Below are 384,336 nucleotides of genomic sequence, written 5' to 3' on the forward strand. Positions count from 1 at the left end.
GGGGTGAGGGCGCTCCCCGCGCAACGGCGCCACCCCCGGAAAAGGCTGCGCCGTTTTCCAGGCTACGGTTCTACGTTTCCGATGGAGCTGCACGCCTGCTCGAATAACCCCCTCTCCCTCCGGGAGAGGGCTGGGGTGAGGGCACGCCCCGCACGACGACGTCACCCCTTTGAAAAGGCTGCGCCGTTTTCCAGGCTACGTTTCTGCGCGGGCTTTTAGCCGCGGCCGTACCGGCGGACCACCCGGCGAGCGCCCGGCGGTCATTCCTCAAACATGCTCCAGGAAATTCAACAGCCTCCCACCAGGATCGCGGACAAAGAAGCGTCTCACGCCCCAGGGCTCCATCACCGGACCGTACTCCGGCACGTAGCCCGCGCCCTCCAATCGACGCAAGACCTCGTCCAGGTCATCGACTTCCAGCGACAACTCCGGCACCGGCGTGCCCGAGCCACCTTCCATCGCGAAGCTGACCTGGGGAGTGGTCTGGCCGGCGCCGACGAAGGTCAGGATCCAGCCATGGTCCATCGCCAGCGTCAGCCCCAGCAGCTCACCGTAGAAGACCTTGGCGGCGGCCAATTGCGCGGTGGCGATGTTCGGTACGATGCGCGTGATCTGCATGGCTGAAATCTCCGGCGGTACGGGCCTGACAGCTTAGCAAGGGCCGCTGCCAGGCTGTCACTCGCGTCTCGCGGCGGCCGACCGATGCGCGACAGCTAATCCGCCAGCGCCTCTTCCAGTACCTTGAGAAATTCCCGTGTCGCCGGCGTCGGCAGCGGCGACCAGATGGCGTGGACGTTACGCTGGGGCGCATCGCTGACCGGCACCCGGGCCAGGCCGGCAAAGGTGCTGGCGATACTCTGGGGCACCAGGCCGATCGCCAGGCCGCGGCGGACGAAGCGCTCCAGCAACTGCATGTTGCCCGTCTCGAAACGCACCCGATGGGGCAGGCCCAGAGCGGCGAAGGCCTCGTCGGTTTGCCGCCGCGCGCCGCTGCCCGCGGGCAGGTCCACCAGCGGCAGATCCACCAGCTCGTGCAGCGACAGCCTTTCTCGCCCCGCCAGTCCGTGCGCGGCGGGCAACACCGCCACCAGTTCCTCGCTGAGCAGCAGGCGGCTGTCCACCGCCTCCAGGGCCACCTGGCGCGACAGCCCGATCAGCGCGAAATCCAGTTGCCGCTCGCGCACCGCCGCCAGCAGCGTCTCGCTCTTGTCCTGGCGCAGGCGGATGTCCACCTGGGGATGACGGGCATGGAAGGTGGCCAGCAACTCGACGATATCCAGGCGCGGCACCGAGGAGATCAGACCCAGCGTCAGGGTGCCGCGAATGGCGCCGACCGCGGCGGCCACGTCCTGCTGCAAGCGCTCCACCGCCGCCAGCGCCTGGCGCGCATGCACCAGCAAGGCCTCGCCGGCAGGGGTGATGCGCACCTGGCGCGGCAGGCGCTCGAACAGGGTGGCGCCCAGCTCGGCTTCCAGGCGGGCGATCTGGTGACTGAGCGCCGACTGCACCACATGGCAGCGCTCGGCTGCGCGGGTGAAGTGGCGTTCCTCGGCCAGGGCGACGGCGAATTCCAGCTGCTTGAGATTCATGGCGCTATCTTGAAATGAGATCAAGGCTATCTTAACGATTCATTTAACCGATAGCCGCCGTTGTCCGATACTGACTAGCCTCCTCCTTGCCGGACCCCCGCGGATGTCGAACCCCACGCCTCCTCTCAGCCGCTGGCTGACCCTGCTCATGGCCGTCGCCACCGGCATCGCCGTGGCCAGCAACTACTACAACCAGCCGCTGCTGCACACCATCGCCCAGCGCTTCGACCTCAGCTACACCCAGGCCGGCAGCATCGTCACCACCGCCCAGCTCAGCTACGCCGCCGGACTCCTGCTGCTGGTGCCCCTGGGCGACCTGCTGGAACGCCGGCGACTGATCGTCACCATGAGCGTGATCGCCGCCGCCGGCCTGGCCCTGAGCGCCACCGCCACCAGTCTGACCTGGCTGCTGCTGGGCACCGCCATGACCGGGCTCTTCTCGGTGGTGGCCCAGGTGCTGGTGCCCTTCGCCGCGACCCTGGCCGCGCCGGAGCAGCGGGGCAGGGCGGTGGGCACGGTGATGAGCGGCCTCATCCTCGGCATCCTGCTGGCCCGCACCGTGGCCGGGGCGCTCTCGTCCCTGGGCGACTGGCGCACCGTCTATGCCGTGGCGGCCGGTCTGATGCTGGCCACCGCCCTGGCCCTGCGCCTGGCGCTGCCGCGCTATCAGCAGTCGGCGGGCCTGAGCTATCCGCGGCTGCTGGGGTCGGTGTTCGAGCTCTTGCGCGACGAGCCCCTGCACCGGCTGCGCACCCTGCTGGGGTGCCTGGGCTTCGCCGTCTTCGCGGTGTTCTGGACGCCGCTGGCCTTTCTGCTCGCCGCCGAACCCTATGGCTTCAGCGACGGCACCATCGGCCTGTTCGGTCTCGCCGGCGCCGTGGGCGCCCTGGCCGCCAACCTGGCCGGACGCATGGCCGACCAGGGCAAGGGCAGTCTCGCCACCAGCATCGGTCTGGCTTCCCTGACCCTGGCCTGGCTACCCCTGGCCTTCGCCCAGCAGTCGCTGGCGGCGCTGCTGGTTGGCATCCTGGTGCTGGATCTCGCCGTGCAGCTCAGCCACGTGAGCAACCAGAACGTGGTCTATCGGCTGCGCCCGGAGGCGCGCAGCCGCCTCAACGCCGGCTACATGACCGGCTACTTCCTTGGCGGCTCTCTGGGTTCGCTGCTGTCGGCGCGACTCTACGAACACTTCGGCTGGACCGGCGTGAGCCTGGCCGGGTGCCTGCTGGCGGCCACGGCGCTGGCGGTCTGGGGCCTGTTCCTCATGCGGCAGCGTCAGGCGCGGGCCTGAACGCCATCATCAGCGCGGTCGATGATCGCTATCCCGAGGGACGATTTCTAGGCGCGGGGTGGGCTGGCGACAATGAGTCCACACCCACCCGACACAGGTACTCGCCATGAAAGCCCTCGCCGCCCTCTTCGCCGCCACCCTGCTCACCACCGCCATCGCCCAATCCGCCCAGGCCGAGGAAAGCGCCCTGCGCCCCCTGGGTTCGCTGATCGAAAAGCACCAGCAGCAGGATCGTACTCTGGCTGAAAACGGCGCCGATCGCAGTCTGCAGCCGTCGATCCAGCGCCAGCAACAGCGTCTCGACCCGCGCCGTGCCCTGGCCGAGAACGGCGCCGATCGCAGTCTGCAGCCGTCGATCCAACGTCAGCAACAGCGTCTCGACCCGCGCCGTGCCCTGGCTGAAAACGGCGCCGAGCGCAGTCTGCAACCCTCGATCCAGCGCCAGCAACAGCGCCTGGACGGCCAACGCCTGGCCGCCGACGGCGCCGAGCGGACCCTGCAGCAGTGGCCCCAGCGTCAACCGACCCGCGGCGCCGCGGCGTGAGTCGGCTGAACCGTCAGCCGGTCGCGCAGATAGTCCGAGAACAGCTGGACGATGCGCGCCGACTGACGATGCTGGGGATAGACCGCATAGACCGCCGCGCTGGGCAGGGCGAAGTCTTCCAGCACCTGTACCAGCGCCCCTGAGGCCAGCGCCGCGCCGATGATGAAGGTCGGCAGCACCGCGATGCCCTGACCGGCGATGGCCGCATCCCGCACCACCTCTCCGTTGTTGGCCCGGAGCTGACCCTGCATGGGCAGCACCAGCGGCTTGCCCCCACGCTGGAAGCGCCATTCCACCTGGCGACCATGGCCATAGAGCAGACAGCTGTGCTCGGCCAGATCCTCCGGCTGCAGCAGCGGCGGCGCCTTCTGCAGATAATCCGGACTGGCACAGGTCACCAGTTGCATCTCGGTCAGCCGCTTGGCGATCAGACTGGAGTCGGCCAGGGTGCCGATACGGATCGACATGTCATAGCCCTCCGCCAGCAGATCCACCGCCCGGTCATTGAGATCCAGCTCCAGGCGGATCTGCGGATAGGCTGAAAGAAAATCCGGCAGCAGGGGACTCAGGTGCAGGGTGCCAAAGGTCATGGGCGCACTGACCCGCAGCACCCCTTGGGGCACCGTCCGCCGGCTGGAGAGCAATTCCTCGGTGTCGTTGACGTCTTCGAGGATCTTGACCGCCCGCTCATAGAGCAGCATCCCCAGTTCGGTCGCCTGCAGGCGTCGCGTGGTGCGATTGAGCAGCCGCACCCCCAGACTTTCCTCCAGTGCCATGGTCCGCCGGCTGACGAATTGCTTGGACAGCCCCAGTTTGTCGGCGGCGGCGGTGAAGCTGCCCTCGTTCAGGGTGGTGACGAACAGGCGCAGGTCTTCGAAATTCATGGCGGCATCCAGGCGGCGGAAAGAGCCCAAGCGGGCGGTCGAGCGACGGTCATTGTGCCAAATCGACGTCCCGCGAGCCGTGCCTTTGCGCGGCGACAGCCAATCGCCGCGCAAAAGAAAACCCCCTCGCCACCTTGCGGTGAGGAGGGGGTTCTTGGTGTTCGCCGTGACTCAGACGTTGAAGCGGAAGTGCATGACATCACCGTCCTTGACGATGTAGTCCTTGCCTTCCAGGCGCCACTTGCCGGCTTCCTTGGCGCCGTTCTCGCCCTTGAAGGCAATGAAGTCGTCATAGGCCACCACTTCGGCGCGGATGAAGCCCTTTTCGAAGTCGGTGTGGATGGCGGCGGCCGACTGGGGCGCGGTGGCGCCGACGCGGACGGTCCAGGCGCGGACTTCCTTCACCCCGGCGGTGAAGTAGGTCTGCAGGTTGAGCAGTTCGTAGCCGGCACGGATCACCCGGTTCAGGCCCGGCTCTTCCATGCCCATGGACTCAAGGAACATCTGCTTTTCCTCGTCGTCGTCCAGCTCGGCGATTTCCGCTTCGATCTTGTTGCATACCGGCACCACCACGGCGCCTTCTTCTTCGGCGATGGCACGGACCACGTCCAGGTGCGGGTTGTTCTCGAAGCCGTCTTCGGCGACGTTGGCGATGTACATCACCGGCTTGCTGGTCAGCAGGTGGAAGCTGCGCACCAGGCGCTTCTGCTCTTCGTCCAGGCCCTTCATCAGGCTGCGGGCGGGCTTGCCGGCCTCGAAGTGGGGAATCAGCTGTTCCAGCAGGGCCTTTTGCGCCAGGGCTTCCTTGTCACCGCCCTTGGCGTTGCGGGTCACGCGCTGCAGCTGCTTTTCGCAGCTGTCGAGGTCGGCGAAGATCAGCTCCAGGTCGATCACCTCGATGTCCCGCTTGGGGTCCACCGAGTTGGCCACGTGGATGACGTTCTCGTCTTCGAAGCAGCGCACCACGTGGGCGATGGCATCGGTCTCGCGGATGTTGGCGAGAAACTTGTTGCCCAGGCCTTCACCCTTGGAGGCACCCGCCACCAGGCCGGCGATGTCGACGAACTCCATGGTGGTGGGGATCACCCGCTCGGGTTTGACGATCTCCGCCAGGGCGTTCAGTCGCGCATCGGGCATGGGCACGATGCCGCTGTTGGGCTCGATGGTGCAGAAGGGGAAGTTTTCCGCCGCGATACCGGATTGGGTCAGGGCATTGAACAGGGTGGACTTGCCGACGTTGGGCAGGCCGACGATGCCGCAATTGAATCCCATGGTGTGTGTCCTCGCGGAAGAAAAGGAAGAGGGTAGGGTAGGTCAGGCCTTGCGGCTGTGCAGGCGTTGCATGGCGCGGGTCAGGTCGCCGTCCAGCAGCGCCGGTACCACCTCCAGGGCGGCCTCGATGCTGGTGTCGAGCAGGTCCTGCTCGCTGCGCGGTGCGCGGCCCAGCACGAAGTTGGAAACCAGGCTGGCATGGCCCGGATGGCCGATGCCCAGGCGCAGGCGCTGGAAGCCGTTCTGATTGCCGAGCTGGGCGATGATGTCGCGCAGCCCGTTGTGCCCACCGTGGCCGCCGCCGGTCTTGAGGCGCGCGGTGCCGGGTGGCAGGTCAAGTTCGTCATGGGCCACCAGGATGGCCGCCGGCGGGATGCGGAAAAAGCCGGCGAGCGCCGCCACGGCCTGGCCGCTGCGGTTCATATAGGTGGTGGGGATGAGCAGACGAACATCGTTGCCCGCGTGGCGAAAGCGCCCCACGAGGCCGTGATACTTGCGGTCGACAGCCAGGCTCGCGCCCTGGGCGGCTGCCAGCCGCTCAACGAAAAGGGCCCCTGCATTGTGCCGGGTCTGGTCGTATTCGGGGCCCGGATTACCCAGGCCGACGATCAGTTGGACGGCAGTCATGTCAGGAGCCCTTCTCTTTCAGGCGTGCGAGAACTTACTCGGCAGCGCCTTCTTCGGCAGCGCCGTCAGCAGCTTCTTCACGGATGCGCGGCATGTGGATGCTGGCAACCGGCAGATCGCTGCCGTGGGCCAGGGACACCAGCTCGACGCCAGCCGGGACGTTCAGGTCGCTCAGGTGAACGATCTGGTCCAGCTCGACCTTGGCCATGTCGACTTCGATGAATTCCGGCAGGTCTTTCGGCAGGCAGGAAACTTCGACTTCGTTGATGGTGTGCAGGATCTCGCCACCCTGTTGCTTCACGCCCACGGAGGTTTCCTGGTTCATGAAGTGCAGGGGGACGTGGGCGGTCAGCTTCTGGCCGGCGATGACGCGCAGGAAGTCAGCGTGCATGACGTAGCCCTTGGAGGGATGACGCTGCAGGGCCTTGACCAGGACGCTTTCGTTGCTGCCACCGACCTTCAGGGTGATGACGCTGGCGAAAGCGGCTTCGCTTTCCAGCATCTTGGCCAGGTCTTTGCCGACCAGGGTGATGGAGGTCGGAGCCTTGTCGCCACCGTAGATCACGGCGGGAACGTTACCGGCATTACGACGCAGGCGGCGGCTCGCACCTTTCCCCAGGTCGGAACGCACTTCGGCATTCAGAGTGAAATCAACCATTGTGAATCTCCAGGATAAGGAATCGGCAGACCGAGACTTGCGACCAGTTCTACGGCCCTACCGACTAAAAAGCCCCGGTAGACCGTCACGGCCTTCCGGGGCGCTTCCAGAGCGGCTGTTCCTTAACGGAACATCGCGCTGATGGATTCTTCGTTACTGATCCGGCGTACCGCCTCGGCCACCACCGGCGCGATGTCCAGTTGGCGGATACGGCTGCAGGCCTGGGCCGCGGCGGACAGCGGAATGGTGTTGGTCACCACCAGCTCGTCCAGCACGGAGTTGTCGATGTTCTCGATGGCCCGACCCGACAGCACCGGGTGAGTGCAGTAGGCCAGGACCTTGGCGGCGCCGTGTTCCTTCAGGGCCTTGGCCGCGTGGCACAGGGTGCCGGCGGTATCGACCATGTCGTCGACCAGCACGCAGGTGCGGTCCTGGATGTCACCGATGATGTGCATCACTTCCGACTGGTTGGCCTTGGGACGACGCTTGTCGATGATCGCCAGGTCCACACCCAGGCTCTTGGCCACGGCACGCGCACGCACCACGCCGCCGATGTCCGGGGAGACGATCATCAGATTTTCGAAACGCTGGTCTTCGATGTCATCCACCAGGGCGGGGGAGCCGTAGATGTTGTCCACGGGAATATCGAAGAAACCCTGGATCTGGTCGGCGTGCAGATCGACGGTGAGCACGCGATTGATGCCCACCACAGTCAGCATGTCGGCCACGACCTTGGCGGTGATGGCGACGCGCGCGGAACGCGGACGGCGATCCTGGCGCGCATAGCCGAAATAGGGGATGACTGCGGTGATACGAGTGGCCGAGGAGCGGCGGAAGGCGTCGGCCATCACCACCAGTTCCATCAGGTTGTCGTTGGTCGGCTCGCAGGTGGGCTGGATGATAAAGACATCCTTGCCCCGAACGTTCTCGTTGATTTCGACGCTGATCTCGCCATCGGAGAACTTTCCGACGGAGACGTCACCGAGAGGGATGTGCAGCTGGCGCACGATGCGCCGTGCCAGATCGGGGTTGGCGTTCCCCGTGAAGACCATCATCTTGGACACGCTGCAGTTCCTGCGGCTTGAGGTGGGTCTTGGAAGGAAAATGGCAGGGGCGGCTGGATTCGAACCAACGCATGGCAGGATCAAAACCTGCTGCCTTACCGCTTGGCGACGCCCCTGTATCTTGCAGAGTACTAGCTGTACTCATTCTCTGGTCAGACTTGCTAGCGCCCGGTGCAACATGGAAGTGTTGCTGCCTTTGGCTACGAAGCCTGGAAGTGATGCTGGTAGCTGGCTTGCTACTGTATCAGCTTCGGTCTTATTTGGAAAGCTTCCAAATATGCAACCTCCAGTGCCGGTTAATCTAGCTGAAACAAATTTGTTTAGCAAGATCAAAGCGTTACGAATTTCTGGGTAACGCCTTTCGACCGTACTCTGGCAGTCGTTTCGACCTGACCACTTGAGAACGGCGCAAACTTTAATGGCGGGAGTGTCCCGTGTCAACAGCGGATCTGAAAAAATTTCTGCTGTACTTACAGAGACTTGCGGCACGGCCACGAGATACCAGGGTTCCGGCGGTGCGACCGGGGTGAGCTTTTCGCCCACGCCCTCGGCGAAGGCGGCCTGGCCGCGGACGAACACCGGTACGTCGGCGCCCAGGCGCAGTCCCAGGGCCGCCAGGTCGTCGAGGCTGGCGCCCAGGCCCCAGAGGTGATTCAGGCCGAGCAGGGTGGTGGCGGCATCCGAACTGCCTCCGCCGATGCCGCCGCCCATGGGCAGCCGCTTGGTCAGCCAGAGATCGGCGCCTTGCCGGGTACCGCTTTCCTGCTGCAGCAACCGGGCGGCGCGCAGGATGAGATTCTGCTCGGGGGCGACGCCCGGCAGGCCGTCGTGCAGCTGCAATTCGCCGTCGTCGCGTCCGGCAAAGCCCAGGTCATCGCCCCAGTCGAGAAACTGAAACAGCGTCTGCAGTTCGTGATAGCCGTCCGCGCGGCGCCCGAGGATGTGCAGGAAGAGATTGAGCTTGGCCGGCGCCGGCAGGGTGAAGGCGGGCGCTGGGATCATTTGCCCAGCTCGCGCGGCTGCCAGGTCTTCACCACCAGGATGACTTCCAGGTCCTTGCCGGTGAGCTTGAGGCGCTCGGGCAGGGTGTAGCCGTTCTGCTCGGTGTAGCGGGTGTATTCCACGGTCCAGCCGTCCTGCACCAGGCGCGCCAGGTGGCTGTCGGCGTCCAGGGTCAGCTGGCTGCGGCTGTCCGGGGCCGGCAGGCCGCGCACCCACCAGAGCAGATGCGACACCGGCAGGCGCCAGCCGAGCTGCTGTTCCAGCAGGGCCTCGGGGGAGTCGGCCTGGTAGCTGCCCTGGCCGGAGACGTCGAGGGTGACGGCGCCCGGACGCCCGGTGAGGCGGGTGGCGCCGCGCCCCAGGGGGCCGGCCAAACGGATGTCGTAGTAGTCCTGGCGTTGCAGCCAGAACAGGGTGCCGCTGCCGGAATCGCGCGGCGCGCGGATGCCGACCTTGCCGTCGATCTGCCAACCGTCGAGGGCGGCAATACGTTTTTTATGGGCCTGCCACTGGGCGGCGTTGCCCTGGCCTTCCACGGCCTCCTGGCGAGAGGTGCTGGCGCAACCGGCCAGCAGGGCGAGCAGCAACAGGGTGAAGAGGGTACGCAGGCGGATCATCGGAGGGTTTCGCTTCCAGTCAGGCGTTTGAGGGTACTGCGCAGGATGGCGTCATCGGCGTCGGCGTCGAGGCCCACGCGCCAGACCTTGCGCGCTTCGCTGCGCTTGCCCTGGGCCCAGAGCACCTCGCCCAGGTGGGCCGCCACCTCGGCATCGGGGAAGCGTTCGTAGGCCTGGCGCAGATAGCGTTCGGCGTCGGCCAGCTGGCCCTGGCGATAGCGGATCCAGCCCATGCTGTCGAGGATCGCCGGATCGTCCGGACTCAGCTGGTGTGCCTTGTCGATCAGCTGGCGCGCCTCGGCCAGTCGCGGGGTGCGATCGGCCAGGGTGTAGCCGAGGGCGTTGAGCGCCATGGCGTTGTCGGGGTCGTGGGCGATGATATAGCGCAGATCGGCTTCCAGCTGACCGAGATCACCGCGCTTTTCCGCCAGCATGGAGCGGACATAGAGCAGATTCAGGTCGTTGGGATACTGCTGCAGGGCCTGCTGCACGGTCTGGTCGGCGAGGGCGGTCTGGTCGGCACTGGCCAGGCCTTCGACTTCCAGCAGATAGAGCGGCACGGCGTATTCGCTCTGGCGCTTGCGGGCGTCGGCCAGGCGCTGACGGGCCTCGGCGATGCGGCCGCTGCCCAGCAGGATTTCCGCCTGGCGCTGCTGGGCGGCCAGGTAGTCGGTGCCCGGTCCGACCTGGGCGTATTCGGCCAGCGCCTGTTCGGGCTGGTCGAGTTCTTCGTAGCTGCGCCCCAGGTTGAGGTGCGCGGCGTCCACGTGGCTGCCGCGCTCGAGCAGTTCCTTGAGATAGATCTGGGCTTCGCGCCAGGCCTGGGCTTCCAGGCAGACCAGCGCCAGGGAGAATCTCAGGTCGTCGTCGTCCGGGAACTGGGTGACCAGCTCGGCGAATTCGCGCTTGGCCTGGTCCAGGCGATCCAGCTCCACCAGCAGCCGGGCATGGGCCAGGCGCAGGCGGCGGTCTTCCGGGTGCTGGCGGATGCCGGCTTCGAGCAGCGGCAGGGCCTCGGCGCTGCGGTCCTGGCTCTGCAGCAGGCGCGCGCGCAGGAGCAGCGGGGCGACTTCGCGCTTGGCCGCCGGATTGCGCTCCAGCAGTTTCAGCGCCTCGTCGGCGCGGCCGTCCTGCTGCAAGAGCAACGCCTTGCCGAACAGCAGCTGGCCGTTGCGCGGATATTTGGCCAGCAGTCGATCGAAGCTCTTGAGCAGCCCGGCGCGGGTGGTCTCGTCGGTTTCCGCCGCGGACAGGGCGAGGAAATCGAAGTGGGTGTCGCCCTGGCCCTGGAGCACGCGCTCCATATAGGCCATGGATTCGTCGTAGCGACCGGCGCGGGCCAGCATGATGGCGGCGGCGCGCTGGGCATCCAGGTTGTCGGGGGCGTTGCGCGCCCAGATCTGTGCGGTTTCCAGCGCCGGGGTATCGGCGCCCAGGTATTCGGCGATGCGGAAGGCGCGCTCGGCGACCCCTGGGTCCTGGGTCGACTTGGCCTGCTCGACATAGTTGGTCAGGGCGATGTCGAAACGGTTGCGCTGACCGGCCAGCTCGCCGACCAGCAGGTCATAGAGGGTGTCTTCGCGAAAGGAGCCGGCCGGTTGCGGCGTGCTGGTCTTGGCGGTGGGCGGCGGGATGGCGGCGGCGGGCGTCGGCTGCCGGCCGAGGTTCTGGCAGCCGGCGAGCAGCAGGGCGGTCGTCAGCAGCGCGAGGTATCTGGTCATAGGGTCAGGGCGGCCTTTTTACAGTCGGTCCATCATGCCACAAGAGTCGCCGTGGCCGCGTCGCACATGCGGAGCGGCGGGCCGAGAAGTGCGGTGGTCGAGGCTGTTGACGCCTTTTGCCCGGCAAGATTCATTCGCCCAGGCTATGACGGCGATTGTCCGACGTCTCGTCGCTGCTGGTTGTCGCCACCGCCCGCGCGTAGGACAATGTTCGGCTTTCCCAATCCGTTCGACTGCTTGCGTCCATGGCCTTTCTCGCGCTCGGCATCAATCACAAGACCGCCTCGGTTGAGGTGCGCGAACGCGTGGCTTTCACTCCAGAGCAGACGGTCGAGGCCCTGCGCCAGCTGGAGCAGGCCACCCACAGTCGCGAAGCGGCGATTCTTTCCACCTGTAATCGCAGCGAACTCTACCTGGAACTGGAGCCCAGCCTGGCGGACGCCGTGCTGGCCTGGCTCGCCCAGTACCACCGGGTGCCCCTGGAAGACCTGCGCGCCAGCATCTATCTGCACCAGGACGAAGCCGCGGTGCGCCACATGATGCGGGTGGCCGCCGGGCTGGACTCCATGGTGCTGGGCGAGCCGCAGATCCTCGGCCAGCTCAAGTCGGCCTATGCCGTGGCCCGCGAGGCCGGCACCGTGGGGCCGTTGCTGGGCCGGCTGTTCCAGGCCACCTTCAATACCGCCAAGGCGGTGCGCACCGACACGGCGATCGGCGAGAACCCGGTGTCGGTGGCCTTTGCCGCGGTCAGCCTGGCCAAGCAGATCTTCAGCGACCTCAGCCGCAGCCAGGCGTTGCTGATCGGCGCCGGCGAGACCATCACCCTGGTCGCCCGCCATCTGCACGAACAGGGCGTGCGCCGCATCGTCGTCGCCAACCGCACCCTGGAGCGCGCCAGCCACCTGGCCGAGGAATTCGGCGCCCATACCGTGCTCCTGGCCGACATTCCCGACGAACTGGTCAACAGCGACATCGTCATCAGTTCCACTGCCAGCCAGTTGCCCATCCTCGGCAAGGGCGCGGTGGAACGGGCGCTCAAGCAGCGTCGGCACAAGCCCATCTTCATGGTCGACATCGCCGTGCCGCGCGACATCGAGCCGGAGGTGAGCGAGCTGGAAGACGTCTACCTCTATACGGTGGACGACCTGCACGAGGTGGTGGCGGAAAATCTCAAGAGTCGCCAGGGCGCGGCCCAGGCCGCCGAGAAGCTGGTGCTAGCCGGGGTCGACGACTTCATGCAGCGGCTACGCGAGCGCGCCGCGGTGGACGTGGTCCGCGCCTATCGTCAGCAGGGCGAGCAGATCCGCGACGACGAACTGGCTCGCGCCCAGCGCCAGCTGGCCAATGGCGCCGATCCCCAGGAAGCCCTGGCCGCCCTGGCGCGCAGCCTCACCAACAAGCTGATGCACGCACCGAGCGTGCAGCTCAAGAAACTATCCGCCGAGGGACGCGTCGACGCGCTGACCCTGGCTCAGGAACTCTTCGCCCTCGACGAGGGTTTGGACAAGACATGAAGACCTCTCTGTTGCACAAGCTCGACGGTCTGCAGGACCGCTTCGAGGAGCTGACCGCGCTGTTGGGCGACGCCGAAGTCATCAGCGACCAGACCCAGTTCCGCGCCTATTCCAAGGAATACGCTGAACTCGAGCCGGTCAGCCAGGCGTTCACCGAATACCGCAAGGTGCAGGCCGACCTGGAGGGCGCCCAGGCGCTACTCAAGGACAGCGATCCGGATCTGCGCGAGATGGCCGAGGAAGAGGTCGGCACTGCCAAGGCGCGCCTGCAGGAACTGGAAGACGAGTTGCAGCGCATGATGCTGCCGCGCGATCCCAACGACGGCCGCAACGTCTTCCTGGAAATCCGCGCCGGTACCGGTGGCGACGAGGCGGCGATCTTTGCCGGCGATCTGTTCCGCATGTATTCGCGCTATGCCGAACGCCAGGGCTGGCGACTGGAAGTGCTCTCGGAAAACGAGGGCGAGCACGGCGGCTTCAAGGAGGTCATCGCCCGGGTCGAGGGCGACAACGTCTACGCCAAGCTCAAGTTCGAGTCCGGCGCGCACCGGGTGCAGCGGGTGCCGGAAACCGAATCCCAGGGCCGCATCCACACCTCGGCCTGTACCGTGGCGGTGCTGCCCGAGCCTGACGAGCAGCAGGCCATCGAGATCAATCCGGCCGATCTGCGCGTCGACACCTATCGCTCCTCCGGCGCGGGCGGTCAGCACGTCAACAAGACCGACTCCGCGGTGCGCATCACCCACCTGCCCACCGGCATCGTGGTGGAGTGCCAGGAGGAACGCTCCCAGCACAAGAACCGCGCCAAGGCCATGGCCTGGCTGTCGGCCAAGCTCAACGACCAGCAGGACGCGGCGGCGCACAAGGAAATGTCCGACACCCGCCGGCTGCTGGTGGGGTCGGGTGACCGCTCCGAGCGCATCCGCACCTACAACTTCCCCCAGGGGCGGGTGACCGATCACCGCATCAACCTGACCCTCTATTCCCTCGGCGAGGTGGTCAACGGCGACGTCCAGCAGGTCATCGACCCGCTGCTGCAGGAATACCAGGCCGACCAGCTGGCGGCCCTGGGAGACTGAACCATGGCCACCATCGGCGCCCTGGTGCGCGAAAGCCAGTTGCCGGATTCGCCCAGTGCCCGCCTCGACGTGGAATTGCTGCTGGCGGCCGCCCTGGACAAGCCACGCAGCTACCTGCGCACCTGGCCGGAAAAGCTGGTGCCGCGCGAGGCCCTGGCACGGTTCCAGGCCGATCTCGAACGCCGCCGGCAGGGCGAGCCGGTGGCCTATATCCTCGGCCAGCAGGGCTTCTGGTCGCTGGACCTGGAGGTCAGCCCCGATACCCTGATCCCGCGTCCCGACACCGAGGTGCTGGTGGAAACCGCCCTGGCGCTGCCCCTGGCCGACGAGGTGCGGGTGCTGGATCTGGGCACCGGTACCGGTGCCATCGCCCTGGCCCTGGCCCATGAACGACCGCGCTGGCAGGTCAGCGGCGTGGATCGCATCCCGGCCGCGGTGGAGCTGGCGCAACGCAACGCCCAGCGCCTGCGGCTGGGCAACGTCGGCTTCCAGCAGAGTCACTGGTTCGCCGCCCTCGCCGGACAGCGCTTCGAGCTGATCGTCAGCAATCCGCCCTATATCGCCGGCAGCGATCGCCATCTCGACGAAGGCGATGTGCGCTTCGAGCCGCGCAGCGCCCTGGTGGCCGGCACCGATGGACTGGACGACATCCGCGAGCTGATCGCGGCGGCGCCCGCGCACCTGCAGCCGGGTGGCTGGCTGTGGCTGGAACACGGCTTCGAGCAGGCCGCCGCGGTACGCGAACTGCTGGTGCGCCAGGGCTTCATCGAGGTCGAGAGTCGCCAGGACCTGGGTGGTCACGCGCGCATCAGCGGAGGCCGCTGGCCATGCTGAGCGACGGCGAACTGCTGCGCTACAGCCGGCAGATACTGCTGGCCCAGGTGGATATCGCCGGACAATTGCGACTGAAGGACGCCAGGGTGCTCATCGTCGGCCTCGGCGGGCTGGGGTCGCCGGTGGCGCTCTACCTGGCTGCCGCCGGTGTCGGCGAATTGCACCTGGCCGACTTCGACAAGGTGGACCTGAGCAACCTGCAGCGCCAGGTGCTGCATGACGAGAGCCGCATCGGCCAGGGCAAGGTGGATTCCGCCCTGCAACGTCTGGCGGCGCTCAATCCCGAGGTGCGCCTGGTGCCGCTGCGCGAGGCGCTGGACGCCGACAGCCTGGCGGCGCGCATCGCCGCGGTGGACCTGGTACTGGACTGCTCGGACAACTTCACCACCCGGGCGGCAGTCAATGCCGCCTGCGTGGCCACCGGGCGGCCGCTGGTGAGTGGCGCGGCCATTCGCCTGGAAGGCCAGCTCAGCGTCTTCGATCCGCGTCGCGCCGACAGTCCCTGCTATCACTGCCTCTATGGCGAGGGCAGCGAAGCCGAGCTCAGTTGCAGCGAAGCCGGGGTGCTTGGTCCGGTGGTGGGGCTGGTGGGCAGTCTGCAGGCACTGGAAGCGCTCAAGCTGCTGGCCGGCTTCGGCGAGCCGCTGGTGGGACGACTGCTGCTGGTGGATGCCGCGGGCAGTCGCTTCCGCGAATTGCGCGTCCGGCGCGATCCGGGGTGCCCGGTGTGCGGCGCCCGCCATGGCTGACGAGGCGCCGGTCGGAGTCTTCGACTCGGGCGTCGGCGGCCTGTCGGTGCTGGCGGAGATCCGCCAGCTGTTGCCGGCGGAAACCCTGCATTACATCGCCGACTGCGGCCATATCCCCTATGGGGAAAAGACCCCCGCCTTCATCCGCGAGCGCTGCCAGCTGATCGCGGCGCGGCTGCACGCCCAGGGTGCCAAGGCCCTGGTGGTGGCCTGCAACACCGCCACCGTGGCGGCGGTGGCCGATCTGCGCGAACGCTATCCCCACTGGCCCATCGTCGGCATGGAGCCGGCGGTGAAGCCGGCGGCCGCTGCCACCCGCAATGGCCGGGTCGGGGTGCTGGCGACCACGGGTACGCTGCAGAGCGCCAAGTTCGCGGCCTTGCTGGACCGATTCGCCCTGGGCGTCCAGGTTCTCACCCAGCCCTGCCCGGGACTGGTGGAGCAGGTCGAGCGCGGCGATCTGCACGGTCCCGAGACCCGGCGCCTGCTGCAGGATTTTCTCGAGCCGCTGCTGACGGCAGAGTGCGACACCCTGATCCTGGGGTGCACCCATTATCCCTTCCTGCGCCCCTTGCTGGCCGAACTGGTGCCGCCGGAAATCATCCTGGTGGACACCGGCGCCGCCGTGGCCCGGCGCCTGCAGAGTCTGCTGGCGCGGGACGCGCGCCTGGCCCGTGGACCCGCCGGCCCGACGCGGATCTGGACGTCCGGCGAGCCCGCCGACCTGGAGGCGGTACTGCCGCAACTCTGGCCGGCAGGTGCCGAGGTAAAGGCGTTCGTCTGACTTTTCTGCCCGGGTTTTGCTCGCCAAATGCCTGTCCAGCGACTAGCATCCGACCTTGTAGGTAAAAATGTCCCAGCCTGTGAACACCTTCACGACTTAGGGGTCAATGCTGGCGGTTCGTAAAAACTAGAAACATCCATAAGGGCACTCTCATGAACAAATTGCTTTCCGTCGCAGTAGCCGCCGCGCTTTCGCTGGGTGGCGTGGCAGCGGCACAGGCTGTGGAAATCACCGGGGCGGTCGGCGCCACCAGCCAGAGCGGCATGACGTACCGCATCGGTGCCGGCTGGAACTGGGACAAGAGCTGGTGGCAGAGCTCCACCGGCCGCCTGACCGGTTACTGGGATGCGGGCTACACCTACTGGGAAGGTGACAACGGCCATTCTTCCGACCAGCATTCGCTGTCCTTCGCCCCGGTGTTCGTCTACGAATTCGGCCAGGGTCAGGTGAAGCCCTTTGTCGAGGCCGGTATCGGCGTCTCGGTCTTCTCCAGCACCAAGGTCGGCGAACAGGACCTGGGTTCGGCCTTCAACTTCGAAGACCGCATCGGCCTGGGCCTGAAGTTCGGCGACACCCAGCGCGTCGGCATCCGCGCGACCCACTATTCCAACGCCGGCATCAAGCAGCCCAACGATGGCATCGAGTCCTATGCGCTGTTCTACAGCCATACCCTCTGATCCAGGGCCGATATGAAAAAAGCCGGACCTAGTCCGGCTTTTTCGTTTCCGTCTTGCGCGCCATGCCACGGTAGGCGGACAGGGCGCGCTGGCGACTCTCGCCCAGGTCCACCAGCGGCGTCAGGTAACGGCCCCCGGGGGTGTGCACGGCCTTGCCCTTGAGGTCGGCCAGCTCCGGTATCCAGGTGCGCACATAATCGCCCCGGGCATCGATCTTGAGCGCCTGGGTATGGGGATTGAATACCCGGAAATAGGGCACCGAATCGGTACCGGTGGAGGCGCTCCACTGCCAGCCGCCGTTGTTGGAGGCCAGATCGCCGTCGATGAGGTGCTGCATGAACCAGCGTTCACCTTCACGCCAGTCGATCAGCAAATTCTTGCAGAGAAACATGGCGGTCAGCATGCGCATGCGGTTGTGCATCCAGCCGGTCTGCAGGAGCTGGCGCATGGCGGCATCGATGATGGGAATCCCGGTGCGCCCCTGCTGCCAGGCGTCGAGGCCTTCGGGGTCGTCGCGCCAGGGCAGGGCGGCCAGATCCCGGTTGAACGGCTGGTGCCGCGAAACCCAGGGATAGCCCACCAGCACGTGGCGATAGAATTCGCGCCAGAGCAACTCGGTGATCCAGGTGGCCGCCCCCTGCTTGCCGCCGCTGAGCAGGCCGTCATTGGCCCGGACCGCCGCCTGCAGGCACTGCCGGGGCGTCAGCACGCCGGCGTTGAGGTAGGCGGACAACTGGCTGGTACCGGGTGTGGAGGGAATGTCCCGCGCCTGGTGATAGTCCTCCAGGTCGTCCTGGATAAAGGCCTGCAGACGCTGCAGGCCGGCCTCTTCACCGGCCGGCCACAGCTGTTGCACCTCGGGCGAGATGGCCGCAAAGCCGGCGACCGAGGTGGGCAGGTCATCCGCCTGGACCAGACTTTTCTTCCGCTTGCCGGGAGCGGGCAGGGGCGTCGGCAGACCGGTTTCCAGGCGTGCCAGGCAGGTCTTCCTGAACTGGCCGAAGACCTTGAAATAGCCGCCGCTCTTGGTCAGCACCGTACCCGGCGCGAACAGCGTCTGGTCCAGATAGCGATGGGCCGTCAGCCCCGCCGCTTCGAAGGCTTCAGCCACGGCGTCGTCGCGCGCGGCTTCGTTGACCCCGTATTCGTCATTGAAGTGCAGGTGTTCGAGGTCCAGTTCCCTGGCCAGCTCGAGCAACACCTGGGGTGCCTGTTCCCAGCGCTCGGCGCTACGCACCAGCAGGGGGATACCGAGAGAACCGAGCGTCTTGCCCAGTTCGGCGAGATTGCGCAGCCAGAAATCGACCTTGACCGCCGCCTCGTCATGTTCCTGCCACTGGGCAGGACTCAGCAGGAAGACGGCCACCACCGGACCCTGTTCGGCGGCGGCGTGGAGAGCGGGATGATCGAGGGTGCGCAGGTCGGTACGAAACCAGACGAGCTGACTCATGCGTGGCGTTCCTGGCGCAGGAGGCCGGCACTCTGCAGGCGGTCGAAGGCCTCCCCCGGGCTGCGCGCCGGTGCGGCATCGGCGGTCAGGGATTCGCCCAGAGCGCCCAGGGTCAGGCAGGGGCGGGCATGGCGGTTGGCGAAGGTCTGCAGCTGGCGGCGCAGCTCGCTGTCGGGTCGACTGTCACGGCAGAGCACCAGCGCCCGGGGCTCCAGCTGCTCGACCAGGCGATCCAGATTGCCCGCGGGGACCGCCCATTCCACGATCTCGACCGGGCACTCGGCGGCGCTGATCAGCCAGGCGCAGAGCCACAGGGACACATTAATCGGCGTGTCGTCAAGATTGAGCAGCACCAAGGGGGCGCCTCTCAAGCTGTGCTGGCTGTGGTAGATCCGCGCGCCCAGCTTGCTGCGCAGCCAGGACTGGAAGAACACCTGTTGCAAGCGGCCATCGTCGGTGGCCTGGCTCAGGCGCTCCAGTTCCCGCAGCAGCGGCCAGAGCAACTGGTCCAGCAGCACCCGCGGGGGATAGAGCGAGGCGGCGCGATTGTAGGCTTCGTCCAGGGCGCGCGAGGCCAGCCGGCCGATGGCGTCCATCATCTCCTGATGGATGCCCTGCCAAGGCGTGTCGCTAGGTACCGCGGCGGGCCGCTGTTCGTCGAGCAGTCCCTTGACCTGGCTGACCGCCACGCCGCGGGCGATCCAGGCGAGGATCTGCTGCACCCGGACCACATGGGCCTCGCTGTACAGCCGATGGCCCTTGGGGGTGCGCTTGGGCACCAGCAAGCCATAGCGCCGCTCCCAGGCCCTCAACGTCACGGCGTTCACGCCGGTGCGCCGGGCGATTTCCCGGATGGGCAGCCAGCCCTCATGGAGAGCGGACTGGTAGTCCTGCTCTTCGGCGTTGGACGACGAAGGCAAGGGAGAGGCGCTAGATGGCATTTCGCAGACTCAGGCGTTCGGGGTGCGGTTGGAGATAGGCCTGCTCGTTCACATAACGATCCGGATGCTGGCGGAAGTGGTGCTTGAGCAGCGTTAGGGGCACGACCAGAGGAACGACGCCCTCGTGGTACTGCTCGATGAGCTGTTGCATTTCCTGCTTCTCGCTGTCGCTCAGGACCCGACGCAGATAACCGAATAGATGATAGAGCACATTGCAGTGAGTACCACGGGTAGCGCACTTTTTCAGTGCAGCCATCAGGCCACTGAAATACTCCTGTCCCAGCTCGTCCAGATTGCGCTGGCCGATGCTGCCGACCAACTGACCAAGCGCCCGGGCCCGGTGGGCATCATGGGCCATGAGTTGGTACTTGTAGCGCGAATGATAGGACAGCAGGGCACGTGCCGTCAGGCCTTGTTGCATGAGCTGCAGCCAATGAGCGTGGGCGAAGACGCGGGTGACGAAGTTTTCCCGCAGCACCGGATCATTCAGGCGCCCGGCTTCTTCCACCGGCAAGTCCGGTCGTAGACGCATGATGGCGGCGGCGAACAGGCCGCGACCGTCGGTTTCGCTGCCCTGGCCATTGGCGTGATAGACCTTGACCCTTTCCATGCCACAGGAAGGCGATTTCTGCATGAAGATGAAGCCGGACAGGTCGGTGAGCTCGCCCGCCATCTTTTCCCCGTAGCGGGTCAGGGCGGCGGTCACGTCCAGGCTGGGGTCGACGGTGCCCACCGCGCGCGGCGCCTGGGAGTCGCCCACCAGGCGGATGGGTTCGCGGGGCGTGCCGAGGCCGATGGCCATTTCCGGGCAGACCCGGACGAAGTCGAAGTGCTCGGCGAAGGTCTGGCTGCAGAGCCGGGATTCCTTGTGTCCACCGTTATAGCGGACTTCGTCACCCAGCAGGCAGGCACTGATGCCCAGGCGCGGGCGGGGCAGGCTGGAGGAGGAGTTGGCAAGCATGGAGATCCCCTGTCGTGTATTTTCTTGTACAAGGTTTTCCTGTTTGTACAAGTTTGGTGCAACTTTCGACAGGGGGCTGCGGCAAAAGATTCGCCGCAGGTTACAGACGGCGTGCGCTTCGTCGCTTAATCCAGACTGCTCAGGAGCTGCTGCGCAGCCTCATGACCACTCAACCAGGCCCCTTCCACCCGCCCGCTGGAGCACCAGTCGCCACAGACGAAGACGCCCATGTCGGGGTCGGCCAGGGCGCCCCACTGGTGAGGTTGCGCGGGGCGTGCATAGAGCCAGCGATGGGCCAGGGTAAAGGCCGGCGCCGGCAGCGGACAGCCGATCAGCTCGGCGAAGGCGCCGTGCAGACGTTCGATCACCGCGTCCTTGGAGGCATCGATGTGCGCCTTGCTCCAGGCGCTGGTGGCGTGCAGCACCCAGGTGTCCAGGGTGGTGTCGCGCCCGGGCTTGCAGCGATTGCGCGCCAGCCAGTCCAGTTCGCTGCCCTGCACGAAGCAGCCTTCCACCGGGGTCTGCAGGGGCGTGGCGAAGGCCAGGGCCACCGACCAGGTCGGTTCCATGCTGACGCCGGCCACGGTGGCCGCCAGCTTGGGCACGCTGGAGAGCAGGGCGGTGGCCTGGGGCGCCGGCATGGCGATGACGACCTGGGCGAAGGGGCCGTGGGTCTCGCCGCTGGCGTCCAGCAGGTGCCAGTGCTGGGCGCCGCGAAAGACCTCGGTGATGCGGCAGTCGAAGGTGACCGGCAGATCGGCCAGCAGGTGGCGGGTGATGGCGCTCATGCGCGGCACCCCGACCCAGCGCGGCTGCTCGTCCTGGGAGGGACTCAGGCGCCCGTCGCGATACTGGTAGAGCACCGGATTCCATTCGGCCGCGCAACCGGCTCGCCGCCATTCGTTGAGGGCGTCGATGAAGCGCCGGTCGCGGGCGGTGAAATATTGGGCGCCCAGGTCCAGGGCACCGGCTTCGCTGCGCTTGCTGGCCATGCGGCCGCCGCTGCCGCGGCTCTTGTCGAAGATCTGGACCTGCTGCCCGGCGCGAATCAGCGTCTGGGCCGCGGCAAGTCCGGCTATTCCTGCGCCAACGATGGCGATGGGGGCAGTCATGATGGACCTCGCTTGTCTGACGATTCGCCCTTGTCGAACGTTTGCGCGCGCAAGGGCTCTACGGCTACGACTGGCAACCGTTCTGGATCTTTCGACCCACGACCATACCAAACAATCCTCTTCCCTTCGTTCAGATGCATACGGGCGGCAGGGCAATACGAGAAGGAAGTGACGACATGCATATCCTGCTGACAGGTGGCACCGGATTGATCGGCCGCGCGCTGTGCCGCCAATGGGCGGCTGCCGGGCACCAGCTCACCGTGCTCAGCCGCGATCCGGCGCGGGTGACGCGCGAATGCGGACCCGGCGTGCGCGGCATCGCCCAGCTGGACGCGCTGGGCGACGAGCACCTGGACGCGGTGGTCAACCTGGCCGGCGCGCCCATCGCCGACAAGCCCTGGACCCGCAGTCGCAAGGCCGAACTCTGGCAGAGCCGCATCGGCACCACCGAGCGCCTGATCGAGTGGCTGCGCGGGCGCCCGCAGAAACCCGCGGTCCTGCTCTCCGGCTCGGCCACCGGCTTCTATGGCGACAGCGGCGAAAAACCGGTGAGCGAGGCCGACAGCCTGGCCGGCCCCGACTTCGCTGGCGAGCTGTGCCTGGCCTGGGAGCAGATCGCCAACGAGGCCGAGCAACTGGGCATCCGCGTGGTCAACCTGCGCACCGGCCTGGTACTGGCCGCCGACGACGGCTTTCTGCTGCGCCTGCTGCCGCCCTTCCGCTTCGGCCTGGGCGCGCGCCTGGGCAATGGACGCCAATGGATGCCCTGGATTCATTTACAGGATCAAATCGGGGCCATCGATTTTCTTCTCAACCGAAGCGACGCCCAGGGTCCCTATAATCTCTGTGCCCCCCAGCCGGTCCGCAACCGCGAGTTCACCGAAGCGCTGGGGCGGGCCTTGCGGCGCCCGGCGCGATTGCTGATTCCCGCCTTCGCCCTGCGCCTGATGGGAGAGCTGTCCATCCTCCTGCTGGGTGGTCAGCGCGCCCGACCCGAGCGCCTGCTCGCGGCCGGGTATGTCTTTCGCTATCCCGAGCTGGACGCGGCCCTGGCCGACCTGCTCGCTGCCAAGGATTCACGATGACTACCAACGCTCTGCTGCTCGCCAACTTGGGTTCGCCCGATTCGCCCCACGTCCCCGACGTGAAGCGCTATCTGAACCAGTTCCTGATGGATCCCTATGTGGTCGATCTGCCCTGGCCGCTGCGCCGTCTGCTGGTGTCCCTGGTGCTGATCAAGCGACCCGCCGCCTCGGCCGAGGCCTATGAGTCGATCTGGTGGGACGATGGCTCGCCGCTGATCGTGCTCAGCCGCCGCCTGCAGGAGGCCGTGCGGCCTCTCTGGCGCCACGGTCCGGTGGAGTTGTGCATGAGATACGGCGAGCCATCGGTGGAATCGGTGCTCAAGCGCCTGGCCAGCCAGGGCATCCGCGAAGTGACCTATGCGCCGCTCTATCCGCAGTTCGCCGACAGCACCACCACCACCGCCATCGTCGAGGCACGGCGGGTGATCGAGGCCCATCAGCTGCCGCTGACGCTGAAGATCCTGCCGCCCTTCTACGACCGTCCGGAATACCAGGCGGCGCTGGCGGCCAGTGTCGAGCCCTATCTCGAGGAGCCCTACGACCACCTGTTGTTGTCCTTCCACGGCTTGCCCGAGCGGCACATTCGCAAGCTGGTCAAGGATCGCAGCCACGACCTGCGCGCGCCCGACAGCAGCAAGGTCAGCGCCAAGGCCCTGGCCGTCTGCTATCGCAGCCAGTGCCAGCGCACCGCCGAGCTGGTGGCCCGGCGCCTGGGCATTCCCGATGGCAAGTGGTCGGTGTCCTTCCAGTCACGGCTGGGCAAGGACAAGTGGATCGAGCCCTACACCGAGGCGCGGCTGGACGAGCTGGCCAAGGCCGGCGTGAAGCGTCTGCTGGTGATGTGCCCGGCCTTTGTCGCCGATTGCATCGAGACGCTGGAAGAGATCGGCGATCGCGGGCGCGAGCAGTTCATCGAAGCCGGTGGCCGGGAGCTGGTGCTGATTCCCTGCGTCAACGACGACCCGGCCTGGGCGCAGGCGCTGGTGGAACTGTGCGAAGAGGTGGCGGAGCTGCCGCCGCAGCCCATCGAGCAACCCAAGATGCCGGCCTAGGCCGGCATCTGGAGGGGTGCCGTCAGAGCAGCGGACGCTCAGGCGGCTCGGCGTCCTTCTTCCAGGCGTTGTGCCCGGGCAGTACCAGGTTGAGGCCGATAGCGATCAGGCCGCAGAGGGAGATGCCCTTGAGGCCTATCTCGCCGTTGCCGAAGACGATGCCGCCGATGCCGAACACCAGGGTCACCGAGACGATCACCAGGTTGCGCGCCTCGGACAGATCCACCTGATGGCGGATCAGGATGTTCAGCCCCACCACTGCGATGGAGCCGAACAGCAGGCAGAGGATGCCGCCCATGACCGGCACCGGGATGGTTTGCAGTGCCGCGCCGAACTTGCCGACGAAAGCCAGCACCATGGCGAAGCCCGCCGCCCACAGCATGACCCGCGGATTGTGGTTCTTGGTCAGCATCACCGCGCCGGTCACCTCGGCGTAGGTGGTGTTGGGCGGTCCGCCGAACAGGCCGGCGGAGGAGGTGGCCAGGCCGTCACCCAGCAGGGTGCGGTGCAGACCGGGTTGCTTGAGGTAGTTCTTGCCGGTCACACCGCCCACCGCGATCACCCCGCCGACATGCTCGATGGCCGGCGCCAGGGCCACCGGGACCATGAACAGGATGGCGCCCCAGTGGAATTCCGGTGCGACGAAGGCCGGGATCGCCAGCCAGGGCGCAGCGCCGATGCCCTCGGTATGGACGATGCCGAAGACGAAGGCCAGCGCGTAGCCGACGAAGACCCCGGCGAGGATGGGCACCAGGCGGAACATGCCCTTGCCGTAGATGGCCACCAGCAGGGTGGTGACCAGCGCCGGCATGGAGATCATCATCGCCGTGGCATAGGGCACCAGCTGGGCGCTGCCGTCACCGGCCTTGCCCATGGCCATGTTGGCCGCCACCGGCGACAGGCCCAGGCCGATGGAAATGATCACCGGGGCGATCACCACCGGCGGCAGCAGGCGGTCGATGAAGCCCACGCCACGCAGCTTCACCGCCAGCCCCAGGAAGGTGTAGACGAAGCCGGCCGCCACCACGCCGCCCAGCACCGCCGGCAGGCCGAATTCGGCCTTGGCGGCGATGATCGGGGCGATGAAGGCAAAGCTCGACGCCAGGAACACCGGGACCTGACGGCCGGTGACCAGATGGAACAGCAGGGTGCCGAAGCCTGCGGTGAAGAGGGCCACATTGGGGTCCATGCCGGTGATCAGCGGCATCAGCACCAGGGCGCCAAAGGCCACGAAGAGCATCTGGGCGCCGACCAGGATCTCCCGCCAGAGCGGTTCCCGCGCGGTCACGCTCAGGCGTCCTTCTGCTTGGTGCCGAAGATCTTGTCACCGGCATCGCCCAGGCCCGGCAGGATGTAGCCATGCTCGTTGAGGCGCTCGTCGATGGAGGCGGTGTAGAGGCGCACGTCCGGATGGGCTTGCTCGACCGCGGCGATGCCCTCGGGCGCCGCGACCAGCACTAGGGCGCGGATTTCCTTGGCCCCGGCCTTCTTCAGCAGATCGATGGTGGCGATCAGGGAGCCGCCGGTGGCCAGCATGGGATCGATGATCATGGCCAGGCGCTGGTCCAGTTCGCCGACCAGCTTTTCCAGATAGGTGTGGGCCTGCAGGGTGGATTCGTTGCGGGCGAGGCCCACCACGCTGACCCGGGCGCTGGGGATCAGGCTGAGCACGCCGTCGAGCATGCCGATGCCGGCGCGCAGGATGGGCACCACGGTGACCTTCTTGCCGGAGATCTTTTCCACCTTGACGGTACCGCACCAGCCCTCGATGTCCACCTCTTCCACCGGTAGGTCCTTGGTCGCCTCGTAGGTCAGCAGGGCACCGACTTCCTGGGCCAGTTCACGGAAGTTTTTGGTGCTGATGTCGGCGCGCCGCATCAGACCGAGCTTGTGACGGATGAGCGGGTGGCGGATTTCGTGGACGGGCATGGGATTCTCCAGAGACGGTAGGGCAGCGGATCGAGGGCGGTTTCGGTACGACCGGCGGCCCGAAGGCCTGCCGCAGGAAGGGCAGGCGCACAAAAAAACCGCGGTACATTAAAGCATCCGGCTCGAGGTGGGCAGTACCCTGCGACAATAGTAGCCGCCTGGCGGCGCTTGAGATCGGTCCGCGGTGTCTGTACCTTTGCCGCCTTTTATCCGCGCCAACCACCCCGCAGGCGCCCCGTCCCCCGGAGAAGCCCCATGTCCGCCGATCTCGCCCACATCCGCCAGGTCATGCAGGAAGCCGATTGCCTGTATGACGAAGCCCAGGTCGAAGCGGCCATCGACCGGATCGCCGCGGCCATCACCGCCGATCTCGCCGAGCGCAATCCGGTGGTCTTCTGCGTCATGAATGGCGGCCTGATCCTGACCGGCAAGCTGGCCACCCGGCTGAATTTCCCGCTGGAAATGTCCTATCTGCACGCCACCCGCTATCGCAACGAGACCACTGGCGGCGAGCTGTTCTGGAAGGCCAAGCCCGAGGTGTCCTTCATCGATCGCGACGTCCTGATCGTCGACGACATCTTCGACGAGGGCCACACCCTCAAGGCCATCATCGACTTCTGCCGCCATGCCGGCGCCCGCGAGGTCCATACCGCGGTGCTGATCGACAAGACCCACGACCGCAAGGTCAAGGGCCTGCAAGCCACCTATGTCGGCCTGCCCTGCATCGATCGTTACATCTTCGGCTACGGCATGGACTACAAGGGCTACTGGCGCAATGCGCCCGGCATCTACGCCGTGAAGGGGCTGTGACCGCCCGGCTGTTCGATCAGGCGCTGTTCGCCGACCTGCTCCGGCAGGCGGCGGCCAGTCCGCGCCGCCGTGCCCATCACAACCTGCACGCCATGGACGAGCCCTGCCACCGCCTGGTGGTGGGCATGTGCGAGGACAGCTACATCCCGCCCCATCGCCACCTGGATCCGCACAAGTCCGAGAGTCTGCTGGTGCTGCAGGGCCGACTCGGGCTGTTGACCTTCAGCGAAGAAGGGCAGGTGCGGCTGCGCCGCGAGTTGTCCCAGCGCGCCGGTTGCCCGGGCGTCGATCTCGCCCCCGGGCACTACCATGCGCTGGTTGCCCTGGAGGGCGACTGCCTGTTCTTCGAATGCAAGGCCGGGCCCTTCGTGCCTCTGGGCGAGGGTGAGCGACCCGACTGGGCACCGCTGGAAGGCGCCGCCGATGCCGAGCGCTATCGCCGCTGGATGCGCGCTCAATTCGATTGAACTTTTGATCGGGGTCGCGGTATTGCCCTGGCTTTGTCACTGGCGGGCAGGCGAGGGGCGGGGTTAGAATCGGCCCTCTTTTCTCCAAAGAATCCCCCAGCACAGGTAGCCAAAGGATGCGCAAGGATAAAAAGCAGGTCATCGGTGAAGAGATCAGCGACGAGCAGATCAAGCTGTTTCTCGCGGTCGAGCCGGCGGACGATACCCCCGCGTCTCTGCACAAGCTGGTCAAGGCCTATCGCGGTCTGCGTCCGGACGATTTCGAGCGCTTCGTCGGCTTCTTCGTCGAGGCCGGCTACGATCTGGATGCCCGTAACGATCAGGGTGAAGACTTCATCGAGCTGATCCGCAGCCATCGCCAGGCCGAGCCCTATATCGACGCCCTGCGCGCCGCCCACGCCTGATCTGCCACGGCCAAAAAGAAACCCCGCCAAGGCGGGGTTTCTTTTTGCCTGGAGTTTGGGCCGCCTGGGCGGCCCGCACTTCATCAGGCTTCGCGGTTGCGGGTCAGCAGCGCGGGCTTCTCGCTGCGCGGCCGGCTCGGCAGGTCTTCCAGCTGCTCCAGGGTAGGCAGGCGGTCGGCACGCGACGGCTTGTGCACGATCTTCGGTTGCGGCTTGCTCGATGCCCGCTCTTCCTGGGCATAGGCACGCGGCTCGCTGGGTGCGGCCTCGTAGGGGCGGGCGGCGCGGGGCTGGCCATTCTGGCCACGGCGCTTGCCGGGCTGCTGCTGTTGCTGGCCACGCTGGGCGCGGGCAGCGCCCTGACCCTGGCCTTGACCCTGACGGGGCTGCTGACCATTGCTGCTCGCGGCTGCCGGACGGGCACCGTTGCCGCCGTTGCCACGGCGCTGGCCGTTGCGACCCTTGCCCTGGTAGGGGCTGACGTAGTCGACGCTGTTGCCGAAGTTGTCGTAATCGTCGTCCAGGAATTCTTCCGGATCGCGATTGCGCGGCTGCTGGGCCGCGGCCTGGCCGGGTTGCGCATTGGCCTGACCGGCGTCGTCGCGATCACGGCGGTCGCGACGATTGCGGGTACGGCCCTTGCGCTCGCCCTGGGGCTGGGCACCGGACTGCTCGCCGCTGGCGGCCTTGCCCTGGTTCTGGCCCTGATTCTGGCCTTTGCCTTCGCTGCGCGCCGGCTTGTCGGCCTTCTTCTGGCGATTCTGCTGCGGCTTGCCACGCGGCTCGCGCGGGGCGCGCACTTCCGGCTGCTCCGGCGGTACGGACTGCGGGTCGAAACCCTGCATGTCGCCGTCGGGAATGCTCTGCTTGGTCAGGCGCTCGATGGCCTTGAGCAGCTTCTCTTCGTCGGGCGAAACCAGGGAGATGGCTTCGCCGCTACGCCCGGCCCGACCGGTACGGCCGATGCGGTGGACATAGTCTTCCTCGACATTGGGCAGCTCGAAGTTGACCACGTGGGGCAACTGGTCGATGTCCAGGCCGCGGGCGGCGATGTCGGTGGCGACGAGGACGCGGACCTCGTTGCTCTTGAAGTCGGCCAGGGCCTTGGTGCGGGCGTTCTGGCTCTTGTTGCCATGGATCGGCGCGGCCGGCAGGCCATGCTTGTTCAGGTACTCGGCCAGGCGGTTGGCGCCGTGCTTGGTGCGGGTGAACACCAGCACCTGTTCCCAGGCACCCAGGGTGATCAGGTGGGCGAGCAGGGCGCGCTTCTGGTTGGCGGGGATGCGGAACAGCCGCTGCTCGATGCGCTCGACGGTAGTGTTCGGCGGGGTGACCTCGATCCGCTCGGGATCCTGCAGCAACTTGCCGGCGAGGTCGGTGATGTCCTTGGAGAAGGTGGCCGAGAACAGCAGGTTCTGGCGGCGGGCCGGCAGACGGGCCAGTACCTTCTTCACGTCGTGGATGAAGCCCATGTCGAGCATGCGGTCGGCTTCGTCCAGCACCAGGATCTCGACGGCGGACAGGTCGACGCTCTGCTGACCGGCGAGGTCCAGCAGACGACCCGGGCAGGCGACGAGCACGTCGACGCCCTTGGCCAGGGCGGTGACCTGCGGCTTGAGGCCGACGCCACCGAAGACGCAGGCGCTGCGCATGGGCAGGTCACGGGCATAGACCTTGAAGCTGTCGTGGACCTGGGCCGCCAGTTCGCGGGTCGGCGTCAGGACCAGTACGCGCGGCTGCTTGGCCACGTGCTGGCGGCCATCGGGATGACCATTGGGAAACAGGCGCTCGAGCACCGGCAGCGCGAAGCCACCGGTCTTGCCGGTGCCGGTCTGGGCAGCCACCATCAGATCGCGACCCTGCAGGACGGCCGGAATGGCGCGTTGCTGAACAGGAGTGGGATTCGTGTAGCCAGCGTCTTCCACGGCGCGGGCAAGGGCCTCGGAGAGACCGAGGGAAATGAAGGACATGCGGGGTTCCTGTCTCTGTCGGCGTCCCGCCGACGTGGGGGCGCGGTTGCGCTTCCGGTTGACGTCCGAAAGGTTTCGGACGTCTCGCCCGCCCTCGTCATCCTGCGCTGGATGAAGAGTCGGGCGATGACCGGTAGCGGTAATCACGATTGGGTGAAGTCGCCGCCAGTTCGCGTGGCCGACTTCAAAAACCGAGGTTTCGCCAGATGGCGATACACGGCTCCGCTTGGTTCAGGGTGTAGAAGTGCACACCGGGTGCCCCGCCTTCGAGCAGTCGCTCGCAGAGGGCGGTCATGACTTCTTCGCCAAAGGCCTGGATGCTCTGGGTGTCGTCACCGTAGGCTTCCAGTTGCTTCCGCAGCCAGCGTGGCAGTTCAGCGCCACAGGCATCGGAGAAGCGCGCCAACTTGCTGTAGTTGGTGATCGGCATGATGCCAGGGATCACTGGGGCTTCGACTCCCAGTTTGCGGACACGTTCCACAAAATGGAAATAGCAGTCGGCGTTGAAGAAGTACTGGGTGACCGCGCGGTCAGCACCGGCCTGCATCTTGTACACGAAATTGCGCACGTCGTCCGTAAAGCTGCGCGCCTGCGGATGGGTTTCCGGATAGGCGGCGACCTCGATATGGAAGTGATCGCCGGTTTCCTCGCGGATGAAGGCGACCAGATCGCTGGCATAACGCAATTCGCCACCACCGGACAGGCCCATGCCGGACGGCAGGTCGCCGCGCAGGGCGACGATGCGGTTGATGCCGGCTTCCCGGTACTGCTGCAGCAGCTCGCGCAACTTGGCCTTGCTGTCGCCGACGCAGGACAGGTGCGGCGCGGTGGGCACGCCGACCTCGTCGTTGAGCTGGCGCACGGTACGATAGGTGCCGTCGCGGGTGGAGCCGCCAGCGCCGTAGGTGCAGGAAAAGAACTCCGGCCCATGACTCGCCAGCTGCCGCGCGGTGGCGATCAGCTTCTCGTGGCCCGCTTCGGTCTTGCAGGGAAAGAATTCGAAACTCAGACTGGGTTTCACGGCGTCTCTCTCGTGAGCGGCCCCGCCCTGGCGGGCGGGGCTGGCCATCAGTAGCGGTAGCTGTCGGGCTTGAAGGGGCCTTCCTGGGTCACGCCGATGTACTTGGCCTGAGCCTCGGTCAGACGGGTCACCACACCACCGAAGCCCTTCACCATTTCCAGCGCCACTTCCTCGTCGAGCTTCTTGGGCAGGACCATGACGGTGACGTTGGCGGTCTTCTCGGCGACCGGCAGGTCGGCGAACTTCTCCTGGTACAGGTGGATCTGCGCCAGCACCTGGTTGGCGAAGGAGCCGTCCATGATGCGGCTGGGGTGACCGGTGGCGTTGCCCAGGTTCACCAGGCGGCCCTCGGCCAGCAGGATCAGGTAGTCGTCGTTGGCCGGATCGACGGTCAGGCCGGTGCGGTGGATCTTGTGCACCTGCGGCTTCACCTCTTCCCAGCCCCAGTGCTGGCGCATGAAGGCGGTGTCGATCTCGTTGTCGAAGTGACCGATGTTGCACACCAGGGCGCGCTTCTTCAGGGCCTTGAGCATGTTGGCGTCACAGACGTTGACGTTGCCGGTGGTGGTGACGATCAGGTCGATCTTGCCCAGCAGGGCGCGATCCACGGAGGCTTCGGTGCCGTCGTTCAGGCCGTCGACATAGGGCGAGACCAGCTCGTAGCCGTCCATGCAGGCCTGCATGGCGCAGATCGGATCGACTTCCGAGACCTTGACGATCATGCCTTCCTGACGCAGCGAGGCGGCCGAGCCCTTGCCCACGTCGCCGTAGCCGATCACCAGCGCCTGCTTGCCGGACAGCAGGTGGTCGGTGGCGCGCTTGATGGCGTCGTTGAGGCTGTGGCGGCAGCCGTACTTGTTGTCGTTCTTGCTCTTGGTGACCGAGTCGTTGACGTTGATCGCCGGGACCTTGAGGGTGCCGTCCTTGAGCATGTCCAGCAGGCGGTGCACGCCGGTGGTGGTCTCTTCGGTGATGCCGTGCACGCGCTCCAGCACCTGCGGATACTTGTCGTGCAGGATCTGGGTCAGGTCACCGCCGTCGTCCAGCACCATGTTGGCGTCCCAGGGCTGGCCATCCTTGAGGATGGTCTGCTCGATGCACCACTCGTATTCGGCTTCGGTCTCGCCCTTCCAGGCGAACACCGGGATGCCGGCGGCGGCGATGGCGGCCGCGGCCTGGTCCTGGGTGGAGAAGATGTTGCAGCTCGACCAGCGCACTTCGGCGCCCAGGGCCACCAGGGTCTCGATGAGCACGGCGGTCTGGATGGTCATGTGGATGCAGCCGAGGATCTTGGCGCCAGCCAGGGGTTGCTCGCCGGCGTACTTGCGTCTCAGACCCATGAGGGCGGGCATTTCCGATTCGGCGATGATGACTTCGCGACGACCCCAGTCGGCCAGGGAGATGTCGGCGACCTTGAAATCGTTGAAAGCGGCAGGCGTGAGGACAGCGCTCATTGAAGAGTCTCCATTCGTTAGGTGCGAATGGGCGCCGTTGATGCGTTCTGATAACGCTCCGCTCGAGCCTGACAACGCCTGGCGTCATGCCCGCCGAGGGTCCCGCGCCAGCGGCGGGTCGGCTAGGATGGGATAACGCAGCGTGCTGCAGCGCCCCTCGAACGGAAGGCGGGGCGGCCTGGTGGCCGCGATGCGCGGGCAGTATAACGAGGATCGCGATAAACCCAAAGGGTGGCGCTCTGCCTCATGTCGACCGGAATCTACCGCGCGCACCCTGATCTGATGACTCGAGACCCTGGAAATTCAAGGAGCCCTGATGAACTTCCATACCCGCAAGTGGGTGAAACCCGAAGACCTCAACGCCAATGGCACCCTGTTCGGCGGCAGTCTGCTCAAGTGGATCGACGAGGAGGCGGCGATCTACGCCATCGTGCAGCTGGAAAATCCCAAGGTGGTGACCAAGTACATCTCCGAGATCAACTTCATCAGCGCCTCGCGCCAGGGCGACATCATCGAATTGGGCATCACCGCCACCGAGTTCGGGCGTACCTCCATCACCCTCAGATGCGAGGTGCGCAACAAGATCACCCGCAAGAGCATCCTCACCATCGACAAGATCGTCTTCGTCAATCTCGACGAGGAAGGCAATCCGGTGCCGCACGGCAAGACCGAGATCACCTACGTCAAGGACAGGTTCAAGGAGTCGCCTTGAGCCCCGCGCGGGTTACGTCCAGCCGCCGTCGCTCGGCCCAGTAGAGCAGCAGTTCGCGCAACTGCGAGAGTTCGATCGGCTTGCCCATGTGGCCGTCCATGCCGGCCTCCTGGGCGCGATCCTTGTGCTCGGCGAGGATGTGGGCGGTGAGGGCCACCACCGGGGTGCGCGACCTATGATTCTGCTGTTCCCAGGCACGTAGCCGGCGGGTGGCGCCGAAGCCGTCCAGCAGCGGCATCTCGCAATCCATCAGGATCAGGTCGTAAGTGTTCTGCTGGAGCTTTTCGAAGGCTTCCAGGCCGTTGCTCACGGTGTCGGGTTCGACGCCGAGCTTCTTCAGCATGCCGCGGATCACCTTGACCGAGATGCTGTTGTCCTCGGCCACCAGCACGCGGAAATCGCTGGGGATGCCGCTGGGCTGTTCTTCGGGCTCGGGTTCGCTGACGCGCTGGCCGCGGCGCGACAGCTCGTCCGCCAGGGTCGCCCTGAGGGTATAGCCGGCCACCGGCTTGGCCAGCACCCGTTTGATGCCGGCGTTGCGGGCGATGACCTTGCTCGGCGCATTGCTCAGGCCGGTGAGCATGATCAGCAGCAGGTCGTGGTTGAGATTCTCGTCTTCGTTGATGCGCGCGGCCAGCTGCATGCCGGTCATGCCCGGCATCTGCTGGTCGAGCAGCACCACGTCGAAGTATTCCCGCAGGTGCGACTGGGTGCGCAGCAGGGCCAGGGCTTCGCGTCCGGACGCGGCGGTGACCGCCTGCATGCCCCAGGCGCTGCATTGCTGCTGCAGGACCTTGCGGCAGAGCTCGTTGTCATCGACCACCAGCACCCGTACGTCCTGCAGCGGATAGTCGCTGTCGCCGCGCGACAGCACCAGCGCCTGGGCCGGGATAGGCAGGCTGATCCAGAAGCTGGAACCGCCCTCGGCGTTGTTCTGGATGCCGAAGTCGCCCTGCATCAGCAGCACCAGTTGGCGGGCGATGATCAGGCCGAAATCCAGGCTGTCGGTGTCGCTGGCGAGGAAGTCGCGGCGGTCGAGGTGGGTGGACAGCAGCTGGCGACTCAGCGCCGCATCCAGCGGGGTGCCGCTGTCCTGCACCGAGATGCGCAGGCGTGGCGGCTGGCCGGTGGCCTCTTCCAGGGAGATCACCAGGAGGATCTCGCCTTCCTCGGTGCGCTGGAAGGCGTTTTCCAGCAGGTTGAGCAGGATCTGGCGCAGGCGGGTCGGATCGCCGATGAAACGGCGGGGCACCTGGGGCTGGATGAAGCTGAGCAGTTCGACCCGGTGCTCCTCGGCGCGCGGCCGGAAGATGTCTAGGCAGTCGTCGAGCAGGGCATTGAGGTCGAAGGTGACCTCTTCCAGTTCGATCTGGCCACTTTCCAGACGGGTGATGTCGATGATCTCGTTGATCAGGTTGAGCAGTTCTGCACCGGCGCTGTGGATGGTCTGCACATAGTCGCGCTGCTTGGCCGACAGCGCCGTGCCCTGCAGCAACTCGGTCATGCCCAGCACGCCGTTCATGGGCGTGCGGATCTCGTGGCTGATGCGCGAAAGGAATTCGGCCTTGCCCTTGAGCTCCGCATGGTTGGCCGCTCTGTCACGGGTACGGGTGAAATGCTCTTCGCGCAGATAGCGACGGCGCTCCTCCAGGGCCAGGGTGAGCAGGATGCCGCTGAACATGCAGCTGGCGATCAGGCCGCGGCCCATCCACACCGGCGGATTGGCGTAACCGGCCAGGATCGGCAGGGCGATCAGCCCGGCCAGGGCCAGCAGGGCGCAGCTCACCACCAGCAGCCGCGCATAGCGGGCACCCTGGTGCCAGCGCTCAAGGGCGATGCTCAGGCAGGCGAACAGCGCCAGACCATTGACCGCCATGAGCCAGTCGCCGATATAGAACTCGCCGGCGGCGATGCGCACCACGGCGGCCAGGGCGACCAGCGCCAGCAGGCCCCTGAGCGTGCGGCGGATCCACAGCGGCAGTCGCCGCCAGCCAAAGAAGGCCCCCACGAAATTCAGCCCGGCGGCGCTGCAGGCCAGCACCGACAGATCGGTCAGCAGCGGCGTCTGGCCCTTGAAGCCGCCCAGGAAGAACTTGCTCAGCCCGAAGATGTTCAGGGCCACGCAGACCAGCATCACCAGCAGCAGGGTGAGGGCGCTGGTGGCGCGACTGCGGTGGTAGAGCAGCTGGGCGCCGTTGTACAGCGCCAGCATGGCCAGGCAGCCGAGCAGCACGCCGAACATCACCAGCCGATGGGTAACCTCTGCTTCGGCACTGCTGCTCAGGGTCAGGGCGATCCGCATCGGCTGGGGCGATTCGAATCTCAGGAAGAGGTCGAGCGGCTGGTCGCTCTGCGGAATCGGAAAGACGAAGTCGCGACTGAGTTGCTGCGGATTGAGCAGCGGCCGCGACAGGCCATCGCGGATCTCGCTGAGCAACTGGTCGTCGCGATAGGCGAAGAAGTCCAGATAGCCGACATTGGGCGAAATGATGCGCAGCAGGCGCTGCTGGGTGTCGGGCTGGATGCGGGTGTGCAGCCAGAGCGCCCCGGGGCCGGCGGGGCGGTGGGCGCGGGCGGTGGTCAGCGGCTTGAAGGCGGACAGCCGGTCACGGACGTCGTCGAGCGAGAATTCGCCCGTGGCGTCCTCGTATTGCGCCCAGCCCGCATCCGGCGAATTCTCGGCCTGCACGGAATTGGCCACCAGCAGCAACAGCAGCCAGCTGACCACAAAGCCTATGGCGATCCAGAGCCGGTGCACGAGAGTTCCCTTCGCAAATGCGGACGTCGAGTATAGATCAGCCCGTCACGTCTGTTGACGTAACAGTGTAACAGGCCGATCCCTTAGGCGAGCTTCACTGTCGCTCGCGGGCGATGGCGCGGTAGCCGATGTCGCTGCGGTAGAAACAGCCCTTCCAGGCGATTTCCCGGGCCAGCGCATAGGCGTTCTGCTGGGCGGCGGAGACCGTTTCGCCCAGGGCCGTGGCGCACAGCACCCGACCGCCGGCCGTGACGACCTGACCATCGCGCAGGCTGGTGCCGGCGTGGAACACTTTGCCCGGCAGGGCCGCGGCGGCTTCGAGACCGCTGATGGCGTCACCCTTGGCGTAGTCGCCCGGATAGCCGCCGGCGGCCAGGACGATGCCCAGACTCGGACGCGGATCCCAGCAGGCTTCGATCTTGTCGAGGGCCTCGGCCAGGGCGGCCTCCACCAGCAGCACCAGGCTGGACTGCAGGCGCAGCATCACCGGCTGGGTCTCGGGATCGCCGAATCGGCAGTTGAATTCGATGACCTTGGGCGCACCGCTCTGGTCGATCATCAGACCGGCATAGAGGAAGCCGGTGTAGACATTGCCTTCGCTGGCCATGCCGGCCACGGTGGGCTCGATGATCTCGCGCATGACTCGCTCGTGGACCTCGGGGGTCACCACCGGCGCCGGGGAATAGGCGCCCATGCCGCCGGTGTTGGGACCGCTGTCGCCGTCGCCGACGCGCTTGTGATCCTGGCTGGTGGCCATCGGCAGGACGTTCTTGCCATCGACCATGACGATGAAGCTGGCTTCCTCGCCGTCGAGGAATTCCTCGATCACCACGCGGGCACCGGCGTCGCCGAAGGCATTGCCGGAAAGCATGTCACGCACGGCGTCCTCGGCTTCGGCCAGGGTCATGGCGACGATCACGCCCTTGCCGGCGGCCAGGCCGTCGGCCTTGATCACGATGGGCGCACCCTGCTCGCGCAGATAGGCCAGGGCCGGCCCCACCTCGGTGAAGTTGGCGTAGGCGGCGGTGGGGATCTGGTGGCGCGCCAGGAAATCCTTGGTGAAGGCCTTGGAGCCTTCCAGCTGGGCCGCACCGGCGGTGGGGCCGAAGCAGGGCAGGCCGCGGCTGCGGAACAGGTCCACCACCCCAGCCACCAGCGGTGCCTCGGGGCCGACGATGGTCAGCTCGACGTTGGCAGCGGCGAAGTCGGCCAGTTGTTCCAGAGCCAGGACGTCCAGGGCGACGTTCTCGCACTTGGCTTCGGTGGCGGTGCCGGCGTTGCCCGGGGCCACATAGACCTTGGTGACCCGGGTGTCCTGGGCGACCTTCCAGGCCAGGGCGTGTTCGCGACCGCCGCTGCCGATGATGAGTACGTTCATGCAGTGTTCCTCTGGCGGCCGCCGGGTGGCGTCCGCACTTTGAATTGGAGCGACGGCGAGGCGCGTGCGGCCTCGCCGGGACGGGCCCTTAGTGGCGGAAGTGACGCATGCCGGTAAAGACCATGGCGATGCCGGCTTCGTCGGCGGCGGCGATGACCTCGGCGTCGCGCATGGAGCCGCCCGGCTGGATCACCGCGGTGATGCCGTTGGCCGCGGCGTTGTCGATGCCGTCACGGAAGGGGAAGAAGGCGTCCGAGGCCATGACCGCGCCGGCCACGGCCAGACCGGCGTGCTCGGCCTTGATGGCGGCGATGCGCGCCGAGTTGACGCGACTCATCTGGCCAGCGCCGATACCCACGGTCTGCTGGCCCTTGGCGTAGACGATGGCGTTGGACTTGACGAACTTGGCCACCTTCCAGGCGAAGATCAGGTCCTGCAGTTCCTGCTCGCTGGGGGCGCGCTGAGTCACCACCTTGAGATCGGCGGCGGTGATCATGGCGATGTCGCGGCTCTGCACCAGCAGACCGCCATTGACGCGCTTGAGGTCCAGGCCGGGCTTGCGCTCGGCGGGCCACTCGCCGCACTCCAGCAGGCGGACGTTGGCCTTGGCCGCGACGACGTCGCGGGCCTCGGCGCTGACGCGCGGGGCGATGATCACCTCGACGAACTGGCGCTCGACGATGGCGCGCGCGGTCTCGGCGTCCAGTTCGCGGTTGAAGGCGATGATGCCGCCGAAGGCCGACTCGCTGTCGGTGGCATAGGCCAGTTCATAGGCCTGGCGGATGTCGCTGGCCACGGCCACGCCACAGGGGTTGGCGTGCTTGACGATGACGCAGGCCGGCTCCTCGTAGCTCTTGACGGTTTCCAGGGCGGCGTCGGTGTCGGCGACGTTGTTGAAGGACAGTTCCTTGCCCTGCAGCTGGGTGGCGGTGGCCACGCAGGCCTCGCTGGCGTGCTCGACATAGAAGGCCGCCTGCTGGTGCGGGTTCTCGCCGTATCTCATGTCCTGCGCCTTGATGAACTGGGCGCTGAAGGTACGCGGGAAGGCGGCGCGGCCTTCGGTGGACAGGGTCTCGGCCTGCTGGTCGATGCTGCCCAGGTAGTTGGCGATCATGCCGTCGTAGGCGGCGGTGTGCTCGAAGGCCTTGAGCGCCAGGTCGAAGCGCTGGGCATAGGTCAGGCCGCCGGCCTTGAGGTCGTCAAGGATGGACGCGTAGTCGCTGGCATTGACCACGATGGCGACGTCCTTGTGGTTCTTGGCCGCGCTGCGGACCATGGTCGGACCGCCGATGTCGATGTTCTCGATGGCGTCGGCCAGGCTGCAACCGGGCTTGGCCACGGTGGCGGCGAAGGGGTAGAGATTGACCGCGACCAGGTCGATCGGGCGGATGCCGTGCTCGCTCATGACCTCGTGGTCGATGCCGCGGCGGCCGAGGATGCCGCCGTGGATCTTCGGATGCAGGGTCTTGACGCGGCCGTCCATCATTTCCGGGAAGCCGGTGTAGTCGGCGACTTCCACAGCGGGGATGCCTTCGTCGCGCAGCAGCTTGTAGGTCCCGCCGGTGGACAGGATTTCCACGCCGATGGCCGCGAGTTCACGGGCGAAGTCGACGACGCCCGTCTTGTCGGACACGCTGATCAGCGCACGGCGGACGGGGAGGCGAGAGGTCTGGTCGGTCATGGTCATGTCCATCAGGAGGAGAGAGACCGCCGGTCAAGCCCCCTGGGCCGCCGGCGATGAGGCGGATCAGAGCAGGTCGTATTGCTTGAGCTTCTTGCGCAGGGTGCCGCGATTGAGCCCGAGCATCTCCGATGCCTTGGTCTGGTTGCCCTTGACGTAATTCATCACGCTTTCGAGCAGGGGGGCTTCCACTTCGCAGAGCACCATGTTGTAGACGTCGGTCACCGGCTGCCCATCGAGGTGGGCGAAATAGTTGCGCAGCGCCTTTTCCACGCTGTCGCGCAGCGTCTGGCCCTCCTGCAGGGGAGCGGTCAGGTGCTGCTTGAGGTCGCCGTTGTCACTCACGGGCGCTGTTCCAGTCAAAGTCTCGGTCATCGAATTCATGCCACCTGCTTCCCGATCGGGGGCTGCGCGAAGAACGCGCGAATGCTGGCGTGCTGGGCTTGGGTGTCTTGCAGTCGGTTGAACTGGGCGCGCGATTCCGCGGCGCCCGGCCGGTCGGCCAGGTACCAGCCGACGTGCTTGCGGGCGATGCGCACGCCCATTTCCGGGCCGTAGAAGGCATGCAGGGCGTCGAGGTGCTCCAGCAGGATGGCCTCCACCTCGGCATCGCTCGGCGCCGCCAGATGCTCGCCGGTCGCCAGGTAGTGGGCGATCTCGCGGAAGATCCAGGGGCGGCCCTGGGCGGCGCGGCCGATCAGCAGGCCGTCGCAGCCGGTGTGCTCGAGCACGCGCCGGGCCTTTTCCGGGCTGTCGATGTCGCCATTGGCGAACACCGGGATACCGACCGCCTGCTTGATCGCGGCGATGGTGTCGTACTCGGCGGCACCCAGGAACCTGTCGTCACGGGTGCGGCCGTGCACGGCCAGTGCCTGGATGCCGGCGGCTTCGGCCAGCTGCGCGATGCGCAGGCCGTTGCGATTCTCGGGATTCCAGCCGGTGCGGATCTTCAGGGTCACCGGCACGTCCACCGCGGCCACCACGGCGGCGAGGATCTCGGCCACCAGGGCCTCGTCCTTCATCAGCGCGGAGCCGGCGGCCTTGTTGCAGACCTTTTTCGCCGGGCAGCCCATGTTGATGTCGATGATCTGGGCACCCAGTTCGACATTGCGCTGGGCCGCTTCGGCCAGCATTGCCGGATCGCCGCCGGCGATCTGCACCGAGCGCGGTTCCTGCTCGCTGGCGTGGATCAGGCGCAGCCGCGACTTGCGGCTGTCATAGAGCCGCACGTCACTGGTCACCATTTCCGACACGGCCATGCCGGCGCCGAGTGCCAGGCACAGGCGCCGGAAGGGCAGGTCGGTGACCCCGGCCATGGGCGCGAGAATCAGCGGATTGGGCAAGGTATAAGGGCCGATGCGTACCATCGACATATCTTTTTCCCTGGCGAATAGGCGCCTGTTCCGCCTGCGCCGGAAACCGGCCGCGGACAGGGGCTGCTGTGCTTGAAAAGGGTTGGGAATGATACCCGCTCGCCGCCTCCGGATAAAGCGCGAGTTGGCTAGTTTATGAGCAATTCGCCCTGGCGCTACTCCGGCGAGAAGAAGCTCAGGCTGTAGTTCACCGCGCGCGGACCGGGGTCGAGAATGTCCAGGGCGATGTGGATCGGCGTCTGCGGCGGCATCTCGTCCTGGCCCTTGAGCTCGCCGTTCAGGTACTCGCCGGGCTTGAAACGGCGGCTGGCGAGCAACTGGCCGTTGAGGTCGGCGAAGCGCAATTCCAGCAGCGGAAAAGGCTGCGAGAAGGGCGCCCGGTTGTAGAGGATGGCATCGACGCGCAGGGCCCCGGAAAATTGCGGATGGCTGCGCACCACCAGGTTGCTGCTGCGGATCTGCTGGACATCGACCTTGGACGGCACCTTGCAGCCCAGGCTGGCGCAGGCCTGGACGAACAGCGGGCGATAGCTGTCCTGCCGCGCCAGTTCGTCGAAGTGGTAATAGACGTACTGGCCGGCCAGGCCGAGCAGCGCCAGCAGGCAGAGCAGGATCCACAGCAGGCGGCGACCCCAGTGCGGGCGCCGTGGCTGGCTGTCCAGCTGCAGCGGATCGTCGTGCAGGTCCAGCAGGGGATCGTCCTGCCATTCCGGTTCGCTGCGCAGGGCGGTCGTGGCCTTGGCCGGCAGCGGCTCGTCGCCGTCGCGCGCGGCGCTGAGGGGTTCGGCAACGGGCTCCTGCCAGTCGTCGAGCCGACCCAGGCCGGGTTCGGCGCGTTCGTCGTCGTCGGCTTCGACCCGCCCGAGTGCCGGCTCCTGGCGTTCACGCGGGGGCGCGGTGGTGAGGGGCGCGGGCGGCGTGGCCGGGGCGGGCTTGAGCGGGGCGCGGGTGGCCGCGAGCGGTGCCACCGGTGCGGCCGTCGGCACGGGAGCGATGGCCGGCTCCGGCCGGGCCTCCACGGCGGACTCAGGCTCGGGCTCGGGCTCCGGTTCCGGCTCGGCGGCGGGAAGCGGCAAGGGGGCGGGCTGCGGCTCGAACTCGACCTCGGGTTCGGCCGGCAGGCGCAGGGATTCCGGCTCGGGTTCGCGCTCGGCGGAGGCGGCGCCGAGCGACGGCAGTTCGAAGGGGTCTTCGTCGTCCTGGGGGCGATGGGCTGCCAGGCCCTGGGCCGGTGCCGGTTCTTCCCGCGGTGCGGCCACGGCAGGAGGCGTTGCCTCCGCGGGCGGGGCTGCCGGCGCGATCGGCGCGCGGCGCTGTTCTTCCAGGGCGCCCAGGCGGGCGACCTCGGCGTCCAGCTCCAGGTGGCTCAGGTCCAGTTCGTCATGGGGCCAGGCCGCTTCGCTGGGGGGCGGCGCCGGTTCGGCCACGGGCGCGGGTGGCACGGGCATGGGCTGCGGCGCCGTCAGGGGCGCGGCCTGGTTGCTGGCGTTGAACACTTCCAGGCAGACGCCACAGCGTACGTCGCCGTCCGCGGCAGCCAGGTGTTCCTGGGTGACGCGGAAGCGGGTATGGCAATGCGGACACTGGGCGACGAGGGATTCGGTCATGGCGAGGCGACAGCCAGGGAGTGAAGCGCGCTAGTGTACCCGAAGGCCCTGGCGAAAGAAGGGCCTCCACCGGGCCGCCGGGTGAGCGGACCGGTGGCGGTACGCAGGTCAGCGACGACGGGTGCCGCTGATGCGTACCCAGCCGTCCAGGGTGGCGGTGGGTTCCAGGTCGAAGCAGCCGGCATAGGCGGCGCGCACGTCCTCGGCCTGCTCGGCGAGGATGCCGGAAAGGGCCAGGCGACCGCCGATGCGGGTCAGGCGGGTGATCTGCTCGGCCAGGCCGACCAGCGGACCGGCGAGGATGTTGGCCACCACCACGTCGGCCGGCTCGCCTGGCAGATCAGCGGGCAGGTACAGCGGAAAGCGTGCCGGGTCGATGCCGTTGCGATTGGCATTCTCCCGCGAGGCTTCCAGGGCCTGGACGTCGATGTCGGTGCCCACGGCGTGCTCGGCGCCCAGCAGCAGGGCGGCGATGGCGAGGATGCCCGAGCCGCAGCCGAAATCCAGCACCTGCAGGCCCTGGACCGGTTCGCCGTCCAGCCACTGCAGGCAAAGCGAGGTGGTGGGATGAGTGCCGGTGCCAAAGGCCAGGCCTGGATCCAGCAGCAGATTGACCGCCTCGGGTTCCGGGGCCTCGTGCCAGCTGGGCACGATCCACAGTCGCTGGCCGAAACGCATGGGCTGGAAGTTGTCCATCCAGCTGCGTTCCCATTCCTGATCTTCCAGGCGCTCCACCTCGTAGACGAGGCCGTTGGCCAGGAGCTGCACGCGCTGCTCCAGGGCGGCGGCGTCGGTATCGCCTTCGAACAGCGCCAGCAGGTGGGTCTGGGACCACAGCGGGGTGGTGCCGAGATCCGGCTCGAAGATCGGCTGGTCCTCGGCGTCCATGAAGGTCACCGAGACGGCGCCCAGTTCGAGCATGAGGTCTTCGTAGGTTTCCGCCTGGGCGGGGGTGAGGGCGAGGCGGACTTGCAGCCAGGACATGGTGGGCTACCTGAATCGGGTCAAAGCGGGGAGGGTAAATGAAAACGGGCTGCCCGAGGGCAGCCCGTTCGCTGAATCAGAGCTCGTCACGTCCTCAGTGGCGCAGGCCGAGCTTCTTCTCCAGGTAGTGGATGTTCACGCCGCCCTGGCCGAAGGCCTGGTCGCGGGTCAGCATCCGGTGCAGATCGGCATTGGTCTTGATGCCGTCGACGATCAGCTCGTCCAGAGCGTTGCGCATCCGGGCCATGGCCTCGTCGCGGGTCTTGCCCCAGGTGATCAGCTTGGCGATCAGCGAATCGTAGTTCGGCGGAACCTTGTAGCCGCTGTACAGGTGCGAATCCACCCGCACGCCGTTGCCGCCCGGTGCATGGTAGTGCTTGACCAGGCCCGGAGAGGGCATGAAGGTCTTGGGATCTTCGGCGTTGATCCGGCACTCGATGGCGTGACCGGTGATCTTGATGTCTTCCTGCTTGATCGACAGCGGGTTGCCCGCGGCGATGCTGAGCATCTCCTTGACGATGTCGACGCCAGTGATCATCTCGGTCACCGGATGCTCCACCTGCACGCGAGTGTTCATCTCGATGAAGTAGAAGCGACCGTCTTCGTAGAGGAACTCGAAGGTGCCGGCGCCGCGGTAGCCGATGTCGATGCAGGCCTTGACGCAGCGTGCCAGGACTTCTTCGCGGGCCTTCTCGTCGATCTGGGGCGCAGGCGCCTCCTCGATGACCTTCTGGTGACGGCGCTGCAGCGAGCAGTCGCGGTCATAGAGGTGCACGGCGTTGCCCTGGCCATCGGAGAGCACCTGGACTTCCACGTGACGCGGATTGCCGAGGAATTTCTCCATGTAGACCATGGAGTTGCCAAAGGCGGCGCCGGCTTCGGTCTGGGTCAGCTTGATCGACTTGATCAGCTCGGCCTCGTCCTCGACCACGCGCATGCCGCGACCACCACCGCCACCGGCGGCCTTGATGATCACCGGATAGCCGACTTCGCGGCCGATGCGCAGGCACTCGGCCTCGTCATCCGGCAGGGCGCCGTCGGAGCCCGGCACGGTGGGGACACCGGCCTGCTTCATGGCGTTCTTGGCGGACACCTTGTCGCCCATCAGGCGAATCACGTCGGCGGTGGGGCCGACGAAGGCGAATCCGGACTGCTCCACCTGCTCGGCGAAGTCGGCGTTCTCGGCGAGAAAGCCGTAGCCGGGGTGGATGGCGGTGGCGCCGGTGACTTCCGCGGCACTGATGATGGCCGGGATGTTCAGGTAGGACTGGGGCGAGGGGGCCGGGCCGATGCACACCGATTCGTCGGCGAGGGACAGATGCATCAGCTCGCGGTCGGCGGTGGAATGAACCGCCACCGTCTTGATGCCCAGCTCCTTGCAGGCACGCACCACGCGCAGGGCGATTTCCCCGCGGTTGGCGATCAGGACTTTTTCCAGCATCGTGGGCTCCACGGGCTTAGACAATGGTGAACAGCGGCTGGTCGAATTCGACGGGCTGACCGTTCTCGACCAGCACCTGGCCGATGGTGCCGCTGGCTTCGGCTTCGATGTGGTTCATCATCTTCATGGCTTCGACGATGCACAGAATGTCGCCTTTCTTCACCTGCTGGCCGACTTCGACGAAGGCCGGGGTGGTGGGCGAGGAGGCGCGGTAGAAGGTGCCGACCATGGGCGAACGAGCCACGTTACCGGTCAGTTGCGGCGCGGCGGCTTCGCTGGCGGGTGCAGCGGCAGCGGCCGGCGCGGCAGCCGGGGCCGGGGCGGCGACCGGAGCGGGGGCAGCGGCGTAGACGGTCTGCATGCCCTGGCCGCGGCCGGTGTTGCGGCTGATGCGGACGGATTCTTCGCCTTCGCGGATTTCCAGCTCGTCGATACCGGACTCTTCCAGCAGCTCGATCAGTTTCTTGACTTTACGGATGTCCATTGGCGTTGGCTCTCCCCTCGGGTTCTGGTGATGTTCTGGATATTGAGTCGCGCTCAGCCGCGGGCGGCGAGCTGTTCGCAGGCGGCTTCCAGGGCCAGGCGATAGCCACTGGCACCGAGCCCGCAGATGACACCGACCGCCACGTCGGAAAAATAGGAATGGTGGCGGAAGGCCTCGCGCTTGTGCACGTTCGACAGGTGCACTTCGATGAATGGGATGCTCACCGCGAGCAAGGCGTCACGTAGGGCGACACTGGTATGGGTGAAGGCAGCCGGATTGATGAGGATGAAATCCACCCCTTCGTCACGCGCGGCATGGATGCGTTCGATCAGCAGGTGCTCGGCGTTGCTTTGCAGGTATTGCAGGCGATGCCCCGCCGCAGTGGCGCGGGCTTCGAGATCGGCGTTGATCTGGGCCAGGGTGGTGGCCCCGTAGACGCCCGGCTCGCGGGTGCCCAGGAGATTCAGGTTGGGCCCGTGCAGTACCAGCAGATGCGCCATAGCCACTTGCCTCGCGATTTCGCAACCAGATTGGCCGCGGACTATGCCGCAACCGGAGGTGACTGTCCAGTCGCTAGACGTTTGCCGGAAATGCCCGCACGTTGGGCGAAATTCTTTTAATCGCTGGCGATAAGCCTTTTTGCTTCACCGAGTCGGGCGAGAAAACCCGCGGCGTCGATTTCGCCGACGATGCGCGCCTGGGTCTGCTCCTGGCCACTGCCGGCATAGAACAGGATCGCTGGCGGACCGAACAGTCCCTGCCGTTCCAGCCACTGCCGCTGTTCCCGGGTGCTTTGCGTCATATCGAAGCGGATCAGCGTGAAGTCGCGCAAATGCGCCTGGACCTCGGGATTGCCGAACACCTCGCGCTCGATCAGCTTGCAACTGATGCACCAGTCGGCATAGACGTCCACCAGCACCGGTCGCCCCTGGCCGAGACGGCTGGCCAGGGCCGCCGGATCGCTGAGGCTGTGCATGACGTCCGCGCGGCCGGCCACGGCGGGCGCCGCGGCGTCGCCCAGCGGTCGCAGGGGATCGCTGGCCCCACGCAGGGCGCCGATACCGGCGGTCGCGCCGTAAACCACCAGGGTCAGGCCGGCGAGTTGCAGCAGCCGCTGACGGGGTGGCTTGGGTACGAATTCCAGGGCGCCGAGAAACAGCCCGACGCCGGCCGCCAGCAGGCCCCAGGCGGCCAGCGCCAGCGGCCCCGGCAGCAGCCGTTCGAGCAGCCACAGGGCTACCGCCAGCAACAGGACGCCGAAGGCATTGCGCATGCCCACCAGCCAGGCGCCGCTGCGTGGCAGCAGGGCGCCGCCACCGGCGGCGATGAGGATCAGTGGGGTACCCATGCCCAGGCCCAGGGCGAACAGCGCCAGTCCGCCGCCGAGCCAGTCGGCGGTGCTGCTGATATAGAGCAGCAGGCCCGCCAGGGGCGCCGAGACGCAGGGCGAGACGATCAGGCTGGAGAGCACGCCCAGGGTGGCCGCGCCGCCCAGGGAACCGCCGCGGGTGCCGCTGGCCAGCTGCTCCAGGCGCTCGCGCAGGACCGCCGGCAGGCGCAGTTCGAAGAGACCGAACATGGCCAGGGCGAACAGCGCGAACAGCGCGGCGAAGGGAATCAGCACCCAGGCCGACTGCAATTGCGCCTGCAGATTGAGACTGGCGCCAAAGACGCCCATGAGCGCGCCCAGGGCGGCGAAGCTCAGGGCCATGGGCACCACATAGGCCAGCGCCAGCAGCAGGCCACGTCCGGGGCGCGCCTTGCCGGCCAGGACCACCGCCGAGACGATGGGCAGCATCGGCAGGACGCAGGGCGTGAAGGTCAGCCCGAGTCCGGCGAGAAAGGCCAGCAGAATCCTGTGCCAGTCGAGCTGAGCGGGGACGGGCGCGGTGGCGGCCGGGGTCGCAAGCGCAGGGCCGGCGATGTCCAGGGTGCGGGTTTCCGGCGGATAGCAGAGGCCGCGATCGGCGCAGCCCTGGTAGGTCACCTTGATCTGGCCGCCACGGTCGGGCGCCAGGGGCAGGGGGATGTCGACGCCGGCGTGATAGACCTGGACGTCGCCGAACCATTCATCGTGCTTGGGCTCGCCGGGCGGCAGGGCTACCGGCGCGGTGAGCAGGCCGGGGTCGGCGTCGAAGGCGAAGCGTTGCCGATAGAGGTAATAGCCCTCGGCGATAGTGAAGCGCAGCTGGGGGCGGCCGTCGGCGTCGCGGCGCTGCTCCAGGCGAAAGGCCTGATCCACCGGCAGGAATGGCTGACTGGAGCGCTGACCGTCCAGGCCCAGCGCGGCGCTCGGGCGTGGCGCATCGAACAGGCCAGCGGCGGCGGGCAGGGTCAGCAGCAGGGTGAGCAGGAACAGCAGGACACGCATGGGCTTCTCGGCGATCGGCAGCGGCCGATCATAGCAGAGGCATCTGGCTGGTCAGTCCTGGCCGTACTGGCGTACGCAATTGCGTCCCGCATGCTTGGCGGCATAGAGGGCTTCGTCCGCCTGTTTGGCCAGCGCGGGCATCTCCTGGCCGGGCTGCAGCTGCGCCACGCCGGCGCTGAAGGTGCAGCTGAGTTCCTTGGGCGGCGCCGGATAGTGGATCTCGGCGAAGCGCTGGCGGATCTCGTCGATCAGGCGGGTGGCGGTGGCCAGGTCGGTGTCGGGCAGCACGATGGCGAATTCCTCACCGCCATAACGGCCGATGTGGTCGGACTTGCGCAGGCGCTGCTTGAGGAACAGCGCCAGGCTCTTGATCACCCGATCGCCCATGGGATGGCCGTAGTGGTCGTTGACCTGCTTGAAGTGGTCGATGTCCAGCATGGCGAAGGTGATCGGCCGCTGGCTGCGCCGGGCGCGGAAGCAGGCGTCTTCCAGCAGTTGCAGGGTGTGGGTGTGGTTGTACAGGCCGGTGAGGCTGTCCTGGACGATGCGCGCCTGCAGGCTGCGCGCCCGGGCCGCGCGGGTACGCACCGTGGCGATCAGGTGGCGCGGCTTGATCGGCTTGGTGAGGAAGTCGTCGCCGCCCTCGCTCATGGCGTCCAGCTGCTTGTCGAGGTCGTCCTCGGCCGACAGGTAGATGATGGGCACGCTGACATAGCGCTCGTGCTGGCGGATGACCTTGGCCAGCTCGGTGCCGGTGCACTCGGGCATGTACATGTCGAGGATGATCAGGTCGGGCACGAATTCGGCCAGGTGCGCCATCACCGCGCCGGGTTGCATCAGGGTGCGGGTGACGATGCCGGCGCTGTTGAGCGCCATCTCCGTGGCCATGGCCTGGGCGCGGGAGTCGTCCACCACCAGGGCGCGGATCGGATCGTAGTAGACGGTGCGGGTGAGGGTCTCGATCTTTTCCAGCAGCCGCGCCGAATCCAGGGTGCCGGTGTAGAACTCCTGGCCGCCGGCGCGTACCGCGGCCAGGCGAAAGGGGGTGTCGGCTTCCTGGTGGCTGTAGAACAGCACCGGCAGCTTGCGCTCCAGACCGGTCTGGGCCTCCAGCGCCAGCTGGATGCCGGCACCCGCGCCGCCGAAGTCCACGTCCATGACGATGACCGCCGGGTGACGGCTGTCCATCATCGCGCGGAAGTCGTCGGCGCCGTGGATGATCTGGATGGTGACGCCGAAGTATTCCATCTGCTGCGCCAGGCGCTCGGCACGCTCGGTGTCGAGCAGGGCGATGTAGATCGGCTTGCGCAGCGGCGGCAGGCTGGTGGTTTCCAGCTGGTCGCCCTGGCGCAGTCCGGTGCGCGACAGGCTCTGCATGGCCAGGCTGAGTTCGGTGATGGCCTGGCTGTTGAGACGGCCGCGATTGGCGGCGACCTGGGCCAGGGAGGCGCCGATGGCCTCGGCGAGCTCGGCATGGCCCTGCTGCTCGAAGCGCTTGGCGTATTGCAGCAGGCGTGCGTTGGCGTCGGTCAGCTCGACCAGGCTGCCAGCCGTCCACTCGTCTCGTTGCAGCCGTTGCCAGATCTCCAGCACCTGGCGCGACTGGTGGATGACCCGTTGCGCGAAGTGCAGCTTGAGGCGGTCCCGGCTCGGATCATCTGGTTCGCTCACGAATTGTTCCGTCATTCTTGAGGTGGTGGCCCTATGCTACCAATTGCTGGCGAGCAGGGGAGAGGCGGTACCCTGGTTAGCGGCGGCTATGCCGCTCGCATGGACACTGTCGGTCGCTTCTGGAGTAGCGTCCGTCGCCTGTTACCCTAGTCTCGGAAGTGGCTGACCGGGTGCCTGGCGCCCGCGCCGGCCGCCAAGGCTGCGCAACCGGCGCCGCAGGCAGGGGTCCAAGCGCCAACACCTTTGAAAAAATTGCAAGGAATTGCCCATGCGGGAGTGGAACTTGAGGTCGGGATGGCTCCGGCTGGTGGCAGTGCTGGTCGCGCTCTACCTGCTGGTCACCCTGGCGATAGGCTGGTATTGGAGTCGCGAACCGGATTTCTTCCCGGTGCAGCAGCATGCCCAGGAGGCGGCCGCGGCCAGCGGGCGCAAGCTGGTGCTTGGCTACACCACGGTCGAGACCCTCAAGCAGGTGGCCGGTACCCTGCTGGACAAACCGGGTGGCTATCTCTCCAACGACATCTTCCCGCCGGGCCTCTGGCTCGACGACATGCCGTCCTGGGAATACGGCGTGCTGGTGCAGACCCGCGACCTGGCACGCGCCCTGCGCAAGGACTTCGCCCGTTCCCAGTCGCAGTCCACCGAGGACGTCGACCTGGCCCAGGCCGAGCCGCGCTTCAACTTCGACAACCACAGCTGGGCCATGCCCTCGTCGGAATCGGAATACCGCGCCGGCATCGCCTCCCTGGACCGCTACCTGGCGCGCCTGGGTGGCCAGAATGCCCAGGGCCAGCCCACCGCCTACTTCTATTCGCGTTCGGACAACCTGCGCAACTGGCTGGGTGACGTCGAGACCCGCCTGGGTTCGCTGTCCCAGCGGCTGTCCGCCAGCGTCGGTCGGGTTCGCCTTGACGCCGAGGTGCGGCCGAACCAGGACATCCCCGCCGGCCAGGTGCCGGAGGTGCACGAGCAGCGCGTCGAGACGCCCTGGCTGCAGATCGACAACGTCTTCTACGAGGCCCGCGGTCAGGCCTGGGCGCTTTCGCACATCCTGCGCGCCATCGAGGTCGACTTCGCCGACACCCTGGCGAAGAAGAACGCCACGGTGAACGTGCGCGAGATCATCCGCGAACTGGAAGCGGCGCAGCAGCCGGTCTGGAGTCCGATGATCCTCAACGGCAGCGGCTTCGGCATCCTGGCCAACCATTCGCTGGTGATTGCCAACTACATCTCCCGCGCCAACGCCGCCATCATCGACCTGCGCCAGTTGCTGGAACAGGGCTGATGACGCCGGACGCTCGCGAAGCGGCGCATCGCGCCGCCTCCGACCGGGAAGGGGTGGTCTGGGTCGATCGCGACGACCGCATCCAGGGTGAATTGCCGCGGGCGGAACTGCGTGCCCGCGGCCTGATCGGTCGCTGCACCTTCATCCTCCTGTTCAATGACGCCGGCGAACTCTGCGTGCACCGGCGCACCCTGAGCAAGGCGCTCTACCCAGGCTACTGGGACGTCGCCGCCGGCGGCATGGTGGCACCGGGCGAGAGCTATGCGGAGTCGGCCGCTCGCGAGCTGGCCGAGGAACTGGGCGTCAGCGGCGTGCCCCTGCGCGCCCATGGCACCTTCTATTTCGAGGAGCCGGGCAATCGCCTCTGGGGCGGCGTGTTCAGCGCGCGCTGGAACGGTCCGTTGCGGCTGCAACCGGAAGAGGTACTGGAGGCGCGCTTCCTGGCCCCGGCGGCCATCCTCGACGACGCGCGTCAGCGACCTTATTGCCCGGATTCGCTGGAAGCCCTGCAGTTGGCGCTCAGCCGCGCGGATGTCGCATCCCTGCCTTAATTTCTCGCATTCGCGCCTTAGCATCCGCGGACGATGCTGCTACATTGCGCGGCCCCGGACCAGCGCGGCCCGTGCCGGCCGGCGCTGCGTCCAAGGCTTCCTCCAGGCGCCCGGCGCCTGAACCCGACTGGGAGGACCGTCCCTTGAGCAAGAAAACCTCGTCGCTGTCGGATCTCAGCCGGCTGGTGTACTCCACCGACGTCGGCCGCATTCGCCCGGAAGAACCCCAGGCCGCGGCTCCGGCGGGCGACGGCATTGCCCGGGTGCGCCGCGAGACCAAGGGCCGTGGCGGCAAGACGGTGACCACGGTCAGCGGCGTGCCCTTGGGCGAGGAGGAGCTCAAGGACCTGGCCAGCGCGCTCAAGCGCCGCTGCGGCACCGGCGGGGCGCTCAAGGATGGCGTCATCGAGATCCAGGGCGACCATGTCGACCTGTTGCTCGGCGAACTCGAAAAACGCGGCTTCAAGACCAAGAGATCGGGCGGCTAGGCCAGGCCTTCCAGCCTCCGCGTACAACTTACCGCCCCTGGCGGCGGTCCATCCAAAGCAAGATTCCCTACAGGAGATTCCCGCGAATGTCCCCACGACGCACGCGCAAAGATGACGGCAGCCAGTGGACCGTGGCGGACAGCCGCAGCGTCTATGGTATTCGCCACTGGGGTGCCGGCTACTTCGCCATCAGCGACGCCGGCAACGTCGAAGTCCGCCCCCACGGCCCGGACGGCCAGCCGATCGACCTCCATGTGCTGGTCGGCCAGCTGCGCGAAGCGGGGCTGTCGCTGCCGCTGCTGGTGCGTTTCCCCGACATCCTCCAGGGCCAGGTGCGCCACCTGACCGGTGCCTTCGATCGCAACATCGAGCGCCTCGACTATCAGGGCCGCTACACCGCCCTCTATCCGATCAAGGTCAACCAGCAGGAAGCGGTGGTGGAAAACATCATCGCCACCCGTGACGTCTCCATCGGCCTGGAAGCCGGTTCCAAGCCGGAGCTGATGGCGGTGCTGGCGCTGGCGCCCAAGGGTGGCACCATCGTCTGCAACGGCTACAAGGACCGCGAATTCATCCGCCTGGCGCTGATGGGCCAGAAGCTGGGCCACAGCGTCTTCATCGTCATCGAGAAGGAATCCGAGGTCCCGCTGGTGATCGAGGAGGCGGCCGAGCTCAAGGTCACGCCCCAGGTCGGCCTGCGGGTGCGGCTATCGTCCCTGGCGTCGAGCAAATGGGCCGACACCGGTGGCGAGAAGTCCAAGTTCGGTCTCTCCGCCGCCCAGCTGCTGTCGGTGATCGAGCGCTTCCGCGCCGCCGGCCTGGAGCAGGGCGTGCGCCTGCTGCACTTCCACATGGGCTCGCAGATCGCCAACCTGGCCGACTACCGCCAGGGCTTCCGCGAAGCCATCCGCTACTACGCCGAGCTGCGCGCCCTGGGCCTGCCGCTGGACCACATCGATGTCGGCGGCGGTCTGGGCGTCGACTACGACGGCACCCACTCGCGCAACGCCAGCTCGATCAACTACGACATGGACGACTACGCCGGTACCGTGGTCGGCATGCTCAAGGAATTCTGCGACCAGCAGGAGTTGCCGCATCCGAACATCTTCTCGGAAAGCGGTCGCGCCATGACCGCCCACCACGCCATGCTGGTGATGCAGGTCACCGACGTCGAACGCCACAACGACAGCGTGCCGGCCAGCGAGCGCTTCGAAGGCAAGGCCGAGGTGGTGCAGTGGCTGGCCGAGCTGCTCGGCGACACCGATCCGGAGATGGTCACCGAGACCTACTGGCGCGCCACCCAGTACGTCAGCGAAGCCGCCGCCCAGTACGCCGCCGGCACCCTGAGCCTGAGCGACAAGGCCCTGGCCGAGCAGTGCTACTTCGCCATCTGCCGTCGCCTCTACAACCAGCTCAAGGCGCGCCAGCGTTCCCACCGCCAGGTGCTCGACGAACTCAACGACAAGCTGGCCGACAAGTACATCTGCAACTTCTCGGTGTTCCAGAGCCTGCCCGACACCTGGGCCATCGACCAGATCCTGCCCATCGTGCCCCTGACCCGCCTGGACGAGGAGCCGGTGCGCCGCGCCGTGCTGCAGGACCTGACCTGCGACTCCGACGGCAAGATCAAGCAGTACGTCGACGAGCAGAGCATCGAGACCAGCCTGCCGGTGCACGAGGTGCGCGAGGGCGAAGACTATCTGCTGGCGGTGTTCCTGGTGGGCGCCTACCAGGAGATCCTCGGCGACATGCACAACCTGTTCGGCGACACCGATTCGGTGAACGTCTACCAGGACGCCGACGGCAGTGTGCGCCACGGGGGCATCGAGACCCACGACACCATCGAGGACATGCTCAGGTACGTGCACCTCTCGCCCGAGGAGCTGATGACCTACTACCGCGACAAGGTCGCCAGTGCGCGCCTCACCGCGCGCGAGCGCACCCAGTTCCTCGACGCCATGCGCCTGGGCCTGACCCGTTCCTCCTATCTCGCCGGCTGACGAAGCGAACCCTGGCGGCCGGGCGGGCTCTATAGCCTTGCCGTCAGGATGGAGGAGCAGAGGTATGAAAGGGCGCTTGGCGCTGTTGCTGGTGGGCAGTCTGATGCTGGCTGGCTGCGGCAAGGTCAATCAGGAAAACTATTCCCGGCTCAAGGCCGGCCAGACCAAGGCCGAGGTGGAGCAGATCCTGGGTGCACCCACGGAATGCGCGGGTGCCCTGGGCGTCACCACCTGTACCTGGGGCGATCGCGGCTCCTTCATCAGCGTGCAGTATCTCAACGATAAGGTGGCGATGTTCGCCGGGCAGGGTCTGCGATGAAAACCTCTACCAAACTGCTACTGCTGGCGGGTGCCGCCGGACTGCTCGCGGCCTGCGCCAGCGGCCCGCGCGAAGTCCCGCCGCTCACCGCGGGCAATGTCGACCTGCAGCGCTACCAGGGACACTGGTACGAGGTGGCGCGGCTGCCGATGTTCTTCCAGCGCAAGTGCGCCCAGTCCGAAGCCAACTATCACGTCATGGCCGACGGCTCGGTCGCCGTGTTCAACCGCTGCCGTACCCTGGACGGCAAGGTGGAGGAAGCCACCGGCACCGCCACCCCCATCAAGCCGGGCGTGACCGATCGCCTGGAAGTGCGCTTCGATACCTGGTTCAGCGGTGTCCTGCCCAATGTCGCCAAGGGACCCTACTGGATCCTCTATGTCGACGACGACTACAAGACCGCCCTGGTCGGCAGTCCGGATCGCAAGTACCTCTGGTTGCTGGCGCGCAAGCCCGACATTTCCGCGGCGCAGAGCGAAAAGCTGCTGCGCATCGCCCGCGAGAAGGGCTACAACCTCAATCGTCTGGTCTGGCGCGAGACCGACGCCCACATGCCCTAGGCCACAGGAGCTCCCCGTGAAACTCTGGACCGATGCCTTTTCCGACAACGCCTTCATGCCCAAGCGCCACGAATTCGACGTGGCCGACTTCGGTGCCCACGGCGACAACATCTCGCCCGCGCTGCAGTGGTCCGATCTGCCGGCCGATACCAAGAGCCTGGCGCTGACCGTCTACGATCCGGACGCCCCCACCGGCAGCGGGTTCTGGCACTGGGTGGTGGTCAACATCCCGGTCGGTACCCAGGGCCTGGCGGAAGACGCCGGCCGCGCCGATGGCTCGGGTCTGCCGGCGGGCGCCCTGCAGCTGATCAACGACTATGGCACCCGCGGCTTCGGCGGCGCGGCGCCGCCCAAGGGTGACAAGCCGCACCGCTACATCTTCCAGCTGCATGCGCTCAAGGTCGATCAGCTGCCGGTGCCGGCGGACGCGACCAATGCGGTCGGTCGCTTCATGATCCACCTCAACCAGCTGGCTTCGGCGACCTACACCGGTCTCTACGAGATCAAGTAGGGCCGCGGACGGACGGGCTAGAGCACGTCCGTCGAGGTCGCCAGGCGGATGCCGGCGGCGCGCATCTCGGCGAGGAAGGCGTCGCCCTGGGCTTCGAAGCCCGGTACCGAATGACTGCAGTCGGTCAGCAGCACCAGGTCCTGGCGCCTCTCCCGCGGCCAGAATTCCAGCAGATCGCGAACGGTGCTGGCCACGCAGTGCGAAAGCGCCTCGCCGGCGATCAACAGGGTATCGGTCGCCTGGAGGCGGGCGATCAGGCCAGCGTCCACCGCGGTGCCCGGGTCCGCCGGATCCGGGACCTCGGCGCGCAGCGCCGAATAATGTTCGGTATGGGGATTGCTGCCCTTGGCGATGAAATCCACCAGGCGTCCCTGCTGCCGGCCCCAGGCATTGAGCGCCTGATGGACATCCTGCTGCACCCCATGGCCCCAGCCGCCCACCAGGCAGTGCTCCGGCCAGATCACCAGGCGATAGCGACCCCCGGCTTCCAGCGCCTGCACATAGGCCAGCGCCCGGGCACGTTCGGCTGGATCACGGGTCTGCCAACGACCGCTGGCCACCTCGTCCGCACCGATCTGGGTAAAGGGCGCCGGTGGCTGGCCCTGGGCATCCTGCCAGCTGTGCGGATGGGCGATGTGCAGCGGCTGATGGGAGTCCAGGGTCACCTGCACCCCGCGGAGGCGGGCACCCAGGCGCTCAATCAGGGCCGCGACGCGCCGCAGCCCGGCCACCGCACCGGGCACCGGCAGGGCCGCACCCGGCAGGTCGCAGAAATCGTTTTGCGGATCGATCAGCAGCAACTGCAGCTTGGCATGGGACATGGCGATCTCCTCTGGCGACTGGCCGTCGATGGTGCGGGTGCCACTGGACGCGAAGCAAGCCCGGGTAGCGTGGAAACCCGGTAAGGTGCAGGTCTATGATGAAGGGGCCGACCCTGCCCCGCGGAGCGCGACATGCTGAATCTGTATCCGGAAATCAAGCCTTACGCCCGCCACGAGCTGGCCGTCGAAGCGCCCCATGTGCTCTATGTCGATGAGAGCGGCTCGCCGGATGGTCTGCCGGTGCTGTTCATCCATGGCGGACCCGGCTCCGGATGCGATCGCCTGAGCCGGCGCTTCTTCGATCCCAATCTCTACCGCATCGTCACCTTCGATCAGCGCGGCTGCGGTCGCTCCACGCCCTACGCCAGCCTGGAGAACAACACCACCTGGCACCTGGTCGAGGACATCGAGCGCCTGCGCGAACACCTGGGCATCGAGCAATGGGTGCTGTTCGGTGGCTCCTGGGGGTCGACCCTGGCGCTGGCCTATGCCCAGCGCCATCCCGAGCGGGTCAAGGCCATGGTCCTGCGCGGCATCTTTCTCTGCCGCCCGGTGGATCTGCAGTGGTTCTACCAGGAAGGCGCGAGCCGGCTGTTTCCCGATTTCTGGCAGGACTATCTGCACCCCATCGCCGAGGAAGAGCGCGGCAACCTCATCCAGGCCTACTATCGCCGCCTGACCGGTCCGGACGAACTGGCACAGATGTCCGCCGCGCGCGCCTGGTCCTGCTGGGAGGGGCGTACGGTGACCCTGAGGCCCAATCCCGACGTGCTGGAGAAATTCAGCGAGCACGCCCTGGCCATCGCCCGCATCGAGTGCCACTACTTCATCAACAATGCCTTCCTCGAGCCCGACCAGCTCCTGCGCGACATGCCCCGGATCGCCCATATCCCGGCGGTGATCGTGCACGGCCGCTACGACATGGTCTGCCCGCTGGACAATGCCTGGGCCCTGCACCACGCCTGGCCGGGCAGCGAATTGCAGATCATCCGCGACGCCGGTCATGCGGCCAGCGAGCCCGGTATCTGCGACGCCCTGGTGCGGGCGACCGACCAGATCGCCCGCCAGCTGCTCGATCTGCCCCAGGAGGCCGAGTGAAGGCGCTGCTGCAAAGGGTCAGCCGCGCCAGCGTCGAGGTTGAGGGCCATACGGTCGGCGCCATAGGCGCGGGCCTGCTGGTCCTGGTCGGTATCGAACCGGCGGATGACGAGGCCGCCTGCAGCCGCATGCTCAAGCGACTGCTGGAGTACCGGGTGTTCGCCGACGGCGAGCAGCGCATGAATCTGTCCCTGCAGGACGTCGGCGGCGGCTTGCTGCTGGTCTCCCAGTTCACCCTGGCCGCCGATACCCGCAGCGGCCGCCGGCCGAGCTTTTCCAGCGCCGCGCCACCGGCCCAGGGCGAGCGGTTGTTCAACCATCTGGTAGGCCTCGCCCGCGACCTTCATCCCGAGGTTCAGACCGGTCGTTTCGGCGCCGACATGCAGGTTTCCCTGGTCAACGACGGACCAGTGACATTTTTATTGTCGATTTAGTGAGGGCGCCCCTTACAGCGCCCTGCCAAGTGTCTATGATTGCGCAGTTCGAGTTTGAACGGTCGTCCAACTGGGGAATCATTGACCCCTGCGGGAGTCGGACCTCTGCCTATCCGTTTCGCGACCACCCGTCGCCAAACGTATTCGTACGCTGATTTAGGAGGCTGCGTGTTATCTCATTCCAAAGTTAAGCCGGGCAAGCAGGGCTTCGCCCTGATCGGGCTCTCCGTCGCTCTGGGTCTGTTCAGTGCCCAGGTCCTGGCCTTCAGCCTGGACGACGTGGCCGCCAAGGCCAAAGAACTCTCCGGCCAGAAATTCGTCGCGCCCAAGAGCAACCTGCCCGCATCCTTCAGCGGCATGAAGTATGCCGACTATCAGCAGATCACCTTCAATCAGGACAAGGCCTACTGGAAGGATGCCAAGACGCCCTTCCGCCTGAATTTCTATCACGAGGGCATGCACTACAGCGTGCCGGTGAAGATCAACGAGGTCACCGCCAACAATGTCGAAGAGATCAAATACGATCCCTCGATGTTCAACTTCGGCAACTTGCAGGTCGACCAGGCCCAGCTCAAGGATCTCGGCTTCGCCGGATTCAAGGTGCTCTATCCGCTGAACAAGGCGGACAAGCATGACGAGCTGATGACCATGCTTGGCGCCAGCTATTTCCGCGTGATCGGCAAGAACCAGGTCTATGGCCTGTCCGCCCGTGGCCTGGCCATCGACACCGCGCTGCCGTCCGGCGAGGAATTCCCGCGCTTCACCGAATTCTGGGTCGAACAGCCCCAGTCGGATCGCCGCAACCTGGTGATCTATGCGCTGCTCGATTCGCCGCGCGCCACCGGTGCCTATCGCTTCGTGCTGACTCCCGGCAAGGACAGCACCGTCGACGTCGAAGCCAAGGTGTTCCTGCGCGACAACGTCAACAAGCTGGGTATCGCGCCGTTGACCAGCATGTACCTGTTCGGCCCCAACCAGCCGAGCGCCCAGGTCAACTATCGTCCGGCACTGCACGACTCCAACGGTCTGGCCATCCATGCCGGCAACGGCGAGTGGCTGTGGCGTCCGCTGAACAACCCGCGCCGCCTGTCGGTCAGCACCTACACCATCGAGAATCCGCGCGGTTTCGGTCTGCTGCAGCGTGGCCACGAGTTCTACAAGTACCAGGACCTGGACGAGCGCTACGACAAGCGTCCCAGCGGCTGGGTAGAGCCCAAGGGCGACTGGGGCAAGGGTCACGTCGAGCTGGTGGAAATCCCCACCCCGGACGAGACCAACGACAACATCGTAGCCTTCTGGACGCCGGACACCCTGCCGGAGAAGGGCCAGCCGATCGATGTCAGCTATCGCCTGCACTTCACCACCGACGAACCCAACCTGCACACCAAGGACTTGGCCTGGGTCTCCCAGACCCGTCTGTCCACCGGTGACGTGCGCCAGTCCAACCTGGTGCGCCAGACCGATGGCAGCCTGGCCTACATCATCGACTTCGAAGGTCCGAACCTCGATGACCTGCCCGAGGATTCGCAGGTCGGCTCCCAGGTCAGCCTGGATGCCAACGGTGAACTGGTCGAGAACTCTGTGCGCTACAACCCGGTTACCAAGGGCTATCGCCTGACCTTGAGACTCAAGGTCAAGGATCAGACCAAGCCGGTGGAAATGCGCGCCAACCTCGCCCAGGGTGACAAACCGCTCAGCGAAACCTGGACTTACCAGCTACCTGCCAATGAATAACACCACCCGCGATACCTCGGTCGCCGCTGCTGGCGACTACCTCGAACACCTGCCGTTGCCCGCCGGGCAACGGCAGGTGCTGGACCAGACGGCGGACGTCGAGTCGCTGCACCGGCAACTGGCCGGTGCCCGCGGCGAAGGCGCCCAGGGTGCCGAGGCGGTGATCGCCTCCACCGAAGCGCGTCTGGCCGCCGGTTGGGACGATACCCTGGAGGATGGCGAGCTGCTGGGCAGCGATGCCCAGGGTCGCGTCTTCATCAAGGCCACCCCGCCCATGACCCGCTCCATGATGGTGCCCGATCCCTGGCGCACCAATCCCGTGGCGCGGAGCTGGAAGCGGCTGCTCGGCCGCAAGGATCACAGCCGCTGGCAACCCGATCCCGAAGCCGATGCCCATGCGCACTGGCGCAAGGTCGGTTCCTTCCGGCGCTTCATCCTGCTGATCCTGATGCTGGTGCAGACCGGCATCGCCACCTGGTACATGAAGGCCGTGCTGCCCTATCAGGGCTGGGCGCTGGTCGATCTCGGCGAGGTCTACCGTCAGGGCTGGGGCGAGTCCATCCGCCAGGTACTGCCCTATGTGGTGCAGACCAGCATCCTGCTGCTCTTCGCCCTGCTGTTCTGCTGGGTGTCCGCCGGTTTCTGGACCGCCCTGATGGGCTTCTGGCAACTGCTCAGCGGCCGCGACAAGTACAGCATCTCGGCCAGTTCCACCGGCACCGAGCCGATCGATCCCCAGTCGCGTACCGCCCTGGTGATGCCCATCGCCAACGAAGACGTGCCACGGGTCTTCGCCGGTCTGCGCGCCACCTACGAGTCGGTCCGCGCCAGCGGCGAGCTGGAGCACTTCGACTTCTTCATCCTTAGCGACAGCAACGATCCGGACAAATGCGTAGCCGAAGAAAAGGCCTGGCTGGAGCTGTGCCGCGAGGTCGGTGGCTTCGGCCACATCTTCTATCGCCGTCGTCGTCGTCGGGTGAAGCGCAAGAGCGGCAACATCGACGACTTCTGCCGTCGCTGGGGCAGCCAGTACAAGTACATGGTGGTGCTCGACGCCGACAGCGTCATGAGCGGCGAATGCCTGGCCAGCCTGGTCCGGCTGATGGAAGCCAATCCGCGTGCCGGCATCATCCAGACCGCGCCCAAGGCGTCCGGCATGGACACCCTGTACGCGCGCCTGCAGCAGTTCGCCACCCGCGTGTACGGACCGCTGTTCACCGCCGGCCTGCACTTCTGGCAGCTGGGTGAATCCCACTACTGGGGCCACAACGCCATCATCCGGGTCAAGCCGTTCATCGACCACTGCGCCCTGGCACCGCTGCCGGGCACGGGTTCGTTCGCCGGTGCGATTCTCTCTCACGACTTCGTCGAAGCGGCGCTGATGCGGCGTTCCGGCTGGGGCGTGTGGATCGCCTACGACCTGCCGGGCAGCTACGAAGAACTGCCGCCCAACCTGCTGGACGAACTCAAGCGTGACCGTCGCTGGTGCCATGGCAACCTGATGAACTTCCGGCTGTTCCTGGTCAAGGGCATGCACCCGGTACACCGCGCGGTGTTCCTCACCGGGGTGATGTCCTACCTGTCGGCGCCGCTGTGGTTCCTCTTCCTGGTGCTGTCCACGGCGCTCTTGGCGATCCACAAGCTGCTGGAGCCCCAGTACTTCTTCCAGCCCCGCCAGCTGTTCCCGGTCTGGCCCCAGTGGCATCCGGAGCAGGCCATCGCGCTGTTCTCCACCACCCTGATCCTGCTGTTCCTGCCCAAGCTGCTCAGCGTGGTGCTGATCATCGCCAAGGGCGCCAAGGAATTCGGTGGCGGCCTGCGGCTGTTCCTTTCCATGATGCTGGAGATGCTCTTCTCGGTGCTGCTGGCACCGGTGAGGATGCTGTTTCACACGGTGTTCGTGACCGCCGCCTTCCTGGGCTGGTCGGTGCAGTGGAATTCGCCCCAGCGGGACGACAACGACACGCCCTGGAGCGAAGCCTTCCGCCGCCATGGTTCGCAGATGCTGCTCGGTCTGATCTGGACCGCCGGCGTGGCCTGGCTGGATCCGCGCTTCCTCTGGTGGCTGTCGCCCATCGTGGTGTCGCTGATCCTGTCGGCACCGGTGTCGGTGATTTCCAGCCGGACCAACCTGGGTCTGGGCAGTCGCCGCCATCACCTGTTCCTGATCCCGGAAGAGTACGCACCGCCGCGCGAGCTGGTGGCGACCGACGAGTACCTGCACCTGAACAACCGCAACGCCCTGACCAGGGGCTTCCTGCGCGCCACCGTCGATCCGGTGCTCAATGCCCTGGCCATCGGCATGGCCCGCGGTCGCCACGGCAAGGTGGTGGAGCCGGCACGCCGGCTGCGCGAGGAGCGGGTGGCCCGGGTCCTGGCCGCCGGTCCCGAGAAGACCAAGGGCGACGACCAGTGGCGTCTGCTAAGCGATCCGGACGGCATGGCGCAACTGCACCTGCAGGTCTGGAAGGCCGAAGAGCACCGCAACTGGCGGGAAGCCTACGCCACCCTGCGGCCGCGCTCCCACAGCGACTCGGCCGCGGATGCCGCAGCCAGTCCGGCCAGCCTGACCCCGCGGCCCGCCTCCTGAGGCGGCGCTCCGCGCATTGAAAAAGCCCCGGTGTCGCGAGACGCCGGGGCTTTTTCTTGTCCGTGATCGGACTAAGACAGGCGGGCTAGAACAGGCGGGCGAGGAGGGCGGGTACGGCGTTCTCGACGCGCAGGATGCGCTCACCGAGCTGTACGGGCGCCAGACCCGCTTCCTGCAGCTTTTCGACCTCATAGGGTATCCAGCCACCCTCGGGACCGATCGCCAGCGTCACGGGCTCGCTGAGGGCGCGAGGACAGGCTGGGTAGTTGCCCGGATGACCGACCAGGCCGCGGGTGCCGGCGACGAGCGCGGGCAGGCGATCCTCGACGAAGGGCTTGAATCGCTTTTCGATCAGCACCTCCGGCAGCACCGTGTCCCGGGCCTGCTCCAGCCCCAGGCGCAATTGCTCCTCGATAGCCGCGGGCTCCAGGAACGGGGTCTGCCAGAAGCTCTTTTCCACCCGGTAGCTGTTCAGCAGCACCAGGCGCGCGACGCCCATGGCGGACACCGTCTGCAGTACCCGGCGCAGCATCTTGGGACGGGGCAGGGCCAGCAGCAGAGTGAGCGGCAGCTTGGCCGGCGGTGGCTGGTCGAGGGTGACGGTCAGGCAGGCCTGGCCGGCGTCGAGGGACTCGATCTGGCCGGTACCCATCAGGCCATCCAGGAGGCCGACGCGCATCCGGTCGCCGGCAGCCGCCTGGTGAACCTCGCGCAGATGGGCGAGACGGCGTGGATCGCGCAGCACGACCCGGTCAGCGGCCATGAAGTCGGCCGCTTCGAGCAGGATCAGATTCACGGACGTTCGGCGGGCGGTTGGGCTTCGGGGGCGGCGTCTTCGTCGCCCAGCGGGCGCTCGCGCTTCTGCACGAAGCGGCCAAATAGCAGGCCGATCTCGAACAGCAGCCACATGGGCACGGCCAGCATGGTCTGGGAGAAGACGTCCGGCGGGGTCAGGATCATGCCGACCACGAAACAGCCGATGATGACGTAGGGGCGGATCTTCTTCAGGTAGGCCACGTCGACCACGCCGATCCAGATCAGCAGCACGGTGGCCACCGGAATCTCGAAGGCGACGCCAAAGGCGAAGAACAGCGTCAGGATGAAATCCAGGTAGGCGTTCAGATCCGGCATCATCATGGCGCCTTCCGGCGTGATGCTGCTGAAGAAGTGGAAGATGATCGGGAACACCAGGAAGTAGGCGAAGGCCATGCCGGCGTAGAACAGCACGATGCTGGAGATCAGCAGCGGGATGGCGACCTTCTTCTCGTGACGATAGAGCCCGGGCGCGACGAACCCCCAGACCTGGTGCAGGATCACCGGCATGGCGATGAACAGCGACACCACCAGCGTCAGCTTGAAGGGCGCGAGGAACGGCGAGGTGACGTCCGTGGAGATCATGGTCGCGCCCTCGGGAAGGACGCGGCGGATCGGCTCAGAGGCGAAGGCATAGATCTTCTGGGCGAAGTAGAACAGCCCGAGAAAGATCAGAAAGGTCGCCAGCACGCATCGGAGGATGCGGGTGCGCAATTCGGTGAGGTGCGAGACCAGGGGCATTTCCTGGTCATCGTGTTCGGAAGGCTTGTCGCTCATGGTGCTCTTGGCGGCGTCTGGGGCGGATCCTGCGGGCGTTCGGCAACCACGTCCTGGGGCATGGGCGGAGCAACGGCGGCCGGTGGGGTCTGAGCTTCCGGGGTGGAAGCGGCAGGCTTGGGCCGGTTGTCGCGCTGTTCCATGGACAGGATATGCTCGTTGCGCAGCTGCTGGCGAATTTCGTCAGCGCCGATCTCGCGCTCCACTTCCTGGCGGATGCTGTTGAAGCTGCGCCTCAGGCGACCGATCCACAGACCCGCGGTGCGCGCGGCACCGGGCAGGCGTTCCGGGCCCAGCACCAGCAGGGCGACGAACCCCACCAGCATCATTTCGGGAAAGCTGATTCCGAACATGGCGGGGCCTTAGTCCTTGCGCACCACCGGCTCTTCGACCTTGCGGTGCTCGGCATCGAAGGTCTGGGGACGATTCAGGGGCGCATTCGGGTTGGCCGTGCTGGCGGTGGGCGCCGGCTGTTCGGCCTTGTCGTCCTCGTCGGTGTGCATGGCCTTGCGGAAGCCCTTGATGGCCTCGCCCACGTCGGAGCCCAGATGCTTCAGGCGTTTGGTGCCAAAGACGATCACCACGACGAGCAGGATGACGATCCAGTGTTTCCAGTCGAAGATACCCATGGTCTTTCCTCGTTGCGAAGCTTGGGGTCAGGATTGAGTGCGGGCGGCCTTTTCGGCGTGCCCGGAGAGGCCGAAACGACGATCCAGCTCGTCCAGCACGGCCTGGGGATGCTGGCCCAGGGCCGAGAGCATGATCAGGCTGTGGAACCAGAGGTCGGCGGTCTCGTAGATGACGTCGTCGTATTGCTGGCTGATGGCGGCGTCCTTGGCGGCGAGAATGGTCTCGACGCTTTCTTCGCCGACCTTTTCCAGGATCTTGTTCAGACCCTTGTGGTAGAGGCTGGCCACATAGGAGGAGTCCGGGGCGGCCTGCTTGCGTTCTTCCAGCACCTGCGCCAGGCGCGCGAGGGTGTCAGTCATGGCCGTGCCCTCCGGCATAGATGGCACTGGGGTCCTTGACCACCGGATCGACGGTCTCCCACTGGCCTTCGCGCAACACGCGATAGAAGCAGCTTTCCCGGCCGGTATGGCAGGCGATGCCACCGAGCTGTTCCACCTGCAGCACCACCACGTCGGCATCGCAATCCAGGCGCAGCTCGAGGACGCGCTGCACGTGCCCGGATTCCTCGCCCTTGCGCCACAGCCGGTTGCGCGAACGCGACCAGTAGACGGCGCGGCCTTCGGTGGCGGTCAGGGCCAGGGATTCGCGGTTCATCCAGGCCATCATCAGGATGCGCCCCGAGGTGGGGTCCTGGGCGATGGCCGGTACCAGGCCATCGCTGTTCCAGTGGATCTCGTCTAACCAGTCGCTCATCGGTCTGTTCAGTACTACGAATTTAGGGTACCAGCCTCGCACAAGACGCGGCTCGAATACAGCGGCAGGGCACCAGTGGCTGAGGGCGTGTATTTCGCCCGATAAAAATGACAGGACGGTTACAGCTTAAGGAGTTCAGCGCCTGATCACCAGAACCAGGCCGCCGACCAGCATGGCCCAGGCCGGCCAGGCATGGGGCTGGGGTTCGAGACCCAGCTGGGCGGCGCCCACCAGCAGCACCGCGCCTATGACGCGCACGATCCAGTCGTCGCGGCGATCCCCCCAGGGATTGGGCGGGTCCTTGCGGTGGGGCTGAGTGATGCGTTCCAGGGTGTCGCGGGCCATCTGCGCCAGATGCGGGATCTGCTCCAGTTGCTGCTGGATGTTGCGGGCGACCTGGGGCGGACTCAGCCGCTTGCGCATCCACTTTTCCAAATAGGGCTTGGCGGTGGACCAGAGGTCCAGGTCCGGATAGAGCTGGCGGCCCAGGCCTTCGATGTTGAGCAGGGTCTTCTGCAGCAGCACCAGCTGCGGCTGGATTTCCATGTTGAAGCGGCGTGCCACCTGGAACAGCCGCAGCAGCAGCTGGCCGAAGGAGATGTCCTTGAGCGGCTTCTCGAAGATGGGTTCGCAGACGGTGCGGATGGCCGCTTCCAGTTCGTTGACCTGGGTGTTGGCCGGCACCCAGCCGGAGTCGATGTGCAGCTGGGCGACCTTGCGGTAGTCGCGCTGGAAGAAGGCCCAGAGGTTGCGCGCCAGGTAGTCCTGGTCCTCGGGGGTCAGGCTGCCGATGATGCCGCAGTCCACGGCGATGTAGAGCGGATCCCACGGCTTAGCGGTGCTGACGAAGATGTTGCCCGGGTGCATGTCGGCATGGAAGAAGCTGTCGCGGAACACCTGGGTGAAGAAGATCTCCACGCCGCGCTCGGCCAGCAGCTTGAAGTCGGTGCCCTGGTCGCGCAGCGCGGCCAGGTCGGTCACCGGGATGCCGTAGATGCGCTCCATGACCAGCACCCGCTCGCGGCACCAGTCCCAATACACCTGGGGCACATAGAGGCGCTCGGAGCCGTCGAAATTGCGTCTGAGTTGGCTGGAGTTGGCGGCTTCGCGCAGGAGGTCCAGTTCGTCGTAGATGGTCTTCTCGTAGTCGCTGACCACGTCCATCGGGTGCAGGCGGCGGGCTTCGGCGGACAGCCGCTCGGCCATGCGCGCCAGCAGGAACAGCCAGGCGATGTCCTGGCTGATGATGCCCTTCAGGCCGGGCCGTACCACCTTGACCACCACCTCTTCGCCGGTACGCAGCTGGGCGGCATGCACCTGGGCCACCGAGGCCGAGGCCAGCGGCTGGTGGTCGAAACGGGCGAAGGCCTGCTTGATGGGGACGCCGAGTTGCGACTCGATGAGCGCCACGGCCTTTTCCGGTGGAAAGGGCGGGACCTTGTCCTGCAGGAACATCAGTTCGTCGGCGATATCCTCGGGCATGAGGTCGCGACGGGTGGAGAGGATCTGGCCGAACTTGACGAACACCGGGCCCAGGCCTTCCAGCGCCAGGCGCAGGCGGGCGCCGCGCGGCAGGGTCTTGCTCGGCCGCGGCAGCCAGCGCCAGGGCAGCACATAGCGGGTGGCGCGCAGGTACCAGGGCAGCGGCAGGGCGTAGACGATGTCGTCCAGCCGATAGCGGATCACCACGAAGAAGATCCGCAACAGGCGGTTGAGGGCAGCGAACAGCTTCATTCGTCGGGGTTATCCCTGGCGTTGCGGGCGGCGCCCAGGCGGGCGAGACGGGCGTCGAGACGATCCACGTCCAGGCGCAGGGCATCGATCTCGGCGAAGCGGGCCTCGCCTTCCAGGCGGCCGACCAGCTGACGACTCTCTTCGTTCAGCCAGTTGGACAGCGTCAGCTGCAGACTGTCACGACTCTGTTCGCCAAGGGCCTGGCCACGCCGGGCCAGATCGCCGAGCAGCGCCGCGGGCAGCGGGCCGAGCCAGCGACTGACCTCGTGCTGCCAGTCCAGCTCCAGCTTCTGCAGGATATCGGACAGCTCGATCAGCAGGGTGCTGTCGCCTTCCAGGCGGACGTCCGGCTGGTGCAGCACCCGCTGCTTGTCGCGGGCCAGGGCCAGCTCGGCCAGGCGCGTCGCCGGGGCGCTCAGGGTGCAGTCGATGTCGCCCTCGTGATGGGCGGCGAAGTGCAGGCCGTCACCCGCGGGCAGGATGTAGAGGCGCAACGCCGGTTGCCGGGTCTGGACCGCGATCACCCGGCCGGTCAGGCCGGCCAGTCGCGGCAGCGCCACTGGATCCAGCGCCAACAGCGGATTCAGGCCACGCTCCAGCGCGGCCAGCAACGCCTGGGTGACGAGGGCCATCAGGGCTTGATGCCGCGGTGCAGGGCGACCACGCCGCCGGTCATGTTGTGGAAGGTCACCCGGGCGAAGCCGGTTTCTTCCATCATGGCCTTGAGGGTCTGCTGGTCGGGGTGCATGCGGATGGATTCGGCCAGGTAGCGATAGCTGTCGGCGTCACCGGCCACCAGCTTGCCCATCAGCGGCAGGAAGCCGAAGGAGTAGGCGTCATAGGCCTTGGACACCAGCGGATTGGTGGGCTTGGAGAATTCCAGCACCAGCAGCCGGCCGCCGGGCTTGAGCACGCGCAGCATGGAGGCCAGCGCCTGGTCCTTGTGGGTGACGTTGCGCAGACCGAAGGCGATGGTGATGCAGTCGAAGTGGTTGTCGGGGAAGGGCAGCTTCTCGGCATCGGCCTGGACGAAGCGCACGTTGCTGGCGACGCCTTCGTCGAGCAGGCGGTCGCGTCCGACCCTGAGCATGGAATCGTTGATGTCGGCCAGGACCACCTCGCCGGTGGGGCCGACCAGGCGGGCGAACTGCTTGGTCAGGTCGCCGGTACCGCCGGCGATGTCCAGCACCCGGTTGCCGCGGCGCACGCCGGAGAGTTCGATGGTGAATCTCTTCCACAGCCGGTGGATGCCCGCCGACATCAGGTCGTTCATCACATCGTACTTGGCCGCGACCGAATGGAAGACTTCCGCGACCTTGTAAGCCTTCTGGCTCTCCGGAACGCTCTGGTAGCCGAAGTGGGTCTGGGATTCGGCCTCGGGGCCTTTGCGCGGATCGCTCATGGGGCTACACCTGGGACAGGGACAAGAGGGCATTCTAGCAGGGGGATCGCCCGGCTTGCCTGGCTAAAACCTGGCTGACCGCTCGGTTCTCGCGATTGGCGAGGTGCCGGGCCCTCGCTATAGTCAGGGCCCCTTATCCGGAGTTCCCCGATGTCCCAGATCACCATCGAACGCAGCCATTCGCTCGGCCTGGAAAGCGTTCGCCAAAAGACCGACCAGCTGGCGGAAAAACTCACGCGCGACTATGGGGTGGCCTGCGCCTGGGAAGGCGATACCCTGAAGTTCACGCGCAGCGGCGTGGATGGGCGGATCGAGGTCGGTGAGGACCGGGTGCGGGTGCTGGCGACCCTGGGCATGATGTTCTCGATGCTCAGTGGCCAGATCGAAAAGGAAATCGAGCGCAAGCTGGACAAGGCCCTGGCGGCCTGAGTCCGCTCAGAGCATCAGCTTGACCGCGCTGACATGCGGGTCCCGCGTCTTGCCGGCGCGGGCCAGTTGTTCCAGGTAGTCGGCCCAGAGCGCGTCGCGGCGACTGCCCAGTTCATAGAGATAGTCCCAGCTGAACAGGCCGCTGTCGTGGCCGTCGTCGAAGGTCAGCTTGATGGCGTAGCGCCCGGCCGGTTCGACGGCGCTGATGCCGACCTGCTGCTTGCCCCACTGCAATACCGGATTGCCGTGTCCCTGAACCTCGGCCGAGGGCGAATGCACGCGCAGGAATTCGGCGGGCAGCTCGAAGGTTTCCGCGCCATAGCTGACGCTGAGGGTCTTCGAAGCCTTGTGGAGCTGGATGGCGGTGGGAGTACGCATGGTGAGGTTCTCTGAGCGGTTTTGCAGTCTTTGCCTGAGGCCATCGCGGCCATGGCGGTCCGCCGATGCGGCCGCTCCTACAGGGTTCGATGTCTCCTGTAGGAGCGGCCGATGGCCGCGATCACGAATGCACCAAACCTACCGTTACAGTATATAGCGCGACAGGTCTTCGTCCTGGGCCAGTTCGCCCAGGTGGCCGTTCACATAGGCCGCGTCGATGACGATGGGCTCGCCATTCTGCTGGCCGGCGAGGTCGGCGGCGCTGAAGGACACCTCTTCCAGCAGGCGCTCCAGCAGGGTGTGCAGGCGCCGGGCACCGATGTTCTCGGTCTTCTCGTTGACCTGCCAGGCGATCTCGGCGATGCGGGTGATGCCGTCGGCGGCGAAGTCCACGTGCAGCCCCTCGGTCTTGAGCAGCTCGCGATACTGCTCGGTGAGCGAGGCGTGCGGCTCGGTGAGGATGCGCTCGAAGTCCTGCGGGGTCAGCGCCTTGAGTTCGACGCGGATCGGCAGGCGGCCCTGCAGTTCCGGCACCAGGTCGCTGGGCTTGGACAGGTGGAAGGCACCCGAGGCGATGAACAGGATGTGATCGGTCTTGACCATGCCCAGCTTGGTGTTGACGGTGCAGCCCTCGATCAGCGGCAGCAGGTCGCGCTGCACGCCTTCGCGGGAGACGTCGGCGCCGCTGGTGTTGCCGCGCTTGGCGACCTTGTCGATCTCGTCGATGAAGACGATGCCGTGCTGCTCGACGGCTTCCAGGGCGCGGCCCTTGAGTTCTTCTTCGTTGACCAGGCGGGCGGCTTCCTCGTCACGCACCAGCTTGAGCGCTTCCTTGACCTTGAGCTTGCGCTGCTTGGTCTTGCCCTTGTGCATGCCGGCGAAGAGATTCTGCAGCTGGCTGGTCATCTCCTCCATGCCGGGCGGGGTCATGATCTCGACGCCGGCAGGGGCATCGGCCACCTCGATGTCGATTTCCTTGTCGTCCAGCTGGCCTTCGCGCAGGCGCTTGCGGAACAGCTGGCGGGTGTTGCTATCGGTCGCCGCCGGCTGGGGTTCGTTGCTGAAGCCTACCGAGGGACGCGCCGGCGGCAGCAGGGCATCGAGGATGCGCTCTTCGGCGGCGTCTTCGGCGCGATGGCGGTTACGCACCATCTCCTGCTCGCGCAGCATCTTCACCGCGGCATCGGCGAGGTCACGGATGATGGACTCGACGTCGCGGCCGACATAGCCGACCTCGGTGAACTTGGTGGCTTCCACCTTGAGGAAGGGCGCATTGGCCAGCTTGGCCAGGCGGCGGGCGATTTCGGTCTTGCCCACACCCGTTGGGCCGATCATCAGGATGTTCTTGGGCGTGACCTCGGGGCGCAGCTCGACCGGCAGCTGCATGCGCCGCCAGCGGTTGCGCAGGGCGATGGCCACGGCGCGCTTGGCGTCGTCCTGGCCGATGATGTGGCGATTGAGTTCGTGGACGATCTCGCGGGGGGTCATGGACATGGGCAGTCTCTAAACCGGATCACGCCTGGGGCGCGTCCAGCTCCTCGATGGTCAGGTTGCGGTTGGTGAACACGCAGATGTCACCGGCGATATTCAGGGCGGTCTCGGCGATCTCGCGCGCACCCAGGTCGGTGTGCATGAGCAGGGCGCGGGCAGCGGCCTGGGCATAGGCGCCACCGGAACCCATGGCGATCAGGCCTTCTTCGGGCTCCACCACGTCGCCATTGCCGGTGATGATCAGGGAAGCGTCCTTGTTGGCGACCGCCAGCATGGCTTCCAGGCGGCGCAGGGCGCGGTCGGTGCGCCAGTCCTTGGCCAGCTCGACGGCGGCCCGGACCAGGTGGCCCTGGTGCTTCTCGAGTTGCGCCTCGAAGCGCTCGAAGAGGGTAAAGGCGTCGGCGGTACCGCCGGCGAAACCGGCCAGCACCTCGCCCCGGTACAGCCGCCGGACTTTCTTGGCGTTGCCTTTCATGACGGTATTGCCCAGGGAAACCTGGCCGTCGCCGCCGATCACGACCTTGCCGTTGCGGCGTACAGAAACGATGGTGGTCAAGGGAATCTCTCCGCGTTGCTTGGGGCAGTCAGCCCCGGTTACGCGGAGATATGGGGATGGCCGCGACGCCCTTCAAGCGCCGCGGCGAGGGATTGCTCCGATCAGTGACCGCGTCGCTGTTGCAGCAACAGATTCTTGAAGCCGCTGCCGGCGAGCTGTTTCTGCGCCTGGGTCAGCTGGTCGCGATCGCTGTAGGGACCGACCAGTACCCGGTACCAGGTGTCGTCCTTGACCTTGCCCGACTCTACCCGCACGTCCTGGCCAAGCATGATGATCTGGGCGCGGACCCGGTCGGCATCGGCCTGGGTGCGGAAGGACCCGGCCTGGAGGAAGAACAGCGTCACCGGCGGCTGGGCCTTGGTGGTGGCTTCCTTGGGCGGCGTGGCGGCCGGCTGGCCCGGTGTGGTCGCGGGCGTGGCCGGTGTCGCCGTGGCCGCCTGGCCGGGTTGCGCCGGGGTCGCGGCGGCATCCGGCTTGGCCGGGGTGGCCGGCTTGGCGGCCGGATTGCGCGGCACGGCATCCGGCGGCACGATCACCTCGGATTCCGGCAGCAGGGTATAGAAATCGTACTTGGGCTTGATCGGCGTGGGCGGCGTGCCCTCGGTCTTGCCGGCGGCGGTCGCGGCTGGCTTGCCGTTGCCCGCCGCGGCGGCCGGGCGACCCTCTTCCGGCTTGGCGCGCTGCACCGCCTTGTTGCCCGGTTCGAGCTTCATCAGGAACACCACGAAGGCCCCGATGGCCAGACCCGACGCGAGCCAGACCCAGCCGGGCAGGGGCTGTTTCTTGGGAGCCGAGGTGTTGCGACTGGCGCCGCGCTTGGGTGGGGCTTTCTTGGTGGCCATCAGGCGGTGATCCGTCTCTTACATGCGTTCCAGGGTGTGCAGACCAAGCAGTTCCAGACCCTGCTTGAGGGTGCGCCCGGTCAGGGCGGCCAGCCGCAGGCGGCTCTGGCGCAGGGCGGCGTCCTCGGCGGTCAGGATCGGGCAATTCTCGTAGAAGCTGGAGAACAGGCCGGCCAGGTCATAGAGGTAGCTGCACAGCAGGTGCGGGGTGCCCTTGTCGGCAACGCTGGCGAGGATCTCGCCGAATTGCGCCAGACGTCCGCCGAGGTCCTGCTCCTGGGGCGCGTCCAGGCGGATGCTGCCGGCGGGGTCGTTCTGCTCGGCCTTGCGCAGCACGCTGGCGACGCGGGTGTAGGCATACAGCAGATAGGGCGCGGTGTTGCCCTCGAAGCTGAGCATCTGTTCGAAGTTGAAGCTGTAGTCGCTGGTACGGTGCTTGGACAGGTCGGCGTACTTGACCGAGGCGATGCCCACCACGCGGCCGATGTGGCGCAATTCGTCCTCGCTGAAGGGCGCCTCGCCACGCTCGGCGCGACCGGCATTGCGCTCCTTGACCAGCTGGTAGGCACGTTCCTCGGCTTCGTCGAGCAGGTCGACCAGCTTGACGGTGCCACCGTCGCGGGTCTTGAACGGACGGCCGTCGGCGCCGTTCATGGTGCCGAAGCCCATGTGCTCGAGGTCCATGGCCGCATCGACGAAACCGGCGCGGCGCGCCACCTCAAAGGCCATCTGGAAGTGCAGGGCCTGGCGCTGATCGACGAAGTAGAGCGCGCGATCGGCGTGCAGCTGGCGGCTGCGATAGCGCATGGCGGCCAGGTCGGTGGTGGAATAGAGATAGCCACCGCCGGCCTTCTGTACGATCACCGGCAGCGGATTGCCCTCGGCGTTCTTGAATTCGTCGAGGAAGACGCAACGGGCGCCGTCGCTCTCGGTGAGCAGACCGGCGGCGTCCAGATCGGCCACCACTTGCGCCAGATCGTCGTTGTAGGCGCTCTCGCCCTTGACGTCGGCCGGGGTCAGCTTGACGTTGAGGCGATCGTAGACCTCCTGGCAGTGGGACAGGGAGACGGCATTGAATCGCTCCCAGAGCCGCAGGCAGTGGGCATCGCCCGCCTGCAGCGCCACCACCAGTTCGCGGGCGCGAGCGGCGAATTCCGGCGAGGCGTCGAAGCGGCCCTTGGCGGCGCGATAGAACACCTCGAGATCGGCCAGCTCGCCTTCGGCGGCCTGGGGCTGCTCTTCCATGTAGGCCAGCAGCATGCCGAACTGGGTACCCCAGTCACCCACGTGGTTCTGGCGGATCACCTCGTCGCCGAGGAATTCCAGCACCCGCGCCACGGCATCACCAATGATGGTGGATCTCAGGTGACCGACGTGCATCTCCTTGGCCAGGTTCGGCGAGGAGAGGTCCACCACCACGCGCTGACGCGGCTCGTGGCTGGGCACGCCCAGGTGCGGATCGGCGAAGGCCGCATCCAGCCGCGCGGCCAGTTGCGCATGATTCTGGAAGAAGTTGAGAAAGCCGGGGCCGGCGATCTCCACCTTGCTCACCGCCGGATCGGCGGGCAGGGCGGCCAGCAGCTTCTCGGCCAGGTCACGGGGCTTGGCCCGAGCCGGTTTGGACAGCAGCAGGGCGACGTTGCTGGCGAAATCGCCGTGGCTCTTGTCCTTGGTGTTCTCGACCTGGATGGCCGGGGCCACGTCGGCCGGCAGGGTGCCGTCGGCGATCAGGCGGTCGAGGGCGTGCTGGATGAGCTGGCGGATGCTGTCTTTCATGGTCTTTGGCCTTCGGCGTGCGCCGAGCGCGCACTGCGATGAAAACCCGGCATTATCCGTGGCGAGCCCGGCCTTGCCAATGGTAAGCCTATGCCACTAGAAGAGATCGATGGGATCCACATCCAGCGACCAGCGCACCTGGCGGGCTTCGGGCAGGCTTTCCAGCTGGACGACCCAGATGCCCAGCAGCCGGTGCAGGGGCGCGCGACTGCTGCTCTGCAGCAGCAACTGGGCCCGATGGCGACCGGCGCGTCTTTCCATTGGCGCCGGTACCGGACCAAGCAACTCCACCTGGGGCAGGGCGAGATTGACCGCCAGGCCCTCGGCGACGTGATAGGCCGCCTCGAGAAAATTCTCCACCTGATCCTGGCGATGGGCATCGGCACGCAGCAGCGCCAGATAGGCGAAGGGCGGCAGGCCGGCGGCGCGGCGCTCCTGCAGGGCCTGGCGGGCAAAGGCCGGATAGCCTTCCTCGGCCAGCTGCACCATGAGCGGATGATCGGCCAGATGGGTCTGGATCAGCACCTGGCCCGGTTCCTCGGCGCGCCCGGCGCGGCCGGCCACCTGGACGATCTGCTGGGCCATGCGCTCGCTGGCGCGGAAGTCGGCGGAAAACAGCCCGCTGTCGGCGTCCAGCACGGCGACCAGGGTCACCTTGGGAAAGTGGTGGCCCTTGGCGAGCATCTGGGTGCCGACCAGGATGCAGGGCGCGCCGCTGTGGATGGTTCTCAGCAGCTTGCCCAGGGCGTCCTTGCGCGCCGTGGTGTCGCGGTCGATGCGCAGCACCGGGACGTCCGGGAACAGCAGCTGCAGGCGTTCCTCGGCGCGTTCGGTGCCGGCACCCACCGGACGCAGGTCGAGCTTGCCGCAGGAGGGGCAGTGGCGCGGGGGCGTCTGGCGCTGATCGCAATGGTGGCAGCGCAACTCGCCGGAGCCGCGGTGATAGGTCATGCGGGCATCGCAGCGCGGGCACTGGGCCAGCCAGCCGCAATCGTGGCAGAGCAGGGTAGGGGCGAAGCCGCGGCGATTGAGGAACACCAGCACCTGCTGGCCGCGTTCCAGGGTCGCGCCCATGGCCTTGAGCAGCGGTTGGGACAGGCCGCTGTCCAGGGGGCGACTGCGCACGTCCAGGCGCTCGAAGCGCGGCGGCTGGGCGCCACCTGCGCGGAGCGACAGAGGCAGATGGGCGTAACGGCCCTGCTCGGCGTTGTGCAGGCTTTCCAGCGAGGGCGTGGCCGAACCCAGCACCACCGGCAGATTCTCGAAGCGCGCGCGGACCACCGCCAGGTCGCGGGCGTGGTACCTCAGGCCTTCCTGCTGTTTATAGGAGGCGTCGTGTTCTTCGTCGACGATGATCAGCCCGGGGTGCTTGAGCGGGGTGAACAGCGCCGAGCGGGTGCCCACCACGATGTCCAGTTCGCCATCGCGGGCGGCCAGCCAGATGTCCATGCGCTCGCGATCGGTCAGCGCCGAATGCAGCAGGGCGATGCGCGCATTGAAGCGCTGTTCGAACCGACCCAGGGTCTGGGGCCCCAGGTTGATCTCGGGGATCAGCAGCAGGGCCTGACGTCCCGCTTCCAGGGTGGCGCGGATCAGCTGCAGATAGACCTCGGTCTTGCCGCTGCCGGTCACCCCTTCCAGCAGATAACAGTGGAAGCCGCTGCCGGCGCGGACCGCTTCGTAGGCCAGGCGCTGCTCGCCGTTGAGCGGCAGCTCGGCCTGGGCGAGCCAGGCGCCCTGGTGCCGATGCGGCTGGTGATAGCGGGTCTCCACCTTGACCAGGCCCTTGGCCTGCAGGAGATCGAGGCTGTCCTTGACCAGGCCGAGCTGGCCGAGCAATTCGTGCAGTACGCCATGGGGATGCTGGCGCAGGGTCTTGAGCGCCTCGCGCTGGCGCGGCGCCCGGGCCAGGCGTGGATCTTCCGGGCGGGCTTCGGGTTGGGCGATCCAGAAGCGCTGCAGCCGTCGCTCCGCCGGTTCTCCCTGACGCAAAAGGGCAGGAAGTGCCCAGCTCAGGGTGTCACCTAGGCTGTGCTGATAGTACTGGGCGGACCACTGGCAGAGTTCGAACAGCGCACTTGGCAGCGGCGGGCGCTCGTCGAGCAGTTGCAGCGCCTTGCGCAGCTTGTCCGGCGGCACCTCGGTCTCCTGGGCGACCTCGATCAGGACCCCGATCACCTCGCGGCGGCCAAAGGGCACCCGCAGCCGCACGCCCGGGCGCAACTGCTCCTCGACCGCTCCCTTGGGCGGCAGATAGTCGAACAGGCGGCGCAGCGGGGAGGGCAGCGCCAGGCGCAGGATCAGGGGCACGGCAGGGCTCGCAGGAGGAAAGCCCGATGGTAGCAGACGGGCGGTTTGGGGGCTGCTTGCACCTCTTAGCTGCTCTGGTATGATTTGCAGCCCAAATCTGTGCGGTATCCGGCAATGGCGCCGGGTGGCGGCACAGCTAGACCCCGAGGATAGCCCCATGAAAGCTGATATCCATCCGCAGTACGATGCCATCGAAGCCACCTGCAGCTGCGGCAATGTCATCAAGACCCGCTCGACCCTGAGCAAGAACATTCACCTGGACGTCTGCTCCGAATGCCACCCGTTCTACACCGGCAAGCAGAAGGTCCTGGACGCTGGCGGCCGTATCGACCGCTTCAAGCAGCGCTTCGGCGTGTTCGGCAGCAGCAAGTAATGCGCTGCCGTCGACCATCTCCGCATGGTTCGACACTGAAGAAGGCGTCCCTCTGGGGCGCCTTTTTCGTTTGTGGCGTGACCGGCGCGCCCGCGGCCCTGGCGGCGTGCCCGCTGCTGCCTGGTGGCCAGGAGGTGATGGTCCGGCAGGTGGTGGATGGCGATACCCTGCGCCTGGTCGACGGCCGCTCGGTCCGGCTGATCGGCGTCAATGCGCCCGAGCTGGGCAAGTCCGGCGGTACCGCCCAGCCCTATGCCGAGGCGGCGCGCCGGCGCCTGCAGGAACTGGTCGCGGCTAGCGACGAGCGCCTGCGGCTGGTGCCGGGTAGCGAGGCGACCGACCATTACGGCCGCACCCTGGCGCATCTCTATGATCGCGAGGGCGACAATCTGGAAGCCCGGTTGATCGCCGAGGGTCTCGGCTATGCCGTCGCCATCGCGCCCAATATCCGGCTGGCCGATTGTCAGGCCGCCGCGCAAAGCCAGGCGCGCCGGGCGCGTCTCGGGGTCTGGAAGCAGGCGCCGACTCCCGCCACCCGGATCGCGGAAGGCGGTTTCGCCGTGGTGCAGGGGCGTCTGCTGGACGTCGAACGCAATCGCGGCGGCCTCTGGCTGCAGTTCGAAGGCGATCTGGTGGTCCATGTCCCCGAGCGCTTCGTCGAGGCCTTCGACGGCGTGCCGCTGCATCAATGGGTCGGCCGCCAGCTCGAGGCGCGGGGCTGGATTTCCGATCGCAGCCGGCGCCAGGAAGCGGGGCGCGCCCGCTGGCAGATGACCTTGAGCGATCCGCACATGCTGGGTTTGCAGGTTGAATCGTTTTAGCCGAAAGTCGTATTGCGATTGATTTCAGGCATATGGCCGATTGCTTGTGGCACCTTGAGTCTTTGCGTATTCTCGCCCGACCCAAGACCCACACCACGCGGATATACCAATAATGTCTGATCTCAAAACCGCTGCCCTCGAGTACCACGCCCAGCCGCGCCCCGGCAAACTCAGCGTCGAGCTGACCAAGCCCACTGCGACCGCCCGCGACCTGTCCCTGGCCTACAGCCCCGGCGTCGCCGAACCGGTCCGCGAGATCGGTCGCGATCCCGAACTGGCCTACCGTTACACCGGCAAGGGCAACCTGGTCGCCGTGATCTCCGACGGTACCGCCATCCTCGGCCTGGGCAACCTCGGCCCGCTGGCCTCCAAGCCGGTGATGGAAGGCAAGGGTGTGCTGTTCAAGCGCTTCGCCGGTGTGGACGTCTTCGACATCGAGGTGGACGCCGAGAGCCCCCAGGCCTTCATCGACACCGTCAAGCGCATCTCCATCACCTTCGGTGGCATCAACCTGGAAGACATCAAGGCGCCCGAGTGCTTCGAGATCGAGCGCGCCCTGATCGAGCAGTGCGACATCCCGGTGTTCCACGATGACCAGCACGGCACCGCCATCGTCACCGCCGCCGGCATGCTCAACGCCCTGGAAATCGCCGGCAAGCGCCTGGAAGACGCCAAGATCGTCTGCCTGGGTGCCGGTGCCGCCGCCATCTCCTGCATGCGCCTCCTGGCCAGCATGGGCGCCAAGGTCGAGAACATCTACATGATCGACCGTCAGGGCGTGGTCCACAGCGGCCGCAACGACCTGAACCAGTACAAGGCGGCCTTCGCCACCGAGACCAGCAAGCGCACCCTGGACGATGCCCTCGAGGGTGCCGACGTCTTCGTCGGTCTGTCCGGCCCGAATCTGCTGTCGGCCGAAGGCCTCAAGCGCATGGCGGCCAACCCCATCGTCTTCGCCTGCTCCAACCCGGATCCGGAAATCACCCCCGAGCTGGCCCACGCCACCCGCGACGACGTGATCATGGCCACCGGTCGTTCCGACTACCCGAACCAGGTCAACAACGTCCTCGGCTTCCCCTTCATCTTCCGCGGTGCCCTGGACGTCCGCGCCCGGGTCATCAACGAAGAGATGAAGATCGCCGCCGCCCTGGCCCTGCGTGACCTGGCCAAGCTGCCGGTGCCCAAGGAAGTCTGCGAAGCCTACAAGGTCGACAGCCTGAGCTTCGGCCGCGAGTACATCATTCCCAAGCCGATGGATGCGCGCCTGATCACCCTGGTATCCGATGCCGTGGCCAAGGCCGCCATCGAGACCGGCGTGGCCACGCTGCCCTATCCGGCGAACTATCCGCTGAAGTCGGTGGATGACGTCTTCGCCAAGTAAGGCCTGAAGGAATAAAAAAACCCCGCCGCGGCGGGGTTTTTTATTGGCTGGAGATCAGAAGATGTCCATGGGCACGGTCTCGCTGGAGGGCAGCGGCGTGCCGGGCGCCACGCCAGGCGGCAGCTCGTCCAGACTCGGCGGGGTGTCCTCGCTCTTGAACAGCTCGAAGTAGGCGTTGGGCGTGCCGGGCGGCGCGGCGCGACCGGTGGTCGGATCGACGCGGATGGAAACGATGCCTTCCGGTTCCTTGAGCTGATGCGGCGGCTTATCCTTGAGCGCCGCGCCCATGTAGCTCATCCAGATCGGCAGGGCCACGGTGCCGCCGAATTCCTGGCGACCCAGGGTCTCGGGTTGATCGAAGCCGGCCCAGACCGTGGTCACGTAGTCGCCGTTGTAGCCGGAGAACCAGGTGTCCTTGGATTCGTTGGTGGTACCGGTCTTGCCGGCCAGGTCGTTGCGACCCAGTTCCAGCGCCTTGCGCCCAGTGCCGCGCTTGATCACGTCCTGCAGCATGCTGTTCATGATGAAGGCGTTGCGCGGGTCGATGACCTGGGGCGCGAACACCGGCGGCGGATTGGCCGGATCGGCCGCGGCGGTGTCGGCCGCCGGCGTGACCTCGACGCCCGGGGCAGCCTTGGCCTGCGCCTGCTGGGGCACCCGCGGCGCGGCAGTGCGATAGACCACCTTGCCGTCGCGATCGGTCACGTGATCGACCACGTAGGGGGTCACCTTGTAACCCTCGTTGGCGAACACCGACCAGCCGGTGGCGACTTCCAGCGGCGTCAGGCCCGGGGTGCCGAGAGCGAGGGACAGGTTGCGCGGCAACTGGTCGCGCTCGAAGCCGAAGCGACTGACGTAGTCCAGCGCATAGTCGATGCCGATGGCCTGCAGCACCCGGATGGACACCAGGTTGCGCGAGCGATACAGCGCCTCGCGCAGGCGGATGGGGCCGAGGAAGGTGTTGTTGTCGTTCTTTGGTCGCCAGGCTTCGTCGGGATTCTCGTCCATGAAGACGATGGGCGCATCGTTGACCAGGCTGGCGGCGGTGAAGCCCTTTTCCAGGGCCGCGCTATAGATGAACGGCTTGAAGCTGGAGCCGGGCTGGCGGCGGGCCTGGGTCGCGCGGTTGTAGTTGCTCTGCTCGAAGGAGAAACCGCCGATCAGGGCGCGGATGGCGCCATCCTGGGGGTCGAGGGAGACCAGGGCGCTCTGCGCCTTGGGGATCTGCGAGAACTTCAGGCTGCCATCGTCCTGGCGCTGCACCCGGATCAGGTCGCCGACCTTGACCACGTCGGCCGGACCGTTCGGCCGCGGCCCCAGGCTGTTGGCGCTGAGGTAGGGGCGGGCCCACTTCATCGAATCCCAGGAGACTGCCTCTTCCTTGCCCTCGCGGGTCAGGACCAGGATGCCGCTCTTTTCCACCTGGGTGACGATGGCCGGATCCTGGCCGCCGACGATGCGCTGCTTCTGGATCAGTGCGGTCCACTCGGCCCGGCTGCGGTTGGGCCACTGGGCCTCGGGTCCGCGGTAGCCATGGCGGCGGTCGTAGTCGGTCAGGCCGTCGCGCACGGCCTCGAAGGCGTCTGTCTGCAGCCGGCTGTCGATGGTGGTATAGACCTGGTAGCCATCGGTATAGGCGTCACCGCCATAGCGGCCGACCATTTCCGCCCGCGCCATCTCGGCGATGTAGGGGGCGTTGAGCTCGGGAATGGCGACATGGTGATAGGCCTCGAGCGGCTCGGCGATGCCGGCCTGGTAGGCCGCCTGATCGATATAACCGAGCTTGAACATGCGTTCGAGAATCCAATTGCGTCTTTCCAGGCTACGCTCAGGATTAGCGACCGGGTTGTAACGCGACGGCGCCTTGGGCAGACCAGCGATCATCGCCATCTGGGCAACGGTCAGGTCCTTGATGGACTTGCCATAGTAGACCTGGGCGGCGGCCTCGATACCGTAGGCGCGGTTGCCCAGGTAGATCTTGTTGACGTAGAGCTCGAGGATCTCGTCCTTGGTCAGTTGGCGCTCGATTTGCAGCGCCAGGAGGATCTCGGTGAATTTGCGCGAGAAGCTGCGTTCGCTGGTCAGGAAGTAGTTCTTGGCGACCTGCATGGTGATGGTGCTGCCGCCGGTCTGGATGTGTCCGGTCTTGACCAGCTGGCTCACCGCTCGCGCCAGGCTTTTCACATCCACGCCATAGTGATTGGCGAAGTTGTCATCCTCGGCGGAGAGCAGGGCATGGATGAAATCGGGCGGTATCTCGTTGAACCGCAGCGGCGAGCGGCGCATTTCACCGAATTCGGCGATGAGTTTGCCGTCCGCGCTGTACACCCGCAGAGGTATCTGCAGTTGCACGTTTCGCAGGGCGTCGATGGAGGGCAGGCTGGGGCTGAGGTAGAGGAAGGCACCGCTGAGACCCAGCAAAAGGCTGCAGACCAGGGCGACCAACGACCACCAGAAAAATTTCAGAACACGCATCAAGAGACTTTTCGAATGGAAAGAAGGAAAGGGCGACAGGTGAGGGTCAGCCTACACGGCGTCGCCATTATAGGCGCGTTTGGCGGTTGGCCGCTATTTGCTCGGGTGTCAAGTCTGTTATCTAATGCCCGTCCGCGGAAGACCACCGTCGCTCATAGGGAACTGATGTGCTAGGGCTATTCAGAAAGAAGGCGAATACGCTGCTGGGTATCGACGTCAGTTCGACATCCGTGAAACTCATCGAGTTGAGCCGTGCAGGCGGGCGCTATCGGGTGGAGGCCTATGCGGTCGAACCCCTGCCGGCCAATGCCGTGGTCGAGAAGAACATCGCCGAACTCGAAGGCGTGGGCCTGGCCATCGGCCGGGTGCTGGTCAAGGCGCGCACCTCCGCGCGCAGCGCTGCCGTGGCCGTCTCCGGCTCGGCGGTGATCGCCAAGACCATCGAGATGGACGCCGGTCTGACCGACGACGAGCTGGAAAACCAGATCAAGCTGGAAGCCGACCAGTACATTCCCTATCCGCTGGACGAGGTCGCCATCGATTTCGAGGTGCAGGGGCCGTCGCCGCGCAACGCCGAGCGCGTCGAGGTGCTGCTGGCCGCCTGCCGGAAGGAAAACGTCGAGGTCCGCGAAGCGGCCCTGGCGCTGGCCGGCGTCTCGGCCAAGGTGGTCGACGTCGAGGCCTATGCCCTGGAGCGCGCCTACCAGTTGCTGGCCAATCAGCTCGGTGGCCACGTCGACGACCTGACCGTGGCGGTGGTCGACATCGGCGCCACCATGACCACCCTGAGCGTGCTGCACAACGGCAAGACCATCTACACCCGCGAACAGCTGTTTGGCGGTCGCCAGCTCACCGAAGAGATCCAGCGTCGCTATGGCCTGTCGGTGGAAGAGGCCGGTCTGGCCAAGAAGCAGGGCGGGCTGCCGGACGACTACCAGAGTGAGGTGCTGACGCCCTTCCGCGAGGCGGTGGTGCAACAGGTGGCGCGTTCGCTGCAGTTCTTTTTCGCCGCCGGGCAATACAATGATGTGGACTACATCTTGCTTGCTGGAGGAACCGCGTCAATTTCCGGACTCGACCGTTTGATCCAGCAGAAAATCGGCACCCCCACGGTCCTGGCCAATCCCTTCGCCGACATGACCGTCAGCAACAAGGTCAACGCGGCGGCCCTGGCGGGTGACGCCCCGGCGCTGATGATCGCCTGCGGCCTGGCCATGAGGAGTTTCGACTAGATGGCCCGCATCAACCTCTTGCCCTGGCGGGAGCAGCTGCGCGAAGAAAGGCGCAAGCAGTTCCTGGTGATCCTGGGTGGCATCTTCGTGCTCTCCTGTGGCGCCGTGTTTCTCGGCGACCAGTACCTGTCCGGCGAGATCGCCCGCCAGGAGGCGCGCAATGCCTTCATCCAGCAGAACATTGCCCAGCTGGATGTGCGCATCAAGGAGATCAGCGAACTCAAGACCCGTCGTCAGCAACTGCTGGCGCGGATGAAGATCATCCAAGACCTGCAGGGCAACCGCCCGGTCATCGGCCATGTCTTCGATCAACTGGTGCGGACGCTGCCGGACGGCGTCTACTTCCGCGAGCTGAAGATGCAGGGTGACACCCTGTCGATCAGCGGCGAGGCGGAATCCAACAACCGGGTCTCCAACCTGATGCGTAACCTGGATGCCTCGGACTGGTTCGCCTCGCCTACGCTGATCGAGGTGAAGGCCACCACCGCGGGTGCGGTGGACCAGGCCAATACCTTCCAGCTCACCGTCAAGCAGACCCAGCCCGGCGCCCCTGCGACACCGGCCCCGCTCGCCCAGGGAGGCAAACCATGAGTCTCGCCGATTCCCTGGCCAGCCTGCGCAAGGTCGACATCAACGAGCTCAGCCTGGAGAACCTCGGTTCCTGGCCCAAGCCGGTCAAGGTCATCGCCTGCCTGCTGATCGTGCTGGTGGTGCTGCTGCTCGGTTATCAATTCCACCTCAGCGACATGCAGGCCCAGCTGGACAGCCAGCGCAACCAGGAAGAGACCCTCAAGCAGCAATACGCCAGCAAGGCCTTCCAGGCGGCCAATCTGGATGCCTACAAGCAGCAGATGGTGGAGATGGAGGAGTCCTTCGGTGCCCTGCTGCGGCAACTGCCCGGCGATACCGAGGTGCCGGCGCTGCTGGAAGACATCACCCGCACCGGTCTTGGCAGTGGCCTGGAGTTCGAGCAGATCAAGCTGCTGCCCGAGGTCACCCAGCAGTTCTATGTCGAGTTGCCGATCCAGATCACCGTGGTGGGCAGCTATCATGACTTGGCGACTTTCGTCAGCAGCGTGTCCAGCCTGCCGCGCATCGTCACCCTGCACGACTTCGACCTCAAGCCGGTGGACGACAGAAACGCCAATGGCGGCGGCACGGTCTCTGGAGGCGGCGGCAAGTTGCGCATGAATGTCCTGGCCAAGACCTATCGCTACAACGACAAGGGGCTCGGCAAATGAGGACGCCCCTGTTGTTATGCCTGCTGACCGGCGTGCTGGTCGGCTGCGGTTCCAGCGATACCAGCGATCTGCAGGCCTTCATGGACGAAACCCGCGCCAAGCCGCGTGGTTCCATCGAGCCGCTGCCGCAGTTTCGCGCCTACGAACCCTTCACCTATGCGGCTTCGGCCCTGCGCAGCCCCTTCCAGGCACCGGTACGCATCGATCCCACGGTGCGCCAGCGCGGAACCGGCAACATCAAGCCGGACGTGAATCGGCCCAAGCAGTTTCTCGAAGGCTTCAACATCGAGACCTTCAGCATGGTCGGCATCCTGGCCAATGCCAGTGGCCGCTATGCGCTGGTCAACGGCGCCGGGGGCGTGCATCGCGTCAAGGTGGGCGACTACCTGGGACGCAATGACGGGCGCATCACCAAGATTACCGATGGCGAGATCGACGTGATCGAAATCGTCCCGGATGGCGAGGGTGGCTGGCTGGAACGGCCGCGCACCATCACCTTGAAGGAAAAGACTTAAATGGGCGGGGCGAGCACTGTGAACACTACTATCGCGGGACGACTGGGGCTGGGCCTGGCCCTGCTGCTGAGCAGCCTGGCCTGCCAGGCTCTGGCAGCCGATCTGCAGGCCTTGAACGTCGCCTCCCTGCCCGGGGATCGCATCGAACTCAAGCTGACCTTCGATCAGCCGGTGCCGGTGCCCAAGGGCTACACCATCGAGCAGCCGGCGCGCATCGCCCTGGACCTGCCCGGCGTCGCCAACAAGCTCGGTACCAAGAGCCGTGAGCTGGGCAATGGCAATGCCCGCAGCGTGACGGTGGTCGAGGCGGGCAACCGCACCCGCCTGATCATCAACCTCACCAATCTGGCCAGCTACGACACCCGGGCCGACGGTCGCAACCTGTTCGTCACCATCGGGGGCACCGCCGGTCGCCAGACGGCCAGCGCCCAGGCCAACCTGACGCCCAACCTGCCGCGCGCCGCTGCGCCGACCACCGTGACCGCGCCGTCGTCCGCTCCCTTGCCCGGCGCGATCGCCCGCACGCCGCTGCCGCCGACCCAGGCCACCTCTACCGTGGCGGCCATGACCGCGCCGCGGCCGCAATTGCGCGGCAAGGCGATCCGCCATATCGATTTCCAGCGTGGGCCCCAGGGCGAGGGCAACGTGGTCATCGACCTGAGCGAGACCGGCATCAATCCGGACATCCAGGAGCAGGGCGGCAAGATTCGCCTGACCTTTGCCGGTACCCAGCTGCCCGAAGAGCTGCGGGTACGGCTGGACGTCAAGGACTTCGCTACCCCCGTGCAGTTCGTCAACGCCTCCGCTGACAGCGGCGGGGCGTCCATCGTCATCGAGCCGACCGGTACCTACGACTACCTGGCCTACCAGACCAACAACCGTCTGACCCTGAGCGTCAAGCCGCTCACCACCGAGGAAAAGGAAAAGCGCGCAGCCGATCGCTTCACCTATACCGGCGAGAAGCTGTCGCTGAACTTCCAGGACATCGATGTCCGCTCGGTGCTGCAGCTGATCGCCGACTTCACCAATCTCAACCTGGTGGCGAGCGACACCGTGCAGGGCAACATTACCCTGCGCCTGCAGAACGTGCCCTGGGACCAGGCGCTGGATCTGATCCTCAAGACCAAGGGGCTGGACAAGCGCCAGATCGGCAACGTGCTGCTGGTGGCCCCGGCCGACGAGATCGCCGCCCGCGAACGTCAGGAGCTGGAGTCCCAGAAGCAGATCCAGCAACTGGCCCCCTTGCGTCGCGACCTGATCCAGGTCAACTACGCCAAGGCCGCCGACATCGCCAAGCTGTTCCAGTCGGTGACCAGTGCCGACAAGACCGCCGACGAGCGCGGCTCCATCTCGGTGGACGAGCGCACCAACAGCATCATCGCCTACCAGACCCAGAATCGCCTGGACGAACTCCGCCGCATCGTCTCCCAGCTGGACATCCCGGTGCGCCAGGTGATGATCGAGGCGCGGCTGGTGGAGGCCAACGTCGACTACAGCAAGCAGCTGGGCGTGCGCTGGGGCGGTAATAGCAGCCACGGCAATTTCTCGGTCTATGGCAAGGACGGCGCGACGACCGTGGACAGCACCACCGGTCAGGTCTACCTGCCGGGGAGCAGCACGGTCGGCAACTTCACCTCCGCCAGTGGCGTGGCGCCCACGCCCTTCGTTGACATGGGCGTTTCCGGCAGCACCTCGGGTATCGGCATCGGCTTCATGGCCGGTGGCCAGATGCTCGACCTGCAGCTGTCCGCCCTGCAGTCCAGCGGCAATGGCGAGATCATCTCCCAGCCCAAGGTGGTGACCTCGGACAAGGAGACCGCCAAGATCCTGCGCGGTACCGAGATCCCCTACCAGGAGGCCAGTTCCAGCGGTGCCACCAGCACCAGCTTCAAGCAGGCCGCCCTGTCGCTGGAGGTCACGCCGCAGATCACCCCGGACAACCGCATCATCATGGAGGTCAAGGTCAACAAGGATGCCCCTGACTACCAGAACGCCCTCAACGGCGTGCCGCCGATCAGCAAGAACGAGGTCAATGCCAAGGTACTGGTGAGCGATGGCGAGACCATCGTACTGGGCGGGGTGTTCTCCAACACCCAGACCAAGTCCACCACCAAGGTGCCGATGCTGGGCGACATTCCCTATGTCGGCCGACTGTTCCGCCGGGATTCGGTCACCGACAGCAAAGTCGAGCTGCTGATCTTCCTCACGCCGCGTATCATGAACAACCAGGCGATAGCGGTTGGTCGATGACATAAGTGCGTAATCTGTTTCTCGTAGGACCGATGGGCTCGGGCAAGAGCACCATCGGCCGGCTCCTGGCGAAGGAATTGCGGCTGCCGTTCAAGGATTCCGACAAGGTAATCGAAGAACGTACCGGTGCCGACATCCCCTGGATCTTCGATGTGGAAGGCGAGCAGGGCTTTCGCGAGCGCGAACGCGCCGCGATCGCCGAGCTGTGTGCGGAAAACGGCCTGGTGATGGCCACCGGCGGTGGCGCCGTGCTGCGCGAGGACAATCGCCAGGCGCTCAAGCGCGGTGGGCGGGTCATCTATCTGCATGCCTCCATCGAGCAGCAGATCGAGCGCACCTCCCGCGATCGCAATCGCCCGCTCCTGCAGACCGCCGATCCCGCGGCGGTGCTGCGCACTCTCATGGCCATGCGCGATCCGCTGTACCGCGAAATCGCCGACATCATCATCGAGACCGACGAGCGGCCGCCACGGCTGGTCGTGCTGCAGATACTCGACCGTCTGAAAGCCCTGGCACCGCATTAAAGCCGCAGGCGTTCTGCGCTATGCTAGGCGCCCTTTGAATCAAGGTGACGGCATGCGGACTCTTCACGTCGAGCTCGGTGAGCGCAGCTACCCGATCTACATCGGCCAGGGCCTTCTGGATCAGCCGGAATGCTTCCTGCCCCATCTCGCCGGGCGCAAGGTGGCGATCGTCACCAACGAAACCATCGCGCCGCTCTATCTGGAGCGCCTGCTGCGCACCCTGGGCGATCGCCAGGTCAGCTCGATCGTGCTGCCCGATGGCGAGGCGCACAAGAACTGGGAAACCCTGCAGCTGATCTTCGACGGTCTGCTGCAGGATCGTCATGATCGCAAGACCACCCTCATCGCCCTCGGTGGCGGGGTGGTCGGCGACATGGGCGGGTTCGCCGCGGCCTGCTATCAGCGCGGGGTGGACTTCATCCAGGTGCCGACCACGCTGCTGTCCCAGGTCGATTCCTCGGTGGGCGGCAAGACCGGCATCAACCACCCGCTGGGCAAGAACATGATCGGCGCCTTCTACCAGCCCAAGGCCGTGGTCATCGACACCGCCAGCCTGGCGACCCTGCCGGCGCGCGAACTGTCGGCGGGTCTGGCCGAGGTCATCAAGTACGGCCTGATCTGCGATGAGCCCTTCCTCGGCTGGCTCGAGGAGCATGTCGAGGCGCTCTTGGCGCTGGACCAGCAGGCCCTCACCGAAGCCATCGAGCGTTCCTGCGCGGCCAAGGCCCAGGTGGTCGGCAGCGACGAGCGCGAGTCGGGCCTGCGGGCGATCCTCAACCTGGGGCATACCTTCGGCCACGCCATCGAGACCCACCAGGGCTATGGCGTCTGGCTGCACGGCGAAGCGGTTTCCGCCGGCATGGTCATGGCGCTGCAGATGTCCCTGCTGCTGGGTTGGCTCACGGCCGCCCAGCGCGACCGCGCCCTGCGCCTGCTGGTCCGGGCCGGGCTTCCCGTGGTACCGCCGGCCGACATGCAGCCGGCCGATTTCGAACGCCTCATGGCGGTGGACAAGAAGGTCCTGGATGGACAACTCCGGCTGGTACTGCTCAGTGACCTGGGCCAGGCCGTGGTGACCGCCGACTTCGCCCGCGACATTCTCGAGCAGACGCTGCGTACCGATTACCAAGCGCTGACCGCCCAGTAAGGAGAACAAGAGAGTCCCATGTCCAATCTGCACGCCGACGAAGCCTTCCTCGGTCACTATCAGTTCACTCACGACCCGTTCGCCGCCCGCGTTCCCGGTTTCAAATTCTTTCCGGCGCAGCGCAAGCCGGTGCTGGGTCAGTTGCATCACCTGGCCCGCTACAGCCAGTTGTTGCTGGTGGTCAGCGGTCCCGAGGGCAGCGGCAAGACGCTGCTGCGCCAGGCGCTGGCGGCCAGCACCAAGAAGGAAGCCGTGCACTGCGTGGTGATTTCCGCGCAGAACGGCGGCGACGCCCGTACCGTGCTGGCCCAGGTCGCCAAGGGCGTGGGCGCCGACAGCCAGACGCCGGCGGCCATTCTCGCGCAGGCGGCGGAAGTGCGCCTGGCGGGGCAGGAGGTCTACATCCTGGTGGATGACGCCGAGGCGCTGGCCACCCCCGCCCTGGAAGCCCTGCTGGAACTGGCCGGTGGCGGCGAAAAGGAGCGTCTGCACGTCTTCCTGTTCGGCGAGGCGGAAGTGGTGATGCGCCTGGAGGACATCGCCCAGGGCGAAGAGCGCTATCACGCCATCGAATTGCTGCCCTACAGCGAAAGCGAGGCCGAGGAGTATCTCGCCCAGCGCCTGGAAGGTGCCGGTCAGGGGCTGGAGATCTTTACCGACGAGCAACTCGCGACCATTCACCAGCGCTCCGGTGGCTGGCCCCGTCGGCTCAACGAAGAAGCCCGGGATGTCCTGGTGGCCGGCATGACTGCCCGGCGCAAGAAGGCCGCCGCTCCGGCGAAGGGCTCGCGCAATCTGCTGGCGGCGCTGCCGCGCAAGCATCTGGTCATTCTCGGGGTGGTGGTGCTGGCAGTCGGCGCTGCGGCGCTGTCGCTCAAGGGCGGCAAGAGCGAAACCCAGGCGACCGGCACGGCCGGGCAGGACCTGCCCATGGGCGGCCAGAACACCGCGTCCGCCGGCAAGGACGCCCAGGGGGCGCCCATCCAGTTCGATGGCTCTTCCAAGCCGCTACCCCTGCCGCTGGTGGGCGAGTCGCAGCCGGTCATCCGCGAACCCCTGGCGGAAGCGGCTGGTGGGCGTCAGGCTGGTACCGCTGCCGGCAACGACATGGGTGCGGGTGGCGTACCGCCCACCGTGACCACCGACGCCCCGCCCATCAGTGACGAGGACGAACTGCCCAGCCGGACGCCGGCACGCACGCCGGCGCCCAGCGCGCCGGCAGTGGCCGCTCCGGCGCCCCGGCATACCGCACCTGCGCCGACCCCCGCGCCGGCACCGGCCAAGCCGGCCCCGGCTGCTGCCCCTGCGCACGCCGGTGGCACTGCGGCGGGCTGGTACGGCAGTCAGGCGGGCAGCAAGTACGCCTTGCAGGTGGTGGGCACCAGCACCGAAAAGGCGGCGCAGGACTTCATCGCCGCCCAGGCCGACAGTGGCAACTTCCGCTATTTCAAGAAGAGCTACCAGGGCAAGGCGCTCTATGTGGTGACCTACGGCAACTTCGCCAATCGGGCGGCGGCCGAGGCGGCGGTCAAGCAGCTGCCGGCCAAGGTACAGGCCAGCAAGCCCTGGCCGCGGACCTTCGCCAGCATCCAGCAGGACATCGCCACCAGTCGCTGATTCTTGCCTGGCACGAAAAGAAAGCCCCGGTGCTATCACGAGAGTGACGCCGGGGCTTTCTGTTTTGCGTCATCGAATTTTCATCAGGTGTCATCAGTGTTTGTCGTAAGCGATTTTTTCGCTACACTGGTCAGCCTTTGACTGTCCGAAAAAAGTTCAAATAAGCGGACCGTTTTGTGATGCCTTCGCAATAACCTGATTGCCGGTGAGAGCGCTATGAAAGCAGGCCTGTTCAATCCCGATAGCTTCAAGGACAACTGCGGCTTCGGCCTGATCGCCCATATGCAGGGCGAGCCCAGCCACGACCTGCTGGAAACGGCCATCGAAGCCCTGACCTGCATGACCCACCGGGGCGGTATCAACGCGGACGGCAAGACCGGTGACGGTTGCGGTCTGCTCATGCAGAAGCCGGACGCCTTCCTGCGCGCCATCGCCCAGGAGCAATTCGGCGCCGAGTTGCCCGAGCAGTACGCCGCGGGCGTGGTGTTCTTCAACCAGGACGAGGCCCGCGCCGAACAGGCCCGCGCCAACATGAACCTGGAGATCGAGGCCGCCGGCCTGACCCTGGTCGGCTGGCGCAAGGTGCCCATCGACACCTCGGTGCTGGGCGAACTGGCCCTGGCCCGCCTGCCGCGCATCGAGCAGGTATTCGTCGCCGGTCCCGGTCTCGACGACCAGCAGTTCGGGGTCAAGCTGTTCTCCGCGCGCCGCCGTTCCTCGGTGCGCAATGCCGAGGACGCCGAGCACTACATCTGCAGCCTGTCGTCGCGGGTCATCGTCTACAAGGGCCTGATGATGCCGGCGGATCTCGCCGCCTTCTATCCGGACCTCGGCGATCCGCGCCTGGCGACCGCCATCTGTGTGTTCCACCAGCGCTTTTCCACCAACACCCTGCCGAAGTGGCCGCTGGCGCAGCCCTTCCGCTACCTCGCCCACAACGGCGAGATCAATACCATCACCGGCAACCGCAACTGGGCCCAGGCGCGGCGGACCAAGTTCGTCAACGAACTGATCCCCGACCTCGACCAGCTCGGTCCGCTGGTCAACCGCGTCGGCTCCGATTCCTCCAGCATGGACAACATGCTGGAGCTGCTGGTGACCGGCGGCATGGACCTGTTCCGCGCCGTGCGCATGATCATTCCGCCGGCCTGGCAGAACGTCGAGACCATGGACGCCGATCTGCGTGCATTCTATGAATTCAACTCCATGCACATGGAGCCTTGGGACGGTCCGGCCGGCGTGGTGCTGACCGAAGGCCGCTACGCGGTCTGCCTGCTCGACCGCAACGGCCTGCGCCCGGCGCGCTGGGTGACCACCAAGAACGGCTACATCACCCTGGCTTCTGAAGTCGGCGTCTGGAACTACCAGCCCGACGACGTCATCGCCAAGGGCCGGGTCGGCCCGGGCCAGATCCTTGCCGTGGACACCGAGACCGGCGAGGTGCTGCAGACCGACGACATCGACAATCGCCTCAAGGCGCGCCATCCCTACAAGCAGTGGCTGCGCAAGAACGCCATGCGTATCCAGGCGACCCTGGACGACAACGATCACGGTTCGGCCTTCTACGACCAGGATCAGCTGCGCCAGTACATGAAGATGTTCCAGGTCACCTTCGAGGAGCGTGACCAGGTCTTGCGCCCGCTGGGCGAGCAGGGCCAGGAAGCCGTGGGCTCGATGGGCGACGACACGCCCATGGCGGTGCTGTCGCGGCGCATCCGTTCGCCCTACGACTATTTCCGCCAGCAATTCGCCCAGGTCACCAACCCGCCGATCGACCCGCTGCGCGAGTCCATCGTCATGTCCCTTGAGACCTGCCTGGGCGCCGAGCGCAACGTCTTCGAGGAAACCGCCGAGCACGCCGATCGCGCCATCCTGAGCAGCCCGGTGGTCTCGCCGGCCAAGTGGCGGACCATTCTCAACATGCCCAAGCCCGGCTTCGAGCATGTCAAGATCGACCTCAACTACCCCGAGTCCATGGGCCTCGAGGCGGCGCTGCGCAACATCGTCGAGCAGGCCGAGGAGGCCGTGCGCGCCGGCAAGGTGCTGCTGGTGCTGACCGACCGCCATATCGAGCCGGGCAAGCTGCCGGTGCATGCGGTGCTGGCCACCGGCGCGGTGCACCACCACCTGGTCAACCTGGGCCTGCGCACCAGCAGCAACATCCTGGTGGAGACCGCTACCGCCCGCGATCCGCACCACTTCGCCGTGCTGCTGGGCTTTGGCGCCACCGCGGTCTATCCGTTCCTGGCCTACGAGGTGCTGGGCGACCTGATCCGCACCGGCGAGGTGCTGGGCGATCTCTACGAGGTGTTCAAGTACTACCGCAAGGGCATCACCAAGGGCCTGCTCAAGGTGATCTCCAAGATGGGCATCTCCACCGTCGCCTCCTATCGCGGCGCCCAGCTGTTCGAGGCCGTGGGGCTGGCGGACGAGGTCACCGACCTCTGCTTCCCCGGCGTCACCAGCCGCATCAAGGGTGCGCGCTTCGTCGACCTGGAAGCCGAGCAGAAGCTGCTGGCCGGCGAAGCCTGGAACAACCGCAAGCCGATCCAGCCGGGTGGCCTGCTCAAGTTCGTCTATGGCGGCGAGTACCACGCGTACAACCCGGACGTGGTCAATCTGCTGCAGGCCGCCGTGCAACAGGGCGACTACGCCAAGTTCCGCGAATACACCGCGCTGGTGGACCAGCGTCCGGTGGCCATGATCCGCGACCTGCTCAAGGTCAAGACCAGCGACCAGCCCCTGGCCCTGGAAGAGGTCGAGCCGCTGGCCAACATCTTCACTCGCTTCGACGCCGCCGGCATCTCCTTGGGCGCTCTGTCGCCGGAGGCCCACGAGGCCCTGGCCGAGGCCATGAACCGCCTGGGCGGGCGCTCCAACTCCGGCGAGGGTGGCGAGGATCCGGCGCGCTACGGCACCATCAAGAGCTCCAAGATCAAGCAGGTGGCCACCGGCCGCTTCGGCGTCACCCCCGAGTACCTGGTCAACGCCGAGGTCTTGCAGATCAAGGTGGCGCAGGGCGCCAAGCCGGGCGAGGGCGGCCAGCTGCCGGGCGGCAAGGTCAACGGCCTGATCGCCAAGCTGCGCTATGCGGTGCCCGGCGTGACCCTGATCTCGCCGCCGCCGCACCACGACATCTATTCCATCGAAGACCTGTCGCAGCTGATCTTCGACCTCAAGCAGGTCAATCCCAAGGCGCTGGTGTCGGTCAAGCTGGTCTCCGAGCCCGGGGTGGGTACGGTGGCCGCCGGTGTGGCCAAGGCCTATGCCGACCTCATCACCATCTCCGGCTACGACGGCGGTACCGGCGCTTCGCCGGTGACCTCCATCAAGTACGCCGGCTCGCCCTGGGAGCTGGGCCTGGCCGAGGCGCACCAGACGTTGCGCGGCAACGATCTGCGCGGCAAGGTGCGGGTGCAGACCGACGGCGGCCTGAAGACCGGTCTGGACGTGATCAAGGCGGCCATCCTCGGCGCCGAGAGCTTCGGCTTCGGCACCGCGCCGATGATCGCCCTGGGCTGCAAGTACCTGCGTATCTGCCACCTGAACAACTGCGCTACTGGCGTCGCCACCCAAAACGACCGGCTGCGCAAGGAACACTTCATCGGCACGGTGGAGATGGTGATGAATTTCTTCACCTTCATCGCCGAGGAAACCCGCGAGTGGCTGGCCAGGCTGGGCGTGCGCAGCCTGGGCGAGCTGATCGGCCGTACCGACCTGCTGGAAATCCTGCCGGGCGAGACCGCCAAGCAGCAGCACCTGGATCTCACCCCGCTGCTGGGGAGCGATCACATTCCGGCCGAGAAGCCGCAATACTGCCAGGTGGAAAAGAACCCGCCGTTCGACCAGGGCCTGCTGGCCGAGGAAATGGTGCGCCTGTCGCTGCCAGGGATCGAAAAGCTCGAAGGCGGTGAGTTCAGCCTGAGCATCGGCAACTGCGACCGCTCCATCGGCGCCCGGGTCTCCGGCGAGATCGCCCGACGCCACGGCAACCAGGGCATGGTCAAGGCGCCGCTGACCTTCCGCTTCAAGGGCACCGCCGGCCAGAGCTTCGGCGTCTGGAACGCCGGCGGCCTGCATCTGTATCTGGAAGGCGACGCCAACGACTACGTGGGCAAGGGCATGACCGGCGGCAAGCTGGTCATCACCCCGCCGCAGGGCGCGGGCTTCAAGAGCCAGGAATCGGCCATCATCGGCAACACCTGCCTCTATGGCGCCACCGGTGGCAAGCTGTTCGCCGCCGGCACCGCCGGTGAGCGCTTCGGGGTGCGCAACTCCGGGGCCCACACCGTGGTGGAAGGCACCGGCGACCACTGCTGCGAATACATGACCGGCGGCTTCGTCTGCGTCCTGGGCAAGACCGGCTACAACTTCGGCTCGGGCATGACCGGCGGCTTCGCCTATGTGCTGGACCTGGACAACGGCTTCTATGACCGGGTCAACCACGAGCTGGTGGAAATCCAGCGCATCAACAGCGAAGCCATGGAAGCCTATCGCAGCCACCTGGAAGGGGTGCTGGCCGAATACGTGCGCGAGACCGGCAGTGCCTGGGGCAGCCATCTCCATGAAAACCTGGACGACTACCTGCGCAAGTTCTGGCTGGTGAAGCCCAAGGCCGCAAGCCTTGCGTCGCTGCTGGTCAGCACCCGCGCCCGTCCGGAATAACGACTTCGATGCCGGCTCCCCAGGGCGCCGGTTTCACCGTGATAGCTCGTGGCGCCCGGCAGAAAAGGGCGTCGCTTCAAGAGGTTTGGAAATGGCTGAACGTCTGAACAACGACTTCCAGTTCATCGAGGTCGGTCGCAAGGATCCGAAAAAGAAGCTGCTGCGCCAGCGCAAGAAGGAATTCGTCGAGATCCACGATCCCTTCAAGCCGCAGCAGGCTGCCGAGCAGGCGCACCGCTGCCTGGGTTGCGGCAACCCCTATTGCGAATGGAAGTGCCCGGTGCACAACTTCATTCCCAACTGGCTCAAGCTGGTATCCGAAGGCAACATCCTGGCGGCGGCGGAGCTGTCGCACCAGACCAACACCCTGCCCGAGGTCTGTGGCCGGGTCTGCCCGCAGGATCGCCTCTGCGAGGGTGCCTGTACCCTCAACGACGGTTTCGGCGCGGTGACCATCGGTTCGGTGGAGAAGTACATCACCGACACCGCCTTCGCCATGGGCTGGCGCCCGGACATGTCCAAGGTCAAGCCGACCGGCAAGCGCGTCGCCGTCATCGGTGCCGGTCCGGCCGGCCTGGGTTGTGCCGACATCCTGGTGCGCAACGGCGTGACCCCGGTGGTGTTCGACAAGCACCCCGAGATCGGCGGCCTGCTGACCTTCGGCATTCCCGAGTTCAAGCTGGAAAAGACCGTGCTCAGCCGTCGTCGCGAGGTCTTCGGCGGGATGGGCGTGGAATTCCGCCTCAACACCGAGGTGGGCAAGGACGTGACCATGGACCAGCTGCTCGAGGAATTCGATGCGGTCTTCCTGGGCATGGGTACCTACACCTACATGAAGGGCGGCTTCCCCGGCGAAGACCTGCCCGGCGTGCACGATGCCCTGGATTTCCTGGTGGCCAACGTCAATCGCAACCTGGGCTTCGAAAAGGATGCGGCCGACTTCGTCGACATGAAGGGCAAGCGCGTGGTGGTCCTGGGGGGTGGTGACACCGCCATGGACTGCAACCGCACCTCCATTCGCCAGGGCGCCAAGAGCGTGACCTGCGCCTACCGCCGCGACGCCGCCAACATGCCGGGCTCGCGCAAGGAAGTGAAGAACGCCAAGGAAGAGGGCGTGAAGTTCCTCTTCAACCGCCAGCCCATCGCCATCATCGGCGAAGACCGGGTGGAAGGCGTCAAGGTGGTGGAGACCCGCCTGGGCGAGCCCGATGCCCGCGGTCGTCGCAGTCCCGAGCCGATCCCCGGTTCCGAGGAGATCCTGCCGGCCGATGCGGTGGTCATCGCCTTCGGTTTCCGGCCGAGCCCGGCGCCCTGGTTCGAGCAATTCGGCATCGACCTCGACAGCCAGGGCCGCGTGGTCGCGCCGGGGCTGCACGAGTTCAAGCACCAGACCAGCAACCCGAAGATCTTTGCTGGTGGCGACATGGTGCGCGGCTCCGACCTGGTGGTGACCGCCATCTTCGAAGGTCGCAACGCCGCCGAGGGCATCCTCGACTACCTGGGCGTCTAAGCCACTGCGGGTGGACAAGAGCCGACCGGCGCCAAGCCGGTCGGCTTTTTTCTTGGGCGCCATGCGGTGACAGGGCTGCTTTCTGGTGCAGCGGGAGGCGGGCAGGGCGCTGCGGAGACCTTGCCAGAGCGCTTTCTGCGTCTGGCACAGGGTCTGCAAAGATCCCGGTTCTCTCCTGCGAGGTACTGCCATGAACAAGCCCGAAATGACCGCCGCCATTCTCGCCGCCAAGCAGCGCCTGGGCCTGAGCTGGGCGGCGATCGCCGCCAGCCTGGAAATGTCGCCGGTCTGGACCACCTCTGCCTGCCTGGGCATGAACAGCATGGCGCCGGCGGTGGCGGAACGCCTGTGCCAGGTGCTGGAATTGCCGAGCGAGGTGTCCCTGGCGCTGCAAGCCTGTCCGCACAAGCAGTGGGACAAGGCCGTGCCCACCGATCCGCTGATCTATCGTTTCTACGAGATGATCAATGTCTACGGCGATACCATCAAAACCCTGATCCATGAAGAGTTCGGCGACGGCATCATGAGTGCCATCGACTTCAGCATGGACATCTCGCGGGTGGCCGATCCCAAGGGCGACCGGGTGCAGATCGTGCTCAACGGCAAGTTCCTGCCCTACAAGAGCTGGTAAGCCGATCGGTGCGATAGACAAAAGGCACGCCCCGGTGCCGTGCCTTTTGCCAGCCGCTTTGCGACAATGCCGGCACTTTTGCTGCCGGATGTCGCCATGACTGCCCTGAAGAACGACCGTTTCCTGCGTGCCCTGCTCAAGCAGCCGGTGGATGTCACCCCGGTGTGGATGATGCGCCAGGCCGGACGCTATCTGCCCGAGTACCGCGCCAGCCGGGCGCGTGCCGGGGACTTCATGAGTCTGTGCAAGAACCCGCAATTCGCCTGCGAGGTGACCCTGCAGCCGCTGGAGCGCTATCCGCTGGATGCCGCCATCCTCTTTTCCGACATCCTCACCATCCCCGACGCCATGGGGCAGGGCCTCTACTTCGAGACCGGCGAGGGTCCGCGCTTTCGCAAGGTGATCGACACCCCGGCCGACATCGAGGCGCTGCCGATACCCGATGCCGAATCCGACCTGGGCTACGTCATGGACGCCGTGCGCACCATCCGCACGGCGCTGGACGGGCGGGTACCCCTGATCGGCTTTTCCGGCAGCCCCTGGACCCTGGCCACCTACATGATCGAAGGCGGCTCCAGCAAGGATTTCCGCAAGGCCAAGGCCATGCTCTACGACACCCCCGAGGCCCTGCACCTGCTGCTGGACAAGCTGGCCCAGGCGGTCACCGCCTACCTCAACGGCCAGATCCGCGCCGGTGCCCAGGCGGTGCAGATCTTCGATACCTGGGGAGGCAACCTGTCCGCCGCGGCCTACCAGGAATTTTCCCTGGCCTACATGCGCAAGATCGTCGCCGGGCTGATCCGCGAGCATGAAGGACGCCGGGTGCCGGTGATCCTCTTCACCAAGAATGGCGGTCTCTGGCTGGAAAGCCTGGCCGACAGCGGCGCCGAGGCCCTGGGTCTGGACTGGACCTGCGACATGGGTGAAGCCCGTCGGCGGGTCGGCAGCAAGGTCGCCCTGCAGGGCAACATGGACCCCAGCGTGCTCTACGCCAAGCCGGCGGCCATCCGCGCCGAGGTGGGGCGCATCCTGGAAAGCTATGGCCAGGGCAGCGGCCACGTCTTCAACCTCGGCCACGGCATCACCCCCGAGGTGGATCCGGCCCATGCCGGTGCCTTCATCGAAGCCGTGCACGAGTTGTCGGGGCGCTATCACCAGGGCTGACTGTGCCGGGATCGGCACGACCGATCCCAAGTCGAGCGAGCGGGTCGTGGCCGGTTGCGGCATAGTCGGGGTTTTCCCAACGGAGCGCCGCCATGGCCCAGATGACCCCGGAAGACCTGCAGCACCTGGCCGAAGAGGTGCTCGCGGCCCAAGGTTTCAGTCAGCCGCAGGGCGCGGCCATCGCCGCCATGATGGTCGCCGGCCAGCGTGACGACTGCGCCTCCCACGGCATCTATCGGCTGCTGGGTATCGTCAAGACGCTCAAGGCCGGCAAGGTGGTGCCCGATGCCGAGCCGACGGTAGAGGACGTGGCTCCGGCCATCGTCCGGGTCGATGCGGGTGGCGGCTTCTCCCCGCTGGCCTTCGAGACGGGGCTGCCCCTGCTCGACGCCAAGGCGCGCAACTGTGGCCTGGCAGCCCTGGCCATCAACAACTGCGTGCACTTCTCGGCGCTCTGGGTGGAGATGGAAGCCCTTACCGCCAGGGGCCTGGTGGCCCTGGCCTGCAATCCGACCCAGGCCTATGTCGCCCCGGCCGGTGGTCGTCGCCCGCTGTTCGGTACCAATCCCCTGGCCTTCGGCTGGCCGCGGCCCGAGGGTCCGCCCTTCGTCTTCGATTTCGCCACCAGCGCCGTGGCCCGCGGCGAAATCGAATTGCATCGTCGCGCAGGCAAGGCCCTGCCCGAGGGCTGGGGAGTGGATGCCGAGGGCGCGCCCAGCAACGATGCCCGCACCGTGCTGGAAGAGGGCGCCATGCTCACCTTTGGCGGTCACAAGGGCTCGGCGCTGTCGGCCATGATCGAATTGCTCGCCGGTCCGCTGATCGGCGATCTCACCAGTCCGGAGTCTTCCGCGGTCGACGCTGGTGCCGGCGGGCTGCCCTATCACGGCGAACTCATCCTGGCCTTCGATCCCCAGCGCTTTCTCGGCGCCGCGGTAGCCGACTACCAGCAGCGCGCCGAGCAGCTGTTCGCCGGCATCGAAGCCCAGGGCGCCCGCCTGCCGTCGCAGCGTCGTTACCAGGCACGAGAACGCAATACCACCCGTGGCTGGTTGGAGGTGCCCGACGAACTCCTGGCCGACGTCCGGGCGCTGCTGCCCGGCTGAGCCAGGACGCGATCCGCATCCCTTCGAAGAGGCTGCGCTAACGCAGTCTCTGAACCCCGCCCCGGACGCAGGGTCCACGACTGGCCCCCTTAGTGCCAGCCTTGGGTCTTCATGTACGCCGACGACACCGATCGCCCCCATCATCGCGGCCTGTTGCTGCTGAGCATCACCCTGATGGTGCTGGTGTACTTTCTCGACAATTTGTCGATCGCCCTGGCCAACCGCTATGTCTATGGCGGCCTGGGTATCGACCAGCGCAGCTACACCCTGGCCACCGCCTGCTACAGCGCCGCGGTCATCGTCACCAGCGCCCCGCACCAGTGGTTCGCCCAGCGCCTGGGCTATCGCAACCTGATCTTCGCCGCCGTCGGCATCCACCTGGTCGGCCAGGTGTGCTGCCTGGTGGCTACCGATCTGCCGACCTTCATCGTCGGGCGGGCGCTGATGGGGGCCGGTGCCGCCACCTTCTTTGCCGGGGCGCGGGTACTGGTGCAGATGTATTTTTCCGGCCCCCAGCTGCCGACCGGGATTCGCGCCTTCGCCTCGGGCGTGCCCCTGGGTGGTGCGCTGGCCTCCTTCACCACCGCGGAGCTGCTGGAAGGTCACCAGTGGCGCGCCATCTTCATGGTGCCGGCGCTGGCCTGCGCGCTGGTGGCCGTCTGCGTCTGGCTGTCGCTGCCGCGGCGCTCCCATCCGCTGCAGAATTCCGGGGCGCCGTCGCTGCTGTCCATGGTGCTGCTGACGGTGGGCAGTCTGCTGCTGACCACCACCACCCAGCGCCTGGCCTTCGACTTCTTCAGCGATGGCCTGTGGCTGGCCGTGGAGCTGCTGGTGGGAGCGGCCATCCTCGGACTCTATGTCTACTACGAGCGCGGCCTGGCGCGACCGACCCTGGACTTCAAGCACGCCATCACCCCGGGCTTTCTCGCCGGCATGTTGTTCATGATGCTCAACTACTTCCTGCTCGGCGCCTACAACTTCATCATCCCCCAGTACGTGGTCAACGGCCTGCAACTGCCGGTCTATACCGCCGGGGGCGTCATGGCGCTGGGCTGGCTGTGCGGCCTGGCGCCGCTGCTGATGATCACCTCGGTGCGGCTGCGCGAGCGCTTTCCCTGGGGCGGCTTTCGCAAGTACCTGGTGGCGGGTTACCTGCTGCTGGCCGGCTACGGCTTCTGGATGGTGCGCCAGCATGCCGACGTGCCCCTCTACCAGCAGCTGGTGCCTGGGCTGATGATGCATGGCACCTACCTGATCGGCACCTTCGCGGTGATCATCATGTACACCTTCATGCGCGTCGAGCCGGCCTATTTCAGCCAGGCCTACCAGATCAAGAACATGACCCAGCAACTGGTCATGCCCATGGGCATCGTGCTGTCCAACGTCTTCCTGCAGTGGCGCGACGCCTTCCATGCCTCGGTGCTCAGCGCCGCGGTCAATCCCTATGCCCAGACCTACCAGGCCTATGGCGAGCGTTATCGGCAGGCCACCGGTGCCGACAGCGCCCTGGCGCAGATCTCCAGTCTGGTCACCCGCCAGAGCCAGGTGCTGGGCTATCTCGACTATTTCTGGCTGGTCGGCTGGATCGGTCTGGCACTGGCCCTCTACATGGCCGTGCAACGGCATTTTCGCTAGGGCGCGACGTTTGCCGGCCCTTAAGCCGACGTTCAGCTAGCGACCACCATAATGCGGGCTTTTGCAGGCGGCGGCAGGTGCCGGACGCCTGCGCCGGTCGGCCGCGCCCCAGTCGGTCCGGAGCTTGCATTGCTGGGCTGTCGGGCTTTGTGGAACAATGCGGGCAACGACATTTTTCAAGGGTGGCAGCCGTGATCGACGCTGATGGTTTTCGCCCCAACGTCGGCATCATTCTCGCCAACGATGCCGGCCAGGTACTGTGGGCCCGCCGCATCAATCAGGATGCCTGGCAATTCCCCCAGGGTGGGATAGACGACCGGGAAACGCCCGAAGAGGCGCTGTACCGGGAGCTGAACGAAGAAGTGGGGCTGAGCCCCGATGACGTCCGTATCCTGGCCTGTACCCGGGGCTGGTTGCGCTACCGTCTGCCGCAGCGCATGGTGCGCACCCACAGCCGTCCGCTGTGCATCGGCCAGAAGCAGAAGTGGTTTCTGCTGCGGCTGACCGCGGAAGAGCAGCGGGTGCGGATGGATGTGACCGGCAAGCCGGAATTCGATGGCTGGCGCTGGGTAAGCTACTGGTATCCGCTGGGCCAGGTGGTGACCTTCAAGCGAGAGGTCTATCGGCGGGCGCTCAAGGAGTTGGCACCCCGCTTGCTGGCCTGATTACCGGTTCGGCCGGTGCGAAAGAGGTGAGGAGAAGCTGTGGTCATGCAGGATGAACGACACGTGATGCACGCCGGCGGCTCCGCCGGGCGTCGGCTGCGGAGGCGCTAGATGCTTGCAGTTCTGCGCAAGATCGTCCAGGAGGTCAATGCCGCCAAGGATCTGGGGTCGGCACTGTCCATCATCGTGCAGCGTGTCCGCGCGGCCATGCAGTCGCAGGTCTGCTCCGTCTATCTGCTGGATCCCGACACCAACCGTTTCGTGCTCATGGCCACCGAAGGCCTCAACAAGAGGTCCATCGGCCGGGTCAGCATGGCCCCCAACGAGGGCCTGGTCGGCCTGGTCGGCACCCGCGAAGAGCCGCTCAATCTCGAAGACGCCGCCAGCCACCCGCGCTTTCGCTATTTTGCCGAGACCGGTGAGGAGCGCTATGCGTCTTTCCTCGGTGCACCCATCATCCACCACCGCCGGGTCATGGGCGTGCTGGTGGTGCAGCAGAAGGAACGCCGTCAGTTCGACGAAGGCGAGGAAGCCTTCCTGGTCACCATGAGCGCCCAGCTCGCCGGGGTGATCGCCCATGCCGAGGCCACCGGGACCATCCGTGGTCTGGACCGGCAGGGCCGCGGCATCCAGGAGGCCCGTTTCGTCGGCATCCCCGGTTCGCCCGGGGTCGGCGTCGGCAAGGCGGTGGTGGTCCTGCCGCCCGCCGATCTGGAAGTGGTCCCGGACAAGACCGTGACCGACATCGACGCCGAGCTGCAACTGTTCCGCTCGGCGCTCGAAGGCGTACGGGCGGACATGAAGGCGCTGTCCAAGCGGCTGTCCACCCAGTTGCGCAAGGAAGAGCAGGCGCTGTTCGACGTCTACCTGATGATGCTCGACGACGCCGCCCTGGGCAACGAGGTGACCACCATCATCAAGAGCGGCCAGTGGGCCCAGGGCGCCCTGCGCCAGGTGGTGATGGAGCACGTCCAGCGCTTCGAACTCATGGACGACGCCTATCTGCGCGAGCGCGCCGCCGACGTGCGTGACCTCGGGCGCCGCTTGCTGGCCTATCTGCAGCAGGCCCACCAGGCCTGCCTGATCTACCCGGAAAACACGATTCTGGTCAGCGAGGAGCTCTCGCCGGCCATGCTCGGCGAGGTGCCCGAAGGGCGCCTGGTCGGCCTGATCTCGGTACTCGGCTCGGGCAACTCCCACGTCGCCATCCTGGCCCGCGCCATGGGCGTGCCGACCGTGATGGGCGCGGTGGACCTGCCGTATTCCAAGGTGGACGGCATCGACCTCATCGTCGACGGCTACCACGGCGAGATCTTCACCAATCCGTCGCCGACGCTGATCAAGCAGTATGGCGACGTGGTGGAAGAGGAGCGCCAGCTGACCCAGGGCCTAGACGCCCTGCGCAGCCTGCCCTGCGAGACCCTCGACGGTCACCGCATGCCGCTGTGGGTCAACACCGGCCTGATGGCCGATGTGGCCCGCGCCCAGCAGCGCGGCGCCGAAGGGGTCGGGCTGTATCGCACCGAAGTGCCCTTCATGGTCAATGAGCGCTTTCCCAGCGAGAAGGAACAGCTCTCCATCTATCGCGAGCAGCTGGCCGCCTTCCATCCGGCACCGGTGACCATGCGCACCCTGGACGTCGGTGGCGACAAGGCGCTGTCCTATTTCCCGATCAAGGAAGACAACCCCTTCCTGGGCTGGCGCGGCATCCGCGTCACCCTGGATCATCCGGAAATCTTCCTGGTGCAGACCCGCGCCATGCTCAAGGCCAGCGAAGGCCTGAACAACCTGCGCATCATGCTGCCGATGATTTCCGGCGTGCACGAGGTGGAGGAGTCCCAGCATCTCCTGCACCGCGCCTGGTGCGAGGTGCGGGACGAAGGCGTCGACATTCCCATGCCGCCGGTGGGTGTCATGGTCGAGGTACCCTCGGCGGTCTACCAAGCCCGCGACCTGGCGCGCCAGGTGGACTTCATCTCGGTGGGCTCCAACGACCTGACCCAGTACCTGCTGGCGGTGGATCGCAACAACCCGCGGGTGGCCGATCTCTACGACTACTTCCACCCGGCGGTGCTGCAGGCGCTGCAACAGGTGGTCGATGGCGCCCACGCCGAAGGGGTGCCGGTGAGCATCTGCGGCGAGATGGCCGGGGATCCGGCGGCGGCGGTACTGCTCATGGGCATGGGCTTCGACACCCTGTCGATGAACGCCACCAACCTGCCCAAGGTGAAGTGGCTGCTGCGCCAGGTCACCCTGGAAAAGGCCCGCGAGCTGGTGCAGCAGATGCGCCAGATCGACAACCCCCAGGTCATCCACAGCGCCCTGCATCTGGCCTTGCGCAATCTCGGACTGGGTCGGGTGATCAACCCGGCGGCCAGCGTCCAGAGCTGAGCGTGCCCGGCGGGAAGGCCGCTTCCCGCCGGGCAGGCAGCGGCGTACCATGCCGCCTCCTGCGCCCGAGGTGATGATGGATCTCTTGCTCTTCCTGGTGCTCGGCGTCTGCGCCGGGCTGCTGGCCGGTCTGTTCGGGGTCGGCGGCGGCCTGATCATCGTGCCGGTGCTGGTCTACAGCTTTACCGCCCAGGGCCTCGATCCGGACATCCTCACCCACCTGGCGGTGGGTACCTCGCTGGCCACCATCGTCTTCACTTCGCTCAACTCCGTCTGGGCCCACCACCGACTCGGCGCCGTGCGCTGGCGGCTGTTCGCCTGGATGGCCCTGGGCATCGTTTTCGGCAGCGCCCTGGGCGCCCTGACCGCCGCCGCCATCCACGGCCCGCTGCTGCAGAAGATCATCGGCACCTTCGCCATCCTCATCGCCATCCAGCTGGCGCTGGACCTGCGCCCCAAGGCCCAGGCCAGCGAACCCGGCAAACCGGCGCTGACGGTGGCCGGGGTGGTGATCGGCTGGGCCTCGGCCATCTTCGGCATCGGCGGCGGCTCGCTCACCGTACCCTTCCTGATCTGGCGCAGCCTGAGCATGCAGCAGGCGGTGGCCACCTCGGCGGCCTGCGGCCTGCCCATCGCCCTGTCCGGGGCGCTGTCCTTCATCCTGGTCGGCTGGCAGGAGCCGGGCCTGCCCGCCTGGAGTCTGGGCTATGTCTATCTGCCGGCCTTGCTGGGTATCGCCCTGACCAGCATGTTCTCGGCCCGTTTCGGTGCGCGGCTGGCCCATCGCCTGTCGCCCCGGCTGCTCAAGCGCCTGTTTGCCCTGTTGCTGTTTGGCGTCGGTCTCAACTTCTTACTCTGATCCCTTTCAAGGAGGCACCATGCTGCCGTATCCGCAAATAGACCCGGTGGCCCTGTCGCTGGGGCCGCTGAAGATCCACTGGTACGGCCTCATGTACCTGGTGGGGATCGGTGGCGCCTGGTGGCTGGCCAAGCGGCGACTCAATCGCTTCGATCCGCGCTGGACCAGCGAGACCCTGTCCGATCTGGTGTTCTGGGTGGCGCTGGGGGTCATTGCCGGCGGGCGACTCGGCTACGTGCTGTTCTACAACCTGGCGGAATACATCGCCAATCCAACGCTGATCTTCGAGGTCTGGAAGGGCGGCATGTCCTTCCACGGCGGCCTGCTCGGGGTGATCCTGGCGGTCTGGTGGTTCGGCAAGCGCCACAACAAGGGCTTCTTCGAACTGATGGACTTCATTGCGCCGCTGGTCCCCATCGGTCTCGGTGCCGGCCGCATCGGCAACTTCATCAACGCCGAACTCTGGGGCAAGCCCACCGACGTGCCCTGGGCGATGATCTTTCCGCCCTACAGCGATCCGGCCCAGCTGCCGCGCCATCCCTCGCAGCTCTATCAGTTCGCCCTGGAAGGGGTGGCGCTGTTCGTGATCCTCTGGCTCTACTCGCGCAAGCCGCGGCCGACCATGGCCGTGTCCGGCCTGTTCGTGCTCTGCTACGGCATCTTCCGCTTCATCGTCGAATTCGTGCGGGTGCCCGACGCCCAGCTCGGCTATCTGGCCTGGGGCTGGCTGACCATGGGGCAGGTGCTCTGCGTGCCCATGGTGCTCGGCGGCATCGCGCTGATGGTCTATGCCCATCGCCGCGCGCCGCAGCCGGTCGTCCGAGCCGAATGACGTCTGAGGCCCGCCCGCATGACAAGTGCGGGCGGGCTGTTATAGTTCAGGGACCACCATCACAACCGCGCAAGGGATCAGCCGTATGAATCCGTTCCGTAGCCTGGCTGCCGTGCTGGCGCTGGCCCTGACGATGCAGGTCTTGCCGGCGCAGGCGCAGCAGGCTCAGGGTGAAGTCACCGAATATCAGACCGCCGACCAGGCGTTCGGTGAAGCCCAGGCACCCGCTGCCTTTTCCATGATCGGCGACCTGCTGATCGCGCGGCCGCTGCTGATCGCCGCGACCGTGATCGGTGCGGGGGCTTTCGTGGTCAGTCTGCCGTTCACCGCCGCCGGCGGTAACATCGGCAAGGCCGGCAAGGCGCTGGTGGTCGAGCCGGGCAAGGCGGCCTTCGTGCGCTGCCTGGGCTGTACCCAGAGCGGGTACGGGCGTACCGAATAGGCCCTGGCGCCGGGCCTAGCCGCTCAGGCCTGGCCGCTGATCTTCAGATACTTGTCGTGCAGCTGCTCCTTGGTCTCGACATGGTTCTCGTCGAGGGGGATGCAGTCCACCGGGCAGACCTGCTGGCACTGGGGTTCGTCGTAGTGGCCCACGCACTCGGTGCACAGGTTCGGATCGATCACGTAGATCTCCGCACCCTGGGAGATGGCGCCGTTCGGGCACTCGGGCTCGCACACGTCGCAGTTGATGCAATCGTCGGTAATGATGAGGGACATCGTCGGCTCCACGCTGCGCGAACGCGCAGCGATCCAAAAGTCAGGCGCGCATTTTGCCCCATCCGCGCGCCGGCTGCACCCGACAGTCCTTGGGGTTAATCAGCTGGCCGGGGCAAAACGCTCCAGCAGCGCCTGATGCACGGTGGGATGGACGAACTTGGTCACGTCGCCGCCGAGCGCCGCGATCTCCCGCACCAGGGTGGAAGACAGGTAGGAGTAGTGTTCCGACGGGGTCAGGAACATGCTTTCCGCCTGGGGCGCCAGCACCCGGTTCATGTTGGCCAGCTGGAATTCGAATTCGAAATCCGACACCGCGCGCAGGCCGCGCAGGATGATGGTCGCCTTCTGCTGCTCCACCAGGGTGGCCAGCAGGCAGCTGAAGCCGATCACCTCGACATTGGGCAGGTGCGCGGTCACCGCCTTGGCCAGCTCGACCCGGCGCTCCAGTGGAAACAGCGGATTCTTCTTGGGGCTGGCCGCCACCGCCACCACGACTTCGTCGAACAGCCGCGAGGCGCGCTCCACCAGGTCGCCATGGCCCTTGGTGATGGGGTCGAAGGTGCCGGGGTATAGCACTCGGTTCATGACGCTGTCCTGGGGGCGAAGCTGTTGGGGCTTGGATGGTAGCTCAGGGGCGGAGTGAGGCCAAGGCGACAGCCGCCGGGATCGCCGACCCGTGGGCGTTTATCGGCCGGATGGCGCTGCCCGCTGGCTGACCAGCCAGTCGGGGATGCGTCTTTCCAGGTAGTAGTCCGGATCGTGGAAGGGGCCGCCGACGAAGCCGACATGGCCGCCATGGGGCAGGCGCTCGAACAGGGTGTCGGGCGCCAGTTCGGCGCGGGCGGGCAGGGCGTCGGTGCCGATGAAGGGGTCGTCCTCGGCCTGGATCAGCAGCGTGGGGATGCGGATACCCCCCAGGTAGTAGCGGCTGGAGGCCTGGCGGTAGTAGTCCCGGGCATCGCGAAAGCCGTGCAGGGGCGCGGTGTAGCGATCGTCGAAGTCCCAGAAGGTCTTGAGTCCCTCGGGCGGCCCCAGGCGCGCGAGGATCTCGTGCTGTTCGGGGTGAAGGTCGCGGTCGAACAGCGCCTGCTTGTCGCGCACATAGCGCGCCAGTTCGCGGATGAAGTGCCGCTGATAGATGCGCGAGAAGCCGATGCCGATGCGATCGGCGCAGAGGTCCAGGCGAAAGGGTACCGAGACCGCAGCGGCCGCCTGCAGGCCGCTGTGCTCGCCCCGCTCGCCCAGGTACTTGAGCAGCACGTTACCGCCCAAGGAAAAGCCCACGCCATACAGTGGCGCGTCCGGACGACTGGTTTGCAGGTGGCGCACCACCGCGGCCAGGTCTTCGCTGACGCCGGAGTGATAGCCACGTGGCAGGCGGTTGGGTTCGCCGGAGCAGCCGCGCCAGTTGAGGCCGACGCTGGCCCAGCCGCGGGCGGCCAGGGCGAATTGCAGGCCGAGCACATAGTGGGAGCCGGAGCTGCCGGTCAGGCCGTGGGCGATCAGCACCAGTGGTGCCCGCGGATCCTCGGCGTTGTACCAGTCCAGATCGAGGAAGTCGCCGTCCTCCAGCCACAGTCGTTCCCGCGGCCGGGTGATGGGCGGCAGGCGGCGCCACAGTGAGCCCCAGAGGGTCTGCAGGTGCGGGCCGGGCAGCCAGCGCGCCGGCTTGAAGGGCGTGCTGGTCACGCCTGGCGGTGCCAGAGGGCGTAGTGGACGTTGCCGGTCTTCTTCTCGCGGTGCAGCTGCCAGGTCGCAGGCAGCGTCAGGCGCGAGGGCTGGGTCTCGCTCTCGGTGTAGATCCAGGCGTCCGCAGCCAGCCAGCCCTGGGCTTCCAGGGCCGCGCAGGCCGGTTCCAGCAGGTTTTTGCCAAAGGGCGGATCGAGAAACACCAGGTCGAAGGGCGCTTCCGCCGGCTTAACCAGGGCCTGCAGGGCGTCGGTCTGGCGCACCTCGGCCTGGGCACAGCCCAGGGTCTGCAGATGGCCGCGCAGGGCAGTGGCGGCCTGGGCATTGAGGTCGAAGGCCAGCGCCTGGCCGGCGCCGCGGGAGAGGGCTTCCAGCAGCAGCGCGCCGCTGCCGGCGAAGGGGTCCAGCACCCGCGCGCCTGGGGTGACGGCGGCCAGCCAGTTGAATAGGGTCTCGCGGACCCGGTCCGGGGTGGGCCTCAGGCCCAGGGCATCGGGAAAGACGAAGCGCCGGCTGCGCCAGTCGCCACCGATGATGCGCAGTTGGTTGGCGGTCTTCTGGGCCATGCTAGTGCTCCGGAACGCCGCTGGGCGGCAAGTTGGGAAGAGGGCGGGGGGGCGGCAGCGGCTGCTGGGCGACCCGCGGGCCGGCGCTGACCACGACGAAGCGCTCGGGATCGAGGTGGCGCTGCAGGGCCGCATGCACCTGTTCCACCGTCAGGCGGCGGACCTGCTGGAGGAAGTCGTCCAGGTAGCTGCTGGGCAGGTCGTAGAAACCGATGTTGCCCAGCTGGGCGACGATGGCGCCGTTGCTGGCGTTGGCCAGCGGGAAGCTGCCTTCGATCTGTCGCTTGGCGCGGTCCAGTTCGGCCTGGGTGGGACCCTGGGCCAGGTAGTCGCGCAGCAGGTCGCGGACCAGCGCCAGGGTGGCATCGCCCAGTTCGGCGCGGGTCTGCAGGCCGATGGTGAAGGGACCCGGCTGACGCATGGGGGTGAAGCCCGAGCTGACGCCGTAGGTGAGACCGCGGCGTTCGCGCAATTCGGTCATCAGTCGACTGCCGAAACCGCCACCGCCGAGGATCTGGTTGCCGACGAAGAGGGCGGCATAGTCGGGATCGCGGCGGGTGATGCCGAGCTGACCGAGTAGCAGGCGGGTCTGCTGGGCCGGGACCTCCAGTTGCACCCGCGCCGGCGCGGCGGGAGCCGGCACGGGCAGCGGCGGCAGGGCCGGACCGCGGGGCAGGGCGCGCGACAGCTGGGCGGCGATCTGCTCGGCGCGGGTCCGATCCAGATCGCCGGTAAGGGCGATCACGGCATTGCCGGCGGCATAGGCGCGGGCATGGAAGGCCCGGAGGCTGGCCGCGTCCAGGCGGGCCAGGCCAGCGGCCGTGCCCCGTGGCGAATGGGCATAGGGATGGTCGCCGTAGAGGCGTTCCTGCAGCGCCTCACCCGCCAGGTTCGCCGGTTCGCGACGGCTGGCGGCGATCAGCGTCAGCAGCTGGTCGCGGATGCGCTGGATGGCCTCGGCGGGAAAGGTCGGGCGACCTACCACGTCGGCCAGCAGCGCCAGGGCCGGTTCGCTGTGGGCCGGATCGGCGAGGGTGCGCAGGCCGGCCACCGCCTGGTCACGATAGGCGCCGTTGCTGAAGTCGGCGCCCAGGCGCTCGAAGCCATCGGCGATGGCGCCGGCATCGCGTCCCGGGGTGCCTTCGTTGAGCAGGCCGTTGGTCAGCATGGCCAGGCCCGGGGTGGCGCCATCCTGGCTGCTGCCGGCGGCAAAGATCAGGCGCACGTCGAACATCGGCAATTCCGGCGCCGGCACGAACAGCACCTGGGCGCCCTCGGCGGTGCGCCAGCGCTGGATGTCCAACTGGCGCCCCAGGGGCGGCGCGTCCTTGAGCGTCTTGAGACTGTCTACGGCCGGATAGGCGCGCGCCAGATCGCCGACCGGGGTAGGGGACTGGCAGCCCGCGAGCAGGCACAGCGACAGCCAGAGCAGCGGCTTCATGGACGATTCTCCGCGGTGGCTGCGGGCTCGAGCTGGGCCAGGGTCAGGCGCTCGCGGGTGAAGTAGGTGCGGGCCACCCGGCGCAGGTCGTCGGGGGTGACCCGGCCCAGTTCGTCGAGCAGCCGATCCCCCTGGCGCCAGCCGAGGCCGACGCTTTCCAGCTGGCCGATGCTGCTGGCCTGGGCGGTGATGGAGTCGCGGCCATAGACCAGCCCGGCCACCAGCAGGGCGCGGACCCGGGCCAGCTCCTCGGTGCTGGGCGGCTCGCGCTTGAGCAGCTCCAGTTGCGCCCAGAAGGCCGCTTCCAGCTGATCGAGGGTCTTGCCGCGCGGGGTGTTGGGGGTGCCGCTGAGCAGGAAGAGGCTGTCACCACGGGTGTAGGCGCCATAGGCGGCGCGCACGCTGCTGGCCACTTCCGCGCCGCGTTCGAGACGGCTGGGCAGGCGCGCCCCCGAACCGCCGCTGAGCAGGGCGGCCAGCAATTGCAGCGCATAGGCATCGCGCGGCTGGGCAGCGGTGGCCAGGCTGGGCACGTTGAAGCCCATCAGCAGGCTGGGCAGTTCGCGGGCCTGCAGGGCCAGGCGCCGCTCGCCCGGCGCCGGCAGTTCCAGCGGCCGCCGCGGCGCGGGCAGGTCGCTGCGGGGAATGCCGCCGAACCAGCGCTGCACCTCGGCGCGGATTGCCTGGGGTTCGACATCGCCGACCACCACCAGGGTGGCGTTGTTGGGCGCATACCAGGTCTGGTACCAGCGACGCAGGTCGTCCACGCCGAGGCGCTGCAGGTCCTGGGGCCAGCCGATAGTGGGGTTGCGGTAGCCGCTGGCCGGGTAGGCGGCGGCCTTGAAGCGCTCGAAGGACAGCGCCTCGGGCCGGTCATCGGTGCGCAGCCGGCGTTCTTCCTTGATGACTTCCAGCTCGCGGCTGACTTCGTCCGGTTCCAGGCGCAGGTGCTGCATGCGATCGGCTTCCAGCTCCAGGGCCACGGGCAGGCGATCGCGGGCGAGCAGCTGGTAATAGACGGTGTAGTCGTCGGTGGTGAAGGCGTTTTCCTCGGCGCCCAGGTCGCGCAGCAGGTGCGAGGCCTCGCCGGCACCGAGCTTGCGGCTGCCCTTGAACATCAGGTGTTCCAGGGCATGGGACAGGCCGGTCGCCCCGGGCGCCTCAAGGCTCGAACCCACGCGGTACCAGAGTTGCACCACGGCGACCGGCGCCCGGTGATCTTCGCGGACCACCAGCTTGAGGCCGTTGTCGAGGGTGAATTCCTCGGTGTTCTGCCGGCTGGCCGTGGCCGTGGCCAGGGCGAAGGCGGGAAGCAGGCTGAGCAGGACGACCAGGGCGGTCCGACGGGAGCGGGAGGCGGGCATCGCGAGAGCAGGCCTTGTAGCGCGGTAGGGGACGAAGCGGCTGCGTCCTGGGGACGGTCGCGCGTTTTTCGCCGACGGGGAGGTCTTCCGCCCGGCAGGCTGCTAGGATACGCATCCCTTTTCCCGACGGCCATGCCTGACGGTCGAGCCCCGCCTGGCGGAGCTCCCGCAGCCGGTTCGTCCGTTCGATACAGAGCCCCGCATGTTTGGATCCGACGACAAGAAGTCTCCCGCCACGGAGAAGAAAGGCCTGTTCGGCTGGTTCCGCAAGAAGACTGCCGAACCCGTAGAGACGCCTGCCGAAGCCCCCGCGCCTGAAGCCGAGGAGCGCCTGCCCGAGCCGCTGGCCAGCGAGCCGGTGCAGCACCCGGAGCCGGTGCCCGAACCGCCGGAGGCGATTCCCTCGCTGACCCCGGTGCCGGTCGCCGAAGAGGAGGCGCCGTCGCCGGTGGCGCTCACGGCGCTGGTCGAGCCGCTGGTGGCCGATCCCATCGTGCCTCCGGTCGAGGTCGAGCCGGCTAGGGCGCCCGAGCCGGAGCCCGAGCCCGAACCAGTGGCTGTGCCGGTCGCGCCGCTGCCTCCGGTTATGCCGGTGCCTGAGCCTGCTCCCGCCCCGGTCGTACCCGTTGCGCCCGTCGCCCCGGTCCGTCCTGAGCCCGAGGTGGTTGCGCCCGAACCCGAACCCGCTCCACCCGCTGTCGCCGCCACCCCGGCCGAACCGGCCAAGCTGGGCTTCTTCGCCCGCCTGCGCCAGGGCCTGTCCAAGACCAGCGCCAGTCTCGGCGAAGGTATGGCCAGTCTGTTCCTCGGCAAGAAGGCCATCGACGACGACCTGCTCGAAGAGCTGGAGACCCGCCTGCTGACCGCCGACGTCGGCGTCGAGGCCACCGGCGTCATCATGCGCAACCTGACCCAGAAGGTGGCGCGCAAGCAGCTGGCCGACAGCGAGGCGCTCTATCAGGCGCTGCAGCAGGAGCTCACCGAGATGCTGCTGCCGGTGGAACAGCCCCTGGTGATCGATACCTCGCACAAGCCCTATGTCATCCTGGTTGTCGGCGTTAACGGCGCCGGCAAGACCACCACCATCGGCAAGCTGGCCAAGCGGCTGCAGAACGAAGGCAAGAAGGTCATGCTGGCGGCCGGCGACACCTTCCGTGCCGCAGCGGTCGAGCAGCTGCAGGTCTGGGGCGAGCGCAACCGCATCCCGGTGATCGCCCAGCACACCGGCGCCGATTCCGCCTCGGTGATCTTCGACGCCGTCCAGGCGGCCAAGGCCCGCGGCATCGATGTGCTGATCGCTGACACTGCCGGCCGGCTGCACACCAAGGACAACCTCATGGAAGAGCTGCGTAAGGTGCGCCGGGTGATCGGCAAGCTGGACGAGGCGGCGCCCCACGAGACCCTGCTGGTGCTGGACGCCGGTACCGGCCAGAACGCCCTCAACCAGGCCAAGCAATTCCACAACGCCGTGCCCCTGACCGGCCTGGCGCTGACCAAGCTCGACGGCACCGCCAAGGGCGGGGTGATCTTCGCCCTGGCCAAGCAGAGCGCCCTGCCGATCCGCTATGTCGGCGTCGGCGAGAGTATCGATGACCTGCGGCCCTTCGAGGCGCGGCCCTTCGTCCAGGCCCTGTTCGCGGAGCGGGGCGTCTCATGATCCAGTTCGACCGCGTCTCCAAGCGCTATCCCAATGGTCACGTCGGCCTGCAGGAACTGAGCTTCCGTGCCGAACGCGGCGAGATCCTCTTCGTCACCGGGCATTCCGGCGCCGGCAAGAGCACCCTGATGCGGCTGATCCTGGCCATGGAAAGGCCCACCGGCGGCAAGCTGACCCTGGCCGGCCAGGACATCTCGCGCATCACCAATGCGCAGATTCCCTTCCTGCGCCGGCAGATCGGCGTGGTCTTCCAGAACCACCAGCTGCTCTATGACCGCACCGTGTTCGACAACGTCGCCCTGCCGCTGCAGATCCTCGGCCTGTCCAAGCCCGAGATCGCCAAGCGCGTGGCCGCGGCCCTGGAGCGGGTCAGCCTCAAGGACAAGCTCGACGACTATCCGGCCGAGCTCTCCACCGGCCAGCAGCAGCGGGTTGGCATCGCCCGCGCCGTGGTGCATCGGCCGGCCCTGCTGCTCGCCGACGAACCCACCGGCAACCTCGATCCGCGCCTGGCCTCGGAGATCATGGGCGTCTTCGAGGACATCAACAGCCTCGGCACCACGGTGCTGATCGCCAGTCACGACCATGCCCTCATCGCCCGGCTGCACCATCGCATGCTGACCCTGCAGCGCGGCCGCCTGATCGGCGACGAAGAGGAGAGCCAGCCATGAGCGCCACCGAACTGCCCCGTGGCCAGGAACAGGGCGGCAAGCCCCAGCGTCCGCAGCGCCAGGCCCCGAAGAAACCCAAGAGCGACTGGCGCAGCCCGCTGCATGCCTACCTCGAAGCCCACCGCACCGGTCTGAGGGATAGCCTCAGGCGCATGGTGCAGCAACCCATAGGCACCTTCCTCACCTGCCTGGTGATGGGCATTGCCCTGGCGCTGCCCATGGGCGTGTCGCTGCTGCTGAAGAACGTCGAGCGCCTGGGCGGCTCCTGGCAGCGCGCGGCGCAGATCTCGGTGTTCCTCGACCTGCGCACCGGTCAGGACCAGGCCGAGGTGCTGATGAGCCAGATCAAGGTCCTGCCCGATGTGGCCGAGGCACGCTGGATCAGCCCGGACGACGCCCTGAAGGAATTGCAACAGGATGCCGGCCTCGGTGAGGCGCTGCGCGAATTGCCGCAGAATCCGCTGCCCGGCGTCATCGCCGTGACCCCCAAGGAAATCGACAAGAGTCGCCTCGACATGCTGCGCAGCCAGCTGGCCGAGATGAACGGCGTGCAGCAGGTGCAGCTGGACATGCAGTGGGTCGAGCGCCTCACCGCCATCCTCAAGCTCGGCGAGCGCTTCGTCTTCGGCCTGACCGTGGTGCTGGTGATTGCCCTGCTGCTGGTGATCGGCAATACCATCCGCCTGGCCATCGAGAATCGCCGCACCGAGATCGAGGTGGTCAAGCTGGTGGGCGGTACCGACGGCTACGTGCGCCGGCCCTTCCTCTACATGGGCGCGCTGTTCGGCCTGGGCGCCGGCATCGCCGCCTGGGCCCTGCTGGTGTTCGGCCTGAACTGGCTGAACGCCGCGGTGCTGGATCTGGCCGGCCTCTACGGCAGCGATTTCGCCCTGGGCAGCGTCGCCCTCGAGGACGGGCTGCAACTGCTGATCGGTGCGGTGCTGCTCGGCTACATCGGCGCCTGGCTGGCGGTTGCCCGTCATTTGCGCGAACTCGCCCCGCGCTGACGAACGGCCGTTTCCGAAACCTCCGGAAACGGTCTAAACCCCTGATGGCACACGGCTTTCACGGTAGTTTTCAGCTGGGGTTAAGGGAACCTCGGCTAGTCTGGCGCTGTCCAAAAAATCAGTGTTAGACTGCCCAGTGCTTAGTGAATCGGAGGATTCGCATGACCACTTCGTTGCAACCTGTTCCTACATTGGTTCCCGGCGCCAGCCTGGAAGCCTATGTGCATTCGGTGAACAGCATTCCGCTGCTCACTCCGGAGCGGGAGCGTGAACTGGCCGAGCGCCTCTTCTACAAGGAAGACGTCGAGGCCGCCCGGCAGTTGGTGCTCGCGCATCTGCGTTTCGTGGTGCATATCGCCAAGAGCTATTCCGGCTATGGTCTGGCCCAGGCCGACCTGATCCAGGAAGGCAACGTCGGCCTGATGAAGGCCGTGAAGCGCTTCAATCCCGAAATGGGCGTACGCCTGGTGTCCTTTGCCGTGCACTGGATCAAGGCCGAAATCCACGAATTCATCCTGCGCAACTGGCGGATCGTCAAGGTCGCCACCACCAAGGCGCAGCGCAAGCTGTTCTTCAACCTGCGCAGCCAGAAGAAGCGGCTGGCCTGGCTGAACAACGACGAGGTCCATCGTGTGGCCGAAACCCTGGGCGTCGAGCCCCGGGAAGTGCGCGAGATGGAAAGCCGTCTGACCGGCCATGACATGGCCTTCGACCCGGCCAGCGATGCCGATGACGACGCGGCCTATCAGTCGCCGGCCCAGTACCTGGAAGACAGCCGTTACGATCCGGCGCGTCAGCTGGAGGAAGCCGACTGGACCGACAGCTCCACGGCCAATCTGCACGAGGCCCTGGAACGCCTGGACGACCGCAGCCGCGACATCCTCTACCAGCGCTGGCTGGCCGAGGAAAAGGCGACGCTGCATGAGCTGGCGGCCAAGTACAACGTCTCCGCGGAACGTATCCGTCAGCTGGAGAAGAACGCGATGAACAAGCTCAAGGGCAACATCGCCGCCTGATCCGGTTTGGGATCGAAAAGCCGCGCCCCAGCCAGGGCGCGGTTTTTTTATGGTCGTGATCCCAAGAATGCTGCCCAAGTGTCTGCCAGGGCAGCAAATTTCACAGCCTTCTCGAGCCGCGAACGCTCCAGCTCCGGGAGCCCGGGTCGAGGAGGGGATTCAGCGCTTGCTTTGCTAGGCCTCAGTCAGGCGCAGGTGCAACAGCGGAAAGGGCCGGCCCTGGCCGTCCAGTGGAGAGCGGCCCACCTGCTCGAAACCAAGGTGCCGATAGAATCCCAGGGCCTGGGGATTTTGCTCGTTGACGTCGACGTGGCGGATGCCCCGCTCAATGATGACCTGCTCCACCAATTGCCGCCCTATACCGGTGCCCCGGACCGCGTTGGACACGAACAACATCTCCAGGCGGTCGCCGTCGGTACCGGCGAAGCCTTGGATGACGCCCTGGCCATCGCGGTAGACCCGCAAGTCCACTGCCGGCAGCGCGTAGTCGCGAACCAGGCGGCGCAACGGATCGATGTCCGCTTCATCGAGAAAATCATGAGTTGCCCGGACCGCCTCTTCCCAGACCTCTAGCAGGCGGTCGAAATCCGCCGGCGATCCCTGCTGAATTTGCCCCTGGTTCATTGCCCGGTCATTCGCCGCAGGTAGTCGCTGCCGCCCAGCTGGCGTTCCTGCTGGCGGATCCAGGCGGCGCGTTCGGCGACGTAGGCGCTGGGGCGGCTCGGGCTCCATTCGCGAGGATTGGGCAGCACCGCGGCCAGCAGGCTGGCCTGGCGGTCAGAGAGATAGGGCGCGCCTATGCCGAAATGGTGGCGGGCCGCGGCCTCGGCGCCGAACACGCCGTCGTCCCATTCCACGCTGTTGAGATAGACCTCGAGAATGCGCTGCTTGGACCAGAAGGTTTCCAGCAGCACGGTGAACCAGGCTTCGAAGGCCTTGCGCAGATAGCTGCGGCCGCTCCAGAGAAAGAGATTCTTGGCGGTCTGCTGGCTGATGGTGCTGGCGCCGCGCAGGGAGCCGCCGGCTTCATTGTGGCTGAAGGCCTGGCGGATCGCCGCCATGTCGAAGCCCCAGTGCTCGGCGAAGTGCTGGTCTTCACCGGCGATCACCGCCATCTTGAGATCTTCCGGCAGTTCCTTCCAGGGCCGCCAGTCGCGCTGCAGATCGATGAGCTTGCCGTCGATCCAGGATTCGACCTTGCGCTCCACCATCAGCATGCTGCCCGGCGGCGGGACCCAGCGCAGGATCAGCACCAGGGCGGCGCTGAGGGCGGCGAACCAGAGGGCGATACGCAGGAGACGGCGGAGGAGGGTGAGCAGCATCGGCTTGGTCTTTGGCGGTTAGCGGGCCATTATAACCAGCGCTTCTCTCCCATCGCCCGGTAAAACCCATGTTGCGTTTCTTCCTGCTGTTCGCGGCCCTGGCCGGCTTAACCGGTGTCGGACTCGGCGCCTTCGCCGCCCACGGACTCAAGGGCCGGCTCACCGCCGACTACCTCGCGGTGTTCCAGACCGGCGTGCTCTATCAGCTCATCCATGCCCTGGCGCTGTTTGGCGTCGCCCTGCTGTCGCTGCACTTCCAGGGGCGCCTGGTGGCCTGGGCCGGTAGCTTCTTCATCGCCGGCATCCTGCTGTTTTCCGGCAGCCTCTATCTGCTGACGCTGACCGGCTTCTCGCGGCTGGGCATCATCACTCCCTTCGGCGGCCTGTGCTTTCTAGCCGGCTGGGCCTGCCTGGCCATCCTCGCCTGGCGTCTGAGCAGCCTCTGAGCGCGCGCTGGCCGTCGTTCCCGGCCCGGCGCCGCTGCAATGAACGCCCGACCGGCGTAGAATGCCGGCTCACCCCGTGACGATGCCTTTGCCATGCAGATCCTGTTGAACGGCGAATCCCTTGAATTGCCGGACGGTGCCACCGTCGCCGACCTGCTCGTGCGTCTCGACCTGACCGGACGGCGAGTGGCGGTGGAACGCAACCTCGACATCGTGCCGCGCAGCCAGCACGCCACCACCGCCCTGGCGGACGGCGACCGGCTGGAAGTGGTCCACGCCATCGGCGGCGGCTAGCCGCGAAAGAGGAATCCAGATGAAAGACACTCCCTTCACCCTGGCCGGGCGTACCTATGCCTCGCGCCTGCTGGTCGGTACCGGCAAGTATCGTGACCTCGAAGAGACCCGCGTGGCCATCGAGGCCTCCGGCGCCGAGATCGTCACCGTGGCGGTGCGCCGCACCAACATCGGCCAGACGCCCGGCGAGCCCAATCTGCTCGACGTGATCCCGCCCGAGCGCTACACCATCCTGCCCAACACCGCCGGCTGCTATGACGCGGTGGAAGCGGTGCGCACCTGCCGCCTGGCGCGCGAGCTGCTCGATGGCCACAACCTGGTCAAGCTGGAAGTCCTGGCCGACCAGAAGACCCTGTTCCCCAATGTCATCGAGACCCTCAAGGCCGCCGAAACCCTGGTCGCCGACGGCTTCGACGTCATGGTCTACACCAGCGACGACCCCATCGTCGCCCGCCAGCTGGAAGCCATCGGCTGCATCGCCGTCATGCCGCTGGCCGGTCTGATCGGCTCGGGTCTGGGCATCTGCAATCCCTACAACCTGCGCATCATCCTCGAAGAGGCCAAGGTGCCGGTGCTGGTGGATGCCGGGGTGGGTACCGCCTCCGACGCCACTATCGCCATGGAGCTGGGCTGCGAAGCGGTGCTGATGAACAGCGCCATCGCCCATGCCCGCGAGCCGGTGCTGATGGCCGAAGCCATGAAGCACGCCATCGTCGCCGGTCGCCTGGCCTATCTGGCCGGGCGCATGCCGCGCAAGCTCTATGCCACGGCGTCTTCGCCGCTGGATGGCCTGGTCAACTAGGACCTGGCGCCCTCCGTCACGCGCCCGGCCTCTGCCGGGCGTCTCTTTTTCCCACTATCGATAACGCCATGACCGATCATCAAGACGACCAGACCTCCGACCGCCCCCGGCGCACCATCAAGAGCTTCGTGATGCGCGCCGGCCGCATGACCGAAGGCCAGCAACGCGGTCTCGACCAGGGTTGGCCGCGCTTCGGTCTGGAGCTGACCGACGGCCTGCGGGATTTCGACCAGGTGTTCGGGCGCCAGGCGTCGCGCACCTTCGAGATCGGCTTCGGCATGGGCCATTCCACGCTGGAAATGGCCGCCGCCGCGCCGGAGCAGGATTTCATCGGCGTCGAGGTGCATCGCCCGGGCGTGGGCGCGCTGCTCAACGGTGCCATGACCCAGGGACTGACCAATCTGCGGGTCTACAGCTGCGATGCCCTGGAGGTGCTGCGCCAGTGCGTGGCCGATGCCAGCCTGGACCGGGTGCTGCTGTTCTTTCCCGATCCCTGGCACAAGAGCCGCCACCACAAGCGCCGTATCGTTCAGCCGGCCTTCGCCGAGCTGGTCAGGCAGAAGCTCAAGGTCGGCGGGGTGCTGCACATGGCCACCGACTGGCAGGCCTATGCCGAACACATGCTCGAGATCATGAACGCCGCCCCGGGTTACCGTAATCTCGGCGACGCCTCGGGCTATGTGCCGCGCCCCGAGGAAAGACCCATCACCAAGTTCGAGCGCCGTGGCGAACGCCTGGGGCATGGGGTCTGGGATCTCAAGTTCGAACGCCAGAGCTGACCGTGTATCTCTGACGAATCGAACTTGAGCTGCCGAAGGGCAATTGGCATGATGGCCAATTGCCCTGCTGTGATGGCGGTTGCAGTCGAATTCACAGAGACATCTGGATGTCAGCCCTTCCCGAGAAAGCCAACCGGCTCCGCGCCGCCCTTCGTGCAGGCCGGATCCGATGACGGACCTGGTACGCCCCGACTCGCCGGCGGCCGAATTGCACGCCGTACGGCGTTGGCTCGAAGTCGAACGCAGCGCCCGGCAGCGCACCGAACGCTCGCTCCACCTCATCGCCTCGGCCTTCGCCCTCTGCCGCGACGCCATGGCCGTGCTGACCGAAAGCGGTCAGATCATCGAAGCCAATGACGCCCTGCGCGCCCTGATGCTCAGCGCGGAGCGCAGTGTCAGCGGCCAGTACCTGTCGCACTACATCAAGTTGCCCGAGGCGGCTATCCGCACCTTCGAGCGCGACGGCTATGCCCTGTGCGAAGCCCAGTTCCACGTCTCCGCCAAGCGCGTCACGCCGGTGGAGATCAGCCTGAGTCGCTTTGCCGGCGAGGCGGATCGCGAAGGCTATGTGGTCGCCAGCCTGAGGGACATCACCGAGCGCAAGCGCGCCGAGCAGGCCCTGGAACGCATGGCCCTGAGCGATGCCCTGACCCAGCTGCCCAACCGGACCTCCTTCTACCAGGCTTTCGAGACGCGCCTGCAGAAGCTGGAGGAGACCGGCAACCTGGCGGTGCTGTTCATCGATGTCGATGGCTTCAAGGAGGTCAACGACTCCCTGGGCCATGCGGCCGGTGACGAGTTGCTCTGCGCCCTGGTGCGGGAGTTGCGCCAGGTGCTGGGCGCCGGCGAGGTGCTGGCGCGCTGGGGTGGCGATGAATTCGTTGCGCTGCTGGACGTGAGCGATCGTGACCAGGCCCGCCAGGTGGCCGAGCAACTGGTGCAGGCGGTGGGGCGCCAGCAATGCATCGCCGGCCACGATATCCGCGTATCGGCCAGCATCGGCCTGAGTCTGGCGCCCGAAGAGGGGCTGGATGTGGAGACCCTGCTGCGCAACGCCGATGCCGCCATGTACGCGGCCAAGGCGGCCGGCAAGAGCCGGGTGCGCTGCTACGATCCGCAGCTGACCAGCGAGGCGCGCAGCAAGGTGACCCTGCTGGCCCATCTGCATGGCGCCATCGAGGCCGAGCTGATCACCTTCGTGCTGCAGCCCAAGTTCGATGCCCGTCAGCGCATGATCAGCGCCGAGTTGCTGGCGCGCTGGAATTGTCCGGGCGTCGGCGCCGTGCCGCCCAATGTCTTCGTCGCCCTGGCCGAGCAGAACGGCATGGCCTCGGCCCTCGGGCGCCTGGCCATCCGCCGCGCGGCCGGTTGCGCCCGGGCCCTGCAGGACGCCGGCCTGCAGATCCCGGTGGCGGTCAACATCTCGCCGCTGCAGGTGGCCGATGATGAACTGGTCGAAGTCCTGGCGGCGGCCTGCGCCGAATTCGCTATCGCGCCCAGGGCCCTGGAGCTGGAGGTGACCGAGTCGGTGTTCCTGCAGAAGGGCACCCCGGAGCGGCGCCTGGCCCTGTTGCGCGAGCAGGGCTTTCGGGTGGCGATGGATGACTTCGGCACCGGCTATTCGTCGCTGGGCTATCTGCACCGCTTGCCCTTCGACACCATCAAGATCGACCGCAGCTTTCTGCTGGCGGTGGACGCCGACGACAGATCCCGGCAGTTGCTGGCCGGCATCGTCAGCCTGTGCCGCGCACTGGACATGCAGATCGTCGCCGAAGGGGTGGAAACCCAGGCCCAGTTCGAATTGCTCAAGGACCTGGGCGTGGACACCTTCCAGGGCTTCCTGCTGGGGCGCCCGCAATCCCTGGAGTGCCTGCTGGACGCTATCCGCGCCGCCGACCGCTAGCCGCGCCGCTCGGCCAGCACGCCCAGCAGGCAGACGCCGATCAGCAGCACCGGGGCCAGGGCGTAGTTGTTGAACTGCGCCAGGCCCTTGACCACCCAGGGGGTCAGGAAGGTCATGGCGGCGCCATAGATGGCCAGGCAGGCCAGGGCGAAGGCCGGGACCCGGACGGCGGTCGGCAGGCTCCCCAGGCGCGCCTGGATGAAGGCGTTGACCTGGCTGCCGAACAGCACCAGCAGGGTGGCGGTGACCGCCAGGGCCACCTCGTCCAGGTGGCTGCGACTCCAGCGGGAGAGGTCGGCGATATGGTCGAGTACGAAGTCCAAGGCAGAGCTCCTCGTCAGTCAGGCAGAAAGGATTGCAAGAGGTCGTTCAGGAACAGCTGGCCGCGGGCGGTGGGGCGCAGGCGCTCTTCGTCCTCGGCCAGCAGGCCGGCGCGGCGCGCCGCGGCCAGCGCCGGCGCCAGGCTGTCCAGCGACTGACCGGTCCGCTGCGGATACCAGGCGGCGGGCACCCCGTCGATCAGGCGCAGGGCGTTCATCATGAAATCGAAGGGCAGATCGGCCGGCTCCAGAGCTTTCGCGCCGGCCTGGAAGGCCTTGGCCGGATCCAGGTAGTCCTTGGGCAGGCGGGTCTTCCAGGTGCGCAGCAGGGTACCGTCCGGCGCGCTGAGCTTGGCGTGGGCGCCGGCACCGATGCCGAGGAAGTCGCCGAAGCCCCAGTAGTTGAGATTGTGCCGCGCCTGGCGCCCGGGCTGGGCATAGGCGGAGGTCTCGTATTGCCCGTAGCCGGCGGCCGCCAGCCGCGCCTGGCCGGCTTCCTGGATGTCCCAGAGGGTGTCGTCTTCGGGCAGCTCCGGCGGCTGGCTCCAGAACACCGTGTTGGGCTCCATGGTCAGCTGGTACCAGGACAGGTGCGTGGGCGCCAGGGCGATGGCCTGCTCCAGATCACCGAGGGCATCGGCCACGCTTTGCTCGGGCAGGCCGTGCATGAGGTCCAGGTTGAAGTTGTCGAAACCGGCGGCGCGCGCCCGGTCGGCGGCGCGGATGGCTTCCTCGCGCCCGTGGATACGCCCCAGGGCCTTGAGCTTGGCGTCCTGGAAACTCTGGATGCCGATCGACAGCCGATTGATGCCCAGGCCGCGATAGGCGACGAACTTGGCCTGCTCGAAGGTGCCGGGGTTGGCTTCCAGGGTGATCTCGATGTCCGGCGCGAAGCTCAGGCGCCGGGCCACGCCGTCCAGCAGGCGCCCCAGGGCCTCGGCGGAAAACAGACTGGGCGTGCCGCCGCCAAAGAAGATCGAGGTCAGCGGGCGGCCATGGACGTGCACCAGGTCCCTGTCCAGATCCGCCAGCAAGGCGTCGACGTAATCCGCTTCCGGCAGGCTCGGACCGGCCGCGTGGGAGTTGAAGTCGCAATAGGGGCACTTGCGCACGCACCAGGGGATGTGGACGTAGAGCGCCAGTGGCGGCAGGGCGAACACCTGGGTCACAGGCCGAGCCGTTGCTTGAGCTGGGCCATGGCGCGGGCGCGATGGCTGCGCTGGTTCTTTTCCGCCGGCGCCAGTTCGGCTGCGGAGACCGCTTCGCCATCGGGCTGGAACAGCGGATCGTAGCCGAAGCCATGCTCGCCCTGGGCGGCATGCAAGATGCGCCCGGGCCAGCGGCCTTCGCAGAGGACCGGTAGCGGATCGTCGGCGTGACGCACCAGCGCCAGCACGCAGACGAATTGGCCGGTGCGCTCGGCGTCGGGCACCTCTTTCAAGGCCTCGAGCAGCTTGGCGTTGTTGGCCGCATCGCCCTGGCCGTCGGCGTAGCGCGCGGAATAGATGCCGGGGGCGCCGCCGAGGGCGTCCACCGCCAGGCCCGAATCGTCGGCCAGGGCCGGCAGACCGGACAGCCGCGCCGCGTTGCGTGCCTTGAGGATGGCGTTCTCGACAAAGGACAGCCCGGTTTCCTCGGGCTCCACCTGGCTGAATTCACCTACCGAGCGCACCCGCACCCGGTCGCCGAGCATGGCCTGGAGTTCCTTGAGCTTGCCGGCGTTGTGGCTGGCGAGCACCAGTTCGGTAAGGTCGGACATGGGAGACTCCGCGTCGCGTTGAGAAGGGCGGCGTATTGTACGCGAAGCCGTGCCCGGGCTGGATGCGCCCCCCGTGCCTTACGTCATATCGCGACGCGATGCTCCTGCAGGCGCGGCGCGCTGACCCGGTAGATGCCGATCTCGCCGAGCAGGTTGGGCCACAGCTTGCTGGCCCAGCCATGACGATGCAGGCGATCCACAGCGAGGCGATCCAGCACCTGGGCGCGCTGTTCGCGGCAGAGGCGCTCGAAGTCCTCGAAGGTGCAGAAGTGGATGTTCGGCGTGTTGTACCAGGTGTAGGGCAGGAAGTCGGAGACCGGCATCCGCCCCCGGCCGCCCAGGTACAGCCGGCAGCGCCAGTGACCGAAGTTGGGAAAGGTGATGATGCACTGGCGACCGACCCTGAGCATCTCCTGGAGGATGCGATCGGGGTACTGCATGGCCTGCAGCGACTGGGTCATGACCACCACGTCGAAGCTGTCGCTGGCGAAGTTGGCCAGGCCGCCGTCGAGATCCTGCTCGATGACGTTGACGTCCTTGAGCAGGCATTCGGCGATCTTGTCCGGGTCGATCTCCAGGCCGTAGCCGGTGACCTGCTTGTGATCGCGCAGCCAGGCGAGCAACTCGCCGGTGCCGCAACCGAGGTCGAGGACCCGGCTGCCGGCGGGGATCCATTCCTGAATGATGTCCAGATCGGCGCGCACGGCAGCTATACCTCGATGCGGGTCATGTAGTGGGAGAAGGCCTGCAGATAGCGCGGGATGGGGATGAGGAAGGCGTCGTGACCCTGGGGGGCGTCGACCTCCAGGTAGCTGACGTCCTTGCGCGCGGCCATCAGAGCGTTGACGATCTCCTTGGAGCGCGCCGGCGAGAAGCGCCAGTCGGTGGTGAAGGAGACGATCAGGAAGCGCGCCTGCACCCCGGCCAGGGTCTTGGCCAGGTCGCCGCCATGGGCGTGGGCCGGATCGAAGTAGTCCAGCGCCTTGGTCATCAGCAGGTAGGTGTTGGCGTCGAAGCGGCCGGAGAATTCCTCACCCTGGTAGCGCAGGTAGCTCTCCACCTGGAATTCGACGCTGTGGAAGTCGTAGTTGAGCTGGTCGGTCTTGAGTTCGCGACCGAATTTCTCGCCCATGGCCTCGTCGGACAGGTAGGTGATGTGGCCGACCATGCGCGCCAGCATCAGGCCGCGCTTGGGGATCACGCCCTTTTCCTGGAAGTGCCCGGCGTGGAAGTCCGGGTCCGAGAGGATGGCCTGGCGCGCCACCTCGTTGAAGGCGATGTTTTCCGCCGACAGCTTGGGTGCCGAGGCGATGGCCAGGCAGTGGCGGATGCGCTCGGGATAGCTGATGGTCCACTGCAGCGCCTGCATGCCACCCAGGCTGCCGCCGATCACCGCCGCCCACTGCGCGATTCCCAGACGATCGGCCAGCCGCGCCTGGCTGTTGACCCAGTCTTCCACGGTCAGCACCGGAAAGTCCGCGCCATAGGCGCGGCCGGTGTCGGGATTGGGACTGCTGGGACCGGTGGAGCCGTTGCAGCCGCCAAGGTTGTTGAGGGCGACGACGAAGAACTTGCGGGTGTCGATGGGCTTGCCCGGACCGATGCAGCTGTCCCACCAGCCCGGCTTGCGGTCGTCCAGGCTGTGGTAGCCGGCCGCGTGGTGATGGCCGGAGAGCGCGTGGCAGATCAGCACGGCGTTGCTGCGGCTGGCGTTGAGTTCGCCATAGGTCTCGACCATCAGGTCGTAGGCCGGCAGGGTGCGGCCACAGGCCAGGGCCAGGGGCTCGTTGAAGTGCAGCAGCTCGGGGGTGACCAGGCCGACGGAATCTTCGGGAATGACGCTGGGCATTGACGGCTCGTCCGGGGCGGGGCTCGCCAGTCTAAAGAGCGTCGCCAGGAGCGGCAAGGGCAGCCGTGGCGCGGCGGCCAGGGGCCGCGCCTCGGGTGGCGGGTGGGGCTAGCCGACCCGTGCCAGCGGCAGGGCGACCACGTTGTCGTGGCGCTGGGAAGGGGCCGGCCGGCTGATCTGCTTGAGCATGTCGCTGACCTCGCTGAGCTGCCGATGCAGGACGTCCTCGTGCACCTGCAGGCGGCGCACCTGCTCCTGGCTGTTGAGGTTCTGCTGGGTGAGCTGCTTGAGCGCCAGCATGCTGGTTTCCAGCAGCTGCTTCTGCTCGCGAGTGTGCTGCACCAGCGGGGTCAGGGCGCCGTCGTTCCAGCGCAGCACCTGGGCATGGGCGCCCTCCTGCAGGGCCTGGACCTCCTGGGCCACGGTGGCGAAGAAGCGGCGGGCCAGGGCGCTCTGCTCGGTGAGCAGGGTCTTGACCTGTCGCTGGACCTCCTCGGTCTTGAGTTGCAGCTGGCGCAGCTCGCGGACATAGGGGCGGATGCGCAGCCGCGGCGCTTCCAGGGGGTGCAGCGGATTCTCCACATTGTGCCGCTGGTAGACCGCGCCGAGCACCTTGTTGGCCCGGTCGGCCTCGTTGTCCAGGGCCAGCAGGTCATGCTCGACCACACGGAAGAAGCGGGCGATGGACTGGTTGATGCCGACGGTGGTCAGGCTGGTGCGGAATTCCCGGCGCGCGGTGTCCAGATGGGCGTCCAGGCGTTCCGGCGCGACCAGGTCGGTCAGCAGCTTGCGCTGCCCGGCCAGCATGTTCTGGGTGGTGCGCAGATCCAGCAGGCGGCGGTGATAGAGGTCGTATTCCTGGCGGGTGCGCGCGGTCTGCAATTCCAGGCCGGCACCGGGCAATTCCTCGTCGGCCAGTTGCGCGTACTGGGCGCGAATGGCTTCCAGGCGCTGCTCGATCAGGGTCCGGCTAGCACCCAGCAGACCACTGGCCTGCTGCACGATGCGCTGCTGCAGCAGGCGCTCGCGGGCGCCGACGATGCGTTCGGCGAGCAACTGTTCGAGGCTGTCCAGCTGGCTGCGCGCGAGCAGTTCCAGATCGCCGCGGACCTTGCCCAGCAAGGCCTGCTTGGCCGACAGCGGCAGGATGTGCTCGGCCGGCAGCGCCAGTTGCCGGGCGCTGGCCTGGCGGACGTTTTCCAGCGACTGGGCGACATGGGCGACGCCGCCGAGGTCGTCCCAGAGGCTGTCGATCTTGTTCATCACCGCGAACAGTCGCTCCGGGGCATCGCCCAGGGACGGCTTGACGCATTGCTCCCAGAGCGCGAGGTCCGAGGCGGTCACGCCGGTGTCGGCACCAATGAGAAAGAGCACGGCCTGGGCGTGGGGCAGCAGCGACAGGGTCAGCTCGGGTTCGGCGCCCAGGGCGTTGAGGCCGGGGGTGTCGAGGATGCGCAGGCCCTGGCGCAGCAGCGGATGATCGATGCTGATCAGCGCATGGCGCCAGGCCGGGATGCTGACCAGGCCGTCGCTGTCGAGTTGTTCCAGTTGCTCGGGATCGAAGCCCAGTTGCACGGCGACGGCGGTTTCCACCTCGCGGGTCTCGGTGACCTTGGCCAGCAGGGCGGCCATGGCGTCCGCGTGGCTGTCGTCCAGGGCGAAGCGCTGCCAGGCCTCGGGCGCCTTGCGCCAGGCGGTCAGGCTGCGTTCGTCCAGGCGGCTGTCGATGGGCAGCAGCTGCAGATAGGGGCCGTCGGCCCCGGCGTCGAAGAAGATCTCGGTGGGGCACATGGTGGTGCGCCCGGCCTGGGACGGCAGCATGCGCTGGCCGTAGTCGGCGAAGAAGAGGGCGTTGATCAGTTCGGTCTTGCCGCGGGAGAACTCGCCGGCGAAGGCCAGGGTGATGCCGTCGGCCTGCAATTCGCTCTGGCAGGTCGCCAGGGCGGCGTCCAGGGCCGGGGAGGCCAGACGATTACGCTGCAACCAGTCGCGGTAGCGGCCCAATTGGGTGTCGAGTTCGGCTTTCCACGCGGCATAGGCATCGACGTGGCGGAACAGGCGTTCCATAGGGGACTTCCTTGACCTGAACAGCAAAGGCTGGACGGTGCCCCAGCGTCCAGAGGACGTCAATGGCGCCTCCGCCACGACGCGGCGGGCGGTCGTGGCGGGTGCGCGAGTGGTGCGTCAGAGGAAGGGCGCGAGAATCTGCGGCATGCCGGTGGCCGCGGCCAGCTGGCCGATGACGAAGCGGTCCAGCAGGTTGATCACGATGAAGGCGAAGATCGGCGACAGATCCAGCCCGCCCAGGCTCGGCAGGATGCGGCGGAAGGGTGCCAGCAGCGGCTCGCAGATCTGGTTGACCAGTTCGGCGGCCGGATTGTGGGTCTGGGGCGCGACCCAGGAGAGGATGACGCTGACGATCAGGGCAAAGAAGAACACCTTGAGGAACAGCGAGGCCACGCCGAGCAGGGCCCAGATCAGCAGGGCGGGGAACAGGCCGCCGATGCTGGCGCCGAGCAGCACCACCACGACCATCATCAGCGCCAGCTGGACCAGCACGGCCAGCACCAGGGCCGCCAGATCGACGCCGCCGAAGCCGGGAATGATGCGTCGCACCGGCTTGAGCAGCGGCTGGGTGGCGCGCACGGTGAATTGCGACAGCGGATTGTAGAAGTCGGCCCGGACCAGCTGCAGGATGAAGCGCAGCAGGATGATCAGCAGATAGAGACTGCCGAGGGTCTGGATGACATAGACGAGAGCTTGCGCGAGAGCGGACATGGATACTCCTTATCGATCCGGCAACTGGGCCAGTTCCGCAGCCCGGTCGGCCGCGGCGGTGAGGGCTTCTTCCACCAGGTCCTCGAAGGCCCCGGCTTGGAAGGTTTCGATGGCGCGCTCGGTGGTGCCCTTGGGGGACATCACCGAACGACGCAATTGTTCGGGGCTGCGGTCACCCTGGCAGGCCATGGCGGCGGCGCCGCGGGCGGTGTGCAGGGTCAGTTGCTGGGCGACCTCGGCCGGCAGGCCGAGCTTGGTGCCGGCCTGGGTCATGGCTTCCATCAGCAGGAAGAAATAGGCCGGGCCGCTGCCGGAGACGGCGGTGACCGCGTCCAGCTGCTGTTCTTCCTCGACCCACAGGGCCAGGCCGACCGCGGCGAGGATCTCCTGGGCACGGGCGCGCTGCTCGGCGCTGACCTGGTCATTGGCGAACAGGCCGCTGGCGCCCAGGCGCAGCTGCGAGGGCACGTTCGGCATGCAGCGCACCAGCGCGCGCGGGCCCAGCCAACGGGTCAGGCTGGCGCAGGTGATGCCGGCGGCGACCGAGACGATCAGCTGGTCCGGACGCAGATGGGGGGCCAGTTCCTGGCAGACCTCGCCCATGACCTGGGGCTTCACCCCCAGCACCACCACGTCGGCGTCGGCGAGCACGGCGCTGTTGCTGGCCTCGACGCGGATGCCGTGCTCCCGGGCCAGGGCTTCGCGCTTGGCCGGATTGCGATTGCTGGCGCTCAGCTGCCGGGCCGGCACGCCCTGGGCGAGCAGGCCGCCGATGATGGCGCCGGCCATGTTGCCGGCGCCGATGAAGGCGATGCGGGTGTCGTTCATCGAGACTTCCTAGGTTGAAGAGGCGGCGCCGTAGTCGCGGGCGCCAAAGAGGGCGGTACCGACGCGGACCCAGGTGGCGCCCTCGGCGATGGCGGCTTCCAGATCCTGGCTCATGCCCATGGACAGGGTGTCCAGGCCCAGGTTCAGGGCTTCGCTCAGGGTGCGCAGCCGGGCGAAGGCGGCGCGCTGGCTGGCCGGGTCGTCGGTGGGTTCGGGGATGGCCATCAGGCCACGCAGGCGCAGGTTGGGCAACCGGCTGACCGCGGCGGCCAGGGCCGGTAGCTCGTCGGGGTGGCAGCCGGACTTGCTGGCTTCGCCGCTGACGTTGACCTGCAGGCAGATGTTCAGCGGGCCGCGCTCGGGCGGGCGCTGCTCGGCCAGGCGCTGGGCGATCTTCAGGCGATCCACCGAATGCACCCAGTCGAAATGGCTGGCGATGGCGCGGGTCTTGTTGGACTGGATGGGGCCGATGAAATGCCACACCAGGGGCAGGTCGGCCAGCGCCGGCTGCTTGTCCAGCGCCTCCTGCAGATAGTTCTCGCCAAAGTCGCGTAGCCCGGCGACGGCGGCCTCGCGCAAGGCGGCGGCGGGCTTGGTCTTGCTCACCGCCAGGAGGCCGACAGTCGCGGGATCGCGGCCTGCCGTCCGGCTGGCGGTGGCGATGCGTTCGAGTACGGTTGCGCTATTCTCGGCTATCGTGGACATTCAGCCCCTGCTTGCGTCGGCGCATCCGGCAGGCCTCGGCGTACCGGATGAGTGAGTGGCGGTGACCAGGTCAGACCGCCAGTGCTGCGCGGCATTCTACCTGCTTGCTCGACATCTGGGAGTCCCATGGATATCACCGAATTGCTGGCCTTTTCCGCGCGGCAAGGCGCCTCCGACCTGCACCTGTCCGCCGGCCTGCCGCCGATGATCCGCGTCGACGGCGACGTGCGCCGCATCAACCTGCCGGCCTTCGAGCACAAGCAGGTGCACGCGCTGATCTATGACATCATGAACGACAAGCAGCGCAAGGACTTCGAGGAATTCCTGGAGACCGACTTCTCCTTCGAGGTGCCGGGTGTGGCGCGCTTCCGGGTCAACGCCTTCAACCAGAATCGCGGTGCCGGCGCGGTGTTCCGGACCATTCCATCCAAGGTGCTGAGCATGGAAGAGCTCGGCATGGGCGAGGTGTTCAAGAAGATCACCGACGTCCCGCGCGGCCTGGTGCTGGTGACCGGGCCGACCGGCTCGGGCAAGTCCACCACCCTGGCGGCCATGCTCGACTACCTCAACAACACCAAGTACCACCACATCCTCACCATCGAGGATCCCATCGAATTCGTCCACGAATCCAAGAAGTGCCTGGTCAACCAGCGCGAGGTGCACCGCGACACCCTGGGCTTCTCCGAGGCCCTGCGCTCGGCGCTGCGCGAAGACCCGGACATCATCCTGGTGGGCGAGCTGCGCGACCTGGAGACCATCCGCCTGGCGCTGACCGCGGCCGAGACCGGGCACCTGGTGTTCGGCACCCTGCACACCACCTCGGCGGCCAAGACCATCGATCGGGTGGTGGACGTCTTTCCGGCGGAAGAGAAGTCGATGGTGCGTTCCATGTTGTCCGAATCCCTGCAGGCGGTGGTTTCCCAGACCCTGCTCAAGAAGGTCGGCGGCGGCCGGGTAGCGGCCCACGAGATCATGATCGGCACGCCGGCCATCCGTAACCTGATCCGCGAGGACAAGGTGGCGCAGATGTATTCCTCGATCCAGACCGGTGGCGGCCTGGGCATGCAGACCCTGGACATGTGCCTCAAGGCGCTCCTGGCCAAGGGCCTGATCAGCCGCGACGCGGCCCGCGAGAAGGCCAAGACGCCGGAGAATTTCTGATGGATTTCGACAGGTTCCTGCAGCTGATGGTGGACAAGGGGGCGTCCGACCTCTTCATCACCACCGGCGTGCCCCCTTCGATGAAGATCAACGGGCGCATGACGCCGGTCACCAAGGACTCGCTCACGCCCGAGCAGTGCCGGGCCCTGGTGCTGGGGGTAATGAACGACGAGCAGCGCCAGGAATTCCAACAGAAGCGCGAGTGCAACTTCGCCATCAGCGCCCGCGGCATCGGCCGCTTCCGGGTCAGCGCCTTCTACCAGCGCAACCTGGTGGGCATGGTGCTGCGCCGCATCGAGGTCAACATCCCCACCGTCGAGCAGCTGCGCCTGCCGGAGATCATCAAGAAGCTGGCCATGACCAAGCGCGGCCTGGTGATCTTCGTCGGCGCCACCGGCACCGGCAAGTCCACCTCGCTGGCGGCCATGATCGGCCACCGCAACAAGAATTCGGCGGGGCACATCATCTCCATCGAGGACCCCATCGAGTACATCCACCAGCACCAGGGCTGCATCGTCACCCAGCGTGAGGTGGGCATCGATACCGAGTCCTTCGAGGTGGCGCTGAAGAACACCCTGCGCCAGGCGCCGGACGTCATCATGATCGGCGAGATCCGCAGCCGGGACACCATGGAGCACGCCCTGGCCTTCGCCGAGACCGGCCACCTGTGCCTGGCCACCCTGCACGCCAACAACGCCAACCAGGCGCTGGACCGCATCATCCACTTCTTCCCGGCCGATCGGCACAGCCAGACCTGGATGGACCTCTCGCTCAACCTCAAGGGCATCGTCGCCCAGCAACTGGTGCCCACCATCGATGGCCAGGGCCGCCGCGCGGTGATCGAGGTGCTGCTCAACACCCCGCTGGTCGCCGACCTGATTCGCAAGGGCGAGGTGCACGAACTCAAGGCGCTGATGAAGAAGTCCGGCGAGCTGGGCATGCAGACCTTCGACCAGTCGCTCTACGGGCTCTATCGCGATGGCGAGATCACCTACGAGGCCGCCCTGGCCCACGCCGATTCCGCCAACGACCTGCGCCTGATGATCAAGCTGGGTTCGGAAACGGATGCCGATCACCTCAATCAGATCACCCGCAACCTCTCGGTGGACATGGGCGACGAGCCGCCCAAGCGCTTCCGCTAGCCTTCGGCTGTGCTGCCGGCTGCCAGGGCCCTGGCCTCGCGCAGGGCGGCGACCAGGGCCTGGCGCGCCTGGTCCTGCTGTTCGGCATCCGGGGTGCGCAGGATGTAGGAGGGGTGATAGGTGGCGATGATCCAGCGCTCGTCCAGTCGCAGGGGTCGTCCCATGAATTGCGCCAGACCCCTCGGCTTGCGCTTGAGCAGGGCTTCCAGGGCGGTCGAGCCCAGGGCCACCACGACCGTCGGCTGGATGTCGCGCAATTCCTGCTCCAGCCAGTAGCGGCAGGGGGCGATCTCCGGTCCCGGGGTGACGTGCTTGCGTCTTCTGCCCTGGGGAATCCACTTGAAGTGCTTGACCGCATTGGTGAGGAACACCTCGCTGCGCTCGAGGCCGGCTTCGGCCAGCGCCGCCATCAGCACCTGCCCGGCCGGGCCGACGAAGGGCCGGCCCGCCAGGTCCTCCTGATCGCCGGGCTGTTCGCCCAGCAGCAGGATGCGCGCGGTGCGCGGGCCTTCGCCGGCCACCGGCTGGGTGGCCTTTTCCCAGAGTTCGCAGCGACGGCACTCGTCGAGGGTGGTGGGCAGCGGGCGTTCGGGCTGGGCGCGCTCGGCCGCGATCAGCACCTCGCGACCGCTCTGGCGACCTACGGCCTCGGCCTGGGCCAGGCGCTGGGCGCCGGCCCGCGCCTCGCTGAGCAGCGCCGGGATCAGCGGCCCTTCCGGCAGATCCTTCCAGAAACGCGCCGGCATGTTGCCCCTCAGGGTGCGCGGATTGGCCCGCGCCGGATTGAAGGTGCTGCGGTAGTAGGCGCGCCAGAGTTCGTCACCGGCGTTGCGGTCGTCGTCTTCCGGCGTCTGCCGGGCCAGGCGTTGCAGTTCGGCGGGGCAGGGCTCCACCAGTTGCAGCGCCTGACCGTCCCAGAGCGCAGCGGCTTCGGGAGTCGCGATCAGCCAGCTGCTGTTGCCCATGCGGTCGCAGAAGTGCGGCGCCGCCAGGGCCAGGACGTCGTGGGCTGGCTGGTGCCAGGCCACCCAGGCCGGCGGACCGGCGCTTTCCGCGCGCGGCCGAAAGCGCAGGAAGGCATGCACATGGTGGATCTCGCGGCGGATCGCCTTGACCCGGCGCTGCAATTCGCTGCCGTCTTCGTCACCGGCCAGCATGGCTGCCCGTTCGCCGCGGGCGACGCGCCAGAGCACCTGGTAAAGCAGCGCCCAGCGATCGTCGCTGCGAAAGCAGGCGGCGTAGGTCAGGGCTTCGGCCAGTTGCGGCGGGATGCGTATGGCGCCGCTGGGCGGGGGCGCCACGACTTCGGCCGGTTCGTCGAACAGATCGCCCAGGCCGCGACTCTCCTGCCAGCTCACCTGGGCCGGCGGGATACCAGCCTGCAACAGCCGCCGCGCCTCCTTGCGCCAGCCGGCGAAGGTGCCGTCGAAATCGACTCTCTGCATCTAGAGCAGGGCGAGCTGGGCGGGCGGTTCGGCGAGCTGCCGGCGCAGGTCCAGGGACTCGGCCAGGCGCGGTTGCGGGCGATAGTCCTGGGTGACGATGAAGGGGCGCGCCTTTTCCACGCTGCATTTCAGGCGGATCAGGTCGGCGTAGCGGATGCGCCGCTCGCGTCTGAGCTCCACCAGCCGCTTGGCCGAGAGCACGCCGATGCCGGGTACCCGGGCGATCAGCGCCTGGTCGGCGCGATTGAGATCCAGCGGGAAGATGGCGCGATTGTGCAGCGCCCAGGCCAGCTTGGGATCCACGTCCAGCGGCAGCTGGCCGTCCTCGGTGGGCAACTCATCCGCTTGGAAGCCATAGCCACGCATGAGGAAGTCGGCCTGGTACAGGCGATGCTCGCGCAGCAGCGGCGGCGGTTGCAGCGGCACCGTGCCCGGGCTTTCCGGGATGGGGCTGAAGGCCGAATAGTAGACCCGCTTGAGGCGATAGGCGCCGTACAGCGTCTGGGCGGTGTCGAGAATGGTGCGGTCGTCGGTGGCATCGGCGCCCACGATCATCTGGGTGCTCTGGCCCGCCGGGGCGAAGCGCGGCGCCTTGGCTTCGGCCTCGGCTTCTTCCAGGCCCAGACGGATGTTGCCCATGGTCTTGCGGATGCTGCTGCCGTTCTTTTCCGGCGCCAGCTTGATCAGACTGCTCTCGGTGGGCAGCTCGATGTTGACCGACAGGCGATCGGCATAGAGACCCGCCTGGGCGATGATCTCGGGATCGGCGTCGGGAATGGTCTTGAGGTGGATGTAGCCGCGGAACTGGTGCTGCTCGCGCAACAGCTGGGCGACCCGGGTCATCTGCTCCATGGTGTAGTTGGAAGAGCGGATGATGCCGGAGCTGAGGAACAGTCCGCTGATGACGTTGCGCCGGTAGAAGTCGAGGGTCAGCTGCACCACTTCCTCGGGCGTGAAGCGCGCCCGCGGCACGTTGCTGCTGCGGCGATTGACGCAGTACTGGCAGTCGTACTGGCAGAAGTTGGTCAGCAGCACCTTGAGCAACGCTACGCAACGCCCATCCGGGGTGAAGCTGTGGCAGATGCCCATGCCATCGGTCGAGCCCAGGCCGTCCTTGCCCTTCGAGCTGCGTTTGGGCGCGCCGCTGCTGGCGCAGGACACGTCGTACTTGGCGGCATCGGCGAGAATGATCAGCTTGTCGGCGAGCTCCATCGAGATCTCCTGGACTGTGATTGCATACAGTATCCAGGAAGCGGAGCGTCGTTCAATGGCTTTGCGCCGGGCGGCGCCGAGTGGAGCGACACTCCGCCGGGCGGTAGTGCCCGGCGGAGCGAGGGGGAGGGATCAGGACTTGCGGGTACGCTTGGTACGCGGCTTGTCCGCGACGGGATCGGCTTCCGCCGCCAGGGTGGTGGGCTGCTGCAGCACGCGCTTGGCCGAGGCGAAGCGCTTGGTCCAGTAGGGCTTGCTCAGGTGATCGACGCGCACGCTCTCGCCACTGCGCGGGGCATGGACGAATCTATCGTTGCCCAGGTAGATGGCGACGTGATCGATACCGCTGCGCTGACCGGTCTTGAAGAACACCAGGTCGCCGGCTTTGAGATCGCCACGGGCGACCTTGGGTCCCTTGAGCTGGGCCAGCTCCCGGGACGTACGCGGCAGCTTGACGTTGTGCACGTCGCGATAGACGTAGTTGACCAGGCCGCTGCAATCCAGACCGTTCTGCGGATTGGTACCGCCGAAGCGATAGGGCGTGCCGACCAGGTCCATGGCGCGGGTCGCCACCTGGGCGCCGACGTTGCGGGTGGCGGCCTGGGCAGTGGCCTGTTTGCGGTGCAGGGCGCTGGTCGCACGGGCGGCGCGCTTGGCGCGGGCCGCGGAGGCTGCCTGGGCACGGTCGACGCTGGCGACGTGGCGAGCGGCAGCCTTGGGCGCGGGAGCAGCGGCGGCGTGCCGGGCGGTCTTGGGAGCTGAGGCGGCGGTGACATGCCGGGCTGCGACCTTGTGGACCGGAGCGGCAGTGCGCGCTGCAGAGTTCTCTTTCGCTTGCACTGCCGCGGGCAGTACAAGACAGGCGGAGAGCCATGTCAGAAGAAATAGACGCATTGTCGTAGGGGTGTCTGAAGATCGAAGCGAGGGATTCTATACCAACCCTGTGGATATTTTGTGCACCTCTCATCAAGAAATTATGTAATTTTTAGCGGAAAGTGAGGTCCCTTGAGCGCCAGCCAGTGAGACTCCCTGGGCATTCATCCAGTTTTCGACATAAAGTCACGGTGAAGGTAAGGGTGTAGGTAAGGCGGGTCTTTTCCTTCAGTCGCGAGGTAATAGGCATGCGGTATCAGGACACCCACAGCAAGGTCATGGGTTATCTGCTGTGGATCTTCGGCTTTCTCGGCGCCCACCGCTTCTACTATGGCAAGCCGGTCACCGGCACGATCTGGTTCTGCACCCTGGGCCTGCTGGGCATCGGCTGGCTGATCGACCTCTTCCTGATCCCGGCCATGGATCGCGAGGCGGACCTGCGCTTCCAGTCCGGCTCGCTTAACTACAGCCTGGGCTGGATCCTGCTGACCTTTCTCGGCATCTTCGGCGTGCACCGCCTCTACCTGGGCAAGTGGATCACCGCCATCCTCTATTTCTTTACGGCGGGTTTCTTCCTGCTGGGCGTGCTCTACGACTTCTGGACGCTCAATTCGCAGATCTCCGAAGAGAATCGCCGGCGGCTGGTGCGCTAGCGTCGGCTGGATGGCAAGAAGAAGGGGCTCCATGGAGCCCCTTCTTCTATTCAGGCGTCACGGCGGTAGGTGGTGCGGCCACCCACCAGGGTGCGTTCGATGCGTCCCCCCAGGGTGAGGCCCTGGAAGGGGCAGTTGCGCCCACGGGACAGCCAGGGCGTGGCGGCCTGGGCGGTCGGCTGCTGGGCGAACAGCACCAGGTCCGCCGGCAGGCCCTTGGCCAGGCGGCCCGCCGCCAGGCGCAGGGCCTGGGCCGGGCCGCTGGTGAGGCGGGCCAGCAGGGTCGGCAGATCCAGCAGGCCATCGTCCACCAGGGTCAGGGCCAGGGGCAGCAGCAATTCGACGCTGCTGATGCCCGGCTCGGTGGCGGCGAAGGGCGCCAGCTTGGCGTCCGCCTCGTGGGGCTGGTGATGGCTGGAGATGGCGCCGATCACCCCGTCCCGTACCCCGGCGCGCAGGGCGTCGCGATCGCGCGCGGTGCGCAGCGGCGGCTTGACGTGATAGAGACTGGAAAAGCCCTGCAGGGCCTCGTCGGTGAGCAGCAACTGGTAGAGCGCCACATCGGCGGTCACCGGCAGGCCGCGCGCCTGGGCGGCGGCGATCATCTCCACCGCGCGGGCACTGGTCAGCTGCCCGAAGTGGGCGCGCACGCCACTCTGTTCCACCAGCAGCAGGTCACGCGACAGGGCGATGGTCTCCGCGGTCTCCGGGATGCCGGTGAGCCCCAGGAAGCTGGCGGTGGGTCCTTCGTGGGCCAGGCCGCCGTGGGCCAGATCGGCGTCCAGGGCGGTAAAGACCACGGTGAGGTCGAAGGTGGCGGCGTATTCCAGCGCGCGCCGCTGCACCCGCAGATTCTCGAAGGGCTGCAGGCCGTTGGTGAAGGCCACGCAACCGGCGTCGCGCAGGGCCATCAGTTCGGCCAGCTGCTCGCCGGCGAGGCCCTTGGTCAGGGCGCCGATGGGATGGACGCGGGCATGATCGGCGGTGCGCGCCCGGTCGAGGATGAGTTCGGCCACCGCCGTGGTGTCCAGCACCGGACGCGTGGTGGGCGGGCAACAGAGGCTGGTGACGCCACCGGCCGCGGCGGCGCGGGTCTCGCTGTCGACGTTGCCCTTGCGGGTCAGGCCCGGTTCGCACAGGGCGACATCCAGGTCGACCAGGCCGGGCGCCAGGATCAGGCCGCTGGCGTCCAGCTGCTCGTCGGCCTGGAAGCCCTGGGGCGCCTCGCCGAGGGCGAGGATGCGACCCTGGTCGACATGGACGTCGCTGATCTGGTCGAGACCGGTGGCCGGGTCGATCACCCGGGCATTGCGGATGCTCAGGCTCACTGCGCATTCTCCTGTAGCTGACGCTGGGCCGTCTGCCCGCTCATGGTCATCGACAAGACCGCCATGCGGACCGCGATGCCGTAGGTGACCTGGTTGAGGATGACCGACTGCTCGCCATCGGCGACCGCGGATTCGATTTCGACGCCCCGGTTGATCGGCCCGGGGTGCATGACGATGGCATCGGGCTTGGCGCGCGCCAGGCGCTGGCGGGTCAGGCCGAACAGCCGGTAGTACTCGCCTTCGCTGGGCAAGAGGCCGCCCTGCATGCGCTCGCGTTGCAGGCGCAGCATGATCACCACGTCCACGCCGTCCAGGCCCTCGGCCAGGTCGGTGAAGGTGCGTACGCCATAGAGTTCTTCGAGGCCGACCGGCAGCAGGGTGCGCGGGGCGATCACGCGGATGTCGCGGCAACCCAGGGTGCGCAGCGCCAGCATGTCGGAGCGGGCGACCCGCGAATGCAGGATGTCGCCGACGATGGCCACCGACAGGTTGGCGAAATCGCCCTTGTGGCGGCGAATGGTCAGCATGTCGAGCATGCCCTGGGTGGGGTGCGCATGGCGGCCGTCGCCGCCGTTGATGATGGCCACATCGGGACAGACGTGTTCGGCGATGAAGTGGGCGGCGCCGGAGTCGGCGTGGCGCACCACGAACATGTCGGCAGCCATGGCTTCCAGGTTGCGCAGGGTGTCGAACAGCGTCTCGCCCTTGCTGGTGGAGGAGGTGGAGACGTTGAGGGTGATGACGTCCGCCGACAGCCGCTTGGCCGCCAGTTCGAAGGTGGTGCGGGTGCGCGTCGAATTTTCGAAGAAGACGTTGCACACGGTCTTACCGCGCAGCAACGGCACCTTTTTCACCGCCCGGGCACCGACCTCGAGAAAGGAGTCGGCGGTGTCGAGCAATTCGGTGAGGAGTTCGGCGGGCAGGTCGTCGAGTGACAGGAAGTGGCGCAATTGGCCCTGGGCGTTGAGTTGCAGCGAACGCGTAGCGTCGGTCATGGCGGCAGATCCAGGTCAGGCGGCGGGGACGTCGCGGTATTCGAGTGCGAGCGGCGAGGGGCCGGTCAGCTTGACGCGCTGGGTGGGGGCCAGGGTCAGGGTGGCGCCCACCACGTCAGGCTGGATCGGCAATTCGCGGGCATTGACGTCCAGCAGGCAGACCAGGGTCACACTGGCGGGACGGCCATAGTCGAAGAGTTCGTTGAGCGCCGCACGCACGGTGCGGCCGCTCATCAGCACGTCGTCCACCAGCACCAGGTGGCGCCCGTCGATCTCGAACGGCAGGGCCGAGGGGCGCACCTGGGGGTGCAGGCCCTTCTGGGTGAAGTCGTCGCGGTAGAAGGAGACGTCCAGGCTGCCCAGCGGGGTGTCAAGGCCGAGTTCGGCCAGCAGGGCCTCGGCGACCCAGAGGCCGCCGGTGTGGATGCCGACGAAGCCGGGGTCGGTGATGCCACGACGATCCAGCGACAGGCGCAGGTCGGCGGCCAGCCGCGGCAGGAGCTCGGCGGGAGAGGGCAGGTGCATGGCTACTCCGATTGCGGGCGCGCGGCCCGTTCCAGTTGTTGGGTCAGCCAGCCTTCCAGGAGAAGGGCGGCGGCAAGGGCATCCACCGGGCGCTCGCGATAGCCGTCGCGCTGACCGCCCTGCAGGCGCTCGCCCTTGGCGGCATAGGTGGTGAGGCGCTCGTCATGGGTATGCACGGGCAGGCCGTAGCGGCCGTGCAGGCGGCGGGCGAAGCGTTCGGCGCGCTCGCTCATCTCGCTGGGGGTGCCGTCCATGTTCAGCGGCAGGCCGACCACCAGGGCGGTGGGCCGCCACTCGTCCAGCAGCCGCTGGATCTGCTGCCAGTCGGGTACGCCGTTCTGCGCCTTGAGGGTGAGCAGTTCGCGGGCCTGACCGGTCACGGCCTGGCCGACGGCGACGCCGATCTGCCGGGTGCCGTAGTCAAAGCCCAGGTAGAGCCCGCTGGGCGCGCTCATGCGTGGCCCGCCTGGCGCGACAGTAGGCGCAGGTCGACCCCCAGCAGGGCGGCGGCCGCGCCGAGGCGCTGCTCGCTCGGCGTCTCGAACAGCAGGGCGCTGGTGGCCGGGGTGGTGAGCCAGAGATTGGCGGCGAGTTCTTCTTCCAGTTGGCCGGGCCCCCAGCCGCTGTAGCCCAGGGTGATCAGGTGGCGGCTCGGACCGGTGCCGTCGGAGAGGGCGAAGAGCACGTCCGGCGAGGTGGTCAGGCTCAGTTCTTCGAGTTCCAGGGTGTTCTGGAACACCGGGCCGGCGTCATGCAGGACGAAGCCGCGATCGGTCTGCACCGGACCGCCGGCATAGAGCACGACCCGGGTGTCTTCCGGGGTGGCCGGTATGTCCGGACGCAGCTGTTCGAGAAGGTCGTCCAGGTGCAGGCCATTGGGCCGGTTGATCACCAGGCCCATGGCGCCGTCCGGGCCATGGTCGACGAGGTAGATCACCGTCTCGGCGAAATTGGGATCGTCCATCTGCGGCATGGCGATCAGGAGCTGGTGCTGTAGGGTGGTGCTGGAGGTCGGCTTCATGACCGGCAAGTTTCCCGGTTGCGCGGTCCGGCTTCAAGTCCAACGGCGTCCCGGGCTATTGACTGGACAGGCGGTCGCCACGCTCGAAGCGCCAGGTACGGATGATCTCCAGGCGGTCGATGTCGGCCAGGTCGCCGCTGAAGGGGGCGAAGGGCGCCGCCAGCCGGACGATGCGCAGCGCCGCCTGATCGAGTACCTGGCGCCCCGAGGACTCCAGCACCTGGACCTCGTAGAGCGAGCCGTCCTTGTTGATGGACACCAGCAGGCGCAGGCTGCCGTAGAGGCGGTCGCGCTTGGCCTGTTCGGGGTAGTTGAGATTGCCGATGCGCTCGATCTTGCGCCGCCATTCTTCCTTGTAGCGGGCGCCCTTGTCCTTTTGCGTCGAGGCGGCGTTGATCCGCCAGATCTTTGGCCGCTTGGCGTATTGCTGGCGCTCTTCGGCGAGCTGGGCCTCCAGGCTGGCGAGTTCGGCGGCCTGGCTGTCGGACTCGGGGCTCGGCGCATCGCGCTGCTCCCGTTCGGGTGTCTCGCGACTGGGTTCGGCCTTGGTCGGCCGCGCGGCGCGGGTGGTCACCGCCGCCTTGGGCGCCTGGGCGCGATCCGCCGCCGGCGGGCGGGCCGGAGGCGCGGCCTGGCGGATCTCGCTGTCGTGGAAGGGCGCCTGCACCGGGGTGCTTGGGGCCGCCGCCTTGTCCAGGGTGCCGCTGCCTTGCTGGTTCTCCTGGGCGAGGAAGTCGGCCTGCTTGGGCGCCTCGTCGCTCTTGAAGCTGGCCAGCGTCACCTCCAGGGTACGGCTGATCTGGGTGGGCTCGGGCAGCGAAAAGCCGACGCCGAGAATCAGCACGACGTGCAGCAGGGTCGCGATGAGCAGCGTGAAGCCCAGGCGGTCGGCGGGACGAACCTGGCTGGCGGGGGAGGAGGCGGTGCTGGGCATTGACTGGGTCGGCAAGGGCAGAGGACGCGCGGCAGGGCTGGCGCCAGTCTGCGGATTGTGTCCGCGGTTGTCCATGCCGCCACGGGCGGCACGGACCCTCGCCTCAGCCCGCGCGTTGCTGCGCGATCACATCCATGAGGCGCTCGGCGATGCGGGTGTCATAGGCCGCATCGATCTCGCGGATGCAGGTCGGACTGGTGACGTTGATCTCGGTGAGGTGCTCGCCGATCACGTCCAGGCCGACAAAGAGCAGGCCGCGCTTGCGCAGTTCCGGGCCCACCGTGGCGGCGATTTCGCGATCCCGCGCCGACAGCGGCTGGGCGACGCCCCGGCCACCAGCGGCCAGGTTGCCGCGGGTCTCGCCCTGGGCCGGAATGCGCGCCAGGCAATAGTCCACGGGTTGACCGTCGATCATCAGGATGCGCTTGTCGCCGTCCTTGATGCCTGGCAGGTAGCGCTGGGCGATGATCTGCTGGGTGCCGTGGGCGGTCAGGGTCTCGAGGATCACCGAGAGGTTGGGATCCCCTTCGCGGTGGCGGAACACCGAGCTGCCGCCCATGCCGTCCAGCGGCTTGAGGATGACGTCGCCATGGGTGCGGGCGAATTCGCGGATGATGTCGGCGCGGCGGCTGACCAGGGTCGGCGGTGCCAGCTCGGGAAACAGGGTGGCAAAGAACTTCTCGTTGCAGTCGCGCAGACTGGCCGGGCGATTCACCACCAGGGTGCCGCCACGCTCGGCCTGCTCCAGCAGGTAGGTGGCATAGACGAATTCGTTGTCGAAGGGCGGATCCTTGCGCATCAGGATCACGTCCAGCTCGCGCAGGGGCAGGTCGACGTCCTCGCCAAAGGCGAACCAGCGCTCCGGATCCTGGAACACGTCCAGCTGCCGACCGCGACCGCGGGCCTCGCCATCGACCTGGTACAGGTCCTGCATCTCGAAATAGTGCAGGGTCCAGCCGCGCGCCTTGGCCGCCCACAGCATGGCCATGGAGCTATCCTTCTTATAGGAGATGCGTTCGATGGGATCCATGACGATCCCCAGGCGGATACTCATTGACGCTAGACCTCGGTTGTACGTGGGCAAGGCGTCAGAATAGCCCTTCGATCCCCTCCAGTGCCAATGCTTGCGCGATCGTCGTGGTGGGCGGGCCGGTGGTCCGCCACCAGGGGATCTGCGTGGTACGTCACGGTATTGTGTGCTACAAAGAGGCGCCGCCAAAGTGCCCGGATCGACATCATTCACGTTTCATCGACGATGAGCTGGTAGCTTGAACATGGAACAGTATTCGGAAGGGCTGAAGGTCATGGTGATCGACGACTCGAAGACGATTCGTCGGACCGCCGAGACCCTGCTCAAGAAAGTTGGCTGCGAGGTCATCACCGCCATCGATGGATTCGATGCGCTCGCCAAGATCGCCGATAGTCACCCCCACATCATCTTCGTGGACATCATGATGCCGCGACTGGATGGCTATCAGACCTGCGCGCTGATCAAGAACAACAGCGCCTTCCGCGCGACGCCCGTCATCATGCTGTCCTCCCGTGACGGGCTCTTCGACAAGGCCAAGGGCCGCATCGTCGGCTCTGACCAGTACCTCACCAAACCCTTCAGCAAAGAAGAGCTGATCGGTGCGATCAAGACCCACGTCCCCAGTTTCACTCCGCTCGAACAAGCGTCCTGAGTGTCCTGAGGCGGGCGATTCAATCTAGTAGGAAATTTTCATGGCTCGAATTCTGATCGTCGACGACTCTCCCACCGAGATGTACAAGCTCACCGCCATGCTGGAAAAGCATGGGCATCAGGTGCTCAAGGCCGAGAACGGTGCCGACGGCGTCGCCCTGGCCCGCCAGGAGAAGCCGGACGCGGTGCTGATGGATATCGTCATGCCCGGCCTCAATGGCTTCCAGGCCACCCGGCAGCTGACCAAGGATGCCGAGACCAGCCACATCCCGGTGGTCATCGTCACCACCAAGGACCAGGAAACCGACAAGGTCTGGGGCAAGCGCCAGGGCGCCAAGGACTACCTCACCAAGCCCATCGACGAAGACACCCTGCTGCGCACCCTGGCGGGTGTCCTGCAAGGCTGAGGTCTTTCGTCCGTTTCTCGCGGCAGCGCCCCACTGGGCAGGGAATCCTATGAGCGACGCCACCACGCCCTACGAACTCTTGCGCCTGATCGATCTGCGCTGCCGCGAGCGGGCGGCCGGCCTGCCGGCGCAGCAGGAAAACCAGCGCAGCTGGAGCGGTATCGGCTTTCGCCTCGGTGAATTGCGCTTCGTGATTCCCATGGGCGAGGTCAGCGAGATCCTGCCGGAGCCGCGCTTCACCGCGCTGCCCGGCGTCAAGCCGTGGCTCAAGGGCGTGGCCAACGTGCGTGGTCGCCTGCTGCCGATCGCCGACCTGGGGCAATTCCTCGGCGTGAAGATCCAGGCCCTGCGCAAACAGCGGCGCATCCTGATCGTCGACCATGGCGACCTCTTCGTCGGGTTGGCGGTTGACGAAGTCCTGGGGATGCAGCATTTCGACATCGAGGCCTATCGCGAGCACGCCGACAGCGTGCCGGCGGGCCTGCACTTCTTTCTGGAAGGTGTCTTCCAACGCGACGTGCCCTGGCTGGTCTGCAGCCCGCGCGCCTTGGTCGAGCATCCCGAGTTCATGGACGTCGCGGCCTAGCGGGTCGGAGGTCCGGACGCTGCAAGGCGGATCGGGGTCGGGATGGCAGGAGCCGTCGCCGACGGGTGGGGGTAGGGCGACGAGCACCGGCTTCAAGCAAACCGGTCCGGCGTCCGACAAGGATAGAACTAAAGGAACCAAGGTCCAGGCGGGGGCCGCTGATGAACAAACTCAATACCGGGAAACTCAACGCGTGGGTCGCGGGCATGTTCGTGGTGCTGATCGTCGCGATCGTGCTGCTGTTCGCCAACTTCGCGTACCTGGGCACCCAGACCAACTACGATAACCAGTATCAGGGCCAGGCTACCGAGCTGCGCATCCTCTCGCAGCAGCTGGCCAAGAGCGCCAGTGAGGCCGCGACCGGCAAGGCCGACGCCTTCAAGGACCTGCGCCAGGCCCGTGCCGAATTCGAGCGCCGCCTGAACATCCTGCGCAGCGGCGATCCGCAGACCGGTCTGCCGGCGTCGCCGGCGATCCTCCGTCCGCGGCTGGACACCCTGGAATCCCAGTGGGAGGCCCAGCGCAAGCAGGTCGACACCATGCTCGGCAGCGAGCAGACCGTACTGTCCCTGCACCAGCTGTCCGGCGCCCTGGCCGACACCATCCCCCAGCTGCAGGTCGAGAACGAAGAGATCGTCGACATCCTGATCGAGCGCGGCGCGCCCGCCAGTCAGGTGGTGGTGGCCCAGCGGCAGGCGCTGCTCGCCGAGCGGATCCTCGGCGCCATCAACAAGATCCTCACCGGCGACGAAGCCGCCGTGCAGGCGGCCGACAGCTTTGGTCGCGACGCCAGCCTGTTCGGCCGGGTGCTCAAGGCCATGCGCGAAGGCAATGCCTCCATGGGCATCGCCAAGATCACCGATCCCGAGGCGGTCGGCCGCCTCAACGAAGCCAACAAGCTGTTCGAATTCGTCTCCGGCAACGTCGACGAGATCCTCGCGACCTCGCCCGAACTGCTGCAGATCCGTTCCGCCGTGGGCCTGATCTACCGTGGTTCCCAGGCGCTGCTCGGTTCCGCCTCGGACCTGAGCGCCGGCTACGCGTCGCTGGCCCAGAGCCGCAAGATCAACACCGTGGGCAGCTACCTGCTGGTGTTCATCGCCCTCGGCGCCATCCTCTGCATCGGCTACATCCTGGTGCGCGACACCCGCCGCCGCCTGGCCGAGACCGACGAGAAGAACCAGCGCAACCAGACCGCCATTCTGCGTCTGCTGGACGAGATTGCCGACCTCGCCGACGGTGACCTGACCGTGCAGGCCACGGTGACCGAAGACTTCACCGGCGCCATCGCCGACTCCATCAACTACTCCATCGACCAGCTGCGCGAACTGGTGGAAACCATCAACCAGACCGCCGTCCAGGTGGCCGCCGCCGCCCAGGAGTCCCAGGACACCGCCACCGTGCTGGCCGAGGCCTCGGAACACCAGGCCCAGGAAATCGCCGGGGCCTCCGCGGCGATCAACGAGATGGCCGTGTCCATCGACCAGGTATCCACCAACGCCTCCGAATCCACCGCGGTGGCGGAGCGCTCCGTGGCCATCGCCAACAAGGGCAACCAGGTGGTGCACAACACCATCATCGGCATGGACAGCATTCGCGAACAGATCCAGGACACCGCCAAGCGGATCAAGCGCCTGGGCGAGTCGTCCCAGGAGATCGGCGACATCGTCGGCCTGATCAACGACATCGCCGACCAGACCAACATCCTGGCCCTGAACGCCGCCATCCAGGCCTCCATGGCCGGTGACGCCGGCCGCGGCTTCGCCGTGGTCGCCGACGAGGTCCAGCGCCTCGCCGAACGTTCCTCCGGCGCCACCAAGCAGATCGAGGCCCTGGTCAAGGCGATCCAGACCGACACCAACGAAGCGGTCATCTCCATGGAGCAGACCACCTCGGAAGTGGTGCGCGGAGCCGCCCTGGCCCAGGACGCCGGTGTGGCCCTGGAAGAGATCGAGAAGGTATCGCAGAGCCTCGCCGGGCTGATCCAGAACATCTCCAATGCCGCGCGCCAGCAGTCTTCGTCCGCCAGCCACATCTCCAGCACCATGAACGTGATTCAGGAGATCACCTCGCAGACCTCGGCCGGCACCACCGCCACCGCGCGCAGCATCGGCGAGCTGGCCAAGCTGGCCAGCGAGATGCGGCGTTCGGTCTCGGGCTTCAATCTGCCGAACGAGCAGCCGCTGGGCTGACCGCAGCGGCCGCATCGCGGTGTGGCGAGGGGGAGACGGGGTGAGGGAGTCGAGTTGGGCGTTGCGCCGTGCTCCCGAGCTGCCGGATGCGGACTTCGAGCGTTGGCGACAGCTGCTCGAGATGCGCGCCGGCATGGTACTGGACGATCGCCAGCGCAGCTTTCTGCAGATCCAGCTGGCCGCGCGCATGCGCGAACTGGAGATCGCGGATTACGACAGCTACTACCAGGTCGTCTGCGCGGGCATCGGCGGGCGCATCGAATGGGTCCGGCTGCTCGATCGGCTGACCATCCAGGCCACCCGCTTCTTCCGCCATCCACCGTCCTTCGCGCTGCTGGAAGCCTATGTGAGTGAATTCGCCCGGACCACCGAGGGCAACGGTCTGACCCTGTGGAGTCTAGGGTGCGCCAGTGGAGAGGAAGCGTTTTCGATGGCCATCAGTACCGCCGAAGCTCTGGCCCGGCAGCCACGCCCCCTGACGTTCGCCCTGACCGGTACCGACATCAGCAGCGAAGCCCTGCGCCAGGCGCGGCAGGGGACCTACAGCCTGCAGCGGCTGGCTGGGGTGCCGGCCAGCCTGCGCGAGCGCTATTTCCGCACCCATGCGGACGGCAGTTTCGAGGTCACCGCGGGCCTGGCGGAGCGACTGTGCTTCGCCCGACTCAATGTGCTGGAACTGGGGCAGGCCCCCTTGCAGGGGCTCAATGTCATTTTTTGTCAGAACTTGCTGATTTATTTCCGCCGCTGGCTGCGTCGAGACCTGCTCAACCAGCTGGTCCAGCGGCTTGCACCGGGTGGGCTCTTGGTCCTGGGTGTCGGTGAGGTGAGCAATTGGAGCCACCCGCAACTGGTACCCGTCGATCATCCCGAAGTCCTGGCGTTCACCCGCCAGGTAAGCCCCCCGGCATGACAGGAGCCGAGATGATCGATCGACACGACTACGTAGCCCTCGAGTGGGTCAAGGGAGAGATCGCCGAAACCTTGCAGCAGGCCCGCAAGGCGCTCGAGGCGTTCGTCGACAACCCGCACGACCGTAGCCGCCTGGGTTTCTGCCGGACCTATGTGCACCAAGTCTACGGCACCCTGCAGATGGTGGAGTTCTATGGCGCCGCGCTGCTCGCCGAAGAGATGGAGCTGCTGCTGCAGGCCCTTCACGAAGAGCGGGTGAACAGCTCGGACGAGGCGCTGGAAGTCCTGATGCAGGCCATCTTGCAGGTGCCGCCCTATCTGGACCGGGTCCTCGAGGCCCGCCGCGATCTGCCCCTGGCCATCCTGCCGCTGCTCAACGATCTGCGCTCGGCGCGCGGGGAAAAGCTGCTCTCGGAAACCAGCTTGTTCTCGCCGGATCTGTCCGCCACGCCGCTGTCGCTGAGCGATGCCGAACTGGCCGACCGCGCGGCGCCGGACTGGCTGCCACGCCTGCGCAAGCTGCGCCAGGCGCTGCAGGGCGCCCAGGTCGGACTGTTCCGCGACCGCGACGTCCAGCTGCACCTGGACTATCTGCTGCGGGTCTTCGAGCGGCTGGATCAGCTCTGCGCCGGCTCGCCCTTTGGCGCGCTCTGGCCGGTGGCGGCGGGTCTGACCGAGCTGTTGCAGGCCGGCGAGCTGGACAACAGCAGCTCGATCCGCGGTCTGCTCCGGCAACTGGATCGTGAACTCAAGCGACTCATCAGCGATGGGGTGACCACCCTCAACCAGCCGGCGCCGGCCGATCTGCTGAAGAATCTGCTGTTCTACCTGGCCAAGGCGCCGGTGCAGAGTCCGCGCATCGCCGCGCTCAAGGCGCACTATCGTCTCGACGAGGCCCTGCCGGATGCCGAGCTGGTGGGCTTCGAGCGTTCGCGCATCGTCGGTCCGGATCGCGAAGCCATGCGCTCGGTGGTGACCGCGCTGTGCGAAGAGCTGGTACAGATCAAGGACAGCCTGGACCTTTTCGTGCGCAGCGATCGCCAGCAGCCTGCCAGCCTGCGCGGCCTCCTGGCGCCGCTCAAGCAGATCGCCGATACCCTGGCGGTGCTGGGCTTCGGGCAGCCGCGCAAGGTGGTGCTGGAACAGCACGAAGCCGTGGCCGAACTGGCCGAAGGCGTGCGCGAGGCCAGCGACGCCGCCCTCATGGATATCGCCGGGGCGCTGCTCTATGTCGAAGCCACCCTGGCCGGCATGGTCAGTGGCAACGAGGTCGGCGATGCCGAGGAGAGCCGGCTGCCCACCACCGATATCGATCAGCTGCATCGGGTGGTGGTGCGCGAGGCGCGCAACGGCCTGGAGCAATCCAAGGACGCCATTATCGAGTTCATCGCCTCCCAGTGGAACCATGTCCACCTGGAGTCGGTGCCCCTGCTGCTGACCCAGGTCCGTGGCGGCCTGGCGATGATTCCGCTGGAACGGGCCGCGGCCCAGGTCCAGGCGGCCAACGACTACATCTGCCAGCAGCTGCTGGGCAAGCAGGCCGTGCCCGACTGGCAGAGTCTGGACACCCTGGCCGACGCCATCACCAGCGTCGAGTACTACCTGGAGCGCCTGGCGGAAGACCCGTCCACGCCCCACGACATGATTCTCGACATCGCCGACGAAAGCCTCATCGCCCTCGGCTATCCGCCCAGGGCGGCCGGCGAAGGCGAGGCGGCGGCCGCGCCCCTGGCCTCCGGCGAGGTCGAGCCGCCGGCTCAGGAGCTGCCCGAAGAATTGCCATCGCCGGCGGAGCCGGTGGCCGAAGAGGCGCTGGAACCTACCGCCCTGCCGGTCGAGGAGCCTGCGGACGCCGACGAAGAATTCCTGATCGAATTCGAGCCTGCCGCAGCGCAGGAGCCTCCAACCTCCGCGACCCAGGCCGACGAGCAGGACGCGGCCGCGGTGAGCGATGAAGCGCCGCAGGCCGAGGCCGAGCCGGAGGGTGCAGAGCCCGAGGAGTTGCTGGCCGGCATCGAGCTGGACAGCCTGCCGCCGCCGACCCCCGATGCCGAGGCGATCGCCGAGGTGCTGGCGACGCCGGTCAACCCCATCAATCCTCCGGCGGCGCAGGTGCCGCAGGCGCTGCTGCCGCCCGCGGCCGATGCCGAGCCGGTCGAGGAGGAGCTGCGCGAGGTCTTTATCGAAGAGGCCGGCGAGGTCCAGGCCGAACTGGAGCGCTGGCTGCCGACCTGGCAGGCCGAGCCCGAGCAGCGCACCGCGCTAAGTGAATTGCGGCGCAACTTCCACACCCTCAAGGGCAGTGGCCGCATGGTCCAGGCGCTGGTCATCGGCGAACTGGCCTGGGCGCTGGAGAATCTGTTCAATCGCCGGCTGGATCACAGTGTCGCGCACAGCGCTGCCGTGCAGACGGTGGTCGAGCAGACCTGCGCGCTGCTGCCGGAGCTGGTCGCGGAATACGCCGAGGATCGTCAACGGCAACGTGACGACGTCGACTGGCTGGCCCACGCGGCCCATGCGCTGGCCCGCAACGAAGCCCTGCCTGAGCGAGCGCCGGCCGGTAGCGCGGCCCCGTCCGCGGCAGCTGCGTTGCCCGTGGCAGAACTCGTCGAATCCGCGATTCCTGCACCTGCCGCCGCCGAGGCCGATACCCAGCTGCTGGATATCTTCCGCACCGAAGCCCAGGCGCACTTGGAAACCGTGCGCCGTTTCCTCGAGTCGGCCGACGCCGGCAGTGCCCAGCCGGTCTCCGACAATCTCCTGCGCGCCCTGCACACCCTCAAGGGCAGTGCCCATATGGCGGGCAGTTCGCCGATGGCCGAACTGGCGTCGGCGCTGGAGCGGCTGGCCAAGGAATACAAGCTCGCCCATGTCGCCTTCGCCGAACCCGAGTGCGGCCTGCTCGCCCAGGGCGCCGAGTTGCTGGAGCAGCGACTGGCCGAACTCGACGAAGGGTCGCTGGCGACCCCGCTGGCGGGTGCGGCGGAAGTTATCGCGCGCTGCGAAGGGCTGCTGGAGGAGCTGAATCCCCAGCTGCCGATCCCCGCGGCGCCGCTGCCGGAGCAGCGTGACGTCCTGCGCCTGACCGATTTCCTGATGCCGGCCATGGATCTGCTGCTGGAAGCCGACGAGCGCCTGCATGCCTGGCGCACCGATGGTGATCTGGCTGCCTGCCCGGATCTGCTGGCCGAACGCCTGAACACCTTTGCCGACGGGGCCGCCCGGGTCGGGTTGGCCGATGTCGAGCAACTGGCCGAAGCCCTGCAGGTGGTCTATGCCGCCGCGGCGAGCGGTTCGCTGCCCGCCGATGCGGCCTTCTTCCGCGAGGCGGAAGAGGCCCAGGAAGCCCTGATCAGCATGCTCAATCAGCTGGCCGGTGGCATGCGGGCGACGCCCAGCGAGGAACGCATCCAGGGCCTGCGCGGCCTGCTGGCCGGCATTCTCGCCGGGTTGCCCATGGCGGACACCAGCCTGCTGGCCGAGCCCGAACCCGAAGAGCTCTTCGATCCGGCAACGGCCACGCCGGTGGCACCTGAGCTGGCGCTGGACGTCGAACTACCCGCCGAAGCCGAAGCCGAAGCCGAAGCCGAAGCCGAAGCCGAAGCCGAAGCCGAAGCCGAGCCTGACCTCAAGCTGCCGGAAGAGCCGCAAGAGCCGCAAGAGCCGCAAGAGCCGCAAGAGCCGCAGCCGCTGGTAGCAGACAGCGAGCCGGTGGCGGTCGAGCCCGAGGCTGCCGAGCCCGTCGATCCGGAAATGCAGCTGATCTTCCTTGAAGAGGCCCAGGATCTGCTGGACAGCGCCGACCGGGCGCTGAAACGCTGGCTGGTGGAGCCGCAGCAGCGCTTCCACCTCGGCACCCTGCAGCGCGATCTGCATACCCTCAAGGGCGGCGCCCACCTCGCCGGGGTGGCGCCGGTCGCGCACCTGGCCACGGAGCTGGACGCCATCTACGAAGGCCTGCTCGACGGCCGTCTCGCCGGCGGTGCCGAACTGGCCCAGCCCCTGCGCGATGCCCATGGCTGCCTGGCGGCGCAACTCGAAGAGCTGGCGGCGGGGGAGCCGGTCAGCGAGCATGCCGACCAGGTCGAGCGCCTGCAGCGGATCCGTAGCGGTCATCTCGATGACCTGCCGGCGCTGGACGACAGCGGATCGGCCCCGGGCGAGCCCGCGCTCGGCGAATCGCTCGCGGACCACCCGGCGGACGCCGAGTCCGCGCTCCTGGAGCCGGTGCCCATGGCGGCCGCGCCGGCGGCGGAAGGTCCCGACGCCGAGTTGCTGGCCATCTACATCGAAGAGAGTCGCGACCTGCTCGACAGCATGGCGACCTCGCTGCGCGCCTGGGAAGCCGAGCCGCACAACAGTCTCGAACTGGAATCCCTGCTGCGCGACCTGCACACCCTCAAGGGCGGTGCGCGGCTGGCCGAGGTGGATGCCATCGGCGATCTCGCCCATGCCCTGGAGGCCTTCTACGAAGGACTGGCGCGCGGACGGATCAAGCCCGGCGCGGACCTGGGCGACCTGCTGCAGCGCTGCCATGACCGCCTGCACGAGCAACTCGAAGCCCTAGCCCGGGGCGAGACCCCGGTCCCGGCCGCCGATCTCATCGCGGCCTTGCGCGACTACCGCGGCGAGCCACTGGCGACCGGCGTGACTGCCGCGGCCGTGGTGGCGGCACCGGTCTTCGATGCCGACACCGATGCGGAAATCCTCGAGATCTTCATCGAGGAAGCCCAGGATCTGCTGGTCAGCATGGACGAGGCCCTGGCGGACTGGTCGGCCGCGCCCGATGTGGCGGTGGACGAATTGCTGCGCTGCCTGCATACCCTCAAGGGTGGCGCGCGCCTGGCCGGTCTGCACGGCCTGGGCGAGCAGGCCCATGAACTGGAACAGCAACTGGCGGAATTGCGCTCGCTCGCCGTGGGGCTGAGCGAGGGCGACCGCGAGCGGGTACGCGCCCTGGCGACCCAGGGCGTCGACGGGCTGCAACTGGCGGTCGCCCAGCTGTCGCTGCCGGCCGCCGCCCAGGCGAATGCGGCGGCCGAGCCGGTCGAGACGCCCGAGGCCGAACCGGACGTCGTGCGCGAGGCTGAGCAGCCACCGGTCGCGGACGTCGCCGAGGAGGAAGCGCCTGCCGACCCGGACGTCGAGCCCGCCGTCGAGGGCCTGCCTGTTGCCCTGCCTGAGCAAGACAGCGCGGCGGCCCCCGTCATGGTCGCGGTCGAGACACCCGCGGCCCCAGTGGCGCCACTGCCCTTCGTGCAACGCCTGCAGCAGGTCCGTCAGCAGGCGGCGCAGCGGCGTTCGTCCCAGGAGCTGGTGCGGGTACCGGCCGCGCTGCTGGAGCAGCTGGTCAACCTGGCCGGCGAGACCTCGATCTTCCGCGGTCGCGTCGAACAGCAGGTCAGCGACATCGGCACCACCCTCGGCGAGATGGAAGCCACCATCGAGCGGGTGCGCGATCAGCTGCGCCGGCTGGATACCGAGACCCAGGCGCAGATCATCAGTCGTCACCACGAAGACGTGGATCGCGCCGGCTACGAGGATTTCGACCCCCTGGAGCTGGATCGCTATTCCCAGCTGCAGCAGCTGTCCCGCGCCCTGTTCGAATCGGCGTCCGACCTCCTGGATCTGAAGAACACCCTGGGCCAGCGCAATCGCGATGCCGAGACCCTGCTGCTGCAACAGGCGCGGGTCAACACCGAGCTGCAGGAAAGCCTCATGCAGACGCGCATGGTGCCTTTCGAGCGCATGGTGCCGCGCCTGCACCGGGTGGTACGCCAGGTCAGCGCCGAACTGGACAAGCCGATCGAGCTCAGGGTCGGCAACGCCGAAGGCGAGCTGGACCGCACGGTGCTCGAGCGGATCATTCCGCCGCTGGAGCACATGCTGCGCAACGCCATCGACCACGGCGTCGAGGACGCCGCCGGACGCCAGCGCGCCGGTAAGCCGGCCGAAGGCGTGATCAGCCTGGATCTGCGCCGCGAAGGTGGCGACATCATTCTGACCCTGGCCGACGACGGCCGTGGCATCGACCTGGCCGCGGTACGCCGCAAGGCCATCGAGCGCGGCCTGATGGCGGAAGACGCGCAGCTCGCCGATGAGGAGCTGCTGCAATTCATCCTCGAATCGGGCTTCTCCACCGCGCCGACCGTCACCCAGATCTCCGGGCGGGGTGTGGGCATGGACGTGGTGCACCAGGAGGTGAAGCAGCTCGGCGGCAACATGGACATCCACAGCGTGGCGGGCGAGGGGACGCGCTTCACCATTCGCCTGCCGTTCACCGTGTCGGTGAACCGCGCGCTCATGGTGCATGCCGGCGACGACCTCTATGCCGTGCCGCTCAACACCATCGAAGGCATCGTGCGGGTGACCGCGGCCGATCTCGAACGCTATTACCGTCCGGGGGCGGGCACCTTCGAATACGGCGGCCAGCACTATGACCTGCGCTACCTGGGGCACCTGCTCGGCAATGGCCAGCAGCCCAAGCTGAGCGGCCAGAGTCTGCCGCTGCCGGTGGTGCTGGTGCGCGCCGCCGAATACGCGGTGGCGGTACAGGTGGATGCGGTGGCCGGTTCGCGGGAGATCGTGGTGAAGAGCCTGGGTCCGCAATTCGCCGGGGTGCCGGGTCTGTCCGGTGCCACCCTGCTGGGGGACGGGCGCGTGGTGGTGATTCTCGACCTGCTGGCGATGATCCGCAGTCAGCGCGCCAGTGGCGAAGAGCTGGCGCGGCTGGCGCAGGGTCCGGCCACTGTGGCCGAGGTCACCCGACCGGCGCTGGTCATGGTGGTCGACGATTCGGTCACGGTGCGCAAGGTCACCAGCCGCCTGCTGGAACGCCACGGCATGGAGGTCTTCACCGCCAAGGATGGAGTGGACGCCATCGCCCAGTTGCAGGAGCGGCAGCCGGACATCCTGCTGCTGGACATCGAGATGCCGCGCATGGACGGCTTCGAGGTGGCGACCCTGGTCCGCCACGATGCGCGCCTCAAGGACCTGCCGATCGTGATGATCACCTCCCGTACCGGGGAAAAACACCGCGAGCGGGCGCTGAGCCTGGGCGTGAACGAATACCTGGGCAAGCCCTACCAGGAGAGCGAACTCCTGGCCCACATCCATCGGTTGGTCAGGGAACATGACTGAGATGCACACCGCCCGCGTCGCCATCCTGGCCGATAGTCCGCTGCAGCGTCACGTACTGCAGCAGGTGCTGGCCGACAATGGCTATCACGTCGTCCTCAACAGCGATCCGGAGCGCTTCGACGAAGCGGCCTGGCCCACAGTCGCGACCGACCTGTGGCTGATCGACCTGAGCCAGACCGAGGAATCACCGCTGGTGGACGCGCTGCTGGAGGGGGCCGAGGTGCCCATCCTGTTCGGCGAAGGCCAGGCGCCGGAGCGCTTCACCGATCCTTTCACCCAGTGGGAGAAGCGCCTGATCGGCAAGCTCAAGCGGCTGATCGGCGATCCGGTGGCGGCGGTGGGTCCGGCCCTGGAGACCCTGCTGCAGGACCAGCCGCGACCGCCGCGCCTGACCCTGCCGGAACCCCTGGCCAATCTGCCGCTGCCCGCCGGCGATCCGGCTCCCGAGGTCTGGTTGCTGGCGGCCTCCCTGGGCGGTCCGGCGGCGGTGAAGGCCTTTCTCGACGCCTTGCCGGGCGGTCTGCCGGTCGGTTTCCTCTATGCGCAGCACATCGGTGACGGCTTTGCCGCCAACCTGCTGCGCGCGGTCGGCCGGCACAGTCAGTGGCACATCCAGGGCGTGCGCCCGGGTGAGCCGGTGCGCTGTGGCGAGGTGGTGGTGGTGCCGACCCAGCAGGAGCTTACCTTCCGGGCCAACGGCGCCCTGGACATCGTCGAGCGCGCCTGGCCCGAGCCCCATACGCCGTCGATCAGCCAGATGATGCTTAACCTGGCGCAGCACTTCGGCGCCCGCTGCGGGGTCATCGTGTTCAGCGGCATGGGCAACGACGGCACCGCCTCGGCGCCCTATGTGCGGCGGCGCGGTGGCACGCTCTGGACCCAGTCGGCGAGCACCTGCATCGCCCCGAGCATGCCGGAAAGCCTGCGCGAATCGGGTCTCGCGACCCTTACCGCCGATCCCCGCGGCCTGGCCGAAGCCCTGGTGGCGCGCCTGGCCGAGCAGCAAAGCTGAAGGAATCTCCCATGTCGACCGCCGCGCCCGCCGAACACCTGACCGGTCTGCTGCTGACCCTGGCCGATCGCACCCTGCTGCTGCCCAACGCGGCGGTGGCCGAGCTGGTGCCCTGTCGCGAGATCCGGCCACTGCCGGTGCAACCCGACTGGTGCCTGGGCCAGGTCGCCTGGCGCGACCTGCGTCTGCCGCTGATCAGTTTCGAGGCGCTGTCCAGTGGCAGCGCCGCGCAATTCGATGGCGATCGCCATGCGCGGGTGGCCATCCTCAACGCCCTGGGCGGGCGTGAGCGGGTGCGCTTCCTGGCCCTGCTGATCCGCAGCATTCCGCGCTCGTTGCGCATCACCCCCGAGCTGGTCGCCGCCGAGGTACCCCTGGCCGCCCTGGAACTGGGCGCCGTGGCCTACGAAGGCGGCACGGCGCGCATTCCCGATCTGATCGGGGTGGAAGAGCGCCTCGCCGTCGCGGGCGTCTTCTAGTCCTTGCGGATCAGGCGCAGGGCGCCGTCTTCGTCACGGCTGATGCCGACGCCGCGGTAGTCGGCCAGGGTCGGCAGCCCCAGGTCCAGCGGCTGGCGATGGGTCGCGGTGATGGCCACCGCATCGGCGCCGGCGGCCTTGGCCGCGGCAAAGCCGGCGTGGGCATCCTCGAACACCAGGCAGTCGCCGATCGCCACCCCCAGCTTGCGCGCACCCGCCAGGAAACAGTCCGGCGCGGGCTTGCCCTGGGTGACGTCTTCGGCGCAGATCATCACCGGCGGCAGGGCCATGCCGGCCGCGGCGAGCCGCACTTCGGCCAGCCGGCGCGAGGCCGAGGTGACCAGCGCCCAGCTGCCGGCCGGCAGGCTGGCGAGAAAGGCCGCGGCACCGGGGATTTCCTGGATATCGGCGACGTCGGCGATCTCCAGTTCGGTGATGGCGCGGGTCTCGGCGTCGATGTCCGCGCCCGCCGGGGCGAAGCGCTTGACCGTCTCCACCGCCCGCACCCCGTGCATCACGGCGAGGACGTCCGCCGGATCGAGGCCATGGCCGAGGGCCCAGGTGCTCCAGGCGCGTTCGGCGGAGGCCACGCTGGTGAGCAGGGTACCGTCCATGTCGAACAGGAAGGCGGCGTAGGGGCGAGAGGGCAGGGTCATCCGGGGCTCCAAAACTATCCGTGGGGAAAGGGACGGACCGCCGCGGGGCAGCGGTCCGGGGGCAGGTCAGGGGGTCTGGAAATCACCCCAGAGTTGCTGGGCCACGCTCAGGGCCACCACCGGCGCGGTCTCGGTGCGCAGCACCCGCGGCCCCAGGCGGGCCGGCTGGAAACCGGCGGCGCGGGCGGCCGTGACTTCGGTCTCGCTCAGGCCGCCTTCCGGCCCGATCAGCAGGGCCAGGCGGGTGGGGCGGGCATGGCTTTCCAGGGGCTCGGCCACCGGGTGCAGGACCAGCTTGAGATCGGCGTCCAGCCCGGCCTGCCAGTCGGCCAGCAACTGCGGTGGATGGATCAGCGGCACCGTGGAGCGACCGCACTGTTCGCAGGCGCTGATGGCGACCTGGCGCCAGTGCTGCAGGCGCTTGTCGGCGCGTTCGTCCTTGAGGCGCACCTCGCAGCGCTCGCTGACCAGCGGGGTGATCTCGGCCACCCCCAGCTCGGTGGCCTTCTGGATCGCCCAGTCCATGCGCTCGCCGCGGGACAGGCCCTGGCCGAGGTGGATCCGCAATGGCGAATCGGGTTGGCCGGGCAGTTCCTCGGTGAGCTCGACGCTGAGGGTCTTCTTGCCCACCTCGGCGACCTGGCCGAGGTATTCGCGGCCGCTGCCGTCGAACAGTTGCACGGCATCCCCCGGCGCCAGGCGCAGCACGCGGCCCAGGTAGTGGGCCTGGGCCTCGGGCAGGTCGAGACGGCCGAGGGCCAGGGGCAGGTCGAGGTGGCAGCGGGTGAGACGCATGGCGGACTCCAGATCAGCCGGGATCGCGGTGGTTGGGGTGCAGGTCGCTCAGGGCGACGCTGACCGAGGTGCGGGTGGCGAGGTCGATGCCTTCGCTCGCCACCTCGGCGAGGAAGTCGATCTGCTCGGGAGTGATGACGTAAGGCGGCAGGAAGTAGACCACGTTGCCCAGCGGCCGCAACAGGGCGCCGCGGGAGAGGGCGTGCTGGTAGACGGCCAGGCCGCGGCGCTCCTGCCAGGGGTAGGGCGTGCGGCGGGCCTTGTCGGCGGTCATCTCGATGGCCAGGGCCATGCCGGTCTGGCGCACCTCGCCGACCTGGGGATGCTCGGCCAGGTGCGCGGTGGCCTCGGCCATGCGCCGGGCCAGGGGCTTGTTGGCTTCGATGATGTCGTCCTGGGCAAAGATGTCCAGGGTCGCCAGGGCGGCGGCGCAGGCCAGCGGATTGCCGGTGTAGCTGTGGGAATGCAGGAAGGCGCGCAGGGTGTGGTAGTCGTCGTAGAAGGCCTGGTAGACCGCATCGGTGGTCAGGCAGGCGGCCAGCGGCAGGTAGCCGCCGGTCAGGGCCTTGGACAGGCAGAGGAAATCCGGACGGATACCGGCCTGTTCGCAGGCGAACATCGTCCCGGTGCGACCGAAGCCCACGGCGATCTCGTCGTGGATCAGGTGCACGCCATAGCGATCGCAGGCCTCGCGCAGGAGGCGCAGATAGACCGGGTGGTACATGCGCATGCCGGTGGCGCCCTGGATCAGCGGCTCGACGATGACCGCGGCGACGCTCTGGTGGTGCTCGGCCAGGGTGCGCTCCATGTGCGCGAACATCTGCCGCGAATGCTCTTCCCAGCCCATGCCTTCGGGGCGCAGGTAGCAATCGGGGCTCGGCACCTTGAGGGTGTCCAGCAACAGGCCCTGGTAGGTCTCGGTGAACAGCGCCACGTCGCCCACCGACATGGCCGCCACCGTCTCGCCGTGGTAGCTGTTGGTCAGGGTGACGAAGCGGCGCTTTTCCGGCTGGCCCACGTTGCGCCAGTAGTGGTAGCTCATCTTCAGGGCCACCTCGATGCACGAGGAGCCGTTGTCGGCATAGAACACCCGGTCGAGACCGGCCGGGGTCAGGGCGACCAGGCGCTCGGACAATTCGATCACCGGCTGGTGGCTGAAGCCGGCGAGGATGACGTGCTCCAGCTGGTCGACCTGGGCCTTGATGCGGTCGTTGATGCGCGGATTGGCGTGGCCGAAGACATTGACCCACCAGGAACTGACGGCGTCCAGGTAGCGCTTGCCGTCGAAGTCTTCCAGCCAGACGCCTTCGCCGCGGCGGATCGGGATCACCGGCAACTGCTCGTGATCCTTCATCTGGGTGCAGGGGTGCCAGAGCACCTCCAGGTCACGGCGCATCCAGTCGTGATTGGTCATTGGCGGTCTCCTGGCGACGGGCCCGGCGATAAAAAGGGGGCGCAAGCCTAAGCCAGGGCGCGCGACGGGAGCAAGGCGCGGGCCGATTGCCGGTCGTGGCGCCGTCTGGTTGCCCCGGGGCCGCTGGCGTATGCTGCGCCACCGCCGTTTCCCGGTCCCAGGAGTCTAGAAAAGATGTCGTCGCGTTGGACAGGTTTTACCGTCTGCTTGGCAGCCGGCGTATTCGCTACCAGCCTGAGCGCAGGCGCTGCCGAGAAGGCCCATAAAGAGTCGCACAAGGCGCCGGAAAAGGCTGCCGCGGCGCCCGTCGCGCCCAGTGGTCCCTCGGTGATCGTGGTCGGTGCCGGCATGGCCGGTCTGGCCTCGGCCTATGAACTGCAGCAGGCCGGCTGGAACGTGACCCTGCTGGAAGCCGGCGCGCGCGTCGGCGGTCGCTCCGGTCTCGCCTCCAGCGAATGGATCGGCGACACCAAGGCCCAGCCGGTGCTCAACCACTACCTGGACACCTTCAAGCTCAAGACCGTGGACGCGCCGTCCTTCGTGCGCACCCCGGGCTATCTGGTCGACGGCCAGTACTATTCCCAGGACGACCTGGTGCAGAAGATGCCGGCCGTGGCCGATGCCCTGAAGCGCGTCGACAAGTCCCTGGACGACCTGGCCGCCGCCATCAGCGATCCGCTGCAGCCGACCGCCACCCCGACCCTGCACGCCCTCGACCAGATCAACGCCGCCACCTGGCTGGACAAGCAGAATCTGCCGCCGGTGGCCCGCCAACTGATCAACCAGCGCATCCGCGTGCGCTATGACGAGCCCTCGCGGCTGTCGCTGCTCTATCTGGCCCAGCAGACCCGCGTCTATCGCGGCGTCGAGGACAAGGACCTGCGCGCCTCGCGCCTGCCCGGCGGCAGCGACGTCCTGGCCCAGGCCTTCGTCAAGCAGATCAAGACGATCAAGACCGACAGCAAGGTGTCGAGCATCGTCCAGGATCCGAGCGGCGTGACGGTCAAGGCCGGCGCCAATGGCTACAAGGCCGACTACGTGGTGATGGCGGTGCCGCTGCGCGCCCTTGGTCAGGTGCAGATGACCCCGGCGCTGGACGCCACCCAGCAGGCCGCCATCAAGGGCACCACCTACGGCTGGCGCGACCAGATCCTGCTCAAGTTCAAGACCCCGGTATGGGACAGCAAGTCGCGCATGAGCGGCGAGATCTACAGCGACCAGGGGCTGGGCATGCTGTGGGTGGAGCCGGACGTCAAGGGCGGCGCCAATGTGCTGGTCAACCTGGCCGGCGACAGCGCGCGCCTGGTGCAGGCCTTCGGCGACAAGCAGATGGTCGATCAGGTGCTGATTCGCTTCCATGCCCTCTATCCCAAGGCGCGCGGTGCCTTCTCCGGCTACGAAGTCCGTCGCTACAGCCGCGATCCGGGCGTGGGCGGTGCCTATCTGGCCTATGGTCCGGGCCAGATCACCCGCTACTGGCGGCTGTGGGAAAAGCCCACCGGCCGGGTGATCTTTGCTGGCGAGCACACCGATCCGCTGCATCCGGGCACCCTGGAAGGGGCCCTGGCCAGCGGTCAGCGCGCCGCCGGCCAGGTCCGCGACCTCAAGGCCGGCAAGGCCGTGGTGCCGGTCGTCGCCAGCGCCAAGGCCCCGGCTCAGCCGGCTGCCGCGCCCAAGGCCGCCGACGCCGCGCCGGCCAAGGACAGTGGCGAGCACGGCTTCTTCTGGAAGCTGTTCCACTGGTCGTTCTGATCCAGACCCGCGCCGGGAGGCTGCCCCTGCGCAGCCTCCCGGCCGCAGCGGACGGGGCCTCCATGCGCCGTCCGATCCATCGATTCCTTCGATATTGATTCGACACTTTTTCCGCTTTCCATCGATACGTTTGCGGCTAGGCTTAGGCAAAGCTTTTTCAGGAGAGAAAAGCGATGCACTGGCGCAACGATGGCCTTCGCTACGGTCTGGTAAGTCTGGTTCTGCATTGGGTCATGGCCCTGGCGATCGTCGCCATGTTCGCCTCCGGCCTGTGGATGCGCACCCTGGACTACTACGACACCTGGTACCACACCGCCCCCGAACTGCATAAGAGCGCCGGCATCCTCCTGCTGATCGCCCTGGTGCTGCGCCTGCTCTGGCGCCTGGTCAGTCCGCCGCCGCCGGTGGAGGGCAGCCCCCTGGTGCGCCGCGCCGCCGGGGCCGGGCACTTCCTGCTCTATGCCTTGATGCTCAGCGTCATGGTAGCCGGCTATCTGATCTCCACCGCCGATGGTGTGGCCATCGATGTCTTCGGCTGGTTCAAGGTGCCGGCGACCCTGAGCGGCTTGCCGGACCAGGCCGATACCGCCGGCAAGATCCACCTCTGGTTCGCCTGGACGCTGATCGTCCTGGCCGGCCTGCACGTGCTGGCCGCGCTCAAGCACCATTTCGTCGATCGCGACGGCACCCTGGTGCGCATGCTCGGCCGGGTCCATACCCCTTCCTGATGTTCGCTTCCCACCACCACATGGAGCTCCATCCAATGCTGAAGAAAACCGTTGCCGCCCTGGCCCTGGGTACCGCTCTGCTGGGCGCCGGCCAGGCCATGGCCGCCGATTACAAGATCGACAAGCAGGGCCAGCACGCCTTCATCCAGTTCCGCATCCAGCACCTGGGCTACAGCTGGCTGTACGGCACCTTCAAGGACTTCGACGGCAACTTCAGCTTCGATGCCAAGGATCCGTCCGCCGACAAGATCAAGGTGACCATCAACACCGACAGCGTCGACACCAACCACGCCGAGCGTGACAAGCACCTGCGCAGTGCCGACTTCCTCAACGTCGCCGCCCATCCCCAGGCCAGCTTCGAATCCACCAAGGTCACCCCCACCGGCGACGGCACCGCCGACGTCACCGGCAACCTGACCCTGAACGGCGTGACCAAGCCGGTCACCATCAAGGCCCACTTCATGGGCGAGGGCAAGGATCCGTGGGGCGGCTACCGCGCCGGCTTCGAGGGCACCACCACCCTCAAACTCAAGGATTTCAACATCCAGAAGGACCTCGGTCCGAAGTCCCAGGAAGTGGAATTCATGCTGTCCTTCGAAGGCGTGCGCCAGTAACGGGACGCCCTCAGGTTGTAACCAAAGATGCCGGATTCGTCCGGCATTTTTATGCCTGGTCGTTTTTGGCGACGAGGCGGGCGCCAGAGGAATCCCCCGGCAGAACTCGCCTTCAGCCTGATGGTCTGCTACCGAGGTCGGTCGTCTGGGCCTGATGTCGTAGGAATAACCGTTTTCACGAGGCGCCGGAGCCGCCGGCGAGATACCCGAGCATGGCGCTTGGGTTATTTACAAACAGTCGTGAACGTAAGTATATTTGTCTGATAATAATTCCTATGCTCGAGCCGGTGCGGATCCACAAGGCGCGCTGCGCATGCTCATTTCCCCGCTTTCAAGGACTTTTGATATGCAGATCAAGCCGGCGCATGCCTTTTTCGCCCCCGCCCTGCTGGCCGTGGCCCTGGCCCTGGGCGCCTGCGGCAAGCAGGACAACAAGGACCAGCAGCAGCAACAGCAGCAGAAGCCCGCGGAGGTCGGGGTGGTGACGATGCAACCCCGCACCGTGACCCTCACCGACGAACTGCCCGGGCGCACCTCGGCCTTCCGCATCGCCGAGGTCCGTCCCCAGGTCAGCGGCATCCTGCTCAAGCGCTACTTCACCGAGGGCGCCGACGTGAAGGCCGGCACCCAGCTCTATCAAATCGATCCGCGCACCTACGAAGCCAACGTCAACTCGGCCAAGGCCTCGCTGGCCCAGGCCCAGGCGACCCTGGCCTCCAACCGGCTCAAGGCCCAGCGCTATGGCGCCCTGGTCAAGGAGCAGGCGATCAGCAAGCAGGAAGCCGACGACGCCCTGTCCATGCAGCGGCAGAACGAAGCCCAGGTGGAATCGGCGAGAGCCGCCCTGCGCAACGCCGAGATCAACCTGGCCTACACCAAGGTCGCCGCGCCGATTTCCGGCCGCATCGGGCGCTCGATGATGACCGAAGGCGCCCTGGTCACCGCCGACCAGACCACCGCCCTGACCAGCATCACCCAGCTCGATCCCATCTATGTCGACGTGACCCAGTCCGCCACCGACCTGCTGCGCCTGCGCCGTGAACTGGACAGCGGTCAGCTGCAGCGCGTGCAGGGCGAGAACGCCGCCGAGGTCAAGCTGATGCTGGAAGACGGCAGTGCCTACAGCCGTCCCGGCAAGCTCAAGTTCGCCGAGGTCTCGGTGGATCAGGGCACCGGCTCGGTGACCATCCGTGCCGAATTCCCCAACCCCGACAAGCTGCTGCTGCCCGGCATGTTCGTGCGTGCCCAGCTGCAGTCCGGCGTTCGCCAGAATGCCCTGCTGGTGCCGCAACAGGGCGTGACCCGCGACATCAAGGGCCAGCCCACCGCCATGGTGGTCAACGGCGAAGGCAAGGTCGAGCAGCGGATCCTCAAGACCGAGCGTACCGTGGGCTCCGACTGGCTGGTCACCGACGGCCTGAAGGCGGGTGACAAGGTCATCACCGAGGGCCTGCAGAAGATCAAGCCGGGCGCCACCGTCACCACCAAGCCGGCGAGCAACATCGCCTCCGCCGAGCAGAAGCCGGCGGGTCAGGCTCAGTAAGGGGAGCGCCCGATGTCCAAGTTCTTCATCGACCGGCCCATCTTCGCCTGGGTGATCGCCCTGGTGATCATGCTCGCCGGTATCCTGTCGATCCTCAATCTGCCGATCAACCAGTACCCGAACATCGCCGCCCCGGCGGTCTCGATCCAGGTGAGCTACCCGGGCGCCTCGGCGCAGACGGTGCAGGATACCGTGGTCCAGGTCATCGAGCAGCAGATGAACGGGATCGACAACCTCAGGTACATCTCCTCGGAGTCCAACTCCGATGGCAGCATGACCATCATCGTGACCTTCAACCAGGGCACCAACTCCGACATCGCCCAGGTTCAGGTGCAGAACAAGCTGCAGCTGGCGACGCCGCTGCTGCCGCAGGAAGTGCAGCAGCAGGGCATGCGCGTGGCCAAGTACCAGCGCAACTTCATGATGGTGGTGGGCCTGGTCTCCATGGACGGCTCCCTGACCAAGGAAGACCTGTCCAACTACATCGTTTCCAACATGCGCGATCCCATCGCGCGGACCAGCGGTGTGGGTGACTTCCAGGTGTTCGGTGCCCAGTACGCCATGCGCATCTGGCTGGATCCGCAGAAGCTGGTGAAGTACCAGCTGACGCCGGTCGACGTCAGCAGCGCCATCCAGAGCCAGAACGTGCAGATCGCCTCCGGTCAGCTCGGCGGCCTGCCGGCGGTGCCGGGACAACAGCTCAACGCCACCATCATCGGCAAGACCCGCCTGACCAGCGTCGAGGAATTCGGCAAGATCTTCCTCAAGGTCGATCAGAGCGGCGCCCAGGTGCGCCTGCGCGACGTGGCACGGGTGGAGCTGGGGGGCGAGAACTATTCCATCGACGCCCAGTTCGACGGCAAGCCGGCCTCCGGCATGGCCCTGCGTCTGGCCACCGGGGCCAACGCCCTGGACACCGCCAAGGCGGTCCGCGCCACCATCGAGCGGCTCAAGCCGTTCATGCCGCCGGGCATGGAAGTGGTCTATCCCTATGACACCACCCCGGTGGTGACCGCCTCCATCCACGAGGTGGTCAAGACCCTGGGCGAGGCGATCCTGCTGGTGTTCCTGGTGATGTTCCTGTTCCTGCAGAACTTCCGGGCCACCCTGATCCCCACCATCGCCGTACCCGTGGTTCTGCTGGGCACCTTCGCGGTGCTGCTGGCCGCCGGTTTCACCATCAACATCCTGACCATGTTCGGCATGGTGCTCGCCATCGGCCTGCTGGTGGACGATGCCATCGTGGTGGTGGAAAACGTCGAGCGGGTGATGGCCGAGGAGGGGCTCTCGCCCAAGGAGGCGACGCGCAAGTCCATGGGCCAGATCCAGGGCGCCCTGGTCGGTATCGCCATGGTGCTGTCGGCGGTGTTCGTGCCCATGGCCTTCTTTGGCGGCTCCACCGGGGTGATCTATCGCCAGTTCTCCATCACCATCGTTTCCTCGATGGTGCTCTCGGTGCTGGTGGCCCTGATCCTGACCCCGGCGCTGTGCGCCACCCTGCTCAAGCCGGTCAAGCAGGGGCACCACGAGAAGCGCGGTTTCTTCGGCTGGTTCAACCGCAAGTTCGAGAGCGGTCAGCACCGCTACGAGCGCAGCGTGGCCGCGGTGATCCGCCACAAGGTGCCCTTCCTGCTGCTGTACCTGCTGATCGTCGGCGTCATGGTGTTCCTGTTCACCCGCATCCAGTCGTCCTTCCTGCCGGAAGAGGACCAGGGCGTGATCTTCGCCCAGGTCACCACGCCGCCGGGCTCCAGTGCCGAGCGGACGCAGAAGGTGCTCGACACCATGCGCGAGATGATGATGAAGAACGACTCGAGCGCGGTCAGCTCGATGTTCACCGTCAACGGCTTCAACTTCGCCGGTCGCGGCCAGAGCTCGGGCCTGGCGTTCATCCAGCTCAAGCCCTGGGAAGAGCGCCCGGACGCCAAGGACGGGGCCAGTGCCGTGGCCGGTCGGGCCATGGGCTACCTGTCGGGCATCAAGGACGCCATCGTCTACGCCATCGTGCCGCCGGCGGTGCTGGAGCTGGGTAACGCCACCGGCTTCGACTTCTATCTGCAGGACCAGGGCGGCATCGGCCACGAGGCGCTCATGGCCGCGCGCAACCAGCTGCTCGGCATGGCCGCGCAGAATCCCAAGCTGATGCAGACCCGTCCCAACGGCCTCAACGACGAGCCGCAATTCAAGCTCATCGTCGACGACGAGAAGGTGCGCGCCCTGGGGCTGTCGCAGAGCGACGTCAACCAGACGCTGTCCATCGGCTGGGCGTCCAGCTACGTCAACGACTTCATCGACCGCGGTCGGGTGAAGAAGGTGTATCTGCAGGGCGAAGCCAGCGCGCGGATGAATCCCGAGGACTTCAACAAGTGGTACGTGCGCAACAGCGCGGGCGAGATGGTGCCGGTGTCGGCCTTCGCCCGCGGCGAGTGGATCTACGGCTCGCCCAAGCTGGAGCGCTACAACGGCATCTCCTCGCTGGAGATCCTCGGTTCCGCGGCGCCCGGCTACAGCACCGGTGACGCCATGGCCGAGATCGAGCGCATGGCCAAGGACCTGCCGCAGGGCGTGGGTATCGCCTGGACCGGTCTGTCCTACGAGGAGCGGCTGTCGGGCTCCCAGGCGCCGGCCCTCTACGCCCTGTCGCTGCTGGTGGTGTTCCTCTGCCTCGCGGCGCTGTACGAGAGCTGGTCGATCCCGATCGCGGTCATCCTGGTGGTGCCGCTGGGGGTGGTGGGGGCCTTGCTGGCCACCTACTTCCGTGGCCTGGCCAACGACGTCTTCTTCCAGGTCGGTCTGTTGACGACCATCGGTCTGGCGGCGAAGAACGCCATCCTGATCGTGGAATTCGCCAAGGAGCTGCACGAGGGCGGCAAGAACATCGTCGATGCGGCGGTGGAAGCCTCGCGCATGCGTCTGCGGCCCATCATCATGACCTCCATGGCCTTCATCCTGGGCGTGGTGCCCCTGGCGATCTCCTCGGGCGCGAGCTCCGGCAGTCAGCACGCCGTGGGTACCGGCGTGATCGGCGGCATGCTCACCGCCACGATACTGGCGATCTTCTGGATTCCCATGTTCTACGTGGTGGTCAGCAGCCTGTTCAAGGACAAGGCCACCAAGGACCAGGAAGCCCATGGCAAGGAAGGACACTGATATGAAGAAGTCTCTCTTGGCGGTGGTCGTGGGCATGCTGGCCGTCTCCGGCTGCAGCCTGATCCCCGACTACCAGCGACCCAACGCGCCGGTGGAGAATGCCTGGCCCCATGGCCAGGCCTACGATGCCCTGACGGTCAACCGCGACCAGCAGGCGGCCGACATCGGCTGGCGCGATTTCTATCGCGACCCGGCGCTGCAGCAACTGATCCAGCTGTCGCTGGACAACAACCGCGACCTGCGCCAGGCGGCGCTGAACGTGCGCCTCTACCAGGCGCAGTACCGCGTGCAGCGCGCCGAGCTGTTTCCCGACATCAGTGTCAGCGGCACCGGGACCCGTACCCGCCAGCCGGAAGACCTGAGCCAGGTCTCCGCCATCCGCGAACTGCTCGCCGGCAACAGCGCCAACGGCGCGGGTGGCGGTGGCGGCGGCAGCATCAGCAGCCAGTACAGCGTGACCCTGGGCTTCACCTCCTATGAGCTGGACCTCTTCGGTCGCCTGCGCAGCCTCAGCGAGCAGGCGCTGCTCAACTACTTCGCCACCAGCGAAGGACGCCGCAGCACCCAGATCTCGCTGGTCTCGGAAGTGGCCAACGCCTACTACGCCTGGCTCACCGACCAGCGCATGCTGCAACTGACCCGCGAGACCCTGGACGCCTATCAGCGCTCCTACGACCTGACCCGTCAGACCGTGGAGAACGGCGTGGCCAGCGGCCTGGACCTGCGCCAGTCGCGTACCGCCCTGGAAGGGGCGCGGGCGAATCTGGCGCAATACACCCGCCAGGTGGCCCAGGATCGCAATGCCCTGACGCTGCTGCTGGGCACCTCGATCCCGGCCGACCTGCCGCAGGGCAAGGGCCTGGACGGCAAGGACCTGCTCGCCGACCTGCCGGCCAACCTGCCGTCGGATCTCCTGCAGAAGCGCCCGGACATCCTCCAGTCCGAGCTGCAGCTGCGCGCCGCCAACGCCAACATCGGCGCGGCGCGGGCGGCCTTCTTCCCGCGCATCAGCCTGACCGCCCAGGGTGGCACGGCCAGTCGCGATCTGAATGGCCTGTTCGACGCCGGCTCCGGCTACTGGACCTTCTCGCCGAGCATCAACATCCCGATCTTCACGGCCGGCAGCCTCAAGGCCAGCCTGGATGCGGCCAGGATCCAGAAGGACATCAACGTCGCCACCTACGAGAAGTCGATCCAGACCGCCTTCCGCGAAGTGGCCGATGCCCTGGCGGCGAAGGGCACCTATGACGACCAGCTGCAGGCCCAGCAGGACCTGGTGCAGGCCAGCCAGGAGTACTACGACCTGGCCAACCTGCGCTATCGCCAGGGCATCGACAACTACCTCACGGTGCTCGACGCCCAGCGCTCGCTGTATAGCGCCCAGCAGCAGCTGATCACCGATCGACTCAACCAGCTCAACAGCGAGGTCACCCTGTACAAGGCCCTCGGCGGTGGCTGGCTGGAGCGTAGCCAGACGCGACCGCCGCTGGCGGCCAGGCCCTGACCCTGCTCCAGCAAGACGCCGGCCTCGTGCCGGCGTTCTTCTGTCCGGGGTGCCCGTCTATCGACGCCGCTGGGGGGCTGGGTATACTGCCCCCTGTCCCTTTCTCTGGAGTCTCTGCATGCGCTATCGCCTGTTGCTCGGCCTGCTCGCCGCCACTGGTCTGACCCTGGCCGGCTGCGCCAGCAGCCCCCAGCAATTGAGTCCGCAACCCCAGATCACCGCGCCCATCGCCCCGGTCGGCCAGGGCCAGCCGGTCTCGGTCCGGGTGGTCGACGGTCGCTCCTCCTTTACCCTCGGCACCCGTGGCGGTCTCTATCCCGACACCAGCGTGGTGGTGGTGCAGACCCAGGACGTGATTCCCAAGCTGCAGGCCGAAGCCGAGAAGGCGGTCCGCCAGATGGGCTTCACCCCGTCGCCCAATGCCGGCCCCGGCGCGCCCCAGCTGACCCTGACCCTGGCCGAGCTGAACTACCAGTCGCCCAAGGAACTGTACGTCACCGCCTCCGACGTCGCCGCGGCCTTCCAGGTCGACGTGCGCAACAGCCAGCGCGGCTACCGCGGCCGCTACGGCGCCAGCCTCAACCAGCGTTTCGGCATGGCGCCCAACGCCGAGGCCAACACCAAGCTGGTCAGCGATGTGCTGAGCGATGCCCTGACCCGGGTATTCAAGGATCCGACCGTGGTCCAGGTGCTCAGCGGTCGCTGAAAACCCGACGCCCACGAAAAAGCCCGGCCAGTGCCGGGCTTTTTCATGGGTCGCCGACCGCTATTCCAGGCCGGCCAGCACGCGGTACTTGTTGAGCACCGGCTGGGCGTACTGGCGCACCAGCTGCGCCCGGTATTCCGCCGGGCACTCGGCCAGGCGCTTTTCCCACTCGCCGCGGGCGACCGCGATCTCCTCGGCGGGAAACAGGGCGTCCACCGCGGGCACGGCCAGCTCCGGATCGCGACCCTCCCAGGCGGCATAGGCCAGGTAGCTGGCCGGGAACAGCCGGTAGTTGCCGAGGATCTGCCGGTCCATTTCCTGGGCCAGCGCCTTGGCATCCTCGAACTCACCCGTGACCGGCTCGCCAAAGGCCACGTGCACCCGGCCCTTGTAGCCGGTGATGCCCAGGGCGATGCTGACGTCGTCCTCGCCCGGTGCCTTGGTATAGCCGCCGGTGGTGGCGCGGATGTGCAGTTCGCGGGCCTTGGCCTGGTCGCAGGGATCGAATTCGTAGCTGATGGATACCGGCACGATGTTCAGCGCCTTGACCAGCTCGGCGAAGGGGGCGTCCTTGCAGCTCATGTGGAACATCTTGAGGATGGCCGAATCGGTACGGTCGTCGCCATCCTTGGCCCGGCCCTCGGCCTGGGCGATCCAGATGGACTGGCCGTCCTGGCGGATCGAGTGATTGATGTAGGCGGACAGATTCTGGTACGCCGCCAGCTTCTCGCGCCGGCCGCTGATGGAGCGGTGCACGATGAAGCTCTTGTTCAGCCGCATCAGGTCGCTGACGAAGGGCTTCTGCAGGAGGTTGTCGCCGATGGCGATGCGCGGCGTTGGCAGGCCGGCGTGGTAGACGGCATAGTTGACGAAGGCCGGGTCCATCACGATGTCGCGGTGGTTGGCCAGGAACAGATAGGCCCGGCCACTGCGCAGCTGGTCAATACCGGAGTAGGTAACGCCGTCCGAGGCCTTTTCGATGGCGCGATCCACATAGGGTTCGAGCTTGTCCTGCAGCGCGGCGACGCTCTGGATGCCGCCCAGTTCCTGGCGCAGGCGGGTGCGCAACAGGGGCCGCACCACCCAGCCGAGGCCCTTGGACAGGCGCGGGAAACGGTAGCCGGCGAGGATGGCGATGAAGTGGTCGTCGTCGATCAGGCGGGCCAGAACCCCGGGGACTTCCGCGTCGTTATAGGGTCGAATGGCTTCGAACTCGCCCATGGTGTTCTCTTGTAGAAATTCCGGCGGCCATAGTAGTGGGCGTGGCGCCAGATGCAAGCGCCAGGGGCCGGATGGGCGGCAGGTTGGCGGTCGAGGAGTGCAGGCAGATGCTGGAAAGCCAGGAATACGATTGCCCTTATTGCGGCGAACCGGGCGAGGTGGTGCTCGACCTCAGCGGCGGTGATCAGGACTACTACGAAGACTGCGAAGTCTGCTGCCGGCCGATCCGCTTCGGCCTGCACACCGATGGCGAGGACTGGAATCTCGAGGTTCGTCGGGAGGACGACTGATGCGTCGCATTTACGAGCCGGGTTCGCTGCACGAGGGTGAATTGCTCCTGGCGGTGCTGGCCAGCGAAGGCATCAGCGGCTTTCTTGCCGGGCGCCATCTGCTCGGGGGCATCGGCGACCTGCCGGCGGCAGGGCTGCTCGGCCTGCTGGTCGAGGATGAGGAGGCCCTCCGCGCGCAGGCGCTGATCGCCGCGTACAATGCCGCCACGCCCCTGCCGGGAGAGGATCCGTCCCCCGAGCAGGGCATCCTCGTCTGCTAGGTTCTAGACGAAAAGTGCCTACGCATCGGTGATGCTTCGTTGAAAAACGCTTCGGAATGCTCATTTACCACTTGTAAACTCCGCTTCCTCAGCATTTTTCGCCTCGCCTGACCTTCGCTCGGCGACTTTTCGTAAAGAACCTAAAAAGGTTTTCATGTCCGGACGCTACGCCCTGTTCCGCTGGCCCGCCGAATTCGCCGCCCTGGCGGGATTCCCCGAAAAGCATGCGCCGCGCTGGAACATCTCCCCCCATCAGCAGGTGCTGCTGCAGCGGCGGACCGCCGAGGGCGAGCGGGTCGACAGCGGTCGCTGGGGACTGACTCCGCCCTGGCTCACCGATCTTTCCCGCACCCCCACCCACGCCCGCGCCGAAAGCCTGGCCACCCAGCCGATGTTTCGCGAGCCCTTTCGCCTGCGACGTTGCCTGCTGCCCGCCAACGGCTTCTACGAATGGCGCGGCAATCATCGCAAGCGGCCCTACTGGATGCTCAATGGCGAACCCCTGGCCTGGTTCGCCGCGCTCTGGGAGGCCTATCCGGCCGGGGACCAGCTCTGGCTGTCGGTGGCCATGGTCACCCAGGCCGCCGGCCCGCTGCGGCGGCCAATCCTGCTGGATGAAGCGGGGCGTTCCCTCTGGCAGGATCCGAACAGCTCGCCCGAAGCCCTGCAGGCGCTGTTGGCCGCGGGCGGCATGCCGCTGCGCGAGCGGGTGCTGGCCGATATCGTCAATCGGCCCGAGGTGGACGGGCCGGAGTGTCTGACCCCGCTGTAGACGCGGTCCTCACCCCGGCCCTCTCCCAGGAGGGAGAGGGGGGCTTGGCACTTGAGGGGAGGGGGCTAGACCCGGAACCGTTCCGCCAGCTGGCGTTGCTGTTCGGCCAGTTCGCGCAGTTGCTGGCCGGCGCGGGAGGCGCTGTCGGCTTCGCCGTGGACCGCCTGGGCGCTCTGGCCGATATTGACCACGTTGCGATTGATGTCCTCGGCCACCGCGCTCTGTTCTTCCGCGGCGCTGGCGATCTGCAGATTCATGCTGGTGATCTCGCCCACCGCCGCCAGGATGGTGTCCAGCGCATGCCGGGTGGCCTCGGTCTGGGCGACCTGGGTGCTGGTCTGGGCGCCGCTGGCCTGCATCACCGTCACCGCCTCGCGGGTGCCCTGCTGCAGGCGCTGGATCATCTCCTGGATCTCGCTGGTGGCGACCTGGGTCTTTTGCGCCAGGTTGCGCACCTCGTCGGCCACCACGGCGAAGCCGCGGCCCTGCTCGCCGGCCCGCGCCGCCTCGATGGCGGCGTTGAGCGCCAGCAGATTGGTCTGCTCGGCGATGCCGTTGATGGTGGTGAGGATGGAGCCGATGTTCTCGCTGTCCTCGGCGACCCGGCGGACCTGCTCCACCGCGCGCTCGATCTCCCGGGCGAGGGCGGCGCTGCTGGCGACGTTCTGCTGCACCAGCCGCTGGCCTTCGTTGACCGCGCCGTCCGCCTCGGTGGCGGCCCGCGCCGCGCGACCGGCATTGCCGGCCACGTCCTGGGCGGTGGCGGTCATCTCCTGCATGGCGGTGGCCAGCTGGTCGATCTCCTGCAACTGGCGCTGCACGCCGTCGCGGGTGCGCTGGGCGATATGGGAGGTGTGCTCGGCGGCCGAGGCCACCTCGCCCACGGAGCGGATCAGCTGGCCGATGAGGCCCTGCAGCGAGGCCAGGAAGCGATTGAAGCCGCCGGCCATGGCGCCGACCTCGTCGCGGCGCTCGGTGGCGAGGCGCTGGGTGAGGTCACCGTCGCCCTGGCCGATGGCGTCGAGCATGGTCACCATCTGCCGCAGCGGCCGGGCGATGCGCAGGCTGATCAGCCAGAGCACCAGCAGACCGGCGCCGGCGACCGCCAGGCCCACCAGCAGCATGCCGATCACGTCCTGGTGACGTTGGCTACCCAGGGTGTCCTTGAGGCTGTAGAGGTCGGCCAGCACGGCTTCGCGGGGGAGTTCGATGATCAGCGTCCAGACCTGGCGGTTGTCGCCGGCGAAGCGCAGCGGCAGATAGACCTGATAGCGCTCGCTCTGGGCGTCGAAGCGACGGGTGACGCCTTCGCCGAGGTCCTTGAGGCCGGTCAGGGTCGCGCCCAGCACCGGTTCGGCCGGTTTGCCCAGCTGGCTGGCATCGGCGGTGTAGGCGACCAGGGTGCCGCGCCCGGCCACCAGGGCCATGCGGCCCACGCCGCCATAGAGGCGGCCATTGGCCTTGACCAGCTGGCGCTGGATGAAGTCCAGCGGCACGTCGGCACCGACCACGCCCTTGAAGGCGCCGCCGACCAGGATCGGCACGTTGAAGGAGGCGATCAGCACCTGCTGCTCGTTGACCGTGTCGGGCATGGGATCGAGCACGCAGGTGGTGCGATTTTCCCGCGGGCAGAGGTAGTACTCGCCTTCGCGCACGCCCGAGGGCAGCCGGGTCTGGCTTTCCACGGTCGGGCCGATCGGTTCCACCGTCACATCGCCGTCGAGGGTCTTGTGCCACCAGGGGGTGAAGCGCCCATGCTCGTCGTAGCCGGCCGCGGCATCACCGCGATGGCGGTCGTCCTGGCCGTCGATGGCATTGGGCTCCCAGACGGTATAGAGACTGAGCAGGCCGGACTGGCGCTGCAGACTCCGGCCCAGCAGGCGGACCAGACTCTGGCGATCCAGCTCGACCTGCTGGTCGCCCGGACTGGCCATGGCCACGTTGAGTTGCGCCAGCTGACTGGCCAGTTGCAGGGGGACGTCCAGCTGGCGTTGCAGCTGGTTGCCCACGGCCTCGGCCTCGGCCGTGAGCCGGGCTTCGGCGGCCGTGGCGGCCAGGGCCTCGGTATGGCTGTCGACCAGGGCGCGGGTGCGCTGACCGGCGAACAGGGTGTAGGCGATCAGGGCAGCGACCACCGCCAGGATGCAGGCGCCGGCCAGCAGGGTGATGGAGGTGCGGATGGAGCGGGAATTCATGGGGGACTCCGGGGCGTTCGATACCGGGAGCTATCGGCGCAGATGTCTGTCCATTGAGGCCTCCGGTCGCCTGGCAGGAGAGCGTTGCCGGGCATTACCGGACGTTGCCGGGTCTGACGCCCCTCTCTAGACTGTATCCGCCTCGATACCTGGAGATTCCCATGCGCCGTATCCTTCCCCTCGCAGGCCTGTCCCTGAGCCTGCTGCTGGTCGCCTGCCAGACCGTCAATACCACCTCCGGTGGTGCGGTCGGGGTGCAGCGCAAGCAGTACATGTTCAGCATGCTGTCCGAGCAGCAGGTCAACCAGATGTACGCCCAGTCCTATGCCAAGACGGTCAGCGAGGCCAAGTCCGCCGGCAAGCTGGCCAACGATACGGCCGACGGCAAGCGCGTGGCCGCCATCGCCAAGCGGCTGATCCCGCAGACCGCGGCCTTCCGTCCGGACGCGGTGAACTGGGATTGGCAGGTCAACCTGGTGCAGAGCGACGAACTCAACGCCAACTGCGGCCCGGGCGGCAAGATCTTCGTCTACAGCGGCCTCATCGATCAGCTCAAGCTGACCGACGACGAACTGGCGGCGGTGATGGGCCACGAGATCGCCCACGCCCTGCGCGAGCACAGCCGCGAGCAGATGTCGCGGGCCTATGCCATCCAGATGGGCGAGAACCTCGGCGGCGCCCTGCTGGGCGTCGGCCAGGGCGGCATGCAGCTGGCCGACCAGGTGTCCCAGGTGGCCCTGACCCTGCCGTTCAGCCGCGGCAACGAGAACGAGGCGGATCTCATCGGTCTGGAGCTCTCGGCGCGCGCCGGCTACAACCCCAATGCCGCCATCACCCTCTGGCAGAAGATGGCCCAGGCCAGCCAGGGCAAGCAGCCGGCGGAATTCCTCAGCACCCACCCCTCCGACGCCAACCGCACCAAGGCCCTGCAGACGGCGATTCCCAAGGTGATGCCGCTGTACGAGGCGGCGAAGAAGGGTTGAGGATTTGGGTTTGGGGGAAGGTACTTCCCTCACCCCAGCCCTCTCCCAGGGGGAGAGGGGGCGGGTAGGCGCCGTAGGCTGGGTTGAGTGCAGTGAAGCCCGGCAGGGCTCGGCGTCGCTACCGCCGCCGGGCGCTGTAGACCTTGAAGCCGTCGCGTTCGGCCAGGGTGCGGCAATTGCCGAAGGCGGCCTCGATCAGTGGCGGATAGCGCAGGAAGCTGTTGGCCACCAGGCGCAACTCTCCGCCGGGACGCAGATGGCGCACCGCCTCGGCCAGCAGGGTCTCGGTGGTGCGGTAGTCGGTCTTCACGCCGCTGTGGAAGGGCGGATTGCTGACGATGGCGGCAAGACCGCTGGGCGCCGCGGCGATGCCGTCACCGGCGATCACGGTTCCGGCCAGGCCATTGGCCGCCAGGGTCTGGCGACTGCTGGCCACGGCGAAGGCGTCCACGTCGAGCAGGTGCAGGGTGCTGGCGGGATAGCGGCGGGCCAGGGCGGCGCCGACCACGCCGGCGCCACAACCGAAGTCCAGTACCGCCCCCTCGGGCAGGCCGTCGAGGTGTTCCAGCAGCAGCGCCGTGCCCACGTCCAGCCGGCCATGGCTGAACACACCCGGTAGGCTGAGAATCTCCAGACTCATCCCCGCCCGCTCCAGCCGATGGCGTTGCAGCCAGGCGTCCGGCTGCGGATCGGCCGAGGTGCTAGGGTCCTGCACCACCCACAGTTGGCAATGGCGGGCGCTGTCGAGCTTGCTGGCCTGGCCCAGGACGCCCAGCTGGCGCGCCGCGCGTTCGATCCCGGCCTTCTTTTCCCCGACCAGAAACAGACTACCCGCGGCCGGCAGGCGCTGGCTCAGGGCAGTGAGCAGGAAGTCGGTGGCCTCGCGGGACTTGGGCAGGAACAGCACGGCAGCGGTGAAGTCGCCCGCCGGGGGCTCGATCCCCAGGCTGACGCGACCCGGATAGCGCCGCATCAGTTGTTCGGCCTCGCCCGCATGCCAACTCCAGCCGCTGGCCGCAGGCAGGCTGCCGAGCAGCTCATCGGCCGGCAAGCCGGCGAGCAGCAAGGCGCCGCCAAAGCGCTCGGGGTGACGGAGGAGGACTTCGCTGCGCGGATCCATGGGGCTACCTGGCGAAAAAAGCGCGAACTTTAGCAGACCACCCGCTGCGGCGTGCCGGCGAAATGACCTTCGGCATTGGCGGCGAGCTGGCCGATGATCCGCTGGCGCGCCTCGCGACTGCCCCAGGCGTTGTGCGGGGTGACGATCAGTCGTGGAATGTCACCGGCCAGCAGCGGATTGCCGTCGCGCGGCGGCTCGACGCTGAGCACGTCGGTGGCGGCGCCGGCCAGGTGGCCGCGTCTCAGGCAGTCGGCCAGGGCCTGTTCGTCGACGATGCCGCCGCGGGCGGTGTTGACCAGGAAGGCCGTGGGTTTCATCGCCGCCAGTTCCGCCGTACCGATCAGGCCGCGGGTCTGCTCGGTCAGCGGGCAGTGCATCGTCAGGGCGTCCACCTGGGGCAGCAGCTCGGCCAGCGGCAGGCTGCCCGGGCGGGCGGGGCGACCGGGCAACTGGCCCACCAGGGTCTGCATGCCGAAGGCTTCGGCCAGCCGCTTGACCGCGCTGCCCAGTTCGCCGAGGCCGAGCAGGCCGAGGGTCTTGCCTTCCAGCTCGACGATGGGGTGATCGAGCAGGCAGAACTGGCTGGCGGTCTGCCAGCGACCGGCGCGGATGTCCGCCTGGTAGTCCGGCAACCGGGTGGCCAGGGCCAGCAGCAGCGCCAGGGTGTGCTGGGCGACCGAGGCGGTGCCGTAGCCCTGGCAGTTGCAGACGCGCACGCCCTGGGCGCGCGCGGCCTCCAGGTCAATGTTGTTGGTGCCGGTGGCGCTGACCAGCACCAGCTTCAACTCGGGGCAGGCGGCCAGGATGGCGGCGTCCAGCACCACCTTGTTGACGAGGGCGACCTGGGCGCCGGCCAGGCGCGCCGCGACCTCCTCCGGGGCGCTCGCCGGATGGAGTTCCAGTTCGTCGAACACCGCGCGCAAGGGCGCCGGGTCCAGATCGCCCAGGTCGAGAGAGGCATAGTCGAGGAACACGGCGCGAACGGGCATGACGACTCCAGCGGACAGGGAAGGGAGGTCCGAGCCTAGCAGCCGCGGGTCGTCCAGGAAAACCGCCCGGTCGCGGCTGGAGTATGCTGAGGGGATGAATTATCTCGCGCACCTGCACCTGGGCGGCCCCGGCCGCGAAGATCGCCTCGGCAGTCTCTACGGCGATTTCGTCAAGGGCCCGGCGGACCTCTGGCCGGCCGGGATCGCCGCCGGCATCCGGCTGCACCGGCGCATCGACGTCTATACCGACGACCATCCCCTGGTGATCCGGGCCAAGACCCGGTTGCCCGCGGCGCGGCGGCGGGTGGCCGGACTGCTGGTGGATGTCTTCTTCGATCACTGCCTGGCGCGCCTCTGGCACGACTATGCCGAGCAGCCGCTGCCGGATTTCGTCGCGGACTGCTACCAGACCCTGCTGGAGGAGCCGGAGCTGCCGCCGCGGCTGGCCCGCATCGCGCCCCTGATGGCGCGTCAGGACTGGCTGGGCAGCTACCAAGACTTCGCCGTGCTGGAGCGGGTGGTGGAAGGCATGGCGCGGCGGCTGTCACGCCCGGAGCTGCTGGCCGGGGCCTTCGCCGAACTGGACGCCGCCTACGATGGCCTGCTGGCAGATTTCCGCGACTTCTATCCGCAGTTGCAGGCCTTTGCCGCCGCCGAGCGGGCGGCGCGGGTTTCCAGCTGAATCCCGAGGCGGCCGGCGATGGCCGCCTGGCAGCGACCCGCCAGTACCTGGCGCGCCTGGCCTTGGGGCAGCACCGCGGGCAGCAACTCGATCCTCAGGGTGGTCCCGCCGTTGTCCAGCAGCCGCAGTAGATGATTCACCAGGTCGTCGTCGCCGATGAAGGCCGCGTCCCGATCCGGCTCGCCGTGGCGCCAGTAGCTCAGGGCCACGGGTTGCAGCGGGGTGCCGGTGGCGATGGCCGGACTCAGCAGCCGACCATGAAAGGTGCGCAGCACGCTGCCGTCGGTGGTGGTGCCCTCGGGAAAGAGCGCCAGTGACAGGCCCTGGGTCAGGCGCGTGGTCAAGGCCTCGCCCAGGGCGTCGCCGCGTTCGGCACCGCGGCGGATGAACAGGGTGCCGGCCTGGCGCGTCAGCCAGCCGGCGAAGGGCCAGTCCGCCACCTCCGCCTTGGACAGGAAACCCAGCGGCCGCAGGCTGCCGAGGGCGACGATGTCCAGCCAGGACACATGATTGGCCAGCCACAGATGGGTGCCGCGCGGCACCTCGCCCCAGACCTCCAGGCGCAGGCGCAGCGCCCGGGCCAGCAGCTGGAAGAAGCGCCGCGTCAGCCGTTGCCGCAGCCCCAGACAGGGCCGCCGACCGAGCGTTACCGCCAGCGCCACCGTCAGGGCGAACAGCGCCCCGAGCAGCAGCGCGGCCAGCACCGGCAACAGCCGCAGGGCGAGGCGCAGTCGCCTCATACCGCGGCCTTGAAGTGGCGGGCATAGCGCGGGCAGAGGTCTTCGCGCTTGAGCAGGATGAAGACGTCGGCCACGCCGAATTCCGGATCCCAGCAGGGCGCGCCGCAGACCTGGGCGCCCAGGCGCAGATAGGCCTTGAGCAGGGGCGGCAGCTGCACCACCAGGTTGTCGGGCACGGCGACGAAGGGCAGCGGGCGCCGCGGCGTGGCGCGGATCGCCGGGATGCGTTCGTCCCGCGCGGCCTGGCGCAGCAGGGCGGCGGCCTGCAGGCCGCCATCGGCCATGGGCACGCTGGCGCAGCCCATGAGGTAGCGATAGTCGCCACAGGCCATGATCTCGGCCAGTTCCGCCCACAGCAGGGCGATGGCCGCGCCGGTGCGATGCCCGGGCGCCACGCAGGTGCGGCCGATTTCCAGCAGCGGACCCTGCAGGCCGTCCAGGCCTTCCAGCTGGAATTCGCTTTCGCTGTAGAGACTGCCCAGGCGCTCGCGGCGGCGTCCGTCGAGCAGTCGCGTGGTGGCGATCAGCTCGCCGCTGCGCAGGTCGCGCACCCCCAGGTGCAGGCAGTGGGCGTCGTAGGCGTCCTGGTCGAGGTTGTCGGCGAAATGCACGCCGTAGGTACTGCCGAAGACCTCAGCCCGCAGGCGCTGGGCGGCGCGGATATCCGCGGCGGTCGACAGGCGTTCGGCGCGCAGCGCGGGCGGTGCGGACACTGGAATCGGCATGGCAGGGCTCCGGCAGTGGGTATGCAGCAAACCCTAGGTAGCCGGGATGACAGCCCCGTGAAGCGGCCATGGCGATCTCGTGACGAGCGGTCGGGCACCGTTGCAGGGGCGCCCTCCAGATGCCTGCGGGCGCCAGGGGACTGACCGAACGCATTCGCAATTGCTAGGTTGGACGCGTAGACTGATGCGTCAATCCTATTTTTTCCCAGCATGAAGGTTCTGGCCATGCAGATCGCGGCGAACACGGCAGTATCCATCGACTACACCCTGACCAACGACGCCGGCGAAGTCATCGACAGCTCCGCTGGTGGTGCTCCGCTGGTGTACCTGCAAGGCGCGGGCAACATCATTCCCGGCCTCGAGCGCGCCCTGTCCGGCAAGCAGGCCGGCGACGAGCTGAAGGTGGCCATCGAGCCGGAAGACGCCTACGGCGAATACACCCCCGAACTGGTTGCCACCCTGGGCAAGGAAATGTTCGAAGGCGTGGACGAGCTGGAAGTGGGCATGCAGTTCCACGCCTCCGGCCCGGACGGCGCCATGCAGATCGTCACCGTGCGTGACATCGACGGCGACCAGGTCACCGTCGACGGCAACCACCCCCTGGCTGGCCAGCGTCTGAACTTCGACGTCAAGGTGGTCAACGTGCGTGCGGCCAGCGACGAAGAAATCGCCCACGGCCACATCCATGGCGAAGGTGGTCACCACCACTAAGCCTGGCCTCAGGCTCCTGCGACGCCCGTGTCCGGCCTTGCCGGCGCGGGCGTTGTCGTTTGTGGCGTCCGTGCGGGGTGGCCCTCACCCCAACCCTCTCCCAGGGGGAGAGGGGGCTGGTTGGATGATGCGGCCTAGGGTGGATGACGGCGCAGCCTCATCCACGGAGGCACGATGGCCGCGTGGAAAACGCTGCGCGGTTTTCCACCCTACCGGGCCAGGCTGCCTTGGGGACGCACCACCAGGGCCTTGTCGCCCCCTTCACGCACCCAGAACAGCGTCGCCCCAGCCACCGCGGCGGGCATGAACAGGGCGTTCAGGCCAGGGACCAGCAGCGCCAGGTAGGTCACCCCGCCAAAGCCCAGGCAGCGCAGGCGGCGGGTGCGCAGCCAGGCGAGCATGGCACGGAAGTCCAGCTTGTGGTTGTCGGCGGGAAAGTCGATGTACTGCACCGCCATCATCCAGACGCCGAACAGGATCCACAGCGGCGCGGCGATCAGGTTGAGGCCGGGGATGAAGGTCAGCACCAGCAGGCCCAGGGCGCGCGGCAGGTAGTAGCCCAGCTTGCGCAGTTCGCGCTGCAGGGTGCGTGGCACCATGGTGACCAGTTCGGTGAGGTTGAACGGCGGGAAGTCGTCCTGGCCGCGCACCATGACCTCGACCTTTTCCGCCAGAAAGCCGTTGAAGGGCGCCGCCACCAGGTTGGCCAGCATCGTGAAGGTAAAGAAGATGATCGCCAGCAGCAGGAGCACGAACAGCGGCCAGAGCAGCCATTCGACGAAGCTCGCCCAGGCCGGCAGGCTCGGCATCAGCTGCTCCAGCCAACCCTCGAAGCCGCGCACGGCAAAGGTGAGAATGGCGGCGTAGAGCAGCAGGTTGATGGTCAGCGGGATGACCACGAAGCGGCGCATGCCGGGGCGGGTCACCAGGCGCAGCCCTTCGGCGAAGTAGGCGGAGCCGGACAGCGGAGCGACAGCCATGAAGATTCCTGACAGGTGGCGGGAGGCACAGCTTACCTCAGGGCTCCCTGGCCGAAGCGGTCGACATAGGCGCGCCCTATGGTCTGGATTTAGAATGGTCGCTTCTGTGGAGGGGCGGCACCCGGTACGCTGAGCCCCATCCCTGGACCCGGTGTCCGCCTATCGGCGCCGGTCGCGCCGTCGCCAGGAGCGACCGGCGCTTGCGGAACGGCTCCGCACGCACACCGGCCGGCATGCCCCCAGGGCGCGCCGGCCACTCTACTCTTAGGTCTGCCGGAGACCCCGGCAGGGAGAATGTCATGTCTGAAGTCAGCAACTCGCGCCATTCGCGTCTCATCATCCTCGGTTCCGGTCCGGCCGGTTACACGGCCGCGGTCTATGCCGCCCGTGCCAACCTCAAGCCGCTGCTGATCACCGGCATGCAGATGGGCGGCCAGCTGACCACCACCACCGAGGTCGACAACTGGCCGGGTGACCCCCACGACCTGACCGGTCCGGCGCTGATGGAGCGGATGCGCGAGCACGCCGAGCGCTTCGAGACCGAGATCGTCTTCGATCACATCAACGCCGTGGACTTTGGCGGCAAGCCCTACACCCTCAAGGGTGACAGCGCCACCTACACCTGCGACGCCCTGATCATCGCCACCGGTGCCAGCGCCCGCTACCTGGGCCTGGCCAGCGAGGAGGCCTTCATGGGCAAGGGCGTGTCCGCCTGCGCCACCTGCGACGGCTTCTTCTATCGCAACCGCGAGGTGGCGGTGGTCGGCGGCGGCAACACCGCGGTCGAGGAAGCCCTGTACCTGGCCAACATCGCCAGCAAGGTGACCCTGATCCACCGCCGCGAGACCTTCCGCGCCGAGAAGATCCTGCAGGACAAGCTGCGTGCCCGGGTCGCCGAGGGCAAGATGGCGCTCAAACTCAACGCCAGCGTCGACGAGGTGCTGGGTGACAACATGGGCGTCACCGGCGTGCGCATCAAGAACAACGATGGCAGCAGCGAAGAGCTGCAGGTGGCCGGTCTGTTCGTCGCCATCGGCCATACCCCCAACACCGGGTTGTTCGAAGGCCAGCTGGAGACCCACGACGGCTATCTGGTGGTGAAGGGCGGCCGCGAGGCCAATGCCACCGCCACCAACGTGCCGGGCGTGTTCGCCGCCGGCGACGTGGCCGACCACACCTACCGCCAGGCCATCACCTCGGCCGGTGCCGGCTGCATGGCGGCGCTGGACGCCGAGCGCTACCTGGATGGGTTGGGCGATCTCCAGGTCCTCTAAGGCCTGATCGACGCCTGACAAAGAAAAACCCCGGCACTGGCCAGGGTTTTTCGTTTTCGGAAGCTTCCGGCGTGCGACAAGAGCTGGCCTGGCTGCCTTGACGACCCTTCTGGAAATGCAAAGAGCCCCGGCCATTTGGTCGGGGCTCTTTGTTCTGGGGGTTCCCTCACCCCGGCCCTCTCCCAGGGGGAGAGGGGGAAGGCGTGCCTCTTACTTGCCGTAGACCGGCAGGCGAGCGCAGACGGCCTTGACCTTTTCACGGACGGCGTCGATCACCGATTCGTCGCCCATGTTGCCGAGGATGTCGCAGATCCAGCCGGCCAGTTCGCGGCACTCGGCTTCCTGGAAGCCACGGGTGGTGACGGCCGGGGTGCCGATGCGCAGACCGGAGGTGACGAAGGGCGAGCGCGGATCGTTCGGCACCGAGTTCTTGTTCACGGTGATGAAGGCGCGACCCAGGGCGGCGTCCGCGTCCTTGCCGGTGATTTCCTGCTTGATCAGGCTGAGCAGGAACAGGTGGTTGTCGGTGCCGCCGGAGACGACGTCGAAGCCACGCTCGATGAACACGCCGGCCATGGCCTGGGCGTTCTTGATCACCTGCTGCTGGTAGGTCTTGAACTCGGGCTGCAGGGCTTCCTTGAAGCACACCGCCTTGCCGGCGATGACGTGCATCAGCGGGCCGCCCTGGGCACCGGGGAAGACCGCCGAGTTGAGCTTCTTCTCGATGGCTTCGTTGGCCTTGGCCAGGATCAGGCCGCCACGCGGACCGCGCAGGGTCTTGTGGGTGGTGCTGGTGACCACGTCGGCGAAGGGGACCGGGTTGGGGTAGACGCCGGCGGCGACCAGGCCGGCGAAGTGTGCCATGTCGACGAACAGGTAGGCACCCACGGCATCGGCGATGGCACGGAAGCGGGCGAAGTCCAGCACCTGGGAGTAGGCGGAGTAGCCGGCGACGATGACCTTGGGCTTGTGCTCCTGGGCCAGGCGCTCGACCTCGGCGTAGTCGATCAGGCCCTGCTCGTCGATGCCGTACTGCACGGCGTTGTACAGCTTGCCGGAAGAGGACACGGTGGCGCCGTGGGTCAGGTGACCGCCGTGAGCCAGGCTCATGCCGAGGATGGTGTCACCGGCTTCGATCAGCGCGAGGTAGACGGCCGAGTTGGCCTGGGAGCCGGAGTGCGGCTGGACGTTGGCGTAGTCGGCGCCGAACAGCTGCTTGGCGCGGTCGATGGCCAGTTGCTCGACCACGTCGACGTATTCGCAGCCGCCATAGTAGCGCTTGTGGGGATAGCCTTCGGCGTACTTGTTGGTCAGCACGCTGCCCTGGGCTTCCATGACCGCCGGGCTGGTGTAGTTCTCCGAAGCGATCAGCTCGATGTGATCTTCCTGACGCTGGGCTTCCTGCTGCATGGCGGCATACAGGTCGGCGTCGAAGCGGGCGAGGGTGGTTTCACGGCTGAACATGGCGGCAGGGTCCCCTGAGGCATGGCGAAGAGCGAGCCCGATCGGGCTCGTGAGGGGCAGTATTCTACCCCATCGCGGGAACTCTGAGGTATGAGCGCCGGTCATGCGGTGGCGCCATCGGTCTCATGTCAGGACCGGAAACAGCCCCTGGTGCTCCAGCCGTTCGCGCAGCAGATCCGGCGGCAGCGGACGGTCGAAGAGGAAGCCCTGCACCTCGTCGCAGCCATGCAGGCGCAGGAATTCCAGTTGCGCCGGTTCCTCGACGCCCTCGGCGATCACCGAGAGATTGAGGCTGTGGGCCATGGCGATGATGGCCCGGGCGATCTGCGCATCCTGCTCGCCGTGGGGCAGGCCGTCGACGAAGCTGCGGTCGATCTTGAGGATGTCGATGGGGAACTGCTTGAGGTAGTTGAGCGAGGAATAGCCGGTGCCGAAGTCGTCCACCGCGATGCACAGGCCCAGGCTCTTGAGTTCGCCGAGCAGTTGCAGGGCCTCGCCGACGTCGCGCATCAGGATGCTCTCGGTCAGTTCCAGTTCCAGGCAGGCCGGCGCCAGGCCGGTCTCGGCGAGGATCGCGGCGATGCGCTGGCCGAGCTGGCCGTCGCTGAATTGCCGCGCGGAGAGATTCACCGAGACCTTGGGAATGCGCACCCTGGCCGCGTGCCATTCGCGCATCTGCCGGCAGGCCTCGCGAATCACCCAGTCCCCGACCTGGACCACCAGGCCGATCTCTTCGAGCACCGGGATGAATTCCGCCGGCGAGACGTGGCCGCGCACCGGATGCTCCCAGCGCAGCAGGGCCTCGACCCCGGTCAGGCGCCGGTTGTCGCAGCGGTACTGCGGCTGGTAGTGCAGGCGGAATTCGCCCTGCAGCAGGGCGTGCCGCAGATCGGCTTCCAGTTCCAGGCGTTCCAGGGCGCGGGCGTTCATCTCGGCCTGGTAGAACTGGAAGTTGTTCTTGCCCATCTCCTTGGCGTGGTACATGGCGGTGTCGGCGTTCTTCATCAGCTGGCTGAGCTCATGGCCGTCCTGCGGCGAGAGGGCGATGCCGATGCTGGCGGAGACGAAGAATTCGCGGCCTTCGAGCACGAAGGCCTCGGACAGCTGGGTGAGGATCTGCTCGCCGACGCGGATCGCCTGGGCCAGGGCCACCTCGCGGGTTTCCAGGCCCGACAGCAGCAGGGTGAATTCGTCGCCGCCCATGCGCGCCACGCTGTCCTCGGTGCCCACGCAGGCGGTCAGGCGCATGGCCACCTCCTTGAGCAGGCGGTCACCGGCGGCGTGGCCGAGGCTGTCGTTGATCGGCTTGAAGCGGTCGAGGTCGAGGAACATCAGCACCACCCAGCTGCCGTTGTGGCGACTCTGCTGCAGGGCGTTGTGCAGGCGGTCCTGGAACAGGGTGCGGTTGGGCAGCAGGGTCAGGGCGTCGTAGTAGGCGAGGCGATGGATGCGTCTTTCGCTGGCCTTGCGCTCGCTGATGTCGACAAAGAAGCAGACATAGCTCATCAGGTCGCCGTCGTCGTCGCGGATGGCGGTGATGCCGACCCAGGAGGGGTAGGGCTCGTTGTCCTGGCGTCGCTGCCAGAGTTCGCCTTCCCAGCTCTCCTGGGTGCGCAGCTGCTGCATCACGTGCTGCAGCTGGTTGGCTTCCTGCTTGTCCGCGCAGAGCATCATCGGCTGCTGGTCGAACACCTCTTCGGGGCTGAAGCCGGTGATGCGGGTGAAGGTGCGGTTGACCCGCACGATGTAGCCGGCCGGGTCGGTGACCAGGATGGCGCCGGCGGAGTGGTCGAAGACCGTGGCCGCCATGCGCATGTCCTTTTCCGTGCGGCGCTGGGCGGAGATGTCGCGGCAGATGCCGAGCAGGCCGGCGAAGCGCTCGTGGTCGTCCCACAGCGGCTTGAGGCGCAGCTCGATCTGCAGGGTGTGACCCTGGGCGTGCAGGCAATCCAGCAGCAGGGGCGCGAAGTGTTCCCGGCGCAGCTCGGCCAGGGCGCGCGGATCGTCGAGGCTGCGCAACAGCCGCTGCAGGGTGCGGCGGAATTCCTGCAGCTGGCGCGAATGCACCACCAGCTCGGCCAGGGTGCGCTGTTGCAGCTCGGCGACGGGATAGCCGAGCAATTCCTCGACCGAGGGGCTGAGGTAGTTGAGCACCAGCTGGGCGTCGGTGGTGAAGATGACGTCGCTGATGCTTTCCGCCAGCTGCCGGTAGCGATTCTCGCTCTCGCGCAGGCGCTCGCTGGCGCGGACCATGTCGGTGACGTCCAGGGCCAGCCCCACCACGCTCGCCGCGCTGCCGTCCGCCGCACTGGCGAGGCGTTGCTCGCGCACGTCGAACCAGCGCCAGCCGCCGTTGCGGTGCTGCCAGCGCAGGAGGCTGCTGCTGGGTTGGTCGGACAGCGTCGGCCGCATGCTGACCACCCGCTCGTGCAGCTCGACGTCGTCCGGGTGCAGGCGCGCGCGACCGAGGCTGGCGAAGGCCTCCGGCGGATAGCCGAGCTTGAGCGCCAGCGAATGACTCTCGTAGGTCAGCTCGCCACTGGCCACGTCGTAGGTGTAGAGGGTGTCGGGGATGGCGCTGATCAGATTCGACCAGAAGCTGTCGCGCTCGAGCAGGCGCAATTCGCCGAGCTTGCGCTGGGTGATGTCGGTGAGGCTGAGCAGGGTGGCATCGAGGTGCTGGGGATCGGCCGGCAGGTGCATGGTCAGCCAGAGATGGCGCTCGCCCTCGGCGGTGTCGATGCAGGTCTCGAGTTCCAGCACCTGCTGGCCGGAGAGCAGACCGGCCAGCAGGCGGTAGCGCTTGCCGCCGAGCTGGACGCGGGAGTCACCCACCAGCCGCGCCCAGGCCTGGTCCAGGTGGCCGATGCCGAGCATTTCCAGGGCGCGCTGGTTGATCTCGGTGATGCGCACCTGACGGCCCAGGGCATCCAGGGCCTCGGGCTGGCGGGCGAACAGCTCCGCCAGTTGCTCGGGACGTTCCAGGCCCAGGGCGTGCATGTGGGGATGGACGGCGCTCAGATCGACCACGCAGATGCCGGTGTGCACCCCGTTGAAGATGCTTTCGTAGCGCTGCCGGGTGGTCTGGATGGTCTCCAGGTTGCGCTGCTGCTCGGTGACGTCGCGCAGCACCCAGACGAAACCGTCCTGGGTCTGGGTGCGATCGCGCAGGACGCGGGCGCTGGGCTGGCTGGCCGCCAGGGCATGGCAGCTGACCGCGAAGCGCCGCGGCTGGCCTTCCACCACCAGGGTGACCAGGGCACCGCCGTCACGTTCGGCGGGCGTCAGGGCCACCACCTCGGGCAACAGACTGGCGAGGAAGAACTGCTGGGCGTCATCGGCGGCGATGCCCAGCAGGCGGGCGGCGGTGGCGTTGACATGGACCAGGCGACCGTCGGCCTGGGTCATGCAGACGGCTTCCTCGATGCCGTTGAGGGCGATGCCGGCCAGGCGCAGGCCGCGTCGCGAGGCGAGGGTCAGGGCGCGCAGGCCACGTTCTTCGCGCAGCAGCAGGTAGAGCAGGATGACCGCCACCAGGCCGGACAGGCTGAACAGCGCCAGGCGGCCGAAGGAGGCTCCCAGCAGGGTGGTGCCCATGTCTTCGGCGGGATGGCTGCCCACCACCTGCCAGTTGCTGTAGGCCAGCTCCTGGCGTACTTCATCGCGGCTGTCCGCCGCCGGGGTCGCCCCGCCGCGGAACAGCAGGGTGCCCTGGGCGCGATCTTCCAGGCGCCAGTCGAGGCCGGACGGGACCCGGGTCGGCCGCCACAGGGGTTCGAGCAGGGGGGCGCTGGTCAGCACCCACCAGCCCCGCTGCTCCTCGCGATCGCCGGCCAGCAGCACATAGAGGGGCGCCGCCGCGGCCTCGGCATTGTAGCCGTAGCGGAAGTCGGCCTGGCCGGCGCGCGCGATCAGTTGCTGGATGAAGGCGGCGTCCGGCGTATCGCCCAGGCGGGCGGCGCGCAGAGTGGCGTTGGCCGGCAGCCAGCGCACCTGTTGCAGCCCGGGAAAGAAGTCCTGGAGGCCGAGCAGCAGGTTGGGAGCCAGCGGCAGGGTAGGGTCCAGCGACCAGCGCAGGGTGCTGCGCACCGCCTGGGCCTTGAGCGCCAGGCCGAATTCGACGGTGTTGGCCAGTTGCTGGGTCAGGCTGTCCAGCTGTTCGCGCCGCAGGGCCTCGCGCTCGGCCACGCTGGCGAAGGCCTGCCAGAACATCAGGGCCAGCATGGCCACCAGCGAAAGGACGAGCAGGCCGCGGGTGAGGCGTCGCGAGGCGGGGGCGAGCGGCGCTTCCGGCAGCGAGGAGGGCGGGCTGTTCACGACGGACTGCGTTCCTGCAGAGGCGATGGCCGTTCGGCTGCGCCCGATTCCGCGGGGCAGGGATGGCCTATGATAAGGGACCGGACGGTGTCTCCGCCGGTTTTTTCCGCGTGATCAGCGCCGGCGCTTTCGTCGCGCGGGGTTTCGACAGCGTTCGCTGCTGACGCCATACTGTGTCCCCTGTTTTTCATTCCGGTCCCAAGGTCCCACCATGGCTCAATACGTCTACACCATGCATCGGGTCGGCAAGGTCGTGCCGCCCAAGCGTGAAATCCTCAAGAACATCTCCCTGTCGTTCTTTCCCGGCGCCAAGATCGGCGTGCTCGGTCTGAACGGTGCGGGTAAATCGACGCTGCTGCGCATCATGGCCGGCGTCGATACCGAGATCGAAGGTGAAGCGCGTCCGATGCCCGGTATCAATGTGGGTTATCTGCCGCAGGAACCGAAACTTGATCCCGAGCAGACGGTTCGTGAGGTGGTCGAGGAAGCGGTCGGTCAGATCAAGCAGGCCCAGGCCCGCCTGGACGAGGTCTATGCCGCCTACGCCGAGCCGGATGCCGACTTCGACGCCCTGGCCGCCGAGCAGGCCAAGCTGGAAGCCATCCTCCAGGCCGCCGACGGCCACAACCTGGACCGCCAGCTGGAAGTCGCCGCCGACGCCCTGCGCCTGCCGGCCTGGGACGCCAAGGTCGGGGTGCTCTCCGGTGGCGAGAAGCGCCGCGTGGCCCTGTGCCGCCTGCTGCTGTCGGCTCCCGACATGCTGCTGCTGGACGAACCCACCAACCACCTGGACGCCGACTCGGTGGCCTGGCTGGAGCACTTCCTCCACGACTTCCCCGGTACCGTGGTGGCCATCACCCACGACCGCTACTTCCTCGACAACGTCGCCGGCTGGATCCTGGAACTGGACCGTGGCCAGGGCATCCCCTTCGAGGGCAACTACTCCGGCTGGCTGGAATCCAAGGCCGCGCGCCTGACCCAGGAAGCCAAGCAGGAAGCCGCCCATGCCAAGGCCATGAAGGCCGAACTGGAATGGGTGCGCTCCGGTGCCAAGGCCCGCCAGTCCAAGTCCAAGGCCCGCCTGCAGCGCTTCGAGGAAATGCAGTCCCAGGAATTCCAGAAGCGCAGCGAGACCAACGAGATCTACATCCCCGCCGGCCAGCGCCTGGGCGACAAGGTCATCGAGTTCAAGAACGTCAGCAAGGGCTACGGCGATCGCCTGTTGATCGACGACCTGAGCTTCGTGGTGCCCAAGGGCGCCATCGTCGGTGTCATCGGCGGCAACGGCGCGGGCAAGTCGACCCTGTTCCGCATGATCATGGGCAAGGAGCAGCCGGATTCGGGCAGCATCGAGATCGGCGACACCGTGCAACTGGCCAGCGTCGACCAGAGCCGCGAGAACCTGTCCGACACCAAGACCGTCTGGGAGCAGGTCTCCGATGGCTCCGACGTGATCAAGATCGGCAACTACGAGGTACCCTCGCGCAGCTATGTGGGTCGCTTCAACTTCAAGGGCGCCGACCAGCAGAAGTTCGTCAAGGACCTCTCCGGCGGTGAGCGCGGTCGTCTGCACCTGGCGCTGACCCTCAAGCAGGGCGGCAACGTGCTGCTCCTGGACGAACCCTCCAACGACCTGGACGTGGAAACCCTGCGCGCCCTGGAAGACGCCCTGCTGGACTTCCCCGGCGCGGCCATCGTGATCTCCCACGATCGCTGGTTCCTCGACCGCATCGCCACCCACATCCTCTCCTACGAGGATGACTCCAACGTTGTGTTCTTCGAAGGCAACTACACCGAGTACGAAGCCGATCGCAAGAAGCGCCTGGGCGAGGCCGCGGCCCAGCCCAAGCGGGTGAAGTACAAGAAGCTGGCCTAAGCGCCAGGATCAACGCCGGCGGGGCCACCTGCCGGCGTTTTCTTTTGTGCCCTCCGCAGCCGCCAGCGTCCTGCGGCTGCGGAGGGATTGCCAGCCCCGAGGAAGAAAGCCCGATGCCGTCCAGCCGTTCCCGCCTGTTGCTTTCCCTGCTCACCGCGGCCCTGGCCACCCCGGCCCTGGCCGACGAGATCCAGGTCGCCGTGGCCGCCAATTTCAGCGCGCCGCTCAAGGCCATCGGCGAGCGCTTCGCCCAGGACACCGGCCATCAGCTGGTGATTTCCAGCGGCGCCACCGGCCAGCTCTATGGCCAGATCAGGAATGGCGCGCCCTTCGCGGTCTTTCTCTCCGCTGACGACAGCACCCCGGCCAAGCTGGAAAGCGAGGGCGCGGCGGTCAAGGGCTCGCGCTTCACCTATGCCATCGGCACCCTGGCGCTCTGGTCGCCCAAGCCCGGCTATGTGGACGGCGACGGCGCGGTGCTCAAGCAGAACGCCTTCACCCACCTGGCCGTGGCCAATCCCAAGACCGCGCCCTATGGCCTGGCCGCCAGCCAGGTGTTGGCCAAACTGGGCCTGACCGAGGCGGTCGCGGCCAAGCGGGTCGAAGGCCAGAACATCACCCAGACCTACCAGTTCGTCGCCACCGGCAATGCCGAGCTGGGCTTCGTCGCCCTGTCGCAGATTTACGGGGACGGCAAGATCAAGGAAGGCTCGGCCTGGATCGTGCCGGCCGAGCTCTATGCGCCGATCCGCCAGGACGCCGTATTGCTGGACAAGGGCCAGGACCAGCCGGCGGCCAAGGCGCTGCTGGCCTATCTCAAGGGCCCCCAGGCGGCCGCGGTGCTCAAGGCCTACGGCTACCGGCAGTGACGCCATGAGCCTGAGCGCGGCGGACTGGGCGGCGATCCGCCTGACCCTGGAACTGGCCAGCGTGACCACCCTGCTGCTCCTGGTGTTGGGTACGCCCCTCGCCTGGTGGCTGGCGCGCACCGGCTCCCGGCTCAAGGGGCCGGTCGGCGCCCTGGTGGCTCTGCCGCTGGTGCTGCCGCCCACGGTGATCGGCTTCTACCTGCTGCTGGCCATGGGGCCGGAGGGCTGGGTAGGGCAATTGACGGAGGCGCTGGGGCTGGGGCGGTTGCCCTTCACCTTCGCCGGGCTGGTGGTGGGTTCGCTGTGCTATTCGCTGCCCTTCGTGGTGCAGCCGCTGCAGAACGCCTTCGAGGCCATCGGTCCGCGCCCGCTGGAAGCGGCGGCCACCCTCAGGGCCAGTCCCCTGGATACCTTCTTCCACGTGGTGCTGCCGCTGGCGCGGCCGGGCTTCGTCACCGCCGCCATCCTCGGCTTTGCCCATACCGTGGGCGAATTCGGCGTGGTACTGATGATCGGCGGCAACATTCCCGGGCGCACCCAGGTGGTCTCCACCCAGATCTTCAATCATGTGGAAGCCATGGAGTATCCCCAGGCGCACCTGCTGGCCGGGGGCATGCTGGCCTTCTCCTTCGTGATCCTGCTGCTGCTCTATGGGCGCCGTAGGCGGTCGGCCTGGACATGAGTCTCGCTGCGCGCTTCGAATTGCGGCATGCCGACTTCGTGCTGGACGTGGACCTCGCCCTGCCCGGCAGGGGCGTCACCGCGCTGTTCGGTCCCTCGGGTTCGGGCAAGACCAGTTGCCTGAGGTGCGTGGCCGGACTCGAGCCCGCCGCCCGTGGCCGCCTGGTGGTGGCGGAAGAGACCTGGCAGGACAGCGACCGCGGCCTGTTCCTGCCGCCGCACCGACGCGCCCTGGGCTACGTCTTCCAGGACGCCAATCTGTTCGAGCACCTGGACGTGCGCCGCAACCTGCTGTTCGGCTGGAGGCGGGTGGCGCCCGCCGCGCGCCGGCTGGAACTGGAGCAGGTCGTCGAGTTGCTGGGCATCGAAGGACTGCTCGCGCGGATGCCGGCGCGCCTGTCCGGCGGCGAACGCCAGCGGGTCGGCATCGCCCGCGCGCTGCTGACCAGTCCGCGGCTGCTGCTGATGGACGAACCCCTGGCGGCGCTGGACGCCGAGCGCAAGGCCGAGATCCTGCCCTACCTGGAACGCCTGACCCGGGAGCTGGCGCTGCCGATCCTCTATGTCAGCCATGCCCCCGATGAGGTGGCGCGGCTGGCCGATCACCTGGTGCTGCTGGAGCGGGGGCGGGTGCTGGCCAGTGGGCCGACCACCGAGGTACTGGCGCGCCTCGACCTGCCCATCGCCCTGGCCGACGACGCCGGGGTGGTGCTGGAAGGGCGGGTGCTCGGCCATGACCCGGACTATGGGCTGCTCAGCCTGGGACTGGCGGGCGAGCAGCGCGTGCTGCTGGCCCATGCCCCGCTGCCGCCCGGGCAGTCGCTGCGCATCAAGGTGCTGGCACGGGATGTCAGCCTCAGCCTGGAACGCCAGCACAGCAGCATCCTCAATGTGCTGCCGGCCATCGTCGCCGAGATCGCCCCGACCCGTTCGCCGGCCCAGGTGCTCTTGCGCCTGGACCTGGGCGGCACGGCGCTGCTGGCGCGGATCACCCGCTATTCGCTGGAGCGGCTGGCGTTGCAGCCGGGGAGTCGAGTGTGGGCGCAGCTCAAGTCGGTGGCGGTGCTAGCCTGAACCTGGGGTTGGCCCGAGCCGCTCCAGCAGAAAGTCCACCAGCGCCCTGACCGCCGCCGGCAACTGGCGATCCGGCGGATAGAGCAGCCAGGCGGTGCCCTGGTAGGGGCCGAGGTATTGCCAGTCGGATAGCACCCGCCGCAGGCGGCCGTCGGCCAGACCGGCTTCGGCGGCGAAGGCCGGCAGGCAGGCGATGCCCAGGTCGGCGAGAATGGCTTCCAGGCGCACCCCGCTGTGGTTGCAGGCCAGGCGGCCGCGCACCGTCACGCTTTCCACCCGGTCGCCGCGGCGCAGTTGCCAGCGCTGGTCGCCCGGGGTTTCGCCCAGGTAGAGGCAGTCGTGCTCGGCCAGCGCCTGGGGCTGCTGGGGCGTGCCGCGGCGTCCGAGATAGGCCGGGCTGGCGCAGAGCACGAAGTCCATCTCGCGCAATGGCCGGGCGACGAAGCCGGCGGGTGGCTGCTCGGTGATGCGCACCAGCAGATCCTGATCGTCGGCGATGGGATCCAGCGGACGGTCGTCCAGGCGCAGTTGCAGATCCACCTCGGGATAGCGCTGGAAGAAGTCCGGCAACAGCGGAGATATCAGCCGGTAGCCGACCGCCTTGGGCACCGCCAGCCGCACCTGACCACGGGGCTCCTCGCGATGCTGCAGACCGCTGTCCAGCGCCGCACCGGCGGCGGCCAGCAGCTGGCGGCAGTGGCCGAGCACCTCGCGGCCGGCCTCGCTCAGGCGCAGCTGACGGGTGGTGCGTTGCAGCAGGCGTACGCCCAGCTCCCGCTCCAGTCGCGCCACCTGACGACTGACCGCCGAAGGCGTGGCGTCCAGCAGGCGGGCGGCGGCGGTGAAGCTGCCGGTCTCCACCACCTTGGCGAAGGCGACCAGGCAGGGCAGCAGAGGGAGGGCGCGCACGAGATCCATGCCAAGTCCGTGGGAAGCAATGGGGCTGGAAAGACTGGCATTGCTTCCCTGGCGGAACAAGAGCTGTGCACGCGAACAGGCTTATCGCGCCTACCGCGAGACGGGCACACTGGCGGCCTGATCCAGGGAGAAGCCGTCATGTCGTCACGCCCCACCTTCGGCCTTGCCGAAGGCCTGTTGCTCGCCACCGCCCTGGTCTGGGGAACCAGCTACGCCGTGGTCAAGGACGCCGTGGTGCTCTATCCGGTGCTCGGCTATCTGGCGCTGCGCTTCTGTCTCACCGCAGCGCTGCTGCTGCCCACCCTGAGGGGCGAGGGCCGGCGGGCCTGGCGACCCGGGGTGCCGACCGGTCTGCTGCTATTGGCGATCTTTCTCGCCGAGACCTATGGCGTGGCCCTGACCAGCGCCAGCAACGCCGCCTTTCTCATCAGCCTGTGCGTGGCCCTGACGCCCTTCGCCGAATGGTGGTTACTCGGTCAGCGCCCCGAGGCTCGCGCCCTGGCCGCCGCGGCCCTGGCTGTGGCGGGCGCCGGGTTGCTGACCCGTGGCGTGACCCTGAGCTTCAACCTGGGTGATGGTCTGATCCTGCTGGCAGCCGTATTGCGCGCGGTCAATGTCTGCGTGGTGCGCCGGCGTCTGCAGCAGGCCAGTGCCCCGGTACCGGCCCTGGCACTGACCGCGGTACAGACCGGGGTGGTCGGCCTGGCCTGCCTGCTGCTGTTCGCCCTCGGCCCGGGCCTGGCGCCGCTGCCCGTACAGCCAGGCTTCTGGCTGGCCACCGGCTACCTGGTGCTGTTCTGCACCCTGGGCGCCTTTCTCGCCCAGAACTTTGCCCTGGGCCGCACCAGCGCCACCCGCGTCGCCCTGCTGATGGGCGCCGAGCCGCTGTTCGGTGCGCTGTTCGCCAGCGTCTGGCTGGACGAACGCCTGGGCCTCTGGGGCTGGCTGGGCGGCCTGCTGATCGTCGTCGCCTCGCTGTGGGGGACGTTGCCGCGGCGGGCGCCGGACTATTCGGAACCAGCTATTCGAACACGATCCGCGGGAAGTAGAAGCTGACTACCCAGTTGGGTACGTCGACGATCTCGCTGATGCGCAGGTCGCCACACACCGAGCAGAGCAGATAGGCCTGTTCCGCCGGCAGGTTGCGGCTCTGCCCGAGCCAGCCGATGGCGCCGCTGACGGCCATGCGCGCCGCCGCCAGCAGGTCGGGTCCAACCCCGATGAAGACCTCGTAGCCGGCGCCGTCCAGGTGGCGGGTGACCGGCCCCGGGGTGCTGAAGCGCGGCATGGCCAGGGGTTGCCCCTTGATCAGCTCGAAGGTGGCGGTGACCGCCATGGCGGTCTCGATGGCGGTGCCGCAGACCTCGCCATCGCCCTGGGCGGCATGGGTGTCGCCAATGGAAAACAGCGCCCCGGCGACCTCCACCGGCAGGTAGAGGCTGGTGCCGGCTGCCAGGTCGCGGATATCCAGATTGCCGCCCACCCGTCGCGGTGGCACCACCGAGTGCAGACCCGGCGCCGCGGGCGCCACCCCCAGGGTGCCGGCGAAGGGCTTGAGCGGGACCCGCGCCAGCTCGCCGAAGGCGGCCGGCGTCTGACCACTGCGGTCGTACTGCCAGAGTTGCAGCACCGGGTCCGGAAACTGGTCGGCGAGCAGGCCGAAGCCGGGGATGTTGGCGGTCCAGCCAAAGCCGCTGGGGGTGAAGCTGTCCAGCGTCACCTTGAGCACGTCGCCCGGCTCGGCACCCTCGATCCACAGCGGACCGCAGACCGGATTGACCCGCTCGAAGGGCAGGGTGGCGATGTCGGCGGCGCTGGAGTGGCCGTGGAAGTGGCCGTCCGCCGCGTCGCGGCAGGCAAAGCTGACCGTTTCGCCCGGCGCGACCTCCAGCGCCGGGGGGAGGCTGTGGTCCCAGCCGCAATGGCAGTGCTGGCTGTGCAGGGTCTTGATCATCTGAAGCCTCCGCGGCGGGTCTGTGCCTAATGGACGGCGTCGTTGGCCTTGAATTCCGTGGTCCGGCCGCTGAGCCTGAGGAAGGCCAGCACGGCCAGGCCCAGCACCATCCAGCAGCTGCCACCGACCTTGGCGTAGACGTCGGCGTTGAACAGCACATAGGCGAGGATGATGAAGCCGATCAGCGGGACCAGCGCATGGAGCAGCGGGCGACCGGCGCCGCGGTGGTGCCAGGCCACTGCCACATGCAGGAGCAGGAAGGCGGTCAGCGCACCGAAGTTGCACATGGAGGCGAGCAGATTGATCTGGCCGACAAAGAACAGCCCCAGTACCAGGCTCAGGGCCGCCACCAGCAGGATGGCGCGTTGGGGCACGCGCGTGACCGGATGGATCTGGCGCAGGAACTGCGGCAGCTGGCGATCCCGGGCCATGGCGAACAGCAGGCGCGAGGTGGCGGCCTGGGCCACCAGGGCGTTGGCGATGGCGGCGCCGATGGCTACCGCCAGGGCGATCACCACCTGCAGCCAGGGACCGGCAATCAGCCGACCGATCTCGTAGAAGGCGTTGTTGGAGGCGTCGGCGTCAGGGTACTGGATCAGATTGGGTTGCAGCAGCGCGGCCAGCCAGGTCTGCACCATGAACAGCGCCGCCACCAGGGTCAGGGCCAGCAGGGTGGCGCGGCCCACCACGCGGCTGCCGCCGCGGGTTTCCTCGGAAAGGGTGGAGATGGCGTCGAAGCCGAGAAAGGACAGCACCGCCACCGACAGGGCGCTGAAGATCAGCGGCAGGGAGAATTCCTGGGGGTTGTACAGCGGCTTCAGGCTCCACTCGGCGTCGTTCACGCCGCGGCTGATGGCCAGCGACGCCAGCACCACGAACACCAGCAGCACCGCCAGCTGGCCATAGAGGAACAGCCGGTTGGCACGGGCGGTGGTCTCGATGCCGCGCAGGTTGACCAGGGTGTTGAGGCCGACGAAGAAGAGGATCCACAGCGGCTGGGGAAGCGCCGGGATGACGTTGGCCATGGCGTTGGCGCCGATCACATAGAGCAGGGTGGGCACCAGCAGGTAGTCGAGCAGGATGGCCCAGCCGGCGAGAAAGCCCAGGGCCGGGTGCAGGCCGCGGCCGACGTAGGCGTAGACCGAACCGGCCACCGGGAAGGCGCGCGACATCTGCTGGTAGCTGACCGCGGTGAACAGCATGGCGACGAAGCCGATCAGGTAGGTGAGGGGCACCATGCCGTGGCTGGCATCGAACACCCCGCCAAAGATGGAAAAGGGCGCGATGGGCACCATGAACACCAGGCCGTAGATCAGCAGGTCCTTCAACCCGAGCTGGCGCCTGAGTTCCTGGGTGTAGCCGAAGCGGGCGAGGTCGGCGGCGTCGCCGGACGGAGCGTGCTGAGTCATGGGGGCTTCCTCGAAGGGGCGGGTTAGGCTCGACTCTAGGCCAGGGTGGGGCCTGGCCCCATCCGCAAAAGTGCTAGGTTTGCAGCAGTGCTGTCGCGACTGGCAGAACCTTTGCTTCGCGTTCCCCATCGCGATCCAGGGGAGGAGCTCCAAGATGCATGCCGATCTGCTTACCGTCAGCAGCCGCCTCGCCGGACTGCCCACGCTCGACGCCTGTCTGGATGCCGTCCAGGCCAGCGCCGACCACCTGGGGTGCAAGGCGCTGATCTACGACTATGCCCCGGTGCCCCTCAGTCACGAGGGCGTGCTCATCACCCCCTCGGTATTCAAGGTGCGCAACGCCCCGGCGGACATGCAGGCCTTCTGGTGCGAGCGCGGCTATTACCAGATCGACCCGGTGCAGCAATGCGCCAGTCGGCGCGCGGCGCCCTTCGTCTGGTCGTTTCGCAGCGAAACCCGCAGCGCCCTGCGCGAGTACCTGGGTGACAGTCACCGCCCGGTCACCTGCTATGTGCGTGACAGCGGCCTGGCCACCGGGGTGACGGTGCCGCTGCACCTGCCGGGCGGTGCCTTCGCCACCCTGACCGGCATCCTCGATGCCGATGCGCGGGACGCCGAGGCCGCCGGCGAAGCCTGCCTGGGCGCCTTCCTGGTGCTGGCCCATGCCTTCCAGGCCCGGGCCGACGAACTGCTCGCGCCGGCCGAACGCCGCTGCGGTCAGGTCCGCCTGACGCCGCGCGAGCGCGAATGCCTGCAGTACTCGGCCAAGGGCCTCACCGCCAAGCGCATCGCCGCGACCCTCAACCGCTCCACCGCCACGGTCAACCTGCACCTCAACTCCGCCGCCCGCAAACTGGGCGCGCGCAACCGGGTCGAGGCGGTGGTGCGGGGCTTGCACTATCGCCTGGTCGAGGTCTGAGCGACTTGGCCGGATCCGTGGGCTGATCGACCTTGTGACACCCTCGCTGCGGCCCGACACTGGAGCCTCATCTGCCCAGGAGTGTCCCATGAGCGCCGCCCGTCCTCCCGTCCCGCCCTTCACCCTCGAATCCGCCCGGCAAAAGGTCCGTGCCGCCGAAGACGGCTGGAACAGCCGCGATCCGGCCAAGGTGGCCCTGGCCTATACCGCCGACAGCCGCTGGCGCAATCGCAGCGATTTCCTCCAGGGCCGCGCCGCCATCGAGGCCTTTCTCACCCGCAAGTGGCAGCGCGAGCACGAGTACCGGCTGATCAAGGAACTCTGGGCCCATGACGGCGCGCGTATCGCCGTGCGCTTCGCCTACGAATGGCGGGACGAAGATGGTCAGTGGTACCGCGCCTACGGCAACGAGAACTGGCACTTCGACGACCAGGGCCTGATGGCCGAGCGCCACGCCAGCATCAACGACCTGCCGATCACCGAAGCCGAGCGTCTGTTTCATTGGCCCCAGGGGCGGCGCCCGGATGACCATCCCGGCCTGAGCGACCTGGGTCTCTAACCTGAGGCAGGTGGCTACCCCGGGCGCGCCGGGTCCTGTACAAGGACCTCTGGCCGCCTGGACCCCAAGACGATGCACTACCGCAACCTGCTCCGCCGCCTCGACCTGGTCTCGCTGCAGCTGCTGCTGGCGGTGCACGAGGAGGGCACCCTGACCCGCGCCGCCGAGCGCGAGATGATCGCCCTGTCCGCCGCCAGCAAGCGACTGCACGACCTGGAGCGCTCGCTCGACATCGAACTCTTCGAGCGCAACGCCAAGGGCACCACCCTCACCCCGGTCGGCGAGACGCTGCTGCATTACGCCAAGCGCATCCTCGCCGACGTCGAGCGCATCAGCATCGATGTCGGCGAGCACCTGCAGGGCGTGCGCGGCTACGTGCGGATGATGGCCAACATCTCCGCCATCATCGAATTCCTCCCCGAAGACCTGCAGGCCTTCACCGTCGGCCATCCCCAGGTCAAGGTCAGCCTGGACGAACGACCCAGCGCGGGGGTGGTGAAGGGCGTGCTGGAAGGCGCCGCCGACCTGGGCATCTGCTCCTCGGACACCGATACCCGCGGCCTGCTGGCCGTGCCCTACCGGCAGGACACCCTGGTGGTGGTGATGCGTCCGGATCATCGCCTGGCCGCACGCCCGCGGCTGGCCTTCGCCGAGACCCTGGACGACGACCACGTCGGCCTGCACGCCGACAGCTTCATCAACCTGCGCACCAAGGCGGCCGCACGCAGTCACGGCAAGGCCCTGCGCCTGCGCATCCATGTGCCCGGCTTCGATGCCGTGTGCCGCATGGTGCAGGCGGGCTTCGGCCTGGGCGTGCTGCCGCTGCAGGCCTTCGAGCTCATCGGGCGACCGCTCGGGCTGATCGCCGCGGCGCTGGATGACGACTGGTCCCAGCGCAGCCTGGCGCTGGTGGTGCGCGACGTCGAGTCGCTGTCGCCGGTCAGCCGGCTGCTCTACGACCACCTGCTGGACGTGTGAATCGGGTCTTCGCGATCTGCGAAGACCCCTTGCCGAAAGACGTTAACCACCGACTGCACTATTGTCCTAGCATCGGCCTCATTCCAATAACAAAGAGAGGCTAGGCCACCATGACGGCTCTCACCGGACTCCGTGTCATCGAGATCGGCACGCTCATTGCCGCCCCCTTCGCCGCTCGGCTGATGGCCGAATTCGGCGCCGAGGTGATCAAGATCGAAGCCCTGGACAAGGGCGATCCCCTGCGCAAGTGGCGCAAGCTGCACGAGGGCACCTCGCTCTGGTGGTACCTGCAGTCGCGCAACAAGAAGTCCCTCGCCCTGAATCTGCGCTCCGCCGAAGGCGTGGCCCTGGTCAAGCAGCTGGTCGAGGGCGCCGACGTGCTCATCGAGAACCTGCGCCCGGGCGCCCTGGAAAAGCTCGGCCTCGGCTGGGACGTCCTGCACGCCCTCAATCCCAAGCTCACCCTGGTGCGCATCTCCGGCTACGGCCAGACCGGCCCCTATCGTGATAGACCCGGCTTCGGTGCCATCGGCGAGGCCATGGGCGGCATCCGCTACACCACCGGTACCCCGGGCGTGCCGCCGGCGCGGGTCGGGGTCAGCCTCGGCGATTCCCTGGCCTCCATGCACGCGGTGATCGGCGCCCTGATGTCGGTGCTGCGGGTCAAGACCGGCCAGGGCGACGGCCAGGTGGTCGATGTCTCCCTGGTCGAGAGCGTGTTCAACGTCATGGAAAGCCTGGTGCCCGAATACTCCATGCTCGGTCATGTGCGCGAGCGCACCGGCGGGGCGTTGCCGGGCATCGCGCCGTCCAACACCTATCCCACCGGCGATGGCGGTTTCGTGGTGATCGCCGGCAACAGCGATCCCATCTATGTCCGGCTGATGCAGGCCATCGGCCGTCCCGATCTGGCCGAGCGCCCGGACCTTGCGCAGAACGATGGGCGCGCCCGCCACTGCGAGCTGATCGACGAGGCCATCGCCGCCTGGACCGGCAGTCGCGGCATCGACGAGGTGCTGGAGATCCTCGAAGGCGCCGAGGTCCCGGCCGGTCGCATCTATTCGGCCGCCGACATCGTCGCCGATCCCCATTACCAGGCGCGGGAGATGCTGCTGGACACCACGCTGCCCGACGGCGCCACCCTGAAGATGCCGGGCATCGTGCCCAAGCTGTCGGCCACTCCGGGCCAGGTCAACTGGCAGGGTCCGACCCTCGGTCAGCACACCGACGGCCTGCTGGCCGAACTGGGGCTGAGCGAAGCGGACATCCAGCGACTCAGGCAGGGCGGGGTGGTGCAATGAGTACCGAACGCCTGATCGTCCAGGAAGTCGCCCCCCGCGATGGCTTGCAGATCGAGCCGAGCTGGGTGGAAACCACCGACAAGATCGCTCTGATCGACGAGCTTTCGGCGCTGGGTTTCTCGCGGATCGAAGCCGGTTCCTTCGTCTCGCCCAAGGCGGTACCCATGCTGCGCGACGGCGAGGCGGTGTTCCAGGGCATCGCCCGCCGGCCCGGGGTGACCTACGTCGCCCTGGTGCCCAATCTCAAGGGCGCCCAGCGTGCCCTGGCGGCCGGCGCCGACGAGCTTAACCTGGTGCTCTCCGCCAGCCAGACCCACAACCGCGCCAACATGCGCATGAGTTGCGAGCAGTCCCTCGCCAGCTTCGCCGAGGTGGTGCAGCTGGCCAAGGGGCAGGCGGTCTCGCTCAACGGCACGGTGGCGACCACCTTCGGCTGCCCCTTCGAAGGGCGCATCGACGAAGGCTGGGTGTTCGAGCTGGTGCAGCGCTATCTGGCGCTGGGCATGACCGGCATCACCCTCGCCGACACCACCGGCATGGCCAATCCGCGGCAGGTCGCGCGGATCGTCCGCCAGGTGCTGGAACTGATTCCGGCGTCCGCCCTGACCCTGCATTTCCACAACACCCGCGGCCTCGGCCTGTGCAACGTGCTGGCGGCTTATGAAGCCGGCGCGCGCCGCTTCGACGCCGCCCTCGGCGGCCTCGGCGGCTGCCCCTTCGCGCCCGGTGCGTCCGGCAACATCTGCACCGAGGACCTGGTGAATCTCTGCGTGGAAACCGGAGTGGAGACCGGAATCGACCTGGAGCGGCTGATCGCGCTGTCGCGCACCCTGCCGGCGCTGCTCGGCCACGACACCCCCGGTCAGCTGGCCAAGGCCGGTCGCAACTGCGATCTGCATCCGCCGCCCGCCGCCACTGGCTGAGCCGCCCCCGTTTTCATTCGTTCGCCCTGACTACAACAACAAAGGAGCGCCAGCCTGGCCGCTCCCGGGAGACCGCTATGTCCTCATCCGCAACCTCCGCCGCCCTGGCGGCCACCGAACAGGCCATCGTCCGCAAGGTCGCCTGGCGGCTCATGCCGCTGATCATGGTCTGCTACCTGTTCGCCTTCTTCGACCGCATCAACATCAGCTTCGCCAAGTTCCAGCTGCAGGCGGACCTGTCGCTGAGCAACACCGCCTATGGCCTGGGCGCGGGACTCTTCGTGGTGGGCTATGTGCTGTTCGAGGTGCCCAGCAACATGATGCTGTACAAGGTCGGCGCCCGGCGCTGGATCGCCCGCATCATGATCTCCTGGGGCATCGCTACGGCGCTGATGATGTTCGTCACCGCCGAATGGCAGTTCTATGTGCTGCGCTTCCTGATCGGCGCCATGGAGGCCGGCTTCGCGCCGGGCATCCTCTACTACCTGACGCTGTGGTTTCCACAGAGCTATCGCGGGCGCATCACCTCGACGCTGTTTCTCGCCTCGGCCTTTGCCGGGCTGATCGGCGCCCCGGTCTCGGGGGTGATCCTCGGGCAGATGGACGGCCTGCTCGGCATGCGCGGCTGGCACTGGCTGTTCCTGGTCGGTGGCATCCCCTGCGTGCTGCTCGGCGTGCTGGTGCTGCGCCTGCTGCATGACCGCATCGCCGATGCGCCCTGGCTCAACGCCGACGAGAAGACCTTCCTGGCCAGCCGCATCGCCCGCCATGAAAACAACAGCCACGGCTCGCTGCTGGCGGCGATCCGGCTGCCGGGCTTCCTGCTGCTCGCGGTGATCTACTTCCTGATCCAGGTCGCCTCCTATGGCCTCAACTTCTGGGCGCCGCAGCTGATCCGCAGCGCCGGTACCGAGAGTCCCACCCTCATCGGCCTGCTGACCGCCGTGCCCTACGTGTTTGGCGCCATCACCATGGTGGTGGTGGGACGGCTGTCGGACGCCAGCGGCGAGCGGCGCAAGTTCGTCTGCGGCCTGGTGATCGCCGGCGCCCTGGGGTTCTTCAGCGCAGGACTCTTCGCCGACCACACCCTCTTCCTGATCCTGTCCCTGGCCTTGATGGGCGCTGGCATCATCGCCGCCATCCCGACCTTCTGGTCGCTGCCGCCGAAACTGCTGGCCGGCGCCGGCGCAGGCGCCGCGGGGGGCATCGCCCTGATCAACACCCTGGGGCAGGTCGGCGGCATCGTCAGTCCGGTGATGGTGGGCTACATCAAGGACCTGACCGGCAGCACCACCCCGGCGCTCTATCTCATCGGCTGCACCAGCCTGCTGGCCGCCGGCCTGATGTTCTGGGCGCTGCCGCAGAGCCTGCGGACCTCGGACAAGCTCGGCGCCCGCAAGCCCGAGCCCGCGCCGGTCGAGGACGCCACGCTGCTGGGCGACAAGCGCCCCCACAACGCCTGAGGCTAACGGTCCGGCGCGCGCCAGCGCCGGACCAGCCGCAGCACCAGTACGAAGAACACCGGCACGAAGACCAGCGCCAGGGTGGCGCTGAGCATGCCGCCGATCACCCCGGTGCCCACCGCCTGCTGGCTCGCCGAGCTGGCCCCGGTGGCCAGGGCCAGGGGCACCACGCCGAGGATGAAGGCCAGCGAGGTCATGACGATGGGTCGCAGGCGCAGGCGGGCGGCGCGGCAGGTGGCCTGGTGCAGGTCCATGCCTTCGTCGTGCAGACGCTTGGCGAATTCGATCAGCAGGATGGCGTTCTTCGCCGTGAGGCCGATCACCGTGATCAGGCCGACCTTGAAGAAGACGTCGTTGGGCATCCCCCTCAGGGTCACCGCCAGCACCGCGCCGAGTACCCCCAGGGGCACCACCAGCAGCACCGCGGTGGGAATCGACCAACTCTCGTAGAGCGCCGCCAGGCAGAGGAACACCACCAGCAGCGACAGGCCCAGCAGCAGGGGCGCCTGGCCGGCGGAGAGGCGTTCCTGCAGCGACAGCGCCGTCCACTCCAGGGCGAAGCCGCGCGGCAACTCGGCGGCCAGGCGCTCCAGTTCGGCCATGGCCTCGCCGGTAGTATGACCGGGCAGCGGTTCGCCGGCCAGGCTGATGGCCGGGTAGCCGTTGTAGCGCGACAACTGCGCCGGGCCCTGGGTCCAGTCGGCGCTGACGAAGGCGGACAGCGGCACCATGCCTCCGCGCTCGTTGCGTACCTCCAGGCGCAGCAGGTCGTCCACCTGGCTGCGGGTACCCAGGTCGGCCTGCACGATCACCTGCTGCATCCGGCCGCGATTGGGAAAGTCGTTGACGTAGCTGGAGCCCAGGGCCGTGCCCAGGGTCTCGCCGAGGGCGCTGAAACTTACTCCTAGCGCGGCGGCCTGGCGGCGATCCACCACCAGCTGCACCTGGGCGCTGTCGGCCAGGGCGGTCTCCCGCACGTAGGCGATGATCGGATTGCCCACCAGCCTGGCCTGCAACTCGTCCCGCGCGGCCTTGAGCGCCGCCTGGCCGCGATTGGACCTGTCCTGCAGGCGCACCTCGAAGCCGCTGGAGGTGCCCAGGCCTTCCACCGGCGGCGGCAGCACGGCGAAGCCCTGGGCCTCGCTCTCGCCCGCCAGGACGGTATTGGCCCGCTCGGCGATGGCCGCGGCGGAGTCGGCCGGGCCGCGGGCGGACCAGTCCTTGAGGGTGGTGAAGGCCAGGGCGGCGTTCTGGCCGCTGCCGGAAAAGCTGAAGCCGAGCAGCACGAGATCATTGGCCACCCCGGGTTCCGCGGCGTAATGGCGCTCCAGGCGCTCGAGCACCTTGAGGGTGCGCTCCTGGGTAGCGCCCGGCGGCAGCTGGATGTCGGTGATCAGATAGCCCTGGTCCTCGGTGGGCAGAAAGGCGCCGGGCAGGCGGCCATAGAGCGCCACCAGGGCCGCCAGCAGGACGGCGAACAGCAGGAGATTGGGCAGCAGTCGGCGGATGGCGCGGGCCACCCAGCCTTCGAAACCGCCGGTCAGGCGTTCGAAGCCCCGGTTGAAGGCGCCGAAGAAGCCGCCGCGGGCATGGGCGCCCTGGGGAATCGGCTTGAGCAGGGTGGCGCACAGCGCCGGGGTCAGGCTCAGGGCGAGAAAGGCGGAAAGCAGGATGGCCACCGCCATGGACGCCGAGAACTGGCGATAGATGACGCCCACCGAACCGCTCATGAAGGCCATGGGCACGAAGACCGCGGTCAGCACCAGGGTGATGCCGACGATGGCGCCGGAGATCTCGCCCATGGCCTTGCGCGTGGCGGCGCGCGGATCGAGTCCTTCCGTGGCCATGAGGCGCTCGACGTTCTCCACCACCACGATGGCGTCGTCCACCAGGATACCGATGGCCAGCACCATGCCGAACAGGGTCAGCACATTGATCGAATAGCCCAGCGCCAGGAGCACGGCGCAGGTGCCCAGCAGCGCCACCGGCACCACCAGGGTCGGGATCAGGGTGTAGCGCAGATTCTGCAGGAACAGGTACATCACCGCGAACACCAGCGCCATGGCCTCCAGCAGGGTGTGGATGACCTGGGTGATGGAGATCTCGACGAAGGGCGCCGTGTCGTAGGGGATGTCGTACTTCATCCCCGGCGGAAAGTACCGGGACAATTCGGCCAGCTTGGCGCGCACCGCCTTGGCGGTGGCCAGGGCATTGGCGGTGGGCGCCAGCTGCACGCCGACCGCCACCGAGGGCTTGCCGTCCAGCCGGGTGCCGAAGTTGTAGCTCTGGCTGCCCACCTCGACCCGGGCGACATCGCCCAGGGTCACGCTGGAGCCATCGGCCCCGGCGCGCAGCAGGATGCCGGCGAATTCGGCCGGGTCGCTGAGCTGGCCCTTGATCAGCACCGGCGCGGTCAGCTCCTGACCCACGGGGGCGGGCAATTCGCCGAGACTGCCGGCCGCCACCTGGACGTTCTGCTCGGCGATGGCGCGGGTCACGTCGGCCGGGGTCAGGCCGACCGCCACCAGGCGACTGGGATCGAGCCAGACGCGCAGGGCGTGCTCGGCGCCAAACAGCTGGGCCTTGCCCACCCCGTCCAGCCGGCGCAGTTCGTTGACCACGTTGCGCGCCAGGTAGTCGCTCAGGGCGGTGGTGTCGAGGCGCGCGTCGGTGGCGGTGAGGGTGACGAACAGCAGGTAGCCGGCGGAAGTCTCCTCGATCTGGATGCCCTGCTGGGTGACCGCCCGCGGCAGGCGCGGCTCCACCACCTTGAGGCGATTCTGGATGTCCACCTTGGCCAGCTCCGGATCGGTGCCGGGCTGGAAGGTCACGGTCAGGGTGGCGCTGCCCTGGCTGCTGCTGGACGAGAAGTAGAGCAGGTGATTGACGCCATTGAGTTCCTGCTCGACCAGGCTGACCACGCTCTCGTCCAGGGTCTGCGGCGAGGCGCCCGGATAGCTCAGGGTCAACTCGATCTGCGGCGGCGCCACGTTGGGATACTGGGCCACCGGCAACTGCGGCAGGGCCAGCAGGCCGGCGAGCAGGATGAACAGCGCCACCACCCAGGCGAACACCGGGCGGTCGATGAAGAAATTGGCCATCAGCGCGCCTCCGCCGGGGCGGCCTGGGGTTCTACCACCAGGCCCGGCTGCGCCTGTTGCAGGCCCGAGAGCAGTACCCGCTCACCAGCGGCCAGGCCGGATTCCACCACCCAGCGACCGTCCACCACCGGTCCCAGGCGCACCTCGCGCAGGGCGAGCCGGTCTTCGGCATCCACCACCCAGACCTGGGCCTGGCCGCCGGCGCTGCGCTGCACCGCCCGTTGCGCCACGCTCAGGCCCTGGTCGAGCCGTGCCTGCTCCAGGCGCACCCGCACGAAGCTGCCCGGCAGGAGTTCGCGCCGTGGATTGGGAAACTGGCTGCGCAGGGTGATCTGGCCGGTGCTGGCGTCCACCGCCAGATCGGCGAATAGCAGGCGGCCGCTCTCCGGGTAGGGGCTGCCGTCTTCCTGCAGCAGGGTGACCCGCGCCTGGTCCGGCGCCACCTGCTGCAGTCGGCCGTCGCTGAGGGCATCGCGCAGCGCCTTGAGCTGGCGGGTCGACTGGGTGACGTCGGCATGGATGGGGTCCAGCTGCTGGATGATCGCCAACGGCGTGGCATCGCCCTGGCCGACCAGGGCGCCTTCGCTGACCAGGGCCTTGCCGATGCGCCCGGCGATGGGCGCGGTGACCGTGGCATAGCCCAGATTCAGCCGCGCCCGCTTGAGCGCTGCCTGGGCGGCCGCCACCTCGGCCTGCGCCTGCAGACTGGCACCCTGGGCATCGTCCTGCGCCTGACGACTGATCGCCTCGCTCTCCACCAGTGCCGCATAGCGCTCGGCCAGGCGGCGGGCCTGGAAGGCGCTGGCCTCGGCCTTGCGCAGGGCGGCGGCGGCGCTGTCCACCTCGGCCTGCAGCGGCGCCGGATCGATACGGAACAGCACCGCGCCGGCCTTGACCTCGCTGCCCTCGTGAAACACCCGCTGCAGCACGATGCCGGCGACCCGCGCCCGTACCTCGGCGGTCCGCGGCGCCACCAGGCGGCCACTGAGTTCGCTGGCGATGGCCAGGGGCGAGGGGTGCAGCGTCTCCACCTGCACCCTGGGCGCGGGCGGGGTGGCGGCCTCCGGGGCCGGACGGTCGCAGGCGGCGAGCAGCAGGCAGAGCAGCGCGAGGCTGCCGAGGGCAGGGCGGGGCAGGGACATCGGGGCTTCCTCCAGGAGAGCGCCATGGTAGGCGTCCCGCTCGGGCCTCCCTGTAAACGTCTGTAGGTCTCTTGTGAAAGAGTGTTAAGCCCCGCGCCCGCCTGCCCGGGGCTCGGCTATGCTCGGCACTTTCCGCCATGAAGGCCTGCCGTGATCCCCTTGCTCATCGTCGAAGACGACACCGCCCTGGCCGAGCTCATCGCCACCTACCTGGGCCGTCAGGGCTATGCCGTGACGGTGATCGGTCGCGGCGACGAAGCCCTGGCCGCGGTGCAGCGCCTGCGCCCGCACCTGGTGGTGCTCGACGTCATGCTGCCGGGGCTGGACGGCCTGCAGGTCTGCCGTCAGCTGCGCGCCGCCCAGCCGAGCCTGCCGATCCTGATGCTCACGGCCCTGGACGACAGCCACGACCAGGTGCTGGGCCTGGAGATCGGCGCCGACGACTACGTCAGCAAGCCCTGCGAACCGCGGGTGCTGCTGGCGCGCATCCGCACCCTGCTGCGCCGCTGCCAGCTGGGTGAGGCACCCGCCGATGACCGCCTCACTATCGGCCAGCTGCGGCTGCTGCCGGGTGAACGCCAGGTCTGGTGGCGCGACCAGCTGGTGGAACTGTCCTCCACCGAATTCAACCTGCTGGCGATCCTCATGCGCCATGCCGGCGAGGTGCTCAGCCGCGACCAGCTGATCCAGCAATTGCGCGGCATCGAATTCAACGGCGTCGATCGCTCGGTGGACGTGGCCATCTCCAAGCTGCGCCGGCGCTTCGAAGAGCACCCCGGCGACGCCCGGCGGATCAAGACCGTCTGGGGCAAGGGCTATCTCCTTTCCCGCGCCGAGTGGGAATAGATGCTAAAGATCCTCGTCCGCCTCTACCTCATCCTGCTGGTGACCTATGGCGCCGCCAGCTACCTGGTGCCCGAGGCGCTGCTGCAGGTGTTCTACGAGCGCTACAGTCGCTACACCCTCGAGCAACTGCACGGCCCGCTCAGCCTGGTGCAGCGCACCTTCAACCAGGCGCCGCCGGCGCGCTGGCCAGCCCTGCAGAAGGAGTTGGCCGCGGAGCTGGCGCCCATCAGCCTGCGTCTGGTCCCGCTTGAGGATCCGGCCCTCACCCCGGAGGAGCGCGCCGACCTGGCCGCTGGCCAGCGGCGGGTACGCCTGGGCGACTATGGCGAACCCAGCGCGGCCCTGGTGCCGCTGCCGACGGCTCAGGTGCTCTGGGTCGGCATCCCCGAGGCGCCCACCGACATCGCCCTGACCTATTGGGCGATGAACGCCTTGATCGGCGCGGCCCTGCTGGTCTGCCTCTATGTCTGGCTGCGACCGCACTGGCGCGACCTGGAGCGGCTGCGGCGTACCGCGGCGCGGCTGGGCAAGGGCCATCTGGGCGAGCGCACGGCCATCTCGCCGCGCTCGGACATCGGCGAGGTGGCGCGGGCCTTCGATGACATGGCCCAGGAACTGGAGGCGCTGATCGTCCAGCAGCGCGACCTGCTCAACGCCGTCTCCCATGAATTGCGCACGCCGCTGTCACGCCTGGAATTCGGCCTGGCGCTGTTGCAGGCCGATCCGCTGCCCGCCGAGACCCACCGCCAGCTGGAACAACTGGTGCGCCACGTCCGCGAACTGGATGCCCTGGTCGACGAATTGCTGTCCTTTGCCCGCCTGCAGAGCAGCCAGCAGCCGCCCGAACGCCTGAGCCTGGAACTCGAAGCCTTTCTCGACAGCGTGCTGGCCGACTTCGCCGAAGAGCAGGAGCGCCGCGGCGTCGTGATGCACCTGGACCTGACGCAGGCGCCCAGACAGGTTGAACTGGCGCCACGCCTCACCGCCCGCGCCCTGCAGAATCTCGTCGGCAACGCCCTGCGTTATTGCCAGCGCGAGGTCTGGGTAGCGGTCCGTGGCGACGGCGACGCGTTGCTGATCGCCGTCGAGGATGACGGCGAGGGGATTCCCGCGGCGGAGCGCGAGCGGGTTTTCGAACCCTTCTATCGCCTGGATCGCAGTCGCGACCGCGCCACCGGCGGCTTCGGCCTGGGCCTGGCCATCAGCCGGCGCGCGGTGGAAAACCAGGGTGGCCGGCTGGACCTGAGCGCCGGTGCCCAGGGTGGCGCTCGATTCGAGATCCGCCTGCCATTGCCGCCGCGCCTGGGGCTCGCCTGAGGCCGCCGTGGCCCCTACACTTGGCGCCCCCGCCCGTTTCGGAATCGTCATGGCAGAGCCCTTCGACCGCCACTCGCTGCAACCCCTGCTCGACCGTATCGCCGCCGCCGCGCCGCGCCATTTCGGCGAAGGCGAGGTGGCCGACTACATCCCGGCGCTGGCCGAGGTGGCGCCGGATCAGTTCGGCATTGCCGTCTGCGACGTCAAGGGCCAGGTCTGGCGCGCCGGGGCGGCCGACACGGCCTTTTCCATCCAGTCCATCTCCAAGGTGCTCAACCTGGTGATCGCCATGCAGCGCCTGGACGAGGCGGATATCTGGACCCGCGTCGGCCGCGAGCCTTCCGGCCATGCCTTCAATTCCATGGCCCAGCTGGAAGAAGAGAAGGGCGTGCCGCGCAATCCCTTCATCAACGCCGGCGCCGTGCAGGTCTGCGAATTGCTGGTGTCGCGCATCATGTCGATCCACTGGATGATGCGCGAACAGGCGCGCCGTCTGGCCGGCAATCCGACGCTCAACTTCGACGACCGCGTGGCCCGCTCGGAGATGGACCACAAGGCGCGCAACGCCGCCCTGGCCTATCTGATGAAGGCCTACGGCAATCTGCACAGCGAGGTCGATGACGTCCTCGACGTCTATTTCCACGGCTGCGCCCTGGCCATGAGCTGCGTCGACGTGGCTCGCGCCTTCGCCTTTCTCGCCAACGGCGGCATCAATCCCCAGGATGGCCAGGTCGTGGTGACGCCCCAGCAGACCCGCCAGCTCAATGCGCTGCTGCTGACCTGCGGCCTCTATGACGCGGCCGGCGACTTCGCCTGGCGCGTCGGCCTGCCGGGCAAGAGCGGGGTAGGGGGCGGCATCGTCGCCATCGTGCCGGGACAGATGAGCATCTGCGTCTGGTCGCCCCGGCTGGACAGCTACGGCAACTCGGTGGCCGGCCTGCGTTCTCTAGAGACCCTGGTGGAAGGGCTGGGCGTGGCGCCGCTCGGCTAGTAGGCCATGGACAGGCTGAGGGTCACCTGGGGCACCACGCCGTCGGTCTCGCCCTCCGGACCGCTCAACTCGCGCAGGGCGCCGTCGCGATAGAGCGCCAGGGCTTCGGCGCGAGCGCTCCAGTGCGTCTCGCCCCAGCGAAAGGGCTGCTCCAGCGCCAGCCCGGTGCGGGCATAGAGGCGATCGCCGGAATCCGGTCCATAGAAGCCGTTCCACCCCACCCCCAGGGCGCTGGGGAAACTCAGGCGCAGGCCACTGGCCGAGAGGTCCAATCCGGGTTCCAGGCTGCCCTGGGTGTAGAGACCGCTGTCACCCTGGGTGCGGGTGGTCACCGCCAGTCCCGGACGCCAGGCACCCAGGCCCGACTCGGCCTGGTAGGCCAGGGTCAGGCTGGCCTCTTGCGTGGTGGCGGCGACATCGTTTGGGCTGCTCTTGACCGTGTAGACGAAGCCGACCCTCAGGCCCTCGGCTGGTGACACCACCACGCCCAGCAGGTTGTTGCTCTCGTACCAGCGCCGCGGGCTGACCCGTTCCTCGCTGGAGGGGCTGTGCAAGCCGTTGCTGCTGCTGAACACCAGCCAGGCATCGGCACTGCCGTCGCTTCCCTGGTGCAGATCCAGGGCGAAGCCCGCCTGCAGGTGCAAGGGGACGCGGTCGAGGCTGGCCGCGTCGTCATCGTAGTTGCCGCGGGAAAAGTCGCCGTTGCGCACGTCCATGCCCAGTTGCGGATGGAAGCGCCCGGAGTTTTCGCTGACCTCCACGCTGCCCAGGGCGGCGTCTTCGCTTTCGATGGACGGCACGCTGCGCGGCGCGGCGGTGGCCTCCAGGGCCAGACAGCCCGCCAGCAGACCGGCGCAACGCAGGGACGAGGGGCGCGACATGGCGACTCCGGGATGCGCGGGGCGCTCCGGGTGAGGCGCCATGGGGCATCGGACCAGGCCGCCGCCGAGCGGGTTCCAGGCCCTAGAGTACCGGCGAAAACACCCGCGCTACCCGCATGGCCACCCGCCGCCAGCGGCGCAGGGCGGCATTGTCCTCGGGGGTGAGTTCGCGGGAGCGACTGAAGTCCTGCTCCAGCATCTTGCGCACCTCCCAGGCGAAGGGGACGTCCATCACCATCACCATGACCTCGAAGTTGAGGCGGAAGGAACGGTTGTCCAGGTTGGCGCTGCCCACCGCGGCCACGTCCTCGTCGATCAGCACCACCTTCTGGTGCAGGAAGCCCGGGCCGTAGCGGAACACCCGCACCCCGGCATGCACCGCTTCGAAGGCATAGAGGTAGGAGGCGGCATAGACCACCTTGTGGTCGGGTCGCGAGGGCAGCAGGATGCGCACGTCCACCCCGCGCAGGGCGGCCAGGCGCAGGGCCGCCGAAACGGCTTCGTCAGGGATGAAGTAGGGCGTGGTGATCCAGACGCGGTGGCGCGCCGAGTGGATGGCCTCGACAAAGAACAGCGAGCAGGTCTCCTGATCGTCCGCCGGCCCGCTGGGCACCACCTGGCAGAGCACGCCCCCCTCTTCGTAGCGTTCCGGCAGCAGCAGGGTGGGCAGCTTTCTGGTCACCCAGTACCAGTCCTGGGCAAAGGTTTCCTGCAGGGTGGCCAGGGCCGGACCGCGTAATTCCAGGTGGGTGTCGCGCCAGGGCGCCAGGGGCGGCTTGAGGCCCATGTATTCGTCGCCGACGTTGAGCCCGCCGGTAAAGCCCACCTCGCCATCGACGATGACGATCTTGCGGTGGTTGCGGAAGTTGACCTGGAACCTGTTGATCAGCCCGCGACGGTTGCTGAAGCCCTTCACCTCGCAACCGGCTTCGCGCAGCTTTTCCACATAGGCGCGCGGCAGGGCATGGCTGCCGATGGCGTCGTACAGCAGAAAGACCTGGACTCCGGCGCGGGCGCGGTCCAGCAGGGTGTTCTGCAGGGCCAGGCCGAGGGCGTCGTCGTGGATGATGAAGAACTGCACCAGCACCACCTTCTGCGCCCCGCGGATGGCCGCGAGGATGGCGGCGAAAGTCTCCTCGCCGTTGATCAGCAGCCGCACCTGGTTGTTGGCAACGCAGGGCGTGCCGGTGAGGGCGGTCATGGCCTTGAGCTTGCGATTGGCCGCGCTGCACTGCTGGGCGGCCATGGCCTCGGCGATCCAGGGCCGCCAGTCCAGTTCGGCGGCCTGGCGCGCCATCTCCTCGTCGGCCTGGCGCCGCGCCCTCACGTAGCTGTCGAAGCGCCGCCGGCCAAAGACCAGGTAGGGAATCAGGCTGAGGAAGGGCATGAACACCAGCGCCATGGCCCAGGCCATGGCGCCCTGGGCGGTACGCACCGTAATGATGGCGTGGATCGCCGCGCTGATGCCGATCAGTTCGAGGACCAGGGCGATGTAGTGGAGATCGAGGGGCAGGGAAGGCACGCGGGCAGCTCTCGCTCCTGGGTGGATGTCAGAGGGGTTGGACCGCCCTGAGCACCACGAATTTCGGCGTGGCCGCGATCTGTTCGACACGCCTGAACAGCCGCTTGAGCTTGACGTGATAACCCAGGTGGCGATTGCCCACCAGCCAGAGTTCGCCCTGCTCGGTCAGCGCCGCCCGCGCCTGCTGGAACATGCGCCAGGCGAGGAAGTCGCCCACCACCTGCTGCTGGTGAAAGGGCGGATTGCACAGGATCAGCTCCAGCGACCGCGGCGGCTGGTCGGCCAGGCCATCGGCCGCGCGGATCGCCACCGGTCGCTCGCCGAAGGCCGCGCTCCAGTTCTCGCGCGCCGACTGCACCGCCATGTAGGACTCGTCCACCAGGGTGAATTGCGCCTCCGGATTGGCCAGGGCGCAGGCCAGCGCCAGCACGCCGTTGCCGCAACCGAGATCGGCCACCCGGGCCTGGCCCAGGCCCTGGGGCAGGTGTGGCAGGAAGGCACGGGTGCCGATGTCCAGGCCCTCGCGGCAGAAGACGTTGGCATGGTTGACCAGGGTCAGTGGCGGCGCATCCAGGCGATAGCGACTCGGGTAGGGCGAGGCCACCGCCGGTCGCGCCTCGTGCGTGGCGAAGAGCAGCCGCGCCTTCTTTACCGCCAGCGAAGCCTGCACCGGGCCGATATGCCGCTCCAGCAGGTCGCCGGCGGCGCGGGGCAGGTGCTTGAGCATGCCGGCGGCGATCACCCGGGCACCCGGCGCCAGCTGGCCATGCAGGCGGATCAGCTGCTCTTCCAGCAACGCCAGGGTCTTGGGCACCCGCACCAGCACCAGATCGAAGGGACCGCTGATCGCCTCGCTGGCCGGGACGAAGGTCACCGCCTCGGCGGCGAGGCCGTTGCGCGCCAGGTTGGCCGCCAGCGCCAGGGCCGCCAGGTGCGAGTCGCCACTGGAGGTCACCTGGGCATGAGCGGCGAGACTGGCGGCCAGGGCGCCGAAGCCGTCGTTGAGCACCAGCACCCGGGCGGATGGCGCCAGGCCGTCCTCGGCGACCTGCTGCAGCAGGTACTCGTCGGCGGCGTCGAAGGCCTGCAGGGGATCGTCGCGGCGCGGGGGCTGACGGTCGAGTTCGAGGGTGGCGAAGGGCGAGACGAGAGAAGGCATGGTTTCTGTCGGTGTTTATCGGCGGCTCACTGCGGGACAATGGCGCCAAGCAATCGGGAAAAAGAGGCCAGTATGACCGCCACCGAAGACAAGTTCACCCGCGAGACGATCACCGCCGTCTGGCCCTGGAGCGACAACCTCTTCAGCCTGAGGACCACCCGCGATCCGCGCTATCGCTTTCGCGCCGGCCAGTTCGCCCGGCTGGGCGTGCGCAAGGCCGATGGCGACATCGTCTGGCGGGCCTACTCCATGGTCTCGGCGCCCCACGACGACTTCCTCGAATTCTTTTCCATCGTGGTGCCGGGTGGCGCCTTCACCAGCGAACTGAGCCGCCTGCGCGAGGGCGACGAACTGCTGGTGGAAAAGCAGCCCTATGGCTATCTCACCCTGGAGCGCTTCGGCGGCGGTCGCGATCTCTGGCTGCTGGCCACCGGCACGGGCCTCGCGCCCTTCCTGTCGATGCTGCAGGAACCCGATACCTGGGAGCGCTTCGAGCGCATCGTGCTGGTCTACAGCGTGCGCGAAGCCCGCGATCTGGCCTACCAGGAGGTCATCCGCGGTTACGGCGAGGTGGAGCACCTCGAAGGCCTCACCGACCGCCTGGTCTATGTCCCCGTGGTCACCCGCGAGGATCACCCCGGCGCCCTGCGTGGCCGCATCACCACCCTGATCGAGAACGGCGAGCTGGAACGTGCCGCCGGCGTCGAACTCTCGCCCGAGCACTCGCGCATCCTCATCTGCGGCAATCCGGAGATGGTCGACGACACCCGCCAGCTGCTCAAGACCCGCGATCTACAGCTGGCCCTGAGTCGCCGACCCGGGCAGGTGGCGGTGGAAAACTACTGGTAACAGGGGCCACCACCGGCGTCTTTACGTTTTCTTCACAATTGGAAAAGGTTGGGCCTTTAGCTTTGGCCCCACCTTGCTCTAGGATCGGAATTTCCAAGGCTACTTTCCGAGTCCCGATGAGCAGTGACAGATCCGAGCCGCCCCCGGCCCCCAGGCCAGGTGCGGCTGACACCCCCTACCGTCTTTCTTCCTCCGCGGCCGTTCGGCCCTCTATCGCGGAGGCATCCCGCTAATGGAATGGATCGCCGATCCCACCGCCTGGTTGGGACTCCTCACCCTGATCGTCCTGGAAATCGTCCTGGGCATCGACAACCTGGTGTTCATCGCCATCCTCGCCGACAAGCTGCCGCCCGCGCAGCGTGACAAGGCACGGGTAATCGGCCTGTCGCTGGCGCTGATCATGCGTCTGGGCCTCTTGGCCAGCATCTCCTGGATGGTGACCCTCACCGAGCCGCTGTTCGAGGTCTTCGGCAAGGCCTTCTCCGGCCGTGACCTCATCATGCTGTTCGGCGGTATCTTCCTGCTGTTCAAGGCCACCACCGAGTTGCACGAACGCATCGAGGGCCACACCCACAAGACCGGTGGCAATCGCGCCTACGCGGCCTTCTGGCCGGTGGTCGCGCAGATCGTGGTGCTTGACGCCGTGTTCTCGCTGGACGCCGTCATCACCGCGGTGGGCATGGTCGAGCACCTGAGCGTGATGATGATCGCCGTGATCATCTCCATCGGCCTGATGCTGGTGGCGAGCAAGCCGCTGACCGCCTTCGTCAACGCCCACCCCACGGTGATCATGCTGTGTCTGGGCTTCCTGATGATGATCGGTCTGAGCCTGACCGCCGAAGGCCTGGGCTTCCACATTCCCAAGGGCTACCTCTATGCCGCCATCGGCTTCTCGATCCTCATCGAGCTGGCCAACCAGGTGGTGCGCTGGAAGCGCAAGCGCCAGTTGCACGAGCGGCTCGGCATGCGCGAGCGGACCTCCCAGGCCGTGCTGCGGCTGCTGGGCGGTCGCCTGCGCGAAGACGAGGTGGACGAGGACATCGCCGAGCTGATGGAAGGCGAGAAGGGCGAAGGACCGGTCTTCGATCGCCGCGAGCGCCTGATGATCAGCGGCGTGCTGCAACTGGGCGAGCGCCCGGTGCGCACGGTGATGACCGCCCGCGCCGACGTCGACATCCTCGATGCCGACGCCGCCCCGGAACGGCTGCGCGAGCAATTGCTGGCCTCGGCCCACTCGCGCCTGCCTCTGGTGGTCAACGGCAACATCGACGAACCCCTGGGCTATGTGCACAAGAAGGAGCTGTTCGCTGACATCCTGCAAGGCCAGTCGCCGGATCTGCGTGCCCGGGTGCGCACCCCCATCCACCTGCCGGCCCAGGCCACGGTACTGGGCGCTCTGGAACAGCTGCGCGCCGCCTCGACCCACGTGGCCTTCGTGGTCAATGAATTCGGTGGTTTCGAAGGCCTGTTGACCCTGACCGACATCCTCGAGGCCATCGCCGGCGAATTGCCGGACGCCAGCGAGGAGAGCCTGCCGGAACTGGAAAAGGTGGAGAACGGCTATCGCGCCAGCGGCGGCCTGAATCTGCATCCCCTGGCCCAGCGCACCGGTTTCCAGATCGCCGAAAACGAGGACTACCAGACCCTTGGCGGCCTGGTGGTGGACCTGCTGGGACGCCTGCCGGTGGCCGGTGATCGCCTGGAATACCAGGGCTGGCAGTTGACCGTGGAATCGGTCAAGGATCGGCGGATCGGCTGGATCCGCCTGGAGCGGCCCGCCTCCTAGCGAGGCGGGCGTTCTGTAAGCCTGTTCAAAGGCTGCGAGCTAGAGTCAAACAAGGCGAAAATGGCTGAGGAAGCGGAGTTTACAAGTGGTAAATGAGCATTCCGAAGCCATTTTCAACGCAGGTTGGCCGACGCGCAGCCGCCTTTGAAAGGCTTACAGCGGGTTGACCGGCGGTTCCTGCTTCACCACGGGAACCTCGGTCGCCTTGCTGTTCTGCTCCTTCAGCAGGTCGCGGATCTCGGTCAGCAGCACCTGGTCCTTGGTCGGACCGGCCGGGGCGGCATCCTGGTGCAGGCGCAGGCGGTTGAGCACCTTGATCGCCATGAAGATGGCGAAGGCGATGATCACGAAGTCGAAGATGGTCTGCAGGAACTTGCCGTAGGACATGACCACGGCTGGCTGGTCACCCACGGCGGCCCTCAGGGTGATCGCCAGTTGCGAGAAATCCACACCCCCCAGCAACAGACCCAGCGGCGGCGTGATGATGTCGGCCACGAAGGACGACACGATCTTGCCGAAAGCCGCGCCCAGGATGATGCCGACCGCCAGGTCGACCACGTTGCCTCTCATGGCGAATTTCTTGAACTCGGCAATGATGCTCATGCTGCACTCCTTTGGATGGTTTCGAAGAGACGATAGACGATTGTGCTCGCTTCGCTCGGGTTTGGAACCCTGCTAACGGTCTCCAGGTTCCCCGGAAGCGGCAAATCGCCGCGCGATCGGCAACTGGTCGCGGCTGTCGCACTTTGTCGAAGGGGCCGGGTCCACCCTTGTACGCCGAGGGCAGCAACCCTCGCGACCTCCACCTCTCGTCCCCAAGGAGCCCCTGATGGTTGCCAAACACGACCTGCACAAAGACTTTCCCGAGTACGCCGAGCAGCTGGACAGCCGTCCGCAGACCGATGCGGCCTTCGCCAAGCTGCTGGAAGACTACGCCAAGCTCGACCAGCAGATCCTCGATCTGGAGGAAGTGGAAGAATCCAGTGGCGACGAGGAACTGGGTCGCCTGCGCCGCGAGCGCGTCCTGCTCAAGGACAAGATCGCTCAGCAGCTGAAATACCCGTCCTAGCCGTACCGGGCTCGACCGGCAGCGTCGAGCCCTGCCTGGCGCGATTGGCAAGAGCCGCTGGCGTTGCCATCATGGCCTCCCAGGAGAGGAGCCGATGACCGACGAAGTGGCGATGTACCAGCAGTGGCACCTGTGGATCACCGAGGCGGCCGTGGAAGCCCAGCGCCGTCGCGTGCAGCTCGAATTCGCCGAATACAGCCGGTTGCTGGCCGACCTGCAACTGCTCGAACAGCAGCGCTGGCAACAGGCGTTGCCCGTCTGGTTGCGTGGCGAGGCGGAAATGGTGTCGACGCTCAAGCACTAGCGGCTGATCGGCGAACCCCCTGCAGAGCCTGATGACAGCGCGATGAACGACCAGCGGTGCCCGGCGGTCAATGGGTTACCCCAGGCTACTTGCGCGGGGTGAGCGAGGTTTATCCGGCCTACCTGGCCCTCTCAACGAGGATGTCCCCATGAAGCGTACCGCCCTGATCGCCCTGATGATGTTTGCCGCCGCCCCCGTATTCGCCAAGGATCTGTGCGCGGTCCAGCTGCAGAAGCTGGACGATGCCAGCAAGATGAAGACCAACATGATCGGCCCGGGCAGTTCCCAGGCCCAGCAGATCGCCGAATTCCGCAAGAACGCCATGGCTGCCCAGAAAGCCGGTGACGAGAAGAATTGCATCGCGCAGGCCAACCAGGCCCTGACCATGCTGCGTCAGCCGGGTGGCGAGGGCAACTAAGGCCCAAGCCTGCCGTTCGAGAAAAGGCGCGCTCCCCCGCGGGAGTGCGCCTTTTTACTGTCTATGCATCCAGTCGTGTTATGCTGGAGGTCTTCCCTTCTCGACTGGAGAATTCCGCCATGGCCAAGGCCAAGCGTCTCTACGGCTGCACCGAATGCGGCGCCACCTTTCCCAAGTGGGCGGGCCAGTGCGGTGAGTGCGGCGCCTGGAACACCCTGGTGGAAACCGTCGTCGAGACCTCCGCCGTCCCTTCCGGACGCGCCGGCTGGGCCGGAGCCCAGGCGACCATCAAGACCCTGGCCGAGGTCAGCGTCGAGGAAACCCCGCGCTTCACCACCGATTCCACCGAACTCGACCGGGTGCTGGGTGGCGGCCTGGTGGATGGCTCCGTGGTGCTGATCGGCGGCGATCCCGGCATCGGCAAGTCCACCATCCTGCTGCAGACCCTCTGCCACCTGGCCGCGCGCATGCCGGCGCTCTATGTCACCGGCGAGGAATCCCAGCAGCAGGTGGCCATGCGTGCCCGCCGCCTGGGCCTGCCGGAAGACAGGCTCAAGGTCATGACCGAGACCTGCATCGAGTCCATCGTCGCCACCGCCCGCCAGGAAAAGCCGCGGGTCATGGTGATCGACTCCATCCAGACCATCTTCACCGAGCAGCTGCAGTCCGCGCCCGGCGGCGTGGCCCAGGTACGCGAGAGCGCGGCGCTGCTGGTGCGGTTCGCCAAGCAGACCGGCACCGCCATCTTCCTGGTGGGCCACGTCACCAAGGAAGGCGCCCTGGCCGGACCGCGGGTGCTGGAGCACATGGTCGACACCGTGCTCTATTTCGAGGGCGAATCCGACGGCCGACTGCGCATGCTGAGAGCGGTCAAGAACCGCTTTGGCGCGGTCAACGAACTGGGCGTGTTCGGCATGACCGACAAGGGCCTCAAGGAGGTCTCCAACCCTTCGGCGATCTTTCTCAACCGGGCGCAGGAGGCGGTGGCCGGCAGCGTGGTCATGGCGACCTGGGAAGGCTCGCGGCCGATGCTGGTGGAGGTGCAGGCACTGGTGGACACCAGTCACCTGGCCAATCCGCGGCGGGTCACCGTGGGCCTGGACCAAAATCGCCTGGCCATGTTGCTGGCGGTACTGCACCGCCATGGCAGCATTCCCACCTACGACCAGGACGTCTTCATCAACGTGGTCGGCGGGGTCAAGGTGCTGGAGACGGCGGTGGACCTGGCGCTGATGTCGGCGGTGATCTCCAGCCTGAGGGACCGCGCCCTGCCGCACGACCTGCTGGTGTTCGGCGAGATCGGCCTGTCTGGTGAGATCCGCCCGGTGCCCAGTGGCCAGGAACGGCTCAAGGAGGCGGCCAAGCACGGCTTCAAGCGGGCCATCGTGCCCAAGGGCAATGCGCCCAAGGACCCGCCACCCGGCTTGCAGGTGGTCGCGGTGACGCGTCTGGAGCAGGCGCTGGATGCCCTGTTCGAATAGCCCTGGGCGGCTTTTGTAATATTTTTTAAAACTCTCGGCGGGGCAGGGTGGTCTATCAGGCGCTTCCATGACCCTGGATACCCGCCATGTCTCGTCTGCTCCCGCTTTCCGTATTCCTTGCCGGCTTCGCTACCAGTGCCCTGGTCCAGGCCGCCGATCCCAGCAGCTCCGCGCCGGCCAGTCTGGAGGTGGATCAGCTGGAGTGGCAGCATGCCGACGAAGGCAGCGTCTTCAACTGGGATCTGGAAGGCTGGGCCCTGGGCGGCGGCGCCAATCGCCTGGATTTCCGCAGCCAGGGCGAGCGCACCAACGGCCACACCGAGCAGGCCGAGGTGCAGGCGCTCTGGGGGCACGCCCTGGCCAAGGGCTGGGGCAGCGTGGCCGGCATCCGCCAGGATTTCAAACCCGGCTCGCCGCAGACCTGGGCCGCCCTGGGCATCCAGGAACACGATCCCGAGGATCTCGACATCGAGATCACCGCCTTCTTCGGCGAAAACAATCAGACCGCCCTGCGCCTTGAAGCCGAATACGACTGGGCCCTTACCCAGCGGCTGATTCTCCAGCCCCATACCGAACTCAATTTCTACGGTCGCAACGACGAGTCCCGCGGCCAGGGCGCCGGTTTCGCCGAAAGCGAAGCCGGGCTGCGCCTGAGATACCAGGTGACCCCGGAGGTCGCGCCCTATGTCGGGGTGTCCTGGAACGCCACCCACGGCAACACCGCCGCCATGGCGCGGGAAGAGGGCGAAGACACCCACGACGCCCGCCTGGTGGTGGGTCTGCACCTGGAGTTCTAGGCCCGGTCCTACGGAAGACTTCGCCCTTCGCTTCGGACAGGCGCCCTCGCTCAGGTGGTAGGCAGAGGTGACCTGGCTGTTCTATCGCGGCCACGGGCCACTCCTGCAGCGCTTTCCGTGTACCTGTAGGAGCGATCGCTAAGTCGCACCAACATGGCCGCGATAGAGATTAGGCAGAACAGTAGCGTGGAAACGGCGCAGCCTTTTCCACTGGGCCCTCGCGGTGAGGGACACCCTTACCCCAACCCTCTCCCGAGGGGAGAGGGGGCTATCCGTGCAGGTGTTCATCTCCATCGGCTTCAGGATCGCGATCAGCTGTCTGTCTACACCTGTAGGAGCGCCCCGTGACCGCGATAAGCCGCAATCGGCACAGACGATAGAGCGCTAGCCAGTACCGTCGACCCCAAGACCTAAGGCGTACCCAGCGCCGCCAGTTCGCGCTCCAGCAGGGTTTCGTCGCCCAGGTTCAGCTCCACCAGGCGGCGCAGGTGGCTGATGGAATCCAGATCGATCTGGCGGCAGGCGAAGGCCAGCTGCTCCGGGGTTTCCCGAACCAGCTCCACGTCCATGCTCACCTGGGTCTCGTCGTTCAGCAGGATGCGCAGCTGATAGGCCGCGCTCGGCTGGGCCGACCACTCGGCAGGCCGCGCCAGCAGCACGCCCTTGAGCGAGATGTCGTCCACGGGCGCTGCCCACTGGCGCTCACCCTGGTGCAACTGGGCAGGGGCATCGAAGGTGAAGCGGGTAAAGCGGCGACGCTCGTTGGTGTCGTTCATGGAAGGGCTTCCTGAGGTTTCCTGATCACTGTAGACGACCGTGGCCGTCCCGTATCGACTGCGCCTGGCAGGGTAGCCGGCGGCGGCCGGTGGGGCCAGGACGAGAGGGCTCATTGGTCGCCAGGGGGCGAGCAGCGGCCCAATTCGTCAGACGTTGGAGGTGCCCTCCGGGCGCCAGCCGTACTCGCGCGCATGGCGGACCAGATCGGCCGGCTTCTGGATGTCCAGCTTGCGGCGGATGCTCAGGCGGTGGGTTTCCACCGTGCGCACGCTGAGCCCAAGCTGCTGGGCCATGGTCTTGTTGTTGAGGCCCTGGGCCATGAGCAGCAGCACCTGGCGCTCCCGCGGGGTGAGGTCGCCGTCACTGGTGCCCCCTTCGCCCAGGCGGGCGGCGATGGCGCTGCTGTAGAAGCGCCCGCCGACCGCCAGGGCTTCCACCGCGGCGATGATCTCCTCGGACGGCGCATCCTTGAGCACATAGCCGGCCGCGCCGACCCGCAACGAGGTGCTCACGTATTCGCGATTGTCGTACATGCTCAAGATCAGCACCCGGGCGCGCGGGGCGCGTTCGGCGATCAGGGCGGTCAGCTCCAGGCCGTTGATGTCCTTGAGGCCGATATCCACAAGCAGGATGTCCGGATCGAGCCGGGCCAGCAGGTCGAGGGCTTCCGCACCACTGCCGGCCTCGCCGACCACGACGAAGCGCTCGATGGTGCCCAGCAGCGCCCGCACCCCGGCGCGGACCAGGGCATGGTCGTCGACCAGGAGGATGCGGATGGGCGTCATGTCGGGCTTTCCTCGTCGGCCGGGAGGTCCGAGCGTAGCAGAACCACGTCCAGGGTCGTGCCGCCGGGGCCGGACTGGATGGCGCAGCGACCGCCGAACAGCTCCACCCGCTCGCGGATGTTGCGCAGGCCGATGCCGCCGCTGAGATGTTCCACCTGGCCGGTATCGAAGCCCCGACCGTCGTCGTGCACGGTCAGGCAGATCCAGCGCCCGCGCCGCTGCAGGTCGATGACGACCTTGCGCGCCGCTGCGTGGCGCTCGATGTTGGTCAGGGCCTCCTGGACGATGCGGAACAGGGCGACGTCCATGTCGCCGCCGGCGGTGCTGTCGTCCAGGGTCTGCCGATAGTCCACGTCCAGGCCGCTGCGCTGGCGGAATTCCTCCACCAGCTGGCCGAGCGCCGCGGGCAGGCCGAGGGTATCCAGCAGCGAAGGGTGCAGGTCGTGGGAAATGCGGCGGATCTCGCCGATGGCGGCGGCCAGGCGCTGGGTGCCTTCGCGCAGGGTCTCGCCGGCGCTGGGCTTGCCGGTCCCCAGTTCGCGGCTGGCCAGTTCGAACTGGAACTTGATGGACACCAGCAGCTGGCTGATGCCGTCGTGCAACTCGCGCGACAGCCGCGATCTTTCCTCTTCCTGGGAGGTGATGAGTCTCTGGGTCAGCTGCTTGAGCTTGCGATCGGCCAGGCGGTGCTCGCTGACGTTGAGCGTCAGGCCGCCGGCGAACACCAGCAGCACCGCCACCAGGGCCACCCCGGCGCTGGCCAGCAGGGTGGTGCGGATGCCAGCGGCCACGTCGTGGCGCACCTGGGCGAGGGCGGCGTCCACGTCGTCCAGATAGAGGCCGGTGCCCAGCACCCAGCCCCAGCGCTGCAGCTGGGTCACGTAGGCGAGCTTTTCCGCCATCTGGCCGCTGGAGGGCTTCTGCCAGCCATAGCGCTGGAAGCCGTCGCCCTGGCCGGCACTGCGCAGCAGCGCCTGGATCACCAGCAGGCCGTTGCCGTCGGTGAGTTGCCAGAGATCCTGGCCGACCAGCTCGGGCTGGCGCGGGTGCATGAGGTTGCGGCCATGCTGGTCGTAGACGAAGAAGTAGCCGTCGCTGCCGAAATTCAGGCTGGCCAGCAGCGCCAGTACCCTGGCCTTGGTCTCCTCGTCGTCGCGACCGCTGCCGTACAGCGGCTGGATGGCACCGACGCCCATCTCCACATAGTTGCGCAACTCGGTCTTCTTGCTGCCGAGGATGCTGTGTTCGAGCAGCCGTGCCTGCTGCTCGCCCAGGCGCTGGCTCTGTTCCAGGACCACCAGGCAGACCGCGGCCACCGCCAGCAGCAGCGGCAGCAGTCCGAGGGCGACCATCTTGTATTTGAGCTGCATCGGCACCTGTCCGGGCTGGCGGCTACGTAGAACTACGTAGCGGGCCTTGGGTAGTTCTGCGAATTTCGCTGTCGCGTCGAGCCGCCGATAGTAATATGGCTCCGCTGTGGGCTCTCACAATAACAAGTATCGCCGCGGCCACCGGTGCGCGGCAGGAGAACAAGCATGACCCGAATGGCCAGCCATCTTGCCTGGTTCGCCGTTGCCGTACTGGGCGCCTTCGCGCTGGGTACCGTGGCGCTGAGTCGAGGCGAAGCGATCAACGCCCTCTGGATCGTGGTCGCCGCCGTGGCGATCTACCTCGTTGCCTACCGCTACTACAGCCTGTTCATCGCCACCAAGGTGATGGGCCTGGACGCCAAAAGAGCCACGCCCGCCGTGCTCAACAACGACGGCCTGGACTACGTCCCCACCAACAAGCACATCCTCTTCGGCCACCACTTCGCCGCCATCGCCGGCGCCGGTCCGCTGGTGGGGCCGGTGCTCGCCGCCCAGATGGGCTATCTGCCCGGCACCCTCTGGCTGATCGCCGGGGTGGTCTTTGCCGGTGCGGTGCAGGACTTCATGATCCTGTTCCTCTCCACCCGCCGCAACGGCCGCTCCCTGGGCGACATGGTGCGCGAGGAGATGGGGCGCATCCCCGGCACCATCGCCCTGTTCGGCTGCTTCCTGATCATGATCATCATCCTCGCGGTGCTGGCGCTGATCGTGGTCAAGGCCCTGGCCGAGAGTCCCTGGGGCATGTTCACCGTGATCGCCACCCTGCCGATCGCCATGTTCATGGGCGTCTACATGAGATACATCCGCCCCGGGCGCATCGGCGAGATCTCGCTGATCGGCGTGGTGCTGCTGCTGGCCTCCATCTGGGTGGGTGGCCTGGTCGCCGCCGATCCGGTCTGGGGCCCGGCCTTCACCTTCACCGGCGTGCAGATCACCTGGATGCTGATCGGCTACGGCTTCGTCGCCGCCGTGCTGCCGGTCTGGCTGGTGCTGGCCCCGCGTGACTACCTGTCCACCTTCCTCAAGATCGGCACCATCATCGCCCTGGCCATCGGCATCCTGGTGACCATGCCGATGCTGAAGATGCCGGCCCTGACCCAGTTCGTCGACGGCACCGGTCCGGTGTGGAAGGGTACCCTGTTCCCCTTCCTGTTCATCACCATCGCCTGCGGCGCGGTGTCCGGCTTCCATGCCCTGATCAGCTCGGGCACCACCCCCAAGCTGATCGCCAAGGAAACCCATGCCCGCTACATCGGCTACGGCGCCATGCTGATGGAGTCCTTTGTCGCCATCATGGCCATGGTCGCCGCCTCGGTGATCGAGCCGGGCGTCTACTTCGCCATGAACAGCCCGGCCGCCGTGGTCGGCGCCGACGTGGTGTCGGTGGCCGCCAAGATCAGCACCTGGGGCTTCGTGGTGACGCCCGAGATGCTGCAGGCCACCGCCGCCGAGATCGGCGAGCACACCATCCTGGCCCGTGCCGGTGGCGCCCCGACCCTGGCGGTGGGCATCGCCCAGATCATGCACAACGTGCTGCCGGGCGAGAACACCATGGCCTTCTGGTACCACTTCGCCATCCTGTTCGAGGCGCTGTTCATCCTGACTGCGGTGGACGCCGGCACCCGCGCCGGACGCTTCATGCTGCAGGACCTGCTGGGCAGCTTCGTACCGGCGCTGAAGCGCACCGACTCCTGGACCGCCAACGTCATCGGCACCGCCGGTTGCGTCGCCCTCTGGGGCTGGCTGCTGTACCAGGGCGTGGTCGATCCGCTGGGCGGCATCAACACCCTCTGGCCATTGTTTGGCATCTCCAACCAGATGCTCGCCGGTATCGCCCTGATGCTGGGCTCGGTGGTGCTGATCAAGATGAAGCGCCAGCGCTATGTCTGGGTGACTCTGGTGCCGGCGGTGTGGCTGCTGATCTGCACCACCACCGCCAGCCTGATCAAGCTGTTCGATTCGAATCCGGCGGTCGGCTTCCTGGCCCTGGCCAAGAAGTACAGCACCGCCATGGCCCAGGGCCAGGTGATCGCCCCGGCCAAGAGCATGGAGCAGATGCAGCACATCGTCTTCAACGCCTACACCAACGCCACCCTCTCGGTGCTGTTCCTGGTGGTGGTGATGAGCATCCTGTTCTTTTCCATCAAGGTCGGTCGCGCCGCCCTGGCCAAGCCCGAGCGCAGCGATCGCGAGACCCCGTTCCAGCCGGCCGCGGGCGTTTAAAGGAGAATCCCTATGTTCAATGACCTGGGTCGCATGGGTAAGTACCTGGGGCAGGCCGCCAAGATGCTGGTGGGCATGCCCGACTACGACACCTATGTCGAGCACATGCGCGGCAAGCACCCGGACCAGCCGGTGATGAGCTACGAAGCCTTCTTCCGCGAGCGCCAGGAAGCGCGCTACGGTGGCGGCAAGTCCGGCGCCATACGTTGCTGCTGACCCAGGGTCTCCTCCAGGCCGGGCCTCGAGCCCGGCCTCTTTCTGTCTGGAGTTGCCATGCACGAACCCATCCCCGTCACCGTCCTGACCGGCTTTCTCGGCGCCGGCAAGACCACCTTGCTCAAGCACATCCTGCAGGCCGAGCACGGCCTCAGGATCGCCGTGATCGAAAACGAATTCAGCGCCCTCGACGTCGACGGCGAATTGCTGGAAGACGCTGGCGCCGTACAACTGATGAAGGTCGCCAACGGCTGCGTCTGCTGCACCGGCAGCAAGGACCTGGCCTATGCCCTGACCGTGCTGCTGGAGCGGCTGGACAGCGGCGAACTGGATTTCGAGCGCCTGGTGGTGGAATGCACCGGTCTCGCCGATCCCGGTCCGGTGGCCCAGACCTTCTTTACCGACGACCTGCTGCGCGAGCGCTATCTGCTCGACGGGGTACTGACCCTGGTGGACGCCGTCCACGCCAGCGAGCAACTGAGCGATCCGCTGCTGCAGGCGCAGATCGGTTTCGCCGATCGCCTGCTGCTGACCAAGCTCGACCTGGCCGAGCCGGCCGCCGTCGAGGCGCTGGAGAATCGCCTGCAGCGCATCAATCGCCGTGCGCCCATCCGCCATGTCGATCATGGCCGCATCGAGCTGGCCGAATTGCTGGACATCCGCGGTTTCAACCTGCACGACGAAGACCTGGCGCCGCCCACGCTGTTTCGCCCGCTGCGCCCGGTGTCGGAAGCCGTCAGCCTCACCGAGCGCATCCAGTCCATCGCCATCCGCGAGTCGCGCCCCTACGATCAGGACAAGATCGGCAAGGTCATGGAGATGCTGCTCGACACCCTCGGCTGCGACCTGCTGCGCTACAAGGGGCTGCTCAATATCGCCGGCGAGGAGCGCCGCCTGCTGTTCCAGGGCGTGCAGCAGATCTATGCCGCCGACTGGGAGCGTGACTGGCTGGCCGACGAGGAACGCGAGAGTCGCGTGGTGCTGATCGGCATGGACCTGCCGGAAGAGCGCATCCGCGCCGCCTTCGAGCGGGCGGTGGCACGCACCTGAGACGGGCTGGATCGTTAGCAACAAAATCAGGACGGATAGCGCCGCGGGGCGCAGAATCCCAGGGCGCCTTCGATACGGGCTGCAGCGATCCGGGCGTCCGGCCATGCCTGAGCGCGGTGTCCGCGCCAATGGGGTGGCGGCAACCCGGTCGATGACGCCGGACGAGGCGTAGCGCCACCGAACCAAATATCCCTCACCGAGGACGCTCTGCATGCTCCTGCTATGGCAAGCCCTGGCCACCGGTGGCCTGATCCTGCTGGGCGCCTTGCTGATCGATCACCTGTTGCCGCACCGGGAGACGCGCGCGCGCCGCTGGGCGCGGCGCGTCGCCCTAGTCGTCATGGGCAGTCTGGCCGGCATCGCCGGGCGGCTGTTGGTGGGCTGGCCCTAGGCGTCGCCGTCCGCGGCAGGCGCCTTGGGCGCGGCGCGACTGGCCAGGCGTTCCAGGGCCGCCTTGAGCTTGGGATCGCGGATGCCGGCGGCCACGTCGCGCAGGCTGTCGGCGCCCACCTGACTGACCTGGCGCACCGGCCGGACCCGGGTGGCGACGCCGGGACTCGGCTGCATCTTGAATTGCAGGCGCATCAGGCCGGCGAATTCCGGCGCCTGCTGCAGCAGTCTGAGCAGGCGGCGCTGCTGGTAACGCAGTCGCGTCGCCCAGTGGGCGTCGTTGACCACCAGCAGCAGGGTGCCCTCGCGCCAGCTGGCCACCCGGCAGTGGGGGCGGGCAGCCGGTTGCAGCTGTTCTTCCAGCAACTGTTGCAGGCGCCCCAGTCGCTCGGCTTCGCGAAACAGCGACTTGAGCGGTTTGGCCTGGCGCAGCAGGGCAGCGGGAGCGACGGCGGAGAGAGGGCGAAAGGCCATGCGCAGGACTCGCGATGGGCGAAGAGAAGACGCCGATGGTAACAGATCGCTCTGGCGTCCTGGCGGCTGGGGGCCCGTCGTTCTTTCCTCATCGGCATTTCCGAGTAGAATGCCCGATTACCATCGCGGGACACCGCGGGTCTCAACCCCCGCGCCCAGGCGTCTGGCCAGGCTCTGCAGAGGCCTTGCCGCCCGTTTCGCTCCCCTCATTCCAGCGGAAGAATTCCAGTCGATATGTTTGCGCCTTTGTTGAAGAAATTCTTTGGAAGCAAGAACGAACGAGATGTCAAACGCCTAGGCAAGGTCGTGGTGGCCACCAATGCGTTGGAATCCCAGATTGCCTCCTTGAGCGACGAGCAACTGCGCGCCAAGACCGAGGAATTCAAGCAGCGCGTGGCCAAGGGCGAGTCCCTCGATGCCCTGATGCCGGAAGCCTTCGCCGTGGTCCGCGAGGCCGGCAAGCGTGTCATGGGCATGCGCCACTTCGACGTCCAGCTGATCGGTGGCGCGGCGCTGCACGAAGGCAAGATCGCCGAGATGCGCACCGGTGAGGGCAAGACCCTGGTGGGTACCCTGCCGGTCTACCTCAATGCGCTGTCCGGCAAGGGCGTCCACGTGGTCACGGTGAACGACTACCTGGCCCGCCGCGACGCCAACTGGATGCGGCCACTGTACGAATTCCTCGGCCTGTCGGTGGGCATCATCCTGCCGTTCCAGCCGCCGGAAGAGAAACGCGCCGCCTACGCCTCGGACATCACCTACGGCACCAACAACGAATTCGGCTTCGACTACCTGCGCGACAACATGGCCTTCAGCATGGCCGAGAAGTACCAGCGCGAGCTGAACTTCGCGGTGGTCGACGAGGTGGACTCCATCCTCATCGACGAAGCCCGGACCCCGCTGATCATCTCCGGTCAGGCCGAAGACAGCTCCGAGCTCTATCAGAAGATCAACCAGCTGATCCCGCGTCTGCAGCAGCACATCGAGGAAGAGGAAGGCAATCCGACCCAGGTCGGCCACTACACCATCGATGAAAAGACCCGCCAGGTGGAGATCACCGAGCTGGGTCACCAGTACATCGAGGAGATGCTCACCGAGGCCGGGCTGCTGGCCGAGGGCGAGAGCCTCTACTCGGCGCACAACCTGGGCCTGCTGACCCACGTGTTCGCCGGTCTGCGCGCCCACACCCTGTTCCATCGCAACGTCGAGTACATCGTCCAGCAGGACCAGGTGCTGCTGATCGACGAGCACACCGGCCGGACCATGCCGGGTCGCCGCCTTTCCGAAGGCCTGCACCAGGCCATCGAGGCCAAGGAAGGACTGCCGATCCAGCCCGAGAGCCAGACCCTGGCCTCGACCACCTTTCAGAACTACTTCCGCCTCTACAACAAGCTCGGTGGCATGACCGGCACCGCCGACACCGAGGCCTTCGAATTCCGCCAGATCTACAACCTCGACGTGCTGGTCATCCCGACCCACCGCGAGATCGCCCGTAAGGACTTCAACGACCTGGTCTACCTGACCCAGGCCGAGAAGTACCAGGCCATCATCGAGGACGTGAAGCAGTGCCAGGCCGAAGGCCGCCCGGTGCTGGTGGGTACCGCCTCCATCGAGAGCTCCGAGTACGTCGACCAGCTGCTGACCCAGGCCGGCATCGAGCACAAGGTGCTCAACGCCAAGTACCACGAACGCGAAGCCGAGATCATCGCCCAGGCCGGGCGTCCGGGCGCCGTGACCATCGCCACCAACATGGCCGGTCGCGGTACCGACATCCTGCTCGGCGGCAACTGGGAAGTGGAAGTCGCGGCCCTGGAGAATCCTTCCGAGGAGCAGATTGCCGCGATCAAGGCCGCCTGGCAGGCGCGCCACAAGCAGGTCATCGACGCCGGCGGCCTGCACGTGATCGCCTCCGAACGCCACGAATCCCGCCGGATCGACAACCAGCTGCGCGGCCGTGCCGGTCGCCAGGGCGACCCGGGTTCCAGCCGCTTCTACCTGTCGCTGGAAGACAGCCTGATGCGCATCTTCGCCTCCGACCGGGTGAAGAACTTCATGAAGGCCCTGGGCATGCAGGGCGGCGAGGCCATCGAGCACCGCATGGTCACCAACGCCATCGAAAAGGCGCAGCGCAAGGTCGAAGGCCGCAACTTCGACATCCGCAAGCAGTTGCTGGAATACGATGACGTGGCCAACGAACAGCGCAAGGTGATCTATCACATGCGCGACACCCTGCTGGCCAACGAAGACGTCGGCGACACCATCAAGGGCTTCCGCGAGGAAACCCTGACCCAGGTGATCAACGAGCACATCCCGCCGCAATCGCTGCCCGAGCAGTGGGACATCCCCGGCCTGGAAGCCGAGCTGTACAGCGTCTTCGGTCTGCAACTGCCCATCGGCCAGTGGCTGGACGAAGACGACAAGCTGTACGAGGACACCCTGCGGGTGAAGATCCTCGAGCAGCTCGAAGCCGCCTACATGGAAAAGGAAGACCTCGCCGGTCGCGAGGCCCTGCGCAACTTCGAGAAGCAGATGCTGCTGCGGGTGGTCGACGACCTCTGGAAGGACCACCTCACCACCATGGACCACCTGCGCCACGGTATCCATCTGCGCGGCTACGCCCAGAAGAACCCCAAGCAGGAATACAAGCGCGAGTCCTTCACCCTGTTCCAGGAGCTGCTGGACAGCATCAAGCGCGACACCATCCGCGTCCTGTCCCATGTCCAGGTGCGTCGCGAAGATCCGGCCGAGGAAGAGGAGCGCATGCGCCGCGAGGCCGAGGCCATGGCCGAGCGCATGCAGTTCCAGCACGCCGAGGCGCCTTCGCTGGTCGACCCCGAGGTGCTCGAGGACGAGCAGGGCGAAGACACCGTGGTGCCCTTGCAGCCCCAGCGCAATGACCAGAAGATCGGTCGCAACGAGCCGTGCCCCTGTGGTTCCGGCAAGAAGTACAAGCAGTGCCACGGCAAGCTCGATTGAGGGCCTGCCCAGGCAGTCGAGGCGACGGCAACCTGTCGGCATAGCCGCCGACAGGTTGTAAACTCCACTCGCTAGGCTGTTTGCGCCCCTTGCCCCGGCTGGGCGAGGCGGGCGCTGGAAGGCTGCTTTCCACGCCGCGACCGGTTTTCCGCTCGCGGCGTTTCCTTTTCTTTCACTGGAGTTTTCCCATGGCTGTCGGTCTCGGTCCGCTCTCCACGCTGCACCCGGTTCCCGGTTTCGAACTCGGTATCGCCTCTGCCGGCATCAAGCGCCCCGGGCGCAAGGATGTGGTGGTGATGCGCTGTGCCGAAGGCTCCAGCGTGGCCGGGGTCTTTACCCTGAACGCCTTCTGCGCGGCCCCGGTGATCATTGCCCGTCAGCGCTTCGCCGGCCCCGTGCGTTACCTGTTGACCAACACCGGCAATGCCAACGCCGGTACCGGACAGCCCGGCCTGGCCGCGGCCGAACGCACCACCAAGACCCTGGCGACCCTCGCCAGCGTCGGCGAGGAGGCGGTACTGCCGTTCTCCACCGGCGTGATCGGCGAACCGCTGCCGGTGGAAAAGATCGAAGCCGCGCTGCCGGCCGCCCTGGCCGATCTGGCCGAGGACAACTGGGCCGCTGCCGCCACCGGCATCATGACCACCGACACCCTGCCCAAGGGCGCCAGCCGCCAGTTCCAGGTGGACGGCACCACCGTCACCGTGACCGGCATCAGCAAGGGCGCCGGCATGATCAAGCCGAACATGGCGACCATGCTCGGCTACGTGGCCACCGACGCCAAGGTCGCCCGGGGCCTGCTGCAGGATCTGCTGGCCGACGCCGCCAATCGCTCCTTCAACCGCATCACCATCGACGGCGACACCTCCACCAACGACTGCTGCATGCTGGTGGCCACCGGTCAGGCGGCCATGGCGGAGATCACCCAGCCCAGCGGCGCGGCCTTCGAGCAGCTGCGCGAGGCGGTGTTCGCGGTGTTCGCCGAACTGGCCCAGGCCATCGTGCGTGACGGCGAGGGTGCCACCAAGTTCGTCACCGTGCAGGTCAATGGTGGTGGCAATGCCCAGGAGTGCCTGGACGTCGGCTACGCCGTGGCCCATTCGCCGCTGATCAAGACCGCGCTGTTCGCCTCCGATCCCAACTGGGGCCGTATCCTCGCCGCCGTCGGCCGGGCCGGCGTGCCCCAGCTGGACGTCAGCCTGATCGACGTCTTCCTGGGTGGCGTGCAGATCTGCCAGCAGGGCGGTCGCGCGGCCACCTATACGGAAGAGCAGGGCGCGCGGGTCATGGCCCAGGCCGAGATCGAGATCCGCATCGAGCTGGGTCGCGGCAGCCACAGCGAGACCATCTGGACCACCGACCTCTCCCACGACTATGTGAAGATCAACGCCGAGTACCGTACCTGACGGTTACCCGACGCCTTGGCGTCCGCTCCGGCGGGCGCCTGCGGCGGTCCTCGCGGGCCGCATCGTTTCGAGGAATCCCCGCATGTCCCAGCTGCAACTCGTGATCGGCAACAAGAATTTCTCCTCCTGGTCGTTGCGGGCCTGGCTGGCCATGGAGCTCAGCGGCGCCGCCTTTGAAGAGGTGTCGATCCCGCTCTATGCGCCCAACAGCCGCGCCTTGCTCAAGGCCCAGTCGCCCACCGGCAAGGTGCCGGTGCTCAAGCTGGCCGAGGGCACCATCTGGGATTCCCTGGCCATCGTCGAATACCTCGCCGAGGCCTATCCCGACGCCGGGCTGTGGCCCGCCGAGACCCTGGCCCGCGCCCATGCCCGGGCGCTGTGCGCGGAGATGCACAGCGGCTTCCTGGCCCTGCGCCGCGAACTGCCCATGGATCTGCGTCGCCGCCAGCGGTTGAAGTCGACCACCGCCGAGGCGGTGGAAGACATCCAGCGCATCCAGCGCCTGTGGCGCGAATGCCGCGAACGCTACGGCCAGCAGGGTCCCTATCTGTTCGGTACGCCGACCATCGCCGATGCCTTCTATGCCCCGGTGGCCAGTCGCTTCCGCAGCTACGGGGTGGAACTGTCGGCCGAGGCGGCCGCCTATGTCGAAACCATCTACGCCTGGCCGGCCTTCCAGCGCTGGCTGGCGGAGGCCGAAACCGAGGAGCAGAGCGCATGACTCGTCTGCATGTCGTCGCCGCGGTGATCCGCGACCCCCAGGGCCGGATCCTCATCGCCCAGCGCCCGGCGCACAAGCACCAGGGCGGTCTCTGGGAATTCCCCGGAGGCAAGGTCGAGGCCGGTGAGGCCCCGGCCGCGGCCCTCGCCCGCGAACTGGCCGAGGAGCTGGGCATCCAGGTCACAAGGGCGCGGCCGCTGCTGCAGGTGCGCCACGACTATCCCGACCAGGCGGTCCTGCTGGATGTCTGGCAGGTGGACGCCTTCACCGGTGACGCCCATGGCGCCGAAGGCCAGCCCTTGGCCTGGGTCGCGCCTCGCGAACTGGCCGACTACGACTTCCCGGCGGCCAACCGGCCCATCGTCCAGGCGGCGCGGCTGCCCGAGCGCTACCTCATCACCCCCGGCGAGCTGACCACCGCGGAATTGCTCAATGGCCTGCACCGGGCGCTGGACAGCGGCATCCGCCTGGTCCAGCTGCGCACGCCGGACAACTTCGATCCCCAGTACCGCGATCTGGCCGGCGATGTCCAGGGCCTCTGTACCGGACGCGCCCAGTTGATGCTCAAGGGCCCGCTGGAGTGGCTGGGCGATTTCCCCGCGGCGGGCTGGCACCTGACCGCCGAGCAGTTGCGCCGCTATGCGCCCAATGGCCGGCCTTTTCCGGCGCAGCGGCTGCTGGCGGCTTCCTGCCATGACGCCGAGGAACTGGCCTTGGCCCAGCAGATGGGGGTGGACTTCGTCACCCTGTCGCCAGTGATGCCCACCGCGAGCCATCCCGGTTCCCCGACCCTGGGCTGGGTCAAGGCCCAGCAGCTGCTGGCCGACTGCAACCTGCCGGCCTATCTGCTGGGCGGGCTGGGCGAGGACGACCTCAACAGCGCCTGGCAGGCCGGCGCCCAGGGCGTGGCGGCGATCCGGGCGTTCTGGCCTGGGGGCGTTTGAGACAAATGGTGTAATCCAATCGCGGCCATGCCGGTGCGCCGTAGCGACCGCTCCTACAGGGGCACCGAACACCTGTAGGAGCGGCCGCATCGGCGGACCGCCATGGCCGCGATATCGGCACAAAAAAAGCCCGCCAACCGGCGGGCTTTTTTATCCACGGAAAAACCTACAGCCGCGGATAGTCGATGTAGCCGACCGGGCCCTTGCTGTAGAAGGTGTCCGGGTGCGGCTCGTTCAGCGCGGCGTCCTGTTCCAGGCGTTGCGGCAGGTCCGGGTTGGCGATGAAGGGCACGCCAAAGGCCACGGCATCGGCCTTGCCTTCGTCCAGCCAGGCATTGGCCTTGGCCTTGTCGAATTTCTCGTTGGCGATGTAGACGCCACCGAAGGCCGCCTTGAGGTCCGGGCCGAGGCTGTCGCTGCCGGCCGCTTCGCGGATGCAGATGAAAGCGACCTGGCGCTGGCCGAGCTCGCGGGCGACATGGCCAAAGGTGGCGGCAGGGTCGTTGTCGCCCATGGTGTGCATGTCGCCACGGGTGGACAGGTGCACGCCGACGCGATCGGCGCCCCAGACGTCGATGCAGGCATCGGTCACTTCCAGCAGCAGCCGAGCGCGATTCTCGATGGAGCCGCCGTAGTTGTCGGTGCGCTGGTTGGTGTCGCTCTGCAGGAACTGGTCGAGCAGATAGCCATTGGCCCCGTGGACCTCGACGCCATCGAAGCCGGCGCGCTTGGCGTTCTCGGCGCCATGCCGGTAGGCAGCGACGATGCCGGGGATCTCGGCGGTTTCTAGCGCCCGCGGGGTGACATAGTCACGCTTGGGGCGCAGCAGGCTAACGTGGCCCTGGGCGGCGATGGCGCTCGGCGCCACCGGCAGTTCGCCGTCGAGATAGCTGGGGTCGGAGATGCGGCCCACGTGCCAGAGTTGCAGCACGATGCGGCCACCAGCCTTGTGCACGGCGGTGGTGACGCGCTGCCAGCCGGCCACCTGCTCGTCGGACCAGATGCCGGGGGTGTCGGGATAGCCCACGCCCATAGGGTCCACCGAGGTGGCCTCGGTGATGATCAGGCCGGCGGATGCGCGTTGCACGTAGTACTCGACCATCAGGTCGCCCGGGACCCGGCCCGGTTCGGCGCGGCAGCGGGTGAGGGGCGCCATGATGACGCGGTTGGGCAGTTCCAGGGCGCCGATCTTGATCGGGTCGAACAGCTGAGTCATGGCTAGCTCTCTTGATTAGCTGGCGGTCGCCAGGCCGCTCTTGCGGGCCTGGCTGGCGGTCAGCAGGGTGGCGATAAGGGCCAGCAGGGCGAGCCCGCTGGCGGCGAGGGGTACCGCGGTAAGACCCAGGCCGTGGTCGATCACCAGGCCACCGACCCAGGCGCCGAGGGCATTGCCCACGTTGAAGGCGCCTATGTTGAGGGTCGAGACCAGATTCGGCGCGTCCTTGCCGAAGGTGACCACGTTGATCTGTAGGGCCGGCACGGCGGCGAAGGCGGCCGCGGCCCAGAGGAAGAGGGTGATCTCGGCGGGCAGGAAGGCATGGCCGGTCCAGCGCAGGGCGGCGGAGGTCAGGGCCAGGGCGACAAAGATGCCCACCAGGCTGGTGGCCAGGCGCCAGTCGGCCAGTCGACCGCCGATGAAGTTGCCCAGGGTCAGGCCCAGACCGATCAGCAGCAGGGTACCGGTGACGCCACGCGGCGAGACGCCGGTTACCTCCTGCAGCAGCGGCGCCACATAGGTGAAGAGGGCGAACATGGAGGCGGCGAAGAACACCGTCATCGACAGCGCCAGCCAGAAGCCCAAGCCGCGCAAGGCGAGCAATTCCCGGCGCAGGTCGGCGCGTGGCTGGTTGCGGTCGGCCGGCAGCACCCGCCAGAGACCGATCAGGGCGACCACGCCGATCGCCACCACCGCCCAGAAGGTCGAGCGCCAGCCGGCGGCCTGGCCGAGGGCGGTACCCAGGGGCACGCCCAGCACATTGGCCAGGGTCAGACCGGTGAACATCAGGGCCACCGCCGAGGCGCGGCGGTTCTCCGGGACCAGGCTCGCCGCCACGACCGCGCCGATACCGAAGAAGGCGCCATGGCAGAGGGCGGTGACCACCCGCGCCAGCATCAGCATGTTGTAGCCGCTGGCAATAGCGCAGAGCAGGTTGCCGACGATGAAGATACCCATCAGCGCGAGCAGGGCACGCTTGCGCGGCCAGTGGGCGGTGGCCAGTGCCATGAAGGGCGCGCCGACGGCCACGCCCAGGGCATAGCCAGTGACCAGCCAGCCGGCGCTGGGAATGGATACGCCGAGATCGGCGGCGACGTTGGGCAGCAGCCCCATGATGACGAATTCGGTGGTGCCGATGGCGAAAGCGCTCAGCGCCAGCACGATGAGAGAAGCGGGCATCAGGATTCCTTGCAGACTAGAGTTCGCGGGCGAGACGTTGCAGAAAGGCCTGGATGGCGGCCTCGTCGCGTTGGTAGAACACCCATTGGCCGATGCGCCGCGTGGTGACCAGGCCAGCCCGGGTCAACACCGCCAGGTGCGCCGAGACCGTGGACTGCGAGAGTCCGGCACGGGCTTCGATCTGTCCGGCACAGACGCCCGTACCCAGGTCGTGTTCCTGGTGCGGGAAATACTGCCGGGGATCGCGCAGCCAGCCGAGGATCTGGCGGCGCAGGGGATTGGCCAGGGCTTTGAGGATCTCGTCCATCACGGTCGCATCGTCATATTGGGTTGTAACGAACCTTAGATCGCGAAAAATCGATATGCAAGCTATCTATCTTCGATTCTGCCTATCGCGGACTTAGAGGCTCACTATCGCGATAAGTGTCCGCGAGCGCCGCTTCGTTCAGTTGCGATTCAGATCACGCGGCTAGAATTGCCGGGTGCGGCCCCATTCGCCGCAATGGATTTCCAAGGAGCAAAGACATGGCGCTGCCCACCCGTATCCTTCTCGCCAGCCTGGCCCTGGCCACCCTGGCCGGATGCGCATCCCCCAATCCCTACGAAAACCAGGGTCAGGCCAGCGGTGGTACCTCCAAGACCGCCAAGTACGGTGGCCTGGGTGCCCTGGCCGGTGCCGTTGCCGGTGCCGCCATCGATCACAACCACCGCGGCAAGGGTGCGCTGATCGGCGCCGCCGCCGTGGGTGCGGCCGCCGCCGGTTACGGCTATTACGCCGATCGCCAGGAAGCCGAGTTGCGCCGGCAGATGGAAAACACCGGCGTCGAGGTGCAGCGCCAGGGCGACGACATCAAGCTGATCATGCCCGGCAACATCACCTTCGCCACCGATTCCGCCGATATCGCCAACAGCTTCTACAAGCCGCTGAACGACCTGGCCAATTCCTTCAAGCAATTCGATCAGAACAGCATCGAGATCGTCGGCTACACCGACAGCACCGGCAGCCGTGCCCACAACGTCGAGCTGTCCCAGCGCCGGGCGCAGAACGTTGCCGGCTACCTGACCGCCCAGGGCGTACCCGCGGCGCGCCTGAGCACCCGGGGCGCCGGTCCCGATGCCCCCATCGCCAGCAACGCCACCGCCGATGGCCGCGCGCAGAATCGCCGCGTCGAAGTCAATCTGCGCCCCCTGCCCGGAGCCACCGGCACCCCCGCCCAGTAGCGACCGCTCGTCGCCGGCGACCGGCAGTTTCCGCGCCTTCGGGCAGCCTGGCGGAAACTGCTTTTTCATTTTGCGCTCTGATAGACGTCGCGAAGGGTCCCGCCTGCCAATCGGCAGGCGGCAGACCCCTGTCCGGCTGCTACCCTAGTAGGGTTGAGAGCGACGCGTCGCATAACGGTCACGACGGGAAGAGGTAGCCAGCCGCGCATGGCTGCTGCACGGCGGCAGAGGCCGCGGGGAGAAGAGGCTTGATGGAGTGCCCGTTGCCGCAGACAGAGCAAGGTCCGGTGTTGCTGGTGGTCGACGACCGCCTGGAGAACCTGCTCGCCATGCAGGCGGTACTGGAGGTCGGAAACTGGCGGGTGATCACGGCCGCTTCGGGTGAGCGTGCCCTGCAATACCTGCTGGACGAAACCGTGGATCTGGTGCTGCTCGACGTCCAGATGCCGATCATGGACGGCTTCGAGGTGGCGCGCATCATGCGCAGCAACCTGCGCACCCGCTTCACCCCGATCATCTTCGTCTCCGCCGAAGCCCACTCCTACGAATCGGTCCTGCGGGGCTATGCCACCGGCGCGGTCGACTATCTGCTCAAGCCGGTCGATCCCAATATCCTCAGGCACAAGGTGCGCTCGCTGCTCGATCACGAGCGTAATCGCCGCGAATTGCTGCAGGCCACCCAGCAGCTGGAACTGGCCAAGTCCTTCAGCGATTCGCTGCTCGACAATGCCGCCGAAGGCATCCTTACCGTCAACGAACAGGGTCGGGTGACCTTCGCCAACGCCGCCATCGCCCGCATGCTGAGATGCAGCGTCAGCGACCTGGTGCACGCCAATTTCCTCGACTTCCTCGAAGGCGGCAGCGGTCTCGACGACTGGCAGACCTCGCCCTTCATGGAGCACTACGACCGCCGCGAGACCTATCGCCTGCACGATGCCCGCCTGCGCACCAATCGTGGCGACAGCCTGCCGGTGGCGCTGTCCTGCGCGCCGCTGCCGCGCATGCAGCGGGCCATGGTCATCATCGCCCTGGACATGTCGCGCATGCGCGAGCTGCAGGACCAGCTGGAATCCCAGGCCGTCACCGATGCCCTGACCGGTCTGCTCAATCGCCGCGGCTTCAACCAGACGCTGGAAGCGGCGCTGGCGCGCAGCGGCCGCAACGGCAAGCGCATGGCGGTGCTCTACATCGATCTCGACGGCTTCAAGCGCATCAACGATTCCCTCGGTCACGAAGCCGGGGATCGGGTGCTGTGCATCGTCGCCGAGCAGCTCAAGAGCTGCATGCGGCCCTACGACATCCTGGCGCGCATGGGCGGTGACGAATTCACCGCGCTGCTCGATTCCCTGGAGCATCCGGAGGACGCTGCCCGCGTGGCCGAGAAGCTGCTGGAGCTGCTGGCCACGGTGCATCGCATCGACGGCATGGAAGTCAGCCTGGGCGCCAGCATCGGCATCGCCAGCTATCCCGACTGCGGCCATACCGTGGACGGCCTGCTGAGATCCGCCGACATCGCCATGTACGAGGCCAAGCGCGGCGGGCGCCAGCAGTACCGCTTCTTCTCGCCGGACATGAACGGCCGCGCCCGTTCCCGGTTGATGCTCGAAGAAAGCGTGCGCAACGCCATCGACAACAAGGACTTCGTGCTCGCCTACCAGCCGCAGGTCTATCTGCGCGACGGCCGTCTCCGCGGCTTCGAGGCGTTGCTGCGCTGGGAGCACACGGTGGCCGGCAAGGTCTCGCCGAGCGTCTTCATCCCGCTGTTGGAAGAAACCCGGCTGATCAATCGCATCGGCGACTGGATCTTCCGCGAAGGCGCGACCAAGCTGCAGTCCCTGCAGGAGATCTATGGCGACGAGCTGCTGCTGAGCATCAACCTCAGCCCGGTGCAGTTCGGCATGCCGCAGCTGGCGGAAAGCCTGCGCCAGATCATCGAGACCCACGGGCTGCGACCCGAGCAGCTGGAAATCGAGGTGACCGAGTCGGCGCTCATGCACGACATCGACTACACCCGCGCCCAGCTGTCGCAACTGCGCGCCCTCGGCGTGCGCATCGCGGTGGACGACTTCGGCACCGGCTATTCCTCGCTGGCCTATCTGCGCCACTTCGAACTCGACACCCTCAAGATCGATCAGCTGTTCATCGCCAACATGCTGGATTCCTCCCGCGACGCCGCCATCGTCAGCACCATCCTCGAACTGGGCCGCAACCTGGATCTGGAGGTCATCGCCGAAGGGGTGGAGACCCTGGAGCAGCGCGACTGGCTGATCGAGCACGGCTGCGAGATCATGCAGGGCTTCCTGGTCTCCCGGCCGCTGAGCGCCGAGGTGACCGGTCGCTTTCCCCAGCAGGTGGACTGGACCGCCCGACGCCCCGAGCCCACGCTCTAGGCGTGCTGACGGCCTGCTCCAGGGGCAGGCCCCTCCGTCCATCGGCGCAGGCCGTCGAGCAGGCGCCGCGCCAGAGCCGGCGGTGCTCCCCTGGCCAGCCAAACCACGCCTGCCACTGAACGAACCCCCGTCCGCGCCTTCTTATGCAATGGCCACAGGCACGGAGTAGGAAGCATGCGGGGCGCCGTCTTTCCATGGCGGGAAAATAACAGGTTCGAATTGCTGGTGGACGGCGGTCGGTTCTTTCCGGCCATGCTCGAATCCATCGCTGGCGCCAGTCGCCGGATCGATGTCGAACTCTATCTGGTGGAAGCCGGCAGTTGCTCCGAGCAGTTGCTCGTGGCCCTGACCGAAGCGGCCCGACGCGGCGTCGCGGTGCGTTGCCTGTTCGATGGCTTCGGCACCCTGCGCATGGACGCCGGCTTGCGCCGCCAGCTGGAAGAGGCGGGCGCCGAGCTACGCATCTTCAACCCCGTGCGCTTCGGTCACGGCTTGCACAACCTGCACCGCGACCATCGCAAGATCTTCATCATCGACGGCGAGGAGGCCTTCGTCGGTGGCAGCGGCGCGACCGATGACTTCTGGGATCCGGCCAAGAGCGACTGCAACTGGCACGAGGTGATGGTACGCATCCAGGGACCCCTGGTGGAGGACTGGCTGGCGCTGTTCGAACGGCAATGGGAAGCGGTGGGTCGCCGCCGCGCCTGGAAGCCACGCCCGCGGCGGGGTCGCGAGCGGCCACCGCCGCCACCCGCCGCCCAGGAAGGGCAGGGCCGGGTCGCCTATGCCGATGCCCGTCAGCACCGCGACATCCTGCAGGCGCTGATTCGCGCCTTGGTGGGCGGCCGCGAACGCATCTGGTTCGCCACCCCCTATTTCCTCCCGACTTGGCGCGTGCGCTGGGCCTTGCGACGGGCCGCGCGGCGTGGCGCCGACGTGCGGCTGCTGCTTACCGGTCGGCACACCGACAATCCACCGGTGCGTTTCGCCGGGCAGCGCTACTACCGCAGCCTGTTGCGCGCCGGTGTGCGCATCTACGAATACCAGCCGCGATTCATCCACGCCAAGATGGTGCTGGTGGACAACTGGGTCAGCGTCGGCTCCTGCAATTTCGATCACTGGAATCTGAGGTTCAACCTGGAGGCCAATGTCGAGGCGGTGGATCGCGGCCTGAGTCAGGCGGTGGCGGCCAGCTTCGTCAAGGATTTCGCTCAGAGTCGCGAGATCACCCTGGAATTCTGGCGCAGTCGGCCCTGGTGGCGGCGCGCACGCGAGTGGCTCTGGGGTTCGCTGGATCGCTTGGTGATCGGTGTACTGGGGCGCGGTTAGCAGCCCCGGGTGTCAGGTGCGGGTAACATAACCGATCCGGCGCTGTAGGCCGGACCCATCGTCCCGCGGACGAGGCCAGACGAGTAACGCCTTAGTGCAGACTTTAGATAAACACCGCTTCATCGGTCTGGAGTGGCTCAGGTTCCTGATGGGTTTCTATGTGGTCGTCTACCACACCATCCATTTCTATCCCGAGCGCAAGACCATCCCCCTGCTGGACGAGATCACCAGCATGGGCTTCTTCGCCACCAGTACCTTCTTCGTGCTCTCCGGCTTTCTGCTCGCCCACGTCTATTGCGGCCGCGGCAGCCTGCGCGAGCCGGCGCGCAGTTTCTGGGTCAAGCGTTTCGCCAACCTCTATCCGATCCACATCTTCGCCCTGCTGCTGGCGATGGCGGTGGTGACCTGGATCGGCAGTCTGGGCATTCCGCCGGGCGCCGCCACGGCGAGCATCCGCTTCGTGGTGTTCGACACCAACGAGCCCCTGGCCCGGACCAACCCCGAGCTGTTCCAGCACTTCATGACCAACGCGGAGCTGGCCTTCAATGCCGTGCTGCAGCTGTTCATGCTGCAGGCCTGGAATCCCTACTACCTGACCTTCAACGCACCGCTCTGGTCGATCTCGGCGCTGTTCTTCTTCTACCTGACCTTTCCCAAGCTGGCCCCCCGGCTGATGACCAGCGAGCGCCCCTGGCAGCTGTTGCTGCTGGTCTGGGTGCTCTATCTGATTCCGCCGCTGCTGGTGATCCTGCACCAGAACTACGGCATGCCCTTTACCGGCCTGCTGCAGCGCGTGCCGCTGTTCCGGCTACCGGAGTTTCTCGCCGGCATCCTGCTGTACGCCATCTTCCGCCGCCAGCACGCGCGGGGCTGGATACCCTCGGAGCGGCAGCGGCTGCTGCTGGCGAGCTACCTGATCCTGAGTTTCGCTCTGGGCACGGCGCTGTTCACCCATGGACCCAAGTTCTGGTACTTCCTGTTCCACAACGGGCTGTTCCTGCCGTCGCAGCTGATCCTGGTCTATCTGGCCGCGCTGGCGCAGGAGCCGGCCAGCGAACGCATCCGCCACTGGTCGCCACGACTCGGCGGTGCGTCGCTGTCGATGTTCGCCCTGCACGTGCCCCTGTCGGGGATCTACATGACCCTGGAACAGCTGATCGGCGGCAATCTAAAGGCCTGCCTCAGTGGCGATCGCGAGGTCTGCATCGCCGCCGCCGGGGCCTATACCAACTCCATCGAGTGGTACTGGCTGTTCCTGCTGGCGGTGGTGGTGCTCTGCGTGCTGTTCCAGGAGCGGCTGGTGGTGCCGACCCGCAAGCGCATCCTCGCGGTGCTGCTGCCGCGCCTGGCGCCGCCGCAGCAGCCGCCCCAGGCTAGCGGCGGAAGCCTGCGGCCATGACGAAGAAACGGGCGTTCAGGACCGCCAGCGGCTCGCGCAGCTGCTCCAGCTGATCGGCCGCACCGAATACCTCGAAGCGCTCCAGGGTGGCGATGGCCTGGGCCTGCTCCAGCAGATCGCCGACGTTGTCCAGGTGCGCCAGCAGCGCCTGGGCATCGCGATAGCCTTCGCGGCAACGCGCCGTGGTGCCGTCATAACAGAAGCCGTAGTAGAGGCAGCCGGGTTCGTTGCGGGTGCGCTCCAGCATGGCCTCGCCCAGGCGCTTGAAGGCTTCGAGCTGATCGGGCTGGACGGCGAAGACGGGGGCCACGCTGCAGACGGAATCGCTGGGAAGAGTGGGCATGGGGGCTCCGGGGTCGGGGATGGTCTGCATGCGACCTCGGCCGATCGGCAGTGCTCCCGCCGGCTGACGGACGTCAGGCGCCGACCTGGGCGATCCAGTCGTTCAGGTTGTAGTAGTTGGTCACCCGCGCCACCTTGCCGTCGCGGATCTCGAAGAAGGCGCCCACCGGCAGCTCGTAGGTCTGACCCCTGGCCTCGGGCAGACCCTCATCGGTGACCAGGTATTCACCGTGGATGATGAATTCGGCGGCCGCCCGCCGGCCACTGGGCTCGGCCATCACCACTAGGTCGGTCAGCCGCTCGCGATAGCAGCGATTCATGTGGGCCATGAAGGCGGCAAAGGCGGCCTTGCCTACCTGGCGCTCCCCCTGATTGATGTCATGGACCACATCCTCGGTGAGCAGCTCCAGGAAGATATCCATGTCACCGGCGTTGAAGGCGGCGTAATAGGCATCGATGAGGTCGGTCGTGGTCATGGCAACTCCTGTCGTTGGCGAAAAGATGCGATTGCCGGCGCATGGTAGGGTGCCTGGACGATCCCGACATAGCCATTCACGTCTCCTGCTTAACCAGAAGAGTCCATGGACATCCAACTCATCCACGGCGCTGCCATCACCCCGCTGATTCCCGAGCTGGCGAAGCTGCGCATCGCTGTCTTTCGCGAATACCCCTATCTCTACGACGGTACGCTGGATTACGAGGTGCGCTATCTGCAGACCTATGCCGCCGCTCCGGACAGCCTCTGCGTGCTGGTCCGCGACGGCGGACGGGTGGTGGGGGCGGCTACCGCCCTGCCACTGGCGGACGAAACCGTGGAATTCCAGCAGCCCTTCCGCGCGGGCGGTTGGCCGGTGGAGCGAATCTACTATTTTGGTGAATCCCTGTTGCTGCCGACCTACCGGGGGCGGGGGCTCGGACGGCGCTTCTTCACCGAGCGGGAGGCGCGGGCACGACAGCTGGGGTGTTTCACCTGGTGCGCCTTCTGCGCCGTACAACGCCCGGACGACCATCCGCGCCGTCCGCCGGGCTATCGACCCTTGCACGGCCTCTGGCACAGCCAGGGCTTCGCCGAGCATCCGGAATTTACCACCCACTACCTGTGGCAGGATCTCGACGAGGTCGCCGAGTCGCCCAAACCCATGACCTTCTGGCTCAAGGAATTGCCATGATCCGCCTGGCCGCTTGCCAATACGCCATCGAATTGCTGGAGACCTGGGACGCCTATGCCGCGCACCTGACCGAACTCTGCGAGGAGGCCGCCGCCGAGGGTAGCCAGCTCCTGTTGCTGCCCGAATACGCCGGGCTGGTGCTCAGCGGCCAACTGCCGCCCGCCGAGCGCAGCGATTTGCACGGCTCCATCGCCGGTATCCAGCCATTGCTGCCCGCCTGGCGCGACCTCTGCGAGGGCCTGGCGCGCCGGCTGCAGCTCTATCTGCAACCCGGTTCGCTTCCCGTGCTCGATGACGGTGGTCGGTACCGCAACCGGGCCTGGCTGTTCGGTCCCGAAGGCTGCCTGGGCCATCAGGACAAGCTGATGATGACCCGCTTCGAGCGGGAGGAATGGAATATCGTGGGCGGCCGCGAAGGCTTGCGCGTCTTCGATACGGCCTTGGGCCGCCTCGGCATCCTGATCTGCTACGACAGTGAATTCCCGCTCCTGGCCCGGCACCTGGCCGAGGCGGGAGTGGATCTGATCCTGGTGCCGAGCTGTACCGATACCGTCGCCGGCTTCCACCGGGTACGGGTGGGGGTCCAGGCGCGAGCGTTGGAAAACCAGCTCGCGGTGCTGCAGGCGCCGACAGTGGGGTTGGCGCCCTGGTCGCCCGCACTGGACGAGAACGTCGGCCGGGCCGGGCTCTTCGTCCCGCCGGATCGGGGCATGCCGGCCGACGGGGTGATCGCCCAGAGCGACGCCCTCTGTCCTGAATTCAGCCACTGGCTCCATGCCGAGGTCGATCTGGACGAGGTACGGCGGGTGCGGACCCATGGTCAGGTATTCATCCGCCGTGACTGGCCGGCGCAGTGGCAGGTACTAGAGTCCGGTCACTGAATGAAAAAAGCCCAGCACTGAGGCTGGGCTTTTCTGTCGCGACGGGCGCTTAGATCTCGACGGCCAGGCTGTCGGCGATCTTCTTCTGCCACACCTGCGGACCGGTGATGTGCACCGACTCGCCACGGGTGTCCACGGCCACGGTCACCGGCATGTCCTTCACCTCGAACTCATAGATGGCTTCCATCCCCAGTTCCGGGAAGGCCAGGACCTGAGCGCCCTTGATGGCCTGGGCCACCAGGTAGGCGGCGCCGCCGACGGCCATCAGGTAGACGGCCTTGTGGTCCTTGATCGCCTCGATGGCGATGGGGCCGCGCTCGGACTTGCCGATCATGCCCAGCAGACCGGTCTGGTCGAGGATCTGGCGGGTGAACTTGTCCATGCGGGTCGCCGTGGTGGGACCGGCCGGGCCGACCACCTCGTCGCCCACCGGATCGACCGGGCCGACGTAGTAGATGAAGCGGCCCTTGAGGTCCACCGGCAGCGGCTCGCCCTTGTTGAGCATGTCGACCATGCGCTTGTGGGCGGCATCGCGACCGGTCAGCATCTTGCCGTTGAGCAGCACGGTCTCGCCCGGCTGCCAGCTCTGCACCTCTTCCGGGGTCAGGGTGTCCAGGTTGACCCGACGGGCACTCGGACCGGCTTCCCAGACGATTTCCGGATAGGCGTCCAGCGGCGGGGCTTCCAGGCTGGCGGGGCCGGAGCCGTCGAGCACGAAGTGGGCGTGACGGGTGGCGGCGCAGTTGGGGATCATGCACACCGGCAGGGAGGCGGCGTGGGTCGGGTAGTCCTTGATCTTGACGTCCAGTACCGTGGTCAGGCCGCCCAGGCCCTGGGCACCGATGCCCAGTTGGTTGACCTTGTCGAAGATCTCCAGGCGCAGCTCTTCCAGGCGATTCTGCGGACCGCGGGCCTTCAGCTCATGGATGTCGATCTCGTCCATCAGCGATTCCTTGGCCAGCACCGCGGCCTTCTCGGCGGTCCCGCCGATGCCGATGCCCAGCATGCCCGGCGGGCACCAGCCGGCGCCCATGGTCGGCACGGTCTTGAGCACCCAGTCGACGATGGAGTCGGACGGGTTGAGCATGGCCATCTTCGACTTGTTCTCGGAGCCGCCGCCCTTGGCCGCGACGTCGATCTCCACGGTGTTGCCGGGAACGATCTGGTAGTGGATCACCGCCGGGGTGTTGTCCTTGGTGTTCTTGCGGGCACCGGCCGGGTCGGCCAGGATCGAGGCGCGCAGGACGTTTTCCGGCAGGTTGTAGGCGCGACGCACGCCTTCGTTGATCATCTCGTCCAGGCTCAGGGTGGCGCCGTCCCAGCGCACGTCCATGCCGACCTTGGCGAAGACGGTGACGATGCCGGTGTCCTGGCAGATCGGCCGGTGGCCGGTGGCGCACATCCGCGAGTTGATCAGGATCTGGGCGATGGAATCGCGCGCGGCGGCGGATTCTTCGCGCAGATAGGCCTCGTGCATGGCCTGGATGAAATCGACGGGGTGGTAATAGGAGATGAACTGCAGGGCGTCGGCAACGCTCTGGATCAGGTCATCCTGCTTGATCACGGTCATGTACGCGCTCCTCTTGGCGGTTTCTTGCGTCTCGGCCACAGCGGTGGCGAGACGGGCGCGCAATTCGGGTCGCACGGACCGGGCCGCGAAGGAGCCCGATCGGAGGGGTGGCCTGACACACTGAGAGAGGCCCACCCGGCCAGGGCGGCCGACCCGAGAGCGGCGCGGCAGTATAGCCTTTAAGCGCCCGGACGGCACGCCACCTGGGTCGACGGTGGGCGATCAGCGCCTAGCGGCGATCCAGCGCCGCCGGATTGACCAGGTCGGTCGGACGCTCACCGGTGAGGGCTGCGATCAGGTTGTTCACTGCGCGTTCGGCCATGGCGTAGCGGGTCTCATGGGTGGCCGAGCCAATGTGCGGCAAGGTGACCACGTTGGGCAGTTCGAACAGCGGCGAGGCTTCCAGCGGCTCGCGGGTATAGACGTCCAGGCCGGCGCCGCGGATCTGGCCCTGACGCAGCGCCTCGATCAGCGCCGGCTCGTCGATGACCGGGCCGCGCGCCAGGTTGATCAGGATGGCGCTGGACTTCATCAGCCCCAGTTCACGGGCGCCGATGAGGCCTTCGGTGGCGGTCGACAGGGGCACCACCAGGCAGACGAAGTCGGCTTCCTTGAGCAACTCGTCCAGCTCGCGGCGCTGGGCCCCCATCTGCTCTTCCAGCTCGGGCTTGGCGCTGTTGGCGGTATAGAGGATCGGCATGTCGAAGCCGAAGTGGCCACGCTTGGCGATGGCCGCGCCGATGCGACCGGCGCCGACGATGCCCAGCGTACGGCCATGGATGTCGGTGCCGAAGTGTTCTTCGCCGATACCCTTGCGCCAGTGTCCGGCCTTGACGAAGGCGTCCAGCTCCGGCACCCGCCGGGCGGCGCTGACCAGCAGGGTGAAGCCGAGGTCGGCGGTGGTATCGGTGAGCACGTCCGGGGTATTGGTGAGCAGGATGCCGCGTTCGGTGAGGTAGTCCACGTCATAGCTGTCGTAGCCGACCGAGACGCTGGCGATGGCTTCCAGGGTCGTGGCCATTTCCAGCTCCTTCTCGCCCAGCTTGCGACTGGCGCCGATCAGGCCCTGGGCCTTGGCTGCGGAAGCGGCGAACAGGTCGATGTTGGCACTGGCGGGAATCACCTCGACGGAGAAATGTTCGCGCAAACGTTCCACCAGCGTTTCGGGCAGGCGGTTGAAGACCACTACGTGCTTCTTGCTCATCGATACCTCGGCGTGTGGGAAAAGGGGTCAGGCGAGACCGGCGGCCGCGAAACGCGGCAGCGCGGGATGCTGCTCCAGCAAGGCGGTGAGACCTTCGCGGGTTGGCTCCTGGTTGAAGTCCAGACCGAGGGTCTCGCGGTGGATGCCGGTGGCCGCCAGCCAGAGGCAGTCGATGCCCGCCGCCACCGCGCCGGGTACATCGGTCACCAGCGAGTCGCCCACGAACAGCAGACGCTTGGCGCCACGCTCGGCCAGGGCGCCTGCCGCGCAATGGAAGGCATAGGGATCGGGCTTGCCATACCAGGTGACCGCGCCACCTAAAGCAGCGAAGCGATCGGCCAGCTTGCCGGCTGCATAGAAGGGTAGACCCCCGGATACCACGTTGCGATCCGGATTGGCGCAGAGAAAAGGCTTGTCCAGCGCCGTGGCCAGGGGCGCGAAGCGCGCCTCCAGTTCGTCTTCCGGAAAGCTGCCGACGCCCAGGATGATGGCTGCCTGCTCGATGTCCTCGACGAAGCGCGCGCGGATTTCCGCGGGCCAGCCCGCCTGACCGGTGCCAGGACCGGAGAGATAGATCCCGCCTTCGCTGAAGGTCGGGTCCTGCTGAAAGGCATCGATGGCCAACTGACCCGAGGTGGTGATGCCGGCGAAGAGCTCGCTCGGCACGCCCAGCTTGCCCAGTTCTTCGACCATGCCGTCCGCATCGCGTGAGGCATTGCTGAGGAACCACACCGGCTTGCCTTCGGCGGCGCGGCGCTCCAGCCAGGCGCGAGCGCCGGGAAAGGTTTCGTAGCCGTCGATCAGCACGCCCCAGAGGTCGAGGATGAAGCCGTCGTAGGCGGCCAGGGCCTCGTCCAGTTGATCGAGGCGGAGCAGGGTGGGAGCGGTCATGCGGCGGATCCGATGGCGAAAGGGGAAACGACAAGCCTAACCGGTTTTGCCGAGCGGCTGCCGAAAACGCAGACACCGGCCGGAGCCGGTGTCTGTTCATTGCCGTACAGCGAGGCTTAGCGGGTCGACGCCTTGCCTGCCTTGGCGACTTCCAGGGCCTGGGTGTCGACGCGGCCATAGATGTCTTCGAAGCGGACGATGTCGTCCTCGCCCAGATAGCCACCGGACTGCACTTCGATCAGCTCCAGCGGTACCTTGCCGGGGTTGGCCAGGCGGTGCACGGAGGTCATCGGCAGGTAGGTGGACTGGTTTTCGGTCAGCAGGAAAACCTTGTCGTCACAGGTGACCTCGGCGGTACCCGAGACCACGATCCAGTGCTCGGCACGGTGGTGGTGCATCTGCAGCGACAGCTGGGCGCCCGGCTTGACGGTGATGCGCTTGACCTGGAAACGCTGGCCCATGTCGATGGAGTCGTAGGAACCCCAGGGACGGAAGACTTCCTGGTGGGCCTTGACCTCGTTGCGGTTCTGCTTCTCGAGGGTGTTGACCAGCTTCTTGACGTCCTGGACCTTGTCCTTGTGGGCGATCATGACGGCGTCCTTGGTTTCCACCACGACCACGTCGTCCAGACCGACCAGGGTCACCAGCTTGCCGTTGCCGTGCACCAGGCAGTTGCGGCTGTCATGCAGGACGACGTCGCCCTTGATGACGTTGCCGTTGTTGTCCTTGGCATGCACGTCCCACAGCGCGGACCAGGAACCGACGTCGTTCCAGCCGGCGCTCATGGGCACCACGCAGGCGCGGGTGGTCTTTTCCATCACCGCGTAGTCGATGGAGTTGTCCGGGCAGACGGCGAAGGTGGCGGCATCGATGCTGATGTTGATGCCGTCGATGCTGCTGCGCTCCAGCGCCAGCAGGCAGGTGTCATAGATGTCGGTGTCGTGCTTCTTCAGCTCTTCCAGGAAACGGCTGGCGCGGAACAGGAAGATGCCGCTGTTCCAGCAGTAGTCGCCGGAAGCCACGTATTCGGTGGCGGTGACGGCATCGGGCTTCTCGACGAAGCGCTCGACGCGGGACACGCCCTGGGGCAGACCGTCGTTGGAGCCGGTCTTGATGTAGCCGTAGCCGGTTTCGGGCGCGGTGGCCGGGATACCGAACAGCACCATCTCGCCACGCTCGGCGGCGGCGGCGGCCTGTTGCAGGGCGGCCTTGAATTCGGCTTCGTCCTCGATCACGTGATCGGCGGGCAGCACCAGCATCAGGTCGTCCTTGCCGTCAGCGACCAGTTGCATGGCGGCGATGGCCACGGCCGGCGCGGTGTTGCGACCGAAGGGCTCCATGATCAGCGCCTGCGGCTTGCACTCGACGGCCTTGAGCTGCTCTTCCACCAGGTAACGGTGTTCGGCGTTGCAGACGATGATGGGGCAATCGATGCTGCCCTCGCAGCCCAGGCGATTGATGGTCTCCTGGAACATGGTCTGTTCGCTGGTCAGTGCCAGGAACTGCTTGGGGTAGAGCTTGCGCGAGAGGGGCCAGAGTCGCGAGCCGCTACCACCGGACAGGATGACGGGAATCATGGGCGTTACTCCTTCAGCGTCTGCTGATTTGTGGCCGCTGTCCCTGAGGTCGGGACGAAGCGTCCATGCTTCGAAAGATCAACCGGCCGACAGGTCGACCGGTACAAATTGAACGTGCGGACTGATTGCCTTTGGCCAGCATGACCCAGGGCAAGGACCAGACAAAGACAGAATCAAACGAAAGTGGTTCTCAGCGAATTTTCCTTTTTCCGGAAAGGCAGCGGTTTTGAGATGTCCGGCAACTTTTCGCGCCTGAAACGTCTCCGCTACGGGGCTGAAACCTTTTTTATTGGAGGGAGATGACAGTCTTTCACGGACTCATCCTGCTCATTGTGACTGCTTAACCAGTTTGAAGGCAAAGCAGACATCCTTCGTTGCCATCCGTCGATTATCTGGCTATTCAAGAGGTTTATCTCGCAAGAATACCAGCTTGTCTGGGCCGGATCGCTCGCTCGAATAGCGATAACCCTGGTCGTCGAAGTCGCGCAGGTCGTCCACCGCAGTGACGCGCTGCTTGATCACGTGCCGCGCCATGAGGCCGCGGGCCTTCTTGGCATAGAAGCTGATGATCTTGTAGTCGCCATTCTTGAGATCACGAAACTCCACGTCCACGACCCGGGCCTGCAGGCGCGCGCGGCGTACCGCACTGAAATACTCGTTCGAGGCCAGATTCAGCAGGACATCGTCACCCTGAGCCGCAAGATCCGCCTTGAGCCAGTCGCTGATACGCTCGCCCCAGAAGGCGTAGAGGTCCTTGCCGCGTGCGTTGGCGAACTTGGTGCCCATCTCCAGGCGATAGGGTTGCATCAGGTCCAGCGGCCGCAACAGGCCATAGAGTCCGGAAAGCATGCGCAGGTGGCGCTGGGCGAAGTCGAAATCCTCTTCCTGGAAGTCTTCGGCGGCCAGGCCGGTGTAGACGTCGCCCTTGAAGGCCAGTAGCGCCTGCTTGGCATTCTCCGGTGTGAAGTCCGGGGTCCAGCTGCCGAAGCGGGCGACATTCAGGGTAGCGATCTTGTCGGACACCCCCATGAGCGCGGCGACCTCCGCCGGCGCGAGCTGCCGGAGTCCGTCGATCAGCTCACGGGAGTGCTCCAGGTATTGCGGCAGGGTATGGCGGGACGTGCTCGGCGGCGTGCTGTAGTCCAGCGTCTTGGCGGGTGAAATCACCATCAGCATCGGCTTGGCTCCTCTTGGCGAGGCGTCATTCTAGAAGCCTCCGCCGCTGGGCTCCAGTGGACCTTGCCGATGGGATCGATAGGTATTGACCACGCTCCCGGGGCGAGGTTGCCAGGCCAGGCAGCAGGAAATACCGGTCCGCGAAAAAAACCGCTTACCGCCAAAAAAAGCCTTTGTGCCTCAGACCTTTTGCGATATTACCGAAGTGTCCGTCGCATCTCTCGGGTCCCGTGCCCTCATGTTGGCCGGTCCGTGAACCCGTTGCTGGAGCGACGGCACCTTTCGCAGCGGAGCGTCGTCTGGCGCTCCGTCGACAGGCTTGCGAGTCAAGCGTTTCTACGAGGTGACCGAGTATGGATGATCACGGACGTTCCCGCCCCACCCAGCCCACCCTCTATGTGCTCGACACCAACGTACTGATCCACGACCCCAACGCGCTGCTCAATTTCGAGGAGCACCACGTCGCCATTCCCATGACGGTCCTGGAGGAACTCGACAAGCTCAAGACCGGCAAGCACAACGTTGCCGCCGAATGCCGGCAGGCGATCCGCCTGATCGACAGCGTCCTCGCCGAATCCTCGCCCGAGGACGTCGAGCGGGGCGTACCCATCCCCCGCGGCAAGGGCGAGGCCAAGGGGCGGCTGTCCATCCTCATGGGGCGTCGCGCCGGGCCCATGGCCTGTCTGCCCGACGACATCAACGACAACCGCATCATCAACCAGCTCGTCGAATTGCGTACCCAGCATCCCCAGGAGCGGGTGGTGCTGGTGACCAAGGACATCAACATGCGCCTCAAGGCGCGGGGCTGCGGCATCGCCGCCGAGGACTACCAGACCGACCAGTTGCTCGACGACGTCTCCCTGCTGTCCCAGGGTTATCACAATCTGCCGGGGTCCTTCTGGGACAACGTGAGCAAGGTGGAAAGCCGGCAGGAGTTGGGCCGGGTCTGGCACCGGGTGCAGCTGGCGGCCGAGATGCCGCCCTTCAACGTCAACGACTTCGTGCTCGACGAGCAGGGCTTCGTCGGGTGGGTCAAGGCGGTGCGCAATGGCGAGGTCATCCTGCTCGACATGCACCAGGAACCGCTGATGCACCAGGAAGCCTGGGGCCTCAAGCCACGCGACATCTATCAGGCGCTGGCGCTGTTCGCCCTGCTGGAGCCGGATATTCACCTGGTCAACCTGACCGGCGCGGCGGGTTCCGGCAAGACCATCCTGGCGCTGGCCGCGGCCATCGAACAGACCATGGTCACCAAGAGATACCGGCGGATCATCGCCACCCGCAGCGTCCAGGGCCTGGACGAGGACATCGGCTTCCTGCCCGGCACCGAGGCCGAGAAGATGGAGCCCTGGCTGGGCGCCATCACCGACAACCTCGAAGCCCTGCACATGGATGACCACAACCCCCACGGCAGCGTGGACTACATCCTCAGCAAGGTACCGCTGCAGTTCAAGTCGCTGAACTACATCCGCGGCCGCAGTTTCCAGCAGAGTCTGATCCTCATCGACGAATGCCAGAACCTCACCCCGCACCAGATGAAGACCATCATCACCCGTGCCGGCAGCGGCTCCAAGGTGATCTGCCTGGGTAACCTGGCGCAGATCGACACGCCCTACCTCTCGGCCACCAGCTCGGGCCTCACCTATCTTTCCGAGCGCTTCAAGGGCTTCAACCACGGGGTGCACATCACCCTGCAGGGCGTGCCCCGTTCCGTCCTCGCCGAATACGCCGAGGCCCACCTGTAACTCCCCCGATCCCCGTCCGGCCACGGGCGGGGATCAAATCCCCAACCGCGGGTCTACAATGGCAGGTCTTTTCCAGGAGTCATGCCGTGCTGACCCATCTCGATTCCCAAGGCCGTGCCAACATGGTCGATGTCACCGACAAGCAGGTGACCTTCCGTGAAGCCACCGCCGAAGCCCGGGTGCGCATGCGTCCGGAAACCCTCGATCTGATCCAGAGCGGTGGCCATCCCAAGGGCGATGTCTTCGCCGTGGCCCGTATCGCCGGCATCCAGGCGGCCAAGAAGACCGCCGACCTCATCCCGCTCTGCCATCCGCTGATGCTGACCGGCGTCAAGGTCCAACTGGCCGCCGAAGCGCCCGATGGGGTGCGGATCACCGCCACCTGCAAGCTGTCCGGCCAGACCGGGGTGGAAATGGAAGCCCTGACCGCCGCCAGCGTCGCGGCCCTAACTCTTTACGACATGTGCAAGGCGGTCGATCGGGGCATGACCATCGAGGCGGTGCGCCTGCTGGAAAAGAGTGGCGGCAAGAGCGGTCATTTCCGCGCCGAGGAGCAACCGGCATGATCCGCGTGCAATTCTTCGCCCGCTATCGCGAAATGCTGGGCCGCGCCGAGGACAGCCTGGCCTGGGCGCCTGAGCTGGCCACCGTTGGTGACCTGCGCGAGCACCTGGTCCAGCGCGGCGGCAGCTGGGCCGAGACCCTGGGTGAGCGGGGGCTGATGTGCGCGCGCAACGAAGAACTCTGTGGCCTGGCCGAGCCGCTGCGCGATGGCGACGAGGTCGCCTTCTTTCCCACCGTGACCGGAGGTTAGCCATGGCCATTCGTGTGCAGGCCGCGGCCTTCGATCCCGGCCAGGAACTCAATGCCCTGCATGCCGCCAACACCGGTATCGGTGCCGTGGTGGGTTTCGTGGGGTACGTGCGGGATTTCAACGACGGGCGCGACGTCGGCGGCCTGTTCCTCGAACACTTTCCCGGCATGACCGAAAAGGCCCTGGCGCGCATCGTCGAAGAGGCGAAACAGCGCTGGCCGCTGCTCGGGGTCGATATCCTGCATCGCGTCGGTCGCCTGGAACCGGGCGAGCCCATCGTCTTCGTCGGCACCGCCAGCGCCCATCGCCAGGCCGCCTTCGACGCCTGCAATTTCGTGATGGACTATCTCAAGACCCGCGCACCCTTCTGGAAGAAGGAAGATACGGCCGAAGGCCCGCGCTGGGTGGAGGGTCGCGCCAGCGACCAGGATGCCGCGGGGCGTTGGACGAAAGAGTGATGGGGTAGGGTGGAAAGCCGCGTAAGCGTTTTCCACCTGCTGCTTCAAGGCTGGCGGTGGATGAGGCTACGCCGTCATCCACCCTACGACAGGTGGCTTCCAGCGGCTGGCAATCACCGCGCGTGCGCAGCGCTAACACTTATCGCGGCCATGGGCCGCTCCTACAGAGGCGCGATACAGGTGTAGGAGCGGCCGCATCGGCGGACCGCCATGGCCACGGTAAGAGAGGTTCAGCAAGCGGTCGCGTTGGTAGGCCACTTAGAGTGGCGTTCCAACGCGTCTGCCTCAGCGCTGCCGCGGCACCGACTTGAGCAACTCGGCCGGGGGCATTTCGCAGGAGATCTTGCGACCCAGTAGGGTCTCGATGGGCGGCAGGGCGAAGGCGTCGTCCTCGCCGGCGAAGCTGATCGAGGTGCCGCTGGCGCCAGCCCGACCGGTACGGCCGATGCGGTGCACGTAGTCGTCCGGATCTTCCGGCAGGGTGAAGTTGATCACGTGGCTGATGCCGTCGACGTGAATGCCGCGACCGGCCACGTCGGTGGCCACCAGCACGCGGATCTTGCCGGCGCGGAAGCCTTCCAGGGTCTTGATGCGCTTGTGCTGGGGCACGTCGCCGGACATCTGGGCGGCGCTGATGCCGTCCTTGGTCAGGCGTTCCTCGATGCGGCGTACCTCGTCACGCCGGTTGGCGAACACCATCACCCGCTCCCAGTTGTTCTGGGCCACCAGGTTGTAGAGCAGCTTGTATTTGTCGCTGGAAGAGACCGCATAGACGTGCTGCTCGACGGTATCGCTGGCCACGTTTTCCGGCTCGATCTCGACGATGGCCGGATCGGTGGTCCACTGCCGCGCCAGGTTCATCACGTCGTCGGTGAAGGTGGCGGAGAACAGCAGGGTCTGGCGTTCGCTCTTGGGCGGCGTCTGGCGGATGATCTGGCGAACCTGGGGAATGAAGCCCATGTCCAGCATGCGATCGGCCTCGTCCAGCACCATCACCTCGACCATGTCCAGGTGCACCTCGCCGCGCTGGTTGAAGTCCAGCAGGCGGCCCGGGGTGGCGACCAGGATGTCGCAATAGCGCGCTTCGAGCTGCTTGAGCTGCTTGTCGAAGTCCATGCCGCCGACAAAGCTCATGACGTTGAGACCGGTGTACTTGGCCAGGTCCAGAGCGTCGTTGGCGATCTGCACCACCAGTTCACGGGTCGGCGCGATGATCAGTGCCCGCGGTTCGCCCATGTACCTTTCCTTGGGCGGCGGGGTGGTCAGCAACTGGGTGATCGTCGAGATCAGGAAGGCGGCGGTCTTGCCGGTACCGGTCTGGGCGCGACCGATGGCGTCCTTGCCCTTGAGGGTGAAGCCCAGCACCTGCGCCTGAATCGGCGTGCAGTAGGGAAAGCCGAGGTCATGGATGCCGTGCATCAGCCGCGGATCCAGCTTGAAGTCGTGGAAGCGGGTCTTGCCTTCCTGCGGCTCGACCACGAAGTCTTCCAGTTTCCAGGTGTCGACCGGCTTGGGCTTGCGCGGACTGCGTTCGCGACGCGGCTTGGCGGCTCTTTCCGCCTGCGCGCGGGGTTCCTGTTTTTCAGTCTGGGCGCGCGGCTCCTGGCTGCGCGATTCGCCTGAGTTGCGCGGTTTGCGCGGCGCCCGCTCGGCCTGGGGCTCGGGCGCGATGGGTGCAGAAGAGGAGGGGGCGGCAGGAGCGACGCTGGGGGTAGCTTGGGGCGCAGGGGAGGGAGTCGGCTGAGCGACCTCCTGATCCTTGCCCAGAAATTTTTTGAGTGCCTTGAGCACGGAGGGTCTCGATCATCGAAAGCGGAATGAGACCGCAGTGTAAAGCAACCTACGTGCCCGGCAACAACTACCTGCCGAACGCAAGCGCAATCCGCTCAGCCGCTGATCCGATTGCGCCCGGCATCCTTGGCCTGGTAGAGCGATTTGTCCGCACGCCCTACCAGTTCGTCCAGGGAGTCGGCCTTGCGCATCTGGGCCAGGCCGATGGACACGGTCACCCCCGGCAGCTTGCCGCAGGGCGAATAGAAGTCCTTGATCTCCGCCAGGCTCTGGCGCAGGCGCTCGGCGATGGCGATGGCTTCGTCGCGGTCGATCTCCGGCAGCAGGATGACGAACTCCTCGCCGCCATAGCGCGCCATGCTGTCCTTGGGTCTCAGCTGGTCGCGCAGGGTGTTGGCCACCAGGCACAGGGCGTAGTCGCCCGCCAGGTGCCCATGGGTGTCGTTGTAGCGCTTGAAGTGATCCACATCCAGCATCAGCAGGCTCAAGGGCTGCCGATTGAAGGCGCAACGGGTGCTCTCGCGCTCGAACAGCTGTTCGAGCCGCCGACGATTGAAGAGGCCGGTCAGGGTGTCGACATTGGCATTGCGTTCGGTATCGACGATGAGCTGGTTGCCACGGCGCATCCGCTCGCAGAGGATGCCGAGCAGGTTGTGCATGGCTTTGGAGGAGCGCTCGATCAGTTCCAGCACCAGATCGCGGTGCAGGCAGAGCACCTGGGTGTCGGCCTCGGCGATGACGTGGGCGCTGGGTCGCTCGCTGTCCATGAAGCTGATCTCGCCCGAGCATTCGCCCGGACCCAGCAGATAGATGGGCGGATTGTCCGGCGAGCCCAGGTGGACCCGCAGGCGACCCTCTAGGATCAGATACATGTACTGGTTGAGCATGGCGGGCGAGAGCAGGCACTCACCAGCGACCAGGCTGCGCGTGGCCGAGCGGGCGATCAGGGCTTCCAGCAGATAGGTCTCCACGCCCTTGAACAGGCGCAGGTCCTTCAGGGAATCGACCGGGACTTCGGCCAACCAGACCGACAAGGGGGCAGCCATCAAAGGATCACCCCGGGGACTGAAAGGAAAACTCGGGCCATAGCTGCTCCATGCACATCACGACCTTCAGGCACCCACACTGGACCGGATGGGTACCTCAAAGTTCGTTCGCTTTGCCCTTTCCAGGCCTCCCTTCGCGTCCAGATTCTGCAAATTGTCGACCGGTTTCCAAAAACGAAGCGGTCCGGCAATTCGCCCTTTATTTTCCGCCGAGACGTGCCAGCAGCCAGCCCTGGATGTCCTGGATCTCCGCGGGGATGACCTCGTGGCGCATGGGGTAGCTGTGCCAGAGCGCTTCCACGCCCGCGGCCACGAGTGCTTCGTAAGCGGCCCGCCCCAGGGCCAGGGGTACCACGTCGTCCTGCTCGCCGTGCAGGCACAGCACCGGGGTGGCCCCGCCCCGATTGACCTGGGCGTCCTCGAAGCTGGGCGCATAGGTCGACAGCGCCATGACGCCGCCCAGTGTCGGGCACGCGGTGTTGTAGGCGGTGTGCAGGACCACGGCGCCGCCCTGGGAAAAGCCGGCCAGCACGATGCGTTCGGCCGCAATGCCCTGGGCCTGCTGGGTCTCGATCAGTGCCCGTACCGTGGCGGCCGAGGCGTCCAGCTGGGCGCGGTCGATGGCCCGGGCCGGATTCATGGCCAGGATGTCGTACCAGGACGGCATGGCCCAGCCGCCATTGATGGTGACCGCCTGGGTGGGCGCCTGGGGCAGGACGAATCGGGTCGACGTCAGGCTGCGCTGCAACAATTCGGCAACGGGTTCGAAGTCATGCTGGGTTGCACCCAGGCCATGCAACCAAATGACGCAGCTATCGGCGGTTCCGCTGGGCGATTCCAGCACAAGAGGCGAATTTTCCAAGGCTTTGCTCCAGTTTGGTGCCACTAAAAATGGGTGTGGTAACAGATGGTGCACAAAATGCGTGTCGCATTTTCGTAATTCTGTTGTTCGGCTTTTTGCTCGAAGTCACGCGATTGCCGGGTTTGAGCGAAGTGAGCAGCTGTCGCATTCACTGGTCCGCAAATTGCCTCATCTAGGCTGCGGCCAGGTAGTGCACTAACAGGTAACACTGACTCACTGCTTCGTCACGCCTTCCAGCGCGTCTCCTCCATCCCTTGATAGAGGACGCCCAGGGATCGGGTGGGCGAGTTACACGGCAATCAGGCGAGAGACATCGTGCTGCCGTGCGACTGGAAACGTAATTCATAAACAAAGTGGAGCTTATCGATGAAGATGGTGAAGTCTACCCTGGCAATTCTGACCACCGCCGCTGCTCTGGGCCTGTCCGGCATGGCTCATGCGGGCGCTACTCTAGATGCAGTGAAGAACAAGGGTTTCGTGCAATGCGGCGTCAGCGATGGCCTGCCGGGTTTCTCCTTCACCGACTCCAAGGGTGAATACAAGGGTATCGACGTGGACGTCTGCCGCGCCGTCGCCGCCGCGGTGTTCGGCGATGCCTCCAAGGTGCGTTTCACCCCCCTTACCGCCAAGGAACGCTTCACCGCGCTGCAGTCCGGCGAGATCGACGTCCTGTCGCGCAATACCACCTGGACCAGCTCCCGCGATGGCGGCATGGGCCTGATGTTTACCGCCGTGACCTACTACGATGGCCAGGGCTTCCTGGTGAACAAGAAGCTGGGTGTGAAGAGCGCCAAGGAACTGGACGGTGCCACCGTGTGCATCCAGGCCGGTACCACCACCGAGCTGAACCTGGCTGACTACTTCCGCTCGAGCGGCATGAAGTTCACCCCCATCACCTACAGCACCTCCGACGAAAGCGCCAAATCCATGGAAGCCGGTCGTTGCGACGTGCTGACCTCCGACCAGTCGCAGCTGTACGCCCAGCGCATCAAGCTGGCCAAGCCCGACGACTACGTCGTATTGCCCGAGGTCATCTCCAAGGAGCCCCTGGCTCCCGCCGTCCGTCGTGGCGACGAAGACTGGTTCACCATCGTCAAGTGGGCTCAGTTCGCCATGGTCAGCGCCGAGGAAATGGGCCTGACCTCCGCCAACGTGGAAGCCCAGGCCAAGGATTCCAAGAATCCTGACGTGCGTCGTCTGCTGGGTACCGATGGCGAATTCGGCAAGGACCTGAAGCTGCCGAAGGACTGGGCGCTGAACATCGTCAAGCAGGTCGGCAACTACGGCGAAGTCTTCGAACGTAACGTCGGCATGGGTTCCGATCTGAAGATCAAGCGTGGTCTCAACGCCCTGTGGAACGCAGGCGGCCTGCAGTACTCCCCGCCGGTCCGTTGATCTCGGCGCCCTAGTCGCCGACACCTTCCGGATGTGCAGATTCTCGCCCTGCAGCGCTGTTCGCGCTGCGGGGCGAGGATTTAATGAGGCTTCCAGTAGATGCAAAACGTTAGCAAAACCTCGCCACCAGTCCGTGGGTCGCTACTGACCGACCCTCAGGTGCGTTCGTGGCTGTTCCAGGTCGTCGCCGTAGTCGCCGTCGTGGCCTTCGGCTGGTTCCTGTTCAACAACACCCAGACCAACCTGTCTCACCGGGGGATCACCTCGGGCTTCGGCTTCCTCAACAACTCCGCCGGCTTCGGCATTCCCCAGCACCTGGTTCCCTATACCGAGGGTGACACCTACGGCCGGGTATTCCTGGTCGGTCTGCTCAACACCCTGCTGGTCTCGGTGATCGGCATCGTGCTGGCGACAATCATCGGCTTCACCGTGGGCGTGGCGCGGTTGTCCAACAACTGGCTGCTGCGCAAGGTCGCCACGGTCTATATCGAGATCTTCCGCAACATTCCGCCGTTGCTGCTGATCTTCTTCGTCTACTTCGCCGTCCTCGCGCCGCTGCCTGGCCCGCGCCAGAGTCTGAGCCTGGGTGACGCCTTCTTCGTCAACAACCGCGGCCTGTACATGCCGGCCCCGAGCGCCGATGCGGGCTTCATTCCGGGCCTGATCGCCTTTCTGATCGCCGTCGTGGCGAGCGTCGTGGTGTTCCGTTGGGCCCGCAAGCGTCGGCACGCCACCGGTGAACGTTTCCCGGTGCTGTGGACGATCCTGGCGCTGCTGATCGGCATTCCGCTGCTGGCGACCCTGGTGTTCGGCAAGCCGTTCCACTGGGAGCTGCCGGAGCTGCAAGGCTTCAACCTGCGCGGTGGCTGGGTGATCATTCCGGAACTGGTCTCCCTGGCGCTGGCCCTATCGGTCTATACCGCGGCCTTCATCGGCGAGACGGTACGGGGCGGTATCCAGGCGGTCAGCCATGGTCAGACCGAGGCAGCCAGCTCCCTGGGCCTGCGTCCCGGGTTGACCTTGCGGCTGGTGATCATTCCCCAGGCGCTGCGGGTGATCATTCCCCCGCTGACCAACCAGTACCTGAACCTGATGAAGAACTCCTCCCTGGGCGCCGCGGTGGGCTATCCGGAGATGGTGGCGCTGTTCGCCGGCACCACGCTGAACCAGACCGGCCAGGCCATCGAGACCATGGCCATCACCATGAGCGTGTACCTGGCCATCAGCATCAGCATCAGCATCCTGATGAACTGGTACAACAAGCGCATCGCGCTGATCGAGCGTTAAGGAGCGCGTATGAGTAACCAGACCCATACCTTCAAACCGGACCTGCCGCCGCCACCCTCCAGCGTCGGTGCCCTGGCCTGGATTCGTGGCAATTTGTTTTCCAGCGTCGGCAATACCCTGCTGACCCTGCTCGGCCTCTACCTGGTCTGGCTGATCGTGCCGCCGGTGGTGAACTGGGCCTTCCTCAATGCCACCTGGAGTGGCACGACCCGGTCCGATTGCGCGCCGGGCGGTGCCTGCTGGGTGTTCATCAAGGAACGCATCGGCCAGTTCATGTACGGCTTCTACCCGGAAGACCAGCGCTGGCGGTTCGACCTGACCGTGGTGCTGGCCGTGGTCGGCGCCATTCCGCTGTTCCTCGACAGCTTCAAGCACAAGGCTCGCTACGGCCTGTCCCTGCTGGTGATCTACCCGCTGGTGGCCTTCTGGCTGCTGTACGGTGGTCTGGGCCTGCGAGTGGTCCCCACCAGCGAGTGGGGCGGCCTGATGCTGACCATCGTCATCGCGGCGGTGGGCATCGTCGGCGCGCTGCCGCTGGGCATCCTGCTGGCCCTCGGCCGCCGCTCGAAGCTGCCGGCGATCAAGGTCATCTCGGTGACCATGATCGAGTTCTGGCGGGGCATCCCGCTGATCACGGTGCTCTTCCTGTCGTCGGTGATGCTGCCGCTGTTCCTGCCCGAGGGCATGAACCTCGACAAGCTGCTGCGCGCCATCGTCATGGTGATCATCTTCGAGGCGGCCTACATCGCCGAAGTGGTCCGCGGTGGCATGCAGGCCATTCCCAAGGGCCAGTACGAGGCCGCTGCCGCCATGGGCCTGGGCTACTGGCGAACCATGGGCCTGGTGATCCTGCCGCAGGCGCTCAAGCTGGTGATCCCGGGCATCGTCAACACCTTCATCGCGCTGTTCAAGGATTCGAGCCTGGTGATCATCATCGGCCTGTTCGACCTGCTCAACAGCATCAAGCGCGCCACCTCGGATCCGGCCTGGCTGGGCATGTCCACCGAGGGCTATGTGTTCGCCGCGCTGATCTACTGGGTTTTCTGTTTCGCCATGTCCAGCTACTCCGCTCGCCTGGAGCGCAAGCTGAACACCGGCCACAAGCGTTAGGAGTCATCAGATGAACGTAAGCAACAAGCAGCAGGTCGACAGCAGCAAGGTCATGATCCAGCTCAAGGACGTGAACAAGTGGTACGGCCAGTTCCACGTGCTCAAGGACATCAACCTGACCGTGACCCAGGGCGAGCGCATCGTGCTGTGCGGGCCGTCCGGCTCGGGCAAGTCCACCACCATCCGTTGCATCAACCGGCTGGAAGAACACCAGAAGGGCCAGATCATCGTAGATGGCACCGAGCTGACCAACGATCTCAAGCAGATCGAGACCATTCGCAGCGAAGTGGGCATGGTGTTCCAGCACTTCAACCTCTTCCCGCACCTGACCGTGCTGCAGAACTGCACCCTGGCCCCCATGTGGGTGCGCAAGATGCCGAAGAAGCAGGCCGAAGAAATCGCCATGCACTACCTGCAGCGGGTGCGCATTCCCGAGCAGGCCAACAAATTTCCGGGCCAGCTGTCCGGCGGCCAGCAGCAGCGCGTGGCCATCGCCCGGGCGCTGTGCATGCAGCCGCGCATCATGCTGTTCGATGAGCCGACCTCGGCGCTCGACCCTGAGATGGTGAAGGAGGTGCTGGACACCATGATCGGTCTGGCCCAGGACGGTATGACCATGCTCTGCGTGACCCACGAGATGGGCTTCGCCCGCACCGTGGCCAACCGGGTGATCTTCATGGACAAGGGCGAAATCGTCGAACAGGCCGCTCCGGACCAGTTCTTCGACAACCCGCAGAACGAGCGTACCCGCCTGTTCCTCGGGCAGATCCTGCACTAAGCGCGGCCGGGGCGGCGACCTGTCCGCCCCGGTCGTCCTGCGAACCCAGTCACGGGCGTTCGGCGGGAAGGCGGGCAAAGGGCCGCAAGGCGCGGTATCCTCGACGTTTGGCGCCCGGTTTCCGGGGTCGGCGGTCAAGGTCCGCCTTGCCGTTCACCGGCTTCATTGTCGATTTCGTAGCGTATCGCCAGAACGGGCGGTGCGCTGGGCAGTCGAAGCCGTCATCATAGAGAGACGCCCGTGAACTCCATTTCCCATCCGCTCATGCTGACAAAAGCCAAGGCCTGGGGCGCCCATGCGGTGACCTCCAGTGGTGTGATCCTCGCGCTTCTGGCGCTGCTCGCTCTGGTCGACGGTCAACCCAAGGGTTGCCTGATGTGGCTGGGCATCGCCCTGCTCGTCGACGGTCTGGACGGCACCCTGGCGCGCAAGTTCGAAGTCAAGCGGGTATTGCCCCATTTCGACGGCTCGGCGCTGGACCTGGTGGTCGACTACCTGACCTATGTGTTCATTCCGGCCATCTTCATCTATCGCTTCGTGCCCTTGCCGCCGCATTTCGAACTGGTGGCGGTGGGCATCATCCTATTGTCGTCGCTGTTCTGTTTCTGCAATGTGAACATGAAGAGCGCCGACAACTATTTCGTCGGCTTTCCCGCGGCCTGGAACGTGGTGGCGCTGTATTTCTACGTACTGGACCTGGCGCCCTGGTTCAGCATGGCGGTGGTGCTGGTGCTGGCCGCCCTGACCCTGACCCGGGTCAAGTTCCTGCATCCCTTCCGCGTGCGCCAGCTGATGGCGGTGAACATCACCGTGACCTCCATCTGGCTGCTCAGCAGCGCCATGATGGTATTCGTGCATCCCGACAAGCCACTGTGGCTGATGGTCCTCTGGTTCGCCAGCGGCATCTATTTCGTTGGCGTGTGCGTCTGGCGTACCGCCCGGGAGTGGTTCGCCTGACGGTGAGCGATAACCCCCTGCCACCCGCGCGCACCTGGTATGTCTACTTGGTGCGTGCCGAGAATCAGGCGCTCTATTGCGGCATCAGCGATGATCCCGAGCGCCGTTTCGCCCAGCACCGCAGTGGCCGCGGTGCCCGCTTCTTCGCCTCCAGTCCGGCCCAGGCGCTGGTCTATGTGGAAGCTTGTGGCGACAAATCGACCGCCCTGCGTCGCGAAATCCAGATCAAGAAGCTGCCCAAAAAAGCCAAGGAATCCCTGGTGCTGGCCCGCGCCGGCCTGGCGTCCGCGGCCCCTTCAGGAGAGCTGTCATGTCCGAGCTGATTCTGCATCACTACTGGCAATCGCCCTTCGCCGAGAAGGCGCGCCTGCTGCTGGGCTTCAAGGGGCTGGCCTGGCGTTCGGTGATCATTCCGCGGATGCTGCCCAAGCCAGAGCTGGTGGCGCTCACGGGTGGCTATCGCAAGACGCCGGTATTGCAGGTGGGGGCAGATGTCTATTGCGACACGGCACTGATCGCCCGTCGCCTGGAGGCGGAAAAGGCCGTGCCGGCGCTGTTTCCGGAAGGCCAGGAAGCGGTGGTGGCCGCCTTTGCCGCCTGGGCGGACTCGGTGCTGTTCCAGCATGCCGTGGCGCTGATGTTCCAGCCGGAGATCATGGGCCCACGCCTGGCCAGCCTGCCGCCGGAGCAGGCCCAGGCTTTTCTGGACGACCGCAAGGCGCTGTTCAGCGGTGGCAGCCTGAGCCGGCTGAGTCCCGAGCAGGCCCGGCAACAGTTGCCGACCCTGCTGACCCGCCTGGAGACCCAGCTCCAGCGCAGCGCCGGCGAATTCCTGTTCGGCGCGCCCTCGGTGGCCGATATCGCCCTGGCGCACAACTTCTGGTTTCTCAAGAGCACGCCGCAACTGGCGCCCCTGGTCGACGAGCGCCCCGAGATCGCCGCCTGGTTCGCCCGGGTGCTGGGGTTCGGTCATGGTACCCATGAGGAACTCGGCGCCGCCGAGGCGCTGGAGATCGCCAGGGCGGCGGAGCCCCTGGCCTTGCCGCGCGACCAGGCCCTCGCCGTGGAAGGCTTCGCCTGGGGTGACCGGGTGAGTGTGGCGGCAACCGACTATGGGGTGGATCCGGTGGTGGGTGAACTGGTGCATGCCGACAGCGAAGCCCTGGTGATCCTTCGTCACGACGAGCACCTGGGGGCGATCCAGGTGCATTTCCCGCGCCTGAATTTCCGCGTCAGTGCAGCGGGCTAGGGATCACGGCAACGACAACGGCGCCCGAGGGCGCCGTTTTACATTGCAGGGCCGACCGCTCAGTCGGGGCGGCGCATGCGGAACAGCGCGGCCTCGGTGATCTCGAAATAGTCGGCCGGGCCACCGCCGCGGACGATGGGGCGAGCGGCCGCGGTCTGGTAGATGCCGTCCTTGAGCAGGCGCTTGTCGATGTGGGCGGCCACCACCTCGCCCAGCACCAGCCACTGATCCAGTTCGTCCCCGGCGGCGGTCTTGAGGCGGACGATCTGGCTCAGCCGGCACTCGAAGGCCACCTGGGCACGGGCGACACGCGGCACCTTGACCACCGTCGACGCGGCAGGCTCCAGGCCAGCCAGGGCGAATTCGTCCACCTCGGGTCCGACCATGGCGCTGCTGGTGTTCATTTCCTCGGCCAGTTCACGGGTGGCCAGGTTCCAGACGAATTCGCCGGTACGCTCGATGTTGGCCACGCTGTCCTTGTAGCCCTGGCTGGAAAAGCCGATCAGCGGCGGCTTGTAGTTGAAGGCATTGAAGAAGCTGTAGGGCGCGAGGTTCAGGATGCCGGTTTCGCTCTGGGAGGAGATCCAGCCGATGGGGCGCGGCGCGATGATGGCGTTGAAGGGATCGTGGGGCAGGCCGTGGCCCTGGCTGGGTTCGTAGAAGTGGTAATCGATGCTCATCGGGATTCCTTCAGGGGGTGAGTTCCAGGATCTCGGCCTGGATCTGGCCGGCGTCCAGGGTCAGGCGGCCGACGCTGATCGGCAGCCGAAAGCGCCGTGGGCCAGCGCTGCCGGGGTTTATGTAGAGTACGCCATCGCGCTCTTCGATCAGCGGCTTGTGCGAGTGCCCGCTGACTACCACCCGTACCTGGGCACCGGCGGCGGCCAGGTCGAGCTCGGGCAGGATGTGGAGCATATGGATGTCGATGCCGTCCAGGGTCAGGGTGACGCGCTCGGGGATGTCGTCGGCCCAGGGCACGTCGTCATTGTTGCCCCGGACCACCGCCAGCGGTGCCAGCTCGCGCAGGGCATCGAGGATCTCGGGTTTGCCGATGTCACCGGCGTGCAGGATGAAGTCGCTGCCGGCGAGGGCCTCCAGCGCCTCGGGCCGGAGCAGACCATGGGTATCGGCGATCAGGCCGACGCGATAGGGATTGGCCATGGCGACTCCTCAATTGGCCTGGACGATGTCCAGGGCCTCGGCGCGTCCCAGCGGCTGGCGCATACGCTGGGCCAGGATGGCGGTGGCGCGTTCCCGTTGGCAGGCCACCACGCCCACCACCCGATCCTCGGCCAGCAGCAGGGCGACAAAGGTCTGGTCGCCGAGGCTGCCGTCCAGATGCATGTCGTCCCAGTGGCGGGGATGGCCAAGGTATTCGTAACGCTTGCCGTGATGCAGAGTCCAGAAGAAGGGCACGTCCGCGTAGCGTTCGGCGTGGCCCAGCAGGTTGCGCGCCGCCAGACGGCCGTGTTGCTGGGCCAGGCGCCAGTGCTCGATGCGGGTCGGCTGACCGGCGAAGGGAAAGGTGGCCAGATCGCCGACAGCGTAGAGGCCCTCGGCGGCCCGGAGCTCGGCGTCCACCGGGACGCTGCCGTCATCCGCCAGGAGCAAATCGGTCAGGAAAGTGGTTGCCGGCGTGATGCCGGTACCCACCAGCACCAGGTCGGCGGGCAATTGGCTGCCGTCCTTGAGGCTGACCTGGCGGACGTGAGCGTCGCCGGTGAAGCCCACTACCTCGCTGGGGGCGTGGAAGGTCACGCCATTGGCCTCGTGCAGGGTCTTGAAGTGCTGGCCGAGGGTCTCGCCCATCTGCTTGACGAAGGGCAGGGAGGCGGGGGAGACCACGTCCACTGCCAGGCCTTGCTTGCGCAGGGCGGACGCGGCTTCCAGGCCGATGAAGCTGGCACCGACGATCACCGCGCGGCCCTCGGCGGGCAGATCGGCGAGGATCGCGGCCGCGTCGGCGCGGGTCCGCAGCAGGTGGATGCCCTCGAGCTGGGCGCCGGGAACGTCTAGCGGCTTGGGTTCGCCACCGGTGGCGAGCACGCAGCCGTCGTAGCTAAGGGTCTGGCCGTTGGCGAGTTCCAGCTGACGGGTCTGGGGATCCAGGCGGGTCACCTCGGCATGCAACCGTTCGATGCGCTGCTGGCGGAAGAACTCGGGCTCGCGCAGCGGCGGGGCTTCGTCGGGGGCCTTGTCGCCCTGGAGGACGAATTTGGACAGGGCCGTCCGGTCATAGGGCTCGCCCGGTTCGCGACCGATCAGCAACAGGCGTCCGCCATAGCCGAATTCGCGCAGGGCGGCGGCCGCGGCGGTACCTGCGGCGCCGGCGCCGACGATGACGAACAGGCGGTCGTCGGGCCGGGATTCCGCCGCCTGTGCGGGCAGGGGTTCGCAGCCGACCAGCACCTCGCCATCGCGCACCTCCACCGGATAGCGCTGCAGGGCGTCCAGCGCCGGCGGTTCGCACAGGCTGCCATCCTCGACCGCAAAGCTCGCCTTGTGCCAGGGACAGACCAGGCGCCCCTGGCAGACCGCGCCGTCGGCCAGCGGCGCGCCGGCGTGGGGGCACTTGGCCTGGAAGGCGCGGGCCTCGTCGCCGACGCGCAGCAGCAGGATCTCGGTGTCTTCGATCTTGACCGCGGTGCCACGGTCTTCGCGCAGGTCGGCGAGGCGCGCGACCGGATACATGGCTTTCATGGTGGACTCCGGCGCCGTCTGGGCGCTCTCTTGAATCAGGCTCAGCAGATTCGAGAGAGCGCAGCGGCGCCGGGTTCCGCTCAGGTGGCGGGCGGCAGCGGATGTCGGTGCGGAACGTCGGGTGCGTCCAGCGGATCGGCGTGGACCAAGACCTCGGCCTGGGGATATTCGGCGCGGATGGCGGCTTCCACCTCGTCGCACAGCACATGGGCGCGGGACAGGCTCATCTCGCCCGGCAGCTCCAGGTGCAGTTGCACGAACCAGTGATTGCCGGAGAGGCGGGTGCGCAGGTCATGGGCACCTTCCACGCCCGGCACTTGGCAGGCCAGCTGCAGCATGTGCTCGCTGATGTCGGCGGGCAGTTCCTGGTCCATCAGCACGCCAAAGGAGTCGCGGGCGATGCCGTAGGCGCTCCAGAGGATATAGAGGGCGATGGCCAGACCGAACAGCGGATCCAGCCAGTACCAGCCGAAGCCGGTCAGCGCCAGGGTGACCAGGATACCGACGTTGAGCAGCAGGTCGGAGCGGTAGTGCAGGGCGTCGGCGCGGACCACCGTGGAGTCGGTGAGGCGGATGACGTGCTGCTGGTAGGCCACCAGCACGGCGGTCAGGGCCAGGGAAAACAGGGTGACGGCGATGCCCAGGCCATGGGCGCCCAGGGGCTCGGGTTGCTGCAGGCGTCCGATCGCCTGCCAGGCGATGAGCACGGCGCTGACACCGATAAAGACCGCCTGGGCGATGCCGGCGAGGGACTCGGCCTTGCCATGGCCATAGCGATGGTCGTCGTCCGCCGGTTTAAGGGCATAGTGCACCGCCAGCAGGTTGAACACCGAGGCCAGGCCGTCGAGCAGCGAATCGGTCAGGCCGGCGAGCAGGCTGACCGAGCCGCTGAACCACCAGGCCACGGCCTTGGCCAGGATCAGCGTCGTCGCCACCGCCACCGAGGCGGCGGTGGCGCGACGCAGGAGCCGCTCGGTGCGGTGCGGGTCGCTCATCAGGCGCGCGGGGCGAGCCCCAGGCTGGCGAGCTGCTCGTTGCTGCCGCTGCGCTGCAGCAGGCGCGGATCGTCCAGCGGCAGGCTGTGGCCGGTGGCCTGCTGGATGATGGCCTTGAGGCGCGCGCGATCGACGCTGCCGTCCGGATTGACCGCCTTGTTCAGCTCGCCGGGATCGACCTCGGCGCGCTTGTTGTCGGGCAGGTAGATGGCGCCGGTGGCGAAGTCCACGCCAAAGGCGATCAGGCCGGGAATGATGTAGAACAGCAGGCCGATGGCATCGAGGGCGACGATGCCCGGATCGATCCGGCCACTGCCGGTGATCTGGCCGCGACGCTCAGGATAGAACAGCGAGCCGCAAGCGGTCAGCTGGGTGAACAGGGCGGCGGCGAGGACGCCACACACCGCGCGGGTACGCATCGACATAGACAACCTCCGGTTGGATGAGGCCGCCACTATAGCGGCCGGAATCACGGCGGGCGAGACGCTTTATACTGCCCGCCCCGTTGAGACCACCGGCCGTGCCCAATGACGCCCTTGCCCATCGATGTTGTCCTGCCCGAGCTGCGCCAGGCCCTTGCCCACCGCGACGACTGCGTGCTGGAAGCGCCGCCCGGGGCCGGCAAGACCACCCGGGTGCCCCTGGCGCTTTTGCAGGAGCCCTGGCTGGCCGGCCAGCGCATCCTGCTGCTGGAGCCGCGCCGGCTGGCGGCGCGCGCTGCCGCCGAGCGCCTGGCCGCGGAGCTGGGCGAAGGCGTCGGCGAGACCGTGGGCTATCGCATCCGCCTGGAGAGCCGGGTCGGGCCGCGCACCCGTATCGAGGTGGTCACCGAGGGCATCCTCACCCGCCGCCTGCAGGACGATCCCGCGCTGGACGGCGTCGGCCTGGTGATCTTCGACGAATTCCACGAACGCAGCCTGGACGCCGACCTGGCCCTGGCGCTGACCCTGAGCGGTCGCGAACTGCTGCGCGATACCCCGCTCAAGCTGCTGGTGATGTCGGCCACCCTGGAAGGCGAACGCCTCGCCGCGCTGCTCGGCGGCGCGCCGGTGGTGCGCAGCGAAGGACGGATGTTTCCGGTGACGACCCGCTGGAGCCGGCCGCTCGGCCAGGACGAGCGCCTGGAAGCGCGGGTGGCCGCCACGGTGCTCCAGGCGCTGGACGAGGAAGCCGGCAGCCTGCTGGTGTTCCTGCCCGGCCAGGCGGAGATCCGCCGCACCGCCGAGCGCCTGGCGGAGCAGCTGCCCGCCGGGGTATTGCTCTGTCCGCTGCATGGCGAGCTGGAACTGGCCGCCCAGCGTGCGGCCATCGAGCCGGCGCCGCCAGGTAGCCGCAAGGTGGTGCTGGCCACCAACATCGCCGAGACCAGTCTGACCATCGAAGGGGTACGGGTGGTGGTGGACGCGGGCCTGGCGCGAGTGCCGGCCTTCGATCCCGGCAGTGGCATGACCCGCCTGACCACCCGGCGCATTTCCCGCGCCTCGGCGACCCAGCGCCAGGGCCGCGCCGGCCGCCTGGAGCCGGGCGTCTGCTATCGACTCTGGTCGGAGGAGGGGCATCAGCAGTTGCCGGCCTATGACAGCGCCGAGATCCTCCAGGCCGATCTGGCCGGCCTGGCGCTGCAACTGGCGCGCTGGGGCATGAACGCCGAGGAGCTGGCCTGGCTCGATCCGCCACCCGCCGCCGCCCTGGCCCAGGCCCGCGATCTGCTGGTGCGCCTGGGTGCCCTGGACGACCAGGGCGTGCTCACCCCTCACGGCCAGGCCATGAGCGGCCTGCCGGCTCATCCGCGGCTGGCGCACCTGCTGTTGCGGGGGCAGGCCTGGGGCCTGGCCGAACGCGCCTGCGAGATCGCCGCGCTCTTGGGCGAGCGTGACCTGGCTCCAGGGCAGGGCGCCGATCTGCACACCCGCCTGCTGCTCCTGGGCGGTGAAGGCCGTGGTCCGCGCGGCGGCGTGGCGCGGATTCGGCAGCTGGTCCGCCAGTACCGCGGCCTGCTGCGTGGCCCGGCCGGGCAGCCGGTGGCCGATCCCGGGCACCCGCGCTGGACCGGGGCGCTGCTGGCCTGCGCCTATCCGGATCGCATCGCCCAGCAGCGCAAGGCCGGCGGCCAGGACTATCGACTGGCCAACGGCCGGGCCGCCAGCTTTGGCGAACCGGATGGGCTGATGAAATCGCCCTGGCTGGTGGTGGCCGATCTGGGCAGTCGCCAGGGCCAGCGCGAGGAGCGCATCTATCTGGCTGCCGAACTGGATCCGGCGCTGTTCGAGGGGCCGCTGGCCGAGCAGGTGGCAGGCCACGACGAACTGGACTGGGACGAGCGCGAGGGGGTGTTGCGCGCCGAACGCCAGCGACGGATCGGCCAGCTGGTGCTGAGCCGCGAACCCTTGAAGAATCTGGACACCGCCGCCCGCAGCCGGGCCCTGCTCGGACTGGTGCGGCGCAAGGGGCTGGAGCTGCTGCCCTGGACGCCAGAGCTGCGCCAGTGGCAGGCGCGGGTGGCGCTGCTGCGCCAACTGGATCTGCAGCAGCAGCCGACGAGCGACTGGCCGGACGTGAGCGACGCCGCCCTGCTGGCCAGCCTGGAAGTCTGGCTGCTGCCCTATCTGGATCGCGTCAGCCGCCTGGCCCACTTCGCCACCCTGGACCTGGCCGCCATGCTCCAGGGCCTGCTGCCCTGGCCGCTGCCCCGTCAGCTCGACGAGCTGGCCCCGCGAGGTCTGGCCGTGCCCTCGGGTTCCACGATCCGCCTGGACTACAGCGAGCAGCCGCCGGTGCTGGCGGTGCGGCTGCAGGAGCTGTTCGGCCTGGCCGACACTCCGCGCCTCGCCGGTGGCCGTCTGGCGGTCAAGCTACACCTGCTCTCGCCCGCGCGGCGACCGGTGCAGGTCACCCAGGACCTGGCCAGCTTCTGGGCCAATACCTACGCCGAGGTGAAGAAGGATCTCAAGGGCCGCTATCCCAAGCACTACTGGCCGGACGATCCCCTGATCGCCGAACCCACGGCCCGAGCCAAGCCGCGGGGGACCTGAGCACGGGGCGTCGATGCCGAGAGGATTAGGCAAGACACCCAGACGATCCGGCAGTGGGGGCGCCAGACACCAGCGCTAGCATGGCCGCTTCCAACGATGGGAGTGGACCATGAACGAGCACAAGACCCTTTTCATCACCGGCGTGAGCAGCGGCCTGGGCAATGCCCTGGCACGGGAAGCCCTCGCGGCCGGCCACCGTGTCATCGGCACGCTGCGCCGGGAAGCCGATCTGGAGGCCTTCGCGGCCTTGTCGGACCGGGCCCATGGCGTGCTGCTGGATGTCACGGACCATGCGCGCCTGGCGACAGTGGTGGCCGAGGTTCAGGCAGCCCACGGTCCGGTGGATGTCCTGGTGAACAACGCCGGCTACGGCCATGAGGGCATTCTCGAAGAATCGCCGCTGGAAGAGCTGCGCCAGCAATTCGAGGTCAATGTCTTCGCGGCGGTCGCCATGACCAAGGCCTTCCTGCCGTCCTTCCGCGAGCGGCGCCGCGGTCATATCATCAACATCACCTCGATGGGTGGCACCATCACCCTGCCGGGTATCTCCTACTATTGCGGCAGCAAGTTCGCCCTCGAAGGTATCTCGGCGGCCCTGGGCCAGGAGTTGGCACCCTTCGGCGTCTGGGTCACCGCCGTGGCCCCCGGCTCCTTTCGCACCGACTGGGCGGGTCGCTCGATGCGTCGCAGCGCACGCGGCATCGCCGACTACGACGAGCAGTTCACGCCGATCCGGGCGGCGCGGGAGGCCAAGAGCGGCAAGCAGCTGGGCGATCCACGCAAGGCGGCCCAGGCGCTGCTGCAGCTCATCGCCCTGCCGGCGCCGCCAACGCACTTGCTGCTGGGGAGCGATGCCTTGCACCTGGTTCGCGAACGCCTGGCCACGGCCAGCCGGGAAATCGACCGCTGGGAAGCCCTGACCCTTTCCACCGATGGCTGAAGCGGAGGTCCCATGAATCCGAGCGATCCCCTTGCCAGCCGGCTGGTGGCGCTGCTGGGCAGGCTGGCGCCGCAGGAAGGCTACAACCTCAGCCCTCTGGAGGATGTGCGCTTCCTGCGCTCGGATCGCCCGCTGACCGGCGTACCCGTGCTCTATGATCCCGGGGTCGTCATTGTCTGCCAGGGCGGCAAGCGTGGCTACTTCGGTGACCGCGTCTATCAGTACGATGCCCAGCACTACCTGGTGGTCTCCGTGCCCGTGCCCTTCACCATGGAGACCGATGCCAGTCCGGAGGCACCGCTGCTGGCCATCTATCTACGGTTGGATTTTCGGCTGCTCGGCGACCTGGTGCTGCAGCTAGACAGCGAACTCGGGCCGGCGCTGGAGGCGCCCCGCGGGCTCTATGCCTCGCCGATCGATGAGCCGCTGCGCGCCTCGACGCTGCGCTTTCTGGAGGTCCTGAGCGTGCCGACCGATGCCCGGCTGCTGGGGCCGGCGCTGCTGCGTGAGCTCTACTATCGGATCCTCACCGGCGCCCAGGGTGGTTCGTTGCGCGCGGCCCTGGATCGCCAGGGGCGTTTCGGCCGTATCGCCCGGTCGTTGCGCACCCTGCACGCCCGCTATGCCGAGCGGCTGGACGTCGCCGCGCTGGCGCAGGAAGCGCGCATGAGTCAGCCCAGCTTCCACCGGCACTTCCGCGACATTACCGGCACCACGCCCATGCAGTATCTGAAGTCGACCCGTCTGCACCAGGCGCGGCTGTTGATGCTGCGCGACGCCCTCCCGGCGGCGAACGCGGCCTTTGCCGTAGGCTACGAGAGCGCCTCCCAGTTCAGCCGCGAATTCAAGCGGCTGTTCGGCCGGACCCCGCTGGCGGAGATCGACTGGATGAAGGCCACCTATGCGCTGCCGGCACCGCCGGCGACGGCGGTCTATGTCGCTTCCCACTAGGGCTGTCCGTCCGAAAAGTCCGGGCGACGCCGCTGCGCCGGAACCAAGCGGCGGCCGCCCCCGGTCTGAATGCATACGGGCACTGCCTGCCCGCCCAACCGGAGCGACCCCCATGGCCGACAAGACCCTGCACGACCTTTCCAAAGCGATGCGCGATCTGGATTTCTGCATGCTGACCACCGGTACCGGGCGCCTGACCAGCCGGCCGATGAGCAACAACGGCGACGTCGAATACGACGGGGACTCCTGGTTCTATGCCTACGAGGACTCGGCCAAGATCCGGGACATCGAGCAGGATCCGGCGGTGGGACTGAGCTTCAGCGAAGGCAAGAGCCTGCTCGGCAAGCCCGGCATCTTCATCGGCATCGAAGGGCACGCCGAGCTTATCCGCGACAAGGCGCAATTCGAGGCGCACTGGACCAAGAGTCTGGACCGCTGGTTTCCCCAGGGCACCGACACGCCCGGCATGATCCTCATCAAGGTGCATGCCGAGCGCATCCGTTACTGGGATGGCGAGGAAGAGGGCGAGCTGCGCCCCTAGGCTTTGTCTGAAAGGTGCCTGCACTCGGTCATGCTGAGTTAAAAATCTGCTGGAATGCCAGCCCAGTCGGAATGCTCATTTACCATTCGTAAACTCGAGCGCGAGTCCGATCCGCTTCCTCACAGATTTTTGCCTTGCCTGATCTTCGTTCGACGACCTTTCAAACAAGCCTAAAAGCAGGTCGCGAAGGTCTCCACGACCTCCAGTCCTTCGTCGACGATGCAGCCCTGGCGCCACTTGTCGAAGGTCAGGCAGGGGTGGGAGGTGCCCAGGGCGATGAGGTCGCCGATGGCCAGCGCGGTCCCCGGGGCGACGACCATGAAGGCGTGCTGGTCCATGATGGCCGTGACCGTGCAGCCGCTGACATCGATGGCTTCAGCTGGGGTCTGGCCGGGCCGGTAGCGGCGCAGCGGCAGCGGCAGGCCGGCATCGTGGGCGATGTCGCGCTTGCCCAGGGCCAGGATGGCGAAACCGGGTTCGGGCAGGGATTGCACGTGAGCCCAGACCTCCAGCGCCGGTTGCAGGCCCTCGTTCAGACCGGTGCGGGCCAGGACGCCACGCTGGGCCTCGCGATAGATCCCGTGGTCATGGACCACATAGCTGCCGGGCCGCATGACTGCGAGAAAGCGCTCGCGCACTTCCAGCTGGTCGAAGGCGGCGGCGATCAGGTCATACCAGGCCGAACCCGAGGCGGTGACGATGGGTCGGTCGAGGGCGAAGGCGCCCTGGCCGCGCAGTTCCTCCGCCAAGCGCACCAGGGAATCGGCGAAGGCGCGGATGTCGGTGGCCGCCTCGGCGCCGTGGATCACCCCCTCGTAACCTTCGATGCCGGTCAGGCGTAGCGCCGGTTGCCCGGCGATGGCCCGGGCCAGTTCTCGTACCTCGGCTTCGCTGCGGCAACCACAACGGCCGCCCGGTACGCCGTACTCGATCATCACCTGCAGCGCCAGCCCCCGTGCGCCAAAGAAGGCGCCCAGGGCGGTCACCTGGTCGGGATGATCCACCAGGCAATGGAAGTCGAAGTCCGGATCGGCGGCGAGCAACTCGGCGATCAGCGCCATGTTCGGTGCGCCCACCAGCTGGTTGGCCATCAGCACCCGGCGCACGCCGTGGGCCTGGGCGGCGCGGGTCTGCACCGCGGTGGCCAGGGTCATGCCCCAGGCACCCGCGGCCAGCTGCCGCTGGAACAGCGCCGGCGCCATGCTGGTCTTGCCATGGGGCGCGAGTTCGGCGCCGCGGTCGCTGGCGAAGGCCTGCATCCAGGCGATGTTGTGGTCGAGCGCAGCCTGGTGGATGACCAGGGCGGGCAGGGGCACGTCGCTGAGCAGGCTGGCGCCAGGCGTGGCGGCGCCTTTCTCGGGAGCTTTGAGGATGGTCATGGATTCTCCTGGCCGCCCAGGCGCTGGGACAGGCGGCGGGCGCTGTCGACCAGCACCTGGCGGTACTCGGCATGGTGGGCCTGGGCGTCGGCGCGGGGCGCTACTATGCACAGGGTGGCGATGCTCAGGCCGCTGGCGTCCTGCACCGGGGCGGCGAAGCAGTGGGTGTAGGTGTCGGCGATGCTGTCGAAGGAAAAGAAGCCTTCGGCGCAGGCGCTGCGGATCTCGGCGATAAAGGTCGCCGGGGGCAGGCGGCTGCCGTCGGGCAGGATGAAGTCGTCCGGATCGATCAGGGCGAGGATCTCGGCATCGCTCAGATGACCGAGCAGCAGTCGCCCGGACGCGGTCCAGGGAATGGGCGCGTCTTCGCCGACATTGGACGAGATGCGAAAGGCGCGGGCGCCTTCCTTCATCAGCGAGACGGTGTACTTGCGGCCGTTGAGCTGGCACAGCTGGGCGGTCTCGCGGGTCTGGGCGACGATGTCGTCCAGCAGCAGTTTGGCCTCGCGGGCCAGGTCGAAGTGGCGCAGGTGCGCCTGGCCGAGAAAGTACAGCTCGCGGCCCAGGTAGACCTGACCGTCGCGGCCCACGGCATCGAGCATGTGCCGCTCCAGCAGCAGGCCGACCAGGTCGTAGACGGTGGACTTGGGAATGCCCAGGCCCGCGGCGATCTCGTTGGGGCGCAGCGGCCGACCCACCCGCTTGAGGTGATCGAGGATGTCGAAGGCGCGGTCCAGGCCGCGGGCTCGTTGGCGGGTAGGTTCGGTCATCTGGGCGGTTTGTCTCAGGCCTTGGGTTTGTAGGCGATGCAGTCGATCTCGACCTTGCAGTCCACCATCATGGAGGACTGCACGCAGGCGCGCGCCGGGGCATTGCCGGCGAAGTACTCGGCGAACACCTTGTTGAAGCTCCAGAAATCACGCGGATCGTCCAGCCAGACGCCGGCACGCACCACGTGCTCCAGACCGTAGCCGGCTTCGTGCAGGATGGCGATCAGATTCTGCATGGTCTTGTGGGTCTGGGCGACGATGCCGCCGTCGATGATCTCGCCATTCTCCATGGCCACCTGGCCGGAGACGTGCAGCCAGCCATCGGCTTCCACCGCTCGGGCGAAGGGCAGGGGTTGGCCGCCTGCGCCGCGTTCGCCGGCGCCGTATCGGGTGATGCTCATAAGGGTGCTCCTGTAGCGGGGGAAGGATTCAGAAGGAGGTCCGGCCGAGAAATTCGGCGAGACGGGTGGAACGGGGGCGCTCGAAGAGTTCGCGGGGCGGGCCCTGCTCCTCGATGCGGCCCTGGCTCATGAAGACGATGCGATCGGACACCTCGTAGGCGAATTTCATCTCGTGGGTCACCAGCAGCATGGTCATGCCGTCCTGGGCCAGGTCCTTGATCACCGCCAGCACCTCGCCGACCAGCTCCGGGTCCAGTGCCGAGGTGGGTTCGTCGAACAGCATCAGGCTGGGATTCATGGCAATGGCGCGGGCGATGGCCACCCGCTGCTGCTGACCGCCGGAGAGTTGGCCGGGATGATGGTCGCGTCTTTCGATCAGGCCGACCCGGCGCAGCCACTGTTCACCCAGGGCGATGGCTTCGTCCTTGCCCATCTTCTTGACCTTGCGCAGGCCGAGGGTGACGTTTTCCAGGGCGGTGAGGTGGGGAAACAGATTGAACTGCTGGAAGGCCATGCCGGTGAGCGAGCGCTGGCGGGCGATCTCGCGCTCCGGTAGGCGCTGGCGGCGACCGCCTTCCTCGCGGTAGCCGATGGCCTCGCCGGCCAGCTGGATGCTGCCACCCTGGAAGTCTTCCAGCAGGTTGACGCAGCGCAGCAGGGTGGTCTTGCCCGAGCCGCTGGAGCCGATCAGGGTGACCACGTCACCGCGGTCCAGGGACAGGTCGATGCCCTTTAGCACCTCGGTGGCGCCGAAACTCTTGTGCAGGCCGTTGATGCTCAACAGCGGGGCGTTGGCGTCGGTCATGGCAGGGTCACCCGTTTTTCCAGATAGCGGCCGAGCCGCTCGATGGCGAAGTTGATGAGAAAGAACAGCAGCCCGGCGAACAGATAGAACTGCAGGGTCATGAAGGTGCGGGCGATGACCTGCTGGCTGCTCAGCAGCAACTCGGCCACGCCGATCACCGAGAGCAGGGTGGAGGCCTTGACGATCTCGGTGGAGGCATTGACCCAGGTCGGCAGGATCTGGCGCAGCGCCTGGGGCAGCAGCACCTCCTTGAGACTCTGGGCGAAGGTCAGGCCGATGGCCTTGGCCGCCTCGTGCTGGCCGCGGGGGATGGCCTGCAGGGCGCCGCGGACGATCTCCGCCACGTGGGAGCCGCAGAACAGCAGCAGCGCCGCGGTGCCGGCCTGGAAGGGCGTGGGCCGCAGACCCAGCGCCGGCGCCATGTAGTAGCAGGCCAGCACCAGCACGAACACCGGGGTGCCGCGGATCAGGTCGGCATAGAGGCGAAAGGGCAGGCGCAGCGGCCAGCGGCCATAGGTCAGCGCCAGGCCGCCGAGGGTCCCGAACAGGGTGCCGCCGAGCACCGCCAGCACGGAGCAGGCCAGGGTGGTGGCGAACCCGGCGGCCAGGGTCTGGCGCGCGTTCCACAATTCCAGGAACCAGGAGGGGGCTTCGTACACGATCGGGCTCCTAGCGGGTCAGGCTCAGGCGTCGCTCCAGCTGGCGCAGCAGCAGGGCGATGACGTAGCAGGTGAGGATGTAGAGGGCGCTGGTCACCAGCCAGGTCTCGATGACCCGGTAGCTTTCCAGGTTGATCTTGCGCGCCTGGTAGGTCAGCTCCGGCACGGCGATGGCCGCCGCCAGGGAGGTGTCCTTGAACAGCGAGATGAAGCTGTTGGAAAGCGACGGCAGCACGTTGCGCAGCATCACCGGAATGATGACGTAGGCCTTGATCTGCCACTCGCGCAGGCCGATGGCCAGGCCCGCCTCGCGCTGGCCCTTGGGAATGGCCATGAGCCCGCCGCGAAACACCTCGGCCAGGTAGGCCCCGGCATAGAGCGCCAGGGTGATGAGAAAGGAGCTGAGCTTGTCCAGGCGGATGCCGACGCTGGGCAGGGCGAAGTACAGCAGCAGGATCAGCACCAGGATCGGGGTGTTGCGCACCAGGGTGACATAGCCCCCCGCCAGCCAGCGCAGCGCCCGCACCGGCGAGAGCAGGGCGAAGGCGGTGGCCAGGCCGATCAGGCAGCCGATGGCGATGCCTACCAGCGCCAGCTGCAGGCCGAGGGCGAGCCCGGCCAGCAAATGGTCCAGGTTCTGCCACACGGGGGCGAAGTTGAGGGTGTAGTTCATGCTCGACGTCTACCTAGAGGGCGCGGACGGACCGCGCCGGGGCCAGGATCACTTGAACTCGACGGGGAAGCCGATCGCCGGAGAGGGGAGCTCGACGCCAAACCACTTCTTGAAAGACGCCTGATAGGTGGGGAATTCCACGCCGGTCATGGCCTCGTGCAGGGCGGTGTTGACGAAGTTCAGCCAGTCCTGGTCGCCGCGCTTGACCGCGCAGGCATAGGTCTGGGGACTCCAGGCATAGTCGGGCGAGCGGTAGCGGCCGGGATTCTGGGTCATCAGGTACTTGACCGAGGACTGGTCGGTGGCCACGGCGTCGGCACGGCCGGTGCCGAGGGCCTGGTAGAGCAGGTCGACGCTGTCGTACTGGTCGACCTTGGCGCCGGGCAGTGCCTGGTGCACCAGTTCCTCGGCATAGACGTTCTGCAGCACGGCCACGGTCAGGTCGCCCTTGGCCGCCTTGAGGTCGTCGATCTGCTGGTAGCGGCTGTTGGCCGGCAGGAGCAGGGCCACGCCTTCGCGGTAGTAGGGCAGGGTGAAGGCCACCTGCTGGGCGCGGCTGGCGGTCACGGTGATGAACTGGCAGCTGATGTCGACCTTGTCGGTGAGCAGGTTGGGGATGCGCGCATCCGAGCCCTGGACGACGAACTCGACCTTTTCCGGATCGTTGAACAGGCCCTTGGCGATGACCTTGGAGATATCGATATCGAAGCCTTGCAACTTGCCGTCGGCGCCCTGGAAGTGCCAGGGCGCATTGGTGCTGCCGGTGCCCACGACCAGATGGCCGCGCTTGAGCACGTCATCCAGCTTGGCCGCCTGGGCGCCGGTTATGGCGACCAGGCCGACCAGCAGCGCCAGCGTTTTCCACCCCTTCGTCTTGCCTGTCATCGCATGTCTCCTTTTCCGTTATAGCGGAAGTATGTTCGTAACAACGGAATAGATTGCAGCGACTGTGCCAGCTATTCGCATGACGTTGCAAATCAAGGGCTTGGCACGGGGGACAGGCAGCCGAAGGGGTTCCCGGTGCGCCAGGGGGCACCGGGAGGTGGCGGAAGGTAACGGGGATGCACCAGCTGGAGGCGTTACCTGGTAGCGCTCAGGCGGAACGTGGGAAGGTCGACCGCAGATCCCCGGCGCGCGGCAGGAAGCGACCATGACGCTCGCCAATGGCTTGCCCCGGTGCATAGGCCAGTTGCCCATTCACCCAGACCGCTTCGATGCCTTCGGCAGGCCGTTGCGGCTCGCTGAAGTCGGCCACGTCGCGGATGCGGGCGGGATCGAACAGCACCAGGTCCGCCTGGGCGCCCGGCTCGATCAGGCCGCGACCCGCCAAGCCGAAGCGGGCAGCGGAGAGGCCGGTCATCTTGTGCACGGCGGTGTGCAAGGGAAAGAGGCCGAGGTCGCGGCTGAAGTGACCGAGCACCCGCGGGAAGGCGCCCCAGAGTCGCGGATGGGGGAAGGGGTCCTCGGGCAGGCCATCGGAGCCGATCATGCTCAGCGGATGGGCGAGGATGAGGCGTACGTCGGCTTCGCTCATGCCGTAGTAGACGGCACCGGCCGGTTGCAGGCGGCGGGCGGCTTCCTGCAGGTCCAGGCCCCAGTCGGCGGCGATGGCGGCCAGGTCGCGACCGCCGCACTCGGGATGCGGGGTGGACCAGGTGATGGTGATGCGGTGGCGGTCGGTGACCTGCTTGAGATCCAGGGTGGAGGAACTGGCGGCATAGGGATAGCAGTCGCAGCCGACCGGCTGGCCGTGGGCGGCCCGCGCCAGGGCGCCGAGCAACTCCGGCGCGCGGCCCCAGTTGTCCACCCCGGCGCACTTGAAGTGGGACACCACCACCGGCGCCCGGGCCTGGCGGCCGATGTCCAGGGCTTCGTCCAGGGCTTCGTGCACTGCGGCGAATTCGCTGCGCAGGTGGGTGGCATAGAGTCCGCCCACGGCGTCCAGCTCGGCGGCCAGCTCCGCCACCTCCGCGGTCGGCGCCGCCATGGCGGAGGCGTAGGCCAGGCCGGTGGAGAGCCCCAGGGCGCCAGCGGCCAGGCTGTCGCGCAATTCGGCGCGCATGGCGGCGATCTCGGCAGGGGTGGCGGCACGCTGGAGATCGTCCAGGTGATTGCTGCGCAGCGCCGTATGCCCGACCAGGGCGGCGACGTTGACCCCGGGGCGGGCCTGCTCCACCGCCGCGCGGTAGGCGGCAAAGGTGGGATAGCCGAAGGCCGCAGCCGGCCCGAGCAGATTCAAGGGATCCGGCGGCTCCCCGCGCAGCCGCACCGGGGCAGCGCTGATGCCGCAGTTGCCCACCACCACGGTGGTGACCCCCTGGCTGAGCTTGGGCAACTGCTCGGGGCGGCGGATGACCATGGTGTCGTCATGGGTATGGACATCGATGAAGCCGGGGGCCAGGGCCAGGCCGCGGCCATCGCGGACCTCCCGCGCAGGTTGCCCGGCCAGCTGACCGAGTGCCTGGATACGCTCGCCGGCAATCGCCACGTCGAGTACCCGGCCTGGACGGTCGCGACCATCCAGCACAAGGGCATTGAGAATCACTACATCATGCATGCCAGAGCCATCCTACAACCGTTGAGGGACGCCTTTCGACCGTCGGGTGGCAAAGGGCCATATAAGCGAGACGGCAGGCCGATAGCGATAGAACTGTTACAGAAAACTCTGTCTATTACGTCACAAATTGGGCGGTACAGCCCGAGTGACCCCTTCTGCCGCCCGTGAGCTCGCCATGAATCTGTTGACCCCTGTCATAAGTCTAATGAATCGCCTGAGATTCCCCGCCAAATTCGCCTGCCTGGCGGCCATCGTCCTGGTGCCCCTGATCTTTCTCAGTGTCTACCTCTATCAAGACATCCAGGAACAGCGGGTCGGCCTGGTCCAGGAAATCGACGGTCAGCGCTATCTGACGCAACTGACCCCCATCGCCCGCCTGAGCATGTTGCAGCGCGCCCTGACCAAGCGGCTACAGGATGGCGATGCCTCTGCCCAGCAGGATTGGCAGAACAACCGTGACAACCTGCTCAAGGCCTATGACGATCTGGGCCGGCTGGATCGCGAACTCGGCACCCGGCTGGAAACCGGGGATCGCCTGAACCAGTTGCGGCGGGGCGCCGAGCGTCTGATGCAGGGCGCCACGGGCACCCCGCTGGAGGTGTTCGAGGCCTGGAACGAGCAACTGATCCAGACCCTGAATCTCTTCTATTACGTCTCGGCCACCTCCGGCCTGGCGCTGGACTCGGATTACACCAGTCTCTTTCTCATCGACATCAGCTCGCTGCGCCTGCCGCGGGAAATCAACCTGATCGGCCAGCTGCGCGGGCTGGCCACCGGTCTGAGCGCCAACAATCGCTTCGATCCGGCCAGTCTGAATCTGGCGCGTACTGTGGTGAATCAGGAGCGGCAGACGTCCGACGAGCTGGAGCAGGGCCTCAGACTCCTGGCGCGTCAGGCGCCAGACCTGGCCCAGCGCCTCAAGGCCTCCCTGGCCCAGGCGGCGGACGACTATGCCAACTTCCGTCAGGGCATGCTGGCCGCCATGACCAATGAGGGTACGGTTTCCGGTCGCGCCCTGGGTACCCAGGGCAATGCCGTGGTCGCCCGCTACTACAAGGTGCAGGACGAGGCGCAGGGCCAGCTCTCCCAGTTGCTGGCCGAGCGTCTGGCCCAGGCGACCACGCTGCGCAATCTGGTCGTGGGCATGATCCTGGGCGCCCTGCTGCTGCTGGCCTATACCTTCGCCGGCATCTACCAGGCCCTGCGCCTGGGGATCGCCGAACTGGTCGGGGTGACCGCCGCCGCCGCCCAGGGCGATCTGAGTCGCCGCGCCGCCCTGTACGGGCGTGACGAGATCGCCGACATCGGCCGTAGCCTGAACGCGATGCTGGAGGCCTTCGGTCGCTCGCTGCGCGAGGTGGATCAGGCCTCCAGCGCGGTGGCCGAGGCCGCGGGGTCCCTGGCCGGCTCCATCGGCCAGGCCCGTTCGACCATGCAGACGCAACAGGGCGAGACCGATCAGGTGGCCACCGCCATCACCGAGATGACCGCCAGCGTGGCGGACGTCGCCAACAACACCGAAGGCGCCGTGGCCGCGGCCCAGCAGGCCGATCAGGCCACCCGGGAAGGCACCCGGGTGATGCAGCAGACGCAACAGGCCATCGAGGCCCTGGCCGCCGAGGTGGACCTCAGCGCCACCAAGGTCGCGGCCCTGGAAACCCACAGCCAGGCCATCGGCGGGGTCATCGCGGTGATCCGCACCATCGCCGAGCAGACCAACCTGCTGGCGCTCAACGCCGCCATCGAGGCCGCTCGGGCCGGCGAGCAGGGCCGCGGCTTCGCCGTGGTGGCCGATGAGGTCCGCACCCTGGCCTCGCGCACCCAGACCTCCACCGAGGAAATCCGCCGCATCATCGAGCAGTTGCAGGCCGCCACCGGCGAGGCCGTCGGGCAGATGCAGGCCAGCCGCGGCCATGCCCTGACCGGCGTCGCGGCGGCCGAGCAGGCCAGCGTCAGCCTGACCAGCATCGGCGCCGCGGTGGAGCGCATCGTCGACGTCAATGTGCAGATCGCCAGTGCCGCGGAACAGCAGGCGGCGGTCTCTGAAGACATCAACCGCAACACCACCGGCATCCGCGCCAGCACCCTGCAGGTCCTGACCGGTATCGAGTCCGATGCCGGTACCGCCGAACGCCTCGCCGGCCTCTCCCAGGACCTGCGCGGCATCGTCTCGCGCTTCCGCCTCAGCGCCTGACGGCGCCGCTCATCGGCGCAGATTAGGTCGGACTTTACAACACGGCAGCTGCGGATAACTGTATAAATAGACAGTTATCCGCAGGAGCGCCTTGTCATGTCCGTTACCGTCCTGGGTTGCCTGGAATCGTCCGACACCCGGCTGCCGCTCTATGATTTTCGCCTGCCGTGCGGCTTCCCGTCGCCGGCCCAGGATCATCTGGAGCGCCAGGTCTCGCTGGACGAGCTGGTCGACCTGCGCGCGCCCCACACCTATGTCATCCAGGTCAGTGGCGACAGCATGACCGGCGCCGGCATCTTTGCCGGCGACCTGGTGATCGTCGATCGCGCCCGGCCGGCACGGGTCGGCGACATCGTGGTGGCGGTGCGCGATCGCGAACCCACCCTCAAGCGCCTCGGTCGGCGCGGCGCCAATTTCGTCCTGCTGGCGGAAAATCCCGCCTATGCCCCCCTGGTCATCGGCGAGCGCGACGACTTCGAGGTCTGGGGCGTGGCCACCCACAGCCTGAGGCGTTTCGGCCATGGCTGAGTCGGTGCTGGCGCTGATCGACTGCAACGCCTTCTATTGCAGTTGCGAGCGGGTCTTCCGCCCCGATCTCGCCGGGCGCCCGGTGGTGGTGCTGTCCAACAACGACGGCTGCGTGATCGCCCGTTCGCCCGAGGCCAAGCGCCTGGGCATCGCCATGGCGGCGCCCTGGTTCCAGGTGCGCGAACTGGCCCGGCGCGGCGAAGTGACGGCCTTCAGTTCCAACTATGCCCTCTATGGCGATCTCAGCGACAGGGTGATGCGCACCCTGGCGACCCTGGTGCCGCGCCTGGAGCGTTACAGCATCGACGAGGTGTTCGCCGATCTGGCCGGCCTGCCCGAACCCCTGGACGCCCTCGGCCATCGCCTGCAGGCGCGGGTGCAGAAGTGGACGGGCATCCCGGTCAGCGTCGGCATCGCCGGCACCAAGACCCTGGCCAAGCTGGCCAATGCCGCCGCCAAGCGTTGGCCGGAGCGCACCGGCGGGGTGCTGGATCTGCGCGATCCGGCGGTGCATGACTGGGTGCTCAGGCATTCGCCCATCGAAGACGTCTGGGGCGTCGGCCGGCGCCTGGCCGCGCGGCTGCGCGGGGAGGGGGTCAGCACGGCCTGGGAGTTGGCCGGGCAGGATGCCTGGTCGCTGCGCCAGCGCTACAGCGTGGTGCTGGAAAAGACCGCGCGGGAATTGCGCGGTCTGGCCTGCCTGAGTCTGGAAGAACTGGAGGCGCCGCGGCAGACCATCTGCAGCAGTCGCATGTTCGGTCGCCGCCAGTATCAGTTCGGCGCCCTGGCCGAGGCGGTGGCCAGCTACACCGCCCGCGCCGCGGAAAAGTTGCGCGCCCAGGGTTCGCTCTGTCGCACCCTGAGGGTCAGCATCCAGACCGGCATGCACGGCGCCGACGAAGGCCGCTACGCCAATGCCGCCCTGCTCAACCTGCCGGTGCCCAGCGACGACACCCGGGTGCTCAACGACCAGGCCCAGGCGGGCCTGCGCGAGATCTTTCGCGACGGCTTCGGCTACGCCAAGGCCGAGGTGCTGTTGCTCGATCTCTGCGGCCGTAGCGAGGTGGCGGCGGATCTCTTCGCCGCCGCCCCGGATCCGGCCGCGGCCCGGCTGATGGCGACCCTGGACGCCATCAACGGCCGGTTCGGTCGCGAGACCCTGAGACCGGCGCGGATCCCGCGCGATCCCGCCTGGCAGATGCGCCGCGACCTGCTCAGCCCGCGCTACACCACCCGGCTCGATGAACTCTGGACGCTGGGCTGAGCGGCCAGCGTCCGGCTAGCCGGCGCGTACCACCCGCCGCCCGCGCCACCAGTAGCCCACCCCCAGCAGCAGGAACCACAGCGGACTGGCCAGCAGCGCCTGGCGGGTGTCGTCCTGCAGGGTCAGCAGCACCAGCACCGCGGCGAAGAAGGCCAGCACCCCGTAGCACACCCAGCGCCCGCCGGGCAGGCGGAAGGCCGAGGCGGCATGGCGCTCCGGACGGTTGCGGCGGTAGGCCAGCCAGGCCAGCAGGATCAGCGACCAGACGAACATGAACAGCACCGCGGCCAGGGTGGTGACCAGGGTGAAGGCGGTGACCAGGTTGGGGATCAGGTAGATCAGCACCGTACCCAGCAGCAGGCACAGGCAGGACAGCACCAGGCCACGCGCCGGCACCGCCGCCCGCGAAAGGCGGGTGAGGCCGCGTGGCGCATGGCCTTCGCGGGCCAGGCCATAGAGCATCCGGCTGGTGGAGAAGATGCCGCTGTTGGCCGAGGAGGTGGCGGAGGTCAGCACCACGAAATTGATCAGGCTGGCGGCCATGGGCACGCCGGCCAGCACGAAGAGTTCGACGAAGGGACTCTTGTCCGGCACCACCTGGCGCCAGGGCGTCACCGCCATGATCACCACCAGCGCCAGCACATAGAACACCAGGATGCGCACCGGAATGGAGTTGATCGCCCGCGGCAGATTGCGCCGCGGATCGGCGGTCTCGGCGGCGGTGGTGCCCACCAGCTCGATACCGACGAAGGCGAAGACGGCGATCTGGAAACCGGCGAAGAAACCGCCCAGCCCCATGGGAAAGACGCCGCCGTCGTTCCACAGGTTGGCGAGGCTGGCGACGTTGCCCGAGGGCGACTGGAAGCCCCAGAGCACCAGGCCGAATCCGGTGACGATCAGGGCGCAGATGGCGACGATCTTGATCAGCGCGAACCAGAATTCCAGTTCGCCGAACAGCCGCACCGTGACCAGATTCAGACCCAGCAGGAGCAGCACGCAGAGCAGCGCCGGGATCCAGGGCGCGAGGCTGGGAAACCAGAACTGGGCATAGGCGGCGATGGCGATGACATCGGCGATGGCGGTGACGATCCAGCAGAACCAGTAGGTCCAGCCACAGAAGAAGCCGGCCCAGGGCCCGAGCAGATCGGTGCAGAAGTCGATGAAGGACTTGTACTCCAGATCCGACAGCAGCAATTCGCCCAGGGCGCGCATGACAAAGAACAGGGCGCTGCCGATGATCAGATAGACCAGCAGGATCGAGGGGCCGGCCAGGGCGATGGTCTTGCCCGAACCCATGAACAGGCCGGTGCCTATGGCGCCGCCGATGGCGATCAGTTGCAGATGGCGATTGGACAGGCTGCGTTGCAGCCCCTCGGGCGGGGTGGGAGACGCGGACATGACGAGCGGATACCTGACAGCGACAGCGGGGGCCACACGGTAAGAGATGCACGGCGCCGGTGCCAGTCGTTTCACCGGGACAGCATGCCGCAGGCCCGGTCCCGCCTCGGATGGGCAGGGCGGCGCCAGCGATGGATCGCGGTACTGGCAGGGGGCTTGCGTACCTGCCTATCATGGGCATCCGGGCGCCTTGCGGCAGGCCCGGACGGCCACGAGATCCCTCCGTGCCTCTGCCAGTGAGTCGTCCCTTGTCCTATCTCGAAAGTTTCGCCTGGGAAACCACGCCACTGGGCGCGCGCGCCAGCTGGCCCGTGGCCCTTCGGACCACCTACGACCTGCTGATGGCGTCTCCCTTCGCCATGTGCGCCACCTGGGGCGCCGAGCAGACGCTGATCTACAACCAGGCCTACGCCCCCTTTCTCGGCGCCCGCCATCCGGCCGCCCTGGGGCTGCCGATCGACGAGGTCTGGGCGGAATTGTGGGACGAGATCGCGCCGCTGATCGCGCGGACGCTGGCCGGCGAGGCGCTGCACTTCGTCGACAAGCACTTCGTGATGACCCGCAACGGCTATCCCGAGGACACCTACTGGAGCTTTTCCTACAGCCCGCTGCGCGATGGCGAGCGCATCGTCGGCATGCTCAACATCACCACCGAGACCACCGCCAGTGTTCAGGCCCACCGTCAGCGCGATGTGGCCGAGGCCGCCCTGCGGCGGCACAACCTGACCCTCGAACAGGAGCTTTCCGCACGCATCGACGAGCTCGACAGCGCCCGCGCCGCGGAGAGCAGCGTGCTGGCCGCCGCCGAGCGCGTGCAGCTGGCCCTCGCCGCCGGCGCCATCATCGGCACCTGGTACTGGGATCTGCCCACCGACAGATTCACCGTCGACGAGGCCTTCGCCATCAACTTCGGCCTCGACCCGGCGCTGGGTCGCGATGGCCTGAGCCTGGCGCAGGTGGTGGCCACCGTCCATCCGGACGACCAGGCCGGCCTGGCCGCGGCCATCGCCGACGTCATCGGCCGCGGTGGCCGCTATGCACACCAGTACCGGGTCCGCCGCAGTGACGGCCGCTACTACTGGCTGGAGGCCAACGGCCACGTCGAACTGGCGCCGGATGGCACCCCGCTGCGCTTTCCCGGCGTGCTGCTGGACGTGGACGCCCGCCGGGCCCTGGCCGACGAGCGCGACCGCGCCCTGGCGGACCTGCGGGACCTGACCGCTACCCTCGAGCAGCGGGTCGAAGAGCGCACCGAAGAATTGCGCCGCTCGGAAGAGGCCCTGCGTCAGTCGCAGAAGATGGAAGCCGTGGGGCAACTCACCGGCGGCCTGGCCCACGATTTCAACAACCTGCTCGCCGGGATCTCGGGCAGCCTCGACCTCATGAGCCTGAGAATTGGCCAGGGGCGCTTCACCGAGCTGGAAAAATACCTGACGGCTGCCCAGAGCAGCGCCAAGCGCGCCGCGGCCCTGACCCATCGGCTGCTGGCCTTCGCCCGCCGCCAGACCCTGGCCCCGGAAGCCACCGAGGTCAACCAGCTGGTGGGCGGCCTGCTCGACCTGGTGCAGCGCACCGTGGGGCCGGCCATCCAGGTGCAATTCAGCAGCCTGCCGGACGACCAGCCCCTGCTGGTGGACCAGTCCCAGCTGGAGAACGCCCTGCTCAACCTGTGCATCAATGCCCGTGACGCCATGCCCAAGGGCGGACGCATCCTCATCGCCGCCAGTCATCGCACCCTGGGCGAAGCGGATATCCGCGACTTCGAGCTTGCACCTGGACGCTATCTGCATCTGAGCGTGACCGACAGCGGCAGCGGCATGACGCCGGAAGTCGCCGCCAAGGCCTTCGAGCCCTTCTTCACCACCAAGCCCATGGGGCAGGGCACAGGCCTGGGGCTGTCGATGATCTATGGCTTCGCCCGCCAGTCTGGCGGCCAGCTGCGGCTGCGCTCGACACCCGGCGAAGGCACCACCGTCTGCCTGTATCTGCCCCTGCGACCGGTGGAGCGGCCGTGCGGCTCGCCTCTGGCAGACGGTCAGCCCTGTCTGCTGGAGGGCGCCAATGCCACGGTGCTGGTGGTCGACGACGAACCCACGGTGCGCATGCTGGTGACCGATCTGCTGCGCGAACTGGGCTACGTCATCATCGAGGCCGCCGATGGCGCCGGCGGCCTGGAGGTGCTGCACTCCGATGCGCGCATCGATCTGCTGGTCACCGACGTCGGCCTGCCCGGCGGCATGAATGGCCGCCAGCTGGCCGACGCCGCCCGCGTCCGCCGCCCGGCGCTCAAGGTGCTGTTCATCACCGGCTTCGCCGAAACCTCGCTGCTCAGCGACGGCCACCTGGAGCCGGGCATGGCGATCCTGACCAAGCCCTTCGCGGTGGAGGCCTTGGCGCAGCGGGTGAAGGGATTGGTGGCGGGGTAGGTTTCGCGCGCGAAACCCCTTTGGCAGGGCCCGGAAACGCAACGGCCCCCAATCAGCGTGTCCGCAAGGACTGATTGGAGGCCGTCTGGATCTGGAGCGGGCGAAGGGAATCGAACCCTCGTCATGAGCTTGGGAAGCTCAGGTAATGCCATTATACGACGCCCGCGTGGGGTGCCTTTGTACCAGAAGCCTGCCTCCGGGTGAAGAGGCGGGAGCCGTCTGGTCGTTTCGTGGTCCAAGAAATACGGACCGCACGCTGCGGTGATCGGGGACTCTGTCCCCCAGAGGAGGAGGGCGCGCATGTCTTGTAACCCGGGCACCTACCAGGGGGTGATTCCCCCCTACATTCTTGGCCGCATCATCGATCATGGCGACGAACACCAGCGTTCCTGCGCCCTGACCACCCTGAGTCATGTCCAGAGTCTGCTGCACAATCCCGGGCGCCCCGGCGTGCGCCAGGCACCGGTCGGGCCGCTGCCGCGTACCGATGACGCCAGTCCGCAGCGCAGCATCTTCGATGCCGGCAACGCCATGCAGCTGCCCGGGGGTCTGGTGCGCCAGGAGGGGCAGCCGGCACTGAGCGATGTGGCGGTGGACGAGGCCTACGACTACCTGGGTGCCACCTTCAAATTCTTCAACGAGGTGTTCGGGCGCAATTCCATCGATGGCCAGGGCCTGCCACTGGCCGGCACCGTCCACTATGGCCAAGACTACCAGAACGCCTTCTGGAACGGCGAGCAGATGGTGTTCGGCGATGGCGACGGCGAGATCTTCAACCGCTTCACCATCGCCCTGGACGTCATCGCCCACGAACTGGTGCATGGCGTCACCGAGAGCGAGGCGGGCCTGGTGTACTTCAATCAGTCCGGCGCGCTCAACGAATCGGTCTCCGATGTCTTCGGCGTTCTGGTCAAGCAGTACGAACTCAAGCAGACCGCCGCCGAGGCGGACTGGATCATCGGCGCCGGGCTGCTGACCAAGAAGATCAACGGCAAGGGCCTGAGGTCCATGGCCGAGCCGGGCACCGCCTACGACGATCCGACCCTGGGCAAGGACCCCCAGCCCGGGCATATGCGCGACTACATCGAGACCCGCGAAGACAACGGCGGTGTCCACCTCAACTCGGGCATTCCCAACCGGGCCTTCTATCTGGCGGCGATGGCCCTGGGTGGCTACGCCTGGGAAAAGGCCGGGCCGATCTGGTACGACACTCTGTGCGACAGTCGCCTGGCCAACGATGCGGATTTCGCCGCCTTCGCCCGCCTGACCGTCTCCAATGCCGGTCGCCGTTTCGGCGCCGAGTCGGCGGAGGTGCGTGCGGTCGAAGAGGCCTGGGCCGGCGTGGGTGTCACTCTCATCTAGAGGAGCAGGGCAATGCGCGAACTTCCCCCGCTGGGCAAGGACACCGTGGTGCGACTCTCGCGACAGGGCGGCTTTGCCCCCCTGCACGCGCTGAGCAAGCCGCGGGAGATCGAATTCGGCCAGTACGACAGCGCCCAGCGCGGGCGCATCTGCTCGGTGCTGGAACGCTGCCTGCCGGAATCCGGCGAACCGACCCAGGTCGGGCGGGGCGATCAGCGCTACTTCAAGGTGGAATTGCGCTTCCGTCCCCAGCCCGCCGAGCAGCAGGACGAACTGACCCTGCTGATCCCCGAGGACCGCGCGCCCAGCGAGTTGGTACGACTCTGGGACAAGGGGCTGGTGGAATAACCTGAATTAATGGGCGGGAGCAGCGAGGTGTTGAGGGCATCCTCAAGCGTCCTGGCTGCTTTTGTCTCTTGCCCTGCTGATTACTGATGACATTTAGCGCTAGGCGAGTCGCACCGTTTTTGGGTAAAAAGAAGCGATTGACCCTTTTATGGTTACATCGCGAAAAATGACCCCAAAACAGGAAATAACTGCCAGGACACTCGCGGTGGTAATGGGCGACCTGGTGCATAGCGAGCACGCTGCCGATATCGCGCAGTTACACAAGGCTTTCAATGAAGCGGTCGTGCAGTGCAACAGGCGTTATGCCGACGTCCTGGCATCACCGTTGACCATCACCCTTGGAGACGAATTTCAGGGTTTGGTGACGTCCCTGAATGCCGGCGCTCGGCTGTTGCGTGACATCAGGCTGGATCTCCTACAGCGTGGTATCGATTGCCGTTTCGTGCTGGGGCTGGCCCGGATAGAAACGGCTGTGAATCCGCAGCAGGCCTGGAACATGATGGGGCCGGGTCTTAGCCGCAGTCGGCACAAGCTAAACGAAAAGCGCGCGCTCTGCCGCTATGGTTTCTCGCTGCCTCAGGAGCCGCTGTTGGAGACCACTCTCGATGCACTAGGGGTTGGCTTGACGGTTATCGAGAAGGGTTGGACGCAACGTCAATTGAGCGACATCGCGGCACTGTTGAACGGACAGTTACCCGCGGAGCTGGCAGAGCAGCGTCAGGTATCGGTCCATAGCATCTACAAGGTACGCACCTCCGGTCACTTCGACGCCTATAGCCAACAGTGGAATGCCGTGCTGGAAGTGCTGGCGGATCTGGATCGCAGGGAGGCTGAGCAATGAACGGGTTGCTGCAAGGATTGCATGCACTGGCCTATACGCTCTTCGCCTTGGCCCTGTTGACCGAGCTTGGCAATGTCTTGTGTCGCAGGATGCTCATCCGCATGACACGGCCAAGAATGCCAGGCGCGTCCAGCGATGGCGCCTTTTCCGCGGGACGCCTCATCGGGTGGCTCGAACGTCTGGTGTTGGCTGCGGGACTGCTAAGCAACAGCTGGGAAATCCTCGCGGCGGTGATAGCGCTCAAGACCGTCGCTCGCTTCAAGGAGCTGGATCAGCGGGACTTTGCCGAATACTTTCTGGTCGGCTCGCTGTTCAGCATTCTCTGGGCCATCGTGATTACTGGGGCCTGGATGCTTTATGACCAGCATTGGGGAGTCGGTATGAGAGCCACCCTGATGGATTGGCTCAGCGCCTCCTCCTTGCCGCCTTTGATCGAAGCAGCAAAGGTCGGCGGCTGACCTCAGGGCACCGACCAGACCTCGCCCGGCGCCAGTGTCCGGAACGCCTCGTCCGCCAGGCCATGCAGGGCGCGGGCGTGGGCCAGGTCGCGGGGCGGGGCGAACTGTTCTTCGTCGCTCAGGGAAAAGGTGCCGAAGTGGATGCCCAGACTGCTGACGGCGCCCAGCGCCTGATGAGCACGTACCGCATCGTCGGGATTCAGATGGCTGTCCCGCATGAACCAGCGCGGTTCGTAGGCGCCGATGGGCAGGGCGGCGAAGCGTGGCGCGCCCAGGCGTTCGCGGATCTGCGCGAAGTGCGGGCCCCAGCCGGTATCACCGGCGAAATAGACCGGTCCGGTCGGCGCTTCCAGTACGAAGCCGCCCCACAACCGGCGGTTGGTGTCGAAGCGACTGCGCGCCGACCAGTGCTGGCCTGGCACCAGGTGCAGGCGCAGACCGTCCTTGAGCGGCAGGCTCTGCCACCAGTCCAGCTCGCTGACGGTGACGAAACCGGTCTCGCGGCGGATCAGCTCGGCATTGCCCAGAGGCGTCACCACCGGCGTCAGGGGCGCGCGCTCGGCCAGGCGCCGCAGCGTCGCCAGATCCATGTGGTCGTAGTGACTGTGGCTGACGAAGATCAGGTCCAGCGGCGGCAGGTCATCTAGGGCCACGCCGGGGGCGTGATAGCGTCGCGGACCAATGAAGCTGAAGGGACTGACCCGCTCCGACCAGACCGGATCGGCGAGGATGTTGAGACCCTGATGCTGGATCAGCAGGGTGGCATGGTTGACGAAGGTCACCCGCAATTCGCCACCCTCGACCCGGGCCACTGGCCGCGTCGGTACGGCCGGCCCGTCCTGCCAGGTCCACTCGGGACGGGTGCGGGTGAACTGCCATTTCAGCAGGGTCCAGAGGCTCTTGTCTTCGCGCGGCGCCAGGTTGTGAAAGCGCTCGCCGTCGAAGTAATCGGAGCGCGGACCCTCGTAGGCGGAGGAGGCGCAACCGGCCAGGGTCAGCAGGTGGATCAGCCACAGCGGACGAAAGATGCGCATGGGACCTCGGACGAATAGACTGGGCGGTCCAGATTACCCTTTGGCTAGCCGCCGTCGATCCCCATGTCGCGAAATACCCGCTCCACCCCCGGCCAGCGTCCGCGGCGCCAGGCCAAGGCACCGCCGGTCACACCGCGGTTGCTGCTGCTCAACAAGCCCTTCGACGTGCTCACCCAGTTCGCCGACGCCGACGGTCGCGCGACCCTGAAGGCCTATGTCGAGGTACCGGGCGTCTATCCCGCGGGCCGCCTGGATCGTGACAGCGAAGGCCTGCTCCTGCTGACCAACGATGGCCAGTTGCAGGCGCGCATCGCCGATCCCAGGCACAAGCTGCCCAAGACCTACTGGGCCCAGGTGGAGGGCACACCTGGAGAAGAGCAGCTGCAGCGCCTGCGCCAGGGCGTCGACCTCAATGACGGCCCCACGCTGCCGGCCGAGGCCCGCCTGCTGGCGGAGCCGCCAGCGCTCTGGGAGCGCGATCCGCCGGTGCGCTTTCGCAAGAGCGTGCCGACCGCCTGGATCGAGCTGACCATTCGCGAAGGGCGCAATCGCCAGGTCCGGCGCATGACCGCCGCGGTGGGCCTGCCGACCCTGCGCCTGGTGCGCGTCCGCATCGGCCCCTGGACCCTGGACGATCTGGCGCCGGGTGCGTGGCGCGAGGTGCCGGCGCAGCTCTAGCGGCGGAGCTCAGTCCTGCCGCTGGCTGGCGGCCTCCTCTAGATCGCCGGCGATGTCGGCGAGGCGGCGACTGACCTCTTTCAGGACCTGCGGATCGACCTCTCGCGGCGCCTGGCCCGGCTCGGTCACCAGCTGATTGGCCAGCAGCGCGCTCAGGGCGCCCACCTCGCCGGCCTGGTGGCGTAGGTCGTGGGTGTGCTGCACGGCGGCGTCGCGCAAGAGATTGGTGCTGAGGACCAGGCGCCCCATTTCGTCATCGCGGCCGCCGGGCAGGCGCTCGCCGAAACGCCCGCGCGCCAGCAGCCCGAGTTGTCGGGCGCAGGCCACCAGCGGATCCACCAGCCGCCGCTCCACCAGCCGTATCCCGAGGAACAGCAGGCCGCCGCCACAGAGCAGCAGGGCCAGGCCGGCGAGCAGGATGTCGCGCTGGGCCTCGGCGCGGATGGCGGCGATCTGCGCGGCGGTGCGTCCGTGCAGGTCGTCGACCAGGGCGGCGAAGCCCTCGGCGGTCTCGCGGTCGATACCACGGACCTCGGCATCGCCGCGACGCGGATCGCGATCATGGGCGAGATAGGCGGCCTGGCCGGCGCGATAGCGCTCGCTCAGGCGTTGGTGCTGGGCCCGCAGCGCCTGGAGCCGCGGTTGCAGATCGGGATCGACGCTGCCGGTCAGTTGCTGCAGACGCCGGTCGACCTCCGCCTCGCGGGTCAGGAAGGCCTGCCAGTAGCGCTCGGCGGTCGCGGCATCGCCGCCGCGCAGGAGAAAATTCTTCCACTCCTGGACCTGGATCTTGAAGATCAGGTGGGTGTCGTCGATCTCCACCAGGCGCTCCAGCGGGCCTTCGATCAGGTGCTGGTAGCGATGCAACTCGCGGGAGAGCAGGCCGAAGCCGGCCAGGGCGATCAGCAGCATCAGCAGCAGGCTGCCGCCGAACAGGAGCAGGCTCTGACTGCGGAGCGAGCGGGCGAAGGGCATGAGGACTCTCGACAGGAAACGCAGAGCCGCAGCTTAGGGCGCTCGCCCGGGGAAGGCCAGCCTCAGGTCGAGACCAGCAACTGGGCGGCGACGGCGAACATCACCCCGGCCACCAGCAGATCGATCAACCGCCACACCCCTGGGCGGGCCAGGTAGGGCGCAGCCCAGGCGGCGCCCAGGGCGAGGCCGAAGAACCACAGCATGGAGGCCGTGGCCGCGCCGAACACATAGGCCAGGGGCGCGGCCTGCTGGCTGCCCAGGGAGCCGACCAGCAGCACCGTGTCCAGATAGACATGGGGATTGAGCAGCGAGACCGCCGCGGCGGCGAGCAGCGCCTGCCGCCGGCTGCGTGGCTCCGCCGCGGCCAGGGTGCCCATGGCCGCCGGCCGCCAGGCCCGACGCAATGCCTGGACGCCATACCAGAGCAGAAAGGCCGCGCCGCCCCAGCGCAGGATGTCCACCAGCAACGGACTGTGCTGGATCAGCGCGGCCAGGCCCAGCACCCCGGCGGCCACCAGGATCACGTCGCAGGTGAGGCAGAAGGCGGCGATGGCCAGATGGTGCTCGCGGCGCAGCCCCTGGGCCAGCAGATAGGTGTTCTGCGCGCCCAGCGCCATGATGAGACTGGCCATGGTCAGGAGGCCGGTGACGTAGCTGTTCATTGTGGAAGTGGTGCCCTGTCGTGCTGGATTGGCTGCCACCTTGCCGCGTCCAGGTGTATAAGAAAAACCAATATTCCTTATGCAGCATTAGCTGAATCGATGATCGACTACAAGTTGCTGGAAGCCCTGGCGGTGGTGGTGGAAGAGGGCGGTTTCGAGCGGGCGGCGCGGCGCCTGGGGCTGTCGCAATCGGCGGTGTCCCAGCGCATCAAGCTGCTCGAAGCCCGGGTCGGCCAGGCGGTGCTGGTGCGGGAGACACCCCCGCAGCCGACGGCGCCGGGTCTGCGGCTGTTGCGCCATATCCAGCAGGTGCGGCTACTGGAAGCCGATCTGGGCAGCGAGGTGCCGGGTCTGGCCGAAGAGGCGCCGCAGCGCCTGCGCATCGCCCTCAACGCCGACAGCCTGGCCAACTGGTGGCCGCTGGCGGTCGGCCCCTGGGTCCGGGCACAGCGGGTGTTGCTGGATCTGGTGGTGGAAGACCAGGACGTGGTGCTCCGACGGATGCGCGCCGGCGAGGTGGCGGCCTGCCTCTGCGCCAACGGCCAGCCGCTGGCCGGCGCACGGGTCAGCGCCCTGGGCGCCATGCGCTACCGGGCCCTGGCCAGTCCGGAATTCCGCGCTCGGCAACTGGCCGCATTGCCGGATCCCCAGGCCCTGGCACGGGCGCCGGCCATCGTCTTTGGCCCGGATGATCGCCTGCAGCATCGCTATCTGGAGCAGCTCGGCGTCACCCAGACCTTCGACTACCACCTCTGTCCTTCCGCCGAGGGCTTTCTGCAGATGACCCTGGGTGGCATCGGCTGGGGTCTCCTGCCGGATATCCAGAGCGCGGCCGCCCGGGCGCGGGGCGCGCTGGTGGATCTGGCGCCCGGTCACTGGGTGGACGTGCCGCTGTTCTGGCATCACTGGCGCAATGGCGGCGCCGCCTTGCAGGCCCTGACCCGGCACCTCGAACAGGTCGCCGGCCAGTGGCTGGTGCGCGACTAGCGGCGCCTGTCGAAGGCTTTGGTTACACTGGCGGATTGGTCGCCCCGGGCGACCGCGGACAGCTTCGGGAATCCCAGCGACATGCGTATCTTGATCACGGGCGCCAGCGAGCCGCTCGGTGCGGGCCTGGCCTGCGACCTGCTCGACCGCGGCCAACTGGTGCGGGTGCACGGCCGCCCCGGCGCGACCCTGGACGCCCTGGTCGAGCGCGGCGCCGACTATCACCCGGCCTTGCTCGACCAGCCCGCGCAGGTGGTGGCGCTGTGCGACGACATCGACGCCATCGCCCACTGTACCGATGTGGCCGGCGTGCCGAGCGCGGCCGATCTCGACCACGGCCAGGTGCTGATCGAAGCCGCCCTGCAGCAGCAGGTCGCGCAATTCGTCTATGTCTCGTCCGCCCGCGTCTACGAGCGGGGCGGCGAAGCGCTCAAGGAAGACCAGGTGCCGGCCAAGCCCGCCAGCAGCGAGGCCCAGCGCCGGCTGCAACTGGAGCGCCTGGCCCTGGCCGCCGGCGAATTCGGCCCCCAGGTCACGGTGTTGCGGCCGGCGCAGGTGCTCGGCCTGGCCGATCGCGACTGGGCGCGCTGGTTGCTGGAAAGGGCCAAGGCCAGGCAGCTGGGCCGCAGCGGCAACGGCCTCAATCGCTGGGACTTCACCAGCGCCGGCAATCTGCGCAAGGCCCTGGTGACCTTGTTGCTCAGGCAACCGGCCGCCACCCAGGGCAAGGTCTTCAACCTCAGCGATGGCCAGCCGCTGGTGTGCTGGGATGCGATCAACTTCCTGCTGCGGCGCTTCGAGTTGCCGCCGGTGGTCGAGCGCAAGGCCTTCGATCCCCGGCGTCTCTATGCCCGCCTGCGTACCCCGGGTCACGAGTCGCGCTGGCCCGACCTGCTCGACAGCCCCTTCACCCTGGATATCCGCGCCGCCCAGGAGGCCTTCGGCTACCTGCCCGAGGCCAGCTCCTGGAACGCCCTGGAAGAATATCGCCCGCGGGCGCCCCAGGCCCGCAGCGGCCCGGTCTAGCGCCGCACCAAAGGCACTCGGGATATGGCATGCTGGCGCTTTGCTATCGGCGCAGACTGCGTTTCCGCGCACGCTCCCGGGGCTAATCCGTCCGCGCACGGCCTCGCGTCGGCGCCGACGGCCGTTATACTGGCCGCGATTTCGTCTTCCTGCCTTTGCTCACAGGTCTGCCATGCGCAACGATCTTCTCGATGAAATGGATAACGTCCCGAGTCTGACGCCGGAGCGTGACGATCGCCGTCCCGCGGGTCGCCGGTCGGTCGAAGCCGAGGAGGTCTATCGCGAGCCCACGGCCGGTCATGCGCGCGCGGTACGCCGTGGCCCGTCCACCGCGCCGCTGTGGGTGCTGGTCGCGGCCCTGACTCTGGCCCTGGCCGGAGTCGCCTGGTGGAGTCATCAGCAACTGGTGCTGATGCAGGAGCAGGTGGTGGCCACCCAGGAAAACTTCGCGCGCATCAGCGAAGACGCCCAGGGTCGCCTGAGGGACATCTCCGGCAAGCTGGTGGAAAGCGAATCCTCCGGCACCACCAGTCGCGAGGCGCTGCTGCTGCAGGTCAAGACCTTGCAGACCAAGGTCGCCGAGCTCACCCGCCAGCAGCAGGGGGTGACGGACAACCAGCAGGCCCAGGACAACCGTCTGCAGAATCTCTCCACCGCGGTCCAGACGGTGCAGACCGGCAGTGGCGAGGTGGATACCCGCCTCAAGGCCCTGGTTGATGAGCAGACCGCGCTGAAGAACGGCCTGGCGCAGACCGCCAGCCTGTCCGAGCAGGTCGCCAGCCTCACCGCGCAGAACAAGGCACTGCAGGCCGACATCGCCGCGCTGAAGAAGCCCAGTGCCCAGAATCAGGCCCTGGGCGAGATGCAGCAGGACCTGCTGGTGCTGCGCAGCGAGCTGGACGCCCGCCCGGTGGGCCCGGACAGCAAGGAATTCGACGCCTTCCGCCTGCAGACCACCCGCAACATCACCACCCTGCAGACCCAGGTGCAGAATCTGCAGCAGCAGATCAGCGCCGGGGCGCGTTGATCGGATCGATCTCGCTGCGCTGCCATTCCTGCGGCCAGAGCTCGCCATCGAGTTGATCGAGCCGGCGCTGCAGGACCTTCTGCTTGAACACCTCGAGGATCTCCACCAGCACCTCGTCCAGGGCATTGTCCTGGGCGCCGCTGGGCAGACTCTGATCGAAGCCGTGATCGGCCAGGCGACTGGCCAGGGCACGGAAGTCGCGGGTGCGCAGGCTGGCCGCCGCTTCCCTGACCAGGCCGTTGACGATGTCGGTGAGCACCCCGTCCAGGGTGTCGGCCAGGCGCTCGCCCATGGGTAGGCGCTTGAGCCGGGCCAGATCGGGATTCTCGTCCAGGGCGCGCTGCACCACGTCGCCAACCAGGCGTTCCAGGGTGGCGCGATTCTGGCTGTAGCCCTGTTCCACCATCGCCTGGATGCGCAGCGCCATGCCGTCGATCAGCCGCTGCTTGCGCGGGCGGATGACGCGGTCGATCACGCTCTGGGAGAAGTCGTCGCGGGTGTTGAGTTCGTCCTGCAATTCGCCGCAGATCTTGATCATCACCCGATCCGACAGGTCTTCCATGAGCAGCTGGTAGTAGTGATTGAACAGCCGATAGGGCCGCCAGCCGCGCATGTCGATCAGCCCCAGGCGCTGCAGGCGCAGCAGCAGCGAGACGATGCGCAGCGCCCGCAGCAGGCGGAAGCCGCCCAGGGGGATGCAGCCGAGCACGTCGTACCAGTGGATGAAGGGGTAGTGGTACCAGCGCGCGTGGCGGCGCTCGATCACCGCCACCAGCCAGCCGAGCAGCACGTCGGCGATGAAGAAGGCGACGAACACCAGGTCGATGCGGGTGAAATGGGCGTGGATGCGTTCGCCATAGAAGGCGTGGAAGCCGGGCAGCACCGCGGCCAGGGTCTGGTTGAGCGGTCCCAAGGCATAGAGGCTGTCGAACAGGATCAGCGCCAGGTTCACGCAGACCAGGATCAGGATCAGGCCGTCCCAGAGCGCCAGCAGGCCCTCGTGGCGGCGCGGCGGTGGCGCGGCGGGTGCGGCCGGCGCGCTCATGGCCGCGCGGCCTGCCAGAGCACCTCGCTCACCCCCTGGCGCCGGGCGACGATGCGGGCGGCGACGAACAGCAGGTCGGACAGGCGATTGAGATAGGGCAAGCCCTGGCCCTCCAGCGGCTCCACCGCATGCAGGCTGCGGCAGCGGCGCTCGGCGCTGCGCGCCAGGGTGCGGCAGACATGGGCCTGGGCCACGGCGCGCGAGCCGCCGGGCAGGATGAAATTCTCCAACGGCCCCAGCTCGGCGTTCCACCGATCGATGGCGCCCTCCAGGCGTTCGATCTCCACCGGTTGCAGGGCGCGATAGCTGGGCATGGCCAGTTCGCCACCGAGGTCGAACAGGCGGTGCTGACAGGGCGCCAGAAGCTCGCTCACCTCGGCCAGGCGGGCGTCCTCGGCCAGCTCGGCGAGCAGCAGACCCAGGGCACTGTTGAGCTCATCCACCGCGCCGATGGCCTCGATGCGCGGATGGTCCTTGGGTACCCGGCTGCCGTCGGCCAGGCCGGTGTCGCCGGCGTCGCCCTGGCGGGTGTAGATCTCGGTGAGGCGAAAACCCATGGCGCAGCTCCTGATGAGGTCCTAGGCCGCGTCGAAGTCGGCCTGGACGAGGGGCAGGCGCAGGGTGAAGCAGGTCCCTACGCCGGGCGTGGAGTGCACCTCCATCTGCCCCTTGTGGTTGTTGGTGATGATGAAATACGACACCGACAGGCCCAGACCGGTGCCCTGGCCCACTTCCTTGGTGGTGAAGAACGGCTCGAAGATGCGCTTGCAGATGTCCTCGGGGATGCCGATGCCATTGTCTTCCACCTGGATCTCGGCCCAGCCGCCGCGCAGCTTGGTGCGCAAGGTGATGCGGCCGTATTCGCCTTCTTCCTCGTCATCGCGCAGGTGGATGGCCTGGGCGGCGTTCTTCAGCAGGTTGAGCAGCACCTGCTCCAGTTCGTTGCCGATCACCGGCACCGGTCCCAGCGCCGGATCGAATTCGCGGATGATCGACAGGGTGCGGAAGTCGAAGCCCTCGGCCAGGTCGAAGTCGTTGCCGGCGATCTCGATGGCCTGGTCGATCAGCGGCGGCAGTTCGCTGGCTTCCATCTTGCGATTGCTGCGGCGACTGAAGGCCAGCATGTGGCTGACGATCTTGGCCGCACGGCTGCCGGCCTGGTGGATGCCGTCGAGCAGCCGCGGGATCTGCCGGCTCTCCAGGTAGCAGTTCACCGCATTGAGCTCGACACCGGATTCGGCGGCCTGCTCGACGTTCTTCGGCAACTCCGGCGACAGCCGCCGACGGATGTTCTGCACGTTGTGCAGGATGGCGCCCAGCGGATTGTTGATCTCGTGGGCCATGCCGGCGGCGAGGCCGCCCACCGAGAGCATCTTTTCCGACTGCACCATCATCTCTTCCATGTTCAGGCGCTGGGTGATGTCGTCGATGCGGATCACCACGCCACGCCCGGCGCCGCCCATCAGCGGGTAGAAGGTCAAGGTGTAGTGCCGCGGGGTATCGGTCAGCGCCCAGGTCACCCGTTCCACCTTTTCCACGCGCAGCAATTCGGCGGTGCGACTGAGTTGCGGCAGGAACGGCTTGAGCGAGGGAAAGGCCAGGAACACCGGCTGGTTCAGGGCCTCGTCCAGCTGGGTGCCGGAGAGGTGGGTGGCCTCCTGGTTCCACTGGGTGACGTAGAACTGCTCGTCCACGGCGATCAGCGCCGAGGGCATGGAGTCGATGATGCTGTTGAGGTAGTTCTGGAAGCCGGTGAGCTTCTTCTCGATCTTGCCGCGGACCTGCACCTCCAGCTCCAGCTTGCGGTTGGAGCGGCGGGTTTCCTCGGCCAGGCTCTGGGCCTGCAGCACCGCGTACTGGGCGTCGTCGCGGGCGCGCTTGAGTTGCTGCTCGCGGCCCTGGATGCGGCCGAGCATGGTGTTGAAGGATTCCGCCAGGCGGCCCAGTTCATCTTCGCTGCCCTTGCTGGCGCGCAGCGAATAGTTTTCCTCGCGGGTCACCTGGCGCGAGAGTTCTTCCAGTTCGCGGATCGGCAGGGTGATGAGTCTCTTGATCTGCCGCGCCACCACCAGCCAGAGCAGGATACTGAAGGTCAGGATCGCCAGGCTGGCGGTCAGGGTGCCGCGGTAGAAGGCCCCCGGCAGTTCGCTGCTGGCCACCAGCAGCAGATGCCCGGGAGCGCCCTCGGGACGCGGCAGCTCCACCAGCAGATTGGTGCGGAATTCGCGCAGGCGCCAGGTCTGCAGCTCTTCGAAGCGCGCCGGCACCTGCAGGCGATCGCCATTGTGCAACTCGGCCAGGCGCTGGCCCTGGCTGTCGTAGACCGCGGCCAGGCGCAGCGGCGCATAGCCGTCCAGCTGGCGCAGCTGCACCTCGGCCGCCGCCGGCGAGGCCAGCACCTCGCGGCTGAGCACCGGGCTGGCGAACAGCCGGCCCAGGGTCTGCAGCGCCTGGGGTGCCACGCTCTCCTGGGAGATCCAGTAGGCGGCGCTGATAAAGGTCACATTGGCTACCACCAGCACCGCGATCATCATCACCAGCAGGGCAGCCAGCAACTTGCGGCCGACCGGGAGATTCTTCAGGCGTTTGGCGAGGATCATGGCGCAGCCGTGGCAACAGGGAAGCGGGCAGGGTAGCCCGCTGCTAATCGACGGGCAATCCGCGCTCCGCGAGCCGGACCTGCAGGCGCTGCTGCAGCTCGGTCAGGTGCGGCACCGGCAGGCGCAGCCGTCCGGCGATCGGCAGGGCGTGGCCGAGCAGGTAGCTCACCTCGGTGCGCTGGCCGCGCTCCACGTCCTGCAGCATGGAGGATCTGTTGTGGGCGGTGGCGGCGATCACCGCCTCGACCTCCTGCTGCAGCCCCTGGGCCGCCGGGGCGAGGCCCATGGCTTCCAGCAGCGCCGCGAGTTCGTCGCAGAGCGCCGTGACCTCGGGCAGATGCTGGCGCAGTTCGCCATTGGGGCAGCGATAGAGCACGGTCAGCGGATTGATGGCGCAGTTGATCGCCAGCTTGCGCCACAGGCGGGCGTCGATGTCGTCGGTCCAGCGCACCGGGAAACCCAGCTCGGCGAGGGTATCCAGCCAGGGCGGCGGGGTATGGCTGCCGAGCTGGTCGCCGATCCAGATCTGCCCGGCACCGGCCGCGACCACATGGAAGTCGGTCTCGCGATAGGCCCCCTCGGTGGTGCTGGCTCTCAGGCAGCGCGCCCGCGGGACCCGGGCGGCGACGGCGTCCTGGCTGCCCAGGCCGTTCTGCAGCAGCAGGATCTCGGCTTCCGGTTCCAGGCGCGCGGCGACGCTGGCGATGGCCTCTTCGGCGTCGTAGCTCTTGCAGGCGAGGATCAGCCGGCGGATCGGATTGCCGGCCTCGGGCGTCTCGGCCGGCAGCGGATAGAGGCTGGTGGTGTCGCCTTCGCTGAGTTGCAGGCCGCCGCGGGCGCGATACTGCGCCAGGCGCGTGCGATCGCGCAGGATCAGCCGGACCGGCTCGCCACCGCGAAACAGCCGCGCGGCCCAGAGTCCGCCGAGACTGCCGGCGCCCAGCACGTGCCAGCTCACAGCTGTGACTCCAGTGTCGATTCCTTGCGCATGGTCGGATTCCTGAGGAAGAGGGCCAGTCGTTATAATGGTCGGTCAGGCTGCAGCGTCAAGGCTGCCCCACCCCAACCGAGGAGAAAATCCATGCCTTCCTTCGACGTCGTATCGGAGCTGGACAAGCACGAAGTCACCAACGCCGTGGACAACGCCATGAAGGAGCTCGAGCGCCGGTACGACCTGCGCGGCAAGGGCAGCTTCGAGGCCAAGGACCTTACCGTCACCCTGACCGCCGACGCCGATTTCCAGCTCGAGCAGATGCTGGAGATCCTCAAGGTCAACCTGGCCAAGCGCAAGATCGACGTCCAGTGCCTGGAGGTCAAGGACGCCTATGCCTCCGGCAAGACCGTGAAGCAGGAGACCACCCTGCGCGAGGGCATCGACAAGGAGCTGGCGAAGAAGATCGTCGCCCTGATCAAGGACAGCAAGATCAAGGTCCAGGCCGCCATCCAGGGCGAACAGGTGCGCGTCACCGGCAAGAAGCGCGACGAATTGCAGGAGGTCATCGCCCTGCTGCGCGGCCAGTCCCTGGGCATGCCGCTGCAGTTCGACAACTTCCGCGACTGAGCCGCGTTTCGGAACCTCTCGGGCTACCGTCCGTCGCACATAGGGCGCCGCCATTCAGGCCGCGCCCGACTTTTTTCTTGTGCGTGGAGAGGTAGACGATGGATTTGAGTGCCCAGACCGATCACCTGCTGACGGCCTTCATGGCCTGGCTACCGGTGATCCTGCAATATTGCGGCAAGGTGGTACTGGCCCTGATCACCCTGTGGATCGGCTGGTGGATCATCAATCGCCTGACCGGGCGACTGGCCGCGCTGTTCACCGCACGGCACATGGACCAGGCCCTGGAAACCTTCGTGGTGACCCTGGTCAACATCGGTCTCAAGGTCATGCTGGTGATCAGCGTCGCCTCCATGATCGGCATCGCCACCACCTCCTTCGTCGCCGCGCTCGGCGCCGCCAGCCTGGCCATCGGCCTGTCGCTGCAGGGCAGCCTGGCCAACTTCGCCGGCGGGGTGCTGATCCTGCTGTTCCGGCCGTTCAAGATCGGCGACTACATCGAGGCCCAGGGCGTGCAGGGCACCGTGGATTCGATCCAGATCTTCCACACCGTGCTGCGCACCGGCGACAACCGCACCGTCACCGTGCCCAACGGCAACCTGTCCAACGGCATCATCACCAACCAGTCGCGCCAGGCGACCCGACAGATCGTCTTCGACGTCAAGGTCGGCTACGACGCCGATCTGCAGAAGGCCAAGCAGGTGCTGGCCGACATGGCCAAGGATCCGCGGGTGCTGGAGACGCCGCCGCCCGCCATCGTGGTGGCCGGCCTGGGTGACACCTTCATCACCGTGTCGCTGCGCTGCTGGACCGCCAACGGCGATTTCTGGGGCACCCAGTTCACCTTCAACGAGCAGATCCGCGATCGCCTGCGGGCCGAAGGCATCGACATCGCGCTGCCCAGCCGGGTGGTCAAGGTGATCGACGACAAGGGCGACGAGCGCGCCACTGCGGCCGCGCGCGGCGAAGCCTAGGGCAGGGCGGGGCGGCCGTAGGCCGCCCCGGTCTCAGTGACCGCTGCCGGAAGGACCGCTGGGTATCGCGGTCCGCCGCTGGCGCAGCCAGAGCACCGCGATCAGCAGCAGAGTAGGCACCCCCATCAGGGCGGTCAGCGAGAAGAACGAGCTGTAGCCGACGTGCTCGACCATGGCCCCCGAGTAGCCGCCCAAGAGCCGCGGCAACAGCAGCATCAGCGAGCTGAGCATGGCGTACTGGGTGGCCGAGAATCTGAGGTTGGTCAGACTCGACAGGTAGGCGACAAAGGCCGAGGTGGCCATGCCGCCACTGACGTTGTCGGCGCAGATGGTGGCGATCAGCAGCGGCACGTTGGCGCCGGTGGAGGCGATCACCACGAACAGCAGATTGGTCAGCGCCGAGGCGGCGCCGCCGAGAAAGAGGATCGGCAGGATCCCCGCCCGGGTGATCAGCACGCCGCCCAGGCCCGCGCCGAACAGGGTCATGAACACCCCGAAGATCTTGCTGACCCCGGCGATGGTTTCCTTGCTGTAGCCCACGTCGATATAGAAGACGCTGGCCATCACGCCCATGACCGTGTCCGACAGCCGATAGGTGGATATCAGGCCGAGCAGCAGCAGCGCCTGCCACTGGTAGCGCTGGATGAACTCGGTGATGGGCGTCAGCACCGGTGCCATCAGCCGGCGCCCCGGCGCGGTGAGGCAGAGCCAGGCGATCAGGCCGTACATCAGGCCACGCGGCCAGTAGCCGCCGGCCAGCGCCGACAGGCCACCGGTAACGGCGACGATGAGCACGATCAGCAGGATCACCGAGACCATCTGGTGGACGAAGTCGAAGCGCGGCAGCTCTTCGGCATTGGCCGCATCGCGCAGTCGCAGCGGTTCGCGCATGCGCCGCATGAGATCGCTCAGCGGCTTGGAGCAATAGCGCCCCCAGGGCGACAGGCAGCCGACGATGAACAGGCTGTAGAGCAGGGCGCGCGGCCAGGCCTGGGCGATGGCGGCATTGATGGCGGCGGGGATGGAGACCAGCATCACCAGCAGCAGGGCGACCGCCACCAACTGGTGATTGAAGCCGAAGCGCGATTCCGCCATGGCCATTGGCGCCACCGGCTCGGGTTCGCGGATCAGCAGGCTGGTGACCAGGCCGGGCAGGACCAGCAGGGCGAACAGCATATAGGTGGTGGCCCAGGCGTTCTGACTGTAGCCCAGGCGGGACGAGCCCAGTTCCTCGGCGAGAAACAGCGCGCCGGCGCTGGCCAGCAGGGCGGCGATGCGATAGCCGGTCATGTAGCAGGCAGCGAGGGCCGCCTGGCGGTCGTCGCTGGCGATCTCCAGGCGATAGGCGTCCACGGCGATGTCCTGGGTGGCCGAGGCGAAGGCCACCAGCACCGCCAGGGCGATCAGCTGCTCCAGGTGCTGCTGCGGATTGCACAGCGCCATGCCGATCAGCCCCAGACCCACCAGGATCTGCGACAGCACCAGCCAGGAGCGGCGGCGGCCGAGCTTGCCGATCAGCGGCAGCTTCCAGAGGTCGAGCATGGGCGACCAGACCCACTTGAAGGCATAGGCCAGGCCGATCCAGCTGGCGTAGCCGATGGTCTCGCGACTCACGCCCGCTTCGCGCAGCCAGACCGACAGGGTGGAAAACACCAGCATGGCCGGCAGGCCCGCGGCGAAGCCCAGCAGCAGCAGGGCCAGGCAGGCCCTGGATTTGTAGGTGGTGACGGCTTCACGCCAGAAACGTGCAAACATGCCCTTGGGCTCGGAAAAAACGCGCACTCTACTCGACACTCTCAGCTGGATTCCACCGGTACCGACGCATGTCCACCCGGTCCTCGTGCAGCAGCACGCCCTCGGCGCGCAACCGTTCGCGCTGCTCCCGGCCAGAGGGGCTGTCGCGGGTCAGGCTCGGGCGGCCATCCGCGGCGATCACCCGATGCCAGGGCAGGGCGCTGCCCTCGGGCAGGCGCCCCAGCACCCAGCCCACCCAGCGCGCCCCGCGACCGAGGCCGGCGAGTTCCGCCAGCTGGCCATAGCTGACCACCCGCCCCGCGGGAATGGCGGCCAGCGCCAGGAAGACGGCCTGACGCCGGGGTTCGAGGGGAGGGGATGCGCTCATGACGCCCTGCTGCTCCGGGGGAGAAGAGTCCCAGTGTGCCGAAAAGTTTGGTTACGGTGGTGCTGAAACGTGTCGAGCTGCCACATTCTCCCAAGACGTCCGACCTTTGGGCAGTATTTCCGGAAACTTGCCTAACTTTTACCCAGGAACGGTTGCGCGGGTCTCCGGCACCCGGATAATCGCGCCCCTCTCGTTTCGTTACCTTTCCACCCAAGTCCACCCAAAGGTGTCCTGGTGCCCATGCGTTTTCGATTGCTCTCCTCGCTCGCGCTGTTGTCACTCGCCTCCTTCGCCCATGCCGACACCGTCTGGCTGAAGAACGGCGACCGCCTGACCGGAACCATCAAGCTGCTCGACAGCAAGAAGCTGCTCCTGCAGACCGAATACGGCGGCAACATTCCCCTGTCCTGGGACAAGATCAAGACCTTGCAGCGTGACAAGCCCGTCATCGTCCAGCGCGGCAAGTACGAACCCGATTTCCCGGTGGAAAGCCTCAAGCCGGCCGACGACGGTCAGGTGGTGGTCAGCACCGCCGATGGCCAGCAGACCGTGCCCCTGGCCAGCATCACCCAGATCGTGCCGCCGCGTCCCTTCCTGCGCGACTTCGCCTGGAAGGGCAACATCGACGCCGGTCTGGACTACATCAGCTCGTCCCAGGACAGCGAAAAGTACGACATCGACTTCAAGACCCAGGCCCGGCACGGCATGTGGCGGCACAACGCCAACGGCAGCTACGACCGCTACAAGACCGACGACGTGGTCTCGACCAGCAAGTACGGTCTGCAGTACGCCCTGGATCGCTTCTTCGACGAGAAATTCTTCTGGCAGGGCCGCGCCGAATACAAGCGCGACTGGATCCAGGACCTGGCCAAGCAGCGCACCCTGGGTACCGGTCCCGGTTACCAGTTCTGGGACAACGAGCTGGGGGCCTTCTCCCTGACCGGCCTGCTCAACCACAACCGTTACGAGTACTCGGACGGCGGCTCCGACCAGTTCCTCTCGGCGAGCGTGAAGTGGGACTACAACCGCTACCTGTACGGCCAGACCATCCAGTTCTTCACCAATGGTGAACTGGGCCGGCCGCTGGACAACACCGCCAACTTCACCTTCGACGGTGATGTCGGCCTGAGATACAAGGTGACCAACTGGGCGTCGCTGAACCTCAAGGCGTCCAAGGAACTGACCAGCGGTGCCGAGGGCAACGTCAACCAGACCGAGTACACCGCCGGTGTCGGCGTGTCCTGGTAACGTCATGTTTCCCTAGGCAGGCGCCAACCCGTCAAGGCCGCGATTTTCGCGGCCTTGACGTTTCTGCCAGGCGCCGGCTGCCCACCTTGAAATCGGCGTGGCCGCCTCCATCTCCTGTCTTTCAACCGGTTTCCACCGTGAAGGACCCGAGATGCGCGTGACCGCCTTACTCTTCTTGCTGTTCCCCTTTGTGGAACTGGCCGTGCTCATCAAGATCGGCAGCGAAATCGGCGTGCTCGCCACCTTCGCCCTGCTGTTGCTGAGCTTTCTGGTCGGCGTCGCCCTGCTGCGCGTCGCCGGCTTCACCACCCTCTGGCGCATCCGCATGCGCCTGGCCCAGGGGCAGATGCCCGAGCAGGAAGTCATCCAGGGCCTGACCCTGGCGATCGCCGGCGCCCTGCTGATCTTTCCGGGCTTCATCAGCGATGTCCTGGCGCTCGTCTGCCTCCTGCCGGTGACCCGCAAGGCCCTGCTGGGCGCGGTGATCGGCCGGGTCACCCGGCGCAACCCCGGCGCCCAGGGCTACCAGGGCCATCAGCCGGGCCCCGGCCAGGCCGCGCCCCATCGCCCCGAGGTGATCGAGGGTGAAGTGGTGCACCGCGACGAGCAAAAGCACTAAAAATTTTGTCCCCCGCCCTTGAAATGCCTGGCGACAACCTCATGTAGCGGACACCGCAAGGTTGTCGCCGCAAGGCGAGCAGGTTTCGCGTCCTGTCATGCATGGGGCGCACCCGGCGCAGCCGGTAAAAACAAACTGCCGATGCAGTCATCGGCGCTGGAAACACTTAGAACTTTGGGAGATACGACAATGGCGCTTCGTCCTCTGCATGATCGCGTTGTGATTCGTCGCAGCGAAGAAGAGACCAAATCCGCTGGCGGCATCGTGCTGCCGGGCTCGGCTGCCGAAAAGCCGAACCGCGGTGAAGTGGTTGCCGTAGGCACTGGACGCGTGCTGGACAACGGTGATGTCCGTGCTCCGGCGGTGAAAGTGGGTGACAAGGTGGTTTTCGGTCCCTATTCCGGCAGCAACGCCATCAAGGTCGATGGCGAAGAACTGCTGGTGATGGCTGAGTCCGAAATCCTGGCCGTCATCGAAGGCTGATCCCCGCTCACTTTTCGAATTTCTTAGAGGAAACAGAACATGGCTGCAAAAGACGTCAAATTCGGTGACTCCGCGCGCAAGAAGCTGCTGACCGGTGTCAACACCCTGGCCGACGCCGTCAAGGCCACCCTCGGCCCGAAAGGCCGCAACGTGGTGCTGGAGCGTAGCTTCGGTGCTCCCCTGATCACCAAGGACGGCGTTTCCGTCGCCAAGGAGATCGAGCTCAAGGACAAGATCGAGAACATCGGCGCCCAGCTGGTGAAAGACGTGGCCTCCAAGGCCAACGACGCTGCCGGTGACGGCACCACCACCGCCACCGTGCTGGCCCAGGCCATCGTCACCGAAGGCCTGAAGTCCGTGGCCGCCGGCCTGAACCCGATGGATCTGAAGCGCGGCATCGACAAGGCCACCGCTGCCGTCGTCGCCGAGCTGAAGAACCTGTCCAAGCCCTGCGCCGACAGCAAGGCCATCGCCCAGGTAGGCACCATCTCCGCCAACTCCGACGACAGCATCGGCAACATCATCGCCGAAGCCATGGAGAAGGTCGGTAAAGAAGGCGTCATCACCGTCGAAGAAGGCTCGGGCCTGGAAAACGAACTGTCCGTCGTCGAAGGCATGCAGTTCGACCGTGGCTACCTGTCGCCCTACTTCATCAACAAGCCCGACACCATGTCGGCCGAGCTGGACAGCCCGCTGCTGCTGCTGGTCGACAAGAAGATCTCCAACATCCGCGAACTGCTGCCGGTGCTGGAAGCTGTCGCCAAGGCCGGTCGCCCGCTGCTGATCGTCGCCGAAGACGTCGAAGGCGAAGCCCTGGCCACCCTGGTGGTCAACAACATGCGCGGTATCGTCAAGGTCGCTGCCGTCAAGGCGCCCGGCTTCGGTGATCGTCGCAAGGCCATGCTGCAGGACATCGCCATCCTGACCGGCGGTACCGTCATCTCCGAAGAAGTCGGCCTGAGCCTGGAAAGCACCACCCTGGAGCACCTGGGTCAAGCCAAGCGTGTGGTCCTGAACAAGGAAAACACCACCGTCATCGACGGCGCTGGCGTCGAAGCCGACATCCAGGCCCGTATCAAGCAGATCCGTGCCCAGGTCGAAGAAACCTCTTCCGACTACGACAAAGAGAAGCTGCAAGAGCGTCTGGCCAAGCTGGCCGGCGGTGTTGCCGTGATCAAGGTTGGCGCTGCCACCGAAGTCGAGATGAAAGAGAAGAAGGCCCGCGTCGAAGACGCCCTGCACGCTACCCGTGCAGCCGTCGAAGAAGGCGTTGTGCCTGGCGGTGGTGTGGCCCTGGTCCGCGCCCTGGACGCTCTGAAGGATCTGAAAGGCATCAACGAAGAGCAGAACGCCGGTATCAACATCCTGCGTCGCGCCGTCGAAGCGCCCCTGCGCCAGATCGTGACCAATGCCGGTGACGAAGCCTCCGTCGTGCTGGACAAGGTCAAGCAGGGCAGCGGCAACTACGGCTACAACGCCGCTACCGGCGAATACGGCGACATGCTGGAATTCGGCATCATCGACCCGGCCAAGGTGACCCGCAGCGCGCTGCAGGCCGCTTCCTCCATCGCCGGTCTGCTGATCACCACCGAAGCCATCGTGGCTGAGCTGCCGAAAGACGACGCAGCCCCGGCCATGCCCGACATGGGTGGCATGGGTGGCATGGGCGGCATGATGTAAGAGTCGCTCCGGCCCCCGGGCCGAGCCCAACCCCGGTGCTCCTCGCGGACACCGGGGTTTTTTATGGCCGGCTGCCGGCCCGCCCGGCGCTGGTCGAGGCCGTCGGGGCCGGTTAGGCTCTGTGCCAAACAGACGACAACGAGGCCCGCAGCGGACTCGGGCAATGAGGTCAGCGACATGCGTATCCTGGTGGTAGAAGACAACAAGGACATCCTCAGCAACCTGCTGGATTACCTCAGCCTCAAGGGCTACAGCGTGGATTGCGCCCAGGATGGCTTGTCCGGGCTGCACCTGGCCGCAACCGAACACTATGACCTGCTGATCCTCGACATCATGCTGCCCGGCATCGATGGCTACACCCTCTGCCAGCGGTTGCGCCAGGATGCCCGCCGCGATACCCCGGTGATCATGCTCACCGCTCGCGATCAGCTCGATGATCGCCTGGAAGGCTTTCGCTCCGGCGCCGACGACTATCTGGTCAAGCCCTTCGCCCTGTCCGAACTGGCCGCTCGCGTCGAGGCGGTGATGCGCCGGGCCAAGGGCGGCGGACGCCGCCAGCTGCAGGTCGCCGATCTCAGCTATGACCTGGACACCCTGGAGGTCAGTCGCGCCGGCAAGCCGCTCAAGCTCAATCCCATCGGCCTCAAGATCCTCGCCCTGCTGATGCAGAAGTCGCCCCACGTGGTGCGGCGCGAGGTGCTGGAAGAGGCGGTATGGGGCGAGGACTACCCCGACAGCGACAGCCTGCGCAGCCACGTCCACCAGTTGCGCCAGGTGATCGACAAGCCCTTCGAGCAGCCGCTGCTGCGCACCATTCACGGGGTGGGCTACAAACTGGTCGAGCAGGAGTAGCCATGGAATACCACCTGAGCCTGTCACGGCGGATCGTCATCGCCTTCGTGCTGATGACCTTCCTGGTCGGCGGGGTGTTTTCCCTGGGCATCGTCGCGGTGGTGCACACCGTGGAAGAGCGGCTGATCTCCACCGACCTGCGCAACGAACTGGAGCGCATGGTGCAGCGCGACATGAAACGCGGCGGCCAGCCGGTGCTGGACCCGGACATGCGCCTGTATTTCGTGCCCCTCGCCGAGGTGGCGCAGTTGCCTGCCCACCTGCGCGAGTTGCCGGCCGGCTTCAGCGAGGTGGAGGAGGACCAGCAGTACTTCTATGCCTATGTGGCCGAGCTGGAGGGCAATCACTTCGTCCTGCTGCAGAATCAGAGCGACTTCGAGGCGCGCGAACGGCTGCTCTACAAGGTGGTGCTGGTCGGCTTCCTGATCAGCGTGGCCCTGGCCTGGCTGCTGGGCTGGGCGCTGTCGCGGCGGGTGATCGCCCCGGTGGTGCGGCTGGCGCGTCAGGTGCGCCGGCGTGATCAACTGCTCGATGTGACGCCGCCCCTGGCGCCGGACTATGCCAAGGACGAGGTCGGCGAGTTGGCCGGCGCCTTCGACGACGCCCTGAATCGCCTGCGCGCCGCCCTGGCCCGGGAGCGCCTGTTCACCAGCGACGTCAGCCACGAGTTGCGTACCCCGCTGATGGTGATCAATTCCTCCTGCGAGCTGCTCGAGGCCACGCCGGACCTGCCAGCCCGGGCGAAAGGGCCGCTGGAGCGCATGACCCGCGCGGCGCGGGAGATGCAGGAGCTGGTCCAGACCTTTCTCGCCCTGGCGCGCAACCAGGGCGACAACGACACCCAGGCGCCGCGTGCCACCCTGGCCCAGGTGGCGCGGCGCCAGACGCAGGAATGGCAGGCGGCGGTGGAAGCCAAGGGCCTGCAGTGGCGGCTGAGCGTGGCGCCGGAGGCCGACCAGGCGCTCTGGCACGAGCCCTTCCTGCGCTCGGTGATGAGCAATCTGCTGCGCAATGCGCTGCACTATACCGAGCGGGGCTATATCGGCCTGCAGGTCGGAGCGGACGGCTTCGTGGTGGAAGACAGCGGCGTGGGCATTCCCGAGGAGCAGCGCGAGGCGATGTTCCAGCCCTTCGTGCGGGGCGCCGAGGGGCGTGGCGAAGGCCTCGGACTGGGGCTGTCGCTGGTCCGCAGGATCTGCCAGCTGCAAGGCTGGACCGTGGCCCTGGGTGACAGCGCGGCGGGTGGCTGTCGCTTCGAGATAGCGCTGGGCAGCGGCAGCCTAGCGGACTGAGGTTACAGAATTTTCACAACGCCTTGACCGCGGTTTGACAGCGGCCTGGGTAGGGTGGCGGCACTTCTCCACTCCCTCAGGAGCCGCCTCCGTGAAAGCGCCCATCGACCTGCCCTTTTCGCAAAAGTACGACGCCGACCACGCCCGCCAGTATTACCTGAAGCATCAGGACGGCCTGGCCCGGCGCCTGTCCAACTGGCGCGACCAGCAGCTCGCCCGGCAGGCCCTAAGCATCGCCGGCCAACCCAATCTGGTGCTGGATCTGCCCAGTGGCGCCGGCCGTTTCTGGCCGCTGCTGGCGGAGAAGCGCAATCGCCTGATCATCGGCGCCGACTACTCGGAAAACATGCTGGCCACCGCCCGTGAACAGCAGCCCGCGGACGTCGTGGCCCGGGTGAAGACGCTACAGACGTCGGCTTTCGCTATCGACCTGTCCGACAATTCTGTAGATTGCATCTTCTGTATGCGTTTGTTTCACCACGTGGGCGAATCGGCGGACCGTCTGGCCCTGCTGCAGGAGTTCCACCGGGTGACCCGCGACAGCGTCATCCTGTCGCTGTGGGTGGACGGCAACTTCAAGGCCTGGCGGCGTCAGGCACTGGAACGTCGTCGCAAGGCCCAGGGCCGCGACCGCGGCGGTTATCAGAACAGATTCATCGTCGAGCGCAGCCAGTTCGAGGCGGAAGTCGCCCAGGCCGGCTTCGTCGTCGACCGGGCCCTGGACTTCCTGCCGGGCTATGCCATGTGGCGGGTCTACGTCCTGCGCAAGGCCAATTGAAGCTATTTCAGAATAAGAGAGGCAGCCGATGGGAGCCGTGACGCAAGGCGAAGAGCGTTTCGATCGCTGGTGGAACACCGCGGGCGACTGGGTGGAAGCGCCCAACGTCCGCCGTGGTGGCGAAAGCGGTGTCCAGCGCCTGCAACTCCCTGACGGTACCCTGGCCTACGTCAAGCGCCAGGTCGGCCACCTCTATCGCAGCCTGCGTCACCCCCTGGGGCGTCCCACCGCCCTGCGCGAGCGCGATGCGCTGATCGCCTTTCGCGATCTGGGCATCCAGGTTCCCGAATTGCTGTTCTGCGCTGCCCAGCATGCCCAGGGCGGCTGGCGCGCCCTGCTGGTGAGCGCGGCCCTGGAAGGCTACCAGGACCTCGATCACTGGTATGCCGAAGGCGGTGGCAAGGCGCTCAGCGAGGCCGAGCACGAGCGGTTCCTGGCCACCCTCGGTGAGGTGCTGGCGCGCATGCACCGGCATCGCTGGCAGCACGGTTGCCTCTATCCCAAGCACATCTTCGTCGCCGAACGAGCCGGTCCCCAGGGCAAGGAATTCTCGGTGGCCCTGCTCGATCTGGAGAAATGTCGCCAGCGCCTCGGCATAGACACGGCCGCTCGTCGGGATATGCTGCAATTGCGCCGCCATTCGTCGTGGAATGCTGCGCAATGGCGAACTCTCCTCTACGTTTACCAACAGGCGTTGGGACGGAAGATCAGAGGGTTGGAGCCATGACTTCACAAATTACTCGAGGTTTGCTGATCGCGGCTTTCTGCGGGGTCACCACCCTGGCCTATGCGAGCTGGCTACGGCCGGCAGCTGCAGTGGTGGGCAGCGAGGGTCTGGACTACTGCCAGACACCGGTCGCCCGCAGCCTGACCACCTCCAGCACCGGTAGCCAGGACCTGCTGCTGTTTCTCTTCGGCATGACCCAGACCCACAACCGCTAGGCCCCCGGGCGGTCAAGCGCCTTTCGCTTCCTCGGCAAGTTGGGCATCCTGTCGTCTGACTTCTAGCTGCCGAGCCCCCGCCAATGATGGCCGATAGTTTTTCCGAGCAGGCCGTGCAGAGCCTGCTGGACACCGACTTCTACAAGCTCACCATGATGCAGGCTGTCCTGCACAACTATCCCAATGCGGAAGTCGAGTGGGCCTTTCGCTGTCGCAACGACGAAGACCTGCGTCCCTACCACGCGGCCATTCAGGCCGAGATCGATGCCCTGGCCGATGTCGCCATCAGCGACAGCCAGCTGGCCTTTCTCGAGCGCATCCCCTTCATCACCCCCGACTTTATCCGCTTCCTGCGACTGTTCCGTTTCAATCCCTCCTATGTGTTCCTCGGCGAGGAGGAGGGGCGCTTCACCCTGACCCTGAAAGGCCCCTGGCTGCACCTGATCCTGTTCGAGGTGCCGATCCTGGCGCTGATCAGCGAGGTGCGCAATCGCCAGCGCCATGCCGACCTGCCGCTGCAGGTGGCCCGGGATCAGCTCTATCGCAAGTTCGACTGGCTGGCCCGGGAGGCGGGCGCCGACGAGCTGGCCGAATTCAAGATGGCCGACTTCGGCACCCGGCGGCGCTTCTCCTATGGCGTGCAGGAGATGGTGGTGCGCAGCCTCAGGGATGACTTCCCCGGTCGCTTCGTCGGCACCAGTAACGTCCACCTCGCCTGGAAGCTGGGCGTCGCGCCCCTGGGTACCATGGCCCACGAGTGGCTGATGGCGCACCAGCAACTGGGTCCGCGGCTGATCGACAGCCAGATCGCCGCTCTCGACTGCTGGGTACGGGAGTATCGCGGACAACTCGGCATCGCCCTGACCGACACCATCACCATGGAAGCCTTCCTGCGCGATTTCGATCTCTACTTCGCCAAGCTGTTCGACGGCCTGCGCCATGACAGCGGCGATCCCCTGCAGTGGGCGGAAAAGGCCATCGCCCACTATCAGCAGCTGGGCATCGACCCCCTGACCAAAACCCTGGTGTTTTCCGATTCGCTCAATCTGGAAAAGGCCCTCGCCCTGTTCCGGGCCCTGCGCGAGCGGATCAACGTGAGCTTTGGCATCGGCACCCATTTCACCTGCGACATCCCGGGGGTGCAGCCGATGAACATGGTGCTCAAGATGAGTCGCTGCAACGGCCAGCCGGTGGCGAAGATCTCCGACGCCCCGGGCAAGGCCCAGGGCGGCGAGCCGGACTTCCTGCACTATCTGCGGCACGTCTTCCAGGTCAACGGCGCCTAGCTACGGTTAGCTCTCAGAGCCTTTTTATAATCTCGCGAGCTAGAGACAAACAAGGCCTGGGCGGCCCCGCAAAAAGGCTTGAGGAAGCGGACCGGGCTCGCGCGCGAGTTTACGAGTGGTAAATGAGCATTCCGAAAGCCTTTTCAACGCAGTTCGGCCGACGCGCAGCAGGTTATAAACAGGCTCTCAGGACGAGCAGCTGATCTCCAGGTGCTTGCCCCAGTCCGGCGGCCGCTGGGCGAAGCGTTCGCGTCCCGGCTGGGCTTCGAAGGGGCGTGACAGCACCTCGTGCAGCAGGCGCACCTCGCTGTAGTCGCCCGCTTCGGCCTGCTCGATCGCCTGCTGGGCCAGGTAGTTGCGCAGCACATACAGCGGATTGACCGCGTTCATGCGGGTGGTGCGCTCGGCCGCCGCGCCGCCTTCGGCGTCCAGGCGGGCGCGATAGGCCTGGCTCCAGTCGTCGAAGCCGCGCAGGTCGATGAAGTCCTCGCGCACCCGGGCCAGCGCCGCGGCGGGTTCCTCTTCGCCCAGCTGGCGGAAGAACAGGTGATAGTCCACACCGCCCTGCTGCATCAGGGCCAGCAGGCGTTCGACCAGCTCCTGGGCTTCGTCGTGCGCTTCCTGCAGACCCAGGCGTCGGCGCATCAGGTCGAGGTAATGCGCCTGATACAGCGGCAGGAAGAGCGCGATGCTCTCCTGCAGCGTCTCGACCGCCACCTTGGGTGTCAATGCCTGGGCCAGGGCCGCCAGGTTCCAATGGGCGATGGGCACCTGGTTGCTATAGGAGTAGCGCCCCGTGTGATCGGAGTGGTTGCAGATGAACTGGGCGTCGAAGTCGTCGAGAAAGGCGAAGGGGCCGAAGTCGAAGGTGAGACCCAGGATCGAGAAGTTGTCGGTGTTCATCACCCCATGGCAGAAGCCATAGGCCTGCCAGTAGGCGATCAGCCGGGCGTTGCGTTCGACCACCTCGCGAAACAGCGCCGCCCAGGGTTCCGCGGTGCCCAGCAGGTCGGGGAAGTGCGCGGCCAGGACGTGTTCGCCCAGTTGCTCCAGCAGGGAGTGCTGGCGGGTGTAGTAGAAGTATTCGAAGTGGCCGAAGCGCACATGGCTGGGGGCCATGCGCAACAGGGTGGCGCCGGTTTCCAGCCGCTCGCGCACCACCTGGGTGCTGGAGCCGATCACGCACAGGGCGCGGGTGGTCGGGATGCCCAGGGCGTGCAGGGCCTCGGAGGCGAGGAATTCGCGGATCGAGGAGCGCAGCACGGCGCGGCCGTCGCCCATGCGCGAGAAGGGCGTGAGGCCGGCGCCCTTGAGGTGCAGATCCCAGTGCTCGCCGCGGTCGTTGACCACCTCGCCCAGCAGCAGGCCGCGGCCATCGCCGAGGCGGGGGTTGTAGGAACCGAACTGATGGCCGGAATAGACCATGGCCCGGGGCTCGGCGCTGTCCCAGAGCTGGGCCCCGGCGAACACCTGGATGAACTCGGGCGTCTCGGCCACCGCCGGATCCAGGTCCAGCAGGGCCAGGGCGGCGGGCGAAGCGACCACCAGCCGCGGATCGTCCAGCGGCCGGGGGTCGATACGGGTGGAGAAGTCATCGCCCAGCCGGGCGAATCTGTTGTCGAAGGTCAGGTCGAGCAGCTGTTTCATGGGTCTCCCGAACTATCCGCGCAGGGGCCGTCAGGCCTTGGGTGGCTTGGGATCCTCGGCCTCCTGCTGGGCATCCCCTTCAGGTAGGAGAGGCTTTTTGCCCAGTTGTTTCTCCGCTCCGTGTCGATTCTTCAGGGTGATCTCCATCTGCGGCGTGGACAGCAGGTTGATGCCGGCGTCGCGCAGCAGCTGGTCGACCCGGCGGATCAGCTCATCGGTGGCAGCGCTGCGATCGCCCAGTTCCCGGACATAGATGCGCAGTTCGTGATCCAGGGTGGTGGCGCCATAGTGGGTGACGAACAGCGAGGGTTCGGGGTCGTGGAGCACCCGCGCATTCTCCTTCACCGCCTGCATGATCAGCTGCTGCGCCTGGGCCAGGTCGCTGCCGCGATTGACGCCGAAGGTCAGCACGATACGGGTGACGGTGTCGGTCAGCGTCCAGTTGATCAGCTGGCTGGTGACGAAGGTCTTGTTCGGCACCACCACCGACTTGCGGTCGGCGTCGGTGATATGGGTGGCGCGGATGCGGATCTTGTTTACCGTGCCGGTCACGTTGCCGATGGTGATGAGGTCACCGACGCGCACCGGGCGCTCGAAGAGGATGATCAGGCCGGAGATGAAGTTACCGAAGATCTCCTGCAAGCCGAAACCCAGACCGACCGAGAGGGCGGTGGCCAGCCACTGCAGCTTGTCCCAGCTCACCCCCAGGGTCGCCAGGGTGGTCACGGTGCCGAAGCCGACGATGACGTAGGAGAGCAGGGTGGTGGTGGCGTAGGCGCTGCCCTGGGCCAGATTCAGCCGCGACAGCACCAGCACCTCCAGCAGGCCCGGCAGGTTGCGCGCCAGGGCGACGGTGAGACCGGCGATCACCAGGGCGATGATGAACACCCGCAGCGTCAGGGGTACCTGGGTGGCGGCGGCGCCGGTACCGCTGGTGTACTGGTAGAGGGTGACGTTGTCCAGGTAGGAGAACACCGCCACCACATCGGCCCAGACCAGGTAGAGCACGCCGAGGAAGGCCAGCAGCAGGGTCAGGCGCAGCAGGCGCGAGGACTGCTGGTTGACCTGTTCCATGTCCAGGGTCGGCTCCTGCACCACCTCGACGCCCTCGGCGTCTTCCTGCTGCGCCTGGCGCTTCTGGATGGCGCGCTGGTAGGCCAGGCGCCGCGCGGCCACGCTCAGGCCGCGGGCCAGGGTGGCTTCGAGGATGATCCAGGCCATCAGCACATAGAGGGTGTCCACCAGGCGATCGGTGAGCTTGAGCGCGGTGTAGTAGTAGCCAAAGAGCACGGCGAAGAACAGCACGGCCGGAATGGCGGTGATCATCAGGCCGAGCAGCAGGCGGAAGAACGGCAGGCGCTCGCGGGCGGTGGCATTGAGCAGCGAGCGACCGAGCATCCAGGCCAGGCTGGCATAGGCGACCAGGACGATGAGGATGCCGAGGACATCGTCGGCGAGGCCGGCGAGCTGGCGCTCGGCGATGGCCACCACCGCCATCAGCGCCAGGGCCAGCAGACCCACCCGTCTGACCAGCCGGCGCAGCGACTGCGCCTGGGGCCGCGCCCAGCGGAAGTGGGTCTCGGCCACGCCGCCGGAGGCCAGCAGGCGATACACCGTGTAGAACACCAGCCAGCCGGCGGCGATCTCCAGCAGCGCCGCGCCGATGGCGGCGTTGACCCCGCGTTCGTCACCCTCCAGGGCCACGCCGCCCAGCCAGAGCACCAGACTCGCCGGCAGGCCCAGCAGGATGGTGAGCAGGATGGCCTGGGGCGTATGCAGCTGGCTGTCCCGCTGATAGTGGCCGATGTCCTGGTTGAGCTTGTTGACCCGCCCGTGGATGCGCGGGCGCTGCCAGATCAGGGTGGCGAAGGCCAGTACCAGCGGCAGCAGCAGCAGCGGCCGCTCGGCCAGGCCGACATAGAGTTCGTGCAGGCTTGAGCCCCAGGGCACGTCGCGCAGCTGCTGCAGCAGCTTGCGGGGCGCGGTCTTGACCCAGTTCCAGTCCAGCGGCTTGTTGCTGGGAATCCAGAACATCTGCTCGTCGAGGGTACCGCGCAGGCTGGTGATGGTGCTGCGCAGCTGGTTCTGGTTGAGCTGCAGATCGATGGATTCGCTGAGCAGGGCATTGAGCTCGGTGTTGAGACGCTCCTGCAATTCGCTGCGGGTCTTGAGCAGGTCGAGCAGTTGCTGACGCAGCTGCGGGGTGGCCTTTTCCGGCGGCTGCTGGGCCAGCAGATTGTCGACATAGCCTTCCGGATTGGCGATCTGGGCGCGCTGCTGATTGAGTTCGAACTGATAGAGGCGCAGATCGGCGATGTCGTCGGTGAGGTCCTTGTTGACCTTGACCGAGGGCAGCGCCGCCCGCTGCTGATAGAGCAGCTTGGACAGCAGCACGCTGCCCTTGAGCACGCCGATCTGTTGTTCCATGTTCTCGGTGGTCTGCTTGAGCTGATCCAGCTGCTGGCGCGACTCGAGATTGCGGCGATTGAGGTCGTTGAGGCGATCGGTGGCGCGCAGCAGGTAGTCGGACAGTTGCAGATTGAGCCCGGTCTCCTGGGACAGCACATCGTCCCCGGCGGTCTTTTCCGATTCGCGCGAGGCTTCGGCCAGGGTCTTTTCCGATTGCTGGCGGCGCTTGCCGCTGATCAGCGTCTGCAGGTCCAGGGTCTCCTGCTCGTAGCGCTTGACCTGCTCGGTGAAGAGTTCGCGGCGGATGGCGCCCAGATCCTGCAGCACGCTGTTGCCGGCCAGTTCCTGGCGCAGCAGCTGGATCTGCGTATTGGCTGCCGCCTGTTCCGCCAGCAACTGCCCGCGCCGCTCGGCGGTGAGGGGCTTGGCATTCTCGCGTCCGGCCTTGAGCAGATCGGCGATCTGCTGCAGGCGCGTCTGCAGATTGGCGATGTCCACCTGGGCGCGCTCGGGGCGGGTCTGGGCGTTGATCACCAGACTGTTGGCCGCATTGAGGTCGTCCTGCACGCTGTTGAGCGCCAGGCTGGTCTCGCTCAGGCGCTGCTCCAGGGCCTGGGGTGTGGCGCCGGCATAGCGCTGTTCGGCCGGCTTGATCGGTTCGGCGCGCAGCCGCGCCAGTTGCCGCTGGGCGTCCTTGGTCTGCTGCGGCGCCTGGGCCAGTTGCTGGCGCAGATCGGCCAGCTGCTTGACGTACTGGTCGCGCTGGTCGAGCAGCTTGAGGGTCTGCTGCAGGCTGTCCTGGGCGGCGCTCTGCTCGGGGGCGGGCAGCTTGCGATCGGCCAGGCCGTTCAGATTCTGCTGTACCTGCTGGGCATCCGGCGGCCCGGAATCTTGAGCGACGGCGGGAAGGGTGAACAGGCAGCCGCAGAGGGCGGCGGCGCGAAGCAGAGCGGACAGGCGGTGCATGCGGCAGGCGTCGGGCAGTGGAAAGGCGCGAGGTTAAAGCCAGGCTGCCTGGGGTGCAAGGCAGCACCCCTCAAGCCGCGAACCCTGTTCATCCATCGTTAAAGAAAGAGCGCCGGCCCGCTGTTGCGCCCTTCGGGAAACTTCACGCCGACCTTGCGCACGCGCTTGTTCTCGATGGCCGCGACGATCCACACCAGGCCGTTCCATTCCACCAGGTCGCCAACGATGGGTTCCCCGCCGATCTCGTGGGTGATGAAGCTGCCGAGGCGCTGGTTGCCGTCCACCTCGCCCAGTTGCAGGCCGTAGAGCGCAGCCACGGCGCTGAGTTCGGCGTCGGCTTCGAGGACGAAGTCGCCGAAGAATCTCTGGGTCTGCTGCGGCGCCTGGCTGAACAGCCGCCCAAGGGCCGGAAGATCGTGTTCGTGGCCGACCACGCAGAGGATGTCGCCGGCTTCCAGGGTGGTACTGCCGGAGGGGTGGAGCAGGGTCTCGCCGCGGAACAGCGCGGCGATACGGGTGCCCTCGGGCATCTTCAGCTCGCGCAGGGCGGCGCCGATGCACCACTTCTCGGCGCCCAGACGATAGATGAACAGCTCCCATTCGCTGGTCGGATGGACCTGCAGCCCGGCGCGGGAGAAAGGCGCCGGCTCCGGTGGCACCGTCACCTTGAGCAGCTTGGCCGCCAGCGGCAGACTGGAGCCCTGCACCAGCAGCGACACCAGCACGATGAAGAAGGCCACGTTGAAGAACAGCTGGGCCTGGGGCAGCCCGGCCATCATCGGGAACACCGCCAGGATGATGGGGACTGCGCCGCGCAGCCCGACCCAGGCGATAAAGGCCTTTTCGCGGTCATGGAAGGCGCGGAAGGGCAGCAGGCCGATGGCCACCGACAGCGGGCGGGCGACCAGGATCATCCACAGCGCCAGACCCAGGGCGGGCAGGGCGATGGGCAGCAGGTTGTGCGGCTCCACCAGCAGGCCCAGCACCAGGAACATGCCGATCTGCGCCAGCCAGGCCATGCCGTCGAGCATGTGCAGCATGCCGTGGCGGCTGCGGATCGGCAGATTGCCCATCAGCAGACCGGCCAGGTAGACGGCGAGAATGCCGCTGCCATGGGCGGCGTTGGTCAGGGCGAAGATCAGCAGGCCACCGCTGATGGCCAGCAGCGGGTAGAGGCCGTCGGCGAGGTGGATGCGGTTGATCAGTTGCAGCAGCAGCCAGCCCCCGCCGAGGCCGATCACCCCGCCGATGGCGAATTCGCTGACGAAATGGCCCAGCAGACTCCAGCTGAAGCCGCTCTGGCCGCTGGCGAGCATCTCGATCAGGGTGACGGTGAGAAACACCGCCATGGGGTCGTTGCTGCCGGATTCGATTTCCAGGGTCGCGGTGACCCGTTCGTTGAGGCCGCGGCCACCGAGCAGGGAAAACACCGCCGCGGCATCGGTGGAGCCGACGATGGCGCCGATCAGCAGGCCCTGCAGCAGGCTGAGATCGAACAGCCAGGCGGCGGCGACCCCGGTCAGGCCGGTGGTGATCATCACCCCCACGGTGGCCAGCGACAGTGCCGGCCAGAGCGCCACGCGGAAGCTCGACACCCGGGTGCGCATGCCGCCGTCCAGCAGGATCACTGCCAGCGCCAGATTGCCGACCAGGTAGGCCATCGGATAGTTGTCGAAGGCGATGTGACCGGGGCCGTCGACGCCGGCGAACATGCCGACCACCAGGAAGATCACCAGGATCGGGATGCCGACCCGCGAGGAAATCGAGCTGACCAGAATCGACAGGCCGATCAGCACCGCACCGATCAAGAACAAGCTGTTGATGGTGACAGCGTCCAAGCGTGACTCCTGGGGTAAAGAATTGAAGAACCAGGGGATTTAACCCGCTGGGTGGCCGGGGTGTCAAAGCGCGACGCCGCGGGTGCCCGAGGAAGGCGGTACACTGTAGGGCTGACGCTGGAGTATCCCATGAATTACCGACACGCCTTCCACGCCGGCAACCACGCCGATGTCTTCAAGCACGCCACCCTGTTGCGCCTGGCCGCGCTGCTGGCGCGCAAGGAGACGCCCTTCGTCTATCTGGACAGCCATTCCGGCGTGGGTCGCTATGACCTGGCCGGCGACCAGGCCAGCCGTACCGACGAATGGCGCGAAGGCATCGGACGCCTGTGGGCCCTGGAATCCGCGCCGGCGGCCTTTGTCGGCTATCGCGAAGCGGTGGCGGCGCTCAATCCCGACGGCGCGCTGCGCTACTACCCCGGCTCGCCCGAATTGATGCGCCAGGCGTTGCGCCCCCAGGATCGGCTGCTGCTCAATGAGCTGCACCCCGAGGACGGTCGTCTGCTCAAGGAAAACATGGCTGGAGATCGCCGGGTGGCGGTGCACCAGAAGGATGGCTGGCTGCTGCCCAGGGCGCTGCTGCCGGTGCCGGAGCGCCGGGCCCTGCTGCTGATCGATCCGCCCTTCGAGAAGGCCGACGAGCTGGAGCGCTGCGCCAAGGCGGTCGCGGAGGCCGTCGGCCGCATGCGCCAGACGGTGATCGCGCTCTGGTATCCGATCAAGGATCGCCGCCAATTGAGGCGCTTCCATGCCGGGCTGCAGGCCAGCGGCGCGCCCAAGTTGCTCAACGTCGAATTGCTGATCCGCGCGGCGGACGACCCCACCCGGCTCAATGGCTCGGGGCTGGCCATCGTCAACCCGCCGTGGGGGCTGGAGGAAGAATTGCGCGAGTTGCTGCCCTGGCTGGCCGAGCACCTGGCCCAGGGTGAAGGCAGCTGGCGACTGGACTGGCTGATCGCGGAATAGCGAGGCCGGGACCGTTGGGCTTCGCTGGGCTCAACCCAACCTACGGGAAGAGCCTGGCGCAGGTTGGGTTGAGGCGGCGCTACCGCCGCAGCCCAACAGAGAAAGCCGCCGCAGCGGCTCGGGATCAGACCGCGAGGCTGGGCGGCAGGCAGACACCGGTACCGGCCAGGCCGCAGTAGCCGTTGGGATTCTTCGCCAGGTATTGCTGGTGATAGGCCTCGGCGTAGTAGAAGGGCGGCAGCGGGGCGATCTCGGTGGTGATCTCGCCATAGCCGGCCTCGGCCAACTGCGCCTGGAAGGCGGCCTGGCTGGCTTCGAAGGCTTCCCGCTGGCTGTCGTCGGCGTAATACAGGGCCGAGCGATACTGGGTGCCGACGTCGTTGCCCTGGCGCATGCCCTGGGTCGGATCGTGGGCTTCCCAGAAGATCTTCAGCAGCGCCTCCAGCGAGGTCTGGGCCGGATCGAACACCACCAGCACCACCTCGGTATGACCGGTCAGGCCGGAGCAGACCTCTTCGTAGGTGGGGTTGGGGGTATGGCCGCCGGCATAGCCGGCCGCGGTGGTCCAGACACCGGGTTGTTGCCAGAAGCGCCGCTCGACGCCCCAGAAGCAGCCCATGCCCACCACCAGACTCTGCAGGCCGGCGGGGAAGGGGCCTTGCAACGGATTGCCGTTGACATAGTGGGCCGCGGGCACGGCCATGGCCGTCTCGCGACCGGGCAGTGCCTGCTCGGCGGCGGGCAGATGGGTCTTCTTGGTCAGGATTTCGGAACGCAGGACCATGGGATACCTCGTGGGAAAGGGCCAGGCGAAAGGCTCAGTGTACGCAAAATCGCGGCAGCGGGGTCAGTCCGCGCGGCGGGTCAGCGCGTCGGCAGGTAACGCGCCAGGGCGGCGTCGAGCTGGTCGGCCGGGATGGGCTTGTCGAACAGATAGCCTTGGCCGATATCGCAGCGATGGTGGCGCAGGAAAGCCAGCTGTTCGGTCGTCTCGATGCCCTCGGCAACCACCTGCAGCCGCAGGTTGTGGGCCATGGCGATCACCGCGGAGGTGATTTCCATGTCGTCCTGGTTGTCCGGGATGTCCTTGATGAAACTCCTGTCGATCTTGATGACGTCGATGGGGAATTTTTTCAAGTAGCTGAGCGACGAATAACCGGTGCCGAAGTCGTCCATCGCCAGGCTCATGCCCAGGCGCTTGAGGGCTTCGAGGGTGTTGCGGGTGGCGTCGGTGGCATCCAGCAGGAGGCTTTCGGTCAGTTCTAGCTCCAGCCGCTTGGGCGCGATGCCCTCCTCGTCGAGGATGGTGACGAAGGACTGCACCAGGTCGGGATCGGTGAACTGCTTGGGCGACAGGTTGATGGCGATCTGCAGATCGTCGAAGCCGGCGGCGTCGAGGCGGTGCAGCTGGCGGCAGACCTCACGGATGATCCATTTGCCGATGGGCACGATGAGCCCGGTTTCCTCGGCGATGCTGATGAACTGATCCGGGCGGATCATGCCCTTTTCCGGGTGCTGCCAGCGGATCAGGGCCTCCAGGCCCAGCAGCTTGGCGCGTTTCAGGCAGACCTTGGGCTGGTAGTGCACCAGCAGTTCGTTCTGCTCCAAGGCCCGGCGCAGGTTGTTCTGCACGAACAGCTTGTTGCTGGCCTCGGCGATCAGCGCCTCGGTGAACACCTGGACCTGATGGCCGCCAGTGGCCTTGGCTCGGTGCAGGGCGAGGCCGGCGTGCTTGATCAGGGTCTGCGGATCGGTCTCGTGCGGTCGCGCGGTGGTCAGGCCGATCGAGCAGCTGATCAGAGTCGGGTGGCCTTCCACATAGAGCGGCGGATCCAGGGCCACCAGGGTGTCGCGGGCCAGGCTGTCGGCGGCGACCGCGTCCATGCCTTCGAGTAGCACGGCGAATTCGTTGCTGGCGATGCGGGCGATCAGCGCGCCCGTGCCCAGGGCGCTGCGCAGGCGCCGGGCCAGACCCACCAGCAGCTGGTCGCCGATACGATGCCCCAGGCTGTCGTTGACCCTCTTGAAGTTGTCGACGTCCACCAGCAGCAGCGAGTGTTCGCGGTTGGGATTGGACTGCTCCAGGCGGGCTTCCAGGCGGGCGATGAAGTGGCTGCGATTGGCCAGCCCGGTGAGGCTGTCGCGAAACACCAATTCGTCGTTGTGCTGCTGGGCGAAGCGGGTCTTGCTGGTGTCCTGGAAGATGCCCAGATAGCCCTGCAGGTCGCCATTGGGCTGCTTGATCTTGGAGAGCGACAGCTGGCCCCAGTAGCTCTCGCCGTCCCGGCGATAGCAGCGCAGTTCGCCCTGCCAGCTGTCCTGGTGCGCCAGGCGTTGCCAGGCTTCGTAGAGCAGCTCGCCCCAGTTTTCCAGGGCGGGCAGGGATTCGACGTGAAGCCCCTGGAGCTTGCCGATGGGATAGCCGGTGATCCGCGCGAAGCTGTCGGTGGCGTGCTCCAGGCAACCGCTGGCATCCAGCAGCAGGAAGGCATCGTTGCTGGCTTCCATCACCCGAGTCAGGGGGTGGGCGAGCTTGGACGGGCGCTGCGGTTGCTGGAGCAGGGCGGCCAGGCATTCCGCCAGGCTGCGAGCGAAGGCGACGTCCTCGGCTTCCCAGGTGGCCGCTCGGTCCCGTCGCAGGCAGAGCAGACCGGTCAGTTGACCGTCGTGCAGCAGTGCCACGTCCAGCGCCGTTCCGCCTCCGCTGTGGGACGGGTGCAGCACCTGGCTGGCGTCTTCGATCACGCCCTGCTCGCGCAACCGGCGCCGGTGGTCGCTGCACAGGGTCGGCAGGCGTTCTTCCTTGCACAGGGTGACGAGGCCATTGCCCTCGTAGCGCCACAGGCTGAGTTCGTCCACGGCAAAGGCGGCCGGGCCCTGGGCGCGCAGCAACTGCACCAGGTCATCGTCCACCGGCGCCTGGCGCAGGGCCAGGCGGGACAATTCGAGCAACAGGGTCTGCCTCGCCTGGGCCATCGCCAGGCGTTGCTGGCTATGGTCCTGGCTGTCCTGCAGGAGCGCCAGGGTCGAGCGCAGGGCCACGTTATGGGCTTCCCATTCGCCGGCCAGGGCGTCGTCGTTCATCACCCGCAGCAGATAGCCGCGCAGCAGCGGGCGACCATGGCGCTGCAGGCTCTCGCCGACCTCGACGACCTGGCAGGGCGCCGTGGGGGAGTGGAACAGGTAGCGCACCTGATAGCTGCCGTGTTCGGCCAGTTGCAGCTGGATGTCTTCGTGCAGCCGATGACGGACGCTGGGCTCCATCAGGCTGGCATAGGGGGCATCGATGAGCGAGCACAGCGCCTGGGCGGGCAGGCCGAGGCTGGCTTCGCAGCGGGAATCGAGATAGAGCATCGCCCAGGAGGCTTCATTCAGACGCTCGAAACGCAGCAAGCCCAACCGGGCAGGAGCGCTGAGCGCGCCCGCCTGATCGGCTACCGCGGCATCGGCAGCATCGGAGTGAATACTCATGCGAGGGTCCGCGTCCTTGTGAAGACGGAAAGATGTCCTAGGTTTATCGGAAAGGACAGACAAATCATTAATCCTTTTTCCTTTCCGCCTCGCCAGCACGCTGGGATGGCTGTCAGGTTGCCCGATAGGGCCCGGCGCATGCAAGGGGCGGCGCTCGGGGCGCTCATCCTACCTTTTTCCTGGATCTTTCGGTTGATCTGACAGCAAAAACCCCGCGTGAGCGGGGTTTCTGAACTACACCAGGGGACGGTAACGGCCTTCCGTTACCGTCCTGTGGCGGTTTACAGCAGCAGACCGCGGATTTCCGCCAGCAGATCGCCCAGGCGCTTGGTGAAGCGCGCGGCGGCCGCCCCGTTGATCACGCGGTGATCGTAGGACAGCGACAGCGGAAGCATCAGGCGCGGCTGGAAGGCCTTGCCGTCCCAGACCGGCTGCATGCTGGCCTTGGACACGCCGAGGATCGCCACTTCCGGGGCATTGACGATCGGCGTGAAGCCGGTACCGCCGATGTGACCCAGGCTGGAGATGGTGAAGCAGGCGCCCTGCATGTCGTCGCCGCTGAGCTTCTTGGTCCGCGCCTTTTCCGCCAGTTGGGCGGCTTCGGCGGCGAGTTGCAGCAGGCTCTTCTGGTCGACGTTGCGGATGACCGGGACCAGCAGGCCGTCCGGGGTGTCCACGGCGAAGCCGATGTGCACGTACTTCTTGCGGATCACCGCCTTGCCGCTGGGGGCCAGGGAGGCGTTGAAGTCCGGCAGTTCCTTGAGCACATGGGCGCAGGCCTTGAGCAGGAACGGCAGGATGGTCAGCTTGACGCCGGCCTTTTCCGCCACAGCCTTCTGGCCGACCCGGAAGGCCTCCAGATCGGTCACGTCGGACTGGTCGAACTGGGTCACGTGGGGCACGTTCAGCCAGCTGCGATGCAGGTTGTTGGCACCGACCTGCATGAGGCGCGTCATCGGCACCTCTTCGATCTCGCCGAACTTGCTGAAGTCCACGGTGGGGATCGGCGGGATGCCGGCACCACCGGTGGCGCCGGCAGCCGCGGCCGGAGCCGCCTTGCTCTTCTGCAGCTGATCCTTGACGTAGGCCTGGACGTCTTCCTTGAGGATGCGACCCTTGGGACCGGTCGGGGTGACCTCGCCCAGATCGACACCGAACTCGCGGGCGACCATGCGCACGGCCGGGCCGGCATGGACCTTCTTGCCCTTGCCGGCGGCAGGGGCGCTGGCGGGAGCGGCGGCCTTGGCCGGCGCCTCGGCCTTCTTCTCGGCAGCCGGCGCGCTGGCGGTGTTGCCGGCAGCCGGCTTGGCCGCCTGCTTGGGCGCAGCACCGGCCACCTTCAGGGTCAGGATCAGATCGCCGGTCTTGGCCTGGTCGTTGACCTTGATGGCGACGCTTTCCACCACGCCCGCCTTGGGCGCCGGGATTTCCATGCTGGCCTTGTCGGACTCCAGCACGATCAGCGACTGCTCGGCCTTGACCTGGTCACCGGCCTTGACCAGCACCTCGATGACGTTGGCACTGCCGGTGGAGCCGATGTCGGGGACCTTGATCTCCTCGACCGATTCACCGGCCGGCTCGGCGGCGGCTTCCTCGTGCAGCTCGGGCTCGGCGGCTTCCTTGGCGGGCTTGTCGCCGGCCTTGGATTCGACGCTCTTGCTCGGCTTGGCATTGGCGGCGCCCTTGAGCACCAGGATCAGATCGCCGGTGCCCACTTCGTCGCCGACCTTGACGGAAACGCTCTCCACCACGCCGGCGGCGGGGGAGGGGATTTCCATGCTGGCCTTGTCGGACTCCAGGGTGATCAGCGTCTGCTCGGCGGCGATGGTGTCGCCGGGCTTGACCGCCACCTCGATGATGCTGGCCTTGCCGCTGGAGCCGATGTCGGGGACATGGATCTCCTGGGCTTCGCCTTCGCCGGCGGACGCCGAAGCGTCCTCGTCGCCGGCCGGCGTCGGGGTTTCGCTTTCCTCGACCTGGGTCTGCTTGGACTCGGCCTTGGGTTCGGCGGCGGGTTCGCTGCCGGTGGCGGCGTCCTCGCCTTCCAGGTCGATCAGCAGATCACCGGTCTTGAGGGTGTCGCCGACCTTGATGTGCAGGGCGGCGATCTTGCCGGCCTTGGGGGCCGGGATCTCCATGCTGGCCTTGTCGGACTCCAGCACCACCAGGCTCTGTTCGGCCTCGACGGTATCGCCGACCTTTACCAGCAGCTCGATGACTTCGCCGTCGCCACTGCCGATGTCGGGTACGCGGATGGTCTCGCTCACAGTTGTTTCCTCTTATCCGTGTGCCGCATCAGCAATCCAGGGGATTGCGCTTCTCGGTGTCGATGCCGAACTTGGTGATGGCATCGGCCACGACCTTGCGTTCCAGCTTGCCTTGGTTGGCCAGCGCCTGCAGAGCGGCGACGGCGACCCAGCGGCGGTCGACCTCGAAGTGATCACGCAGCTTCTTGCGGCTGTCGCTGCGACCGAAGCCGTCGGTACCCAGCACCTGGAATTCGGTGGGGACCCACTGGCGGATCTGGTCGGCGAACAGCTTCATGTAGTCGGTGGAGGCGATGACCGGACCCTGGCGCTCGCCCAGGCACTGCTCGACATAGGTCAGGCGGCGCTCTTCCAGCGGGTGCAGGCGGTTCCAGCGATCCACGGCCAGGCCTTCACGGCGCAGTTCGTTGAAGCTGGTGACGCTCCAGATGTCGGCGCCGACGCCCATCTCGCGCAGCAGGCCGGCGGCAGCGCGGACCTCGTTGAGGATGGTGCCCGAGCCGAGCAGCTGGACGCGGTGCTTGAAGTCGCCCTTCTCTTCTTCCAGCAGGTACATGCCCTTGATGATGCCGTCCTCGACACCTGCGGGCATGGCCGGCTGCTGGTAGTTCTCGTTCATCACGGTGATGTAGTAGAAGACGCTCTGCTGCAGTTCCATCATCTGATGGATGCCTTCGCGCATGATCACCGCCAGCTCGTAGGCATAGGTGGGATCGTAGCTGCGGCAGTTGGGGATGGTGCCGGCCAGGATGTGGCTGTGACCGTCCTCGTGCTGCAGGCCTTCACCGTTCAGGGTGGTACGACCGGAGGTGCCGCCCAGCAGGAAGCCGCGGGTCTGGGCATCGCCCGCCGCCCAAGCCAGGTCGCCGATGCGCTGGAAGCCAAACATCGAATAGAAGATGTAGACCGGCAGCATGGGCTGGTTGTAGTTGCTGTAGGCGGTACCGGCGGCGATGAAGGAGGACATGGCGCCGGCCTCGTTGAGGCCTTCCTGGAGGATCTGGCCGTCCTTCTCCTCGCGGTAGTACATCACCTGGTCGCGATCGACCGGCTCATAGAGCTGGCCGTGGGGCGAGTAGATGCCCAGCTGGCGGAACATGCCTTCCATGCCGAAGGTACGGGCCTCGTCGGCGAGGATGGGCACGATGCGCTTGCCCAGGTCCTTGTCCTTGACCAGTTGCGACAGGATGCGGCCGAAGGCCATGGTGGTGGAGATCTCGCGATCGCCGGAGCCGTCCAGTACCGCCTTCAGGGTGTCCAGGGGCGGCGTGGGGATGCTGATGCTGCGGGCGCGACGCTGGGGCAGGTGACCGCCCAGGGATTCGCGACGACTCATCAGGTACTTCATCTCGGCGCTGTCGTCGGCCGGACGATAGAAGGGCAGCTCGCTGAGCTGGGAGTCGTTCAGCGGGATGTCGAAGCGATCGCGGAATTTCTTCAGCGACTCCACATCGACCTTCTTGGTGTTGTGCGCGGTGTTCTTGGCTTCGCCCGCACCGGTGCCGTAGCCCTTGATGGTCTTGGCCAGGATGACGGTGGGCTGACCCTTGTGGTTGACCGCCTGGTGGTAGGCCGCATAGACCTTGTAGGGGTCGTGACCGCCACGGTTGAGCTTCCAGATCTCGTCGTCGGACAGGTCCTCGACCATCTTCAGCAGCTCGGGATTGGCGCCGAAGAAGTGCTTGCGCACATAGGCACCGTCTTTCGCCTTGTAGTTCTGGTATTCACCATCGACCACGGCGTCCATGCGCTGCTGCATGCGGCCTTCGGTGTCGCGGGCGAACAGCGGATCCCACATGCGGCCCCAGAGGACCTTGGTGACGTTCCAGTCGGCGCCGCGGAAGATGCCTTCCAGTTCCTGGACGATCTTGCCATTGCCGCGGACCGGGCCGTCGAGGCGCTGCAGGTTGCAGTTGATGACGAAGATCAGGTTGTCGAGGTTCTCGCGGCCGGCCAGGGAGATGGCGCCCAGGGTTTCCGGCTCGTCGCACTCGCCGTCGCCGATGAAGCACCAGACCTTCTGCTTGCCGGCGGGGATGTAGCCGCGGTTCTCCAGGTACTTCATGAAGCGGGCCTGGTAGATGGCGGTGATCGGACCCAGACCCATGGATACGGTCGGGAACTGCCAGAAGTCGGGCATCAGGTGCGGGTGCGGGTAGCTCGACAGCCCCTTGCCGTCCACTTCCTGGCGGAAGTTGTTCATCTGGTCTTCGGACAGGCGGCCTTCCAGGAAGGCACGGGCGTAGACGCCGGGGGAGGCATGGCCCTGATAGTAGATCAGGTCGCCGCCGTGCTCTTCGTTGGGCGCCTTCCAGAAATAGTTGAAGCCGATGTCATAGAGGGTGGCGCTGGAGGCGAAGGTGGAGATGTGGCCACCCAGATCCGGATCCTTGAGGTTGGCGCGCATGACCATCGCCAGGGCGTTCCAGCGAACCAGCGAGCGGATGCGTCGCTCCATGAACAGGTCGCCCGGCATATGGGCTTCCTTGGTCACTGGAATGGTGTTGCGATAGGGGGTATTGATGGAGTAGGGCAGCTGGGTACCACTGCGGGTAGCCAGTTCGCCCATGCGGGTCATCAGATAATGAACGCGCTCCTCGCCTTCGTGGTCGAGGACGGACTCCAGGGCGTCCAGCCATTCCTGGGTTTCGACGGGATCGAGATCTTGCATGGCTTGCTCCAGGGCGGAAAGGCTTCCAAAATCGGTCGCCTCAGGGTCGCCGCCGGCCTCTTGGGGGCAGCGAAAATTCTTGGATTTATGACCGGACGGTTCCGATCGGCGTGTAGTTTTACTACAAATTCAAATCCGTTTCAGCTCCGAGCTGTAATGCGATAAAAAACAATTCGACGTTTGTCGAACGCGCTGCTCGAGGGCTCGCGAACTCCGAACCGCGGACGTGAAAACGGTTCCCGCTCGGACCAGGTGGTCCGTCGGAATGTCCCTGGCAGGGGGTTCGCGGCAGGGTGGCGGGATTCGACCGTCCCTGCGCAGGACTGCCCATGATACCCCTCCTTCGTCCCGATCTGCCTCCGACTCTCGTCGCATGTGCCGAGCTCGCCGACCGGCGTCTGGCCGATGCCCTGGCCACGCTGCCCGAGGCGGCGGCCCGCCAGGCGAACTGGTCCGCGGCGCAACGCGCCGACTGGCGACGGGTGGCTGCCCTCAGCGACTTCGTCGTCGAGCAGTTCTGCCGGTTGCCCGAGCCTTGCCTGGCGCTGGTCGACAGCGGCGACCTTGCGCTGTCGCTGGCGCCGGGGGCCATGGCGCAGCGCCTGCGCGACGCCCTGGCCGACTGCCCGGACGAAGCCGAACTGGGGCGGCGGCTGCGGCGCTTCCGCATGCTGCAGCAGGTGCGCATCGTCTGGCGCGACCTGACCCGCCGCGCCGATCTGGTGGAGACCTGTCGCGACCTCAGCGACCTGGCCGATGCCTGCATCGACCAGGCCTGCGCCTGGCTGTACGCCCAGCAGTGCAGCCAGTTCGGCGTGCCGACCGGACGCCACAGCGGCCAGCCGCAGCAGCTGGTAGTGCTGGGCATGGGCAAGCTGGGCGCGGGCGAACTCAATCTGTCGTCCGACATCGACCTGATCTTCGCCTATGGCGAGGCCGGGGAGACGCGCGGCGCGCGGCGCGAGCAGGACAACCAGGAATTCTTCACCCGCCTCGGGCAGCGCCTGATCAAGGCGCTGGACGCCGTCACCGTGGACGGCTTCGTCTTTCGCGTCGACATGCGCCTGCGGCCCTATGGCAGCGCCGGTGCCCTGGTGCTGAGCTTTGCCGCCATGGAGCTCTATTACCAGGACCAGGGGCGCGACTGGGAACGCTACGCCATGATCAAGGCGCGGGTGGTCGGTGGCGACCAGGCCAGCGGCGCCGAACTGCTGACCCTGCTGCGGCCCTTCGTCTATCGGCGCTATCTGGATTTCTCCGCCATCGAAGCCCTGCGCAGCATGAAGCAGCTGATCCGCCAGGAGGTGCGCCGGCGCGGCATGACCGACAACGTCAAGCTGGGCGCGGGTGGCATCCGCGAAGTGGAATTCATCGCGCAGGCCTATCAGCTGATCCACGGCGGACGCGATCCGGCGCTGCAGCAGCGACCGCTGCTCAGGGTGCTGACCAGTCTGCGCGAGCGCGACTATCTGCCGGCCGCGGCCGAAGCCGAGTTGCGCGAGGGCTATTGCTTCCTGCGCTATGTGGAGCACGGGCTGCAGGCCATCGCCGACCAGCAGACCCAGACCCTGCCGGTGGATCCCCAGGGCCGGGCGCGGGTGGCCTTTCTCATGGGCCATGCCGACTGGGATGAATTCAGCGCCGCGCTCGACGCCTGGCGCAGCCGCATCGACTGGCACTTCCAGCAGACCATCGCCGATCCCGAGGAGGAGACCCAGAGCGCCGAACTGGAAGACAGCTGGCTGCCGCTGTGGGACGACCTGCTCGACCCCGAGGAGTCCCTGGCGCGACTGCGCGAGGCGGGCTTCCAGGCGCCGGAGCAGGCGCTGGAATTGCTGGCCAGCCTGCGCGCCAGTGGTCAGGTGCGCGCCATGCAGCGCGCCGGTCGCGAACGCCTGGATGCCTTCATGCCGCGGCTGCTGGATGCGGTCAGCGCCGACGAGCAACCCGATCGGGCGTTGGAGCGGGTGCTGCCGCTGGTGGAGGCGGTGGCGCGCCGCTCGGCCTACCTGGTCCTGCTCAGCGAGAATCCGCCGGCCCTGGCGCGGCTGCTGGAACTCTGCGGCGCCAGTGCCTGGGTGGCCGAGCAGATCGCCCGCTATCCGGCGCTGCTCGACGAATTGCTCAACGAGGGGCGGCTCTATCATCCGCCGCAGAAGCCGGAACTGGCCGCCGAGTTGCGCGAGCGCCTGATGCGCCTGCCCGAAGAGGACCTGGAGCAGCAGATGGACGTGCTGCGCCACTTCAAGCGCGCCCACAGCCTGCGGGTGGCGGCGGCGGAGATCGCCGGCAGCCTGCCGCTGATGAAGGTCAGCGACTATCTCACCTGGCTGGCCGAGGTGATCCTCGAAGAGGTCTTTGGCCTGGCCTGGCGCCAGCTGGTGCAGCGCCATGGCACGCCGCAGCGGCGCGACGGCTCGCCCTGCCAGCCGGATTTCGTCATCGTCGGCTATGGCAAGGTCGGGGGCATCGAACTCGGCCACGGTTCGGATCTCGACCTGGTGTTCATCCACGACGCCGATCCCCTGGCCGAGACCGATGGCGCCAAGCCCATGGATGGCGCCCAGTTCTTCAATCGCCTCGGTCAGCGCATCATCCATCTGCTCACCACCACCACCCCGGTGGGCACCCTCTACGAGGTCGACATGCGCCTGCGGCCGTCCGGCGCGGCGGGGCTGCTGGTGAGTTCGCTGGAGGCCTTCGAGCGCTACCAGCAGAGCGAGGCCTGGACCTGGGAACACCAGGCCCTGGTGCGGGCGCGGGTGGTGGCGGGTTGCCCGCGGCTGGGCGAGCGCTTCGACGCGGTGCGGGCGCGCATCCTCGGTCGGCAACGGGAGCTGGCGACCCTGCAGGCCGACGTGGCCGGCATGCGCGACAAGATGCTCGACAACCTCGGCACCGCGCTGACCGCCGGCGGACTGGGGCCGAACGCACGCCGGCCGGAGCAGCTGTTCGACCTCAAGCAGGATGCCGGCGGTATCGTCGATATCGAATTTATGGTCCAATATGCCGTTCTGGCCTGGTCGTGGCAGCATCCCGAATTGCTGCGTTTTCCCGACAACATCCGCATCCTGGAATCCCTCGAAGCGGCTGGTCTGGTACCGGCCACGGACGCCATTGCCCTGCGCGAAGCCTACAAGGCCTACCGCGCCGCGCTGCACCGCCTGGTGCTGCAGAAGCAGCCGGGCAAGGTGCCGGCCGACGGCTTTCTCGCCGAGCGCGACGAAGTACGCCGTATCTGGCACGGCCTGGGGCTGGACACGCCGTCCGGCAATCCGGCCACCTTTTAGGCCGTCATCAGTAAGGAGAGGCAAGATGTCGATGTCCGTGCGCGAGCTTTCGATCAGGCCGGGCCTGAGGGAGTGGGAGTCGGCCACCCGCTAGGTGCCGATCGCCTTCCAGCATGAATATTCTGATCATCGGACCCAGTTGGGTCGGCGACATGGTGATGGCGCAGACCCTCTTCGTCTGCCTCAAGCGCCAGCACCCCGACTGCCAGATCGACGTACTCGCCCCCGAGTGGAGTCGCCCGCTGCTCGAGCGCATGCCCGAGGTGCGCGAAGCCCTGAGCTTTCCCCTCGGCCACGGCGCCTTCGAGCTGGCCACTCGCCGGCGCATCGGCCAGCAGCTGCGCGGTCGCTATGACCAGGCGATCCTCCTGCCCAACTCGCTAAAGTCGGCGCTGGTTCCCTATTTCGCCGGCATCCCCAAGCGCACCGGCTGGCGCGGGGAGATGAGATTCGGCCTGCTCAACGACATCCGCACCCTGGACAAGGCCCGCTATCCGCTGATGATCGAGCGCTTCATGGCGCTGGCCCATGCGCCCGGTGCCGAGTTGCCCAAACCCTATCCCGAACCGCGCCTGGCCATCGACCCGCCCAGCCGCGACGCCGCCCTGGAACGCTTCGGCCTGAGTCTGGACCGGCCGGTGCTGGCGCTCTGTCCGGGCGCCGAGTTCGGCGAGGCCAAGCGCTGGCCGGCCGAGCACTATGCCGCCGTGGCCGATGCCCGGCTGCGCCAGGGCTGGCAGGTCTGGCTGTTCGGCTCGCAGAAAGATGCCCCGGGCGGTGAAGAGATCCGCGAATGGGTCACCCCCGGCTTCGAAGAAGATGTCTGCAACCTCGCCGGGCGCACCTCCCTGGCCGAGGCCATCGACCTGCTCTCCTGTGCGAGCGCCGTGGTCAGCAACGATTCCGGGCTGATGCACGTGGCCGCCGCCCTGGATCGCCCGCTGGTGGCGGTCTATGGCTCCACCTCGCCGGGCTTCACGCCGCCACTGGCCAGTCAGGTCGAGGTGGTGCGCCTGGGGCTGGAGTGCAGTCCCTGCTTCGACCGCACCTGTCGCTTCGGTCACTACGACTGCCTGCGCCTCTTGCAGCCGAGCCTGGTGCAGGACGCTCTCGGCCGTCTGGTCGCCGATCCGGTCGAGGTGGGCTAGATGCGCGTGCTGCTGGTCAAGACCTCGTCGCTCGGCGATGTCATCCATACCCTGCCGGCGCTGACCGATGCGGCCCGGGCCATCCCCGGCATCTGCTTCGACTGGGTGGTGGAAGAAGGCTTCGCCGAGATTCCCGCCTGGCACCCGGCGGTGAGCCAGGTGATCCCGGTGGCCCTGCGGCGCTGGCGCAAGCAGCCCTTTTCCGCCTGGGCCAGTGGCGAATGGGGCGAATTCAAGAGCCGGGTGCGCGAGCAGCGCTATGACCGGGTGATCGATGCCCAAGGCCTGCTCAAGAGCGCCTGGCTGACCCGCTATGCCGAGGCGCCGGTGGCCGGTCTCGACCGAAATTCCGCGCGCGAGCCCCTGGCCAGCCGCTTCTATGACGAACGCTATCACGTGGCCAAGGGGCAGCATGCCCTGGAGCGGATCCGCCAGCTGTTCGCCCAGGCGCTGGACTATCCGCTGCCGGCCGGCGTGGGTGACTACGGCCTGGATCGGCAACGCCTGGCCGGGCCCAACGAGACGCCCTATGTGGTCTTCCTGCATGGCACCACCTGGGTCAGCAAGCACTGGCCCGAGGCCCACTGGCGCGAACTGGCCGAACGCATGAGCCGGCTGGACTGGCCGGTGCGGCTGCTGTGGGGCAACGAGGCGGAGCACGCCCGGGCCGAACGCATCGCCGACGGCCTGGATGGCGTCCAGGTGCTGCCGCGCCTGAATCTCGCCGGGGTGGCCAAGGTGCTGGCCGGCGCCCGAGCCTGCGTGGCGGTGGATACCGGTCTCGGCCATCTGGCCGCCGCCCTGGACGTGCCTACCGTTTCGCTCTATGGCCCGACCAGTCCGAAGAAGGTCGGCGCCTACGGCCGCTCCCAGGTGCACCTGAGCGCCGTGGGCCTGGATGGCACCGATGAGCCGCGCGATCAGCCGGCCGCGAGTCTGGCCGCCCTGACCCCGGAGCGGGTCGAACTGGAACTGGAAACCCTGCTGTTGGAAGACCTCCCCGCATGACCCTGGCTTTCGTGCTCTACAAGTACTTTCCCTTTGGCGGCCTGCAGCGGGACTTCCTGCGCATCGCCCAGGAGTGCCAGCGCCGCGGCCATGCCATTCGCGTCTACACCCTGATCTGGGAAGGCCCGGTACCGGAGGGCTTCGATGTGCGGGTGGCCCGGGTCAGCGCCCTGTTCAATCACCGGCGCAACGAGAAATTCCACGCCTGGCTGCAGGCCGACCTCGCCCGCGATCCGGTCGACCGGGTGATCGGCTTCAACAAGATGCCGGGGCTGGACGTCTATTATGCCGCCGATCCCTGTTTCGAGGACAAGGCCCAGACCCTGCGCAACCCGCTCTATCGCCAGTGGGGCCGCTATCGCCACTTCGCCGAATACGAGCGGGCGGTGTTCGCGCCCGAGTCCTCCACCGAGATCCTGATGATCTCCGAGGTGCAGCAGCCGCTGTTCGTCAAGCACTACGGCACGCCGGCGCCGCGCTTCCACCTCTTGCCGCCGGGCATCGCCGCCGACCGTCGCGCGCCGGCCAATGCCGCCGAGATCCGCGCCGACTTCCGCCGCGAATTCGGGCTGGAGGAGGGCGAGCTGCTGCTGGTGCAGATCGGTTCCGGCTTCAAGACCAAGGGCCTTGATCGCAGTCTGCGCGCCCTGGCATCGCTGCCCAGGGAATTGCGCAAGCGCACCCGGCTGTTCGCCATCGGCCAGGACGATCCCAAGCCCTTCCTGCTGCAGGCCAAGGCCCTGGGCGTGAGCGATCGCGTCCAGATCCTCAAGGGGCGTAGCGACATCCCACGCTTCCTGCTCGGCGCCGATCTGCTGATCCATCCGGCCTATAACGAGAACACCGGTACCGTGCTCCTGGAGGCGCTGGTCGCCGGGCTGCCGGTGCTGGTCACCGACGTCTGCGGCTATGCCCACTACATCGACGAGGCCCGCGCCGGCGAGGTGGTGCCGTCGCCCTTCGCCCAGGAGACCCTGGACCGGATGCTGGCCGAATTGCTGGCCGATCCCGAGCGCCGCGCGGTGCAGGGTCGCAACGGCCTGGCCTTCGCCGACAGCGCCGATCTCTATTCGCTGCCCGAGCGCGCCGCCGATGTCATCCTGGGGGTGGCATGACCCTGGAATTGCGTGAGCCCTTCGCCAGCCTCTGGGCCGGCCAGGATCCCTTCGTCGCCGTGGAGGCCCTGCAGGGCCAGGTCTATCGCGAACTGGACGGCCGCCGCACCCTGCGCACCGAGGTGGCCGGGCGCGGCTACTTCGTCAAGATCCACCGCGGCATCGGCTGGGGCGAGATCGCCAAGAATCTGCTGCAGGCCAAGCAGCCGGTGCTGGGTGCGCGCCAGGAATGGCAGGCCATCGAGCGGCTGCACCAGGTCGGCGTGCCGACCATGACCGCCGTGGCCTTCGGCGAGCGCGGCGTCAATCCGGCGACCCAGCACTCCTTCATCATCACCGAGGAGCTGGCGCCCACCGCCAGTCTCGAAGACTTCAGTCTCGACTGGGTCCGCCAGCCCCCCGAGCCGGCGCTCAAGCGGGCGCTGATCGCCGAGGTGGCGCGCATGACCGGCACCATGCACCGGGCCGGCGTCAATCATCGCGACTGCTACATCTGCCATTTCCTGCTCGACACCGCCCAGCCGGTCACCGTGGCCACTCTGCGACTCTGGCTGATCGACCTGCACCGCGCCCAGTGCCGCGCCCAGGTGCCCCGGCGCTGGCGCGACAAGGACCTGGCCGGACTGTATTTCTCCGCCCTGGGCATCGGCCTGACGCGGCGCGACTTCCTGCGCTTCCTGCGCGGCTACTTCCAGCGCCCGCTGCGCGAGATCCTGCGCGACGAGGCCCCGCTGCTGGCGCGGCTGGAACGCAAGGCCGCCGCCTTGCTGGAGCGCAAGGAACGCTACGGGGACCGGCTCTGATGGCTGACTGGCGCATCGATTCCAGCGTCGCCCACCTGCCCGAATTCGCGACGCTGGACGCGGTGTTCGCCCTGACCGGCGAACGCCTGACCAGCGATCCGCTGTCGGAAGTGGTGCGCATCGAGCGCGACGGCATCCGGTACTACGTCAAGCGCTACCACGGCGCTGGCAAGGGGCTACGGCGCTATGTCGGGCGGCCGCGGGTCAAGGCCGAGTGGCAGAATCTCAAGCGCTTCGCCAAGTGGGGCATCGCCACCGCGCCGGTGGTGGCCTGGGGGATGGAGCGTTCGCCGCGGGGGTTCACCCGCGGCGCCATGATCACCCGCGAGATTCCCGACACCCTGGATCTCGCCGAACTGGCCCGGCGCGAGGATCCACGCCTGCGCGACCGGGTCTGGGTCGACAACGTCAGCCGCCAGCTGGCCGCGGCCACCCGCACCCTGCACGACCACCATTTCGTCCATAACGATCTCAAGTGGCGCAACCTGCTGGTGGATGGCCAGGGCGTGCTCTATTTCATCGATTGCCCGGCCGGCGCCTTCTGGGTCGGCCACTGGCTGCGCTGGCGCATCGTCAAGGACCTGGCCTGCCTGGACAAGGTGGCCAAGTACCAGCTGTCGCGCACCCAGCGCCTCAGGTTCTATCTGCAGTACCGCGGTCGCGCGCGCCTCAGCGACAACGACAAGGGGCGCATCCGCGAGGTGCTGGACTATTTCAAGGGGCGGGAATGAACGAGGTATGGGCGGCCGAGGATCGGGCCGTGCTGGCCGGCCAGGGTCTGGACAGCTTCGCGGCGCTGTGGGCGCTGGAGCTGCCCGCGGTGGATGAACCCAACCAGGGGCGCGGCGGCTTCAGCCAGGTGTTTCGCCTGGACGTCGCCGGTCATGGCTACTACCTCAAGCGCCAGCGCGACTACCTGACCCGGACCCTGGCCCGCCCGCTGGGCGAGCCGACCTTCGCCCGCGAGAGTCGCAACATCCGCCGCTACGCCGAGCTCGGCATCCCGGCGCTGGAGCTGGCCTATTACGGCGAGCGCCGCGACGACCAGGGCTGGCGCGCCATCCTGCTGACCCGGGCGCTGGATGACTGGCGCGATCTGGACAGCTGGTTGCGGGTCTGGCCGCACCTGGCGCCGGACGAGCGCCAGGCGGTGCTGGTCGCCGTCGGTGAACTGGCCCGGCAGCTGCACGGCGCCGGCCAGGTGCACGGCTGCTTCTATCCCAAGCATCTGTTCCTGCAGCGCCAGGGCGAAGGCCTGGTCGCGCGGCTGATCGATCTGGAAAAGACCCGGCCGCTGCTGTTCGGCCGGCGCGATCGCCTGCGCGATCTCGAACCCCTGCTGCGCCGCGCGCCGCAATGGAGTGAACCGGACATCGCCCGCCTGCTGGCGAGCTATCTGGACCAGCCGCTGGACAGCGCCGCCGTGCGGGACTGGAGCCAGCGTCTGGCGGGGCGTCGCCGCCACAAGGAGCGCAAGGCATGACCCTGGAGCAATTGGCCAGGGCCGGCCGCGCGCCAGCCCTGCCGCTGCGCATCGAACTGCCCGGTGGCGAACTGGAAGTGCTGTCGCTGCTCAGGGTGCTGCCCGGTCAGCGCTATGTCGGCGAAGCCCGCTGGCAGGGCCGGCGGGTGCTGGCCAAGCTGCTGGTCGGCGAGCGCGCGAGCCGGCAATTCGCCCGCGAGCGCGAGGGCTGTCGCCTGCTGGCGGCCGCCGCGGCGCCGACTCCCGCGCTGCTGGACAGCGGCGAGGCAGGCGGGCAGGGCGCCTGGCTGCTGTTCGACTTCATCGAGGCGGCGCCCAGCGTCGAGCAGCTCTGGCAGCAGGTGGCCGCCGAGCCCCCCCTGTCGCCGGCGCAGAACGAATTGCTTGGCGCCGCCCTCGCCACCCTGGCGCGGCTGCATGCCCAGGGCCTCTGGCAAGCCGATCTGCACCTGGACAACCTGCTGGTCAAGGACGGCGCCGCCCTGGTCATAGATGCGGCGGACATCCAGGCCGAGAGCGTCGGCCAGCCGCTGTCCCAGGCGCGGGTGCAGGAGAATCTGGCGGTGTTCTTCGCCCAGTTGCCGGCCGCCCTGGATGCCCAGCTGGAAGAACTGCTGATCCACTACCTGCTGGTCAATGCCGAGTACGCCCTGCGCCTCGACGCCCTGCTGGCGCGCACCGCCGAGATCCGCCGCTGGCGCCTGGCCGACTACCTGAAGAAGAGCGGTCGGGAGTGCACCCTGTTCGCCGTCACCCGCAGCGCCTTCGGCCTGATCGCCGTGCGCCGTACCTGGCTGAGTCGTCTGGAAGGCCTGCTGGCCGATCCCGATGCCGCCCTGGCCGGCCTGCCGACCTTCAAGGACGGCGGCGCCGCCACCGTGGCCCGGCTGCAGTGGCAGGGCCAGGACCTGGTGCTCAAGAGATACAACATCAAGGGCTTCGGCCACTGGCTGACGCGCTTCTGGCGACCGAGCCGGGCCTGGCACAGCTGGCGCGAAGGCCATCGCCTGCGTTTCCTCGGCATTCCCACCCCCGAGCCCCTGGCCGTGCGCGAGCGGCGCTTCCTCGGCCTGCGCGGTCGCGCCTATCTGGTCACGCCCTTCGTCGACGGGCCCAATCTGCTGGAGCGTTTTGCCCCCTATGTGGATTCCGCCCCGCCCGCGGCCGAGCTGGACGCCCTGCTGGCGCTGGTCGCGGCCCTGCGCCGCGAGCGCCTCGGTCATGGCGACTTCAAGGGCACCAACCTGATCTGGCACGACGGCCGCTGGCTGGTGATCGACCTCGACGCCCTGCAGGCCCACGGCAGCGACAGCGCCTATGCCAGTGCCTATGCCCGCGACCGTGCCCGCTTGCTGCGCAACTGGCCGACCGACAGCGCCCTGCACCGGTTGCTCGACGAGCGCCTGCCGCCGGCTTGAGCGAAGCGCCGCCATCTGTACCGGGGCTGAATCGCCGTGCGCTAAGCCCCGCTCCGGCGTGCGGCCATTACCCGTGGCCTGCCTGAACGGCTATAATTCGCCGTTTTTGAGGCGAGGCGGGCCTGCAGCGGCCTCGCGAAACCCCGGCGAACTCCCCTGGCTTCGCCCTGTACAGAGGCTTTACCTGTGTCCCTGACCGTCCTTGGCCTGTCCGGCGCCCTCAGCCACGATCCCTCCGCCGCGCTCTATATCGACGGCAAGCTGATCGCCGCGGTGGAAGAAGAACGCTTCGTACGCGACAAGCATGCCAAGAATCGCATGCCCTACGAGTCGGCCAAGTTCTGCCTGGAACAGGCCGGGATCACCCCCGCCGACGTCGACGTGGTGGCCATTCCCTATGCGCCCATCAGCCTCTTCGGCGAAGCCCGCTGGCACTACGCCAAGCGCTATGCCTACGCGCCGGATCGCGCCCTGGACGCCATCCTGTTCGGCAATCGCCGCTATCACCGCTACCAGAAGCGCATCGAGTGGTGCCTGGTGCAGCTCGGCTTCGACCTCAAGAAGGTCAAGCTGGAAGCCGTCGAGCACCACCTGGCCCACGCCTCCAGTGCCTATCACTGCTCGGGCTTCAGCGAAAAGACCGCGATCCTCGGCATCGATGGCAAGGGCGAATACGCCACCACCTTCTTCGGCTACGGCGAGAACGGCAAGATCCACAAGATCAAGGAGTTCTACGATCCGGACTCCCTGGGTGGCCTCTATGGCGCCCTCACCGAATTCCTCGGCTTCGAGATGCTCGACGGCGAATTCAAGGTCATGGGCATGGCGCCCTATGGCGATGCCAGCAAGTACGATTTCTCGCGCCTGGCGAAATTCGAGAACGGCGAGCTGATCATCAACACCGACTACGCCAACGTCATCGGTTTCCGCCGCTACAAGGAAAAGGGCAAGGGCTACTACTTCTCGCCCAAGCTGATCGAGTGGCTGGGGCCCAAGCGCGAAGGCGATATCGCCGACGATCCCTACATCCACTATGCCGCCAGCATGCAGGCGCTGTTCGAGAAGCTGGCGCTGGAGATGATGGACTACTACCTGGGCGACATCATCCGCCAGACCGGCAAGATTGCCTTTGCCGGCGGCTGCGCGCTCAACGTCAAGCTCAACCAGAAGATCATCGCCCGTCCCGAGGTCAAGGAGCTGTTCGTCCAGCCAGCTTCGGGCGATGCCGGCACCGCCGTCGGCGCCGCCGCCTACGTCTCCCATGCCCGCGGCGTGCCGGTGGAGAAGATGGAGCACGTCTATCTCGGCCCCGGCTACAGCAACGAAGACGTCATCGCCGCCTGCGCCCGCCATCCCAACGCACCCAAGTGGGAGCGGATCGACGACATGCCCCAGCGCATCGCCGAGATCATGGTGGCCGGCAATCCGGTGGCCTGGTTCCAGGGTCGCCTGGAATTCGGTCCGCGCGCCCTGGGCGGTCGCTCCATCATCGGCTGCCCCAGCGTGCCGGGCGTGGCCGATCGCATCAATGCCCAGATCAAGTTCCGCGAGCGCTGGCGGCCATTCTGCCCGTCCATGCTCGACACCGTGGCACCGCAGATGCTCAAGGTCGACCATCCCTCGCCCTTCATGACCTTTACCTTCGAGGTCAACGAAGAGTGGAAGAGCCGGGTACCCGAGGTGGTCCACGAAGACGGCACCTCCCGCGCCCAGGTGCTGGAGCGCCGGCACAATCCGCGCTGGTACGACCTCATGGTCGAGCTGGAAAAGCTCACCGGCAACGGCGTGTCCCTCAACACCTCGCTCAACCGCCGCGGTGAACCCATGGTCTGCTCGCCCACCGACGCCCTGAACATGTTCTTCGGCTCGGATCTGCAGTATCTGATCATGGAAGACATCCTAGTGGTCAAGGAGGGGGCTGGCGTATGACGCGTTCCGCCGAACCGCGGGTGCTGCAGTTCTGTCACGGCTACGACGGTCCCTTCCTCGACTGCGCCCGCCAGACCGCCAGCCTCTTCGCGGGCAGCGGCTATCGCGTCACCACGGTCTTTCTCACCGGCACCGCCGACGCTGAGGTGGCGGCCGGCTGCGGTAGCGACGAGGTGCTGTTCCTGGAGTACTCTTCCCGGGACGTGCGCGGACTCAAGCTCGGCGCCATCCAGGCGCTGCGCGAGATCGTCCGTTCGCGGGGCATCCGCTTCGTCATCGCCCATCGCTTCAAGCCGATCTGGATCGCTTGCCTCGCCACCAATCTGCCGGTGATCGGCGTGCACCATGCCTTTGGCGACTACGACCGGCTCGGCCGGCGGCTGTTCGCCAAGCTGATGAGCAAGCGGCTGACCCTGCTGGGCGTCTCCGACGCGGTGCGCGACGAATTGCGCCTGCGCCTCAAGGACTGGCCCGCCGAGCGCATCGAGACCCTCTACAACCGCCTGGACGTCGAGGCGGTGGAGCGCGAACTCCTGCCGGCCGACCAGGCCCGCGCCGAGCTCAAGCTGCCCCATGACGCCTGGATCGTCGGCAACGTCGGTCGCCTGCATCCGGACAAGGATCAGGCCACGCTGCTGCGCGGCTTCGCCGCCGCCCTGCCGAATCTGCCGGCCAACGCCCTGCTGGCGATTCTCGGCAAGGGTCGCCTGGAAGAAGACCTCAAGGATCTGGCCCGCGAACTGGCCATCGCCGACCGGGTGCTGTTCCTTGGCCAGGTGGAAGGCGCCCGGCGCTATTTCAAGGCCTTCGACGTCTTCGCCCTGAGTTCCGACCACGAGCCCTTCGGCATGGTCCTGCTGGAAGCCATGGCCGCCGGCGTGCCCCTGATCGCCACCTCCTGCGGCGGCGCCCGGGAGATCGTCGAAGGCGTGGGCTTTCTCTTTCCCCTGGGCGACGCCGAGGCCCTGGGCCAGGGTCTGCAGCATCTGGGCCGCCTGGCGCCGAGCCAGAGACGCGCCTGCGTGCAGCACATGCGCGAGCGCCTGGCCGAACGCTTCTCCGACGAGGCCGTGCGCCGCGACTTCTGGCGGCTGCCGATGGTCGCCGCCTTCAAGGCCCCGGCGCCGTGAAAGTCCTGTTCCTGGTCCAGAAGGAGCAACGCATCCTGCTGGACCACTTCTATGCCAGCATCGCCGCCCATTGCGATTGCGACCTGCGCTGGCTGAGCGACGAGGAACAGGCCGATCTGCGCGGCTATTTCCGCCGCGCCGTGCCCCAGCCCGAGCAATACGACCGCATCCTGCTGTTTCTGAGGTTCAAGAAGCAGCTCAAGCAGATCTCCTTCATTCGCAGCCTGCCCAATCTGGTGGAGCTGGAACACGACGCCTACCAGAATTTCATCCCCTGCAAGTACACCGGCAAATTCAGCCGCTACTACCGGGCCATGCCCCACGTCCGGGTGCTGGTTTCCGGCGCCGGGGTGGCGCGGCGGCTGCAGGAGGAGGGGATCGACGCCCACTTCGTGCCCAAGGGCTACGACGACAGTCGCCTGCGCGACCTGGGTGTCGAGCGCGATATCGAACTGGGCTTCGTCGGCAGCCTGGGCAGCGTGGCCTACAGCGGCCGCAAGCAGCTGCTGGAAGACTTGGCCAGGGTCGAGCCGCTGCTGATCACCAAGACCCGCTCGGGCGACGAATACCTGCAGACCCTCAACCGCATCCGCTTCTTTGTCGGCGCCGATGTCGGGATGGGCGAATACATGATCAAGAACTTCGAGGCCATGGCCTGCGGCTGCGTGCTCTTCACCTATGACCAGGGCGAAGAAGAGAACCGGGCGCTGGGCTTCGAGGATGGCGTCAACGTGGTGCTCTATCGCTCGCTGGACGAATTGCGCGAGAAACTCGCCCGGCTGCGAAGCGATCCGGCGCACGCCGCGGCCATCGCCAGGGCGGGAGAGGCCCTGGCGCGTCACTCTTTCGCCTTCGGCCACTTGGGTGAGCGCATCGTTTCGGCTATAACCCCAGCGCTGCGACCGGCCGTCGCACCGGGGTTCCTGCGCCGCCTGCTGGGCTGGCTGGGACGCTGATGCGCCGCGCAAGGTCCGGCTTTCGACTCAACTGGCAGAAAGGGTAGAACGTGCAGTTTTCCGCCGACAGCGACATCTCTGTGGTCGTCACCAGCTGCGGGCGCTTCGACCTGCTGCGGCAGACGCTGGCGACCTTCGACGAATTCAACACCGCGCCCATCCGCCAGGTCTTCATCACCGAGGACTCCGGCGACGAAGCGGTACGCGACTGCATCCCGGAGCACTGGCGCGAGCACACCGAGTTCATCGTCAACAACCCCAAGCTCGGCCAGATGCGCAGCGTCGACGCCGCCTATGCCCGGGTCGAGACAAGCTGGATCTTTCACTGCGAAGACGACTGGGCCTTCTATCGCCCGGGCTTCATCGAGGATTCCCAGGCGCTGCTGGAGGCCGATCCCCAGGCGCTGCAGGTCTGGCTGCGCAGCCATGCCCATGACCTGGCGATCCACAGCCCCTACGTCTATCTCAAGCCGCGCCAGGTGCATGCCGGCATCGCCTTTCATGAGGTCGGCTCGCACAAGCTCGAATGGCAGGGCTTTTCCTTCAATCCCGGTCTGCGCCGGCGCGCCGACTACCTGCTGCACGCACCCTATGGCGACCTGAGCGGCGAGAAGGAACTGTCCCGGCGCTATGCCGACGCCCAGCGCCACGCGCTGATCCTGGAAAACGATGCCGTGCTGCACACCGGCTTCGGCCAGCACGTGGTCAGCGACAAGGACCGCAACGACAAACAGAAGCGCCGGCGGATGGAACGCATCAAACTGGCACTGGCCTTCCTGGTCGGTGCACTCCTGGGAGCCCTGTTGTGGTGACACCCTTGCTCGATCGCCTGCAGCAGAGTCGCTATTTCACCCTGGCGGTGCTGGTGTTCATGGCCGCCTACCTGTGCATCCCCACGGCGAAGTGGATCAACAGCTACTACTATGCGGCGATCGCCCTGCCGGCACTGATCCTCTTCGTGCTGCGCCCGCGGCTGATCGACTGGCGCTCGCCGCTGCTGCTGCTCTGGCTGGTGTTTCTCGCCTGGTTCATCGTGCCGGGGGTGCGGGCCGAGGAGGGGCAGTTCTTCAAGCACATCCTCTATGTGCTGCTGTTCGTGCTGAGCGTGGCCTGCCTGGTGGATGGCGACTTCTTTCGTCGCCCCGGCTTCGTGCGCCTGGCCTTCTGGGTGGTCTGCGCCTATGCCGTGGGCTCCAGCCTGGTGTTCTGGCTCACCGGCCACTATGCCGTCGGCCAGCGGGTCATCCACCTGCCGGGACGCATCTCCAATCCCATCTATGTGAGCATCTGGATGGTCTGCCTGGGCGGCCTGGCGGCGCCCACCTGGATCCGCGAGCGGCGCTGGATCGAGTTGCTGACGGCGGTGGTGGTCACCATCGTCGGCATCTCCTTCGCCCTGCAGACCCGCACCGGCCTGGTCGGCATCGGCTTCCTGGCCGCCCTCGGCGTGCTCTTCGCCTTTCCGCGCTTTCCGCTGCGCACCCTGGCGCTGGTGGTCCTGGTCAGTGCCCTGATCGCCGGGGTGATCCAGGTGGTGCACACCGAAGCCTGGTTCGTCGCCTTCTGGGGCCGGGCGGATTCCGGGCGCATCGAGCTGTTCCACTTCATGATCAAGGACTGGGAGTCCTGCGGCTGGTGGCTGGGCTGCGGTCTGGGCTATCAGAGTCACGACCTGCTGCACGGCACCGAGGCCATCCAGCACCCGCACAACATCTTCGTGTCCTTCGGCATCTACACCGGCCTGGTGTCGCTGCTGATCTTTGGCGTGCTGATGCTGGCCAGCCTGGGAGCGGCCCTGCGCCAGCGCGATCCCTGGGGACTCTATCTGGCCGTGGCCCTGCTGATGCTCAATTTCGATGGCGCCAAGCTGATCGGCAATCCGGACGAGTTGTGGCCGCTGGTGCTGTTGCCCGCGGCGATGATCGCCGGCGCCGAGGTGCAGCGCCGGCGCAAGCTGGCGCTGGGACAGGCGGTGCCGGTCTAGTGTGGTGTTTCAGAAGTTCGCGCAAGAATCGGCGAGTGATTTTTTTGGTATGGGCTAGGCGCCGCGACGAGTCATAGCAGGGCTATGGCGAGGAGCGGCAACGCCGCCAAGGCCAAAAAAGCGCCGCCGAAATTGTGCAGATAATTTCTGAAACACCGCACTAGTCCTGGAGTTGCCGGTCTAGCTCGCGCCAGTCCAGGGGCTGGCGGCAGGCTTCGGCATAGGCCCGGAGGAAGGGTTCGCGACCGGGTTCGAACAGCCAGTCGCGATCCTCGGTATAGCGCAGCAGGTGGTGGAAGTTGCGTACCCGCAGGCGCAGCGGCAGACGCCGCGCATGGCAGCGCAGGTCGGCGATATCGATCAGCCCCAGTTCGCCTTCCGGCGTCAGCACCACGTTGCCCAGGTGCAGCGAACGGAAATAGACACCACTGTCGTGCAATTCGGCGATGAAGCGACCCAGCGCCGGCCGCAGGGTCGCGGCCTCGCTCGAGGTACGCAGTTGACGCAGGGTGGCGCCCGGCAGCGGACTGTAGTGCACCAGGTCGCGCTGCAGCGAGGCGGCGCGATAGACCTCCAGAACCTGCGGGCAGGGGATGCCGCGCTCGGCCAGTTGGCGGGCGTTGTCGGCAAAACGCTGGGCGTAGGGAAACAGCGCCGCCGAGGTCAACAGCCGCTTGCGGCGAAACAGCTTGAGATAGCTGCCATCGGTGAGGCGCAGGACCTTGTCGCCATGGTGGTCGGCTTCCACTACCTGGGCGGCGTCGCGCAGTTCGAGATAGCGCGAATGTTCGAGAGGCTTCATGCAGGACCCGTCAACGTCAGGGCGTGCATGTTACCCGAAGGTGGCAGGCTGTGAAGTGACCCTTACGACCTATCCGGCCGCTTGTTGCTAGAATCAGATTTTTGCCGGCAGCTTTACATGCGCCCAACACGCCAACTCCTGTATTTCGTCTACGGCGGTGCTCAGGCCTATCGGCAGGAGCTGAAATTCAGCCTGCTCAGCGCCCTGCACTGGCGCCAGGGCCAGGACATCGCCCTCCGTATCCTGACCGATCGGCCGCAGGACTATCGCGGCTGGCCGGTGGAAGTGCTGGCCATCGAGGGGGCGACGCTCAAGGCCTGGCAGGGGCAGCACGGCTATCTGCACCGCAGCAAGGCCTGTGCCATCGCCTGGGCGCTGCCCGCCGCCGACAAGACTCTGTTCCTCGACAGCGACACCGTGGTCCAGACGCCGCTGGCCGCGCTGTTCGACGGCATCGATGAGCAGCGCGGGCTGATGGACATCGAGGAGTGGCCGTGGCGCAAGGCCCGTACCCGCCCGGAATTCGCCCGTTTCGCCGCCGCCCTGGCCGCGCGTGGCCAGGAGCCGGCGGAAGAGACCCGGCTCTATAACAGCGGCGTCTGCGGTCTGGCACGCAGCCATCTGCCGCGGGTCGAGCGGGCCATCGCCCTGATCGACGACTGGCATGGCCACGACGAGGAGGTCCATACCCTGGAGCAGATCGCCCTGTCGTTCAGCCTGGCGGATCTGGCCATCAGCGCGGCGCGCGGTCCCGTGCGTCACTACTATGCGGAAAAGCGCTTTCTGCACTTCATGCTGGCGCACTTCTTCGAGCGCTATGGCGAAGACTATTCCCCGGAGCTGCAGCGGCACTGGCAGGAGGTGCCCCTGACCAAGCCGCTGCCCGATGTCTGGACCCGCCTGCGGGTGAAGTGGCAACTGGCCGGACTGGACAAGCAGCGCGCGAGTCTGGGGCGCAAGCTGCTCTACGGCTGCCTGGCGCCCCAGGACAGCTATGCCCGCGCCTGCCGCCACGTCTGGTGGGAGCGGGCGCTGAGCGAGCGCCTCGGCGGCGGTGATCGCCAGGCCTTCGCCGAAGGCATCTGGCCCAACGACCTGCCGCGTCCGCACCTGGCCGACGAAGCCAGCGCGGCCCTCGACTACCTGCGCAAGCGGGTGCGCGGCTAGGCCGCCATCCTCAGGAAAGCCCATGCGAACGCTCTTTCTCGTCGTCCTCTATGGCTTGCGCCCCGGGGAGTCGGCCACCCTCGACAGCCTGCTGGCCCAGCCCTCCGCCAGCCTGCCGGCCGACAGCGTCCTGCTGGTCTGGAACAACGGGCCCCAGCCCCTGGCTCAGGCGGATCGCCAGGCGCTGCTCGCCGCGCCGGGCTGGACGGAGGTGCTCATCAGCGAGGACCTCGGCAATCCGCCGCTGAGCCGGGTCTACAACCAGGCCTTGCGACTGGGCGCCGAGCGCCTGGTGATCTTCGACCAGGACACCGTGGTGGACGCACGCTTTCTGCAGGCGCTCGGGCAGCAGGCCGAGTTGCTGGTGCCCCTGGTGCTGGGGGCGGGCGCCATCCGCTATCCCCATCAGTACAAGGCGGTGGTGACCGTGGAGGGCCCCCTGGATCCCCAGGCTACCGTGACCATCAGTTCGGGGCTGTGCCTGACGCAGGGCCTGGCCGCGCGTATCGCGGCCCGCCACGGCGATGTCTTCGACGAGCGCTTCGCCCTCTATGGCGTCGATGTCTCCTTTTTCCTGCGGGTGCAGGCGCTGGCGCGGGAAGAGCCGGTCGAACTGCTTTGCGCGGGCATCCTCGACCATTCGCTGTCCGAGCTGGAAGCCGAGACCCCGGCCCAGCGGCGCTTTCGCGACATCGAGAAATTCTATGTCGCCCTGCTGCTGCGCCTGCACTACAAGGGCGCCTCGCGCGGCAAGGTGCTGCGCTATCTGGGGCGACAGCTGCTGGGCAACCGGCTGTATCTGTATGGCGTCCTGCCGCAGATGCTGCGGACCGTCCTCAGCGGGCGGCATCCCCGGGCGTAGCGCCCGGCAGCGGGCGGATCACCGCCTCGTGGCGGCTGTAGTAGAGGCTGTCGGCGGGGATGTCGCGCATTACCAGGGCGCCGGCGCCGACCACCACGTTGTCGCCGATGGTCAGGTGGTCGCCGACGATGCAGACGTGGGCACCGAGGCTGACGTTGTCGCCGATGAAGATGCCGACCAGTCGCGCCGGATCGTCGCTCTTGATGCCGATGGTGGTGTGCTGGCGGATCATCACGTTGCGCCCGATCACCGCCAGATTCGACACGCAGATGCCCATGCGATGGGGCAGGCGCAACCCGGGACCGATGCGCGCGCCCAGCAGGATCTCGATATTGTGCCGACGGATCAGCCGGCGATTGATGCGCTCGGCCAGCTTGCGATAGTTGAGCAGGCCGCGCGGGCGGCAGTAGAGAAATTGCGCCAGGCGATACCAGAACAGAAAGCTCGGACTCTCTCCGGCCGCTACGCGCCGGAACAGGCGCTTGAGGCGCAAGGGCTTGCCCGGCGCATCCAGCACCTCCAGGCGCCAGTAGTCCTTGAGTTCGGCATAGGTGGCGATCAGCGGTTGCATGTCAGGGTTCCGCAGCAGGGGAGGGCAAGCCTAGCGGAAAATCCCGCCGCTGGGTCGGCGGCGGGTGCGTGTTAACATGGCGCTTTTGCGTCACGACGAGACCATGAGCCAAGACTCCCCTGCGCAGACCTCCAGTCTGAAGATCTATTTCCGCCTGCTCGGCTACGTGCGGCCCTACATCGGCATGTTCTTGCTGAGTATCGTGGGCTTTTTGATATTCGCTTCTTCCCAGCCAGCACTGGCTTACGTGCTTAAGTACTTCGTCGATGGGCTCAGCAACCCTGACGCGGCGATGTTTCCCGGTAAGCCCATCATTGGTGATTTGAGTTTGGTGAAGGCGGTACCGCTGATGATCGTTTTCATCGCGGTTTGGCAGGGTATTGGTTCTTTTCTCGGTAACTATTTTCTTGCACGGGTTTCCCTGGGTTTGGTGCACGACCTGCGGGTCAAGCTGTTCAACCATATGCTCCGTCTGCCCAATCGCTACTTCGACGCCAATAACTCGGGTCATCTGATCTCGCGCATCACCTTCAACGTCACCATGGTGACCGGTGCCGCTACCGAGGCGATCAAGGTGGTGATTCGCGAAGGCATGAGCGTGATTTTCTTCTTCGCCTCGCTGTTGTGGATGAACTGGAAGCTGACCCTGGTGATGGTGGCCATCCTGCCGCTGATCGCCCTGATGGTGACCAGCGCCAGTCGCAAATTCCGCAAGCAGAGCAACAAGATCCAGTCGGCCATGGGCGACGTCACCCACATTACCTCCGAGGCCATTCAGGGGTATCGCGTAGTGCGGAGTTTTGGTGGTGAAGCCTACGAGCAGCAGCGTTTCCTTGCATCCAGCGAGGCAAATACTGAGAAACAGCTGACCATGACCAAGACTGGGGCGGTCTATACGCCCATGTTGCAGCTGGTGATCTATACGGCGATGGCTGTATTGATGTTCTTGGTACTGCTACTTCGAGGTGACGCCTCTCCCGGTGATCTGGTGGCTTACATTACTATCGCCGGCCTGCTGCCCAAGCCGATCCGCCAGCTCTCCGAGGTCAGCTCCACCATCCAGCGCGGCGTGGCCGGCGCGGAAAGCATCTTCGAGCAACTCGACGAACCCGCCGAGCGCGACGAAGGCCGCGAAGAGCGCGAGCGCGTCCAGGGTCGCCTGGAGGTGCGCAACCTGACCTTCCGCTATCCGGGTACCGAGAAGGCGGTGCTGGAAGGCATCGACTTCGTCGCCGAGCCCGGCCAGATGGTGGCCCTGGTGGGTCGCTCGGGCAGCGGCAAGTCGACCCTGGCCAATCTCATCCCGCGCTTCTACCAGCACGAAGAGGGCGAGATCCTCCTCGATGGCCTGGAGATCCAGGACTATCGCCTGACCAACCTGCGCCGGCACATCGCCCTGGTCACCCAGCACGTCACCCTGTTCAACGACAGCGTCACCAACAACATCGCCTATGGCGATCTGGCCGGGGCGCCCATGGAGCAGGTCAGGGCGGCGGCCGAGGCGGCCTATGCCGACGAATTCATCGAGCGTCTGCCGCAGAAATACGACACCCAGGTCGGCGAGAACGGTGTGCTGCTCTCCGGCGGCCAGCGCCAGCGCCTGGCCATCGCCCGGGCCCTGCTGAAGAACGCGCCGCTGCTGATCCTCGACGAGGCCACCTCGGCGCTGGACACCGAGTCCGAGCGCCACATCCAGGCCGCACTGGATCGCGTCATGCAGGGCCGTACCACCCTGGTGATCGCCCACCGCCTCTCCACCATCGAGAAGGCCGACCTGATCCTGGTGATGGACAATGGCCGTATCGTCGAGCGTGGCAGCCATGGCGAGCTCCTGGCGCTGAACGGCTACTATGCGCGGCTGCATGCCAAGCAGTTCGAGGAGGTCGCGCCGCCGGCGCCGACGATCGAATGCTGAACAGATTCCGCTTCTGGCGCGAGCGCGGCTGGACCACGATTTCCGCCGCCGACTACGCCGCCACCTGGCAGCGTTATGGCGGCAGCGTCGCCACCCACCCCGAGGTCATCGCCCGCCTGGCCGAACTGGCCGGCATTCCGGTGCGCTACCTGGGCTGGCCCGGCGCGGACGGCCTGCAGGCGGCGGTACCCTGCTGGGGACGCGAGCTGGCGCTGTCGCGTTCGGTGCTGAAGAAGCGCCGCCAGCGTGCCCTGTTCGACCTGGGCAACGCCGAGATCATCCTGCCGGCCGCCCCTGATGCGCTGGCGCCCCTGCGCCAGCGCGCCCGCTATCTGTCGCCGCTGTGCGACGAGCGTTTCGCCGGTCTGCGCCGGCAGAGCGAAGAGCTGGCCATGCTCCGCGAGCCGGAAGCCTGGTCGAAGAAATTCCGCTACAACCAGAGACGCGAGCAGCGCCTGTTCGAAGACGCCGGTGGCCGCGTGGTCCCCATGGCCGAGCTGGACAGCGCCGAGCAGGCGCGGATCTATGCGCAGTTGTTCGAGGCGCGCTGGGGCTTCGAGGTGCCGGGCAAGGCGCGGCTGGCCGAGGTGTTCGCCCTGCTGCGGGAATTCATGACCGGTTCGCTGCTCATGCTCGGCGAACGCCCGGTGGCGATCCAGGTGCTCTATCGGGTGGAAGCGCCCGACTGGATCAGCGTCGAGTACGTCAACGGCGGCGTCGATCCCGCGGCCAGCGATCTGAGTCCGGGCAGCGTCCTCACCTATCTGAACACCCAGGCCGCCTGGCAGGACGCCCGCACCCTGGGCAAGACGTTGCGTTATTCCTTCGGCCGCGCCGATCGCGACTACAAGGACCGCTGGTGCCACCGCGTCACCGTCTTCGAGAGCTGAGATGACCGCCCGCAAACAAGCCCTGCTCAAACGTCACCGTCGCCACAAGCGGCTGGTCCTGGCGGTCATCGCCGTCGTGCTGCTCGGCTGCCTGGCGCTGGGGCCCTGGTGGAGCGCGCCGCTGCTGGCGCTGCTGGTGTGGCTCGGCCACGAGGCCTGGTTCGCCGATCACCTCTTCTATTCGCCGCGCGACAACTACAGCTACCAGTTCCCTGCCGACACCCTGGTGCTGGGCCTGCATCTGCAGCACGGTCGCTTGGCCGCGGTGGAATTGCCGCCGGGCGAGCTGACGCTGTTCCTGGAATGCCGCCTCAAGGCCAGTTGGCTAGGCCGATTACTGGATCCCCAAGTACGTCTGCGCGCAGGTGACGACGCGGATCGCCAGGACTTCGAGCGCGGCGTGGTCGGGCGGCGCTATGTCAATCTCAGCGGCTATGCCGAGGCCCTGCGGCGCGGCGAATTGCACCTCTGGACGCGCTTCTGCCGGCTGCAGGGCGAGTTGCGCCTGCACGTCTTCGCCCAGCCGGACCTCCGCAGCAAGAGAGTGATGGTCATCGCGCCCCACGCCGACGACGCCGAGCTGGCCGCCTTCGGTCTCTACAGCCAGGCGCGGGAAGCCAGTATCGTCACCCTGACTCAGGGCGAGATCGAGGCCGGGCACTACCAGCGGTTGGGGCTCGACCGCCAGGCGGCCGCCCGCCTCAAGGGGCGCCTGCGCACCTGGGACAGCCTGGTCACCCCGCTGTGGGGTGGGGTACCAACAGAGCGTTGCGTGCAGCTGGGCTACTACTGCCTGCAGCTGCCGGCCATGCGCCAGGCGCCGGAAGACGCCTTCGGCTCCCGCGAATCCGGCGAAGGCGATGTGCGCAGTGCCCGTCGCCACAACCCCCTGCAACTGCCCGGCGATGTCGACGGCGCCCCCACCTGGCGCAACCTGGTGGCCGATCTGGTGGCCCTGCTGGAGCACTTCCGCCCCGAGGTGGTGGTGCTGCCGCATCCGCAGATCGATCCCCATGCCGATCACGTGGCCAGCACCCAGGCCCTGCGTGAAGCCCTGACCCTCAGCCAGTGGCAGCCCGAGCTCGAATTGCTCTACGCCAATCACCTGCACGACAACGACCGCTGGCCCATGGGGCCGGCCGAGGGCGGCATCGCCCTGCCACCCGCCATCGAGACGCCGGCCCCCCTGGTGCCCTGGAGTCCGCTACTGACTCCCGAGCGGCGGCTGGACAAGGCCATGGCCCTGGGGATGCAGCACGACCTGCTGGTGCCGCTGCCGGCCAAGAAGCGCCTGCGCCGGGCCATCCAGTGGCTGCTGGCCGGTCGCCGCTGGCCGCGCACCGGGGAAGACGAATTCTTCCGCAAGGCCGTGCGGCGTCACGAGCTGTTCTGGCTAAGCCGCCGCGACGAGCTCTGACCCCGGCCTCTCCCGCCGGCAGGCGCTTCCGGGGCGCCTTGGCCCCTATGCTATGATCGCCGCCATTTTCGCGCTTTGGAGCCTGTCCCTATGAAGCTGACCATGCCTCGCTTCGATCTCGCGCCGGTCCTGGTGGTTGGCGACGTGATGCTCGACCGCTACTGGCACGGCACCACCTCGCGGATCTCCCCCGAGGCGCCGGTGCCCGTGGTCCGCGTCGACCAGCACGAGGATCGTCCCGGTGGCGCGGCCAACGTCGCCCTCAACATCGCCGCCCTGGGCGCGCCGGCCTACCTGGTCGGCGTCACCGGTCAGGACGAAGCCGCCGATGCCCTCACCGACAGCCTGAGAGCCGCCCATGTGCAGGTGCGCTTCCAGCGCATCGCCCAGCAGCCGACCATCGTCAAGCTGCGCATCATGAGTCGCCACCAGCAGCTGATCCGCGTCGACTTCGAAGAGCCCTTCGACACCGATCCCCAGGCGCTGGCCTCGGACACCGCCGCCATGCTGGCCGGGGTCAAGGTGCTGGTGCTGTCCGACTACGGCAAGGGCGCGCTGAAGAACCACCAGGCGCTGATCCAGCTGGCCAAGGCCCGCAACATCCCGGTGCTGGCCGATCCGAAGGGCAAGGATTTCTCCATCTATCGTGGCGCCAGCCTGATCACGCCGAATCTGTCCGAATTCGAAGCCATCGTCGGTGTCTGCGCCGACGATGCCGAGCTGGTCGCCAAGGGCAACGAGCTGATGGCGCGCCTGGAGCTGGGCGCCCTGCTGGTGACCCGTGGCGAGCACGGCATGACCCTGCTGCGTCCCGCCCAGCCGGCCCTGCACCTGCCGGCCCGGGCCCGCGAGGTGTTCGACGTCACCGGCGCCGGCGACACCGTGATCTCCACCCTGGCCGCCGCCCTGGCCGCCGGTGAAGACCTGCCGCAGGCCGTGGGGCTGGCCAATCTGGCTGCCGGTATCGTGGTCGGCAAGCTGGGCACCGCCGCCATCAGCGCCCCCGAGCTGCGTCGCGCGGTGCAGCGTTCGGAAGGCTCCGAGCGCGGCGTTCTGTCCCTCGAACAATTGCAGCTGGCCATCGAGGACGCTCGCGCCCATGGCGAGAAGATCGTCTTCACCAACGGCTGCTTCGACATCCTCCACGCCGGCCACGTGACCTATCTGGAGCAGGCACGCGCCCAGGGCGATCGGCTGATCGTGGCGGTCAACGACGATGCCTCGGTGACCCGGCTGAAAGGCCCCGGTCGACCGATCAACAGCGTCGACCGGCGCATGGCGGTGCTGGCCGGCCTCGGCGCGGTGGACTGGGTCATCCCCTTCAGCGAGAACACCCCGGAGCGCCTGCTGGAACAGGTGCGCCCGGATGTGCTGGTCAAGGGCGGCGACTACAAGAGCGTGGACGAGGTGGTCGGCGCCCAGATCGTGCAGGGCTACGGCGGCGAGGTGCGCATCCTCGGTCTGGTGGAGAACAGCTCTACCACCGCCATCGTCGAGCGCATTCGCAACCGTACCTGAGCCCGGACGCTCGGGTTAAGCTGGCGCAGAACCGCTACGGAGCTGCGCCATGTCCTCGACGCCCCTGCTGATCCTGGGTACTGCCGTTTCCAATGACCAGAGCGCTGGTCAACCGCTCGGCCATCCACTCAAGCTGGCCAACCGCCACGGCCTGATCGCCGGCGCACGGGCACCGGCAAGACCGTGACCCTGCAGCGCCTCGCCGAAGCCTTCAGCGATGCCGGCGTCGCGGTCTTCGCCGCCGACATCAAGGGCGATCTCTGCGGCCTCGGCGCGGCCGGCGCGCCCCAGGGCAAGCTGGCCGAGCGCATCGCCGCCCAGGGCCTGCCGCACCAGTCCCAGGCCTATCCGGTCACCCTCTGGGACGTCGACGGCCGGAGCGGTCATCCGCTGCGCACCACCCTGAGCGAGATGGGCCCGCTGCTGCTGGGCAATCTGCTGGAGCTGACCGACAGCCAGCAGGCCGCCTTGCACGCCGCCTTCAAGGTGGCCGATCGCGAAGGCCTGCTGCTGCTCGACCTCAAGGACCTCAAGGCGGTCCTCAATCACCTGCGCGAACAGCCCGACGCCCTGGGCGAGGACCGTGCCCTGTTCACCGGCGCCTCGGCCCAGGCGCTGCTGCGCAGGCTGGCGACCCTGGAGCAGCAGGGCGCCGAGGCCTTCTTCGGCGAGCCGGCCCTGCAACTGGAAGACGTGCTGCGCCCCGAGCCCGACGGCCGTGGACGCATCCACCTGCTCGACGCCAGCCGCCTGGTGCACGAGGCGCCCAAGGTCTACGCCACCTTTCTGATCTGGCTGCTGGCCGAGCTGTTCGAGCAGTTGCCCGAGCGCGGCGATGCCGATAAGCCGGTGCTGGCGCTGTTCTTCGACGAGGCCCACCTGCTGTTTGGCGACACCCCCAAGGCCCTGCGCGAGCGCCTGGAGCAGGTGGTGCGGCTGATCCGTTCCAAAGGCGTCGGCGTCTATTTCGTCACCCAGTCCCCCGCCGATCTGCCGGATACCATCCTGGCCCAGCTCGGCTTGCGCATCCAGCACGGCCTGCGCGCCTTTACCGCCCGGGAGCAGAAGGCGCTGCGCGCGGTGGCCGACGGCTTCCGCCTCAATCCGGCCTTCGACAGCCTGGAGGTGCTGACCGAGCTGGGCATTGGCGAGGCCCTGGTGGGCAGCCTGGAAGACAAGGGCACGCCGGCGATGGTCCAGCGCGTGGCCATCGCCCCGCCGCAATCCCGGGTCGGCCCGCTGAGCGAAGTCGAGCGCCAGACGCTGATCCGTCAGTCGCCCCAGGCGGGTCGCTATGACCGGGCGGTGGATCGCGAATCGGCCTACGAGATCCTGCGCGATCGTCAGGCCGAGCGGGTCCCGGCGCAGGCGCCGGCAGCGGAAAAGACCCAGAGCGGGCAGGGTGGTGCCCTCGGCGATCTGGTGGGCGAACTCGCGGGCAATGCGCTCAGGAGCGCGGCGCGCCAGGCGGCCAATCAGCTCGGGCGGCAGCTGGTACGGGGGCTCCTCGGCTCCCTGCTGGGCGGCAAGCGCCGCTAGCCGATTCGCCGGCAAAAAAAGACCCCGCCTGGGCGGGGTCTTCTGGCTTCACGCAGTCGTTACATGCGCGGGGCGACGGGGTTGGCGTCGTTGGAGATGGTCACTTCCACGCGACGGTTCAGGGCGCGGTCGGAGGCGTTGCTGTTGCTGGCCACCGGGAAGTTCTTGCCATAGCCACGGGCCTGGATGCGGCTCGGCTCGACGCCGGCGCTGACCAGGGCGGTCTGGATGGCCTGGGCGCGACGCTCGGACAGCTGCTGGTTGTAGGAGTCGCTGCCGACGCTGTCGGTGTAGCCCTCGACGATCACCTTGCGCTCGGGATTCTGCTTCAGGTAATCGGCCAGCTTCTGGGCGTTGGCATAGCCCTGGGGCTTGAGTTCGGCCTTGTTGAAGTCGAACAGCACGTTGCCAAAGGTCACCACGGTGCCGCGCTCGGTCTGCTTGGCCTGCAGGGCGTCCTGCAGCTGCTTGAGCTGGGCGGTACGGGCGTCCAGGCGGGCCTGGGTGCGCTCGGCATCGACGCCCTGCATCTGGGCTTCGGTCATGCGCAGCTTGATGGTCTGCATGGCCGTCTGGATGCGCTGGTTGGTCAGGTAGGCCAGCTGGTCGACGGTCTTCTCGTTTTCACCGTCCTTGTAGGCCTTCTCGGTCTTCTGCAGCCAGGTACCGGCGTCCTTGGTCTCCAGGGCGGCCAGTTGGGCGGCCTGCGGCTGGGATTCCAGGGCGGAGTAGTCGGACTTGGCCTTTTCCAGGTTGGGGTTGGGCGGCGTGGAGCACGCGGCCAGGGCCAGGCTGAGCAGCGACACGGCAGGGATCAGAATGTGTTTACGCATGATGGTCGTCCTTTTAATTCGTGAAGGGAGGAAAGGGGCGGTCGCTTACTGCTGGACCTTCTTCTGCAGGTTCTGCTGGAGCTGCAGGTTGATCTGACCTTCCTCACGGATCTGCTGGATGCTGTTCTGGGCATCCTTGAGAGCGGCATCGGCCTTGGCGGCCTGGGTCTTGCGGGTGGCCAGGCGGGCATCCCACTCGGCCTGCTCGGCCAGTTGCTTGGCTTCGTCGTACTTCTCGTTGGAGAGAGCGGTCTGGGCCTGGGTCCACTTGTCCTGGGCCGACTTGGTCTCGATGGGCGCGAACTGGTTGCCACCGGAGCTCACGGCCTCGTTGACGGCGGACTGGGTCACGGCCATCTGCGCGGTCGGCGGATTGCCGGCGCAACCGGCCAGCAACAGCGAGCTGCCCAGGGCAAGGGCTGCCAGTTTCAGGGTGCAGGCTTTGGAAAGGGACTTTTGGGCAGTGGCACTCTTCATGGATTCAAGCTCCGTTGTTGATCCGAAAAGCGCGCCGCCGGCACGGGCAGGGCGGGCGCCTGGTCATGTAAAGCCGCATGTGGAAACAAGCCCGGCGCGGCCCTGAGAGGCCCGAGGCGGGTGCTGACAACCAGCCCTCGTCCAGCGCTGCGGTCTGACTCTGTGACCGCTCATCCGACAAAAATGTTCACTGGCTATCGAATTTCGCCAGGGCGCGGAGGCCCTTGGCAGAGCGGTAGCGCTGTAGGTAAAGGTGCAGGTCGGCGGCTAGTCGGGCGTTTCGGACTGCAGGCGATGCAGGTGCTTGCGCGCCAATTCGAGAAAGCGCGGGGTGGTGCCGGCATCGGCGTAGAGGGGATCGCCAAGCTCGTCGGTGGCCACCACGTCCTCGCCCTGCACATAGGGAAAGCTGGCCTCCAGCTCTTCGAAGGCGGCCGCCAGCAATTCACCGAGCAGGGCCTCGGGCGTGCGCTGGGGATAGAGTTCGCAGAGGGCCTCGAGACGGGCCGCGGTCTCCAGCTCCAGGTCGAGGTGGTAGCGGCGGGTGGTGCTGGAGGTGGTGGCCTGCTGCTCCCATTGGTGAGCGAGTTCGCGAATCTTCATGGGCATCTCCCGTGGCTTAGGCAAAGGTCGGATATTCAGGTCGAGCGCGGCTGGGCACCCTGCAACAGCCGGGGCTTGCAACCGTGACAGCGGGGTGCTGTCCTCTGCGCTAGACCGCAGCGGTTGCCGTGAGGTCCGAACCGGTACTTTCGAGGAGCACGAGATGGTGGAAATCGATGTTCGCCTGCGCGAGCAGGTGCGTTTGCTGGGTGAGCTCCTGGGGCAGACCATTGCCGACCAGCATGGCGCGGCCTTTCTCGACAAGATCGAGCGGATCCGCAAGGGCGCCAAGGCCGCCCGTGGCGGCTCCGCGGAGGGTGCCCGCCAACTGGGCGACACCCTGGATACCCTGGCCGAAGACGAACTGCTGCCGGTGGCGCGGGCCTTCAGTCACTTTCTCAACCTCGCCAACATCGCCGAGGAATATCACCGGGTCAGACGCCGCACCGAAGACGAGCCGCCGCCCTTCGAGCAGCAGGTACTGCCGGAATTGCTGGAGCGCCTGGGCGCGGCCGGTCACGCGGGTAGCGAGCTGGCCGAGCGGGTGGCGGCGCTGGACATCGATCTGGTGCTGACCGCCCACCCCACCGAGGTCTCGCGGCGGACCCTGATCCAGAAATACGACGAGATCAGCGCGCAGCTGGCGGCCCTCGATCATCGCGACCTGACCTCCGCCGAGGTGGCCGCCATCGAGGCACGGCTGCGTCGGCTGATCGCCGAGGCCTGGCACACCGAGGAGATCCGCCGCCAGCGGCCGACGCCGGTGGACGAAGCCAAGTGGGGCTTCGCGGTGATCGAGAATTCGCTGTGGCAGGCGATCCCCAGCCTGCTGCGCAAGTTGGACGACTGCCTGCAGGAACGCACCGGCCAGCGCCTGCCGCTGACCGCGGCGCCGGTACGCTTTTCCTCCTGGATGGGCGGCGATCGCGATGGCAATCCCAACGTCACCGCCGCCATCACCCGCGAGGTGCTGCTGCTGGCGCGCTGGATGGCCGCCGATCTCTACCTGCGCGATGTCGACCGGCTGGCCGCGGAGCTGTCCATGCAGGCGGCGAGTCCGGCCCTGCGCGAACAGGCCGGCGATCACCCGGAACCCTATCGCAAGGTGCTCAAGGTGCTGCGCGAGCGGTTGCAGATCACCCGCAGCTGGGCGGCCCATGCCATCACCGATCCCCATGCCGGCGCCCGTCATATCCTCAGCGACAACGCCGAGCTGATCGCCCCGCTGCAGCTGTGCTACGACTCCCTGCAGCACTGTGGCCTGGGCGTCATCGCCGATGGCTCCCTGCTCGATACCCTGCGCCGGGCCCGTACCTTCGGTCTCTATCTGGTGCGCCTGGACATCCGCCAGGACGCCGCGCGCCATGCCGCGGCCCTGGCCGATATCTGCCGCTATCTCGATCTGGGCGACTACGCCGCCTGGAGCGAGGCACAGCGCCTGGAATTCCTGCGTGGCGAGCTCGGCAGCCGGCGTCCCCTGCTGCCGCTGGACGCCGAGCTGGAGGCCGATACCCAGGAGGTGCTCGCCACCTGCCGCGTGATCGCCGCCTCGCCGCCCGATGCCCTGGGCTCCTATGTCATCTCCATGGCCGGCGCGGCGTCGGATGTCCTCGCCGTGCAGTTGCTGCTGCGCGAGTGCGGGGTACGCCAGCCGATGCGGGTGGTGCCGCTGTTCGAGACCCTCGACGACCTGGATCATGCCGGCAGCGCCATCGCCAGCCTGCTCGATCTGCCCGACTACCGCGCGCGCCTGGCCGGTCCCCAGGAGGTCATGATCGGCTATTCCGATTCGGCCAAGGACGCCGGCACCCTGGCGGCGGCCTGGGCCCAGTACCGTGCCCAAGAAGCCCTGGTGGACATCTGCGCCAGTCGGGGCGTGGAACTGCTGCTGTTCCATGGCCGCGGTGGCACCGTGGGGCGGGGCGGTGGCCCGGCCCACGCGGCCATCCTCTCGCAACCCCCGGGCTCGGTGGCCGGGCGCTTCCGCACCACCGAACAGGGCGAGATGATCCGCTTCAAGTTCGGCCAGCCGGCCATCGCCGAGCAGAATCTGGCGCTCTACCTGGGCGCCGTGCTGGAAGCCACGCTGCTGCCGCCGCCCGCGCCGGAGCCGGCCTGGCGCGAGCAGATGGATCGCCTGGCCCGCGACAGCCTGCAGGCCTATCGCGGCGTGGTGCGCGAAGACCCGCACTTCGTCAGCTATTTCCGCCAGGCCACCCCCGAGCAGGAGCTGGGCCGGCTGCCCCTGGGCAGTCGCCCGGCCAAGCGCCGCGAAGGCGGCGTGGAAAGCCTCAGGGCCATCCCCTGGATCTTCGCCTGGACCCAGACGCGGCTGATGCTGCCGGCCTGGCTCGGCTGGGAAAGGGCTCTGGAAGAAGCCGAGCGCCGGGGCGAGTCGCCGCTGCTGCGCGAGATGCGCGAGCGCTGGCCGTTCTTCCAGACCCGCATCGACATGCTGGAGATGGTGCTGGCCAAGGCGGAGGCCGAACTGGCGCGGCTCTACGACCAGCGCCTGGTGGAAGCCGACCTGCAGGTGCTCGGCAGCCAGCTGCGCGAGCGGCTGCGCCAGGCGGGCGTGGCGGTGTTGCGCCTGACCGGGCAGGGCGAGTTGCTCGAACACCATCCGGAAACCCTGGTGTTCATCGCCGTGCGCAACACCTATCTCGATCCGCTGCACCTCCTGCAGATCGAGCTGCTGGCCCGGGCGCGGGCGGCCGGCGAAAGCCAGCCGGCGGCGCTCGATCAGGCCCTGCTGGTAAGCGTGGCCGGGATCGCCGCAGGACTGCGCAATACCGGTTGAACAGACTGTCGCTTTTGCCGGCGCCCGGGGTCGTCTGGACGGGCCCGGCACCTGCGACGCTTGGTAACTTGTGCGGCCAGAGGGCGCTGTGTATGGTTGGTCCCTTTGGCCGTCTCGTGTCGTCGACAACAATCATCGCGACAGCGCCCTGCGCGGGCTGCCAGTCCGAGACCATTCTAAGGAGCTACAGATGCGCGTAATCCTGCTGGGAGCGCCCGGTGCCGGCAAAGGTACTCAGGCCCGGTTCATCACTGAGAAATTCGGCATTCCGCAGGTTTCCACCGGCGACATGCTGCGGGCCGCGGTCAAGGCCGGCACGCCCCTGGGCCTGCAGGTCAAGGACATCATGGACAACGGTGGCCTGGTCTCCGACGAGATCATCATCGCCCTGATCAGCGAGCGTATCCTCGACGCCGATTGCGCCAAGGGTTTCCTGTTCGACGGCTTCCCGCGCACCATTCCCCAGGCCGAGGCCCTCGAAGCCGCCGGCGTTAAGATCGACCACGTGCTGGAAATCGCCGTGGATGACGAAGAAATCGTCCAGCGCCTGTCCGGTCGCCGCGTGCACCCGGGTTCGGGTCGCGTCTATCACATCGAACACAATCCGCCGAAGGTCGCCGACACCGACGACCTGACCGGCGAGCCGCTGGTACAGCGCGAAGACGACCGCGAAGCTACCATTCGCAAGCGTCTGGACCTCTATCATTCCCAGACCAAGCCGCTGGTGGACTTCTACCAGAAGCTGGGCGCCGCCCAGGGCACGCCGAAGTGCAGCCGCATCGAGGGCGTGGGTTCGGTGGATGCCATCACCGCCAAGGTGCTGCAGGCGCTGAACTAAGCGCCGGTCACGGCCGCCTGTGCCTGCAGGCGGTCCGGTCAAGGCGCCGTCCTGGCGTCACGACCGATGGGCGGGTCCCCTCGCGACCCGTCTTCCTCTAGAATGCGCAGCCCTTTTCCCAGTTGCGGATCTGCCCCATGTCCATCCTGCTCGCCCTCGACACCGCCACCGAAGCCTGCTCGGTCGCCTTGCATCTGGGCGACGAGATCATCCATCGCTACGAGATCGCGCCGCGCCTGCATGCCCAGCGGGTCCTGCCCATGGTGCAGGAGCTGCTGGCCGAGACCGGTCTGAGTCTGGCGCAGGTGGACGCCATCGCCTTCGGGCGTGGTCCGGGCGCCTTCACCGGCGTGCGCATCGCCATCGGCGTGGTGCAGGGCCTGGCCTTCGGCCTGGACCGACCGGTACTGCCGGTGTCGAATCTGGCGATCATCGCCCAGCGCGCCTGGCGCGAGCGCGGCGTGACCCAGGTGGCTGCGGCCATCGACGCGCGCATGGACGAGGTCTACTGGGGCTGCTATCGCCTCGACGGCGCGGCCATGGTGCTCGCGGGGGCGGAAGCCGTGCTGGCGCCCGAGGCCATTGCCCTGCCGGCCGCCGCCACCGGCGACTGGTTCGGTGCCGGCACCGGCTGGGGCTATGTCGGCCGCATGGCCGTGCCGCTGATCGAGCAGGATGCCACTCTGTTGCCCCATGCCCGGGACCTGGCGGTTCTGGCGGCCACCGCCTGGCAGCGCGGCGAAGCCGTGTCGGCCGAGTCCGAAGCGGCGCAACCCGTCTATCTGCGTGATCGGGTCGCCACTCCCAAGCAGTCGGTCTGACGGCAGGAAACCACGCGTAATAGTCTGACGTCCAAGCTGTAGATGCCGCTCGTCCGCCGGTCGCGACGGGCGTCCGGCCCTTGATTGTCATAGCTTTCGACCCTACTTAGAGTAGTGCCATCCGTTCGGGACCTGCCATGCGCATTGACAGCGGCTATGCCTCCTCTGCTTATCCCCTGAATCGTTCCTCGCGCGCGGTCACGCCCGTACGCGAGGTGGCGAAGGATGAGGACGCCCGCCAGAATGCCATCGCCCGAGAGGCCGCAGGCAATCCCCGGTCCGACGTCGCACCCCTCCGCCGTGTGGAAGCGGCTGCGGCGACCGATGCCGGCAATGGCAACGGTAACGGCCTGGTGCTCAGCGAGCGCGAAGGGCGCTTCGCCAGTCAGCTCACTGCCCGTGCCCAGCAGGCCCTGGCCAGCTACGGCAGCACCGCCGCCTTCGGCGCCGAGCCGGACGGCTCCTCCAGCGTCGTGGGCCTCGACCTCTACGCCTGATGCTGCCGTACTTTCTCGGCTGCCCCTCCTGGAACGACAACGCCTGGCGCGAGAGCCTCTACCACGGCTTGCGTCCGGGTGATTTCCTGCCGCGTTACGCCCAGGTGTTCAACGCCGTGGAAGGCAACACCACCTTCTATGCCTGGCCCGCGGCGGACACCATCCGCCGCTGGGCCGAATTGATGCCGACCGGCTTTCGCTTCTGCGCCAAGTTTCCCCGCGACATCAGCCATGCCGAGGATCTGCGGGTGCAACTCGCCAGCGCCCGTACCTTTCTCGAATTGCTGGCGCCCCTGGGCGAACGGGCCAGCCCGCTGTGGCTGCAACTGCCAGCGGGCTTCGGGCCCGATCGGCTGAAGGAACTGCAGGTCTTTCTCTCGGCCATGGCGCCGCGTTGCGCCCTGGCGGTGGAGGTCCGGCACCTGGCCTTTTTCGACAAGGGCGAGTCCGAGCGGGCCCTGAACCGGCTGCTCATGGACCTGGGCGTGGAGCGCGTCGGCCTGGATTCGGCCGCCCTGTTCAGCGCCGATCCGAGTGAGCCGGCCGTGCGCCTGGCCCAAGCCAAGAAACCGCGGGTTCCGGCTCGCGCCCTGGCGTTCAGCGAGCATCCCCAGGTGCGCTTCATCGGCCGCCTGGAGTTGGCCGCCAACGACTACTACCTGGCCAAGTGGGTCACCCGGGTGGCCGACTGGATCGAGGCGGGCAAGGTGCCCTATGTCTTCCTGCACACCCCGGACAACCGCCAGGCGCCCGAGCTGGCCCTGAGATTCCATGCCCAGCTGCGCGAACGCCTGCCCGGTCTGCCGGCATTGCCCGAGCTGAGCACCGCCGACACCGAACAACTCGGTCTGCTCTAGCCCACGCCGGTTGTCGCGATACGTTTGGCGACGTTTTCGCCGGCATTCCCGCGGCTCGCTCCGGTCAGATGAGGTCTACCGCCTCGCGAATCTCCTTCGGCGCGCCGCATGAAAGCCAGACACCTGCTCGGTCTCGTCATCCTGCTCTATGGCGGTCTGCATACCGCCTTCGACCAGGGCTGGCTGCGTATCCCGCCGGCCTACAATCCCTGGGCGCCGCTGGATATCCAGGCCCCCACCAATGCCGTCACTCGCCTCAAGCTCTGGCGTCTGCAGGCCGATGCCGACTATTGCGCGGCGTCCCTGGCCACCTCGGCGCTCAACTATCGGGAGTTGCGTGGCAATGCGGGGTCGGCCGACTGTCCGCTGGAGCGGGCCGTGCGCATCCAGCGCGGTGAAGGGGTAAGACTCAGCGGCAGCTTTCTCGCCAGCTGTCCCCTGGCGGTGAGCTTCGCCTTGTTCGAGCGACAGGCGCTGCAGCCGGCGGCCGAAGCCGTCTATGGCCAGCGGGTGGCCGAGGTGGAGCACTATGGCAGCTTCGCCTGCCGCAACATCTATGGCCGCACCAGCGGCCGGCGCAGTCAGCACGCCACCGCCAATGCCCTGGATATCGCCGGGTTGCGCCTGGCCGACGGTCGGCGCATCAGCGTAGCGCGGGACTGGACCGGCGATCCCCAGGCCCAGCGCTTCCTGCGGCTGGTGCGCGACGGGGCCTGCCGGTCCTTCAATACCACCCTGGGACCGGACTACAACGCGGCGCACCGCGATCATTTCCATGTCGACATGGGTGGCTTTCGCGTCTGCCGGTAGAATGACGGGTCTTTTCGCCTGCGAGTCGCCCATGTCCACCGCCCACCCCGCGCTTATCGTCGAAGCCCTGGAACCCGCCTTCACCGAGGCCGCCGCGGCCTGGGCCGCGCGCCTGGGCCTGCCCCTGGGCAGCGCCACTACCGAGGAATTCGCCGTGCAGGTGGGCGCCCAGGGCCTGCAACTGGTGCAGCGCGGCCCGGAGGCGCCGGGTCCGGTGCGGGTGGATTTCGTCGAGGGCGCGGCGGCGCACCGGCGCAAGTTCGGCGGCGGCGCGGGCCAGATGATCGCCAAGGCGGTGGGGATCGGCCCGGGCGTGCGTCCGCGCATCCTCGATGCCACCGCGGGTCTGGGGCGTGACGCCTTCGTGCTGGCCACCCTGGGCTGTGCGGTGACGCTGGTCGAGCGCCAGCCGCTGATCGCTGCCCTGCTCGAAGACGGCCTTGCCCGCGCCGCACGGGATCACGAGGCGGCTGGCATAGTCGCCCTGATGACCCTGGTGCAGGCCGACTCCACCGCCTATCTGCAGCGCGGTGAGGGCGAGGCGCCCGAGGTGATCTACCTGGATCCCATGTTTCCCCATCGCGACAAGAGCGCCCTGGTGAAGAAGGAGATGCGCCTGTTCCGGCCGCTGGTGGGCGACGACCTGGACGCCCCGGCGCTGCTGGCCGCGGCCCTGGCCCGCGCCAGTCACCGGGTGGTGGTCAAGCGCCCGCGCAAGGCGCCGGCCATCGAAGGCGCCAAGCCCGGCTACGTGCTGGAGGGCAAGTCCAGCCGCTACGATATCTATCCGAAGAAGAGCTTCAAAACTTCTTGAATGAAAAAGCCCGCGGGCGAAGGACTCCGGCCGCGGGCGTGGGTGTCGCCGACGTCAGACGGTCGCGGGCTTGGGCGCGCGACGCTTGCGCCAGGCACGGTAGAAGGGCAGGGCCACCATCAGGATGCAGACGATCCAGATGGCCTGGCTGATGCCGCTCTGCCAGAGGATGCCCATGTCGCCGTTGGAGATCGACAGTGCGCGTCTCAGGCTGGTTTCCATCAGCTCGCCGAGGATGAAGCCCAGCAGCAGCGGCGACAGCGGGAAGTCCAGCTTGCGCATGATGTAGCCGAAGATGCCCACGCAGACCATCAGCACCAGGTCGAAGGTGGTGGCGTGCACCGCATAGACGCCGATGCCGGTGATGATGGCGATGGCCGGGGCCAGCGACCAGTTCGGCACCTCGAGGATCTTGGTGAACATCTTCACCATGGGCACGTTGAGGATCAGCAGCATCACGTTGGCGATGAACAGCGAGGCGATCAGACCCCACACCAGATTCGGCTCGTTCTGGAACAGCAGCGGGCCGGGGGTGATGTTGTAGAGGGTCAGGGCGCCGATCATCACCGCGGTGGTGCCCGAGCCGGGGATGCCCAGGGTCAGCATGGGAATCATGTTGCCGCACACCGCCGCGCCGATGGCGGTTTCCGGCGCTGCCAGGCCGCGCAGGTCACCCTTGCCGAACTTGCCATCGGCACCGGCCATGCGCTTCTCGGTGGTGTAGGCCAGGGCACTGGCCAGGGTCGCGCCGGCACCCGGCAGCACGCCGATGATGAAGCCGCTCACCGAGCTGCGCAGGTTGACCATGAACACGCTGCGCGCTTCGCGCACGTTGAACAGCATGCGCCCGGTGGCCTTGACCGCGACCTGGCCATGATGGGTCTGCTCCAGCAGCAGGAGCAGTTCGCTCACCGAGAACAGACCCAGCACCAGGATCACGAAGTCGATGCCGTCGGCCAGGTGCACGTTGTCGAAGGTGAAGCGGTAGACGCCGCTGTTGGCATCGATGCCCACGGAGGCGATGGCCAGGCCGAAGAGGGCGGCGACCAGGGTCTTGACCGGCTTCTCGGCGGCCATGCCGGAGAGGCTGAGGATGGCCAGGGCCATCAGCGCGAAGTATTCCGCCGGACCGAAGGCGATCGCCCATTTCGCCAGCAGCGGCGAGAACAGCACCATGCCGCAGGTGGCGATGAAGGCGCCGATGAAGGAGCTCCAGGCCGACAGCGACAGGGCCACGCCCGCCATGCCCTGGCGGGCCAGCGGATAGCCGTCCAGACAGGTCATCATGGTCGCGGCTTCGCCGGGGATGTTCAGCAGGATCGAGGAGATCCGCCCGCCGTATTCGCAGCCCAGATAGACCGCCGCCAGCAGGATCAGCGAAGTCTCCGGCGGCAGACCCAGGGCGAAGGCCACCGGGATCAGCAGGGCGATACCGTTGATCGGTCCGAGACCCGGCAGCAGGCCGACCACGGTGCCGATCAGGGTGCCGATGAGGGCCACGATCAGGTTGGTCGGCGTCATGGCGACGCCGAAGCCCTGCATCAGAAAATTCAAGGTATCCATGTCAGCCCTCCAGGAATTCCAGCACGCCAAGGGGTAGGGGGACTTCCATCACCCGGTCGAACAGCACATAGAGGCCGATGGCGAGCAGCAGGCTGACCAGGGCGCAGGGCATCAGGCGACCGCCGTAGAGCAGACCGCAGAGGGTGGCGGTGATGAAGGCGCTCAAGGGGAAGCCCAGCGGCTGGAAGGTCAGGGCATAGCCCAGCAGGATGGCGCAGCAGGCCACTACCTTGCGCAGCGAGGAGGCGTCCAGCGGTTTCTGGTCTTCGCCATCGCCGATCGGCGTGGGGCGGATGATCAGATAGGCCAGACCCAGGCTCATCAGCCCGAACATCAGCATCGGATAGGCCCGCGGACCGACCGGCTCGTAGGAAAAGGGCGCCTGGTAATCCCGGGCGATGAACAGCATGACGAGTCCGGCCACCAGCCAGACCGCCATGAAGGCGCGTTGGAAGATCATGTCGACATCCTCGAAGGCGCCCGGAGGGGCGCCAGGGGCGGGGGCTCGTTACTGGATCAGGCCGAATTCCTTGGCCATGCCGCGGTAGCGCGCGACTTCCTTCTGCACATAGGCGTCCAGCTCGGAGCCGGTCATGGCGAAGGGGAAGAGTTCGCGCTGATCACGCAGCTTGGCGAAGTCGTCGGAGGCCAGCAGCTTGTCGAAGCTGGTTTTCCACCAGTTGTACTGCTCGTCGGTGACCTTCGGGCCGACATAGAAGCCGCGGACCACCGGCCAGACGATGTCGTAGCCCTGCTCGCGCGCGGTGGGGATGTCCTTCATCGCCGGTTCATCGAAGCGCTGCTCGGCGAAGACCGCCAGCAGGCGCATGTTGCCGGCCTCGACATGGGGCATGGAGTCGGAGATGTCGGTGCTGCCGACCTGGATATGCCCACCCAGCAGCGCGGTGGCGATCTCGCCGCCGCCTTCCAGGGCCACGTAGCGCAGGTCCTTGGGATTGATGCCGGCAGCCTTGGCGATCAGCGCGGTCTGCATCCAGTCCTGGCTGCCCACGGTACCGCCGGAGCCGATCACCACCTTGCTCGGGTCCTTCTTCAGCGCCTCGACCAGGTCACCCAGGGTCTTGTAGGGCGAATCGGCCTTGACCGCGATGGCGCCATAGCTGGCGCCCACTGCCGCCAGCCAGCGCACGGCCTTCTCGTCGAAGCGACCGAACTTGCCTTGCGCCAGGTTCAGCAGCGAACCGCTGGAGAAGGCGACGATGGTATCGCCGTCCGCCGGCCGCTGGGCCACCACGGTGTTGTAGGCCACCGCGCCCACGCCGCCGGGCATGTAGGTCACGCGCATCGGTTTGTCCAGCAGCTTGGCTTCCACCAGGCCGCTCTGGGCCAGCTTGCAGGTCAGGTCGAAGCCGCCACCCGGGGAGGCCGGGGCGATGCATTCGGGACGCTTGGGTTCGGCCATGGCCTGGGCGGACAGCAGCACGGAGGCGGCCAGGGTCAGGGTGAGGGTGCGCAAGGTGGTGCTCATCGACGTCTTCCTTTTGTTGTTATTTCAGAAGCTGACAGGCGGACACGGCTCAGGCTCGCCAGGGCGGCGATCGTTCGGAGAAGAGATACGGGAGCACGTGGAGCTGCGCGAGGGCGAGCATGGATGTCGTTCCGCTTGTTATTGTTGTTGGCCAACCAGGGGTGGCGCTTGGGCAAGCATCATGCGGTTCTGGGACCGCTACCTTTCACTCTAGACCGCCAAGCTTTCAACAGCCTTTCAGATGTGAAAGGCGGCGATAGTGGGGTTCCGGCTGCAGGCCAGCCGGCCGGTATCCGGTAAACTCGGATTTTTTGAGCGGGAGCTGTCAGCGTGCGCATCCTATTGGTCGAAGATCATCCGCCACTGGCCGAAAGCGTCGCCCAGGCGCTCAAGAATGCCGGGCTCAACGTCGATCTGCTCAACGATGGCGTGGCCGCCGACCTGGCCCTGCAGAGCGAAAGCTATGCCCTGGCCATCCTCGACGTCGGCCTGCCGCGCATGGATGGCTTCGAGGTGCTGGCGCGCCTGCGCGAGCGCGGCGATCGCCTGCCGGTGCTGATGCTGACCGCCCGCGGCGAGGTCAAGGATCGGGTGCAGGGGCTCAACCTCGGCGCCGACGACTACCTGGCCAAGCCCTTCGAACTCACCGAACTGGAAGCCCGGGTCAAGGCCCTGCTGCGCCGCAGCGTGCTGGGCGGCGATCGCCAACAGCGCTGCGGCCCGCTGATCTATGACCTCAACACCTCGCGCTTCACCCTGGGCGAGGAGGCGCTGTCGCTCACCTCGCGCGAGCACGCCGTGCTGGCCGCGCTCATCGCCCGCCCCGGACGGGTCATGAGCAAGGAGCAACTGGCCGCCCAGGTCTTCGGCCTGGACGAGGAAGCCAGTCCCGAGGCCATCGAGATCTACGTCCACCGCCTGCGCAAGAAGCTGGAAGCCGGCGCCGTGCGCATCGTCACCTTCCGCGGCCTGGGCTATCTGCTGGAAGAGCAGCATGGCTGAAGTGGCGAAGGCGGCTGGCAGTCTGCGTGGGCGACTGCTGCTGCGACTGGTCGTGCTCTTGGCGGTGATCCTGGCGGTCAGCAGCCTGGCCGCCTATCTCAATGGCCGGCGGCTGGCCGACGTGGCCTATGACCGGACGCTGCTGGCCTCGGCCCGCACCATCGCCGCCGGCCTGTCGGCCACCAATGGCACCCTGCGCGCCGACGTTCCCTACATCGCCCTGGACAATTTCGCCTACGACAACGTCGGGCGCATCTTCTACCAGGTGCTGGATACCCGCGGCCGGCTGATCTCCGGCTACGAAGAGATTCCACCACCGCCAGCGGACGCTCCGCTGACCCGCGACTATCCGGCCCTGGCGCGCTTCTACAACAGCACCTATCGCGGTAAGGACGTACGGGTGGTCAGCCTGGCCCAGCCGGTCAGCCAGCCGGATCTCACCGGCATGGCCGAGATCCGCGTCGCCGAGACCGCCGAAGCCCGCGAGGAGGTGGCCCGCAGCCTGCTCACCGACACCCTGATCCGCCTCGGACTGATGGGGCTGGGTGCCATCCTGCTGGTGTGGATGGCGGTCGGCGCCGCCCTGCGCCCCCTGGAGCGTCTGCGCCAGGCGGTGGAAGAGCGGGGCGTGGACGACCTGCGGCCGCTGCCCGAGGTGCGGGCGCCCCAGGAGCTGCTGCCGCTGGTGCATGCCCTGGAGGGCTTCACCCTGCGCCTGCGGCGGCTGTTCGAGCGTCAGGCGGACTTCATCGCCAATGCCGCCCACGAATTGCGCACCCCGCTGGCGGCGATCAAGGCGCGGGTCGAACTGGGCCTGCGCGAGCGCGAGCCCCAGGCCTGGTACGCCACCCTGGAAGAGACCCGCGCCAGCACCGATCGCCTGGCGCGCCTGGCCAACCAGCTGCTGTCACTGGCGCGGATCGAGAGCGGCGCCCAGGCCATCGCCGAAGGCGGCGCCGAACGCCTGGAGCTCAGCGATCTGGCCAGGGAACTGGCCATGGCGCTGGCCCCCCTGGCCCATGCCAAGGGCGTCGCCCTGGCCTTCGAGCCCTTCGCCAAGGCGCCGGTGATCGGCGAGCCGACACTGCTCAACGAACTGCTCTGCAATCTGGTGGAAAACGCCCTGGCCCATAGCCAGTCAGGTGGCAACATCGTGGTGCGGGTGCTGGCCCCGGCGGTACTGGAAGTCGAGGATGACGGTCCCGGCATTCCGGCCAATGCGCGGGCCAAGGTTTTCGAGCGCTTTCAGCGTCTGGATCCGCAATCCGGGGGTGCCGGTCTGGGACTGGCCATCGTCGGTGAGATCTGCGCCGCCCATCGGGCGCGCATCCAGTTGCTGGACGGCGCGCTCGGCGGGCTGCGGGTGCGGGTCGAATTTCCCGCCGAGGAAGCCTAGGCTCAGCCGAGCAGGGTGCGCGACTGTTCCACCGCGTCCCAGAAGGACTGATCCTGGGCCGGATCCGGCTGGTTGTTCAGCCCCAGGCGGATACCGGCGGGCAGCGTCTGGACCGCGATCTCCTGCTGACCCTGGCGCTGCGCGTGCAGCTGGGTCGCGACCTGCACGATATCGGCGTAGTCGGCCGCCGCGGGCTGCCGCTCCAGTGCCAGATATTCCCGCGGTACGCAGGCGATGTCGGCCGGGAAATCCCAGACCTTGAGAATGCGTTCGCCGATCTGCGGATGAATGCGCGCCGTCACCTGGTCGAGGGTGATGGCGTTGGCCAGCAGGTCTTCCTGTTCTTCGGCATAGGTGAGGATCGGCAGCACGCCGATCTGGTGCACCAGGCCGGCGAGCAGGGCGCGGTCGGCCATCAGCCGCGTGTACTTCTTGCACAGCGCATGGCTGATGGCGGCGATCTCGGTGCCCTGGCTCCAGACCTCGCGCATCTTGCGATCCACGGCGTCGCTGGTGGCCTGGAACATCTGCTGCATGGCCAGGCCCGTGGCCAGATTCGCCGTGTAGTTGATACCCAGGCGCCCGACCGCCATCTGCAGGTCGGTGATCTCCTTGCTGGTGCGCAGGAGCGGGCTGTTGACCACCTTGATCAGGCGCGCCGTCAGGGCGGCGTCCATGGCGATCACCCGGCTCAGCTCGGCGACGCCCACGTTGGGGTCTTCGGCCGCTTCTCTGACCTTCAGTGCCACCTCGGGAAGGGTGGGCAACACCACGCGATCGGTGTCTATCGCGTGGAGAAGATCCTGGACAACTTTTTCGGCAAGAGGAGTCATGACGTACCTGTGTGAGGAGCGGATAAAGGCGATCCCAACCTTCAGCGCTTTATTTCACGATCGCTATCGAGTGAGTAGGGCAAATCGAGTAAACGGCAGTTTGGCCCGTCCGAGCTGCCCACCGAGACACGTCCGTCCTCGGCGGCATCGCCCTGCAGCACCGCCAGGAATTCGCAACCCGCTGGGCTGGCCGCGGCCAGCACCACCTCGCCCACGCTGCTGCCATGCACCGGCGAGAACAGCTCGGTACCCACGGCAGGGGGCTGCTCGCTGCTGGCGAGGCGATAGAGGCGCCGCTTGAGCTTGCCCAGGTACTGCATGCGCGCGACGATCTCCTGGCCGGTGTAGCAACCCTTGCGAAAGCTCACGCCATCCAGCGCCTGCAGATTGATCATCTGCGGGACGAACAGCTCGCGGGTCGCGCCGAACACCTGGCCCACGCCAGCCCGCACCTGGGCCAGCAGCCATTCGTCGAGCGCCACCTCCGGCAGCGCCGGCGCCGCTGCGTCGGCCGCGCGCCAGGTCTCTACCCGGCCATCCTCCAACCGCAGGGCGAAGCCGCCTTCGAGCGGCGCCACGGCATTGGCCTGCTCGCCCAGCGCCACGTCGGGATAGGCGCTGGCGAAGCCGGCGGCCGAAAGTCCCAGCCGTTGCCATTGCGCGCTTTCGTCGGTCAGCACCGACTTGGAGAAGACCGCATATTTCTTCAGATCGGTCAGCAGCGGCTCGACCAGCTCCGCGGCCATCGCCAGCAGATAGCCGTCGGCCTGCTTGACGATGCGGAAGCTGGAGACCAGCCGTCCCTTGGGCGTGCAGCGCCCTCCCAGGCCGGCCTGGTCGTCAGCGAGATAATTGAGGTTGCAGGTGACCTGCCCCTGGAGAAACTTGGTCGCATCGACCCCGTGGATGGCCAGGACGCCTTCGTGGGTCAAGCGGCAGAAATACGGCAAGTCGGCCATTGCGGCTGCAGCTCCCTGTCGAGTGAAGCCGATCATCATAGGCTCGCCCGGGGGGAATGTCAGGCGCACTGCGCGGCGGGGCGCTTCGGGCTTATACTGCGCCGATCGTCGCAGGAGTCCCCATGAGTACCGAAGCTACCGAACTCAACAGATTGTACTGGCACAGCCGCCGCGGCATGCTGGAACTGGATGTATTGCTGGTGCCCTTCGTCAAGGAGGTCTATTCCTCCCTGGGCGCGGAAGACCAGGCACGCTACCGCAAGCTGCTCGAGTGCGAGGATCAGGACATGTTCCACTGGTTCATGCAGCGCGGTGAGCCGGAGGACGCCGATCTGCAGATCATCGTGCGCATGATCCTGGACCGTGTCCAGCCGGCTTGAGCCTTTCGAATGTCGCTGGAGCGCCTCCGCCGGCCTCCTGCGACTGCATGCCCTGGCCGCGTTCGCCGCGGGGTTCTGTCCCTGGCTTGCGGCCATTCCGTGGACGCTCAAGCCACTCCTGACGCTGCTGGTGCTCTGGTCCTGGCACCGGATGCGCCAGCGCCAGCTCCAGCAGCGCTGTCCAGAGGTGCCGCGCGGTTTGCGCCATGGCGCAGAAGGCTGGCAGCTCTGGTCGCCGGCGACCGGCTGGCAGGCCATCCAGCTGCGCCCGGACAGCCTGGCCCTGCCGCGGCTGGTGGTCCTGCGCTATCGACTGCCAGCGGCGAGACGTACCCGCAGTCTCTGCATCGCCCGCGACAGCCTCGCCGCGGAGGCCCACCGCCGTCTGAGAGTCAGACTTCGCTTCGCTCCGCGCCGGTTCGCGGCGCCAGAATAGTGTCCCGGGCGCTGCTGGCCAGTTGCGGATAGTCCAGGGTGAAGTGCAGACCGCGACTTTCCTGGCGAGCGAGAGCGCTTTCGATGATCAGCTCCGCCACCTGCGCCAGGTTGCGCAGTTCGATCAGGTCGCGACTGACCCTGTAGTTGCTGTAGAACTCGTCGATCTCGTCCATCAGCAGGCGAATGCGATGGCGGGCGCGCACCAGCCGCTTGGTGGTGCGCACGATGCCCACATAGTCCCACATGAAGCGCCGCAACTCGTCCCAGTTGTGGGCGATCACCACGTCCTCGTCCGAGTCCGTCACCTGGCTGGCGTCCCAGTCGGGCAGGTCGTGCGGCATGGCGATCTCGGCCGCTTGCGCCTGGATGTCCAGCGCCGCCGAGCGGGCATAGACGAAGCACTCCAGCAGCGAATTGCTGGCCATGCGATTGGCACCGTGCAGACCGGTGCAGCTGGTTTCGCCAATGGCATAGAGGCCGCCGAGGTCCGCGCGCCCGTGCTGGTCGACGCGCACCCCGCCGCAGGTGTAGTGCGCGGCCGGCACCACCGGGATCGGATCCCGGGTGATGTCGATGCCCAGTTCCAAGCAACGGCGATAGACCGTGGGAAAGTGCTCCTGCACGAAGTCCGCCGGCTTGTGGCTGATGTCGAGAAAGACGCAATCGATGCCCAGGCGCTTCATCTCGTGGTCGATGGCGCGCGCCACCACGTCGCGTGGGGCGAGATCGGCGCGGGGGTCGAAGCGCGGCATGAAGCGTTCGCCATCCGGCAGACGCAGGACGGCGCCTTCGCCACGCAGGGCTTCGGTGATCAGAAAGCTGCGCGCATGGGGGTGATAGAGGCAGGTGGGGTGGAACTGGTTGAATTCCAGGTTGGCGACCGAACAGCCGGCGCGCCAGGCCATGGCGATGCCGTCGCCGCTGGCGCTGTCCTGATTGGTGCTATAGAGGTAGGCCTTGCTGGCGCCGCCGGTGGCCAGCACCGTGAAGCGCGCGTGCAGGGTATCGACCTGGCCGCTGGTCCGGTCGAGCACATAGGCGCCCAGGCAACGCGCGCCCGGCCGGCCGAGCTTTTCCGTGGTGATCAGATCCACCGCCACCCGCTGACTGAGCAACTGGATGTTGGGCCGGCCTTCGGCGGTGCGCAGCAGGGTGTCGAAGATGGCCATGCCGGTGGCATCGGCCGCGTGGATGATGCGCCGGTGGCTGTGGCCGCCTTCGCGGGTCAGGTGAAAGCCCAGGCCGCCCTTGCCGGCGTCCTGCTCGCGGGTGAAGGGCACGCCCTGGTCGATCAGCCACTGCATGGCCTCGCGACTGTGTTCGACGGTGAAGCGCACGGCGCCTTCGTCACACAGCCCGGCGCCCGCGATTAGGGTATCCTGCACGTGCGCCTCGACGGTGTCGCCTTCGTCCAGCACCGCGGCGACGCCGCCCTGGGCCCAGTAGGTCGAACCATGCGCCAGTTCGCCCTTGCTCAAGACCGCGATGGACAGCGTCGCCGGTAGATTGAGCGCGAGCGTCAGGCCCGCGGCGCCACTGCCGATTACCAGGACATCGAATTCCAGATGACGCGCCATGACGTTTCCTTCTCACCGGGACGGCGAGTATAGGAACAAGGCGGCTGACGGCATAGCCATCGGATGGATCGGCAGGGAACTCGCGGGCTTCAGGCGGGGTCTATGTACAGATAATTGCTCATCCGTGCGGCCGGAACGCCAAGACGAGAATGGGCCATCTGCCAAAGCTAATTCAGTTACACCCAGGAGCGATCAGCAGCCATCTTAGTGCTCGCTCATCAACTGCTGTGGAGGGGAGAACTTTCGTGCAACAGCCCAGTCTAGCAGCGCGCGTCGATAGTGAAAGCAAGGACGATACCGAGCTGCAAGCCAAGGACAGCAAGCAAGCCCTGCCCACGCAGGAGCAGGATCAACAACTGGTCGAGCGCGTACAGCGCGGTGACAAGCGTGCCTTCGATCTGCTGGTGCTCAAGTATCAGCACAAGATTCTCGGTCTGATCGTGCGTTTCGTCCACGATACCCAGGAAGCCCAGGACGTCGCTCAGGAGGCTTTCATCAAAGCCTATCGTGCGCTCGGGAACTTCCGTGGCGATAGTGCTTTCTACACCTGGCTCTATCGCATCGCCATCAACACGGCAAAGAACCATCTGGTTGCCCGGGGTCGTCGTCCACCGGACAGCGACGTCAGTGCCGAAGATGCGGAATTTTATGAAGGCGACCATGCTCTAAAGGATATCGAGTCCCCAGAGCGGTCCCTTTTGCGGGATGAGATCGAGGCCACCGTGCATCGGACCATCCAGCAGCTCCCGGAAGATCTGCGCACCGCGCTGACCCTTCGTGAGTTCGAAGGCCTCAGCTACGAGGACATTGCGAACGTCATGCAATGTCCGGTGGGAACGGTCCGGTCTCGGATTTTCCGAGCTCGGGAAGCGATAGACAAAGCATTGCAGCCCCTGCTGCGTGATGCATAGACAGCGGCGACAGCTTTTAGAGAGGTAATACGTATGAGTCGTGAAGCCCTGCTGGAATCCCTGTCCGCTGTTATGGATAACGAAGCGGACGAATTCGAAACCCGGCGTGTCATCGCCGAGGTCAGCAAGGACCCGGAATTGCGCGCCACCTGGTCGCGCTACGCCATGGTCAGCGCCGTGATTCGCGGTGAGCCCATGCTGCCGAATCTGGATATCGCCAAAGGCGTCACCACCACGCTGGAGCGTGATGAGGCCGTCGCAGCCCCGGCAGCGCCCGTCGTTGCCCAGGCGCGCAAGAGTGGCTGGTCGAGCCTGGGTCGTGTCGCGGTCGCCGCGTCCGTGACCTTCGCCGTACTGGCAGGCGTGCGGATGTACAACCAGTCCGACGTCTCCACCCAGGGTCTGGCCCAGCAGGCGCCGAGCCAGCTGACCGTGCCGCAACCCGCGCGTAGCCCGGCCGTGCTGGCCAGCTTCAGCGAAGAAAGCACCAAGGCGAATGCCGAAGCCAAGGCTGACAAGCCGATGGCAGGTGAAAAGCAGGAAGCCCCTGCCCAGCGTTGATTCGCTGGCTTCACCTCGAAACGGCGTCCGGACTCTGTTCCGGGCGCCGTTTTTTTTTGCCTGCCGGATGTCCGGATGGGGCGCAAAATGCTTCGAAAGCTATCGTTCAGCAAGGCCGTGCTATTTCTGCTGCCAGTCGTCTCTGACTGTGCCGCCGTTGCGGAGCAGGCAGGTCGCCAGCGATGTGTTCAAGTCATTGGATAGAGTGGAGCTGCACGCGCATGCGCAATCTAAAGCATTACACGGCCGCCCTGATGGGGCTCTGGCTGATGGGACTGACGGCCATGGCTCGGGCCGATCTGCCGGATTTCACCGGCCTGGTCGAGGCGGCATCTCCAGCGGTCGTCAACATCAGCACCCGCCAGAAAATTCCCGAAGGTCGTGGCGCCGGCGCCATGACCATGCCCGATCTGGAAGGCCTGCCGCCAGGCATCCGTGAATTCTTCGAGCGCAGCATCCCGCAGATGCCGCGCGGTCCCCGTGGCAAGCAGGAGCAGGCCCAGTCCCTGGGCTCGGGCTTCATCATCTCGCCCGACGGCTACATTCTGACCAACAACCATGTGGTCGCCGATGCCGACGAGATCCTGGTACGGCTGTCCGACCGCAGTGATCACACCGCCAAGCTGATCGGCGCGGATCCCCGTACCGACGTGGCCCTGCTGAAAATCGACGCCAAGGACCTGCCCACCCTCAAGCTGGGCAATTCCGATCAGCTCAAGGTCGGTGAATGGGTCCTGGCCATCGGTTCGCCCTTCGGCTTCGATCACTCGGTCACCGCCGGTATCGTCAGCGCCAAGGGTCGCAGCCTGCCCAACGAAAGCTATGTGCCCTTCATTCAGACCGACGTGGCCATCAACCCGGGCAACTCCGGCGGTCCGCTGTTCAACCTCAAGGGTGAGGTGGTCGGGATCAACTCGCAGATATTCACCCGCTCCGGTGGCTTCATGGGGCTGTCCTTCGCCATTCCGATCGACGTCGCCATGAACGTGGCCAATCAGCTGAAGACCGATGGCAAGGTGAGCCGTGGCTGGCTGGGCGTGGTCATCCAGGAAGTGGACAAGGATCTCGCCGAATCCTTCGGCCTGGATCGTCCGGCCGGTGCCCTGGTCGCCCAGACCCTGGACGACGGTCCTGCAGCCAAGAGCGGCATCAAGGTCGGCGACGTCATCCTCTCGGTCAATGGCCAGAAGATCGAGGAATCCGCCGACCTGCCGCACCTGATCGGCAATCTCAAGCCGGGTGCCAAGGCCGACATGGAGATCATCCGTGAAGGCAAGCGGCAAAACCTGAGCGTTACCGTGGGCGACATGCCCAAGGACGACCAGGCCGCTTCCGGCGGCGAGCGCGGGTCCGATCGGGCCAGCAATCGCCTGGGCATCGCCGTGGCCAACCTGACCGCCGAGCAGAAGAAGACCCTGGACATCCAGGGCGGCGTGGTCATCAACAAGCTCAGTGGCGACGGTCCTGCCGCGGCTATCGGCCTGCGTCCGGGCGACGTCATCACCCACCTCAACAATCAGCCCATCGAATCCGCCGCCGCCTTCGAGAAAATCACCTCGGCACTGCCGGCAGGGCGCTCCATTTCGATGCGCGTGGTGCGTGAGGGTCGCGCCAGCTTCATCACCTTCAAACTGCCGGGCAAGTAACGGCAGGGGACAAGGCGAGGGGCAGGCGACTGCCCCTTCTTTTTGTCCGCTCGAACGGCGCGAGTCCCCTTGTTTGCCGCATTCAGGTAAACTCCCCCGCTATTTTCCCGGCGGATGTTCCGCTGCTGGCTATTCGAGTGCTGATTCGTGAGTGATCTGAGCCATATCCGCAATTTCTCCATCATCGCCCACATCGATCACGGCAAGTCGACGCTTGCGGATCGGTTCATCCAGATCTGTGGTGGTTTGAGCGACCGAGAAATGGAGGCCCAGGTCCTGGATTCCATGGATCTCGAGCGCGAGCGCGGCATCACCATCAAGGCCCACAGCGTCACGCTGTACTACAAGGCCCAGGACGGCAAGACCTACCAGCTCAACTTCATCGACACCCCCGGCCACGTCGACTTCACCTATGAAGTCAGCCGTTCGCTGGCCGCCTGCGAAGGCGCGCTGCTGGTGGTGGATGCGGGGCAGGGCGTGGAAGCCCAGTCGGTCGCCAACTGCTACACCGCCATCGAGCAGGGCCTCGAGGTCATGCCGGTGCTGAACAAGATGGACCTGCCCCAGGCCGAGCCGGACAAGGTCAAGGCCGAGATCGAGCACATCATCGGCATCGACGCCACCGACGCCGTGCCCTGCAGTGCCAAGAGCGGCATGGGCGTACCCGATGTCCTCGAGCAACTGGTCAAGGTCATTCCACCGCCCGAGGGCGAGATCGACGCGCCCCTGCAGGCGCTGATCATCGACTCCTGGTTCGACAACTACCTGGGCGTCGTCTCGCTGGTGCGCGTCAAGCACGGGCGGGTAAAGAAGGGCGACAAGATCCTGGTCAAGTCCACCGGCAAGGTGCACCAGGTCGACAGCGTCGGCGTCTTCTCGCCCAAGCACACCGAGACGGTCGATCTCAAGGCGGGCGAAGTGGGCTTCATCATCGCCGGCATCAAGGAAATCCTCGGCGCCCCGGTCGGCGACACCCTGACCCTCAGCGCCACCCCGGACGTGGCCATGCTGCCGGGCTTCCAGCGGGTCAAGCCGCAGGTCTACGCCGGTCTCTTCCCGGTCAGCTCCGACGACTTCGAGGACTTCCGCGAAGCCCTGCAGAAGCTGACCCTCAACGATGCGGCCCTGCAATACGAGCCGGAAAGCTCGGAGGCCCTCGGCTTCGGCTTCCGCATCGGCTTCCTCGGCATGCTGCACATGGAGATCATCCAGGAGCGCCTGGAGCGCGAATATGATCTCGACCTCATCACCACCGCGCCGACCGTGGTGTTCGAGGTGGTGCTCAAGGATGGCAGCATCATCTATGTCGACAACCCGTCCAAGCTGCCGGACCTGGCCTCCGTCGCCGAGATGCGCGAGCCCATCGTGCGCGCCAACATCCTGGTACCCCAGGAGCACCTGGGCAACGTCATCACCCTGTGCATCGAGAAGCGTGGCGTCCAGCGCGACATGCAGTTCCTCAGCAGCCAGGTGCAGGTCAGCTACGACCTGCCGATGAACGAGGTGGTCCTGGACTTCTTCGACCGCCTCAAGTCGGTGAGCCGTGGCTATGCGTCGCTGGACTACAGCTTCGATCGCTTCGAAGCCGCCAGCCTGGTCAAGCTCGACGTCCTCATCAACGGCGAGAAGGTCGATGCCCTGGCGCTGATCGTCCATCGCGACAAGGCGCACTACAAGGGTCGCGCCCTGACCGAGAAGATGAAGGAGCTGATCCCGCGGCAGATGTTCGACGTGGCGATCCAGGCGGCCATCGGCGGTCAGATCGTGGCCCGGACCACGGTCAAGGCGCTGCGCAAGAACGTTCTGGCCAAGTGCTACGGCGGTGACGTGTCCCGTAAGCGCAAGCTGCTGGAAAAGCAGAAGGCGGGCAAGAAGCGCATGAAGCAGGTTGGTAGCGTAGAGATTCCTCAAGAGGCCTTCCTGGCCGTGCTCAAGGTGGATAGCTGAAGCCCATGTCCTGGAACTTCCCTCTGTTGCTGGTTCTCGCGGTCGCCGTCTGCGGCGCCCTGGCACTCATCGATCTGCTGGTGCTCGCACCGCGTCGTCGCAAGGCGATCCAGACCTACGGGCAGCAGGTCAGCGAGCCTGATCCCGCGGTACTGGAGCAGTTGAACAAGGAACCGGCCCTGGTCGAGTACGGGAAGTCGTTCTTTCCCGTCCTGGCCATCGTGCTGATCCTGAGATCCTTCCTGGTGGAGCCGTTCCAGATTCCTTCGGGCTCCATGAAGCCGACCCTGGAAGTGGGCGACTTCATCCTGGTGAACAAATTCGCCTACGGCATCCGCCTGCCGGTAATCGACCTCAAGGTCATCCCGATCGGTGATCCGCAGCGTGGCGACGTCATGGTGTTCCGCTATCCCAGCGATCCCAGCGTCAACTACATCAAGCGCGTCATCGGGGTGCCGGGCGATACCATCCGCTATACCAGCGACAAGCAGCTGTACATCAACGGCCAGCGCGTCAGCGAGGAACTGGTGGGTGACGAGCCGGGTTCGCTGGGCAGCGTCAAGCTGTTCAAGGAGCAACTCGGCAAGGCCGAGCACCTGATCCGCGAAGAGATGACCCGCTACCGCATGGAGCCCGACCACGAATGGAAGGTGCCGGCCGGTCACTACTTCATGATGGGTGACAACCGCGACAACTCCAACGACAGTCGCTACTGGGACGATCCCAACATTCCCCGTGACCTGCTCGGCATGGTTCCCGACCGTAACATCGTCGGCAAGGCCTTCGCCGTCTGGCTGAGCTGGCCGGAGCCCAAGCTGCAGAGCATGCCCACCCTGTCTCGCGTAGGTATCATCAGATGAATGAACGCAGAGTGTCCGGTCGTCCGTCGCGTCAGCAGGGGCTGTCGTTTCTCGGTGGTCTGCTCGCACTCTGCGTCATCGCCTTCCTGGCCAGTACGGCCATGAAGCTCGTGCCGCATTACCTGGACTACAATGCTCTGACCAAGGTCATCGAATCCATCGGCGACAACCCCGATAACCAGATTCGCAGCGTGTCCGACGTCTACAGCTACGTGGGGAAGGGTATGCAGGTGAACGACATCCGTGATCTCGATCTGCAAAAGGCCATGCGCGTCGAAGCCGACGGCAACCACCTGCAGATCCACCTCGACTATGAAAAACGTGAACACCTGATCCGCAACATCGATCTGGTCGTTCGTTTCAATCGTGATTTCCGTATAAATCTCCCGTGACATTATCTCTAGATCGCCTCGAGCGTCGGCTGGGTTATACCTTCAAGGACCCGGACCTGATGCTGCTCGCCCTCACGCACCGCAGCTTTGCCGGTCGCAACAACGAACGCCTCGAATTCCTCGGCGACGCCATCCTCAACTTCATCATCGGCGAAGCCCTCTACGATCATTTCCCCCAGGCCCGCGAAGGCCAGCTGTCCCGCCTGCGCGCCAAGCTGGTGAAAGGCGAGACCCTGGCCTTGCTGGCGCGCAGCTTCGAGCTGGGTGACTACCTGCGCCTGGGGTCCGGTGAGCTGAAGAGCGGCGGCTTCCGTCGCGAATCTATTCTTGCCGATGCCATGGAAGCCCTGATCGGCGGCATCTATCTGGATGCCGGCATGGATGCGGCCAAGGATCGGGTCATGGCCTGGCTCGGCCCGCAACTGCGCGAGCTGACGCCGGTGGATACCAACAAGGATCCCAAAACCCGCCTGCAGGAGTTTCTCCAGGCGCGGGCGTGCGACCTGCCGCGCTACGAGGTGGTCGCCATCGAGGGAGAGCCCCATTGCCGGGTCTTCTTTGTCGAATGCGAGATCGCCATGCTCAACGAAAAGACGACGGGGCAGGGCGCCAGTCGCCGTATCGCCGAACAGATAGCCGCCTCGGCGGCCTTGATCGCCCTGGGCGTGGAGAATGGTCATGAATGATGAGCTGAAGGCATCGCGGTGCGGCTACGTCGCCATCGTCGGCCGTCCCAACGTCGGCAAGTCCACGCTACTCAACCATATCCTCGGGCAGAAGCTGGCCATTACCTCGCGCAAGCCGCAGACCACCCGGCACAACATGCTCGGCATCAAGACCGAGGGTGAGGTGCAGACCATCTATGTGGATACCCCCGGTCTGCACAAGGAAAACCAGAAGGCGCTCAACCGCTTCATGAACAAGACGGCCGTCACCGCCCTGCGCGATGTGGACGTCGTGGTGTTCGTGGTCGATCGTACCCGCTGGACCGACGAAGACCAGATGGTGCTGGAGCGGGTACGCTTCGTGAAGTGCCCGGTGCTGCTCGCCGTCAACAAGCTGGATCGTCTGGAAGACAAGGCCGACATGCTGCCGCACCTGCAATGGCTGCAGGAGCAATTGCCGGAAGCCACGCTCATTCCGATCTCCGCCCAGCACGGCCACAATCTCGACGCCCTCGAAGAGCTGGTGGCCGAGCGCCTGCCTGAGGGCGAGCACTTCTTCCCCGAAGACCAGATCACCGACCGATCCAGTCGTTTCCTCGCGGCCGAGCTGATCCGCGAAAAGATCATGCGTCAGCTGGGGGCCGAATTGCCCTACCAGGTCGCCGTCGAGATCGAGGAATTCAAGTACGACAACGGGGTACTGCACATCCACGGCCTGATCCTGGTCGAGCGCGATGGCCAGAAAAAGATCCTCATCGGCCAGGCCGGCGAGCGCATCAAGCGCATCGGCCAGGAAGCCCGCCAGGACATGGAAACCCTGTTCGACGCCAAGGTCATGCTCAATCTCTGGGTCAAGGTCAAAGGCGGCTGGTCCGATGACGAGCGCGCCCTGCGCTCTCTGGGTTATTCCGACCTCTAGCGATGCAGGCGTCCGAGCCGCTGTTCGTCCTGCATGCGCGTCCCTATCGGGAAAGCAGTGCGCTGGTGGATGTGTTCGGCGCCTTCGGCCGGGTCCGTACGGTGTTGCGCGCGGCCCGCTCCCGCTCCGGAAGTCTGGCCAGGCCCTTCATTCCCCTCGAGGCTCAGCTCAGTGGGCGAGGGGAGCTGAAGAATCTGCAAAAGGTGGCGGCCCTGGCGCCACCCTATCTGCTCCAGGGGCAGGCGCTGTTCAGCGGCTTTTATCTGAATGAGCTGCTGGTCCGGCTACTGCCCGCCGAAGATCCCTATCCCGCGCTTTTCGACCTCTATGGCCTGACCCTGGCGGCCCTCGCCCAGGGGCGACCGGTCGAGCCCCTGCTGCGTACCTTCGAATGGCGCCTGCTCGACCTGCTGGGCTACGGCTTCTCGCTGTCGCTGGCGCTGGATGGCCAGGCCATCGACGCCCAGCGCCTCTATCGCTTCATTCCGGACCAGGGCTTCGAAGCCGTCGACGAAGTTCGCCCGGGCTGTCTGGCCGGCGCGGAAATCCTGGCACTGGAGCGTGGCGAGTGGGACGATCCCACCGTAGTCCGCGCTGCCAAGCGCCTGATGCGCCAGGCCCTGGCGCCGCACCTGGGCAGCAAACCCCTGATGAGTCGCGAATTGTTCGCCAAGCCAAGTGAATAAGCCATGAAAGAGTTCAGTCGTGTTCTGTTGGGCGTCAACATCGATCATGTCGCCACCCTGCGCCAGGCCCGGGGTACCCGCTATCCCGATCCGGTCAAGGCGGCGCTGGATGCCGAGGAGGCAGGGGCGGATGGCATCACCCTGCACCTGCGCGAGGACCGTCGCCATATCCAGGAGCGGGATGTCCGCCTGCTGCGCGACCTCCTGCAGACCCGCATGAATCTCGAAGTCGCCCTGACCCCCGAGATGCTGGCCTTTGCCCAGGAGATCCGGCCCGAGCACGTCTGCCTGGTGCCCGAGCGCCGGGAAGAGCTGACCACCGAAGGTGGCCTGGATGTGCTGGGTCAGGTGCAGCGCATCCGTGACGCCATCGCGGCACTGCCCGCTTCGGAAGTGTCCCTCTTTATAGATCCCGATCTGCAGCAGATTCAGGCGGCCAAGGACAGCGGTGCTCCGGTGATCGAGTTGCACACCGGTCGCTATGCCGAAGCCGAGACCCAGGAAGCGCAGGCCCATGAGCTGCAGCGCCTGGCCAGGGCGGTGGAATTCGCCACCGGCCTCGGGCTGGTGGTCAATGCCGGTCATGGCCTGCACTACCATAATGTCCAGCCCATCGCGGCGCTGCCGGGTATTAACGAGCTGAACATCGGCCATGCCATCGTGGCCCAGGCGGTCTTCGTCGGCTTCAAGCAGGCGGTCAAAGACATGGCCGAATTGATCCGCTGCAACTCAATCGTAAAATAACTGTTGACCTGCTCTGAAACTCCCCTATAATGCGCCCCACTTCCGGCGCAGACGCTGAAGCGGCTTGAAAATCAAGCACTTAGGTCTGAGTCGGGTGAGGGGNCCATGGATTCTTCGCCATTTGGTTCTCACCTTCGGGTGACAGCGAAGTGAAGCGGAGGGGGTTGACAGCGTCTTGGGATGCTGTAGGATTCGCCTCCCGCTGCCGAGATTGGTTAGACCGGTCAGGCAAGCGCAAGTGGTTGAGTTGAAACGAAAAAGT

At 66.9% G+C, this 384,336-nt stretch carries 351 protein-coding genes, 2 tRNA genes, 2 pseudogenes and 1 riboswitch; of the genes and pseudogenes, 198 read left to right on the forward strand and 157 right to left on the reverse strand.

All coding sequences use genetic code 11. The features are described 5' to 3' along the window. Window positions 1-267: 267 nt before the first annotated feature. Both PSEK12I1_RS0121320 and PSEK12I1_RS0121325 read right to left on the reverse strand, forming a co-directional pair. Window positions 268-618: a VOC family protein gene (locus tag PSEK12I1_RS0121320; protein WP_027602861.1), complete on the reverse strand. Its 351-nt coding sequence runs from the start codon at window positions 616-618 to the stop codon at window positions 268-270. A 95-nt stretch (window positions 619-713) separates the two neighbouring features. After that, the gene (locus PSEK12I1_RS0121325; protein WP_027602862.1) at window positions 714-1,589 is read right to left on the reverse strand and encodes a LysR substrate-binding domain-containing protein; all 876 of its coding nucleotides are present in this window, start codon (window positions 1,587-1,589) and stop codon (window positions 714-716) included. A gap of 103 nt (window positions 1,590-1,692) precedes the next feature. Between PSEK12I1_RS0121325 and PSEK12I1_RS0121330 the strand changes: the two genes are divergently transcribed. Both PSEK12I1_RS0121330 and PSEK12I1_RS0121335 read left to right on the forward strand, forming a co-directional pair. After that, window positions 1,693-2,880: an MFS transporter gene (locus tag PSEK12I1_RS0121330; protein ID WP_027602863.1), complete on the forward strand. Its 1,188-nt coding sequence runs from the start codon at window positions 1,693-1,695 to the stop codon at window positions 2,878-2,880. A gap of 106 nt (window positions 2,881-2,986) precedes the next feature. After that, the gene (locus tag PSEK12I1_RS0121335) at window positions 2,987-3,424 is read left to right on the forward strand and encodes a hypothetical protein (RefSeq protein WP_027602864.1); all 438 of its coding nucleotides are present in this window, start codon (window positions 2,987-2,989) and stop codon (window positions 3,422-3,424) included. Here the strand turns inward: PSEK12I1_RS0121335 and PSEK12I1_RS0121340 are convergent. The 9 genes from PSEK12I1_RS0121340 to PSEK12I1_RS0121380 all read right to left on the reverse strand — a co-directional run bounded on the left by PSEK12I1_RS0121340 (window position 3,397) and on the right by PSEK12I1_RS0121380 (window position 11,269). Then, window positions 3,397-4,308: a LysR family transcriptional regulator gene (locus tag PSEK12I1_RS0121340; RefSeq protein WP_027602865.1), complete on the reverse strand. Its 912-nt coding sequence runs from the start codon at window positions 4,306-4,308 to the stop codon at window positions 3,397-3,399. The two genes, PSEK12I1_RS0121335 and PSEK12I1_RS0121340, sit on opposite strands and share 28 nt — an antisense overlap. Before the next feature lie 171 nt (window positions 4,309-4,479). After that, window positions 4,480-5,580, reverse strand: coding sequence for a redox-regulated ATPase YchF (gene ychF / locus PSEK12I1_RS0121345; protein ID WP_007161550.1), 1,101 nt, complete (start codon window positions 5,578-5,580; stop codon window positions 4,480-4,482). 42 nt (window positions 5,581-5,622) lie between these two features. Continuing rightward, a complete protein-coding gene (gene pth, locus PSEK12I1_RS0121350) occupies window positions 5,623-6,207 on the reverse strand; it encodes an aminoacyl-tRNA hydrolase (protein ID WP_027602866.1) in 585 nt (194 codons plus the stop codon). A 34-nt stretch (window positions 6,208-6,241) separates the two neighbouring features. After that, window positions 6,242-6,865 carry a 50S ribosomal protein L25/general stress protein Ctc gene (locus PSEK12I1_RS0121355; protein WP_027602867.1) on the reverse strand — a complete coding sequence of 208 codons (624 nt, stop codon included), beginning with the start codon at window positions 6,863-6,865 and terminating at the stop codon, window positions 6,242-6,244. Window positions 6,866-6,987: 122 nt separating this feature from the next. Next, window positions 6,988-7,929 carry a ribose-phosphate pyrophosphokinase gene (locus PSEK12I1_RS0121360; protein ID WP_007161553.1) on the reverse strand — a complete coding sequence of 314 codons (942 nt, stop codon included), beginning with the start codon at window positions 7,927-7,929 and terminating at the stop codon, window positions 6,988-6,990. A 41-nt stretch (window positions 7,930-7,970) separates the two neighbouring features. Continuing rightward, window positions 7,971-8,045: transfer RNA gene (locus PSEK12I1_RS0121365), tRNA-Gln, on the reverse strand. A 25-nt stretch (window positions 8,046-8,070) separates the two neighbouring features. Continuing rightward, entirely contained in the window at window positions 8,071-8,931 is an 861-nt protein-coding gene (gene ispE, locus PSEK12I1_RS0121370) for a 4-(cytidine 5'-diphospho)-2-C-methyl-D-erythritol kinase (protein WP_027598960.1), read from the reverse strand. Next, window positions 8,928-9,548, reverse strand: a complete 621-nt coding sequence (gene lolB, locus PSEK12I1_RS0121375) for a lipoprotein insertase outer membrane protein LolB (RefSeq protein WP_037007293.1) — start codon at window positions 9,546-9,548, stop codon at window positions 8,928-8,930. The genes ispE and lolB overlap by 4 nt, the downstream gene beginning before the upstream one ends. Beyond that, the gene (locus tag PSEK12I1_RS0121380; protein WP_027602869.1) at window positions 9,545-11,269 is read right to left on the reverse strand and encodes a tetratricopeptide repeat protein; all 1,725 of its coding nucleotides are present in this window, start codon (window positions 11,267-11,269) and stop codon (window positions 9,545-9,547) included. The genes lolB and PSEK12I1_RS0121380 overlap by 4 nt, the downstream gene beginning before the upstream one ends. Before the next feature lie 245 nt (window positions 11,270-11,514). On the opposite strand from PSEK12I1_RS0121380, the gene hemA reads away from it, so the two are divergent. The 6 genes from hemA (at window position 11,515) to PSEK12I1_RS0121410 (ending at window position 16,906) form a co-directional block, all read left to right on the forward strand. Beyond that, window positions 11,515-12,783: a glutamyl-tRNA reductase gene (hemA, locus tag PSEK12I1_RS0121385; protein ID WP_007161557.1), complete on the forward strand. Its 1,269-nt coding sequence runs from the start codon at window positions 11,515-11,517 to the stop codon at window positions 12,781-12,783. Then, window positions 12,780-13,862, forward strand: coding sequence for a peptide chain release factor 1 (gene prfA, locus PSEK12I1_RS0121390; protein WP_007161558.1), 1,083 nt, complete (start codon window positions 12,780-12,782; stop codon window positions 13,860-13,862). The genes hemA and prfA overlap by 4 nt, the downstream gene beginning before the upstream one ends. 3 nt (window positions 13,863-13,865) lie before the next feature. Further along, window positions 13,866-14,696: a peptide chain release factor N(5)-glutamine methyltransferase gene (prmC, locus tag PSEK12I1_RS0121395; RefSeq protein ID WP_027602870.1), complete on the forward strand. Its 831-nt coding sequence runs from the start codon at window positions 13,866-13,868 to the stop codon at window positions 14,694-14,696. Continuing rightward, a complete protein-coding gene (locus tag PSEK12I1_RS0121400; protein ID WP_027602871.1) occupies window positions 14,690-15,445 on the forward strand; it encodes a molybdopterin-synthase adenylyltransferase MoeB in 756 nt (251 codons plus the stop codon). Before prmC ends, PSEK12I1_RS0121400 begins: the two co-directional genes overlap by 7 nt. Next, complete coding sequence (gene murI, locus PSEK12I1_RS0121405) at window positions 15,438-16,229, forward strand: glutamate racemase (RefSeq protein WP_027602872.1); 792 nt, start codon at window positions 15,438-15,440, stop codon at window positions 16,227-16,229. Before PSEK12I1_RS0121400 ends, murI begins: the two co-directional genes overlap by 8 nt. 152 nt (window positions 16,230-16,381) lie before the next feature. Continuing rightward, window positions 16,382-16,906 carry an acyloxyacyl hydrolase gene (locus PSEK12I1_RS0121410; protein WP_027602873.1) on the forward strand — a complete coding sequence of 175 codons (525 nt, stop codon included), beginning with the start codon at window positions 16,382-16,384 and terminating at the stop codon, window positions 16,904-16,906. Window positions 16,907-16,934: 28 nt separating this feature from the next. Here the strand turns inward: PSEK12I1_RS0121410 and PSEK12I1_RS0121415 are convergent, their stop codons facing one another. The 4 genes from PSEK12I1_RS0121415 to PSEK12I1_RS0121430 all read right to left on the reverse strand — a co-directional run bounded on the left by PSEK12I1_RS0121415 (window position 16,935) and on the right by PSEK12I1_RS0121430 (window position 21,481). Further along, window positions 16,935-18,356 (reverse strand): deoxyribodipyrimidine photo-lyase, encoded by a 1,422-nt coding sequence (locus PSEK12I1_RS0121415; protein WP_027602874.1) that lies wholly within the window; start codon window positions 18,354-18,356, stop codon window positions 16,935-16,937. Then, entirely contained in the window at window positions 18,353-19,276 is a 924-nt protein-coding gene (locus PSEK12I1_RS0121420; RefSeq protein ID WP_027602875.1) for a MerR family transcriptional regulator, read from the reverse strand. Before PSEK12I1_RS0121420 ends, PSEK12I1_RS0121415 begins: the two co-directional genes overlap by 4 nt. 10 nt (window positions 19,277-19,286) lie before the next feature. Further along, window positions 19,287-20,258: a DUF523 and DUF1722 domain-containing protein gene (locus tag PSEK12I1_RS0121425; protein WP_027602876.1), complete on the reverse strand. Its 972-nt coding sequence runs from the start codon at window positions 20,256-20,258 to the stop codon at window positions 19,287-19,289. Between the two features lie 125 nt (window positions 20,259-20,383). Further along, window positions 20,384-21,481: an NAD(P)/FAD-dependent oxidoreductase gene (locus PSEK12I1_RS0121430; protein ID WP_077173138.1), complete on the reverse strand. Its 1,098-nt coding sequence runs from the start codon at window positions 21,479-21,481 to the stop codon at window positions 20,384-20,386. Between the two features lie 65 nt (window positions 21,482-21,546). Here PSEK12I1_RS0121430 and PSEK12I1_RS0121435 point away from each other — a divergent pair, with 65 nt between their 5' ends. Together PSEK12I1_RS0121435 and PSEK12I1_RS0121440 are read left to right on the forward strand one after the other, a co-directional pair. Beyond that, the gene (locus tag PSEK12I1_RS0121435) at window positions 21,547-22,455 is read left to right on the forward strand and encodes a TIGR01777 family oxidoreductase (protein WP_027602877.1); all 909 of its coding nucleotides are present in this window, start codon (window positions 21,547-21,549) and stop codon (window positions 22,453-22,455) included. Then, the gene (locus tag PSEK12I1_RS0121440; RefSeq protein ID WP_027602878.1) at window positions 22,452-23,507 is read left to right on the forward strand and encodes a ferrochelatase; all 1,056 of its coding nucleotides are present in this window, start codon (window positions 22,452-22,454) and stop codon (window positions 23,505-23,507) included. The genes PSEK12I1_RS0121435 and PSEK12I1_RS0121440 overlap by 4 nt, the downstream gene beginning before the upstream one ends. A 22-nt stretch (window positions 23,508-23,529) precedes the next feature. On the opposite strand, the gene PSEK12I1_RS0121445 is transcribed toward PSEK12I1_RS0121440, so the two are convergent. Next, on the reverse strand, window positions 23,530-24,795 hold the full coding sequence (locus PSEK12I1_RS0121445) for a uracil-xanthine permease family protein (protein WP_027602879.1): 1,266 nt from the start codon (window positions 24,793-24,795) through the stop codon (window positions 23,530-23,532). 2 nt (window positions 24,796-24,797) lie between these two features. Continuing rightward, window positions 24,798-25,436: a uracil phosphoribosyltransferase gene (gene upp / locus PSEK12I1_RS0121450; RefSeq protein WP_027598946.1), complete on the reverse strand. Its 639-nt coding sequence runs from the start codon at window positions 25,434-25,436 to the stop codon at window positions 24,798-24,800. Between the two features lie 255 nt (window positions 25,437-25,691). Between upp and PSEK12I1_RS0121455 the strand changes: the two genes are divergently transcribed. The 3 genes from PSEK12I1_RS0121455 (at window position 25,692) to PSEK12I1_RS0121465 (ending at window position 27,117) form a co-directional block, all read left to right on the forward strand. Next, window positions 25,692-26,246, forward strand: coding sequence for a hypoxanthine-guanine phosphoribosyltransferase (locus PSEK12I1_RS0121455; RefSeq protein ID WP_027602880.1), 555 nt, complete (start codon window positions 25,692-25,694; stop codon window positions 26,244-26,246). Then, on the forward strand, window positions 26,243-26,713 hold the full coding sequence (locus tag PSEK12I1_RS0121460) for a WbuC family cupin fold metalloprotein (RefSeq protein ID WP_027602881.1): 471 nt from the start codon (window positions 26,243-26,245) through the stop codon (window positions 26,711-26,713). The genes PSEK12I1_RS0121455 and PSEK12I1_RS0121460 overlap by 4 nt, the downstream gene beginning before the upstream one ends. 116 nt (window positions 26,714-26,829) lie before the next feature. After that, window positions 26,830-27,117 carry a PA4642 family protein gene (locus PSEK12I1_RS0121465; RefSeq protein WP_007161573.1) on the forward strand — a complete coding sequence of 96 codons (288 nt, stop codon included), beginning with the start codon at window positions 26,830-26,832 and terminating at the stop codon, window positions 27,115-27,117. Window positions 27,118-27,200: 83 nt separating this feature from the next. On the opposite strand, the gene PSEK12I1_RS0121470 is transcribed toward PSEK12I1_RS0121465, so the two are convergent. From PSEK12I1_RS0121470 to ahcY, 3 genes are all read right to left on the reverse strand, one after another. Next, window positions 27,201-29,087 carry a DEAD/DEAH box helicase gene (locus PSEK12I1_RS0121470; RefSeq protein WP_027602882.1) on the reverse strand — a complete coding sequence of 629 codons (1,887 nt, stop codon included), beginning with the start codon at window positions 29,085-29,087 and terminating at the stop codon, window positions 27,201-27,203. Window positions 29,088-29,271: 184 nt separating this feature from the next. Then, complete coding sequence (gene metF / locus PSEK12I1_RS0121475) at window positions 29,272-30,108, reverse strand: methylenetetrahydrofolate reductase [NAD(P)H] (RefSeq protein ID WP_007161575.1); 837 nt, start codon at window positions 30,106-30,108, stop codon at window positions 29,272-29,274. 47 nt (window positions 30,109-30,155) lie between these two features. After that, on the reverse strand, window positions 30,156-31,562 hold the full coding sequence (ahcY, locus tag PSEK12I1_RS0121480; protein WP_007161576.1) for an adenosylhomocysteinase: 1,407 nt from the start codon (window positions 31,560-31,562) through the stop codon (window positions 30,156-30,158). 22 nt (window positions 31,563-31,584) lie between these two features. Next, window positions 31,585-31,727, reverse strand: a riboswitch (S-adenosyl-L-homocysteine riboswitch). Between the two features lie 151 nt (window positions 31,728-31,878). Between ahcY and PSEK12I1_RS0121485 the strand changes: the two genes are divergently transcribed. Then, a complete protein-coding gene (locus PSEK12I1_RS0121485; protein WP_007161577.1) occupies window positions 31,879-32,274 on the forward strand; it encodes an acyl-CoA thioesterase in 396 nt (131 codons plus the stop codon). Here PSEK12I1_RS0121485 and PSEK12I1_RS0121490 read toward each other — a convergent pair. From PSEK12I1_RS0121490 to PSEK12I1_RS0121545, 12 genes are all read right to left on the reverse strand, one after another. After that, window positions 32,258-35,032 (reverse strand): response regulator, encoded by a 2,775-nt coding sequence (locus tag PSEK12I1_RS0121490; protein ID WP_027602883.1) that lies wholly within the window; start codon window positions 35,030-35,032, stop codon window positions 32,258-32,260. The genes PSEK12I1_RS0121485 and PSEK12I1_RS0121490 overlap by 17 nt on opposite strands. Window positions 35,033-35,126: 94 nt before the next feature. After that, window positions 35,127-36,410: a phosphoribosylamine--glycine ligase gene (purD, locus tag PSEK12I1_RS0121495; protein ID WP_027602884.1), complete on the reverse strand. Its 1,284-nt coding sequence runs from the start codon at window positions 36,408-36,410 to the stop codon at window positions 35,127-35,129. An 88-nt stretch (window positions 36,411-36,498) separates the two neighbouring features. After that, the gene (purH, locus tag PSEK12I1_RS0121500) at window positions 36,499-38,091 is read right to left on the reverse strand and encodes a bifunctional phosphoribosylaminoimidazolecarboxamide formyltransferase/IMP cyclohydrolase (protein ID WP_027602885.1); all 1,593 of its coding nucleotides are present in this window, start codon (window positions 38,089-38,091) and stop codon (window positions 36,499-36,501) included. 66 nt (window positions 38,092-38,157) lie between these two features. After that, window positions 38,158-38,475 carry a DNA-binding transcriptional regulator Fis gene (gene fis, locus PSEK12I1_RS0121505; protein ID WP_026083845.1) on the reverse strand — a complete coding sequence of 106 codons (318 nt, stop codon included), beginning with the start codon at window positions 38,473-38,475 and terminating at the stop codon, window positions 38,158-38,160. After that, on the reverse strand, window positions 38,472-39,464 hold the full coding sequence (gene dusB, locus PSEK12I1_RS0121510) for a tRNA dihydrouridine synthase DusB (RefSeq protein WP_027602886.1): 993 nt from the start codon (window positions 39,462-39,464) through the stop codon (window positions 38,472-38,474). Before dusB ends, fis begins: the two co-directional genes overlap by 4 nt. A gap of 155 nt (window positions 39,465-39,619) precedes the next feature. After that, window positions 39,620-41,071, reverse strand: a complete 1,452-nt coding sequence (locus PSEK12I1_RS0121515) for a DUF3426 domain-containing protein (RefSeq protein ID WP_027602887.1) — start codon at window positions 41,069-41,071, stop codon at window positions 39,620-39,622. Between the two features lie 108 nt (window positions 41,072-41,179). Then, on the reverse strand, window positions 41,180-42,055 hold the full coding sequence (gene prmA, locus PSEK12I1_RS0121520; RefSeq protein ID WP_027598937.1) for a 50S ribosomal protein L11 methyltransferase: 876 nt from the start codon (window positions 42,053-42,055) through the stop codon (window positions 41,180-41,182). A 94-nt stretch (window positions 42,056-42,149) separates the two neighbouring features. After that, window positions 42,150-43,496: an acetyl-CoA carboxylase biotin carboxylase subunit gene (gene accC / locus PSEK12I1_RS0121525; protein ID WP_027598936.1), complete on the reverse strand. Its 1,347-nt coding sequence runs from the start codon at window positions 43,494-43,496 to the stop codon at window positions 42,150-42,152. Window positions 43,497-43,512: 16 nt separating this feature from the next. Next, on the reverse strand, window positions 43,513-43,980 hold the full coding sequence (gene accB / locus PSEK12I1_RS0121530; protein ID WP_007161586.1) for an acetyl-CoA carboxylase biotin carboxyl carrier protein: 468 nt from the start codon (window positions 43,978-43,980) through the stop codon (window positions 43,513-43,515). A 53-nt stretch (window positions 43,981-44,033) separates the two neighbouring features. After that, the gene (gene aroQ / locus PSEK12I1_RS0121535) at window positions 44,034-44,480 is read right to left on the reverse strand and encodes a type II 3-dehydroquinate dehydratase (protein WP_007161587.1); all 447 of its coding nucleotides are present in this window, start codon (window positions 44,478-44,480) and stop codon (window positions 44,034-44,036) included. Window positions 44,481-44,596: 116 nt separating this feature from the next. After that, a complete protein-coding gene (gene dsbD / locus PSEK12I1_RS0121540; RefSeq protein ID WP_027602888.1) occupies window positions 44,597-46,351 on the reverse strand; it encodes a protein-disulfide reductase DsbD in 1,755 nt (584 codons plus the stop codon). A 51-nt stretch (window positions 46,352-46,402) separates the two neighbouring features. After that, window positions 46,403-48,022 (reverse strand): PleD family two-component system response regulator, encoded by a 1,620-nt coding sequence (locus PSEK12I1_RS0121545; RefSeq protein WP_017641054.1) that lies wholly within the window; start codon window positions 48,020-48,022, stop codon window positions 46,403-46,405. A 268-nt stretch (window positions 48,023-48,290) separates the two neighbouring features. Between PSEK12I1_RS0121545 and PSEK12I1_RS0121550 the strand changes: the two genes are divergently transcribed. From PSEK12I1_RS0121550 to PSEK12I1_RS0121580, 7 genes are all read left to right on the forward strand, one after another. Beyond that, window positions 48,291-49,307: a DUF2333 family protein gene (locus tag PSEK12I1_RS0121550; protein WP_007161590.1), complete on the forward strand. Its 1,017-nt coding sequence runs from the start codon at window positions 48,291-48,293 to the stop codon at window positions 49,305-49,307. Continuing rightward, window positions 49,307-49,858, forward strand: a complete 552-nt coding sequence (locus PSEK12I1_RS0121555) for an NUDIX hydrolase (RefSeq protein WP_027602889.1) — start codon at window positions 49,307-49,309, stop codon at window positions 49,856-49,858. Before PSEK12I1_RS0121550 ends, PSEK12I1_RS0121555 begins: the two co-directional genes overlap by 1 nt. A 143-nt stretch (window positions 49,859-50,001) precedes the next feature. Continuing rightward, complete coding sequence (locus PSEK12I1_RS0121560) at window positions 50,002-50,346, forward strand: translation initiation factor Sui1 (protein ID WP_027602890.1); 345 nt, start codon at window positions 50,002-50,004, stop codon at window positions 50,344-50,346. Window positions 50,347-50,432: 86 nt separating this feature from the next. Further along, the gene (speA, locus tag PSEK12I1_RS0121565) at window positions 50,433-52,346 is read left to right on the forward strand and encodes an arginine decarboxylase (protein WP_007161593.1); all 1,914 of its coding nucleotides are present in this window, start codon (window positions 50,433-50,435) and stop codon (window positions 52,344-52,346) included. A 64-nt stretch (window positions 52,347-52,410) separates the two neighbouring features. Then, entirely contained in the window at window positions 52,411-52,665 is a 255-nt protein-coding gene (locus PSEK12I1_RS0121570) for a hypothetical protein (RefSeq protein WP_007161594.1), read from the forward strand. Further along, entirely contained in the window at window positions 52,662-53,225 is a 564-nt protein-coding gene (locus PSEK12I1_RS0121575; RefSeq protein ID WP_007161595.1) for a lipocalin family protein, read from the forward strand. Before PSEK12I1_RS0121570 ends, PSEK12I1_RS0121575 begins: the two co-directional genes overlap by 4 nt. 16 nt (window positions 53,226-53,241) lie before the next feature. Next, a complete protein-coding gene (locus tag PSEK12I1_RS0121580) occupies window positions 53,242-53,736 on the forward strand; it encodes a YbhB/YbcL family Raf kinase inhibitor-like protein (RefSeq protein WP_027602891.1) in 495 nt (164 codons plus the stop codon). A 17-nt stretch (window positions 53,737-53,753) separates the two neighbouring features. Here the strand turns inward: PSEK12I1_RS0121580 and PSEK12I1_RS0121585 are convergent, their stop codons facing one another. After that, window positions 53,754-54,557, reverse strand: a complete 804-nt coding sequence (locus PSEK12I1_RS0121585; protein ID WP_027602892.1) for a hypothetical protein — start codon at window positions 54,555-54,557, stop codon at window positions 53,754-53,756. A gap of 132 nt (window positions 54,558-54,689) precedes the next feature. On the opposite strand from PSEK12I1_RS0121585, the gene pip reads away from it, so the two are divergent. The 4 genes from pip (at window position 54,690) to mdoH (ending at window position 60,413) form a co-directional block, all read left to right on the forward strand. Further along, a complete protein-coding gene (pip, locus tag PSEK12I1_RS0121590; protein ID WP_027602893.1) occupies window positions 54,690-55,655 on the forward strand; it encodes a prolyl aminopeptidase in 966 nt (321 codons plus the stop codon). Further along, complete coding sequence (dtd, locus tag PSEK12I1_RS0121595) at window positions 55,652-56,089, forward strand: D-aminoacyl-tRNA deacylase (RefSeq protein WP_027602894.1); 438 nt, start codon at window positions 55,652-55,654, stop codon at window positions 56,087-56,089. The genes pip and dtd overlap by 4 nt, the downstream gene beginning before the upstream one ends. A 213-nt stretch (window positions 56,090-56,302) precedes the next feature. Next, window positions 56,303-57,823, forward strand: coding sequence for a glucan biosynthesis protein G (locus PSEK12I1_RS0121600; protein WP_371099754.1), 1,521 nt, complete (start codon window positions 56,303-56,305; stop codon window positions 57,821-57,823). Then, window positions 57,816-60,413 carry a glucans biosynthesis glucosyltransferase MdoH gene (gene mdoH / locus PSEK12I1_RS0121605; protein WP_027602896.1) on the forward strand — a complete coding sequence of 866 codons (2,598 nt, stop codon included), beginning with the start codon at window positions 57,816-57,818 and terminating at the stop codon, window positions 60,411-60,413. The genes PSEK12I1_RS0121600 and mdoH overlap by 8 nt, the downstream gene beginning before the upstream one ends. Before the next feature lie 85 nt (window positions 60,414-60,498). Here the strand turns inward: mdoH and PSEK12I1_RS0121610 are convergent, their stop codons facing one another. From PSEK12I1_RS0121610 to ubiE, 9 genes are all read right to left on the reverse strand, one after another. Beyond that, a complete protein-coding gene (locus PSEK12I1_RS0121610; protein WP_027602897.1) occupies window positions 60,499-61,209 on the reverse strand; it encodes a 16S rRNA (uracil(1498)-N(3))-methyltransferase in 711 nt (236 codons plus the stop codon). Next, on the reverse strand, window positions 61,206-62,003 hold the full coding sequence (gene tatC / locus PSEK12I1_RS0121615; protein WP_027602898.1) for a twin-arginine translocase subunit TatC: 798 nt from the start codon (window positions 62,001-62,003) through the stop codon (window positions 61,206-61,208). Before tatC ends, PSEK12I1_RS0121610 begins: the two co-directional genes overlap by 4 nt. Then, on the reverse strand, window positions 62,000-62,356 hold the full coding sequence (gene tatB / locus PSEK12I1_RS0121620; protein ID WP_007161604.1) for a Sec-independent protein translocase protein TatB: 357 nt from the start codon (window positions 62,354-62,356) through the stop codon (window positions 62,000-62,002). The genes tatC and tatB overlap by 4 nt, the downstream gene beginning before the upstream one ends. Window positions 62,357-62,365: 9 nt before the next feature. Then, complete coding sequence (locus PSEK12I1_RS0121625; protein WP_007161605.1) at window positions 62,366-62,632, reverse strand: twin-arginine translocase TatA/TatE family subunit; 267 nt, start codon at window positions 62,630-62,632, stop codon at window positions 62,366-62,368. Between the two features lie 27 nt (window positions 62,633-62,659). After that, entirely contained in the window at window positions 62,660-62,992 is a 333-nt protein-coding gene (locus PSEK12I1_RS0121630; RefSeq protein WP_007161606.1) for a phosphoribosyl-ATP diphosphatase, read from the reverse strand. Then, window positions 62,985-63,386, reverse strand: coding sequence for a phosphoribosyl-AMP cyclohydrolase (hisI, locus tag PSEK12I1_RS0121635; RefSeq protein ID WP_027602899.1), 402 nt, complete (start codon window positions 63,384-63,386; stop codon window positions 62,985-62,987). The genes PSEK12I1_RS0121630 and hisI overlap by 8 nt, the downstream gene beginning before the upstream one ends. 135 nt (window positions 63,387-63,521) lie before the next feature. After that, on the reverse strand, window positions 63,522-65,120 hold the full coding sequence (gene ubiB / locus PSEK12I1_RS0121640) for a ubiquinone biosynthesis regulatory protein kinase UbiB (RefSeq protein ID WP_007161608.1): 1,599 nt from the start codon (window positions 65,118-65,120) through the stop codon (window positions 63,522-63,524). Beyond that, window positions 65,117-65,752, reverse strand: a complete 636-nt coding sequence (locus PSEK12I1_RS0121645; protein ID WP_007161609.1) for an SCP2 domain-containing protein — start codon at window positions 65,750-65,752, stop codon at window positions 65,117-65,119. The genes ubiB and PSEK12I1_RS0121645 overlap by 4 nt, the downstream gene beginning before the upstream one ends. Then, window positions 65,752-66,522 carry a bifunctional demethylmenaquinone methyltransferase/2-methoxy-6-polyprenyl-1,4-benzoquinol methylase UbiE gene (ubiE, locus tag PSEK12I1_RS0121650; protein ID WP_007161610.1) on the reverse strand — a complete coding sequence of 257 codons (771 nt, stop codon included), beginning with the start codon at window positions 66,520-66,522 and terminating at the stop codon, window positions 65,752-65,754. The genes PSEK12I1_RS0121645 and ubiE overlap by 1 nt, the downstream gene beginning before the upstream one ends. 150 nt (window positions 66,523-66,672) lie before the next feature. Here ubiE and PSEK12I1_RS0121655 point away from each other — a divergent pair, with 150 nt between their 5' ends. Beyond that, on the forward strand, window positions 66,673-66,951 hold the full coding sequence (locus tag PSEK12I1_RS0121655; protein ID WP_027598922.1) for a polyhydroxyalkanoic acid system family protein: 279 nt from the start codon (window positions 66,673-66,675) through the stop codon (window positions 66,949-66,951). A 6-nt stretch (window positions 66,952-66,957) separates the two neighbouring features. On the opposite strand, the gene PSEK12I1_RS0121660 is transcribed toward PSEK12I1_RS0121655, so the two are convergent. The 6 genes from PSEK12I1_RS0121660 to PSEK12I1_RS0121685 all read right to left on the reverse strand — a co-directional run bounded on the left by PSEK12I1_RS0121660 (window position 66,958) and on the right by PSEK12I1_RS0121685 (window position 74,304). Further along, the gene (locus PSEK12I1_RS0121660) at window positions 66,958-67,329 is read right to left on the reverse strand and encodes a gamma-butyrobetaine hydroxylase-like domain-containing protein (protein ID WP_007161612.1); all 372 of its coding nucleotides are present in this window, start codon (window positions 67,327-67,329) and stop codon (window positions 66,958-66,960) included. 144 nt (window positions 67,330-67,473) lie between these two features. Continuing rightward, window positions 67,474-68,823 (reverse strand): ATP-dependent protease ATPase subunit HslU, encoded by a 1,350-nt coding sequence (hslU, locus tag PSEK12I1_RS0121665; protein ID WP_027602901.1) that lies wholly within the window; start codon window positions 68,821-68,823, stop codon window positions 67,474-67,476. Window positions 68,824-68,842: 19 nt separating this feature from the next. Further along, window positions 68,843-69,376: an ATP-dependent protease subunit HslV gene (hslV, locus tag PSEK12I1_RS0121670; RefSeq protein ID WP_007161614.1), complete on the reverse strand. Its 534-nt coding sequence runs from the start codon at window positions 69,374-69,376 to the stop codon at window positions 68,843-68,845. A 101-nt stretch (window positions 69,377-69,477) separates the two neighbouring features. Continuing rightward, window positions 69,478-70,218, reverse strand: coding sequence for an SPOR domain-containing protein (locus tag PSEK12I1_RS0121675; RefSeq protein ID WP_007161615.1), 741 nt, complete (start codon window positions 70,216-70,218; stop codon window positions 69,478-69,480). Window positions 70,219-70,236: 18 nt separating this feature from the next. Further along, window positions 70,237-71,994, reverse strand: a complete 1,758-nt coding sequence (gene argS, locus PSEK12I1_RS0121680; RefSeq protein WP_027602902.1) for an arginine--tRNA ligase — start codon at window positions 71,992-71,994, stop codon at window positions 70,237-70,239. A gap of 96 nt (window positions 71,995-72,090) precedes the next feature. Further along, a complete protein-coding gene (locus PSEK12I1_RS0121685; RefSeq protein WP_027602903.1) occupies window positions 72,091-74,304 on the reverse strand; it encodes a primosomal protein N' in 2,214 nt (737 codons plus the stop codon). A 157-nt stretch (window positions 74,305-74,461) separates the two neighbouring features. On the opposite strand from PSEK12I1_RS0121685, the gene rpmE reads away from it, so the two are divergent. The 3 genes from rpmE (at window position 74,462) to PSEK12I1_RS0121700 (ending at window position 76,879) form a co-directional block, all read left to right on the forward strand. Next, window positions 74,462-74,677: a 50S ribosomal protein L31 gene (rpmE, locus tag PSEK12I1_RS0121690; RefSeq protein WP_007161618.1), complete on the forward strand. Its 216-nt coding sequence runs from the start codon at window positions 74,462-74,464 to the stop codon at window positions 74,675-74,677. Beyond that, window positions 74,677-75,498: a thermonuclease family protein gene (locus tag PSEK12I1_RS0121695; protein ID WP_037007298.1), complete on the forward strand. Its 822-nt coding sequence runs from the start codon at window positions 74,677-74,679 to the stop codon at window positions 75,496-75,498. Before rpmE ends, PSEK12I1_RS0121695 begins: the two co-directional genes overlap by 1 nt. 112 nt (window positions 75,499-75,610) lie before the next feature. Next, the gene (locus tag PSEK12I1_RS0121700) at window positions 75,611-76,879 is read left to right on the forward strand and encodes a malic enzyme-like NAD(P)-binding protein (RefSeq protein ID WP_027598917.1); all 1,269 of its coding nucleotides are present in this window, start codon (window positions 75,611-75,613) and stop codon (window positions 76,877-76,879) included. 54 nt (window positions 76,880-76,933) lie between these two features. Here PSEK12I1_RS0121700 and PSEK12I1_RS0121705 read toward each other — a convergent pair whose 3' ends face one another. Further along, a complete protein-coding gene (locus tag PSEK12I1_RS0121705; protein ID WP_027602905.1) occupies window positions 76,934-79,354 on the reverse strand; it encodes a penicillin-binding protein 1A in 2,421 nt (806 codons plus the stop codon). Window positions 79,355-79,521: 167 nt separating this feature from the next. Here PSEK12I1_RS0121705 and PSEK12I1_RS0121710 point away from each other — a divergent pair, with 167 nt between their 5' ends. The 19 genes from PSEK12I1_RS0121710 (at window position 79,522) to PSEK12I1_RS0121800 (ending at window position 103,780) form a co-directional block, all read left to right on the forward strand. Beyond that, the gene (locus tag PSEK12I1_RS0121710) at window positions 79,522-80,586 is read left to right on the forward strand and encodes a pilus assembly protein PilM (protein ID WP_027598915.1); all 1,065 of its coding nucleotides are present in this window, start codon (window positions 79,522-79,524) and stop codon (window positions 80,584-80,586) included. Continuing rightward, complete coding sequence (locus PSEK12I1_RS0121715) at window positions 80,587-81,177, forward strand: PilN domain-containing protein (protein WP_007161623.1); 591 nt, start codon at window positions 80,587-80,589, stop codon at window positions 81,175-81,177. Further along, window positions 81,174-81,827, forward strand: a complete 654-nt coding sequence (pilO, locus tag PSEK12I1_RS0121720; RefSeq protein ID WP_027602906.1) for a type 4a pilus biogenesis protein PilO — start codon at window positions 81,174-81,176, stop codon at window positions 81,825-81,827. The genes PSEK12I1_RS0121715 and pilO overlap by 4 nt, the downstream gene beginning before the upstream one ends. After that, entirely contained in the window at window positions 81,824-82,342 is a 519-nt protein-coding gene (locus PSEK12I1_RS0121725) for a pilus assembly protein PilP (RefSeq protein ID WP_027602907.1), read from the forward strand. The genes pilO and PSEK12I1_RS0121725 overlap by 4 nt, the downstream gene beginning before the upstream one ends. Continuing rightward, complete coding sequence (gene pilQ / locus PSEK12I1_RS0121730) at window positions 82,343-84,592, forward strand: type IV pilus secretin PilQ (protein WP_081737460.1); 2,250 nt, start codon at window positions 82,343-82,345, stop codon at window positions 84,590-84,592. A 5-nt stretch (window positions 84,593-84,597) separates the two neighbouring features. Next, a complete protein-coding gene (gene aroK, locus PSEK12I1_RS0121735; protein ID WP_007161627.1) occupies window positions 84,598-85,116 on the forward strand; it encodes a shikimate kinase AroK in 519 nt (172 codons plus the stop codon). 52 nt (window positions 85,117-85,168) lie between these two features. Next, window positions 85,169-86,263, forward strand: a complete 1,095-nt coding sequence (aroB, locus tag PSEK12I1_RS0121740; RefSeq protein WP_007161628.1) for a 3-dehydroquinate synthase — start codon at window positions 85,169-85,171, stop codon at window positions 86,261-86,263. A gap of 18 nt (window positions 86,264-86,281) precedes the next feature. Continuing rightward, a complete protein-coding gene (locus PSEK12I1_RS0121745) occupies window positions 86,282-87,880 on the forward strand; it encodes an AAA family ATPase (RefSeq protein ID WP_027602909.1) in 1,599 nt (532 codons plus the stop codon). A 216-nt stretch (window positions 87,881-88,096) separates the two neighbouring features. Beyond that, the gene (gene gltB / locus PSEK12I1_RS0121750; RefSeq protein WP_027602910.1) at window positions 88,097-92,545 is read left to right on the forward strand and encodes a glutamate synthase large subunit; all 4,449 of its coding nucleotides are present in this window, start codon (window positions 88,097-88,099) and stop codon (window positions 92,543-92,545) included. Between the two features lie 91 nt (window positions 92,546-92,636). Beyond that, window positions 92,637-94,055, forward strand: coding sequence for an FAD-dependent oxidoreductase (locus tag PSEK12I1_RS0121755; RefSeq protein ID WP_027598906.1), 1,419 nt, complete (start codon window positions 92,637-92,639; stop codon window positions 94,053-94,055). Window positions 94,056-94,245: 190 nt separating this feature from the next. Beyond that, complete coding sequence (cynS, locus tag PSEK12I1_RS0121760) at window positions 94,246-94,686, forward strand: cyanase (protein WP_027598905.1); 441 nt, start codon at window positions 94,246-94,248, stop codon at window positions 94,684-94,686. A gap of 96 nt (window positions 94,687-94,782) precedes the next feature. Continuing rightward, a complete protein-coding gene (hemE, locus tag PSEK12I1_RS0121765; protein WP_027602911.1) occupies window positions 94,783-95,850 on the forward strand; it encodes a uroporphyrinogen decarboxylase in 1,068 nt (355 codons plus the stop codon). Between the two features lie 92 nt (window positions 95,851-95,942). Beyond that, window positions 95,943-96,956, forward strand: coding sequence for an Ldh family oxidoreductase (locus PSEK12I1_RS0121770; RefSeq protein WP_027602912.1), 1,014 nt, complete (start codon window positions 95,943-95,945; stop codon window positions 96,954-96,956). Between the two features lie 111 nt (window positions 96,957-97,067). Beyond that, window positions 97,068-98,591 (forward strand): MFS transporter, encoded by a 1,524-nt coding sequence (locus PSEK12I1_RS0121775; RefSeq protein WP_027602913.1) that lies wholly within the window; start codon window positions 97,068-97,070, stop codon window positions 98,589-98,591. 191 nt (window positions 98,592-98,782) lie between these two features. Continuing rightward, entirely contained in the window at window positions 98,783-99,256 is a 474-nt protein-coding gene (locus tag PSEK12I1_RS0121780) for an RNA pyrophosphohydrolase (protein WP_007161635.1), read from the forward strand. A gap of 111 nt (window positions 99,257-99,367) precedes the next feature. Continuing rightward, the gene (ptsP, locus tag PSEK12I1_RS0121785) at window positions 99,368-101,647 is read left to right on the forward strand and encodes a phosphoenolpyruvate--protein phosphotransferase (RefSeq protein WP_007161636.1); all 2,280 of its coding nucleotides are present in this window, start codon (window positions 99,368-99,370) and stop codon (window positions 101,645-101,647) included. 76 nt (window positions 101,648-101,723) lie between these two features. After that, the gene (locus tag PSEK12I1_RS0121790; RefSeq protein ID WP_027602914.1) at window positions 101,724-102,506 is read left to right on the forward strand and encodes a sulfite exporter TauE/SafE family protein; all 783 of its coding nucleotides are present in this window, start codon (window positions 101,724-101,726) and stop codon (window positions 102,504-102,506) included. A gap of 19 nt (window positions 102,507-102,525) precedes the next feature. After that, window positions 102,526-103,338: a prolipoprotein diacylglyceryl transferase gene (gene lgt, locus PSEK12I1_RS0121795; protein WP_017641011.1), complete on the forward strand. Its 813-nt coding sequence runs from the start codon at window positions 102,526-102,528 to the stop codon at window positions 103,336-103,338. Between the two features lie 85 nt (window positions 103,339-103,423). Beyond that, complete coding sequence (locus PSEK12I1_RS0121800; protein ID WP_027598899.1) at window positions 103,424-103,780, forward strand: hypothetical protein; 357 nt, start codon at window positions 103,424-103,426, stop codon at window positions 103,778-103,780. A 23-nt stretch (window positions 103,781-103,803) separates the two neighbouring features. On the opposite strand, the gene PSEK12I1_RS0121805 is transcribed toward PSEK12I1_RS0121800, so the two are convergent. The 6 genes from PSEK12I1_RS0121805 to PSEK12I1_RS0121830 all read right to left on the reverse strand — a co-directional run bounded on the left by PSEK12I1_RS0121805 (window position 103,804) and on the right by PSEK12I1_RS0121830 (window position 109,115). Further along, window positions 103,804-104,055, reverse strand: a complete 252-nt coding sequence (locus PSEK12I1_RS0121805; protein WP_007161640.1) for a YfhL family 4Fe-4S dicluster ferredoxin — start codon at window positions 104,053-104,055, stop codon at window positions 103,804-103,806. 99 nt (window positions 104,056-104,154) lie between these two features. Then, entirely contained in the window at window positions 104,155-104,640 is a 486-nt protein-coding gene (coaD, locus tag PSEK12I1_RS0121810; RefSeq protein WP_007161641.1) for a pantetheine-phosphate adenylyltransferase, read from the reverse strand. A gap of 99 nt (window positions 104,641-104,739) precedes the next feature. Next, the gene (locus PSEK12I1_RS0121815; RefSeq protein ID WP_027602915.1) at window positions 104,740-105,744 is read right to left on the reverse strand and encodes a hydrolase; all 1,005 of its coding nucleotides are present in this window, start codon (window positions 105,742-105,744) and stop codon (window positions 104,740-104,742) included. Then, on the reverse strand, window positions 105,741-106,310 hold the full coding sequence (gene rsmD, locus PSEK12I1_RS0121820; protein WP_027602916.1) for a 16S rRNA (guanine(966)-N(2))-methyltransferase RsmD: 570 nt from the start codon (window positions 106,308-106,310) through the stop codon (window positions 105,741-105,743). The genes PSEK12I1_RS0121815 and rsmD overlap by 4 nt, the downstream gene beginning before the upstream one ends. A 1-nt stretch (window position 106,311) precedes the next feature. Then, a complete protein-coding gene (locus PSEK12I1_RS0121825) occupies window positions 106,312-107,751 on the reverse strand; it encodes a pitrilysin family protein (protein ID WP_027602917.1) in 1,440 nt (479 codons plus the stop codon). Continuing rightward, a complete protein-coding gene (locus tag PSEK12I1_RS0121830) occupies window positions 107,748-109,115 on the reverse strand; it encodes a pitrilysin family protein (RefSeq protein ID WP_027602918.1) in 1,368 nt (455 codons plus the stop codon). The genes PSEK12I1_RS0121825 and PSEK12I1_RS0121830 overlap by 4 nt, the downstream gene beginning before the upstream one ends. A 202-nt stretch (window positions 109,116-109,317) precedes the next feature. On the opposite strand from PSEK12I1_RS0121830, the gene ftsY reads away from it, so the two are divergent. The 4 genes from ftsY (at window position 109,318) to rpoH (ending at window position 113,466) form a co-directional block, all read left to right on the forward strand. Then, window positions 109,318-110,772: a signal recognition particle-docking protein FtsY gene (gene ftsY / locus PSEK12I1_RS0121835; protein ID WP_027602919.1), complete on the forward strand. Its 1,455-nt coding sequence runs from the start codon at window positions 109,318-109,320 to the stop codon at window positions 110,770-110,772. After that, window positions 110,769-111,443, forward strand: a complete 675-nt coding sequence (gene ftsE / locus PSEK12I1_RS0121840; protein WP_007161647.1) for a cell division ATP-binding protein FtsE — start codon at window positions 110,769-110,771, stop codon at window positions 111,441-111,443. The genes ftsY and ftsE overlap by 4 nt, the downstream gene beginning before the upstream one ends. Further along, window positions 111,440-112,450, forward strand: coding sequence for a permease-like cell division protein FtsX (gene ftsX / locus PSEK12I1_RS0121845; RefSeq protein ID WP_007161648.1), 1,011 nt, complete (start codon window positions 111,440-111,442; stop codon window positions 112,448-112,450). Before ftsE ends, ftsX begins: the two co-directional genes overlap by 4 nt. Before the next feature lie 161 nt (window positions 112,451-112,611). Then, window positions 112,612-113,466 (forward strand): RNA polymerase sigma factor RpoH, encoded by an 855-nt coding sequence (gene rpoH / locus PSEK12I1_RS0121850; protein ID WP_007161649.1) that lies wholly within the window; start codon window positions 112,612-112,614, stop codon window positions 113,464-113,466. 174 nt (window positions 113,467-113,640) lie between these two features. Here rpoH and PSEK12I1_RS0121855 read toward each other — a convergent pair whose 3' ends face one another. Then, the gene (locus tag PSEK12I1_RS0121855; RefSeq protein WP_027602920.1) at window positions 113,641-114,090 is read right to left on the reverse strand and encodes a GNAT family N-acetyltransferase; all 450 of its coding nucleotides are present in this window, start codon (window positions 114,088-114,090) and stop codon (window positions 113,641-113,643) included. Further along, on the reverse strand, window positions 114,087-114,788 hold the full coding sequence (gene mtgA / locus PSEK12I1_RS0121860) for a monofunctional biosynthetic peptidoglycan transglycosylase (protein ID WP_027602921.1): 702 nt from the start codon (window positions 114,786-114,788) through the stop codon (window positions 114,087-114,089). The genes PSEK12I1_RS0121855 and mtgA overlap by 4 nt, the downstream gene beginning before the upstream one ends. A 68-nt stretch (window positions 114,789-114,856) precedes the next feature. On the opposite strand from mtgA, the gene PSEK12I1_RS0121865 reads away from it, so the two are divergent. From PSEK12I1_RS0121865 to PSEK12I1_RS0121885, 5 genes are all read left to right on the forward strand, one after another. Further along, window positions 114,857-115,234 (forward strand): DUF423 domain-containing protein, encoded by a 378-nt coding sequence (locus PSEK12I1_RS0121865; RefSeq protein WP_027602922.1) that lies wholly within the window; start codon window positions 114,857-114,859, stop codon window positions 115,232-115,234. 93 nt (window positions 115,235-115,327) lie between these two features. After that, complete coding sequence (gene thiS, locus PSEK12I1_RS0121870; protein ID WP_007161653.1) at window positions 115,328-115,528, forward strand: sulfur carrier protein ThiS; 201 nt, start codon at window positions 115,328-115,330, stop codon at window positions 115,526-115,528. Window positions 115,529-115,547: 19 nt separating this feature from the next. Then, window positions 115,548-116,330, forward strand: coding sequence for a thiazole synthase (locus PSEK12I1_RS0121875; protein WP_027602923.1), 783 nt, complete (start codon window positions 115,548-115,550; stop codon window positions 116,328-116,330). Window positions 116,331-116,398: 68 nt separating this feature from the next. Beyond that, window positions 116,399-117,109, forward strand: coding sequence for a tRNA (guanosine(46)-N7)-methyltransferase TrmB (gene trmB / locus PSEK12I1_RS0121880; RefSeq protein ID WP_027602924.1), 711 nt, complete (start codon window positions 116,399-116,401; stop codon window positions 117,107-117,109). Between the two features lie 169 nt (window positions 117,110-117,278). Beyond that, the gene (locus PSEK12I1_RS0121885) at window positions 117,279-119,012 is read left to right on the forward strand and encodes a bifunctional diguanylate cyclase/phosphodiesterase (RefSeq protein ID WP_027598890.1); all 1,734 of its coding nucleotides are present in this window, start codon (window positions 117,279-117,281) and stop codon (window positions 119,010-119,012) included. Here PSEK12I1_RS0121885 and PSEK12I1_RS0121890 read toward each other — a convergent pair. The 9 genes from PSEK12I1_RS0121890 to PSEK12I1_RS0121930 all read right to left on the reverse strand — a co-directional run bounded on the left by PSEK12I1_RS0121890 (window position 119,009) and on the right by PSEK12I1_RS0121930 (window position 127,251). Then, window positions 119,009-119,335 carry a DUF3392 family protein gene (locus PSEK12I1_RS0121890; protein ID WP_007161657.1) on the reverse strand — a complete coding sequence of 109 codons (327 nt, stop codon included), beginning with the start codon at window positions 119,333-119,335 and terminating at the stop codon, window positions 119,009-119,011. The two genes, PSEK12I1_RS0121885 and PSEK12I1_RS0121890, sit on opposite strands and share 4 nt — an antisense overlap. Window positions 119,336-119,349: 14 nt before the next feature. After that, window positions 119,350-120,501 (reverse strand): radical SAM family heme chaperone HemW, encoded by a 1,152-nt coding sequence (hemW, locus tag PSEK12I1_RS0121895; protein WP_027602925.1) that lies wholly within the window; start codon window positions 120,499-120,501, stop codon window positions 119,350-119,352. Further along, window positions 120,498-121,091, reverse strand: a complete 594-nt coding sequence (gene rdgB, locus PSEK12I1_RS0121900) for an RdgB/HAM1 family non-canonical purine NTP pyrophosphatase (protein ID WP_027602926.1) — start codon at window positions 121,089-121,091, stop codon at window positions 120,498-120,500. The genes hemW and rdgB overlap by 4 nt, the downstream gene beginning before the upstream one ends. 83 nt (window positions 121,092-121,174) lie before the next feature. After that, the gene (metW, locus tag PSEK12I1_RS0121905) at window positions 121,175-121,795 is read right to left on the reverse strand and encodes a methionine biosynthesis protein MetW (RefSeq protein WP_007161660.1); all 621 of its coding nucleotides are present in this window, start codon (window positions 121,793-121,795) and stop codon (window positions 121,175-121,177) included. Between the two features lie 5 nt (window positions 121,796-121,800). After that, the gene (locus PSEK12I1_RS0121910; protein WP_007161661.1) at window positions 121,801-122,940 is read right to left on the reverse strand and encodes a homoserine O-acetyltransferase; all 1,140 of its coding nucleotides are present in this window, start codon (window positions 122,938-122,940) and stop codon (window positions 121,801-121,803) included. A 108-nt stretch (window positions 122,941-123,048) separates the two neighbouring features. Further along, window positions 123,049-125,007: a dynamin family protein gene (locus PSEK12I1_RS0121915; protein ID WP_027602927.1), complete on the reverse strand. Its 1,959-nt coding sequence runs from the start codon at window positions 125,005-125,007 to the stop codon at window positions 123,049-123,051. A gap of 117 nt (window positions 125,008-125,124) precedes the next feature. Then, window positions 125,125-125,718 (reverse strand): YggT family protein, encoded by a 594-nt coding sequence (locus tag PSEK12I1_RS0121920; protein ID WP_007161663.1) that lies wholly within the window; start codon window positions 125,716-125,718, stop codon window positions 125,125-125,127. A 9-nt stretch (window positions 125,719-125,727) separates the two neighbouring features. Further along, the gene (proC, locus tag PSEK12I1_RS0121925) at window positions 125,728-126,546 is read right to left on the reverse strand and encodes a pyrroline-5-carboxylate reductase (RefSeq protein ID WP_027602928.1); all 819 of its coding nucleotides are present in this window, start codon (window positions 126,544-126,546) and stop codon (window positions 125,728-125,730) included. A 9-nt stretch (window positions 126,547-126,555) separates the two neighbouring features. Beyond that, window positions 126,556-127,251, reverse strand: coding sequence for a YggS family pyridoxal phosphate-dependent enzyme (locus PSEK12I1_RS0121930; protein WP_027602929.1), 696 nt, complete (start codon window positions 127,249-127,251; stop codon window positions 126,556-126,558). Between the two features lie 126 nt (window positions 127,252-127,377). On the opposite strand from PSEK12I1_RS0121930, the gene pilT reads away from it, so the two are divergent. Further along, a complete protein-coding gene (gene pilT, locus PSEK12I1_RS0121935; RefSeq protein ID WP_007161666.1) occupies window positions 127,378-128,412 on the forward strand; it encodes a type IV pilus twitching motility protein PilT in 1,035 nt (344 codons plus the stop codon). Then, the gene (locus PSEK12I1_RS0121940) at window positions 128,412-129,554 is read left to right on the forward strand and encodes a PilT/PilU family type 4a pilus ATPase (RefSeq protein WP_007161667.1); all 1,143 of its coding nucleotides are present in this window, start codon (window positions 128,412-128,414) and stop codon (window positions 129,552-129,554) included. Before pilT ends, PSEK12I1_RS0121940 begins: the two co-directional genes overlap by 1 nt. Here the strand turns inward: PSEK12I1_RS0121940 and PSEK12I1_RS0121945 are convergent. The 3 genes from PSEK12I1_RS0121945 to PSEK12I1_RS0121955 all read right to left on the reverse strand — a co-directional run bounded on the left by PSEK12I1_RS0121945 (window position 129,551) and on the right by PSEK12I1_RS0121955 (window position 133,051). Continuing rightward, window positions 129,551-130,999, reverse strand: coding sequence for a UdgX family uracil-DNA binding protein (locus tag PSEK12I1_RS0121945; RefSeq protein ID WP_027602930.1), 1,449 nt, complete (start codon window positions 130,997-130,999; stop codon window positions 129,551-129,553). The two genes, PSEK12I1_RS0121940 and PSEK12I1_RS0121945, sit on opposite strands and share 4 nt — an antisense overlap. Further along, window positions 131,000-132,211 (reverse strand): putative DNA modification/repair radical SAM protein, encoded by a 1,212-nt coding sequence (locus tag PSEK12I1_RS0121950; RefSeq protein ID WP_027602931.1) that lies wholly within the window; start codon window positions 132,209-132,211, stop codon window positions 131,000-131,002. Between the two features lie 132 nt (window positions 132,212-132,343). Further along, window positions 132,344-133,051 carry a C40 family peptidase gene (locus PSEK12I1_RS0121955; protein ID WP_027602932.1) on the reverse strand — a complete coding sequence of 236 codons (708 nt, stop codon included), beginning with the start codon at window positions 133,049-133,051 and terminating at the stop codon, window positions 132,344-132,346. A 281-nt stretch (window positions 133,052-133,332) separates the two neighbouring features. Here PSEK12I1_RS0121955 and PSEK12I1_RS0121960 point away from each other — a divergent pair, with 281 nt between their 5' ends. Then, entirely contained in the window at window positions 133,333-133,737 is a 405-nt protein-coding gene (locus tag PSEK12I1_RS0121960) for a TM2 domain-containing protein (protein WP_007161671.1), read from the forward strand. A 50-nt stretch (window positions 133,738-133,787) separates the two neighbouring features. On the opposite strand, the gene PSEK12I1_RS0121965 is transcribed toward PSEK12I1_RS0121960, so the two are convergent. The 7 genes from PSEK12I1_RS0121965 to gshB form a co-directional block, all read right to left on the reverse strand. Beyond that, window positions 133,788-135,065: a dihydroorotase gene (locus PSEK12I1_RS0121965; RefSeq protein ID WP_027602933.1), complete on the reverse strand. Its 1,278-nt coding sequence runs from the start codon at window positions 135,063-135,065 to the stop codon at window positions 133,788-133,790. Further along, window positions 135,062-136,060 carry an aspartate carbamoyltransferase catalytic subunit gene (locus tag PSEK12I1_RS0121970; RefSeq protein WP_007161673.1) on the reverse strand — a complete coding sequence of 333 codons (999 nt, stop codon included), beginning with the start codon at window positions 136,058-136,060 and terminating at the stop codon, window positions 135,062-135,064. Before PSEK12I1_RS0121970 ends, PSEK12I1_RS0121965 begins: the two co-directional genes overlap by 4 nt. Before the next feature lie 15 nt (window positions 136,061-136,075). Beyond that, window positions 136,076-136,585, reverse strand: a complete 510-nt coding sequence (gene pyrR / locus PSEK12I1_RS0121975) for a bifunctional pyr operon transcriptional regulator/uracil phosphoribosyltransferase PyrR (RefSeq protein ID WP_027598880.1) — start codon at window positions 136,583-136,585, stop codon at window positions 136,076-136,078. A gap of 2 nt (window positions 136,586-136,587) precedes the next feature. Then, window positions 136,588-137,040 (reverse strand): Holliday junction resolvase RuvX, encoded by a 453-nt coding sequence (gene ruvX / locus PSEK12I1_RS0121980; protein WP_027598879.1) that lies wholly within the window; start codon window positions 137,038-137,040, stop codon window positions 136,588-136,590. After that, entirely contained in the window at window positions 137,037-137,606 is a 570-nt protein-coding gene (locus PSEK12I1_RS0121985; RefSeq protein ID WP_007161676.1) for a YqgE/AlgH family protein, read from the reverse strand. Before PSEK12I1_RS0121985 ends, ruvX begins: the two co-directional genes overlap by 4 nt. A gap of 55 nt (window positions 137,607-137,661) precedes the next feature. Further along, window positions 137,662-138,540 (reverse strand): energy transducer TonB, encoded by an 879-nt coding sequence (locus tag PSEK12I1_RS0121990; protein WP_007161677.1) that lies wholly within the window; start codon window positions 138,538-138,540, stop codon window positions 137,662-137,664. A gap of 103 nt (window positions 138,541-138,643) precedes the next feature. Beyond that, entirely contained in the window at window positions 138,644-139,594 is a 951-nt protein-coding gene (gshB, locus tag PSEK12I1_RS0121995) for a glutathione synthase (RefSeq protein ID WP_027602934.1), read from the reverse strand. 220 nt (window positions 139,595-139,814) lie between these two features. Here gshB and pilG point away from each other — a divergent pair, with 220 nt between their 5' ends. The 8 genes from pilG (at window position 139,815) to PSEK12I1_RS0122035 (ending at window position 152,946) form a co-directional block, all read left to right on the forward strand. Next, window positions 139,815-140,222, forward strand: coding sequence for a twitching motility response regulator PilG (gene pilG / locus PSEK12I1_RS0122000; RefSeq protein ID WP_007161679.1), 408 nt, complete (start codon window positions 139,815-139,817; stop codon window positions 140,220-140,222). 40 nt (window positions 140,223-140,262) lie between these two features. Further along, a complete protein-coding gene (pilH, locus tag PSEK12I1_RS0122005) occupies window positions 140,263-140,628 on the forward strand; it encodes a twitching motility response regulator PilH (protein WP_007161680.1) in 366 nt (121 codons plus the stop codon). A gap of 49 nt (window positions 140,629-140,677) precedes the next feature. Beyond that, window positions 140,678-141,214 (forward strand): chemotaxis protein CheW, encoded by a 537-nt coding sequence (locus tag PSEK12I1_RS0122010; RefSeq protein WP_007161681.1) that lies wholly within the window; start codon window positions 140,678-140,680, stop codon window positions 141,212-141,214. A gap of 161 nt (window positions 141,215-141,375) precedes the next feature. After that, a complete protein-coding gene (locus PSEK12I1_RS0122015; RefSeq protein WP_027598875.1) occupies window positions 141,376-143,406 on the forward strand; it encodes a methyl-accepting chemotaxis protein in 2,031 nt (676 codons plus the stop codon). Between the two features lie 61 nt (window positions 143,407-143,467). Next, complete coding sequence (locus PSEK12I1_RS0122020) at window positions 143,468-144,316, forward strand: protein-glutamate O-methyltransferase CheR (protein ID WP_081347946.1); 849 nt, start codon at window positions 143,468-143,470, stop codon at window positions 144,314-144,316. A gap of 11 nt (window positions 144,317-144,327) precedes the next feature. Further along, window positions 144,328-151,455 carry an Hpt domain-containing protein gene (locus tag PSEK12I1_RS0122025; RefSeq protein WP_027602936.1) on the forward strand — a complete coding sequence of 2,376 codons (7,128 nt, stop codon included), beginning with the start codon at window positions 144,328-144,330 and terminating at the stop codon, window positions 151,453-151,455. Further along, window positions 151,448-152,467 carry a chemotaxis protein CheB gene (locus PSEK12I1_RS0122030; protein WP_027602937.1) on the forward strand — a complete coding sequence of 340 codons (1,020 nt, stop codon included), beginning with the start codon at window positions 151,448-151,450 and terminating at the stop codon, window positions 152,465-152,467. Before PSEK12I1_RS0122025 ends, PSEK12I1_RS0122030 begins: the two co-directional genes overlap by 8 nt. 11 nt (window positions 152,468-152,478) lie before the next feature. Beyond that, entirely contained in the window at window positions 152,479-152,946 is a 468-nt protein-coding gene (locus PSEK12I1_RS0122035) for a chemotaxis protein CheW (protein ID WP_027602938.1), read from the forward strand. Here PSEK12I1_RS0122035 and PSEK12I1_RS0122040 read toward each other — a convergent pair. The 3 genes from PSEK12I1_RS0122040 to PSEK12I1_RS0122050 all read right to left on the reverse strand — a co-directional run bounded on the left by PSEK12I1_RS0122040 (window position 152,943) and on the right by PSEK12I1_RS0122050 (window position 155,811). Beyond that, a complete protein-coding gene (locus tag PSEK12I1_RS0122040; protein WP_027602939.1) occupies window positions 152,943-153,602 on the reverse strand; it encodes an HAD-IA family hydrolase in 660 nt (219 codons plus the stop codon). The two genes, PSEK12I1_RS0122035 and PSEK12I1_RS0122040, sit on opposite strands and share 4 nt — an antisense overlap. 66 nt (window positions 153,603-153,668) lie before the next feature. After that, window positions 153,669-154,397 (reverse strand): 16S rRNA (uracil(1498)-N(3))-methyltransferase, encoded by a 729-nt coding sequence (locus tag PSEK12I1_RS0122045; protein WP_027602940.1) that lies wholly within the window; start codon window positions 154,395-154,397, stop codon window positions 153,669-153,671. 13 nt (window positions 154,398-154,410) lie between these two features. Then, window positions 154,411-155,811 carry an adenosylmethionine--8-amino-7-oxononanoate transaminase gene (locus tag PSEK12I1_RS0122050; protein ID WP_027602941.1) on the reverse strand — a complete coding sequence of 467 codons (1,401 nt, stop codon included), beginning with the start codon at window positions 155,809-155,811 and terminating at the stop codon, window positions 154,411-154,413. Between the two features lie 174 nt (window positions 155,812-155,985). Between PSEK12I1_RS0122050 and PSEK12I1_RS0122055 the strand changes: the two genes are divergently transcribed. The 7 genes from PSEK12I1_RS0122055 (at window position 155,986) to PSEK12I1_RS0122085 (ending at window position 165,808) form a co-directional block, all read left to right on the forward strand. Continuing rightward, window positions 155,986-157,563: a flavin monoamine oxidase family protein gene (locus tag PSEK12I1_RS0122055; RefSeq protein ID WP_037007305.1), complete on the forward strand. Its 1,578-nt coding sequence runs from the start codon at window positions 155,986-155,988 to the stop codon at window positions 157,561-157,563. A gap of 173 nt (window positions 157,564-157,736) precedes the next feature. Continuing rightward, the gene (locus tag PSEK12I1_RS0122060; RefSeq protein ID WP_027598427.1) at window positions 157,737-158,291 is read left to right on the forward strand and encodes a cytochrome b; all 555 of its coding nucleotides are present in this window, start codon (window positions 157,737-157,739) and stop codon (window positions 158,289-158,291) included. Window positions 158,292-158,326: 35 nt separating this feature from the next. Then, window positions 158,327-158,905: a YceI family protein gene (locus PSEK12I1_RS0122065; RefSeq protein WP_007161692.1), complete on the forward strand. Its 579-nt coding sequence runs from the start codon at window positions 158,327-158,329 to the stop codon at window positions 158,903-158,905. 346 nt (window positions 158,906-159,251) lie between these two features. Further along, window positions 159,252-160,448, forward strand: a complete 1,197-nt coding sequence (locus tag PSEK12I1_RS0122070) for an efflux RND transporter periplasmic adaptor subunit (protein ID WP_027598428.1) — start codon at window positions 159,252-159,254, stop codon at window positions 160,446-160,448. Between the two features lie 12 nt (window positions 160,449-160,460). After that, window positions 160,461-163,598: an efflux RND transporter permease subunit gene (locus PSEK12I1_RS0122075; protein ID WP_027598429.1), complete on the forward strand. Its 3,138-nt coding sequence runs from the start codon at window positions 160,461-160,463 to the stop codon at window positions 163,596-163,598. 1 nt (window position 163,599) lies between these two features. Continuing rightward, the gene (locus tag PSEK12I1_RS0122080) at window positions 163,600-165,102 is read left to right on the forward strand and encodes an efflux transporter outer membrane subunit (RefSeq protein ID WP_027602943.1); all 1,503 of its coding nucleotides are present in this window, start codon (window positions 163,600-163,602) and stop codon (window positions 165,100-165,102) included. Window positions 165,103-165,220: 118 nt separating this feature from the next. Continuing rightward, entirely contained in the window at window positions 165,221-165,808 is a 588-nt protein-coding gene (locus PSEK12I1_RS0122085) for a YajG family lipoprotein (RefSeq protein ID WP_007161696.1), read from the forward strand. Between the two features lie 60 nt (window positions 165,809-165,868). On the opposite strand, the gene PSEK12I1_RS0122090 is transcribed toward PSEK12I1_RS0122085, so the two are convergent. After that, window positions 165,869-167,029, reverse strand: coding sequence for a 1-acyl-sn-glycerol-3-phosphate acyltransferase (locus tag PSEK12I1_RS0122090; protein ID WP_027598431.1), 1,161 nt, complete (start codon window positions 167,027-167,029; stop codon window positions 165,869-165,871). A gap of 107 nt (window positions 167,030-167,136) precedes the next feature. Between PSEK12I1_RS0122090 and PSEK12I1_RS0122095 the strand changes: the two genes are divergently transcribed. The 3 genes from PSEK12I1_RS0122095 (at window position 167,137) to PSEK12I1_RS0122105 (ending at window position 168,351) form a co-directional block, all read left to right on the forward strand. Beyond that, window positions 167,137-167,319 (forward strand): CPXCG motif-containing cysteine-rich protein, encoded by a 183-nt coding sequence (locus PSEK12I1_RS0122095; RefSeq protein ID WP_017639858.1) that lies wholly within the window; start codon window positions 167,137-167,139, stop codon window positions 167,317-167,319. After that, window positions 167,319-167,579: a putative signal transducing protein gene (locus PSEK12I1_RS0122100; protein WP_007162730.1), complete on the forward strand. Its 261-nt coding sequence runs from the start codon at window positions 167,319-167,321 to the stop codon at window positions 167,577-167,579. Before PSEK12I1_RS0122095 ends, PSEK12I1_RS0122100 begins: the two co-directional genes overlap by 1 nt. Window positions 167,580-167,733: 154 nt before the next feature. Then, window positions 167,734-168,351: an SOS response-associated peptidase gene (locus PSEK12I1_RS0122105; protein ID WP_027598432.1), complete on the forward strand. Its 618-nt coding sequence runs from the start codon at window positions 167,734-167,736 to the stop codon at window positions 168,349-168,351. Between the two features lie 65 nt (window positions 168,352-168,416). On the opposite strand, the gene PSEK12I1_RS25430 is transcribed toward PSEK12I1_RS0122105, so the two are convergent. Both PSEK12I1_RS25430 and PSEK12I1_RS25435 read right to left on the reverse strand, forming a co-directional pair. After that, window positions 168,417-169,301, reverse strand: a complete 885-nt coding sequence (locus PSEK12I1_RS25430; protein WP_371099755.1) for a methyl-accepting chemotaxis protein — start codon at window positions 169,299-169,301, stop codon at window positions 168,417-168,419. Next, window positions 169,275-170,546, reverse strand: a pseudogene (locus tag PSEK12I1_RS25435) (HAMP domain-containing protein); the annotation flags it as partial. The pseudogene PSEK12I1_RS25435 and the gene PSEK12I1_RS25430, both read right to left, overlap by 27 nt. 161 nt (window positions 170,547-170,707) lie before the next feature. Between PSEK12I1_RS25435 and PSEK12I1_RS0122115 the strand changes: the two are divergent. Beyond that, a complete protein-coding gene (locus PSEK12I1_RS0122115) occupies window positions 170,708-171,529 on the forward strand; it encodes a M48 family metallopeptidase (protein ID WP_027602945.1) in 822 nt (273 codons plus the stop codon). A gap of 118 nt (window positions 171,530-171,647) precedes the next feature. On the opposite strand, the gene PSEK12I1_RS0122120 is transcribed toward PSEK12I1_RS0122115, so the two are convergent. Together PSEK12I1_RS0122120 and PSEK12I1_RS0122125 are read right to left on the reverse strand one after the other, a co-directional pair. Further along, entirely contained in the window at window positions 171,648-172,649 is a 1,002-nt protein-coding gene (locus PSEK12I1_RS0122120; protein ID WP_027602946.1) for a class I SAM-dependent methyltransferase, read from the reverse strand. 29 nt (window positions 172,650-172,678) lie between these two features. Next, entirely contained in the window at window positions 172,679-173,638 is a 960-nt protein-coding gene (locus PSEK12I1_RS0122125) for a 2-hydroxyacid dehydrogenase (RefSeq protein WP_027602947.1), read from the reverse strand. A 94-nt stretch (window positions 173,639-173,732) separates the two neighbouring features. On the opposite strand from PSEK12I1_RS0122125, the gene PSEK12I1_RS0122130 reads away from it, so the two are divergent. Beyond that, on the forward strand, window positions 173,733-174,320 hold the full coding sequence (locus PSEK12I1_RS0122130) for an ACP phosphodiesterase (protein WP_027602948.1): 588 nt from the start codon (window positions 173,733-173,735) through the stop codon (window positions 174,318-174,320). Here PSEK12I1_RS0122130 and PSEK12I1_RS0122135 read toward each other — a convergent pair. Together PSEK12I1_RS0122135 and PSEK12I1_RS0122140 are read right to left on the reverse strand one after the other, a co-directional pair. Continuing rightward, the gene (locus PSEK12I1_RS0122135; protein WP_027602949.1) at window positions 174,263-175,060 is read right to left on the reverse strand and encodes a 1-acyl-sn-glycerol-3-phosphate acyltransferase; all 798 of its coding nucleotides are present in this window, start codon (window positions 175,058-175,060) and stop codon (window positions 174,263-174,265) included. The two genes, PSEK12I1_RS0122130 and PSEK12I1_RS0122135, sit on opposite strands and share 58 nt — an antisense overlap. After that, complete coding sequence (locus PSEK12I1_RS0122140) at window positions 175,057-175,785, reverse strand: GNAT family N-acetyltransferase (protein WP_027602950.1); 729 nt, start codon at window positions 175,783-175,785, stop codon at window positions 175,057-175,059. The genes PSEK12I1_RS0122135 and PSEK12I1_RS0122140 overlap by 4 nt, the downstream gene beginning before the upstream one ends. Before the next feature lie 225 nt (window positions 175,786-176,010). Here PSEK12I1_RS0122140 and PSEK12I1_RS0122145 point away from each other — a divergent pair, with 225 nt between their 5' ends. Beyond that, complete coding sequence (locus PSEK12I1_RS0122145; RefSeq protein WP_027598438.1) at window positions 176,011-176,496, forward strand: peptidylprolyl isomerase; 486 nt, start codon at window positions 176,011-176,013, stop codon at window positions 176,494-176,496. Window positions 176,497-176,705: 209 nt separating this feature from the next. Here the strand turns inward: PSEK12I1_RS0122145 and cysZ are convergent, their stop codons facing one another. After that, window positions 176,706-177,476 carry a sulfate transporter CysZ gene (gene cysZ / locus PSEK12I1_RS0122150; protein WP_027602951.1) on the reverse strand — a complete coding sequence of 257 codons (771 nt, stop codon included), beginning with the start codon at window positions 177,474-177,476 and terminating at the stop codon, window positions 176,706-176,708. Window positions 177,477-177,775: 299 nt separating this feature from the next. On the opposite strand from cysZ, the gene trxB reads away from it, so the two are divergent. After that, entirely contained in the window at window positions 177,776-178,750 is a 975-nt protein-coding gene (gene trxB, locus PSEK12I1_RS0122155) for a thioredoxin-disulfide reductase (RefSeq protein WP_027598439.1), read from the forward strand. Window positions 178,751-178,960: 210 nt separating this feature from the next. On the opposite strand, the gene glyA is transcribed toward trxB, so the two are convergent. Together glyA and PSEK12I1_RS0122165 are read right to left on the reverse strand one after the other, a co-directional pair. Then, complete coding sequence (glyA, locus tag PSEK12I1_RS0122160) at window positions 178,961-180,214, reverse strand: serine hydroxymethyltransferase (RefSeq protein ID WP_027602952.1); 1,254 nt, start codon at window positions 180,212-180,214, stop codon at window positions 178,961-178,963. 123 nt (window positions 180,215-180,337) lie between these two features. Continuing rightward, the gene (locus PSEK12I1_RS0122165; protein WP_027602953.1) at window positions 180,338-184,531 is read right to left on the reverse strand and encodes an EAL domain-containing protein; all 4,194 of its coding nucleotides are present in this window, start codon (window positions 184,529-184,531) and stop codon (window positions 180,338-180,340) included. A gap of 211 nt (window positions 184,532-184,742) precedes the next feature. Here PSEK12I1_RS0122165 and ettA point away from each other — a divergent pair, with 211 nt between their 5' ends. From ettA to modC, 4 genes are all read left to right on the forward strand, one after another. Beyond that, a complete protein-coding gene (ettA, locus tag PSEK12I1_RS0122170) occupies window positions 184,743-186,407 on the forward strand; it encodes an energy-dependent translational throttle protein EttA (protein WP_007162716.1) in 1,665 nt (554 codons plus the stop codon). Window positions 186,408-186,520: 113 nt separating this feature from the next. Then, on the forward strand, window positions 186,521-187,276 hold the full coding sequence (gene modA, locus PSEK12I1_RS0122175) for a molybdate ABC transporter substrate-binding protein (RefSeq protein WP_027602954.1): 756 nt from the start codon (window positions 186,521-186,523) through the stop codon (window positions 187,274-187,276). A gap of 4 nt (window positions 187,277-187,280) precedes the next feature. Next, window positions 187,281-187,958 carry a molybdate ABC transporter permease subunit gene (gene modB / locus PSEK12I1_RS0122180; protein WP_027602955.1) on the forward strand — a complete coding sequence of 226 codons (678 nt, stop codon included), beginning with the start codon at window positions 187,281-187,283 and terminating at the stop codon, window positions 187,956-187,958. Continuing rightward, window positions 187,955-189,031 (forward strand): molybdenum ABC transporter ATP-binding protein, encoded by a 1,077-nt coding sequence (gene modC / locus PSEK12I1_RS0122185; protein ID WP_037007307.1) that lies wholly within the window; start codon window positions 187,955-187,957, stop codon window positions 189,029-189,031. Before modB ends, modC begins: the two co-directional genes overlap by 4 nt. On the opposite strand, the gene PSEK12I1_RS0122190 is transcribed toward modC, so the two are convergent. Beyond that, window positions 189,023-189,949 (reverse strand): LysR family transcriptional regulator, encoded by a 927-nt coding sequence (locus PSEK12I1_RS0122190; protein WP_027602957.1) that lies wholly within the window; start codon window positions 189,947-189,949, stop codon window positions 189,023-189,025. The genes modC and PSEK12I1_RS0122190 overlap by 9 nt on opposite strands. 138 nt (window positions 189,950-190,087) lie before the next feature. Between PSEK12I1_RS0122190 and PSEK12I1_RS24045 the strand changes: the two genes are divergently transcribed. Continuing rightward, window positions 190,088-191,005, forward strand: a complete 918-nt coding sequence (locus PSEK12I1_RS24045; protein ID WP_037007308.1) for a DMT family transporter — start codon at window positions 190,088-190,090, stop codon at window positions 191,003-191,005. On the opposite strand, the gene PSEK12I1_RS0122200 is transcribed toward PSEK12I1_RS24045, so the two are convergent. Continuing rightward, window positions 190,971-191,903 (reverse strand): acetamidase/formamidase family protein, encoded by a 933-nt coding sequence (locus tag PSEK12I1_RS0122200; RefSeq protein ID WP_027602958.1) that lies wholly within the window; start codon window positions 191,901-191,903, stop codon window positions 190,971-190,973. The two genes, PSEK12I1_RS24045 and PSEK12I1_RS0122200, sit on opposite strands and share 35 nt — an antisense overlap. A 26-nt stretch (window positions 191,904-191,929) precedes the next feature. Next, entirely contained in the window at window positions 191,930-193,312 is a 1,383-nt protein-coding gene (locus PSEK12I1_RS0122205; RefSeq protein ID WP_027602959.1) for an APC family permease, read from the reverse strand. A 154-nt stretch (window positions 193,313-193,466) separates the two neighbouring features. Here PSEK12I1_RS0122205 and PSEK12I1_RS0122210 point away from each other — a divergent pair, with 154 nt between their 5' ends. From PSEK12I1_RS0122210 to PSEK12I1_RS24050, 6 genes are all read left to right on the forward strand, one after another. Next, on the forward strand, window positions 193,467-194,231 hold the full coding sequence (locus tag PSEK12I1_RS0122210; RefSeq protein WP_027602960.1) for a LuxR family transcriptional regulator: 765 nt from the start codon (window positions 193,467-193,469) through the stop codon (window positions 194,229-194,231). An 88-nt stretch (window positions 194,232-194,319) separates the two neighbouring features. Then, window positions 194,320-194,790, forward strand: coding sequence for a nuclear transport factor 2 family protein (locus tag PSEK12I1_RS0122215; protein WP_027598449.1), 471 nt, complete (start codon window positions 194,320-194,322; stop codon window positions 194,788-194,790). A gap of 72 nt (window positions 194,791-194,862) precedes the next feature. Next, on the forward strand, window positions 194,863-195,768 hold the full coding sequence (locus PSEK12I1_RS0122220) for a LysR family transcriptional regulator (RefSeq protein WP_027602961.1): 906 nt from the start codon (window positions 194,863-194,865) through the stop codon (window positions 195,766-195,768). Window positions 195,769-195,878: 110 nt separating this feature from the next. Next, window positions 195,879-197,069, forward strand: a complete 1,191-nt coding sequence (locus PSEK12I1_RS0122225) for a CaiB/BaiF CoA-transferase family protein (protein ID WP_027598451.1) — start codon at window positions 195,879-195,881, stop codon at window positions 197,067-197,069. Continuing rightward, window positions 197,066-197,992 carry a hydroxymethylglutaryl-CoA lyase gene (locus PSEK12I1_RS0122230; protein WP_027598452.1) on the forward strand — a complete coding sequence of 309 codons (927 nt, stop codon included), beginning with the start codon at window positions 197,066-197,068 and terminating at the stop codon, window positions 197,990-197,992. The genes PSEK12I1_RS0122225 and PSEK12I1_RS0122230 overlap by 4 nt, the downstream gene beginning before the upstream one ends. A gap of 77 nt (window positions 197,993-198,069) precedes the next feature. Then, window positions 198,070-199,455: an MFS transporter gene (locus PSEK12I1_RS24050; RefSeq protein ID WP_037007309.1), complete on the forward strand. Its 1,386-nt coding sequence runs from the start codon at window positions 198,070-198,072 to the stop codon at window positions 199,453-199,455. Window positions 199,456-199,457: 2 nt separating this feature from the next. Here the strand turns inward: PSEK12I1_RS24050 and PSEK12I1_RS0122240 are convergent, their stop codons facing one another. Then, complete coding sequence (locus PSEK12I1_RS0122240) at window positions 199,458-202,556, reverse strand: multidrug efflux RND transporter permease subunit (RefSeq protein WP_027602962.1); 3,099 nt, start codon at window positions 202,554-202,556, stop codon at window positions 199,458-199,460. Next, on the reverse strand, window positions 202,556-203,698 hold the full coding sequence (locus PSEK12I1_RS0122245; RefSeq protein WP_027602963.1) for an efflux RND transporter periplasmic adaptor subunit: 1,143 nt from the start codon (window positions 203,696-203,698) through the stop codon (window positions 202,556-202,558). The genes PSEK12I1_RS0122240 and PSEK12I1_RS0122245 overlap by 1 nt, the downstream gene beginning before the upstream one ends. A 150-nt stretch (window positions 203,699-203,848) precedes the next feature. Between PSEK12I1_RS0122245 and PSEK12I1_RS0122250 the strand changes: the two genes are divergently transcribed. From PSEK12I1_RS0122250 to glsB, 3 genes are all read left to right on the forward strand, one after another. Further along, entirely contained in the window at window positions 203,849-204,544 is a 696-nt protein-coding gene (locus PSEK12I1_RS0122250) for a response regulator transcription factor (protein ID WP_081737461.1), read from the forward strand. Continuing rightward, window positions 204,545-205,861, forward strand: a complete 1,317-nt coding sequence (locus tag PSEK12I1_RS0122255) for an ATP-binding protein (RefSeq protein WP_027602965.1) — start codon at window positions 204,545-204,547, stop codon at window positions 205,859-205,861. A gap of 76 nt (window positions 205,862-205,937) precedes the next feature. Further along, the gene (gene glsB / locus PSEK12I1_RS0122260) at window positions 205,938-206,852 is read left to right on the forward strand and encodes a glutaminase B (protein ID WP_197027409.1); all 915 of its coding nucleotides are present in this window, start codon (window positions 205,938-205,940) and stop codon (window positions 206,850-206,852) included. On the opposite strand, the gene PSEK12I1_RS0122265 is transcribed toward glsB, so the two are convergent. The 3 genes from PSEK12I1_RS0122265 to PSEK12I1_RS0122275 form a co-directional block, all read right to left on the reverse strand. After that, the gene (locus PSEK12I1_RS0122265; RefSeq protein ID WP_027602967.1) at window positions 206,849-207,733 is read right to left on the reverse strand and encodes a hypothetical protein; all 885 of its coding nucleotides are present in this window, start codon (window positions 207,731-207,733) and stop codon (window positions 206,849-206,851) included. The two genes, glsB and PSEK12I1_RS0122265, sit on opposite strands and share 4 nt — an antisense overlap. An 82-nt stretch (window positions 207,734-207,815) precedes the next feature. After that, the gene (cls, locus tag PSEK12I1_RS0122270) at window positions 207,816-209,255 is read right to left on the reverse strand and encodes a cardiolipin synthase (protein WP_027602968.1); all 1,440 of its coding nucleotides are present in this window, start codon (window positions 209,253-209,255) and stop codon (window positions 207,816-207,818) included. A 28-nt stretch (window positions 209,256-209,283) separates the two neighbouring features. After that, window positions 209,284-210,414 carry a class I SAM-dependent methyltransferase gene (locus PSEK12I1_RS0122275; RefSeq protein WP_027602969.1) on the reverse strand — a complete coding sequence of 377 codons (1,131 nt, stop codon included), beginning with the start codon at window positions 210,412-210,414 and terminating at the stop codon, window positions 209,284-209,286. Window positions 210,415-210,486: 72 nt separating this feature from the next. Between PSEK12I1_RS0122275 and PSEK12I1_RS0122280 the strand changes: the two genes are divergently transcribed. Then, window positions 210,487-211,263, forward strand: coding sequence for a ferredoxin--NADP reductase (locus PSEK12I1_RS0122280; protein WP_027598461.1), 777 nt, complete (start codon window positions 210,487-210,489; stop codon window positions 211,261-211,263). 232 nt (window positions 211,264-211,495) lie between these two features. Continuing rightward, a complete protein-coding gene (locus tag PSEK12I1_RS0122285) occupies window positions 211,496-213,049 on the forward strand; it encodes a TerC family protein (RefSeq protein ID WP_027598462.1) in 1,554 nt (517 codons plus the stop codon). Window positions 213,050-213,202: 153 nt separating this feature from the next. Here the strand turns inward: PSEK12I1_RS0122285 and mscL are convergent, their stop codons facing one another. Then, window positions 213,203-213,652: a large-conductance mechanosensitive channel protein MscL gene (mscL, locus tag PSEK12I1_RS24055; protein WP_042136748.1), complete on the reverse strand. Its 450-nt coding sequence runs from the start codon at window positions 213,650-213,652 to the stop codon at window positions 213,203-213,205. Between the two features lie 226 nt (window positions 213,653-213,878). Between mscL and PSEK12I1_RS0122295 the strand changes: the two genes are divergently transcribed. From PSEK12I1_RS0122295 to PSEK12I1_RS0122315, 5 genes are all read left to right on the forward strand, one after another. Beyond that, complete coding sequence (locus PSEK12I1_RS0122295) at window positions 213,879-214,118, forward strand: YdcH family protein (RefSeq protein WP_007162691.1); 240 nt, start codon at window positions 213,879-213,881, stop codon at window positions 214,116-214,118. A gap of 94 nt (window positions 214,119-214,212) precedes the next feature. Further along, window positions 214,213-214,422, forward strand: coding sequence for a hypothetical protein (locus PSEK12I1_RS0122300; RefSeq protein ID WP_007162690.1), 210 nt, complete (start codon window positions 214,213-214,215; stop codon window positions 214,420-214,422). Between the two features lie 148 nt (window positions 214,423-214,570). Further along, complete coding sequence (locus PSEK12I1_RS0122305) at window positions 214,571-214,840, forward strand: hypothetical protein (RefSeq protein WP_027602970.1); 270 nt, start codon at window positions 214,571-214,573, stop codon at window positions 214,838-214,840. Between the two features lie 119 nt (window positions 214,841-214,959). Beyond that, window positions 214,960-216,321 (forward strand): DNA repair protein RadA, encoded by a 1,362-nt coding sequence (gene radA / locus PSEK12I1_RS0122310; protein WP_027602971.1) that lies wholly within the window; start codon window positions 214,960-214,962, stop codon window positions 216,319-216,321. Window positions 216,322-216,407: 86 nt separating this feature from the next. Continuing rightward, a complete protein-coding gene (locus PSEK12I1_RS0122315) occupies window positions 216,408-217,118 on the forward strand; it encodes a copper resistance protein B (protein WP_027602972.1) in 711 nt (236 codons plus the stop codon). A gap of 410 nt (window positions 217,119-217,528) precedes the next feature. Here PSEK12I1_RS0122315 and PSEK12I1_RS0122320 read toward each other — a convergent pair whose 3' ends face one another. From PSEK12I1_RS0122320 to PSEK12I1_RS0122330, 3 genes are all read right to left on the reverse strand, one after another. After that, complete coding sequence (locus tag PSEK12I1_RS0122320; protein WP_007162686.1) at window positions 217,529-217,894, reverse strand: PilZ domain-containing protein; 366 nt, start codon at window positions 217,892-217,894, stop codon at window positions 217,529-217,531. A 147-nt stretch (window positions 217,895-218,041) separates the two neighbouring features. Then, the gene (locus PSEK12I1_RS0122325) at window positions 218,042-218,680 is read right to left on the reverse strand and encodes a response regulator transcription factor (protein WP_027602973.1); all 639 of its coding nucleotides are present in this window, start codon (window positions 218,678-218,680) and stop codon (window positions 218,042-218,044) included. Then, window positions 218,677-220,050 carry a cache domain-containing protein gene (locus PSEK12I1_RS0122330; RefSeq protein WP_027602974.1) on the reverse strand — a complete coding sequence of 458 codons (1,374 nt, stop codon included), beginning with the start codon at window positions 220,048-220,050 and terminating at the stop codon, window positions 218,677-218,679. Before PSEK12I1_RS0122330 ends, PSEK12I1_RS0122325 begins: the two co-directional genes overlap by 4 nt. 165 nt (window positions 220,051-220,215) lie before the next feature. Here PSEK12I1_RS0122330 and PSEK12I1_RS0122335 point away from each other — a divergent pair, with 165 nt between their 5' ends. The 4 genes from PSEK12I1_RS0122335 to PSEK12I1_RS0122350 all read left to right on the forward strand — a co-directional run bounded on the left by PSEK12I1_RS0122335 (window position 220,216) and on the right by PSEK12I1_RS0122350 (window position 223,930). Beyond that, a complete protein-coding gene (locus PSEK12I1_RS0122335; protein WP_027602975.1) occupies window positions 220,216-222,273 on the forward strand; it encodes a carbon starvation CstA family protein in 2,058 nt (685 codons plus the stop codon). A gap of 12 nt (window positions 222,274-222,285) precedes the next feature. After that, window positions 222,286-222,489, forward strand: coding sequence for a YbdD/YjiX family protein (locus PSEK12I1_RS0122340; RefSeq protein ID WP_007162682.1), 204 nt, complete (start codon window positions 222,286-222,288; stop codon window positions 222,487-222,489). Window positions 222,490-222,546: 57 nt separating this feature from the next. Further along, on the forward strand, window positions 222,547-223,539 hold the full coding sequence (gene yjiA / locus PSEK12I1_RS0122345) for a GTPase (protein ID WP_027602976.1): 993 nt from the start codon (window positions 222,547-222,549) through the stop codon (window positions 223,537-223,539). Between the two features lie 211 nt (window positions 223,540-223,750). Then, the gene (locus PSEK12I1_RS0122350; protein ID WP_027602977.1) at window positions 223,751-223,930 is read left to right on the forward strand and encodes a hypothetical protein; all 180 of its coding nucleotides are present in this window, start codon (window positions 223,751-223,753) and stop codon (window positions 223,928-223,930) included. On the opposite strand, the gene PSEK12I1_RS0122355 is transcribed toward PSEK12I1_RS0122350, so the two are convergent. Continuing rightward, complete coding sequence (locus PSEK12I1_RS0122355) at window positions 223,927-224,403, reverse strand: DciA family protein (RefSeq protein ID WP_027602978.1); 477 nt, start codon at window positions 224,401-224,403, stop codon at window positions 223,927-223,929. The two genes, PSEK12I1_RS0122350 and PSEK12I1_RS0122355, sit on opposite strands and share 4 nt — an antisense overlap. 234 nt (window positions 224,404-224,637) lie before the next feature. Between PSEK12I1_RS0122355 and secA the strand changes: the two genes are divergently transcribed. From secA to PSEK12I1_RS0122375, 4 genes are all read left to right on the forward strand, one after another. Then, the gene (secA, locus tag PSEK12I1_RS0122360; RefSeq protein ID WP_027598471.1) at window positions 224,638-227,379 is read left to right on the forward strand and encodes a preprotein translocase subunit SecA; all 2,742 of its coding nucleotides are present in this window, start codon (window positions 224,638-224,640) and stop codon (window positions 227,377-227,379) included. Between the two features lie 188 nt (window positions 227,380-227,567). Continuing rightward, complete coding sequence (gene argJ / locus PSEK12I1_RS0122365) at window positions 227,568-228,785, forward strand: bifunctional glutamate N-acetyltransferase/amino-acid acetyltransferase ArgJ (protein WP_027602979.1); 1,218 nt, start codon at window positions 227,568-227,570, stop codon at window positions 228,783-228,785. Between the two features lie 82 nt (window positions 228,786-228,867). Then, window positions 228,868-229,506: a glutathione S-transferase family protein gene (locus PSEK12I1_RS0122370; protein WP_027598473.1), complete on the forward strand. Its 639-nt coding sequence runs from the start codon at window positions 228,868-228,870 to the stop codon at window positions 229,504-229,506. Further along, entirely contained in the window at window positions 229,503-230,450 is a 948-nt protein-coding gene (locus tag PSEK12I1_RS0122375) for a Nudix family hydrolase (RefSeq protein WP_027602980.1), read from the forward strand. The genes PSEK12I1_RS0122370 and PSEK12I1_RS0122375 overlap by 4 nt, the downstream gene beginning before the upstream one ends. A 166-nt stretch (window positions 230,451-230,616) precedes the next feature. On the opposite strand, the gene PSEK12I1_RS0122380 is transcribed toward PSEK12I1_RS0122375, so the two are convergent. Genes PSEK12I1_RS0122380 through PSEK12I1_RS0122390 form a run of 3 tightly spaced genes read right to left on the reverse strand, consistent with a single transcriptional unit; the run spans window position 230,617 to window position 233,152 of the window. Continuing rightward, window positions 230,617-231,666, reverse strand: coding sequence for an alkene reductase (locus tag PSEK12I1_RS0122380; RefSeq protein ID WP_007161863.1), 1,050 nt, complete (start codon window positions 231,664-231,666; stop codon window positions 230,617-230,619). A gap of 15 nt (window positions 231,667-231,681) precedes the next feature. Then, complete coding sequence (locus tag PSEK12I1_RS0122385) at window positions 231,682-232,845, reverse strand: MFS transporter (protein ID WP_027602981.1); 1,164 nt, start codon at window positions 232,843-232,845, stop codon at window positions 231,682-231,684. 16 nt (window positions 232,846-232,861) lie between these two features. Further along, window positions 232,862-233,152, reverse strand: a complete 291-nt coding sequence (locus PSEK12I1_RS0122390; protein WP_007161865.1) for a helix-turn-helix transcriptional regulator — start codon at window positions 233,150-233,152, stop codon at window positions 232,862-232,864. Between the two features lie 218 nt (window positions 233,153-233,370). Between PSEK12I1_RS0122390 and PSEK12I1_RS0122395 the strand changes: the two genes are divergently transcribed. The 4 genes from PSEK12I1_RS0122395 (at window position 233,371) to PSEK12I1_RS0122410 (ending at window position 239,184) form a co-directional block, all read left to right on the forward strand. Then, window positions 233,371-234,066 carry an OmpA family protein gene (locus PSEK12I1_RS0122395; protein WP_007161866.1) on the forward strand — a complete coding sequence of 232 codons (696 nt, stop codon included), beginning with the start codon at window positions 233,371-233,373 and terminating at the stop codon, window positions 234,064-234,066. Between the two features lie 251 nt (window positions 234,067-234,317). Next, a complete protein-coding gene (locus PSEK12I1_RS0122400) occupies window positions 234,318-236,456 on the forward strand; it encodes a bifunctional diguanylate cyclase/phosphodiesterase (protein WP_169853363.1) in 2,139 nt (712 codons plus the stop codon). A 174-nt stretch (window positions 236,457-236,630) separates the two neighbouring features. Then, complete coding sequence (locus tag PSEK12I1_RS0122405) at window positions 236,631-237,785, forward strand: phosphatidylserine/phosphatidylglycerophosphate/cardiolipin synthase family protein (RefSeq protein ID WP_027598478.1); 1,155 nt, start codon at window positions 236,631-236,633, stop codon at window positions 237,783-237,785. Between the two features lie 148 nt (window positions 237,786-237,933). After that, window positions 237,934-239,184 (forward strand): acyltransferase, encoded by a 1,251-nt coding sequence (locus PSEK12I1_RS0122410; RefSeq protein ID WP_037007311.1) that lies wholly within the window; start codon window positions 237,934-237,936, stop codon window positions 239,182-239,184. Here the strand turns inward: PSEK12I1_RS0122410 and PSEK12I1_RS0122415 are convergent. Together PSEK12I1_RS0122415 and PSEK12I1_RS0122420 are read right to left on the reverse strand one after the other, a co-directional pair. Next, the gene (locus PSEK12I1_RS0122415; protein ID WP_027602983.1) at window positions 239,159-239,527 is read right to left on the reverse strand and encodes a putative quinol monooxygenase; all 369 of its coding nucleotides are present in this window, start codon (window positions 239,525-239,527) and stop codon (window positions 239,159-239,161) included. The genes PSEK12I1_RS0122410 and PSEK12I1_RS0122415 overlap by 26 nt on opposite strands. Before the next feature lie 73 nt (window positions 239,528-239,600). After that, the gene (locus PSEK12I1_RS0122420; RefSeq protein ID WP_027602984.1) at window positions 239,601-240,002 is read right to left on the reverse strand and encodes a ketosteroid isomerase-related protein; all 402 of its coding nucleotides are present in this window, start codon (window positions 240,000-240,002) and stop codon (window positions 239,601-239,603) included. 105 nt (window positions 240,003-240,107) lie between these two features. On the opposite strand from PSEK12I1_RS0122420, the gene PSEK12I1_RS0122425 reads away from it, so the two are divergent. Then, window positions 240,108-240,695 (forward strand): GNAT family N-acetyltransferase, encoded by a 588-nt coding sequence (locus PSEK12I1_RS0122425; RefSeq protein WP_027602985.1) that lies wholly within the window; start codon window positions 240,108-240,110, stop codon window positions 240,693-240,695. Then, entirely contained in the window at window positions 240,692-241,576 is an 885-nt protein-coding gene (locus PSEK12I1_RS0122430) for a carbon-nitrogen hydrolase family protein (protein ID WP_027602986.1), read from the forward strand. The genes PSEK12I1_RS0122425 and PSEK12I1_RS0122430 overlap by 4 nt, the downstream gene beginning before the upstream one ends. A gap of 49 nt (window positions 241,577-241,625) precedes the next feature. On the opposite strand, the gene PSEK12I1_RS0122435 is transcribed toward PSEK12I1_RS0122430, so the two are convergent. From PSEK12I1_RS0122435 to yaaA, 5 genes are all read right to left on the reverse strand, one after another. Continuing rightward, window positions 241,626-243,146, reverse strand: a complete 1,521-nt coding sequence (locus PSEK12I1_RS0122435; RefSeq protein ID WP_027602987.1) for a fumarate hydratase — start codon at window positions 243,144-243,146, stop codon at window positions 241,626-241,628. A gap of 229 nt (window positions 243,147-243,375) precedes the next feature. Further along, entirely contained in the window at window positions 243,376-244,350 is a 975-nt protein-coding gene (locus PSEK12I1_RS0122440) for a D-glycerate dehydrogenase (RefSeq protein ID WP_027602988.1), read from the reverse strand. A 27-nt stretch (window positions 244,351-244,377) separates the two neighbouring features. After that, entirely contained in the window at window positions 244,378-245,241 is an 864-nt protein-coding gene (locus PSEK12I1_RS0122445) for a TIGR01459 family HAD-type hydrolase (protein ID WP_037007312.1), read from the reverse strand. A 116-nt stretch (window positions 245,242-245,357) separates the two neighbouring features. Further along, the gene (locus PSEK12I1_RS0122450; protein WP_027598484.1) at window positions 245,358-246,818 is read right to left on the reverse strand and encodes a mannose-1-phosphate guanylyltransferase/mannose-6-phosphate isomerase; all 1,461 of its coding nucleotides are present in this window, start codon (window positions 246,816-246,818) and stop codon (window positions 245,358-245,360) included. A 396-nt stretch (window positions 246,819-247,214) separates the two neighbouring features. Then, window positions 247,215-247,994, reverse strand: coding sequence for a peroxide stress protein YaaA (gene yaaA / locus PSEK12I1_RS0122455; RefSeq protein ID WP_027602990.1), 780 nt, complete (start codon window positions 247,992-247,994; stop codon window positions 247,215-247,217). Window positions 247,995-248,347: 353 nt separating this feature from the next. On the opposite strand from yaaA, the gene PSEK12I1_RS0122460 reads away from it, so the two are divergent. The 4 genes from PSEK12I1_RS0122460 (at window position 248,348) to moaE (ending at window position 251,011) form a co-directional block, all read left to right on the forward strand. Next, the gene (locus PSEK12I1_RS0122460) at window positions 248,348-249,739 is read left to right on the forward strand and encodes a PhoH family protein (RefSeq protein ID WP_027602991.1); all 1,392 of its coding nucleotides are present in this window, start codon (window positions 248,348-248,350) and stop codon (window positions 249,737-249,739) included. A gap of 86 nt (window positions 249,740-249,825) precedes the next feature. After that, window positions 249,826-250,305: a cyclic pyranopterin monophosphate synthase MoaC gene (gene moaC / locus PSEK12I1_RS0122465; RefSeq protein ID WP_027598486.1), complete on the forward strand. Its 480-nt coding sequence runs from the start codon at window positions 249,826-249,828 to the stop codon at window positions 250,303-250,305. Further along, on the forward strand, window positions 250,302-250,553 hold the full coding sequence (locus PSEK12I1_RS0122470) for a MoaD/ThiS family protein (RefSeq protein WP_007161878.1): 252 nt from the start codon (window positions 250,302-250,304) through the stop codon (window positions 250,551-250,553). Before moaC ends, PSEK12I1_RS0122470 begins: the two co-directional genes overlap by 4 nt. Before the next feature lie 2 nt (window positions 250,554-250,555). Beyond that, complete coding sequence (moaE, locus tag PSEK12I1_RS0122475; protein WP_027602992.1) at window positions 250,556-251,011, forward strand: molybdopterin synthase catalytic subunit MoaE; 456 nt, start codon at window positions 250,556-250,558, stop codon at window positions 251,009-251,011. Between the two features lie 285 nt (window positions 251,012-251,296). Here the strand turns inward: moaE and rhlB are convergent, their stop codons facing one another. The 3 genes from rhlB to PSEK12I1_RS0122490 all read right to left on the reverse strand — a co-directional run bounded on the left by rhlB (window position 251,297) and on the right by PSEK12I1_RS0122490 (window position 254,692). After that, window positions 251,297-252,802, reverse strand: coding sequence for an ATP-dependent RNA helicase RhlB (gene rhlB / locus PSEK12I1_RS0122480; protein WP_027602993.1), 1,506 nt, complete (start codon window positions 252,800-252,802; stop codon window positions 251,297-251,299). Between the two features lie 95 nt (window positions 252,803-252,897). Then, a complete protein-coding gene (locus tag PSEK12I1_RS0122485; protein WP_037007313.1) occupies window positions 252,898-253,848 on the reverse strand; it encodes a GGDEF domain-containing protein in 951 nt (316 codons plus the stop codon). 199 nt (window positions 253,849-254,047) lie between these two features. Then, the gene (locus PSEK12I1_RS0122490; RefSeq protein WP_027598491.1) at window positions 254,048-254,692 is read right to left on the reverse strand and encodes an alpha/beta hydrolase; all 645 of its coding nucleotides are present in this window, start codon (window positions 254,690-254,692) and stop codon (window positions 254,048-254,050) included. 384 nt (window positions 254,693-255,076) lie between these two features. On the opposite strand from PSEK12I1_RS0122490, the gene PSEK12I1_RS0122495 reads away from it, so the two are divergent. The 7 genes from PSEK12I1_RS0122495 (at window position 255,077) to PSEK12I1_RS0122525 (ending at window position 261,486) form a co-directional block, all read left to right on the forward strand. Further along, on the forward strand, window positions 255,077-256,105 hold the full coding sequence (locus PSEK12I1_RS0122495) for an amino acid ABC transporter substrate-binding protein (RefSeq protein WP_027602995.1): 1,029 nt from the start codon (window positions 255,077-255,079) through the stop codon (window positions 256,103-256,105). A 99-nt stretch (window positions 256,106-256,204) separates the two neighbouring features. Then, window positions 256,205-257,392 (forward strand): amino acid ABC transporter permease, encoded by a 1,188-nt coding sequence (locus tag PSEK12I1_RS0122500; protein ID WP_027598493.1) that lies wholly within the window; start codon window positions 256,205-256,207, stop codon window positions 257,390-257,392. Window positions 257,393-257,401: 9 nt separating this feature from the next. Then, window positions 257,402-258,502 carry an amino acid ABC transporter permease gene (locus PSEK12I1_RS0122505; RefSeq protein WP_027602996.1) on the forward strand — a complete coding sequence of 367 codons (1,101 nt, stop codon included), beginning with the start codon at window positions 257,402-257,404 and terminating at the stop codon, window positions 258,500-258,502. A 10-nt stretch (window positions 258,503-258,512) separates the two neighbouring features. Further along, window positions 258,513-259,280, forward strand: a complete 768-nt coding sequence (locus PSEK12I1_RS0122510; RefSeq protein ID WP_027598495.1) for an amino acid ABC transporter ATP-binding protein — start codon at window positions 258,513-258,515, stop codon at window positions 259,278-259,280. 264 nt (window positions 259,281-259,544) lie between these two features. Then, window positions 259,545-260,237: a phosphatidylcholine synthase gene (gene pcsA, locus PSEK12I1_RS0122515; RefSeq protein ID WP_085982652.1), complete on the forward strand. Its 693-nt coding sequence runs from the start codon at window positions 259,545-259,547 to the stop codon at window positions 260,235-260,237. 2 nt (window positions 260,238-260,239) lie between these two features. After that, window positions 260,240-260,560, forward strand: a complete 321-nt coding sequence (locus PSEK12I1_RS0122520; protein ID WP_027602997.1) for a GIY-YIG nuclease family protein — start codon at window positions 260,240-260,242, stop codon at window positions 260,558-260,560. Continuing rightward, a complete protein-coding gene (locus PSEK12I1_RS0122525) occupies window positions 260,548-261,486 on the forward strand; it encodes a glutathione S-transferase family protein (RefSeq protein ID WP_027602998.1) in 939 nt (312 codons plus the stop codon). Before PSEK12I1_RS0122520 ends, PSEK12I1_RS0122525 begins: the two co-directional genes overlap by 13 nt. A 59-nt stretch (window positions 261,487-261,545) precedes the next feature. Here PSEK12I1_RS0122525 and PSEK12I1_RS0122530 read toward each other — a convergent pair whose 3' ends face one another. The 5 genes from PSEK12I1_RS0122530 to PSEK12I1_RS0122550 all read right to left on the reverse strand — a co-directional run bounded on the left by PSEK12I1_RS0122530 (window position 261,546) and on the right by PSEK12I1_RS0122550 (window position 265,606). Continuing rightward, on the reverse strand, window positions 261,546-262,166 hold the full coding sequence (locus PSEK12I1_RS0122530) for a flavin reductase family protein (RefSeq protein WP_027602999.1): 621 nt from the start codon (window positions 262,164-262,166) through the stop codon (window positions 261,546-261,548). 10 nt (window positions 262,167-262,176) lie between these two features. Beyond that, entirely contained in the window at window positions 262,177-262,647 is a 471-nt protein-coding gene (locus tag PSEK12I1_RS0122535) for a metallophosphoesterase family protein (protein WP_027598499.1), read from the reverse strand. Window positions 262,648-262,656: 9 nt separating this feature from the next. After that, on the reverse strand, window positions 262,657-264,186 hold the full coding sequence (locus PSEK12I1_RS0122540) for an apoptosis inducing factor family protein (RefSeq protein WP_027603000.1): 1,530 nt from the start codon (window positions 264,184-264,186) through the stop codon (window positions 262,657-262,659). 80 nt (window positions 264,187-264,266) lie between these two features. Next, the gene (locus tag PSEK12I1_RS0122545) at window positions 264,267-265,181 is read right to left on the reverse strand and encodes a cation diffusion facilitator family transporter (RefSeq protein ID WP_027603001.1); all 915 of its coding nucleotides are present in this window, start codon (window positions 265,179-265,181) and stop codon (window positions 264,267-264,269) included. Further along, window positions 265,181-265,606: a hypothetical protein gene (locus tag PSEK12I1_RS0122550; protein WP_027598502.1), complete on the reverse strand. Its 426-nt coding sequence runs from the start codon at window positions 265,604-265,606 to the stop codon at window positions 265,181-265,183. Before PSEK12I1_RS0122550 ends, PSEK12I1_RS0122545 begins: the two co-directional genes overlap by 1 nt. A 102-nt stretch (window positions 265,607-265,708) precedes the next feature. On the opposite strand from PSEK12I1_RS0122550, the gene hrpB reads away from it, so the two are divergent. From hrpB to PSEK12I1_RS0122570, 4 genes are all read left to right on the forward strand, one after another. Further along, window positions 265,709-268,213, forward strand: a complete 2,505-nt coding sequence (gene hrpB, locus PSEK12I1_RS0122555) for an ATP-dependent helicase HrpB (RefSeq protein WP_027603002.1) — start codon at window positions 265,709-265,711, stop codon at window positions 268,211-268,213. A 109-nt stretch (window positions 268,214-268,322) separates the two neighbouring features. Continuing rightward, window positions 268,323-269,153, forward strand: a complete 831-nt coding sequence (locus PSEK12I1_RS0122560) for an oxidoreductase (RefSeq protein WP_027603003.1) — start codon at window positions 268,323-268,325, stop codon at window positions 269,151-269,153. Between the two features lie 12 nt (window positions 269,154-269,165). After that, window positions 269,166-270,104 carry an AraC family transcriptional regulator gene (locus tag PSEK12I1_RS0122565; RefSeq protein WP_027603004.1) on the forward strand — a complete coding sequence of 313 codons (939 nt, stop codon included), beginning with the start codon at window positions 269,166-269,168 and terminating at the stop codon, window positions 270,102-270,104. A 112-nt stretch (window positions 270,105-270,216) separates the two neighbouring features. Beyond that, window positions 270,217-270,645: a pyridoxamine 5'-phosphate oxidase family protein gene (locus PSEK12I1_RS0122570; protein ID WP_027598506.1), complete on the forward strand. Its 429-nt coding sequence runs from the start codon at window positions 270,217-270,219 to the stop codon at window positions 270,643-270,645. Between the two features lie 170 nt (window positions 270,646-270,815). On the opposite strand, the gene PSEK12I1_RS0122575 is transcribed toward PSEK12I1_RS0122570, so the two are convergent. The 8 genes from PSEK12I1_RS0122575 to PSEK12I1_RS0122610 form a co-directional block, all read right to left on the reverse strand. Beyond that, on the reverse strand, window positions 270,816-272,024 hold the full coding sequence (locus tag PSEK12I1_RS0122575) for an amino acid deaminase (protein WP_027603005.1): 1,209 nt from the start codon (window positions 272,022-272,024) through the stop codon (window positions 270,816-270,818). Beyond that, window positions 272,021-272,794: an IclR family transcriptional regulator gene (locus tag PSEK12I1_RS0122580; RefSeq protein ID WP_027603006.1), complete on the reverse strand. Its 774-nt coding sequence runs from the start codon at window positions 272,792-272,794 to the stop codon at window positions 272,021-272,023. Before PSEK12I1_RS0122580 ends, PSEK12I1_RS0122575 begins: the two co-directional genes overlap by 4 nt. Before the next feature lie 14 nt (window positions 272,795-272,808). Further along, complete coding sequence (locus tag PSEK12I1_RS0122585; protein WP_027603007.1) at window positions 272,809-273,195, reverse strand: RidA family protein; 387 nt, start codon at window positions 273,193-273,195, stop codon at window positions 272,809-272,811. A gap of 28 nt (window positions 273,196-273,223) precedes the next feature. Then, window positions 273,224-274,000, reverse strand: coding sequence for an amino acid ABC transporter ATP-binding protein (locus PSEK12I1_RS0122590; RefSeq protein WP_027603008.1), 777 nt, complete (start codon window positions 273,998-274,000; stop codon window positions 273,224-273,226). Next, window positions 273,997-274,659: an amino acid ABC transporter permease gene (locus PSEK12I1_RS0122595; RefSeq protein ID WP_027603009.1), complete on the reverse strand. Its 663-nt coding sequence runs from the start codon at window positions 274,657-274,659 to the stop codon at window positions 273,997-273,999. Before PSEK12I1_RS0122595 ends, PSEK12I1_RS0122590 begins: the two co-directional genes overlap by 4 nt. 10 nt (window positions 274,660-274,669) lie before the next feature. Beyond that, the gene (locus PSEK12I1_RS0122600; RefSeq protein WP_027598510.1) at window positions 274,670-275,332 is read right to left on the reverse strand and encodes an amino acid ABC transporter permease; all 663 of its coding nucleotides are present in this window, start codon (window positions 275,330-275,332) and stop codon (window positions 274,670-274,672) included. 48 nt (window positions 275,333-275,380) lie between these two features. Beyond that, the gene (locus PSEK12I1_RS0122605) at window positions 275,381-276,217 is read right to left on the reverse strand and encodes a transporter substrate-binding domain-containing protein (protein WP_037007317.1); all 837 of its coding nucleotides are present in this window, start codon (window positions 276,215-276,217) and stop codon (window positions 275,381-275,383) included. Window positions 276,218-276,425: 208 nt separating this feature from the next. Beyond that, window positions 276,426-277,889 carry an amidohydrolase family protein gene (locus PSEK12I1_RS0122610; RefSeq protein WP_027603011.1) on the reverse strand — a complete coding sequence of 488 codons (1,464 nt, stop codon included), beginning with the start codon at window positions 277,887-277,889 and terminating at the stop codon, window positions 276,426-276,428. Between the two features lie 175 nt (window positions 277,890-278,064). Here PSEK12I1_RS0122610 and PSEK12I1_RS0122615 point away from each other — a divergent pair, with 175 nt between their 5' ends. The 3 genes from PSEK12I1_RS0122615 to PSEK12I1_RS0122625 all read left to right on the forward strand — a co-directional run bounded on the left by PSEK12I1_RS0122615 (window position 278,065) and on the right by PSEK12I1_RS0122625 (window position 281,875). After that, window positions 278,065-280,083, forward strand: a complete 2,019-nt coding sequence (locus PSEK12I1_RS0122615) for a methyl-accepting chemotaxis protein (protein ID WP_027603012.1) — start codon at window positions 278,065-278,067, stop codon at window positions 280,081-280,083. Window positions 280,084-280,179: 96 nt separating this feature from the next. Further along, on the forward strand, window positions 280,180-280,611 hold the full coding sequence (locus PSEK12I1_RS0122620) for a LexA family transcriptional regulator (protein ID WP_027598514.1): 432 nt from the start codon (window positions 280,180-280,182) through the stop codon (window positions 280,609-280,611). Then, on the forward strand, window positions 280,604-281,875 hold the full coding sequence (locus tag PSEK12I1_RS0122625) for a Y-family DNA polymerase (protein ID WP_027603013.1): 1,272 nt from the start codon (window positions 280,604-280,606) through the stop codon (window positions 281,873-281,875). Before PSEK12I1_RS0122620 ends, PSEK12I1_RS0122625 begins: the two co-directional genes overlap by 8 nt. A gap of 15 nt (window positions 281,876-281,890) precedes the next feature. Here PSEK12I1_RS0122625 and cycA read toward each other — a convergent pair whose 3' ends face one another. Beyond that, complete coding sequence (cycA, locus tag PSEK12I1_RS0122630) at window positions 281,891-283,273, reverse strand: D-serine/D-alanine/glycine transporter (RefSeq protein WP_027603014.1); 1,383 nt, start codon at window positions 283,271-283,273, stop codon at window positions 281,891-281,893. 248 nt (window positions 283,274-283,521) lie between these two features. Here cycA and PSEK12I1_RS0122635 point away from each other — a divergent pair, with 248 nt between their 5' ends. Further along, complete coding sequence (locus tag PSEK12I1_RS0122635; protein WP_027603015.1) at window positions 283,522-285,699, forward strand: ATP-binding protein; 2,178 nt, start codon at window positions 283,522-283,524, stop codon at window positions 285,697-285,699. A 92-nt stretch (window positions 285,700-285,791) separates the two neighbouring features. Here PSEK12I1_RS0122635 and PSEK12I1_RS0122640 read toward each other — a convergent pair. Next, window positions 285,792-285,865, reverse strand: a tRNA-Gly gene (locus PSEK12I1_RS0122640). Between the two features lie 134 nt (window positions 285,866-285,999). Between PSEK12I1_RS0122640 and PSEK12I1_RS0122645 the strand changes: the two genes are divergently transcribed. From PSEK12I1_RS0122645 to PSEK12I1_RS0122660, 4 genes are all read left to right on the forward strand, one after another. Further along, window positions 286,000-287,061: a M4 family metallopeptidase gene (locus tag PSEK12I1_RS0122645; protein WP_027603016.1), complete on the forward strand. Its 1,062-nt coding sequence runs from the start codon at window positions 286,000-286,002 to the stop codon at window positions 287,059-287,061. Window positions 287,062-287,073: 12 nt separating this feature from the next. After that, complete coding sequence (locus PSEK12I1_RS0122650) at window positions 287,074-287,409, forward strand: protealysin inhibitor emfourin (RefSeq protein ID WP_007161915.1); 336 nt, start codon at window positions 287,074-287,076, stop codon at window positions 287,407-287,409. Between the two features lie 211 nt (window positions 287,410-287,620). Further along, on the forward strand, window positions 287,621-288,250 hold the full coding sequence (locus PSEK12I1_RS0122655; protein ID WP_037007319.1) for a SatD family protein: 630 nt from the start codon (window positions 287,621-287,623) through the stop codon (window positions 288,248-288,250). Further along, the gene (locus PSEK12I1_RS0122660; RefSeq protein WP_027598520.1) at window positions 288,247-288,708 is read left to right on the forward strand and encodes a hypothetical protein; all 462 of its coding nucleotides are present in this window, start codon (window positions 288,247-288,249) and stop codon (window positions 288,706-288,708) included. Before PSEK12I1_RS0122655 ends, PSEK12I1_RS0122660 begins: the two co-directional genes overlap by 4 nt. Before the next feature lie 2 nt (window positions 288,709-288,710). Here PSEK12I1_RS0122660 and PSEK12I1_RS0122665 read toward each other — a convergent pair whose 3' ends face one another. Further along, window positions 288,711-289,742, reverse strand: coding sequence for an MBL fold metallo-hydrolase (locus PSEK12I1_RS0122665; protein ID WP_027603018.1), 1,032 nt, complete (start codon window positions 289,740-289,742; stop codon window positions 288,711-288,713). A 63-nt stretch (window positions 289,743-289,805) separates the two neighbouring features. Between PSEK12I1_RS0122665 and PSEK12I1_RS0122670 the strand changes: the two genes are divergently transcribed. Next, window positions 289,806-290,420, forward strand: a complete 615-nt coding sequence (locus tag PSEK12I1_RS0122670) for a pseudouridine synthase (protein ID WP_027598522.1) — start codon at window positions 289,806-289,808, stop codon at window positions 290,418-290,420. Window positions 290,421-290,429: 9 nt separating this feature from the next. Here the strand turns inward: PSEK12I1_RS0122670 and PSEK12I1_RS0122675 are convergent, their stop codons facing one another. Continuing rightward, on the reverse strand, window positions 290,430-291,395 hold the full coding sequence (locus tag PSEK12I1_RS0122675) for a hypothetical protein (protein WP_027603019.1): 966 nt from the start codon (window positions 291,393-291,395) through the stop codon (window positions 290,430-290,432). A gap of 62 nt (window positions 291,396-291,457) precedes the next feature. Next, window positions 291,458-292,057: a LysE/ArgO family amino acid transporter gene (locus tag PSEK12I1_RS0122680; protein ID WP_027603020.1), complete on the reverse strand. Its 600-nt coding sequence runs from the start codon at window positions 292,055-292,057 to the stop codon at window positions 291,458-291,460. 99 nt (window positions 292,058-292,156) lie between these two features. Here PSEK12I1_RS0122680 and PSEK12I1_RS0122685 point away from each other — a divergent pair, with 99 nt between their 5' ends. From PSEK12I1_RS0122685 to PSEK12I1_RS0122695, 3 genes are all read left to right on the forward strand, one after another. Continuing rightward, window positions 292,157-293,044: a LysR family transcriptional regulator ArgP gene (locus PSEK12I1_RS0122685; RefSeq protein WP_027603021.1), complete on the forward strand. Its 888-nt coding sequence runs from the start codon at window positions 292,157-292,159 to the stop codon at window positions 293,042-293,044. Window positions 293,045-293,125: 81 nt separating this feature from the next. Beyond that, window positions 293,126-294,070, forward strand: coding sequence for an NAD(P)-dependent oxidoreductase (locus PSEK12I1_RS0122690; RefSeq protein WP_027603022.1), 945 nt, complete (start codon window positions 293,126-293,128; stop codon window positions 294,068-294,070). A 172-nt stretch (window positions 294,071-294,242) separates the two neighbouring features. Continuing rightward, window positions 294,243-295,097, forward strand: coding sequence for a hypothetical protein (locus PSEK12I1_RS0122695; protein WP_027603023.1), 855 nt, complete (start codon window positions 294,243-294,245; stop codon window positions 295,095-295,097). Here PSEK12I1_RS0122695 and PSEK12I1_RS0122700 read toward each other — a convergent pair. From PSEK12I1_RS0122700 to PSEK12I1_RS0122715, 4 genes are read right to left on the reverse strand one after another with little or no spacing between them, the layout of a single operon-like run. After that, on the reverse strand, window positions 295,078-296,142 hold the full coding sequence (locus tag PSEK12I1_RS0122700) for a hypothetical protein (protein ID WP_027603024.1): 1,065 nt from the start codon (window positions 296,140-296,142) through the stop codon (window positions 295,078-295,080). The genes PSEK12I1_RS0122695 and PSEK12I1_RS0122700 overlap by 20 nt on opposite strands. Beyond that, window positions 296,139-296,699: a cob(I)yrinic acid a,c-diamide adenosyltransferase gene (locus tag PSEK12I1_RS0122705; protein ID WP_027603025.1), complete on the reverse strand. Its 561-nt coding sequence runs from the start codon at window positions 296,697-296,699 to the stop codon at window positions 296,139-296,141. The genes PSEK12I1_RS0122700 and PSEK12I1_RS0122705 overlap by 4 nt, the downstream gene beginning before the upstream one ends. Window positions 296,700-296,720: 21 nt before the next feature. Beyond that, entirely contained in the window at window positions 296,721-298,742 is a 2,022-nt protein-coding gene (locus tag PSEK12I1_RS0122710; protein WP_027598529.1) for an ATP-binding protein, read from the reverse strand. Window positions 298,743-298,785: 43 nt separating this feature from the next. Beyond that, on the reverse strand, window positions 298,786-299,700 hold the full coding sequence (locus tag PSEK12I1_RS0122715; protein WP_027598530.1) for a putative 2-dehydropantoate 2-reductase: 915 nt from the start codon (window positions 299,698-299,700) through the stop codon (window positions 298,786-298,788). Window positions 299,701-299,823: 123 nt separating this feature from the next. Here PSEK12I1_RS0122715 and PSEK12I1_RS0122720 point away from each other — a divergent pair, with 123 nt between their 5' ends. Continuing rightward, complete coding sequence (locus PSEK12I1_RS0122720; protein WP_017640080.1) at window positions 299,824-300,303, forward strand: YajQ family cyclic di-GMP-binding protein; 480 nt, start codon at window positions 299,824-299,826, stop codon at window positions 300,301-300,303. Between the two features lie 98 nt (window positions 300,304-300,401). Continuing rightward, on the forward strand, window positions 300,402-301,274 hold the full coding sequence (locus PSEK12I1_RS0122725) for a mechanosensitive ion channel family protein (RefSeq protein ID WP_027603026.1): 873 nt from the start codon (window positions 300,402-300,404) through the stop codon (window positions 301,272-301,274). Between the two features lie 33 nt (window positions 301,275-301,307). Here the strand turns inward: PSEK12I1_RS0122725 and PSEK12I1_RS0122730 are convergent, their stop codons facing one another. Beyond that, the gene (locus tag PSEK12I1_RS0122730; protein ID WP_027603027.1) at window positions 301,308-303,029 is read right to left on the reverse strand and encodes an AmpG family muropeptide MFS transporter; all 1,722 of its coding nucleotides are present in this window, start codon (window positions 303,027-303,029) and stop codon (window positions 301,308-301,310) included. Window positions 303,030-303,057: 28 nt separating this feature from the next. After that, window positions 303,058-303,396 (reverse strand): MGMT family protein, encoded by a 339-nt coding sequence (locus PSEK12I1_RS0122735; protein ID WP_007161930.1) that lies wholly within the window; start codon window positions 303,394-303,396, stop codon window positions 303,058-303,060. A 240-nt stretch (window positions 303,397-303,636) separates the two neighbouring features. On the opposite strand from PSEK12I1_RS0122735, the gene PSEK12I1_RS0122740 reads away from it, so the two are divergent. From PSEK12I1_RS0122740 to pncB, 10 genes are all read left to right on the forward strand, one after another. After that, a complete protein-coding gene (locus tag PSEK12I1_RS0122740; RefSeq protein ID WP_027598533.1) occupies window positions 303,637-304,644 on the forward strand; it encodes a DUF481 domain-containing protein in 1,008 nt (335 codons plus the stop codon). Window positions 304,645-304,795: 151 nt separating this feature from the next. Beyond that, window positions 304,796-305,263, forward strand: coding sequence for an FxsA family protein (locus PSEK12I1_RS0122745; protein ID WP_027603028.1), 468 nt, complete (start codon window positions 304,796-304,798; stop codon window positions 305,261-305,263). A 189-nt stretch (window positions 305,264-305,452) separates the two neighbouring features. Beyond that, on the forward strand, window positions 305,453-305,746 hold the full coding sequence (locus PSEK12I1_RS0122750; protein WP_007161933.1) for a co-chaperone GroES: 294 nt from the start codon (window positions 305,453-305,455) through the stop codon (window positions 305,744-305,746). A gap of 39 nt (window positions 305,747-305,785) precedes the next feature. Further along, entirely contained in the window at window positions 305,786-307,426 is a 1,641-nt protein-coding gene (gene groL / locus PSEK12I1_RS0122755; protein WP_007161934.1) for a chaperonin GroEL, read from the forward strand. Window positions 307,427-307,603: 177 nt separating this feature from the next. Continuing rightward, the gene (locus PSEK12I1_RS0122760) at window positions 307,604-308,278 is read left to right on the forward strand and encodes a response regulator transcription factor (protein ID WP_007161935.1); all 675 of its coding nucleotides are present in this window, start codon (window positions 307,604-307,606) and stop codon (window positions 308,276-308,278) included. A 2-nt stretch (window positions 308,279-308,280) separates the two neighbouring features. Continuing rightward, window positions 308,281-309,570 carry a HAMP domain-containing sensor histidine kinase gene (locus PSEK12I1_RS0122765; protein ID WP_027603029.1) on the forward strand — a complete coding sequence of 430 codons (1,290 nt, stop codon included), beginning with the start codon at window positions 308,281-308,283 and terminating at the stop codon, window positions 309,568-309,570. 91 nt (window positions 309,571-309,661) lie between these two features. Then, on the forward strand, window positions 309,662-310,348 hold the full coding sequence (locus tag PSEK12I1_RS0122770; protein WP_027598537.1) for a class I SAM-dependent methyltransferase: 687 nt from the start codon (window positions 309,662-309,664) through the stop codon (window positions 310,346-310,348). A 28-nt stretch (window positions 310,349-310,376) separates the two neighbouring features. Continuing rightward, entirely contained in the window at window positions 310,377-311,075 is a 699-nt protein-coding gene (locus tag PSEK12I1_RS0122775) for a lipopolysaccharide kinase InaA family protein (RefSeq protein ID WP_027598538.1), read from the forward strand. Further along, complete coding sequence (locus tag PSEK12I1_RS0122780; protein WP_027598539.1) at window positions 311,072-311,290, forward strand: hypothetical protein; 219 nt, start codon at window positions 311,072-311,074, stop codon at window positions 311,288-311,290. Before PSEK12I1_RS0122775 ends, PSEK12I1_RS0122780 begins: the two co-directional genes overlap by 4 nt. 83 nt (window positions 311,291-311,373) lie before the next feature. Beyond that, entirely contained in the window at window positions 311,374-312,576 is a 1,203-nt protein-coding gene (gene pncB / locus PSEK12I1_RS0122785) for a nicotinate phosphoribosyltransferase (RefSeq protein ID WP_027598540.1), read from the forward strand. 186 nt (window positions 312,577-312,762) lie between these two features. On the opposite strand, the gene selO is transcribed toward pncB, so the two are convergent. The 3 genes from selO to PSEK12I1_RS0122800 form a co-directional block, all read right to left on the reverse strand. After that, complete coding sequence (gene selO, locus PSEK12I1_RS0122790) at window positions 312,763-314,223, reverse strand: protein adenylyltransferase SelO (protein WP_027603030.1); 1,461 nt, start codon at window positions 314,221-314,223, stop codon at window positions 312,763-312,765. A 30-nt stretch (window positions 314,224-314,253) separates the two neighbouring features. Then, entirely contained in the window at window positions 314,254-317,598 is a 3,345-nt protein-coding gene (gene mscK / locus PSEK12I1_RS0122795; protein ID WP_027603031.1) for a mechanosensitive channel MscK, read from the reverse strand. 98 nt (window positions 317,599-317,696) lie between these two features. Then, the gene (locus PSEK12I1_RS0122800) at window positions 317,697-319,436 is read right to left on the reverse strand and encodes a potassium/proton antiporter (RefSeq protein ID WP_027598543.1); all 1,740 of its coding nucleotides are present in this window, start codon (window positions 319,434-319,436) and stop codon (window positions 317,697-317,699) included. A 129-nt stretch (window positions 319,437-319,565) separates the two neighbouring features. Between PSEK12I1_RS0122800 and PSEK12I1_RS0122805 the strand changes: the two genes are divergently transcribed. Continuing rightward, complete coding sequence (locus PSEK12I1_RS0122805; protein WP_027603032.1) at window positions 319,566-320,402, forward strand: 23S rRNA (adenine(2030)-N(6))-methyltransferase RlmJ; 837 nt, start codon at window positions 319,566-319,568, stop codon at window positions 320,400-320,402. 124 nt (window positions 320,403-320,526) lie between these two features. Here PSEK12I1_RS0122805 and msrA read toward each other — a convergent pair whose 3' ends face one another. The 4 genes from msrA to aceE all read right to left on the reverse strand — a co-directional run bounded on the left by msrA (window position 320,527) and on the right by aceE (window position 328,811). Continuing rightward, window positions 320,527-321,186, reverse strand: coding sequence for a peptide-methionine (S)-S-oxide reductase MsrA (gene msrA / locus PSEK12I1_RS0122810; RefSeq protein WP_007161945.1), 660 nt, complete (start codon window positions 321,184-321,186; stop codon window positions 320,527-320,529). 80 nt (window positions 321,187-321,266) lie between these two features. After that, the gene (locus PSEK12I1_RS0122815) at window positions 321,267-323,873 is read right to left on the reverse strand and encodes a bifunctional diguanylate cyclase/phosphodiesterase (RefSeq protein WP_027603033.1); all 2,607 of its coding nucleotides are present in this window, start codon (window positions 323,871-323,873) and stop codon (window positions 321,267-321,269) included. A 281-nt stretch (window positions 323,874-324,154) separates the two neighbouring features. Then, on the reverse strand, window positions 324,155-326,140 hold the full coding sequence (aceF, locus tag PSEK12I1_RS0122820) for a dihydrolipoyllysine-residue acetyltransferase (protein WP_027598546.1): 1,986 nt from the start codon (window positions 326,138-326,140) through the stop codon (window positions 324,155-324,157). 28 nt (window positions 326,141-326,168) lie between these two features. Further along, the gene (gene aceE, locus PSEK12I1_RS0122825; protein WP_007161948.1) at window positions 326,169-328,811 is read right to left on the reverse strand and encodes a pyruvate dehydrogenase (acetyl-transferring), homodimeric type; all 2,643 of its coding nucleotides are present in this window, start codon (window positions 328,809-328,811) and stop codon (window positions 326,169-326,171) included. A 329-nt stretch (window positions 328,812-329,140) separates the two neighbouring features. On the opposite strand from aceE, the gene glnE reads away from it, so the two are divergent. From glnE to PSEK12I1_RS0122890, 13 genes are all read left to right on the forward strand, one after another. Continuing rightward, window positions 329,141-332,101 (forward strand): bifunctional [glutamate--ammonia ligase]-adenylyl-L-tyrosine phosphorylase/[glutamate--ammonia-ligase] adenylyltransferase, encoded by a 2,961-nt coding sequence (glnE, locus tag PSEK12I1_RS0122830; RefSeq protein WP_027603034.1) that lies wholly within the window; start codon window positions 329,141-329,143, stop codon window positions 332,099-332,101. Window positions 332,102-332,214: 113 nt separating this feature from the next. After that, window positions 332,215-333,249, forward strand: coding sequence for a lipopolysaccharide heptosyltransferase II (waaF, locus tag PSEK12I1_RS0122835; protein ID WP_027603035.1), 1,035 nt, complete (start codon window positions 332,215-332,217; stop codon window positions 333,247-333,249). Continuing rightward, complete coding sequence (waaC, locus tag PSEK12I1_RS0122840) at window positions 333,250-334,257, forward strand: lipopolysaccharide heptosyltransferase I (RefSeq protein WP_007161951.1); 1,008 nt, start codon at window positions 333,250-333,252, stop codon at window positions 334,255-334,257. Further along, on the forward strand, window positions 334,254-335,372 hold the full coding sequence (locus PSEK12I1_RS0122845; RefSeq protein ID WP_027603036.1) for a glycosyltransferase family 4 protein: 1,119 nt from the start codon (window positions 334,254-334,256) through the stop codon (window positions 335,370-335,372). Before waaC ends, PSEK12I1_RS0122845 begins: the two co-directional genes overlap by 4 nt. Next, a complete protein-coding gene (gene rfaP / locus PSEK12I1_RS0122850) occupies window positions 335,369-336,175 on the forward strand; it encodes a lipopolysaccharide core heptose(I) kinase RfaP (RefSeq protein WP_027603037.1) in 807 nt (268 codons plus the stop codon). The genes PSEK12I1_RS0122845 and rfaP overlap by 4 nt, the downstream gene beginning before the upstream one ends. Next, window positions 336,175-336,906 carry a lipopolysaccharide kinase InaA family protein gene (locus tag PSEK12I1_RS0122855; protein WP_027598552.1) on the forward strand — a complete coding sequence of 244 codons (732 nt, stop codon included), beginning with the start codon at window positions 336,175-336,177 and terminating at the stop codon, window positions 336,904-336,906. The genes rfaP and PSEK12I1_RS0122855 overlap by 1 nt, the downstream gene beginning before the upstream one ends. Next, on the forward strand, window positions 336,903-337,658 hold the full coding sequence (locus PSEK12I1_RS0122860) for a lipopolysaccharide kinase InaA family protein (protein WP_027603038.1): 756 nt from the start codon (window positions 336,903-336,905) through the stop codon (window positions 337,656-337,658). Before PSEK12I1_RS0122855 ends, PSEK12I1_RS0122860 begins: the two co-directional genes overlap by 4 nt. Continuing rightward, window positions 337,655-339,076, forward strand: coding sequence for a lipopolysaccharide kinase InaA family protein (locus PSEK12I1_RS0122865; protein ID WP_027603039.1), 1,422 nt, complete (start codon window positions 337,655-337,657; stop codon window positions 339,074-339,076). The genes PSEK12I1_RS0122860 and PSEK12I1_RS0122865 overlap by 4 nt, the downstream gene beginning before the upstream one ends. A gap of 186 nt (window positions 339,077-339,262) precedes the next feature. Continuing rightward, the gene (locus tag PSEK12I1_RS0122870; protein ID WP_027603040.1) at window positions 339,263-341,005 is read left to right on the forward strand and encodes a carbamoyltransferase; all 1,743 of its coding nucleotides are present in this window, start codon (window positions 339,263-339,265) and stop codon (window positions 341,003-341,005) included. Continuing rightward, window positions 341,002-342,135, forward strand: coding sequence for a glycosyltransferase (locus PSEK12I1_RS0122875; protein WP_027598556.1), 1,134 nt, complete (start codon window positions 341,002-341,004; stop codon window positions 342,133-342,135). Before PSEK12I1_RS0122870 ends, PSEK12I1_RS0122875 begins: the two co-directional genes overlap by 4 nt. Then, the gene (locus PSEK12I1_RS0122880) at window positions 342,132-343,091 is read left to right on the forward strand and encodes a glycosyltransferase (protein WP_027603041.1); all 960 of its coding nucleotides are present in this window, start codon (window positions 342,132-342,134) and stop codon (window positions 343,089-343,091) included. Before PSEK12I1_RS0122875 ends, PSEK12I1_RS0122880 begins: the two co-directional genes overlap by 4 nt. A 50-nt stretch (window positions 343,092-343,141) precedes the next feature. Beyond that, window positions 343,142-343,903 (forward strand): hypothetical protein, encoded by a 762-nt coding sequence (locus PSEK12I1_RS0122885; protein WP_027603042.1) that lies wholly within the window; start codon window positions 343,142-343,144, stop codon window positions 343,901-343,903. 5 nt (window positions 343,904-343,908) lie between these two features. Beyond that, on the forward strand, window positions 343,909-345,075 hold the full coding sequence (locus tag PSEK12I1_RS0122890) for an O-antigen ligase (RefSeq protein WP_027603043.1): 1,167 nt from the start codon (window positions 343,909-343,911) through the stop codon (window positions 345,073-345,075). Between the two features lie 160 nt (window positions 345,076-345,235). On the opposite strand, the gene PSEK12I1_RS0122895 is transcribed toward PSEK12I1_RS0122890, so the two are convergent. After that, window positions 345,236-345,877 carry a lipopolysaccharide kinase InaA family protein gene (locus PSEK12I1_RS0122895; protein ID WP_027603044.1) on the reverse strand — a complete coding sequence of 214 codons (642 nt, stop codon included), beginning with the start codon at window positions 345,875-345,877 and terminating at the stop codon, window positions 345,236-345,238. A 117-nt stretch (window positions 345,878-345,994) separates the two neighbouring features. Here PSEK12I1_RS0122895 and PSEK12I1_RS0122900 point away from each other — a divergent pair, with 117 nt between their 5' ends. Then, on the forward strand, window positions 345,995-347,044 hold the full coding sequence (locus tag PSEK12I1_RS0122900) for a hypothetical protein (protein ID WP_027598561.1): 1,050 nt from the start codon (window positions 345,995-345,997) through the stop codon (window positions 347,042-347,044). A 22-nt stretch (window positions 347,045-347,066) separates the two neighbouring features. Next, the gene (locus PSEK12I1_RS0122905; protein WP_027603045.1) at window positions 347,067-347,906 is read left to right on the forward strand and encodes a glycosyl transferase; all 840 of its coding nucleotides are present in this window, start codon (window positions 347,067-347,069) and stop codon (window positions 347,904-347,906) included. On the opposite strand, the gene PSEK12I1_RS0122910 is transcribed toward PSEK12I1_RS0122905, so the two are convergent. Continuing rightward, complete coding sequence (locus tag PSEK12I1_RS0122910) at window positions 347,881-348,477, reverse strand: serine acetyltransferase (protein WP_027603046.1); 597 nt, start codon at window positions 348,475-348,477, stop codon at window positions 347,881-347,883. The two genes, PSEK12I1_RS0122905 and PSEK12I1_RS0122910, sit on opposite strands and share 26 nt — an antisense overlap. 103 nt (window positions 348,478-348,580) lie before the next feature. Here PSEK12I1_RS0122910 and msbA point away from each other — a divergent pair, with 103 nt between their 5' ends. The 5 genes and pseudogenes from msbA to PSEK12I1_RS24060 all read left to right on the forward strand — a co-directional run bounded on the left by msbA (window position 348,581) and on the right by PSEK12I1_RS24060 (window position 355,756). Beyond that, a complete protein-coding gene (gene msbA, locus PSEK12I1_RS0122915) occupies window positions 348,581-350,392 on the forward strand; it encodes a lipid A export permease/ATP-binding protein MsbA (RefSeq protein WP_027603047.1) in 1,812 nt (603 codons plus the stop codon). Beyond that, entirely contained in the window at window positions 350,386-351,282 is an 897-nt protein-coding gene (locus tag PSEK12I1_RS0122920; RefSeq protein ID WP_027603048.1) for a GNAT family N-acetyltransferase, read from the forward strand. The genes msbA and PSEK12I1_RS0122920 overlap by 7 nt, the downstream gene beginning before the upstream one ends. Before the next feature lies 1 nt (window position 351,283). Further along, window positions 351,284-352,699 carry a PIG-L deacetylase family protein gene (locus PSEK12I1_RS0122925; protein ID WP_027603049.1) on the forward strand — a complete coding sequence of 472 codons (1,416 nt, stop codon included), beginning with the start codon at window positions 351,284-351,286 and terminating at the stop codon, window positions 352,697-352,699. Between the two features lie 90 nt (window positions 352,700-352,789). Then, on the forward strand, window positions 352,790-354,217 hold the full coding sequence (gene hldE / locus PSEK12I1_RS0122930) for a bifunctional D-glycero-beta-D-manno-heptose-7-phosphate kinase/D-glycero-beta-D-manno-heptose 1-phosphate adenylyltransferase HldE (protein WP_027598567.1): 1,428 nt from the start codon (window positions 352,790-352,792) through the stop codon (window positions 354,215-354,217). A gap of 49 nt (window positions 354,218-354,266) precedes the next feature. Then, window positions 354,267-355,756: pseudogene (locus tag PSEK12I1_RS24060) on the forward strand (helicase HerA-like domain-containing protein). Window positions 355,757-355,815: 59 nt separating this feature from the next. On the opposite strand, the gene PSEK12I1_RS0122940 reads toward PSEK12I1_RS24060, so the two are convergent. From PSEK12I1_RS0122940 to PSEK12I1_RS0122950, 3 genes are all read right to left on the reverse strand, one after another. Further along, on the reverse strand, window positions 355,816-356,589 hold the full coding sequence (locus PSEK12I1_RS0122940) for an OmpA family protein (RefSeq protein WP_007161971.1): 774 nt from the start codon (window positions 356,587-356,589) through the stop codon (window positions 355,816-355,818). Window positions 356,590-356,634: 45 nt separating this feature from the next. Continuing rightward, window positions 356,635-357,066, reverse strand: a complete 432-nt coding sequence (locus PSEK12I1_RS0122945) for a DUF4398 domain-containing protein (RefSeq protein WP_007161972.1) — start codon at window positions 357,064-357,066, stop codon at window positions 356,635-356,637. 267 nt (window positions 357,067-357,333) lie between these two features. After that, window positions 357,334-357,669: a hypothetical protein gene (locus PSEK12I1_RS0122950; RefSeq protein WP_007161973.1), complete on the reverse strand. Its 336-nt coding sequence runs from the start codon at window positions 357,667-357,669 to the stop codon at window positions 357,334-357,336. Between the two features lie 163 nt (window positions 357,670-357,832). Between PSEK12I1_RS0122950 and ppc the strand changes: the two genes are divergently transcribed. The 7 genes from ppc to PSEK12I1_RS0122985 all read left to right on the forward strand — a co-directional run bounded on the left by ppc (window position 357,833) and on the right by PSEK12I1_RS0122985 (window position 365,106). Next, window positions 357,833-360,469, forward strand: a complete 2,637-nt coding sequence (ppc, locus tag PSEK12I1_RS0122955) for a phosphoenolpyruvate carboxylase (RefSeq protein ID WP_027603050.1) — start codon at window positions 357,833-357,835, stop codon at window positions 360,467-360,469. 190 nt (window positions 360,470-360,659) lie between these two features. After that, window positions 360,660-361,307 carry an adenylate kinase gene (adk, locus tag PSEK12I1_RS0122960; RefSeq protein WP_007161975.1) on the forward strand — a complete coding sequence of 216 codons (648 nt, stop codon included), beginning with the start codon at window positions 360,660-360,662 and terminating at the stop codon, window positions 361,305-361,307. A 137-nt stretch (window positions 361,308-361,444) separates the two neighbouring features. Continuing rightward, window positions 361,445-362,128, forward strand: coding sequence for a tRNA (adenosine(37)-N6)-threonylcarbamoyltransferase complex dimerization subunit type 1 TsaB (tsaB, locus tag PSEK12I1_RS0122965; protein WP_007161976.1), 684 nt, complete (start codon window positions 361,445-361,447; stop codon window positions 362,126-362,128). A 137-nt stretch (window positions 362,129-362,265) separates the two neighbouring features. Next, window positions 362,266-362,625, forward strand: a complete 360-nt coding sequence (locus PSEK12I1_RS0122970; protein WP_027603051.1) for a hypothetical protein — start codon at window positions 362,266-362,268, stop codon at window positions 362,623-362,625. After that, window positions 362,625-363,482, forward strand: a complete 858-nt coding sequence (locus PSEK12I1_RS0122975) for a DUF72 domain-containing protein (protein ID WP_007161978.1) — start codon at window positions 362,625-362,627, stop codon at window positions 363,480-363,482. Before PSEK12I1_RS0122970 ends, PSEK12I1_RS0122975 begins: the two co-directional genes overlap by 1 nt. Window positions 363,483-363,590: 108 nt before the next feature. Continuing rightward, complete coding sequence (locus PSEK12I1_RS0122980) at window positions 363,591-364,292, forward strand: extensin family protein (RefSeq protein WP_027603052.1); 702 nt, start codon at window positions 363,591-363,593, stop codon at window positions 364,290-364,292. A gap of 31 nt (window positions 364,293-364,323) precedes the next feature. Beyond that, window positions 364,324-365,106 carry a class I SAM-dependent methyltransferase gene (locus PSEK12I1_RS0122985; RefSeq protein WP_007161980.1) on the forward strand — a complete coding sequence of 261 codons (783 nt, stop codon included), beginning with the start codon at window positions 364,324-364,326 and terminating at the stop codon, window positions 365,104-365,106. A 54-nt stretch (window positions 365,107-365,160) separates the two neighbouring features. Here the strand turns inward: PSEK12I1_RS0122985 and PSEK12I1_RS0122990 are convergent, their stop codons facing one another. From PSEK12I1_RS0122990 to PSEK12I1_RS0123000, 3 genes are read right to left on the reverse strand one after another with little or no spacing between them, the layout of a single operon-like run. Further along, complete coding sequence (locus PSEK12I1_RS0122990; protein WP_027598571.1) at window positions 365,161-366,669, reverse strand: tripartite tricarboxylate transporter permease; 1,509 nt, start codon at window positions 366,667-366,669, stop codon at window positions 365,161-365,163. A gap of 1 nt (window position 366,670) precedes the next feature. Continuing rightward, window positions 366,671-367,129: a tripartite tricarboxylate transporter TctB family protein gene (locus PSEK12I1_RS0122995; protein ID WP_007161982.1), complete on the reverse strand. Its 459-nt coding sequence runs from the start codon at window positions 367,127-367,129 to the stop codon at window positions 366,671-366,673. A gap of 48 nt (window positions 367,130-367,177) precedes the next feature. After that, the gene (locus PSEK12I1_RS0123000) at window positions 367,178-368,158 is read right to left on the reverse strand and encodes a tripartite tricarboxylate transporter substrate binding protein (RefSeq protein WP_007161983.1); all 981 of its coding nucleotides are present in this window, start codon (window positions 368,156-368,158) and stop codon (window positions 367,178-367,180) included. 330 nt (window positions 368,159-368,488) lie between these two features. Here PSEK12I1_RS0123000 and PSEK12I1_RS0123005 point away from each other — a divergent pair, with 330 nt between their 5' ends. Together PSEK12I1_RS0123005 and PSEK12I1_RS0123010 are read left to right on the forward strand one after the other, a co-directional pair. Next, entirely contained in the window at window positions 368,489-369,160 is a 672-nt protein-coding gene (locus PSEK12I1_RS0123005; protein WP_007161984.1) for a response regulator, read from the forward strand. Continuing rightward, complete coding sequence (locus PSEK12I1_RS0123010; protein WP_007161985.1) at window positions 369,153-370,556, forward strand: sensor histidine kinase; 1,404 nt, start codon at window positions 369,153-369,155, stop codon at window positions 370,554-370,556. The genes PSEK12I1_RS0123005 and PSEK12I1_RS0123010 overlap by 8 nt, the downstream gene beginning before the upstream one ends. Window positions 370,557-370,558: 2 nt before the next feature. Here PSEK12I1_RS0123010 and PSEK12I1_RS0123015 read toward each other — a convergent pair whose 3' ends face one another. Together PSEK12I1_RS0123015 and PSEK12I1_RS0123020 are read right to left on the reverse strand one after the other, a co-directional pair. After that, window positions 370,559-371,389 (reverse strand): HDOD domain-containing protein, encoded by an 831-nt coding sequence (locus PSEK12I1_RS0123015; protein WP_027598573.1) that lies wholly within the window; start codon window positions 371,387-371,389, stop codon window positions 370,559-370,561. A 41-nt stretch (window positions 371,390-371,430) separates the two neighbouring features. Further along, a complete protein-coding gene (locus tag PSEK12I1_RS0123020) occupies window positions 371,431-372,348 on the reverse strand; it encodes a folate-binding protein YgfZ (RefSeq protein WP_027603053.1) in 918 nt (305 codons plus the stop codon). A gap of 122 nt (window positions 372,349-372,470) precedes the next feature. Here PSEK12I1_RS0123020 and PSEK12I1_RS0123025 point away from each other — a divergent pair, with 122 nt between their 5' ends. Both PSEK12I1_RS0123025 and PSEK12I1_RS0123030 read left to right on the forward strand, forming a co-directional pair. Next, on the forward strand, window positions 372,471-372,728 hold the full coding sequence (locus PSEK12I1_RS0123025; RefSeq protein ID WP_027603054.1) for a succinate dehydrogenase assembly factor 2: 258 nt from the start codon (window positions 372,471-372,473) through the stop codon (window positions 372,726-372,728). Next, window positions 372,712-373,164, forward strand: coding sequence for a protein YgfX (locus PSEK12I1_RS0123030; RefSeq protein ID WP_027603055.1), 453 nt, complete (start codon window positions 372,712-372,714; stop codon window positions 373,162-373,164). Before PSEK12I1_RS0123025 ends, PSEK12I1_RS0123030 begins: the two co-directional genes overlap by 17 nt. On the opposite strand, the gene nadB is transcribed toward PSEK12I1_RS0123030, so the two are convergent. Beyond that, on the reverse strand, window positions 373,121-374,743 hold the full coding sequence (gene nadB, locus PSEK12I1_RS0123035; protein ID WP_027603056.1) for an L-aspartate oxidase: 1,623 nt from the start codon (window positions 374,741-374,743) through the stop codon (window positions 373,121-373,123). The genes PSEK12I1_RS0123030 and nadB overlap by 44 nt on opposite strands. A gap of 329 nt (window positions 374,744-375,072) precedes the next feature. Here nadB and rpoE point away from each other — a divergent pair, with 329 nt between their 5' ends. The 10 genes from rpoE (at window position 375,073) to pdxJ (ending at window position 384,074) form a co-directional block, all read left to right on the forward strand. Next, window positions 375,073-375,654 carry an RNA polymerase sigma factor RpoE gene (gene rpoE / locus PSEK12I1_RS0123040; protein WP_026083736.1) on the forward strand — a complete coding sequence of 194 codons (582 nt, stop codon included), beginning with the start codon at window positions 375,073-375,075 and terminating at the stop codon, window positions 375,652-375,654. 33 nt (window positions 375,655-375,687) lie between these two features. Continuing rightward, window positions 375,688-376,215, forward strand: coding sequence for a sigma-E factor negative regulatory protein (locus PSEK12I1_RS0123045; RefSeq protein WP_027598577.1), 528 nt, complete (start codon window positions 375,688-375,690; stop codon window positions 376,213-376,215). A gap of 221 nt (window positions 376,216-376,436) precedes the next feature. Beyond that, window positions 376,437-377,861, forward strand: coding sequence for a DegQ family serine endoprotease (locus tag PSEK12I1_RS0123050; RefSeq protein WP_027603057.1), 1,425 nt, complete (start codon window positions 376,437-376,439; stop codon window positions 377,859-377,861). A gap of 147 nt (window positions 377,862-378,008) precedes the next feature. Continuing rightward, window positions 378,009-379,808, forward strand: coding sequence for a translation elongation factor 4 (lepA, locus tag PSEK12I1_RS0123055; RefSeq protein WP_007161994.1), 1,800 nt, complete (start codon window positions 378,009-378,011; stop codon window positions 379,806-379,808). 5 nt (window positions 379,809-379,813) lie between these two features. Continuing rightward, window positions 379,814-380,668 (forward strand): signal peptidase I, encoded by an 855-nt coding sequence (lepB, locus tag PSEK12I1_RS0123060; protein ID WP_027603058.1) that lies wholly within the window; start codon window positions 379,814-379,816, stop codon window positions 380,666-380,668. Next, entirely contained in the window at window positions 380,665-381,060 is a 396-nt protein-coding gene (locus tag PSEK12I1_RS0123065; protein ID WP_007161996.1) for a DUF4845 domain-containing protein, read from the forward strand. The genes lepB and PSEK12I1_RS0123065 overlap by 4 nt, the downstream gene beginning before the upstream one ends. Beyond that, complete coding sequence (rnc, locus tag PSEK12I1_RS0123070) at window positions 381,057-381,746, forward strand: ribonuclease III (RefSeq protein ID WP_007161997.1); 690 nt, start codon at window positions 381,057-381,059, stop codon at window positions 381,744-381,746. Before PSEK12I1_RS0123065 ends, rnc begins: the two co-directional genes overlap by 4 nt. Further along, window positions 381,739-382,644 (forward strand): GTPase Era, encoded by a 906-nt coding sequence (gene era / locus PSEK12I1_RS0123075; protein ID WP_027598581.1) that lies wholly within the window; start codon window positions 381,739-381,741, stop codon window positions 382,642-382,644. The genes rnc and era overlap by 8 nt, the downstream gene beginning before the upstream one ends. A 2-nt stretch (window positions 382,645-382,646) precedes the next feature. Beyond that, window positions 382,647-383,330: a DNA repair protein RecO gene (gene recO / locus PSEK12I1_RS0123080; protein WP_027603059.1), complete on the forward strand. Its 684-nt coding sequence runs from the start codon at window positions 382,647-382,649 to the stop codon at window positions 383,328-383,330. 3 nt (window positions 383,331-383,333) lie between these two features. Then, window positions 383,334-384,074 carry a pyridoxine 5'-phosphate synthase gene (gene pdxJ, locus PSEK12I1_RS0123085; protein ID WP_027598583.1) on the forward strand — a complete coding sequence of 247 codons (741 nt, stop codon included), beginning with the start codon at window positions 383,334-383,336 and terminating at the stop codon, window positions 384,072-384,074. Window positions 384,075-384,336 lie beyond the last annotated feature (262 nt).

The sequence above is a fragment of the Pseudomonas sp. MOIL14HWK12:I1 genome (assembly GCF_000510705.1).
Taxonomy (GTDB): Bacteria; Pseudomonadota; Gammaproteobacteria; order Pseudomonadales; family Pseudomonadaceae; genus Chryseomonas; species Chryseomonas oryzihabitans.

What these genes read in the sequence shown, in the direction of transcription:
- selO (WP_027603030.1), bottom strand. Translation starts at nt 314,223, where the DNA reads ATGAAACAGCTGCTCGACCTGACCTTCGACAACAGATTCGCCCGGCTG.
- pcsA (WP_085982652.1), top strand. Translation starts at nt 259,545, where the DNA reads ATGCTGACAAAAGCCAAGGCCTGGGGCGCCCATGCGGTGACCTCCAGT.
- PSEK12I1_RS0122535 (WP_027598499.1), bottom strand. Translation starts at nt 262,647, where the DNA reads ATGGCCAATCCCTATCGCGTCGGCCTGATCGCCGATACCCATGGTCTG.
- PSEK12I1_RS0121400 (WP_027602871.1), top strand. Translation starts at nt 14,690, where the DNA reads ATGCTGAGCGACGGCGAACTGCTGCGCTACAGCCGGCAGATACTGCTG.
- PSEK12I1_RS0122750 (WP_007161933.1), top strand. Translation starts at nt 305,453, where the DNA reads ATGGCGCTTCGTCCTCTGCATGATCGCGTTGTGATTCGTCGCAGCGAA.
- PSEK12I1_RS0122335 (WP_027602975.1), top strand. Translation starts at nt 220,216, where the DNA reads ATGACCCGAATGGCCAGCCATCTTGCCTGGTTCGCCGTTGCCGTACTG.
- yjiA (WP_027602976.1), top strand. Translation starts at nt 222,547, where the DNA reads ATGCACGAACCCATCCCCGTCACCGTCCTGACCGGCTTTCTCGGCGCC.
- moaE (WP_027602992.1), top strand. Translation starts at nt 250,556, where the DNA reads ATGGCCATTCGTGTGCAGGCCGCGGCCTTCGATCCCGGCCAGGAACTC.
- hisI (WP_027602899.1), bottom strand. Translation starts at nt 63,386, where the DNA reads ATGAGCGACTGGTTAGACGAGATCCACTGGAACAGCGATGGCCTGGTA.
- pilG (WP_007161679.1), top strand. Translation starts at nt 139,815, where the DNA reads ATGGAACAGTATTCGGAAGGGCTGAAGGTCATGGTGATCGACGACTCG.
- PSEK12I1_RS0121920 (WP_007161663.1), bottom strand. Translation starts at nt 125,718, where the DNA reads ATGTCCGCTCTCGCGCAAGCTCTCGTCTATGTCATCCAGACCCTCGGC.
- PSEK12I1_RS0122585 (WP_027603007.1), bottom strand. Translation starts at nt 273,195, where the DNA reads ATGAGCATCACCCGATACGGCGCCGGCGAACGCGGCGCAGGCGGCCAA.
- PSEK12I1_RS0122275 (WP_027602969.1), bottom strand. Translation starts at nt 210,414, where the DNA reads ATGCCTTCTCTCGTCTCGCCCTTCGCCACCCTCGAACTCGACCGTCAG.
- lolB (WP_037007293.1), bottom strand. Translation starts at nt 9,548, where the DNA reads ATGATCCGCCTGCGTACCCTCTTCACCCTGTTGCTGCTCGCCCTGCTG.
- PSEK12I1_RS0122200 (WP_027602958.1), bottom strand. Translation starts at nt 191,903, where the DNA reads ATGATCAAGACCCTGCACAGCCAGCACTGCCATTGCGGCTGGGACCAC.
- PSEK12I1_RS0122695 (WP_027603023.1), top strand. Translation starts at nt 294,243, where the DNA reads ATGCGCAACGATCTTCTCGATGAAATGGATAACGTCCCGAGTCTGACG.
- PSEK12I1_RS0122350 (WP_027602977.1), top strand. Translation starts at nt 223,751, where the DNA reads ATGCTCCTGCTATGGCAAGCCCTGGCCACCGGTGGCCTGATCCTGCTG.
- PSEK12I1_RS0121630 (WP_007161606.1), bottom strand. Translation starts at nt 62,992, where the DNA reads ATGACTGACACCCTCGCGCGCCTGGCGCAGGTGCTGGAAGAACGCAAG.
- pncB (WP_027598540.1), top strand. Translation starts at nt 311,374, where the DNA reads ATGATGGCCGATAGTTTTTCCGAGCAGGCCGTGCAGAGCCTGCTGGAC.
- PSEK12I1_RS0122450 (WP_027598484.1), bottom strand. Translation starts at nt 246,818, where the DNA reads ATGATTCCCGTCATCCTGTCCGGTGGTAGCGGCTCGCGACTCTGGCCC.
- PSEK12I1_RS0122410 (WP_037007311.1), top strand. Translation starts at nt 237,934, where the DNA reads ATGGGTTTCTATGTGGTCGTCTACCACACCATCCATTTCTATCCCGAG.
- PSEK12I1_RS0122605 (WP_037007317.1), bottom strand. Translation starts at nt 276,217, where the DNA reads ATGACAGGCAAGACGAAGGGGTGGAAAACGCTGGCGCTGCTGGTCGGC.
- modC (WP_037007307.1), top strand. Translation starts at nt 187,955, where the DNA reads ATGAGTCTCGCTGCGCGCTTCGAATTGCGGCATGCCGACTTCGTGCTG.
- PSEK12I1_RS0121325 (WP_027602862.1), bottom strand. Translation starts at nt 1,589, where the DNA reads ATGAATCTCAAGCAGCTGGAATTCGCCGTCGCCCTGGCCGAGGAACGC.
- PSEK12I1_RS0122765 (WP_027603029.1), top strand. Translation starts at nt 308,281, where the DNA reads ATGGAATACCACCTGAGCCTGTCACGGCGGATCGTCATCGCCTTCGTG.
- PSEK12I1_RS0121910 (WP_007161661.1), bottom strand. Translation starts at nt 122,940, where the DNA reads ATGCCCAGCGTCATTCCCGAAGATTCCGTCGGCCTGGTCACCCCCGAG.
- hslU (WP_027602901.1), bottom strand. Translation starts at nt 68,823, where the DNA reads ATGTCCATGACCCCCCGCGAGATCGTCCACGAACTCAATCGCCACATC.
- pilQ (WP_081737460.1), top strand. Translation starts at nt 82,343, where the DNA reads ATGGGCGGGGCGAGCACTGTGAACACTACTATCGCGGGACGACTGGGG.
- modB (WP_027602955.1), top strand. Translation starts at nt 187,281, where the DNA reads ATGAGCCTGAGCGCGGCGGACTGGGCGGCGATCCGCCTGACCCTGGAA.
- PSEK12I1_RS0121465 (WP_007161573.1), top strand. Translation starts at nt 26,830, where the DNA reads ATGCGCAAGGATAAAAAGCAGGTCATCGGTGAAGAGATCAGCGACGAG.
- mtgA (WP_027602921.1), bottom strand. Translation starts at nt 114,788, where the DNA reads ATGCTGCTCACCCTCCTCCGCCGTCTCCTGCGTATCGCCCTCTGGTTC.
- ettA (WP_007162716.1), top strand. Translation starts at nt 184,743, where the DNA reads ATGGCTCAATACGTCTACACCATGCATCGGGTCGGCAAGGTCGTGCCG.
- pth (WP_027602866.1), bottom strand. Translation starts at nt 6,207, where the DNA reads ATGACTGCCGTCCAACTGATCGTCGGCCTGGGTAATCCGGGCCCCGAA.
- PSEK12I1_RS0122705 (WP_027603025.1), bottom strand. Translation starts at nt 296,699, where the DNA reads ATGGGTTTTCGCCTCACCGAGATCTACACCCGCCAGGGCGACGCCGGC.
- PSEK12I1_RS0122445 (WP_037007312.1), bottom strand. Translation starts at nt 245,241, where the DNA reads ATGACCGCTCCCACCCTGCTCCGCCTCGATCAACTGGACGAGGCCCTG.
- hemA (WP_007161557.1), top strand. Translation starts at nt 11,515, where the DNA reads ATGGCCTTTCTCGCGCTCGGCATCAATCACAAGACCGCCTCGGTTGAG.
- PSEK12I1_RS0122580 (WP_027603006.1), bottom strand. Translation starts at nt 272,794, where the DNA reads ATGACCGAACCTACCCGCCAACGAGCCCGCGGCCTGGACCGCGCCTTC.
- PSEK12I1_RS0122220 (WP_027602961.1), top strand. Translation starts at nt 194,863, where the DNA reads ATGCACTACCGCAACCTGCTCCGCCGCCTCGACCTGGTCTCGCTGCAG.
- PSEK12I1_RS0121865 (WP_027602922.1), top strand. Translation starts at nt 114,857, where the DNA reads ATGTTGCGTTTCTTCCTGCTGTTCGCGGCCCTGGCCGGCTTAACCGGT.
- pilT (WP_007161666.1), top strand. Translation starts at nt 127,378, where the DNA reads ATGGATATCACCGAATTGCTGGCCTTTTCCGCGCGGCAAGGCGCCTCC.
- PSEK12I1_RS0122815 (WP_027603033.1), bottom strand. Translation starts at nt 323,873, where the DNA reads ATGAGTATTCACTCCGATGCTGCCGATGCCGCGGTAGCCGATCAGGCG.
- PSEK12I1_RS0121960 (WP_007161671.1), top strand. Translation starts at nt 133,333, where the DNA reads ATGCGGTATCAGGACACCCACAGCAAGGTCATGGGTTATCTGCTGTGG.
- PSEK12I1_RS0122075 (WP_027598429.1), top strand. Translation starts at nt 160,461, where the DNA reads ATGTCCAAGTTCTTCATCGACCGGCCCATCTTCGCCTGGGTGATCGCC.
- PSEK12I1_RS0122665 (WP_027603018.1), bottom strand. Translation starts at nt 289,742, where the DNA reads ATGCGCATCTTTCGTCCGCTGTGGCTGATCCACCTGCTGACCCTGGCC.
- PSEK12I1_RS0122570 (WP_027598506.1), top strand. Translation starts at nt 270,217, where the DNA reads ATGGCCGACAAGACCCTGCACGACCTTTCCAAAGCGATGCGCGATCTG.
- PSEK12I1_RS0122990 (WP_027598571.1), bottom strand. Translation starts at nt 366,669, where the DNA reads ATGGATACCTTGAATTTTCTGATGCAGGGCTTCGGCGTCGCCATGACG.
- PSEK12I1_RS0122620 (WP_027598514.1), top strand. Translation starts at nt 280,180, where the DNA reads ATGTCCGTTACCGTCCTGGGTTGCCTGGAATCGTCCGACACCCGGCTG.
- waaC (WP_007161951.1), top strand. Translation starts at nt 333,250, where the DNA reads ATGCGCGTGCTGCTGGTCAAGACCTCGTCGCTCGGCGATGTCATCCAT.
- PSEK12I1_RS0122440 (WP_027602988.1), bottom strand. Translation starts at nt 244,350, where the DNA reads ATGAGCAAGAAGCACGTAGTGGTCTTCAACCGCCTGCCCGAAACGCTG.
- PSEK12I1_RS0121660 (WP_007161612.1), bottom strand. Translation starts at nt 67,329, where the DNA reads ATGCGTACTCCCACCGCCATCCAGCTCCACAAGGCTTCGAAGACCCTC.
- PSEK12I1_RS0123010 (WP_007161985.1), top strand. Translation starts at nt 369,153, where the DNA reads ATGGCTGAAGTGGCGAAGGCGGCTGGCAGTCTGCGTGGGCGACTGCTG.
- PSEK12I1_RS0122320 (WP_007162686.1), bottom strand. Translation starts at nt 217,894, where the DNA reads ATGAACGACACCAACGAGCGTCGCCGCTTTACCCGCTTCACCTTCGAT.
- hemE (WP_027602911.1), top strand. Translation starts at nt 94,783, where the DNA reads ATGACTGCCCTGAAGAACGACCGTTTCCTGCGTGCCCTGCTCAAGCAG.
- PSEK12I1_RS0122685 (WP_027603021.1), top strand. Translation starts at nt 292,157, where the DNA reads ATGATCGACTACAAGTTGCTGGAAGCCCTGGCGGTGGTGGTGGAAGAG.
- PSEK12I1_RS0122500 (WP_027598493.1), top strand. Translation starts at nt 256,205, where the DNA reads ATGCAAAACGTTAGCAAAACCTCGCCACCAGTCCGTGGGTCGCTACTG.
- PSEK12I1_RS0121885 (WP_027598890.1), top strand. Translation starts at nt 117,279, where the DNA reads ATGACGGACCTGGTACGCCCCGACTCGCCGGCGGCCGAATTGCACGCC.
- PSEK12I1_RS0122540 (WP_027603000.1), bottom strand. Translation starts at nt 264,186, where the DNA reads ATGAAAGCCATGTATCCGGTCGCGCGCCTCGCCGACCTGCGCGAAGAC.
- PSEK12I1_RS0122385 (WP_027602981.1), bottom strand. Translation starts at nt 232,845, where the DNA reads ATGCCCGCTTCTCTCATCGTGCTGGCGCTGAGCGCTTTCGCCATCGGC.
- PSEK12I1_RS0122225 (WP_027598451.1), top strand. Translation starts at nt 195,879, where the DNA reads ATGACGGCTCTCACCGGACTCCGTGTCATCGAGATCGGCACGCTCATT.
- PSEK12I1_RS0122300 (WP_007162690.1), top strand. Translation starts at nt 214,213, where the DNA reads ATGACCGACGAAGTGGCGATGTACCAGCAGTGGCACCTGTGGATCACC.
- era (WP_027598581.1), top strand. Translation starts at nt 381,739, where the DNA reads ATGAATGATGAGCTGAAGGCATCGCGGTGCGGCTACGTCGCCATCGTC.
- PSEK12I1_RS0122860 (WP_027603038.1), top strand. Translation starts at nt 336,903, where the DNA reads ATGAACGAGGTATGGGCGGCCGAGGATCGGGCCGTGCTGGCCGGCCAG.
- PSEK12I1_RS0122415 (WP_027602983.1), bottom strand. Translation starts at nt 239,527, where the DNA reads ATGCCCACTCTTCCCAGCGATTCCGTCTGCAGCGTGGCCCCCGTCTTC.
- ychF (WP_007161550.1), bottom strand. Translation starts at nt 5,580, where the DNA reads ATGGGATTCAATTGCGGCATCGTCGGCCTGCCCAACGTCGGCAAGTCC.
- PSEK12I1_RS0121825 (WP_027602917.1), bottom strand. Translation starts at nt 107,751, where the DNA reads ATGAAGCCGCTGCTCTGGCTGTCGCTGTGCCTGCTCGCGGGCTGCCAG.
- PSEK12I1_RS0122255 (WP_027602965.1), top strand. Translation starts at nt 204,545, where the DNA reads ATGCTAAAGATCCTCGTCCGCCTCTACCTCATCCTGCTGGTGACCTAT.
- yaaA (WP_027602990.1), bottom strand. Translation starts at nt 247,994, where the DNA reads ATGCTGATGGTGATTTCACCCGCCAAGACGCTGGACTACAGCACGCCG.
- aroQ (WP_007161587.1), bottom strand. Translation starts at nt 44,480, where the DNA reads ATGGCGCATCTGCTGGTACTGCACGGGCCCAACCTGAATCTCCTGGGC.
- PSEK12I1_RS0122010 (WP_007161681.1), top strand. Translation starts at nt 140,678, where the DNA reads ATGAGCGACGCCACCACGCCCTACGAACTCTTGCGCCTGATCGATCTG.
- PSEK12I1_RS0122055 (WP_037007305.1), top strand. Translation starts at nt 155,986, where the DNA reads ATGTCGTCGCGTTGGACAGGTTTTACCGTCTGCTTGGCAGCCGGCGTA.
- PSEK12I1_RS0121655 (WP_027598922.1), top strand. Translation starts at nt 66,673, where the DNA reads ATGTCCCAGATCACCATCGAACGCAGCCATTCGCTCGGCCTGGAAAGC.
- PSEK12I1_RS0122050 (WP_027602941.1), bottom strand. Translation starts at nt 155,811, where the DNA reads ATGACCAATCACGACTGGATGCGCCGTGACCTGGAGGTGCTCTGGCAC.
- PSEK12I1_RS0121745 (WP_027602909.1), top strand. Translation starts at nt 86,282, where the DNA reads ATGTCCAATCTGCACGCCGACGAAGCCTTCCTCGGTCACTATCAGTTC.
- PSEK12I1_RS0122380 (WP_007161863.1), bottom strand. Translation starts at nt 231,666, where the DNA reads ATGACTCAGCTGTTCGACCCGATCAAGATCGGCGCCCTGGAACTGCCC.
- coaD (WP_007161641.1), bottom strand. Translation starts at nt 104,640, where the DNA reads ATGAACCGAGTGCTATACCCCGGCACCTTCGACCCCATCACCAAGGGC.
- rsmD (WP_027602916.1), bottom strand. Translation starts at nt 106,310, where the DNA reads ATGGCCCAGAAGACCGCCAACCAACTGCGCATCATCGGTGGCGACTGG.
- PSEK12I1_RS0122030 (WP_027602937.1), top strand. Translation starts at nt 151,448, where the DNA reads ATGACTGAGATGCACACCGCCCGCGTCGCCATCCTGGCCGATAGTCCG.
- PSEK12I1_RS0121470 (WP_027602882.1), bottom strand. Translation starts at nt 29,087, where the DNA reads ATGTCCTTCATTTCCCTCGGTCTCTCCGAGGCCCTTGCCCGCGCCGTG.
- PSEK12I1_RS0122145 (WP_027598438.1), top strand. Translation starts at nt 176,011, where the DNA reads ATGCAGATCGCGGCGAACACGGCAGTATCCATCGACTACACCCTGACC.
- PSEK12I1_RS0122615 (WP_027603012.1), top strand. Translation starts at nt 278,065, where the DNA reads ATGAATCTGTTGACCCCTGTCATAAGTCTAATGAATCGCCTGAGATTC.
- PSEK12I1_RS0123050 (WP_027603057.1), top strand. Translation starts at nt 376,437, where the DNA reads ATGCGCAATCTAAAGCATTACACGGCCGCCCTGATGGGGCTCTGGCTG.
- prmA (WP_027598937.1), bottom strand. Translation starts at nt 42,055, where the DNA reads ATGTCCTGGCTGCAAGTCCGCCTCGCCCTCACCCCCGCCCAGGCGGAA.
- PSEK12I1_RS0122105 (WP_027598432.1), top strand. Translation starts at nt 167,734, where the DNA reads ATGTCCGGACGCTACGCCCTGTTCCGCTGGCCCGCCGAATTCGCCGCC.
- PSEK12I1_RS0122330 (WP_027602974.1), bottom strand. Translation starts at nt 220,050, where the DNA reads ATGCAGCTCAAATACAAGATGGTCGCCCTCGGACTGCTGCCGCTGCTG.
- msbA (WP_027603047.1), top strand. Translation starts at nt 348,581, where the DNA reads ATGAGCCAAGACTCCCCTGCGCAGACCTCCAGTCTGAAGATCTATTTC.
- PSEK12I1_RS0121585 (WP_027602892.1), bottom strand. Translation starts at nt 54,557, where the DNA reads ATGTCCCATGCCAAGCTGCAGTTGCTGCTGATCGATCCGCAAAACGAT.
- rfaP (WP_027603037.1), top strand. Translation starts at nt 335,369, where the DNA reads ATGACCCTGGAATTGCGTGAGCCCTTCGCCAGCCTCTGGGCCGGCCAG.
- PSEK12I1_RS0122725 (WP_027603026.1), top strand. Translation starts at nt 300,402, where the DNA reads ATGGATTTGAGTGCCCAGACCGATCACCTGCTGACGGCCTTCATGGCC.
- tatC (WP_027602898.1), bottom strand. Translation starts at nt 62,003, where the DNA reads ATGAGCGACAAGCCTTCCGAACACGATGACCAGGAAATGCCCCTGGTC.
- PSEK12I1_RS0121930 (WP_027602929.1), bottom strand. Translation starts at nt 127,251, where the DNA reads ATGTCCACGATAGCCGAGAATAGCGCAACCGTACTCGAACGCATCGCC.
- PSEK12I1_RS0122565 (WP_027603004.1), top strand. Translation starts at nt 269,166, where the DNA reads ATGAATCCGAGCGATCCCCTTGCCAGCCGGCTGGTGGCGCTGCTGGGC.
- PSEK12I1_RS0122495 (WP_027602995.1), top strand. Translation starts at nt 255,077, where the DNA reads ATGAAGATGGTGAAGTCTACCCTGGCAATTCTGACCACCGCCGCTGCT.
- PSEK12I1_RS0122950 (WP_007161973.1), bottom strand. Translation starts at nt 357,669, where the DNA reads ATGAAGATTCGCGAACTCGCTCACCAATGGGAGCAGCAGGCCACCACC.
- argS (WP_027602902.1), bottom strand. Translation starts at nt 71,994, where the DNA reads ATGAAAGACAGCATCCGCCAGCTCATCCAGCACGCCCTCGACCGCCTG.
- purH (WP_027602885.1), bottom strand. Translation starts at nt 38,091, where the DNA reads ATGACCGACCAGACCTCTCGCCTCCCCGTCCGCCGTGCGCTGATCAGC.
- PSEK12I1_RS0121435 (WP_027602877.1), top strand. Translation starts at nt 21,547, where the DNA reads ATGCATATCCTGCTGACAGGTGGCACCGGATTGATCGGCCGCGCGCTG.
- PSEK12I1_RS0122680 (WP_027603020.1), bottom strand. Translation starts at nt 292,057, where the DNA reads ATGAACAGCTACGTCACCGGCCTCCTGACCATGGCCAGTCTCATCATG.
- PSEK12I1_RS0121550 (WP_007161590.1), top strand. Translation starts at nt 48,291, where the DNA reads ATGCGGGAGTGGAACTTGAGGTCGGGATGGCTCCGGCTGGTGGCAGTG.
- tatB (WP_007161604.1), bottom strand. Translation starts at nt 62,356, where the DNA reads ATGTTCGGAATCAGCTTTCCCGAAATGATGCTGGTGGGGTTCGTCGCC.
- PSEK12I1_RS0122355 (WP_027602978.1), bottom strand. Translation starts at nt 224,403, where the DNA reads ATGGCCTTTCGCCCTCTCTCCGCCGTCGCTCCCGCTGCCCTGCTGCGC.
- lepB (WP_027603058.1), top strand. Translation starts at nt 379,814, where the DNA reads ATGTCCTGGAACTTCCCTCTGTTGCTGGTTCTCGCGGTCGCCGTCTGC.
- PSEK12I1_RS0122025 (WP_027602936.1), top strand. Translation starts at nt 144,328, where the DNA reads ATGATCGATCGACACGACTACGTAGCCCTCGAGTGGGTCAAGGGAGAG.
- PSEK12I1_RS0122080 (WP_027602943.1), top strand. Translation starts at nt 163,600, where the DNA reads ATGAAGAAGTCTCTCTTGGCGGTGGTCGTGGGCATGCTGGCCGTCTCC.
- PSEK12I1_RS0122845 (WP_027603036.1), top strand. Translation starts at nt 334,254, where the DNA reads ATGACCCTGGCTTTCGTGCTCTACAAGTACTTTCCCTTTGGCGGCCTG.
- PSEK12I1_RS0122045 (WP_027602940.1), bottom strand. Translation starts at nt 154,397, where the DNA reads ATGCGTCTCACCCGCTGCCACCTCGACCTGCCCCTGGCCCTCGGCCGT.
- dusB (WP_027602886.1), bottom strand. Translation starts at nt 39,464, where the DNA reads ATGTCGATGGTACGCATCGGCCCTTATACCTTGCCCAATCCGCTGATT.
- PSEK12I1_RS0122135 (WP_027602949.1), bottom strand. Translation starts at nt 175,060, where the DNA reads ATGAGGCGACTGCGCCTCGCCCTGCGGCTGTTGCCGGTGCTGGCCGCG.
- PSEK12I1_RS0121970 (WP_007161673.1), bottom strand. Translation starts at nt 136,060, where the DNA reads ATGACCGACGCTACGCGTTCGCTGCAACTCAACGCCCAGGGCCAATTG.
- radA (WP_027602971.1), top strand. Translation starts at nt 214,960, where the DNA reads ATGGCCAAGGCCAAGCGTCTCTACGGCTGCACCGAATGCGGCGCCACC.
- PSEK12I1_RS0122405 (WP_027598478.1), top strand. Translation starts at nt 236,631, where the DNA reads ATGCGGGGCGCCGTCTTTCCATGGCGGGAAAATAACAGGTTCGAATTG.
- PSEK12I1_RS0122740 (WP_027598533.1), top strand. Translation starts at nt 303,637, where the DNA reads ATGCGTTTTCGATTGCTCTCCTCGCTCGCGCTGTTGTCACTCGCCTCC.
- PSEK12I1_RS0121725 (WP_027602907.1), top strand. Translation starts at nt 81,824, where the DNA reads ATGAGGACGCCCCTGTTGTTATGCCTGCTGACCGGCGTGCTGGTCGGC.
- PSEK12I1_RS0122975 (WP_007161978.1), top strand. Translation starts at nt 362,625, where the DNA reads ATGCTGCCGTACTTTCTCGGCTGCCCCTCCTGGAACGACAACGCCTGG.
- PSEK12I1_RS0122760 (WP_007161935.1), top strand. Translation starts at nt 307,604, where the DNA reads ATGCGTATCCTGGTGGTAGAAGACAACAAGGACATCCTCAGCAACCTG.
- PSEK12I1_RS0122390 (WP_007161865.1), bottom strand. Translation starts at nt 233,152, where the DNA reads ATGGACGAGATCCTCAAAGCCCTGGCCAATCCCCTGCGCCGCCAGATC.
- PSEK12I1_RS0122040 (WP_027602939.1), bottom strand. Translation starts at nt 153,602, where the DNA reads ATGACCCTGCCCTCTCGCCCCTACGCCGCCTTCCTGTTCGACATGGAC.
- PSEK12I1_RS0122575 (WP_027603005.1), bottom strand. Translation starts at nt 272,024, where the DNA reads ATGACCATCCTCAAAGCTCCCGAGAAAGGCGCCGCCACGCCTGGCGCC.
- PSEK12I1_RS0121555 (WP_027602889.1), top strand. Translation starts at nt 49,307, where the DNA reads ATGACGCCGGACGCTCGCGAAGCGGCGCATCGCGCCGCCTCCGACCGG.
- glyA (WP_027602952.1), bottom strand. Translation starts at nt 180,214, where the DNA reads ATGTTCAGCCGTGAAACCACCCTCGCCCGCTTCGACGCCGACCTGTAT.
- PSEK12I1_RS0122735 (WP_007161930.1), bottom strand. Translation starts at nt 303,396, where the DNA reads ATGAGCGCATCCCCTCCCCTCGAACCCCGGCGTCAGGCCGTCTTCCTG.
- ubiE (WP_007161610.1), bottom strand. Translation starts at nt 66,522, where the DNA reads ATGAGCGATCCGCGCAAAGGCCCCGAGGCCGAATCCCAGACCCACTTC.
- PSEK12I1_RS0122745 (WP_027603028.1), top strand. Translation starts at nt 304,796, where the DNA reads ATGCGCGTGACCGCCTTACTCTTCTTGCTGTTCCCCTTTGTGGAACTG.
- PSEK12I1_RS0123065 (WP_007161996.1), top strand. Translation starts at nt 380,665, where the DNA reads ATGAATGAACGCAGAGTGTCCGGTCGTCCGTCGCGTCAGCAGGGGCTG.
- rdgB (WP_027602926.1), bottom strand. Translation starts at nt 121,091, where the DNA reads ATGTCCGACCTTACCGAACTGGTGCTCGCCAGCCACAACGCCGGCAAG.
- PSEK12I1_RS0122600 (WP_027598510.1), bottom strand. Translation starts at nt 275,332, where the DNA reads ATGAACTACACCCTCAACTTCGCCCCCGTGTGGCAGAACCTGGACCAT.
- PSEK12I1_RS0122430 (WP_027602986.1), top strand. Translation starts at nt 240,692, where the DNA reads ATGATCCGCCTGGCCGCTTGCCAATACGCCATCGAATTGCTGGAGACC.
- PSEK12I1_RS0122130 (WP_027602948.1), top strand. Translation starts at nt 173,733, where the DNA reads ATGAATTATCTCGCGCACCTGCACCTGGGCGGCCCCGGCCGCGAAGAT.
- PSEK12I1_RS0122035 (WP_027602938.1), top strand. Translation starts at nt 152,479, where the DNA reads ATGTCGACCGCCGCGCCCGCCGAACACCTGACCGGTCTGCTGCTGACC.
- PSEK12I1_RS0122420 (WP_027602984.1), bottom strand. Translation starts at nt 240,002, where the DNA reads ATGACCACGACCGACCTCATCGATGCCTATTACGCCGCCTTCAACGCC.
- PSEK12I1_RS0121645 (WP_007161609.1), bottom strand. Translation starts at nt 65,752, where the DNA reads ATGGCCCTCGTCACCCAGGCGTTGCTGGCCGCGCTGGAGCGTGGCCTG.
- PSEK12I1_RS0122265 (WP_027602967.1), bottom strand. Translation starts at nt 207,733, where the DNA reads ATGTCGCGCCCCTCGTCCCTGCGTTGCGCCGGTCTGCTGGCGGGCTGT.
- PSEK12I1_RS0121485 (WP_007161577.1), top strand. Translation starts at nt 31,879, where the DNA reads ATGAACTTCCATACCCGCAAGTGGGTGAAACCCGAAGACCTCAACGCC.
- PSEK12I1_RS0122425 (WP_027602985.1), top strand. Translation starts at nt 240,108, where the DNA reads ATGGACATCCAACTCATCCACGGCGCTGCCATCACCCCGCTGATTCCC.
- PSEK12I1_RS0122305 (WP_027602970.1), top strand. Translation starts at nt 214,571, where the DNA reads ATGAAGCGTACCGCCCTGATCGCCCTGATGATGTTTGCCGCCGCCCCC.
- PSEK12I1_RS24050 (WP_037007309.1), top strand. Translation starts at nt 198,070, where the DNA reads ATGTCCTCATCCGCAACCTCCGCCGCCCTGGCGGCCACCGAACAGGCC.
- PSEK12I1_RS0122670 (WP_027598522.1), top strand. Translation starts at nt 289,806, where the DNA reads ATGTCGCGAAATACCCGCTCCACCCCCGGCCAGCGTCCGCGGCGCCAG.
- purD (WP_027602884.1), bottom strand. Translation starts at nt 36,410, where the DNA reads ATGAACGTACTCATCATCGGCAGCGGCGGTCGCGAACACGCCCTGGCC.
- aceE (WP_007161948.1), bottom strand. Translation starts at nt 328,811, where the DNA reads ATGCAAGATCTCGATCCCGTCGAAACCCAGGAATGGCTGGACGCCCTG.
- ahcY (WP_007161576.1), bottom strand. Translation starts at nt 31,562, where the DNA reads ATGAGCGCTGTCCTCACGCCTGCCGCTTTCAACGATTTCAAGGTCGCC.
- cysZ (WP_027602951.1), bottom strand. Translation starts at nt 177,476, where the DNA reads ATGGCTGTCGCTCCGCTGTCCGGCTCCGCCTACTTCGCCGAAGGGCTG.
- PSEK12I1_RS0121320 (WP_027602861.1), bottom strand. Translation starts at nt 618, where the DNA reads ATGCAGATCACGCGCATCGTACCGAACATCGCCACCGCGCAATTGGCC.
- PSEK12I1_RS0122285 (WP_027598462.1), top strand. Translation starts at nt 211,496, where the DNA reads ATGGAATGGATCGCCGATCCCACCGCCTGGTTGGGACTCCTCACCCTG.
- PSEK12I1_RS0122550 (WP_027598502.1), bottom strand. Translation starts at nt 265,606, where the DNA reads ATGTCGATGCGTACCCGCGCGGTGTGTGGCGTCCTCGCCGCCGCCCTG.
- adk (WP_007161975.1), top strand. Translation starts at nt 360,660, where the DNA reads ATGCGCGTAATCCTGCTGGGAGCGCCCGGTGCCGGCAAAGGTACTCAG.
- PSEK12I1_RS0121415 (WP_027602874.1), bottom strand. Translation starts at nt 18,356, where the DNA reads ATGAGTCAGCTCGTCTGGTTTCGTACCGACCTGCGCACCCTCGATCAT.
- PSEK12I1_RS0122655 (WP_037007319.1), top strand. Translation starts at nt 287,621, where the DNA reads ATGGGCGACCTGGTGCATAGCGAGCACGCTGCCGATATCGCGCAGTTA.
- PSEK12I1_RS0122280 (WP_027598461.1), top strand. Translation starts at nt 210,487, where the DNA reads ATGACCGCCACCGAAGACAAGTTCACCCGCGAGACGATCACCGCCGTC.
- PSEK12I1_RS0122470 (WP_007161878.1), top strand. Translation starts at nt 250,302, where the DNA reads ATGATCCGCGTGCAATTCTTCGCCCGCTATCGCGAAATGCTGGGCCGC.
- PSEK12I1_RS0121695 (WP_037007298.1), top strand. Translation starts at nt 74,677, where the DNA reads ATGCGCTGCCGTCGACCATCTCCGCATGGTTCGACACTGAAGAAGGCG.
- PSEK12I1_RS0122095 (WP_017639858.1), top strand. Translation starts at nt 167,137, where the DNA reads ATGCTGGAAAGCCAGGAATACGATTGCCCTTATTGCGGCGAACCGGGC.
- PSEK12I1_RS0122995 (WP_007161982.1), bottom strand. Translation starts at nt 367,129, where the DNA reads ATGATCTTCCAACGCGCCTTCATGGCGGTCTGGCTGGTGGCCGGACTC.
- pyrR (WP_027598880.1), bottom strand. Translation starts at nt 136,585, where the DNA reads ATGCACCTGCCCTCTCCCGCCGAGCTCCTGCCGCGGCTGGCCGCCGAC.
- PSEK12I1_RS0122855 (WP_027598552.1), top strand. Translation starts at nt 336,175, where the DNA reads ATGGCTGACTGGCGCATCGATTCCAGCGTCGCCCACCTGCCCGAATTC.
- PSEK12I1_RS0121770 (WP_027602912.1), top strand. Translation starts at nt 95,943, where the DNA reads ATGGCCCAGATGACCCCGGAAGACCTGCAGCACCTGGCCGAAGAGGTG.
- PSEK12I1_RS0122590 (WP_027603008.1), bottom strand. Translation starts at nt 274,000, where the DNA reads ATGACCGACGCCAACGCCCCGCTGTTGAGCATCAACGGCCTGCACAAG.
- PSEK12I1_RS0121425 (WP_027602876.1), bottom strand. Translation starts at nt 20,258, where the DNA reads ATGCTTGCCAACTCCTCCTCCAGCCTGCCCCGCCCGCGCCTGGGCATC.
- PSEK12I1_RS0122690 (WP_027603022.1), top strand. Translation starts at nt 293,126, where the DNA reads ATGCGTATCTTGATCACGGGCGCCAGCGAGCCGCTCGGTGCGGGCCTG.
- PSEK12I1_RS0122125 (WP_027602947.1), bottom strand. Translation starts at nt 173,638, where the DNA reads ATGCCCGTTCGCGCCGTGTTCCTCGACTATGCCTCTCTCGACCTGGGC.
- mdoH (WP_027602896.1), top strand. Translation starts at nt 57,816, where the DNA reads ATGAATAACACCACCCGCGATACCTCGGTCGCCGCTGCTGGCGACTAC.
- tsaB (WP_007161976.1), top strand. Translation starts at nt 361,445, where the DNA reads ATGTCCATCCTGCTCGCCCTCGACACCGCCACCGAAGCCTGCTCGGTC.
- accB (WP_007161586.1), bottom strand. Translation starts at nt 43,980, where the DNA reads ATGGACATCCGTAAAGTCAAGAAACTGATCGAGCTGCTGGAAGAGTCC.
- prfA (WP_007161558.1), top strand. Translation starts at nt 12,780, where the DNA reads ATGAAGACCTCTCTGTTGCACAAGCTCGACGGTCTGCAGGACCGCTTC.
- PSEK12I1_RS0122675 (WP_027603019.1), bottom strand. Translation starts at nt 291,395, where the DNA reads ATGCCCTTCGCCCGCTCGCTCCGCAGTCAGAGCCTGCTCCTGTTCGGC.
- ftsX (WP_007161648.1), top strand. Translation starts at nt 111,440, where the DNA reads ATGAGCGCCACCGAACTGCCCCGTGGCCAGGAACAGGGCGGCAAGCCC.
- PSEK12I1_RS25430 (WP_371099755.1), bottom strand. Translation starts at nt 169,301, where the DNA reads ATGGCCGGCGGCTTCAATCGCTTCCTGGCCTCGCTGCAGGGCCTCATC.
- PSEK12I1_RS0123025 (WP_027603054.1), top strand. Translation starts at nt 372,471, where the DNA reads ATGAGTACCGAAGCTACCGAACTCAACAGATTGTACTGGCACAGCCGC.
- PSEK12I1_RS0122710 (WP_027598529.1), bottom strand. Translation starts at nt 298,742, where the DNA reads ATGATCCTCGCCAAACGCCTGAAGAATCTCCCGGTCGGCCGCAAGTTG.
- PSEK12I1_RS0121380 (WP_027602869.1), bottom strand. Translation starts at nt 11,269, where the DNA reads ATGACCAGATACCTCGCGCTGCTGACGACCGCCCTGCTGCTCGCCGGC.
- PSEK12I1_RS0122340 (WP_007162682.1), top strand. Translation starts at nt 222,286, where the DNA reads ATGTTCAATGACCTGGGTCGCATGGGTAAGTACCTGGGGCAGGCCGCC.
- PSEK12I1_RS0121410 (WP_027602873.1), top strand. Translation starts at nt 16,382, where the DNA reads ATGAACAAATTGCTTTCCGTCGCAGTAGCCGCCGCGCTTTCGCTGGGT.
- PSEK12I1_RS0121340 (WP_027602865.1), bottom strand. Translation starts at nt 4,308, where the DNA reads ATGAATTTCGAAGACCTGCGCCTGTTCGTCACCACCCTGAACGAGGGC.
- nadB (WP_027603056.1), bottom strand. Translation starts at nt 374,743, where the DNA reads ATGGCGCGTCATCTGGAATTCGATGTCCTGGTAATCGGCAGTGGCGCC.
- mscL (WP_042136748.1), bottom strand. Translation starts at nt 213,652, where the DNA reads ATGAGCATCATTGCCGAGTTCAAGAAATTCGCCATGAGAGGCAACGTG.
- PSEK12I1_RS0122645 (WP_027603016.1), top strand. Translation starts at nt 286,000, where the DNA reads ATGTCTTGTAACCCGGGCACCTACCAGGGGGTGATTCCCCCCTACATT.
- PSEK12I1_RS0122375 (WP_027602980.1), top strand. Translation starts at nt 229,503, where the DNA reads ATGACTCGTCTGCATGTCGTCGCCGCGGTGATCCGCGACCCCCAGGGC.
- pdxJ (WP_027598583.1), top strand. Translation starts at nt 383,334, where the DNA reads ATGAAAGAGTTCAGTCGTGTTCTGTTGGGCGTCAACATCGATCATGTC.
- PSEK12I1_RS0121915 (WP_027602927.1), bottom strand. Translation starts at nt 125,007, where the DNA reads ATGGAACGCCTGTTCCGCCACGTCGATGCCTATGCCGCGTGGAAAGCC.
- PSEK12I1_RS0121675 (WP_007161615.1), bottom strand. Translation starts at nt 70,218, where the DNA reads ATGGCCACCAAGAAAGCCCCACCCAAGCGCGGCGCCAGTCGCAACACC.
- ubiB (WP_007161608.1), bottom strand. Translation starts at nt 65,120, where the DNA reads ATGAAGCTGTTCGCTGCCCTCAACCGCCTGTTGCGGATCTTCTTCGTG.
- PSEK12I1_RS0122920 (WP_027603048.1), top strand. Translation starts at nt 350,386, where the DNA reads ATGCTGAACAGATTCCGCTTCTGGCGCGAGCGCGGCTGGACCACGATT.
- PSEK12I1_RS0121625 (WP_007161605.1), bottom strand. Translation starts at nt 62,632, where the DNA reads ATGGGTATCTTCGACTGGAAACACTGGATCGTCATCCTGCTCGTCGTG.
- PSEK12I1_RS0121355 (WP_027602867.1), bottom strand. Translation starts at nt 6,865, where the DNA reads ATGGTTGATTTCACTCTGAATGCCGAAGTGCGTTCCGACCTGGGGAAA.
- groL (WP_007161934.1), top strand. Translation starts at nt 305,786, where the DNA reads ATGGCTGCAAAAGACGTCAAATTCGGTGACTCCGCGCGCAAGAAGCTG.
- pilH (WP_007161680.1), top strand. Translation starts at nt 140,263, where the DNA reads ATGGCTCGAATTCTGATCGTCGACGACTCTCCCACCGAGATGTACAAG.
- PSEK12I1_RS0121515 (WP_027602887.1), bottom strand. Translation starts at nt 41,071, where the DNA reads ATGACCGAATCCCTCGTCGCCCAGTGTCCGCATTGCCATACCCGCTTC.
- PSEK12I1_RS0122140 (WP_027602950.1), bottom strand. Translation starts at nt 175,785, where the DNA reads ATGCCGATTCCAGTGTCCGCACCGCCCGCGCTGCGCGCCGAACGCCTG.
- PSEK12I1_RS0122085 (WP_007161696.1), top strand. Translation starts at nt 165,221, where the DNA reads ATGCGCTATCGCCTGTTGCTCGGCCTGCTCGCCGCCACTGGTCTGACC.
- PSEK12I1_RS0122910 (WP_027603046.1), bottom strand. Translation starts at nt 348,477, where the DNA reads ATGCAACCGCTGATCGCCACCTATGCCGAACTCAAGGACTACTGGCGC.
- PSEK12I1_RS0122980 (WP_027603052.1), top strand. Translation starts at nt 363,591, where the DNA reads ATGAAAGCCAGACACCTGCTCGGTCTCGTCATCCTGCTCTATGGCGGT.
- ppc (WP_027603050.1), top strand. Translation starts at nt 357,833, where the DNA reads ATGGTGGAAATCGATGTTCGCCTGCGCGAGCAGGTGCGTTTGCTGGGT.
- ispE (WP_027598960.1), bottom strand. Translation starts at nt 8,931, where the DNA reads ATGATCCCAGCGCCCGCCTTCACCCTGCCGGCGCCGGCCAAGCTCAAT.
- PSEK12I1_RS0121570 (WP_007161594.1), top strand. Translation starts at nt 52,411, where the DNA reads ATGAAAGGGCGCTTGGCGCTGTTGCTGGTGGGCAGTCTGATGCTGGCT.
- PSEK12I1_RS0122205 (WP_027602959.1), bottom strand. Translation starts at nt 193,312, where the DNA reads ATGACTCAGCACGCTCCGTCCGGCGACGCCGCCGACCTCGCCCGCTTC.
- PSEK12I1_RS0121700 (WP_027598917.1), top strand. Translation starts at nt 75,611, where the DNA reads ATGTCTGATCTCAAAACCGCTGCCCTCGAGTACCACGCCCAGCCGCGC.
- PSEK12I1_RS0121775 (WP_027602913.1), top strand. Translation starts at nt 97,068, where the DNA reads ATGTACGCCGACGACACCGATCGCCCCCATCATCGCGGCCTGTTGCTG.
- PSEK12I1_RS0122460 (WP_027602991.1), top strand. Translation starts at nt 248,348, where the DNA reads ATGGATGATCACGGACGTTCCCGCCCCACCCAGCCCACCCTCTATGTG.
- PSEK12I1_RS0122775 (WP_027598538.1), top strand. Translation starts at nt 310,377, where the DNA reads ATGGGAGCCGTGACGCAAGGCGAAGAGCGTTTCGATCGCTGGTGGAAC.
- PSEK12I1_RS0122970 (WP_027603051.1), top strand. Translation starts at nt 362,266, where the DNA reads ATGCGCATTGACAGCGGCTATGCCTCCTCTGCTTATCCCCTGAATCGT.
- trxB (WP_027598439.1), top strand. Translation starts at nt 177,776, where the DNA reads ATGTCTGAAGTCAGCAACTCGCGCCATTCGCGTCTCATCATCCTCGGT.
- PSEK12I1_RS0121335 (WP_027602864.1), top strand. Translation starts at nt 2,987, where the DNA reads ATGAAAGCCCTCGCCGCCCTCTTCGCCGCCACCCTGCTCACCACCGCC.
- speA (WP_007161593.1), top strand. Translation starts at nt 50,433, where the DNA reads ATGTCCCCACGACGCACGCGCAAAGATGACGGCAGCCAGTGGACCGTG.
- PSEK12I1_RS0121800 (WP_027598899.1), top strand. Translation starts at nt 103,424, where the DNA reads ATGAATCCGTTCCGTAGCCTGGCTGCCGTGCTGGCGCTGGCCCTGACG.
- gltB (WP_027602910.1), top strand. Translation starts at nt 88,097, where the DNA reads ATGAAAGCAGGCCTGTTCAATCCCGATAGCTTCAAGGACAACTGCGGC.
- accC (WP_027598936.1), bottom strand. Translation starts at nt 43,496, where the DNA reads ATGCTGGAAAAAGTCCTGATCGCCAACCGCGGGGAAATCGCCCTGCGC.
- PSEK12I1_RS0122115 (WP_027602945.1), top strand. Translation starts at nt 170,708, where the DNA reads ATGCGCCGTATCCTTCCCCTCGCAGGCCTGTCCCTGAGCCTGCTGCTG.
- PSEK12I1_RS0122100 (WP_007162730.1), top strand. Translation starts at nt 167,319, where the DNA reads ATGCGTCGCATTTACGAGCCGGGTTCGCTGCACGAGGGTGAATTGCTC.
- fis (WP_026083845.1), bottom strand. Translation starts at nt 38,475, where the DNA reads ATGAATTCGATGACCGAGACTTTGACTGGAACAGCGCCCGTGAGTGAC.
- PSEK12I1_RS0122090 (WP_027598431.1), bottom strand. Translation starts at nt 167,029, where the DNA reads ATGGGCGAGTTCGAAGCCATTCGACCCTATAACGACGCGGAAGTCCCC.
- prmC (WP_027602870.1), top strand. Translation starts at nt 13,866, where the DNA reads ATGGCCACCATCGGCGCCCTGGTGCGCGAAAGCCAGTTGCCGGATTCG.
- PSEK12I1_RS0123045 (WP_027598577.1), top strand. Translation starts at nt 375,688, where the DNA reads ATGAGTCGTGAAGCCCTGCTGGAATCCCTGTCCGCTGTTATGGATAAC.
- PSEK12I1_RS0122065 (WP_007161692.1), top strand. Translation starts at nt 158,327, where the DNA reads ATGCTGAAGAAAACCGTTGCCGCCCTGGCCCTGGGTACCGCTCTGCTG.
- murI (WP_027602872.1), top strand. Translation starts at nt 15,438, where the DNA reads ATGGCTGACGAGGCGCCGGTCGGAGTCTTCGACTCGGGCGTCGGCGGC.
- rpoH (WP_007161649.1), top strand. Translation starts at nt 112,612, where the DNA reads ATGACCACTTCGTTGCAACCTGTTCCTACATTGGTTCCCGGCGCCAGC.
- PSEK12I1_RS0123020 (WP_027603053.1), bottom strand. Translation starts at nt 372,348, where the DNA reads ATGGCCGACTTGCCGTATTTCTGCCGCTTGACCCACGAAGGCGTCCTG.
- PSEK12I1_RS0122210 (WP_027602960.1), top strand. Translation starts at nt 193,467, where the DNA reads ATGCATGCCGATCTGCTTACCGTCAGCAGCCGCCTCGCCGGACTGCCC.
- PSEK12I1_RS0122560 (WP_027603003.1), top strand. Translation starts at nt 268,323, where the DNA reads ATGAACGAGCACAAGACCCTTTTCATCACCGGCGTGAGCAGCGGCCTG.
- pilO (WP_027602906.1), top strand. Translation starts at nt 81,174, where the DNA reads ATGAGTCTCGCCGATTCCCTGGCCAGCCTGCGCAAGGTCGACATCAAC.
- PSEK12I1_RS0122700 (WP_027603024.1), bottom strand. Translation starts at nt 296,142, where the DNA reads ATGAGCGCGCCGGCCGCACCCGCCGCGCCACCGCCGCGCCGCCACGAG.
- PSEK12I1_RS0122505 (WP_027602996.1), top strand. Translation starts at nt 257,402, where the DNA reads ATGAGTAACCAGACCCATACCTTCAAACCGGACCTGCCGCCGCCACCC.
- PSEK12I1_RS0122905 (WP_027603045.1), top strand. Translation starts at nt 347,067, where the DNA reads ATGCGAACGCTCTTTCTCGTCGTCCTCTATGGCTTGCGCCCCGGGGAG.
- PSEK12I1_RS0122610 (WP_027603011.1), bottom strand. Translation starts at nt 277,889, where the DNA reads ATGCATGATGTAGTGATTCTCAATGCCCTTGTGCTGGATGGTCGCGAC.
- PSEK12I1_RS0122925 (WP_027603049.1), top strand. Translation starts at nt 351,284, where the DNA reads ATGACCGCCCGCAAACAAGCCCTGCTCAAACGTCACCGTCGCCACAAG.
- thiS (WP_007161653.1), top strand. Translation starts at nt 115,328, where the DNA reads ATGCAGATCCTGTTGAACGGCGAATCCCTTGAATTGCCGGACGGTGCC.
- PSEK12I1_RS0122780 (WP_027598539.1), top strand. Translation starts at nt 311,072, where the DNA reads ATGACTTCACAAATTACTCGAGGTTTGCTGATCGCGGCTTTCTGCGGG.
- PSEK12I1_RS0122900 (WP_027598561.1), top strand. Translation starts at nt 345,995, where the DNA reads ATGCGCCCAACACGCCAACTCCTGTATTTCGTCTACGGCGGTGCTCAG.
- PSEK12I1_RS0122120 (WP_027602946.1), bottom strand. Translation starts at nt 172,649, where the DNA reads ATGGATCCGCGCAGCGAAGTCCTCCTCCGTCACCCCGAGCGCTTTGGC.
- upp (WP_027598946.1), bottom strand. Translation starts at nt 25,436, where the DNA reads ATGCCCGTCCACGAAATCCGCCACCCGCTCATCCGTCACAAGCTCGGT.
- PSEK12I1_RS0122070 (WP_027598428.1), top strand. Translation starts at nt 159,252, where the DNA reads ATGCAGATCAAGCCGGCGCATGCCTTTTTCGCCCCCGCCCTGCTGGCC.
- PSEK12I1_RS0122530 (WP_027602999.1), bottom strand. Translation starts at nt 262,166, where the DNA reads ATGAGCATCGATTACCACTTCTACGAACCCAGCCAGGGCCACGGCCTG.
- PSEK12I1_RS0121805 (WP_007161640.1), bottom strand. Translation starts at nt 104,055, where the DNA reads ATGTCCCTCATCATTACCGACGATTGCATCAACTGCGACGTGTGCGAG.
- PSEK12I1_RS0122895 (WP_027603044.1), bottom strand. Translation starts at nt 345,877, where the DNA reads ATGAAGCCTCTCGAACATTCGCGCTATCTCGAACTGCGCGACGCCGCC.
- waaF (WP_027603035.1), top strand. Translation starts at nt 332,215, where the DNA reads ATGAATATTCTGATCATCGGACCCAGTTGGGTCGGCGACATGGTGATG.
- PSEK12I1_RS0121940 (WP_007161667.1), top strand. Translation starts at nt 128,412, where the DNA reads ATGGATTTCGACAGGTTCCTGCAGCTGATGGTGGACAAGGGGGCGTCC.
- PSEK12I1_RS0122325 (WP_027602973.1), bottom strand. Translation starts at nt 218,680, where the DNA reads ATGACGCCCATCCGCATCCTCCTGGTCGACGACCATGCCCTGGTCCGC.
- PSEK12I1_RS0121985 (WP_007161676.1), bottom strand. Translation starts at nt 137,606, where the DNA reads ATGAAGCCGACCTCCAGCACCACCCTACAGCACCAGCTCCTGATCGCC.
- PSEK12I1_RS0121855 (WP_027602920.1), bottom strand. Translation starts at nt 114,090, where the DNA reads ATGAACCAGGGGCAAATTCAGCAGGGATCGCCGGCGGATTTCGACCGC.
- PSEK12I1_RS0122985 (WP_007161980.1), top strand. Translation starts at nt 364,324, where the DNA reads ATGTCCACCGCCCACCCCGCGCTTATCGTCGAAGCCCTGGAACCCGCC.
- PSEK12I1_RS0123015 (WP_027598573.1), bottom strand. Translation starts at nt 371,389, where the DNA reads ATGACTCCTCTTGCCGAAAAAGTTGTCCAGGATCTTCTCCACGCGATA.
- PSEK12I1_RS0122945 (WP_007161972.1), bottom strand. Translation starts at nt 357,066, where the DNA reads ATGAAGAGTGCCACTGCCCAAAAGTCCCTTTCCAAAGCCTGCACCCTG.
- ftsE (WP_007161647.1), top strand. Translation starts at nt 110,769, where the DNA reads ATGATCCAGTTCGACCGCGTCTCCAAGCGCTATCCCAATGGTCACGTC.
- PSEK12I1_RS0123000 (WP_007161983.1), bottom strand. Translation starts at nt 368,158, where the DNA reads ATGAGCACCACCTTGCGCACCCTCACCCTGACCCTGGCCGCCTCCGTG.
- PSEK12I1_RS0122510 (WP_027598495.1), top strand. Translation starts at nt 258,513, where the DNA reads ATGAACGTAAGCAACAAGCAGCAGGTCGACAGCAGCAAGGTCATGATC.
- PSEK12I1_RS0122650 (WP_007161915.1), top strand. Translation starts at nt 287,074, where the DNA reads ATGCGCGAACTTCCCCCGCTGGGCAAGGACACCGTGGTGCGACTCTCG.
- recO (WP_027603059.1), top strand. Translation starts at nt 382,647, where the DNA reads ATGCAGGCGTCCGAGCCGCTGTTCGTCCTGCATGCGCGTCCCTATCGG.
- modA (WP_027602954.1), top strand. Translation starts at nt 186,521, where the DNA reads ATGCCGTCCAGCCGTTCCCGCCTGTTGCTTTCCCTGCTCACCGCGGCC.
- PSEK12I1_RS0122435 (WP_027602987.1), bottom strand. Translation starts at nt 243,146, where the DNA reads ATGACCGTGATCAAGCAGGATGACCTGATCCAGAGCGTTGCCGACGCC.
- PSEK12I1_RS0122060 (WP_027598427.1), top strand. Translation starts at nt 157,737, where the DNA reads ATGCACTGGCGCAACGATGGCCTTCGCTACGGTCTGGTAAGTCTGGTT.
- lgt (WP_017641011.1), top strand. Translation starts at nt 102,526, where the DNA reads ATGCTGCCGTATCCGCAAATAGACCCGGTGGCCCTGTCGCTGGGGCCG.
- ruvX (WP_027598879.1), bottom strand. Translation starts at nt 137,040, where the DNA reads ATGAGCGCGCCCAGCGGGCTCTACCTGGGCTTTGACTACGGCACCCGG.
- glnE (WP_027603034.1), top strand. Translation starts at nt 329,141, where the DNA reads ATGATACCCCTCCTTCGTCCCGATCTGCCTCCGACTCTCGTCGCATGT.
- PSEK12I1_RS0122940 (WP_007161971.1), bottom strand. Translation starts at nt 356,589, where the DNA reads ATGCGTAAACACATTCTGATCCCTGCCGTGTCGCTGCTCAGCCTGGCC.
- hldE (WP_027598567.1), top strand. Translation starts at nt 352,790, where the DNA reads ATGAAGCTGACCATGCCTCGCTTCGATCTCGCGCCGGTCCTGGTGGTT.
- PSEK12I1_RS0122865 (WP_027603039.1), top strand. Translation starts at nt 337,655, where the DNA reads ATGACCCTGGAGCAATTGGCCAGGGCCGGCCGCGCGCCAGCCCTGCCG.
- PSEK12I1_RS0121715 (WP_007161623.1), top strand. Translation starts at nt 80,587, where the DNA reads ATGGCCCGCATCAACCTCTTGCCCTGGCGGGAGCAGCTGCGCGAAGAA.
- pip (WP_027602893.1), top strand. Translation starts at nt 54,690, where the DNA reads ATGCTGAATCTGTATCCGGAAATCAAGCCTTACGCCCGCCACGAGCTG.
- PSEK12I1_RS0121830 (WP_027602918.1), bottom strand. Translation starts at nt 109,115, where the DNA reads ATGCCCGCCTCCCGCTCCCGTCGGACCGCCCTGGTCGTCCTGCTCAGC.
- ptsP (WP_007161636.1), top strand. Translation starts at nt 99,368, where the DNA reads ATGCTTGCAGTTCTGCGCAAGATCGTCCAGGAGGTCAATGCCGCCAAG.
- cynS (WP_027598905.1), top strand. Translation starts at nt 94,246, where the DNA reads ATGAACAAGCCCGAAATGACCGCCGCCATTCTCGCCGCCAAGCAGCGC.
- PSEK12I1_RS0122370 (WP_027598473.1), top strand. Translation starts at nt 228,868, where the DNA reads ATGTCCCAGCTGCAACTCGTGATCGGCAACAAGAATTTCTCCTCCTGG.
- mscK (WP_027603031.1), bottom strand. Translation starts at nt 317,598, where the DNA reads ATGCACCGCCTGTCCGCTCTGCTTCGCGCCGCCGCCCTCTGCGGCTGC.
- PSEK12I1_RS0122240 (WP_027602962.1), bottom strand. Translation starts at nt 202,556, where the DNA reads ATGGCCAATTTCTTCATCGACCGCCCGGTGTTCGCCTGGGTGGTGGCG.
- PSEK12I1_RS0121440 (WP_027602878.1), top strand. Translation starts at nt 22,452, where the DNA reads ATGACTACCAACGCTCTGCTGCTCGCCAACTTGGGTTCGCCCGATTCG.
- PSEK12I1_RS0122625 (WP_027603013.1), top strand. Translation starts at nt 280,604, where the DNA reads ATGGCTGAGTCGGTGCTGGCGCTGATCGACTGCAACGCCTTCTATTGC.
- PSEK12I1_RS0122720 (WP_017640080.1), top strand. Translation starts at nt 299,824, where the DNA reads ATGCCTTCCTTCGACGTCGTATCGGAGCTGGACAAGCACGAAGTCACC.
- PSEK12I1_RS0121990 (WP_007161677.1), bottom strand. Translation starts at nt 138,540, where the DNA reads ATGCCCAGCACCGCCTCCTCCCCCGCCAGCCAGGTTCGTCCCGCCGAC.
- PSEK12I1_RS0121755 (WP_027598906.1), top strand. Translation starts at nt 92,637, where the DNA reads ATGGCTGAACGTCTGAACAACGACTTCCAGTTCATCGAGGTCGGTCGC.
- PSEK12I1_RS0122215 (WP_027598449.1), top strand. Translation starts at nt 194,320, where the DNA reads ATGAGCGCCGCCCGTCCTCCCGTCCCGCCCTTCACCCTCGAATCCGCC.
- PSEK12I1_RS0122730 (WP_027603027.1), bottom strand. Translation starts at nt 303,029, where the DNA reads ATGTTTGCACGTTTCTGGCGTGAAGCCGTCACCACCTACAAATCCAGG.
- proC (WP_027602928.1), bottom strand. Translation starts at nt 126,546, where the DNA reads ATGAACGACACCCGCATCGCCTTCATCGGCGCCGGCAACATGGCCGGC.
- PSEK12I1_RS0122545 (WP_027603001.1), bottom strand. Translation starts at nt 265,181, where the DNA reads ATGAGCGACCCGCACCGCACCGAGCGGCTCCTGCGTCGCGCCACCGCC.
- PSEK12I1_RS0121455 (WP_027602880.1), top strand. Translation starts at nt 25,692, where the DNA reads ATGTCCGCCGATCTCGCCCACATCCGCCAGGTCATGCAGGAAGCCGAT.
- PSEK12I1_RS0121950 (WP_027602931.1), bottom strand. Translation starts at nt 132,211, where the DNA reads ATGGAGCTCGCCGACAAGCTGATCATTCTCGCCGATGCCGCCAAGTAC.
- secA (WP_027598471.1), top strand. Translation starts at nt 224,638, where the DNA reads ATGTTTGCGCCTTTGTTGAAGAAATTCTTTGGAAGCAAGAACGAACGA.
- PSEK12I1_RS0122660 (WP_027598520.1), top strand. Translation starts at nt 288,247, where the DNA reads ATGAACGGGTTGCTGCAAGGATTGCATGCACTGGCCTATACGCTCTTC.
- PSEK12I1_RS0122485 (WP_037007313.1), bottom strand. Translation starts at nt 253,848, where the DNA reads ATGGCTGCCCCCTTGTCGGTCTGGTTGGCCGAAGTCCCGGTCGATTCC.
- PSEK12I1_RS0122875 (WP_027598556.1), top strand. Translation starts at nt 341,002, where the DNA reads ATGACGCGTTCCGCCGAACCGCGGGTGCTGCAGTTCTGTCACGGCTAC.
- gshB (WP_027602934.1), bottom strand. Translation starts at nt 139,594, where the DNA reads ATGAGTATCCGCCTGGGGATCGTCATGGATCCCATCGAACGCATCTCC.
- PSEK12I1_RS0122400 (WP_169853363.1), top strand. Translation starts at nt 234,318, where the DNA reads ATGGAGTGCCCGTTGCCGCAGACAGAGCAAGGTCCGGTGTTGCTGGTG.
- PSEK12I1_RS0122525 (WP_027602998.1), top strand. Translation starts at nt 260,548, where the DNA reads ATGTCCGAGCTGATTCTGCATCACTACTGGCAATCGCCCTTCGCCGAG.
- PSEK12I1_RS24045 (WP_037007308.1), top strand. Translation starts at nt 190,088, where the DNA reads ATGTCGTCACGCCCCACCTTCGGCCTTGCCGAAGGCCTGTTGCTCGCC.
- argJ (WP_027602979.1), top strand. Translation starts at nt 227,568, where the DNA reads ATGGCTGTCGGTCTCGGTCCGCTCTCCACGCTGCACCCGGTTCCCGGT.
- rpmE (WP_007161618.1), top strand. Translation starts at nt 74,462, where the DNA reads ATGAAAGCTGATATCCATCCGCAGTACGATGCCATCGAAGCCACCTGC.
- cycA (WP_027603014.1), bottom strand. Translation starts at nt 283,273, where the DNA reads ATGTCCGCGTCTCCCACCCCGCCCGAGGGGCTGCAACGCAGCCTGTCC.
- PSEK12I1_RS0122230 (WP_027598452.1), top strand. Translation starts at nt 197,066, where the DNA reads ATGAGTACCGAACGCCTGATCGTCCAGGAAGTCGCCCCCCGCGATGGC.
- PSEK12I1_RS0121330 (WP_027602863.1), top strand. Translation starts at nt 1,693, where the DNA reads ATGTCGAACCCCACGCCTCCTCTCAGCCGCTGGCTGACCCTGCTCATG.
- PSEK12I1_RS0121575 (WP_007161595.1), top strand. Translation starts at nt 52,662, where the DNA reads ATGAAAACCTCTACCAAACTGCTACTGCTGGCGGGTGCCGCCGGACTG.
- ftsY (WP_027602919.1), top strand. Translation starts at nt 109,318, where the DNA reads ATGTTTGGATCCGACGACAAGAAGTCTCCCGCCACGGAGAAGAAAGGC.
- msrA (WP_007161945.1), bottom strand. Translation starts at nt 321,186, where the DNA reads ATGGTCCTGCGTTCCGAAATCCTGACCAAGAAGACCCATCTGCCCGCC.
- PSEK12I1_RS0122395 (WP_007161866.1), top strand. Translation starts at nt 233,371, where the DNA reads ATGGCGCTGCCCACCCGTATCCTTCTCGCCAGCCTGGCCCTGGCCACC.
- PSEK12I1_RS0121790 (WP_027602914.1), top strand. Translation starts at nt 101,724, where the DNA reads ATGGATCTCTTGCTCTTCCTGGTGCTCGGCGTCTGCGCCGGGCTGCTG.
- PSEK12I1_RS0122315 (WP_027602972.1), top strand. Translation starts at nt 216,408, where the DNA reads ATGTCTCGTCTGCTCCCGCTTTCCGTATTCCTTGCCGGCTTCGCTACC.
- aroB (WP_007161628.1), top strand. Translation starts at nt 85,169, where the DNA reads ATGCGGACTCTTCACGTCGAGCTCGGTGAGCGCAGCTACCCGATCTAC.
- PSEK12I1_RS0121705 (WP_027602905.1), bottom strand. Translation starts at nt 79,354, where the DNA reads ATGCGTGTTCTGAAATTTTTCTGGTGGTCGTTGGTCGCCCTGGTCTGC.
- PSEK12I1_RS0122245 (WP_027602963.1), bottom strand. Translation starts at nt 203,698, where the DNA reads ATGTCCCTGCCCCGCCCTGCCCTCGGCAGCCTCGCGCTGCTCTGCCTG.
- PSEK12I1_RS0122805 (WP_027603032.1), top strand. Translation starts at nt 319,566, where the DNA reads ATGAATTACCGACACGCCTTCCACGCCGGCAACCACGCCGATGTCTTC.
- PSEK12I1_RS0121945 (WP_027602930.1), bottom strand. Translation starts at nt 130,999, where the DNA reads ATGCAGAGAGTCGATTTCGACGGCACCTTCGCCGGCTGGCGCAAGGAG.
- PSEK12I1_RS0121875 (WP_027602923.1), top strand. Translation starts at nt 115,548, where the DNA reads ATGAAAGACACTCCCTTCACCCTGGCCGGGCGTACCTATGCCTCGCGC.
- PSEK12I1_RS0122295 (WP_007162691.1), top strand. Translation starts at nt 213,879, where the DNA reads ATGGTTGCCAAACACGACCTGCACAAAGACTTTCCCGAGTACGCCGAG.
- PSEK12I1_RS0122015 (WP_027598875.1), top strand. Translation starts at nt 141,376, where the DNA reads ATGAACAAACTCAATACCGGGAAACTCAACGCGTGGGTCGCGGGCATG.
- dsbD (WP_027602888.1), bottom strand. Translation starts at nt 46,351, where the DNA reads ATGCGTGTCCTGCTGTTCCTGCTCACCCTGCTGCTGACCCTGCCCGCC.
- trmB (WP_027602924.1), top strand. Translation starts at nt 116,399, where the DNA reads ATGACCGATCATCAAGACGACCAGACCTCCGACCGCCCCCGGCGCACC.
- PSEK12I1_RS0122190 (WP_027602957.1), bottom strand. Translation starts at nt 189,949, where the DNA reads ATGGATCTCGTGCGCGCCCTCCCTCTGCTGCCCTGCCTGGTCGCCTTC.
- hrpB (WP_027603002.1), top strand. Translation starts at nt 265,709, where the DNA reads ATGACGCCCTTGCCCATCGATGTTGTCCTGCCCGAGCTGCGCCAGGCC.